Below are 447,798 nucleotides of genomic sequence, written 5' to 3'. Positions count from 1 at the left end.
GCCGCCGATCGCCGGCGCCCCCGGTGGGGCCCGGGCGGAAGCGGAATGGCGGCTATCCACAGGCCCGAACGCCCTGTCGGTCCTCGGCGGTACCGTCGGGGCATGGTGCAACTGGCTGTGGTCGAAGGGGTCCTGGAACGGATCACCTACGCCAATGAGGACAGCGGCTACACGGTCGCGCGCGTCGACACCGGGCGCGGCGGCGGTGATCTGCTCACGGTGGTCGGCTCCCTGCTCGGCGCGCAGCCGGGCGAGTCGCTGCGCATGGAGGGCCGCTGGGGCTCCCACCCGCAGTACGGCAGGCAGTTCACCGTGGAGAACTACACCACCGTCCTGCCCGCCACGATCCAGGGCATCCGCCGCTACCTGGGGTCCGGCCTCATCAAGGGCGTGGGGCCGCGCATCGCCGACCGCATCGTCGGCCACTTCGGCACGGACACCCTCGACGTCATCGAGAAGGAGCCCGCGCGCCTGATCGAGGTGCCCGGCCTAGGCCCCAAGCGGACCAGGTCGATCGGGGCCGCCTGGGAGGAGCAGAAGGCCATCAAGGAGGTCATGGTCTTCCTCCAGGGCGTCGGCGTCTCCACCTCCATCGCCGTGCGCATCTACAAGCAGTACGGCGACGCCTCCATCACCGTCGTCCGCGAGGAGCCCTACCGGCTGGCGGCCGACGTGTGGGGCATCGGCTTCCTCACCGCCGACCGCATCGCCCAGTCGGTCGGCATCCCGCACGACAGCCCCGAGCGGGCCAAGGCCGGTCTGCGGCACGCCCTGTCCCAGTCCACCGACCAGGGGCACTGCTTCCTCCCCGAGGAGCAACTGATCGCGGACGCGGTGAAGTTGCTCCAGGTCGACACGGGGCTGGTCATCGACTGCCTGGCCGAGCTGGCGGAGGACGGGCCGGACGGCGCGGGAGTGGTCCGCGAGAGAGTGCCCGGCCCCGACGGAGGGGAGCCGGTCACCGCCGTCTACCTGGTCCCCTTCCACCGCGCGGAGCTCTCCCTCGCCGCCCAGCTGACCCGGCTGCTGAAGGCCCCGGACGACCGTCTGGCGGCCTTCCGGGACGTCCAGTGGGACAAGGCCCTGGCCTGGCTCGCGGGGCGCACGGGGGCCGAGCTGGCGCCCGAGCAGCAGGAGGCGGTCCGGCTCGCGCTCACCAGCAAGGTCGCCGTCCTCACCGGGGGCCCGGGCTGCGGCAAGTCCTTCACCGTCCGGTCCGTGGTGGAGCTGGCCCGGGCCAAGAAGGCCAAGGTGGTGCTGGCCGCGCCCACCGGCCGCGCCGCCAAACGGCTCGCCGAGCTCACCGGCGCCGACGCCTCCACCGTCCACCGGCTGCTGGAGCTCAAGCCCGGCGGCGACGCCGCCTACGACCGGGACCGGCCGCTGGACGCCGATCTGGTGGTCGTCGACGAGGCGTCGATGCTGGACCTGCTGCTGGCCAACAAGCTGGTGAAGGCCGTCGCCCCCGGCGCGCACCTGCTGCTGGTCGGCGATGTGGACCAGCTGCCGTCGGTAGGCGCCGGGGAGGTGCTGCGCGACCTGCTGGCCCCCGGCAGCCCCGTCCCGGCGGTCCGGCTCACCCGGATCTTCCGGCAGGCCCAGCAGTCCGGTGTGGTCACCAACGCCCACCGCATCAACTCCGGCGTCCCGCCCATCACTCAGGGCATGGCGGATTTCTTCCTCTTCGTCGAGGAGGACACCGAGGAGGCGGGCCGGCTGACGGTGGACGTGGCGGCCCGGCGCATCCCCGCGAGGTTCGGCCTCGACCCCCGCCGCGACGTCCAGGTGCTGGCCCCCATGCACCGTGGCCCGGCCGGCGCCGGCACCCTCAACGGGCTGCTCCAGCAGGCCGTCACACCCGCCCGCCCCGATCTGCCCGAGCGCCGCTTCGGCGGCCGGGTCTTCCGCGTCGGCGACAAGGTCACCCAGATCCGCAACAACTACGAGAAGGGCGAGAACGGCGTCTTCAACGGCACGGTCGGCGTGGTCACGGCGCTGGACGAGGTCGAGCAGCGGCTGACCGTGCGCACCGACGAGGACGAGGAGGTCGGCTACGACTTCGATGAGCTCGACGAGCTCGCCCACGCCTACGCGGTGACCATCCACCGCTCCCAGGGCAGCGAGTACCCGGCGGTGGTGATCCCCGTCACCACGGGTGCCTGGATGATGCTTCAGCGCAACCTCCTCTACACCGCCGTCACGAGGGCGAAGAAGCTCGTGGTGCTGGTGGGGTCACGGCGTGCCCTGGGCCAGGCGGTGCGCACGGTCTCGGCGGGGCGGCGCTGTACGGCGCTGGACTTCCGGCTCGCGGAAGGTGGTGTTCGTCTCTGACCGGTTTACCAATCAGGGCGAAGGGGGCAGGATGGGCAGGCTGGGCGGCACTGAGTGCCGTCCTTGGGCCCTATGGCCGACCCCGAGTGCACGTACATCGTCCAAATGGGGGAAGGTAGGGGTAGTCAGGGCACCTCGAAGAAGAGGCACAACGTCGGTGAGGGATGACGTGAGCGACAACTCTGTAGTAGTGCGGTACGGGGACGGCGAGTACAGCTACCCGGTGGTCGACAGCACTGTCGGCGACAAGGGCTTCGACATCGGCAAGCTGCGTGCCCAGACCGGTCTGGTGACCCTGGACTCCGGCTATGGCAACACCGCCGCCTATAAATCCGCGATCACCTACCTCGACGGCGAGCAGGGCATCCTCCGCTACCGCGGTTACCCGATCGAGCAGCTGGCCGAGCGCAGCTCGTTCCTCGAGACCGCGTTCCTGCTGATCAACGGCGAGCTGCCCACCGTCGACGAGCTGGCGACCTTCAAGGGTGAGATCACCCAGCACACGCTGCTGCACGAGGACGTCAAGCGGTTCTTCGACGGCTTCCCGCGTGACGCCCACCCGATGGCGATGCTGTCCTCCGTGGTCAGCGCGCTGTCGACCTTCTACCAGGACAGCCACAACCCGTTCGACGAGAAGCAGCGCCACCTGTCGACGATCCGGCTGCTGGCCAAGCTGCCGACGATCGCGGCCTATGCGTTCAAGAAGTCGATCGGTCACCCGATCGTCTACCCGCGCAACGACCTCGGCTACGTCGAGAACTTCCTGCGCATGACCTTCTCGGTGCCCGCCGCCGAGTTCGAGCTGGACCCGGTCGTCGTCAGCGCCCTGGACAAGCTGCTGATCCTCCACGCCGATCACGAGCAGAACTGCTCCACCTCGACGGTGCGCCTGGTCGGCTCCTCGCAGGCCAACCTCTTCGCGTCGATCTCCGCGGGCATCAACGCCCTGTGGGGCCCGCTGCACGGCGGCGCCAACCAGGCCGTCCTGGAGATGCTGGAGTCCATCCAGGCCTCCGGCGGCGACGTCGACGCCTTCATCCGCAAGGTGAAGAACAAGGAGGACGGCGTCCGCCTGATGGGCTTCGGCCACCGGGTCTACAAGAGCTTCGACCCCCGCGCGAAGATCATCAAGGCCGCGGCGCACGACGTCCTCTCCGCCCTGGGCAAGAGCGACGAGCTGCTCGACATCGCGCTCAAGCTCGAGGAGCACGCGCTCAACGACGACTACTTCGTCTCGCGCAACCTCTACCCGAACGTGGACTTCTACACCGGTCTGATCTACCGGGCCATGGGCTTCCCGTCGGAGATGTTCACCGTGCTGTTCGCGCTCGGCCGGCTCCCCGGCTGGATCGCCCAGTGGCACGAGATGATCAAGGAGCCGGGTTCCCGCATCGGCCGCCCGCGCCAGATCTACACGGGCGTCGTCGAGCGCGACTTCGTCCCCGTCGAGCGCCGCTAGCCGGAAGGCTCCACGGAGCCGCTCCACAGGCGTACGAGAGGCGCCCCGCACCGTCCGGTGCGGGGCGCCTCTCGCGTGTGCGGGCAATGCGGGTGATGAAAGCGGGCAATGAAAAGCGCCCCGTCTCCGATCCCCCCACGGGTCGGAGCGAGGCGCTTCCCTGCCCCGGCACGGATTCCCCCCACGGGATCCGGCCGGGAGCCGGCGGACGCGATCTGCCGGGACGCGTACGTACGGGAGGGCCGCTCAAAGCTCCCCGGGTACGTGCCCCGGCCACGCGTGGCCGGTTCGTCCCCCAAGACGATCCAGCACTGCCTGGTTAGACCAATGCCCCCCCATGATGGTTACCCCCCAATCGCTGTGATCTAGGTCTCCAGGCATAAGGGGTGTAAAAGGGCAAGAGGCTCCTTGTGGTGATTTTGTGAAGGTGCCTCGCGCCGGGAGCGCTTCAGGCGCGGCCGGACAGTTCGTATCCGGCCTCGTCCACGGCGGCGCGGACGGCCTCGTCGTCCAGCGGCTCGGTGGCGGTGATCGTCACCAGGCCGGTGGCGGCCACGGCCTCGACCGAGCTCACGCCGGCGAGCGCCGAGACCTCCTCGCGCACCGCGGACTCGCAGTGGCCGCAGGTCATGCCGGACACCTTGTAGACGGTGGTGGTGCTCATGGGTGTGCTCCTCGGAAGTGGGCTGCGCAGGGCTTCTGTCGATGCCTGGGTCATCGTACCCCCGGGGGGTATGCCGAGGGGTGGGAACCGGCGGAATCAAGGTTTCTTCGGACGGCGGTCCCGGTAACCGGGGCGCCGGGTCACCCAGTCACGGATGGTGTCCGCGAACCAGTAGGGCTTGCCGCGCTCGTGGAGGTCCGGAACAGGCAGCAGTCCGTGCTTCCGGTACGAGCGCACGGTGTCGGTCTGCACGCCGATGTGCGCCGCGATCTCCCGGTAGGACCAGAGCCGACGGTCGGTCATCTCTCGCCTCTCCGCCGCGGCGCAGCCACGGAGGAGGGGTCCGTCGGGGAGCTGCGGCGCGGCCGTTCTCGGTCGCTTGAGCCTCGCCCCGGGAACGACGGAGAGTGATCATTCGCGAGGGCCTGTCGGACTTCTGTGACGGAAGGCTCGCGCCGATGTGACGCTCGTAACAGCAAGGTGACTTGGTAACAGCGGGCGGGCCCGGCGGTGGCCCCGGCGGTAGGTCTCGGCGCCGGTCCCGGCTGCCGGGTCAGCCGACGTCGGCCAGGCGGACCGGCCGGGCCTCCCGCCGGGAGACCTCGCACGCCTCGGCGACGTGCAGGGCCCGCAGCCCCTCGGCCCCCGGGCAGGGGTTGCCCGCGAGTCCTCGCGCGGCCCGGACGAACGCCGCCAGCTCGGCCCGGAAGGCGTCCTCGAAGCGCTCCTGGAAGTCCGCCCAGGGCCGCCGCGGGGCGGCCGGGCCGCCGGGCTCGGCGGAGGTCAGCGGCGCCCGGTCGTCCAGCCCGGCGACCCACTGGTCGCGCTCCCCGGACAGCTCCACGCGCACGTCGTAGCCGGCGCCGTTGTACCGGGTCGCGGTGGCCGTGACGAGCGTGCCGTCGTCGAGGAGGAGCAGGGCCGCCGCGGTGTCCACGTCGCCGGCCTCGCGGAAGAAGGCCGCGCCGCCGTTCGCCCCCCGCGCGTACACCTCCGTCACCTCCCGGCCGGTCAGCCAGCGGACGGCGTCGAAGTCGTGGACCATGCAGTCGCGGAACAGCCCGCCGGACAGCGGCAGGAACTCCGCGGGCGGCGGCGCCGCGTCGGAGGTCACGCACCGGATGGTGTGCACCCGCCCCAGCGCCCCCGAGCGCAGCGCCTCGCGCGCGGCCAGGAACCCGGCGTCGAAGCGCCGCTGGAAGCCGATCTGGAGCAGGGTGCCCGCCGCCTCCACCTCGCGCAGCGCGGCGATCGTGCCCGCCAGGTCCGGCGCGACGGGCTTCTCGCAGAACGCGGGCAGCCCGGCGCGGGCCGCGCGGGTGATCAGGGCCGCGTGGGAGGCGGTCGCGGTGGCGATGACCACGGCGTCCACGCCCGCCGAGGTGAAGACCTCGCCCACCGTGCGGGCGGGACGGGCCCCCACGGCCTCCGCGAGGGCCGCCGCGCGCCGGGGGTCGGCGTCGGCGACGACCAGGTCGGCGACGCCCGGGGTCGCCGTCAGCCGGGCCGCGTGCCGGGAGCCGATCCGCCCGGCGCCCAGCAGCGCGACCCGCAGCCCGCCGCTCATCGCGGCGGGGCGGCGTAGAGGGCGGGGCGCTCGGGGAGGACGACCGGGACGCGCCCGCCGGTCGCCTGGGCCCGTACCGCCGCCTCGCAGACCACGGCGGCCGCGTAGCCGTCCCAGACGCTCGGCCCCGCCGTGCCCCCGCGGCGCACGGCGTCCACCCATGCCTGGACCTCGCGGTCGTAGGCGCCCCGGAAGCGTGTGACGAAGTCCTGCGCGATCTCCCCGCCCCACCGCCCGGCGGCGTGGACGGTCAGCCCGTGCGCGTCGCCGATCCGCGCGGTGCCGCGCTCGCCGACGGCCTCGCAGCGCACCTGGTAGCCGAAGCCGCAGTTGACGAAGATCTCGACGTCGACCACCGCGCCCCCCTCCGTCTCGAACAGCACGAGCTGGGGGTCGCTCAGCCCCTCCGGGGCGCCGGAGGAGGGGGTGGGCCGCAGCACGGTGACGGCGGTGATCTCCTCGCCGAGCAGCCAGCGGGTGGCGTCGATCTCGTGGACGACCGAGTCGTTGATCGTCATCTGGCTCGTATAGCCGGGCGGTGTCGAGACGTTGCGGTGCGTGCAGTGGAGCATCAGCGCCCGCCCGAGGTCTCCCGCGTCCAGGAGCGCCTTCAGGTGCTGGTACTCGCTGTCGTAGCGGCGCATGAAGCCGACCTGGACCAGCCGGCGTCCCAGCCGGGTCTCCGCCTCCAGCACCCGGCGCGCGGAGGCGGAGTCGGGGGTGAGGGGCTTCTCGCACAGGACGGGCAGGTCCCGTGCGAACGCCTCCAGCAGGGCCTCCTCGTGGGCGGGCCCGGGGGAGGCGATGAGCACGGCGTCCACGTCGGCCGCGGCCATGGCGGCGGCCGGGTCGGTGTGGGCGGCGCAGCCGTCGACGCGGGCGGCCGCCGCCTCGGCGCGGCGCGGGTCGATGTCGACGACGGCGGTCACGCGCGCCCCGCTGATGGCCTCGTCGAGGCGCCGGACGTGGTCGGCGCCCATCCTGCCGGTGCCGATGACGGCCACGCCGAGCGTTCCGTGTTGCGTCATTGCGTGTTCCTCGGTGCTGGTGCGCAAGCTGGTACGGGTGCGCATGGTGGTGCGGGTGGGGGGAGCCGTGCCGGTGGGTGCGGTGGTGCCGGTGGGCGCGGTCACGCGCCGCAGGAGCGCAGGAAGGCGCGGGTGCGCCGGGCGATGGGCAGGGGCTTGTCGGGCGGGCAGGGGTACATGTCCTGCTCGACGATGGCGAAGAGGTCGACGCCGAGCCCCTGGGCGGCCGTCAGCACGGGCTCCAGCGCCGGGACGCCGCGCGGCGGTTCGCACATCACGCCCTGCCGCACGGCCGGGCCGAAGGGGGTGCCCCGCTCGACGACGTCGGCCAGGATCACGGGGTCCACCTGCTTGAGGTGGAGGTAGCCGACGCGCTCCCCGTAGGTCGTGATGAGCTTGACGCTGTCGCCGCCGCAGTAGGCGTAGTGCCCGGTGTCCAGGCAGAGGCTCACCAGCGTCGGGTCGGTGGCGTCCAGGAAGCGCTCGACGTGCGCCTCGGTGGCGATGTGGGTGTCGGCGTGGGGATGGACGACCAAGGAGAGCCCGTAGGCGTCACGCACCTCGGCCGCGAGCCGTTCCGTCCCGGTGGTCAGCGCCCGCCACTGATCGGCCGTCAGCTCCGGGCTCTCCAGGGCCTCGGCGGTCCTGTCGTCCCGCCAGAAGGCGGGGATGGCGACGAGGTGGCTCGCGCCCGTGTCGCGCGCCAGCGCGGCCACGCGGGAGACCTGTTCCCAGGTCTCCTCCCAGACCGCCGGCCCGCGGTGGAGGGCGGTGAAGACCGTGCCCGCCGACACCTTCAGGCCCCGGCTCCCGGTCTCCTCGCGCAACCGGGCCGCATCGGTGGGCAGATAGCCGTACGGGCCGAGCTCGATCCACTCGTAGCCCGCCTCGGACACCTCGTCGAGGAAGCGCCACCAGGGCAGCTGGGCCGGGTCGTCGGCGAACCACACGCCCCAGGAGTCCGGCGCGGAGCCGACGCGGATCCGGGCCGGCGCGGGGGGCGGTGACGGGCTGCGGTCGTGGGCGCGGACGCTCTCCATGGGGCGGCTGTCCATGCGGCGGCTCTCCTCTCGCCGGTCGGCGCTGACCGGACAAGGGCTGGGGTTGCCCGTAGCCTCCCGGGTGGGCCGGGGAGTGTCAAGGCTACGTCCGGACATAAGGACGTCACGTCAATACAGGTCCGTTGGACGTCAGTATGTAAGGACAAATGCTTGACATGGGTGTCCGCGCCCGGCTAGACCTGGGCCCCGGATCGTGCCGACGCGCGGAGGGGAAGACCATGACCGGTCCCTACGACCTCATCACCATGGGCCGGCTCGGGGTGGACCTCTACCCGCTGCGGACCGGGGTCTCGCTCGCGGAGGCCGACACCTTCGGGAAGTTCCTCGGCGGCTCGGCGGCCAACGTCGCCGTCGCCGCCGCCCGGCTCGGCCGCCGCACCGCCCTCGTCAGCCGCACCGGCGACGACCCCTTCGGCCGCTACCTCCACGACGAGCTGCGCCGCTTCGGCGTCGACGACCGCTGGGTGACGCCCGTGGCCGCCTACCCCACCCCCCTGACCTTCTGCGAGATCCATCCGCCGGACGACTTCCCGCTGTACTTCTACCGCCGCCCCAAGGCCCCGGACCTGGAGATCCACACCGCCGAGCTGGACCTGGCCGCCATCCGCGCCGCCCGGATCTTCTGGATCACCGGGACGGGCCTGAGCGAGGAGCCCAGCCGCGGCGCGACGCTCGCCGCGCTCCGGGAGCGGAGGCGGAACGGGATCACCGTCTTCGACCTCGACTGGCGGCCCGTGTTCTGGCCGGAGGGCCCGGCCGCCGCCCGACCCTGGTACGAGCGGGCCCTCGCCCACGCGACGGTGGCCGTGGGCAACGCCGAGGAGTGCGAGGTCGCCACGGGCGAGCGGGAGCCGTACGCGGCGGCGCGGGCGCTCCTCGCGGCCGGGGCCGAACTCGCCGTGGTCAAGCGGGGCCCGAAGGGCGTCCTCGCCGTCCACCGCGACGGCACCGTCGCCGAGGCGGCCCCGGTGGAGGTCGAGGTCGTCAACGGCCTCGGCGCCGGCGACGCCTTCGGCGGCGCGCTCTGCCACGGGCTGCTCGCCGGCTGGGACCTCGGACGCGTGACGCGCTACGCCAACGCCGCCGGGGCGATCGTCGCCTCGCGGCTCGCCTGTTCGTCCGCGATGCCGACGGAGGACGAGGTGACGGCGCTGCTGGCCCGTTCGGCCGGAACCGGGGCCGTCTCGTGACCGTCCGCATCGCCGACCTGCCGCGCGTGCGCAGCCGCCACCCCGAGGCCATCGCCGAGGCCGCCGCCCGGCGGGGCCGGCGCCCCCTCGTCGGCGACAGCGGCCGACTGATGATCGTCGCCGCCGACCACACGGCGCGCGGCGCGCTCGACGCCGGGGGCCGGCCCCTGATCATGGCCAACCGCGCCGACCTGCTGGAACGCCTGTGCCTGGCCCTCTCGCGCCCCGGCGTCGACGGCGTCCTCGCCACCTCCGACATCCTCGACGACCTGCTGCTCCTGGGCGCCCTGGAGAACAAGGTCGTCATGGGCTCCATGAACCGCGGCGGCCTCGTCGGCGCCGCGTTCGAGATGGACGACCGCTTCACGGGGCCGCGCGCGGACGACCTCGTCCGGCGCGGCTTCGACGCGGGCAAGCTGCTGCTGCGCATCGACCACGACGACCCCGGCTCGCTCGCCACGATGGTCTCCGCCGCCCGTGCCATCGACGACATGGCGGAGCGGCGGCTGCCGGTCTTCGTCGAGCCCTTCATCTCGCGGAGGGTCGACGGCCGGGTCCGCAACGACCTGAGCGCCGAGGCCGTCACGAAGTCCATCGCCATCGCGTCGGGGCTGGGCGCGACGTCCGCGTACACCTGGCTGAAGGTGCCGGTCACGGACGACGCGGCCGACATGGCACGGGTGATGGAGACGTCCACGCTGCCGGCGGTGCTGCTGGGCGGCGACGTGGGGGACGACCAGGACGCGATGTACGAACGGTGGCGGTCGGCACTGGGGCTGCCGACGGTGCAGGGGTTGGTGGTGGGGCGGGCGTTGCTGTACCCGGCGGACGGGGACGTCGTCGGAGCCGTGGACACGGCGGTGGGGCTGCTGTGAGTCCGGCACCGCCGGGCCGGTCGGCACGGGGTTGCTCGCCGCCGCGGCGGGAGGATGCCCCGGCCCCGCCCTTTCACCGTTTCCCGAGGCCGCGCCCCGGCCCCCAGGGCCGTCGGGGGTCTGGGGGCTTGCCCCCAGGAAACGGGAAGGGGCGGGTCCGGGGCCTTCCCCCCTCACCAGACAAGGACACCGCATGACGCCCACCCTCACCATCACCCCCGAATCCGCCGGCTGGTCCCACTCCTCCCTCCGCGTCCTCACCCTCCCCCCGAACGGCACCCACACCTTCGAAACCGGCGACAGCGAATGGATCGTGCTGCCGCTCAGCGGCGGCTGCACGGTCCGGACGGAGGGGGAGACCTTCGCACTTCACGGCCGTCCCGGCGGCGTCTTCACCGCCGTCACCGACTTCGCCTACGCCCCGCGCGACGCGCACGTCACGCTGACCTCCCCGGGCGGCGGCCGGTTCGCCCTCGCCGGGGCGCGCTGCGAGCGCCGGCTCCCCGCCCGTTACGGCCCCGCCGAGCACGTTCCCGTCGAGCTGCGCGGCACGGGCGCCTGCTCCCGGCAGGTCAACAACTTCGCCGCGGCCGACACCTTCGAGTGCGACCGGCTCATCGCCGTCGAGGTCCTCACCCCGGGCGGCAACTGGTCGTCCCATCCGCCCCACAAGCACGACGAGCACCTGCCGGGCCGGGAGTCCCGGCTGGAGGAGATCTACTACTTCGAGATCGCCGAGGGCCCCGGGGGCACCCCCGGCCTCGGCTATCAGCGGGTGTCGCCGTCCCGTGACGGCGGGACGGACGTCCTCACGGAGGTCCGCACGGGCGACGCCGTGCTGATCCCGGACGGCTGGCACGGCCCGTCCATCGCCGCGCCCGGCCACGACATGTACTACCTCAACGTGATGGCCGGCCCCGGCCCCGAGCGGGAGTGGCTCATTCGCGACCACCCCGACCACGCCTGGATCCGCGGCACCTGGCCGGACCAGCCCGTGGACCCGAGACTTCCGCTCTACGGCCCGGAGCGCCCGGGCCCGCCGGACGACCGCGCAGGAGGAGACCGATGACCCGTCCGACCCGACGCCTCACCGTCGCCCAGGCCCTCGTGGCGTTCCTCGCCCACCAGTACACCGAGCGCGACGGCCGGCAGCAGCGGCTCGTCGCCGCCTGCTGGGGCATCTTCGGCCACGGCAACGTCGCCGGGATCGGGCAGGCCCTGCTGGAGACCGGCGACGAACTCCCCTACCTCCAGGGCCGCAACGAACAGGCCATGGTCCACGCGGCCGTCGGCTACGCCCGCCACCGCGACCGGCTCTCCGCCCACGCCGTCACCACCTCCATCGGCCCCGGCGCCACCAACCTCGTCACCGGCGCGGCCCTCGCCACCGTCAACCGCGTTCCGGTGCTGCTCCTGCCCGGCGACACCTTCGCCACCCGCCCCGCCGACCCCGTCCTCCAGCAGCTCGAACACCCCGGCGCGGGCGACGTCTCCGTCAACGACTGCCTGCGCCCCGTCTCCCGGTACTTCGACCGGATCGTCCGCCCCGAGGCGCTGATCCCCGCCGCGCTCACCGCCATGCGCGTCCTGGCCGACCCCGTGGAGACGGGGGCCGTCACCCTCGCCCTGCCCCAGGACGTCCAGGCCGAGGCGTACGACTGGCCCGAGGAGTTCTTCGCCGACCGCGTCTGGCACGTCCGCCGCCCCGCCCCCGACCCTGCCGAACTGGCGGCGGCCGCACGGGCCGTACGGGCGGCCCGCCGCCCGCTGCTGATCGCGGGCGGCGGCGTCCACCACAGCGAGGCCGAGGACGCCCTGCGCGCGTTCGCCGACGCCACCGGCATCCCCGTCGCCTCCACGCAGGCGGGCAAGGGCTCGCTGCGCCACGACCACCCGTCGGACGTCGGCGGCATCGGCCACACCGGCACGGCCGTCGCCGACGCCCTCGCCCGCGCCGCCGACCTCGTCATCGGCGTCGGCACCCGGTACAGCGACTTCACCACCGCCTCCGCGACCCTCTTCGCCGCCCCGGACGTCCGCTTCGTCAACCTCAACATCGCCCCGCACGACGCCCACAAGCTCGCCGGGCTCCCGCTCGTCGCCGACGCCCGCAGCGGCCTGGAGGCGCTCACGGAGGCCGTCGCGGGACACCGCGTGCCGGACGCGTACGTCAGCGCGTACACCGCCGGGAAGGCCGAGTGGGAGACGACCGTCGCCCGCGCGTACGCCCCGGACGACGGCCGGGGCGACGGCGCCCGGCCCACCCAGGCGCAGGTGCTCGGCGCACTGGACTCCGTCGTCGACGACGAGGACGTGATCGTCAACGCGGCGGGCTCCCTCCCCGGCGACCTCCACAAGCTGTGGCGCACCCGCTCCCGTCGCCAGTACCACCTCGAATACGGCTACTCCTGCATGGGCTACGAGATCCCCGGCGCCATCGGCGTCGCCCTGGCCGCACCCGGCCTGCCGGTGTGGGCGCTGGTCGGCGACGGGACGTACCTGATGATGCCCACCGAGCTCGTCACCGCCGTGCAGGAGGGCATCCCCATCAAGGTGGTCCTGGTGCAGAACCACGGCTACGCCTCCATCGGCGGCCTCTCGGAGGCCGTCGGCGGCGAGCGCTTCGGCACCGCCTACCGCTTCCGCGCGCCCGACGGCACGTACACCGGCGCCCCGCTGCCGGTCGATCTGGCCGCCAACGCCGCCTCGCTCGGCATGAGCGTGCTCCGCGCCCGCACCGCCCACGAGCTGCGCGCCGCGCTGGCGGAGGCACGCGCCGCCGACCGGCCCACATGTGTCTACGTGGAGACCGAAACGGCCGACACTGTGTCCGGGGCGCCCCCCGCCCAGGCGTGGTGGGATGTGCCCGTCGCCGAGACCGCGACCCGCCCGGCGGCCGTGTCGGCCCGGGAGGAGTACGACCGCAACGCAGCCGCCCGCCGTCGTTACCTTTGACGTAGGGCCTTTGAGGCAAGAGAGGTCGCAGCAGAGATGAAGACCGTCAACCACTGGATCGACGGCAAGTCCGTCGAGGGCACCTCGGGCACGTACGGGCCGGTCACCGACCCGGCCACGGGCGTCGTCACCACGCGCGTCGCGTTCGCCACCGCCGAGGAGGTCGACGCGGCCGTGGCCGCCGCCAAGGCCGCCTACGGCACCTGGGGCGGCTCCTCCCTGGCGCAGCGCACGGCGGTGCTCTTCCGCTACCGCGCCCTGCTCGACGCCCACCGCGAGGAACTCGCCCGGCTGATCACCGCCGAGCACGGCAAGGTCCACTCCGACGCCCTCGGCGAGGTCGCGCGCGGCCTGGAGGTCGTGGAGCTGGCCTGCGGCATCACCCAGCAGCTCAAGGGCGAGCTGTCCACGCAGGTCTCCAGCCGGGTGGACGTCGCCGCCATCCGCCAGCCGCTGGGCGTCGTCGCGGGCATCACGCCGTTCAACTTCCCGGCCATGGTGCCGATGTGGATGTTCCCGCTCGCCATCGCCTGCGGCAACACGTTCGTCCTCAAGCCCAGCGAGAAGGACCCCTCGTCCGCGATCCGCCTCGCGGAGCTCGCCGCCGAGGCCGGGCTGCCGGACGGCGTCCTCAACGTCGTCAACGGCGACCGGGTCGCCGTCGACCGGCTCCTGGAGCACCCGGACGTCGCCGCCGTCTCCTTCGTCGGCTCCACGCCCATCGCCCGGTACATCCACACCACCGCCTCCGCCAACGGCAAGCGCGTCCAGGCCCTCGGCGGCGCCAAGAACCACATGCTGGTGCTGCCCGACGCCGACCTCGACGCCGCCGCGGACGCCGCCGTCTCCGCCGCCTACGGCTCGGCGGGCGAGCGCTGCATGGCCATCTCCGCGGTCGTCGCGGTCGGCGGCACCGGGGACGAGCTGGTGGCGAAGATCCGCGAACGCGCCGAGAAGATCAAGATCGGTCCGGGCGACGACCCCGCCTCGGAGATGGGCCCGCTGATCACCAAGGACCACCGGGACAAGGTCGCCGCCTATGTGGCGGGCGCCGCCGCCCAGGGCGCGGAGGTCGTCCTCGACGGCACGGGCTTCACGGTCGAGGGCTACGAGGACGGGCACTGGATCGGCCTGTCCCTGCTCGACAAGGTGCCGACCGACGCCGACGCCTACCGCGACGAGATCTTCGGCCCGGTGCTGTGCGTGCTGCGCGCCGAGACGTACGAGGAGGGCCTGGCCATCGTCAACGCCTCGCCGTGGGGCAACGGCACCGCGATCTTCACCCGTGACGGAGGCATGGCCCGCCGCTTCCAACTGGAGGTCGAGGCGGGGATGGTGGGCGTCAACGTGCCCATCCCGGTGCCGGTGGGCTACCACTCCTTCGGCGGCTGGAAGCACTCGCTCTTCGGCGACCACCACATCTACGGGAACGACGGCGTCCGCTTCTACACCCGCGGCAAGGTCGTCACCACACGATGGCCGGACCCGGCGGACGGCGGCGTCGACCTGGGCTTCCCACACCACGGGTAGGGCCCTGAACCCAGCCCGTCCGGCGTTTGAGGACCGGGGGTCCGGGGGCGGAGCCCCTGGAGGAAACGGTGAAAGGGCGGGGCCGGGGCCTGCATGCCGTTCCGTCACGATGTGAGGCATAAGCTCACCCCATGACCTGGGCCAGCGCCCTCAAAAAGACCGCCCGCGCCGGGCTGACCATCGAGCGCGTCACCCTCGAACCGCTCGTGGCCGTCCGCGGCGCCTGCGGCGTGGCGGTCGTCGTCGGCCTGATGCTGGCCTTCGGTTCGCCCGCCCTCGCCGTCTCCTCCGCGTTCGGCGCGTTCGCCTCCGGCCTGGCGACCTTCCAGCGCAGCTGGCGGCCCCGACCCCTGCTCGCGCTGGCGGTCGCGGGGGTGCTGGGCCTCAGCACCTTCCTCGGCTACCTCGCCGCCGCCCACCTCGCCCTCTTCGTCGCGCTGCTGGCGGTGTGGACCCTGCTGTCGGGCATGGCCTGGGCGGTCGGCCCGGTGTCGGGGTTCGTCGCCACCCAGACGATCGCGGTCATGCTCGTCACCGTCACCCTGCCCACCTCCGTCGCCGGGGCGGCCGAGCACGCCGCGCTCATCCTCGTGGGCGGCCTGGTGCAGGCGGCGCTCATCGTCGTCTTCCCCATCCGCCCCTGGGGCCGCCAGCGCGACGCCCTCGCGGACGCGCTGGCCGCCGAGGCGGACTACGCGCGCCGGCTGCGCCACGACCCGGTCGCCCACTTCGACCCCCAGCCGCTGATGCAGGCCCGCAGCGCCGCCGAGCTGACCCCGCGCCAGGCACGCAGCAGACCCCGGCAACTGGCCGGTGCGCGCGGGGTCGCCGAACGGATCCGGCCGGTGCTCGCCTCCCTCGCCGACCCCGTCGTGGGCGCGCCCCCGGAGGGTCCCGGGCGGGACCGGGCCCGGGAGCTGCTGGGCGCCGCCGCCGACGTCCTCGACGCCGTCGCGCGCGCCATCCGGCGCGGCCGGCCCGTGCGGGTGACGCCCGAGGTGATGGCCACGCTGGAGGTGCCCGAGTCCGGGCCGCGCCTCGACGGCGCCGCCCGCCGCTCGGCGCTGCGGCTGATGGCGCTGCTGGCCGACGTGGTGGAGGCCGGCGACGAGCCCCTGCGCGCCACCCGGCCGACGGCGGGGGCGGAGCGGCGGCATCTGCTGCGGCCCACCGTGGCCGGGCTCGTCCCCGTGGCCTGGCGGGCGCTGCGGCGCGAGGCGCGCTGGTCCTCGCCGGTGGGCCGGCACGCGGTGCGGGTGACGACGGTGGCGTGCGTGGGCTATCTGCTCGGCACGGCGCTGCCGCTGGGCCACGGCTACTGGGCGCCGATGACCTCGGTGATGGTGATGCGGCCCGACTTCGCCCAGACCTACCAGCGCGGCGTCGCCCGCTTCGTGGGCACGCTCGTCGGCGTCTGGGCGGGCGCGGGCATCATGGCGCTCACCCACCCCGGCCCCCCGGTCTGCGCCGCGCTGGCCGTGACGAGCGTGGGGCTGCTGTACCTGCTGATGCGGACGGGCTACATCGTGGTGTCCGCGTGCATCGGCGCGTACATCGTCTTCCTGCTCGGCATCGCGGGGGAGGGCTGGTCGCAGACCGTGCAGGCCAGGCTGGCGCTGACGCTGCTGGGCGGGGTGCTGGCACTGGCCGCCTACGCGCTGTGGCCCAGCTGGGAGACGCCCCGGCTGCGCGACCGGCTGGCCGACTGGCTCCGCACCAACGGCGACTACGCGCTGGCGGTCCTCGACGCCCACGCCCGGCCGGAGAACCGGAAGCGGCGGGTCCGCGAGGCGCTGCTGGACGCGCGGGCGGCGCGGCTGGACTGGGAGGAAGCGGCCGCCCGCGCGCAGCAGGAGCCCGTGCGCCACCGGGGCATCTCGCGCGCCGCCGAGCGGGCGGCCGAGTCGGCGCTGGCCACGCTGGGGCGGGCGGCGATGCTGATGGAGGCCCACCTGCCGGGCCCGGACGCCGAACCGGATCCCGGGGCGGGCGAGTTCGCGGCGGCTCTGCGCGCCGCGCTGCCGGACGCCGTGACGGCGGTACGGGAGCGGCGGCGCCCGGACTGGTCCGGGCCGCACGCGGCGCTCGCCGCCTGGGTCGCGCGGGTCGGCGACGAAGGGGTGGCGGTACGGGGCTCGGAGCTGATGGTGGAGGCGCTCGACGAACTGGCCGAGGCGCTCGCGCCGGGGCAGCGGGGACGCAACAGGGCGGCGCGCCGCTGAGCCTGTTGCCTCTTCAGGTGAACAGCCGGTTTCAGGTGAACAACCGGTCCAGGTGTGCGTCCACCAGCCGCAGCGCCTCCTCGCCCGGCAGCACGTCGAGCAGGACGTAGCCGGTCAGGCCGTCCACGAGGGAGATCAGCAGCATCGCCTCGGTGTCCGGGTCCCGGTCGGCGGCCACGTCGCCCCCTTCCTTGGCGCGCCGGATCTGTGCGGCGAAGAACTCCCGCAGCGCCGGGATGCCCTCCTTGGCGTGCCGGCGCAGCCGTTCGTCGTGGACGGCGCGGACGAAGTAGGCGATCTGCACCAGCTGGCCGGTGCGGCTCTTGTCGTCAAGCGGCAGCATCTCCGCGAGCGTCTCGCGCAGCAGCGTCCGGGGGGAGGGGTCCCCGGCCAGGGAGCCGACGCGGGCGCCGATCCGCCGCGCGGCCAGCTCGCTGATGTGGCCGAGGGCGAAGACGAGCATGTCGTCCTTGGTACGGAAGTAGTGCTGGAGCTGCCCCAGCGAGATGCCCGCCTCCGCCGCCACGTCGCGCAGGCTCGCGCCGTCCAGCCCCCGCTCGGACGCGATCCGCCACAGGGCCTCGGCGATGCGGTGGCGGCGTTCGTCGTGGTCGACGCGCTTGGGCACGGGGAGCGGTCCCTCTCGTTCGACGGTTCTCGTTTACAGGTCAGTTGTATTGCGATAGCTTAGCGCCCTGTGTTTGGCAATACGATTGACTTGGAAAAGGGATCGTCGTGCGCGGCGCGGCTCAGGGCGCCGCGCCACTCCGCGGATCCCCGGGCGCGTACCTGGTGGACGGCCCGGGCGCTCCTGACCGTGAGCGGACCGGCGGGGCTGGTCGCCGCCACACTGCTCACCCTTTGCTTCCTCTTCTTTCCCGGCGCGGCGTCATGGCTGGTGCCACTGGTGACGGGGGTGCTCGTGGCGCCCGCCGTGGCGTACGCGGTGGTCATGCCGGCGCGGCGGTGCCGGACGCACGGGTGGGAGCTGGGGGAGACGGCGCTCTACGCGGTCTCCGGCTGGTACGGGCGGCGGCGCCGGATCGTGCCACTGGCCCGTGTGGAGTCCGTCGCGCTGCGACGGGGGCCGCTGCTGCGGCGGTACGGGCTGGCCGTGGTGGTCGTCGGCATGGGGCCGGACGCCGACGCCGTACGGATCACGGGGGTATCCGAGACGGCGGCCCGGCGACTGACGGCCGGTATCGAGGGAGCGATTGCCGGTCGCGAGGCAGCGGTTTCCCGCGCCGAGGACGGGCGTGGCGCCGAGATCCTCGCTGTCGGAAGGCCGGGCCGGCTGCGGTACGCCCCGCTGACGTTCTGGGTCTGGGGCGGCGTCCTCGTGGCGGGCGGCACGGCCTGGCGCGTCCTCAACGCCCTGGGTGTCAAGCCCTGGCGGATCGGGATCGTCCGCCGCCTGTGGGCCGGTTACGGCGCCGGCGCGCCGTGGCTCGCCGTGCTGCTGGGCCTGGTGACCGTGACCCTGCTGGGCGTGGCGGGGGCGCTGGCGGTCCACGCCGCGACCTGGTGGCGGTACCGGCTGGAGCGCACCCCTTCGGGCGGTCTCGACGTCCGGCGCGGGCTGTTCGCGACATCGGTCGTCTCCATCGAGGCGGACCGTTTGTGCGGGGTCGCGCTGCGGGAACCGCTGCTGCTGCGCGCGGGCGGCGGGGCGTCCGTACGGGCCGTGGCGGGCGGCCTGGGCGACCGGGAGCGCAACCGCAAGCGGAGCGTCGTGCTCCCTCCGGCGCCCCGGGCGGAGGCGCTCCGGGTGTGCGCCGAGGTGCTCGGGACGGACGGGGTGCTCGGGGCGGACGGGGTGCTCGAGGCGGGGGCTCTCCGTCCCGCGCCGAGGGTCGCGTTGCGGCGGCGGCTGGTGCGGGCGCTGGGGTGGGGCGTCCTGCCGGTGGCGCTGGTGCTCGTCGTGCTGGGGTGGCTGCTGGCTCTGCCGGTGCTGCTGTGGTGCGCGGCGGGGTGGGTGGCGGTGGCCTCGCCGGTGGTGTGCGCGCTGGCGCGCGACGCCTACCGGGCGCTGGGGTACGCGGTGCGGGGGCGCCATCTGGTCGTACGGTCCGGGACGTTCGAACGGGAGACGGTGGCCCTCGACCGGAGTTCCGTACAGGGGTGGACATTTACCGATACGCCCTTTGCGACCCGGGCGGATGTGGTCACTGTCACTGCGACCGTCGCCGCCGGGGAGGGCGGATACCGCATACGGGACATGTCGGCGGCGGAGGCCGTCCAGTTTGCGGAATATGCGGCTCCGGGGATCGTTCGTGAGTTCTTGATCCGGACATCCGCCTGAACCACCTGTCGTACATTCGCACCCAACTTTTTTGTTATCTGCCGATCGGCGCCCGGTCTCCCAGGTGTCGGATCGAGCGCCATTCGTGGCGGGTGCGGAAAGAGGTGCGGGCGTGAAGAGTGTGAGCGTGGCCGTGATCGAGGCGGCGCGTGCCGGGGACACGGCGGCACAGGACGAGCTCGTCGCAACCCACCTGCCACTCGTCTACAACATCGTCGGCCGGGCCCTGAACGGCCACGCGGACGTCGACGACGTGGTCCAGGAGACCATGCTCCGCGTGATCAACGGCCTGGACGGGCTGCGCGACGCCGCGAGCTTCCGGTCCTGGCTCGTCGCCATCACCATGAACCAGATACGCAGCCACTGCCGGGAGGAGCGCCCCGAGGCTCCCGTCAGTGGTCTGCAGGAAGTGGTCGGCGAAGTGCCCGACCCGAAGGCCGACTTCGTCGACCTGACCATCGTCCGGCTGGGCCTGGAGGGCCAGCGCAAGGAGGCCGCCGAGGCCACGCGCTGGCTGGACGAGGGGGAGCAGGAGGTCCTGTCCCTGTGGTGGCTGGAGGCCGCCGGCGAGCTGAAGCGCGCCGAGGTCGTCGCCGCGCTCGGGCTGACCCCGCAGCACACCGCCGTCCGAATACAGCGGACGAAGGCGCAGCTGGACGTCGCCCGCGGCGTCGTCCAGGCGCTCGCCGCGTACCCGCGCTGCGAGCGGCTCGGCGAGGTCGTCGCCACGTGGGACGGCGTCCCGTCCGCGCTGTGGCGCAAGCGCGTCGCCCGGCACGTGCGCGCCTGCGGCCGCTGCACGGGCGCCCTGTCGACGCTGGTCCCGGCCGAGGGCCTGCTGGTCGGCCTCGGTCTGGTGCCGGTCGGCGGCGCGCTGCTGGGCTGGTGGGGCGGCGGTGCCGTGGTGCCGGGCGAGCCCGTGGGCTACGCGTCGGCGGCGCACCCGGCCGCCGCGCCGGCCGCCCCGCACGGCGGCCGGGCGGCCGCTCGCCGCGCCGGGGGCCACCGGGGCGGCGGGCACCGTTCCGGCGGGCACCGCGCGGGCGGCGGGCGGTCGCGTACGGGCCGGAACGCCGTGATCGGCGCGGGCGCCCTCGCCCTGATCGCCGGTGGTGTGCTGGGCGGCGGCTACCTCATGGAGGACTCGCCCGCCACGACCGTCAAGACGCAGGCCGTGGACGCGTCCGGCGACCTGAAGCAGCTGAACGCCCGGGAGCCCCTGCCCATCAAGCCCACGCCGTCGCTCTCCGCCTCGCCGAGCGCCTCGGCGTCCGCGTCGGCCTCGGCGAGCGCCTCGCCGAGCGGTTCGGCGAGCCCGTCGCCGTCGGCCAAGTCCTCCGCGTCCCACGCGGACGAGTCCGCCCCCGAGCGCACGGCCGCCCCGGCCCGCACGCGGGCACCCAAGCCGCCGTCCTCCGGTGGCGACGGTTCCATGGCCGCGCAGGTGGTGGCGCTGGTCAACGCGGAGCGCGCGAAGGTCGGCTGCTCGGCCCTGACCTCCAACAGCCTCCTGGACGCGGCCGCCCAGGGCCACTCCGACGACATGGCGGCCCGGAACTTCTTCAACCACACCAACCCCGACGGCAAGGGCCCGGGCGACCGCATCACCGCGGCGGGATACAACTGGAGCACCTACGGCGAGAACATCGCCTACGGGCAGCAGGACGCGGCGTCGGTCATGGACTCGTGGATGCACAGCGACGGCCACCGCAAGAACATCCTCAACTGCTCCTTCAAGGAGATCGGCGTCGGCATCAACAAGGCGCCGGGCGGTCCGCGCTGGACCCAGGTGTTCGGGGCGCGGTGAATTCCGCCCGTTCCTCGACAGGTTGATGGTTGAATTATGTGGATGACTGATCGCTGATTTTCATGTCGCGGTAAATGTCGCAGCGCGCCCGGGAGTTCCCCGGGCGCGCGTTGCGATAGGGCGCCCGTATTTCACCACCAAGACCATGGCCATAACGTTGTGATGATCTGTTCGTCATATTTACTCTCTTCGTGCGGCCGGGATCGAGAGATCCGGGAGTCGTCGCCCCCTGCCCGTACGAGCAGTGGTGTGCGCGTGGGTGAGGGGGCGCTCCCCCCGGCCGTGAGCAGGTGACCTGTGGTTCATCGTTCCCATCGCGAAAAAAGGAGAACGCCATGACGTACGAGCGTCCCACCATCGCCAAGGCCGGCGGCTTCCGTAAGGTGACGGGCCTGGCCAGCAAGACCGCGAAGGACGTTCTCGGCGGTCACAACCTCGTCTGAGGCGGGGCGGAAAGGCCCCGCCGTCACTGGTCGAGTCCACTGAAGAATGACCGGTGACGAGCGGAAGGCCCCCGGAATCGGGGGGTGAGGGCCACGGGCCATTCACCCCCCGATTTCCATCCGCTTTCCGTGAAATGCCGGTAATGCCGCCCGGATCGACGGCCGGAGGTGTTCGCTGCATGGACCGTTCCTCGTCCCTGTCCGCCCTGTCCAACTGGTTCCTCGTCCTGCCCGACACCGCCGGCGAGGCGGTCGCGGAGATCGCCGCGCGGGCCCGCCCCCACGCGGTCCAGAGCGTGCCCCACCCCTCCGGCCGGCCGTGGCTGCTGGGCCGCTGGGACCCGGAAGCGTTCACCCTGGGCGAGGCCGGGGACGCCCGGGTGGCGGTCCTGGGCGAGCACACGGTGTCCGCCGCCGAGGCCGCACGGGCCGCCGGGGCCGTCCGGACGGCGGGAACCCTCGACGCCCTCGGCCGGTTCGCCGCCGCCTGGCCGGGAAGCTTCCACCTGCTGGGCCGGGATCCCGGCGGACGCGTCCGGATCCGGGGCGGCGTCGTCGGCGTACGGCGCGTCTTCCACGCCCGTACGGGCCCGGACGCCGTCGCGGCGGACCGCGCGGACGTGCTGGCCGACCTGCTCGACGCCGGCCTCGACGAGGAACGCCTGGCCGTCCAGCTCCTCGCGATGGGCCTGCTGCACCCCCTGAACTCCCGGCCGGTCTGGCACGGAATCGAAGCCCTCCCCGGGGGCCACCACCTCACCCTCGGCCCCGGGGGCCCCGTCCGCACCGGGCGCTGGTGGACACCGCCGGAGCCCGACGTCCCGCTGGACGAGGGCGCCGCGCGCCTCGCGGCGGCGCTGGGCGCCGCCGTCGACGTCCGCACCCGCGGCCGCTCCCTGGTGACGTGCGACCTCGGCGGCCTGGACTCCACCGCGGTGTGCTGCCTGGCCGCACGCGGCGACGCCAAGGTCGTCGCCTATACGGCCGCCCTCCGCGACCCCCTCGGCGACGACACCCACTGGGCGCGCCGCACCGTCGAGGCCCTGGGCACCGTCGAGCACCACGAGATCCCGGCCGGGCAGGTGCCCCTGACCTTCGACGGCCTCGGCACCTTCGACCAGCTCCTCGACGCCCCCTCCCTCATGACGGTCGACCACAGCCGCCGCATGAGCATCGTGCGGCTGGCCGCCGAGCGCGGCTCGGCCCTCCACCTCACCGGCATCGGCGGGGACGAGGTGCTCAGCGGCGCCTCCGCCCGCCTCCACGCCCTCGCCCGCACCCACCCGCGCGTCGCGCTGCGCCACCTGCGCGGTTACCGCGCCAAGTACCGCTGGCCCCGGAGGCTCATGCTCCGCCAGCTCCTCGACCGCCGGTCCTACCGGTCCTGGCTGGCGCGGGTCGCCGCGGACCTCACCGAGCCGCCCGCGCCGTCGAACGCGCCGGTGCTGGACTGGTCCGAGCGGCCCCGGATGCCCCACTGGGCGACTCCGGAGGCGATCGCGTCCGTGCGCCGCCAGATCCTCGCCGCGGCCCGCACCGCGGCACCCCTGGCCCGGGACCACGGCGCGCACCGCGAGCTGGCGACCATGGAGTGCATCTCCCGGTTCGCCCGGCACGTGGGGCAGCTGGCCGGCCCGCTGGGCGTCGTCTGCTCGGCCCCGTACTACGACGACCGCGTCGTCGAGGCGGGCCTGTCGGTACGGCCGCAGGAGCGGATCACCCCCTGGCGCTACAAACCCCTGATCGTCGAGGCCACCCGCGGCGTCGTCCCCGAGGTCAGCCGCACCCGGGCCACCAAGGCCAACGCGTCCCTGGAGGAGGAGACGGGCCTGCGGGAGCACCGCGCCCGGCTGCTGGACCTGTGCGAGGACTCCCGCCTCGCGCGGCTGGGCCTGATCGACGCGGGCGCGCTGCGGGACTGGTGCCTGCGCCCGCTCGAAGTGGAGGTCGAGAGCAGCCTGTTGCACACCACCGTGGCCTGCGAGGTGTGGCTGCGCTCACGGGAATCGACGAGCCGCTGACGAACCGGAAAGGTGGAAAATGTCGCTCCGACTCCGCTCCGGAGTGGTGATGACCGAGACCGACTACGGCATCGCCCTGCTGGATCAGACCACTGGCGAGTACTGGACCCTCAACCCCACCGCCGCGCTCGTCCTGCGGACGCTCCTCGACGGGGAGTCCAGGGGACAGGCCGCCCACGCGCTGACCGCGCGCTACGACGTGGATCCCGGCGAGGCGGCACGCGACGTCGAGCGCGTCTACGGCGAACTGCGGTCGGCCAGGCTGCTGTCCGGGACCCGGCCATGACGACCCCGGAGGCGGTTCCGTACCGGCCGGGCGCCGTCCCCCTCGCCACCCGCTGGGCCGCCCGCGCCGCCGTCGCCCTCGCCCACCTGCTGGCCACCCAGCCGCCCGGGCGCATCCGCGCGGTCCTGCGCGTGCTGCGGCGCGGGGCCCGGCCCGCGAGCCTCGCCGAGGCGACCGGCGCCAGGGACGCCGTCCTCGCCGTCAGCCTCGCCAGCGGAGGGCAGAAGGGCTGTCTCCCACGGTCCCTCGCCACGGTGCTGCTGTGCCGGATGCGTGGCCAGTGGGCCGTGTGGTGCGTGGGAGTCCGCTCCCGGCCGCCCTTCGCGGCACACGCGTGGGTGGAGGCGGAGTCGGTCCTGGTGGGCGAGGGCGCACCGGCCGACTACTTCCAGCGCTTCTTCACCGTGGAGTGAGTGTCATGGAGACCGTGAACGCCGCGGCGGAAGCGCGGGAGACCGGGCGGGGGACCGGGGAGGCGGAGCGCGCGGCGCGGCCGCGGGGCGCGGGCCGCCGGGCCCTGGCCCGGTACCTCCGGCCGCAGCGCCCCGCCATCCTCGGCGGCGCGCTGCTGGGGCTCGCCGGCGGCGCCCTGGGCCTGGCCCAGCCACTGGCCGCCGAACGCCTGGTGAACGACCTCGAACGGGACCGGACGGCCACCACGGAGGTGATCGCCCTCGGTGTGCTCGTCCTGCTGGGCGCGGTCCTCGTCGCCCTCGGCCACCTCGTGCTGGAACGGGCGGCCGAACGGCTCGTGTGCACCGCCCGGCGCGGGCTCGCCGACCGGCTGCTCAGGCTGCGGGTCCCCGTCGCCGAGCGCCATGAACCCGGCGATCTGATATCCCGGGTCACCGCCGATACGACACTGCTGCGTCAGGTGGCCACACAGGCGATGGCCGCGGCGCTGACCGGCACCGTCATCACCCTCGTCACCGTCGTGATGATGGGGGTGCTGGACCTGGTGCTGCTCGGCGTGACCCTCGCGGTGATCGCGTTCATCAGCCTGAGCAGCGGCCTGGTGATCCCCCGCATCGGCCGCGCCACCCGGCAGACCCAGGAGGCGGTCGGCGGCATGGGCGCCGCCCTGGAGCGCGCCTTCGGCGCCTTCCGCACGGTCAAGGCGTCCGGGGCCGAGCAGCGCGAGATCGCCCGCCTGCACGAGGCCGCCGAGCGGGCCCGCCGCATGGGAACGCGTGCCGCCTCCTGGGAGGCCGTCTCGGACACCGTCTCCCAGGTGTCCGTACAGGTCTCCTTCCTGGTGGTGCTGGGCGTGGGCGGGGTGCGCGTCGCCTCCGGGGCGATCGACGTCTCCACGCTCGTCGCCTTCCTGCTCTACCTCTTCTCGCTCGCCCCCCGCATCAACCAGCTCGTGGGCGCCGCCGGTCAGTTCCAGGTGGGAGCGGCGGCCGCCCTGCGGATCCGGGAGGCCGAGGAGATGGCGGTCGAGGACCCCGGAGCCGGGCCGGAGCCGGTGACGGACGCCGGATGCGGCCCCCGCCCCGCGTCCGTCGCCTTCGACCGGGTGCGCTTCGGCTACCGGCCCGGGCTGCCCGCCGTGCACCGCCGTATCTCCTTCACGGTGCCCGCCCGGGGGCTGACCGCCTTCGTCGGCCCGTCCGGCGCGGGCAAGACCACCGTCTTCTCCCTCATCGAGCGGTTCTACGAACCGGACAGCGGCCGCGTCCTGCTGGACGGCCGGGACGTCCGCCACTGGCCCCTGGCCGCGCTGCGCGCCGCGATCGGCTACGTCGAGCAGGACGCGCCCGTCCTCGCCGGAACGCTGCGGGAGAACCTCCTCCTGGGCGTCCCGCACGCCACCGACGGGCAGCTCCGGGAGGCCCTGCGCCGGGCCCGCCTCGACGACCTGGCCGACCGGCTGCCGGAAGGGCTCGACACGACCGTCGGCCACCGGGGCAGCATGCTCTCCGGCGGCGAGCGCCAACGCGTCGCGATCGCCCGCGCGTTGCTGCGCAGCCCGCGACTGCTGCTCCTGGACGAGGCCACCTCGCAACTGGACGCGGCCAACGAGGCGGCCCTGCGGGGCACCGTCGCCGACGCGGCCCGGACGATGACGGTGCTGGTCGTCGCCCACCGGCTGTCCACGGTGACCGGCGCGGACCGGATCGTGGTCATGGAGGCGGGCCGCATCCGCGCCGTGGGCACCCACGCCAAGCTGCTGGCGAGCGACGAACTGTACGGGCAACTGGCGGCCACGCAGCTGCTGGCGAACTGAGTGCGCCGGAGTGCGCCGGGGTGCGTCGGGGTGCGTCGGAGTGCACACAGCCGCACGCGGCACCACCTTCGGGTGAATGGATTGTTTGTGTTGACGGTGGGGCGCGGTCCTCGCGGGGATCATGCGAGGCGTACCCCCGTATCGAGACGGAGCACGCCATGGCCCAGTGCAACACGTGTGGCAACGACTACTGGCTGGCCTTCGAGGTCAAGACCATCACCGGCGACACCTATACCTTCGACAGCTTCGAGTGCGCGATCAGCAAGCTCGCGCCCAAGTGCGAGCACTGCGAGTCCCGCATCATCGGCCACGGCGTCGAGGTCGCGGGCCGCTTCTTCTGCGGGGCGCACTGCGCCCGCGAGGGCGACTCGGGGCTGGGCAGCCAGATCCGCGACACGGTGGGGGCGCACCCGGGGTGACGAGGGGTGATGGTGGGGGGCGGGTGATGCTGAGGAGCCGTCAGAGCCTGGCGCGCAGCCAGGGCCAGTAGCGCGGCAGGCCGCGCGCCGGCCAGATCAGCACCCACCACCAGACGGCCACGAGGGGGGCGGCCAGGGCGACCAGGAGGGCGACGGTGGCGATGGCGGCGATCGACGCGTTGTCGAACACCTCCCGGGCGACCTGCTGACGGGTGACCTCCGGCCTGCGGAGCGGGCCGGGGTCGCGCAGCCGCAGCGCCATGACAGCCAGCAGCGCGGCTTCCAGGCCGATGGCGCCCGTGTAGACGGCCATGGCCACGGGCGCGCCGCCGTGTTCGCTCATCAGCCGGGCGGTGAAGGGCAGGAAGGCGATGACGGCCAGCAGGGCGAACTCCAGCCGCACCATGGCCCGGTCGAGGGTGGCCATCAGCCGGAAGAGCTTGTGGTGACCGAGCCAAATCGCCCCGACGAGCACGAAGCCGACGAGATAGGCCAGGACCTTCGGCAGCAGGTGGCCGAACGCCTGACCCACCTCCGCGTCGGGCAGGCCCTCCGGCACGTGGATCTCCAGGGCCAGCAGCGTGATCGCGATGGCGGTCACGGCGTCGGCGAAGGCGAGCATGCGGTCCATCTCGATGACGTACGGGTCGCGCGCCACGGTCGCCAGCGTAGGGCGGATGCGGGGGACTTTACGGGGGTATCGACGGAAAACCGCACGATCGGATGATTCGGCGCCGCCCGGAACCGAGGTTTTCCACAGCGGAAAGTCGAGAGTTGCCGCTCCGGAAACCGTGTGCTTGACTTTCCGGCATGGCAACTGACGAGAACTCGCGGTCGTCCCGGCCGCCCATGCCCTCCAGGGAAGGCGCCGCCGAGGCCCTGGCCCTGGCCGAGCAGGCGCAGGTGGCGGTCGCGTCCCTCACCCCCGGCCGCGCGTTCGATGTGAAACTCTCCTTGTGCGTGGCCGGGGTGTATCTGTCCCATCTCCTGCCCGAGCCATGGGACATCGTGGGCCTCGCCCTGATGTACGTGATCATGCTGACCGTGCTGGCGCTGCAGTTCCGCTCCAGCGGCGTCCGGCACCGAGTGCAGCCGGGCATGAAGCGGAGCATGCTCGGTGCCGCCGCCCTCGCCTTCGGGCTCTATATGGTGGCGCTGTATCTGGACGATCACCAGGGCATGCCGTGGATATGGGTCCCGGCGGGTCTGCTGGCCGCAGGGGGCATCCTGGCCCTGGACAGCAAAACCCGCAAGAAGGGCATAGCAGCGTCGTGACCGACCCCGAAGACGGCTTCAACGAGACGATCCACGCGCCGAACCGGCTCCGGATCTGTGCCGCGCTCGACGCCGTCGAGGAGATCGAGTTCGCGACCGTCCGCGAGACGCTGGGCGTGAGCCCGTCCGTCCTCAGCAAGCATGTGACGGTGCTGACCGACGCGGGGTACGTCGAGCAGCGGCGGGCCGTGCGCGACACCCGGCAGCGCGTCTGGCTGCGCCTCACCAAGGACGGCCGCGACGCCTACCGCGCCCACCTCGCCGCCCTCCGGGCGATCGTCAACGCCGACCTGGGGGAGGGCTGACCCGGCGCCTGCGCCGGTGCCAGTGCCCCTGTCGGTGTCGGTGGGGGGGCCGGCTCAGCGGCGTCGTCCGGCGCCCTTGAGGGTGGCCCGCAGGTACTCGCGGTTCATCGTCGCGATCGACTGGAGGGGGATTCCCTTGGGGCAGGCCGTGGCGCACTCGCCGGTGTTCGTGCAGCCGCCGAAGCCCTGGTCGTCCATGGCGCCCACCATGTCCAGCACCCGGGACTCGCGCTCCGGCGCGCCCTGCGGCAGAACGTTCAGGTGGACGACCTTCGCGGAGGTGAAGAGCATCGCCGAGCCGTTGGGGCAGGCGGCCACACAGGCGCCGCAGCCGATGCACTCGGCGTGCTCGAAGGCCAGGTCGGCCACCGGCTTCGGCACCGGTGCGGCGTGGGCCTCGGGCGCGGAGCCGGTGGGCACGGAGACATAGCCGCCGGCGCCGATCACCCGGTCGAAGGCCGAGCGGTCGACGACCAGGTCCTTGACGACGGGGAAGGCGGCGGCCCGCCAGGGCTCGATGTCGATGGTGTCGCCGTCGGAGAAGTGCCGCATGTGGAGCTGACAGGTGGTGGTGCGCTCCGGGCCGTGGGCCCGGCCGTTGATGACCATGCCACAGGCGCCGCAGATGCCCTCGCGGCAGTCGTGGTCGAAGGCCACGGGCTCGTCCCCGGCGAGGATCAGCTCCTCGTTGAGGTGGTCGAGCATCTCCAGGAAGGACATGTCCTCGCTGATGCCGCTGACCTCGTAGGTGGTCATGACCCCGGCGTCCTCGGGGGAGCGCTGGCGCCAGATGCGCAGGGTGAGGTTCACGCGTAACTCCGCTGGGTGGGGTGGACGTACTCGAAACGAAGCTCTTCCTTGTGGAGCACGGGCGGGCTGCCCGTGCCCGTGAACTCCCAGGCCGCGACGTAGGAGAACGCCTCGTCGTCGCGGGCCGCCTCGCCGTCGGCCGTCTGGCTCTCCTCGCGGAAGTGGCCGCCGCAGGACTCCGTGCGGTGGAGGGCGTCGAGGCACATCAGCTCGGCGAGCTCCAGGTAGTCGACGATCCGGTTGGCCTTCTCCAGCGACTGGTTGAGCTCCTCGCCCGTCCCCGGCACCTTGATCCGCCGCCAGAACTCCTCGCGGAGCGCCGGGATGCGGTCCAGGGCCTTGCGCAGTCCGCTGTCGGTGCGGGCCATGCCGCACTCGTCCCACAGGAGGTCGCCCAGTTCGCGGTGGAAGGAGTCGGGGGTGCGGTCGCCGTCGCCCGCGAGCAGCCGGCGCAGCCGGTCGGTCACCTCACGGGTCGCCTCCACGACCGCCGGGTGGTCCGGTGGCACCTCGTCGTGGGGGTGGCGGGCCAGATAGTCGTTGATGGTGGAAGGGAGGACGAAATAGCCGTCGGCCAGGCCCTGCATCAGCGCGGAGGCGCCGAGCCGGTTGGCGCCGTGGTCGGAGAAGTTGGCCTCGCCGATGGCGAAGAGGCCGGGCACGGTGGTCTGGAGGTCGTAGTCCACCCACAGTCCGCCCATCGTGTAGTGGATGGCCGGGTAGATCCGCATGGGGACCTCGTAGGGGTTCTCCGCCGTGATCCGCTCGTACATCTCGAAGAGGTTGCCGTACTTCGTCTCGACGGCCGCGCGGCCCATCCGTGCGATGGCGTCCGCGAAGTCGAGGTAGACGCCCTGGCCGCCCGGGCCGACCCCGCGGCCCTCGTCGCAGACGTTCTTCGCGGCGCGGGAGGCGATGTCGCGGGGGACGAGATTGCCGAAGGAGGGATAGATCCGCTCCAGGTAGTAGTCGCGCTCGGATTCGGGGATGTCCCCGGGCGCCCTCGTGTCGCCCTTCGCCTTGGGCACCCAGATGCGGCCGTCGTTGCGCAGCGACTCGCTCATCAGCGTCAGCTTCGACTGGTGGTCGCCGGAGCGCGGGACGCAGGTCGGGTGGATCTGGGTGAAGCAGGGGTTGGCGAAGTGGGCGCCGCGCCGGTGGGCCCGCCAGATGGCGGTGGCGTTGGAGTTCTTGGCGTTGGTGGAGAGGTGGAAGACATTGCCGTAGCCGCCGCTGGCGAGGACCACGGCGTCGGCGAAATGGGTGCTGATCCGGCCGGTGATCAGGTCCCGGGCGACGATGCCGCGCGCCCGGCCGTCGACGACGATCAGGTCGAGCATCTCGGTGCGGGCGTGCATCTCGACGTTGCCAGCGGCGATCTGGCGGCTCAGCGCCTGGTAGGCGCCGAGGAGAAGCTGCTGGCCCGTCTGGCCGCGGGCGTAGAAGGTGCGGGAGACCTGGACGCCGCCGAAGGAGCGGGTGTCCAGCAGCCCTCCGTACTCGCGGGCGAAGGGGACGCCCTGGGCCACGCACTGGTCGATGATCTCGACGGAGACCTGGGCGAGCCGGTGGACGTTGGACTCGCGGGCGCGGAAGTCGCCGCCCTTGACGGTGTCGTAGAAGAGGCGGTGGATGGAGTCGCCGTCGTTGCGGTAGTTCTTGGCGGCGTTGATGCCGCCCTGAGCGGCGATGGAGTGGGCGCGGCGCGGGGAGTCCTGGTAGCAGAACTGCGTCACGCGGTAGCCCTGTTCGGCGAGGGTGGCGCCCGCCGCGCCGCCCGCGAGGCCGGTGCCGACGACGATGACGGTCAGCTTGCGGCGGTTGGCCGGGTTCACCAGCTTCGCCGTGAAGCGGCGGCGGTCCCAGCGCTCGGCTATGGGGCCTTCGGGGGACGCCGTGTCGACCAGCGGCTCGCCGACCGCGTAGTGGGAATACTCGCTCATCTCAGCTCACGACTCCTGTCAGGACACCGACGGGCACGGCGATGAATCCGCAGGTCAGCAGGGCGGCCAGGCCGTTGGCGAGGGCCTTGAGGAGCCGGTCGCGCCGGGGCGAGCCCACGCCCAGCGTCTGGGCCGCGCTCCAGAAGCCGTGCCGGATGTGCAGCCCGAGGGCGAGCATCGCGGCGATGTAGAAGGCGGAGACGTACCACCGGTCGAAGGAGGCGACGAGGTTCTCGTACGTCCGCCCCTCCTGGGCGTTGGGGTTCACGGTGAGGGTGGTGAGGTCGAGGATGTGCCAGACGATGAACAGGCCGAGGATCACCCCGCCCCAGCGCATGGTCCGGGTCGCATAGCTCGCGCGCCGCCGCCCGCGCCCCCGGTACTTCACCGGGCGCGCCGCGAGGTCCCGGCGGCTGAGCTGGTACGCGGCCACACCATGGAGGACGACCGCGGCGCTCAGCGCCACCCGGGCCAGCCACAGGAACCACTCGTGGTGGAGGAACGGCTCGCCGATGGTGCGGATCCAGGCCGCGTAGTGGTTGAACTCCCCGGCCCCGAAGAAGACCTTGAGATTGCCCAGCATATGGGCGACCAGATACGCCAGCATGATCAAGCCGGTGACCGCCATGACCGCCTTCTTGCCGACGGTCGAGCGCCACACGGAGCCGATGAGGGACGGAGGTTTCGCCGTCCGGGTCGCCAGTGCCATGCCGCCGACGCTAGGCCGGGGCCCTTTGATGCGTCCAAGACATGATGGGGCTCGTTTCCATAGGCTTTCCCTATCTACCCTGGTGGGGTGCAACTCCAGCAGCTCCGCTACTTCGCCACGGTCGCCGAGGTCCGGCACTTCACCCGGGCCGCCGAGGCCCTCCACGTCGCCCAGCCCTCGCTGTCCCAGCAGATCAGGGCGCTGGAACGGGAGCTGGGCGCCGAGCTCTTCCACCGCGCGCGGGGCAACATCGCCCTGACCGACGCCGGCGAGGCCCTCCTGCCGCTCGCCCGCCGCATCCTGGCCGACACCGAGACAGCCCACCGCGAGGTGCAGGAAGTGGCCCGGCTACGGCGCGGCCGGGTCCGGCTCGGCGCCCCGCCGAGCCTCTGCGCGAGCCTGGTGCCGGACGTGCTGCGCACGTACCACGCCCGGTTCCCCGGCATCGAGCTCCACGTCGACGAGGGCGGCTCACGGGATCTGGTGCGCCGGCTGGCCGACGGCGGGCTCGACCTGGCCCTGATCATCACGCCCCTCGGCGTGGGCGCCCCCGCGCTGGAGACGACCGAGCTGCTGCGGGAGGACCTGGTGGTGGTGTCGGCACCGGACGGGCCCGCGCCCACGCGCCGGAGCCGGATACGGGTGGCCGAGCTGCGGGAGCTGCCGATGGTGATGTTCCGCAGCGGCTACGACCTGCGCGAGATCACCATCGCCGCCTGCCGGGCCGAGGGCTTCGAGCCCTCCTTCACCGTCGAGGGCGGCGAGATGGACGCCGTCCTCGGCTTCGTCCGGGCCGGGCTGGGCCTGGCCGTCGTCCCCGGGATGGTCGCCGCCCGCTCCGGCCTGCGGGTCACCCCCTTCGAGGGCGACCGCATGCGGCGGACCGTCGCCGTCGCCCACCGCAAGGACACCCCGCCGCCCCGCGCGGCCCGCGAACTACGGCGGGTGCTGCTGGACCACCTGGAAGCCGCGCCGGACGACCAGGGCTAGACCCACGGGGGCCTAGGTCAGCGCCTGCCCCAGCGCCACGCCCGCGAACGCGGCGCCCAGCCCGCACACCACGCTTCCGGCCACGTTGAGCACCGCGTACCCCCGTGCCCCGTCCTCGGCCAGCCGCAGGGTCTCGTAGGAGAACGTGGAGTACGTCGTCAGCGCGCCGCACAGGCCCGTGCCCAGTAGCAGCCGCGTCGGCTCGTCCACCGCGCCCGTCAGCACGCCCAGCACCAGACAGCCCACGACGTTCACCGTGAACGTGCCCCAGGGGAACACCGAGTCGTGCCGGGCCTGGACGAAACGGTCCGTCAGATAGCGCAGCGGAGCACCGACCATGGCGCCGGCCACCACGAGGAGCCAGTTCACGCGGGCCGCTCCCCGTCCCGGCCCCGGTAGGAGACGACCTCCACCCGGTCGAGGGTGACGAGGCCCTCGGTCACCAGCTCCGCCAGCTCCGCGACGAACGCCCGTACCCGCTCCTCCGTGTCCACGATCACCACCGCCACCGGCAGGTCCTCGCTCAGCGACAGCAGCCGGGAGGTGTGGACGACCGAGGACGCGCCGAACCCCTCGACGCCCCGGAAGACACTCGCCCCGGCCAGGCCCGCCGCGTGGGCGCGGTGGACGATCTCGGAGTAGAGGGGCCGGTGGCCGTGGGTGTCGGACTCGCCCACGTACACGGTCAGCCGCAGCGCGCCGCCCTGAAGTCTCATCGCGCCCTCCGCAGGACGAACAGCCGCCGTGCGGCGGTCGCCGCCGCCCACACCGAGGCCAGCGCGAGCACCGGCGTCGCCACCAGACAGGCCAGCCCCTCGGCCGTCCGGCCGTGCGTGACCAGCCGCTGCACGTCCACCGCGTAGGTGGAGAACGTCGTGAAACCGCCCAGCACCCCCGTGCCCAGGAAGGGCCGGGCCAGCCGGTGGGGGGTGCCGAGCTCGGCGATCGTCACCAGCAGCACCCCGATCAGGGCGCAGCCCACCGCGTTGATCAGCAGCGTCGTCCAGGGGAAGGCGGCTGGCGCGGTCGGCCACAGCAGCCCCGCCGCGTACCGGGCCAGGGCCCCGAGGCCGCCGCCGAGCGACACCGCGACGACGACCGGTCCCTGACCGGCGGAGGCGCGGCGTGGCGCCCGCGTCCCGCTTTCCGTCACCGTCTTCGGCGGTGCCGCGCCCGTGGTGCCCATCCGGCCAGGCTAGCCCACGGCCGCGCCACCGGTCCGGCCCGCCACCGCCGCCAGGCACGCCTCCGCCCGGTCGGCGTCCATCAGCCACTCCTGGTAGTCGGCCGGGTCGGCGAAGCCGTTGACGTAGCGGTGGGCGAGCGCGGGGTGCCGGGCGGCCGCCGCCATCACGTCCTCGAAGTGCCGGGGGCGGGCCGCGTCCAGCACCATGTTGGTGAACGCCGTGGTGTGCCGGGCGTGCTCCCACCAGCCCGCGAACGTCTCGTGCATCCACGCCCGGTCGAAGGGCCGCTCGCCCCGCTCGACGATCGACGCCAGATAGCGGTCCGCGCAACGCGCCGCGTTGTTGGAGCCCTGCCCGGTGATCGGGTCGTTGAGGACCACCGCGTCGGCCATGCCCAGGACGTACGAGCCCGGGGCGACCTCCGCGACGGGATGGCGCACCACGGGCGTGAGGCTCCCGATGAGGGCCGCCCCCGGATCGGTCGGCTCGGCCTGCGCGCACAGCTCGTACTCCCACGGGGCGTACGAACGCAGCAGCTGCCAGGAGCGCTCCAGCGCCGCACCCGGCCCCGAAACGTTTTGCCAGCAGTCGAACGGGCCACCCGGCTTCCCCTCCCACAGCAGGATCACGCACGGACCCGAACCGGTGAGCGCGGGCAGCACGAAGAACTCCCCGGCCCCCGGGAACGCCGACATCCGCAGGAACGACGGCGGAAGCTCCGGATCCGGCCGTACCCCGTGGACGTACACACAGGCCAGGACGCGCTGCGGCTGCTCGTACGGGCTGTGCCGCTCGTCCCGCCCGAAGACCTCGCCCAACGGGCCGTGCCCCGTGGCCAGCAGCGTCAGCTCGTATCCGGAGGCCAGCGCGGGCAGCTCCTCGGGGGCGACCGGCCGGTACTCCACCCGCCCCCCGCGCTCCTCGAACAACTCCAGCCACCGCGCCGTCTTCACCCGCTGGTCGACGGACTGGGCGGGCGCGTCCAGCCGTGCCCCCACGGCCCGTTCCGGCATCCGGGCGCCGGGCGGGTCGACGGGGCTGATGACCACGCCGTCGATCGCCGGCGTCTGCTGGCCCCACAGATTCAGCCCCGCCCGCCGCTCCAGGGCGAGCGCCGGACCGTACATCAGCTGGGTGGACAGCACCCGCCCGGCCCGGACCTCCTGGGGCGTCCGGGCGGTGACGACGGTCACGTCGTAGCCCCGCTCCCGCAGCCCCAGGGCCAGCTGCAAGCCCGCCTGGCCCGCGCCGACGATCGCGATCCTGCGCATGGTTGCCTCCGAAAAAGCCGGATTCCCGTGGCCCGCCCTCGATGTAACAGGCCCCGGCGCGCCCTGTACAGACGGCACGCGAGGGCCGCGCCGACCGTCACCCCCGGCGCGCGACGGGCTCCCCGGTTGGCAGGAAACCGGCGCTTCCACCGGGCCGGGCTGGGCAGTCTTCCGACCGGTCACCCTCCGCCACGACAGAGCGGAGCCGCCGCTCGTCAGGGGCGGCCGAAGGCCGCGACCGGTCCAGGGAGGCAGAGGCACCACATGACGAAACGACACCATTCACCGCCGCGCCAAGTGCCGCCCGGCTCGGTGCCGCCGCAGCTCCAGCGCGCGAAGATGCTCGATCGCGTCGAGGAACGGCTGCGCGGCCTCTTCGAGGAGGAGCACCGGCGGCGGCGCACCTCCGACGCCCGGGGCGCCGAGCTCATCGAGTCCCTCGCCGAGCTGCTGGCCGCCGGCGGCGACCGGGCCCGCCCGGTCGTCTTCCTCACCGGCTACCTCGCGGCCGGCGGCGACCCCGCCGGGCGGGCCGCCGACCTCGCCGTCGACACCGCCGTCGCCCTCGAACTCCTCGACACCGCCACCCTCATCCGCGGTGACGTCCGCGACGACGCGCCCCTGCGCCGGGGCATCCCCACCCTCCACGTCGCCCGGGCCGCCGAGCACGAGCGCAACGGCTGGGCGGGCGAGTCCCGGCGCTTCGGCGAGTCCACGGCGACCCTCGCCGGCGACCTCGCCCTCGCCCACGCCGACCGGCTGGCACTGCCGCTGCCCGCCGAGGCCCGGGGGATCTGGGACGAGCTGCGCGTGGAACGGGTCATCGGTTCGTACACGCGCGAGGCCATGGGCGCCGAATACCTCGAGGACCCCTGGCCGGGGCGCTGCGTCTCCGGTTGCGACCGGGGCTGCGCGGCGGGCTGGTACGCCCTGCGGCACCCGCTGCGCCTGGGCGCGGCGCTCGCGGGCCGGGCGGACCTGGGGCTCTCGTACGACGCGTACGCCCGCCCGCTGCACGCCGCCTGGCGGTTGCGGGGCTTCCTCGACGGCGGCCCCGAGTACGGGTGGGACGCGCGGCTGCTGCGGGAGATCCTGCTCGACCCGGAGGAGCGGGACGTCGCCGAGCAGATGATCGAGGAGCTCGTCGACCACGCGCGCAGGAGCGCGGCGGGCCTGTCGCTGGCCGCGGGCTGGCACGAGGAACTCGCGTCCTTCGCGGCCAGGGTGGCGGCCCAGGACGAGTGACGGGTGCCCCGCGCCTTCCGGCGCGGGGCACCCGATTACGCGTCGACCGCGATGGCCGTCACGACCAGACCGTCCCGCACGAGCCACCGTCCCTCGAACCCCGACAACCGCCCTCCGGTGGCCGCCCGGAGGGGCTCCGGAGTGAGAATCGTCGCCCGGAAGGTCTTTGCGTCCGCATCGACCTCGAGAATGGCGTCCTGAAAGTCCAGCCACTGCCTCGTGAGCGGAAACCACGCCTTGTAGACGCTCTCCTTGGCGCTGAACACCAGCCGGTCCCAGCACACCTCGGGCCGTTCCGCGGCCAGCCGGGTCAGCCAGCCCTGTTCCTCTGGGCGCGTCACCAGTTCCCGTACTCCGCCGTTGGGCAGGGGCTCATGGGGTTCCGCGTCCAGTCCTATCGTCAGAACGTCGGTGGCGCGGGCCACCGCCGCCGCGCGATAGCCCGCGCAGTGCGTCATGCTGCCGATCACACCGGAGGGCCACTGGGGCGCGCCACGCTGCCCGGGCACGATGGCGACGGGCCCGAAGCCCAGCCGGCCCAGGGCCGTCCGGGCGCAGTTCCGTACCGTGGTGAATTCCCGGCGCCGTTTCTCCACGGCCTTGGCGACCAGCGCCTCCTCCTCGGGGAAGAGCGCCGGCGCGTCGGCCGGATCGGCGAATGCCTCGGCCGTCTCGATCGGTAAAGGCAGCAGGGTCCCAATCATTCTCGCGCGTCATTCCCCTGGTCGAAGCGGCCGGAGTGTCTGTACGAAAGGAACCCTGCCAGCTCGGCATCCCATGGGGAAACCCCCATTTCTGTTGATCGGCCCACACCCGGGATCACCCGGACGCTTCATCGACGAAACCTTTGCGACCTCCAAACGTTGATCCGGGCTCCCGGCCGTCACCGACCGGGTGCTCGTCCGTACGACCAAGCAAAGGTGTCTCCCCATGTCACGTATCGCCAGGGCAGTAGTCGTCACTGCCGCTGTGGGCGCCTCGCTCGCCGGTTTTGCCGGTAGCGCGGTCGCCGACTCCGTAGCCAACGGCGCAGCTGTCGGTTCCCCGGGTGTCGTCTCGGGCAACGTCATCCAGATCCCGATCCAGATCCCGATCAACCTCTGCGGCAACTCCATCGACATCGTCGGCCTGCTCAACCCGGCATCGGGCAACACCTGCATCAACGGGGACGTCGAGGGGCCCACCTTCGTGTCCGAGGAGCATCACAGCCACAGCCACCACGGCCACAGCCACCACGAGCACTGATGTCCGGCTCCGGGGCGCTCTCCGCCCCGGAGCGACAGCTGGCGTCGGACGCCGCCTGATCCTCGGGCGGCGTACCCGGCCGACCGGGCGGGGGCCGTCCCCTACGACCGAACGAAGGTGTTCTCTCCCATGTCACGAATCCTCAAGGCCGTGGCGGTGACCGCCGCCGTGGGCGCCTCGCTCGCCGGTTTCGCCGGTGGCGCCGCCGCCGACGCCGGGGCCAACGGCGTGGCCGTCGGTTCCCCGGGTGTGATCTCGGGCAACGTCATCCAGATCCCGATCCACGTGCCGATCAACCTCTGCGGCAACTCCATCGACATCATCGGTCTGCTGAACACGGCGGCGTCCAACACGTGCGTCAGCGAGTGACCCGCGGCTCCGGGCCGCTCTCCGCCCCGGAGTCGTAGCAGCGCCGCCTGGTGCCCCGGCCGACGGCCGGGGCACCAGGCGCGTTTCCCGCCCTGTGCCGAGGGACGTCCGAACGTAGGATCTTGCCCCACGACCGAGGCGGGCCAGGGGGGAACGCATGGGCGACGAGATACGGAACGCCATCGAGGGCGGGACGTACCACGGACCGGTACTGCAGGGGCGGGAGATCCAGTACCACCATCACCACCACGCCGCCGCGAGGACACGGGCACCCCGTCAGCTCGCCTCGGAACCGGACGTGTTCGTCGACCGGCACCCGGTCTTCGCCGAGCTCGAACGTGCCGCCGCCGGGCGGGCCGCGCGGAGCACGCCCCTGATCGTGGCGCTCACCGGCCTCGGCGGCATGGGGAAGACGGCCACCGCCCTGCGCTGGCTGCACCGCCTGCGCCGGCAGTTCCCCGGCGGCCAGCTCCAGGCCGACATGAGCCCGCACGGCCACCTCCGGCCGCTCGACCCCCACTCCGTGCTGCAGGGCTTCGTCCAGGAGCTGGGGACGCGGGCGGACGAGAGACCGGCCGGACAGGCCGCGCTGGAGGCCCACTACCGCTCGCTGACGGCACACGCGCCGCTGCTCGTCCTGCTGGACGACGTGGTGACCGTCGGCCAGGTGCGGCCGCTGCTGCCCGCGCACCCCGGCAGCGTGGTCGTCGTCACCAGCCGTATGCCGCTGACCGCGTTGAAAGGCCGCTACCCGAGCATGCTCGGCCTGACGCTGGGCAGTCTGGACAGGGAGGCCAGCGCCGAGCTGTTCCGCGCCGTGGCCGGTGAGGACGCCGTCCCGGGCGCGGCCGCCCTGGAGAGCGTGCTCGCCGCCTGCGGCGGCTATCCGCTCGCCGTGCGGATCGCCGCCGCCCGCGCGGGCGAGCTGCACGGGCTCGGCGAGGACCCCGCCGAGCTGGCCCGCGAACTCGGCGACCACCGGACCCGCCTGGAGGCGCTCGAAGTGGACGACCTCTCCGTCCCCCAGGTGCTGGGCGCCGTCCACCTGTCCCTGGCCGACGGCCCGGCCGCGCTCTACCGCGCGCTCGGCGCGCACCCGACGCCGGAGTTCTCCCGCGATCTGGTCAAGTGGCTGGCGGGGAACGACACCGACGCCCGCACGCTCGTCCGGGAACGGGTCCTGGAGACGGCCGGGGAGGGGCGGGTGCGCATGCACCGGCTCGTCCACGACCACGCGCGGTCCGTGGCGGACGGCCGGGCGCCCGTGGACCGGATCCTGGAGTGGTACCTGCGCCGGGCGGCCGCCGTGGAGCGGCTGGTCTCCGACCGCTGGCGGTACGGCCCGGTGTTCACCGGGCCCGGGGAGGAGGCGGGAGGGCCCGGCTTCGCGGACGCCGCCGAGGCCCTGGACGCCTTCGAGCCCGACCGCGCCAACGCGGTGGCGGCGGCGAGGATGGCCCACGACCTCGGGCGGTACGCCACGGCGTGGCAACTGGCCGAGGCACTGCGCGGGTTCTTCTTCCGGCGCAAGTACCACCCGGACTGGATCGAGGTGTGCGAGCTGGGCCTGAAGGCCGCCGGGGCGTGCGGCGACGACCTCGCCGTCGCCCGGATGCACTACGAGCTCGCTTTCGCCCACGCCGACCGAGGTGACGCCGCCGACGCCGGGACCGCCGGACACCACTACCGGGAGGCACTGCGGCTGGCGTCCGCCGCCGGGCACGCCCGCACGGAGTCCTCGGCCCTGGAGGGCCTGGGCCTGCTCGCGCTCCGCGAGGGCGCGCCGGAGGACGCCGCCGAGCACTTCCGCCGGGCGGCCCGGGCGCTGGACGGACTCGACCACCCGCGCGGCCGGGCCCTGCTCACCTTCCACCTGGGCCGCGCCCACGCCGCCGGTCACCGCCACCAGGAGGCGGCCGAACTGCTGCTGCGCGCCCGCCGGATGTTCGCGGAACTCCCGGGCCGCCCCGACCGCTTCAACGAGGCCAAGTCCCTCTGGCACCACGCCCGCGCCCGCCTCCGCGCGGACCGCCCGGACGAGGCCCTCCCCAGCCTGGACGAGGCCGTCACCCTGATCGCGGCCTGCGGCGCCCCCAAGGAGCAGGCCGACATCCTCCTCGACCGAGGCGACCTCCTGGCAGCCGAGGGCAAACGCCCGGAGGCGGAGGCGGACTGGCGCCAGGCCCTGACCCTGTACGAACAGGCGGCAAGCGCCTCGGCGGAGCGGGCGCGGGAACGCCTGTCGTAACCGTTTTGTGGGCAGGCGTTCCGCAAGGCTGGGGGCACCTCCCAGCGGTAGCTGGGGGAGGGTGGGCACAAAACCACCCACCGGCGGTCGGGTGTCACCCCACCCGCAACGCCCCCACCCCACCCCCGATCCGCACGGAAACCGTCAACTCCGCACCCACACCCGCCCCCGCAACCGCGTAAAGCACCGAGGCCGCCACCTCAAACCCCAAGGCGGCGGCGCCCCCCTCCTCCCACCGCCCGCCGAGAACGCCTCCGTCCCGAGTGACCGCGACACACCCCGCCCCGCCGCCGGCACGGTCCGCGAACGCCACCAGCCAGCACCCCCCGTGCGACGCGAACACCCGCTCCGCGGCCGAGCGGTACGTCTCGCGCGGGCCCGGCGCCCGGCCGAGGACGACGTCGGCCGCCCCGGCCCACCGCCCGTCCGGGTCGCCCTCGGCCACCACCAGGTGGGGATCGGCGAGGTGGCCCGTCACCGCCCCCTGGAGCCCGGCGACATGGCGGTGCAGCACCAGCGTCCCGTCCGGCTCGGTCCGGGCGTCGACGAACATGGGCGGCGGCACCGGCCCGTACCGCTCCGCGGGGAGCGGCAGCGGCAGGGCGACGGGCCGGGGGACGGCGGGCCACGCCGGCTCGTCGAGCTCCAGGCGCTCGTAGTAGAGGCGGCGCAGCAGTTCGGCCGCCCGCGCGGGGCGGGAGGTGACGAGGCCGCCGATCGCGGCCAGCCGCTCGTCGCCGGCCTGGGCGGCGGCCGCGCGGCGCAGCTGGCGCCCGAGCGGCACGTCCGGCGCCACGCGCGGCAGTGCCGCGCCCAGCCGGGCCATGGGCGAACCGGCCGCCACCACGTCGTCGCCGAAGGCGCCGAGCAGGCCGGGCACGCCGAGGGCGGCGGCGTAGAGGGTCAGTGATCCGTGGTCGCCGATGAAGGCGTCGGCCGCGACCAGGGCCGCCTTCCAGGTGTCCGTCTCCGGCGCGGGCAGGAGGAGCCCGGCCCGCAGGTACGGCGCCAGCCAGGCGCGGACCTGCCAGCCGCCGTGCCCGTACCAGACGTTGGGGTGCACGGCCGCGAGGACGCGGTACTCGTCGTGCGGCAGCTCGGCGAGGGCCCGGCGGACGAGGTCCATGTTCGCGCCGAGGAGGGAGTGCGGCCCCCAGGTGGAGGTGAGGACGAGGAGCTTCCGGCCGGGCGTCAGACCGAGGGCGGCACGGTACTCCGCGCGGAAGGGGAGGCCGGCGCGGAGGTCGTCCATGCACGGATCGCCGGCGACGACGGAGATCGGTACGGCCTCGGGGCAGCCGCGGCGGAGGCGTTCACGCTGCTCGTCGTGGGAGAGGACGATCGCGGAGGGGATCAGCTCCCCGTCATGAGTGAGCCATTCCGCATCCAGGCCGAAGGCCTCCGGCTCCCGGCTCCCGGCTCCCGGCTCCCGGCTCCCGGCTCCCGGCTCCCGGCTCCCGGCTCCCGGCTCCCGGCTCCCGGCTCCCGGCTCCCGGCTCCCGGCTCCCGGCGCAAGTGTTTATTGTACCCAGCGCCGTGCGGGGCGCCCACAAGTGGCGCGTTGAGCTTATGGAGTTCGCCACCCCTGCTGCTGCTCACCGCGAGGTCGAATTTCTTCCGTTTCGCTTCCTCCCAGGATATCCAAGGGAGTTGTCGCGCGGCCATGAATTCCCGCGTTCCGTTCTCGAACGCCGACGACCCCGTGCAGGTGAACACCACATGCACCCGGCTGTCACCCTCGAAGGGCGCGAGCAGCTCCAACAACCGGGTCGCGGACGTGACGTTGTGGACGACTCCCAGCACCGTGCGCTCCGGCGCGGCGGTGGCCCACCGCCCCGCGTTGTCCCGCAGCAGGATGTGCGACGGTCGCGACGACCCCGCGTGCGGCATCGCAAACCTCCTCGTCGGTCGGTGCGTCGGTCAGGTGAGTCGATCAGGCGCGCACAGGGCGCGCTCGGCATCCGGCCGACGATACCTCGCTCCAGGGCGCCGATTCCGAAGCGCAGTACGATCATTACTTTGCGTATATATGCATGTTTCGGGGGAGTAGGTGGTAAAGGGGGTGGGGGCATGGCGGCTGGGGGATCGGCATCGACCAGGGCCCAGGAGGCCCGGCGGCACGAGCGTGAGCTGCGTGAGCAGCTGAGGGCCGCGCAACGGGAGGCGCGGCGGTGGGAGGCGGCCAGCGAGGGCGAGCGCAAGGTCGCCGCCCAGTTGCTGATGCTCACCGAGCGGGGCTGGCGGCTGCTCGTGGACCGGCGCTGGCCGGGGACGCGGTCGGCCAATGTGGACATGCTGCTGATAGGGCCCGGCGGCGTGTTCGTCATCGACGTCAAGAACTGGCGGGCCGCCCCGGAGACCGCCGACGGCCATCTCGCCGCCGCCCGGCAGCGCCGCGACGGGGAGGTGGGCAAGCTGCTGGCCGTGACCCGGCTGGCGGAGGCGGCCGTGGCGGAGCTCGGCATGTCGCCCGTGGCGGTCCGGCCGGTGATGGTCTTCGCCGGCCGCTCGTTCAGCGGCGAGCTCGGCCGGGTGCGGCTGCTGGGGGAGCGCGAGGTGGGGCCGGCGCTGCTGGCCGAGCGCACCCGGCTCGCCCCGGCCCGGGTGGGGGAGGTCGCCGGTCATCTGGCCCGGGTCTTCCCGGCGTACGAGGGCTCGTCCGTGCCCGACGGACGCTCCGGCGCGAGCCCGGCGGCGCACGCGCCCCAGGAACCGACGGACGCCCTGTTCACGGACGCCCTGTTCGACGTCGAGAGCCTGCGGGACGCGGCCGTCGAGGCCGCCCGCCGGGGCCCGATCGAGCAGTGGATGACCTTCCTCCACCCCGACCAGGTCGCCCTGGTCCGGCGCAACTGGTCGGGCCCGGCCCGGGTCAGCGGCCCGGCGGGCACGGGAAAGACCGCCGTGGCCCTCCACCGCGCCGCGCTCCTCGCGCAGCGCACGACCGGGCGGGTGCTGTACGTGACGTTCGCCAGCAATCTTCCCCGGGTGCAGGCCACTTTCCTGCGGACGATGTCCCCGGCCGTCGCCGACCGGGTCGAATTCCGCAGCCTGCATTCCTGGTCGCTGAAATTCCTCGAAGAGCGCGGAATTCCCCACCGGCTGCACGGCGAGGGCGCGTTGACGGCGTTCAACCGGGCCTGGATACACCGCGGTCGCGACAGCGTCCTCGGCACCCTCGACCCCTCGCCGCACTACTGGCACGAGGAGGTCGACTGCGTCATCAAGGGCCGGGGCATCACCCGCTTCGAGGAGTACGCCACGCTCAGGCGGCACCGCCGCCGCACCCACCTCCGCCGTCCGCACCGCGAGGCGGTCTGGGCGCTGTACGAGGAGTACGAGCGGGTGCGCGCCGAGCGGGGCGTGCACGACTTCAACGACATCCTCGGCCTCGCCCTGGCCGAGGCCCGCGCCCGGCCGGGCCGCTCGCCGTACGCGGCCGTCATCGCCGACGAGGTCCAGGACCTCACGCTCGTCGGGGTGCGGCTGCTGCACGCGCTCGTCGGCGACGCGCCCAACGGCCTGCTGCTGGTCGGTGACGGCCAGCAGGCCGTCTACCCCGGCGGTTTCCGGCTCTCCGACGCCGGGATAGACGTGCGCGGCGACCGCGGCCAGGTCCTGCGCGTCAACTACCGCAACGCCAAGGAGATCCTGGACACGGCCCTCGCCGTCGTCGCCGAGGACGCCTTCGACGACATCGACGGCACCCGGCTGGCCGGCCTGCGCGACGTCGACCTCACCTACCGGGGCGGCCAGGTCACCCGTGCCGTCCTGCGGACCCCCGCCGAGCTGGACGAGGCCCTGCTCGCCGCGCTGCGCGGACGCGGCGAGGCCGGCTGGCCCGACTCGGCGGTGCTGTGCCCCACCCGGCGCGAGACGGAGCACTACCAGCGGCTGCTCGCCCGGGCGGGGATCCCGCAGTGCTCCCTGGAGCGCTACGACGGCCGGCCCGTGCCCGGGGTGAAGATCGGCGGCTACCGCCGCGCCAAGGGGCTGGAGTTCAAGCACGTCTACCTGCCCGGCCACACCACGGCGGGCTCCCCCGGACCGCCGGACGAGGACGGCATCGCGCTCGAACGCGAGGAACTCCGGCGCGCCCGGCTCTTCGTGGCCATGACCCGGGCGAGGGACACGCTGTGGCTGGGCTCGGTCGCGCCCCGGACCAACGGTGCCCCCGTGGGCGATGTTCCACCGGTCGGTGTGCCGGCCGTGGCCTCGGCGGCCCCGGCGTCGCGGGCTGCCCGATTGTGATCTTCTCGTGGGTGCCGGTACGGGCTAGCGTGCGGGACGACGCCCATGGCATTCGACGACCCACCGACGACAGACACTTGGAGCACCGCTCGTGGACGACTCCCGCTCGGCCATACGCGCCGCACGCCTCTTCGACGGCGAACGGGCCCACAACGGCCCGGTGCTGGTCCTGGTCGAGGACGGCCGGATCACCGATGTCGACCTCACCGGGGCCAACCCGCCGGAGGGCGTGCCGCTCACGGACCTCGGGGACGCCACCCTGCTGCCGGGCCTGATCGACGCCCACAGCCATCTGGCCTTCGAGGCGGGCGGCGCCACCGAGCACCAGATGTGCCACGACGACGATGCCACCGTGCTCGCCCGGATGCGCGAGCACGCGGCCCGCGCCCTGCGGGCCGGGATCACCACGATCCGCGACCTGGGCGACCGGGGCTATCTGTCGCTGCGGCTGCGCGAGGAGTTCGCCGCGGGAGGCACGGGCCCCCGGATCGTGGCGGCCGGCCCGCCCCTCACCCGTACCCGGGGCCACTGCTGGTACCTGGGCGGCGAGGCCGATGGGGCGGACGAGGCGGTCGCCGCCGTCGCCGACCGGGCCGGGCACGGCGTGGACCTCGTCAAGATCATGGCGACGGGCGGGATGTCCACGACGGGGTCCGACCCCGGCGGGTCCCAGTACACCCTGGCCGAGCTGCGGGCCGTCACCGAGGCCGCGCACGGCCGGGGGCTGCCCGTCGTCGCCCACGCGCACGCGGCGGCGGGCATCGCCGACGCCGTGGCCGCCGGGGCCGACGGCGTCGAGCACTGCACGTTCATGACCCCGCAGGGCGTGCGCCTGGACCCCAGGACGGTCGACGCGATGGCCGCCGCGGGCACCTTCGTCGGCTGCACGGTCGTCAAACCCCGCGCGGGCATGCCCGAGGAGGTGCTGCGGACCATCGAGCCCTACTGGGAGAACCAGGCGTACATGCACCGCCGGGGCGTGCGGGTCGTCTGCTGCACCGACGCGGGCATCAACGCGCACAAGCCGCACGACGTGCTCCCCACGGACCTCGTGTACTTCGCCTCGCAGGTCACCACCAACGCCGAGGCCCTCACGTCGGTCACCTCGCTCGCCGCCGCGTCCTGCGGGCTCGCGGGCCGCAAGGGCCGCGTCGCCCCCGGCCACGACGCCGACCTGCTCGCGGTGGCCGGGAACCCCGTGCACGACCTCGGCGCGCTCTCCCGCGTCCGCGCGGTCCTCCGCGCGGGACGACGGGTCGCCGGCGGCGCATCGGCCTCCGCTACGGCCCGGCCGGAGGCCGGCGTGTCAGGAGCCGCGTCAGGAGCCGGTGCCCACCGCTGACGGCGTCTCGGGCCGGAAGCCGTCGGCGAAGGAGGCGACCGTGCGGGAGCGCAGCGCCCGGTGCAGCCGCAGCATCCGGCGGATCTCGCGGTGCACGGTCGACCGGTCGGCGAGGACCTCCGGCAGCAGGTCCTTGTCGAGCTCCTTGTGGTAGAGCTTGTCCGCTCCGGTCGCCGCCTCCCGCCGGGTCACCTCGATCCAGCAGGCGGCGGCCGTCAGCCGCTGCCGCTGGACCAGGCGGGACTGCCCGGGACCGCCGGAGTACGGCGGCGCGCCCGTCGCCTCCCCGGCCTCGTGGAGGAGCTCCGGCGACGCCCAGCCGTCGTGCAGGAACGTGATGCTGTCGTGGATCTCGATGACCCGCTGGTGCAGCCGCTCCCAGGCGCTGTCGAACGCCAGCAGGTCCGCCCTCCGCGACGGGGGCGGCGCCACGACGAGTTCGGGCGTCGCGCGCCGCAGCAGCAGCCACAGCCCGTACAGCCGCTGCCGGCGGTACCAGTAGAGGGACACCTGCCACAGCGGCTCCAGCGCGGCCAGCGAGCACCCGAGGGCGACGAGGACGAACCGCGCGAAGGAGCACCAGAATCCGGCCAGCGCGAGCGACGCCGGGGCCTCGGTGAACCACCGGACGCCACGGATCAGCAGATAGGGCACCTCCGCGCTGGTGCCCACGGCGAGCGCCAGCACGCTGACGCGCAGCACCGGGCTGCGCATCGCGACACCGTGCCGCCAGAAGACCGCGGCCGCCCCCACCGCCGTGATCAGCCCGTAGGCGATCCACACGACCGCGTACCCGGCCCACCAGCCGTGCGCCCGCGCCCCGAACCGGTCGGGCGCGGGGGTGACGGCGAAGAAGGCGAAGGCGAGTGCCGCCATCGCGGCCGCGCAGACCACCGGCGCCCGGCGCAGCCACGCGGGGACGGTCCGCCCGGCGCCGTCCAGCGCCACCGCGAGCCACCACACGAACGCGAAGTCCGTGAGGGCCACCAGCGCGACGGCGAGCTCACCGGCCTTGGGCACCCCGGTCACCTCGTCGACCCAGCTGCCCACCTCCGCCTGGATCATCAGCGAGCCGGTCGCCAGGACCGCCAGGACGATCCACACCGGCCGCTGCGGCGGCCGCCGCAGCGCGGGTACGCGCAGGACCAGCACGGTCCAGGCGATCAGGAGGATGACCTCCCGCAGCGTCTCGACCCATGCGGGAACGTCATGCACGGCCGGCTCCGAGGAGGTTCCCCGCCCGCCGCTCGACCGCGCTGATCCCCTTGGGCCGCATCTGCCCGGCGATCCTCAGCACCAGGGAGGCGAACGTCTCCGCCAGCTCCTCCTCGGCGTCGCTGCACGACTTGCCCTTGGCCCGCCGCCCGTCCGCGCCCGCCCCGGACCCCGGACCGCTCAACACCTCCTGCAGCGCCGTCCCGTGCCCCGCGAGCATGTGGCAGATCTCGTGCAGCACGATGTGGTCGCGGTAGTAGCCGGTGGCGGACGAGCGGATGATGATGTGGTCGGTCGCGCCGTCGTCGTACCACATCCCGAACGGCAGCGCCGGAAGGTCCGCGGAGTGGAGCTTCAGCGCCCTTCCCCGGGCCCGCCCCAGCGCCCGGCAGAGCTCTTCGACGTCCCATGGCTGGGGGAGTTCGGGAAGCCGGGCGACGAGCTTCTCGGCCATGGCCCGCACGTGCTTATTGGCCACGACGTACCCCCTCCCTCGCGATCGCGGGCACCGTCGGCTCACCCCTCCCCGACCAGGTGCCGCGCTGTCCCCTCGCCGCCACGCGCCATTGCCCGCTCCCTTTGTTCACGACTGCTCACGACAACCGGAAGACGGCCCCCCCAAGCCCCCTGAAACGCGGTCGAGTGTACAGACCGGCCGGTACGACAGCACGAAAAACGCCCCTCCCGGAGGGAGAGGCGAAAGGGTCCGGCGGAGCGCCCCCGGCAGGACTCGAACCTGCGGCCAAGTGCTTAGAAGGCACCTGCTCTATCCACTGAGCTACGGGGGCCGGTGTGTACGGCGGTCGCGGACGGCTGAAGCCCCGGGCTCGGTGGTGCCGTGACCTTGCCGGGGACAAGGATAGGGCTCCGCGTACCTCGTCCCGGTTGCTTCACCTCCGTGACACGATGTGGAGGTTCGGTGAAGCGGTCCTGATAATCGCAGGCAGGTGCGATTTTCGCATCGTTTTTGACGCAGTTGGTATCGGGTGTTGTGTACTCGTTATGCCTGGGCCCCATACGCCACGCCTCGCGCGCCGTGGCCTATATGTTTCAAAATCACCCCAGAATTGGGCATTCTGCACGTGTGGCGACCTTGGACGTACGGCCCCGACTGCTTGACGCGCTGTCCGCACTGCGTGACCGCGTGGACGCCGCACGCTTCCCGCTCCCCCTTCCCGGCGCCGCCCGCGCCCGCCGTAACCGGGCCGAGCTCCTGGCGCAGCTCGACGACTACTTGGTGCCCCGCCTGTGCGCCCCCGAAGCGCCGTTGCTGGCGGTGGTCGGGGGGTCCACGGGGGCCGGCAAGTCCACTCTGGTCAACTCGCTGGTGGGGCGGAGGGTCACTGAGGCGGGGGTGCTGCGGCCGACAACCCGCACGCCAGTGCTGGTCTGCCACCCGGACGACCACCACTGGTTCGCCGGCCCCCGGGTGCTGCCCCGGCTCCAGCGGATCTGGGTGCCCGCGCAGGACGGCGCGTCCGGGGCGTTCGAGGCGGAGGGGGCGGACGAGGAGGCCGGGGCCGCCCCCGAGCCGGAACCGGCGGAGGACGGGCCGCTCGCCCTGCGGATCGAGACCGACCGCGCCCTGCCGCGCGGGCTGGCACTGCTGGACGCCCCCGACATCGACTCCCTCGTCGCCGGCAACAGGGAGGTCGCCGCCTCCCTGATCTGCGCGGCCGACATCTGGGTGCTCGTCACCACCGCGACCCGGTACGCCGACGCGGTGCCCTGGCACCTGCTGCGCACCGCCAAGGAGTACGACGTCACGCTCGTCACCGTGCTGGACCGGGTGCCGCACCAGGTGGCCGTCGAGGTGTCCCGGCAGTACGACGCGCTGCTGGAGAACGCGGGCCTCGGCGACGTCCCCCGCTTCACCATCCCCGAACTGCCCGAGTCCGCCGACGGCAGCGGACTGTTGCCCGCCACCGCCGTCGCCGGGCTGCGCGCCTGGCTCGCCCAGCGCGCCGAGGACCCGGCCGCCCGGCTCGTCGCGACAGCGCGCACCGCGCGCGGAGTGCTCTCCTCACTGGGATCCCGGCTGCCGGGACTGGCCGGCGCCTCGGCCGTCCAGCACGCGGTGGCCGTACGGACCCTCCAGCGCGTCGAGGACGCCTACGGACGGGCGGTCGAACGGGTACGGCGGGAGATCGCGGCGGGGGAGGCGCTGGCCGGGGACGCCCTCACCCACTGGCGCGGCTACCCGGACGACAGCACCCCGGACGAGCTGCTGACCGCCCTCACCGGTTCCGTCGTCGCGCTGCTGAGCTGCGCCGCCGACGCCGCGGACGAGGAGATCGCCGCCGCCTGCGCCGACGACCCGGTGGCGGCGGCCGCCCTCGCGCCCCCCGACCCCGACGGCGCGCGGGCCAGGATCGGCGTGGCCGTCCGCCGTTGGCGGCGCTGCCTGGAGGAGATCGCCGAGGAGGAGGTCCGCGCCGCCGAGCGCGACCGGGGCACCGAGAGCGAACGGACCGCCGCGCTGCTCGCGGCGGAGCTGCTGGGCGGCCGCCGGGCGGGCCGGGCCGGCGACAAACTCGCCGGGACGTTCGGCGCCCAGCGCGCGCTGCGCCTGCGCGACCGCGGGGCCGAACTCCTGACGAGCTGTCTGGAACAGGTCCTCGACTCCGAACGGGACCGCAGGGCGGCGCCCCTGGAGGCCCTGGAGATGACCCCCGAGCACCAGGTCGAGCTCATCGCCGCGCTGTCCCTGCTGCAGAAGGAGAGGTGACCGCCATGACCCCCGACGTACCTCCGTGCGCGCCCCCGAAGAACGGAGCGGAAGGAGGAGGCGGCAGGAAGGGGGCGGACGGGGACCGCTACTGGTACGACGGCGTGATCGCACGCCGCGTACGCCCGGAGCCCGCCCCGCGCCCCGGGCGCGCGGCACCGCTCGCGGACCCGTCCTCCTCCCCGGTGCCCCGCGTCGCCGCGCCCCCCTCGCCCGTCGGCCTGGCGCTGCGGCCGCGGCTGGACGCCCTGCGCGAGCTGGTCGGGCTGTCCCGGGCCCGGCTGGACCGGCACACCCTCGCCGAGGCGAGCCGGGTGCTGGACGAGGCCGCCGCCCGCCACCGCCACTCCCTGGACCTGACGGTGGTGGCCATCGCCGGAGCGACCGGAAGCGGCAAGTCCACCCTCTTCAACGCGCTGGCCCGGGCCCAGCTCTCGGAGGCCGGGGTGCGCCGGCCGACCACCGCCCTGCCCGTCTCCTGCGCCTGGAGCGACCGCGCGGAGGGGCTGCTGGACCGGCTGGGCATCCCGGCCAGGGCCCGGCGCACGCCCGTCCGCCCCTACGACCCGGCGCTCGCCGGGCTCGTCCTGCTCGACCTGCCGGACCACGACTCGGCGGCCGCCGGCCACCGGGAGCAGGTGGACCGGCTGCTGGCGCTGGTGGACGCGGTGATCTGGGTGGTGGACCCGGAGAAGTACGCGGACGCCGTGCTGCACGAGCGCTACCTGCGGCCGCTGGCCGGGTACGCGGAGGTGACGTTCGTCGTCCTCAACCAGGTCGACCGGCTCTCCGCCGACGGCGCGGACCAGGTCCTGGACGACCTGCGACGGCTGCTGGACGAGGACGGGCTGGCGCTCGGCGAGTACGGCGAGCCCGGCGCCTCGGTCATGGCCCTGTCGGCGCTGACCGGCGCGGGCGTGGGCGAACTGCGCGAGGCGCTGGGCACGTTCGTCGCCCGCCGCAACGCGGCCGAGCTGCGGCTGACGGCGGACGTCAACGGCGTGTCGGCGCGGCTGCGCCCGGCGTACGTGACGGACGTGCGGCCGGGGCTGACGGAACGGGCGCGGCAGGAGTTCGAGGACCGGCTGGCGGAGGCGGTGGGCGCCCAGGCGGCCGGGCTGGCGGCGGAGCGGGCGTGGCGCCGGGAGGCCGAGCGGGCGTGCGGGACGACGTGGACGCGGCTGCGCTTCGGCTACGAGCGCTGCAAGGGGCTCCTGGGCCTGGGCTCCGGCGGCCGGGCGGCGCTCGACGGCGACGGCCACGACACCGGCGGCCGGGGTACGGGCGGCGCGTCCGCGCCGCGCCGGACGGCGTCCCGGCCGCTGGTCGAGCAGGCGGTGCGCACCCTGGCGTACGAGGCGTCCGCCGGGCTGCCCGGCCCCTGGGCCCTGGCCGTCCGCGAGGCGGCGGGCCGGGGCGCGGAGGGACTCGCGGAGGCGCTGGACGCGGTGGCCGCCGCGTCGGCCCCGGCCCTGGTGCCGGGCACCAGGCGCGCGGGCGGGCGCCCCCCGGGCGGCGTGGCGGGCGCGGACGGCGGGCGGACGGGCGTCTGGCCCACGGACGCGGAGGCGGGCGGCGGGCTTACGCGTGGGGGCGCGGGGGCTCGGATGGTACGGCCCCGGTGGTGGGCGGCGGTGGCGGCGGGGCAGGGCGCGCTGTCGGCGTTCCAACTGATGGGGCTGGCGTGGCTCGTGGGGGCGTTCATGGGCGAGTTCGGCGGGCCGTGGTGGGTGCCGGTGGTGCTGGTGTCCGGCGGTGGCGTGGGCGGTCCGGTGCTGGCGTGGTGCGGGCGGCTGGCGGCGCGGGGGCCGGCGCGGGGGTACGGGCTGGAGACGGAGCACCGGCTGCGGAGCGCGGCGGCGGGCTGCGGGCGGGCCCGGGTGCTGGAGCCGGTGGCGGCGGAGCTGCTGCGGTACCGGGAGGTGCGGGCGCAGTTTGTCATCGCGGCGGGGGAGGGCTGAGGGGCTGGTTCGTCCCCTGTGGGTGACGGGGTTGTGCACAACCGCGGGGTTGTCCACAGCCCTCGGCGGGCCTCGCCGATCACGGTCACCATGGGCTCACGGACACGGGGGGAGGCGTTCAAGATGAACGAGACACTGGTGACGGTCGTGGGCAACGTGGCCTCGCAGCCCGACTACCGGGAGGCGGCCAACGGCTCGGCCGTCTCCCGCTTCCGGCTGGCGGCCACGGTGCGCCGCTGGGACCGGCAGCGGGAGGAGTGGGCGGACGCCCATACGAGCTTCTACACGGTATGGGCGTGGCGGACGCTGGCGGCGAACGTGGTGGGCTCGGTATCGGTCGGCGAACCGCTCATCGTGCAGGGGAAGTTGCGCGTCCAGGACCAGGAGCGCGAGGGAAAGCGCTGGTTCTCGGCGGACATTGACGCCGTGTCCATCGGGCACGACCTCACGCGCGGTACGTCGGCGTTCCGCAGAGTGTCACCGGCCAGGCCGCTGCCGATCGAGCCGGTGCGGATGGTGGCCGGGGGCGGCAAGGGGCCTCTCGCCGAGTCGGCGGAAGCGGCGGCCGCGTCTGTGGCACCCCTGTGAAATGCGGGTTTTGTCCCGGCGATTTATCGATAATCCCGGGCCGGAAACCTTGCGGGGGTAACGATTCCGATTCGGAACCGCCATCCGAAGGGATGTGCGACTTCCAAGTGATCACCGCTCCCTAAGATCACCCTCCATAGCAACGGGGGCTGCTGAGTTTTGAGTTGCCCTGCGGGGCGCGTCCGCGACGACCCGGAGCCGGTCCTCGCGAGATCCGCGCCCGCCCGAAAGGAAATCCATGAACTCTGTCACGAGACGGGGCGCCGCCCGTCTTGCCGCGGTGGTGCTGACGGCAGGGCTGGCCGTCGCCGGTACGGCCGCCGCCGCGGGCGCCGCGGTCGCGGACGAGGCGCCGCGGAGCCAGGGCGGCGTGTCCGCCACCCTCGGCCGGATCACGGCCGGCGGCCCGGCCGTCCTGCGCGAAGGCGGCGGGCGGAACGTCCTGGCCGGACTCTTCGAGATGAAGGTCGACGGCGGCGGGACCCTCCAGACCTACTGCGTCGACATCCGCACCAGCACCGTCGACGGCGCCAGGTACCGGGAGACCGGCTGGAGCGAGTCGTCCCTCCACGCCAACAAGAACGCGGGAAGGATCCGCTGGATCCTGGAGCACTCCTACCCGCAGGTCAACGACCTCAGCGCGCTCGCCAAGGCGTCCGGCGCCGGGACCCTCGACGCCAACACCGCCGCCGCGGGCACCCAGGTCGCCATCTGGCGCTACTCGGACGGCGTCGGCGTCGACGCCGGGAACCCCGCGGCCCAGAAGCTCGCCGACTACCTCCACAAGAGCGCCGAGGACGCCGAGGAGCCCAGGGCGTCCCTGGCCCTCGACCCGCCGGCCGTCTCCGGCAAGGCGGGCGGGCGCCTGGGGCCGGTCAGGGTCCGCACCGACGCGGGCAGCGTCACCGTCACCCCCTCCACCGACGCCGTCGGCAAGGGCGTGAAGATCGTCGACAAGGACGGCAAGCCGGTCACCACCACGACCAACGGCACCGAGCTCTACTTCGACGTCCCGGCCGGCACCCCGGACGGCTCGACCACGCTCCGGGCCACGGCCAGCACCAAGGTCCCGGTCGGCCGGGTCTTCGTCGGCGACCACACCAAGACGCAGAGCCTGATACTCGCCGGCTCCAGCGAGAGCACCGTCTCCGCCGGGGCCACGGCCAGCTGGGCCGCCAAGGGCGCGATACCCGCGGTCAGCGCCACGGTGAACTGCGCCCAGGGTGGCGTGGAGATCACCGCCGTGAACAAGGGCGACCAGCCCTGGACCTTCGACCTGGACGGCAGGAAGCACACCGTCGCGCCCGGCGGCACCGACACCGCCCTGGTGAAGGTCGGCGAGGACCAGCCCTACAAGATCACCGTCACCGGCCCCAACGGCTTCTCGAAGACGTTCTCCGGCATCCTCGACTGCAACACGGCGACGCCCGTCAACGCCATGAGCGGCCCCGGCAGGCCCGCCGCCTCGCCGAGCCCCGCCCCGGCGAAGAGCTCCGGCGGCTCCGGCGGCCACGGCTCGGGCGGTCACGGCACCGGCGGGTCCGCCAGCGGAGACCTCGCCAGCACCGGTGGCAGCACCGCGACGCCCAAGATCGCGGGCCTGGCCATCGTCCTCATCGTGGCCGGCGGCGGCGCCGTCTTCCTCCTCCGCAGGAAGGAGCCGTCCGGCCGCTAGCACGGCCCGCTCCACGACGTTCGGTGACCGAGTGGTTCCGCTCGGTCACCGGCACGTCACCCATAACGCGTTTCCGCCCAGGGCTTCCCGTACGGCAAGATGGGGTGTATCTGCCCTCACGCGGCGGAGCCGCACATTGGCCCTTCTCGACTGCCGGACGGTTTCTCTTGGCTGAGTACATCTACACCATGCGCAAGACGCGCAAGGCGCACGGCGACAAGGTCATCCTCGATGACGTGACGCTGAGCTTCCTGCCCGGTGCGAAGATCGGTGTGGTCGGCCCCAACGGTGCCGGTAAGTCCACCGTCCTCAAGATCATGGCGGGCCTGGAGCAGCCGTCCAACGGTGACGCGTTCCTGTCGCCCGGCTACAGCGTCGGCATCCTGATGCAGGAGCCGGAGCTCGACGAGAACAAGACCGTGCTCGAGAACGTCCAGGACGGCGTCGCCGGGATCAAGGGCAAGCTCGACCGGTTCAACGAGATCGCCGAGCTGATGGCGACCGACTACTCCGACGCGCTGCTCGAGGAGATGGGCAAGCTCCAGGAGGAGCTCGACCACGCCAACGCCTGGGACCTCGACGCCCAGCTGGAGCAGGCCATGGACGCGCTGGGCTGCCCGCCCGCCGACTGGCCGGTCACCAACCTCTCCGGTGGTGAGAAGCGCCGCGTGGCCCTCTGCAAGCTGCTGCTGGAGGCCCCCGACCTGCTGCTCCTCGACGAGCCCACCAACCACCTCGACGCCGAGTCGGTGAACTGGCTGGAGCAGCACCTGGCCAAGTACGCCGGCACCGTCGTGGCGATCACCCACGACCGCTACTTCCTCGACAACGTCGCCGAGTGGATCCTCGAGCTCGACCGCGGCCGCGCCCACCCCTACGAGGGCAACTACTCCACCTACCTGGAGAACAAGGCCGCCCGTCTGAAGGTCGAGGGCCAGAAGGACGCGAAGCGCCAGAAGCGCCTCAAGGAAGAGCTGGAGTGGGTCCGCTCCAACGCCAAGGGCCGTCAGGCCAAGTCCAAGGCGCGTCTCGCCCGCTACGAGGAGATGGCGGCCGAGGCCGACAAGATGCGGAAGCTGGACTTCGAGGAGATCCAGATCCCGCCGGGCCCGCGTCTGGGCAGCGTCGTCGTCGAGGTCAGCAACCTCTCGAAGGCCTTCGGCGACAAGGTCCTCATCGACGACCTGTCCTTCACCCTGCCGCGCAACGGCATCGTCGGTGTCATCGGCCCGAACGGCGCCGGCAAGACCACCCTGTTCAAGATGATCCAGGGCCTGGAGAAGCCGGACTCCGGCACGATCAAGGTCGGCGAGACCGTCAAGATCTCCTACGTCGACCAGAGCCGCGCCAACATCGACCCCAAGAAGACGCTGTGGGCCGTCGTCTCCGACGAGCTGGACTACATCAACGTCGGCCAGGTCGAGATGCCGTCGCGCGCCTACGTCTCCGCGTTCGGCTTCAAGGGCCCGGACCAGCAGAAGCCGGCCGGTGTGCTCTCCGGTGGTGAGCGCAACCGCCTCAACCTGGCGCTGACCCTCAAGCAGGGCGGCAACCTGCTGCTCCTCGACGAGCCCACCAACGACCTCGACGTCGAGACCCTCTCCTCGCTCGAGAACGCCCTGCTGGACTTCCCCGGCGCGGCCGTGGTCGTCTCCCACGACCGCTGGTTCCTGGACCGAGTGGCCACGCACATCCTGGCGTACGAGGGCGACTCCAAGTGGTTCTGGTTCGAGGGCAACTTCGAGTCGTACGAGAAGAACAAGATCGAGCGCCTCGGTGCGGACGCGGCCCGTCCGCACCGCGCCACCTACAAGAAGCTCACCCGGGGCTGATCGTGGCGCGCCACATCTACTCGTGCCCCCTCCGCTGGTCGGACATGGACGCCTACGGCCATGTCAACAACGCGGTCTTCCTGCGCTACCTCGAGGAGGCGCGGATCGACCTCATCCACCAGCTGAAGGCGGGAGCGGGCAAGGAGTCCTTCGTCGACGGGTCCGTCGTGGCCCGTCACGAGATCGACTACCTGCGCCCGCTGGTCCACCGGCCGGAGCCGGTGACCGTCGAGACGTGGGTGACCAAGGTCGGCGCCGCGTCCATGACCGTCTCGTACGAGGTCAAGGACGACGAGCAGGTCTATGTGCGGGCGTCCACCGTGATCGTCCCGTTCGACTTCGCCGCCGGCCGGCCCCGGCGGGTCACCGCCGAGGAGAAGGCGTTGCTCAAGACCTTCGCCGACGAGCCCGGGGAGGCCGTCGCCGCATGACGCAGCGGCTGTGCTTCGCCGACGCCCGGGAGGCGGCCGACCTGGCCGCCTTCCTGGCCCGGCTGATCCACTACGACCGGGCCGCCGCCGTCCGCCTCCAGGCGGGCGGCGGTGTCCTCGGTGTCTTCGGCCGTCCGCCGTCCTTCGAGGTCCTGGCGATCCGCACGGCCCGGCTCGCCGAGCCCGTCGAGCTGGACGTCACCGTCTCGGCGGGACAGCTCGCGGACGCCCTCGACGCCGGTGCCCCGGCGTCCTCCGGGGCGCTGGAGATCACCGTTCCCGAGGCCGTCACCGGCCCGCCCTGGGCCGGTGTCCTGCCGCCCCGCGGCGGCTGGCGGCGGGTCGAGGGCTTCCCGGGCGCGGAGGCCGTGCGGGGCGCGGTGGCCGCGGCCGTCGCGGAGTTCCGCGCGCGGGACGAGGCGCTGCCCGAGCACCGGCGCACGCGGGCCGAGCGGGACCGTATCGGGCGGGAGATCTGGTCCCGGACGCTCGGGGACACGGGGTTGCCGTTGCGGGCCGTGCACGCGGCCCAGTCGCTGGGGTTCTTGCGGCCGGCCGTGCGGGCCGGGGCCATGGCCGGCGGGGCCGGGCCGGTCACGGCTGCGGCTCCTGAGGAGCCGGTCCTTTTTGCGGCCCGGGGGTGGTTGCGGTTGCGGACGCCGTACGGGTCGGTCGCCGTGAGCGTCGGCCCCGCCGGGAGCGGGTTGCGGGGGCTTACGGTCACGCCCGCCTAGCGTTGGCTTGCGGGTGCGGGCCGTGGGTGGGTTTGTGCCCACCCGTTCCGCCCTGCGGAACGCCTGCCCACAAACCGGTCAGTCCACTGTGTTGATCATCGACGCTGCCGCGTACGTCATGTAGTTCCAGAGCTGGTGCTCCAGTTCCGGGGCGAGGTCGAGTTCGTCGACCGCGTCGCGCATGTGGCGGAGCCAGGCGTCGTGGGCGGCGCGGTCGACGACGAAGGGCGCGTGGCGCATCCGCAGGCGCGGGTGGCCCCGGTTCTCGCTGTACGTCCGGGGGCCGCCCCAGTACTGCATCAGGAAGAGGACCAGCCGCTCCTCGGCCGGGCCGAGGTCCTCCTCCGGGTACATCGGCCGCAGCAGCGGGTCACCGGCCACACCCTGGTAGAAGCGGTGGACCAGGCGCCGGAAGGTCTTCTCCCCGCCGACCTGCTCGTAGAAGGTCTGCTCGGGAAGCGTGCCGCGCGGAATCTCAATCACGCTTCCATGGTCTCAGACCCCCCGGCCGAGGACCGGAGTCTTACGACCCTTCCGGCTCCTCAGCCCCGCCGCACCGTGATCGTCGTCCACGCGCCCACGTGCACCCGGTCCCCGTCCCGCAGCGGCACGGGTACGTAGGGCTGGATCGCGTCCTCGGAGTCGTTGATCGTCGTGCCGTTGGTGGAGTCCTGGTCGACGACCGCCCAGCCCCCGTCCGGTTGCTGCACCAGCATCGCGTGCTGGTGCGAGACGCCCGGGTCCTCCGGGGGACGGGACAGGTCGATGTCCGGGGACTCGCCGGTGCTGTGCCGGCGCCGGCCGATGGTGACCTGCTGGCCGCTGAGGGGGAAGCGCAGCTCGGGGGAGTAGGCGGGCAGGTTCAGCCCGGCCGCCTCCGGGCCGCTGCGGTTCATCATCGACAGGAAGTACTCCCGGTCGGGCGCGACGACCGCGACCCAGCCCGCCGTCGGCGCGGGCACGGCCGGCTGCGGGGGCGAGGAGTCGTAGGGATCGTAGGTCTCGTAGGGCTCGTACGCGTACGGGTTGTGCCCGGCCGACGGCGCCTGGGCGGCCTGCACGGCGGGCGCGGGCGCGTCCGGCGGGGTCAGCACCCAGTCCTCGTCCTCGCCGAAGGGCGGCGCCAGCGGCTCGGCCGGGCGGTTGACCCGCGACGGCCGGGAGCCGGTGTACTCGAAGCTCGGCGGCGACTGGGTGTGCTGCGCCGGGGGCGGCGGGGCCGACTGGAGGGGCTGCGGGGGCGGGGGAGGCGACGCGTAGGGGTTCGCCGACCGGGTGACGAAGTTGTAGCGGCACTCCTCGCAGAAGGGGGCCTGCGCCTCGCGGGGGGTGCGGCACTGCGGACAGAGCTCCGCCTGGACGGTGGCGTCGCCGCCCGGGTAGCCGTAGCCGCCGGTGCCGCCGGCCGAGGGCGGCGCGGTGGGCGGCGGTGGGACGGCGGCCGGGGGACCGGGCGGTGCCGTGGCCGCCGACATCCGGTGGCCGCACACCTCGCACCAGTCTGCGGCCTCCGACGGGTGGCCGTTCGGGCAGGTCGGCATGTCGGTCTCTTCCCCCTCTGGCGGTTGCTTCTCGGCGCTACTTCTTGACGCGGACGGTCTTGGTGGAACGGGTTTCCAGCGTCATCTCGGCCTCCTCCGAGACCTTCGCCTTCAGCCGCACAGTACCGTTCGCCGCGTCCACGACGTCCACCACCTTCGCAAGGAGTTTCGCGGTGTCCGCGTGGCCGGAGCGGCTGGCCAGCTGGACGGCCCGGCCGAGCTTGGCGGTCGCCCCGTCCACGTCCCCCGCCTTGCGCAGGTCCAGGCCCTGCTGGATGGCCAGGGCCAGCTCGGCCTGGCCCGTGTAGTGGGCCACCTGGGGGCTGATGGCCGTCGACGCCTCCAGGTCGTCCGTCCACACCGCCCGGATCAGGCCCTGGGCCAGGACGTGCGGTGACGAGCCGTCGGAGGTGGGCAGCACCAGGGACACCCGGGCGGCCAGCATCTCCTGGCCCACGTGCGCGCTCGGCACCCGGACGCAGACGTGGTAGTCGCGGGACTCGTCCCCCCACGCGCCCGTCGGGTAGTCGCCGGAGCGCGGCCCGGACTCCTGGCGGCGGTCCGTCAGCTCCTCCATGGTGGGCGCGACCTGCTTGACGAAGACGACCTCGGCGCCCTGCGGCGTCCACAGCCGCAGCGAGACGTCCGCGACCTCCTTGCCCATGACCGTTTCCATCATCCGCGTGAAGTCCTCGGCCAGGCCGGCCGGATCGGCGACGATGTCGGCGCTGCCCAGCAGGGCGGAGGCGATGCCCGTGACCTCCTTGACCTCCCAGTCCGTCCCCACGCCCCGCGCGTCACAGGTGAACCGGCCCGCGCACGCGTCCAGCGACGCCCGCAGCGCGTCGGGCTCCTCGTGCTCGTTGCGGCCGTCGGTGAGCAGGATGCCGTGACGTATCGCCGCGTCGGAGGAGGACAGCAGCCGGTCGGCGAGGCGCAGCCAGGTGCCGATGGCGGTGCCGCCTCCTGGACTGAGCTTGCGCAGCGCCTCCTTGGCCTGGCCACGGGTCATGTCGTCGGCGACGGCGAGCCGCCCGCCGGCCGGATATATCTCGCGCGCCTGGTGGGTGCCGCCCACCACGGCGAAGGCGACGCCGTCGCGCAGCGCGTCTATGGCGGCGGCCGTGGCCTCGCGGGCGCTGCGCATCTTGGCGGGCGGGTAGTCCATCGAGCCCGAGCAGTCGACCATCAGGACGACGGCGGCGTCCGGGACGCGGGGGCCGGGCACGACCGCGCCGGTGTCCGTGTCCGCGCCGGTGGAGGTCACCGTGACGATGGCGTTGACCTCCCGGCCCCCTTCCGGGAGATTGACGTTCTGGTACACGTCGACGGCGAACCCGGGCACGTTCGGTTTGGCGAAATGGGCCATCTGATCCGCTCCTTCGTACGTACTCCACGTGGTCGGCACGGGCGTAGCGGCGGGGCGGACGGACGGCGCGGCGCCGGAGCCCGGCACCGTGCGTGGATCCCCCCGTGGAAACCGCGGCGCGTCAGGCCGATCCTGCCCCTTCGGCCCGGGACGGGAACGGCACCACTGCCACTGTTACGTTGTCGTGGCCCCCTCCGTCCAGAGCGTGGGTCAGCAGACGGCGTGCGCACTCCAACGGCCGGGAGCGGGCGTCGGCGGGCACGACGGACGCCATCTCCTCGGCGGACTCGGCGTAGTTCCACAGCCCGTCGGTGCAGACGATCACCACACCGGGGCGGTCGAGGTGGTACGAGGCGGTGTGCGGCTCGACCTCGTAGGCGTCCGCGCCGAGCCAGCCGGTGATGGCGTGGGCGCGCTCGTCGGCGTAGGCCTCGGCCTCCGACATCAGGCCCGCCGCCACCATCTGGGCGGCCCAGGAGTCGTCCTCGGTGAGCCGCGCGGGCTGCTTGGAGCGGTCGTCGGGCACCCAGTAGGCGCGGCTGTCGCCGACCCAGCCGACGGTCAGCAGGTCGCCGGTGACGACGGCGCTGACGATGGTGCAGGCGGGGGCGTTCTCATGGCGGTAGTGGCCGTGCTCGCGCGGCTCGTGGCCGGGGGTGGTCAGGGCGGCCACGGCCTCGGCGGCGGCCACGACCGCCTCGTGCGTGGCCTCCTTGGGGGCGGTGCCCCGGGACAGGGCCGTCACCAGCGAGTCGTGGGCGGCCTCGACGGCGGCGGCCGACGCCTCGTCGGGGCGGGCCGCGGACGACACGCCGTCGCTGACGACCGCGACGACGGCCGGCGGCCGGCCGGGGAGGTCGGTGGTGGACACGGCGTACGCGTCCTCGTTGCGGTGGTGGCGCAGGCCGCGGTCGGTGACCGCCGCGACGCCTGCCGACTCGTGCTCCATGTGATCCCGTTCGCGCGGCTGTGCATGTCCGCAGTGTTCGCAGTACCCGTCGTTGTCGATCATGCCCGACCGGCAGGCCGCGCAGGGCCCGGCGGGGCCCGCGCCACGCGCCGGCTGCGCGGGGACGCCGGCGGCCGGCGGGGCGAGCCGGTAGTCGTCCGCCTCCCGCGCCACGGACGTGTCAGGCCGCCGCCATCCCACCGCCCGTGGGTCGTCGGGCGCGGGCGGCACCGCCGAGAGGTCCACGCCGCAGCCTCCGCAGAAGTTGTCGGCGGGTTCCAGCGGCTCCTGACAGGCGGGGCACGCCGTCAGTTGTGGGGGCAGTTGCGACATCGATCACACCCATGTCCTGGGGCGGTAACGGTTGGCCCGTTCCACCAGTTCGATCCGTTCCTCACCGCGCTGGGCCAGCCGCGCGAGCATCCGGTACGAGCGTTCCAGCCCGAACCGCAGCTCCCGTTCGTCCAGCCCGCTGCCGAGCAGCACGGGCGGTCCGCCCGGGGGCGCGGGGGCGGTGCCCGGCGCGCCGCCCTCGCGGCCCGACAGCACCCAGTCCAGCGCGGTGCCGAGCACTTCCGTCGACAGCCGTTCGCGCCGCACCGCGTCCAGGCCGAGCTCCGTGAGGCCCGCCACCTGGCCGGCGGCGGCCCGCAGGTCGTCCAGCAGCGGTTCCGCGGCCGAGCGCCCCCGAAGCCGGGCCCGTACCGCCGCGACCCGGGCCGCCGTGCAGTGGATGGACGCCGCCGGCACGGACTCCAGGGCCGCCACCGCGCCCGCGCGGTCCCCGGCGGCCAGCCGCACCCGGGCCAGGGCGAACGCTGCCCCGACGAAGCCCGGGTCGGTCACCCACACCAGGTGGTAGTACTCGGCGGCGTTGTCGAGCTGCCCGAGCACCTCCGCGCACAGCCCGAGGGCCAGCTTGGGCGCGGGCTCCCCGGGGAAGGCGTCGTAGACGGCGTCGAAGGACAGGGCCGCCGTGGCGTGGTCGCCGACGGCGAGGGCGTGGACGCCCCGGTGCCAGACGGTGCGCCAGTCGTCGGGGCTCGCGGCCTCCAGCGCGGCGAGCGCTCGGGACGCCCGCTCGTCCTCGCCGAGCTCCAACTGGGCCCGCACCCGCCGCAGCCGCAGCTCCGGCGACTCGGTCGGCGCGGCCTGGAGCGCGGCGTACAGCTCGGCGGGCTGCGAGGCGATCAGCCCCGCGAGGAAGCCGGCGTTGGCGTCGGCGGGGTCGACGAGCGGAAACGGCAGCGCGAGCGCGGCGGCCCGCGCGTCGATCGGCCGCAACGCGGCGCCGCCCGCCGCCGGGGCGGTCGCGCCCGGGCCCGACCCGGGCAGCGCGCCGGAGGCCGCCCCCGGGCGCCCTCCGGCGGATGTCGGCCCGGTGCCCGTGCCGGCCGTTCCTGCGGCGCCCGCCGCCGAGCCCGGCGGAACGGCGCCCGCGCCGCCCCGGCCACGCGGCAGGCGAAGGCGCGGCCATCCGTTCCGGCGGGGCGCCGGGACGCGGCCGCCCAGGGCGGACACGTCGCGGTCGCACTCCTCGAACAGCACCGTGTCCACCACGCGCGGCTCCGGGCCGAAGAGCGTGGACAGCGCGGGGCGCGGGGCGCCCGTCTGGAGGGCCACGACCTCCCGCAGGACGCCCGTCAGCTGCTCGGCCATCTCGTCGGCGGAGGCGAACCGCCGGGCCGGGTCCGGGTCGGTGGCCCGCACCAGCAGCCGGTAGAAGGACTCGTAGCGGGTGAAGACCTCGATGTGGTCCGGGGAAGGGAGGCTGTCCACGAAGACGTTCGTGTAGCCCTGGAAGTCGAAGGTGAGCACGGCGAGCGTGCGCGCCACCGTGTAGAGGTCGGAGGCGACCGACGCGCCCAGTTCGGCGATCTCGGGCGCCTGGTAGCCGATCGTGCCGTAGATGGGGCTGTCGTGGTCGTCCATCCGGCGCACCGCGCCCATGTCGATCAGCTTCAGCTGGTCCTGCTGCTGGATCGCGTTGTCGACCTTGAAGTCGCAGTACAGCAGATTGCGGCTGTGGAGGTGCCCCAGCGCCTCCAGCGCCTCGATGCCGTACGCGCACGCCTGCTCGACCGGCAGCGGGTCGCGGCGCCCGTCGGGGTGGCGGCGCTCGTTGGCGATCTCCTTGAGGGACTTGCCGCCGACGTACTCCATGACGATGTAGCCGTCGAGGCTGCCCGTGCGCTGGTCGAGGTGCTCGACGAAGTTGTAGATGCGGACGATGTTGGAGTGCTCGATCTCCGCGAGGAAGCGCCGCTCGGCGACGGCCGCGGCCAGCGCGTCCTCGTCGCCGGTGTCGAGCAGGCCCTTGAGGACCACCCAGCGGTCGGCCACGGCCCGGTCGATGGCCAGGTAGATCCAGCCGAGCCCGCCGTGCGCGAGACAGCCCGCCACCTCGTACTGCCCGCGCACCACATCGCCGGGGCGCAGCTTCGGCACGAAGGAGTACGGGTGGCCGCACTTGGTGCAGTAGCCCTCCGTGCGCCCCGCCCGGTGGGGGCCCGAACGCCCCACGGGCGCGCCGCAGTCGCCGCGGCTGCAGAACCGCTTGCGCTCGGGCACCTCCGGGCGCTCCAGCACCGCCGCCCGGGGGTCGGGGCGCGGCACGCCCGGCATGCTGACCAGGCCCGCGCCCAGCTTGTTGCGACCGGCGCCGGACCCGCCGGACGCCCGGCTGCGCACCGAGACGGACCGCGTCGCGACGCCCGTGCCGCCGTTCACCGAACGCGTCAGCCGCCCCGACACCGACCGGCGGGACCCCGACGACCGCGACGACGGCCGTGACGACGAGCCCGACGACGAGCGCGAGGACCCGGACGAGCCCGACGAACCCGACGAGCCCGATGACTTCGACGAGCCGGACGACCCCGAACCGCCCGAGCCGCCCCGGCCGCCCGCGTGGGTGATCCCCGTGGCGGGCGAGGCGATCTGCCCGCCCGGCGCCACGACGGGGGCGAGACCGCACGTGTCGCAGTACAGCTCGCCGTCGCCCACGTCCTCGTAGCGGCCCGCGCAGCCCGGGCGCTGGCACTGCTCACCGGTCACGCGTCCCCCCAAGCCCGTCGGTTCCCGAGGCGGCCGAGCCCTGCGGGGCCGGCGCCCCGGCCACGGCCCGCTGATAGCGCAGCACCGCCTGCTCGGCGGCGACGAGATCGCAGGGCGCGCTCCACAGCATGCGGCGCGCCACGTCGTACCGCTCCACGACGAGACCGTCCTCCGCCAGGCCCAGCCGCGCGGCCTTGGCCTTGTACGCGTCGAGCCGGCCGCGCAGCTCGGCCCGTACGGCCAGGGGCGCCGTGACCGCCGTCAGCGACTCGCGGGCACGCAGCAACTCCTCCTCGGCGTGCCGCTCCAGGCCCTCCAGGAGCGGGGAGAGCCGGTGCCACGCGGCGCGTCTGCGGTACTCGACGGCCGTCTCCAGCTGCTCGTAGAGCACGGTCGGCGGGCCGGAGACCACGGGCACCTCATAGGCGGCGATCTTCGACAGGACCTCCATCCGGGCCCGGCGGGCCTCGCCCAGGGTGCGGTCGGCGCGCGAGAGCACGTCGCGCACGCGCATCAGCCGGCGCTCGGCGTCCTGGCGGACGTCGAGGACGGCCTCCACCTCCCGGCGCACGTCCTCCAGGGCGCGCTCGGCACGGTCGTAGCGGGCGGTGTCGGGGCGGCCGCCGGGCGCGGAGCTGGGCGGGGCGCCGGTCCAGAAGACGAGCGGATCGGATATCACCTCGGACCGCAGCGCGGCCAGTTCCATGGTGAGGCGCTCCAGGTCGTCGCCCGCCGGGTGCTCGCCCGGCAGGACGCCCACGGAGTGGGCGAGGGAGCGGACGCGCCCGAGCTCGGCGGCGAGCAGGTCGATCCGGGTGGGCAGGGCCGACCAGACGGCGTCGGCGATGACGAGCACGTCCAGGGCCTGGGCGTACCAGGAGTTCATCCGCTCGACGAGCTCCGTCAGGCTCAGCCGTTCGCTCAGCCTGGCCGCCACGCCCAGGGTCACCAGGCCGGCCTGGGGCGGGCCGGCGGGCAGGGTGACGGCGGTGCCGCGCAGCAGGTCGGTCAGCTCGGTCAGCTCGCCCGAGGTGGGCCAGCGGCGGCGGCCGCGCAGCTCACGGGCCGCCTCCAGGGCGTCGGTGTAGGCGTCGAAGTACACCCACAGCTGGGTGATGAGCAGCTCGGTGGACTCCCACCGGCTCCTGGTGACGCCGGTCAGCTCCGCGCCCTCCAGCAGCCGCCGCCCGGCGTGGTCCTGGAGGGCGAGCAGGGAGGACTCGACCGCCTCGTGCTCCGCGCCGAGCCGTGCCAGCGCACGGTCCACCTCCTCGCGGCTCAAGGTCGGCCCGGTGGGCCCCGCGACCACCATCGGTCCCCTCTCCTGTCCCGCGGCCGGTGCCGCGCGCGAACGGTGTGGTGCTTCGGTCCTTCCGTGCCGTCAGTCCCGGTACCGGGGCTCCGGCGGAGCGGTGATCCCCTGGAGGTCGGCCGCCAGCCACTTGCGGTACGCCAGCATCCAGGGGCTCGCCTCGCCGCCCCGGCGGTAGTCCTCCAGTACCGCGTTGACCCGGCGTACCAGGTCTTCGTCCTTGAGGTTCATCGCCACGCCGTAGGACTCGGTGGTGAACGGTTTGCCGACCAGTCGCACGGACGGGTCCTGGGCCGCCTGTCCGGCGGCCAGGGCGCTGTCGGTGATCACCGCGTCGACCTGTCCGAGCTGGAGCCGGACCAGGCAGTCGAGCTGGTTGGGCACGGTCAGCACGGACGCGCCGTGCGACTCGTTCTTCAGCTCGCTCTCGCCCGTGGATCCCTTGGCCGTACAGACTTTCTTCCCCTCCAGGCTGTCGTCGAACGCCGTGACCGGTGAGGCCTTGGGGGCCAGTACCTGCTGCCCGGCCTCGAAGTAGGCCGTGGAGAAGGCGACTTGCCGGGCCCGGTCGCAGTTGATCGTCATGGTGCGCGCGATGATGTCCACCTTGCCCTTTTCCAGGGCGGGTATGCGCTGGTTGGTGGGGATCGCCAGGAAGACGACCTTGCCGGGGTCGCCGAGGACGGCCTTGGCGATGGCGTGGACCAGGTCGATGTCGAAGCCGCTGAGCTCGCCGGTGGCGGGGTCGCGGTAGCCCCAGCGGTAGCTGTTCTGGTCGACGCCGGCGATCAGCCGGCCGCGTTCCTTGATGCGCCGGACGGCCGGCCCGTCGGCCGTCGACGGGCGCAGGCTCGCCTCCGGGGCGACGCACGTCGCGGGCGCGCGCACGGCCGCCGCCGGCGCGGCCGCCGGGGTCCGGGCCACGGGCCCGGCGGGGCGCGCCGCCGGCAGGACGGCCGCGCCCACGGCGACGGCGAGTGTCCACACACAGGCCGTCACCACGGCCCCGGCCCTGGTTCCGCGTCGTCCGCCCATCGCCGTCCCTCCCCGCCTCACCGGTACTCCGACAGCCTGCGGCCGATGCCGAGCACGGCGCCCGCGGCCCCGAGCACGGCCAGGACGGCGGCTCCGGCCGCGAGCCCCGTGAACGCGCCGCGCCCGTCCCCCGCCGCCCGCCGGAAGTCGTCCTCCTCGTGGGCGAGGGCCCGGCGCAGCGCGGTGTCCACCTGGTCGAACGATTCGCCGGTGCTGCCCCGGGCGCTGCCCTTCTCCCCGATCACCTTGGCGAGCGCCTGGCCGTAGTACCCGCCGACGTCGGCGGTGCGGGCCTCGCCGTGCCGCTGCTGCCACTGTTTGACGTCATGGATCGCCGCCAGCACCGGATCGCGTCCTTCCGAGCCGTCCGCGAGGGAGCGGGCCCGGCCCAGGAGGCTGTCGGGGGCGGGCTCGCCGGAGGCGGTGACGTCGCCGCCGATCAGCTTGCGCATGCCCGTGCGGTAGCTGGCCTCGTAGGCGTCGTCGCCCGCCGGGGTGAGCACGGCGCCCCGGGCCACCAGGGTGAGGCTCTCGTCGCCCCGGGCCTGGAGCGAGGCGATCCGGGCCTCGCTGAGCACCTGGAGGGACTTGGCCCCGTTCTCGTAGGAGTCCGTCAGGTCCGCGCGGGCCACGGCGTGGCCGACGGTCAGCCACAGCAGGACCACCGCGCCGGCGGCGGTCCCGGCGAGGAGGCCGTGGTTGAACACCCGGTTGGTGCGCAGGAAGGTGCGGCGCTGGGCCCAGCCGAGGGCGCCGAGGGCCACGACGCCCGTGGCGAGGGCCGTCCAGGGCCAGGACTTGGCGTCCGCGTAGTCGGAACGGAGGCGTCCGGTCTCGGCCTCGTAGAGGGCGCGAGCGGCCGGCAGCAGATCCTCGCGCATCCGGTCGCTGGCGTAGCGCAGATAGGCGCCGCCCAGGGGCAGGCCCTGCCGGCCCGCCGCGCGGGCGGACTCCACCAGGCCGGTGTAGACGGGGAGTTGCTGATTGAGCCGGGCTATCTGCTCGCGGGCGGAGCTGGAGCCTCCGGTGTCGGCGGCGGCCTTCACCAGGAGCTCGGAGGCAACGCCGATGTCCTTCTCGTAGCGCTGGCGGACCGTGCGGGGCTCGTCCCGGCCGGCCAGGAACCCGGCGGCGGCGGCCGTGTCGGCGTCGGCCAGCGAGCGGTAGATGTCGGCGGCGTCGGCGCTCAGCGGCTCGCTGCGGTCGATCACGGCGTCCGCCGCCGCCGACCGGTCGGTGACCTGCCAGGCGGTGACCGCGCCGAAGGCGACCAGCAGCGCGGCCAGGACCGCGCCGATCACCCTGAGTCTGCCGGGCTCCGTCGTGGCCGCGTCCGCGATCCGCTCCAGCCCCTCGCGCCACGCGGTGCGCCGCGTTCCCGGATCCGGCTGCGCTGGTGACACGTGACCTCCCCCTCGGTCGCCGCGGCCCGCTGTCCCCCGGGCGGCGGGGAACGGGTGCCAGGCCAGCAGTATGGCCGCAGGGACTGACAAACACACCGGTTGTGCATCGATCTTGCACGGGTCGTGAGCGTCGCCCGGGTGTCCGTTTCGGCCTTTCACCTCATTTCACGCGTGGGGCGTCTGTTCGGTTCCCGTGCGGACGGAGTACCCGGAAACGGGAACGCCGGGGGTGACGGGCGCTCATGCCCGTCACCCCCGGCGGGGCGTACCGTCAGCGGTCGTAGGTGTAGAACTTCGTGTGGTCGAGCATGTCGGCCGGGGTCACGTTGTTCCACGGGCGCATCGTGTCCTTGAGGTCCACGACGTTGGTGGTGCCGCCGGTCGGCAGGTAGCCCGAGGTGGGGTGCATCCGCTGCCAGTCGGCCCACAGCTTGTCGATGAAGCAGTGGTGCAGCCAGAAGACCGGGTCGTTGGGGGAGACGCCGGTGGCCATCTGGCCGCCCATCCACACGTGGACGCGGTTGTGGAGGTTGACGCCGCGCCAGCCCTCGAGGTGGTTGCGGAAGCCGTCGGAGGCGCTGTTCCAGGGGGCCATGTCGTAGGTGGTCATGGCGAGCACGGAGTCGACCTCGGCGCGGGTGGGCAGCGCGCGGACGCTCGCGCCCATCTCCCGCTGGAGGTAGGGGCGGTCGTCGGCCGAGACGTTGATGTTCCACTGGCCGGTGGAGTACGCGAACGGGCCGGTGGTGACCTGCGCGTCGCGGCTGCGGCCGTTCCCGCCGAGGAAGTCGGCGGCGAATATGGAGGCCGTGACGGTGCGGTCGGCGGTCCAGTCCCAGTAGGGGAGCGTCACCGAGGAATCGATTCTCTGGAGCTCCTGCTCGAACTGGATGAGGAAGCGGCGGTGCCAGGGCAGGAAGGACGGCGAACGGTGGCCGACGCGGTCGGTGTCGTCGCCGTCGCTCATGATGAACTCGTTGTGCGTCCGCACGAATTCGTCGTACTTGCCGCTCTTCTTCAGCGCCAGCAGGGCGTTGACGAAGTTGCGCTTCTCCGTGGCCGTCAGGGTCGCCTGGTTCTTGCGCACTGCCATGGGGGTCTACGTCCTCTCGGTTCGGGGGACCGGCCGCGTCGGGCCGGACGGTCGGCAGTCGGCCGGGGTCAGCGGGTGGAGATCGGGACGAGCGCGGCGCCCTGGAGCTTGTCGACGGCGGCGCGGGTCAGCGCCAGCGGGTCGGCAAAGGTCTGGTAGTGGTTGATCACGCTGATCCACGTACCGTCCGCGTTCCGCATGACGTGCAGTTCCTTGCCGTCGATCGTCACGGCGAAGCCGCCGTGGTGGGCCTCGTGGCCACCGGTGACGGGCGTGCCGACGATGCGCCGGCCCTGGTAGACCTCGTCGAAGGGCTGGGGGCCGTGGGAGCCGTGCCCGGAGTGGTCCATGCCCGTGTGGTCCATGGGCATCGCGGCGCGGGTCGCCGCCATGGCGGCCGGAGCGGCGAGGGCCGCTCCGGCGACGGCTATCGCGGTGCCGCGCAGGACGACGCGGCGGGTGACGTTCTTCGACATGCGTGTATCCCCCCTCGGGATCTGTGGGTCGGGAGCAGGGGCTGTCACGAATGCTCAGCAACGCCCTTTTGAGGCGAGTTGCGGCAGTTCTTTGTCGTATTTCGTGATCAATCCATGCGTGGCCGGATGCTTGCACGATCTTGGAGAGAGGGGGAAATGGTTGACCCGAATACGGACATTGGGTATATGAATGGTCAACCAGTGGTAGGGGAGGAATTTCTGGCCAATCCCGCTATTGACGCGGGTGTCAGGAAGTCCACCGGGCCGGACCGGCCTCCCGCGAAGGATTTGCGGCGGACCGCCTCCACCGGTGACGTCTCTCACGACGTGAACATGACGCGAACATGGCGCCGCGCCGTGGATTCCGGCCGGGAAGGCCGGAGTCCACGGCGCGGTTTCCGCCGATCTCGTTCCGCGATCTCGTTCTGTCGTCCCCTACGCGAAGTGCTCCCGCAGCCGTGCGTACGCGGCGGCGGGCGCCCCGAGGTGGTCGAGGGCCAGCAGCGCCGCCCCCAGCACGGGCGGCGCGGTCACGACGCGGGGCACGGCCCGGGGCGCCCGTCCCGCCAGCCCCCGCACGACGCGTTCGTGGAGCAGTGGGTGACGGGCCGCCAGGACCGCGCCGCCCAGCACCACCGGCACCGCCGCCTCCAGCAGCCCCAGCCGGTCCAGGGCCGCCGAGGCCAGGGCCACCACCTCGTCGGCCTGCCGCGCCACGATCGCCCCGGCCACCGCGTCACCGGCGGCCGCCACCGCGAAGAGCACCGGCGCCAGTTCGTGCCGCCGCGCCCGCTCGATCCGCCCCAGGTGGAGGGCCTCGATCAGCTCCGGCATCGTGGACAGCCCGAAGTGGGCGGGGAGTTCCCGCGCCAGCGCCGTCGCCTCGCCGCGCCCGTCCGCCGCCCGGGCCGCCCACCACACCGCCTCCTCGGCCAGGTGCGCCCCGCCGCCCCAGTCGCCCGAGATCCGCCCGACGGCGGCGAACCGGGCTACCCGGCCCCCGGGCGCCAGCCCCGAGCAGTTGATCCCCGCCCCGCACACGACGGCGACGCCCGCCGGCTCGCCCTCGTCGGACAGCCCCGCGCGCAGCAGCGCGAAGGTGTCGTTGGCGACCCGGACGGGGGGATGCCCCGCCGGGTCGCCCGCCGCCCGGTTCCGCCGGGCGATCGCCCCCGCCAGCTCCGCCTCCTCCACCGGGAAGTCGGCGTTGGCGAGACAGGCCGAGAAGAGGCGGACGTCCAGTGGAAGGCCGAGCTCCGCCGCCGCGTCGGACATCGCCTCGGCGACGGCCGACTGGAGGGTGTCCACGGCCTGCTCGACGCCCACCGCGTGCGGCCGGAAGCCCCCGCCCCGTGCCCGGCCGAACACCGTGCCGTCCGTACCGGTGACGGCCACGTCGGTCTTGCTGTTGCCGGCGTCGATCGCCACGATCACGCCCACGCCAGGTGCTCCCGGTTGTGGTGGAGGAGGGCGTCCGTCAGCTTCTCCGCCCGGTCGGTCCGGCCGACGAGCGGATGGGCGAGGAGCGCCGTGAAGACCCGGTCCCGGCCGCCCTTGAGGGCCGCCTCCAGCGCCAGGTGCTCATAGGCCGTCACATGCGCGACGAGCCCGGCGAACAGCGGCTCCAGCGGCCGGACGGGCAGGGGGCGCGCCCCGGCCGCGTCCACCGCCGCCGGCACCTCGACGACGGCGTCGTCGGGGAGGAAGGGCAGGGTGCCGTTGTTGAGGGTGTTGACCACCTGGACGGGCCCGGTGCCGGTCAGCAGTGACGCCGTGAGCGCGACGGCGGCCTCCGAGTAGTAGGCCCCGCCGCGTTTGGCCAGCAGTTCCGGCTTGTGGTCCAGCGCCGGGTCGGCGTACATCGCCAGCAGCGTCCGCTCCATCTCCGCGACCTCGGCCGCCCGCGAGGGCTTCTTCCGCAGCTCCTCGACGACCGCGTCGTGCTCGTAGAAGTAGCGCAGGTAGTAGGAGGGGACGACGCCCAGCCGGTCCAGCAGCCGGCGCGGCATCCGCAGGTCCGCCGCGATGGCGTCGCCGTGTTCCGCGAGCAGCCCGGGCAGGACGTCCCGGCCGCCGACGCGCACCGCCCGTTCCCAGGTGAGGTGGTTCAGGCCGACGTGGTCCAGCTCGACCTCGCCGGGCGCCACCCCGAGCAGGGCGGCGAACTTCCGCTGGAAGCCGATGGCCACGTTGCACAGCCCGACAGCGCGGTGCCCGGCGGTCAGCAGGGCGCGGGTGACGATTCCGACGGGGTTGGTGAAGTCCACGATCCAGGCGCCGGGGTTGCGGCGGCGCACCCGTTCGGCGATGTCGAGGACCACCGGGACCGTCCGCAGGGCCTTGGCGAGACCGCCCGCGCCCGTGGTCTCCTGGCCCACGCAGCCGCACTCCAGCGGCCACGTCTCGTCCTTCTCGCGGGCCGCCTGGCCGCCGACGCGCAGCTGGAGCAGCACGGCGTCGGCGCCGTCGACGGCCGCGTCGAGGTCGTCGGTCCAGGTGACCCGGCCCGGGTGGCCCTGGGCGGCGAGGATGCGCCGCGCCAGGCCGCCGACCGGTTCCAGCCGCTCGGCGGCGGGGTCGACGAGGACGAGCTCCTCGACGGCGAGGACGTCCCGCAGCCGTGCGAATCCGTCGACGAGTTCGGGGGTGTAGGTGGAGCCACCACCCACTACTGCGAGCTTCAACCCTTGACTCCTGTCAGTGTGACGCCTTCGACGAAGGCCTTCTGGGCGAAGAAGAAGACGGCGATGACCGGTGCCATGACCAGCAGGGTGGCGGCCATCGTCAGATTCCAGTTGACGCTGTGGGCGCTCTTGAAGGACTCCAGGCCGTAACTCAGCGTCCAGGCGCCCGGGTTCTGCGCTGCGTAGATCTGTGGCCCGAAGTAATCGTTCCAGCAGGCGAAGAACTGAAACAGCGCGACCGCCGCGATGCCCGGCTTCGCCATCGGCACGACGACGCGCAGCAGGGTGCGCAGTTCGCCGCAGCCGTCCAGCCGCGCGGCCTCCGTGTACTCGGCGGGGATGGTGAGCAGGAACTGCCGCAGCAGGAAGATCGAGTACGCGTCGCCGAACGCCAGCGGCACGATCAGCGGCCACAGCGTCCCCGACAGGTGCAGTTGCTGGGCCCACACCAGGTACATGGGGATGACGACGACCTGTGGCGGCAGCGTCATCGTGGCGATCACGAGGACGAGCGCGGTCCGCCGGCCACGGAAGCGGAACCGCGCGAGCGCGTAGGCGACCGGGAGGGAGGAGCACACGGTGAACAGGGTGCCCAGCCCGGCGTACAGCAGCGAGTTCCGCCACCAGGTGAGGAAGCCGGGGGTGCGGAGGACCTCCGCGTAGTTGGACCAGTGCCAGGAGCGCGGCCACAGCTCGCCGCTCATGGCCTGGTCGTCGCTCATCACGGAGGTGAGGAGGACGAAGACGAACGGCAGGGTGAAGAAGAGCGCCGCGGCGACGGCGACGGTGTGCACGGCGATCCAGTGGAGGACGCGTCCTCGCTTCATGGGTCCGGTCCTCGGTCTCACGGCCGGTCCTCCGCCCCGAGCAGCCCGGCGCGGCCGCGCATCAGCAGCGAGGCGGCGGCCATGGCGACGGCGAACAGCACCAAGGAGAGCACGCACGCGGCGCCGGTGTTGAAGTGCTGGAAGCCGAGCGAGTAGACGAGCTGGGTCACGGTGAGCGTGGAGTGGTCCGGATAACCGGGCTGGACGGGCGTGCCGGGGCCGACGCTGACGCCGGAGGCGAGCTTCCCGGCGACGAGCGCCTGGGTGTAGTACTGCATCGTCTGCACGACTCCCGTCACGACCGCGAACATCACCACCGGGGTGATCGCAGGCCAGGTGACATAGCGGAACGTCGCGACGGGCCCGGCGCCGTCGAGCTGGGCGGCCTCGTACCGCTCCTTGGGCACGTCCAGCAGGGCGGCCAGGAAGATCACCATCAGGTCGCCGATGCCCCACAGCGACAGCAGCACCAGCGAGGGCTTGGCCCAGTGGGGGTCGCCCCACCAGTCGGGCGCGGGGACGCCGAGCGCCGTGAGGGCGTCGTTCACCGGGCCGGTGCCCGGGTTGAGGAGGAAGACGAAGGCCACCGTCGCCGCCACGGGCGGGGCGAGGTAGGGCAGGTAGAAGGCGGTGCGGAAGAAGCCCGCGCCCGTCTTCACCTTGGTGACCAGCAGTCCGGTGCCCAGCCCGAAGACGACGCGCAGGGCCACCATGACCACGACCAGCCACAGCGTGTTCCACAGCGCGGGCCCGAACAGCGGCATCTGCGTGAACACGTACGTCCAGTTGCGCAGTCCCACGAAGGACGGGGGCTGGATCTGGTTGTAGCGCGTGAAGGAGAAGTAGACGGTGGCGATCAGCGGATAGCCGAAGAAGACGGTGAAGCCGATCAGCCAGGGTGAGAGGAAGCCTAGGACGCGCAGGCGTTCCCGGGCGCGCCGGCGGCGTGCGCCGGGAGCGGTGGCGAGGTGTGCCATGACAGGGCCTTCGTCGGGTGGCGGGCGGCGGGGGCGGCGGCGGGTCAGCCGGCGGTCTGGCGGGTGTCGTCGTCGATCCGCCGGTCGAGGCGGCGCAGCCCCCGGTCCAGGTCGGGGACCCGGCCCGCCTCGCTGTCGTAGCCGAAGTCCCGCAGGGCGATGAGGTACATCCCGCCGTTGGCCGAGGGCGGCACGGAGACGCTGTGCGGGTCGCCGGCGATGCCGACGAAGGTGCGGAAGGCGGGGTCGGCGTCGAGCGCGGGGGAGGCGAGCGCGGCCTTGGTGGAGGGCACGTTGTGGATGGCGTTCGCGAAGGCGACGACCTGATCGGTGTCGGTCGTCAGGAACCGCACCAGCTCCCAGGCCGCGTTCTGGTGCCGGCTGCTGTGGGCGATGCCGATGACCGTGCCGGTGAGGCAGCCGCGCCCGTAGGCGTCGGCCTGGTCGTCGGGCACGGGCAGCGGGGCCGTGCCCCAGCGGAAGTCCGTGCCGGCCTCCTTGAGCATCCGGCCGCGCCATTCACCGTCCAGGAGCATGGCGACCTTCCCCGTGCGGAAGGCGTTCTGGGAGGACATCTCCTCGCCGAAGGTGGTGCGGTGGCGCTCCAGCGGGCCGTATCCCCCAAGGGCGGTGACCAGGCCCCGCTGGAAGCTGAGGAATCGTTTGGTCGAGGGCTCCCGGGCGAGCCGGGACCTCCCGTCGGCGTCGAACCAGGTGGGCGCCCACTGGGCGAAGAGCCGCTCCGGGCTGTTCTCGTAGAACCGGAAGCCGGGCATGAATCCGAGCTGTTCGTACGAGCCCCCGGCGCTCCGCCGGGTGAGCCTGCGGGCCGCCTCCGCGAACTCCGACATCGTGCGCGGCGGCCGGGTGATGCCGGCCTTCTCGAAGGCGTCGCGGTTGTAGTAGAGGCCGTAGGCGTCGGCGAGCAGCGGGAGGGCGCACTGGGTGCCCCGGTAGGAGCTGTAGTCGAGGAGGGGCTTGGGGAAGACCGCCGCCTTGTCCACGCCGGACTTCCGCAGGAAGGGGTCGAGGTCGGCCCACATCCCCGAGGAGCAGTACTGGCCGACGTTGTCGGTGGTGAAGGACGACACCACATCCGGTGTGGCGCCCCCGCCCGCCCGCAGGGCCTGGTTGACGGTCTCGTCCGTGACGTTCCCGGTCGTCACCACCCGGATGTTGGGGTGCCGCCGCTCGAACCGGGCGATCGCGGCGTCGACGGCCGCGACCTCGCTCCGCTGCGACCAGCCGTGCCAGAACCGGAGGGTCACCGGGCGGGCCGGGTCGTCCTCGGCGCTGCCGACGGCGGGGCGGGCGCAGCCGGAGAGCAGTAACCCGGCCGTCGTGAGAAGGAGGACGAGCGAGGGGAGCGGGGAGCGGTGTCGTAATCGCTGCATGACGGAGCTTCCTTGGCGGCGGTGGACGGGGGTCGCGCGGTGGGGGGAAGCCGGTGGAGGGGGCAAGCCGGTGGATCAGGGGCCAGGCGGTGGAGCAGGGTCAGGCGGTGTCGAAGACGTCGTTCCGGGCGTCGGTGAGTGCGGTGCGCAGGGCGCCGATGAGGATGGCGGAGCCCGTCACCTCGCTCAGCCGCAGCCGGGGCCGGGGCAGGGCGAGCCCGGTCAGCCCGGCCTCGACCACCGCGCGCAGCCGCTCGCCGCCGGCCCGGCAGACCACGCCCGAGAGCACGATCAGCTCCGGGTCGACGACGGCGACGATCGCCGCGAGCCCGGTGGCGACGCGCGAGCCCAGCTCGGCGAGGAAGGCATCGGCGGCCGGGCCGGGGGTGCGCGCCGCCTGTTCGAGCGCCTCGGGGCCCGAGGGGGCGTCGAAGCCGTGCTCGCGCGCCAGCCGGGCCACGGCCAGGACGCCCACGAGCCTCTCGAAGCCGCCCCCGCCGTCCGGGGCCTTCAGCGCCTCGCCGCGGGCCAGCGGGGCGCCGGGCAGGGGCATGTAGCCGACCTCGCCGGCCCCGCCCGTCGCCCCGCGCAGCAGCCTGCCGCCGAGGACGATGGCCGCGCCGACGCCCTCGTCGATCCAGACCAGGACGTAGTCGTCGGTGTCGCGCGCGGCACCGGTGTGGCGCTCGGCGACGGCGGCGAGGTTGACGTCGTTCTCGATGACGACCGGGGTGCCGATGACCTCGGCGAGCTCGGCACGCAGGGTGCGCGAGTGCCAGCCGGGCAGGTGGGGGGCGTAGCGCAGGGTGCCGGTGTTCGGGTCGACGGCGCCGGGGGTGCCGATGACCGTGCGGTGGAGGGCCTCGTGGCCGAGGCCACAGGCGGCCAGCGCGCCGTCGACGGCGGCGGCCACCAGCGCGGCGGTGCGGCCCGGCGTCCCCTCGTCCGTGACATCGGCCTCGACGCGGTGCTCGCCGAGCACGGTGCCCGTGATGTCCGCGACGGCGGCCGAGATGCCCTTCTCGTCGACGGCGAGGCCGGCCACGTGGGCGACCGAGGGGTTCACCTCGTACAGCTGGGCGTTGGGGCCGGGGCGGCCGGTGACGTTGCCGACGGCGCGCACGAGCCCGCCGGCCTCCAGCCGGGCGAGCAGCTGGGAGGCGGTGGGCTTGGACAGCCCGGTGAGCTCGCCGAGGCGGGTGCGGGTCAGGGGACCGTGGCTGATCAGCAGGTCCAGCGCGGCGCGGTCGTTCATCGCCCGCAGGACACGGGGTGTCCCGGGGATTCCGGTTCCGGCCATCGCGTGTGGTCCCCCGCCCTCGAGGTGTCCCTCGAACAGTCTGTAAAGAAACTTTCCTATCGTTTGCCCAGGACGTTAGGCGCAGGTCAGCGCACCGTCAAGGAGTCCGGAGCAGCGGAATCGGTTCTTCCGAGGCAAAAATAACGCGACATGGCGGCATGCCCGCCGGTAGGTTCCCGACGCATGGAACCACTGGGCGACAGCGAGATACGCGCCTCTTTCGTCAACTGCTCGAAGGGCGAGGCCCGCAGGATGAGCCTGCCCCGGGAGCTCGACGGGCTCCCCTGGGCCGACCTGGACTTCCTGGGCTGGCGGGACCCGGGCGCCCCGGACCGGGGCTATCTCGTCGCCGAGCGGGCCGGTGAGCTGGTGGGCGTCACCCTGCGGGTGCCGCAGGGCGGGCCCCGGGCGCTGACGAAGACCACCATGTGCTCGCTGTGCCTGACCGCCCACGGCGGTTCGGGCGTGTCCCTGCTGGCCGCCCGCAAGGTCGGGGCCTCCGGCCGCGACGGCAACACGGTCGGCGCCTATATGTGCGCGGACCTGGCCTGCCCGCTGTACGTGCGGGGGAAGAAGACGCCGCTGATGGCCATGCGCTACAAGGAGTCCCTCTCCGTCGAGGAGCGCCTGGACCGGCTGCGCGGCAACCTCGACGAATTCCTGGACAAGGTCCTCCAGGAGGGCTGACGCCCCCGCAGGCCAGAGAAGCCAAGGGCCCCCTCGCCACATCGGCGGCGAGGGGGCCCTCTGCTGTCCCGGGGGTGCTACGGCTTGCCGAGCGTCACGCCCGTCGGCGCCGGCGGTATCGGCGCCGTGGCCAGCGACTGCGGGGAGGTGGGGTTGGCCATGGCGGACGGGGCGGCGACGGCCGTCGCCGCGTCCGCCGCCGGCGCCGCCGTCCGCAGCTCCTGCTCGTGCGGCTGGCCGACGATGGCGATGCCCTCGGCGTCCAGGGCGCGCTTGATGCGCCAGCGCAGCTCGCGCTCCACGGAGAGCGCCTTGCCCGGCACCGTCTTGGCCGACACGCGGACGACCACCGAGTCGAGGTAGACGGCGTTCAGGCCCAGCACCTCGACGGGCTCCCACAGCCGCTCGCTCCACGGCTCGGCCTTCTGCATCTCCTCGCCGGTGCGCTCGATCACCGCGCGCACCCGGTCCAGGTCCTCGTCCGAGCGCACCTGGACGTCGACGCCCGCGGTCGCCCAGCCCTGGCTGAGGTTGCCGATCCGCTTGACCTCGCCGTTGCGGACGTACCAGATCTCGCCGTCGGCGCCGCGCAGCTTGGTCACGCGCAGCCCGACCTCGATGACGGTGCCCTTGGCGACGCCCGCGTCGACCTCGTCGCCGACGCCGTACTGGTCCTCGAGGATCATGAAGACGCCCGAGAGGAAGTCGGTCACGAGATTCCGGGCGCCGAAACCGATGGCCACACCGGCCACACCGGCGCTGGCCAGCAGCGGCGCGAGGTTGATCTTGAGGACGGAGAGCACGGTCAGCGCCGCCGTACCCATGATCAGGAACGAGGCGACGCTCCGCAGCACCGAGCCGATGGCCTCGGAGCGCTGGCGCCGCCGCTCGGCGTTGACCAGCAGGCTGCCCAGAGCCGTGCCGTCGACGGCCTGGGCGGTGCGGTTCATCCGCGCTATCAGCTTGGTGATGCCCCGGCGGATCAGGGAGCGCATGGCCACCGCGATCACGATGATCAGCACGATCCGCAGGCCGTTGGTCAGCCAGACGGACCAGTTCTGCTCGACCCAGCCCGCGGCGTCGTTCGCCGTGCGTTGGGCCTCGTCCAGGGACACCGGGCGGGGTGTCGCGTCTGTGGCCAGAACAGCGGACCGGAACACAGCAGAAATCCTCCGATAGGGGACGTCGCCCGCGGCGAGGAGTGGTGCGGGCCGATTCACCACACTAACGGGGCAGACGGAATGCTCCGTTGTTGTGTTCGAGAAGGGGCATGTCTTGCGCGTGCGTGGCCGTGATTGTCCTGGGTGTGCTCCAAAACACCTGAGACCCGTTACCCGATGATGGTGGCGCTCGTGGCGGGGACCAGGGGACACTTGCAGGAGATCGTCCCGGCGCGAGCCACGCGCCGCCGGCGTACAAGGAGGCACCCGTGCCGCATGTCCTGGTCCTCAACGCGTCGTACGAGCCGCTCGGCGTCGTACCGCTCCGCCGCGCGCTCATACTCGTCCTCAATGAGAAGGCCGTCAGCCTCGAGGACACCGGCGCCTTTCTGCACAGCGCGACCTGCACCATCCCCGCACCCAGCGTCGTCCGCCTGAAGCGCTTCGTGCGGGTGCCCTTTCGGGGCCCCGTCCCGCTCACCCGCCGTGCCCTCTTCGCCCGGGACGGCGGACGCTGCGCGTACTGCGGTGGCGTCGCAACCAGCGTCGACCACGTCGTCCCGCGCAGCCGCGGCGGCCAGCACAACTGGGAGAACGTGGTGGCGGCCTGCCGCCGCTGCAACCACGTCAAGGCCGACCGGCACGTCTGGGAGCTCGGCTGGCGGCTGCGCCACCAGCCCGCGCCGCCGTCCGGCCTGGCGTGGCGGATCATCGGCACGGGCCATAGGGACCCGCGCTGGCTTCCCTATCTGGAGGCATACGGCGCGGAGGACGCGATGGCCCGGATCGACGGCATTTCCGCCTGAGACCACCGGGCCGTCGTCGTTTCCGGGCAGGGGCGGGCGGCGCCGGGCAGGGCCCGGCGCCGCCGCTCAGGAGCCCTTGGCGGCCTGCACCGCGTAGGCCTCCACCTCCCACAGCGAATAGCCGAAGCGGGTGGCCCGCTTCTCGCCCTGGACGCGCACGAACCGCGCGTCCGGCGCGTCCATGCGCACCGACTCCACGCCGCCCTTGCCGTCGGTGACCACCGCCGCGTCCCGCCAGGTGCGGCCGTCCGGCGAGACCTGGACGCGGTAGCGCAGCGGGTGGGCGTCCTGCCAGCGGAGCACCAGCCGGCCCAGCCGGACGGGCCGGGCCAGCTCCAGCTGCCACCAGGCGGCGTCGGTGTGCGGGGACGACCAGCGGGTGCGCGGATCGCCGTCGATCGCGGCCGAGGCGGGGAAGGCGGCCGTCTCGTCGCCGGAGGACGTCGCCCGGGCGCCGCGCGCCAGGTCCGGGCCGCCGGTCGGCGGATACGCCCGGACGGTGACCGTCTTCTCCTGCCCGGCCAGCCGGACGGGCACCGTGAACGTCCCGGCGGGCGCCCCCGCCGGCACCGCCAGCTCGACGCGGGCCGTGGTCACGCCCCCGCGCACGGCGGTGAGCTCGGCCGGGGCCTTGACGTTCACGCCCGTCGGCGCGGCCACGGTGAGCCGCTCCTTGATGGCCTCCGGCCGTTGATTGATCATGCGGAGCTCGACGACCGCGGGCCGCCCGCCGATCTCCGCGTCCGTGTCGCCGCCCGTCAGCTCGACGGTGGCGGTGGGGCTGTCGGCGAACCACGGGGTGAGCTCGTGCACCGCCGGCGGCGTGGCGCCGCCGTCCCACACCACGCGCAGCGCGTCGGCCTTGACGCCCTTGCCCGGCAGCTGGGTCCAGCCGCCGTCCGCGACCCGGCCCAGCGGCTGCCAGCCCCGGGCCGGATCATGGGCCTCGACCACGCCGCCCGCCCCGGGCGCGGGCTGGGTGAGCAGGGTGACCACCGTCAGCGGACGCGGCTGGGGCAGCCGTACGGACAGCGGGACCCCCGGCTTGGGGGTGACGGCCGTGGCCGGATCGCCGTCGGTGGCCGCGCCCGCCGTGCGCAGCGGCCGGTCGACGCCGGTCCAGCCGTTGGCCCGGGCCAGGGCCGTCTCCAGGAACGGCAGCAGCACGCCCTTGCCGACGGTCGCCCGCTCCTTCGTGATCGTCTCGCGCAGCCGCTGGACGTCCAGCTGGGCCTGCCAGGCCGCCGCGCCGTCGCCCCGCGCCTGCGCGGTGATCATGTCCACGGCCCGGCCGCCCGCCTCGCCGTACCGGCCCAGCTGGTCCAGCCACGGCCGGATCTCGCCGCCGAGCAGCGGGGCGAGCCGCGCGGGGGCGTCGGCCATGGTGCGGAAGGCCGCCTTCAGCCGGTCGGCGGCCTCCGTCAGCTTTCCCGCGTCGGCCGTGCCCTGGGCGTCCCAGAAGGCGTCCAGCAGCGGGCGCAGATACGCCGACTCCTCGCCGCCGAGCACCGAGGACGCGTCGTTCGCGGCGAGCGCCCGCAGGGCCTCACGCGTCGCCGCGTCGCCCGGCTCCCCGCCCGCGAGGTCGTCGACGGCCGCCCGCCAGGACTCGTCGGGCCGGTAGCCGCGCGGGTTCCACGCGAAGTCGGCGGCGGTGAACAGCGGGATGCGCGAAGCGGTGGGCTGCGCCGCCGCGTTGGCCAGCAGCGCCACGGACCCCGCGGCCACGGCCGGCTCGCGGCCGGTGTACGGGCCGAGGAAGATACGGTCCTGCGCGAAGTCGTTGACCGGGTAGTTGTCCATGGTCACCAGCGGGTGCGCCAACGCCGCCCGGGCGTCGGCCAGTTCGCCGCCGGTGATGGTCTTCGGCACCACCCCGACCCCCGTCCAGGCCACCTCCACCCGGCGGTCCAGCGCCTCGGCCAGCGCGCGCCGGAAGGCGGTGCGCCCGTCCTGGTAGTACTCGGTCGGCAGCAGCGACAGCGGGGCCGCCTCCGAGCCCTTGGCCGCCAGGTGCTTCGCCAGCTCGCCCGCGACCTTCGCCTGCGCCTTCGCGGCCGCCTTCGGACCCGAGCCGAACGCGTCCGCGTCGGCGTCGCAGTGCCACTCGCTGTAGCTGACGTCCTGGAACTGCAGCTGGAAGGCGCGCACCCCCAGGGCCCACATCGCGTCGACCTTGCGCTTGAGCGCCCGCATGTCCGAGACCGACGAGAAGCACATCCCCTGCCCCGGCGAGACCGCCCAGCCCAGCGTCACGTGGTTGCGGCGGGCCCGCTCGGCCAGCTCCCGGAACTCCGCGCGCCGCTCGGCGGGGTAGGGGGCGCGCCAGCGGGCCGTGCGGTAGGGGTCGTCGCCGGGCGCGTAGAGATAGCGGTTCTGCTTGGTGCGGCCCAGGAAGTCCAGTTGCGCCAGCCGCTGCTGGTGCGACCACGGCTGCCCGTAGAAGCCCTCGGTCAGCCCGCGCACCGCCGTGCCCGGCCAGTCGCGGATCACGGCCCCCGCGAACGCGCGGCCCCCGTCGTGCGCCACGGCCAGTTGCCGCAGCGTCTGCGCCGCGTGGAAGAGCCCGTCCTCGCCCACGCCCGCCAGCGCCACCACCGGCCGGCCGTCCACCTGCCCGGTGGCCAGCCGGTAGCCGCCCATGGGCAGGTCGCCGACCGGCTGGGCGCCCAGCGCCCGCAGCGCGGCCTCGGCCGCCTGCCCGCCCGCGTAGACGATCAGGCCGCCGGCCGGCGGGGTGCCGCCCGGCTGCGCGTCGACGACCGTCCGGGCGCCCTGGGCGCGCAGCACCTCCCGCAGCGCCTCCAGGGCGTACTGGTCGGTGCCCTGGTCGGCCATCAGCGTGACCTCGTCGCCCACCCGCGCGTAGCCGCCCAGGGCCCGCGCCGACTGGGGGCGCGGCCACACCGGCGGCAGGCCCCCGGCGCTCTCCCGGTCCGGGGAGCCGGGTGAACCGGCGGCGGCCGACGCGGCGTCACCCGGCAGGGGGTCGGCCACGGCGTCCCCGGCCCCGCCGAGCAGCCCGCCGAGGAGCGCGGCCGCCAGCACCGTGACCCCGGCGCGGCGCGGTCCGGGACGCCCCAGGCGCCCCGTGCCCACGGCCCGGCCGGTCCGCTCGCTTCCGTGGGGCATGGTTCTTCTCCTCCGGACGCGTTGCGGGACGAAGTGCGGGACCCGGGTGCGGGACCAAGGTGCGGGGCGGTGCCCCGGAAAAGCCGCCACGAGCCCATCACCAGCGCTGATGGCATGTCAACGCAGCTGACCGAACTGCCGGTAATGCCCGGCGGGATGTACGGATGTGTCGTCCGCCGCGCGGAGTGGGTAGGCAGCAGGAGCAGTCGGCGGCGGCGACCACGGAGGTCCGGATGGACAGAGCACGCCTCGCCGAGCTGCACGGCGTCGCCACGTCCTACGAGCCCGCGCCCGGCAGCGTCGTCCGCGTCCCCGAGGACACGCTCGTCGCCGTCCTCGCCGCGCTGGGCGTCGACGCCTCCACGCCCCGGGCCGTCCGGGACGCCCTGGCGGCCCGCGAGCAGGCCGAGCGCGGCCGGCTGTTGCCCCCGGCCGTCGTCCTGCGCGGCCGCACGGGCGGCCCGCCGCCGCTCCCCGAGGGCACGGCCCTGAGCGTCGAGACGGAGGACGGCGCCACGCTCCCCTGGAACGCCGGGCCCCTCCCGTACGGCGGGCACGTCCTGCGCGCCCGGACCCCCGACGGGCGGACCGCGAGCGCGCCGCTGATCGTCGCGCCCGAGCGGCTGCCCGTGCCCCCGGAGCGCGGCCACGGCTTCCTCGTCCAGCTCTACTCCCTGCTGTCCGCCCGCTCCTGGGGCATGGGGGATCTCGGCGACCTCGCCGACCTCGCGGCCTGGGCCGGCCGCTGTGCCGGTTCCGACTTCCTCCAGATCAACCCCCTCCACGCGGCCGTCCCCGGACCGCCCACCGACCCCTCGCCCTACCGCCCCTCCTCCCGCCGCTTCCCCGACCCCGTCCATCTGCGCGTCGAGGAGATCCCCGAGTTCGCCTACCTGACCGGGGCGGCGCGCGAGGAGGTGGAGACGCTGCTCGCCCGCGCCGCCGTCCTCCGCGAGGCCGTCCTGCGCCACGGCGCGCTGATCGACCGCGACGCCGTCTGGGAGCTCAAGCGCCGGGCGCTGGAGCTGCTGCGGGCCGTCCCCGCGTCCCCCGGCCGCCGGGCCGCCTACGCCGCCTTCCTCGCCGAGGGCGGCCAGGCCCTCGACGACCACTCCACCTGGTGCGCCCTCGCCGAGGCGCACGGCCCCGACTGGCGGTCCTGGCCCGCCGGCCTGCGCGACCCCCGCTCCGCCCGCACCGCCCGCGCCCGCGGCGAGCTGCTGGACCGCGTCGACTTCCACTGCTGGCTCGCCTGGCTCACCGACGGGCAGCTGGCCGCCGCCCAGCGGGCCGCCCGCGAGGCGGGCATGCGCGTCGGCCTCGTCCACGACCTGGCCGTCGGCGTCCACCCCTCCGGCGCCGACGCCTGGGCCCAGCAGGACGCCTTCGCCGCCGGGATGTCCATCGGCGCGCCCCCCGACGCCTTCAGCCCCCACGGCCAGGACTGGGGCCTGCCGCCCTGGCGCCCCGACGCCCTCGCCGCCACCGGCTACGCCCCCTACCGCGATCTGCTGCGCGGGCTGCTGCGGCACGCGGGGGCGCTGCGGATCGACCATGTGATGGGCCTGTTCCGGCTCTGGTGGGTGCCCCGGGGCCACGAGCCCCGGCGCGGCGCCTACGTGCGCTACGACGCCGAGGCGATGCTGGGCGTCCTCGCCCTGGAGGCGCACCGGGCGGGCGCCGCCGTCATCGGCGAGGACCTGGGCACCGTCGAGCCCGGCGTCCGGGAGGCGCTGGCCGAGCGCGGGGTGCTCGGCACCTCGGTGCTCTGGTTCGAGCGGGACTACGAAAACGCCGCGAGTGGCGAGGCGGATCCCGAGCCCCTGCCCCCGGAGCGCTGGCGCGAGGCATGCCTGGCCACCGCCACCACCCACGACCTGCCCAGCACCGCCGCCCGGCTGACCGGCGACCACGTGGCGCTGCGGCACCGGCTCGGGCTGCTCACCCGGCCGCTCGCCGTCGAGCAGCGCGAGGACGCGGCGGACGTCGCCCGCTGGCTGGCCGCCCTCGGCCGGCTGGGCCTGCTGCCGGAAGGGCCCGGCGACGAGGAGGCGGCGGTCCTGGCCGTCCACCGCTTCCTGCTGCGCACCCCGGCCCGGCTGGTGGGCGTCTGGCTGCCGGACGCGGTGGGGGACCGCCGCCCGCAGAACCTGCCGGGCACCTGGGACCAGTACCCGAACTGGCGGCTGCCCGTGGCCGACGCCTCGGGCCGGCCGCTGTCGCTGGAGGAGCTGGTGGCCTCGCCCCGGCTCCAGGCCCTGGTGGACGAGGTGCGGCGGTGGGGCGGACGCCCATAGGCCACCCCGGGCGCGCGGCTCTCATGCCGGTCCGATAATTTGAGGCTGTGAGCAATAAGGTCAACAAGAACGCCGTGCGCGCCGGTGCGATCTCCGCCGGCACGCTGCTGATGCTGCTGATGTCGTCCCCCGCGTTCGCGCTCACCCGCGACGACGGTGACGACCCGGGCCCCGGCCTGAGCGTGATCAACACGCTCGGCCTCTACGTGGCCGCGCCGATCGTCCTCTTCCTGGTCATCGCGGGCCTGACGATGGTCCTCGCCAGGAACTCCGACAACACCGCCACCCACGCCGTCAACACCCACCACTCGCGCTGACACCACCGCGCGGGAGCGAAAGCCGACACCTTCGAGGTGTCGGCTTTTTTGTTGCCCATTTCACTGTAGAGGCCACGGGCTTTGGCGTTCGGGCGACGGTTAACCTACGGTGTCGTAACCTACGCCACCGTAGGTGATGATCGTTCTGGAGCTGCCCGTGACCATCGCCCCCCCTTCCCACGGCTCGGCCGTCTGGAGCGACAGCCGCCTGCTGTACGCGCTCGAGGAAGTCGTCGAGACCGAGCTGAACCGCCACCTGAAGGTCGCCAAGGAATGGATGCCGCACGAGTACGTGCCGTGGAGCGACGGGCGGAACTTCGACGGCGTCATGGAGGGCGAGGCCTGGGCGCCCGAGCAGTCCAAGGTCAGTGACATCGGGCGCACCGCCCTCGTCGTCAACCTGCTGACCGAGGACAACCTCCCCAGCTACCACCACGAGATCGCCCAGCTCTTCGGCCGCGACGGGGCCTGGGGCACGTGGGTGCACCGCTGGACGGCGGAGGAGGGGCGGCACGGCATCGTCATGCGCGACTACCTGCTCACCTCGCGCGCCGTCGACCCGGTGGCGCTGGAGCGGTTCCGGATGGCGCACATGTCGGAGGGCTTCGAGTCCGACAACCGGCACAGCATGCTGCACTCGGTGGCCTACGTCGCCTTCCAGGAGCTGGCCACGCGGATCTCGCACCGCAACACCGGCCACCACTCGGGTGACCCGGTCTGCGACCGGATGCTCTCGCGGATCGCCACCGACGAGAACCTCCACATGGTCTTCTACCGCAACCTGCTCAAGCAGGCCTTCGTACTGGCGCCCGACCAGACGATGAGCGCGGTGCGGGACGTCGTCACCGGCTTCCGGATGCCGGGACACGGCATCCCGGGCTTCGAGCGGGCGGCCGCCACGATGGCGATCGGGGGGATCTACAACCTGCGGATCCACCACGACGACGTGCTGCAGCCGGTGCTGCGCTTCCTGAAGGTCCTGGAGATCGACGGGCTGGGCCCGGAGGGGCTGCAGGCCCAGGAGGAACTGGGCCTGTTCATGGCGGACCTGGACGAGCAGGGCCGCAAGTTCGACGAGCGCCGCCAGGCGATCCTCGCTCGCCGGGCGGCTCGCCAGGGCTGAGGGCCCCTCGGCCCGGGGTTGTGGACAGGCGTTCCGCAGGGCGGAACGGGTGGGCACAACCCACCCGCGGCCTGCACCGCACCCCGGGCCGGAGCGAGAACTACGCGGTGGCCGCCGCGTCCGCCGCCTGCGCCTTGAGCGCCCGCTCGACGCCCGCGCGGGACTCGGTCACCAGCCGCCGCAGCGCGGCGTTCGGCTCGGCCGAGGCGAGCCAGGCGTCCGTCGCGTCCAGTGTCTCCTGCGAGACCTGGAGCGCCGGGTACAGCCCGACCGCGATCTGCTGGGCCATCTCGTGGCTGCGCTTGTCCCAGACGTCCTTGACGACCGCGAAGTACCGCTCCGCGTACGGCGCGAGGAGGTCGCGCTGGTCGGCCTGCTGGAAGCCGCTGATCACCGACTCCTGGACCGCGTTGGGCAGCTTGTCGGACTCGACGACCGACGCCCACGCCTCGGCCTTGGCCTCCGCCGTCGGGCGGGCGGCCCGGGCCCACGCGGCGTGCTCCTCGCCCGCCGACGTCCTGTCGCGCTCCAGCTCCGCCGCGATGGCCTTCTCGTCGGCGCGGCCCGTCGCGGCCAGCCGGCCGAGCAGGTCCCAGCGCAGGTCGGTGTCGACGGTCAGGCCCTCGACGGTCTCGGTGCCGTCCAGCAGCCCGGCGAGCAGGTCGAGCTGCTCGGCGGTGCGGGCGGTGGCCGCGAAGGCGCGGGCCCAGGACAGCTGGTGGTCGCTGCCGGGCTCCGCCGCGCGCAGGTGGGTGAGCGTCGCCTCGGTCCACTTCGCCAGGCCCGTCTCGCGCCAGGCCGGGGCCGCGTAGAGGTCCAGGGCGGTCTTGACCTGGCGCTGGAGGGACTGGACGACGCCGATGTCCGACTCCTTGGCGATGCCGGAGAGCACCAGGTCCAGGTAGTCGCGGGTGGCCATCTCGCCGTCGCGGGTCATGTCCCAGGCCGAGGCCCAGCTCAGGGCGCGGGGGAGGGACTCGGCGAAGTCGCCCAGGTGCTGGGTGACGGTCGCCAGGGACTCGGCGTCCAGGCGGACCTTGGCGTACGACAGGTCGTCGTCGTTGAGCAGGACGACCGCCGGGCGGCGCTTGCCGACCAGCTGCGGGACGTCGGTCAGCGCGCCGTCGACGTCCAGCTCGACGCGCTCGTCGCGGACGAGCTTGCCGTCCTCGAGCTCGTAGAGGCCGATCGCGATGCGGTGCGGGCGCAGGGTCGGCTCGCCCTTGGCGCCGGCGGGGAGGGCCGGGGCCTCCTGGCGGACGGCGAAGGCGGTGATGACGCCGTCGGCGTCCGTGGTGATCTCGGGCCGCAGGATGTTGATGCCGGCGGTCTCCAGCCACTTCCTCGACCAGGCCGAGAGGTCGCGGCCGGAGGTCTTCTCCAGGGCGCCCAGCAGGTCGGACAGGCGGGTGTTGCCGTAGGCGTGGGCCTTGAAGTACGCCTGCACGCCCTGGAAGAAGGCGTCCATGCCGACGTAGGCGACGAGCTGCTTGAGGACGGACGCGCCCTTGGCGTAGGTGATGCCGTCGAAGTTGACCAGGACGTCGTCCAGGTCGCGGATCTCCGCCATGATCGGGTGGGTGGAGGGCAGCTGGTCCTGCCGGTAGGCCCAGGTCTTCATGGAGTTGGCGAACGTGGTCCACGAGTGGGGCCACTTGCTGCCGGGCGCGTAGGCCTGGCAGGCGATGGAGGTGTACGTGGCGAACGACTCGTTCAGCCAGAGGTCGTTCCACCACTCCATGGTGACCAGGTCGCCGAACCACATGTGGGCCAGCTCGTGGAGGATCGTCTCGGCGCGCAGCTCGTAGGAGGCGTCCGTGACCTTCGAGCGGAACACGTACTGGTCGCGGATGGTGACCGCGCCCGCGTTCTCCATGGCGCCGGCGTTGAACTCCGGCACGAAGAGCTGGTCGTACTTGGCGAAGGGGTAGGCGTAGTCGAACTTCTCCTGGAACCAGTCGAAGCCCTGCCGCGTGACCTCGAAGATCGCGTCCGCGTCGAGGAACTCGGCGAGCGAGGGGCGGCAGTAGATGCCCAGGGGGACGGACTGGCCGTCCTTCTCGTAGCTGCTGTGCACCGAGTGGTACGGGCCCGCGATCAGCGCGGTGATGTACGTCGAGATGCGCGGGGTCGGCTCGAAGCGCCAGACGTTGTCGGCGGGGCGCTCCGGCGTGGGGGAGTTCGAGATGACCGTCCAGCCCTCGGGGGCCTTGACGGTGAACCGGAACGTCGCCTTCAGGTCGGGCTGCTCGAAGGAGGCGAAGACGCGGCGGGCGTCCGGCACCTCGAACTGGGTGTACAGGTAGGCCTGCTGGTCGACCGGGTCCACGAAGCGGTGGAGGCCCTCGCCGGTGTTGGTGTACGCGCAGTCCGCGACGACCTTCAGCTCGTTGCGCCCGGCCGCCAGGCCCGGCAGCGCGATGCGGCTGTCCTTGAAGACGTCGGCCGCGGCCAGCGCGGTGCCGTTGAGGACGACCTCGTGCACCGTGGGCGCGACCAGGTCGATGAAGGTCTCCGCGCCCGCCTCGGCGGAGTCGAAGCGCACGGTGGTCACGGACCGGTAGGTGCCGCCGTCCTGGGCACCGGAGAGGTCGAGCTCGATCTCGTACGAGTCCACGCTGAGCAGCCGCGCCCGCTCCTGTGCCTCTTCGCGGGTCAGATTCGTACCGGGCACCTGGCCATCTCCTTCACGTCGCGATGTTCCGGCCATCCTTCCACGCCGTGCCCGGGACGTCGCCCTCCGTACGCTGACGGCGGATGAACGAAGGGGCGGGCCGTGGCGGCCCGCCCCTCGCGTCGCTTTTCGCCCGGCGTCAGCCGCGGAGCTCCTCGGCGACGAGCTCCGCGATCTGGACGGCGTTCAGCGCGGCGCCCTTGCGGAGGTTGTCGTTGGAGAGGAACAGCGCCAGGCCGTGCTCGACGGTCTCGTCGACGCGGATGCGGCCGACGTAGGAGGCGTCCTTGCCGGCCGCCTGGAGCGGGGTCGGGATCTCGGAGAGCTCGACGCCGGGGGCGGCCGCCAGCAGCTCGTAGGCGCGCTCGACGCTGATCGGCCGCTCGAAGCGGGCGTTGACCTGCAGCGAGTGGCCGGAGAAGACCGGGACGCGGACACAGGTGCCGGAAACCTTGAGCTCCGGGATGTCCAGGATCTTGCGGGACTCGTGGCGGAGCTTCTGCTCCTCGTCGGTCTCGAAGAGGCCGTCGTCGACGATCGAGCCGGCCATCGGCAGCACGTTGAAGGCGATGGTGCGCTTGTAGACACCGGGCTCCGGGAACTCCACGGCCTCGCCGTCGTGGGCGAGCTCGGTGGCCCGGTCGGCGACCGCGCGCACCTGGCCGTCGAGCTCGGCCACACCGGCCAGGCCGGAGCCGGAGACCGCCTGGTAGGTGGTGGCGATCAGGGCGGTCAGCCCCGCCTCCTCGTGCAGCGGCTTGAGGACCGGCATGGCGGCCATCGTGGTGCAGTTCGGGTTGGCGATGATGCCCTTGGGGCGGTTCGCGATCGCGTCCGGGTTGACCTCGGAGACGACCAGCGGCACCTCGGGGTCGCGACGCCAGGCGGAGGAGTTGTCGATGACGACGGCACCCTGCGCGGCGACCTTCTCGGCCAGCGCCTTGGAGGTGGCGCCACCGGCGGAGAAGAGCACGATGTCCAGGCCGGAGTAGTCGGCGGTGGCCGCGTCCTCGACGGCGATCTCCGTGTCGCCCCAGGGCAGGGTCGTACCGGCGGAGCGGGCCGAGGCGAACAGCCGCAGCGTGTCGACCGGGAATTTGCGCTCGGCGAGGATCTTGCGCATGACTCCGCCGACCTGGCCGGTCGCTCCGACGATTCCGATCCTCACGAGGACTCCCTACTCGCGTTCAGCACGTGCGTTCTACGACGGCTGGCGTGGTGCGTACGGTTCCCATCATGCGGTGCCACCCGCCCCATAAGTCCAATCGGTTGTCCGAGGGACGGGACGGGGCGGGCGCCCCCGTGGCCGCCCGCCCCGTCCGTCATGAGCCCCGGAGGGTTACGGCAGGACCTTCTCGATCTTCACGCTGCCGGTCCCGGCGACCGTGCCGGCCGCGTTGACCAGCTGGACGTCGCCGAAGAAGGAGCGGCCCTCGGGAGCCGCGCCGGCGACCACGACCTGGGCCGTGAGCTGCGCGGACTGGCCCGCGCCCAGCTTGACCGGGTCCGCGGCGGCCTTGATCTCGCCCAGGGAGGGGGCGAAGTACACGTCGCGGTAGTCGTAGGCGGTGCTGCCCGCCGGGACGGAGTAGCCGCTGACCTCGATCGTGTACTCGCCGGCGGCGGGCTTGGCCAGCGTGACCAGCTCGTCCGAGCCGCCGGTGGCGGAGGAACCGACGACCTTGCCGTCCTTGAGGACGGTCAGGTCCAGGTCGGCCTTGGGGTCGGCGGTGCCGCCGATCGCGGCCTCGAAGCGGGTGACGCCCTCGCCGAGGGTGACCGTGGTGGTCTGCTTCTCACCCTGCTTGATCACCGGCCGGGCGATCTTCGAGGAGCCCAGCCGGCCGCCCTTCAGGGTGCCGTCCAGGGCCGCGAAGCCGTTGGTGGCCTTCCAGGAGACGGCCACCGGGGTGCCGACCTTGGCCTCGGCGACGGTCTGGACCGCCGGCTCGAAGGTGGTGCCGAGCGCCGAGGCCGTCAGGGTGTAGGGGTTGTCCAGCAGCGGGGAGGTGCGGCGGGACTCGACCTCGATCTCCCAGACGCCGGGCACCGGGGCGGCGTAGGTCCGCAGGTCCGGGCGGCAGGTGTTCGCCGCGTTCTTGTAGTTCGGGTAGCAGTTGACCGTGGAGACGGGGTCGACCGGTACGCCGTAGGGGTTGATCGCTATGAACCGGGTCTGGCTGCCGGCGGCCAGCCCGCCGAGGGCCACCTCAAGGGTCTTGGCGCCCTTGGGGACGGTCACGAAGTACGAGGTGGACGCGTTGCGCGTGGCCTTGGCCGTCTTCTTCACCACGTACGACGGCTGCGCGAGCGGCTCGGCGACCACGACGGTCGTCATGATCTGCTGGTCGATTCCCTCGGTGCGGTCGTCGTTCACGGTGAGGATCGCGCTGTGGATGCCCGCCGTCTTCGCCTTGGCCCGGACCTTGACGGTCACCGGCTTGTTCAGCGGCAGCTTGACCTCGTCGTCGCCGACCAGCGAGAACGTGCCGTCGTTGGTCTTCCACTCCAGCTCGTGCCACACGGGCCTGTCCGGGCCGGAGGTACGGGTGACGGTGATGTCGTACGTACGGCTCTCGCCGGCCTTGAGGCCGCCCTCGCGGTCGTAGAGGCCGGTGCCGAAGCCGGGGGTCTTCAGCGCGCCGGAGAGCGCGGTGGAGACGGGGGCCTTGACCGTGTAGGCATGGGCGGTCGCGCCCTCGCGCAGCGCCTCCCACGCCTCGACGACGTCGATGAGGCCGGAGCCCTGCTCGTACGCCTGCGCACCCTTGATCTTCTTCGCGGTGCTGGTGAGCGCCGTGCGCAGATCGGCCGGGGTGAGCTTCGTCTTCTTCTGCTTGGCGGCCGAGATCAGCAGCGCCGAGGCGCCCGCGGCCTGCGGGGAGGCCATCGAGGTGCCCTGGAGCATGCCGTAGCCGGGCGGCAGGTCGTAGCCGGACTCGGCGACGGGGGCGCCGGGCTCCCAGGTCGGGGTGGTGTTGATCGAGGCACCCGGGGCGGTGATCGTCGGGGTGAAGCCGCCGTCCTCGCGCGGGCCGCGCGAGGAGAAGGGCATCATCGCGTACGGGGTCCTCACCTCGGAGCCGTAGTTGGCGGCCCAGGTCTCCTTGGAGACGGACGCGCCGACGCTGAGGACCTTGTCGGCCAGGCCGGGGTCGCCGATGGTGTTGGCGCCGGGGCCGCTGTTGCCCGCGGAGATCACCAGCTGGACGCCGTAGGTGTCGATGAGCCGGGTGTAGAGCTCGGAGCGGGCGTTGTTGCCGTCGTTGAGCGCCGGCAGGCCGCCGATCGACATGTTGACGATGTCCACGCCGCGGTTGACGACGAGGTCGATCATGCCCTCGGTGAGCGCCACGTTGGTGCAGCCGCCCGACCAGGTGCAGGCCCGGGAGGAGACGAGCTTGGCGCCGGGCGCCGCGCCGTTCATCTTCCCGCCGAAGAGGCCGTTGGCGGCCGTGATGCCCGCGACGTGGGTGCCGTGCTCGGACTCGATGAGGCCGATGCTGACGAAGTCGGCCTTCTTGCCGACCCAGTCGCCGCCCTTGGGGTCCATCGGCACGTCCTTGCGGATCTGCACGACGAAGGGGATGCGCTCGGCGATCGGGGTGGCGGGGTCGTCCTTGCCGAAGTACCCGACCTGGAAGCCGTCCTTGTACGGCTTCATCTCCTCGTCGTTCCCGAAGTTCCCGTCGTCGTCCAGGTCGACCCGGACGGTGCCCTTGGCCTTGTCGTAGAGGACCACCCAGGAGTCGGTGGTGTCGCCGTCCCGGTTGAGGTCGCCCTTCATGTCGCCGCCGGCCGTGACGTTCTCCCGGAACAGGGCCACCTGGTACGTGCCCGGGCCGGGCGCGGTGTAGGTGCGGCCGCCTACGGAGAAGCTCGGGCCGGTCACGTCCCGCGTCATCGGCAGCCAGGTGCCGTCCGCGTCCGCCAGGGGGTCGGTCGAGGTGACCCAGTCGACGATCTTGCGCTCGCCGGTGCTGGTCTTCTGCAGCGCCGGGTGCCCGAGGTCGATGCCGGAGTCCAGGATGCCGATGGTCACGCCCCGGCCGTCGGCCTTGGGGTGGTCCTTGACGAAGTCCACGGCACCGGTCTCGAAGGCCGGCTGGTACGGGTTCTTCGCCGGGGTGTCCTTGCCGGGCGCCGGGTACTTCTTGTCCTTGGCGAGCTTCGGCGCGCCCTGGGCTGCTTTTCCGGAGTCCCCACGGGTCGACGGGTCCGGGAGCGGGATCTCCTGCTTGAGGTCGATGCCGTGCACCGAGGCCAGCTTCTTGGCCTCGTCGATGGCGGCGTCGGCCTTGGCGGTGGGGACGGTCGCCCGGACGTAGCCGAGCTTGTCGTAGGCCTGGCCCACCGAGGCGCCCTTGATCGCGTCCAGCTTCGCGGCGACCTGCCCGGTCTGGCCGGGAGCGGTGGCGATCATCATGGTGACGGTCTTGTCGCCCTCGGCCTTGGCCTTGGCGAGGAGGCCCGCGTCGTGCGAACCGAGCTTGTCGGAGGCGGACTTCACCGGGCCCGGGGCCGGCTGGGGGTCGTCCGCGAAGGCGGGCGCGGCACCCGCGGCGGTGAGCGCGGCCACGAGGGAGGCCGCGAGGGCTATTCGGGTCGCGCGTCTCGCGCCGCCCGGCGCGATCGGGGCGTCGGGGGTGGGGGTGGTCATGGGCATCCCTGGGCTGGAAGTGATGGGGCGACAGCAAAATCAGCGGAAAGTGCACAACGCTGGGCACCACGACGCGGCGTCCGAAAATCGGAGCCGGATGAGCGATCACTTTTATGGAAGTGATGCGGGTTTGGGGAGAGTTGCCAGGGCAGGAATATAAAGATGGCGTAAACCCGCCACCCGCCAGGTGGGATGAAGCGGGACGGAGGCCGTGAAGCGGTCGGCACCTTCCCTTGGCTCAGCTCCTGTAGGACAAACGGACTAAAAGACTGCGTCCAAGGGTGGCCCAGGGCTTCCCGCGCGGGTGAACGCTGAGTGAGCGTCAGTACGCCAGGGGACGAGTGGTGTATGTCAGTTCGCAGTAGCCAAGATCCATGCGAGGTGACCGGCGGCGAGCGTTGCGGCCCTGTTCACGCCCAGGTCATCCGGGCTGCCAACGATCCTTGACAACGGAGCCCGCAACCCGCACGCCAGACCGCTCGCCTTCGCGTTCGCACCGGGGAGACCGCCATGCATCGCAGATCCCGCAGCACCACGGAACCCCAGCTCGACCGCCGTGCCTTCCTGGCCGCGGCGGGCGCCGTCACCACGGCCGCCGGACTGGGGCTGGGGGCGGGCGACAGCCACGCGGCCGCCGATCCCCCACCCGAACCGGCCGCCCGGGCGACCGCCACCGCGACCGCCCAGGCCGGCACCCCCACGGTGGAGCCCTCCGCCGCCCCCACCGGGGCCGGGACCACGCTGGTCTCCGTCGCCGCGCCGCGCGGCACCGGCGGCTACCGGCGCCTGGGCGACGGGCCCGGCTGGCCCCGGCGGGTACGGGCCGAGCTGGCCGCGCCCCAGGGCGGCCGCGAGGACCGGCGCACCACCCTCGCCTCCTTCGTGCAGTTCACCGACCTCCACCTGACGGACGTACAGCACCCACTGCGCTACGAGTTCTTCCGCTCCGGCGAGCCCGGCGCCTGGCGTCCGCACGAGGCGCTCACCCTGCCCGGCGTGGTCTCCCTCGTCGAGCGGGTCAACAAGGTGCGCCGGGGCCCGGTGACCGGTACTCCGTTCGCGTTCGTGATCACCACGGGGGACAACGGGGACGAGAACGCCAGGATCGAGGTGGAGTGGTTCCTCACCGCCCTCAGCGGTGGCCGCCTCGACCCCAACACCGGCGACCCCCGCCACTACGAGGGCGTCCAGAACAGCGGCCTCAAGCTCTACTGGCACCCCGAGGGCGACCTGCGCGACCAGGACAAGCAGGCCGGCTACCCGAGGATCGACGGCTACCTCGACGCCGCCACCCGGCGGGTCACCAGCCCCGGCCTCAACATCCCCTGGTACTCCACCTTCGGCAACCACGACCTGCTCTCCGGCGGCTGCTACCCGGCGGTGGGCTCCTACATCGCCGACGTCTGCGTCGGCGACCGCAAGCTCCAGTACGTCCCGCCGGACGAGGCCAAATACCTGATGCAGGGCGAGGCGGGCGGCTCCGATCCCAGGGGCAAGCGCATAGAGGCCATGCTCAAGACGCACCGCAAGGAGATGCGCCGGATCACCCCGGACCCGCGCCGGGCCCCCCTCACCCCCCGCCAGTACATCGCCGCGCACCTCGACCCCCAGCACGCCGGCCAGGGGCCGATCGGCCACGGCTACACCAAGGCCAACCTCGACTCCGGCACCCTCTACTACACCTTCAAGATCTCCGAGAAGGTCATCGGCGTCAGCATCGACTCCACCGACCCCGGCGGCCACTACCAGGGCTCCCTGGGCACCGACCAACTCAACTGGCTCGACCGCACCCTGACGGCACATCAGGACCAGTACGCGCTGATCTTCAGCCACCACCCGAGCTGGAGCATGACCAACACCGTCCCCGACCCCACCCGGCCCCGCGACAAGCGCCACGGCGGCGACGAGGTGATCGCCCTCCTCCAGCGCCACAACAACGTCCTGGCCTGGATCAACGGCCACAGCCACCGCAACCGCATCCGCCCCCGGGGCACCTTCTGGGAGATCGCGACCGCCTCCCACGTCGACTACCCCCAGCTCGCCCGCGTCATCGAGATCACCGACAATCACGACGGGACGATCTCCCTGTTCACCACCCTCATCGAGTCGGACGCCCCCTACCGCACCGACTTCCAGGACCTCTCGCAGTCGGGCCTGGCCTCCCTCTACCGCGAGCTGGCCTTCAACGCCCCCGGCTCGGACACCTCCCTCGCCGGGACGCCCACCGACCGCAACACCGAGCTCGTCCTCTCCACCCGCTGACCCGCCGGCCCGCGGTGCCGCGCGGCCCGGCGCGTCACCGCGGCAGCACCACGACGTACGAGGTGGGCCCGTGGTCGGCCGACGCCACCAGGGCGGTGCGCACGACCGCCGCCTGCTGCTCCAGCGCCGCGTCGTCGCGCAGCTTCCTCGGCGTCAGCCGGATCAGCGCGATGCCCAGCCGGTCCAGGTACTCGCGCTTGCGGGACGGCTCCGACCACGGCGCCTCGCCGTCCTGGCGCGGGGCCCGCACGTCGATCTCCACCGCCACCCCGTGGTCCGGCCAGTACGCGTCCACGCTCCCCAGGCACGGCCCGCCGGGCAGCCGCAGGTCGACGTTCCACAGCGGGGCCGGCAGCGCGTGCTCGCGCACCATGTCGTACAGCCGCCCCTCCGCGAACGACCGGCCCTCGGCCAGCAGCGCGTCCACGGCGTCCACCACGTGCGGCCGGCTCAGCAGCCGCGCCCGCGACAGCTCCCGGACGAGCGCCGAGGGCTCGCAGTGCCCGCCGCGCACCGCCTCCGCCAGCAGCCGCCGGACGGCCTGCGGGTCGGTCAGCCGCGCCACGGTGTCGGCCACCGCCCGGGCGGCCGGGGCGACGGGCAGGCCCGTCACCAGCTTCGGCCGAGGCACGGTGTGCGCCCGGACCAGCCGGACGAAGCCCGTCGCGCGCAGCCGGCGGGTGCGCGGCACCAGGACGTCGATGTGCTCCAGGGAGAGCAGCGAGGGCACGGAGGTGAAGCGGTGGAGGGCCAGCGCGGCGGGCCCGGTGATCATGGCCTGGCCGTAGGGGGCGGGCGGGGCGTCGCGGTCCGCGACCGGGCCGGGCTGCCGGGGCACCCGGTCGCGCGGCACGGTGTACATCAGGGCGGCGTGGAGCCGCTCCTCGCTGGTGGCGGGTCCGGTGCGGAGGAGGAAGACCCCTGGCAGCAGCTGCTGCCAGGGGCCGCCGGGGCGGCACCGCTCGGCGGTGACGGATCCGGTGACGCCGTGCTCCCGCAGCTGACGTGTACTCAGGACGCGGTGGCGGACGTCGGAGAGGTGGTGGAGGGGGCGGGGGGAGAGGGGGGTGTTGGGGTTCATGACCCGGCCATTCCCGCTCCCCGGCCGCCCCCTAACCGCTGTTACGGGCCCGTCGTCACTTCATGACAACGTGCCCGGCGGGGCGGTGGAGTTGGGTCGAAACTGCGTCGGATCAGGCCGTAACCGCGTTCGCGTCGCACTCCTGGGCGCGCAGGGCCCGCGCCAGGTCGTCCCGCGCCTCCAGCACCAGCCGCCGCAGCGCCGGGGGCGCGTCCGCGTGGTCCGCCAGCCAGGCGTCGGTGGCGGCCAGGGTCTCCGGATGGTCCTGGAGCGCCGGGAACAGCCCGCGCACCACGGCCATGGCGATCTCGATGGACCGCTCCCGCCACACGCGCTCGATCACCTCGAAGTAGCGCGGCGCGAACGGCGCCAGCAGTTCCCGCTGTCCCGGCTGGTCGAAGCCCGCGATGGTGGCCTCGGCCAGGGCGTTGGAGAGGGTGTCGGAGTCCACGACCGCCCGCCACGCGGCCTCCTTGACCTCCGCTTCCGGCCGGGAGGCCAGGGCGCGCACCTGGTGCCGCTTGCCGGAGGCGGTGTTGTCCCGGGCCAGCTCGGCGGTGAGCGCGGACTCGCCGACGGCGCCCCGGGAGGCCAGCGCCGCCTGGAACGTCCAGCGCAGCTCCTGGTCGACGTCCAGCCCGTCGATCTTGGCGGTGCCCTCCAGCAGTCCGCGCAGCATCCGCAGGTCGCCGTCCTCGCTCGCGTGGGCGGCGAAGAACCGCGCCCAGGCCAGCTGGTGGCCGCTGCCCGGCTCGGCCAGCCGCAGCTCGCGCAGCGCGCTGCCCGCGAGCTCCCGGCCGGCGGTCTCGCGCCGGGCGGGGGCCGCGTAGTGGGCGAGCGCCTCGGTGGCCCGGCTCTGCACCATCTGGAGCACGCCGATGTCGGTCTCGGCGCCCGCGAAGCGCTGGACGAGATCGAGGTAGTCGCGGGTGGGCAGCAGCCCGTCGCGGGTGAGGTTCCACAGCGCCGACCAGCACAGGGCCCGCGCCAGCGGGTCGGTGAGGTCGCCCAGGTGCTCGCGCAGGGTGGCCAGCGAGCCCTCGTCGAAGCGGATCTTGCAGTAGGTGAGGTCCTCGTCGTTGACCAGGATCAGCTCGGGCCGCTCGGCGCCCGCCAGCTCGGCCACGACCGTCCGGGGGCCGGTGATGTCGACCTCGGCGCGGGCGTAGCGCAGCAGCGGGGCGCCCGGCGCCTCGCGACGGTAGAGGCCGACGGCCAGCCGGTGCGGGCGCAGCTCCGGATGCGTCTCGGTGGCCTCCTGGAGGATCGCCAGCTCGGTGATCCGGCCGGCGGAGTCGTAGGTGGCCAGCGGCGTCAGCGCGTTGACGCCGGCCGTCTCCAGCCAGGAGCGCGACCAGGCGGCCATGTCCCGGCCCGAGGTCTCCTCCAGCACCTGCAGGAGGTCGGTCAGGCGGGTGTTGCCGTAGGCGTGGCGCTTGAAGTAGCGCCGGGCGCCCTCCAGGAAGGCGTCGCGGCCCACATAGGCGACGAGCTGCTTGAGGGCCGAGGCGCCCTTGGCGTAGGTGATGCCGTCGAAGTTGAGCTTGGCGTCCTCCAGGTCGTGGATGTCCGCCGTGATCGGGTGGGTGGAGGGCAGCTGGTCGGCGCGGTAGGCCCAGGCCTTGCGCTGGTTGGCGAAGGTGACCCAGCCGCTGGTGTAGCGGGTGGCCTCGACGAGCGAGAAGGAGCCCATGAAGTCGGCGAACGACTCCTTGAGCCACAGGTCGTCCCACCACTCCATGGTGACCAGGTCGCCGAACCACATGTGCGCCATCTCGTGGAGGATGACGTTCGCCCGGCGCTCGTAGGCCGACCGCGTCACCTTGCCCCGGAAGACGAACTCCTCGCGGAAGGTGACACAGCCCGGGTTCTCCATCGCGCCGATGTTGTACTCGGGGACGAACGCCTGGTCGTACTTCCCGAAGGGGTACGGGTAGTCGAAGTGGTCGTGGAAGAAGTCCAGGCCCTGCTTGGTGACGGTGAAGATCTCGTCGGCGTCGAAGTGGGGGGCGAGCCCCTTGCGGCACAGGGCGCCCAGGGGGATGTCGAGGACGGTCCCGTCGGCGAGGGTGCGGCTGTAGTGGTCGCGGACGACGTGGTACGGGCCGGCGACGACGGCCGTGATGTACGTGGAGATCGGCCGCGTGGGGACGAACCGCCAGGTGGCCGAGGAGTCGTCCACGGGCTGCGCCTCGCCGTCCTGGGCGCCGTTGCTCAGCACGGTCCAGCCGGCGGGCGCGGTCACCGAGAAGGTGAAGGGGGCCTTGAGGTCGGGCTGCTCGAAGTTGGCGAAGACCCGGCGGGCGTCGGCGGGCTCGTACTGGGTGTAGAGGTAGACCTCGCCGTCCTCGGGGTCGACGAACCGGTGCAGCCCCTCGCCGGTCCGGCTGTACGCGCAGAGCGCGTCGACGACCAGCACGTTCTCGGCGGCCAGGTCCGTGAGCGCGACCCGGGCGCCGTCGAAGACCTCCTTGGGGTCCAGCTCCCGGCCGTTGAGGGTCACGGCGGTGACGGCGGGCGCGACCAGGTCCACGAAGCTCGCGGCGCCCGGCTCGGCGCAGCGGAAGCGGATGGTGGCGACGGAGCGGAACGTCCGCGGCTCGTCGCCCGGCCCGCCCGCTCCGGTCGCGGAGCGCAGGTCCAGCGCCACGTCATAGGCGTCCACGGTCAGCAGCCGGGCGCGGACGCGGGCTTCCTCACGGGTCAGGTTCTCACCGGGCACGACGCGGCTCCCTCGGCTTGGTCTCGTCTCTCGTCCCATTTATCGAACACCAGGAATGATGGCATGCGGCTCCTTGTTGAATCACCGACCAACCGGCTGCAGAGGAGCCCCGCGTGACCGTCGAGAGAGTGACCGCCGACTTCTGGTTCGACCCCATCTGCCCGTGGGCCTGGATGACCTCGCGATGGATGCTGGAGGTGGAGAAGGTCCGGCCCGTCGACGTGCGCTGGCACGTGATGAGCCTGGCCGTGCTCAACGAGGAGAAGCTGGACGAGCTCCCGGAGCAGTTCCGCGAGGCGATGGCCCGCGGCGGCTGGGCCTGGGAGCCGGTGCGGGTGTGCGTCGCGGTCGAGCGGCAGTTCGGCGGCGAGGCGCTGGGCCGCTTCTACACCGCGCTGGGCACCCGCTTCCACAACCGCGACCTGCCGCGCACGCGCGAGACGATCGCGGCCGCCCTGGAGGACGCGGGCCTGCCGGCCGCGCTCGCGGACGCGGCGGACACGGACGAGTACGACAAGGACCTGCGCGCCTCCCACAAGGAGGGCATCGAGAAGGTCGGCCAGGACGTCGGCACCCCAATCATCTCCGTGCCCGGCCCGGACGGCACCGAGGTCGCCTTCTTCGGCCCGGTCGTCACCCCGGCCCCCAAGGGCGACGCGGCGGCGAGGCTCTGGGACGGCACGCTGCTGGTCGCGTCGACCCCGGGCTTCTACGAGATCAAGCGCACCCGGACGGTCGGCCCGATCTTCGACTGACGGCCCGATGACCGGCCCACCGGGCCGCACCTGTCCAACGGGCGCCTGCCCAGTCCGTCCATTAATGTCCCCGTATGGGCCAGACCGACCTGACCCGGCCCCTCGGCCGCACCGGCGGCTGGGCCGACCCGGAACCCCACTGCGGCAACGCCGAGCACGGCACGCTGCCCGTCCGCCCCTACGACCTGCTCACCCTCGCCGCCTGCCACACCCTCGCCGCCCTGTGGCGCCTGCTCGGCCTGCGCAACGCGGCCGGCATGCTGCGCCACTACCTGCGCGGCGACGGCACCCCGCACCGCGTCGACGCCGAGCGGCTGCTCGCCCTGCCCGCCGTGCGGGCCGCCGCGGAGGCCCAGCTGGCGCGGTGGCGCGCCGAGGCCCTGGAGCGCTGGGCGGCGGCGGGGGACCGCGCCCCCGCCGCCTACCCGGCCGACAGCGGCTGGCGCGACGTACTGATCAGCCGCCACGTCAGCCCCGACTGGTGGCTGGCGCTGCGGTACGTCGAATTCCGGCTGACGGGCACGGTCCGCGTCGCCGCGGACGGCACCACCGTCGTGGACTACCGCTGCGCCGTGCACAAGGCGTGGAACTTCGATCGCGGGGGACGGGAGCTGGGCGTACCCTTCACTCCGTTCGCCCGGTTGCACGAGACGGGCCTGGCGAAGGAGTTCGCCGTGACCGGCGAGGCGTTCGGCCACCACAGGTGAGGGACGCGAGAGGCCCCCGCGCGATGCGACCGCGCGGGGGCCTCCACCATGCCTGCCACGTGAAGGGTGAGAAGACGATCACGAGCAGGCGGCCTGAAGGGGAAAGGTCGGGCGGGGATCAGGGCGCCAGGATGATGGCGCTGCCCTTCTCCTTCGCCGCGAGGTAGCGCGCGCTGACGTCCTGCCAGTTCACGACGGCCCACATGGCGTCGATGAAGTCCACCTTCTGGTTCTTGTACTGCAGGTAGAAGGCGTGCTCCCAGGCGTCGAAGACCAGGATCGGCACGGAGCCCTGGCCCACGTTGCCCTGGTGGTCGTAGACCTGCTCGACGATCAGCCGGCCGCTGACGGGCTCGTAGGCGAGGACGCCCCAGCCGGAGCCCTGCGTGGTGGCGGCGGCCTTGGTCAGCTGCGCCTTGAACTTGGCGAAGGAGCCGAAGGACTCGGCGATGGCGCCGGCGAGCTCGCCCACGCCGTCCTTGTCCAGCGGCTCGCCGCCGCCGTCGCCGGTCATGTTGGTCCAGTAGATGCTGTGCAGGATGTGGCCGGAGAGGTGGAAGGCCAGGTTCTTCTCCAGGCCGTTGATCGAGCCCCACTGGTCCTTGTCACGGGCCTCGGCGAGCTGCTCCAGGGTGTCGTTCGCGCCCTTGACGTACGCCGCGTGGTGCTTGTCGTGGTGCAGCTCGATGATCTCGGGGCTGATGACCGGGGCCAGCGCCGAGTAGTCATAAGGAAGTTCAGGAAGTGTGTAGATGGCCATGCCGAGCCCTCCGACTACTTATTGCGACCTACTTGCAGGTAGACGCTATCAGTAAGTACGTGTCAGAAGTGGTAAGGGGGGAGGGCTTCGGTCCAAAGACGGAGGCGGGGTAGGTCCTGAAGATCAGGACCTACCCCGCCTCGGTCGAAGGGGGAAGGCGACGCGTCAGCGCTTCGCGGCCACCGCGCGCTGCCGCAGGTATCCGATCAGCGCGAGCGCGATCGTCAGGCCACCCGTGAAGTACAGCTGGATGCGGGTCTCCTCCTCGCGGAGCATCAGGCCCAGCACCCCGAGGATGCCGATGATGGCGGCCCAGGTGAGGTAGGGGAAGAGCCACATCTTCACCAGCAGCTGGTCCTTCGGGGTGCGCTTGCGGCCGCGCAGCTGGGAGACGGCGATGAAGCCCCAGACCACCAGCGTGGCGGCGCCCACCATGTTGAGCAGCCACTTGAAGATGGTGTCCGGCCACCAGTAGCTGAGCAGCACGGCGACGTAGCCGAAGGTGGCGGAGGCGATGACCGCGTAGCGCGGCACGCCACCGCTGACCTTGCCCAGCCTGCGGGGGCCCTGGCCCCGGGAGACGAGCGAGAAGGCGATGCGCGAGCAGCCGTAGATGTTGGCGTTCATCGCCGAGAGCAGGGCGATCAGCACGACCACGTTCATGATCTGGCCGGCGCCGGGGATGTCCAGGTGGTTGAGGACGGCGACGTAGGGGCCGCTCTTGACGACCGAGGGGTCGTTCCAGGGGATCAGGGTGACGACGACCAGCAGCGAGCCCACGTAGAACAGGGCGATGCGCCACATGGCCGTGCGGACCGCGCTCGCCACGCCCTTGCGCGGGTGCTCGGACTCGGCGGCGGCGATGGTGACCGTCTCCAGGCCGCCGTAGGCGAACACGGAGGCGAGCAGGCCCACGACGAGGCCGTTGCCGCCCATGGGGAAGAAGCCGCCGTTCCCGGTGAGGTTGGACGCGCCGGGGGCGTGCGTGCCGGGGAGGACGCCCGCGATGGCGAGGATGCCCAGGACCAGGAAGACCGCGATCGCGGTCACCTTGAGGGCCGCGAACCAGAACTCGAACTCGCCGAAGTTGCTCACCGCCGCGAGGTTGCTGCCGGTGAAGACGACCATGAACAGGGCGACCCACATCCAGGAGGACGTGCTGGGGAACCAGTTCGTCATGATCGCCGCCGCGCCGATGCCCTCGGCGGCGACGGCGACGCACAGCAGGGTCCAGAACACCCAGCCGGCGGTGAAACCGGCCCAGGGGCCGATCATCCGCTCGGCGTGGACCGAGAAGCTGCCCGAGGCGGGGTTGGCCGCGGACATCTCACCGAGCATGCGCATCACGAGCATCACGAGAATGCCGGAGGCCGCATACGCGAGCACGATCGACGGGCCGGCGGCGGCGATGCCCGCGCCGGATCCCACGAAGAGCCCGGCGCCGATGACGCCGCCGAGCGCGATCATCGACAGATGACGCTGCTTGAGTCCGTGCGACAGCGAGGGGCCCGGTGGGGTGTCCGGGATCGCGTCGGCGGGGCCGGTCGCCGGCGGGGAGGGTATACCAGTCATGATCGTAAAAGCCCCGTTGAGTGTGAGTGGAAAAGTTGCCTCAGTGTGGAGGTCAGGTTGGCCGAGGACAACACCCTTCACACATCTGTCCGGTATTCAGACAGACATGTGACCTTCCGCGACTGACATTTCGGCAGAAACGAAATTCATCAGCGGTCGACGGCCGCCGAGGACCGCTGCCGGAGGTCCCGCAGCAGGGCCACCGCGACCACCGCGGCCGTCGCGCCGGCCGACCACAGCAGTTGCGGACGCGCCGCGTCGTCGGTCAGCATCAGCACCAGCACGGCGCCGATCGCGGCCAGCGCGACCCAGGTCAGATAGGGGAAGCACCACATGCGCAGGGTCAGCAGCTCCGGCGTCTCCCGCTCGATCCGCCGGCGCAGCCGCAACTGGGAGACGGCGATCAGGCCCCAGACGAAAAGCAGGACCGAGCCCACCGCGTTCAGCAGATACTGGAAGATCGAATCCGGCCATTCCAGATTGAGAATCACCGAGACAAAGCCGAACGCGACCGAGGCGAGCACCGCCCGCCGGGGCACTCCGCCCGCCCCGACCTTCAGCAGCGCGCGGGGGGCCTCCTTCCGCTCGGCGAGCGAGAAGACCATCCGGGACGAGCCGTAGAGGTTGGCGTTCAGGGCGGACAGCAGCGCCACGAAGACCACGACGTTCATGATCTGACCGGCCGCCGGCACCCCGATGCGGTCGAGCACCGCCACATAGGGGCTCTCCCCGGGCTTCAGCGACGACCAGGGCAGCAGGGTGACGATGACCAGCATCGAGCCCACGTAGAAGAAGAGGATGCGCCACACGGCGCTGCGCACCGCCCGGCCCACCGCGCGCGCCGGGTCGTCGGACTCGGCGGCCGCGATCGTGAGGACCTCCAGCCCGCCGAAGGCGAAGACGACGGCCAGCACACCGGAGACCACCCCGCCCCAGCCGTGCGGCAGCAGCCCGCCCTGGCCGGTGAGGTTCGTCATGCCGACGGCGTCGGTGTCGGGAAGAACGCCGAAGATCGCAAGAAGGCCCAGGGCGAGGAAGAGCACGATCGCGCCGACCTTGAGGGCGGCGAACCAGAACTCGAACTCACCGAAGTTCTTCACGGCCGCGAGGTTGGCAGCAGTGAAGACGACCATGAACAGCAGCACCCAGCCCCACTGCGGCACCCCCGGCGCCCAGCCATGGGCGATCCGGGCCGCCGCCGTGGCCTCCACGGCGAGCACGACCACCAGCAGGAACCAGTAGAGCCAGCCCACCGAGAACCCGGCCCAGCGGCCCAGCGCCCGCTCGGCGTGCACCGAGAAGGCGCCCGACGCGGGCATGGCCGCCGACAGCTCGCCCAGCATGCGCATGATCAGCATGGCGAGCCCGCCGGCCAGCAGATAGGACAGGATGATCCCGGGCCCGGCGACCGCGATCCCGGCGCCCGAACCCACGAAGAGCCCGGCGCCGATCACCCCGCCCAGCCCGAGCATCGTCAGATGGCGCTGCTTGAGACCCGCCGCAAGCGGTTCCTTCTCGCCGGCGAGTGGCTCGACGACGGGCGGTGCATCGTGCATGGAGCTCGTTCTTTCGGGTCTTGCGAAGGTGTGCGCATCTGCAAGAACGCAAACGCGCGCAAAGGGTAGGGACCAGAGTCTCCCGGGCGAGGGCCACTGGCCAAGCTCCACTCGCGCTCCGTGACGAGCATCACGTTTCCCGGTGAAACCGTCACCAACTGTGTGTACTCAGCACCTCGCGCCCCTCCACGCGTTCGGAACCCGCCAAGACCGGGCGTCGGCCTTTGTCACCGCTGCCCGGTGCCCAAAGCGTCACGCTCGGCTAACGTCGGCGTGTCCCACCCGTCCCTCATCACTCGCGGAGTACCGATGGCCACCGCCGCCACCCTTCCCCGGACCGGTACGGTCCTCGCCGACCTGCTCCCCGCCTCGACCGCCGGCCGGGCCCGCGTCCGCGACGCCGCCCTGATCGTCGGCGGCGCCGCGCTGACCGGCCTCACCGCCCAGATCGCCGTGCCCGTCCCCGGCTCCCCGGTCCCGGTCAGCGGCCAGACCTTCGCCGCCCTGCTCGTCGGCACCGCGCTCGGCGCCCGCCGCGGCTTCCTCTCCCTCGCCCTGTACGCCGTCGCCGGCGTCGTGGGCATGCCGTGGTTCGCCGAGGCCCGCTCCGGCGCCGCCTTCCCGTCCTTCGGCTATGTGCTGGGCATGCTGCTCGCCGCGACCGTCGTGGGCGCCCTGGCCCGCCGCGGCGCCGACCGCTCCGTGCTGCGGACCGCCGGCACCATGGCCCTGGGCTCCGCGATCATCTACGCGGTCGGCGTCCCCTACCTGGCGCTGGCCACCCACATGTCGTTCGCCGAGGCCGTCGCGGCGGGCCTGACGCCCTTCCTCATCGGTGACGTCCTCAAGGCCGCGCTCGCGATGGGCGCGCTGCCGACGGCGTGGAAGCTGCTGGGCCGCCGCGGCTGACCGTATATATACGAACGGGCCGGGCCCGCACCCCGAGGGGGTGCGGGCCCGGCCCGTTTCGCGTACGGCTCGATTACTCCGCCGCCTGGACGGCCTTGCGCCGCTTGTCCAGGACCAGGCCGACGGCCAGGACCAGGACGCCCACGAGGGTGGAGAGCAGGACCTGCTCCCGGTTGTCGCCGCCGTCCACGACCATGTAGCCGAGGACGAAGACGATCATGGCGATGGTGGCCCAGGTCAGGTACGGGAAGAGCCACATCCGGACGACGAGCTTCTCCGGCATCTCGCGCAGGATGACCCCGCGCATCTTCAGCTGCGTGACGCAGATGACCAGCCAGACGAAGAGGGCGACGGCACCGGAGGAGTTCAGCAGGAACTTGAAGACGGTGTCGGGCCACAGGTAGTTGAAGCCGACCGAGATGAAGCCGAAGACGACCGAGCCGAGGATCGCCGCCGCCGGGACGCCACGGGCGTTGACCTTGGCGAAGGCCTTCGGGGCGTCGCCGCGCTGGCCGAGGGAGAAGGCCATGCGGGAGGCGGTGTAGAGGCCCGAGTTCAGGCAGGACAGCACGGCGGTCAGCACGATCACGTTCATGATCTGGCCGGCGTGCGGGATGCCGATCGAGTCGAGGGCCGCGACGTAGCTGCCCTTCTCGGCGATCTCCTTGGAGTCCCAGGGGAGCAGGGAGACCACGACGAGGATCGAGCCCAGGTAGAAGACGCCGATGCGCCAGATGACGCTGTTGGTGGCCTGGGTCACCGCGCGCTGCGGGTCCTCGGACTCACCGGCGGCCAGGGTGACGATCTCGCTGCCCATGAAGGAGAAGACGACCATCAGCACACCGGTGAGGATCGCCCCGGGGCCGTGCGGCAGGAAGCCGCCGTGCGAGGTCAGCAGGTCGAAGCCCTGGCCGGGGTTGTCGGAGCCGGGCAGCACGCCGAAGACGGCGAGCAGACCGATGACGACGAACGCGGCGATCGCCACGACCTTGATGCCGGCGAACCAGAACTCGAACTCGCCGTAGGAGCTGACCGAGGCCAGGTTGGTGGCCGTGAGGACGACCATCACGATCAGGGCCCAGCCCCACTGCGGCACGGCCGGGACCCAGCCGTGGAGGATCTTGGCGCCGGCGGTCGCCTCGACCGCGAGCACGACGACCCAGAAGAACCAGTACAGCCAGCCGATGGTGAAACCGGCCCAGCGGCCCAGCGCCTTGTCCGCGTAGGCGGAGAAGGAACCGGAGGTGGGGTTGGCGGCGGCCATCTCGCCGAGCATCCGCATCACGAAGACGACCATCGCGCCCACGAGGGCGTACGAGATCAGGATGCCGGGACCGGCGGCGGCGATGCCGGAGGCGGAACCCACGAAGAGGCCCGCGCCGATGACACCACCGATAGCGATCATGGACAGGTGGCGGTTCTTGAGTCCGGCCTTGAGGCCGTCCCCGCCCGACGCCGGGGCGTTTCCGGGATCGCCGGTCGTCGACCCCTTCGTCATGGTCGGCGGTGTCGCGCTCATCTGCACGTTCCTTCGGGTTGTTCCTCTGGGTCTCGGGTTGCGAGCCACCGAATTAGAACTTCTTGATGCCGCCTTTAGGAAGACCCGAATCCATTTCGTTGTGTTCACCGAGAGTTACGAAAGGGGGTCACCGGCCCCTGCTGACGGATCCGCCCCCGGGGTCGTGCCACACTCGGACGCATGCGCGTGTACCTCGGTTCCGACCATGCCGGCTACGAACTCAAGAACCACCTCGTCGAGTGGCTCAAGGCCCAGGGCCATGAGGCCGTCGACTGCGGTCCCCACATCTACGACGCCCAGGACGACTACCCGCCCTTCTGCCTCCGCGCCGCCGAGAAGACGGCCGCGGACGCCGACGCCCTCGGCATCGTGATCGGTGGCTCGGGCAACGGCGAGGCGATCGCCGCGAACAAGGTCAAGGGCGTCCGGGCCGCCCTGGCCTGGAGCGAGCAGACGGCCTCCCTCGGCCGTGAGCACAACAACGCCAACGTGATCAGCGTCGGCGCCCGTATGCACACGCAGGAGGAGGCGACGAAGTTCGTCGAGATCTTCCTGGCCACGCCGTACTCCGGTGACGAGCGTCACACGCGCCGCATCGAGATGCTGAGCCGCTACGAGACCACGGGCGAACTCCCGGCCATCCCGGCCCACCACCCGCAGCAGGACTGACGGGATCTTTCCCTCACCCACCCGGTTCCGGGTGATCGGGCGGGTGGGTGGGGGAGGACCGCCGCGAAGCGGCGGAAAAAACGAGCCGTCCGGGAGGACACCCCATGCCCGAAGGGCATACGATCCACCGCCTGGCGGCGGACCACCACAAGGCGTTCGCGGGACGAACCGTCCGCGCGACCAGCCCCCAGGGCAAGTTCTCCGACAGCGCGGCGCTGATAGACGGCCAGGTCCTCGAGACCGCCGAAGCCCACGGCAAACACCTTTTCCTCGGCTTCGCCGCAACCGGCTGGGTCCACATCCACCTGGGCCTCTTCGGCAAATACACCTGGGGCACCGGCCAGGCGGCCCCGCCCCCCACGGACACCGTCCGCCTCCGCCTGGCGACCACGAACGCGAGCGGCACCGCGTACGCGGACCTGCGCGGCCCGACGACCTGCGCGCTGATCACCGACGGCGAGAAGCAGGCGATACACGACCGCCTGGGCCCCGACCCGCTGCGCCCCGGGGACGACGGCGGCCGCGCCTACGCCCGGGTCTCCCGCAGCCGCACGAGCGTCGCCGCCCTCCTCATGGACCAGAAGGTCGTCGCGGGCGTCGGCAACGTCTACCGGGCCGAGGTCCTCTTCCGGCACGGCATCGACCCGTACCGCGCCGGCCGTGACGTGACCCGCCGCGAGTGGGACGCGATCTGGGCGGACCTCGTCGACCTCATGCGCGAGGGCGTGCGCAACAACCGCATCGACACCGTGCGCCCCGAGCACACCCCCGAGGCCATGGGCCGCCCGCCGCGCGTGGACGACCACGGCGGCGAGGTCTACGTCTACCGCAGCGCGGACCGGCCGTGCCTGGTCTGCGGCGGCGCGATCCGCACCGCGGACCTGGCCGCCCGCAACCTCTTCTGGTGCCCGACCTGCCAGCAGGCGTGACCGCCACAAGGCGACAACCCGTCAGAACCCGTGCGGCAGCCAGGGCGCGACCGCGCTCGTGAACGCGACCGACGCCTCCGCCAGCGCCCCCTCCCGCAGCTCCCGGACCCGTCCCGCGCCCGCCAGCGCGGCCAGTGACGTCCCGCCCAGATAGGCGGCGCCCAGCTCCCGCGCGGACAGGGCCAGATCGGCGGCGTCGCGCGTCCGCGCGCACGTCGCGCCCTTGGCGTCGCCGGTCAGCCGCCACCGCCCGGTGTTCCAGGGGCAGAACGCGTCCGTCACGTCGAGGACGACGTCCACGGGCGCCGCGTACGTCCGCGCCGCGAGCGCGTCACCGACGTCGACGAGCCGCAGGTGCAGCTGGTCGGCGACCTGGACGTCGCAGCGCCGGATGTCGTCGACGAGCTGGAGCAGCGGATCGTCGACGGGGAGGCTGAACGCGTCGATCTCCGAGGTCAGGTCGAGACCGAAGAGGTAGCGCCACAGAGCGGCGCGTGCCGCCGGGGTCAGGGCCTCCAGATCGCGCAGGACGACCGTGCCCCGGGGGCCGCGCCGGTCCCAGGAGGGCCGGATCGCGTAGCGGGCGTACCCGACGGTCTCGCCGTCGGCCTCGGCCAGGACGCAGTTCAGGGGCGAGGCGCCGTCCCGCTTGTCGACGGGGTCGAGCAGGGGCACGGCGTCCCAGGCGGGCTGCCGGGCGAGCATCCCGGGGCGGGTGGTGACCCGGCGCGCGTACACCTCCTCGCACGCGGCACGCGCGTCCTCGGGCGCCGACAAGCGGATCCGCACACCATCTGTTGCGTATGAGCCGTCTGTGGCTGATGGGTCTTCCGGTATGACAAGTCGCACGCGGGAGGTGTCGACACGCGCGTGAATTCTGTGTGTCGCGATTCCGTACCCGAACCGCCCGTAGATACCCGGCTCGGAGGCGGTCAGCGCGGCCAGCGGCTCACGTCGCTCCCGGACGCCCTCCAGCAGGTGCCGCATCATCGACGTCAGCACCCCCTGCCTGCGGTGCGTCGGCCGGACGCCCACCATGGTCACGCCCGCCGCCGGCACCAGCGAGCCGCCCGGAACCGCCATCCGGAAGGCGAAGGAGCCCGCCGAACCCACCACGTCGGGTCCGTCCCAGGCCCCGATCGAGCGGTCGAAACGGGTCAGTTCCCGCCACAGCGTCCGCTCCTCCGGTGTCTCCGGTACGCCACCGAAAGCCAGCTCCAAGGTGCCGTACCACTGATCCCAATCGGTCGGCCGCAGTACCCGTAGATCCGTCGTCATAACCCATGCCTAGCAACGCAATCCCGTTCAAGCGAACGAATTTCGCATATGGTTGCTCTCCGGGTGCTGACCCGGCGCTCCGAAGGCAGCCGTGTCGGCGCGGCGTGAATCGACGCACCGCCGAATGGGTGGATAAGGTCCCGATGCAATGACTGGCGGTGCGGAGACTCCGACGGCCCGGATGCGCAAAGCACTGCACCGGGCCCGCACGAGCATGCGCAAAGCCGGGGTCGACTACTTCCGCGGCGACGGCTCCGACTCGGTCGCCCTCACCGCCCTGCTGCTGGCCGTCCCCGCCCTCGCCTGGGGCACCGTCGCCCAGCCCGAGTGGTGCGCCCCGGCCGCGCTCGTCCTGCCCATCGTCGCGGGCGGCCTGCTGCTGCGCCCGGCGAGCCTGCTGGGCCTGTACGCCGCGTCGGCCGCCGCCCTCATCATGGAGTCGGCGCTCCTCGACGACCCCTCCCACCACGGCGCGGAACGCGTCACCCCCGGCACCATCCTCGTCGTGGCGGCGGTCGGTTTCTTCGGCCTGCTGATCGCGCAGTTCCGCAGCCGGGTCGGGGTCCCCTGGAGACGCGGCGGAACGATGCTCTTCGACCTCCGCGAACGCATCCGCGTCCAGAGCAAGCTCCCCAAGCTGCCCCGGGGCTGGCACCGCGAGATGGCGCTGCGCCCGGCCGGCGGCCAGTCCTTCTCCGGTGACTTCGTCGTGGCCGCGCGCACCAACGGCGGCCGCACCCTGGAGGTCGTCCTGACGGACGTCTCCGGCAAGGGCATGGACGCCGCGTCGCGGGCCCTGCTGCTCTCCGGCGCCTTCGGCGGTCTCCTCGGCTCCCTCCCGCCCCACGCCTTCCTCCCGGCCGCCAACGCCTACCTCCTGCGCCAGGACTGGGACGAGGGGTTCGCCACCTCCGTCCACCTCGTCCTCGACCTGGAGACGGGCGACTACGAGCTGCTGTCCGCCGGCCACCTGCCCGGCCTCCAGCTCTGCGCCGGCACGGGCCGCTGGGAGGAGAAGGCCGCCGAGGGCCCCCTGCTGGGCGTCTACGACGGCGCCCAGTTCGACCCGGTGAAGGGCAGGCTGCGCCCCGGCGACGTCCTGATGCTCTTCACGGACGGCCTGGTGGAGACGAACGAGCGCGAGCTGACGGAGGGCATGGACCGCCTCACGGGCGAGGCCGACCGCTACGTCACCTCCGGCTTCCACGGCGCGGCCTGGCACCTGATCGAGGCGGTCGCCAAGGACGTCAACGACGACCGCGCCCTGCTGCTCATCTGCCGCGAGACGGGAGCGGTGCCGGTGAGCCGGAAGTCGCCGTCCGCGGGAAAACAAACCGTCCGTCCGGCAAAGTGACACTCTAAAAATCCGATAAGCAAGATTCCGGCCACCTGCGCCTACCCTCGGGGCCAGCCCAGGAGAAGAAGGTGCGTCGTGAGGTTCAGACTGATCGGCCCGTTCGAGATCGTGACCGACGAGGGCGAGGTCCGCCAGGCGGGGACGCCCAAGGTCTCGCAGACACTGGCCCTCCTGCTGATACGGGCGAACGAGATCGTCACGACCGAGTCCCTCATCCGTGAACTGTGGCAGGGCGCCGCGCCGCGCAGCGCCCTGAACACCGTGCAGACCTACATCCACCACGCCCGCAAACTGCTGGCACAGGAGGGCCGCCCCGCCGGCCGCGACCCGCTGCTGACGCTGCGGCCCGGCGGCTACATGATGCGGGTGGCCCCGGAGGCCGTCGACATCAAGGTCTTCGAGCGCCTGGTGGCCCAGGCCAGGGCCGACGTCCGGGAGTGCCGCCACGAGAGCGCGGAGGCCGCGCTCGGCCGGGCCCTGGACATCTGGCGGGGGCCGCTGATGGTGAACGTGCCCACGGGCGACGTGCTGTCGAGCCGCATCGCCCGCCTGGAGGAGATCCGGGTGCGGGCCCTGGAGCTGCGCATCGAGGCGTGGGCCGCGCTCGGCCGGCAGCGCGACGCCATCGCCGAACTGCGGGTGCTGGTCCACGACTACCCGCTCAACGAGTCCTTCCACGGCCAGCTGATCGCGGCCCTCCACCAGGCCGGGCGCCGGGCCGAGGCGCTCCAGGCGTACCGGCAGATGTACCGCATCCTCTGGGACGAGCTGGGCCTGGAGCCCTCCGGCGACATCCAGCGGCTGCACCAGGAGATGCTCGCCACGCCCCCGCCGTCGTCCCCGCCGGCGCGGCGGGCGGCCGCCGGGTCGTCGCGCCGGCCGCCGCAGCGCACGGCCTCCCTGGGCGGGCCGCCGCCCGCCGGCCTCGCCTGGCGCCGGCCCTGCCGCCCCGAGCTCGCGCCCTGACCGCCACCGGCAATCGATCGGGGGAGGTCTCAGCGCTGCGTCTCGTCTGTCCAAATCCGACTGGTCAAATCCGTACCGCGCAGTACTTGTACACGCCAAGGATCAATGCGGAGAACGTGGTACTGGGGATCGGTGGGGCCCTCGCGCCAGAAGTTGCGCGGGTTGTAGCCGACGCCGGCGGGGCTGCCCTTCCGGTAGAGGTCCCAGGCGTACGCCCGTGTCTCGGCGTCCGTCGCCCAGGTGGAGACGCTGTCGATGAACACCGCGTTCTGGCGCGGATTCCAGTACGAGTAGGTGGTGTGCGGGTTGTTCGCCAGGTGCGCGGCCTTGACCGGCGTCTTGTAGGCGGCGAGCCAGCCGACCGGCCGGCCGTCGACCACCTCCCATATCGGCAGCAGCACCCGTGCGCGGGGCCGCCCCTTCCGGTCGACGGTGATCATTGTGCAGTAGACGATGTCCCGGATGTATTCGAAGAACTTGTCCTCGATTTCGGAGAACGTCGTAACTTTCGTGGCCACAGCGGATCCTCGGCATTCATCATGAGTCGTCCTGTCCGCCGTCAGCATGCATGGCCCGAACCCGCTGCGGAAGGAGGCACTTTCACCTCACCCACGCACCGCCGGGGTACCGCGCGCACGACACCGGTGGACGGCACCGGTAGGCGACCCGAACCTCAAGAGAACCTCAAGAGACGGCTGACACCATGGCCGCCCAATAGCACTCTCCTCAGGGCACGCGGCCGGGTGGTGCCGCCCGTTCGTGCCCGGTTCGGTGACGTCCTTTTGGGGTGGGGTAACCATGCAATTCGGATTGCTGGGGCCGTTGGAAGTCCTTTCGGACGGCGTGCCGGTGGTGCTGGGCGGGACCAAACAACGAGCCACTCTGGGCTCGCTCCTGCTCCAGGCCAACCGAGTCGTCCCGACGAGCGAACTCCTCGGCTCGCTGTGGGACGGTGACGGTGCGCCGGTCACGGCGCGCAAGATCCTGCAGAACGCGGTGTGGGCCCTGCGCGGCCTGCTCACCGCCGGTGGCACCCGCGTCAACACCGCGGAGCTGATCACCAAAGCGCCCGGCTACATGCTCAAGGTCGACCCCGCGCGCGTCGACCTGTTCGTCTTCCGGCAGCGGGTGGCGGACGGCCGGGCGGCACTGGCCGCACAGGCGCCCGAGGCCGCCGCGGTCCTGCTGCGCGAAGCGCTGGACCTGTGGCGCGGGCCCGTCCTCGCCGACCTCGTGGAGGCGGGCGTCGCCTGGCCGGAACTGACCGCCGCCGAGAAGGCGCGGCTCGACGCGATGGAGGACTTCTTCGAGGCGGAACTCGCCTGCGGGCGCCACCACACGGTCCTGGGACGGCTGGAGGCGATGGTCGAGGGCCACCCCCACCGGGAGCGGTCCTCCGGGCAGCTGATGCTCGCGCTCTACCGCTGCGGCCGCCAGGCCGACGCCCTCAACCTCTACGACCGGGTGCGCGCCGCCCTGGGCGAGGGCCTCGGCCTGGAGCCCGGCCGAGGACTCCGCATGCTCCAACGCGCGATCCTCCAGCACGACCCGTCCCTGCTGACCCCGGGCGCCCCGGGGCCCGTTCCGCACACGCCGCCGCTCACGGTGGCCCCGGCGTCGCCGGGTGGGGCGGGGTCGGGGGCGGCGGGGCGTGCGGTGACGGGCGTGACGGCCGGGCTGGGGCCGGCGTCGACATCCGGGCCGGCACCGGGCCTGCCGTCCGGGCTGACGCCCGGTCTGACGGCCGGGCCCGGAGCGGGGTTGTCGTCCGGGGCCGCGCCGGGGCTCGTGCTCGGCGTGGCGTCCGGTCCCGGGTACGGCCTGGCGCCCGGGCCCGGGCCCGCGTCCGGGCGGATGCCCGGTGTGACATCCGGTGTGGGGTCCCACCCCGAGTACGGCCTGATGGCCGGTGGGGCATCCGGCTCGACGTCCGGCCGGGCGTTCGACCCGGCGTCCGGTGCGGCACCCGGTCCGGTGCCCGGCCTGGGGATCCCGGCGGCATACCCGGACACCCCCGCCGCTGGGCCGACCTCCGGCCTACGGACTTCGATGGGGCATCCGGGCGGCCCCCCGGCCGCCGCTCCGGGCGCACCGGACAGCGCCGCCGCCGCCCCCGAACGCATGACGGTCAGCGCCCTCCTGCTGTGCGCCCGCCCCGCGGGCTGGCGCACGGCGAGCCCCGGGAGCGCCGACTCCGCGCTCGAAGGGCTCGGCAGCATGATCCGTGAGGAAGTCGAGCGCTGCGGCGGCACGTTCGTGACGAACATCGGCTCCGTCGCCCTCGCGCTGTTCGGCATCCACGACCCGCGCGGCGCGGCCGAGCGGGCGGTCCGCGCGGCGCTGGCCGTACGGACGCGGTGCGGTGCCGACGGCGGCGCCACGGTGACCGCCGCCGTGGCGTCGGGCCCCGCGCTCGTCCGGCTGCCGGGCGGCGACGGCGCCGGGGGCGCCGACGGGGCGCCGCCCACGGTCGTCGGGACCCTGCTCGACGACGGCCGGGCCCTGCTGGCCCGGGTGCCGGACGGCCGGGTGTGGCTGTGCGGAACCACGCGCCACGACATCTCCGGCGCCCTCCACCTGCGCAGGGCCGCCGGCCGGCCGGACGCGTGGGAGGTCCTCGGCGTACGGGGCGAGCCCGGGGCGCCGCGGGCGTACGCGCGCCTCGCGGCCGTCGGGGAGCACGACCACGAACTCGACCTGGTGGCCGGGCTGCTGGAGTGGTCGCGGCTGCGCGGGCTGTCCCACCTGGTGACCGTGCTCGGCGAGCCCGGGTCGGGCAAGACCCGCTTCCTGGGCGACTTCGAGCGCCGCGCCCTGGAGGCGGCCCGGGCGCCGGTGCGGATCGTCACCGCCTATCCGCCCGACGACGACGATCCGGGCCCCCTGGCGCTCCCGGCCCTCGTCCTGGCCGAGTGCTGCGACATCCTGCCGGGCGACTCCATCGACACGGCCCACGACAAACTGAACGCCGCCCTCCGGCGCCAGACGGCCGATGCCGACGAGCGCCACCGGCTGCACCAGCGGCTGCTGCCGCTGCTGTCGCCCGTGGGCGCCGCCCTGCGCCGCCCGGACGTCGGCGACGTCCTCGACGCGTGGCGGGAGTTCACGGTCGCGGCGGCCCGCGTCCAGCCGCTGGTGGTGGCCGTGGACGACATGCACCTGGCCGGGGACGAGTTGCTCGGCTGCGTCGAGTCGCTCGCAGACACCGGGGCGGACGACGCGGCGGCGCTCCTCGTCGTCGTCACCGCCCGGCCCGATCTGTTGCGCCGCCACCCGTGCTGGGCCGGCAGCATGCGGCGCGCGGTCACCATCACCCTGATGCCCCCGGCCGGCGCGCGCCCCGAACCGCCCGTGGCCGGGCGGGGCGCGCCCTGCGAGGGGCGGATCGCCGTATGACGTAAAGGCCCTATGAAGTGAAGGCGGTGGCCTCCCCCGAGCGTCGGGGGAGGCCACCGCCTCGTTCAGACCTTCCAGACCCCGGTGGCGGCGGCCCGTGCCACGAACTCCGAGAAGTCGCGCGGCGGTCGGCCCAGCACCCGCTGGACGGTGTCCGTGGGGGTGGCGTTCCTGCCGTCCCGGATCGTGGCGACGAGGTCGGCCACGAAGACGGCGTAGTCCTCCGGGACGTCGTACGAGACGAGCTCGGCGACGTAGTCCTCGTGGGAGACCGGGGTGTAGCGCACGGTGCGGCCAGTGGCCCGGGCGATCTCGCCGACGGCCTCGTCGAAGCTCAGGGCGCGCGGCCCGCTCAGCTCGTGGACCTGCCCGCCGTGGCCGTCCTCCAGGAGCGCGGTCACGGCGACGGCGGCGACGTCCTCGGCGTCCACGAACGGCTCGCGGCCGCTGCCCGCGGGCAGCGCCAGCTCACCGGCGAGGATGCCGTCGAGCAGGACGCCCTCGTCGAAGTTCTGGGCGAACCAGTTGGGGCGCAGCAGGGTCCACTCGGCGCCGGACTCCCGGACCGCCCGTTCCCCGGCGACCAGGGACTTGCCGCCCACGGTGTCGGTGACGCGGGCCTGGAGGACCACCAGCCGCCGGACACCGAGGTCGACCGCCTGCTTCGTCAGGTCCCGGATCTGGGCCTCCGCGTCCCACTCGCCCGGCTTGTCCTGGCGGTCGACGAGGTAGGCGGTGTCCGACCCGGCGAGGGCGGGCTCCCAGGTGGCCGTGTCGTCCCAGTCGAAGCGGACTTCACCGGAGCGGCTCGCCGCGCGGACCTTCGCGCCGCGTTCCCGCAGCCCTTTCACGACGCGGCGGCCGGTCTTGCCGGTGCCGCCGAGCACCACGATCTTTCTGTCGGGCATGGTGGCCATGGCCTTTCCGTCAGAGGAAGAGGGTGTCGGGGGCGAGGCCGAGCAGGGAGCGGCCGTGCACCTCCTGGTTGGTGCGGTAGGCGAACAGCGCGTGCAGCGCCAGGCCCCGCATGTCGCGGTGGAAGCGCTGGAAGGCCACGTCCCGCATGATCACGGAGGCGCCGGCGGCCTCGAAGAGCTCGTCCACGGCCTGGCTTGCGAGCTCGATGGCGAAGGCCGCCCTGCCGCGCGCCGCCGCCCGCTCCGGGGCGGTCGGCAGGGTGCCCGCGTCCGCGTGCCGCTGGAGCTCGCGCAGCCAGCCCTCCTGGAGGGCCTCGGCGGCCGCGATCTTGTTCTCGGCCTGGGCCACCTGGACCTGGGTCACCGGCGACTGGCTCTGGTCGGTCCAGGACGTGTAGGTGATGCCGCGGCCGGGCAGCCGGTCCAGGAAGAGCTCGTACGCGCCCCTGGCGAGCCCGAGGTAGGCGGAGGCGCCGAGGGCCATGAAGAACGGGATGAACGCGTAGTTGCGGCCGGTGGCACCGGTGTTGGACCGGTCGCCGGTGCTGCCGGCGAGCACGTCCAGGAGGCTGACGACGCGGTGGGCGGGCACCCGTACCGCGTCGGCGGTGACGGTGGAGCTGCCGGTGCCGGCGCCGGCGGAGGCGTGCCAGTCGTCGGCGATGGTCAGCTCGGAGACGCGCACCAGGGCGGCGGAGGGCGCGGGCGTGCCGTCCGGCCCGGGCAGCAGGGCCGCGAGCAGCGCCCAGTCGGCGCCCCGGCAACCGGAGATCCAACCCCAGCTGCCGCTGAGGGTGTAGGCGCCGTCCTCGGTGGGGGAGAGGGTGCCGGAGGGCGTGAAGCCGGTGGAGACGCGGACCGAGCCGCCCGCGTACACCTCCTCCTGGGCCGCGTCCGGGAAGAGGCTCGGCACCCACGCGCTGGACGCCCAGATCATCGACACCCAGCCGGTGGCGGTCTCGGCGCGCGCGATCTCGGACACGATCCGGGTCAGGCCGGCGACCGGGGCCTCGAGACCGCCGAAGCGGCGCGGGACGCTCAGCCGGAACACGCCCGCCTTGTCGAGCAGTTCGATGTTCTCGTCCGGGATCCAGCGCCGCTCCTCGGCCTCGGGGCCGCTGGCACGGAGCGTGGCGGCCAGGGCGGTCACCTCGTCGAATACGGCGGCGACGGCGCTGTCGGTGGTGGACATCATGCCTCCAGAAAGTTATCGGCTTTTCCGTGCGATCCGATTCTTTCGAGGGGCAGTCATGTGCCGGTAACGGCTATTCCTCGGGGGAGGAACGGGACGTCAACCGGGGGGCGGTAATTTCCACGGCAAGAAGAAATGGGTCGGTAATTCAACCGGTAACCCGAACGGTAATCCGAACTGGTAACCCGGCGGCCGGTAACCGAACCGGTAACCCGGCCGGTGATCGGGTGGGCAAGCCGTCCGGCGGGAAATGAAAAAGCGCGCCCTGCCCCGGGCATCGAGTGCGGCCGGGGCAGGGCGCCGTGGGAGGCCGGCTCCGGGGGAGAGCCGGCGAGGCGGGTGGGGGTCAGGCGTCGACGGGCTCGCGGACGGGGTCGGCGCCGGCGGCGGCGGGGTCCTCGATGCCGGAGCGGTTGCCCAGGCCGAACGCGCTGATGAAGGCGGCGATCAGCGCGGCGGCGAGCGGCACGATCAGCGCGGCCCGGTAGCCGTCGAGCTGCGCGGCGGACGACGTGCCGTGCGTGGCGCCGATGGAGACGGCGGTCACCGAGGACAGGCCCAGGGCCGCGCCGAACTGGAAGGAGGTGTAGAGCAGGCCACCGGCCACACCCTGCTCCTCCTCGTCGATGCCCTCGGTCGCGATGATGGTCAGCGGGCCGTAGGCCAGCGAGAAGGCGAGGCCGAGGATGATCAGGCTCGGGAACATCGCCAGGTACGTCCAGTCCATGTTCACCGGCAGGAACAGGGCGTAGGACAGCGCGGCCAGCAGCAGACCGCCGCAGATCACCCGGGCGTTGCCGAACTTCGCGACCAGCTTGGGCGTGAGCGTCGGGGAGAGGATGGAGTCGATGCCGATGACGATGAGCGCGAAGCTCGTCTGGAGGGTCGACCAGCCGCGCAGCTCCTGGAGGTAGAGCACCGCGACGAACTGAAACCCGAAGAATCCGGCGGCGAAGAGCAGGCCCGTCACATTGCCGCGGATGAGCGCACCGTTGCGGAAGAGGCCCAGCCGGATCAGCGGATTGCTTGACCTGCGCTCGATGAGGACGAAGGCGAGGAAGAAGACCAGCCCGGCCGCGACCGTACCGGCCGTCACGGCGGTCGCCACGTGCGTGGCCCGCTCGACGGCGAAGACCAGGAGCAGGATGCCGGCGGTCACGCTGATCGCGCCGCCCAGGTCGACGCCCTGCCCGGACCGCTCCGGCCGCGGCGACTTGGGGATGAGGACCACGGCGGTGATGAGGATGAGCAGGGAGAGGATGACGGGGGCGAAGAACACCCAGCGCCAGCTGACCGAGGCCAGCAGCCCGCCGACGACCAGGCCGATGGAGAAACCACCCGCGGCGGTGCCGGAGTAGACGAGCAGCGCCTTGTTGCGCTGCGGGCCCTCGTCAAAGCTTGTGGTGATGATCGACAGGCCGGCGGGGGTCATGAAGGCCGCCGCGACACCCGTCACGAAGCGGGCCACGATCAGCATCCACCCCTCGGTGGCGAATCCGCCCAGGCCGGAGAAGAGCAGGAAGACGACGAGCCAGAACACGAACATCTGACGGCGCCCGAAGAGGTCGGCCGCCCGGCCGCCGAGCAGCATGAAGCCGCCGTAGCCGAGGACGTAGGCGCTCATGACCCACTGGAGCATGCCGGTGGACATGTCCAGGTCGGCGCGGATGGACGGCAACGCCACATTGAGCATCGCCACGTCGATGCCCTCGAGGAAGATCGCACCGCACAGCACGAACAGCACGCCCCAGGCGCGCCCGCTCATGCGGTCGGTGCCGCTGCCCGATGAGGTCTGCGGTGTGGACACGGAAAGGCTCCTTGCGGGGACGGAAAATGGGAAGGGGAGGGTAGGGAGGGTGAGGAAGGGGCGGAGCGGAGGTGACGCCACTCTTGAGGGCCGCTTGAAAGTGGCGTGAAAGTGGCGCGGGGCGAGGCGAGTTGGGCCGGAGAACCCGCGGTTCCCTCTTGTAACCACTCGAATCATCGGGCAGTGTGAATCGCCATGGAAGAAGGCACTTTGAAGTCACCGACTCACTGCACGGGTACCGAGGCCGAGTACGAAGTCCGGCAATGGGACACCCGCGAGGGCTGCGAGGTGCGCCAGATCCTCGACCGGGTCGCCGACAAGTGGTCGCTGCTCGTCATCGCCCTCCTGGACCGCCGCAGCCTTCGCTTCTCCGAGCTGCGCCGGGAGATCGACGGCATCAGCCAGCGGATGCTCACGGTCACCCTCCGGCAACTGGAGCGCGACGGCCTCGTCCTGCGCACGGTCCACCCGGTGGTCCCGCCGCGCGTCGACTACGAGCTCACCCCGCTCGGGGTGACCCTCCACGACACGATCCGCTCGCTGGTCATCTGGACCGAGGAACACCAGACGGAGGTCGCCGCCGCGCGCGCCTCGTACGACAGCCGTACGGCTGAGGAAGCGCAGGCATCGTAGGCTCGCTCATACGTGACTATGGTGGCCCGATGACGTCGATCAAGCAGTTCCAAGTCACCTTCGACTGCGCGGAACCCGAGCGCGTGGCCCGTTTCTGGTGCGAGGTGTTGGGGTACGTCGTACCGCCGCCGCCGAAGGGTTTCGCTTCGTGGGCCGATTTCGACCGCTCGCTGCCGGCTGAGCACCAGGGTTCGGCGTTCGCCTGCGTCGATCCCACGGGTGTCGGCCCGCGGCTGTTCTTCCAGCGCGTTCCCGAAGGCAAGGTCGTCAAGAACCGGGTGCACCTCGACGTACGGGTCGGCACCGGGCTCGTGGGCGACGAGCGCCTCGCCGCACTCGAAGCCGAACGCGCGCGACTGGAGGCGCTCGGCGCGGTATGTGTGCTGGTGCAGCGTGCCGATGGCATCAACGAGTCCTGCATCACGATGCAGGACGTCGAGGGCAACGAGTTCTGCCTCGACTGACGGCTGTTGGTGGCCGTTGATGACGGTTGGCTAGGTTGGGCGGATGCCTACCGAACCACCCGTCATCCTCCTGCTGTCCGGCAGCCTGCGCGCCGCCTCCTCCAACGAGTCCGCGCTGCGCACGGCCGAGTCGGTGGCCGCGTCGGCGGGGGTCCGCACGATCCGCTACACCGGGCTCGCGGACCTGCCGCACTTCAACCCCGACGACGACCACGATCCGCTGCCGGGCCCGGTCGTGGAACTGCGGACGGCGATCGCGGAAGCCGCGGCCGTCCTGATCTGCGCCCCCGAGTACGCGGGCACGCTGCCGGGCTCGTTCAAGAACCTGCTGGACTGGACGGTCGGCGGGACCGAGATCTGCGACAAGCCGGTGGCATGGGTGAACGTGGCCCCGGCGGGCCGCGGCGGGGGAGCGGAGGCCACGCTGCGGACGGTCTTGAGCTATACGGGAGCCGCCATTGTGGAGCCCGCGTGCGTGAGGATTGCGCTGTCGCAGGGAATGGCCGGCCCGGACGGAGTCGTCGCGGACGAGGACGTGCGGAGTGGGCTCCGGCGGGTGCTGGAACGGTTGGCGGAGGCCGCCTGAGCGGCCTCCACGGCTACTTCAGATCTCTCGAGACGAAGGAGCCCATGCCGGGCTCCGTGTAGATGAGGCCCTCGGCACGCAGGGCCCGGTGCACCTTGTGGGCCGTCATGCTGGCGATGCCGAACTCTTCCGTGAGCTGAAGGACGGACGGAACTCTCGTCCGAGGTGGATACGTGCCGTCCTTTATACGTTGCCGAATCACTTCAGCCACCTGCCGCCAACGCGGGATGTCGGGAACGAACTCGATCACGTCGGCACGCTACGTGTGCCTCAAGTGTTCGTACAAGACGTAGGTCGCTTCGGTTTGTTTGGAATGCAGCAACTCGCCAGGGTTCTATAGGGCCCTACTGCTAGCCTCCAGGCACGCAAAAGGACCCCGGCGGCCGTAGGAGCGGCCCCGGGGCATGGCCAACGCTGCGCTAGGAGCGTCGACATGCTCAACCTTATCCGCCGCCTCGCCTCACGGCTCGGGCGGCCTCAACGCCCCCGCACTCCTGACACCCCGTGTCCGCAGAACACCCCGCATCCCCAGAGGCGCGACTACGCCGTCGTAGTCACCCCACACGGCATCAACTTCATCCCCCGACAGCCGAGCGCAGCGGACATGGCGGGGGAGGTGGCCCGATGAGAGGGGATCGCTACACCCTCACGGCCCCCACCGCGCCGTCCACGGCCCGGCTCGCGCGGGAGTTCGTCACGGCGACGCTCGTCGCCGCCGAGCGGCGGCTGCTGATCGAGCCGGCCCGGCTCTGCGTCTCGGACACCGTCGCGAACGTGGTGCGCCACGCCCGCGTACCGGAGCTGACGGTGGAGATGACCGTCCATGCCGAGAACGTGGTGGTCGCGGTCCGAGACGACGACCCGGGGCGGCTGCCGTGGCCGCGTCAGGCCGTCGGCGAGAGGGGCGGCGGCGACGGCCGGGGCCTGGCGCTCGTACGCAGGCTGTCGCACGCGTCGGGTGTGACGTGGGTGTGGGACGGCCTCGACGTCGTCGGCAAACAGGTGTGGTTCGAGCTACGGGAGTGCGCGGCGCTCACCGTGTGACATAAGGCGCCAAAGGGGCCACTGACGATTGTCAGTGGCCTCTGCCATGGTGTGTGCAACGACGGGGAAACGACCTGCACACGTTCGTAACAGAGTGCTCGTCAGCCCCGGAAGCGCTTTGTGATCACCTTGACGATGTTGATAGACATGTTCGAGTCGTCAGTGACACATGAGAAACGACGGGGGTGAGCTCGTGAAGTTCGATATGGGACAAACGACGCTGTCCGGACTGATTTCCCGGACGCGTGGTTCCAGTGACGATCTGGGCGGTCTGATCCGCCAGCTGATCGTGGCCGCGCAGCCGCTGGAGGGCAAGTTCAACGGCGCGGGCAAGGCCGCCTTCGACCAGTTCAAGTCGCACTCCGACGAGGTGACGGCCGCGCTGAACAGCTCGCTGAGCGCGATTCTCGGCGGCCAGTCCGGCATGGACTCGTCGTTCGGCCAGGGTGACCAGGAGTCGGCGGACAACGCGCGCCAGCAGATGGCGGCGGCGAACTTCGACGCGGCCCGCTTCTCGGGTCGCTAGGAAAACGGGGGTAATCGACATGGCTGGTGCGGGTGCGGACCGTCGTAGTTACGACACGGGTGCGTCGAGCGAGGTGCAGGGATCGCTCGCGGGCATCATCTCGCGGCTGGAGTCGGTGCTGAGCGAGCGTGACGCCGCGGTGAAGGCGGCGATGGCCGACTTCCAGGCCGATGGCGTCTCGGATCAGTACCACGGCAAGGAGCAGCGCTGGAACAAGGCGGCCACCGAGGTCCGCCAGATCATCCACCTGCTGCGCTCCACGATGGAGAAGAACGACGGCACGGCGCAGTCGACGCTCTCCAAGGCGAAGGCCGCGGTCGACGCCATCGGCTGAGGCCCGCGCCGACGGGCGAGAGCAAGCAGCGTTTCGTAGAACGGGGGAAACATCGTGTCCAAATGGGATATTCAGCCGGACGGTGTCCGTACGGTGCTGAATAACACCGGTGAGATCGCCGGAAAATTCGAGGAAGAATTCACGGCCTACAGCGAGGGCCTGGTCGGCTCCGCGACATCGGCGGGCACGATGATCCTGGGCGGGACGAAGGCGCCCGAAGGGGGCGCGTTCGGTCCCGTCGCCCAGGCGCTGCAGGAATTCCAGCAGCACACGGAGAACGACGTGAAGTTCCTCCCCGTGCGCGCGGGCAAGTCCATCAAGGGCGCCCGGGAGGCCACTGAGGCGTACATCAAGGGCGACGACGAGATGCTGCAGAACAAGCAGCACATGGCCGCCCAGGCGCCGACTCCGGAAGAGCTCAAGGGCCCGGGCTCGAAGGGCGGCAAGCCGTGATCGATCCCAGCAAGATTCCCACGTACACGGGCAATCTGGAGCAACTGGAGACGCACGCGGCGTCGCTGAAGAAGACCGCGGGCAACATCCGGACCACCGGCAAGGACGTCCACAACGCCTTCCAGGCGCTGGACCCGGTCTACAACGGTCCCGAGGAGAAGGAACTCTTCAACTCGACCATTCCGGTCCGGGACAAGGCCGACGATTTCGCGAAGAAGCTGGAGTCCGTCGGCGGCGCGCTGCAGAGCTTCGCGACAGAGGCGAAGCCGCTGGTCGACAAGATGGACCGGCTCCGCAAGGAGGCCGAGGCCTTCGTCGCCGCGAACAAGGGCGACGACGACTGGCAGAAGGACCAGAAGAAGATCGATCAGAACGCGCGGATGGTCAGCGAGGTCGGTACGACCTGGGTGGCCTTCCAGGGGGTCGAGCGCGACGCGGCCAACAAGATCACGGCGCTCGTGGGTGGCACGAAGTTCGTCGTGGACGACGGTTCGCACAAGGCCGGCATGTACGGCTTCAAGGAAAGCGACGTCAAGGACGCCAAGGAAACCCCTTGGGGCACGGTCGACAAGCGTGAGTACACCGGCTGGCGGGCCGCGTGGGAGTGGACGAAGGACAACGTCGGCGGTGCGCTGAAGGGCTTCTTCGTCGACGGCGTGTGGGGCACCATCAAGGGCCTCGGCAGCATGGTCAACGTCTTCGACTGGGACAACTTCAAGAAGACGTGGTCGGGTATCGGTGACGTCTTCGGTGGTGTCAGCGCGTACCTCATGACGCCGTACGACTGGGCCATGGACAAGATGTTCGGCCCGGTCGACCACAGCGACACCGACCGCCAGAAGGCGGCCCTGCGCAACTTCGGCAAGTCGCTCGTCGCCTGGGACGAATGGGGCAAGGACCCGGCGCGGGCGTTCGGGACGGTGCTGTTCAACGGCATCACGATCGGCTCGGGCAGCCTCCTCAAGCTCGGCAAGGCCGGCGAGGTGGCCAACGCCGGCAAGGTGAGCGCGGGCGCGAAGATCGCGGGCGCGCTGGGCAAGGCGGGCGCCCTCTCCGACCCGATGAGCTACCTGGGCAAGGCGGCGAACGTCACCAAGATCAAGGTCGGCGACTTCATGGAGGGCCTGAAGGCCAGCCGCGAGGGCCTGAACGACCTGGGCAAGAACCTGCCCACGGGCACGGGCGCCCACCCGGTCGAGCCCCCGGCGACGCCCGCCGCGCACACGGGCGACGCGCCCCACGCGGGCGACGGCCTCCACTACACCGACAACAAGGGCAACCCGCGGGTCGTCCACGGCGACGGCACCATCCGTGACCCGCAGGGCAACATCGTGCCCAACACGAAGGCCATCGAGGAGCCGCACAAGTCGGACCTGCCCAACACCACGCACGAGCACGAGACCGTTCCCTCCAAGGAGAAGGTGCTGGAGGGCGCCGGCGGCCCCGGCCACGTGGCCGACCGCCCGACGGGCGGCGGCTCGGGTACGCACGGCGCCGGCAGCGGCGGCTCGCACACCCCGTCCGGCGGCGGCAGCGGCGGCGGCCACGGCACACCGCCCTCGAGCGGCGGCCACGGCCCCTCCGACCCCGGCGCGGACGCGGGCAAGGGCGCAGGCCACGACGCCGGTTCGGGTGCGGGCAAGGACGCGGGCCACGACGCTGGTTCGGGTGCGGGCAAGGACGCGGGCCACGACGCTGGTTCGGGTGCGGGCAAGGACGCGGGCCACGACGGCGCTGGCTCGGGCAAGGGCACCGGTCACGACTCCGGCTCGGGCGCGGGCAAGGGTGCCGGCCATGAGTCGGGCTCGGGTGCGGGCAAGGACGCGGGCCACGACGGCGGCGCGGGTTCTGGCAAGGGCGCGGGCCACGACGCTGGTTCGGGTGCGGGCAAGGACGCGGGCCACGACGGCGCTGGCTCGGGCAAGGGCACCGGTCACGACTCCGGCTCGGGCGCGGGCAAGGATGCCGGCCATGAGTCGGGCTCGGGTACGGGCAAGGACGCGGGCCATGACGGCGGCGGCTCCAGCAAGGAAACCGGCACTGGCACCGGCACCGGTCACGACTCCGGCTCGGGTAAGGGCGCGGGCTCCGGCCACGGCGGCGGCGCCGGCCACGACGGCACTGGCACCGGCACCGGCGCGGGTCACGGCGGCGGCTCCGGCCATGACGCCAGCGGCTCCGGTCACGACGGCGGTGGCTCAGGCCACGACGGCGGCGGATCCGGCACGGATTCCGGATCTGGATCCGGATCCGGGTCGGGCGACCACACGCCGCCCGGCACGTACAAGCCGGGTCACGGCGAGGAGGTCCCGAACCTCAAGCGTCACGACAACAACTTCTCGGACACGCACAACCACAAGGGGCAGCGCAAGAGCTACCTCAACGAGGACGGCGACCTCGTGCCCGCCAACCCCGACGGCGACGCGTCGATCGTCGACCACATCGTGGGACGCGAACCGAAGAAGTCGGAGAGCCCCTACACCTCCACCAGTGAGGACGGCGCCAACGCCAAGGACTACGGCGGCCAGAAGATCTCGATCGATCTGCCGCGGCTCGTGGACGACATAGCCAAGGGCAAGGTCAAGGGCGTGGAGGTCTATTCGCCGAAGGAGGTCGAGGCGGCGATTCAGCAGAGCGCCGACAAGATCGCTGGCCGGCCCATCGACATCAGCGTCCCGCCGAACACGCCGCACCCCGAGATCGACGAAATGGCCCAGAAGATCGCCAAGGACCTCGGTCTGGGCAAGGCCAAGACGAAGAGCCTCGCGCAGCGCATGAAGGACATGATGCACACACGCCGGGACTCGGAATGGCTCATCAAGGGCATCGTGCCGCATGACTACATCACCGGACCGTGACGGCGGCCGACGGGCGGAATGCGAAAGGATGCCACTCATGACCCGCTTCAGTGAATTGCTCGGCACGGATTTCGACGGCGAGCCGACGACCGACATCGAGGACGTGCTCTACGGGGCCTTCGACGACCCCGCGCACCGGGACCGCGTCCCCGGGCTCGTCGAGCTGATGAACGACCCCGCCGCGCCGGAGATCGAACGGTTCCTGGCCTGCGTGGCGCTGACGATGTGGGGCGAGGCGGCCGGGTACGAGGCGGTGCTGCGGGCCGCCGCGGATCCCGAGGCCACGCCCTGGTACGACTTCTCGATCGACCGCAAGTTCTCCGTCGACAGCACGTTCGCGCAGCTCGCGGACGCCGTGGCCGAGCGGGACCTGGCGGAGGAGAAGGGCACCGAGGCCCTGCGGGTGGAGGCGGCCCGCGCCCTGGTGCGGCTGGCCGACAGCCAGTACTTCGAGGACAAGCTGGGCGAGCTGTTCGACAACGCCACGCTCCGGGCGCTGCTGGACGACATCAAGGACGTCGTCGGCCGGGGCGTGCGGTTCCTGACCACGGACGAGAAGCGCCGGTTCGACCTGCCCACTCAGCTGGTCGACCTGGCGAGCGGGGTGTCCACCGTCGACGGCCCGCTGGGCGTGGAACTGGCCATGAGCGTGCTCGACGCCGGCACCTACCCCCGCACGCTGAAGCACGCCGTCCCCATCGTCCACCGCGCCAAGGGCCCGGAGGCCCGCCGGCTCGGCGAGTACCTGCTGACGGTCGGCGACGAGGACGTGCAGCGACAGGTCCGCGAAATCCTGAACGGGTCCTGAGCCCGGCGCATTCGCTACCGAAAGGACGTCGTAGGGCGCGGTGTGCGCTCTACGACGCCTCCGGAAGAGCTCTGCGCTCACGGCAGCTTCACACCTTCCGGAGGAGCCGGGCAGAGGGCGAATTCTGCTGGAAGCCTGGAGGACCGCTCCGGACCTTGCTTCTCTACGGGAGCCGGCCGAGTAGTGATCCGCACTCAGTACTACGTTCGGGACGGGGTCGGGGCGCCCCTCTTCTCCGGGCCCGCCGGGCTGAGGTTCCTGGGGCAGTGGGTGACGGCCGACATCCAGCGCGCGGCTCGACGGTGCGGACGTGGTCGGGGCGTCGCTCCACGACGTGGACGCGCGCGAAGCGAGCTTTCGTGGCACGAGGTTCCTCGCTGCGTCGCTGTGCGGCGTCGACATGAGGGGAGCGGACCCGACGGGTGCCGTCCTGCGAGGGATCTCCTTCAAGGTCACGGTCGACGACACCACGGTGGTGCGCGGCCCGGCGGACAGGTTCGGGTGATTCCGCCCGGCGGGGCGTCGGCTGAGCCCCCGCCACCGTCGAAGGCGGCGATATCCGCGTAATGTCCGGCAGCCGTCCGGCAGCGCTTTGCGTTTTCTCAGGAGAAGTTGATAGGCATGAGCGCGCCGGTGCGTGCCAAGACCGCACCGCTTGAGAGTGCAGTGAACGATTCGGGGGATTTCGTGGCGACTCCGCCGCAGCAACAGCCATTTCCGGCACAACAGCCCGACGGGGGTCGGCAGCCCGCTCAGGCGCAGCCCGGCTGGGGCCAGCCCGGCTTTCAGCCGCAGCAGCCGCAGCAGGGATTCCAGGGGCATCCGGCCCAGGGCTACTGCCGCCTCTGCGGTGGTTTCCCCGCCGCCGATGTGACCGTCCGCGGGCATCAGGGCATTTTGATCATGATGCGGTTCCTGAGCCTGAACGGCCCGTTCTGCCGTAATTGCGGTACGGCCGTGCTGCGCGACATGACCGGGAAAACGCTGCTGCAGGGCTGGTGGAGTCCGCTCTCGCTGGTCATCATCACCCCGTTCACGCTGTTGTGGAACGTATTCGTCAGGGCCAAGCTGAACAAGCTCGAGCCCTCTGTCCCGGGCCAGCCCGGGCCCCAGCTGGATCCGGGGCTGCCGCTGCGGAAGAGGCCGGCTGTCTGGGGGTTGCTGATCCCGGTGATCTGGGTGCTGTTCATGGCCTTTCAGTACGCCCGGGGTTCGTAGGGTCCGGCAGGGTCCGTAGGCCCACACCGGGCGGCAGAGGGCGGCAGAGGGCGGCAGAAACGCGGCAGTGCGCGGCAGAGCGGGGAATGATGGCGAAGGATTACGACAGTCAACTGCTGGAGTCGGTGTCGGTACGGCGCCGGCGTATGCGTGATGCCCTGCTCTTCGGCGCCCAGCGGGCCCGCCGGACGGCCGACGAGAAGCTGGGCAAGGTATTCGCGGGGATCGCCGTCGCGGCGGTGCTGTGCGCGGGGTGCGTGGGGTGGTCGTTCATCCAGCACACCCTGGCCAAGCAGAAAGAGCAGCAGAAACAGCAGGAGCAGCGGTACGCGCCGCAAGTGACTCCGTCTCCGGCGTTGTCGCCCACGCCGTCCGAACCCAACTCCGACTCCGACTCTTCGCCCTCTCCTTCGCATACGAAGTCGGCGAAAAAACCGAAAGGAACGCACAAAGTGACGGAGCCGGCCCAGTGATAGGTTCTGCCGCGTGGTGAATACGGGGGCGAAACAGCGTACGGAATTGAGCAGGGTCACGCTTGTCGGCGAGCGCCGGCGGGTGGATCTCGTGCTCCCCGCGGACGAGCCCATCGGGCGGCTGCTGCCCGACGTTCTGCGGCTGCTGGGCGACACGGTCGGCGAGCGCCCGGCCGCCCGGCATCTGATCACCGCTGAAGGAACGGTTCTGCCGCAGGACGGCACCCTCGCCGACGCCGGCGTTCCCGACGGTGCGCAGTTGCGGCTGGTACGCGTGAACGACGCGCCGTCCGCGCCCGTCGTGCACGACGTCACCGACGAGCTCGCCGAGAACCTGGACGTCCGCGCCTGGCGCTGGCGTCCCGAGGCGCGGCGGTGGACCGCCAGCCTGGCGACGATCGCCCTGGCCGTGACCGCCGGTGTGCTCGCCCGCGCCAGCCTCGGGTCCGCCTCCGTGGCCGGTGGTCTCACCGTGGCCGCCGCGCTCGTCGCGGCCCTCGGCGCCGTCGCCTCCCGGATCCGCGCCCGAGGCGCCCAAGGCACCCGAGGCGCCCAAGGCACCCGGAGCAACGGGAGCAACGACAGCGGCGACGGCAACGGCGGCGGAGACGACGTCGGCCGCGGCCTCGGCACGACGCTCATGCTGACCGGCGGCGCCCTCGGCACCCTCGCCGCGTGGACCGCCGCCGACGCCCACGCCTGGTCCGGGCCCGCCCGGCTCGCCGCCGTGGCCGCCGCGCTCGCGGCGACGCTCGCGCTGCTCGGGCTCTGCTCCCGCCTCGGCAAGGGCGGCCTGATCGGCGCCGGTGCCGTCGTCGTCACCGCCGGCGTGTGGGAGGCCGTCGCGGCCGCCCAGCACGACGCGGCGCGGCTGGGCTCGGTCATGGCCGTCGTCTCCGTCGTCGCCCTCGGCCTGCTGCCCCGGATCGCGCTGATGGCCGCCGGCCTCACCGGGCTCGACGACCGCCGCTCCGGCGGCGCCTCCGTCAGCCGGCACGAGGTCGAGACGGCCCTCGCGGCGACCCACCGGGGCCTGGTCCTGGCCACGGTCGCCGTCGCCGCCTCCGCCGCGGCCGGCGGTCTGCTGGCCGTCACCGCCATCTCGTGGTGGACTGTCCTGCTCACCTCCGTGCTGATGGTCGTGCTGCTGTCCCGCTCGCGCGCCTTCCCGCTCGTCGCCGAGGTCGTCGCGCTGCTGGCCGCCGCCCTCGTCCTGCTGGTCCGGCTCGTGACGCTGTGGGTCGACCACGTCCCCGGCACCCCCTACGGCCCGCTGGCGGCCCTGTGCGCGGTGGCCGTCGTGCCGCTCGCCGTCCTGGCGGTCCGGCTGCCGGAGCACGTCGGCGTGCGGCTGCGCCGCGCCGTGGACCTCGTCGAGGCCGTCGGCGTCATCGCGTTGTTCCCGCTCGCTGTCGGGGTGTTCGGCGTGTACGTGCGCCTGCTCCACCAGTTCTGAGCCCCACCAGTTCTGAGTTCCAGGAGAGAGGCATGTCCCAGGACGACTGGCAGGGCGACGTCCTGCGCAACCTGCGGAACCTGACGAACGAGCTGAACGAGCTCGCCGACGGGCCGCGGACGGCGGAAGGCGGCACCGAGGACCCACAGGTCCCCGGGCCGCCCGCCCCCGTCGAGGACGCCCGGCCCGCCGCCGCCCCGGCGGCGGTGCCCGCGCCCGCCCCCCGTCCCCTGCCCACCCCCGTCACCATGGAGATCCCGCTCCCCGAGGAGCTGGTCAAGGGCAAGCCGCTGAGCGGCGACTCCGCCGCCAAGCGGACCTCGCGCTCGCTGCGGCGCCTGGTGGGCTCCTCGGCCACCCGCGAGGTCGAGGAGGCCACGCGCGTCGCCCAGGCGCTCCAGCAACCCCTCACCACCGGCCGGCAGATCGTCGTCACCAGCATCCGCGGCGGCGCGGGCAAGACGACCGTCTCCGCGCTGCTGGGCCGCACCTACGCCCACTACCGCCAGGACCCCGTCCTGATGCTGGAGGCCGACTCCGCGCTGGGCACGCTCCCGGCCCGGCTGGGCGTCACCAAGGTGCGCTGGACGACCAGCGACCTCGCCCAGATCATCGACCCCTCGATGCAGCTCACCGACGTCGTCGGCTACCTCGTCCAGCTTCCCGACCGGGGCTGGCTGCTGCCCGGCAGCCAGGGCCGCGTCGGCAGCCGGCTGGACCTGCCCGACTACCGCACGGTGATGGTCGCGCTGCGCCGCTACTTCGGCATCACCGTCGTCGACTGCGACACCCTGCCGAGCGAGCTGTCGCGCACCGCCCTGGCGGCCGCCCAGGCGCGGGTGCTCGTCACCCCGGCCACCGTGGAGGGCGTCACCAGCACCCGCGCGGTGCTGGACTGGATGGCGTCGCTGGGGCGGCCGAGGATGCTGACGGGAACCGTGGTGGTCGTCGCCGCGTCGTCCCCCCACATGACGCTCGACGTGACCGCGGCGAGCGAGCACCTCCAGCTCGACGGCGTGAAGGTCCTGATGCTCCCCTACGACCGGCACCTCGCCGCCGGCGGCCCGATCCGCACCGATCTGCTCGGGCAGGTGACCCGCGAGGCCGTCACCGAGCTCGCCGCCGACGTCCTCACCCGAGCCATGAGCCGGCGAACGCCCCGATGAGTCGTCGAACGTCCCGATGCCGGCGAACGCCCCGATGAGCCGTCGAACGACCCGATGCCGGCCGACCTCCCGTTGAGCCGGCGAACCTCCCGATGCCGTCGAACGTCCCGATGCCGGCGAACCTCCCGATGAGCAGGCGAACCTCCCGATGACCACGCGAATAGTCCACCGCCCCGCCCGCACCACCCGGCCGTTGCCGGCGCCGGAGGAGCGGACCATCGAGCCGCCGCCCAACCTGCCCGAGGGCAAGACCGGCGGCGCCCTCCACACCCTCATGCCCATCGCGGGCGTGATGAGCTCCGTCGTGATGATGACGGTCGTGCGCAACAGCCAGTTCGCCGGACTCGGCGCGATCGTGCTCGTCATCACCGTGTTCGGCTCGGTGGGCATGCTGCTGTCGCAGCGCGGCAAGGCCCAGCGCACCCGCCGCCAGCAGCGCGAGCGCTACCTCGAATACCTGGAGGAGCTCCGCGAGGAGCTGGGCGCCGAGGAGCGCGAGCGCCGCGAGACCGCCCGCGTCCTCGACCCGCCGCCCGAGGCGCTCTACGACATCGTGCGCGACCCGGCCCGGCTGTGGGAGCGCCGCCGCCTCGACAGCGACTTCCTCAAGGTGCGCGTCGGCACCGGACGGATGCCCGCACGGCCCCTGAAGGTCGGCCAGCAGGGCGGCAGCGTCCTCACCCCGCCGGACCGCTTCATGCTCAACGAGGCGGGCGCGCTCAAGAACCGTTTCTCCACCGCGGCCGACCTGCCCCTGACCGTCCTCCTCGACCGCGTCGGCGACGTCAGCGTCGTCGGCGACCGCGAGGGCGTCCTGCGCGTCGTCCGCGCCCTGCTCGCCCAGGCCGCCGTCACCCACGCCCCCGACGACGTGGCCTTCGCGCTCGCCTGCCCGGGCGAGCGGATGGCCGACTGGGGCTGGTTCAAGTGGCTGCCCCACACCCTCGACACCGAGGAGCACGACGGGCCCGTCGCCGCCCGCCGCATCGCCCCCGCGCTCGGGCAGCTCGCCCGGCTGATGGGCGCCGACCTGCGCGCCCGCGCCTCCTACGCCGCCGAGGTGCGGCGCGGCCTCTCCGGCCGGGACGCCCTGGAGATGGCGAGCCGCCTCCTCGTCGTCAGCGACGAGTACGGCCAGGACGCGCGCGAACTGCCGCGCCCCGACGAGGCCGTGGGCCTCACCGACATGGGCGTCACCGTCCTCCACCTGGTCGCCGAGCGCGTCCAGGAGCCCGGCCAGGTGTCCCTGCGCATCACCGTCGACGGCGACCGGGTCCACATCGAGGACCTGCGCCCCGCCGAACCCGTCGTCTCCGAGGGCACCGCCGACAACGCGACCGCCGCCGGAGTGGAGGGCATCGCCCGTCTCCTCGCCCCCCTGCGGCTGTCCGCCGAATCCCTCGTGGACGCGCCCCTGTCCGGCCCCGTCGACTTCGCCGAGCTGCTCGGCATCGACGACCCGGCCGCCCTGGACGTCAAGTCGCTGTGGCAGCCGCGCGGCGAACGCGCCTTCCTGCGCGTGCCCATCGGCGTCAGCGACTCCCGCGAGCCCGTCCTGCTCGACCTCAAGGAGTCCTCCGAGCTCGGCATGGGCCCGCACGGCCTGTGCGTCGGCGCCACCGGCTCCGGCAAGAGCGAACTCCTGCGCACCCTCGTCCTCGCGCTGGTGGCCAGCCACCCGCCGGAGGACCTGGCCATGGTCCTCGTCGACTACAAGGGCGGCGCCACCTTCGCGCCCTTCGCCGACCTGCCGCACGTCGCCGGCGTCATCACCAACCTGGAGAACCAGGCCGGTCTCGTCGAGCGCGTCCACTCCTCCCTCGCCGGCGAGGTCCAGCGCCGCCAGCAGGTCCTCAAGGACGCCGGGAACGTCGCCGACATCGGCCACTACGCGGCCCTGCGCGAGACCCGCCCCGACCTCGACCCGCTGCCCCACCTGTTCGTCGTCATCGACGAGTTCGGCGAACTCCTCACGGCCAAGCCGGACTTCATCGACCTGTTCCTGTCCATCGGCCGCATCGGCCGCTCCATCGGCGTCCACCTGCTGCTCTCCAGCCAGCGCATCGAGGGCGGCAAGCTCAAGGGCCTGGACACCTACCTCTCCTACCGGCTCGGCCTGCGCACCTTCTCCGCCGACGAGTCCCGCACCGTCCTCGACACCACCGACGCCTTCCACCTGCCGCCCATCCCCGGCTTCGGCTACCTGAAGGTCGACACCAGCGCCTACGAGCGGTTCAAGGCCAGCTTCGTCTCCGGCCCCTATCGCGGCCCCGTGACGCGCGACACCGAGGACGACGGCCCCGCCGTCTTCCCCTACCCGGACTTCAACACCCTCGGCGAGCCCGAGGACGCCCCGGGCGACGGCGAACAGCCCGCCATGCGCCACCGCAACCCCGGCCCCACCACCATGTCCGTCGTCGTCGACCAGCTCCGCGACGCCGCCGTCCCCACCCGTGCCATCTGGCTGCCCCCGCTGCCCCGGGCCATCGCCCTGGACACCTCGGCCGGCCCCCTCCAGGCCGGCACGCGCGGCATGCAACTGGCCGTCCGCCCCGGCCCCATGCGGGTGCCGCTCGGCCTCCTCGACGACCCGGCCAAGCAGTGGCAGGGCCAGTGGATCCTCGACCTCACCGTCGCCGGCGGCCACGCCGCCGTCATCGGCGGCCCCCAGTCCGGCAAGACGACCCTGCTGCGCACCCTCGCCCTGTCCCTGGCGATGACCCACACCCCGCGCGAGGCCGGCGTCTACGGGCTCGACCTGGTCGGCGGCGGCCTCGCCGCGCTCTCCGGGCTGCCCCACGTCGGCGGCATCGCCGGCCGCGCCGACCGCGAACGCGTCAGCCGCACCGTGGAAGAGGTGCGCGGCATGCTTGCCGCCCGCGAGGAGCTCTTCCGCGAGCACGGCATCGACTCCGTCGAGCGGCTGCGCGAACTGCGCGCCGAGGGCCGGCTGCCCGAGCTGTCCTCCACCGAGATCGTGCTGCTCATCGACGGCTTCGGCGCCCTGCGCGACGACTTCGAGGAGATCGAGGACGCCGTCAACGACCTCCTCAAGCGCGGCGGCGGCTACGGCATCCACGTCGTCGCCGCCATGCACCGCTGGAACGACTGCCGCATCGCCACCCAGTCGATGTTCGGCACCCGCGTCGAGCTCCGCCTGAACGACCCCGGCGACTCCAGCATCGACCGCAAGCTCGCGGAGACCCTCGGCCCGGACGAGAAGGGCCGCGTCCTGACCGACGGCAAGCTCTTCGCCCAGACCGCGCTGCCCCGCGTCGACTCGCTCGCCAGCACCGCCGAGCTGGGCCCGGCCGTCGAACAGGCCGCCATGGTCATCCGCTCGTCCTGGTCCGGCGACGGCGCCCAGCGGGTGCGCGTCCTGCCCGCCCGCATCCCGGCGCCCTCGCTGCCGTCCGTGGCCGCCGAGCCCAACCGCGTGCCGATCGGCCTCGACCAGACGGCGCTCGCGCCCGTCCTGCTCGACCTGTTCAGGCGCGACCAGCACCTGATGATCCTCGGCGACAGCGAGTGCGGGAAGACCAACATGCTGCGCCTGGTCGCCCAGGGGCTCATGGAGCGCTACTCCGACGAGGAGATCGTCTTCGCGGTCTTCGACCCCCGCCGGGGCCTGCGCAAGCTGATCCCCGAGGAGTACCGCGGCGGCTACGCGCACAACTCCCGGCTCTGCGGCGCCCTGGCCACCGGCATCGCCACCGAGCTCGAGAAGCGCATGCCCGACGACCTCGCCGCCCAGGACGCCCTGGCGTCCGGCACCTGGTACTCCGGCCCGCGCATCGTCATCCTCATCGACGACTACGACATCCTCACCACCGCGGGCCAGCAACCGCTCGCGCCCTTCCTGCCGTTCATCCCCTCCGCCCAGGACATCGGCCTCCACTTCGTCGTCACCCGCCGGGTGGCGGGCGCCTCGCGGGCGCTCTACGAGCCGTTCCTGATGACCCTGCGCGAGAGCGGCACCACGGCCGTCGTCATGGCCGGCGACCGGCAGGAGGGCCAGCTCTTCCCCGGCGTCTACGCCGGGGCGCAGCCGCCCGGCCGCGGCACGCTCGTCCGCCGGGGCGAGGCGACGCGGCTGATCCAGACGGCGCTGGCGGCGGAGGACGCCGAACCCACCGGCAGCACAGTCACCACGGGAGACACGGGGAACACCGCATGACCAAGGACGTGATCGCGCTCACCGAGCGCATGCCGGACGCGACGAGCGTCCTGGCGGGCCTCCTCGCCGGCGGCCCCGACCTGCGGGTCGAGACCACCGGCGAGGGCGCCGTCATCCAGCTGTGCGACGCCGAGGGACGGCCGCTGGTCTCGATCGAGGCGCCCCTGATGCTCCAGGTGCCCGGGGAGGCCGACCGGCTGCTCGGCCCCGGCGCCGCGCCCGCAGGGGAAGGCCCCGCCTGGTGGATCGAGGCCCGGGCCACCACCGGCGTCCCCGAGGCCGAGCGCCTCGCGGGCGCCTTCGCGGCCCGGCTGACGATGCTGCTGGGCGGCCGGGTCTGGCCGCCGGACGCCCCCGGCACCACCGGGGCCGCCCGCCCCGTCGACGTGTCGGGCATCACGGCCGTCCCCGTGCCGGCCGCCGCCCAGCCGGCCGTCGACATGCTCACCGACCAGGCCGCGATCGTCCTCCAGGACCGGCCCGTCGTCCCCATGACGAGCTGGCTCTCGGAAGTGCTCCGCGCCACCGTGGAGAGCGACCGGGCCCTGCAGATCGTGACGCCGCCGCACTGCCGCCTCTCCCTCGCCACCCGCCAGCTCCTCCAGTCCACCCCGTCGCGCTGGGTGGTGCAGGACGAGCGCTGCGGCTACTACGACGGCCTGACCGGCGCGGTGCTGCGCTGGCAGGACGGCGCCTTCGTACCGGACCGGGGCGAGGACGGCGAGACGCCGGTGGCGGACGCCTTCGCGGAGACCGCGCGCACCGCCGACACCGCCCGCACCGAGGAGCGCCAGCTCGTCGTCTCCTTCCGCACCCACCACCGGCCCGAGGCGGACCTCGTCCTCGGCGGCGCGCTGGAGGCCGCCTGGCGGGCGCTGACGGGCGGCCCGCCGGCCGGCTGGGGCACGGCGGAACCCGCGGGCCTCGCCTGGTCCCGCCGCCAGCTGACGGACCTGGCCCACCGGCGCGCCCCCGAGCCCACCTGGACGATGGCCGTCGGCACCCCCGACCGCCCGGCCCTCGCCACGCTGCGCGTGGAGCGCACGCCGGACGGTGTGGAGGAGGACATCACCCTCACCCTCGGCTACGGCCCCGGCGAGCGGCCGCCGCTGGACGCGCTGCCCGCGCTGGCCGGCGAGCTGGTGACCGGGTACGGGCTGAAGACCATGGTGTGCCAGCTGCGCGAGGCGCGCCGGGACCTGACCGCCCCGCCCCGCTTCGAGCGGCTCCCGGTGCCGTACGCGTTCGCCCTGGGCGCGGAGGGGGTGCGGGAGGCCGGCCACGACCGCGCGGCCCGCACGCCCCTGCCGGAGGCCCCGCTGCGGCTGGGGCCGGAGTCCGGGCCGGGCTTCTTCTACGCGCTGGGGGACGGTGAGTCGGACGAGGGCTGGGGGGCGTTGGAGACGCTCATCCGCCATCTGCGGGGCGCGTGACGCGGCGCACTCCCGGCACTGATCACACTATTGCTCCGAATGCATGGTTCCGTTTTCACCCCTCTCCCTGAGAACCCCTGGTAATACCCCGATGAATCGTCACGGCATCGCAACCGGAGGCGAGTTGGTGGCACGATGGTCGGGTGGGGGGTGTGCGGGACGGCATTGGCTCCCGGGCCCGGCCAGGTGCTTCCGACCGAAGGTGTGATCAGTTGTGGCCATTTCACTGTCCGTGGTGCTGCTTTTGGCGATCATCCTGGTGGTGATGATCCGCAGTAAGAACATCAAGGCGGGGCCGGCGATCGTGGCGATCCTCTTCGGCTTCTTCCTCGCCTCCACGGGCATGGCACCGTCGATCAATCGTTTCCTCAGCTCGCTCGCCCAGACGATAAACGGCATCAAGTTCTGAGGCGGGCGCGACGCCCTGGGGAACGCCCGGGCGGAAAGCAAGAACGCCTCCGGCGGGGGGCCGGAGGCGTCATGTGGAGCGGGCGACGGGAATCGAACCCGCGTAGCCAGTTTGGAAGACTGGGGCTCTACCATTGAGCTACGCCCGCGTGCGCCGAACGCACCCCGATGGCGGTGCGGCACGGTGTGCATCGTAGCGGGTCGGGGCGGTCCGCCGCACGCCGCCCCCGGATGCGCCCCCCACGCGCCCCCTCGTGCACCGTCGTCCCCGTCCTGCCCTGCGAAAAAGCGGCGTCCGGCACCCCTGAGGGCATGTACCCTACGTGTCGCACCGACGGGGTGTGGCGCAGCTTGGTAGCGCGTCCGCTTTGGGAGCGGAAGGTCGTCGGTTCGAATCCGGCCACCCCGACCAGCAAGATCACATTGTGGGGCCCCTCGTGCGTGCGGTTACTATGCAAGCTGCGCGTCTGTGTGTCTCTGAACCGGGCGCGGTCCGCCGATCAGCAACATCCGCCGATCGGCAGAATCCCAGAAGTCAGCCCCAAGGAGACCGAACCGTGAAGAGCGCCGTGGAGACCCTGAACCCGACTCGGGTTCGGCTCACTGTCGAGGTGCCCTTCGAGGAGCTCAAGCCCAGCCTCGACGCGGCGTACAAGAAGATCAACCAGCAGGTCACGGTGAAGGGCTTCCGCCAGGGCAAGATCCCGGCCCGTGTCATCGACCAGCGCTTCGGCCGTGGCGCCGTGCTGGAGGAGGCCGTCAACGACGCGCTGCCGAAGTTCTACACGGAGGCCGTCAACGAGGCCGAGCTGAACCCGCTGGGTCAGCCCGATGTCGACATCACCGAGCTGAAGGACGGCGAGCTGCTCTCCTTCACCGCCGAGGTCGACATCCGCCCGGCCCTCGAGATCCCGGACTACTCCGGCATCGAGGTCACCGTCGACGCCGTCGAGGTCACCGACGAGGACGTCGAGAAGTCCGTCGAGCAGCTGCGTGAGCGCTTCGCGACCACCTCCCCGGTCGAGCGCGCCGCCGCCGAGGGCGACATCGTCACCGTCGACCTGGAGGCCAAGGTCGACGGCGAGGTGCTGGAGGACGGCGTCGCGGCCGACGTCGACTACACCATCGGTTCCGGCCAGCTCCTCGACGGCATCGACGACGCCGTGACGGGCCTGGAGGCCGGTGGCTCCGCCACCTTCACCTCCGAGCTCAAGGGCGGCTCCGCCGAGGGCAAGGAGGCCGAGATCTCGGTCACCGTCAAGGCCGTCAAGGCCCGTGAACTGCCCGCCCTGGACGACGAGTTCGCCCAGCTGGCGAGCGAGTTCGACACCCTGGACGAGCTCAAGGCCGACAGCCGCAAGCGCCTCGAGCGCATGAAGAAGTTCGACCAGGCCACCCAGGCCCAGGAGAAGGTCCTGGACGAGCTGCTGAAGCTCGTCGAGGTCCCGATGCCCGAGAAGCTGCTCGCGGACGAGGTCAACACCCGCAAGCACAACCTCGAGCACCACCAGCTCGGCCAGATCGGCATGACCCTCGAGAAGTACCTCGAGATGCAGGGCAAGACGGCCGAGGAGTTCGAGGCCGAGCTCAAGGAGCAGTCCGAGAAGGGCATCAAGACCCAGTTCGTGCTCGACGAGATCGTCAACAAGGAGAAGGTCTCCGTCGGTCAGGACGAGCTCACCGAGCACCTGATGCGCCGCGCCCAGTCCTCCGGCATGGCCCCCGACCAGTTCGCGCAGGCCGTCGTCGAGCAGGGCCAGGTCCCGATGCTCGTCGGTGAGGTCGCCCGCGGCAAGGCCCTCGCGACGGTCGTCGAGGCCGCCACGGTCAAGGACTCCGCCGGCGAGGTCGTGAACCTCGAGGACGACGAGGACGAGGTCGAGGCCGCCACCGAGACGGTCGAGGCCGCCGAGGGCACCGAGGCCTGAGCCTCACCCCTCCCCGGCCGGGTCGCCCGGCCTTCCCCCTGACGGACCCGTACGACCCCGTACGGAGCCGCCCGGGGGAGCTCGCAGGAGCGTTTGACGACGGGCCCGGACGCGCCGGTCCCCGCCATTCGGCGGGACCGCGCGACCGGGCCCGTCGCGCACCCCCGGACAGGCTGTGCGCGGCCTGTGCACGGCCCTTTCGCACGGGGGGAACCTGCGCTCAGAGCGAACAGTTCCTGATGCGGGATGGCGCCTGCCGACCAGCGCGTTAGGGTCCGTAGATACGAGGGCAGGGGAGACATGGCAGCGCGCCGGCGCGTACCGGCCACGCCACCCCGGTCCCCAGAGAAGACGCGGAGACGGCCCGTTGCCGTCAGAGACGAGCAGGTGGATACGTGACGAATCTGATGCCTTCCGCCGCCGGTGAGATCGCCATCGGTGGTGGCCTCGGCGACCAGGTCTACAACCGGCTGCTCGGGGAGCGGATCATCTTCCTCGGCCAGCAGGTCGACGACGACATCGCCAACAAGATCACCGCGCAGATGCTCCTCCTGGCCGCGGACCCGACCAAGGACATCTTCCTCTACATCAACAGCCCCGGTGGCTCGGTGACGGCGGGCATGGCGGTCTACGACACCATGCAGTACATCCCGAACGACGTGGTCACCATCGGCATGGGCCTCGCGGCCTCCATGGGCCAGTTCCTGCTGACCGGTGGCACCCCGGGCAAGCGCTTCGCGCTGCCCAACACCGACATCCTCATGCACCAGGGCTCCGCGGGCCTCGGCGGCACCGCCTCGGACATCAAGATCCAGGCCGAGCAGCTGCTGCGCACCAAGAAGCGCATGGCCGAGATCACCGCCGCGCACACCGGTCAGACCGTGGAGGCGATCATCCGCGACGGCGACCGCGACCGCTGGTTCACGGCGGAGGAGGCCAAGGAGTACGGGATCATCGACGAGATCATCACGCACGCCTCCGGCGTTCCGGGCGGCGGCGGCACCGGGGCCTGACCGCCCCGGCAGCAGGACCGCCCGCCGGCCGTACCCAGCCCACATCGCCACCAGGAGTGACACCCGCATGAACATCTCGTCCCCCAGCGGCCTCTACACCGGCCCCCAGGCCGAGGCCCGTTACGTCGTTCCGCGCTTCGTCGAGCGCACCTCGCAGGGCGTGCGCGAGTACGACCCGTACGCGAAGCTCTTCGAGGAGCGCGTGATCTTCCTCGGCGTCCAGATCGACGACGCCTCCGCCAACGACGTCATGGCGCAGCTGCTGTGCCTGGAGTCGATGGACCCCGACCGTGACATCTCGATCTACATCAACAGCCCCGGTGGCTCGTTCACGGCCCTCACGGCCATCTACGACACGATGCAGTTCGTGAAGCCGGACATCCAGACGGTCTGCATGGGCCAGGCCGCGTCCGCCGCCGCGATCCTCCTCGCCGCCGGTACCCCCGGCAAGCGCATGGCGCTGCCCAACGCCCGGGTGCTGATCCACCAGCCGTCCAGCCAGACGGGCCGCGAGCAGCTCTCCGACCTGGAGATCGCCGCCAAGGAGATCATGCGGATGCGCACCCAGCTGGAGGAGATGCTGGCCAAGCACTCCACCCAGCCGATCGAGAAGATCCGCGACGACATCGAGCGCGACAAGATCCTCACCGCTGAGGACGCGCTCGCGTACGGTCTGGTCGACCAGATCGTCTCGACGCGCAAGTCGTCCGTGACCGTCTGACCGCACCACTCGGTCCGACCGGTCCCAGCCACCACCGCGCCGCCGACGACGGGCTCTCCCTTGGCCGAGTAGGTCCAAGGGGGGCCCGCGCGGGGGGCCCGGCAAGGTACCGTCGATAGGCAAGCACTCGGGTTCGCAGAGCAAGGCGGATCCCAGGCGAAGGGGAAGCACCTCGTGGCACGCATCGGTGACGGCGGCGATCTGCTCAAGTGCTCGTTCTGCGGCAAGAGCCAGAAGCAGGTGAAGAAGCTCATCGCGGGTCCTGGTGTGTACATCTGCGACGAGTGCATCGACCTCTGCAACGAGATCATCGAGGAAGAGCTCGCGGAGACCAGCGAGGTGCGCTGGGAGGAGCTTCCCAAGCCCCGTGAGATCTACGAGTTCCTCGAGGGCTACGTCGTCGGCCAGGAGGCCGCCAAGAAGGCCCTCTCCGTCGCCGTCTACAACCACTACAAGCGGGTCCAGGCCGGCGAGAACGGCGCGCACAACCGCGACGACGGCATCGAACTGGCCAAGTCCAACATCCTGCTGCTCGGCCCCACGGGCTCCGGCAAGACGCTGCTCGCCCAGACCCTGGCCCGCATGCTCAACGTCCCCTTCGCCATCGCCGACGCCACGGCCCTGACGGAGGCCGGCTATGTCGGCGAGGACGTCGAGAACATCCTGCTGAAGCTGATCCAGGCCGCCGACTACGACGTCAAGAAGGCCGAGACCGGCATCATCTACATCGATGAGATCGACAAGGTCGCCCGAAAGAGCGAAAATCCGTCGATCACACGGGATGTGTCGGGCGAGGGCGTCCAGCAGGCCCTGCTGAAGATCCTCGAGGGCACCACGGCCTCCGTCCCGCCCCAGGGCGGCCGCAAGCACCCCCACCAGGAATTCATCCAGATCGACACGACGAACGTCCTGTTCATCGTGGGCGGCGCCTTCTCCGGCCTCGAGAAGATCATCGAGTCCCGCGCGGGCGCGAAGGGCATCGGCTTCGGCGCCACGATCCGCTCCAAGCGCGAGATCGAGGCCAGCGACCAGTTCCAGGAGGTCATGCCGGAGGACCTGGTGAAGTTCGGGATGATCCCGGAGTTCATCGGCCGCCTCCCGGTCATCACCAGCGTCCACAACCTGGACCGCGAGGCTCTCCTCAAGATCCTCGTCGAGCCGCGCAACGCCCTGGTGAAGCAGTACCAGCGCCTCTTCGAACTCGACGGCGTCGAGCTCGACTTCGACCGCCCGGCCCTGGAGGCCATCGCCGACCAGGCGATCCTGCGGGGCACGGGGGCGCGCGGTCTGCGCGCCATCATGGAAGAGGTCCTGATGTCGGTGATGTACGAGGTCCCGTCGCGCAAGGACGTCGCCCGGGTCGTCATCACGGCGGACGTGGTCCAGTCGAACGTCAACCCGACCCTGGTACCGCGCACGCGCGGCAACGAGCCGGGGGAACGGCACGAGAAGAGCGCGTAGGTCCTCGCGGAGTACGTAACTGAGGGGGCGCCCGGCCGGCCGGCGGGGCGCCCCCTCTGGTGCTGTCTGGACTTTAGATCTCGTCGTTGAAGATGTCTTCGGCCTTCGAGACGGTGAAGGCGCGGTCCAGCCAGTCCGCCAGGATGTCCATGTAGGTGCAGGACGTGACGCGTTCCTGGACCTCGTCCGGTGTGGGGATTCCACGCTTCTCCAGGACGTGCAGCACCATCTGCGCACGTTCTTCGACTCGTCCCTCGGCTCGTCCCTTGGCCTCGCCTTCCAGGAACGTCTTCTCGATGAGGGTGCCGCGTCCGGGGAAGTAGGTGCGGGGCATGAGGTTCCTCCAGATGTCTCCTGCCGGGGTTTCGCCCAGGCCGATTTCCAACAGTTCCGCGTAGTAAGCGATGGACTCCTCGTCGGCCGTCGCCAGGCCTCGTGCCAGCGCCTCCAGTATGGCCGGAGCTTCCTGACCGCGGGCGTGAGTGATAGCCGAGAACGTCGCCAGCGCCAGGTTTCGGGCGGCCCGGTCCGGGTCGGTGATGACGGGCACGTTCTCGGGCCCAAGGACCAAAGGTTGCACGGTCAGCGCGGTCCAGCCTTCGGGACCGAGCCGGAAGGGGCCAGCCGCCCAGTTGGCTGTCGGCTTGTCGTGGCAGACCACGAGTAGGAGCGCGGGGCAGGCATACTTCGCCATCAGAAAAGACAGGTAGTACGCCCAGCTGACGGCCTTGACCGGGTCGCGGCGTCCCTGTGCCTCGATCGCGAGGAGGAAGCCGCTGGTGCCATCGGGCGGTTCGATGCGCAGCACGCTGTCCACGCGCCGCTCCAGCGGTCTGATCTCGGTGGCATCCGCCGTGAGTACCTCTACCGACGCCTTCGCCGGAAACGGCACGTCCAGGATCCGGAACACGGGCGCGAGCAGCTCCGGACAGTCCTGGAAGATCCGGTGCGCCGCCTCATGGTGTGAAGTGACCATGGCCCGAAAGTAGGAGCGGGAACGCCTGTGCTTCCGACTATTGGCGCACGATCACTCGTTCGGGCGGTCTTATGTGGTGATTTCCGCTGGCGCAACGCAACGGCCGCCGCGATGCCGGGTGGGCATGCGCGGCGGCCGTGGGGTGAGCGGGCCGCTGGAGGGTTACTTCTCCTTGCGGACCTGGTTGCGGATCTTGGCGGTCGCGTCGGAGAGCTCCTGGGCGGACATGACGTTGCCGGTGGCTGCGGTGGCACCGCCGTAGGGGCTGCTGCTCTTCGAGATCTGGTGCTGGACGATGCCCACCGCGCTCTTGTCGCCCCAGACGCAGGAGGAGGTCTCGGCCTCGGAGGAGATGCTGCCGTAGGAGCTGGTGGTCTTCTGCGTCCGGCACTTCAGCACCGCACCGTCGAAGCCGCTCGGCGAGAAGTCCGTCCAGGGCGTGGTCGTCTCGATCTTGGCGTTGAGCTTCGACGCGAGCTGGGACTGCTGTTCGTCCGACTGGGCGATCAGTGCGTCGACGGTCTTCTTGGGGTCGGCGATCGTGCCGTAGGTGCCGCCAACCGACAGCGCCTGCTTCTCCGGGTTCGTGTACGCCTTGCTCACCGACGTGCCGTTCTCGATGCCCGCGGCCTTGGCCTTTTCGTTGTCGGCGAGGCTCTTCGGCTGGTTCTGTGCGCCCGCCGGCGTCGGGGCCTCGACGAACTTGCCGTCCAGCAAGGAGACCGGCAGGTCCATCGTGTACGGCTTCACATCGCCGTCACCGTTACCGCCGCCGCCGTTCAGGAAGAGCACGCCGCCCACGATCGCGCCCACGACGACCAGCACGCCCACCGTGATGCCGATCGCCTTGCCCGCGCCGCCGCCGCTCGGCTGGGGCGGGTAGCCGCCCGGCATGCCCGGCTGCTGGCCCCAGCCCTGGGGCTGGGGGGCCGGGGGCTGGCCCCAGCCGGCCTGCTGGGGCGGGGCGCCGTAGGGCGTGCCCGGCGGCGGGGGCGGGGGCGGCGGGGCGCCGTAGGGGGCGGGGGGCTGCTGGGGGTAGCCGTAGCCGGGCTGGCCGGGGGCGCCGCCCTGGCCGTACGGGTTGGGCGGCGGCTGCTGGCCGTACGGGCCCGGCTGGGGGTAGCTCATCAGTTCCTCTTCGACGCAGTTCTCTCACGCGACACGCGACAGCTCTGCGCCATCTTTCCCGATGGCTTATTCCGGCTTTACCTCGGCCCCGCAACGGTTTCGGAACAAGTCCCGTGTGTGCTACTGCGAGACGGACGTGCGGGCGTGAGCCTCTGCGGGCTGCCCGACCAGGTGAGCTCGGTCGTGTACACGGCGTGCACCCGCTGCCCGTTCGTCACCCCGAGCAGGAGCGTCGCCCGGCTCAGCTGGTCCTCGGCAACGTCCTTGTCCTTGTCCTCCCCGGGGTCGACGGCGTTGTGGCAGACGGGATCGCCGTCGGACGGGTCGCGGAGTTGCGGTCGGCGCTGTCGCAGCCTGCCAGCGCCGGCCCCGCCAGTGCCAGCAGGGACGCCCCCGCCAGCGCCCCGGACCGCACGCGACGGCTCGTCACTTCGTCAGCTCCACCCGCGTGTCCTTGCGCACCTTCGACGTCAGCTCCGCCGCCTCCGCCAGGGGGACCTTCTTCCCCGCCAGGACCGCCGCCGTGTCCAGGCTGAACACCGCTTCCGTCGTGCTGTGGTCGGCCCAGACGCACATCTGCATCGTGATGGGCTTGCCGCCCGGGGCGGTGGTGCCGACGAGGTGGGTGTGCTGGCACTTCATCACCGCGCCGTCGTCCAGCCCGGAGGGGGTGACGCGTTCCGCGGTGCCCTCGAGTTCCATGCGGCCCTCGCCGTCGCCGTCGTCCCTCTTGAGCGCGGCGCCCAGCGACGCGAACATGCCGTCCACGACGCGTTCCGGGGTCTTGATGCGGCCCCAGGCGCCGGTGAAGCGGAGCTTCTTCTGCGTCGGCCCCGGGCTGCCCGTCTCGTACGCGCCCGAGATGGTCTCGGGGTCGGCGACGCCCATGTGGCGGAGGTCGGCCTTCTCGTCCGAGCCCAGTACCGGCAGGTCCGCGCCGGTCTCCTTGCGGTACTCGCCGGCCAGGATCGTGTCGGGGGTGACGAGCTTGTGGCGCGGGCCCGCCTCCGTGACCGGACCCCCGCCGCCCTTGGCGCCCCCTCCGCCCCCGGTGCCGCCGCCCCCGTGGCCGCCCGACATCAGCACGAAGCCGCCCACGACGATCGCGCCGACCAGGATCACCGCGCCCAGCGCGATGCCGATGGCCTTGCCCTTGTTGCTGTTGTGCGGGGGGAGGGGCGGCGGGTACGGAATCGGCATGCCGGGCTGTTGTCCGTAGGGCCCCGGGTGGCCGTACGGGCCCGGCTGGCCGTACGGGTGAGCCTGCGGGTGCGGATAGCCGTAGGCGCCGGCGCCGTATGGGTTCGCGGACGGTGCCTGCGGATAGCCATAGCCGGGCTGGCCGTAGGGGGCGGGCGGCGGCTGCTGGCCGTACGGGCCCGGCTGGGGGTGGCTCATCGTCGTTCTCGGCTCTCTCACGTGCAGGGGGCCTGGGTCAGGTGCACGTCATCTTTGTCGATCGCTTATTCGAGCCGTGCGGCGGGGCGGAAACGGGTTCGTGAGCTGTCGGCCCCTCCCCGTAGAATTCGGTCCGTGACCGAGAACACTCAGCAGACACCAGACAGCGTCCCCGAACTGCCGACCCAGTACGCGCCGGCCGAGGTAGAGGGGCCGCTGTACGAGCGCTGGGTAGAGCGGGGCTACTTCGAGGCCGACGCCAAGAGCGACAAAGAGCCGTACACCATCGTCATCCCCCCGCCGAACGTCACGGGCTCCCTCCACCTGGGCCACGCCTTCGAGCACACGCTGATCGACGCCCTCACCCGCCGCAAGCGCATGCAGGGCTTCGAGGTCCTGTGGCAGCCCGGCATGGACCACGCCGGCATCGCCACGCAGAACGTGGTCGAGCGCGAGCTGGCCAAGGAGGGCAAGTCCCGCCACGACCTCGGCCGCGAGGCGTTCGTCGAGCGCGTCTGGCAGTGGAAGGCCAAGTCCGGCGGTCAGATCTCCGGGCAGATGCGTCGCCTGGGCGATGGTGTCGCCTGGTCCCGCGAGCGCTTCACCATGGACGAGGGCCTCTCCAAGGCCGTCCAGACGATCTTCAAGAAGCTCTACGACGACGAGCTGATCTACCGCGCCGAGCGCATCATCAACTGGTGCCCGCGCTGTCTGACCGCCATCTCCGACATCGAGGTGGAGTACCAGGACGACGAGGGCGAGCTCGTCTCCATCCGGTACGGCTCCGGGGACTCGGAGATCGTCGTCGCCACGACCCGCGCCGAGACGATGCTCGGCGACACCGCCGTGGCCGTCCACCCCGAGGACGAGCGCTACAAGCACCTCGTCGGCACCGAGATCGAGCTGCCGCTGACCGGCCGCCGCATCCCGGTCGTCGCCGACGAGCACGTCGACCCCGAGTTCGGCACGGGTGCCGTCAAGGTCACCCCCGCCCACGACCCGAACGACTTCGAGATCGGGCGCCGCCACGACCTGCCGTCGATCACCGTTCTCGACGAGCACGGCGTGATCACCACCCACGGCCCCTTCCTCGGTCTGGACCGCTTCGAGGCCCGCTCCGCGATCGTCGGCGCCCTGCGCGCCGAGGGCCGGATCGTCGCCGAGAAGCGCCCGTACACCCACTCCGTGGGCCACTGCTCGCGCTGCAAGACGACGCTGGAGCCGCGTCAGTCCATGCAGTGGTGGGTGAAGACCGCCCCGCTGGCCAAGGCCGCCGCCGACGCCGTCCGTGACGGCCAGGTCAAGATCCACCCGCAGGAGATGGAGAAGCGGTACTTCGACTGGGTGGACAACCTCCACGACTGGTGCATCTCGCGTCAGCTGTGGTGGGGCCACCGCATCCCGGTCTGGTACGGCCCGGACGGCGAGATGGTCTGCGTCGGCCCGGACGAGCAGCCGCCCGCCGGCGAGGGCTGGCACCAGGAGACCGACGTCCTCGACACCTGGTTCTCCTCCGGCCTGTGGCCGTTCTCCACGCTCGGCTGGCCCGAGAAGACCGACAGCGTCGCGAAGTTCTACCCGAACTCCGTCCTCGTCACCGGCTACGACATCCTCTTCTTCTGGGTCGTCCGGATGATGATGTTCGGCCTGTACGCGATGGACGGCACCCCGCCGTTCCACACCATCGCCCTCCACGGCATGGTCCGCGACCAGTTCGGCAAGAAGATGTCGAAGTCCTTCGGCAACGCGGTCAACCCGCTGGACTGGATGGACAAGTACGGCTCCGACGCCGTCCGCTTCACCCTCGCGCGCGGTGCCAACCCCGGCGTCGACGTGCCGATCGGCGAGGACTGGGTCCAGGGCTCGCGGAACTTCGCCAACAAGATCTGGAACGCCACGCGCTTCGCGATGATGAACGGCGCGACGGTCGAGGGCGAGCTGCCGCCGGTGGAGCAGATGTCGGCCACCGACCGCTGGATCATGTCGCGCCTCAACGCGACGGTCGCCGAGGTCGACGCCTACTACGACGACTACCAGTTCGCGAAGCTGTCCGACGCCCTCTTCCACTTCGCGTGGGACGAGGTCTTCGACTGGTACGTCGAGCTGTCGAAGACGACCTTCATGGCGGGTGGCGAGCAGGCCAAGGTCTCCGCGCGCGTGCTCGGCGAGGTCCTCGACGTCACCCTCAAGCTCCTCCACCCGGTCGTGCCCTTCGTCACCGAGACGCTGTGGACCACGCTCACGGGCAAGGAGTCGGTCGTCGTCGCCGACTGGCCGAAGGACAGCGGTTTCCGTGACGCCGCCGCCGAGGCCGAGATCGAGAACCTCCAGCAGGTGATCACCGAGGTCCGCCGCTTCCGTGCCGACCAGGGCCTCCAGCCCGGCCAGCGCGTCCCGGCGAAGCTCGACCTGTCGGGCACGACGCTCGCCGCCCACGAGGGCGCGATCCGTCAGCTGCTGCGCCTCCAGCCCGCCGAGGACGGCTTCCACGCCACCGCGACCCTCCCGGTCGCCGGTGCCACGGTCGCCCTCGACCTGTCCGGCACGATCGACGTCGAGGCCGAGCGCAAGCGCCTGGCCAAGGCGCTGGCCGCGGCCGAGAAGGAGAAGGCGCAGGCCACGGCCAAGCTGGGCAACGAGGCCTTCCTGGCCAAGGCCGCCGAGGTCGCCGTGGAGAAGATCCGTACGCGCCTGGCGACGGCCGAGGCCGACATCGAGCGGATCAGCGCGCAGCTCGCGGCGCTCCCGGGCGCCTGAGCCGACCGGTAGCCGATACGACGATGCCGGGTCGCCCCCCAGTGGGGGTGACCCGGCATCGGCCGTTTTCCGGGGATCAGCGCTCCGTCACCGGTCGCGCCTCCCACGGCCTCGTCCGGCCCGGGTCCCACATCGGCCCCCACGGCCCCGCCACGGGTTCCTCCTCCACCCGGTCGAGGGATCTGTGCTGGTTCCGGTCCCGGCGGTCCCGCACCGGGGCGAAGAGCACGTACGCCGTGGACACCACCACGAAGCCCAGCCGGATCAGTCCCTTGAGCGACTCGTCGGGCACCAGGAACACGCTGCCGTAGAGCACGAGCAGCGCGATCCAGCTCCACCACGGCACCAGCCGCCGCTGGCCGCACACGTCCCACAGCAGGGTCCCGAGCAGCACGGACGCCGTGTAGTAGGTGTAGACGCTGGGGTCGAGGACGATCCGGGCGTTGGCGCCCAGCAGGACGACGGCCGCCCAGCGGCCGCGCCACACCGCGATCGCGCCCAGGCCGAGGCCGAGCGCCGCCTGGGCGGGGCGGGCCCAGTCGGGGGTCTGCGGGGTGTTGCCGCCCAGCCAGCGCAGCGCGGACGCCGGGTTGTTGGGGATGGTGAACTTCGCGGCGGCGAAGGAGTCCGGGGCGACGAGGAAGAACGGCAGCCAGGCGACGGCCACCAGGCCCACGCACCACAGCCCCGCCCGCAGCCACCGCTCCTTGGGCAGCGCCAGCAGCAGCGGCAGGAAGGCCACCGCCGTGGGCTTGGAGTCCAGGGCGAGGGCCATGCAGATGCCGGTGGCCGCCGCGTCGCAGCGCGTCAGATAGCGGACGGCGAGCGCGGTGAAGAACAGGGCGAGGACGTCGTCCAGGTGCGCGAAGCGGACCGAGACCTCGATCCACATGGGGATGAAGGCCAGGCCCGCGATGAGGACCCGCTGCCGCAGCCGCTGGTGGTTGGTGCCGGTGCCCAGGAGGTGCCGGGCGGCGCTGCGGCCGGCCAGGACCAGGATCACCAGGCCCAGCAGGGACATCAGCGCCTCGGCCAGCACCTGGCCGACCATGGCCGGGAAGGGGTTGAACAGGCCGGCCACCAGGAAGCTGATGGGGCCCATCTGGAGCTCGGGGTGGCGTGCGTAGAGGTTGAGGCCGCCGTCGCCGGAGGAGCCCCCGTCGTAGATCAGCTCACCGCCGGTGCGCAGGTAGTGCCAGGAGAAGCCGCCGCTGGGCTCCACGACGATGAACCAGAGCACTGCCCACCCGGTGAGCAGCAGCAAATGCGTTCTGTTGCTGAGTTGTGGTGTGCGCACAACGCTCCGTTCCGCCACCCGGAACCGTTCCGGGCATAAATATCACCGGCGGTCAGATGGCGGAACGGAGCGGAAGGTTGCCTCGTCGGTCGGTTCTGTGACCGAACTCATGGTTTCACTTGGGACTTGCGACGCGGCTCAGGCCTCGATGGCCACCGGCCCGGAGGTGGTGCTCTCGGCGTTGCGGCGGGTCTTGGCCCAGCCGTTGCGGCCGCGCAGCATCCGGACGAAGCCCCGGGCGGACGCCGGGAAGAGATGGTAGGCGTACACCCACAGCGCCAGGCCCCACAGCAGGGCGGTCAGCAGCGAGCGGTCGTCGGCGCGGTCCCGGCGGTACACCGGGCCCCACAGGACGAACGGGGTCACGGAGACCACGGCCAGGGCGATCACCAGCGGCCACAGGGCCAGCATGCCGCCGAACGCCTCGCCCACGCCGTCCTCGGCGGCGGTGATGCCCAGCAGGGTGAACATGACCGCGCACAGCGCGAGGGTGACCAGGTGGGCGACGGGCTGGAGGAAGGTGTACAGGGTCTCCAGGACGCCCTTGCCGCCGTAGTGGCGGGAGGAGACGATGCGCGGCGCGTAGCGGACGCACTGGAGGTTGCCCTGGGCCCAGCGGGTGCGCTGGGTGAGGAACCGGCGGCCGTGGGGGAGGCCCTCCTGGGAGACCCAGGTGTCGGCTATGTGGGATATCCGGTCACCGTTGAGGATCATGTGGAGGCCCAGCTCGTAGTCCTCCAGCAGCGCGCCGCGCTGCCAGGGGCGGCGCTCGGCGGCGGCGATGCGGTCCAGGGAGGCGAGGCGGGTGAACTGGCCGTTGCCGCCCAGGCCGACGGAGCCGGTGCGGCCGCGCAGCAGCTGCATGCCGGCGTTGGAGACGGAGAACTCCATGTCCTGCATGCGCACCAGCAGCCGGGCGAAGGCGTTGGCGGCCCGGCCGCGGTCGGGCAGCGGGCGCGGGTCCTCGGTGTTGCGCATCCGGACGCTGACCTGGACGCCGCCGGTCTCGGGGTCGCCGAAGCCCTGGGGGCCGCTGACGCGGGCGAGGGCGTGCGGGTCGAGCTGGCCGTCGGCGTCGATGACGCACACGACGACGCGCTCGCGGTCGGTGTCCTTGGACAGGAACTGGTTCAGCTCGTCGTACGCGGCGTTGAGCGCGGCGCCCTTGCCCTGGCGGGCGTTGGGGCGGCGCCGGCTGACGAGGTGGACCCGGCGGTCCTCGTCGGCGAGGGCGGCGACGATGGCGCCGGTGCGGTCCTCGCTGTCGTCGTCGATGACCCAGACGTGTGCGCCCGGGTGGTCGGCGCGCAGCCGCGTGACGGTGGTGCCGACGACGGCCTCCTCGTCACGGCAGGGGACGAAGAAGTGCCAGTCGAACGCGCCGGGGTCGCCGTTCTCGACGGCGGGGCGGCGGGTGTACGCGTGGCGGGCGCCGGCCCAGTAGAGCAGGAAGCAGAGGAGGAGGAAGAAGGGGAAGAGGAGGAGGAAGGGGCTGGAGAACATGCGGGGGGTACAGCTCCGGGCGTCGAGGGCGTCGGGTGCGTCGAGGTGGGGGCGGTCGGCGGCTTGCCGGGCGGTCGCGCGCGGGGCTACGCGGCGGCGGCCAGCTCCGCCGGGGCCGCCACGGCGGCCAGGAGCGCGACGATGCGGTCCGACGCCAGCCCGTCACCGAACGGGCTCGGCAGGGCGGCCAGGCGGGTGAGGCCCTCCGGGCCCTCCGCGAGGCGGCGGCGGGCGGCCTCGCCGATGGCGCGGCCCGGCTCGACCAGGTCCGCGAAGTCGGCCATGGCCTCCGGGCGCTCGGTGGAGCGGCGGACGACGACCAGCGGGCGGCCGAGGACCGTGCACTCCTCCTGGATGCCGCCGGAGTCGGAGACCAGCAGGGCGGCGTGCCGGGCGAGGGCCAGGAACTCGGAGTAGCCGAGCGGTGCCGTCACCGTCAGCGGGGCCAGCAGGTCCGTCAGGCCGGCGGCCTCGACGCGGGCGCGGGTGCGCGGGTGCAGCGGCAGGACGACCGGGCGGCCGGGGGCCACGAGGGCGCCCAGCTCGGTCAGGATCGCCCGCAGCGCCTCGGCGGAGTCGGTGTTCTCGGGCCGGTGGACGGTCGCCAGGACGTAGCCGTCGGCGGTCAGCCCGTCGCGGTCCAGCAGCGCCGCGCGCTCGGCCGCGCCGGGGAGCTGGTTGCGGACGGCCTCGACGACGGTGTTGCCGGTGAGGGCGATCCGGGAGGCGTCGACGCCCTCGGCGAGGAGGTTGGCGCGGTTGTCCTCGGTGGCGGCGCACAGCACGTCGGCGATGCTGTCGATGAGGACGCGGTTGTGCTCCTCGGGCATGTTGCGGTCGTGGCTGCGCAGACCGGCCTCGACGTGCAGCAGCGGGATGTCGCGGGCGTTGGCGGCCAGCGCGCCGGCGAGGGCGGCGTTGGTGTCGCCCTGGACGACGACGGCCAGCGGCGGCTCGGCGGTGAACAGCGCGTCGAGCTGGGCGAGGGCGGCGGAGATCTGCACGGCGCGCGGCTGCCCGCCGACACCGGTGAGGAAGGTCGGCTCGGGCAGTCCCAGCTCGGTCAGGAAGCGGCCGGACAGCTCCTCGTCGTAGTGCTGGCCGGTGTGGACCAGGTGAGCGGCGGGTCCCAGGAGGCGCACGAGGTCGGTGAGCTTGACCAGCTCGGGACGTGTACCGAGAACGATCGCGATGCTGCGGGGAGGCAGGGACATGCGGGGCTCCTGGGGCTGTCGGGGGCGGTGACAGCTCCAGAGAGTGGATGGTCTTGGTTGCCGGGTCGGATGGGGTTTGGTTGCGGGACGGTAGCGAACGGATTTCGGGACTTTGGTCCCGTTCGTTCCGGGGGCTGCTCCAGTCGTTCCCGGGGCTACTCCGGCCGGTAGCGGTAGCCCAGTCCCCGCACGGCCTCCAGGGGGTCCGCCGCCTCGTCGCCCGCCGCCTGGCGGAGCTTGCGCCGCAGCCGCAGCACCGCGAACTTCACGCGCTCCCGGCCGGTGCCCTCCGGGTCGTCCCAGACCCGGTCGAGGAGCTGGTCGGTGGTGATCACCCGGCCGCGGTTGCGGACGAGGACCTGGAGCAGGCGGTACTCGATGTCGCTGAGGCGGATCTCGCGGCCCTGCCAGACCGCCGAGCGGCGCTCGGGGACCAGCCGCAGCCCGTCGTCGCCGAAGGAGTCGCCGGCCCAGCGGGTGGGGGCGCTGCGGCGCAGCAGTGCCTCGACGCGGGCGAGGAGCTCGTCGTTGCCGAAGGGCTTGGGGAGGTAGTCGTCCGCGCCGGCGCGCAGGCCGCGCACGCGGTCGCTCTCGGCGCCCCGTGCGGTGAGCAGGAGCACGGGCAGGTCGCTCATGTCGCGGGTGCGTTCCAGTACCTCCCAGCCGTCGAGGCCGGGGAGGCCGATGTCGAGGATCATCAGCCCTGGGCGTTCGGCGAACAGCAGCCGCAGGGCCTCCCGGCCGTCGTCGGCGGTCGTGACCTCGTAGCCGCCGCGGGTGAGCAGGACGCGCAGGGCGAGGGCGAGGTCGGGGTCGTCCTCGACGACGAGGACGCCGGTCATGACGCCGCCCCCGTGGCGTCCTGCGGCGGGCTCGCAGGCGGTCCCGCCGGTGGGCCCGCGATCGGCAGCCGGATGCGGAAGACCGCGCCCTCGCCCTCGCGGCCGCCGACGGTGATCGTGCCGCCGTGCCGTTCGACGACCGTGCGGCCGATGGCGAGGCCGAGGCCGGTGCCGGGGTAGCCGCCGGAGCGGGCGTTGGGGGCGCGGACGAAGCCGGTGAAGATCTCGTGGCGGTACTTCTCGGGGATGCCGATGCCTGTGTCGGCGACCTCGATGTCCCAGTGGACGCCCCGGGGCGCGGCCGTGATGCCGACCCGGCCGCCGGCCGGGGTGAACTTCGCGGCGTTCTCCAGCAGATTGCCGATCACGTGCCGGAGCCGGTGGCGGTCGCCGCGCAGGGCGGGGCCGCTCTCGCAGTCCAGCACGGCGAAGACGCCCGCGGCCGCCAGCTCTCCCATGTGGTCCAGCAGGGCCTCCGCGAGCATGTCGGGCACGTCCACGGGGGCGAACTCCAGCTCCGGCCCGACGGCCCGCATCCGGGTGGTCAGCAGCAGGTCGGAGATCACCCGCTGCATCCGCGCGGCGTTGCGCCGGATGGCGTCGAGGAACGAGGCCTGTTCGGTGGTGAGGGTGCCGAAGGCGGGGTCGGCCAGGAGCTCGCCGAAGCTGCCGATGGAGGTGAGCGGGGTGCGCAGCTCGTGGGAGGCGGCGGCGGTGAAGGCGTTGCGCTGGCGGGCCAGCTCGGTGAGCGCGGCGTTGTCGCGCTTCAGGTCGTGCTCGCGCCGTTTGGCGTCGCTGATGTCGGTGAACGTCCACAGGGCACCGAGATACGCGCTGTTGTCGCGCAGCGGCTCGACCCGGCGGCGGATGGTCCGTCCGTCGGTCAGCGGGATCTCCGCGACGCGGTGGACGTGGCGGCGGGCCAGGATCTCGTCCGGGGAGTGGGGCTGGGAGACGTCGGTGGTGTAGAACGCCCGGACGAGCGGGACGACCGGGCGCATGGGGGCGCCGGGGGAGAGGTCGGCCCTCCCGTCGAGGTCGAACATGGCGACGAATCTGCGGTTGACGGCCAGGATCTCGTCGGCCGGGCTCTGCAGGAGGGCGCCGGACGGCAGCGCCTCCAGGACCGCCCGGAGCCGGTCCCGGTCCTCCGAGGACGCCATGGCTCTCACCGCCGGAACCTCGCTTAACGGATCTTCCGGAAGAACCGTATGACAAACCGGATGGGCCCGCTCCTCATGGCCGGGGGGCGCCGCCCGAGACGCCCCGGCCTTCCGGGCGCCCCCGGTCCGTAGACTGGGCCGCGTGAGCGAGCGCCCCCTGAATGACGAGAACGGCGATCTCGAACCCGGCGAAACCGGTACGCCCGGTGCCGCCGACCGGTTCGAGGAGATCGTCGATGCCGAGACCGACAGAGACCCCGACCTCGCCGTGATCGAGGCGGGCAGCCGCACCCTGCGCACCCAGGGCGGGCCGCCGCAGGGCGACGGCGTGCCGGCGCGCCCGGAGGACCCGGAGGTGGACCGGGCCCTGCGCGAGGTGGAGGCGGAGCTCGCGGGCCGCTGGGGCGAGACCAAGCTGGACCCGTCGCTGGTCCGCATGGAGGCCCTGATGGACATCCTGGGGCAGCCGCAGCGCGCCTACCCCGCGATCCACATCACCGGCACCAACGGCAAGACCAGCACCGCCCGCATGATCGAGGCCCTCCTCGGCGCCTTCGACCTGCGCACCGGCCGCTACACCAGCCCCCACGTGCAGTCCGTCACCGAGCGGATCAGCCTGGACGGCGCCCCCATCCCCGCCGAGCGCTTCATCGAGACGTACCGGGACATCAAGCCGTACGTCGAGATGGTCGACGAGCGCGAGGACTTCCGGATGTCCTTCTTCGAGGTCGTCACGGGCATGGCCTTCGCCGCCTTCGCGGACGCCCCCGTCGACGTGGCCGTCGTCGAGGTCGGCATGGGCGGCACCTGGGACGCCACGAACGTCGTCGACGGCACCGTCGCCGTGGTCACCCCGATCGCCCTCGACCACACCGACCGGCTCGGCTCCACGCCCGGTGACATCGCCACGGAGAAGGCCGGGATCGTCAAGTCCGGCGCCACCGTCGTGCTGTCCCAGCAGCCGGTGGACGCGGCGCAGGTGCTGCTCAAGCACGCCGTCGAGGTGGACGCCACGGTCGCCCGCGAGGGCATGGAGTTCGGCGTGGTCGGCCGGGAGGTCGCCGTCGGCGGCCAGCTGCTGACCCTGCGCGGCCTGGGCGGCGAGTACGAGGAGGTCTTCCTCCCGCTGTACGGCGCCCACCAGGCGCACAACGCCGCCGTGGCCCTGGCCGCCGTCGAGGCGTTCTTCGGGATCGGCTCGCAGCACGCCCGTCCGCTCGACATCGACGTGGTCCGCCGCGCCTTCGCGTCGGTCACCTCGCCGGGCCGGCTGGAGGTCGTGCGCCGCAGCCCCACGGTGGTGCTGGACGCCGCGCACAATCCGGCGGGCGCCCGTGTCACCGCCGACGGCATCACCGAGGCGTTCGGCTTCAGCCGGCTGATCGGCGTCGTCGGCACCAGCGCCGACAAGGACGTCCGGGGTCTGCTGGAGGCCTTCGAGCCGATCTTCGCCGAGATCGTCGTCACCCGGAACTCCACCCCGCGCGCGATGGACGTCGATGAGCTCGCCGGCGTGGCCGTCGAGGTGTTCGGCGCCGACCGGGTGCAGGTCGAGCCGCGTCTGGACGACGCCCTGGAGGCCGCGATCACCCTCGCCGAGGAGGAGAGCGAGTACTCCGGCGCGGGTGTCCTGGTGACCGGTTCGGTGATCACCGTGGGCGAGGCCCGGCTGCTGCTGGGAAGGGGCTGACATGCGGACGCTGTGCGCCAGCACCCTGATCGGCGAGTTCTTCGTCATCGGCTTCGCGGGCCTGGTCGCCATGCAGACCTCCGACCTGTCCGCGGGCACGGTCTGGGCCGTCAGCGGCACCGCCATGGTGCTGAGCGTGCTGCTGTGCGGCGTGCTCACCCGGCCCGGCGGCGTCCAGCTGGGCTGGGCGCTCCAGCTCGGCCTGATCGCCAGCGGCCTGGTCGTCCCGATGATGTTCATCCTGGGCGTGGTCTTCGCCGGCCTGTGGTGGGCCTCGGTCCACTACGGCCGCAAGGTCGACGAGGCGAAGGCCCGCTTCGCCCGGCTGACGGCGGAAGCGGAGGCGGAGGCGGAGGCTTCCGGGGCCGCCTGAGCCCCGGGGCACGGCCGGGCCCGCCCCGGCGCCCGCTCCGGCGCCCGCCCCGGCCCGTCCGGGCCGAGTACCGGCGGGCCCCGGCGGGCCTGTAGCCTTCGCCCCACGCATCCGATCGCCTGCCCGCTAGGAGCCCGCAGTATGAGCCAGCGCACCCTCGTCCTCCTCAAGCCCGACGCGGTCCGCCGCGGCCTGGTCGGCGAGATCATCGGCCGTATCGAGCGCAAGGCCGGCTGGACGATCGGCGCGCTGGAGCTGCGCACCCTGGACCGCGCCACCCTGGAGCAGCACTACGCCGAGCACGTCGGCCGCGACTTCTACGAGCCGCTGATGGGCTTCATGTCCTCCGGCCCGGTCGTGGCGCTGGTCGTCGAGGGCGAGCGCGTCATCGAGGGCGTCCGCGCGCTGGCCGGCCCGACCGACCCGATCTCGGCCGCTCCCGGCTCCATCCGTGGTGACTTCGGCACCATCACGCGCGAGAACCTCATCCACGCCTCGGACTCGCAGGAGTCCGCGGAGCGGGAAATCAAGATTTTCTTTCCCGGTCTCGCCTGATACGGGATCAGCCGGAGCTGCCGAACAGGCATTCTGATCAGGGCGGTCGATTAATCCCTTCGGCCGCCCTTGGCATATGCGCGCCGATCGGGGGAACCTCTCACTCCGACACGACGTCACCATTACTGGGGCCAGCTCGTGTTCCGCCGACAATGGCGGAGGAACCCTCGCGCCACGTTCGAGTGGGCGAGACTACGATGAAGCTTCCGCGCCCCGCAGCGCACCACCTGCCGACCTCGAGTAAGCATTCGCCCAAACTGGGAAGGCCAGACGTATCCTCATGGGGAACAACATGTCGTTCATCGGCCGTGACATGGCTGTCGACCTCGGGACCGCCAACACGCTGGTGTACGTCAGAGGCCGCGGGATCGTCCTCAACGAGCCGTCAGTCGTCGCGATCAATACCAACACCGGTGGGATCCTCGCGGTCGGCGCCGAAGCCAAGAAGATGATCGGCCGAACTCCGGGGAACATCGTCGCGGTGCGTCCTCTGAAGGACGGTGTCATCGCCGACTTCGAGATCACGGAGCGGATGCTCCGCTACTTCATCCTCAAAATCCACAAGCGCCGCTGGATGGCCCGCCCGCGTGTCGTGGTGTGCGTGCCCTCCGGTATCACCGGAGTCGAGCGCCGCGCCGTCATCGAGGCCTCCACCCAGGCCGGCGCGCGTCAGGTGCACATCATCGAGGAGCCCATGGCCGCGGCCATCGGCTCCGGCCTGCCCGTCCACGAGGCGACCGGCAACATGGTCGTCGACATCGGCGGCGGCACCACCGAGGTCGCCGTGATCTCGCTGGGCGGCATCGTCACCGCGCAGTCCATCCGCGTCGCCGGCGACGAGCTGGACAACGCGATCATCCAGCACATCAAGAAGGAGTACAGCCTCCTCCTCGGTGAGCGCACCGCCGAACAAATCAAGATCACCATCGGTTCGGCGTACGACCTGGAGCAGGACGAGCACACCGAGATCCGTGGCCGCGACCTGGTCAGCGGGCTGCCCAAGACCGTGGTCATCTCGGCCGCCGAGGTCCGCAAGGCCATCGAGGAGCCCGTCAACTCCATCGTCGACGCCGTCAAGACCACCCTCGACAAGTGCCCGCCCGAGCTGTCGGGTGACGTCATGGACCGGGGCATCGTTCTCACCGGTGGAGGGGCGCTGCTGCGGGGCCTGGACGAGCGGCTGCGCCGCGAGACCGGGATGCCCATCCACATCGCCGAGGACCCGCTGGACTCCGTCGCCCTGGGCTCCGGCAAGTGCGTCGAGGAGTTCGAGGCGCTCCAGCAGGTTCTGGACGCCCAGCCCCGCCGGTGAACAGGATGACCGTCCGGGCCCGGAGCCGGACGGTCCGACGAGAAGGGCTCGCCGCCGCACGTGAGGGACACACGAGAGAGCCGGCTGCTGCTGGTCCTGCTGATCGCGATCGCCTTCGCGCTGATCACGGTCGACATCCGCGGCGGTGAGCAGTCCCCGCTCGACGGAGTGCGCCACGCCGCCGCCTCGGCGTTCGGACCGGTGGAGAAGGGCGTCGCCGCCGCCGTCGACCCGGTCGGCGAGGCCGTGGCCGCCGTCCGTGACTCCGGGGACCGCAGCAGCCGCATCGCCGAGCTGGAGCGCGAGAACACCGCCCTCAAGCAGCGTCTGGGCAGCGACGACCGCAACCGCGGCCGGCTCCGCGAGCTGGACGCCATGCTCAAGACCGCCGGCCGCGGCCAGTACGGCATCAAGGGCGCTCAGGTCATCGCCATAGGAGCCGCGCAGGGCTTCTCCTGGACGGTCACCATCGACATCGGCGCGAACGACGGCGTCCGCCGCGACATGACCGTGCTCAACGGCGACGGGCTCGTCGGCCGCGTCACCACCGTCGGCCCGGGCACCGCCACCGTCCTGCTCGCCAGCGACCCCAAGTTCACCGTCGGCACCCGCATGGAGAAGACCGGCGAGATCGGCTTCGCCAACGGGCAGGGCGACAGCTCCCTGCGCGTCGAACTCCTCAACGGCAAGGCCACCGTCCGCAAGGGCGACCGGCTGGTCACCTTCGGCTCCAGCCGCGACAAGCCGTTCGTCGCCGGGGTCCCCGTCGGCGAGGTCACCCACGTCGAGCCCGCGGGCGGCGGCCTCACCCGCACCCTCCTGGTCCGCCCCTTCGTCGGCTTCAGCAAGCTCGACCTGGTCGGCGTCGTCGTCCAGGCACCCCACGAGGACCCGCGCGACACCGTGCTGCCGCCCAAGCCCGAGGCCCCCAAGCCCGCCCCCACCGTGACCGTCACCGTCACCCCCAGCCCGAGTGCCAAGCCCCAGGACTGAACCGATGCGCTTGAACCGGATCCTGCTCTCGACCGCGCTCGTGGTGGTGGCCCTGGTCGCCCAGGTGAGCGTCCTGGCCCGGCTCCACCTGCCCGGCGCCGTGCCCGACCTGATGCTCCTCGTCGTGGTCGGCCTCGCCCTGGTCTACGGCCACACCACCGGCTGCCTCGTCGGCTTCGGCGCGGGCCTCCTCGCCGACCTCGCGCCACCCGCCGACCACGCCACCGGGCGCTACGCCCTCGTCCTGTGCGTCGTCGGCTATCTGGTCGGCCTCGCCCGGCCGGACAGCGGCCGGGTCCGCTCGGCGACCGTCCCGATGGTCGCCGTCGTCGGCGCGGCCGTCCTCTCCACGCTGCTGTACGCGGGCGTGGGCTCCCTCGTCGGGGACACCGCCGCCCGCCACGTGGGCCTGAGCGGCCTGGTGGCCACCGCCGCCTGCTACGACCTGCTGCTCGCGCCCTTCGTCGTGCCGCTCGTGATGACCATGGCCCGCCGTACCGTCTCCGACCCGCTCACCGGCGACGGCACGGCCGTCGCGGGCGGCGGCGACGGGGGGTACGGGCGGACGGCCAAGCGCGGCTTCCGCGCCGGCCGGGTGAGCCGCAGGAACCGGCTGAGCGGACGTGGCCGGGGCGGCCGCCTCGGGGTCCAGAGCGGCGGCCTGCTGCCGAGGGCGGGGCGCCGTCAGCCGAAGCTCAAGGGGGTCAAGCGCCTGTGAGCGTCGCACGCGCGGCCGCCGGGCCGCAGACGAACACGATGCCCGCACCTCTGCGCCGCGCGGGCGGAGAAGCGAACGGGGAAGCACAGTGAGTACCCTCTCCGAAGGGGGGCGCACCTCCCGGGTGGCGATCCGGCTGATCGTCATTCAGATCCTGGTCTTCTCGCTGCTGCTCACCCTCGCCGGCCGCCTGTGGTACCTCCAGATCCGCAACGGCGACCAGTACACCGCCGAGGCCGCCAGCAACCACATCCAGCAGGTCGTCGCCGCCGCCACCCGCGGCTCCATCCTCGACGCCCGGGGTGTGCCGCTCGCCGACAACGAGACCCGTCTCGTCGTCTCCGCGAACCGCACCGACCTGATGAAGATGAAGGACAAGGGGAAGACCGTCCTCACCCGCCTCGCGGGCGTGCTGAACCTCAAGCCCGAGGACGTCTCCGCCAAGGTCCGGCTGTGCGACGCCAAGACCCCCAAGCCCTGCTGGGCCGGCTCGCCCTACCAGCCCATCCCCATCACCGACGAGGCCACCACCCAGCAGGCCCTCCAGATCCGCGAGCGCCAGGAGGACTTCCCCGGCATCACCGCCGAGCCCACGGCCGTGCGCCGCTACGCGGGCCCCGGCGGCTCCAACACCGCCCAGGTCCTCGGCTACCTCTCGCCCGTCACCGACGCCGAGATCACCAAGGCCAGGGACTCCCGCACCCCGCTGCTCCGCTCCGACCAGGTCGGCCGCTCCGGGCTGGAGCGGCAGTACGACAGCGAGCTGCGCGGCAGGGCGGGCGTCACCCGCTACGAGGTCGACAACCTCGGCCGCGTCATCGGCAAGGCCAAGAGCGACAAGGCCGTCCCCGGCGCCAACATCGTCACCAGCATCGACGCCCGCGTGCAGGCCATAGCGGAACACGAGCTGGACCAGGCGATGAAGGACGCCCGCAAGGAGCTCGACCGCAACACCGGCGTCAACTACAAGGCCGACGCGGGCGCCGTCGTCGTACTGGAGTCCAGGACCGGCCGGGTGGTGGCCATGGCCTCCAACCCCACCTACGACCCCAACGCCTGGGTCGGCGGCATCTCCGGCAAGGACTACAAGGCCCTCACCGGCGAGGACTCCAACTACCCGCTGCTCAACCGGGCCATCCAGGGCCAGGCGGCCCCCGGCTCCATCTTCAAGGTCATCAGCACCACGGCCGCCGTCAAGGCCGGCTACTCCTTCACCGACCACTACAACTGCTCCAGCGCCTACAGCATCGGCAACCAGGTCTTCAAGAACTACGAGTCCAAGGGCTACGGCGCCATCGACCTCGGACAGGCGCTGGAGGTCTCCTGCGACACCGTCTTCTACGACCTGGCCTACAAGCAGTGGCAGAAGGACGGCGGCAACAAGCCCCAGCACCCGGCGGACTGGTTCTACAAGACCGCCCACCAGTTCGGGCTCGGCAAGGAGACCGGCATCGACCTGCCCAACGAGGTCCGCGGCCGGGTCCCCGACCGCGAGTGGAAGAAGCGGTACTGGGAGGCGAACAAGGACGTCTGGTGCAAGCAGGGCGACAAGGACGACAGCTACGCCGGAAAGATCGCCAAGGAGAACTGCGAGTCGGGCATGCGGATGCGCGCCGGTGACTCCGTCAACTACTCCATCGGCCAGGGCGACACCCTCGTCACCCCCATCCAGATGGCCACTATCTACGCGGCCATCAGCAACGGCGGCACCCTCTGGAACCCCACCGTCGGCAAGGCGATCATCAGCCCCGACGGCAGGAGCGTCCGGGAGATCAAGCCGGCCTCCCACGGCCGGCTGCCCATAGACGGCACCCTCCGCGACCAGATGGACGCCGCCCTCGCCGGCGTCGCCACCAAGGGCACCGCCGCCTGGCGCTTCCAGGGCTGGCCGCAGGACCGGATCCCCATGCACGCCAAGACCGGCACCGCCGAGGTCTACGGCAAGCAGACCACGTCCTGGTTCGCCACCTACACGTCCGACTACACGGTCGTCATGACGATCTCCCAGGGCGGCACCGGCTCCGGCGCCTCCGGCCCCGCCGTGCGCAACATCTACAACGCTCTCTACGGCGTCGACGAAAAGGGCAAGGTCGACGACTCGAAGGCGCTGCTGCCGCACCCGCAGAGCGGACTTCCCAAGATCGAGAAGGACGGCACCATCGAGGCGCAGCCCATCCCCACGGCGCCGCCGTCCCCCTCCCCGTCCGGTTCCGACGGGGCGTCACCGGCGCCGTCCGCCTCGCCCGTGGACACCGGGCTGCCGTCCCCGCCGCCGGAGACCCCGACCGAGCCCGCGACCCGGCGGGAGGAGCAGAACCGATGAGCACCGCCCAGGGCTACCGGGTCCGCCGCTTCACACCCGAACGCGGCGCCTGGTCCCGCCTCACCGCCCGTGACTCCGTGCTGCGCCGCCTCGACTGGGTGATGCTGCTCGCGGCCCTCGCCCTCTCGGCCATCGGCACGCTGCTCGTCTACTCGGCCACCCGCAACCGCACCGAGCTCAACCAGGGCGACCCGTACTACTTCCTGCTGCGCAACCTGCTCAACACCGGCATCGGCCTCGCCTTCGCCATCGGCGCGGTCTGGGTCGGCAGCCGGGCGCTGCGGGGCGCCGTGCCGATCCTCTACGGCATCTCCTGCCTCTTCACGCTGGCCGTGCTCACTCCGCTGGGCGCGACCATCAACGGCGCGCGCTCCTGGATCCAGCTCGGCGGCGGCTTCTCCATCCAGCCCTCCGAGTTCACGAAGATCACCATCACGCTGGGGATGGCGATGCTGCTGGCCGGGAAGGTCGACGCGGGCGACCGCCGCCATCCCGACCACCGGACCGTGATGCAGGCCCTCGGCCTGGCCGCGCTGCCGATCGCGATCATCCTGCTGATGCCCGACCTCGGCTCGGTCATGGTGCTCGTGGTGATCGTGCTCGCCGTGCTCCTCTCCTCCGGGGCCTCCAACCGCTGGATCGCGGGCCTGCTGGGCGCAGGCATCCTCGGCTGCGTCCTCATCTGGCAGCTCGGGGTGCTCGACGAGTACCAGATCAACCGCTTCGCGGCCTTCGCCAACCCCGCCCTCGACCCCTCCGGCGTCGGCTACAACACCAACCAGGCCCGGATCGCCATCGGTTCCGGCGGGCTGTCCGGTTCCGGCCTCTTCCACGGCTCGCAGACCACGGGCCAGTTCGTGCCCGAACAGCAGACCGACTTCATCTTCACCGTGGCGGGTGAGGAGCTCGGCTTCGTGGGCGCCGGGACGATCATCTTCCTGCTCGGGGTGGTGCTCTGGCGGGCCTGCCGGATCGCCCGCGAGTCCACCGAGCTCTACGGCACCATCGTGGCCGCCGGGATCATCGCCTGGTTCGCCTTCCAGAGCTTCGAGAACATCGGCATGACCCTGGGCATCATGCCCGTCACCGGCCTGCCGCTGCCGTTCGTCTCCTACGGAGGGTCGTCGATGTTCGCCGCCTGGATAGCGGTGGGGCTCCTCCAGTCGATCAGGGCGCAGCGGCCGGTTTCCGCGTAGCCGGGCGGCGGGGGACTGCCGCCCGCGCCGTTCGCGCACTAGATTCGGCGTCATGGCGGACACCGTGAGAGAGATCGAGCGGAAGTACGAAGCCGGGAGGGATACGGGCGCGGCCCGGCTCCCGGACCTGAGCGGGGCCGCGTCCGTCGCGTCCGTCACCGACGAGGGCGTGCGCGAGCTCGACGCCGTCTACTACGACACCGCCGACCTGCGACTCGCCGCGGCCGGCATCACCCTGCGCCGCCGCACGGGCGGCCCGGACGAGGGCTGGCACCTCAAACTCCCGGTCGCTGCCGGGGAGCGTGACGAGATCCGCGCGCCCCTGACCGCCTCCGCGATACCGCGCGCTCTCACCGCACTGGTCCGCTCCCGGATCCGGGACGTCCCCCTGGCCCCGCTGATGCGGATCGTCTCGCGCCGCGAGGTCCGCCATGTGCTCGCCGCCGACGGCACCCGGCTCGCCGAGGCCAGCACTGACACGGTCACCGCCACCCGCCTCACGGGCGACGAGACCACTGCCAGCTGGACCGAGATCGAGATCGAACTCGCCGAGGGCGCCGACCCCGCCCTGTTCGACACCCTCGAACCCCTGCTGCGCGCGGCCGGCCTGAAACCCTCCAAGGCGCCCAGCAAACTCGCCCGGGCCCTGCGCGAGACCGGCCTCGGCGACCCCCGGCGCCGCCCCGCCGCCACCCCGCCCGCCGGGGCCCGCGCCGGCGACCACGTCCTGGCCTTCCTGCGCGCGCAGGTCGAAGCCCTCGTCGCCCTCGATCCCGGCGCCCGGCTCGGCACCGAGGACGCCGTCCACCAGATGAGGGTCGCCACCCGCCGCCTGCGCTCCTCCTTCCGCAGCCACGCCAAGGTCCTCGACCGCCGGACCACCGACCCGCTCGCCCAGGACCTGAAGTGGCTCGCCGACGAACTGGGCGTCGACCGCGACCGCGAGGTCCTCGCCGAACGGCTGCGCGACCGCCTCGACGAACTCCCGCGCGCCCTCGTCCGGGGCCCCGTCCGCGCCCGGCTGCGCGCCTGGTCCACCAGCAGTCGCCGAGGCTCCCGGCGGCGCCTGACCGCCGTGCTCGACAGCGCCCGCTACCTGGCCCTCCTGAACCGCCTCGACGCCCTCCTCGCCGACCCGCCCCTGCACGACGCCGCCGGCGGACCACCGGGCGCCGTGCTGGCCCGGGCGATGCTCCGCGACTACGGCCGGCTGGCCGGCCGTGTCGAGCACGCCCTCGCCACCGCCCCCGGCCACGACCGCGACACCGCCCTCCACGACGCCCGCAAGGCGGCCAAACGCGCCCGCTACGCCGCCGAGGCCGCCACCCCGGCGCTGGGCAAGGAGGCGAAACGATTCGCCGCGCAGATGAAGTCCGTCCAGAGCCTGCTGGGCGACCATCAGGACAGCGTCATGGCCCGCGGCGCACTCCGCGCCATCGCCGCCGAGGCCGAGGGCGCGGGGGAGCCCACCTTCACCTTCGGGGTGCTCTACGGGCGCGAGGAGCGCCTCGCCGAGCGGGACGAGAGGGAGCTGCCGGGCCTGTGGGAGCGGATCTCGGCCCAGGTCCCGGACCGGGTACCGGAGCGGGTGTCGGAGCGGGTGTCGGCCATCCCTCCGGCCTGACCTGCGCGGATCGCGCTCGTCCCGCTCGGGACGGTGCTCCTCGCGCGGCACGTTACGCTAGAGAGTCGCACTGTGCCCGCTCACGAAGGTTCGCCCAGATGACTGCCGAATCGGTCTTCCCACAGCTCGAGGCCCTGCTCCCGCATGTGCAGAAGCCCATCCAGTACGTCGGTGGCGAGCTGAACTCCACCGTCAAGCCCTGGGAGGAGTGCGACGTCCGCTGGTGCCTCATGTACCCGGACGCCTACGAGGTCGGGCTCCCCAACCAGGGCGTCATGATCCTCTACGAGGTCCTCAACGAGCGCGAGGGCGTCCTCGCCGAGCGCACCTACAGCGTGTGGCCCGACCTCGAGGCCCTGATGCGCGAGCACGACGTGCCGCAGTTCACCGTGGACAGCCACCGGCCGGTCAAGGCGTTCGACGTCTTCGGCCTCAGCTTCTCCACCGAGCTCGGCTACACCAACATGCTCACCGCCCTGGACCTCGCCGGGATCCCCCTGGAGGCCAAGGACCGCACGATCGACGACCCGATCGTCCTCGCCGGCGGCCACGCGGCCTTCAACCCCGAGCCCATCGCGGACTTCATCGACTGCGCCGTGATCGGCGACGGCGAGCAGGCCGTGCTGGAGATCACCGAGATCATCCGCGCCTGGAAGGCCGAGGGCCGCCCCGGCGGCCGCGACGAGCTGCTGCTGCGCCTCGCCAAGACCGGCGGCGTGTACGTCCCGCGCTTCTACGACGTGGAGTACCTGCCCGACGGCCGTATCGCCCGTGTCGTGCCCAACCAGTCGGGCGTGCCGTGGCGGGTGTCCAAGCACACCGTCATGGACCTCGACGAGTGGCCGTACCCCAAGCAGCCGCTGGTCCCGCTGGCCGAGACCGTCCACGAGCGGATGTCCGTGGAGATCTTCCGCGGTTGCACGCGCGGCTGCCGCTTCTGCCAGGCCGGCATGATCACGCGCCCCGTGCGCGAGCGCAGCATCACCGGCATCGGCGAGATGGTCGAGAAGGGCCTCAAGGCGACCGGCTTCGAGGAGGTCGGCCTGCTGTCGCTGTCCTCCGCCGACCACACCGAGATCGGCGAGGTCGCCAAGGGCCTGGCCGACCGGTACGAAGAGGACAAGATCGGCCTCTCCCTGCCGTCGACCCGCGTCGACGCGTTCAACGTCGACCTGGCGAACGAGCTGACCCGCAACGGCCGCCGTTCCGGTCTGACGTTCGCCCCCGAGGGCGGCTCCGAGCGCATGCGCAAGGTCATCAACAAGATGGTCTCGGAGGAGGACCTCATCCGGACCGTCGCCACCGCCTACGGCAACGGCTGGCGCCAGGTGAAGCTGTACTTCATGTGCGGCCTCCCCACCGAGACCGACGAGGACGTCCTCCAGATCGCCGACATGGCGACGAACGTCATCGCCAAGGGCCGCGAGGTGTCGAAGTCCAACGACATCCGCTGCACCGTCTCCATCGGCGGTTTCGTGCCCAAGCCGCACACCCCCTTCCAGTGGGCGCCGCAGCTCTCCGCCGAGGAGACCGACGCCCGCCTGGAGAAGCTCCGCGACCGGATCCGCGGTGACAAGAAGTACGGCCGCTCCATCGGTTTCCGCTACCACGACGGCAAGCCCGGCATCATCGAGGGCCTGCTCTCCCGCGGCGACCGCCGCGTCGGCGCCGTCATCCGCGCCGTCTACGAGGACGGCGGCCGCTTCGACGGCTGGCGCGAGCACTTCAGCTACGACCGCTGGATGAAGTGCGCCGAGGCGACGCTGCCCGAGCAGGGCGTCGACGTCGACTGGTACACCACCCGCGAGCGCACCTACGAGGAGGTCCTGCCCTGGGACCACCTGGACTCCGGTCTCGACAAGGACTGGCTCTGGGAGGACTGGCAGGACGCGCTCGACGAGACCGAGGTCGAGGACTGCCGCTGGACCCCGTGCTTCGACTGCGGCGTCTGCCCGCAGATGGACACCCACATCCAGATCGGCCCGACGGGCAAGAAGCTGCTGCCGCTCTCCGTGGTCAAGTGATCCCCGTCCGGTGACGGGGGCGTGCGGGGCTCGGCCCCGCACGCCCCCGTACCACCGGGCCGGCGCGCGTACGCTGGGCAGCAGCACGACCGCACTCACTGAAGGAAAGAACACTGGGCAAGCGACAGCCCGAAGGACCGCCGCCCGCACCCGTGGTGCAGCGCATCCGACTGCGCTACACCAAGCGCGGCCGCCTTCGGTTCACCAGCCACCGCGATTTCCAGCGCGCCTTCGAGCGGGCGCTGCGGCGCGCCGAGGTGCCCATGGCGTACTCGGCGGGCTTCACCCCGCACCCCAAGGTCTCCTACGCCAACGCCGCTCCCACCGGCACGGGCAGCGAGGCCGAGTACCTGGAGATCCAGCTCGCCGAGGCCCGTGACCCCGCGCACCTGCGGGCGCTCCTCGACGAGTCGCTGCCGGCCGGCCTCGACATCGTCGACGCGGTCGAGGCCCACACGTCCTCGTTCGCCGACCGGCTGCAGGCCTCCGTGTGGGAGCTGCGCCTCGACGGCGTCGAGGTCGCGGACGTCCGGCGCGCGGTGGAGGGGTTCCTGGCGGCGGAGACCGTCGAGGTCCAGCGCCGTACCAAAAACGGGTTGCGAACCTTCGACGCGCGTGGCGCGGTGTCCCGACTCGAGGCCCTCGACGCTCCGGCCGATAGGCCGGGCGACGGTGCCTGTGCGATACTGCGGCTGGTTGTTCGGCACGTGACACCTGCCGTACGACCCGACGACGTCCTGTCCGGTCTCCGCGCTGTGGCCGACCTGGCGCCGCCGGTCCCCGCAGCGGTGACCAGGCTGGCGCAGGGGCTGCTCGATGAGGAGTCCGGCACGGTGACCGACCCGCTCGCGCCCGACCGCGACGCCGCCCCGGCCGCCCCACCCACGGCCGCCGGGCCGAGCGCCGCGCAGCAGGTGCCGGAAGGTTCCCGTTAGGGACGGCCGTCGCCGCGCCGCCGCGCCACCAGGGAGCCACCCGGTCCGGCAGGTGCACTGACCAGGAGACTTTCGCCGGTGCCGTGACACTCGGAACCGGCGAGCGAGAACAGCTCCCGTGCGGCGATCGCGCCCCGGGCCGCGGTACCGCGCTCATCACGCGGTGTCGTGGCCGGAACCCGGCGCGGCGCCCGGGAGCGTGACGGGAGAACCGCCCGCATGCTCGAAGCCAATGAGCCCAAGGAGCCGGGGGCCGCGCAGAGCGTTCCCGGCAACAACAACGATGACTCGCCCAGCGACACGCTGCCGCCGCGCCGCCGTCGCCGGGTCGCGTCCCGCCCCGCGGGTTCGCCCGTGACCTCCGGCGCGTCCGAGGCCCCGGCCGAGGCGCCGGCCGCCGAGGCCGCCGCCCCGGAGACCCCGGCGCGTCCGCGCCGCCGGGCCACCCGCAAGACGGCCGCCTCGGCCGCCGTCCAGCCGGCGACGGCCGCGTCGTCCGAGGCCGCCCCGGCCGAGGAGGCGCCCACCCGCCGCCGCGCCACGCGCAAGGCGACGGCTCCGGCCGGCGCGCCGCAGGCCACCGAGGCCGCCGCCGAGCCGGCCGCCGAGGCCGAGGAGGCTTCGGCCGCCCCCGCCCGTACGCGTCGTCGCGCCACCCGTAAGGCGTCCGCTCCGGCGGGTGCCCCGCAGGGTGCCGAGGCCGTCGAGTCGGCCGCCGAGGCCGTTCCGGAGGCCGCGCCCGTCGAGGCCGCCGCCCCCGAGACCCCCGCGCGTCCGCGCCGCCGTGCCACCCGTAAGGCGACGGCTCCGGCCGGTGCGCCGCAGGTCGCCGAGGCCGTCGCCGCCGAGCCGGTCGCCGAGGAGGCGCCCGCCGCCGTGGCCGAGGAGGCCCCCGCCGCCCCCGCCCGTACCCGCCGCCGTGCCACGCGCAAGGCGACGGCTCCGGCCGGCGCGCCGCAGGTCGCCGAAGCCGTCGAGGCCGTCGTGCCCGCCGCCGAGCCGGTCGTCGAGGAGACGCCCGCCGCTGCCGAGGTCGAGGAGGCTCCGGCCGCCCCCGCCCGTACGCGCCGTCGCGCCACCCGTAAGGCGTCCGCCCCGGCGGGTGCCCCGAAGGCCGCCGAGGCCGTCGAGGCCGACGTCGTCGTGCCCGTCGCCGAGGTCGAGGCCGAGGCCGAGGAGGAGCCGGAGGAGGCTCCGGCCGCCGCGCCCGTCCGTACGCGTCGTCGTGCGACGCGCCGCGTGTCCGCCCCGGCCGGTGCGCCGCAGGTCGCCGAGGCCGTGGAGGCCGTTGTGCCCGCCGCCGAGCCGGTCGTCGAGGAGGCGCCCGCTGCCGAGGTCGAGGAGGCTCCGGCCGCCCCCGCCCGTGCGCGCCGTCGTGCCACGCGCCGCGCGTCCGCTCCGGCGGGTGCGCCCAAGGCCGCCGAGGCCGTGGAGCCCGTCGAGGAAGCGGCCGTCGAGGTCGTGACCGAGGCCGAGGAGCCCGAGGCCCGTCCCGCCCGTACGCGCCGTCGTGCGACGCGCCGCGCGTCCGCCCCGGCGGGTGCCCCGCAGGTCGCCGAGGCCGAGGTCGAGGCCGAGGAGGAGCCGGAGGAGGCCCTGGAGGCCGCCGCCGAGCCCGTCGCCGAAGAGGCCCCGGCCCGTCCCGCCCGTACGCGTCGCCGCGCCACGCGCGCCGCCGAGGCCGCCGCTCCGGTGGAGGAGGCCCCCGAGGGCGGCCGTCGCCGCCGTGCGGTGCGTCCGCCGTCGGCCGTCTTCCAGGCGCCGGTCTTCGCCGAGCCGATGTTCCAGACGCCGGAGACCGCTGCCGCGGCCGCCGCCGCCGAGGCCGTCGCCGAGCCGATGGAGGAGGCCGCCCCGCAGGCTCCCGCCGAGGAGCGCGGCCGTCGTCGCCGTCGCCGCCGTGGCGAGCCCGCCGAGCAGGTCGCCCCGGTCGCCCCGGCCGTCGAGGAGGAGCCCGAGGCGCTGGAGGAGCAGGCCGAGGAGGCCGTCGCCGAGGACGAGGAGCTGGGCGAGCGCCCGTCGCGCCGTCGTCGTCGCGGTGGCCGCCGTCGCCGTCGTGGCGAGGCCGCCGAGGCCGAGGGCTACGCGGAGGAGGCTCCGGCCGAGGAGGCCGCCGAGCCCGCCGAGGAGGAGCCCGAGGGCGAGGAGGAGGCCGAGGAGTCGGCCCTCTCGTCCGCCGGCAGCCGTCGTCGCCGTCGTCGCCGTCGGCGCAGCGGTGAGGCCCTGGAGGCCGAGCCGGGCGTGGACGAGCCGGAGCGCACGGTCGTCAAGGTCCGCGAGCCGCGCGAGCGCGCCGCCCGCACCGAGGGCGGCACGGGCTTCGACGAGGTCCAGTCCATCAAGGGCTCGACCCGTATGGAGGCGAAGAAGCAGCGCCGCCGCGAGGGTCGTGAGCAGGGCCGCCGCCGGGTGCCGATCATCACCGAGGCCGAGTTCCTGGCCCGCCGCGAGGCCGTCGAGCGGGTGATGGTCGTGCGTCAGCACGGCGACCGCACGCAGATCGGTGTGCTCGAGGACAACATCCTCGTCGAGCACTTCGTCAACAAGGAGCAGGCCACCAGCTACGTCGGCAACGTCTACCTGGGCAAGGTCCAGAACGTGCTGCCGTCGATGGAGGCCGCGTTCGTCGACATCGGCAAGGGCCGCAACGCCGTCCTGTACGCCGGCGAGGTCAACTTCGAGGCGCTCGGCATGGGCAACGGCCCGCGCCGCATCGAGACCGCGCTGAAGTCCGGCCAGTCCGTGCTCGTGCAGGTCACCAAGGACCCGATCGGCCACAAGGGCGCCCGGCTCACCAGCCAGGTCTCCCTGCCCGGCCGCTACCTGGTCTACGTGCCCGAGGGCTCGATGACCGGCATCAGCCGCAAGCTGCCCGACACCGAGCGCGCGCGCCTGAAGCAGATCCTCAAGAAGATCGTCCCCGAGGACGCGGGCGTCATCGTGCGCACCGCCGCCGAGGGCGCGAGCGAGGACGAGCTGCGCCGTGACGTGGAGCGCCTCCAGGCGCAGTGGGAGGAGATCAAGAAGAAGTCCAAGCAGATCTCGACGAGCGCGCCGAGCCTGCTGTACGGCGAGCCGGACATGACCGTCCGGGTCGTCCGCGACATCTTCAACGAGGACTTCTCCAAGGTCATCGTGAGCGGTGACGAGGCGTGGCAGACCATCCACGGCTATGTCTCGCACGTCGCCCCCGACCTGGCGGACCGGCTGCAGAGGTGGACGTCGGACGTCGACGTCTTCGCCACGTACCGGATCGACGAGCAGCTGTCGAAGGCGCTGGACCGCAAGGTCTGGCTGCCCAGCGGCGGTTCGCTGGTGATCGACCGGACCGAGGCGATGGTCGTCATCGACGTCAACACCGGCAAGTTCACCGGTCAGGGCGGCAACCTCGAGGAGACGGTCACCAGGAACAACCTGGAGGCGGCCGAGGAGATCGTGCGTCAGCTGCGGCTGCGCGACCTCGGCGGCATCATCGTGATCGACTTCATCGACATGGTGCTGGAGTCCAACCGGGACCTGGTGCTGCGGCGCCTGCTGGAGTGCCTGGGCCGGGACCGGACGAAGCACCAGGTCGCCGAGGTGACGTCGCTGGGCCTGGTCCAGATGACCCGCAAGCGGGTGGGCCAGGGCCTGCTGGAGTCCTTCTCCGAGTCGTGCGTCCACTGCAACGGCCGCGGTGTGATCGTCCACATGGACCAGCCGTCCTTCGTGGGCGGTGGCGGCGGCGGTGCCGTCGGTGGCAAGCGGGGCAAGAAGAAGGGCAAGGCCGCCGCCGAGCCGGTCGCCGAGGCCGCTCCGGCCGTCGCCGAGGCTCCCGCCGAAGCGGCCGCCGAGGCGCCCGAGCTGGAGCCGGTGCCGGTGGCCGAGGCGGATCTGGTGCCCACGGTCGCCGGTGACGACGAGTGGTTCAGCAGCCCCGCCGAGGCCGAGGCGGCCGCGCGCAGCCGCGGTGGCCGTACGCGCCGCCGGGCGACGCGCAGGGTGTCCGCGCCGCAGGCCCCGGCCGAGCCGGAGGTCGTCGTGGTGGAGGCCGCGCCGGCCGAGCCCGCCCCGGAGCCCGAGGCGGCGCCCGCGCCGGTCGTCGAGCCCGAGGTCGTGCCGGAGGCCGTCGTCGAGCCGGTGGCCGAGGTGGCCGCGCCGGTCCGTACGCGCCGTCGTGTCACCCGTAAGGCGTCCGCTCCGGCGGGTTCGCCCGCCGGGGCCGAGGACGCCGCGGTGCTCGTCGTCGCCGCGCCGGAGCCCGAGGCGCCGGCCGCCGAGGAGCCCGTGGTGGTGGCCGAGGCCGACGTCGAGGTGATGGCCGACGCGGAGCCCGAGGCCGCCCCCGCCAAGAAGACGGCCCGTAAGACGGCCGCCAAGAAGGCGACGGCGAAGAAGGCGACCACGGCCAAGAAGGCGGCGGCGAAGAAGACCACCACCGCCAAGAAGGCGACGGCGAAGAAGACGGCCACGAAGACGGCCGCCAAGAAGGCGCCCGCCAAGCGGACGGCGAAGAAGGCCGTGGCGGCCGAGCCCGCCGCGGAGGACTGAGCCACCGCCCTCGCCGGGGCGGGCCCTTGACGGCCCGCCCCGGCAGGGGGTCGGTTTGACCCCCTGGTCAAGGCCCCGTAACCTTGACCGTCGGTGTCTGTGCAAACCTGTGCGACACCGAAACCCCTGAGCAAACACCTCCCGGCCCCGCCGGGGGAGGCCGCTCGTCCTTTCAGGATCGTCATGGGCCCCACCCGTGCGAGCGGCTGGCATCAGAGGTCCGTTCCTAGCGAGAGAGAGTTCCGCGTGTACGCGATCGTGCGCACCGGCGGCCGCCAGCAGAAGGTTGCTGTCGGCGACGTCATCGAGGTTGACCGTATTTCCACCAGCAAGGTCGGCGACACCGTCGAGCTCTCCACGCTGCTGGTCGTCGACGGTGACGCTGTCACCAGCGACCCCTGGGTCCTGGCCGGCGTGAAGGTTCAGGCCGAGATTGTCGACCACCACAAGGGCGACAAGATCCGGATCCAGAAGTACAAGAACAAGACCGGTTACAAGAAGCGCATCGGTCACCGTCAGCTGCACACCGCGCTGAAGATCACCGGCATCGACGCCCCGGCGAAGTAAGGGACTGACACAAAATGGCACACAAGAAGGGCGCATCGTCCACCCGGAACGGTCGCGACTCCAACGCTCAGCGGCTCGGCGTGAAGCGCTTCGGCGGTCAGCTCGTCAACGCCGGTGAGATCCTGGTCCGCCAGCGCGGCACCCACTTCCACCCGGGCGCCGGTGTCGGTCGCGGTGGCGACGACACCCTGTTCGCGCTGAACGCCGGTGCGGTGCAGTTCGGCACCCACCGTGGCCGCAAGGTCGTCAACATCGTCCCGGTCGCCTGATCATCTGATCAGCACTCCGTAGAGCGATGAGCGAGGGCGGACCTCGCTTCCCCGGCGGGGAAGCAGGTCCGCCCTTGTCGCGTTACAACAGAGACATTCCCGCACTTATCTGCGTATCTGGAGGCACCCCGCTATGACCACCTTCGTGGACCGCGTCGAGCTGCATGTCGCCGCGGGTAACGGAGGCCACGGCTGCGCCTCCGTGCATCGCGAGAAGTTCAAGCCCCTCGGTGGCCCCGACGGCGGCAACGGCGGCCGTGGCGGTGATGTGACGCTGGTCGTCGACCAGGCCGTCACCACGCTTCTGGAGTACCACCACAGCCCGCACCGCAAGGCCACCAACGGCAAGCCCGGCGAGGGCGGCAACCGCTCCGGCAAGGACGGCACGGACCTCGTCCTGCCGGTCCCGGACGGCACGGTCGTCCTCGACCGGCACGGCAACGTCCTCGCGGACCTCGTCGGCCAGGGCACCACCTACGTCGCCGCCCAGGGCGGCCGCGGCGGCCTCGGCAACGCCGCGCTGGCCTCGGCCCGCCGCAAGGCGCCGGGCTTCGCGCTGCTGGGCGAGCCGGGCGACTACCAGGACATCGTCCTGGAGCTGAAGACCGTCGCCGACGTGGCCCTGGTCGGCTACCCGAGCGCCGGCAAGTCCTCGCTGATCTCGGTGCTCTCCGCGGCCAAGCCGAAGATCGCGGACTACCCCTTCACCACCCTCGTCCCCAACCTGGGCGTGGTCACCGCCGGCGCGACGGTCTACACCATCGCCGACGTCCCCGGTCTGATCCCCGGCGCCAGCCAGGGCAAGGGCCTGGGCCTGGAGTTCCTGCGCCACGTCGAGCGCTGCTCGGTGCTGGTGCACGTCCTGGACACCGCGACGCTGGAGTCCGAGCGCGACCCGCTGAGCGACCTCGACGTCATCGAGGCCGAGCTCAAGGAGTACGGCGGCCTGGAGAACCGGCCCCGCCTCGTCGTCCTCAACAAGGTCGACATCCCGGACGGCCTGGACCTCGCCGAGATGGTCCGCCCCGAGCTGGAGTCCCGCGGCTACCGGGTCTTCGAGGTCTCGGCGGTCTCCCGCCACGGCCTGAAGGAGCTCTCCTTTGCGCTGGCCGACATCGTGGCGAAGTCGCGTGCCGCGAAGCCGAAGGAGGAGGCGACCCGCATCGTCATCCGCCCGAAGGCCGTCGACGACGCGGGCTTCACCGTCACCCAGGAGGAGGACGGCCTCTTCCGCGTGCGCGGCGAGAAGCCGGAGCGCTGGGTGCGCCAGACCGACTTCAACAACGACGAGGCCGTGGGCTACCTGGCCGACCGCCTCAACCGCCTCGGTGTCGAGGAGGAGCTGATGAAGGCCGGTGCCCGCGCGGGCGACGGCGTGGCCATCGGCCCCGAGGACAACGCGGTCGTCTTCGACTGGGAGCCCACGATGCTCTCCGGCGCCGAGATGCTGGGCCGCCGCGGTGAGGACCACCGCTTCGAGGCCCCGCGCCCGGCGGCGCAGCGCCGCCGCGACAAGCAGGCGGAGCGCGACGAGTCGGACCAGGAGTACGAGGGCTTCGACCCGTTCGCGTAAGTCTTGTTCTCAAACTCCCCAGCTACCGCTGGGAGGGTGCCGGAGGGGCTGGATTCGTCCAGCCCCTCCGGCGTTTTCGCGGGCGCTCAACCGCCTTGGGCGGTCTCCGACTCCTCCGCCGAGGCGAGGCGGGGGGCCGGGATCTCCGAGGCGCGGGCCTCCATCCGGGCCCGGCGCTCGTCCGACTTCGCGGCCAGTGCCAGTGCCGCCGCGTTGAAGCGCGTCAGTGAGGGCGGGTCGGCCGGGCCGAGCAGCCGGACCTTGAGCTCCGCGCGCGCCGCCGCCAGGTGGTCGAGGGAGGGGTCGCGGACGGCCGCGAGGAGCGCGGGGACGCCCTCGGCGCCGGGCGTGAGGATCGTCGCCGCGCCGACGGTGGGGAAGGCCGCCCGGAACTCCTCCTCCGTCAGCCCGCTGGTGTTCGCGACCGCATAGGGCTTCTCGCTGATCAGATAGTCGGATACGACGCTGGAGACATCGCTGATCAGCAGGTCCGAGCGGTTGAAACAGCCGTAGAGCGAGGGACGGGCCTCGGTGACGACCTGGTGCTCCCACTCCGGCAGCGAGGCCCAGTAGGCCGCCTCCCAGGCGGCCGTGGCGGCCTCGACGGTCTCGGCGCGGCCCTTGTCCGGCGTGGACTGCAGCAGCATGCGCTCGACCTCGTCGGCGCTGTCGCGGAAGTGGCAGGTGGTGAGCCGGTCCAGTTCGGCCGTGCGGCGGGCGAGTTCGGCTGCCGCCTCCGGCCCGGGGCGGGGGCCGGACCGTTCGGCGGCGGCCCGGCGGATCAGCGCCTGGACGCGCTGGTCGGCACGGCCCGCGCGCGGGTCCACGGAGCCCGTCATGGGGTGCGGCTTGTACAGCACGCGCACGCCGGGGTCGGCGAGCAGGGCGCGCACGATGTTCTCCCCCGCGAGGATGACCGACGTGTTGCCGGGGTTGCCGTCCCAGCCCTCCCACGTGGGGGCGTAGAGGACGGTCAGGTACGGCCCGGTGGGCGCGGCACCGCCGGCCGGTTCGATCGGCGCCAGCTGGGGGCGGCCCACCTCGACGACGTCCTTGTCCTCCACGCCGATGTCGGCGAGCTGGTAGCGCTCCCGGGCGGCGGGGCCCGCGACCCAGACCTCGTCGTAGGCCTTCGCGTAGGGGTTGCAGCTGGAGAGCTTGTCGCTCTCGCCGTGGTTGACGAAGGCGTGCTTGATGGACGGCATGCGCAGGACCTGCGAGGTCTTACCGGAGTTGGCCGGGTGCAGCATCATCTTCAGCGTGGACTTCTCCAGGGCCATCAGATGGACGACCTTGGGGATGCACAGCACGGGCACGTCGGTGGCCTCGATCTTCTGCATCATGAACCGCTCGCGCAGCACGATCAGCGGGCTGCCGTCCAGCGCGCCCATGGTCGAGAGCCACATGTTCGCCTGGTACGCCGAGGTCGTCCCGCCGGAGAAGTACATGCCCATGGTGGGGCGGTAGTCCGCCAGCCAGCGGTCCAGCCACTCCAGCGCCCGCGCCTCGTCGACCGGCCGGTTCCCCGGGCGCAGCCAGCCCGCCAGGTAGGCGGTGCCGCCGAGCGCGCAGGCGAGCGCGGCGCTGACGCCCGCCACGGCCCAGAACTCCTCGCCGGTGGCGGCGGACGTCAGCATCCCGGCCGTGGCCGGCACGGCGAAGCGCAGCAGCCTGCGGCTGTGCTGACGGGCCAGCAGCCGGGGCGGCGCGGAGGTCAGCCGCAGTCCGGTGGTGTCGATGTTCCGGGTGAGGAAGGGCAGGGTGCGGCTGCGGCGGACGAGGATCGCGGTGACCTGGCAGGCGAGGTGGGCGCCGTAGAAGAGCACCAGCCCCGCGACGACGGGGGCGTAGTCGCGGGGCGCGTCGTCGCCGCCCAGGCGCAGCAGGCCGAGGAGGATCAGCATGTCGCGCTGGAGCTGCCGGACCATGACGTCGAAGCGGATCTTGCCGAGCACGGCGACCAGCCCGGGGTCGCGGTGCTGGAGGAGGAGGTCGAGCGCGAGGGCGGCCGCCGAGGAGGAGACCAGCAGGGGGGCGTCCGGCAGCAGGGCGCCGACGAGCTGGGCGACGAGCAGGGCCAGCATCGAGAGCAGCGCCGCGAGCTGTGCCGCCCGGCGGGAGGCTGTTCCGGCAGAAGGCACGGGAAGGCTCCTGGCAGGAGTGCGTGGGGGATGCGTGGGGGAGGGGCCGTCGTGACCCACCGGCGGGTACCACGGAGTGAACGATCGGTGACAGACCGTATGACGGTGGCAGGCCGGCGGGCAATCTTCCATCCGGCCGATCAGCCCAAAACGGCGGCGAACGGACGCAATCGTCAGACGGTAGATTTGCGGGTCCGGAACAGTCCGCCGACCGGCGGAGCATCGGTGATCACAGGGGTGTACGTACGTTGACTGGGGCAGAGCAGCCGGAGGAGGTCCGGCGGGAGGTCGTCGCGGCCCGCAGGATCGTGGTCAAGGTGGGGTCCTCCTCACTCACCACTGCGGGTGGAGGACTGGACGCGGACCGGGTTGACGCGCTCGTCGACGCTCTGGCCAAGACTCTGGCCGCGCGGGGCGCGGGGGAGAAGGAGATAGTCCTGGTCTCCTCGGGCGCCATCGCCGCCGGCCTGTCCCCGCTGGGCCTTCCCCGGCGCCCCCGTGACCTGGCCCGGCAGCAGGCCGCGGCCAGCGTCGGGCAGGGGCTGCTGGTCGCCCGGTACACGGCTTCCTTCGCCCGTTACGGGCGCCGGGTCGGCCAGGTGCTGCTGACCACGGACGACACCAGCCGCCGCGCGCACTACCGCAACGCCCGCCGGACGCTGGACCAGCTGCTGGCCATGGGCGCGGTGCCCGTCGTCAACGAGAACGACACCGTCGCCACGGACGAGATCCGCTTCGGCGACAACGACCGGCTGGCGGCGCTCGTCGCGCATCTGGTCCGGGCCGATCTGCTGGTCCTGCTCTCGGACGTCGACGGCCTGTACGACGGCGACCCCAGCATCCCGGGCACCTCCCGGATCGCCGAGGTCACCGGCGAGAAGGAGCTGGAGGGGATCTCCATCGGCAGCGCGGGCAAGGCCGGCGTGGGCACCGGTGGCATGGTCACCAAGGTCGAGGCGGCCCGGATCGCCGCCGCGGCCGGCATCCCCGTCGTCCTCACCTCCGCCAGCCAGGCGGTCGACGCCCTGCGCGGGCGCCCCACCGGCACGTACTTCCACCGCACGGGCCGCCGCTCCGCCGACCGGCTGCTGTGGCTCGCGCACGCCTCCACGCCGCGGGGCGCCCTGACCCTGGACGAGGGGGCCGTGCGGGCCGTCGTCGAGGGCACCGGCTCGCTGCTGCCGGCGGGCATCGCGGCGGTCGAGGGCGAGTTCAGCGCGGGCGACCCGGTGGAGCTGCGGGACCCGGCGGGCCGGGCGGTGGCGCGCGGCCTGGTGACCTACGACGCCGGGGAGATCCCCCAACTGCTGGGCCGCTCCACCCGCGACCTGGCGCGCGAGCTGGGCCCGGGCTACGAGCGGGAGGTCGTCCACCGCGACGACCTGGTCGTGCTGCGCGGCTGAGCCCGGTCGCGCCGCGCGGCTCGGCGCCGCGCTCCCGGTCGCGAATGCCGTGTCGCTGACGGGCGTTAACCACGGAGGACAGGGTCCCGGTAAGTCCAGCCTTTCCATGGACCCTTTCCGTAAAACCGTCACGCGGCCGCCCGCCGACTGGTCAACTTTGATACACGGGGCCGTCGTCGGACGGGCGGTCCCACGGCACCACACGGCTCCGCCGCACGCGCGCGGAGCGGCGAGCAACAGGAGGCCGCCGGTGAGACGAGGGCGCCCGGGGGCACTGCCCCGAGGCACGGCTGGGCGGACACTGACCAGCGTCGGGACGGCCGGGACGGACGACAGGCCGGGGGAGCGCACCGAGACCGCCGCGAGCGGCGCGCCCTCGCGGCTGTGGCACGTCACCCTCAGCGTCTCGGGCACCGAGGCGCCGCTGGGGGAGGTCCGGCGGGCGCTGGAGCAGCTCGCCCACGACCACCCGTTCCTGCTGACCAGCCGCTACGCCAACGATCACGCGGAGATCCGCTACTGGGAGGAGGCGCGCGACCTCCACGACGCGGCGGCCGTGGCGCTGCGGCTGTGGGGTGAGCACCGTTCCACGGCCAGGCTGCCGCCGTGGGAGATCGTCGGGCTCGAGGTCATCGACCGTGAGACGTATCACCAGCGGGTCGCCGAGGGCTACGGCCCGCTGCCGGCCACCCCGGTCGGGGTGCACCCCTTCTGACCGCCCTCGATGGGCTTGATCGCCGCTGATCACCGGCGGTGGGATGGTCGCGGCCGTCCCGGAGTGTGGAATTCCGGGTGGTCGCGGCCCGCCCGCGGTTAGGCTGCGGCCATGAGCAGCGTTTTCCCCTCCCCCCTCGCCGACCCCATGCCGCAGTCCCCGGTGCTGCGTGCCGCCTACCGCGCCCGCGCCGCGGCCGCCGAGCTCGCGCCACTGCCGCGCTCGGCGAAGGACGAGGCGCTGCTGGCGATCGCCGACGCGCTGGAGGTCCGTACCCGCGAGATCGTCGAGGCCAACGCCGAGGACGTCGAGAAGGCCCGGGCCGCCGGTACGAGCGAGAGCGTGGTCGACCGGCTCACCCTCACCCCCGAGCGGGTGCGTGCCATCGCCAAGGACGTCCGGGACGTGGTGGCGCTGCCCGACCCGGTGGGCGAGGTCGTGCGTGGCTCCACGCTGCCCAACGGCATCGACCTGCGGCAGGTGCGGGTGCCGCTGGGCGTCGTCGGCATCATCTACGAGGCCCGGCCGAACGTGACCGTCGACGCCGCCGCCCTCTGCTTGAAGTCCGGCAACGCCGTGCTGCTGCGCGGCTCGTCCTCCGCGTACGCCTCCAACACCGCCCTGGTGCGGGTGATCCGTGACGCCGTGGGCGGCGCGGGGCTGCCGGCCGACGCGGTGCAGCTGGTGCCGGGCGAGAGCCGGGAGTCCGTACGGGAGTTGATGCGCGCCCGGGGCATGGTCGACGTGCTCATCCCGCGCGGCGGCGCCTCCCTGATCCGCACGGTCGTCGAGGAGTCGACCGTCCCGGTGATCGAGACGGGCACGGGCAACTGCCACGTGTACGTCGACGCCGAGGCCGACCTGGACATGGCCGTGGAGATCCTCGTCAACTCCAAGGCCAGCCGCGTCAGCGTCTGCAACGCCGCCGAGACCCTGCTGGTGCACCGCGACATCGCGGAGCGCTTCCTGCCGCGCGCCCTGGAGGCGCTGGCGGCGGCCGGCGTGACCGTCCACGGCGACGAGCGGGTGGTGGAGCTGGCGAAGGGCTCCCCGGCCACGGTCGTGCCCGCGACGACCGAGGACTGGGAGACCGAGTACCTCTCGTACGACATCGCCGCCGCCGTGGTGGACGACCTGGACACGGCCGTGCGCCACATCCGGCTGTGGACCTCCGGGCACACCGAGGCGATCGTCACCACCTCCCAGGCGGCGGCCCGCCGTTTCACCCAGCTGGTGGACTCCACCACGGTCGCGGTCAACGCCTCGACCCGGTTCACCGACGGAGGTCAGTTCGGTTTCGGTGCCGAGATCGGCATCTCCACGCAGAAGCTCCACGCGCGCGGCCCGATGGGGCTGCCCGAGCTGACGTCGACGAAGTACATCGTCACGGGCGACGGCCACGTGCGCTAGCCGCTGCGGGCGGCGGGCCCACGGCGGATCCATGGCGGGTCCGTAGGGGGCCCGCGCCGGGTGGGCGGTGGGCCGGCGGTGGGCCGAATTCCCGTACCGGCCGCGCGGATTGACCGGTTCGGGTCTACGCTGGACGGGTGCCGGACGACGTGGGGGGCAAGCCGTTCCCGGACGGCGAGGAGCCCGACAGCCACCTCCGTGGGGGCGCGGACGACCCGTTCGCCTCCATGGTCTTCGACGAGGAGTTCGTGCGGTCCGCGACGATCCACGAACCCTCCGCGGTCGAGCGGATGCTCGCCGCCGACCGGGCCCGCGCCGAGGCCGACGCCGCGCGCTCGCGGCCCGGCGGCGGCTCCGCCGACGACGATCCGTACGACGACGCGCGCGGTGGCCCGGCCGGTCGCCACGGCCGGCTGAACGGGCCGCAGGGCCTCACCCGCGACCTGGACCCGGACGACGCCTACGGCCCCTACGGGCGCTACGGCATCGCGCGCGGGCCCTACCGGGGGCACGCCCGCTGGCAGCGCCCGGTCGCCTGGGTGCTCGCCGTCGTGATGGGCATAGGCGTGATCGCCCTCGCCTTCACCGCCGTCTACCGGGGCGGCTCCTCCGGCGGCCGGCAGAGCCCCGCCCCGCCGCCCGCGACCACCGGCGTGGACGCCCAGGTGGGGGAGGTGCGGGTGCCGTTGCCGTCGGTCTCGGCGGACTCCGAGCCGCCGGTGGCCTCGGCGGTGCCGCCCTCCCGCTGAACCGGTCACCGAAAGTGAGTTTTCGTTCCCTGGAAGTCGCTTTCTGTCATCCCGTGACCGATCGCAGGAGTCCTGGCCAAGACTCGGGTTCCCCCGCCCGGCCGCTTGAAATCTCGTCGGAACTTGTCGCGTACCAGGGCGTTTACCGAAGCCGCCACGGACCTACTCTTGAGATATGAACGGGCCTGGAGACCCCCCTGAGGGCACGCCCGAGGGCCCCCAGGGAGGCGGTGACGAGGAGTACCGATCCGTCGTCTTCGACGAATCGTTCGTCCGCGCTGCCCGCCTCCAGGAGTTCTCCGCCCGCGAGCGGATGGACGACCACGCCCCCGCCGTCCGCACCCGCCACGCCTGGGCCCGCGTCAGCGCCTCCCGGCAGGTGCTGCTGCTGGTGATACTGATCGCCCTCGCCTTCGGCACCGCCGTCTACATGGGGCTGCGCCACCCGTACAAGGAGCCGAAGCCGCCCGCCGCCGAGGCGCTGCGGATCGCCCTTGTGCCCCTCGCCCCGCGCGATCCCGTGCCCGGCGCCCCCGCCGCGAGGGACCTCTTCGACAACAGCCCGGCCGGCCGGCTGCGCGACGGAGCCGAGGGCGTCACCCTTCCGGCCGCACGGCGCACCCAGAATTTCTCCGAGAGCCTGGTGATGGCCGCGCTCGCCACGGCCAAGGAGTACACGGTCAAGTCCGCGCTCGACCCGCGCGTGCTCGTCGGCGGCAACCAGCGGGCCGTACGGCTGCTGCTCGCCCCCTCCCAGCTGGAGCAGTTCGACCGCAGCTTCAGCCGCCCCGCCGACGACGGGCAGCACGCGGCCACCGGCTGGCTGGTCCGCTTCGACCCGGGCCAGGTGGCCCTCGCCGACCGCACCGTCCGCAGCCAGGGCACGTTCACGGTCGTGGAGGCGTCCCCGGCCGCGCTGGAGGTCTCCGCCGACCACACGTTCGTCTACGCGCTGCGCCCGGCCGCCAAGGCGGGCGCGGCGGACGTCTCGCTGTTCGTCGTGCGGCGCACGCTGCGCTTCCGCTTCGACCGGGACGACCTCCAGGAGCACCACGTCCAGGTGCTGCAGAGCCAGACGCAGGCCGGGCCGGAGTCCTGCTCGGCGGAGGACGCGTCCTTCCTGCGGCCGCTGTTCGCGGGTGAGAAGGCCGCGACGGAGGGCCCGGCGGGCACCGACCCCTACGCGACGGGCGCCACCACGACCGACCTCTGCGGCACCCTGGCGCCGTCGGCCCAGCCGACGCCGCCCCGGCACTGAGGGCGCCGGCGGCCTGCCGGTACTAGGGCGCGTCGTTCCTCGGCGGGTTCCTCGGCGCGTCGCCCTTGGGGCCGGGGCCGGGCCCGCGTCCGAACAGCTTGCCGCCCAGGTCGCTCGCCCCGCCCGCGATGTCGCGCACCAGCCCCATCAGCGGGTCCTTGCTCGCCCGCACCGACTCCGCGTAGTGGTTCGCCGATTCCCGGAAGGAGTCGGTCACCGAGGCGTCCTTGTCGTCCTCGCGCCGCGCGTAGTGGCCGTCCATGATCCGCTGGTAGTCGCGGCTCTCGGACCACTTCTTCAGCTCCGCCGCGCGCACGGTGGTGAACGGATGGCTGCGCGGCAGCACGTTCATGATCTTCAGGACGGAGTCGCGCAGGTCGCCGCCGCGCTCGTACTCCTCGGCCTGGGCGAGGAACGCGTCCACGTTCATCTCGTGGAGATGGTTGCCGCCCGCGACCTTCATCAGGCCGCGCATCGAGGCCCGCGGATCCTGGCCCACCAGCAGCCCCGCCCGGTCCGCCGACAGCTCCGACTTCCGGAACCACTCGCGCAACGCCGTCACGATCGCCGCCACCGCCATCCCGCCCAGCGGGATCCAGGCGACCTTGACCGCCATCTCGGTCAGGAACAGCAGGATCGTGCGGTACACCGCGTGCCCGGACAGCGCGTGGCCGACCTCGTGGCCCACGGCCGCCCGCATCTCCTCCTCGTCCAGCAGCTCCACCAGGCCCGTCGTCACCACGATGACCGGCTCGTCCAGCCCCACGCACATGGCGTTGGGCCGCGGATCCTGCGTGACGTACATCGGCGGGACCTTCGGCAGGTCCAGCACGGCACAGGCGTCCAGCAGCATCGCGTGCAGATGCGGGAACTGGAGCTCGCCCACCCGCACCGACTCCGACAGGAACAGCAGCCGCAGACTGCGCTCCGGCAGCAGCCCGCTCAGCGCCTTGAACACCGTGTCGAAACCGCTCAGCCTGCGCAGCGCCACCAGGGCGGAGCGATCCGCCGGGTGCTCGTAGGCCCGCGAGGAGATGCCGGGGAACCGCCTGCGGTCCCGGCCGGGCAGCCGCTCCGGGCCCCCGGGCACGTACTCCTGGCTGTCGCTCATCGAGACCCCCTGACACGTCGGCCGGGCGCGGTCCGCACCGGGCTTTCCGGACCCCAGCCTAGGCCGTGCCACCGACATGGCTACCGTGGAGGCATGCCCGACATCACCGCTCTCGCCGCCCATCCCGGACTCATCGAGGTCCTCGCCGTCTCCAAGGGGGACCAGGGCCCCGGCGCCCTGCTGCGCACCGTCCTGATCGTCGGGCTCGTGGGCGTCCCCCTCGTCGCCTGGCTCCTGCTGCGCGGCTATCGCAAGTAGCCGCCGGAGCCCCCGCCGGCCGGCCCCGGCGACGCTCACGCGGCGGGCCCGCCGGCCCGTACACGTGGAGTCGGCGTGAGCTCCGCATAAGGGCCCGCATACGATGTGGCAGAAGTCTCCAACCGTTAACCCGATCCCTCCCGGATAGGTTCTGCCGACGTGAACATCGCCACCGCCCACAGCGCCCTGGTCTCCCTCGCCGCCGAGGGCCACCACGTGGACACCCACGAGAGCCTCAGCCCCGCCATCACCGGTGGCTCCGCCCTGGTCATCCTGCTGCTCCTGCTGTGGATCACCACCCGTTTCAACCGCGACCGCTGATCCCACCGGTCCCTGGCGAACCGGCGTGGAAACGCGCCCAGTAGGGTCTGCACGCATGGGAGAGCAGACAGAGCCCGGGAAGCGGCGGCTCGGAGTGATGGGCGGGACGTTCGATCCCATCCACCACGGTCACCTGGTCGCCGCGAGCGAAGTGGCCGCGCAGTTCCACCTGGACGAGGTGGTCTTCGTGCCGACCGGGCAGCCGTGGCAGAAGAGCCACCGTGCGGTGTCCCCCGCCGAGGACCGCTATCTGATGACGGTGATCGCCACCGCGTCCAACCCGCAGTTCTCGGTCAGCCGGATCGACATCGACCGCGGTGGCCCCACCTACACCACGGACACCCTCCGTGAGCTGCGGGACCTCAACGAGAACGCGGACCTGTTCTTCATCACCGGCGCCGACGCCCTCGCGCAGATCCTCACCTGGCGGGACACCGAGGAGCTCTTCTCGCTGGCCCACTTCATCGGCGTCACCCGGCCGGGCCACATACTGGCCAACCCGGGGCTGCCCGAGGACCGGGTCTCCTTCGTGGAGGTCCCCGCCCTCGCCATCTCCTCCTCCGACTGCCGCGCCCGTGTGGCGCAGGGCGAGCCCGTCTGGTACCTCGTGCCCGACGGTGTGGTGCGCTACATCGACAAGCGCAAGCTGTACCGTCACGACGGCTGAACCGCACGACGGCCGGCTCCGGCCCGCCGGCCACCGAGGGGCACTGGTGAACGACCGACAGGACCCGTACGCGCACGACCCATACGCGCACGACCCGTACGCACAGGCGCAGGTGTACGGCTACGACGCCTATGGCCAACCCGTGTACCGGCCGGACGCCCCGGAGCGCGTGTACGACGCCTACGGCCAGCCGATCCAGCAACAGACGCACGGCTACGACCCGTACACCGCGCAGCCCCAGCACTCGCAAACGGCGTACGACTCCTACGCGACGCAGACCCAGCAGGCGCAGCAGGCCCAGCAGGAGTGGATCCCCCGGCAGACGGGCCCCGTCGGCCAGGGGGAGCCCGTCGGCCAGGGGGAACACGAGGGGACGGCGGACGGCCGCATCCCGGAGCCCCGGCCCGCGGCCGACTCCGCGCCCGGCTCCGCACCCGATCCCGCGCCCGGCTCCGCGCCGGAGGCGGACGCCTACCGGACCGAGCAGTTCTCCTTCATCGAGGAGCCGGACGAGGGCTCCGAGGACGTCATCGACTGGCTCAAGTTCAGCGAGAGCCGCACGGAGCGCCGCGACGAGCGCAAGCGCAAGGGCCGCAACCGCGTCGTCGCCCTCGCCGTGGTGCTCGTCCTCGCGCTGGGCGGCGGCATCGGCTGGTTCCTCCTCTCCGGAGGAGAGGAGAAGAAGAGCACGGCGGCCGCGGCGGGAGCGCAGAAGCGGGACGTGATCGTCGTGCACCTGCGGCAGACCCAGGGCGGCGACAGCTCCACCGCCCTGCTGGTCGACAACGAGACCAGCAAGAAGGCCACCACCCTGCTGCTGCCGAACTCGCTGGGGCTCACCACCAAGGAGGGCGGCACCGCCACGACGCTCGGCAAGGCCGTCCAGGACGCCGGCACGGGGGCGACCAGGGACGCCCTGAACACCCTGCTCGGCGCGGACATCAAGGGCAGCTGGCGGCTGGACACCCCCTACCTGGAGAACCTGGTCGAGCTCGTCGGCGGCATCACGGTCGACACGGACGCGACCGTGCCCGGCGCCAAGCAGGGCGACGGCCCGCTGGTCGAGCAGGGCAAGGGCAGGACCCTCGGCGGCCGGGCCGCGGTCGGCTACGCCACGTACCGGGCCACCGGAGAGGACCAGGGGCGGCAGCTGGCCCGGTTCGGCCAGGTCATGCAGGCGGTGCTGCGGAAGATGTCCACCGACCCGCGGGCGGCCACCACGACCGTCGACTCCCTGGCCCAGATCCCCGACCCCTCGCTCTCCGTCCAGCAGCTCGGCGCCTCCCTGGCCCACCTCGCGGAGAAGGCCAAGGAGGGGGCGTACGCCACCTCCGTCCTGCCCGTGAAGGCGGACGGGGCGCTCGGCGGGCAGCCGGCCGACGCCATGGTCAAGGACGTCCTCGGCGGCACGGTGCGCGCCACGGCCAAGGGCGCGCCGCCCCGGGTGAGCGTGAAGAACGCCACAGGATCCGCCGCCGCGTCCGGAACGGCGCAGGTCGCGCTGGTCAACGGCGGCTACACCTACGTCGACGGCGGTGCCCCGGGCACGGCGGAGGCGGCCTCCTCGGTGACCTACGCGGACGATGCCCGGGCGGCCGAGGCCAAGGAGGTCGCCAGGACGCTGGGCCTGCCGGAGAAGGCCGTGCGCAAGGGCACGGAGGCGGGCAACGCGGACGTCGCCGTGGTCCTGGGCAAGGACTACAAGGGCTGAGGGGGCGGGAGCCCGGGCACGGAGGGCGTGGCGGAAAAGGCCGGGAGGGCCGTCGGCGGGTCGTGAGACCCTTGAGACGTACTGACCCTCTTTACGAAAGCATGGCTTGTGACCGCCACGGACCGCTCCATCGAGCTCATCCAGGCCGCCGCCCAGGCTGCCGCCGACAAGCTCGCGCACGATGTCATCGCCTACGACGTCAGCGACGTACTGTCGATCACCGACGCCTTCCTGCTGGCCTCGGCCCCCAACGACCGCCAGGTCAAGTCGATCGTCGACGAGATCGAGGAGCGGCTGCTCAAGGAGCTCGGCGCCAAGCCGGTGCGCCGCGAGGGCGACCGCGACGCCCGCTGGGTGCTCCTGGACTACGTCGACATCGTCGTGCACGTGCAGCACAGCGAGGAGCGCGTCTTCTACGCCCTGGAGCGGCTGTGGAAGGACTGCCCGGAGATCGAGCTGCCCGCCGACGCCGTCGCCACCCGCGGCAAGGCCGAGGAGCACGCCCGGGAGCAGGCCGCCGACGGCGACCTGGACGGAGACCTGAGCTGAACGGCCGCCCGGGCGGCCGGGGCCGCCGGCTCGTGCTGTGGCGGCACGGCCAGACCGCTTGGAACGTGGAGCGCCGTTTCCAGGGCACCACGGACATCGAGCTGACCGGCACCGGTGTCGCCCAGGCGCGCCGGTCCGCCCGGCTGCTGGCCGCGCTGCGGCCCGACGCGATCGTCGCCTCCGACCTGGGCCGCGCCAGGGCCACGGCGGCCGAGCTGGCCGCCGTCACGGGCCTCACGGTCACCCACCACGCCGAGCTGCGGGAGACCTACGCGGGCGCCTGGCAGGGGCTGACCCACGAGGAGATCGCCGAGCGCTACGGCGAGCAGTACGCGGCGTGGAAGCGCGGCGAGCCCGTGCGGCGCGGCGGCGGCGAGCTGGAGACCGAGGTCGCCGACCGGGCGGCGCCGGTCGTGCTGTCGCACGCCGAGAAGCTCCCCGACGGCGGCACGCTCGTCGTGGTCAGCCACGGCGGCACGATCCGCACCACCATCGGCCGGCTGCTGGGCCTGGAGGCCCGCTCGTGGGAGGCGCTGGGCGGCCTCTCCAACTGCTGCTGGTCCGTGCTGGGCGAGGGCGCGCGCGGCTGGCGGCTGCTGGAGCACAACGCCGGGACGCTGCCCGAACCGGTGCTCGGTGACGACGACTGAGCGGCGCGTGGGGCTCGATTTCACATCTGGGCAGGTCACAGGCTAAAGTTCTTCTTGTTCGCGGGGAACGCGGGGGAAAACCTCCGGGGAAACCGAGAACAGCGGGGCTATAGCTCAGTTGGTAGAGCGCCTGCATGGCATGCAGGAGGTCAGGAGTTCAATTCTCCTTAGCTCCACAGTGACGACGATCCCGTCTCCCCTCCCGGGGAGGCGGGATTGTTGCTGTTCCGGCGCGGTCCCGTGGCAGAATCGGACACCCGGGAGCGAGCGGGGCCGAGGGGGAGGGGAGGAGCGCGGTCATGGGTGCTCACAGCCGGAAGTGTGACTGGTGCGGCAGCGGCACGCCGATCGTCCGCGACATGGAGCCGCTCAACTCCGCATACCAGTACTGGTGCGTGGAGTGCGCGCGGGCGCTGATCATAAAAGGCGACCCCATCGAGACCTACCGGGAGCTCGAGGGCGAGCCGATCTACGGACGACTGCTCGACGAGCACTGCGCCCTCAAGCGGTTCTACTCCTTCGTCACCGCGTGAAAATCGGTCATACCGGGGCGTTGCGGGACGCCCGATGAACCGATTTGGCAGATGGGGGGGAGGTCCGTGTAATGTAATCCGTGTCGCCAGGGAGACCGCGAGGAAAACCCGGGCGGAAAACAAAACAAGGGGCTATAGCTCAGTTGGTAGAGCGCCTGCATGGCATGCAGGAGGTCAGGAGTTCAATTCTCCTTAGCTCCACAGTGGTTGAGAGGGTCGTCCATGAGGACGGCCCTCTCGGCGTTTGTGCCCCGCCCCGTTCTCAGGGGTCGTGCTCAGAGGTCGTGCTCAGGGGTCGTCGAGGCGAAGCGCCAGCGCGGGGCAGCGGCGTACGGCCCGCTGTGCGCGCCCCCGCAAATGCCCGGGCACTCCGGCGTCGGCGAGCGCCGGAAAACCGTCCGGGCCCATCCGTACGAGCTCGGGCAGCAGCCCCGCGCACAGGCCGTGCCCCTCGCACAGCGTCCAGTCCACCGCGAGCCGCTTTCCGGCCGCGTTCCCCGGTTCCGTGTTCCCGTCGCCGGGCAGCGGCAGCAGCCCGGCCGTGGGGCGCCCGCAGCCGCCGCCCAGGACGTGCGCGGCCAGATCGTCGGTGAAGGCCGCCAGCGCGCTCAGCGCGAAGCGCGCCGCCCCGTCCGGGTGCCCGCACGCCCCCCGCCCCCGGACGGCCCCCGCCGCCTCCCGTACGGCCTCCAGGGCGCCGCGCCCGCCCCCGGTCACCACGTCCGCCAGGGCCCCGGCCAGCGTCGGCAGGCCCAGCCGGCACGGGCCGCACTGTCCCGCCGACTCGGCCGCCAGCCAGTGCGCCACCCGTACCGCCTCGCCCAGCGGACAGGTGGCGCCGGACAGCGGCAGCACCGCCCCGGCGCCCAGGGTCGCGCCGTGAGCGGCGAGGGCGCCCCTGGAGAGGGCCGTCCCGGCAGCGGCGGCCGCGTCCAGCCAGCCGCCGTGATAGCCGCCGACCAGCACGCCCTGCGGGACGGCCTCGCCACCGCACTGGGCGAGGACGTACGACAGCGCCACCCCGCCGGGGGCCTCGACCACGCGCGGGAACGGCACCGCGCCGGAGACGGTGAGCAGGACGGTGCCCGGCTCGTCCGGGGTGCCGGTCGAGGCGTAGCGGGGGGTGCCGAGCCGGGCGGCGAGGGCGAGTTGGGCGTACGTCTCGGTGTTGGACAGCAGCGTCGGCAGGCCGCCCAGCCCGGCCGTCGTGGCGTGGCCGCGCCGGCCCGGCGGGAGCGCGGGGCCACCGCTCGCGGCGCGCAGCAGCGCGGAGGACTCTCCGGAGACCATGCGCTCGGGGAGGCGTACGACCCGGGCGCGCACGGCCCGCCCGCGCCGGTCGGACAGACCGCGCTCGCCGAGTGCCTCCCTTACGGACGCCTCCGTGCCCGTACGGGTCACCCCGATCACGAGCGTCCGGGCGCCGAGCGCCTCGGCGGCGAGCAGCGCGCCGTCCAGCACGAGGTGCGGGGCGCGCCGCAGCAGCACCGCGTCCTTGCGGCACGCGGGCTCGCCCTCGCACCCGTTGACGACCACCACGGGCGGCGTCCCACGCCGCCGCGCGGCCCCGCCCACCGCCCGCACCTTCCGCGCGAACGGAAACCCGGCCCCACCCCGGCCGCGCAACGCGACGGCCTCGGCCAGCCGCGTCAGCTCGTCCTCGGTGAGGCGCGGGATCGAGCCGTGCACGGCGAGATGGGCGCGCCGGTCCAGCCGGGCCGCGTCGTCGAACCCGGCGGTCAGCCGCGGCAGCCCGAGAACGAGGACGTGGGGGAGCTCGGGGAGAGGCCCGCTCACGCGGACCGCCGCGCGATGTCCTCAAGTGCGGGCAATTCCAGCGCCTCCGGCGCTTGAGGAGCGGGGGTCCGGGGGCGGAGCCCCTGGGAAACGGAGAAAGGGCGGGACTGGGGCACCCTCCCCGCCGCATGAGCCCCCACCGACCGGCGCCGTACAAGCAACCGCACCACGCCCACCCCGAAACGCCGAACCGCGAGGGCCATCGCCACCCCCACCAAACACCCCACATAACACCCCGTCACCCACCCCGCCGCCTCCCGCCCCGCGTGCAACCCGTGCAGCAACCCCGCGCACCACGCCCCGTACGCGCTCGCGTGGAGCACCCGCCAGCGCCGCGCCGCCGCGCGCCCCCGCCCGGCGAAGACGCTGCGCAGGGCGCCGGTCGCGGCCGCGAGCACCAGCAGATAGCCCGCGAGCGAGCCGAGCCCGATGAGCCCGGCGCGCCCGCCGACACCGGAGGCGAAGGGGATCAGGGCGCCGGTCGTGGAGGCGTGCGCCTCGGCGACCTTGACGCCCACGTGCACGAGGAGGAAGCCGAGCGCGCCGACGGCGAGGGCCCGGTGCACGGCCTGGGCGAGCAGCCGGCCACGCGGGCCGAGGGCCAGGCGGTCGGCGGCGACGAGCCCCCAGACGACGGTCGCGGTCAGCGAGACCAGGGCGAGCACGCCGCCGGCCTGGTCGAGGAAGCGGTGGAGGTCCATGCCCCGGCAGGCTAGGCAGCGAACCGGCCCGCGCGGCCCGCTTCGCGCAACCCCGGTGCGCCACCGCCCCCCGCTGCTAACGTCTGTTCGTTCGGCGCAAGTTCGATCCGTAAGCCGCCGCTTTCCCAACAAACCACCCTCGCAGGCGATTTGATTGCGTGCCCGTGGTTCTCCCTTGATCACTTCTTGGTGAACACATGTCCCCTGAGTGAACGGTTTATCGGTCAGAGTGTGGCCGACCGTTCGCATCGCAGGGGGTTTTCCTTGACTTCACGCCGTCCAAGCCACCGTTCCAGAACGCGCGCCGTCCTGTCCCTGACGGCGGCCCTGCCGCTGGTCGCCGGAGCGCTCGCGCTCGGCGTGCCCGCGGCCCACGCCGACTCCGGCCCGCACGACCGCCAGTCGCTGGCGGGCACCAAGCCGCTGTGGGCGACGCCCAGTGCCGACCAGGGGGCCGTCCCGGAGCAGAAGGCCGTCACCGCCCGGGTCTACCTCGCCGGCCGTGACGCCAAGGGCCTGGCCGCGTACGCGCGTGCCGTCTCGGACCCGAAGTCCGCCTCGTACGGCAAGTACTTGACGGCCCAGCAGTCGAAGGAACGTTTCGGCGCGACCCAGGGCCAGATAGCCCGGGTCACCGGCTGGCTGAAGTCCTCCGGCCTGACGGTGACCGGCGTCAACGACCACTACGTCACCGTGACCGGTGACGCGGCCGCCGCCCAGAAGGCGTTCGGCACCGAGCTCCACAACTACGTCAAGGACGGGAAGACCTACCACGCCCCGGCGCGGAACGCCTCCGTCCCGGCCGCCCTCGACGGCGCCGTCCTGACCGTCGTGGGCCTGAACAACGCCCCGCGACTGACCCACCACCGCGACACGCTGCCCGGCCCGAGCGCCGGCTTCCGCAACGCCGGGCCGTTCTCCACGTACTACGGCTCGAACGTCAACACCGGCCTCCCCTCCGCGTACGGCGACCACGCCCCGTACGCCATCAAGGGCTACACCGGAAAGCAGCTGCGCGCCGTCTACGGGGCGAAGAACTTCACCGGCAAGGGCGTGACGGTCGCCATCACCGACGCCTACGCCTCCCCGACGATCGCCGCCGACATCCAGCAGTACGCCAAGCGCAACGGCGACAAGCCCTACCGCAAGGGCCAGTACTCCCAGGTGCTGCCCGCCACCTGGACGCACGCCGACCCCAAGGAGTGCGACGCGGCCGGCTGGTACGGCGAGGAGACCCTCGACGTCGAGGCCGTGCACGCCGTCGCCCCCGACGCGAACATCGTCTACGTCGCCGGCTCCTCCTGCCAGGACGACGACCTGATCGACTCCCTGCACAAGATCGTCGACAACCGGCTGGCCGACATCGTCTCCAACTCCTGGGGCGACGTCGAGGCGAACGAGTCCCCGGACGTGGCCGCCGCCTACGACCAGGTCTTCCAGAAGGGCGCCGTCGAGGGCATCGGCTTCTACTTCTCCTCCGGCGACGACGGCGACAACGTCGCCAAGCACGGTGTGAAGCAGGTCGACACGCCCGCCAACTCCCCGTGGGTCACCTCCGTGGGCGGCACCTCCCTGGCCGTCGGCAAGGGCGACAAGTACCTGTGGGAGACCGGCTGGGGCACCCACAAGGCCGCGCTGTCCAAGGACGGCCTGACCTGGGAGGGCATGCCCGGCGCCTTCACCGGCGGCGCCGGCGGCGGCACCAGCAAGGTCTTCGAGCAGCCCTTCTATCAGCGCGGCGTCGTCCCCGACACGCTGGCGAAGTCGAACGGCACCGACAAGCCGATGCGCGTCGGCCCCGACATCGCGGCCGTCGCCGACTCCACCACCGGCTTCCTCGTCGGCCAGACGCAGACCTTCCCCGACGGCTCGGTGAAGTACGACGAGTACCGCATCGGCGGCACCTCGCTGGCCGCACCCGTGATCGCGGGCGTCCAGGCGCTGGCCCAGCAGGCCCGGCACGGCGTCCCGATCGGCTTCGCCAACCCGGCCATCTACGACCGCTACGGCACCGGCGCCTACCACGACGTCACCGACCACCCGCTCGGCCAGGGCCGCAGCATCGCCGACGTCCGCGTCGACTACGCCAACGGCGTCGACGCCAAGGGCGGCCTGCTCACCTCGCTGCGCACCCTGGGCGCCGACAGCTCACTCTCCGCGACCGTCGGCTACGACAACGTCACCGGCGTCGGCACCCCCGCCGACGGCTACGTGACCTCGTACGTGCCCGGTCAGCGCCGCTGACCCCCGTCCGACCCCCGCTCGGCCCCTGCCGAGCCACCCGGGGCCCGCACCGTGCTTCGGTGCGGGCCCCGGGCCCGCTGGGGTAACCTGACCCCATGCGTGCCGTACGCCTTCTGCTTAGCGAGCCGCGCTGATCAAGCACCGGCAGGTGGCCGCCGACCCTTCGGCGGTCCGGACCGGCATCGGCGCGGCATCCCCTCCTGTGCGAGGGGTTTTTTCATTTGCGGCCCCGGGCCCTATGGCTCCGGACCGCGAGCGGACAGGCGACAGACGACGATCGATGGAGCTTTGAGGACGATGAGCGAGACCCCCACCGCCGCCGAGGTGGCCGCCCCGCACCGCTACACGGCCGCGCTGGCCGCTGACATCGAGGCGCGCTGGCAGGACTTCTGGGACGCGAACGGCACGTACGCCGCGCCCAACCCCAGCGGTGAGCTGGCCGGTGACGAGGCCGTCGTCGCCCGCCCCAAGAAGTTCATCATGGACATGTTCCCTTACCCCTCGGGCGCGGGCCTCCACGTCGGCCACCCCCTGGGCTACATCGCCACGGACGTCTACGCGCGCTACCACCGCATGACGGGCCACAACGTCCTCCACACCCTCGGCTTCGACGCCTTCGGCCTGCCCGCCGAGCAGTACGCCGTGCAGACCGGCACCCACCCCCGGGTCTCCACCGAGGCGAACATCGAGAACATGAAGGCCCAGCTGCGCCGGCTGGGCCTGGGCCACGACAAGCGCCGCTCGTTCGCGACGATCGAGCCGGAGTACTACAAGTGGACCCAGTGGATCTTCCTCCAGATCTTCAACTCCTGGTACGACCCGGAGGCGAAGAAGGCCCGCCCGATCGCCGAGCTCGTCGCCGAGTTCGAGAGCGGCCGGCGTGAGGTCCCCGGCGGCCGCGCCTGGAGCGAGCTGAACGCCGTCGAGCGCGACGAGCTGCTGGGCGCCTACCGCCTGGCCTACGCCTCCGACGCGCCCGTCAACTGGTGCCCCGGCCTGGGCACCGTGCTGGCCAACGAGGAGGTCACCGCCGACGGCCGCTCCGAGCGCGGCAACTTCCCCGTCTTCAAGTCCAAGCTGCGCCAGTGGAACATGCGGATCACCGCCTACGCGGACCGCCTGATCGACGACCTGGACGCCCTGGACTGGCCCGAGGCCATCAAGCTCCAGCAGCGCAACTGGATCGGCCGCAGCGAGGGCGCGCGCGTCGACTTCCAGGTCGCCGGCCACGAGGCCCGGAAGATCACCGTCTTCACCACCCGCCCCGACACCCTCTTCGGCGCCACCTACATGGTGCTGGCCCCCGAGCACGACCTGATCGACGAGATCGTGCCCGCCGAGTGGCCCGAAGGCACCAAGGACGTCTGGACCGCCGGCGCGGGCACCCCGGCCGAGGCCGTCGCCGCCTACCGCAAGCAGGCGCAGTCCAAGACCGACGTCGAGCGGCAGACCGAGGGCAAGGACAAGACCGGCGTCTTCACCGGCGCGTACGCCCTCAACCCGGTCACCGGCGAGCGCGTCCCCGTCTTCGTCGCCGACTACGTGCTGATGGGCTACGGAACCGGCGCGATCATGGCCGTGCCCGGCCAGGACGAGCGCGACTGGGAGTTCGCCAGCGTCTTCGAGCTGCCGATCGTCCGCACCGTCCAGCCGCCCGAGGGCTGGGAGGGCGAGGCCTACAACGGCCAGGGCCCGGCCATCAACTCGGCCAACGCCGAGCTCGACCTCAACGGCATGCAGATCGACGAGGCCAAGCGCACCGTGATCGCCCACCTGGAGGCGCGCGGCATCGGCGAGGGCACCGTCAACTTCCGGCTGCGCGACTGGCTCTTCAGCCGCCAGCGCTACTGGGGCGAGCCCTTCCCGATCGTCTACGACGAGAACGGCATCGCCCACGCGCTGCCCGAGTCGATGCTCCCCCTGGAGCTGCCCGAGGTCGACGACTACACCCCGCGCACCTTCGACGCGGACGACGCGGACACCTCCCCGGAGACCCCGCTCTCCCGCAACCAGGACTGGGTCAACGTCGAGCTGGACCTGGGCGACGGGCCGAAGACGTACCGCCGCGAGACCAACACCATGCCCAACTGGGCCGGTTCCTGCTGGTACGAGCTGCGCTACCTGGACCCGCGCAACGACGAGCAGCTGGTCTCCGCCGACGCCGAGCGCTACTGGATGGGCCCGCGCGAGGGCCAGCCGCTGGGCGGCGTCGACCTGTACGTCGGCGGTGCCGAGCACGCCGTGCTGCACCTGCTGTACGCCCGCTTCTGGTCGAAGGTCCTCTTCGACCTGGGCCACATCTCCTCGGCCGAGCCGTTCCACAAGCTCTACAACCAGGGCATGATCCAGGCGTACGTCTACCGCGACGCGCGCGGCATCGCGGTGCCCGCCGCCGAGGTGGAGGAGCGGGGCGGCGCGTTCTACTACGAGGGCGGCAAGGTCAGCCGGCTGCTCGGCAAGATGGGCAAGTCCCTGAAGAACGCCGTCACCCCGGACGAGATCTGCGTCGAGTACGGCGCCGACACCCTGCGCCTGTACGAGATGGCGATGGGCCCGCTGGACGTCTCCCGCCCGTGGGACACCCGCGCCGTCGTCGGCCAGTACCGGCTGCTCCAGCGCCTGTGGCGCAACGTCGTCGACGAGAACACCGGCGAGGTCACGGTCGTCGACGCCGCGCCCGACGAGGCGACGCTGCGTGCCCTCCACAAGGCGATCGACGGCGTCGGCCAGGACATGGCGAACCTGCGCTTCAACACCGCCATCGCCAAGGTGACCGAGCTGAACAACCTCGTCACCAAGCTGCCCGAGGTGCCGCGCGTGGTCGCCGAGGGCCTGGTGCTGCTGATCGCGCCGCTCGCCCCGCACATCGCCGAGGAGCTGTGGCGCAAGCTCGGCCACGAGGGCTCGGTCGTCCACGCGGACTTCCCCGCCGCCGACCCGGCCTACCTGGTCGACGAGGCCGTGACCTGCGTCGTCCAGATCAAGGGCAAGGTCAAGGCCCGTCTGGAGGTCGCCCCGTCGATCTCCGACGAGGAGCTGGAGAAGGTCGCGCTGGCCGACCCGGCGGTCGTCGCCGCGCTGGGCGGCGCGGGCATCCGCAAGGTCATCGTGCGGGCGCCGAAGCTGGTGAACATCGTCCCGGCGTAATGCCTCGGGGCGGGCGCTAGGGGTTTGTCCCTACGGGCAGGTTGGGGGTTCCGAAGGAACCCGCGGCCTGCCCGTTGCGTTTACGGTGGAGAGGTGGCGGGGGCCGTCCCGCCGACGGGTCCTCCCGGGGGCTCGCCGAGTGTCCCGCTCGTGTCCCGCTTACTGAGGAGCGCGTATGGTAGCCGCGGCCGTGATCATCGGCTTGATCTGTGCGCTCGTCGTGGCGCTGGCGGTCATCGCCACGGTCAAGGCGGTCCGGACCGTCAAGCGCGGCGTCGACCAGGCGGTCACCCAGGCCCGTCGCACGGTCGAGGACACCCGGCTCAAGGCCCGGCAGTTCACCCAGGCCGGCCCGGCGGGCGAGGTCGCCGAGCTGCGCCTCTCGCTGCGGACGTCGATGCGCGCCACCCAGGAAGTGCTGCGGGAGGGCCAGAAGGGCGACGCCTCCCTGACCGAGTCCCTCGCCCTCTTCGACCGCCTCAGCGCACACGGCCGCGAGCTCGACGAAGACCTGCGCAAGCTGGAGACCGAGCCCGACCGGGAGCGTGTCGCCGCCTGCCTGCCCGACCTCCGGGAGCGCACCAAGCAGATCACGCACTCCGCCGACTCCCTGCGCTTCGCCGCCCAGGACCGGGCCCGGCAGTTCGCGGGCGACGAACTGTCGCTGCTGAGCGAGCAGATCCGCATGGAGACGGGCGCGCTCCGCCACTGGGAGGCGGACGACGCGGACGACGCGGGGGCGGGGGCGAAGGATGCGGAGAAGACGGGCGCCGAGGCCAAGGCCGAGCGGCCCGCGATAAGCGGCAGGGATGCCTCCCGGCAGTGGGGGTACACATGGGAGAAGGTCAAGCGTCCGGAAAGCCCCGCCTGAGCGAAGGGGCCCTGACCAGCGGAAACGATCAAGCGGTCCGGGGCCCGCACTGCCGTGGCGGCGGGCCGGCGGGTAACCTCCGGGGCATGTCCCGCCATGTCGCGATCATCACTGATTCCACGGCCTACCTGCCCGCTCGGGCGATGGAGCGGCACGACATCGTCGCCGTCCCGCTGACAGTGGTCCTGGGCGACGAGGCGCTGGAGGAGGGCACCGAGATCTCGGCCCGGTCGGTCGCCCAGGCCCTTCAGAAACGCCGGCCGGTGACCACCTCGCGCCCCGCCCCCGAGGTCTTCGCGGCCGCCTACCGCGCCGCCGCCGAGGCCGGTGCCGACGGCATCGTCTCCCTCCACCTCTCCTCCGAGTTCTCGGGCACCTACGACGCCGCGGTCCTCGCGGCGAAGGAGGCGCCGGTGCCGGTACGGGTCGTCGACACCGGCATGGTCGCGATGGCCCTCGGCTTCTGCGCCCTCGCCGCCGCCGACACCGCCGAGGCGGGCGGCACGCTCGACGAGGCGGTGGCCGCGGCGGAGAAGCGCGCGCAGGGCACGGCCGCCTACTTCTACGTCGACACCCTCGACTATCTGCGCCGCGGTGGGCGCATCGGCGCCGCCCAGGCGCTGCTCGGCTCGGCGCTCGCCGTCAAACCGCTGCTCCAGCTGGACGGGGGCCGTATCGAGCTGAGGGAGAAGGTCCGTACGGCGTCGAAGGCGATCGCCAGGCTGGAGGAGATCGTCGTCGAGCGCGCGGGTGCCGCGCCGGTCGACGTCGCGGTGCATCACCTGGCCGCCCCGGAACGGGCCGAGCTGCTCGCGGAGCGGCTGCGGGAACGGGTGCCGGGGCTGGCGGAGCTCCATGTGAGCGAGGTCGGCGCGGTCATCGGGGCGCACACGGGGCCGGGGCTGCTGGGCGTGGTGGTCTCGGCGAGGTGAGAGTCCTCTTGTGGGTGACGGACTTTTCCACAACCCGCCGGTAGTCCACAGGAATTGAGGCTTCCGGACAGGATCGGGCGGCGTCACCTAGCGTGACGGCATGACTTCATTCGCGCCTTCTCCGACACGTGCCGTCACCGCCCTCGACCTGGGCCTCGGCTCGCTGCGCGACCGCGCGGCGGCCGGTTCAGGGGCCGGTACCGACGCCGCTGCCGATGCCGCGCGCCCGCGAGGGCGGCTGCGCCTGCGGGGGGTGACGGCCGCGCTGGGAGACCGGCTGCCGTTGTGGGTGCGGGTGCGGTGCGGCATCGCGCCGAGGACGCTCGCGGCGCTGACGGCCGTGCTGGTCGCGGCGGTCGCCCTGGGCGCGTACCACTTCTGGGCGGGGCGCCCACGGACGGTCCGGGTGCCGGCGCGCGAGGGACCGCTCGCGGCGTCGCCGCCGGTGGCGGCCGTCCCGCCGGCGCCCGGCCCTGGTCCGTCGGTGCCCGGCTCCGGCCCGGTCCCGTCGGCCCGGAGCCTGGTGGTGGACGTGGCGGGCAAGGTGCGGCGCCCCGGGGTTCAGCGCCTGCCGCCGGGTTCACGGGTCGAGGACGCGCTGGAGGCCGCCGGGGGAGCGCGGCCGGGAGTGGACACGGCGGGGCTCAACCGGGCGCGCGTGCTGATGGACGGGGAGCTGATCGTGGTGGGCGCCGGCCCCGCCCCTGGAGGTTCGGCGCAGGGAGGTCCGGTGCTGGGAGGGCCGGGGCCGGTAGGCCCGGCATCGGCCTCGGGCGGCGGCGCGGGGCCCGCCGGAGCCGGGCCGGTCAGCCTCAACTCCGCGACGCTCGAACAGCTCGACGCCCTCCCGGGCGTGGGCCCGGTCCTCGCCCAGCACATCCTCGACTACCGCACCCAGCACGGGGGCTTCCGCTCGGTCTCCGACCTCCGCCATGTCAACGGCATCGGCGCCCGCCGCTTCACCGACCTCAAGCCGCTGGTCCAGCCATGACGCGGGTCGCTGCCACCGGTACGGGCGCCCTTCCGGCGGGAGGGGGCGGGGAGGCCGCCCCGGCCGACCTGCGGCTGGTCGGGCCCGCGCTCGCGGCGTGGGCCGCCGCCGCGGTCGCCCTGACGGCGGAGGGCCGCGCGGTGGCCGTCGCCTGCGGGGCGGCGATGCTCGTGTCCTGCGCGTTGCTGCTGGTGGCGGCTGCGCGCCGGGGCGCCGGGGGCCGTGCTGAGGGCGGTGGCGGGGGAGCGGGCGGGGCCGGGATCGTCGGCGCGGTGGCGGCTGTGGTGCTGTGTGCCGCCGCCGGGGCGGCCGTCGGCGGGTTGGCGGGGGCCGACGCCCGGCGGGGGCCGGTGCCGGAGCTGGCACGGCGGCATGCCGAGGCGACCGTCGAGGTGACGTTGACCGGGGACCCGAGGCTGACCCGGCCACGGGTGCGGGGCTCGGTCCGGGCCGCGCCCGCCGTCGTGATGGAGGCCGAGGCGACCCGGGTGACCACCGCACGCGGGGTGACGACAGCGGTCCGCACGCCGGTGCTGCTGATGGCCCATCAGTCGTGGCTCGGGCTGCTGCCCTCCACCGAACTCAGGGTGGAAGGCCGGCTCATGCCGCCCTCCCGGTCGGGTGACCGCGTCGCGGCCGTCGTCCGGGTCGGTGACAGTGGCCCGCCGCGGATCGTCGCGGGGCCGTCCGTGGTGCAGCGGGTGGCGGGGCGGCTGCGCGCCGGCCTGCGGGAGGCGGCCGACGGGCTGGCGCCGGATGCCCGGGCGCTGCTGCCCGGCCTGGTCGTCGGGGACACCTCGCGCGTCCCCTCCGACCTCGAAGAGGCCTTCCGTGCCACGGATCTGACGCATCTGCTCGCCGTGTCCGGGGGAAACCTGGCGGTGCTGCTGGCCGTGCTCATCGGGCCGCCGCATCTCGCCTCGCGTGCCGAGCGCCGTGGGCTGGCGGCCCGGCTGGGGATCCCGCTGCGGCTGACGGCGGTGCTGGGCGGTGGGCTGGCGCTCGGTTTCGTGGTGGTGTGCCGTCCCGAGCCGAGCGTGCTGCGGGCGGCCGTGTGCGGGCTGATCACTCTGCTGGCCATCGGGACGGGGCGTCGCCGCGGCCTGCTGCCCGCGTTGGCGGGGGCGGTACTCCTGCTCGTCCTCTACGACCCGTGGCTGGCGCGGGGCTACGGGTTTCTGCTCTCGGTCCTGGCCACCGGCGCCCTGCTGACCCTCGCCCCGCGCTGGGCGGCGGGCCTGCGGCGGCGTGGGGTGCCGCCCCGGATCGCGGAGGCCCTCGCGGCGGCGGGCGCGGCGCAGGCCGTGTGTGCGCCGGTGATCGTGGTGCTGGCGGCGCGGGTGAGCCTGGTGGCGGTGCCGTGCAATCTGCTCGCCGAGCCGGCGGTCGCGCCCGCCACGATCCTCGGGTTCGCCGCGCTCGCCGCCGCCCCGCTCGTGCCGCCGCTCGCCGAGGGGCTCGCCTGGCTGGCGGGCTGGCCGGCGCGGTGGACGGCGACCGTCGCCCGGACCGGGGCGGGGCTGCCCGGGGCCGAGCTGGACTGGCCCGGCGGCTGGGCCGGCGGGCTGTGGCTGGCGGCGGCGACGGTGGTCCTCGTCCTGGTCGCGGGGCGGGTGCTGCGCGGCCCGTGGGTCTGCGGGGCGTGTGCGCTGGTCCTGCTGCTGGCCGTGGTCCGCCCGGCACCCCTGACGAGGGGCCTCACCGGATGGCCGCCGCCGGACTGGCGGATGGTGGCGTGCGACGTCGGCCAGGGGGACGCGCTCGTGCTCGCCACCGGACGCCCGCACAGCGCGGTGCTCGTCGACGCCGGGCCCGAGCCGAGAGCCGTCGATCGCTGTCTGCGGCGGCTGGGCGTCGACGAGGTGCCGATGCTGCTGTTGAGCCACTTCCACGCCGATCACGTCGACGGCCTGCCGGGGGTGCTGCGCGGCCGCGCGGTGGGGGCGATCGAGACGACCCCGTACGCGCTGCCGGAGGGCCAGGCGGCGTTCGTCCGGCGGGAGGCCCGTCGGGCGGGTGTGCCGGTCGTGGAGGCGGCGCCGGGGGAGCGGCGGAGCGTGGGCGGGCTGGCGTGGGAGGTGCTGTGGCCGCCGCCCGCCGGGACGTCCGCCGTGGCGGAGGAGGGGCCCAACGACGCCAGCGTCGTCCTCCTCGTCCGCACGGGCGGGCTCACCCTCCTGCTGCTCGGGGACCTCGAACCACCCGCCCAGCAGGAGCTGTCGGAGACGCACCCCGGCCTCCCACAGGTGGACGTCCTCAAGGTCGCCCACCACGGTTCCGCCTACCAGGACGCCCGGCTGACGCGTGGGCTCCACCCCCGGCTGGCGGTGATATCCGTGGGAGCCGGCAACCCCTACGGCCATCCGGCGGCCCGGACGATCGGCGCGCTGCGGGAGCAGGGGGCGGCGGTCCTGCGCACCGACACCGACGGACCGGTGGCCGTCACGGGCGGGACGGACGGGACCGGCGGCCCGGTGGCCGTCACGGCAAGGCGGACGCGGACGCGAAGGGCGAGAAGGAGACGAGGCCGCCCGGCGGAAAGACCGAGACGATCTAGGTCTGTGGACCGATGCGGCGCTCTCCCCGCGCGGGGGATAACGGAGTCATGCACGCAGCGGACATCGACGCCTATCTCCGTCACATCGACGCCACCTGCCCGGCCGCCCCCACCCTGGAGGCGCTGCGGGACCTGCAGTTCCGCCATCTGGTGGCGGTGCCCTTCGAGAACCTCTCGATCCACCTCGGTGAGGAGATCGTGCTGGAGGGCGGGGCCTTGGTGGACAAGGTCGTGCGCCGGCGGAGGGGAGGCTACTGCTACGAGCTCAACGGAGCGTTCGCGGAGTTGCTGACGGCGCTGGGCTATCGGGTGACGCTGCTGGCGGCACGGGTGATGGGGCCGGACGGGAGGTTCGGGATCCCCTTCGACCACCTGGCCCTGCTGGTCAGGGCCGAAGGCGGGCAGGGGGAGGAGTGGCTGGTGGACGTCGGCTTCGGCCGGAACAGTCACCATCCGCTGAGCTTCACCGAACGCGGCGACCAACTGGACGTCGGAGGGGTGTTCCGGATCTCCGAGACGGAGGAGGGGGACCTGGACGTCAGCAAGGACGGTGCGGTGCAGTACCGCCTGGAGCGGCGCCCCCGGGCGCTGGCCGACTTCGAGGCCGGCAACTGGTGGCACCGGACCTCGCCGCTCTCGCCGTTCGGGCAGTCGGTGCTCTGCTCCCGGCTCACCGAGGACGGCGGCCGGGTCACCATCAGCGGCCGCACGCTCGTGACGACGGACGCCGGCGGGCGCGTGGAGCGGGCGCTGGCGGAAGGGGAGGTGGCGGCCGCCTACCGGGAGCACTTCGGCCTGGAGCTGGAGCGGGTCCCCGAGGTGCGCGGCGCGGGCCAGGGGAGCTGACCCGCCCCGGCCGTGGCCCACGAGGGTCCGGGTCTACTCGACCTCGGTCCAGCCGTCGTACTCCTCGGCGAGTTCGCGCAGCGCGGCGCGGTCGAGCTCGCCGTCGGGGTCGTCGATGACGACGAGCCACTGGGCGTCCTCGGCGTCGTCCTCGCCGGCGAGCGCCTCGCGGACCACCTGGGGGTCGTCGTCGAGAATGAACCGTCGGCCCGCTTCCTCGGCCGCCTCCTCGGCGGCGTCGCGGTCGGGCAGCACCAGCAGGTGCCGTACGGGGTCGGAAGACTGGGAAGAGAAGGGAGAAGCGCTGGTCACCCGCTTATTGTGCGGTATGCCTCCGGCGGCTTTCGGCGGGGTCTGTCACTGGCGCATGGGATGCTGGTCACGATGGCCAGGAAGACTGCAACCGACGACCTGCTCGCCCCCGTGACGATCGCCGTGGGCCAGGAGGATCTCCTTCTCGACCGCGCCGTTCAGGAGGTGGTGAAGGCCGCCCGCGCGGCCGACGCGGACACCGACGTCCGCGATCTCACCCCCGACGCGCTCCAGCCCGGCACGCTGGCCGAGCTGACCAGCCCGTCGCTGTTCGCCGAGCGCAAAGTCGTGATCGTCCGCAATGCGCAGGACCTCTCCGCGGACACGATCAAGGACGTGAAGGGCTACCTCGGCGCGCCCGCCGAGGAGATCACCCTGGTGCTGCTCCACGCGGGCGGCGCCAAGGGCAAGGGGCTGCTCGACGCGGCCCGCAAGGCGGGGGCCCGTGAGGTGGCCTGCCCGAAGATGACGAAGCCGGCGGACCGGCTCGCGTTCGTGCGCGGCGAGTTCCGTGCGACCGGCCGTTCCGCGACGCCGGAGGCGTGCCAGGCCCTGGTCGACGCCATCGGCAGCGATCTGCGCGAGCTGGCGAGCGCCTGCGCGCAGCTCGTCGCGGACATCGAGGGCGTCATCGACGAGTCCGTCGTCGCCCGCTACTACACGGGCCGCGCGGAGGCGTCCAGCTTCACCGTCGCCGACCGTGCCGTGGAGGGCCGGGCGGCCGAGGCCCTGGAGGCCCTGCGCTGGGCCATGTCCACGGGCGTCGCCCCCGTGCTGATCACCAGCGCCCTGGCCCAGGGCGTCCGCTCGATCGGCAAGCTGGCCTCCGCGCCGCGTGGCGCCCGCCCGGGGGATCTCGCCCGTGAGCTGGGCATGCCGCCGTGGAAGATCGACCGGGTGCGCCAGCAGATGCGCGGCTGGTCCGCGGAGGGGGTGGCGGCCGCCCTCACCGCGATCGCCGAGGCCGACGCCGGCGTCAAGGGCGGCGGCGACGACCCCGAGTACGCCCTGGAGAAGGCGGTCGTGGCAGTGGCCCGAGCCGCCCGCGCCCGCGCGTAGACCGATCGGCCCGCCGGGGCGGCGGAGCCCCGGAAACGCCGGAGGCCCCGGCTGCCCTTGGGGAAAGGGCGGCCGGGGCCTCCGGAACGTTCAGACGAGCCCAAAGGGCTCATGCCGCGCCCGCGTGGCGAACGACCGAGCGCGGCGGGGTGCCGGGAACGGAGCGGTAGAGGGGCCGCTTCTGTCCGTACCGGCGAGGCTCCGGGGCTCACGCCCCGGAAAGGCTTCTTCAGCCCTTGAGGCCGGCAACCTGCTTGGCCAGCGCCGACTTCTTGTTGGCGGCGGCGTTCTTGTGCAGGACACCCTTGCTGGCGGCCTTGTCGAGCTTCTTGCCGGCGAAGGCGACGAGGGCGGCGGCCTTCTCGGCGTCACCGGCGAGGAGGGCCTCGCGGGCCGCGCGGACGGCGGTCTTGACCGAGGACTTGACGGCCTTGTTGCGCAGGCGCGCCTTCTCGTTGGTCTTGTTCCGCTTGATCTGGGACTTGATGTTCGCCACGAAAAGAGCCTTTTCAGGTTCGTTGGATTTCGATGAGTGCGTGATCACACGGCCGGTGGCCATGGGATCCCGTCGTGTAGAGGGCACGACAGGCACGGTGCACCAGGCTACCAGCAGCCACTCGGCCGTCCCAAACCGGACCGTACCCGCCGCTCGTGGGACCATGGTGGGGTCGTATACCCGACTCCCGCCGAGACTGGCGCGTCCGCGCCGAAGTCACCGAATGGATCCTGCGTGCCCGCCACCCCTACCAACGTGCCCGAGCCGAGCCGTACCGACCCGGCTCTGATCCGTAACTTCTGCATCATCGCGCACATCGACCACGGCAAGTCGACGCTCGCCGACCGGATGCTCCAGCTGACCGGCGTGGTCGACCAGCGGCAGATGCGCGCGCAGTACCTCGACCGGATGGACATCGAGCGCGAGCGCGGCATCACGATCAAGTCCCAGGCGGTCCGGCTGCCGTGGGCGCCCACCGAGGGCGAGGGTGAGGGCTCGACCCACATCCTGAACATGATCGACACGCCGGGTCACGTCGACTTCACCTACGAGGTCTCGCGCTCCCTGGCCGCGTGCGAGGGCTGCATCCTCCTCGTGGACGCCGCCCAGGGCATCGAGGCCCAGACCCTCGCCAACCTCTACCTGGCGATGGAGAACGACCTCACGATCATCCCGGTCCTCAACAAGATCGACCTGCCGGCCGCCCAGCCGGAGAAGTTCGCCGCCGAGCTGGCCAACCTGGTCGGCTGCGAGCCCGAGGACGTGCTCCGGGTCTCCGCGAAGACCGGTGTCGGCGTCGACGAGCTGCTCAACAAGGTCGTCGCCCAGGTGCCGGCCCCGGTCGGCGTCAAGGACGCCCCGGCCCGCGCCATGATCTTCGACTCGGTCTACGACTCCTACCGCGGCGTGGTCACCTACGTCAGGGTCGTCGACGGCGAGCTCAAGAAGCGCGAGCGCATCAAGATGATGTCGACCGGCGCCACCCACGAGCTGCTGGAGATCGGCGTCTCCTCGCCCGAGATGACGCCCGCCGACGGCCTCGGCGTCGGCGAGGTGGGCTACATCATCACCGGCGTGAAGGACGTGCGGCAGTCCAAGGTCGGTGACACGATCACCTCCCAGCAGAACGGCGCCACCGAGGCGCTGGGCGGCTACAAGGACCCCAAGCCGATGGTGTTCTCGGGCCTGTACCCGCTGGACGGCTCGGACTACCCGGAGCTGCGCGAGGCCCTCGACAAGCTCCAGCTCAACGACGCCGCGCTCGTCTACGAGCCGGAGACCTCGGCCGCCCTCGGCTTCGGCTTCCGCGTCGGCTTCCTCGGCCTGCTCCACCTGGACGTGGTCCGCGAGCGGCTGGAGCGCGAGTTCGGCCTCGACCTGATCGCCACCGCCCCCAACGTGGTCTACAACGTGCGGATGGAGGACGGCGCAGAGCACGTCGTCACCAACCCGAGCGAGTTCCCCGAGGGCAAGATCGCCGAGGTCCACGAGCCGGTCGTCAAGGCGACCGTGCTGGCGCCCACCGAGTTCGTCGGCGCGATCATGGAGCTCTGCCAGTCCCGCCGCGGCACGATGCTGGGCATGGACTACCTCTCCGAGGACCGGGTCGAGCTGCGCTACACCCTGCCCCTCGCGGAGATCGTCTTCGACTTCTTCGACCAGCTGAAGTCCAAGACCCGCGGCTACGCCTCCCTCGACTACGAGCCCACCGGCGAGCAGACCGCCGAGCTGGTCAAGGTCGACATCCTGCTGCACGGCGACAAGGTCGACGCGTTCTCCGCGATCACCCACAAGGACAAGGCGTACGCGTACGGCGTCCGTCTCGTCGCCAAGCTGCGCGAGCTCATCCCCCGGCAGAACTTCGAGGTGCCGATCCAGGCCGCCATCGGCTCGCGGGTCATCGCCCGTGAGACCGTGCGCGCCATCCGCAAGGACGTCCTCGCCAAGTGCTACGGCGGTGACATCTCCCGTAAGCGGAAGCTGCTGGAGAAGCAGAAGGAAGGCAAGAAGCGCATGAAGATGGTCGGCAGCGTGGAGGTCCCCCAGGAGGCCTTCATCGCGGTGCTGTCCAGCGACGAGAGCGGCGAGAAGGGCAAGAAGTAGCCCTCACGCGCCCGCGGCGCAGCGCGCGACGTGCCCCGACCGGTCCCCGGTCGGGGCACGTCGCCGTTTGTGGAAACCCCTCGGCCAAACCGTGCCCCCTCGCACTCTTACGCGAGAGGCCCTTCCGCTCTAGTCTGATCACTGCTCGCGGAGGTTACTCGCGGGTCACCAGGGTGAAAGCCAACGAAAGCAGTCCAGCGACGAAGCCGGACCCCGGAGGATGCCGTGACCGAGACACAGGCTCTGATCGAGAACAGGCCGCCCTCCGTGGCGACGCTCTTCCTCGAACGGGTCGAGGCCACACCGGACGCGGAGGCCTACCGCCACCCCGTGCCGTCCCCCTCCGGCGAGGGCCCCGACACCTGGGCCTCGCTCACCTGGCGGCAGGCCGCCGACCGGGTCTTCGCCATCGCCGCCGGCCTGATCGACCTCGGCGTCCTCCCCCAGGAGCGCGTCGCCCTCGCCTCCTCCACCCGGGTGGACTGGATCCTCGCCGACCTCGGCATCATGTGCGCGGGCACCGCCACCACCCCCGTCTACCCGAGCACCAACGCCGACGAGACCGCCTTCATGCTCTCGGACGCCGACTGCCGGATCCTGATCGCCGAGGACGCCGCCCAGCTGGCCAAGGCCCGGCTGCGCCGCGCCGAACTCCCGCACCTCGCCCACGTCGTCGTCATCGACGCGGCCGACGCCGTCCCCGCCGAGGGCGACCCGGAGGGCTGGGTGCTCTCCCTCGCCGACCTGGAGAAGCGCGGCACCGCCCACCTGGAGCGCCACCCCCGGGCCGTCAAGGACCGCATCGCCGCCCTGCGCCCCGAGCAGCTCGCCACCCTCATCTACACCTCCGGTACCACCGGCCGCCCCAAGGGCGTACGGCTGCGCCACGACGCCTGGTCGTACATGTCCCGCGCGATCCAGGCCACCGAGCTCGTCCGCCCCGACGACGTGCAGTACCTGTGGCTGCCGCTCGCCCACGTCTTCGGCAAGGTGCTCACCGCCGGGCACATCAGCGTCGGCCACATCACCGCCGTGGACGGCCGGGTCGACAAGATCGTGGAGAACCTGCCGATCGTCCGCCCCACCTATATGGCCGCCGTCCCCCGGATCTTCGAGAAGGTCTACAACGGGGTCGCGGCCAAGGCCCGCGAGGGCGGCCCGGCCAAGTACAAGATCTTCCGCTGGGCCGCCGAGGTCGCCCGCGAGTACGCCAAGGTCTCCCAGGACAACTACCGCCGCACCGGCAGCAAGGCCGTCCCCTTCGGGCTCGCCGCCAAGCACCGCGTCGCCGACGCCCTCGTCTACGCCAAGATCCGCGACGCCTTCGGCGGCCGGCTGCGCGCCTGCGTCTCCGGCGCCTCCGCCCTCGCCCCCGACATCGGCTACTTCTTCGCCGGCGCCGGCATCCACATCCTGGAGGGCTACGGCCTCACCGAGACCAGCGCCGCCAACCTCGTCAACCCCGGCGAGGCCTACCGCACCGGCACCGTCGGCAAGCCCCTGCCCGGCACCGAGGTGCGCATCGCCGACGACGGCGAGATCCTGCTGCGCAGCCCCGGCGTCATGGAGGGCTACCACGGCCAGCCCGAGAAGACCGGCGAGGTGCTGGAGCCCGACGGCTGGTTCCACACCGGCGACATCGGCGAGCTCTCCCCGGACGGCTATCTGCGGATCACCGACCGGAAGAAGGACCTGATCAAGACATCGGGCGGCAAGTACATCGCCCCCGCCGAGATCGAGGGCCGCTTCAAGGCCGTGTGCCCCTACGTCTCCAACATCCTGGTGCACGGCGCCGACCGCAATTACTGCACCGCCCTCATCGCCCTCGACGGCCCGGCCCTGCTGACCTGGGCCAAGGAGCAGGGCATGGAGGACCGTTCGTACGCGGACGTGGTCGCCGCCGAGGAGACCCAGGCGCTCATCGGGGGCTATGTGCGGGAGCTGAACGAGGGGCTCCAGCGCTGGCAGACGATCAAGAAGTTCCGGCTGCTGCCCCGCGACCTCGACATCGAGCACGGCGAGCTGACCCCCAGCCTCAAGCTCAAGCGGCCGGTCGTCGAGCGTACGTACAAGGACCTCATCGAGGAGATGTACGCGGGCTCCAAGGAAGACTGACAGGTGGGAGCGGCGGGAAGGCCCGGTCGGGGGCCGTGCGGCCCGCGTACTCCCATAGCGGTCACTTACTCAACTCGGCGCACCTGAGCACCGACAGTCTGTCAGTCTGTCGGTGGTGAAATCCGCACTATGCCGTATGCGGTCAGGAGCGCCACTGTGAGGACATCACCGAAGCCCCGTACGGACGGGCCGGTTCCACGCAACCCCGCCCGTAGCCCCGACCCGTCGCCGTCCGGACCGCCCACGGCCCGCACCAGCCTCCCCGGCGACGCCCGCGCGCCCTCCGCCGCCCGGCGGTTCGTCCGCAGCGTGCTCGCCGGGTGGAACGCCCACGCCGTGGTCACCGACGACGCCACGCTGCTCGTCAGCGAGCTGGTGACCAACGCCGTGGTGCACGCCGGGACATCGGTCGACCTCGAATGCCGGCTCGATCCCGCGCGCGGCGGCAGCCTCGTCGTCGAGGTCACCGACCACCACCCCGCCCGGGAGTTCCGCGCCCGCCCCCGCCAGGGCTGCGGGGACCGCGCCGACGGCCCCGCCCACGGCGGCCAGGGCCTGCGCCTCGTCGCCGAACTGGCCGAGACCTGGGGCACCGCCTACCGCCGCACCGACAAGACCGTCTGGTTCCACCTCCCCACCAGCCCCAGGGACCCCACGGGCCCTTCGTACGCCGTCGACCACACCCTCCTCGGCGACCTCCGCGTAGCCGAGATCCTCGCCCCCGGCACCCCCTGCGAACCACCCGCCCGCGATCTCGGCGACAGCGGCCCCCACCGCGCCCTGTCCTTCCTCGCCGAGGCCTCCGAACTGCTCTCCGGCCAGTTCGACGAGGACACCGTCGCCTCCCTCGCCACCCAGCTCGCCGTCCCCCGCCTCGCCGACTGGTGCGCCGTCTGGCTCGACGCCGAGAGCACCCCCGGCGGCCTCCGCCCCGCCCCGCGCCTCTCCCGCGTCTGGCACGCCCACGAGAGCTGCGTCGAGCCCCTCCGGCTCGCCCTCCAGCGCACCCCGCCCGCCCTGGCCCCCGCCGGCCGCGCCGTCCCCTGGCCCCACGCCCCCGCCGGGCCGTCGGACGGCCCGTGCGACGGCCCGTCCGACGGAACCGCCGGGGGCCCGGCCCACGGCTCGGCCCTGGCCTGCCGGCTGGTCGCGGGCGGCCGGGGCGTCGGCACCCTCCTGCTGGGCCGCTCCGGGCCCACCGCCATGAGCGGCGACGTCGTCACCCTCACCGAGGACTTCGCCCGCCGCCTCGCCCTGGCCCTCGCCTCCGCCCGCAAATACACCCGCCAGGCCACCATCAGCCGCATCCTCCAGCGCGGGCTGCTCCCGCGCCGCGTCGCCGAGATCCCCGGCCTCGACAAGGCCGTCGTCTACGAACCCCGCGGCGACACGGCCGCCGGCGGCGACTTCTACGACGTCTTCGCCGCCGGGCCCGACCGCTGGTGCTTCGCCCTCGGCGACGTCTGCGGCAGCGGCCCCGAGGCCGCCGTGACCACCGGCCTCGTCCGCCCCTGGCTCCGGCTCCTGGGGAAGGAGGGGTACGGCGTCGGCGACGTCCTCACCCGGCTCAACCGGATGCTCGCCGAGGAGGCGGCCGAAGCGGAGACCGGCGCCGGGCCGCGCTTCCTGTCCCTCCTCTACGGCGAGCTCGTGCCCCACCGCGAGGGCGTCCGCTGCACCCTCGCCAGCGCCGGGCACCCGCTGCCGCTGCTCCTGCGCCCCGACGGATCGGTGCGCAGCGTGGCGGCGCCGCAGATGCTCCTCGGCGTCGTCGACGACGTCACCTACGTCAGCCAGTCCTTCGACCTCGCGCACGGCGACACCCTGCTGTGCGTCACCGACGGCGTCACCGAGCGCAAGGCCGGCAACCGCCTCTTCGACGACGGCGACGGCCTCGCCACCGCCCTCGCGGGCTGCGCGGGCCTCACGGCCGAAGGCGTCGCCGGGCGCATCCGCCGCGCCGTCCACGGCTTCGCGCCGACGCCGCCGGACGACGACCTGGCGCTGCTGGTGCTGCGGGCCGAGTAACCCGCGGCATGCCGGACAATGGGCGGTATGCCTTCCGTACTGCCCGATGGTGAGCCCATGCCCGAGGACGGGGCACTGCCCCGCCACGCCCTCGACGGCTCCGGGCAGCGGCCCCTCGGCTTCTACCTCCACGTCCCGTACTGCGCCACCCGCTGCGGCTACTGCGACTTCAACACCTACACCGCGAACGAGCTGCGCGGCTCCGGCGGCGCCCTCGCCTCCCGCGAGAACTACGCGGAGACGGTCGCCGAGGAGATCCGCCTCGCCCGCAAGGTGCTCGGCGACGACCCGCGCCCGGTCGAGACGGTCTTCGTGGGCGGCGGCACGCCCACGCTGCTGCCCGCCGCCGACCTGGGCCGGATGCTCGCCGCGATCCGCGACGAGTTCGGGCTGGCGGACGGCGCCGAGGTCACCACGGAGGCCAACCCCGAGTCCGTCGACCCCCGCTACCTGGAGGAGCTGCGGGCCGCCGGCTTCAACCGCGTCTCCTTCGGCATGCAGAGCGCCCGGCAGCACGTCCTGAAGATCCTCGACCGCACCCACACCCCGGGCCGCCCGGAGGCGTGCGTGGCGGAGGCGCGCGCGGCGGGCTTCGAGCACGTCAACCTCGACCTGATCTACGGCACGCCGGGGGAGAGCGACGACGACTGGCGCGCCTCCCTGGACGCGGTCATCGGCGCGGGCCCCGACCACGTCTCGGCGTACGCCCTGATCGTCGAGGAGGGCACGCAGCTCGCGCGGCGCATCCGGCGCGGCGAGGTGCCGATGACGGACGACGACGTCCACGCGGACCGCTACCTGATCGCCGAGGAGGCGCTCTCGGCGGCCGGCTTCTCCTGGTACGAGGTCTCGAACTGGGCGACGAACGAGGCGGGCCGCTGCCGTCACAACGAGCTCTACTGGCGCGGCGCGGACTGGTGGGGCGCGGGGCCGGGGGCGCACTCCCACGTGGGGGGCGTGCGGTGGTGGAACGTCAAGCATCCGGGGGCGTACGCGCAGGCGCTGGCCGAGGGGCGGTCGCCGGGGGCGGGGCGGGAGCTCCTCTCGGAGGAGGACCGGCGGGTGGAGCGGATTCTGTTGGAGCTGCGGTTGGAGGAGGGGTGCCCGTTGTCGCTCCTGAAGCCGGCCGGTTCCCGGGCGGCGGCCCGGGCGCTTGCGGACGGCCTGCTGCGGCCGGACGCCTACGAGCGCGGGCGGGCCGCGCTGACCCTGCGGGGTCGTCTGCTGGCCGACGCGGTCGTCCGCGACCTGGTGGACTGAGGAGCGCTTCCGGGTGCGGCCCGGTGGTCGGCTTGTGCCCACCCTCCCCCAGCTACCGCTGGGAGGTGCCCCCAGCCCTGCGGAACGCCTGCCCACAAGCCGACTAGGTGCCCACCGTCACGAAGTCGATCAGCTCCTCGACGCGGCCCAGGAGCGCGGGCTCCAGGTCCTTGTACGAGCGGACCGAGCTCAGGATCCGTTGCCACGCGGCCCCCGTGTTCGCCGGCCACCCGAGCGCCCCGCACACCCCCGTCTTCCAGTCCTGCCCCCGCGGCACCGTCGGCCACCCCGGAATCCCCACGGACGCGGGCTTCACGGCCTCCCAGACGTCCACGTACGGGTGACCCACGACCAGCACGTGCGGGGACTCCGCCGTCACCTCCGCCGCGATGCGCGACTCCTTCGAGCCCGGTACGAGGTGGTCGACCAGGACGCCCAGCCGCGCGTCCGGCCCCGGGCCGAAGGCGCGGACGATCGACGGGAGGTCGTCGACGCCCTCCAGGTACTCGACGACCACGCCCTCGACGCGCAGGTCGTCGCCCCACACCCGCTCCACGAGCTCCGCGTCGTGCCGGCCCTCGACGTAGATGCGGCCCGCGCGGGCGACGCGGGCGCGGGCGCCGGGGACGGCGAGGGAGCCGGAGGCGGTGCGGGCGGGGGCCGCCGGGGGAGCGGGGGCCGGGCGGACGAGGGTGACGACCCGGCCGTCCAGCAGGAACCCGCGCGGCTCCAGGGGGAACACCCGGCACTTGCCGAAGCGGTCCTCCAGCGTCACCGTCGGCCCCTGGGCCGTCTTCTCGCAGCGGATCACCGCCCCGCAGAAACCGGTCGTGACCTCCTCGACCACGAGATCCGGCTCCGCCGGGATCTCGGGCACGGGAGCGGACCGCTTCCACGGAGGAGTGAGATCAGGGCTGTACCGCTTGCTCCACATGCGGGCCATTGTGGTTCAAGATCCACACCACCGTCACGACACGCCGAAGCGCTCCGCCAGCGCGTCGCGCTGCGCCCGTACGAACGCCGCGTCCACGACCGCGCCGTGCCCCGGCACGTAGAGCGCGTCGTCGCCGCCGAGGGACAGCAGCCGGTCCAGGGCCGCCGGCCAGGCGTGGGGGAGGGCGTCCGGGCCCGCCTGCGGCTCGCCGGACTCCTCGACGACGTCGCCGCAGAAGACGACCTCGCGTTCCCCCGCCACCAGCGCGGCCAGGTCGTGCGCCGTGTGCCCGGGGCCGATGTTGGCGAGCAGCACCCGCCGGCCGCCGCCCAGGTCGACGGTGACCTCCCCGGACACCGGGTGGTGGGGGAGGACGAGGAGGTCCACGGCCTCGGCGGCGGTGTCGGGCTCCATGCCGTGCCGGACCGCGTCGTGCCGCAGCTCCTCCCGCTCCCGCGCCAGCAGCTCCTCGGTGCCCACCGCCGCGTACACCTGGACGCCGGAGAACGCGGCCGTGCCCAGGACGTGGTCGAAGTGGGGGTGGGTGAGTGCGATGTGCGTCACGGGGAGCCCGAAGAGCTCCTGCACCTCGCGACGGATCTCCACCCCATCGCGCAGCGACGAGCCCGTGTCGACGACGAGCACGCCGTCCGCCCCCGCGATCGCCCCGACGGTCGCGTCCCAGCCCGGCAACCTGCGGCGGACGACCCCGGGCGCGAGCCGTTCCCAGTGCTCCCCACCGGCGTGCGCGGTGCCGGCATCCCCTTGCGTCTGCATACCGCGACGCTAGCGGCAGAGCGGTACGGTTGCCTGCTGCGGCCCGGCCGCGGGCACGCGGCGAGGACGGCCCTTGCCCTGGCCGTGGGGCCCGGCCGTACACTGGCTGGAGGGATCTGGCACTCGTGACCATTGAGTGCCAGGGGTGAAGACCCTGTGAGACCCGGTAAGGAACCGTAGGACCCGTACGGTCGTACGACGGCTGGACCACTGGACTGGAGGTGCGCGCGAATGCTGAGCGAACGAAGGCTCGAGGTGTTGCGCGCGATCGTCCAGGACTACGTGGGTACCGAGGAGCCCGTGGGCTCCAAGGCGCTCACCGAGCGGCACCGGCTGGGGGTCTCCCCGGCCACCGTGCGCAACGACATGGCCGCGCTGGAGGAGGAGGGCTACATCGCCCAGCCTCACACCAGCGCCGGCCGCATCCCGACCGACAAGGGCTACCGCCTCTTCGTCGACAGGCTCGCGGGCGTCAAGCCCCTGTCGACGCCGGAGCGGCGCGCCATCCACAACTTCCTGGACGGCGCCGTCGACCTGGACGACGTGGTGGCCCGGACCGTCCGGCTGCTGGCGCAGCTGACGCGTCAGGTCGCGGTGGTGCAGTACCCCTCGCTGACCCGTTCGACGGTGCGTCATGTGGAGCTGCTGTCCCTGGCCCCGGCCCGGGTGATGCTCGTCCTGATCACCGACACCGGGCGGGTCGAGCAGCGCATGGTCGACTGCCCGGCGCCGGTCGGGGAGAACGCGCTGGCGGATCTGCGCGCGCGGCTGAACAGCCGCGTCGTGGGCCGCCGGTTCGCGGACGTGCCGCAGCTGGTGCAGGACCTCCCCGAGTCGTTCGAGAAGGATGATCGCGGAACCGTTTCCACAGTCCTCTCGATCCTGCTCGAAACGCTGGTCGAGGAGACCGAGGAGCGGCTGATGATCGGCGGCACCGCCAATCTCACTCGTTTCGGTCATGACTTCCCGCTGACGATCCGGCCCGTGCTGGAGGCGCTGGAGGAGCAGGTCGTGCTGCTCAAGCTGCTCGGCGAGGCCAAGGACTCGGAGATGACCGTGCGCATCGGTCACGAGAACGCCCACGAGGGGCTGAACTCCACATCCGTCGTCGCCGTCGGCTACGGTTCGGGCGGCGAGGCCGTCGCCAAACTCGGCGTGGTCGGACCGACCCGCATGGACTACCCCGGAACGATGGGAGCGGTACGCGCAGTGGCACGTTACGTCGGACAGATCCTGGCGGAGTCGTAAGTGGCCACGGATTACTACGCGATCCTGGGCGTCCGCCGCGACGCCTCCGCGGACGAGATCAAGAAGGCCTTCCGCCGTCTCGCGCGAGAGCTCCACCCGGACGTCAATCCGGACCCGAAGACCCAGGAGCGGTTCAAGGAGATCAACGCCGCTTACGAGGTGCTCTCCGACCCGCAGAAGAAGCAGGTCTACGACCTCGGCGGCGACCCGCTGTCCTCCTCGGGCGGCGCGGGTGCCGGCGGCGGCTTCGGCGGCGCGGGCTTCGGCAACTTCTCCGACATCATGGACGCCTTCTTCGGCCAGGCCTCGCAGCGCGGTCCGCGCTCGCGCACGCGCCGCGGCCAGGACGCCATGATCCGTCTCGAGGTCACCATGACCGAGGCGGCCTTCGGCACCACCAAGGACATCCAGGTCGACACCGCCGTCGTCTGCACCACGTGCAGCGGCGAGGGCGCCGCCCCGGGCACGTCCGCGCAGACCTGTGACATGTGCCGCGGCCGCGGTGAGGTCTCCCAGGTCACCCGGTCCTTCCTGGGCCAGGTCATGACGTCCCGCCCCTGCCCCCAGTGCCAGGGCTTCGGCACGGTCGTGCCGACCCCGTGCCCGGAGTGCGCCGGCGACGGCCGCGTCCGGTCCCGGCGGAACCTGACGGTGAAGATTCCCGCCGGTGTCGACAACGGCACCCGGATCCAGCTCGCGGGCGAGGGCGAGGTCGGCCCCGGCGGCGGCCCCGCCGGCGACCTCTACGTGGAGATCCACGAGAAGCCGCACCCGATGTTCCAGCGGCGTGGCGACGACCTCCACTGCACGGTCACCATCCCGATGACGGCGGCGGCGCTCGGCACGAAGGTGCCGCTGGAGACCCTGGACGGCGTCGAGGAGATCGACATCCGCCCGGGCACCCAGTCCGGCCAGTCGATCCCGCTCCACCAGCGGGGCGTCACCCACCTGCGCGGCGGCGGCCGCGGTGACCTCGTCGTCCACGTCGAGGTGACCACGCCGACCAAGCTGGACCCGCAGCAGGAGGAACTGCTGCGCCAGCTCGCCAAGATGCGCAACGAGGAACGCCCGACGGGCGAGTTCAAGCCGGGGCAGCAGGGGCTGTTCTCGCGACTGAAGGACGCGTTCAACGGGCGGTAGGCGCCTGGCTGGGGGTCCGGGGGTCGCCCCCCGGGCAAGCACAGCAAGCCGGGGCAGCAGGGGCTGTTCTCGTGCTTGAAGGACGCGTTCAACGGCCGTTAGGCCCGATGGCCACGGGGTAATCGGGGGCAGAGCCCCCGGTTACCCCACTTGTGACACGATGTGCTCATGGCCCCGTTGAACGGACTGTTCGAGCACCCGATCGTGCAGGCCCCCATGGCCGGCGGTGCCTCCACCCCGGCCCTCGCCGCCGCCGTCGGCGACGCCGGCGGCCTCGGCTTCCTCGCCGCGGGCTACAAGACCCCCGCGGCGATGTACGAGGAGATCAAGCAGCTCCGCGCCCGTACGTCCCGCCCCTTCGGCGTGAACCTCTTCATGCCCCAGCCGCCCGCCGCCGACCCTGCGGCCATCGAGGTCTACGCCGAGCAACTGGCCGGCGAGTCCGCCTGGTACCGGACCCCGCTGGGCGAGACCGACCAGGGCTCCGACGACGGCTACGAGGCCAAGCTCGCCGTCCTCCTCGACGACCCCGTGCCCGTCGTCTCCTTCACTTTCGGGTGTCCCGACCGCACGGTCGTGGACGCCCTCGCCAAGGCCGGCACCGTGACCGTGGTGACCGTGACCTCCGCCGCCGAGGCGCTGGCCGCCCACGAGGCGGGCGCCGACGCGGTGTGCGTCCAGGGCATAGAGGCCGGCGGCCACCAGGGCACCCACCACGACGACCCGCACGCCGACGGCGCGGGCGCCGGGGTCGGCCTGCTGGCGCTCGTGGCCGAGGTCCGGGAGGCCGTCCCGCTGCCCGTCGTCGCGGCCGGCGGCCTGATGCGCGGCGCCCAGGTGGCGGCCGTCCTCGCGGCGGGCGCGAGCGCCGCCCAGCTCGGCACGGCCTTCCTCGTCTGCCCGGAGTCCGGCGCCCACGAGCTGCACAAGCGCGCCCTGACCGATCCCCGGTTCGTCCGCACCGAGCTCACCCGGGCCTTCTCCGGCCGCCCCGCCCGCGGCCTGGTGAACCGTTTCCTTCGGGAGCACGGCCCCTACGCCCCGGCCGCCTACCCCCAGATCCACTATCTGACCTCCGGCCTGCGCAAGGCGGCGGCCGCCGCCGGCGACCCCCAGGGCATGAACCTGTGGGCCGGCCAGGGCCACCGCCTGGCGCGGGAGCTCCCCGCCGGCGACCTGGTACGCCTCCTGGCGGCCGAACTGGACGCCGCGCGCTCGTCATTGGCCACGCGGCGGCCATGACCGGAGGAGCGGACGTGGGAACGAGAGCGATTCGGCGCAGCGAGAGAGCGAGTACGTCATGACAGCCCCGGTCTTCCTGGTCGAGGAGGACGCCCTGACGGGTGTCTTCCCCGGCACCGTCTTCCCGCTGGACGGGCCCGAGGGCCGCCACGCGGTCTCGGTGCGCCGGCTGCGCGTGGGCGAGGAGATCGTCCTGACCGACGGCTCCGGCACGGGCGTCCACGGCACCGTCGCCGCCGTCGAGGGCAAGGACCACCTGGACGTCGCCGTCACCTCCGTGCGCTCCGAGCCGGAACCCCGGCCCCGGATCACCGTCGTCCAGGCCCTGCCCAAGGGCGACCGCGGCGAAGTGGCCGTCGAGACCATGACGGAGACCGGCGTCGACGCGATCGTGCCCTGGTCCGCCTCCCGCTGCGTCACCCAGTGGAAGGGCGACCGCGGCCTGAAGTCCCTGGGCAAGTGGCGCGCGACCGCCCGCGAGGCCGGCAAGCAGGCCCGCCGGCTGCGCTTCCCCACCGTCGCCGACCTCGCCGGCACCCGGCAGGTCGCCGAGCTCCTGGCGGGCGCCGACTTCGCGGCCGTCCTCCACGAGGAGGGCAGCACCCCGCTCGCCACGGCACCCCTGCCGGAGACGGGCGACATCGTCCTGGTCGTCGGCCCGGAGGGCGGCGTCTCCCCCGAGGAGCTCGCCGCCTTCGCCGAGGCCGGCGCCCACCCCTACCGCCTCGGCCCGAGCGTCCTGCGCACCTCGACCGCCGGCACGGCGGCCGCGGCCCTGCTGCTGGGCCGTACGGGGCGCTGGGGCTAGGGGGCCGGACACGGTGGAGCCGGGGGGCGGACGGCGGGGATGACACGGACCCAGCAGCTCCAGACGCGCGACTACGAGCGGATGCTCGACCTCGCCGTCGCGGTTCTGGAGAGCGACGACCCCGAGTCGTCCTGGCAACTGATCACCGGGCAGCTCCTGGAGACGGTGGGCTGCGACTCGGTCACCTTCTCCGTCGTCGACTCGGCCCGGCGCACCGGAAGGGTGGAGGGCTGGGCCCCGCAGCGGCTCGCGCAGTTCGTCGGCGACCTCGTCCAGCGCCGGGTGCGCCAGCGCCACCCGCTGGTGACCTACACCGTGGGCGGCGAGTCCGAGCCGGTGACCGTCGGCGAGATATGCGCCCGCTGGCGCCACACCCAGTGGTACAGCGAGGCGCGCCGGGACTTCGGCATCACCGAGCAACTGGGCCTGCCCCTCCCCGGCGCCCCCGGCACGGCCCGCCTGGTGCTCATGGGCCGCGACGGCCGGTTCAGCCCCCAGGACGTGGCCTTCGCCGCGCGCCTCCAGCCGCTGCTCATCGGCGCGGCCAACCACATCCAGGAGCTGCGCCGCCTGCGCACCGCCGCGCCGGACCTGACCACCGCCCACCCCTCGGGCCACGGCCTCACACCCCGCGAACTGACCGTGCTGGGGCTGCTGGCGGAGGGGCTGACGGCGAGCGGCATCGCCCGCCGCCTGTCGATCTCGCCGCACACGGTCAACCGCCACCTGGAGAAGATCTACCGGAAGCTCGGCACCAACAACCGGGTCTCCACCGTGCTCCTGGCCCAGCAGGCGGGCATCGTCCCCTGAACCCCTGAACCCCTGAACCTCTGTCCCCCTGAACCTCTCAACCCCGACCCGGGCGACCGGGGGTGGGGCTACCCACACCCTTGAGTGGGAAGTTCTTCCCATCGTGCGGCCGAGGGCCCGCGTGCGACCCTGACAGGGACGCGCGATCGCGCCGACGCCGGCCACGGGGGATTCGACGTCGGCGCGATCCGCCTCCTCCGCGCCCCCATGCGGCCCCCGGGTCTCTTGGGGGCGCTTTCCGTAACCGGTACCATGCGGCGGACGGGGACCCGAGAGGGGACGGACCCGCCATGCCACAGCCGCACGGGCTCGGACTCCGGGCACGGGACTACGAGTTCATGCTCGACCTCACCATGGCCGTCCTGGAGCACGACGACCCCGAGTCCCTCTGGCACCTCGTCTCCGCGCACCTCGTCGACGCCCTCGGCCTCAACACGGTCGTCTTCGCCTCGATCGACCTCCGCCTGGCCCGGGGCGAGGCCCGGGGCTGGGCGCCCCGGTCGCTCGGGCAGGGTGTGAACGAGGTGGTCCAGCGCCGGGTGCGCCAGCGCCACCCGCTGGTCCCCTACCTGGCCTCCGGCGCCCACCACCCCGTGATCGTGCGCGAACTCACCGACCGCTGGCGCCAATCCGCCTGGTACAGCGAGGCCCGCCGCGACTTCGGCACCACCCAGCAGCTCGGCATCCCCCTGCCCGGCACGGACGGCCCCCAGGGCGGCCTCGTCCTGGGCCGGACCGGCGACTTCTCGGAGCGCGACCTGGCCTTCGCGACCCGGATCCAGCCGCTCCTGACCGCCGCCGACCGGCACATACGGGAGCTGCGCCGGCTACGGGAGGCGGCGGCGCCGCCTGCTGTGCCGACGGCACGTCCGCCTCTGCGGCGCCCCGACCCCACGCCGCGTCTCACGCCGCGCGAGCTGACGGTGCTGGGGCTGCTGACGGAGGGCCTGACGGCGAGCGGTATCGCCCGCCGCCTGGCGATCTCCCCGCACACGGTCAACCGTCATCTGGAGAAGGTCTACCGGAAGCTCGGCACCAACAACCGGGTCTCGACGGTACTGACCGCCAAGCACGCGGGCATCGTCCCCTGACAGGAGGCGTTCACCCGCGCTCGCCGACCGCATGTAGCATGCCGCGAGCGGGGGCCGAGAGGAAGCGGGCCCGCCGATGTCAGGACTTCACGCGCGCGACTACGAGCGCATGCTCGATCTCGTCATGGCCGTCCTGGAACACGACGAACCCGAGTCGCTCTGGCACCTGATGGCCGGGCACCTCCAGGAAGCGCTGGGCTGCGACACCGTCATCTTCGCCGGCATCCGCGTCGCCGAGCGGGACGGCTACGCCCAGGGCTGGGCGCCCCACTCCATGGGACCGGACGTCAGCGAGGTCATCCGGCGACGGGTCCAGCAGCGGCACCCCCTGATCGCGTACATGGAAGCCGCCGGCTCCAGCCCCGTGAGCATCACCCAGATCTGCGACACCTGGCGCAACTCCTCCTGGTACAGCGAGGCCCGCCGCGACTACGGCACCACCCACCAGCTCGGCGTTCCCCTCCTCGGGGTCCCCGGCGAGCTGCGCGCCGTCAGCCTCGGGCGGCGCGGCGACTTCACCGAACACGAAGTCGCCTTCACCGCGCGCGTCCAGCCGCTCCTGCTCCGGGTGGACCGCCACGTCCGCGAACTCCACCGGCTCCGCGCCGCGGTGGCCGACGCCGCCGGGGCCACGCCGCCGTCCGGCCTGGTGACCGCCCCGGCCGGCGGTCCGTCCCCGCCGCGTCACGACCTGACGCCGCGCGAGCTGACGGTGCTGGGGCTGCTGGCCGAGGGCCTGACGGCGGCGGGCATCGGCCGCCGTCTGACGATCTCGCCGCACACGGTCAACCGTCACCTGGAGAAGGTCTACCGGAAGCTCGGCACGAACAACCGCGTCTCGGCGGTCCTGGCGGCGAAACGCGCGGGGATCGTGCGGTAGATCGTGTGCCAGGAGGTCACTTCACTTCGACCGTGACCTTCCACGGCGTGATCATCAAAGGACAGAGATGGCCTGCGTCGGGGCGGCAGTGTCGTTGCGCGGTGATGGTGGCGGTGCCGTCGTGTTCCACACGGAAGGTCGCTGACGCGTCGCCGTTCGGTGCCGTACGGCCGGCGGTACGCCGGAGAACGGTGGAGTCGCTGGATGCCGGGGTGCTCCAGGTCCAGGTGAGCCCGTCCTTGCGGTAGCCGGTGAGCCGGACTTCGACGTCGTCACCCAAGCTCGCGGTCACGGACCGGCCGTTGTCCGCGTTCGTGAGCACGACGCGCTGAGCCAGGCGGGCCCGGTCGGGTGCCTGGCCGTGGGCGGCCGCCGGTGCCGCGGTAGCGGCCATGACAGTGACCAGGGTCAGCGCCGTGCCCCATGGAGCGGCGGACCACTTCGTTCCCACGATGATTCCCTCTCCTTGATCCCGTCGGACCGGACGTCACTTCCGACGGTAACAACGGGCTTAGCTTGGCCAGCAGTTCGACGGTAGGACGGAGAGCCGGTTCCAAACCACCCGTCCTAGTGGGACCTTCGCACGTGGGTGGTGTCGGCGTCGAGAAGCGTGCCGTCGGTTCCGGCCGGTGCGATGTCCGGCACGGGGGCGCCGTGCCGGTCGACAAGGGTGGAGTGGGTCTCGCCCGGGTCGAACGCGTGGCGTTCTCCCCACTGCCGCAGCGTGAGGATCACCGCGAAGAGGTCGCGTCCGGCGTCGGTGAGCACGTATTCCTGGCGGCGGCCCGACGGCGCGGTGCGCTGGGTGATGAGCCCGTGAGCGGTGAGCTTGCGGAGGCGGTCGGTGAGGATGTTCCGGGCGATACCGGTGCGGCGCTGGAACTCGGTGAACGCCCGTGCCCCGTCCATCGCGTCGCGGATGACGAGAAGGCTCCACCTGTCGCCGACGAGGTCGAGCGTGCGGGCGACGGGACATTCGGGATCGGTCCAGTCGGGGCTCGGCATGACACCTCCAGATGGGTTGCGGATTGAAACCATTCTGCCGTAGCGTCAAAGCGGTTGCGATCTGCTACTGATTTTAGGGAGGGGGCGCGCGATGAACGTGTGGCGGCGGTTGTTGCTCGCGGTGGTGTGCGGGACGGCTGTGGCGAGCGTCTATGCGGCGCAGCCGGTTCTGGAGCCGATGGGGCACGATCTCGGTCTGTCCACGGATCTCTCCGGATGGATCGTCTCGACAGCCCAGTTCGGCTATATCGCGGGGCTGTTACTGCTCGTACCCCTCGGCGATGTGGTCGCCGACAGGCGTCGGCTCATCGCCGTCCACCTGGCGGTCACCGCGGTGGGCCTGGTCCTGACGGCCTCCGCGCCGGCCGCGTGGATGGCGTTCGCGGGGCTCGCGGCGGCCGGCGCGTTCGCGGTCGTCGTACAGACCACGGTGGCCTACACCGCGTCGATCTCGCCGCCCGGCGAACGCGGACGGAACATCGGCGTCGTCACCTCCGGCGTCGTCATCGGCATCCTCGGCGCGCGGGTCGTCACCGGCGCGCTCGCCGACGTATGGAGCTGGCGGAGCGTCTACGCCGTGCTCGCGGCGCTGTCACTCGGCCTCGCGGCCCTCGTCCTCCTCGCCCTGCCCCCGGACGAGCGCCGCGCCGGTCCCAGCTACAAGCAGACCGTCTCCTCACTCTGCGGACTGTTCAAGGACCGCCTCTTCCTGTCGCGCGGAGTGATCACGTTCTTCCTGTTCGCGTCGTTCGGCACGCTGTGGAGCGGCGTTTCCCTGCCGCTGGCGGATGCGCCCTGGCACCTGAGCGAGAGCCGCATCGGACTCTTCGGCGTCGCCGGACTCGCCGGCGCGCTCGGCGCGGCCCGCGCGGGCCGGTGGGCCGACGCGGGCCGGGCGACCCCGGTCAGCGGCTTCGCCCTGCTCCTGCTGCTCCTCTCGTGGGCGGCGATCGGGCAGCTCACGTGGGCCCTGTGGCTCCTCGTCCTCGGGATCGTGGCCCTCGACTTCGCCGTCCAGGCCGTACACGTGAGCAATCAGCACGTGCTGACTTCCGGGCACCCCGATCGGCTCAGCACCGTCATCGGTGGCTACATGATCTTCTACTCCCTCGGCTCGGCCCTCGGCGCCGCCGCGACCACCGCCGCCTTCGCCGCCCACGGCTGGGCGGGCTCCAGCCTCCTCGGCGCCGGGTTCGCGGCCTGCGCGCTCGCCGTCTGGGCCGTCAGCCCCCATGGCAGCGTGGACCTCCCCTCCGAGCAGGTGACGTCCGAGGGAATCCGCACTCGGAGCGGGTGATGACGCCGAGGATGGTGCGATGACCTTCCTCTCACGGCGGCGCGTCCTGTCTCTGACGGCGGCCACGGCCGCCCCGCTCTCCCTGACCCGCGCGGCCCCGTCCGCGCGCCCGCGCACGCCCGATCCGGGCTGGTCCGGCGACTGGCCCCCGCCGCTGCGGGACGCTGTTCTGCGGGCCATGCCCGCGGCCGTGGAGTACGCCCGTGCGGCGGCGAAGTGGCCCTACGGGGCCGTTTTGGTCGACGCCGCGACGGGTGCGGTTGTTGCCGGGGCCGGCAACACGGGCGAGAGTGGGGATCTGACGGCCCACGCCGAGACGAACCTTGTGCGGGAGGCCGTGGCGGGGGGTTTTGATCTTTCGGAGCACGTGGTGGTCGCTACGGCCGAGCCCTGCCCAATGTGCGCGGGTGCGCTGGTGTGGTGCGGGGTGCGCGGTGTGGCCTTTGGGACGTCGGTCGCGCAGCTTGTGGGGTGGGGGGTACCGCAGATCGACGTTCCCACAGACGAAATCTTTGGCCGGGTGCGGGGGTTGTCGCGGCCCGCGCTGGCACGCGGGGTAAGGGCGGATCTTACGGATCCGCTCTATCGGGGGTAGGGGTGAGGGCCCCCGCCTTTATGCGGGTTATGAGGGGGCGGAGTCTTGCGGGGGTTGTGGTGAGGATGACGTCGGGGTCGTCGCTCTCGCGGAGGTGGATGGTCCCTGTAAGAGCCGGGGACACATAGATGCACGAGGACCCGTACTCGCTGTACGTCGACTTCTGCCACGCCTGTCCTGCGGCCAGGTAGATGCAGGAGGAAGCCTCTTCGCTGTATGAGGATTTCTGCCAGTTGAGTGCCATCACGTTCCTCTCAGAGTGCCCGCACGATCCCGTGGATCAAGTCGCGGGAAGCGGCGGGTGGGAGAGCGACCTCTTGCATCCGGTCGAGAACGAGGCGGTACTTCTCCAGCTTGGCGGCTGCATCGATCTGGGCGCCGCCTTGAGCCACATCCAGATGCACGGTGTCCAGCTGCGGCACTGGGCCGTACAGGTAGTCGACGCCGTGACCTGAGCTGGGAAAGGACGTGCCAGCGAAAGGAACGACCACGATGGTCACGTTGTCCCGCTCGCTCATGGCGATGAGGTGATTGAGCTGGGCTGCGGCGGTTTCGACGCCACCGAATTCCATGCGTAGCGCGGCTTCGTGAATGATCGCGGTGTACGACGGCGGGCTGTCGCGGTAGAGGATCGCTTGGCGTTTGATCCGGTGCGAGACTCTGAACTCAATGTCGTGCGGAAGAAGCGGAGGCACCGCCTGTCGGAAGATCGCGCGGGCGTAGTCGATGGTTTGAAGCAGCCCAGGAATGTTGATTACCTGGGCAACCCGTAGCGCTACCGCATGGTGCTCCAGCTCCGTGAGGTCGATCAGGCCAGCCGGCAGGTGTTCCCTGTACTCCTCCCACCAGCCGCGTTTCCGGTCATTCGCCATGGCGACGAGCGCATCGACCAGTGCCTGGTCCGAGCACTCGTAGTTGCGGGCCAGCGCCCGTACGCGGTCGGCGCTGACGCCGAACCGGCTCGACTCGATGTTGCTGATCTGGGTCTGGTTGGTGCCCAGGAGGCGACCGGCCTCCGTTGAGGTCAATCCCGCGCGTTCGCGCATCTTGCGCAGCTCGCTGCCTAGGCGGAGCTGACGCGCTGTCGGGCTGTTCCTCGCCGGCATGAGCTCTCTTTCCGCGTGCGTCCATGCAGGAGCATCACCCACATGGATGGTTATCAAAGCGCTTTGACTTGTTCGGTCAAAGCTCTTATGAGGCCGGGGCTACCGTGTGGCGTAGGCCACTAACCGGCAACCCGCCAGGAGACCTTCATGGCAACCGTATCGCCGCCTCAGCCCTGGTCCTACCTCCTCGAACTGCCGCGCGATGCTCGCGCACCCGGCATCGCGCGCGTGACCCTCCAGGCGGTCCTGGACAGCCACGCCCTGTCCGAAATCGCCGAGAGGGCACTGCTCTTGACCAGCGAGCTGGTCACGAACGCCCACCTCCACACGGAGGGCCCGTGCTCGGTCCGGCTCCACTGCCGCGAAGGGGACCGGCTCCGGGTGAACGTGTGGGACACGAGCCCAGTCGTACCCGGCATGTTCAGGCGCAGTCGAGCCCGCGCGACACCGGAGCCCGCCGTGCACGCGGAGGCAGGCCGCGGCCTGCGGTTCGTCGAACTATGGGCCGACGACTGGGGCAGTCACACGTACGACCGGCGTCGGTTCGGCAAGACGCTGTGGTTCGAACTGGCGCACCCGGGAAAGAAAACCGCGCCGCGGTGGGTGTCGCCCGCGGGGTGCGCGGACTGTGTCGACCTGGAGGGCGCGCGGAGGAAGGCCGTCGCCGAGAAGCGGGCGCCGGACGAGATTCAGGACGCGTCGATCGCGATCCGCAGCCACTTCAGGGACACGCATCTGCTGCCGCAATGGGACGTGCGGTGACCGCAGGCGCATAGCAGGCGGGCGCTCGGGGCGGGGTTGACACCCCGCCCCGCCCGCCCCGCGAGGCTCGTCAGGGGTGCCAGATCTCCTTGATGCTGGTGACCTTGCCCTCGGAGTCCGTCGTGATGTCGTAGATGTTGCCGGAGCAGCTGTACGGCGGCTTCACCGCGCTCTGGTTCGTGAGGCAGTCGCCCGCGTGCATCCAGAGCTCGCCGACGGGGACGTCCTTCGTCTTGCCCGAGCCGAGGGCGATCTCGGCCTTCGTCTCCGAGGCGAAGACGTAGTACTTGGCCTCGCCCTGGCCGTGGTAGATCCAGTCGTTGGGCGTGCAGGTGGGCTTGGCGTCCTTGGCGGACATCGAACCCTTTGACGGCGGGACGGCGATCTCCACCATCTTGTGGCCGGCGGGCAGCTGCGGCGGGGCGCCGCAGTCGCTGCCGGGCTCGCCCTTGGGGCCGTCGCCCTTGGCGCCGTCGGCCGGCTTGGCCGAGGCGCCGGCGCCCCCGGTCGTACCGCCCGCGGTGTCCGTGTCAGGGCCGCAGGCGGTGAGGCCGCCGCCGAGGGCGGCGACGACGGCGAGGGCGCCGACGAGGCGTCGGGTTGCCTTCATGATGTTTCCCCCGTGGTGCGGAAAAGTTGTCGTGATCATGTCTGATCGCGGAGTGTTCTACACCAAGGGGCAGGTCAGGGGCCAATCACCGGTCGGCGGGCCCGCCACGCCACGTGGGCAGGGGTGATCGACCGGCGGCGGTCTCGAAGGCGGCGTGGGCGAGGAGGCGGGTGGAGTCGAGGGTGGGGAGCGGGGAGACGTCGGGGGTGATCAGGAGGGGGATCTCGGTGCAGACGAGGGCGACCGCGTCGCAGCCACGGGCGGCCAGGGCCTCGATGATCCGTACGTACGCGCGGCGCGAGCGCGCGTCGAGGACGCCGTTGAGGAGCTCGTCGAAGATGACGTCGTTGACGAGGCGACGGTCGGCCGGGTCCGGGACCTCGGCCTCGATGCCGCGCCGGGCGAACGCCTCGACGTAGAGGGGACCGTCCATGGTGTAGCGGGTGCCCAGCACGCCCACCCGCTTCCGGCCGTCGCGCGCGGCGCGGTCGGCGACGACGTCGGCGATGTGGAGGCCGGGGAGGGCGAGGTCGGGGCCGGGGCGTTCGAGGGCCATGTGGGCCGTGTTGTCGGGGCAGATGAAGAATTCCGCTCCCGCGCGGGCGAGGCGATCGGCACTGGCCGACAGCAGGGTGCGGACCGTGTCGTGGTCGCCCGCGTCCCAGGCGGGCATGCTGCGCGCCATGGCGATGAGGTCGAGGGTGACGTCCGGGTGCTCGTGGGGACCGAGCTCCGCGAAGCCCTTCCGGCAGAACGAACGGAGGCACAGCGCCGCGCCTTCCGCACTGTGTCCCAGGATTCCCAGGTGCTTCATCGTGCCTCCGAACGATCGCGGGTGGAGGGTCCGAATTCTTGCCTATCCGGGGCAGTCAGGCAGCTCTAGTGTCATGTGCGCCTTATGACATCGAGGGGGAACGGATATGGGGTTTGAGCCGGACCGGAGGATCTTCCTGACGAGAGCGCTCGGTGCGACGGCGGGGCTGGCGGCGGTCGCGGCGGCCACCGGGGCGACCGAGGCCCACGCGGCCGGTACGGGCGCCAAGGGCACCAGTGGTGCCACCGGTCAGCGCAACTGGCGGTTCTGCCCGAAGTGCTACGTCATGTTCTACTACGGCTATCCGGACAACGGCCGCTGCGCGGCCGGTGACGCGCACGGCATGGCGGGCTACGACTTCGACATCCCCCACGACGTTCCCGAGAACGCCAACGCCCAGGCCAACTGGCGCTTCTGCACGCGCTGCTACGGCATGTTCTTCTTCGGGTATCCGAGCGGAGGCTGGTGCCCGGTCGGCGGGTCCCACAGTGCCGCCGGATTCAACTTCGTCCTGCCGCACGACGTCGTCGAGACACCGAACGCCCAGGCGTACTGGCGCTTCTGCACGAACTGCTACGCGCTGTTCTTCTGGGGCTATCCGGAAAAGGGCCGCTGCCCGGCCGGAGGCGGGCACAACGCGGCGGGATTCAATTTCGTCATCCCGCACTACTAGGGCGCGTCGGCGTGGGGCGCCGCGGCCGAGTGGCGTGCGGCCCAGGCGGTGAGGCCGGTGAGCCGGGCGTAGAGTTCGCGCGCCTGGTCGGTGGCGGTGTACTCGACCTTGGGCGGCACCGTGGGGTACACCGTGCGGGTCAGCAGACCGTTCTCCTCAAGCTGGCGCAACGTCAGAGTGAGGATGCGGCGGCTGATTCCGTTCAGTGAACGTTCGAGTTCGGCGAAGCGGACAGGTCCACGCGTCGTCTCGCTCAGGACGCCGAGACTCCATTTGCCACTCACCCTGCCGAGCACATCGAGGACGGTGCAGACCTCGCGGCCCGCGGCCTCTTCCGCGCTGCAAGCGTTCTTACGTGACATAAATGTGCCTTCTTCCGTTGTGCGGTGTGCTCTCCGAGGATGGAACGCGTGCACGTCAGTGCATGCCCGACGAGAGACGAGGGACGACGAGTGAAGAACGCTCGCAGGACGGAGGCGCTTCCCGCGCCGGTGGCGCTCGACGAGACAGTGAGGGAACTGGTCGACGGACGGAACTTCGCCGTCGTGGCCACACTGAATCCCGACGGCGGCCCGCAGACGTCCGTCGTCTGGGTCGGGACGCAGCAGGACGCCGTGGTCTTCTCCACGACGGCGGGGAGGAAGAAGGCGCGAAACCTCGCCCGGGACCCGCGGATCAGCCTGACGGTCTACGACCGCGCGAACCCGTACCGGTCCGTGGAAATACGGGGAACAGCCGAGTTGCTGCCGGACCCGGACAAGACGCTGCCGCGCGAGCTGTCACAGCGGTATCTCGGACAGGACCCGCCGGCGGAGCCGGCCGATGTCGTACGGCTGATCGTGCGGATCACCGCGGAGAAGGTCATCGCGATATCCCTCTAGGAGGGGTACGGGATGCGACCATGCCTGCGGATTTACGGGTGGTACAGGGCCCGCGCGCGCGTCAGGTCGACGGTCCCGTCCCGGCGGCCGAGGTCGAGGAAGTGGTCGACCTGCCATGACTGGGTGGCGCGGGCCTGCCGGCTGGTCGTGGTCACCCAGGGCGGATAGACACGGAAGCCGCGCTTCCCGCCGGAGCCGTCACGGGAGACGATGCCGCGCTCGCACAGGACCTCGCGCGGGAACACGAATTGGCCGAAACCTTCGTCGTCGCGGCTGCTGATGACGAAGAGGTCCACCCCGTCGGCGGCGTCGAAGGGCCGGATCGGCCCCTCCTCGGACCGCTGCCAGACGGTGACGAACTGCCCCACCTTCGTCGGCGTGGTCTTGCCCACGCGGAACCGGACCGAGCGGCCGTCGAGCGTGAACGCGCACGCCGCGTACTCGGCGCTCTCCGGTTCGGGCACCGGCGGCGAGCAGACGAAACCGCTCGGGTCGTACACCCGCGCCTTCGCCGACAGCAGGTCAGCGTGGATCGCAGCCCACGGCTCGTTCGTCTCCATGACGTCATCCTGCCATCGCGTCGCGCTAGCGGCGCAGGTCCCCGCTGTGGACGTAGCGCAGCCCGCAGCCGTCCTCGTACGGGTCGCCGTCGTCGCCGAACAGGGACCAGATCGGCTGCATCGGGAGCCACGTCAGGCCGAGGAGCCAGCGCTGCACGGCCTGCCAGAAGCGCGGGCGCCCCGCGTCGTCCGCCCGCACCACGCGGGTCATGCACAGGAACTTGCCCACCGTGGTGCGGAACAGTACGGCGCCCAGCACGTGGTGGACGAAGGACAGGCCGAAGAAGGCGACGGCGGCGCAGATCCAGTAGGCGCCCGTGCTCTTGTCCGCCGTGAAGTGCACGGCGATGCCGAACCCGCCGAAGAACGTGATCATGCCGTCGATGAAGGCGAAGAGATAGCGGCGCAGGTCCCCGACCTCCCGGGGGACGTGGTGAGCCGGCTGGACGGGCTGCTGGGGGTAGCCGTACGGGTGCGCCTGCTGCTGATACGGCTGCTGGTACGGCTGCGCCTGCTGGTAGGGCTGCTGGTACGGGTGCTGAGGAGCGTACGGCTGCTGCGGAGCGTACTGGTGGCGCTGGGGATCGATCACGGGGTGTCATCTTGCTGCACTCATGTGACAGCTGATGCACAGGTTGATCTATGACCGGTATCGAACCCCAGCACCCAGCACCCAGTGTCCAGACACCAGACAGCGGAGCTCAGCCGCAGGCGCGCCCGTTCCCGTCCGGGTCCAGCTTCAGCGGGTCGTCGCGGCCGTTGAGCTTGAGGACGCCGTAGTCGTGCGCCTTCAGCCACGCGCAGCGGCCCGCCGTCGTCGGCGGGACCGTCTTCGGGAAGGCCGTCGGCACGCACACGTTCTCCGCGCCGTAGTGGCGGTCGCAGCCCGAGATCGTCGCCGGGACCGGGTGGGACGTGTGGGCCGGCTCCGGGTCCTTCGCCTTCTCCGTCATCCTCCCCGCGAAGTCGTGCACCACAGGCGATGCCTTCGGGGTGTCCAGCGCGTCCGGGCCGCCGAGGTGGACCCAGGAGGCCACCGACGGGACGCCGTCCGCGTCCACGGCGAAGAGCATGTACCAGCCGGGCGGCGCCAGGTTGGGGTTGCTGGTGACGTTGAGGTCGATCGTCGTTCCGTCAGCGCCCACCGTCATCGGCAGGTCCACAAAGCGCTGATTCGGGTCGGAGGAATGCGTCACCGCCGCCGGACGGATCAGCTCCGCCTTCACCACCGGGCGGTCGACCGTCATCCGCTGCGTGCTCGCGTACTGCCAGCGGTTGTTCGCCACCGAGGTGATCTGGGGCCGCGCGCCCTTGTAGAGGTACGGCGGGGTGTAGATCGACACGTGGTCGTCGAACGTCCCGTTGCCCGGGTTGTCGCCGACCGCCATCACCCGGCCGTCCGGCAGCAGGAACGCCGACGAGTGGTACGTGCGCGGGATCGGGTCCGTGGCCAGGCCCGGCTGGAAGGTGTTCGTCGCCGGGTTGAACATCGACGCCTCGAACACCGGGTCCGCCCGGTCGTGCAGCCCGCCGCCCGTCTCCAGCACCTTGCCGTCGGGCATCAGCACGGCCGAGACGTACATCTTGCCCTGCGCGCCCGTCTCGGGCTTGGGCCCCTGGCCCTGGTCGACCGTGCCCTGGGGGAGCAGGGGACCGGGCGTGTAGCGGGGGTTGGGGGCCTTGAGGTCGATGAGGTCCGTGAGGCGGCTCGCCTCGGGGTTGGTGTTGACCTGGCCGCCGCCCATGGTCAGGACGCGCTGGTCCTGCGCGGGCGGGAGCAGCACGCTCATCGACTGGTCGCGATTGTCCTTGTCCTGCAGCCCCGGCACGTCCGTGATCTTGTTGGCGTCGTAGTCGTAGACCGACGCGCCGGTGCCCGGGGTGCCGTTGCCGAAGACATGGCTGCCGGAGTAGAAGAGCCGCCCGTCCTGCATCAGGATCATCGACGGGTACAGGCCCCAGTACGACCAGGTCTGGTTGACCTCCGTGCGCGGCAGCCACTTCTGCTGCGCCTGGGAGAACTTCTCGGCGGTCACGCTGCCGGTGGAGTCCTCCTTCAGGCCGCCGAAGCTGATGACGTCGCCGTTGCCGAGGAGGGTCGCGGAGGGGTACCAGTGGCCCTCGTTCATGTCGTTCGTCTTCACGTACGACTCGGACGACGGGTCGAAGACGTAGCTGTCCTTGAAGCCCTCGTAGCCGTGGCTGCCGTCGGCCGCCGGGTACGCCTTGTTGCCGCTCATGATGAGCACCCGGCCGTCCGACAGCTGGACGTGCCCGGCGCAGAACATGTCGACGGGCGTCGGGATCGTCTTCATCGCGCCGGTCTTCGGGTCGTATACGGCGGAGGTGAAGGTGCCCGCCTTGAACATCGCCGGGTCGTTGCCGGAGCCTGCGACGAGCAGCACCTTGCCGTTGTGGAGGACGACCGAGTGCATGCTGCGGACCGGGTTCTTGAAGGGCATCACGGCCCAGCTGCCCTTGACGCACGCGTCCCCGGCGGTGCAGACGGCACCGGGGGCGGGCTGGGTGGCGTCCTCCATGTCGTAGTCGTCGGTGGTGACGGTGCCCGTGCCGTAGACGGAGACGCCCCAGGTGATCTGGTCGGTGCCGGGCGGCACGACGGGCGTACGGACGGTGGCGCGCGTGTAGCCGGCGCTGACCGGCAGCGTCTTGAGGTCCGTCCAGTACTGCCAGCCCGCCTTCACGTCATGGCGGAAGACGGTGACGGACGCGTCCGGTGTGGTGCTCTTGTACCAGAGCGACAGGTCGTACTGGTGGGACGGCGTCACGCTCGGCGCGCACGAGCTGTCCTCGGCCATCAGCACCTTGCGGTCGCCGCTGACCCGGCGGGTGACGGAGAGGGCCAGCGCCTTGCCGCCGCTGTGGGACTGGTCGGTGGTGGTGACGGTGAAGTCGTTGTCGCCCCAGCCGGCCTTCTCCCAGCAGGTGGGCATGGTGTCCGAGGCCCGTAAGGACTCGAGGCCGGGGTTGACGACGAGGTTCGACCCGGCGGTGGCCGGCGTGGGCGCGGCCAGCAGCAGGCCGAAGGACGCGCCGGCGGCGAGGAGCAGGGCGGCGGCGGTGCGGGATCGCTTGCCGCGGGGGCGCAGGAGGGCGCGTCTGACGCGTCCGCGGGTCGGCTTTCTCCTCAGTGCTGTCATGCCATCACAGATCCCTTCTTTGGCGGGCAGGTCAGGTCACCGGGCTTCCGCCCTCTTGACCCTGCGGATCTCGATCCGGCCGTCGCCCTCGCCGAAGGAAGCGACTGTCTCGGAGTTCGTCAGTGCCGCCTTCACCAGCGGCAGCGTGGGGGCGTCGCGGCGGACGGTCGGGGACGCGACGACGTAGTCCACGTCGCGCCAGCCGCGCGGCAGCGTCTTGCCGATCGCCGGGTCGAGGTCGGCCTTGTAGAACCAGACGGCCCCCGTCCCCGGGCGGTATCCGGCGTGGACCAGGTCGAGCCAGATCGCGTCGTCGGCGAGGACGCGCGTGCTGGACGGGTCGGGGACGTTGGCCTTGTCGCGGAGCCAGTGCGCTGCCGCGCGGTAGGGGGCGTTGGTGTCGGTGGTCAGGGCAGTGCGGGTGGCGTCGTACCAGTGGGGGAGGGTGAGGGCGGCTGCCGTCGCGGCTATCGCCAGGGTTGCGGTCCGGCGGAGGAGGGCCGGTCTTCGGAGACCCCCGCTCCTCAAGCGCCGGAGGGGCTGGATCTGTGCCCGGAGGGGCTCCAGCGCAGCGGATACCGCGCCCGCCAGGGCCAGTGCCAGGAACGGCAGCATCTGGATCACGTACATCGCCGGCAGGTACCCCGACGGGCGCAGGGCCACCAGGGCCAGGATCGTCGCCGCCGTCGCCGGGCCCGCCAGGGCGCGGCCCGTGGGGGACCAGCGGGCCGCGGCGAGCAGGAGCACCGCCGACGCCAGGCCCGCGATCGGCAGCACCCGGTCGTAGTAGAGCCACGACCGCAGTACCGCGTGCGCGCCCGAACGGTCGTCCAGGATGAAGCCCGAGCCCGCCCGGCTCATCTGGTACTTGATGCCGTCGATCAGCGAGACGTGGCCGTCGCCCGGGAACAGCTCGTGGTTGAGCAGCGCGAACAGGGGATAGGCGAGGCCCGTGAGGACGCACGCGGTGATCGCTCCCGTCACCGCGAACTTCCGGGTGTCGCGGTGGGTGTGCCGCCACATGGTCAGCAGCAGCGCGGGCAGGACGACCAGCATCGTCTCCTTGGACAGCACCGCCACCGCCGCCGCCAGGCCCGCCCCGAAGTGGTGCCACAGGTGGCGGCGGGGCGAGGCCGCCAGGCAGAAGGCCAGCAGGATCCACAGCACGGCGATGTTGTCGAGGAAGATCTCCCGCTGGAGCACCACCGACAGCGGCGACAGCCCGAACAGCGCCATCGCCAGGGCCGCCGCCCACCGCCGCAGGCCCAGCCGTCGGGCCAGGACGTACAGCAGCACCGCGCTGACGGCCGTCACCAGCAGCATCGCCACCCGCATCGGGGCGACGGACATGACGTCGGGGAAGAGGGCGGCGGGGAGCCAGGTGACGAGGGCCAGTTGGAGCCAGCCCAGCGGCGGGTGGTCGTACCAGTACGTGTAGTGGGCCAGGCCCTTGCCCTCCTGGACTGCCCACGCCTGGGCGAGATAGGTGCCCTCGTCGTCGCTGAGTGCGGGGAAACCGGTGGTGTTCCAGCCCTGGACGAGGAGGATCGCGGCCAGCACCGCCCCGCACAGCAGCAGGTCGGGGCGGGAGGCGCGCAGCCGGGTGGGTGGGGTGGGGTCGAGGACGACCGGGGCCTCGACAGCCGCCGGAATGGTCGCGGTCACGGCGTGACGTCCTCTCTGGTGAGGTGCGCGCCGACGTGTCGGGTGAGCTCCCAGTCGCTGCGGCCCCGCTGCTCCCGCCAGACGGCGCGGACGGCCGCGCCCGCGAGGAGCATCTGGTAGAAGGGGCCGCCGAGGATGAGCTTGAGGTAGTGGACGAAGCGCACGCGCAGGCCGTACTGCGCGCCGAAGTCGTGGAGGCCGACGACCTCGAAGACGAAGGTGACCAGCATGGCCACGGCGGGCAGGAAGGTCACCACGGCGACGCCGGCGGGGACGTCCAGCAGCAGGGCGATCGCCGTGTTCAGCGGGATGACGAGGCCGTTGAACGCCTGGAAGAAGGGTGTCATCAGGGTGTAGCGGGCGAGCATCCGCTGGGCGAGGGTGGGCAGTCGGCGCCAGTCCCGCTTGCGGTAGACCTGGAGGAAGCCCTGGTTCCAGCGGGTGCGCTGTTTGAGCAGGCTCATCAGGGTGCCGGGGGTCTCCTCGCGGGTGACCATCTCGGAGTCGTAGGCGACGACGACGCGCTTGCCGGTGCTGGAGAGCCGGACGCCCAGGTCGCAGTCCTCGGCCAGGCACTGGGGGTCCCAGCCGCCGGCCTCGCGGAGGACGTCGGTGCGGACGAAGACGGTGTTGCCGCCCAGCGGGATGAAACCTTTCTCCGCGTGGAGGTGGAGGCGGCTGCGGAACCAGAAGAAGTACTCCAGGCAGTTGCGCAGGCTGTACCAGCTGGAGTGGAAGTTGATCAGCTGCACGCCGCCCTGCACCACGTCCGCGCCCGTCGCGCGGAAGGCGTGGTCGACGTGGGTGAGCAGCTCGGGGTGGACCTGGTCCTCGGCGTCGAAGACGCCGACGACCTCGCCCAGGCAGTGGGGGAGCGCGGTGTTGAGGGCCTTGGGCTTGTTCTTCTTCTCGTGGGTGTCGACGATCACCCGTACCCGGTCCGGGGCGGCGGCCGCGACCTTCCCGGCGACCTCGGCGGTCTCCGGGTCGTCGTGGCCGACGATCACCAGCACCTCGAAGCGGCCGTGGGTGGATTCCAGCAGCCGGGTGACGGTGTGTTCCAGCACCGCCTGTTCATGGCGGGCGGGCACCAGGAGGGAGAAGGAGAGCGCGCCCTCGTCCCCGGCCGGCTGGAAGCGGGTGCCCGCGAGCGTCTCGGGCGTGCGCCAGGCGTGCATCTGCCACCAGAGCGTGAAGGCGGCCATCCAGAAGAGCGCGAGCGATACCGCGCAGACCACCATGGACGTCAGCAAAAGTTGTCCCCCCTACCCCCGGACGCGGCCCCCCAGCACGCGTGTGTGTGTCCAGGGCAGAGAGAGTAAGGGGAGAAGGTGAAACTCGGGTGCGGAAATGATAAATCCTGCGTTTCCGAACCAACTCCTGGAAGATCGTGAGAAGTTGGCCTGGACCAGACGGGGTCAGGCGAGCGATCCGGTGGCCGGAGGCGTCCTTCCCCCCGGACGCGGGCCGGTGGGACACTCCCCGCTATGGGTGCGTCAAGGCACATACCGTACGGACTGGGTGCCGCCGCCCTCACCGGTGCCGCCATCGTGGCGCTGTCCGGCTGCGCGACGGGCCCCGGGCTCGACGCGACGGCCGTCGCCGCCACCACACAGCGGGAGGCCGGCCGTGCCCTCGACCGGGAGGGCGTCCACGCCGCCTGGCTGAGCTGCAAGGGCAAGGCCGAGAACGGCGGCAAGGACCCCGGCACGGGCAGCGCGCTGCCGGTGACCGTCGTCGGCGTCGACTGCGAGGGCCGTACGGACAACGGCAAGAGGATCATCGTCTACGGCAGCGTCACGGGCATGTCCGGCCAGGGGTGCGTCCGGGGGCTGCTGACCGCCAAGGTCGACGGGCGGACCGTCTTCCAGGTGACCGTACTGGGCGACTGCGACGGGACGGGCGGCGGGAGCGGCAAGCCCCCGGCCCCGGACAAGCCCCCGGCCTCGGACAAGCCCCCGGCCTCGGGGGGCTCCGCGCCGAAGCCCGGCGGGCATCCGGGCCCCTCGGCGAGCTGCACCGACAGACCTCCCGCACCGGGCAAGTGACGAGGCTGGTCACGGCGGGCGGACGGACGGACCGGTAACATCCGGACCGTACGAGCCGACGACCCGGGAGGAGCCCACCGGTGGCGGGAGAACCGCAGGCGGACTGCCTGTTCTGCAAGATCGTCAAGGGAGAGGTGCCCGCGACGGTCGTCAGGGAGACGGAGACGACCGTCGCCTTCCGCGACATCAACCCCCAGGCACCCGTGCACTGCCTGGTGATCCCCAAGATCCACTACCCGGACGCCGCCTCGCTGGCCGCCGCCGAGCCGCAGATCGCCGCCGACGTGCTGCGCGAGGCGGGCGAGGTCGCCCTCCAGGAGAACGGGGACAAGGGCTTCCGGATCGTCTTCAACACCGGCGCCGGCGCCGGGCAGACCGTCTTCCACGCGCACGCCCACGTCCTCGGCGGCCGTGGCTTCAACTGGCCCCCCGGGTAGACCCTTGTCCGTTCGCGAACTCGTCGTCCTCGGCACGGCCAGCCAGGTCCCCACCCGGCACCGCAACCACAACGGCTACGTCCTGCTCTGGGACGGGGACGGCATCCTCTTCGACCCCGGCGAGGGGACGCAGCGTCAGATGCTGCGCGCCGGGGTGGCCGCGCACGACCTCAACCGGATCTGCGTCACCCACTTCCATGGCGACCACTCGCTGGGCCTGGCCGGGGTGATCCAGCGGATCAACCTCGACCGGGTGCCGCACCCGGTCACCGCGCACTACCCGGCGAGCGGCGAGCGCTTCTTCAAGCGGCTGCGGTACGCCACGGCCTACCGCGAGACGGTCAAGCTCGTCCAGGAGCCGGTCGCGGGCACCGGCGCGGTGCTGGCGGCCACCGGCTCGTACACCCTCCAGGCGCGCCGGCTCTCGCATCCCGTCGAGTCCTACGGCTACCGCCTGGTCGAGCCCGACGGGCGCCGGATGCTGCCCGAGCTGCTGGCCGAGCGCGGGATCGGCGGGCCGGACGTCGGCCGGCTGATGCGCGAGGGCGCGGTCGGCGGGGTGACGCTGGAGGAGGTCAGCGAGGTGCGGCGCGGCCAGCGCTTCGCCTTCGTGATGGACACCCGGCTGTGCGACGGCGTCCACGAGCTGGCCGAGGGCTGCGACATGCTCGTCATCGAGTCGACGTTCCTCGACGAGGACGAGCCGCTGGCCACCGAGCACGGCCATCTGACGGCGGGCCAGGCCGCGCGCGTCGCCGCGCGGGCGGGCGTGCGCCACCTGGTGCTCACCCACTTCTCGCAGCGCTACGACGACCCGTCGGTCTTCGAGCGCCAGGCCCGCGAGGCGGGCTTCACCGGCGAGCTCACCGTCGCCCGGGACCTGCTGCGCGTACCGGTGCCGAAGCGGCGCTGAGCGCCGCTCCGGCGGGGAGTGACCGGGCTGGTCACTTGACTTCGTTGCAGGTCCACTCCAGCGTGCCGTCGGTCGGGTTCCAGTCGCAGACCCGGATCTTCAGGTCCCAGACGTAATTCGGCGGATTCTGGGGCCTGTAGGTGCCGTTGGTCTTCACCGGGTGCCACCCGTGCCACTGTTCCAGGCCGTGGCTGTACTGCCAGTACTCGATGTACAGCCGGGCCGCGTTGTGCTGGGGGTCCCTGGGGCACAGGTCCTTGACCCGGATGTCGAAAGCCGTCGAGAAGAGCCGTTTCCCGCTCTGCGTGCGCTTGTTGGTGTCGTAGTAGTTGTACGTCCCCGCGGCCTCCGAGCATCCTCCGTGCGACTTCCCGTACACATACGGATAGGGGGTCCGCGCGGTGGCGTCGGCCTGGCCGGCCAGGGTCAGCAGGGCCGTGGCGGTCACGGCGGAGACGGCCAGGGCGCGGCGTGTTCCGTTCCTCATCGGGGCCTCCCGTTCGGGTGTGGTGTCGGCCGACGACGCTGGCAGGACGGCCCCGGCCGGGTCCACGCCCCGGGCCGTCCGGAGTGGTCCGGGTGTGTCCGGGCAGGTCGGACGGGGGCGGCAAGGGGGATTGCGGCTCGCCGTGTGCATGCCACCATGTGCGGCATGGGCGAGCAGGGGGCGCCGGATCCGGCGCGGGCGCGGGACGCGGCGGCTCTGGTCGCGCTGATGCGGGAGCTGCGCGAGCGTTCCGGGCTCACCTACCGCCGGCTCCAGCGGCGCGCCGCCGAGGAGGGCATGGTGCTGCCCCGCAGCACGATCTCCGACGTCCTCGCCCGGAACGCCCTGCCGCGTGCCGAGGTCCTCGAGGCGTTCGTGGTGGCGTGCGGCGACGGGGCGCGGCTCGACGCGTGGCTGGAGGCCAGACGGCGGATCGCCGGGCGGGAGGAAGGCGCTCCGGCGCCGGGACGGCGGCGGGCGCGGCGGCTCCGGCTGCTGTGGGTGCCGGCGGTGGCGGCCGTGCTCGCCCTCGCCTACTGGGCGTTCGTCCTCGCCCCGGCGGGGACGTCCGGCGGCGGGCGGCCGTCCGCCGTGCCGTCCCCGGCCGACGCGACGGACGCGCGCGGCGGGGCGTTCAGCCTCTTCGAGGCGCGCAGCACCAAGGGTGCGACGATCGCGAGCGTGGGCTATCGGTACTGGGACACCGGGGACGGGTGGTACGGCATCGAGTATGTGATGCCGTACTCACGGGACGACCGGGATGCCTATGGCGACGGCTGGGGCGGGCGGCTGCTCATGCACTACGAGGACCGCCGGGGGCGGCGCACGGAGGTGCTGGTCGGCAATCCCGACGGCGCCCAGCGGGCGGGAAGGGACACCGTCCGGTACGGCCTCAAGAACGTGTGGTTCGAGGTGTGCGACTTCGACGGCCGGGAGCTGCGGGGCTGCCAGCGCCTGCGCAAGGCGCGGACCTGAGCGGCCCCGCTCCCTCCCCAAGAGCCTTACGGCAGGAAGTACATCGGGTTCGGCAGCTTGTAGGTGCGCTTCGCGTAGCCGCCCTGCAGGTCGCTGTACTGGTCGCCGAAGTTGGCGACGATCTCGAAGCCCTTGGACTCGATGTACTTGCGGGTGCCCGCCTTGTACTCGACCGTCGTGCACTTGGCGCCGCAGGCGAGGTAGGCCGGCGGGGTCTTCTTGTTCTTCAGGAAGAAGTGGGAGGCGTCGGCGGCGGGCTTGTAGCCGGCGTTCTTGAGGTTGCGGACGCTCCAGTCGCGCTGGTGCTCGTCGCGGCCGGTGACGAAGAAGACCTCGATGCCCTTGGACTGGGCCCAGTTGACCAGCTTGGGCATGCCGAAGACGGCCGTCATGTCGGTGGACTTCAGGTAGGCGTCCTGCGACTCCGGCGTGAAGTGGAAGCCCTGCTGGAGCTCGTAGTTGTAGGTCAGGAGGGTCGTGTCGTCCACGTCCAGGACGATGGCGGGCTTCTTCGCGCCCTTCTTGGCGTGCTGGGTGTTGCGGGCGACGTTCTCCAGCTGGGCCTTGGCCTTCTTCTGGATGTCGGCGAGCTGCTTGGCGTAGTTGCTGTCCGGCGAGGCGTAGTGCTGGCCGGAGGCGTCGACGGTGTCGCCGTAGAAGGCCTTGATCTTGTCCTGGACCTGGGTGAGGTTCGGTATCTCCTTGTCCGTGCGGGGCACCGCGTGGTCGGCGGAGGCGGCGCCCGCGGTGTACAGGCCGGCGCCGACGGCGAGGGCGGCGGTGGCGGCGGCGACGCGCACACGCGTGGACTTCAGGGAGAGCGACACTGGTGACTCCTGGGTAACAAGGACGGTGCAGCGCGAAGCTAAGCCCTGAGCCGGACGGGGTCAAGGTTCTGGCGTAGTGATGTCTACGCGCGGAGAAAGATCGTTTGGGCGTACCGTGGTGTGCGGACCAGCGACACGAAGGGTGGGGCACGAGATCATGGCGCAGGAAGTACGCGGAGTCATCGCACCGGGGAAGAACGAGCCGGTGCGGGTGGAGACGATCGTGGTACCGGACCCGGGTCCGGGCGAGGCCGTGGTGAAGGTCCAGGCCTGCGGCGTGTGCCACACCGACCTCCACTACAAGCAGGGTGGCATCAACGACGACTTCCCCTTCCTCCTCGGCCACGAGGCGGCGGGCGTCGTCGAGTCCGTGGGCGAGGGCGTCACCGAGGTGGCCCCGGGCGACTTCGTGATCCTCAACTGGCGGGCCGTCTGCGGCCAGTGCCGGGCCTGTCTGCGCGGCCGCCCCCAGTACTGCTTCAACACGCACAACGCCAAGCAGAAGATGACCCTGAAGGACGGCACGGAGCTGTCGCCCGCGCTCGGCATCGGCGCGTTCGCCGAGAAGACGCTGGTCGCGGCGGGTCAGTGCACCAAGGTCGACCCCGCGGTCGCCCCGGAGGTGGCGGGCCTGCTCGGCTGCGGCGTGATGGCCGGCATCGGCGCCGCCATCAACACCGGCGGCGTGGGCCGCGGCGACTCCGTCGCCGTCATCGGCTGCGGCGGCGTCGGCGACGCGGCGATCGCGGGCTCCCGCCTGGCGGGCGCGGCCCGGATCATCGCCGTGGACATCGACGACCGCAAGCTCGCGAAGGCGCGCGAGATGGGCGCCACCCACACGGTGAACTCCCGCTCCACCGATCCCGTCGAGGCGATCCGCGAGCTCACCGGCGGCCACGGCGCGGACGTCGTCATCGAGGCCGTCGGCCGCCCCGAGACCTACGAGCAGGCTTTCTACGCCCGTGACCTCGCCGGCACGGTCGTCCTCGTCGGCGTGCCGACGCCGGAGATGAAGCTGGAGCTGCCGCTCCTGGACGTCTTCGGGCGGGGCGGCGCGCTGAAGTCGTCCTGGTACGGCGACTGCCTGCCCTCGCGGGACTTCCCGATGCTGGTGGACCTCCACCTGCAGGGCCGGCTGGACCTCGGCGCGTTCGTCACCGAGACGATCGGGCTGGGCGACGTGGAGAAGGCGTTCGCCCGCATGCACGAGGGCGATGTGCTGCGGTCGGTGGTCGTCTTCTGATCCTGGGCGAGCGACTGTAGGGGAACGCCGACGGGGCGGCGTGCGCCGACGTGATGTCGGAGTACGCCGCCCGCACGGTCGTCCGTCCCGGCTACTTCGGGTCCCGGTTACTTCGGGTCGCGGTCGAAGACCCGCTTCGACCAGCAGTAGCCGAGTGCCGTCAGGCCCAGGCACCAGGCGACCGCGAGCCATCCGTTGTCACCGATCCCGGTGCCGAGCAGCAGCCCGCGCAGGGTCTCGATGGCCGGGGTGAACGGCTGGTACTGGGCGACCGGCTGGAACCAGCCCGGCATCGCGTCGACGGGGACGAAGGCGCTGGAGATGAGCGGCAGGACGATCAGCGGCATCGCGTTGTTGCTGGCCGCCTCCGCGTTCGGGCTGACCAGGCCCATCCCCACCGCGATCCAGGTGAGGGCCAGCGCGACCAGCGTCATCAGCCCGAACGCCGCCAGCCACTCCAGGGCCGTGGCGTCCGGGGCCCGGAAGCCGATGGCCACGGCGACGGCGCCCACGAGGACGACGGAGGCGACCGACTGCAGCACGCTGCCGATGACGTGCCCGATGAGCACGGAACCCCGGTGGATCGGCATCGTGCGGAAGCGGGCGATGATGCCCTCGGTCATGTCGTTGGCGACGGAGACCGCGGTGCCGACCACGGTGCCTCCGATGGTCATCATCAGGATGCCCGGCACGACGTAGGCGATGTACTGGGAGCGGTCGGCGCCACCGCCCATGCCCGCGCTCATCACGTCGCCGAAGACGTAGACGAAGAGCAGCAGCAGGATGATCGGCGTCAGCAGCAGGTTGAGCGTCATCGACGGGTAGCGCCGCGCGTGGAGGAGATTGCGGCGCAGCATCGTGGACGAGTCGCGCAGGGTGTGGGCGAGGGAGCTCATCGGACAGCCTCCTTCGGCTGGTCGGTGCTGCCGGTCAGGGCGAAGAACACGTCGTCGAGGTCGGGGGTGTGGACGGTCAGCTCGTCCGCCTCGATGCCGGCGGAGTCCAGCCAGTCGAGGATGGAGCGCAGCTCGCGCTGGGTGCCGTCGCTGGGGATCTGCAGCGCCAGCGCCTCGTCGTCCCTGGTGACCTCGCGGAGCGCGAGGGCGGCGTTCCGGTACGCGGCCGGGTCGGAGAAGCGGAGCCGGACGTGTCCGCCGGGGACGAGCCGCTTGAGCTCCTCGGCGGTGCCCTCGGCGGCGATCCTGCCGCCGTTCAGCACGGCGATGCGGTCGGCGAGTTCGTCGGCCTCGTCCAGGTACTGGGTGGTGAGGAAGACGGTGACGCCGCCGGAGACGAGCTCACGGATGATCTGCCACATGTTGTGGCGGGAGCGCGGGTCGAGACCGGTGGTCGGCTCGTCGAGGAAGATGATCCGCGGGTCGCCGACGAGGGTCATGGCGATGTCGAGGCGGCGTTTCATGCCGCCGGAGTAGGTGGAGGCGGGCTTCTTCGCCGCCTCGGTGAGGCCGAACCGCTCCAGCAGCTCGGCGGTGACCCGTCGTCCCTCGCGCTTGGACAGGTGGTGGAGGTCCGCCATGAGGAGCATGTTCTCCTCGCCGGTGATCAGCCCGTCGACGGCGGAGAACTGCCCGGTGACGCCGATCGCGGCGCGCACCCCGTCCGGGGAGGCGGCGACGTCGTGGCCCGCCACCCGCGCCTGTCCGCCGTCGGCGGTGATGAGCGTGGAGAGGATCTGCACGGTGGTGGTCTTGCCTGCGCCGTTGGGACCGAGGAGCGCGAACACGGACCCGGCCGGGATGCGCAGATCGATGCCGTCGAGGACGGTCTTGTCGCCGTAGGACTTGCGCAGACCGGTGGCGGAGACGGCCATGGGCGACGAGGACAGGGGCGACGTGGGCATGACAGACGAAGGCATGGGCCCTCCCGTTCGTGAGGTGTGAAAGAGGGGCCGGTCAGGCCTTGGCGCGGAGGATGTCGATGTTGCCGTGCCGGGTGCGGGCGTGGATCTCGACGGTGTCCTCGGTCGCCGCCGGGGCCTCCGTCGCGGTGAGCACGTTGCGCACCCGGCCGGAGCCCGGGTCGACGTCGAGCCAGGCGGCCGTCCCGGCGCGGACGCCGACCTCGATGGAGCCGTGGGAGGTCTCCAACCGGACGGTGCCGCGGGCCACCTCGCCCACGCGCAGGGTGCCGTGGGCGGTGGTGGCGGTGACCGAGCCCGCGGCGCGCCGGATGTCGATGTCGCCGGTGGAGTTGCTCACCCGCAGCTCGCCGGTGGCGGTGCCGACGGTCGTGGTGCCGTGGGAGTTCTTCAGGACGGCGGAGCCGTCGACGAGGCCGACGCGCAGGCTGCCGGAGCTGGTGGTGATCTCGGCCGTGCCCTCGGCCCGGTCCACGGTGATCGAGCCGTGCGACGCCTTCAGGTGCAGCGGGCCGGTCGCGTCGAGACGGACGTCGCCGGAGGAGGTCTTCACGCGGACCTCCCCGAGCCGGCCCTCGCCGAGCACCTGGGCCCAGGCGCCGGTCATGTCGACGCGGGAGCCCGTGGGCAGTTCGACCGTCACGTCGACGACGCCGGTGCGCCCGACGAGGTAGCGCGACCTGGGCGTCCGCAGGGTCAGTACGCCGCCCGCGTACGTCACCTCGGTCTGGTCGGCGGCCCGCGCGTCCAGCTCCTTCCTCGGGTCGCGGGGCAGGACCTCGACGAGGGTGTCGGGGCGGTCGCCCGCGATGAACCGGATGGAGCCGGCCTCCACGTGGGCGGTGACCGAGATGGGCGCGGGGGTGTCGAAAGAAGGCATGGGTGTCCCGTCCTCTTGAGTCTTCTTGAGTCTTCGAAAGCTGTGGGTGGAGCAGTGGGGTGGGCTAGCGTGCCCAGCCCTGTTCCGTCGTGCGCGGCCGGTCGCCGGTGGCGGGTCCGGTGTCGACCGCGGCCGAAACGGCCCGTACCAGCCACGCGTTGACCGACAGGCCGTCGCGGTTCGCGGCCTCCTCGGCGCGGGCCTTGAGGTGGGCCGGCAGGCGCAGGTTGACGCGGGCGGTGGTGCCGTCCTCGTCGCCGTCGGCGGGCGGTGGTGTCCGCGCCTTGAACGGTTCGGCGGGCGGTGGTGTCACCACGAAGTCGGGGTCCAGTCCGCGCAGCCGTACGTCGACCGAGCCCGGGGCGAGCTCGCGGGTGACCTCGTCCATCGCGGCGGAGAGCGCGTCGAGCAGGGTCAGCCGGGCCGCCGCCTCCAGAGGGGCGGTGAGCTTCTCGGCCAGCTCGCGGGCTTCGTCGCCACCGGCCTCGGCGGCCACCGCGAGTTCGCGGCGGAGGGAGTCGACGTATGGGGTGAGGTCCATGACGCCATTGTGGCACCACGATGGCGCCATGCGCAAGAGGGGATGGCGCCGGGACTGGAAAACGAGAAGGCGCGCGGCCTGGCCGCGCGCCTTTGGGGTGTGGAATGACGCCGGATGGCGTTATGTTGCGCCACTCGGTGCCGCGTGGCGCCACAGCGGTGCCACGCGAGAGCCGGAGCTCTATCCCAGGCCCGCTCGGCTCAGGATGCGGGCGGCGACCGCCGGGGAGTCGACCAGCGGGTGGAGCGCCAGCGCGCGGAGCGCCGCGTCGCGGTCCTCGTGGAGCGCCGCCTCGATCGCCGCCCGCTCGACGGCCTTGAGCTGGAGCATCAGCCCCAGCTGGTCCTCCCGCAGCGGGGCGCACGGCAGCGGCCGGGCGCCCTTCGCGCCGACCTCGCACACCGTCTCGATGATGGCGGCGGAGTCCAGGGCGGGGACCGTCAGCCCGTTCGGCACGTTGAGGATCAGCCGGGTCCGTTCGTCCGCGCTGATCGCCCGCATCAGGGCGAGCGCCACCTGGTCGTAGCCGCCGCCGTCCAGGTCGCAGGTGTCGCGCTCCCAGCCGCCGGTCGCCGCGCGGCTCTCGGCCATGTACGTCTCCTCGCGGCGCAGCCGGGTGTGCTCCCACAGCTCGAAGGAGCGCTCGGGCGCCGCGGCCGCGCGGGTGAAGAAGTCGCCCTGCTGCTGGTCGAGGAACTCGCCGCGGGTCACCGCCGACTCCATGACCGAACGCAGGGTCTCGCGGCGGAAGTAGTAGTAGTGGAGGTATTCGTTGGGCAGGGCGCCGAGCGCCCGGAGCCAGCGGGCGCCGAAGAGCTTGCCCTCCTCGAAGGAGGCCAGGGCCGCCTCGTCGCGCAGCAGCCCCGGCAGCAGGTCCTCGCCGTCCCGGGTCAACGAGCGCAGCCAGCCCAGGTGGTTGAGGCCCACGTAGTCGTAGGTGAGCGACTCCGGGTCCGCGCCCGCCGCCCGCGCGGCGCGACGGACCAGCCCCACGGGTGAATCGCAGATGCCGATGACGCGCGGGCCGAGCACGGCGGACATCGCCTCCGTCACCATCCCGGCGGGGTTGGTGAAGTTGATGACCCACGCGTCCGGGGCGATCCGCGCGACCCGTTCGGCGATGTCCGTGGCCACCAGGACCGTGCGGAGCCCGTAGAGCACGCCGCCCGCGCCGACGGTCTCCTGGCCCAGGACGCCCTCGGCGAGCGGGATCCGCTCGTCCATGACCCGGCCGGCCGTGCCGCCCACCCGGATCGCGGAGAAGACGAAGTCGGCCCCGCGCAGCGCGTCGTCCAGGTCCTCCGCGAGCCGTACGGAGGGGGCCCGGGGCACCCCGGCGGCCTGGGCGTCCAGCACGGAGGCGATCACCCTCATGCGCGCGGAGTCGGTGTCGTGGAGCACGAGCTCCGTGCAGCGGCCCGGGGCGTCGCGCCGGGCGTCGTCCAGCAGGGCCCGGTGCACCAGAGGCACCCGGAATCCACCGCCGCCGAGAATGGTGAGCCTCATGGGACGGAACGTACCGCAGCATCGGGCACACTGTGCGGATCCGCATTTCGTGCATCCTCGAGAGGAGCGACGAGCGAGCATGACGGCCTCTTCCACCCACACAGGTGTCCGCGGAGAACGCTTCGAGGGAACGGCGCCGGTCCTCGACCCGCTCGCCGCGCTCCGCACCGAGAGCGACCCGCCCACGGACGTCTATCTGACCGGGACCGTCTTCCTCGACATCATCTTCACCGGCCTGGACTCCGCCCCCGTGCGCGGCACCGAGTCCTGGGCGCGCGGCATGGGCTCCAGCCCCGGCGGCGTCGCCAACATGGCCACCGCCCTGGCCCGGCTGGGCCTGCGCACCTCGCTCGCCGCCGCGTTCGGCGACGACATGTACGGCGAGTACTGCTGGGAGTCCCTCTCCCGGGGCGAGGGCATCGACCTGAGCCTCTCGCGCACGGTGCCCGGCTGGCATTCCCCCGTCACCGTCTCGATGGCCTACGAGGGCGAGCGGACGATGGTCTCCCACGGGCACGAGGCGCCGCCGCCGGAGGAGCCCGCCCCCGAGACCCCGCCGCCCGCGCGGGCCTGCGTGGGGCTGCTGATGCCCGGTCGGCAGGAGGAGTGGATCGCGACGGCGGCCCGCCAGGGCAGCCGGGTCTTCGCCGACGTCGGCTGGGACGAGACCGGCCGCTGGGACCCGGCGGACCTCGCCGACCTGGAGCACTGCGAGGCGTTCCTGCCCAACGCCGAGGAGGCCATGCGCTACACCCGCACCGACTGCCCCCGCGCCGCCGCCCGCGCCCTCACGGACAAGGTGCCGCTGGCCGTGGTCACGATGGGGGAGCGGGGCGCGTACGCGGTGGACGGGCGCACCGGCGAGAGCGCCGAGGTGCCCGCGATCGTCGTCGAGGCGCTCGACCCGACCGGCGCGGGGGACGTCTTCGTGGCCGGCTTCGTCACCGGCACCCTCGCCGAGTGGCCGCTGGCCGACCGGCTGGCCTTCGCGGGGCTGACGGCCGCCCTGTCCGTCCAGGAGTTCGGCGGCTCGCTGTCGGCGCCCGGCTGGGTGGAGATCGCCGCGTGGTGGCAGCACGTCCGCTCCTTCGACGACCAGTCCCCGGCCACCCTGCGCCGCTACGCCTTCCTCGACGAGATCCTCCCCGAGGCCATCAGCCCCTGGCCGCTGCGCCGGGCGCTGCCGACGCTGGGCTTCCGCAGGCCGTCGTAGGACCATACGACCGGGATCGGATGGCTGTGGAAAAGCCCTCGGGATTGCCGGGGCCCGCGTCGTACCCTGGTATTCCAAGGTTGTTCGACATGAGAACGGCAGGAAGAGGTGATGAGCAGGCCTTCAGTGCCGGCCCATGACTCAGACACCCACACGACCGCAGGCGAGGACGAGCATCACCATCCCGGCCAAGCACCCCATGGTGACGGTGCTGGGCTCGGAGGACTCCCTCCTGCGCGTGATCGAAAAAGCCTTCCCGCTCACGGACATCCACGTCCGGGGCAATGAGATCAGTGCCACCGGGGACGAACGGGAAGTCGCCCTGGTACAGCGTCTCTTCGCCGAGATGATGCTGGTGCTCCGCACGGGCGCGCCGATGACGGAGGACGCGGTGGAACGATCGATCACCATGCTCAGGGACGAGGAGAAGGGCATCGAGGCCCCTTCCGAGGTCCTCACCCAGAACATCCTCTCCAGCCGCGGCCGCACCATCCGTCCCAAGACGCTCAACCAGAAGCGCTATGTCGACGCGATCGACAAGCACACGGTCGTCTTCGGCATCGGCCCCGCCGGTACCGGAAAGACCTATCTGGCCATGGCCAAGGCGGTCCAGGCCCTGCAGTCCAAGCAGGTCAACCGGATCATCCTGACCCGGCCGGCCGTCGAGGCGGGCGAGCGCCTGGGCTTCCTGCCCGGCACGCTCTACGAGAAGATCGACCCCTATCTGCGGCCGCTCTACGACGCCCTCCACGACATGCTCGACCCCGACTCCATCCCCCGGCTGATGGCCGCCGGGACGATCGAGGTCGCGCCGCTGGCGTACATGCGGGGCCGGACGCTCAACGACGCGTTCATCATCCTCGACGAGGCGCAGAACACGAACCCCGAGCAGATGAAGATGTTCCTCACCCGGCTCGGCTTCGACTCCAAGATCGTGATCACGGGTGACGTCACCCAGATCGACCTGCCCGGCGGCACCAAGAGCGGTCTGCGCCAGGTGCAGGAGATCCTGGAGGGCGTCACCGACGTCCATTTCTCGTACCTCACCAGCAGGGACGTCGTCCGGCACAAGCTGGTCGGCCGTATTGTCGACGCGTACGAGCAGTACGACAGCCGCAACGGAAAGTAAGACCCGGTAACAGCATGTCAATCGACGTCAACAACGAATCCGGCACGGAGGTCGACGAGCAGGCGATCCTGGACGTCGCCCGCTACGCCCTCACCCGGATGCGTATCCACCCGCTCTCCGAACTCTCGGTCATCGTTGTCGACGCCGATGCCATGGAGCAGCTCCACATCCAGTGGATGGACCTCCCCGGCCCCACCGACGTGATGTCCTTCCCCATGGACGAGCTGCGCCCGCCGGCCAAGGACGACGACGAGCCGCCGCAGGGCCTCCTCGGCGACATCGTCCTCTGCCCGGAGGTCGCGAAGAAGCAGGGCGAGGAGGCCCCGACCGGGCACTCCATGGACGAGGAGCTCCAGCTCCTGACCGTCCACGGAGTGCTCCACCTCCTCGGCTACGACCACGAGGAGCCCGACGAGAAGGCCGAGATGTTCGGCCTCCAGGCGGCGATCGTCGACGGCTGGCGCGCCGAGCGCGGCATCGAAGGGCCCTCCCCGGCTCCCACGTTCACGTGACCGGCCAGCTGATCGCCGCCGCGGTCCTGCTGCTCGTCGTCGCCTGGCTCGCCGCCTGCGCGGAGGCCGGCCTCGCCCGGACCACCCGGTTCCGGGCCGAGGAGGCCGCCCGGGCCGGGCGGCGGGGCAGCGCCCGGCTGATGGCCGTCGCGGCCGACCCCACCCGCTACCTCAACGTCGCGCTGCTGGTGCGCGTCGCCTGCGAGATGGCGGCGGGTGTCTTCGTCACCTACGTCTGCCTGAAGTCCTTCGACGCCACCTGGGAGGCGCTGACCGTCGCCATCGCGGTGATGGTCCTCGTCTCGTACGTGGCCGTCGGCGTCTCCCCGCGCACCATCGGCCGCCAGCACCCGCTGGGCACGGCCACGGCCGCGGCGTACGTGCTGCTGCCGCTCGCCAGGATCATGGGGCCCGTGCCCCGGCTGCTGATCCTCATCGGCAACGCCCTCACCCCCGGCAAGGGCTTCCGCATGGGCCCCTTCGCTTCGGAGGCGGAGCTGCGGGCCATGGTCGACCTGGCGGAACAGGAGTCGCTCATCGAGGACGACGAGCGCCGCATGGTGCACTCCGTCTTCGAGCTCGGCGACACCCTCGTCCGCGAGGTCATGGTGCCGCGCACGGACCTGATCGTCATAGAGCGCGGCAAGACCATCCGTCAGGCGCTCACCCTCGCGCTGCGCTCCGGCTTCTCCCGGATCCCGGTGACGGGGGAGAACGAGGACGACGTGGTGGGCATCGTCTACCTCAAGGACCTCGTCCGCAAGACGCACATCAGCCGTGACGCGGAGAGCGAGCTGGTCTCCACCGCGATGCGGCCGGCCGTCTTCGTCCCGGACACCAAGAACGCGGGCGACCTGCTGCGCGAGATGCAGCAGCAGCGCAACCACTGCGCGGTCGTCATCGACGAGTACGGCGGCACGGCCGGCATCGTCACCATCGAGGACATCCTCGAGGAGATCGTCGGCGAGATCACCGACGAGTACGACCGGGAGCTGCCGCCCGTCGAGGAGCTCGGCGACGACCGCTACCGGGTCACGGCCCGCCTCGACATCGGCGACCTCGGCGAGCTCTACGGCCTCGACGAGTTCGACGACGAGGACGTCGAGACGGTCGGCGGACTGCTGGCCAAGTCGCTGGGCAGGGTGCCGATCGCCGGCGCGACGGCGGAGGTCCCGCTCTTCGAGCACGTCTCCGAGCACGGCAAGGACCCCACGCTCACCGCGCTCCGGCTCACCGCGGAGGCCGCGGCGGGGCGGCGCAACCGCATTGTCACGGTGCTGGTGGAGCCGGTGCGGGCGGCGCGGGGCCCCTTCCCGGAGGACTGAGCGGGGGAATCGTCCCGTTCGGGGGAATCCTCCCGCTCCGGGGCGGGAACCGTCCTGGAATGGCGGTTCTCAGAACTCTCGCGCGGCCGCTGCTGGCGTCGGCGTTCATCAGCGCCGGCGTCCAGACCGTCCGCCGCCCGGAACTCCTCGCGCCGGTCGCGGCGCCCGTCGCGCTCGCCATCGCGGACTGGATCCCGCTCCTGCCGCGCGACGCGCGGGCGCTCGTGCGGCTGAACGGGGCGGTGCACCTGGGGGCGGGCGGGCTGCTCGCCCTGGGGATCCTCCCCAGGCTCTCCGCCCTGGCCCTCGCCGCCAGCCTCGTCCCGACGACCCTGGCGGGTCACGCCTACTGGCGGGAGGAGGACCCGGCGAAGCGGATGCAGCACCGGGTGGCGTTCTTCGCGAACGTCTCGATTCTGGGGGGCCTGCTCATCACGGCTGCGGACCGTGGGTGAGGATGCCCCGGTCCCGCCCTTTCACCGTTTCCGAGCGGGGCTGCGCCCCCTCGCACCCCCGGACCGCGCTCCGCGCGGTGTCCTCAAACGCCGGACGGGCTGAAATCAGCCCGTCCGGCGTTTGAGGACCGGGGGTCCGGGGGCGGAGCCCTCGGGAAACGGTGAAAGGGCGGGGTTGGGGCTCACTCACCGCCCTCGGCGCAAGCCCACGAACGTCGCTGCGGCCACCACCACGACCACGACGGCGTCGACGCCCACACCCAGCCGCACGCCCCCGAGCGTCGCCGACGCGAACGAGTGGCCCGCGTCCCGCAGCACACTCACCCGCGCCGACGCCACCGCACTCAGCAGCGGGATGCCAATGGTCAGCCCCACCTGCTGCGAGCTGGTGACCAGGCCCGTGGCCAGGCCCTGCTCCCCGTCCGGCAGCCCCGACGTCGCCGTCACGCCGTAGGCGACGATCGCCCACAGGTGACCGACGCAGCCGAGCGACGTGCCCGCAAGGGCCAGCCACGCGCCCGCCTGGCCGGCGCCCAGGCCCAGCAGGGCCGCCGTGCAGACGGCCTGCACCAGCAGACCGGTCACCAGCGTGGCGCGCGCGCCGAAGCGGGCGATGATCCGGGGCGCGGTCACCCCGCCGAGCGCCGCCGCCAGGCCCGTCACACCGAAGATCAGGCCGGTGAGGACGGCCGACAGTTCCAGGACCTCCTGGAGGTACAGGGTGAGCAGGAAGATCACCGAGGACATCATCGCGAACGTGGTCAGCCCGGCCAGGTTCCCCCAGGCCACCGTCCGCCGGCCCAGCATCGGCAGGGACACCAGCGGCTCGGCCGCCCGCGACTCGACCACCACGAACGCCACCAGCAAGGCCGCGCCGGCGACCAGCGTCGCGATGACGTCCGCGCCGCCGAAGCCCCGCTGGGCGGCGGTCGACAGGGCGTAGATCAGCGCGAGCAGCCCGCCCGTCACCGTCACCGCGCCCGGCAGGTCCAGCCGGGGACGGTCCGCCCGCTTGGACTCGGTCAGCAGGCCCGGCGCGGCGAGGAGCACGCCGACGCCCGCCACCGCCAGCAGCCCCATCGTGGAGCGCCAGCCCAGCGAGTCGGTCATCACACCGCCGAGCACCATGCCGATGGTGAAGCCCAGGGACATCAGGGTGCCGCTGATGCCCAGCGCCCGCTCACGCCGCGGGCCCTCGGAGAAGGTCGTGGTCAGCAGGGACATCCCGGTCGGCACGATCACGGCCGCGCCCAGCCCCTGGAGGGCCCGCCCGGTCAGGAAGGTCGCCGGGTCCCAGGCGACGGTGGCCAGGGCGGAGGCGACGGTGAAGAGGACGAGCCCGGCCAGGAACAGCTTCCGGCGCCCGTAGAGGTCGGCGATCCGGCCGAAGAAGAGCAGGAAGCCGCCCGACGGCAGGGCGAACGCCGTGACCGCCCACTGGAGGTCGGCCTGGCCCATGCCCAGGTCGTCGCCGAGGACGGGGAGCGCCACGTTCAGGATGGAGAAGTCGAGGGCGACGATGAACTGCGCCGCGCACAGCACCATCAGGATCAGCTTGTCGCGGGTGGTCATGCGCGGGGCCGCCGCGACGGGGGTCGTCAGGGGAGGGGAGTCGATCGCCATGCGATCAGCCTCCGCCGGGAGGAACAACGCTGGGGAGTGCGCGCTTATGGTGGTGGCCGCACCACCAGGCAAGGGGGAGAGTTGACCGTCGTCACACAGGAGAAGCCGCGCCGCCGCCAGGAGCTGCGCGAGTTCTTGATGAGCCGTCGGGCCAGGGTGTCACCGGCCGAGGCGGGGCTGCCCGACGGCGGGGGCCGCCGCCGGACGCCGGGGCTGCGCCGCGAGGAGGTCGCCGTCCTCGCCGGGGTGGGCGCCTCCTGGTACCAGTGGCTGGAGCAGGGCCGGGACATCACCGTCTCGCCGCAGGTCCTCGACGCGGTCGCCCGCGTGCTGCGGCTGGGCGGCGCCGAGCGGCGGCACCTGTACGTCCTGGCGGGGCTGAACCCGCCGCTGCCCGAGGCCGAGTACGACGCGGAGTACCTGTGCGACGGGCTGCGCCGGCTGATCGACGGCTGGCTGCCCTCCCCGGCGCACATCATGGACCCGTACTGGAACCTCGTCGCCTACAACGAGTCCGCCCGGGTCATCCTCGGGTTCCGCCCGGAGAACCGGCAGAACTGCCTCATCGACTTCTTCACCGACCCCGTCTACCGCTCGCGCGCCGGGAACTGGGCGGAGAACGCCCCGCGCGTCGTCGCCTCCTACCGCGCCGCCTGCTCGGACCGCCCCGGCGACGAGGGCTTCGAGGAGGTGCTGGCCGAGGTCTCCGCCGCGAGCCCGGAGTTCACGGAGCTGTGGGCGCGCGGTGACGTGTCCCCGGCGGGCCTGGTGCGCAAGGCCCTCCACCACCCGCTCGTGGGCGACCTCCTCTTCGAGAGCGCCCAGCTGCGCGTGCCGGCCCGCCCGGATCTGACGATCGTGCTGCACAACCCCGTCGCCGGCACCGGCACGGCCGAGAAGGTGGCGTGGCTGACCTCGCCCGAGGGCCGGCGCGGCGCGATGTACTCCGTGGCCGGCTGAGGCGTGGCCGGTCGCCGGCCGAGGCCGCCCGGGGGCGCGTCCGGGGCCGCCCCTATGCTCCAGGCATGACGGATGCCCTGGATGCTGCCCTGGACCCCGAAGACCGCAAGCTGATCACGCTCGCCCGCGCCACCCGCGCCCGCAACGCCGTGCCCGAGGGCGCGGCCGTCCGTGACGAGACCGGCCGTACGTACGTCGCCGGGACGGTCGCCCTGGACTCGCTGCGGCTGAGCGCGCTCCGGACGGCCGTGGCCATGGCCGTGGCCAGCGGGGCGACGTCCCTGGAGGCCGCGGCGGTGGTCTCCGAGGTGGGCGTCGTCAGCGCGGAGGACCGCGCCGCCGTGCGCGACCTGGGCGGACCCGCGACGCCCGTGCTGCTGGCGGGCCCGGACGGGACGCCGGGGCCGGTGGTCACGGCCGGCTGAGCGCCGCGCCCGCCCGCTGGTTCGAGCCCGCCGGACGATCGGGGAGAATATGAGCCATGGATAGAGCTTCCTCCCCGTCCCCGGCCCCCCACCGCGCGGGCTTCGCGTGCTTCGTCGGCCGCCCCAACGCGGGCAAGTCGACCCTGACCAACGCACTGGTGGGGACGAAGGTCGCGATCACCTCCAACCGTCCGCAGACCACCCGGCACACCGTGCGCGGCATCGTGCACCGCCCGGACGCCCAGCTCGTCCTGGTGGACACGCCCGGTCTCCACAAGCCGCGCACCCTGCTGGGCGAGCGGCTCAACGACGTGGTCCGGACCACCTGGGCCGAGGTCGACGTGATCGGTTTCTGCCTGCCCGCCGACCAGAAGCTCGGCCCGGGCGACAAGTTCATCGCCAAGGAACTCGCGGGGATCAAGAAGACCCCGAAGATCGCGATCGTCACCAAGACGGACCTGGTCGACTCCAAGCAGCTCGCCGAGCAGCTGATCGCCATCCAGCAGCTGGGCGAGGAGCTGGGCATCCAGTGGGCGCAGATCGTCCCGGTCTCGGCCGTCGGCGACAAGCAGGTCTCCCTGCTGGCCGACCTGATCGCGCCGATGCTGCCGGAGAGCCCGCCGCTCTACCCCGAGGGCGACCTCACCGACGAGCCCGAGCAGATCATGGTCGCCGAGCTGATCCGCGAGGCCGCCCTGGAGGGCGTCCGCGACGAGCTGCCGCACTCCATCGCCGTCGTGGTCGAGGAGATGCTGCCGCGCGAGGACCGGCCCAAGGACAGGCCGCTGCTGGACATCCACGCCAACGTCTACATCGAGCGGCCCAGCCAGAAGGGCATCATCATCGGCCCCAAGGGCGCCCGCCTGAAGGAGGTCGGCATGAAGTCCCGCAAGCACATCGAGGCGCTGCTGGGCACGCCGGTCTTCCTGGACCTCCATGTGAAGGTCGCCAAGGACTGGCAGCGGGACCCGAAGCAGCTCCGCAAGCTGGGCTTCTAGCCGGGCCGACACCGCCGGTCGGAGGCCGGCGCAGCCGCTCGAAGCCTGTGAGGCCCCTAGGGCCGAGCGGTGCGAGAGCGGCGGACAGGAGGGGTCCCGAAGCAGCTCCGCAAGCTGGGCTTCTGATCCGCTGACCCGCTACGCGCCTTCCTTGAGCACCGTCTGGATCAGTTCGCGCTGGTCGTCGGAGAGGTGGGGGTCCGCGAGGTGGACCGAGCGGCCGTCCACGTTGATCTCGTAGTGGAAGCCGTCCGGGACGCCCCGGCCGTGGTCGGGGGCGTCCCGGCCCGGCGCCAGCGCGCGGTGGGCCAGGGCCTCCAGGTGCGTGGCGTCGGACCGGCCGCAGGTGTCCAGCTCGGCCCGACGCTCGATGCCGGCGAAACCGCCGGTACGGCAGATGACGATACGCATACCGTCATCCCTACCCCATGGTTCGCGGACATTCCTGATCCGCGCGGCCCGCATCGGGGGCAGACCGGCCCTATGCCGTGGGAACGCCGACCTGGCTCCACGCCTTGAGCACGGCCTGGACGGCGTCCCCCTCGCCGTACAGGGTCCTCGCCGAGGCCGCCGTCAGCCGGGCGAAGGCCGCGAAGTCGGCGTCCTGGGCCAGCTCACCGCCCGTCAGCGTGGCGTACCAGATGTGCCCCGCGCGCTCCCAGGCGTGCCCGCCGAGGGCGGTGGCCAGCAGATAGAAGGCGTGGTTGGGGATGCCGGAGTTGATGTGCACACCGCCGTTGTCCCGGCTGGTGCGCACGAAGTCGTCCATGGTGGCGGGCTGCGGGTCCTTGCCGAGCTTGTCGTCGTCGTAGGCGGTGCCGGGCGCCTTCATCGAGCGCAGGGCCGCGCCGGTGACGTCCGGGCCGAGGAGCCCCGCGCCGATCAGCCAGTCGGCCTGGTCGGTGGTCTGCCCGAGGGCGTACTGCTTGATCAGGGAGCCGAAGACGTCCGAGATCGACTCGTTGAGCGCGCCGGACTGGCCGTAGTACTCCAGATTGGCGGTGTGCTGGGTCACCCCGTGGGTCAGCTCGTGGCCGATGACGTCCACGGGAAGGGTGAAGTCGAGGAAGAGATCGCCGTCCCCGTCGCCGAAGACCATCTGCTCGCCGTCCCAGAAGGCGTTGTCGTAGTTCTGGCCGTAGTGGACGGTGGCGTTCAGCGGCAGGCCGGCGCCGTCGATGGAGTGCCGGCCGTAGACCTTGAGATAGAGGTCGAACGTGGCGCCGAGCCCGGCGTGCGCCCGGTTGACCGTGGCGTCCTTGCTGGGCGCTTCGGCCTCGGCGTGCACCTTGCGGCCCGGCAGGGTCTCCACGTGCCCGGCGTCGTAGATCGTCCGCTGCGGCTTGTCGGAGATGGCGCCCGCCGAGGAGTCCACGGTCGTCCGCGCGGCGGTGAGCCGGCGGCGGGTGCGCAGGGTGCCGTCGTGTTCGAGGGTGCGGCGCGCGGGCTCGTGGTGCCGGGGGTCCTCGGACTGGGCCAGACGGTCGAGTACGTGCGGCGGGACGATGCCGCAGAAGATCCCGTGTTTCTGGGTAGTCATGGGCCGAATCTGGCACCGGGTCCCCGCCTTGTCAGTGCCCGGTGCATGGATTAACACAAACGAGTGGCCGGATTCCGTGGCCCGGGTCGCGCGTCCCGCATGCTGAAACGCCCCTGCCCCGCCCCGCGCGTCTCGGCTAGCCTGCTGAGCACCATGTGTGACGTGCTGCTTCTTCTTAGCCGCCGCGGCGAGGGTCTGTAGCGAAGGCCGACCCCCTCCCCGCGGAGTCCGGTGCTGCGCACCCGTCGATCAGCAGCCCCGTCGGCCTCCCCCTGGCTCCGAACGAGCAGGGGGGACCCCCATCGCATGGACCTCCCGAGGAGCCTTCCGCGCCATGTCCCAGCCTTCCGTTTCCGTCGGCCGCCCCACGCCCGTCACCGCCGCCACCGTCACCCAGCGGCCGTCCGGGATGCCGGTCCACAAGTACCGCCCGTACGAGGCCGTGGAGATCCCCGGCCGCACCTGGCCGGACCGGCGGATCACCAAGGCGCCCCGCTGGCTGTCGACCGATCTGCGCGACGGCAACCAGGCGCTGATCGACCCCATGTCGCCCGCCCGCAAGCGCGAGATGTTCGACCTGCTGGTCCGCATGGGCTACAAGGAGATCGAGGTCGGCTTCCCCTCCTCCGGCGCCACGGACTTCGACTTCGTCCGCTCGATCATCGAGGAGGACGCCATCCCCGAGGACGTGACGATCTCCGTCCTCACCCAGGCCCGCGAGGAGCTGATCGAGCGGACGGTCGAGTCCCTGCGCGGCGCCCGCCGCGCCACCGTCCACCTCTACAACGCCACCGCGCCCGTCTTCCGCCGCGTGGTCTTCCGTGGCTCGCGCGAGCAGGTCAAGCAGATCGCCGTCGACGGCACCCGGCTGGTGATGGAGTACGCCGACAAGATCCTCGGCGACGACACCGTCTTCGGCTACCAGTACAGCCCGGAGATCTTCACCGACACCGAGCTGGACTTCGCGCTGGAGGTCTGCGAAGGGGTCATGGACGTCTGGCAGCCCGAGGCGGGCCGCGAGATCATCCTGAACCTGCCGGCGACCGTGGAGCGCTCCACCCCCTCCACCCACGCCGACCGCTTCGAGTGGATGTCCCGGCACCTGTCCCGCCGCGAGCACATCTGTCTGTCCGTCCACCCCCACAACGACCGGGGCACCGCCGTCGCCGCCGCCGAACTGGCGATCATGGCCGGGGCGGACCGGATCGAGGGCTGCCTGTTCGGCCAGGGCGAGCGCACCGGCAACGTCGACCTGGTCACCCTGGGCATGAACCTCTTCTCCCAGGGCGTCGACCCGCAGATCGACTTCTCGCAGATCGACGAGGTCCGCCGGACCGCCGAGTACTGCAACCAGATGGAGGTCCACCCGCGCCACCCCTACGCGGGCGACCTGGTCTACACCGCCTTCTCCGGCTCCCACCAGGACGCCATCAAGAAGGGCTTCGAGGCGATGGCGGCCGACGCGGCCGCCGCCGGGAAGACCGTGGACGACATCGAGTGGGCGGTGCCCTACCTGCCCATCGACCCCAAGGACGTCGGCCGTTCGTATGAGGCGGTCATCCGCGTCAACTCCCAGTCGGGCAAGGGCGGCATCGCCTACGTCCTCAAGCACGACCACAAGCTGGACCTGCCGCGCCGGATGCAGATCGAGTTCTCGAGGATCATCCAGCTGAAGACCGACGCCGAGGGCGGCGAGGTCACCCCGCAGGAGATCTGGGCCGTCTTCCAGGACGAGTACCTGCCGGTGGACGGTCACGCCTGGGGCCGGATCGCGCTGCGCTCCACCCAGACCTCCACCACCAGCGACGGCACCGACGCGCTGACCGTCGAGGCCGTCGTCGACGGAGCGGAGACCGTGCTCACGGGCACGGGCAACGGCCCGATCTCGGCCTTCTTCGACGCGCTGGCCGGCATCGGGGTCGACGCCCGGCTGCTCGACTACACCGAGCACACCATGAGCGAGGGCGCGAGCGCCCAGGCCGCCTCGTACATCGAGTGCGTGATCGACGGAAAGGTGCTGTGGGGCATCGGCATCGACGGCAACACCACCCGGGCCTCGATCAAGGCCGTCGTCTCGGCGGTGAACCGCGCGTACCGCCACTGACGGTCCGTAACCCCCGTCGCGCTCCGTCAACCTGGCGCCGGTGAAAACACCGCATCCGGTGGGCTCGCCGGCGCCTTCGGCCAGTACCCGCCCCAACTCGGCCGCAGGGGTACTGACGCGGCATCAACGATGTGGCTAACATCACGTCAACGCGGCGACCAGGCCGTGGCGTTATGGAGGTGCGCCGTGATGCACGCGCAAGGCCGACACAGCCCGGACCGGTGTGTGGTGGGCGTACGCACCGTATGGCGCACCGTCGGAGACGGCGAGTTCTTCTGCCCCGGTTGCGGTGGGGACCGCAATTACCACCGTCGCACGGGCCGGCGCCGCCTTGTCGCGTTCGGGGTGCCGCTGCTGCCGCGCGGCCCGGTCGGGCCCATCGTGGAGTGCACGGCCTGCCGCGGCCGCTACGCCATGGACGTCCTCGACCACCCCACCACCACCCGCTTCTCCGCGATGCTGCGCGACGCCGTGCACACGGTGGCCCTCGCGGTGCTGGCCGCGGGCGGCACCGAGGCCCGTACGGTTCGCCGCGCGGCGGTCGGCGCGGTCCGGGCGGCCGGCTTCGCCGACTGCAGCGAGGAGCAGCTCGTCACCCTGATCGAGGCGCTCGCCGCGGACACCGGACGGCTGCCCGGCCGGTACGCGACGCCGCCGGGCGACGCGAGCCGCGACGGCTTCGACCCCTGCGGCACGGCCCTGGCCATCGAGCTCCACGAGGCCCTGGAGCCGCTGGCCCCCCACCTGGCGCCGGCGGGCCGTGAGCAGATCCTGCTCCAGGGGGCCCGGATCGCCCTGGCCGACGGCCCCTACCGGCCGGCGGAGCGGGAGGTGCTGGCGACGGTGGGGCGGGCGCTGCTGATCTGTCCCGAGGACACCGACCGGCTCCTCGCGGCGGCGCGCACGCCGTCGTGAGCGTCTACTGCTCGGGGACCGGCCTGCCGATCTGATCGAGCAGGTCGAAGCGGCGTACGAACCACGCGAAGTCGTGCGGGAGCGTCGCTGCCAGCTCCTCGCGACGGCGCCACGCGCCGCGCTCCTCCAGCAGGGCCAGCGCCGCGCGGATGTGCTCCGGGAACTCCAGGGCGTGCAGCCGCACCATCTCCAGGATCATCGACTCCGGCAGATGGGCCGTGCCGAAGCGCAGACAGTTGTGGACGATCGCGGTGCGCGCCGCGCCGACGAAGGAGGCCACCTCCTCCCTGGGCTTGAACCGGTGGGTGATCTCGATGTCGGTGGTGTGGGCGATCTCCGCGCCGGCTCGCCACGCGCGCACGCTGAACTCGGGCTCGAAGCCGCCGTAGTGCACCATCCCCTCGTCGTAGCCGCCGAGGCGGTCGAAGAGCGCGCGTTCGAGGACGGTGCCGGCCGAGGAGGCCACGTGCACATGGGGCGCCGGGCCGGGCGGGGCCGTGTTCCAGCGCGTGCCCATGTACGGGACGACGAGGCGGCAGCCGTGGCCGCGCCAGTCCGAGGCGCTGTCGGCGATGGTGACGGACAGGATCCGGCCCGGGGCGAGCAGCCGGGTGGCCGCGCGGTCCCAGCCGGCGGAGAAGCGGGTGTGGGCGTCCGTCACGAACAGGATCCGGCCCCGGGCGTGCCGGGCGGCCAGATTGCGGGCGGCGCCCACGCCGAGGTGCCGGGCGGAGCGGATGACCGTCGTACGGCGCCGGGCCGCGGCGTCGCCGACCTCCGGCCGTCGCCCGGGCGCCGAGCAGTCGTCGACGACGACGAACTCGACGCCCGCCGGCCCGTCGGCGGCGTCCAGGGCCGAGGCGATGGTCGCCCCGACCCTGTCGCCCTCGTTCCGCGCGGGCAGGACCACGCTGATCCCGGGCGGGGCGGCTGTCACAGGCCGCGGTCCGCGGTGATGGTGATCGTGTGGAGGGTGATCGACATGTAGGCGCCCGGCGCCCGGGGCGCCAGCCGCTCGGCCCTGGCCAGCCGGTCGTGCTCCTCGGGGGACAGGCCGAAGCGCTCGGCGAGGGCGGGGGTGTCGTCGCACAGCTCACGCAGGGCGGTGGGGTCCTCGGCCACCGTCGTCATGATCTGCCGCAGTTTCTCGCTCATTCCGGGTTCCTTCTTCTGCTGGATTCGGGACGGAAGAGATCTGGGGACGTCGCCAGTGGACGGTCGGCGGGAGCCGGTCGGCGTGGGCGCGTACGCGGTCGGCGTGCGGCAGCAGATCGCCGATCATCTGCCGTAGCTCCGCGCCGATGGGCGCCGACGGCTTGAAGCCCAGCTCCCGCAGCTTCTCGCTGTCGGGGTTGTAGTGGTGCGCCTCCGCCTCGTCGCGCGGATTGTCGACGGCGGCGATCCGGGCGTCGATCCCCAGCGCCCGCGCGGCGTCCCGGACCAGCTCGGCGAGCCGGCCGACGGACAGCACGTCGCGGAGCTGGTTGACGACGCGGTACTCGCCGGGGGCGGCCGGATGCTCCAGGACGAGCGTGAGGCACTGGAGGCAGTCGGCCAGCGACAGCAGGCCGCGGCTCTGGGTGCCGCCGCCGTACGGGGTGATGGGCCGGCCGATGACCGTCTGACAGCAGAAACGATTGACCGCGGTGCCGAACGCCTCGTCGAAGTCCAGGCGGCTGTTGAGCCGGGGATCGGCGGGCGGGCACCAGCTCCCGTAGACGACCCCCTGCATCACATCCGTCGCCGCGAGCCCCCACAGCCGGCAGGCGAAGCCGACGTTCTGCGAGTCGAAGACCTTGCTCCAGTGGTACCAGGACCCCGCCTGCCGGGGGAACGGCAGCCGGTCGCGCCGGCCGCGGAACTCGACGTCGAAGAAGCCCTCGGGAATGTCCAGGTCGGGCGTGCCGTACTCGCCCATGGTGCCGAGCTTGACCAGATGGGCGCCGGGGCAGTGCTCGCGCATCGCGAACAGCAGGCTGAGGGTGCCGGAGACGTTGTTGCTCTGGACGAAGTCGGCGTGCCGGAAGTCGATCATCGAGTACGGGGCGGAGGGGCACTCCGCGAGGTGCACCACGGCGTCGGGGGCGAAGGCCGCCAGGGCCCGGCCCAGCGCGGGGTGGTCCCGCAGGTCCAGGGGCGAGAACGGCAGGGGCCCGCCGCTCAGCTCACGGAACGCGGCGAGCCGCTCGTACACCGGGGCGATCGGCACGGCGCTGACCGAGCCCCGCTCACCGACCCAGGCCCGGCGCAGCAGCGCGTCGGCACCGGCGACGGTGTGCCCCCGGGCGGCCAGGTGCTGGGCGAGGGGCCAGCCGAGATATCCGTCGATCCCCGCGATGAACACACGCACGCGCCGGCACCCCCCTCGTCTCTCCCCGGAGACGGGCCACGATGTCGTGGCTTCTCCTGCAAAGAGAGCACATATCGGTCGCAGACGGGAGGGATTTCACCACATCGTGTGTATTGCGGATCGGGGGAGGGATGCCCCTGGGGCTCCGGGGGCGATGGCGCCCGGCGCATCGCCCGTACGGGAGAATGGCTCCATGAGTCTGTTCCGCGACGACGGCATCGTCCTTCGTACCCAGAAGCTGGGGGAAGCGGATCGCATCATCACCCTCCTCACCCGGGGCCACGGCCGGGTGCGGGCCGTCGCCCGGGGGGTGCGGCGCACCAAATCGAAGTTCGGGGCGCGGCTGGAGCCGTTCTCCCACGTCGACGTGCAGTTCTTCGCGCGCGGCAGCGAGCTCGTGGGACGCGGGCTGCCGCTGTGCACCCAGAGCGAGACCATCGCTCCGTACGGTGGCGCGATCGTCACCGACTACGCCCGCTACACCGCCGGCACCGCCATGCTGGAGACCGCCGAGCGCTTCACCGACCACGAGGGCGAGCCCGCCGTGCAGCAGTACCTGCTGCTCGTCGGCGCGCTGCGCACCCTCGCCTCCGGGGCCCACGCCCCCCACCTGGTGCTCGACGCGTTCCTGCTGCGCTCCCTCGCCGTCAACGGCTACGCGCCCAGCTTCGGCGCCTGCGCGAAGTGCGGCATGCCCGGGCCGAACCGGTTCTTCTCCGCGGCCGCCGGCGGTGTGGTGTGCGGGGAGTGCCGGGTGCCCGGATGCGTCGTACCCTCCTCGGAGTCGATCGAGCTCCTGGGCGCGCTGCTCACGGGTGACTGGGCGACGGCGGACGCCTGCGAGGCGCGCCACGTCCGGGAGGGCAGCGGGCTCGTGGCGGCCTATCTGCAATGGCATCTGGAGCGGGGGCTTCGCTCGCTCAGGTATGTCGAGAACTAAGCGACAAAGGGATCAAGGAGAAGTGGCACCCATGGTTGTACGCGGGATTCTGGGCCGGCCCCGACGCGAGTACCGCACCCCCGACCCGCACCCTTCGGGCGCCCGCCCCCCGAAGATCCCCGGCGAGCTCGTCCCCGAGCACGTGGCGATCGTCATGGACGGCAACGGCCGCTGGGCCAAGGAGCGCGGCCTGCCGCGCACCGAGGGCCACAAGGTCGGCGCCGAGCGCGTCCTCGACGTCCTCCAGGGCGCGATCGAGATGGGCGTGGGCAGCATCTCCCTCTACGCCTTCTCGACCGAGAACTGGAAGCGTTCCCCGGACGAGGTCCGCTTCCTGATGAACTTCAACCGCGACTTCATCCGCAAGACCCGCGACCAGCTCGACGAACTCGGCATCCGCGTGCGCTGGGTCGGCCGCATGCCCCGGCTGTGGCGCTCGGTGGCCAAGGAGCTCCAGATCGCGCAGGAGCAGACCAAGAAGAACGACAAGCTCACGCTGTACTTCTGCATGAACTACGGCGGCCGCGCCGAGATCGCCGACGCGGCGCAGGCACTGGCGGAGGACGTGAAGGCGGGCCGCCTCGACCCGTCGAAGGTCAACGAGAAGACGCTGGCCAAGTACCTCTACTACCCGGACATGCCGGACGTCGACCTCTTCCTGCGCCCCTCCGGCGAGCAGCGCACCTCCAACTACCTGCTCTGGCAGAGCGCCTACGCCGAGATGGTCTTCCAGGACGTCCTGTGGCCCGACTTCGACCGCCGCGACCTGTGGCGCGCCTGCCTGGAGTACGCCCAGCGCGACCGCCGCTTCGGCGGCGCGATCCCGAACGAGCAGCAGTTCCTCGAGGAATCGGCGACCGGTGAGTGACACGGTGACGGCCGCCGGCTCGCTGACGTTCGAGTACGAGCTGACGGCCACCGACATCCGGTCCGGGCTGCACGGCCGCAACCGGGCCGTCCGCAGCGCGCGGTGGCAGAGGATCCTGCTGCCGGTCTGCACCGTGCTCATGGCGGTCGGCTTCATAGCGCCGCACGGCCCGGGCGCGGTGGCGGGCAAGGACTGGATCGCCCTGACGGTCATGACGGTCATGGTGACGCTGGTGCTGTTCCTGCCCACGATCCAGGCCCGGACCCTCCACAAGACGGCGCGGCTCCAGGGCCCCACGCGTACGACGGTGGAGGCCGGCGGGCTGTCCAGCGCGTCCGCCCATTCGTCCCAGCGCATGGCCTGGTCGCTCTTCGGGCGCTATGCCGAGCGGGACGACGTCTTCGTCCTGATGAGCGCCGACAAGCGGAGCGGCTGCCTGATCATCCTCCCCAAGCGCGCCCTCACCGCGCCGGGCGACATCGACATGCTGCGCGCCATGCTGGACTCGCGGGTGCCGCGCGCGTAGGGCGGGCAGACGTACATACGCGTCGGGCGCCTCCGGAGTGTTCCGGAGGCGCCCGACGCGTTCACGCCTGTGTGGATCAGCCCTGCGCGGCCGCCGCGCAGTCGCCGCAGGTGCCGAAGATCTCTATGGTGTGGGCGACGTCCACGAAGCCGTGTTCCTCGGCGATGGAGTCGGCCCACTTCTCGACGGCCGGGCCCTCGACCTCGACCGCCTTGCCGCAGGCGCGGCAGACGAGGTGGTGGTGGTGTCCGCTGGAGCAGCGGCGGTAGACGGCCTCGCCCTCGCTGGTGCGCAGGACGTCGACCTCGCCGGCGTCGGCGAGGGACTGGAGGGTGCGGTACACCGTGGTCAGGCCGACGGAGGCGCCCCGGTGCCTGAGCATGTCGTGGAGCTCCTGTGCGCTGCGGAACTCGTCCACCTCGTCGAGCGCTGCCGCGACGGCGGCCCGCTGCTTGGTGGCTCGGCCGCGTACCGGGGGACCGGCGGTCGCCACAGTTGCCTCCTCAAGCTCGCCTGAACACTCGTGACACTCGTGGCAACACTCCCACCGGGGGTGTTGCCACGACAATTGTGCCAGGCTCGCGGATCAGACCCGGACGTCGTCGGTGGTCGGGCCCGGGGTGGGCTCGTCCAGGGTGCAGCGTTCCTCGGCGGCCGCGCGGTCCGCGCGTTTCCTCGCCAGGGGGGTGGCGAGCGCGGTGAGCGCGAGGAAGACGCCGATGGCCATGAGGACGATCGTCGCGCCCGAGGGGACGTCCACGTAGTACGAGGTGACCGTGCCCGAAAGGGTGACCAGGACGCCGATGGCCACGGCCATGGCGAAGGTCGTCGCGAAGCTGCGGGCGAGCTGCTGGGAGGCGGCCACGGGGATCACCATCAGCGCGCTGACCAGCAGCAGGCCGACGACGCGCATGGCGACGGTGACGGTCAGCGCGGCGGTGATCGCGATCAGCAGGTTGAGCACGCGCACCGGCAGGCCGGTGACGCGTGCGAACTCCTCGTCCTGGCAGATCGCGAACAGCTGCCGGCGCAGCCCGACCGTCGTGACGATCACGAACGCGGCCAGGACGCAGATCGCCACGATGTCCTGCTGCGAGACGGTGGTGATCGAGCCGAAGAGGTAGGTGGTGAGGTTGGCGTTGGAGCCGCCGGGGGCGAGGCTCATCAGCATCACGCCGCCCGCCATGCCGCCGTAGAAGAGCAGGGCGAGGGCGATGTCGCCGCGCGCCTTGCCGTAGGAGCGGATCAGCTCCATGATCACGGCGCCGACGACGCAGACGATCGTGGCCACCCACACCGGGCTGGTGTTGAGCAGGAAGCCCAGGCCCACGCCGGTGAGGGCGACGTGGCCGATGCCGTCGCCCATCAGCGCCTGGCGGCGCTGGACGAGGTAGACGCCGATGGCGGGCGCGGTGACGCCCACCAGCAGTGCGGCGAGCAGCGCCCGCTGCATGAAGGCGAGTTCGAGGATGTCCATCAGCTCAGCAGCCCCGTTCTGATCGGTTCCGCGGACGGGTCGGCGTGCGGGTGCACATGGTCGTGGCCGGGGAGGGCGTGCTGGCCCACGGCCTTGGGGGGCGGGCCGTCGTGGACGACGCAGCCGTCGCGGAGCACCACCGCGCGGTCGATGAGCGGCTCCAGCGGGCCCAGCTCGTGGAGGACCAGCAGGACGGTGGCGCCGCGGCCGACCTCCTCGCGCAGGGCGTTCGCCAGCACCTCCTGGCTGGCGAGGTCCACCCCGGCCATCGGCTCGTCCATGATCAGTAGTTCGGGTTCGCCGGCCAGCGCGCGGGCGATCAGCACCCGCTGGTGCTGGCCGCCGGAGAGGGCGTTCACGGAGTCCTTGATCCGGTCGGCCATGCCGACCAGCTCCAGTGCCTTGACCACGGCCTCGCGGTCGGCCCTGCGGGTCGGCCCGAGCCTGGTACGGGCCAGCCGGCCGGCGGAGACGACCTCGCGCACGGTCGCGGGCACCCCGCCGGCGGCGGTGGTGCGCTGGGGGACGTAGCCGACGCGGGCCCAGTCGCGGAAGCGGCGGCGCGGGGTGCCGAAGAGCTCCAGCTCGCCGCCGGTCAGCGGCACCTGTCCCACGACGGCCCGGACGGCCGTGGACTTGCCGGAGCCGTTGGCGCCGAGCAGGGCGACGACCTCGCCGCGGCCCACGGTCAGGTCGACGCCGCGCAGGACGGGGCGCGAGCCCAGCGAGGCCGTGGCCCCGCGCAGGGATATGACAGGCCGCTCCATGGGTGCCTCCTCGGGAGTCGCTGTGCTCGCTGTGCTTTGTGTGCTCACTCGGTCCGTGTTCACTTGGTGCCCAGCGCCTTCCGCAGCGCGGCGAGGTTGGACTCCATGACCTCGAAGTAGTCGTGGCCCCTGGACTCGTCCGTGATGCCCTCGAGCGGGTCGAGCACGTCCGTCTTCAGCTTCAGGTCCTTCGCCAGGGTCTTCGCCGTGGCGGGGTTGGCGAGCGTCTCGAAGAAGACCGTGCTGACGTGGTGGTCCTCGGCGAGCTTGTGGAGGTCCTTCATCCGGGCGGCGCTGGGCTCGGACTCCGGGTCGACGCCGCTGATCGCCTCCTCGGTCAGGCCGTAGCGCTCGGCGAGGTAGCCGAAGGCGGCGTGGGTGGTGATGAAGGTGTCCGAGGCACGGTTCTTCAGGCCCTCGGCGAACTTCTTGTTCAGCGCGTCCAGCTTCGTCCCGAGCGCGGCGGCGTTCTTCTCATAGTCCGCCCTGTGGTCCGGATCCGCCTTGCCGAGCGTCGCGGCGACGCCCTTGGCGACCTCGGCGTACTTCACCGGGTCCAGCCAGATGTGGGGGTCGGTGCCGCCGTCCTCGTGGGCGTGGCCCTCGTGGTCGTCACTGCCCGAGTCCGAGTGGTTGTCGCCGGTGGTGTGGTGGTGGCCGTCGACCTCGTTGCCGTGCTTCTCCAGCGAGGTCAGGGAGGCAGCGTCGGCGATGTGCTTGTTTCCGGACTGCTTGATCGCCTCGTCGACGGCGGGCTGGAGGCCCTTGAGGTAGACGATCGCGCCCGCGTCGGCCAGCGAGCCGGTCTGCTTGGGGGTGAGCTCGAGATCGTGCGGTTCGACACCGGGCTTGGTGAGGCCGGTGACCTTCACATGGTCGCCGCCGATCTCCTTCGCCAGGAATTCCAGGGGGTAGAACGACGCTATGACCTGCAGCTTTCCATCCGCGGTCCGGCCGTCGGAGCTCATGGCCGAACAGGCGGAGAGGGAGACCAGGCCGAGCGTCGTGGCGAAGGCCACGGCGGCGCCGGTTATTCGGCGGCGGGAGCGAACGGGGCGGGTCGGACGTACGTTCATGACACTCATTTTCAACAAAAGTGGAAACGATTGTCAACAGCAGGGCGTCGGCAGCCCGGCTCGTCCGGTTGTGGCTGATTGGGTCAAGCCAAGGCCAGAGCCGATTTGATGAGAGGGGGTGGAGCGCCGGTAACCTGAATCATTCGCTGTTCGTCGTCGCAATGAAGAGAGCACCGTGGCCGCCGACAAGATCGACACCATCGTCAGCCTGAGCAAGCGCCGTGGCTTTGTCTATCCGTGCAGTGAGATCTACGGCGGCCAGCGCGCCGCCTGGGACTACGGTCCGCTCGGCGTGGAGCTCAAGGAGAACATCAAGCGCCAGTGGTGGCGCTACATGGTCACCTCGCGCGAGGACGTCGTCGGTATCGACTCGTCGGTGATCCTGGCCTCCGAGGTCTGGGTCGCCTCCGGTCACGTCGCGACCTTCAGCGACCCGCTGACCGAGTGCACCTCCTGCCACAAGCGCTACCGCGCCGACCACCTGGAGGAGGCATACGAGGCCAAGCACGGCAAGCTGCCCGAGAACGGCCTGGCCGACATCAACTGCCCGAACTGCGGCAACAAGGGCCAGTTCACCGAGCCCAAGCAGTTCTCCGGCCTGCTCTCCACCCACCTCGGCCCCACCCAGGACTCCGGCTCGGTCGCCTACCTGCGCCCCGAGACCGCCCAGGGCATCTTCACCAACTTCGCCCAGGTTCAGCAGACCTCCCGGAAGAAGCCCCCGTTCGGCATCGCCCAGATGGGCAAGTCCTTCCGCAACGAGATCACGCCGGGCAACTTCATCTTCCGCACGCGCGAGTTCGAGCAGATGGAGATGGAGTTCTTCGTCAAGCCGGGCGAGGACGAGCAGTGGCAGGAGTACTGGATGCAGCAGCGCTGGAACTGGTACACCGGTCTCGGCCTGCGCGAGGAGAACATGCGGTGGTACGAGCACCCGAAGGAGAAGCTCTCCCACTACTCCAAGCGCACCGCTGACATCGAGTACCGCTTCCAGTTCGGCGGCAGCGAGTGGGGCGAGCTCGAGGGCGTCGCCAACCGCACCGACTACGACCTCGGCGCCCACGCCAAGGCGTCCGGCCAGGACCTGTCGTTCTTCGACCAGGAGGCCGGCGAGCGCTGGACCCCCTACGTCATCGAGCCCGCCGCCGGTGTCGGCCGCACGATGCTCGCCTTCCTCCTCGACGCCTACATCGAGGACGAGGCTCCCAACGCCAAGGGCAAGCTGGAGAAGCGCACCGTGCTGCGCCTCGACCCGCGTCTGTCCCCGGTGAAGGTCGCGGTCCTCCCGCTCTCCCGCAACCCGGAGCTGTCCCCGAAGGCCAAGGGCCTCGCGGCGGACCTCCGCAAGAACTGGAACATCGAGTTCGACGACGCCGGCGCCATCGGCCGCCGCTACCGCCGCCAGGACGAGATCGGTACGCCGTTCTGCGTCACGGTCGACTTCGACACGCTCGAGGACAACGCGGTGACGGTGCGCGAGCGCGACACGATGAAGCAGGAGCGGGTTTCGCTCGACCAGATCGAGGGCTACCTCGCCAGCCGCCTCATCGGCTGCTGACACCCCCTTCCTCGGGCCGAGGCCCCGGTTCCCCGCGTTTCGCGGGGGCCGGGGCCTTCGCCTTGTCAGGCGGACCGGTCCTCCCGGGCCGGACCGGGGTGGCACTGACCGGGGTGGCACTGGCTTCACCCCCGGTTCGGGCAGCACTGCCATCGACCGGTCTGACCTGCGCGCTTACCGTGTGACGCATGCGAAATCCCCGACCGCTCCAGCAGCTCCTCCGCCCCTTCGTCGGGTCGGCACGTTCCGCCGCCTTTCACGCTGTCGGGGCCCTGATCCAGTGCGGGGCGCTGTTTGCGCTCGCCGTGCCGTGGCTGAACGGGGGGCCGACGCGGGCATTGAGTTGTCTGCTGGCGCTGGCGGGGATGGTCGCGGTGGTCGGGGCGGCCTCGCCGCTGCTGACCGTCGCCCAGCGGAAGCGGTTCCGGGCGCGGCTCGGGGTGGAGATCCCCGCGCCGGCGGCGGCCGGGGGTGTGAAGCGCTGGCTGCGTTCGGAGTCGGCCTGGCGCCAGGTGCGGTACCACCTGGTGTTCGGGCCGCTGATCGCGGCGGGCGCGGTGTGCGTCCTGCTGCTGTGGGCGGCCTCCTTCGTCGCCGCCACCGTCTATGTGTGGGTGTGGGCCGTTCCGCCGGAGTACCGGCTGGCCGAGCTGGGCTACGTCGTGCAGGCCGCCTACCTCACCGCCGCCGGGCTCGCCGGGCTCTACGGATCCGCGTGGCTGTCCGGCGCGCTCGCCCGGCTCGACACCCGGGCGGCGCTGAAGCGCCTCGGGCCCAGCCGGGCCGAGCAGCTGGAGCGCCGGGTGGAGGAGGTCACCGAGGCCCGCGCCGGTGTCGTGGACGCCGCCGACGCCGAGCGCCGCCGCATCGAGCGGGACCTCCACGACGGCGCCCAGCAGCGACTGGTGTCCCTCGCCGTCAACCTGGGCCTGGCCAAGGTGACGATGCCCGATCTGCCCGACGACGCCCGCAAGGTCATCGACGACGCGCACCGCGAGGCCAAGGAGGCCATCGCCGAACTCCAGGACCTCGTGCGCGGGCTCCATCCCGCCGTCCTGGAGGACCGGGGGCTGGACGCCGCGCTCTCCGGGCTCGCCGAGCGGGCGCCGCTGCCCGTGCGGGTGAAGGTGGACCTCGCCTCCCGGCCCGCCCCGGCGGTCGAGGCCGTCGCCTACTTCGTCGTGTCCGAGGCGCTCGCCAACGTGGTCAAGCACGCTCAGGCGTCGAGGGCGGATGTCACCGTCGAACGCTTCGGGGGCATACTGCTCGTCGTCGTCTCCGACGACGGCGTGGGCGGTGCCGACCCCTCGGGCGGCACGGGACTGGCCGGGCTGGCCAAGCGCGTCGCGTCGGTCGACGGCACGTTCTCCTTCAGCAGCCCCGTCGGGGGCCCGACCGTCGTGACCGTGGAGCTGCCGTGCGCGCTGTGATCGCCGAGGATTCCGTCCTGCTCCGAGTGGGCCTGGTGAAGGTCCTGGAAACGGCCGGATTCGAGGTGGTCGCGGAAGCCGGCGACGCCGAGTCGGCACTGGCCGCCGTGGAACTGCACCGTCCCGACCTCGCCGTCCTCGACGTGCGGATGCCGCCCGGCTACACGGACGAGGGCGTACGAGCCGCTCTGGTGATGCGCGAACGGTGGCCCGAGGTGGCGGTGCTGCTCCTCTCCCAGTACGTGGAGGAGCGCTACGCCACCGAGCTGCTGATCGGCGACACGGCGGGGTTCGGCTACCTCCTCAAGCAACGGGTCGCCGACGTCGAGGAGTTCATCGACGCGCTGCGGCGCGTGGCCGCGGGCGGCACCGCGCTCGACCCACAGGTGGTCTCCCAGCTGCTGACGCGACGTCACAGCGACCCGCTGGACCGGCTGACGGCCCGCGAGCGGGAGGTCCTGACCGCCATGGCCGAGGGGCGCTCCAACGCGGGCATCGCCGAGCGGCTCGTCGTCAGCGAGAGCGCCGTGGCCAAGCACATCAACAGCATCCTGGCGAAGCTGGACCTGCCGAAGGCCGAGGCCGACCACCGGCGGGTCCTCGCCGTACTGCGGTTCCTCGGGGTGGGGTAACCCCCCCCGCCTACGCGTGGAGGCCGCGCACGACCAGGTCGCAGACCGCCTCGAAGGCGGTCTCGATCTCCGGCTGCGACCACTCCGCCGCGTACGCGGGGTCGTGGAAGCGGTTGCTCGCGTCCCAGACCGCGCGGGCGGCCGTCGTGGGTTCTACGGGCCTGAACTCGCCTTCTTCGACACCGCCTTCGATGATCCGGGCGAGCTGCTCGATCATCGTCGCGATGTGGCGCTCCACGGTGCTGCTGTTCTCGCCGACGAGGACCATGTACGTGGCGAACAGCTCCGGGTCGCCGCCCGCCTTGCGGCGCTTGGCCGCGAAGAGGGCGGCCAGCCAGTCGCGGAGCCGGCCCTCGGCCGGGCCCTCCGCGTCGGCCAGCGCCGACAGCTCGGCGTGCGACTGGTCGAGCCAGCGGCCGGTGACCGCCTCCCGCAGGGCGGCCTTGCTGCCGAAGTGGCGGTAGACACTGCCGTGGCTGACCCCCAGGGCGCGGGCCACGTCGACCACGGTGGCCTTGGCGGGGCCGTAGCGGCGCAGCACGTCCTCGGTGGCTTCGAGGATGCGGTCTGACGTCAGCGGTTCCGGCGGCATCGCGGTGCGGGTTCCCTTCGGGGGTGCGGCGTTTGTACGACCGTACCTGGGTGCGTCGCCGGGTGCGGGCCGGTGGTCCGGTTGTGCCCACCCTCCCCCAGCTACCGCTGGGAGGTGCCCCCAGCCCTGCGGAACGCCTGCCCACAACCAGGTCAGTGCTCGCTGTCCAGGTGGGTCATCTGGGAGTCGGGGTAGCGGGCGCCGGCGGCGGAGCCTGCGGGGATCGCTTCCTCGATGGCCGCGAGGTCGTCCGTGCTCAGGGTGAGGTCCAGCGCGCCCAGGGCCTCCTGGAGGCGGTCGCGGCGGCGGGCGCCGACCAGCGGGACGATGTCCTCGCCGCGCGAGAGGACCCAGGCGATGGCGGTCTGCGCGACCGTCGCGCCCCGGCCCTCGGCGACCTTGCGGAGCGCGTCGACGAGGTCGAGGTTGCGCTGGAGGTTCTCGCCCTGGAAGCGCGGGCTCATACCGCGGAAGTCGTTCGCGGCGAGCTGCCGGTCGCGGCCGAAGTGGCCGCTGATCAGGCCGCGCGAGAGCACGCCGTACGCGGTGATGCCGATGCCCAGCTCACGGCAGGTGGGCAGGATGCGCTCCTCGATGCCGCGCGAGAGCAGCGAGTACTCGATCTGGAGGTCGGCGATCGGGGCGACGGAGGCGGCCCGGCGGATGGTGTCCGCGCCGGCCTCGGAGAGGCCGATGTGGCGGACGTGGCCTGCCTCGACGAGCTCGGCGATCGCGCCGACGGTCTCCTCGATCGGGACGTCCGGGTCGACGCGGGCGATCCGGTAGACGTCGATGTGGTCGACGCCCAGCCGCTGGAGCGAGTAGGCGGCGAAGTTCTTCACGGCGGCGGGACGGCCGTCGTAGCCGGACCAGCCGCCGTCCGGGTCGCGCAGGGCGCCGAACTTCACGCTCGTCAGCGCCTTCTCGCGGTGCGCGGCGGGCGCCGAGCGCAGGGCCTCGCCGATGAGCGTCTCGTTGTGGCCCATGCCGTAGAAGTCACCCGTGTCCAGCAGGGTGACGCCCGCGTCGAGGGCGGCGTGGATGGTGGCGATCGATTCGGCGCGGTCGGCGTCGCCGTAGAGGGCGGACATGCCCATGCAGCCGAGGCCGAGGGCGGAGACCTGGGGGCCGGTGGTGCCGAGGGTGCGGTGCAGCACGGGGGAACTCCTTCGAAGCGGAAGGCGGAGCGGGGTACGCCAACCACAGTGACACATGGACTGACAGATTTCAATATCTGTCAGTCCATGTACGTCCCCCGGCCCCTCCTCACGCCACCGTGCGCGGCAGGCGCAGGCTCAGCCCCGCCGTGATCACCACCAGCACCAGCTGCACCCCGAGCGTGATCGCCAGCCCCTCCCGCATCCCCACGCCCGGCGCCAGCGACAGGAACAGCGAGCCGAGCGTGGCCACGCCCAGCGCCATGAACGCCTGCTGCGTGGTGACCAGCACCCCGCCGCCCACCCCCGCCTGCGCCACCGGCACCTCGCTGAGCACCAGCCGCATCGTGATCGGCATCAGCAGGCCCTGGCCCAGCCCCTGCACGGCCAGCCCCGGCGCCAGGCCCAGCGCGCCCAGGCCGTCCCAGCCGAACCAGAACGTCGCGCCCACCGTGAGCAGCCCCAGCCCCTGGACGACCGCCCCCGCGGTCACCAGCCGCCGCCCGAACCGCGAGGCCAGCCGGGGGCCCGCCAGCGAGCCGATCAGGAAGGTCGCGCACATCGGCACCAGCGCCGCCCCGGCCGCCAGCGGGCCCAGCCGCAGCCCCTCCTGGAGCGCCACCGCGAGGACGAACATGAAGCCGCCCCAGCCGATGGAGAAGGGCACGATCACCGCCAGGCCGTCGCGCACCGAGGGCACCCGCAGCAGCGACGGGGGCACCAGCGGGGTCCGCCCCGCGCGCTCCTCGCGCCGCTCCACGAGCACGAACGCCACCGCCGCGACCGGGAACGTCGCCAGCAGCAGCCACGACCACAGCGGCCAGCCCGTCGAGCGGCCCTCCGTCAGCGGGATCAGCAGCGACACCAGCGTCAGCGACAGCAGGACGGTGCCCCGCCCGTCCACCCGCGTCGGGTTCTCCGAGCGGGTCTCCGGCACCGAACGGACCGCGAGCAGCAGCGCCACCGCCGCGATCGGCGCGTTGATCAGGAAGATCGACCGCCAGCCGGTGCCCAGCACGTCGACCGACACCAGCACGCCGCCGAGCACCTGCCCGACCGCGCTCACCACACCGGCCGTGCCGCTGTACCAGCTCAGCGCACGGGTGCGCTGTTCGCCCCGCGTCGTGGCCTGGATGGTCGCCAGCACCTGCGGGAGCATCAGCGCCGCCGCCGCGCCCTGCGCGATCCGCGCCGCCACCAGCGTCCAGGCGTCCGGGGCCAGGCCGCACGCCACGGAGGTCACGCCGAAGGCGGCCGTGCCCCACAGGAAGAGCCTGCGCCGGCCCGCCATGTCGCCCAGCCGCCCGCCCAGCACCAGCAGGACCGCGTAGGCGACGCCATAGCCGCCGACCACCATCTCCAGCAGTGCCGGTCCGGCGTCCAGGTCGTGGTCGATCGTCGGCAGGGCGACGTTGACGATGAAGAAGTCCAGGAACGGCAGCGCCGCTCCCAGGAGGACGGTCGCCAGGCCCAGCGGACTCAGCGCGGGCGAGGAGGACGGCACACGGGCGGAGGGGGAGTCGGGAGTCGTCGGGACGGAGACGGGGGCTATGCGCGGTTCACTCACGGATACGACGATGGCGGTGCCCGGAGCCTGGTACCAGAGTGTCCTTATCCTGGTATCGGCACTACCTGGAAACTGCCTGCGCGGGCCCGCACCCTGGGGTAATGACGACGATGACGTTCGAGCGCTCCGCCGTACTCGTTCCTACGGCGGACGACGTACGCCGCCAGGAGCTGGCGGCCTTTCTCCGCTCCCGCAGGGAGCGCATCACCCCCGAGCAGGTGGGGCTGCCGCGCGGCCCGCGCCGCCGCACGCCGGGCCTGCGCCGCGAGGAGGTGGCCCAGCTCGCCGCCGTGGGCGTCACCTGGTACACGTGGCTGGAGCAGGCCCGGGACATCCAGGTCTCCAGCCAGGTGCTCGACGCCCTCGCCCGGGCGCTGCTGCTCGACCGGGGTGAGCGCGGCCACCTGTTCGCCCTGGCCAACTCCGTCGACCCGCTGCCCGGCACGGACGGCGCCGGCATCACCCCGGCGCTGCGCGAGATGCTGGAGGCGCTCGAACCGCTGCCCGCCTGTGTGCAGAACGCGCGCTACGACATCCTGGCCCACAACCGCTGCTACAACCGGCTGATGGGCGATCTGGACGCCCTGCCGCCGGAGAACCGCAACTGCCTGTGGCTGCACTTCACCGACCCCGTCTGGCGCGCCTCCGCGCTCAACGGGGAGGAGGCCCGGCGGGCCATGGCCGCCAAGTTCCGCGCCGCCATGGCCGAGCACATCGCCGAGCCGGCCTGGAAGTGCCTGCTCAGGCGGCTGCTGGAGGCCTCCGCGGACTTCCGTGAGCTCTGGGCGCGGCACGAGATCATGCCCGTCGACGACCACAAGGCGGCGATCCTCCAGCACAGCCGGGTGGGCCTGCTGCGGCTGAACCACACCAGCCTGTGGACCGGGCCCAACCCCGGCACCCGGCTGATCACCTTCACCCCCGCCGACGAGGACACCCGCGCCGCGCTCCACCGGCTCCACGCCCTCGCGCTCGACGGGGAACGGGGCGTCCTCGACGGGGAACGGGGCGTCTGCGCCGAATGAGGGACAATGGACGGTCAGCCCGACCGTCCGCACCACTTCGAGGAAGCTCCCTCCATGACGCTCCAGATCGGTCCGCACTCCGTGCAGCCGCCGGTGGTCCTGGCCCCCATGGCGGGGATCACCAACGCGCCCTTCCGCACGCTCTGCCGCGAGTTCTCGGGAGGGAAGGGGCTCTTCGTCAGCGAAATGATCACTACGCGCGCGCTCGTCGAGCGCGACGCGAAGACGATGCGGCTGATCCACTTCGACGGGACCGAGAAGCCCCGCTCGATCCAGCTCTACGGCGTCGACCCGGTGACCGTCGGCAAGGCCGTCCGCATGATCGTGGACGAGGACCTGGCCGACCACATCGACCTCAACTTCGGCTGCCCCGTCCCCAAGGTCACCCGCAAGGGCGGCGGCTCCGCCCTGCCGTACAAGCGGAACCTGCTGCGCTCGATCCTCCGCGAGGCCGTCGGGAACGCCGGCGCGCTCCCGGTGACCATGAAGATGCGCAAGGGCATCGACGACGACCACCTCACCTTCCTCGACGCCGGGCGGATCGCCGTCGAGGAGGGCGTCACCGCCATCGCCCTCCACGGGCGCACCGCCGCCCAGCACTACAGCGGCACCGCCGACTGGGAGGCCATCGCGCGCCTGAAGGAGGCCGTGCCGGAGATCCCGGTGCTGGGCAACGGGGACATCTGGTCGGCCGAGGACGCCGTGCGGATGATGCGGGAGACCGGCTGCGACGGCGTCGTGGTCGGCCGCGGCTGCCTGGGCCGGCCCTGGCTCTTCGGCGATCTCGTCGAGGCCTTCGAGGCGGCCGAGGAGGGCCGGGAGCCGTCGTACGCGCGGCCCACGCTCCGCGACGTGGCGGCGGTGATGGTGCGCCACGCCACGCTGCTGGGGGAGTGGCTGGAGGACGAGCGGCGCGGGGTCATCGACTTCCGCAAGCACGTCGCCTGGTACACCAAGGGCTTCTCGGTGGGCTCGGAGCTCCGGAAGAAGCTGGCAATCGCCTCTTCTCTGGATGAAATGGGCGCTCTTTTGAGCGAGGTGGACCTGGATCAGCCCTGGCCGGTGGGCGCGGACGGGCCGCGCGGACGGACCTCCGGGCGGGATCGAGTGGTGCTTCCGGACGGCTGGCTCGATGACCCGTTCGACGGCGCAACCGTGGGTACGGAAGCGGAACTGGACACTTCCGGCGGCTGACGAGCCGGTGGACGCGGCGTGATTCTCGCCACCTCTGATAGGTGACACGCTCAGATGAGCGGCCAAATCGGGGGTGCACCTTTCCAAGGGGTGGCACTGCGTGCCACCCCTTTTGGCTTCAACTCCTGGTGGCACTCAGCGCCAGACGGCGGGATTCCTCGACGGGGCGTGATGAAGCGATGATTTTCGGTCATCATCACTTCAAGAGTTGAAGGAGGCGGGTCCAAACCTCAAATGAGCGCTCAACTTTCGATCTGCTGGCGGATGGGTGGTCGCGCCCCCAAGTTGGCGGAGTAGACCTCCAAAACCGCCTTCGATCTGGGTACGCTCCCCGCCGTCAGGGCAGCCCACCCCCTTGCGTCCCCGGGAGGCCCCAGTGAGGAGTCGATTCCCGTGTCGGTAACCGAAGATCGCCAGAAGTTCGTCTACGACTTCACCGAGGGCAACAAGGAGCTCAAGGACCTGCTCGGCGGGAAGGGTGCCAACCTCGCCGAGATGACCAACCTCGGCCTGCCGGTGCCGCCCGGCTTCACCATCACCACCGAGGCCTGCAAGGTCTACCTGGAGGGCGGCGAGGAGCCCCCGTCCATGCGCGACGAGGTCACCGCCCACCTGGAGGCCCTCGAGGAGCGGATGGGCAAGAAGCTCGGCCAGGCCGACAACCCGCTGCTGGTGTCGGTCCGTTCGGGCGCCAAGTTCTCCATGCCCGGCATGATGGACACGGTCCTCAACATCGGCCTCTCCGACGAGTCCGTGGCCGGCCTCGCGGTCCAGGCCGGCGACGAGCGCTTCGCCTGGGACTCCTACCGCCGCCTCATCCAGATGTTCGGCAAGACCGTCCTCGGCGTCGACGGCGAGCTCTTCGAGGACGCGCTGGAGGAGGCCAAGCGGGCCAAGGGCGTCACCACCGACGTCGACCTCGCCGCCGAGGACCTCAAGGCCCTGGTCGCGCGGTTCAAGGACATCGTCGCCAAGGAGACCGGCCGGGACTTCCCGCAGGCCCCCCGCGAGCAGATGGACCTCGCCATAAGGGCGGTCTTCGACTCCTGGAACGGCGACCGCGCCAAGCTCTACCGCCGCCAGGAGCGCATCCCCGGCGACCTGGGGACGGCCGTCAACATCTGCTCCATGGTCTTCGGCAACCTCGGCCCCGACTCCGGCACCGGCGTCGCCTTCACCCGCGACCCCGCCAGCGGCCACCAGGGCGTCTACGGCGACTACCTGCAGAACGCCCAGGGCGAGGACGTCGTCGCGGGTATCCGCAACACCATGCCGCTCGCCGAGCTGGAGCGCATCGACAAGGCCTCCTACGACCAGCTCATGCAGATCATGGAGACCCTCGAGACGCACTACAAGGACCTGTGCGACATCGAGTTCACCATCGAGCGCGGCAAGCTGTGGATGCTCCAGACCCGTGTCGGCAAGCGCACCGCCGGCGCCGCCTTCCGCATCGCCACCCAGCTCGTGGACCAGGGCCTGATCGACGAGGCCGAGGCGCTCCAGCGCGTCACGGGCGCCCAGCTCGCGCAGCTGATGTTCCCCCGCTTCGACGAGAAGGCGAAGACCGAGCTGCTCGGTCGGGGCATCGCCGCCTCGCCGGGCGCGGCCGTCGGCCGGGCCGTCTTCGACTCGTACACCGCCGTCAAGTGGTCCCGCTCCGGCGAGAAGGTCATCCTGATCCGCCGCGAGACCAACCCCGACGACCTCGACGGCATGATCGCCTCCGAGGGCATCCTGACCTCGCGCGGCGGCAAGACCTCGCACGCCGCCGTCGTCGCCCGCGGCATGGGCAAGACCTGTGTCTGCGGCGCCGAGGAGCTCGAGGTCGACACCAAGCAGCGCAAGATGACCGCCCCCGGCGGCGTCGTCGTCCAGGAGGGCGACGTCGTCTCCATCGACGGCTCCAGCGGCAAGGTCTACCTGGGCGAGGTCCCGGTCGTCCCGTCCCCGGTCGTCGAGTACTTCGAGGGCCGCATGCACGCGGGCGCCGACGACGCCGACGAGCTGGTCCAGGCCGTGCACCGGATGATGGCCTACGCCGACCGCATGCGCCGGCTGCGTGTCCGCGCCAACGCCGACAACGCCGAGGACGCGCTGCGCGCCCGCCGCTTCGGCGCCCAGGGCATCGGCCTGTGCCGCACCGAGCACATGTTCCTCGGCGAGCGTCGCGAGATGGTCGAGCGGCTGATCCTGGCCGACACCGACACCGAGCGCGAGGAGGCACTCAGTGCCCTTCTCCCGCTGCAGAAGGCCGACTTCGTGGAGCTCTTCGAGGCCATGGACGGGCTCCCGGTCACCGTCCGCCTCCTCGACCCGCCGCTGCACGAGTTCCTGCCCGACATCACCGAGCTGTCGGTGCGCGTCGCGCTCGCCGAGGCCCGCGAGGACGCCAACGAGAACGACCTGCGCCTGCTCCAGGCCGTGCACAAGCTGCACGAGCAGAACCCGATGCTGGGTCTGCGCGGCGTCCGCCTCGGCCTGGTCATCCCCGGCCTGTTCGCCATGCAGGTCCGGGCGATCGCCGAGGCCGCGGCAGAGCGCAAGAACGCCAAGGGCGACCCGCGCGCCGAGATCATGATCCCGCTGGTGGGCACCGTCCAGGAGCTGGAGATCGTCCGCGAGGAGGCCGAGCGCGTCATCGCCGAGGCCGAGGCCGCGAGCGGCACCGGTCTCAAGCTGCCGCTGGGCACGATGATCGAGCTGCCGCGCGCCGCGCTGACGGCCGATCAGATCGCCGAGGCCGCCGAGTTCTTCTCCTTCGGCACCAACGACCTCACCCAGACCGTGTGGGGCTTCTCCCGCGACGACGTCGAGGCCAGCTTCTTCACGGCCTACCTGGAGAAGGGCATCTTCGGCGTCAGCCCCTTCGAGACCATCGACAAGGACGGCGTGGGCTCCCTCGTCCGCGCCGCCGCCAAGGCCGGCCGGGCCACCCGCCCCGACCTCAAGCTGGGCGTCTGCGGTGAGCACGGCGGCGACCCCGAGTCGGTGCACTTCTTCCACGAGGTGGGCCTGGACTACGTCTCCTGCTCCCCGTTCCGGGTGCCGGTGGCGCGGCTGGAGGCCGGGCGCGCGGCGGCGCTGAACGGCAAGGGCGGCAGCGACAGCCGCTGACGGCGGGCCGGTTGGCGACCGGCCGCACAAGCCCCGGAGCCGCTATTGGGATGACCTCGACCCTCAGACCCTCGGCGGCTCCGGATCAACGGAGGGGCGGCACCCGTGCGGGGGGCCGCCCCTCCGGCATGCCGTGAGTGGGGGCGGGGGCGGGGCCGGTAACCCCCGCGTAACGGGCCCGTCGGGCCCGGGACATGGCGAAGGGGCGGCGCCCGTGCGGGAGCGCCGCCCCTCTTTACTCCCCCACCGGGAGTTGTTGCCGCCCGCATCGGCTCGGGCGGCAACTCGCGTACTCAGCGACCGCTTTTTCGCTCGCCACCCCCCACGGGAACGAGCGGGGCGGCCCTGAGTGCGTGAATAGCATTTCGCTTCTGCGATGTTCGCCGCGAGTCCTTTCAACTGTGGCCAAAAGGGCGTGGTAACACCTCGTATCGGTGTGCATACTCAGTGAGCGGGGGGTGGTGACGGATGTCTCATGTGGGGGTTTGGTGCTGCGTGTCCATTTCACTGGACTCGATCTGGCCCGGTTGCGCCTGGCCGGCGACCCGGACGTGCTCTGGGAAACCGTATTGAGCCTGCACCGGCTGCGGGACAAACAAGGCGAGTCGATCTTTGGCGATTGGCGCTCGGAAACCCGCGCTCGGTTGAATGGTGAAACGCGGCTGCTGGCGCCGCTGGTTCCGCCCCGGGGATATTTCCCGGACTTCCTCACACCCCCCGAAGGGTTACTCGGACTCGAGTCCGGCATGGAAGCGCTGCGGGCCACCCCCGCCGACCGGGTGCACGACGAACTCGGCCGGCTGTCCACCGTCCGCACCCTGCCGGCTTGGATACGATCGCTCGCCGAGGGGGACTCCCGGGCGTTCGGGAAGCTGATCGGCGCCCTCCACGCCTACCACCAGGCGGCCATCGCCCCGTACTGGGCGCACATCCAGGCCCAGATCGAGGCGGACCGCGCCGTGCGCGGCCGGGCGCTGCTCGACGGCGGGGCCGACGCGCTGCTGTCCTCGCTGCCGCCGACGATGCGCTGGCAGGCGCCCGTGCTCGAGGTCGACTACCCCGTCGACCGCGATCTCCACCTGAACGGGCGTGGCTTGGTGCTCCTGCCCTCGTTCTTCTGCCGGCGCACCCCGGTGACGCTCCAGAACACCGAGCTCACGCCCGTGCTGGTCTACCCGGCCCGGACGATGTCGGAGACGGCGCCCGTCGTCCCGGAGGCGCCGCGCTCGCTGGGCAAGCTGGTCGGCCACACGCGTTCGGCGGTGCTCGGCTCCATAGGGGGCGGCTGCACGACGAGCGAACTGGCCCGCAGGGTGGGCGTGTCGGCGGCCTCGGCCAGCCAGCACGCGGGCGTCCTGCGCGAGGCCGGGCTGGTGCTGACCCTGCGGCACGGCAGCGCGGTGATGCACACCCTCACCCCGCTCGGCGCCGCGCTGCTGCGCGGCGGCCACCGCGGCCCGGGCCACGGCGCACGGCGTCAGTCGTCGATCCCTCAGTCGTCGATCCCCGACCGTTCCACCCCCGCCACGATGCTGCAGTCTCCCGGGGGGTAACCCCCGGACCCCCAGCCGGGCCGGGGCGCGCCGTGTCAGTCGTCGATCCCCGACCGCTCCACCCCGGCAACGATGTAGCGCTGGAGGAAGAGGAAGACCAGCAGCAGCGGCAGGATCGAGACCGCGGCCGCCACGAACAGCTCGTGGACGGTGACGGTCTGCGCGGTCGTGAAGGTCGACAGGGCGACCTGGACGGTCCACGAGCTCCGCCCCTGGCCGATGACCAGCGGCCACAGGAAGGAGTTCCACGCGCCGATGAACACGATGGTGCCCACCGCCGCGAACACCGGCCGGGAGTTGGGCACCACGACGCGCCAGTACGTGCGCCAGTGCCCCAGCCCGTCGACCTGCGCCGCGTCCTCCAGCTCCCGGGGGAAGCCCAGGAAGTACTGGCGGAAGACGAAGCACGCGAAGGCGCTGAAGAGCGTCGGCACGATCAGCCCGCGCAGCGAGGAGACCCACCCGAGCGAGGACACCAGCACGAACGACGGCACGAACGTCACCGCCGCCGGCACCATCAGGGTGCCCAGGATCGCGTAGAGGACGGCGTTCGCGTGGCGGTAGGGGATCCTGGCCAGCCCGTAGCCCGCGAGGGAGGCGAGCAGCAGGGTGCCGATCGTCGTCGCCACCGCGATCAGCGCCGAGTTCAGCAGGGCGTGGGCCATCGGCACGTCCGGGTCGGCGAACAGCTCCCGCACGTTCGACCAGCGCGGGTCGCGGGGGAACAGCGTCCAGCCGGGCGCGGTGATCTCCGCCTCGGAGGCCAGCCCGTTCCGCACGAGCAGATAGAACGGCAGCAGGAACAGCGCGGCGAGCGCGGTCAGCAGCGCCAGGCGCAGGGCGCGCCCCGCGCGGGCGAGGGCGTCGTGGGAGTCGTGCACGGCTACGCCTCCTCCGTGCGGCCCAGCCTCGCCCAGCGGGCCTGCACGATCGTGACGACGGCGATGACGAGCGCCAGGACCACCGCTCCCGCGCTGCCCAGGCCCAGGTCCTGACCCTGGCCGAGGGCGAGGTAGTAGAGGTGGACCAGCGGCGGGCGGGCGTAGGGCGGATAGCCGCGCGCGTCGGAGAGCAGGTTGTAGAACTCGTCGAACGCCTGGAAGGAGTTGATGACCAGCAGCAGGACCACGGCCACGGACGTCGCCCGCAGCGCCGGGAAGGTGATGTGGCGGAAGGTCTGCCAGCCGGGGCGGGCGCCGTCGAGCGCGGCCGCCTCGTAGAGCCGGACCGGGATCCGCTGGAGCCCGGCCAGGAACAGCACCATGTAGAAGCCGGTCTGGAGCCAGAGCCGGACGGTGACGACGACCAGCCAGTACCAGGGCGGGTCCGGGGTCGCCAGCCAGGCGACGGGGTCGGCGCCGAACCAGCCGAGGACGGTGTTGGCCAGCCCGAAGCGGACGCCGTTGAACACCGACAGCTTCCACACCAGCGCGGCGACGACGTACGAGCAGGCGGTGGGCAGGAAGAACACCGAGCGGAAGAACGCCTGGGCGACGCGCAGCCGGTTCACGGCCAGGGCCAGGCCGAGGGAGAGCGCGTAGGTGGCGGGGACGATGAAGGCGGTGAAGACCGCGAACGTCACGAGGGACGAGCGGAAGGCCGGATCGCCCAGCACCGTCGCGTAGTTGTCCAGGCCGACGAAGTCGGTGGGGGAGACGGTGTTGTGGGCGTCGAAGAAGCTCAGCCAGACGCTCCACAGCAGCGGTACGTAGGTGAAGAGCGCGAGCCCGGCCGCGAACGGGCCGACGAACACCCAGAACCAGAGCGCGCGGCTCTGCCGCTGCCGCATCTCAGCCGCCCTTCCGTACGCGCGTGAGCTCCTCCTCGGTCCTGCGGACCGCCGCTCTCAACTGGGCGGCCGGGTCGGCGCCCTCCTGGATGACGCGGTGCAGCGCGTCCTGGTAGGCGACCTGGCTCGCGGGCGTCCACAGCAGGGGCTGCGCGTAGCCGTGGTCCTTGGTGAACCGCACCACCTCCGCCGCCGGGCCGGACGCCAGCCGGTCCGCCTTCGCGGCGAGGGAGGCGCGGGCGGGGATGTGGAAGCCGTAGGAGAGCGCGAAGTCGAGCTGGTGGTCGGCCCGTTCCACCCACAGCCACTGCACGAACGCCTTGGCGGCGTCGCGGTGCCCGCTGCGGGCGTTCACGGCGGCCGCGTACGCGCCGACGGGCACGGCGGGCCGGCCGGCGGGGCCGTCCGGGGGGAAGGGCAGGACGCCGAAGTCGTCGCCGAGCTCCTTCTTGATCCGGGGCAGTGCCCACAGCCCGGACCACTGCATGGCCGTGAGCCCCTGGACGAAGGCGGACGGGTCGGACCAGTCGGTGGGCGCGCCCAGCAGCAGCGATTTGTCGGCGTACAGCCGGTGGAGTTTGCCGAGGGTGCGGGCGGCGGCCGGGTCGTCGAAGCCGGCCTTGCCGTCCGGGGTGACGAGGGACAGCCCGGCGGCGTACAGGGGCGTTCCGGCGAGGACGCCCGCGCCGCCGTCGTTGCCGAGGAAGAGGCCCTTCGTCCTCGTCTTCCGGTCGGTGAGCCGCGCGGCGGCGTCGATCAGTTCGTCGAGGGTGCGGGGTGGGCTCACGCCGGCGGCGGCGAGGAGGCTCTTGCGGTAGTAGAGCAGCTGGGTGTCGACGACCTGGGGGACGCCCCAGACGCGGCCGTCGTGGGTGCGGGGCGTGAGGACGGCGGGGAGGTAGTCGTCCCGGACGTCGCTGATCAGGTCGGTGACGTCGGTGACCTGGCCGCTGCGGATCTGGTCCGGGGTGGGCCCGGTGGTCTCGAAGACGTCGGGCCCGGAGTCGGTGAGCAGCGCGGCGGCGGTCTGCTGGTCGTAGTTGCCGGGCCGCCACTCGACGTGGACGTCGGCGCCCGGATACGCGGCCGCGTACCGGCCGACGGCCTGCCGGGTGCCCACCTCGCCGTACTGGTGGTACCACTGCGTCAGCCGCGTGCGGGAACCTTCGGCGCCGCGGCCGGTGTTGGAGCCGCACGCGGTCGCCACGGCGGCCAGCCCCAGGCCGGCTCCGCCGGCCATGAGCTGTCTACGGCTGATCGGCATGACGAATCTCCCCCTCGCGGGTCGGGATCGTACGGACAACGATCAGCGATGGAGGGGGATTACGACAGGGGGCGTCGGGTACCGGCGCCCGCACGTCACCGTCCTCGCGTCACCCCTGCGCGGCCCCGATCCGGAACCGCAGTCGGCAGATCACCGCGTCCGTATCCCGCCGTACCGCGTGGGCGACCACCGCGCCGCGCTGGTTCTGCAGCAGCCGCTGCCAGAGCCGGGCCGGCTCGACCTCGGGTATCAGGACCGTCACCCGCGTGTCCGGGTGGCGGTCCGAGAGGGCGCGGACGTAGTCGACGATCGGCCGGCCCAGCGCACGCGTGGGCGCGGGCAGCTCGATCAGGTCGACGCCCGGCCGCCACAGTTCCCAGTCCCGCCGCAGCGACTCCGCCGCTCGCCGTCCCTCCGCGTCCGGCTGGGTGACGGTGACGGCCACGACCTCGTCGCCCAGCGAGACCGCCGCCGTCAGCGCCTTGCTCGTCAGACGGGAGAGGGATGACACCGGCACGACGACCACCGAGTGGCAGCGCCGCGGCGGCTCCGGCACGCGGCCCAGCTCCAGCCGTTCGCCGATCCGCTCGTACGCCCGGTGGACCACCTCGAAGGCCAGGACCAGCACCGGCAGCGCCACCACGATCAGCCAGGCGCCCTCCGCGAACTTCGTGGCCGTGACGACGATCGCCGAGACGCCCGTCAGCAGCGCGCCGAAGCCGTTGAGGACGGCCTTCCCCCGCCACCCGGCGGAACGTTCCTGCCGCCAGTGCCGCACCATGCCGACCTGGCAGATGGTGAAGCCGACGAACACGCCGATCGCGAAGAGCGGCACGAGCGTGTTGACGTCGCCGCCGGAGAAGACCAGCAGCAGCGCGGAGACGGCGGCCAGCGCCAGCACGCCGTGCCGGTGGACCTGGCGGTCGGCCTTGAGGCCGAAGACGTGCGGCAGGTAGTTGTCGCGGGCCAGCAGGCCCATCAGGACCGGGAGCCCGCCGAAGGACGTGTTGGCGGCCAGCGCCAGCAGCACCACCGTCGCGAACTGCACCACGTAGAACGCCCAGTTGTGGCCCAGCGAGGCGTCCGCGAGCTGCGCGAGGACGGTGACGCCCTCCACCGGCTGGAGGTGGAAGCGGCCGATCAGCACCGACAGACCGATCAGCATGACGCCCAGCAGCGCCCCGAGGGCGACCTCCGTGCGCTGCGCCCGCCGGGTGGCGGGGGCGCGGAAGGACGGGACGGCGTTGGCGACGGCCTCGACGCCGGTGAGCGCGGAACAGCCCGCCGCGAACGCCTTCAGCAGCAGGAGCGCGCCCACGGCGGTGGCGTTCCCGGCCAGCGCGGAGGCGTGCCCGGCGGCGGCCTCGGTGCTCGCGGGGGCGGAGCGGAAGAGCCCCACGACGACCACGGCGAGGATCGAGCCGACGAAGACGGCGGTGGGGACGATGAACGCCTTGGCGGACTCCACGATGCCCCGCAGATTGACGCCGGTGACCAGGACCAGCACGGCCAGGCAGATCCACAGCCGGTCCGCGTAGAGGGAGGGGAAGGCCGAGGTGAGGGCGGCCACGCCGGCGGTGACCGACACCGCCACGTTCAGCACGTAGTCCAGGACCAGGGAGGCCGCCGTGAACAGGCTGGTGCGCCGGCCCAGGTGCCGCTTGGCGACCGCGTAGGAGCCGCCGCCGTCGGGGAACGCCGCGATGACCTGCCGGTAGGAGGCGACGAGCACGGCCAGCAGGGCGGCGATCGCGAGCGTGACCGGCAGCGTGTACCCGAGGCCGTGCGCCCCGGCCGCCGCCAGTACGAGGACGATCGACTCGGGCCCGTACGCCACCGACGCCATCGCGTCGAGCGACAGGGCCGCCAGGCCCTGGACGGCCGTCAGCCGGTGCCGGTCCTCGGCGGACCGCGCGGCGCCGGTATCGGGCGGCTCCTCGCCGGTGCCGGTGGCGTTCTCCGAATTGGCCAGCATGGACATGTTTTGTCGTACCTCCGTGGTCTCCGAGCGCTCAGACTGCGCTCGCGCGAAGGGGGCCGCGACCGGCCTTGGCGGCGTCTTGGCGCGCTTTGGCGGTTTCCATACGGGTTATTGACGCGCGGGACGGCGCGGGACGGCGCGATACGGACGAGGCGTCAGGACGGCGCAAGGATTGGCCAAGGTGACGTCAGCACCCCGTCAACGCCCCGTGTCGCGCGCGGTGAGCCGTTCTAGCGTCAGGGGCATGGGACGGCGACAGACGTTACGAGCGCGGCACGGCGGCTACGTACGGCGGGCGCCCGGGACGCCGGGGCGCGTACTCGCCCGGGACCTCGGCTGGCGGCGCGAGGCCCGCTCCGCCTGGCTGTGCGGGCTGGCGCTCGGCGGCGCGCTGCTCCTCGCCGACGTCGCCCGGGGCAGCGTCACCTGGCCGCGCGGCGGCTGCTGGGCGGTCATCGGCGTGACGCTCGTCGCCGTGCTGTGGCCCCCGCGCGTCACGGCCGGCGCGAACTGGCTCGCGGTGCGGGGCCTGCTGCGCGAGCAGCGGGTACGAACCGATCTGCTCACCCGGGTGCGCAGATCGGACGGCATGTCCCCGCGACTGGTGCTGCGGGACGTGGCCGGCAACCGTGTGGAGTTCGACCCCAAGGTCCTCGCCGCGAACCCGCTGCTCTGGCACCACCTCGACACGGGCGCGCGCCGCGCCCGCGAGAGCGGTCTGCTGCGCGAGGGCGCGATGCCGCTGGGCGCGCTGGCGGACCGCATCGACGGCGAGGGCGCGCGCAGGCTGCTGCGGTCGGCGGGGCTGGAGTAGCGCCCGGCGCCCCCGCCCGGTCCGGGGACCCTCGCGGGGACCCGAGAGGCCCGCGCCTGTGGTGCCCCCGCCCGGGGCGACCCCCGCCCCGGAAGCCCCGCCCCGGGTGGGCAAGTCCCGTCCGCGGAAAGCCCCGCTCAGGGATACGTCACGCCCGTCAGCCGTTCCGACACCGCCCACAGGCCCGCGCTCGCCCGGTCGTCGCGCGTCCACCACGCCCGTACCGAGCGGGTCGGCGCGCCGCGCCACAGCTGGATCCGGGGGCCGATGAAGTCGTCCTGCCGCACGTCCGGCGCCGTGGCGGCGTAGAGCGACGGCAGCGCCCCGTCCTCCGCGCTCTGCGCGAGGAGGCGGTTCAGCAGCTCGGCGCCCCGCTCCATCCAGGCCCGGCCCTCCATGCGGGCGCCCGCTGTCTGGAGATTGGTCGACGCGTACCCCGGATGCGCGGCCACCGCCAGCACGGACCCGCCCTCGGCCGTCAGCCGGCGCGACAGCTCGTGGGTGAACAGCAGGTTGGCGCTCTTCGAGCGGCCGTAGGCGATCCAGCGCCGGTAGCGGTGGTCCATCTGCACATCGCGCGGGTCGACCGTGCCGAAGAGATGGAGCCCGCTGGAGACGGTCACCACGCGCGCCCCGGGCCCGGCGGCGCGCAGCCGGGGCAGCAGCAGGCCCGTCAGCGCGAAGTGGCCGAGGTGGTTGGTGCCGAACTGCATCTCGAAGCCGTCCACCGTCCGGCGGTGCGGCAGCGCCATCACCCCGGCGTTGTTCACGAGCAGGTCGACGCGGTCCTCCGGTAGTTCCTTCACGAAGGCCCGCACCGACGCCAGGTCGGCGAGGTCGAGCGTCGCCAACCGCAGGTCCGCGCCGGGGACCTGATCGCGCATCAGCTGCTCGGCGGCCTTGCCCCGGGTGGTGTCCCGGCAGGCCAGCACCACCCTGGCCCCCCGCCGGGCAAGCTCCCGCGCGGTCACATAGCCGATGCCGCTGTTGGCGCCGGTCACCACGGCGGTGCGGCCGTTCTGGTCGGGGATGTCCTTCGCGCTCCAGCCAGTCATGGCGCCGACAGTACCCGCGCCGCGGCCCGTGCGCCGGGGCGACGCCGGAGGGAATTCATCGGTCATTCGCACTACCGACCTTCCGGAAAGCTGCTCGGTGCGCTGCGATCCCGGTGGTTGCGGTTAGCCTGTCGACAGCCTTCCTGACGTGGTGGGGGTGCCTGTGCGTTTCCTCCGGTGGTCCAGGGTCCCTTGGGTCCGGGCCGTGCTCGCGGGCCTGTACGTCGTGGCGCTGGCGGCCGCCGTGCCCAGGGGCGCCGGCGGGCACGGCCGGGGCGGCAACTGGTCCAGCGAGGAGGCCCGCCGCTTCTGGGGGCCCACCCGGACGGCGGACACCGCCGACTCCACCGACGGCGCGGACGGCGCCGCCGCGAGCGCGGCCCGGCGGATCACCGGCAGCGCGCGCCACTTCGACGGGGTGCCCTCGGTCGGCGTGCTCTTCTACGCCGGCGAGGACATGAAGGACCACCACTGCACGGCCAGCGTGGTGCACAGTCCCAAGGGCAACCTCATCGTCACCGCCGGGCACTGCGGCCTCGGCGAGGGCACCTCCTTCGTGCCGGACTACCAGCAGGGCGCGGGCTCCCAGCCGTACGGGGTGTGGACCGTGGACCACGTCTTCGCCGACCCCCGGCGCGACGACTACGGCGACGGCTCCGACCTGGACTTCGCCTTCGCGACGGTCAGACCCGACGGCCGGGGCCGCCAGATCGAACGGGTCACGGGCGCCAACCGGCTGATCCGCACGCCCGGCTTCACCAACCTGATCACCGTCATCGGCTATCCGAGCGCCGACAGCGACCCCGCCGACCAGGCCGTGCGGTGCGCGGCCCTGACCGCCCGGCTGGCGGGCCACAACCAGCTGAGGATGCGCTGCGACGGCTTCTCCTCGGGCACCTCCGGCAGCCCCTGGCTCGTCCGCTTCAGCGAGAAGACCCGGACGGGCGACCTCGTCGGCGTCCTCGGCGGCCTCAACGGCGGCGGGCCCGACGGCGAGGACGCCGACCGCGTCTCCTACAGCCCCGTCAACGACGACGAGGTCTTCCGTCTCTACCTGGACGCGATCAACGGGCGCGAGCCCAGGAGGTGACGGGTCCCGGGGGTGACGGGAAGCCGCCAGTGACGGCGTTCCGGGGGCGGGCCGGGCCGGTGTTCGAGCACGGTGTCCTTCTTCGTAGCCGAACAGGCCGAACAGGCCGAACAGCTCGAACAGGGGGACAACCATGTCGAGGAGCTGGAGACCCGCCGCCGTCGCCACGGCGGCGCTGCTGGGACTGCTGATACCGACCGGCACCGCCCGGGCGGAGGACGACGCGGGCAAGCGCGTCCACGCGCGGGTGGTCGGCACGCTCGAGGGGGAGTCCGCCGCCCCCGCCGTCAACAGACACGGCGAGGTCGCGTTCACGACCAAGCAGGGCGACCAGATGGTGTGGAACGCGACGACGGGGGAGCGCCGGGCGCTCCAGAAGGTGCCGGACGCCGCTCCCTCCGACCTCACGGACGACGGCCGGGTCGTGGGCGCGCACCACACGGACGGCCTGATCCTGTGGGCCGCCGACGGCTCCGTGACCAGGATCGGGATTCCCCCCGGCCAGGTGGCGGTGCTCTACGGCTCGCCCCGGATCGGCGAGGACGGCACCGTGCTCCTCACGGCGTACCACCTCGTCCACCCCGACCCCCGCCGCCCCCAGCCCGTCTACATGTCCTACCGGTGGACCTCCGGCGGGGGCTTCCAGCTGCTGGGCGCGGCGGGCGAGGGCACCACCGCCATGGCCGTGAACGACGCGGGCCTGATCGTCGGCAGCAGCCGGAACACCGCCGCCGCCTGGCACCCCGACGGCGGCGTCGAGACCTACGCGCCCATCCCGGGACACACCTCGCGGACCTGGGCCAGGGGAGTGAGCGACCGGGACGTGCTCGTGGGCGGGCAGCAGCGCCCGGGCTCCGACGGACGAGCCACCCCGACGCGCTGGGACGGGCCCGCGGAGCCGCGGGAGCTGACGGACCTGGGATTCGGCGGAGAGGCCACCGGGGTCAACAGCCGGGGCTGGATCACCGGCACCGTCCACACGTCGGCCACCGACTACCGCACCGTGCCCGTGGTGTGGGACCCGCACGGCGGCCCGCACCGTCTCGACGAACTGCTGGACGTGCCCGAGGGCGGCACGCTGGCCGACGTCGAGGCGATCAACGACCGCGATCAGCTGCTGGTGCGGATGTACACCGCGGAGTGGAAGCCCCTGGACCTGGTGATCCAGCTCCACTGACCGGGCCGGAGGCCGTACGGCCTACCGCCCCGCCGTCTCCAGGGCCCGCTCGACGCCCGGCTCGTGCGGGCCCAGGAAGGCCGGGCTGGGCCGGACGACCGCGTCCAGCGCGGCCTTGCCCGCGGCGAGGACCTCGCGGGCCCCGCCCGCAAGCCAGGTGACGTCGTGCTTCTCGCCCGCCCCCACCCCGTACGCGTCGATGCCGGCCGCCCCGCACAGCGCCACCGCGCGCCGTATGTGGAAGTCCTGGCTGACGAGGACCGCCCGGTCCACCCCGAAGACCCGCTTGGCGCGGGCGCACGAGTCCCAGGTGTCGAAACCGGCGAAGTCGCTGACGATCCGGTCGTCGGGCACCCCGCGCTTCGTCAGATAGGCGCGCATCGCATCCGGTTCGTCGTAGTCGTCGCGGCTGTTGTCGCCCGTCACCAGCAGCACCCGGACCTTGCCCGCGCGGTACAGGCCCGCCGCCGTGTCGAGGCGGTGGGCCAGGTACGGGGAGGGCTTGCCGCCCCACAGGCCCGCGCCGAAGACCATGGCGACCGGGGCCCGGGGGACGTCCCCGGCGGTCCGCACCCGGGGCGTGCCCGCCACGTGCACCCAGGTGACCGGCAGGAGCGCCAGCACACAGGCCGCCATCACGCCCCGCACCGCCCGCCGCCGGCCGGCGACGGTCGTGGGCAGCCGCGAGCGCACCGCGCGCAGCCTCGTACCGCCCGTCACACCCATATGGACCTCCCCCGTATCGCGAAGCGCCAACGTCGCGGCGGAGCCGAAGGTTCCCGGGGCGCCCCGCGCGACGGCGGGACGCATCGCTGCTGTCACACCCTGGGGCTACCGTCGGGGGTATGAACGGCAGCGCAGCAGGGCCCGTGACGGAGCAGAACGGCATCGCCGGGTACGACCCGGCCGACCTGGAGCGGTGGGCGCCCGAGCCCGACAAACGGCCGGGCCGCACCGCCTTCCAGCGCGACCGGGCGCGGGTGCTGCACTCGGCGGCCCTGCGCCGGCTGGCCGGCAAGACCCAGGTGGTCACGCCCGGCACCAGCGCCCGCGCCTGGGACGCCAGCCCCCGCACCCGGCTGACGCACTCCCTGGAGTGCGCCCAGGTCGGCCGGGAGCTGGGCGCCGCCCTCGGCTGCGACCCCGACCTGGTCGAGGTCGCCTGCCTCGCCCACGACCTCGGCCACCCGCCCTTCGGCCACAACGGCGAGCAGGCGCTCAACGAAGTCGCCGGTCCCTGCGGCGGTTTCGAGGGCAACGCCCAGTCGCTGCGCCTGCTCACCCGCCTGGAGCCCAAGCGCTTCGTCACCGTCCCCACCACCGGCGAACTCGTCAGCGTCGGCCTCAACCTGACGCGCGCCGCCCTGGACGCCGCCACCAAGTACCCCTGGCCGCAGGGCGCCCACCCCACCGACCCGGGCTCCCCGAAGTTCGGCGTCTACACCGACGACACCCCCGTCTTCACCTGGCTGCGCCAGGGCGCCCCCGGCCACCGCCGCAGCTTCGAGGCCCAGGTCATGGACTGGGCGGACGACGTCGCCTACTCGGTGCACGACGTCGAGGACGGCATCCACGCCGGCCACCTCGACCCCCACGTCCTCCACGCCGAGTCCGAACGCCGGGAGATCTTCGCCGTCGCCGCCGGCCGCTACGCCCCGGGCGCCGCCCCCGACGAGCTCTCCGACGCCCTCGACCGGCTCCTGGAGCAGGAGTGGTGGCCGCACGGCTACGACGGCTCCGCCGTCTCCCAGGCCCGCCTCAAGGACGCGACGAGCCAGCTCATCGGCCGTTTCTGCCTGGCGGCGGAGGAGGCCACCCGGGCCGCCCACGGGCCCGGTCGGCTCACCCGCTACCGGGCCGAGCTGGTCGTCCCCCGGGGCACCCGGCTGGAGTGCGCCGTGCTCAAGGCCGTCGCCGACCGCTATGTGATGCAGCGCGAGGACCAGGAGAAGCTCCGCGCCGAACAGCGCGTCGTCATCGCCGAACTGGCCGAGGCGCTCGTGTCCCGCGCCCCCGACGGGCTCGACCCGCAGTTCCACTCCCTGTGGACCGAGGCGAAGGACGACGCCGGGCGGCTGCGCGCGGTCGTCGACCAGATCGCCGCCCTCACCGACAGCTCCGCCCGCTCCCTCCACGCCCGGCTCGTGGGCGGCGCCGGGGCCGGCCGGCCCGGGTCGTGACCCGCCCGACCCCTTGCGGGGGCCGCCCCGTCCGGGGTACTCCCTCTACCGGCGGCACGCGGGGTACGGCACGCTCGGCGGTGGCGCCTTCCGCGGTGGCGCGGTCCGCCCGGAGGCACGGCCCGCGGACGTGAGACCCGATGGCCGTACCACGCACGGCGTGGCACGGCGGCAGCGAGGAGGCAGCAAGTGGTGGACGCGAACCAGACGTTCGTCATCGTCGGAGGGGGACTGGCCGGCGCCAAGGCGGCGGAGACCCTCCGGCAGGAGGGATTCACCGGCCGGGTGATCCTCATCTGCGACGAACGCGAGCACCCCTACGAGCGGCCGCCGCTCTCCAAGGGGTACCTCACGGGCCGCGACGCCCGGGACAGCGTCTTCGTCCACAAGCCCGACTGGTACGCCAAAGCCGACGTCGAGCTCCATCTCGGCCAGCCCGCCGTCCACCTCGACCGGGCGGCCAAAACCGTGCGCCTGGGCGACGGCACCCTCGTCCACTACGACAAGCTGCTGCTGGCCACCGGCGCCGAGCCCCGCCGCCTCGACATCCCCGGCACCGGCCTCGCAGGCGTCCACCACCTGCGCCGCCTCGCCCACGCCGAGCGGCTGCGCGGCGTACTGTCCTCCCTCGGCCGCGACAACGGCCACCTCGTGATCGCCGGAGCCGGCTGGATCGGCCTGGAGGTCGCCGCCGCCGCCCGCGGCTACGGCGCCGAGGTCACCGTCGTCGAGCCCGAGCCCACCCCGCTCCACACCGTCCTCGGCCCCGAGCTCGGCCAGCTCTTCACCGACCTCCACGCCGAGCACGGCGTCCGCTTCCACTTCGGCGCCCGCCTCGCCGAGATCGCCGGCCACGACGGCATGGTCCTGGCCGCCCGCACCGACGACGGCGAGGAGCACCCCGCCCACGACGTCCTCGCCGCCATCGGCGCCGCCCCCCGCACCGCCCTCGCCGAGGCCGCCGGCCTCGCCCTCGTCGACCGCGCCGACGGCGGCGGCATCGCCGTCGACGCCTCCCTGCGCACCTCCGACCCCGACATCTACGCCGCGGGCGACGTCGCCGCCGCCGAGCACCCCTGGCTGGGCACCCGGCTGCGCGTCGAGCACTGGGCCAACGCCCTGAACGAGGGCCCCGCCGCCGCCCGCGCCATGCTCGGCCAGGAGGTCTCCTACGACCGGGTGCCCTACTTCTTCTCCGACCAGTACGACGTCGGCATGGAGTACTCCGGCTACGCCCCGCCGGGCTCCTACGACCAGGTCGTCTGCCGGGGCGACGTCGGAAAGCGCGAGTTCATCGCCTTCTGGCTCGCCGAGGGCCGGGTCCTCGCCGGGATGAACGTCAATGTGTGGGACGTCACCGAGGACATCCAGAAACTCATCCGCGCCGGTGCCCGCCCCGACCCCGACGCCCTCGCCGACCCCTCCGTGCCCCTGCGGTCCTTCGTTCCGTAGCCGAGCGGGCCCGCGCCGCCGTCGCCCGGCCGTAGAATTCACCGCGTGGCAGGCAGGATCAACGATGACGACGTGAAGGCGGTCCGGGACGCGGTCCCGATCGACGCCGTCGTGTCCGAGTACCTCCAGTTGCGCAACGCGGGCGGCGGCAACCTCAAGGGCCTCTGCCCCTTCCACGACGAGAAGTCCCCGTCCTTCCAGGTCAGCCCCGCCAAGGGGCTCTTCTACTGCTTCGGCTGCCAGGAGGGCGGGGACACCGTCGACTTCGTCATGAAGATCGACCACCTCTCCTTCGCCGAGACCATCGAGCGGCTGGCCTCCCAGGCCGGCATCACCCTGCGCTACGAGGAGGGCGGCTACACCCCGGGCCGCCAGCAGGGCGAGCGCATCCGCCTCGTCGAGGCCCACAAGATCGCCGCCCGGTTCTACGCGGACCAGCTGGCGAGCCCCGAGGCCGAGATCGGCCGGAAGTTCCTGGCGGGCCGCGGCTTCGACCAGGCCGCCGCCGAGCACTTCGGCGTCGGCTACAGCCCGGCCGGCTGGGACCACCTCACCCGCTTCCTGCGCGGCAAGGGCTTCTCCGACAAGGAGCTGCTGCTCTCCGGCCTCGCCCAGGACAGCCGCAGCGGCAAGCCCATCGACCGCTTCCGCGGCCGCCTGATGTGGCCCATCCGCGACATCACCGGCGAGGTCATCGGCTTCGGCGCCCGCAAGCTCCGCGACGACGACAACGGCCCGAAGTACCTCAACACCCCCGAGACGGCGATCTACAAGAAGTCGCACGTCCTCTACGGCATCGACCTCGCCAAGAAGGACATCGCGAAGACCAACCGCGCCGTCGTCGTCGAGGGCTACACCGACGTCATGGCCTGCCACCTGGCCGGCGTCACCACCGCCATCGCCACCTGCGGGACCGCTTTCGCGGGCGACCACATCAAGATCCTGCGGCGGCTGCTGATGGACAACGCCGCCTCCGAGGTCGTCTTCACCTTCGACGGCGACGCCGCCGGCCAGAAGGCCGCCCTGCGCGCCTTCGAGGACGACCAGAAGTTCGCCGCCGAGACCTCCATCGCCATCACCCCCGGCGGCATGGACCCCTGCGAGCTGCGCCTCGCCGAGGGCGACGCCGCCGTCGCGTCCCTCGTCGAGTCCCGCACCCCGCTGTTCGCCTTCGCCATCCGCCAGGTCGTCGCCCGCCACAACCTGGACACCGCCGAGGGCCGCGCCGCCGCCCTGGAGGCGGCCGCGCCCATCGTCGCCAACATCAAGAACAGCTCCATCCAGCACGAGTACGCCGTCCAGCTCGCGGGCATGCTCGGCATCCTCGACACCCAGTTCGTGGTGCGGCGCGTGGGCCAGCTCGCCCGGTGGGCCCGCGAGCGCGGGCAGCGGCCCGACGCCGCCCGTACGTCCGTTCGGCAGAGCGCGCCCCCGGCCGCCGCGCCGACGCCGCAGGCACAGCGCGGGCCCGCGCTCAATCTGCGCAGCCCGGCCGCGCTCACCGAGCGCGAGCTGCTCAAGCTCGCGCTCCAGCACCCCCACCTGGTGGCCCCCGCCTTCGACGCGTACGGCGAGGACGAGTTCACCGCCGCGCCGTACGTGCTCGTGCGCCGCGCCGTCGAGGCGGCCGGCGGCGTCACCAACGCCGACGCGGGCTACCTCGCGAAGGTGCGCGACGCGGCGCCCGACGACACCGTCCGGGCCCTGGTGACCGAGCTCGCCGTCGAGGCGATCCGCGCCAAGACCGTCGACGAGGGGTACGCGGGCGTCCAGCTCGTACAGGTCCGGCTGCGGGCCGTCGAGCGGCGCATCAAGGACGTCCAGGCGGGTCTGGTCCGCCTCGGCGACCGCCCGGACCCGGAGCACCTCGCCGCCGTCCAGAACGAGCTGTGGGTGCTCGAGCAGTACGGGCGCGCACTGAAGGACCGCGGGGCGGCGGCGCTCTAGCGCTCCGCCGGTTCGTGCCCGGAATCGCGTCGCAGGGCCGTCACCGTAAGCACGCCGTCACGGCCCGCGCTCAGAAAGTGAGCGCACGCCCCTCGTGGCGGGCACGCTCCGTGCCCCACACTGGTGGGCGGTGCCTCAAGGGGGCCCGGAGCGCGGCAGGTCCGGTGTGCCGGACCGGAATCCCCCCGATGTCCGACGCCGCGCCGGCTCCCCGGCCGCCGCCGCGCCCGACCGTTCCGCCGTACGCCCAGCCGCACGTCCAGCCGCTCGTTCTGCCGCCTCAGCAGCGATCACCTGGAGGTCGCCCCCGTGCAGACCCGGACCCCGACCCTGAAGGCCCCGGCCCACCCGCTACAGGCGGTGCCCCAGCAGGCCGAGCCACCAGCGTCCGAGACCCTGGCCCTCCCCGACGATCCCGCCCCGGAGCCGGTCCCCGAACGGGCCGCACGGGCCGACACCAGCGGCCCCTCCTCCGACCTCTTCCGCCAGTACCTGAGGGAGATCGGCCGGATCCCGCTGCTCTCCGCCGCCGAGGAGGTGGAGCTCGCCCGCCGGGTCGAGGCGGGCCTGTTCGCCGAGGAGAAGCTCGGCAGCACCCCCGACCTCGACACCCAGCTCGCCCTCGACCTCGACCGGCTGGTCGTCCTCGGCAGGATGGCCAAACGCCGTCTCATCGAGGCGAATCTGCGCCTCGTCGTCTCCGTCGCCAAGCGCTACATCGGCCGCGGGCTGACGATGCTCGACCTCGTCCAGGAGGGAAACCTCGGTCTCATCAGGGCCGTTGAGAAGTTCGACTACGCACGCGGCTACAAGTTCTCGACGTACGCGACGTGGTGGATCCGCCAGGCGATGTCCCGGGCGCTGGCCGACCAGGCCCGCACCATCCGCGTCCCCGTCCACGTCGTCGAGCTGATCAACCGGGTGGTGCGCGTCCAGCGCCGCATGCTCCAGGAGCGCGGCTACGAGCCCACCGCCGAGGAGGTGGCCGTCACCCTCGACCTGTCCGAGGAACGCGTCAGCGAGGTCCTGCGGCTGGCCCAGGAACCGGTGTCGCTGCACGCGCCCGTCGGCGAGGAGGACGACGTCGCCCTCGGCGACCTCATCGAGGACGGCGACGCCGCCTCGCCCGTGGAGTCGGCCGCCTTCCTGCTGCTGCGCGAGCACCTGGAGGCCGTGCTCTCCACCCTCGGCGAACGCGAGCGCAAGGTCGTCCAGCTCCGCTACGGGCTCGTCGACGGCCGGCCGCGCACCCTGGAGGAGATCGGCCGGATCTTCGGCGTGACGCGCGAGCGCATCCGGCAGATCGAGTCCAAGACCCTCAACAAGCTGCGCGACCACGCCTTCGCGGACCAGTTGCGCGGCTACCTCGACTGAGCCGCTCTACCGGACGCGATCCGTCACCGGCCGCGAGCCGTCACTGCACGGCGTCGAAGGCCCCGGGGTGGGTCTGCTCGCGCACCGTCGCGTACTGCTGGCGCACCGCCTGCCCGACCGCCAGGTCCTCGCCCGCCATGTCGAAGACCTGACTGGCCGCCGCGGGCCACAGCGGGGGCTGCTGCGGGGACAGCACGCCCTGCTGGACGCCCAGCGCCCAGGCCGCCTGCCGGGCCGCGCCCAGCGCCGCGTAGTCGGCCGGCTGCGGCACGACGACCTGCGCCCCGAACAGCGACGGCGCGATCGCCTGCACGGCCGGCAGCTCGGCCGCCGCGCCCAGCAGGAACACCCGGCGCACCTCGACACCGCGCCCGCGCAGCACGTCCAGGGCGTCCGTGAGGCCGCACAGCATGCCCTCGAAGGCCGCCCGGGCCAGATGCTCGGGCTTCATGCTCTCGCGCCGCAGACCGGCCAGCGTGCCCGCCGTGTGGGGCAGGTGCGGGGTCCGCTCGCCCTCCAGGTACGGCAGCAGCACCAGCCCGTAGGAGCCGGCGGAGGAGCGCAGGGCGAGCTCGGAGAGGCCCGGCAGGTCCGTGCCGAGCATCTCGGCGGTGCCGCGCAGGACCCGCGTGGCGTTGAGCGTGTGGACGACGGGCAGGTGCATGCCGGTCGCGTCGGCGAAGGACGTGATGGTGCCGGTCCCGTCCGCGAGCGCGGAGTGGTGGACGGCGAAGACGGAGCCCGAGGCGCCCAGCGAGACCACCGCGTCGCCCGGCCCCACGCCCAGCCCGAAGGCCGCCGCCATCGTCTCGCCCGTCCCGGCGGAGATCAGCAGGCCCTCGGGGGTGTGCCCGGCCGGCTCGGCGGGCCCCAGCACGTCCGGGAGCGTCGCCTGGCGGCCCAGGGCCAGCTCCACCAGATCGGGCCGCCACTCGCCGGTGGCCGCCGACCAGAAGCCGGTGCCGGAGGCGTCGCCGCGGTCCGTCGTGCGCCGCAGGGGACGGCCCAGCAGCTGCCAGACCAGCCAGTCGTGCGGCTGGAGGACCGCGGCCACCCGGGCCGCGGACTCCGGCTCGTTGCGGGCCAGCCAGCGCAGCTTCGCCAGGGGCTGCCCGGCCTGCGGCACCGAACCGACGGCCTCCGCCCACGCGGCCCGGCCGCCCAGGGCGTCGGTCAGCTCGGCGGCGGCGGACTGGACGCGCTTGTCGTTGCCGAGGAGGGCGGGGCGGACGAGGACGCCGCCCGCGTCCAGCGTCAGCAGCCCGTGCTGCTGCGCGGCGACGCCGATGGCCTGGACGCCCTCCAGCACTCCGCCGGTGGCCGCCTCGCCCAGCGAGATCAGCCACGCCTGCGGGTCACCCTCCGGAGCGGACGCCGGATGGGGCGCGTAGCCCTGCCGTAGCACCGCTCCCGACTCCGCGTCGCAGACGACGACGCTCGTGCCCTCGGAGGAACTGCCCAACCCCGCGACTATGCCCATGCCGAGATGATGCCAAACCTTTTGGCCCCGTCGGCATCCGGACGGGCCATTCGGGGGGTGTGCGTCAGGTGTTGCTCGTGCCCCAGTCGTCGTCGACGACGCCCTGTCCCCGCTCGCGCAGGGAGCGGACCCGGTCCGCGATGGAGCCGGGCAGCCGGTCCCCCACCTTCTCGAAGGTCCGGGTGACCAGCGCCCGGCCGTTCACCGCGGCGGTCTCGGCGGTGTTGCGCACCGCCGGGTTCTGCGCGATCCGCCGCGCGCCCTTGCGCAGCTCCTCATAGCGCTCGCGCCCGGCGCGCGCGCCGAGCACGTACCCGACAGCCGCGCCGGTGATGAAGGTCAGCCGGTAGCGCATCGCGCCCGTCCTTCCGTTGGTCCGCGGATCCCGCTGCCAGCCGCCTACCCGGCCGGACCGAAGGTCACTCCCGGGGTCGGCGGGCATACCGATTGGCGGAGCACCCCCCTGCTTGCGCTAATGTATGTCTCGCAGCGAGCGCACGCCGCCCGGGAGACCGGTCGGGCGGGCATTCGAGGCAAACGCGACAATCCCCTGTAGCTCAATTGGCAGAGCAGCCGGCTGTTAACCGGCAGGTTACTGGTTCGAGTCCAGTCGGGGGAGCGCGATCCTCTATAGCTCAATTGGCAGAGCAGCCGACTGTTAATCGGCAGGTTACTGGTTCGAGTCCAGTTGGAGGAGCCATGAGATCAGGACCCCTCGGGGTCCTTTTTTCATGCCGGAACACCCCGGAACCGGGAACCGGACGTGCGTGATCGAAGTCCTCATGGTCAGACCGATCACACGATACGGACCCACCGGGGCAGCAGATCGTATGAGCGGCTATGCTGCGGCAGACGGCGCGCACAGTTGTGCGCGACGCGCCGTGAACGGGGCGGTAGCTCAGCCGGTTAGAGCAGCGGACTCATAATCCGTCGGCCGTGGGTTCGAGTCCCACCCGCCCCACACGCGCGGCTCAGGTGCAGAAACGATCTCGCCTGCCGTTTCGACGCCCCGACCGGGATCTCCCGGCCGGGGCGGCGTGCTGTCCGGGGCGGTACGGCCGGGTCGGCGCCGGAATAGGCCGTCGTCCCCTCCTGTTGCCGTGCGTGGGCCACACTGGCCCGGACACTGGCCCCGACGCGGCCCCGACGCACGCGACAACCGGAAGCGGGTAGGCGCTCATGAGCAGCAGCACCGTGGAGCTCACCAAGGACAACTTCGACGAGGTCGTCTCCGGCAACGGATTCGTGCTCATCGACTTCTGGGCCGAGTGGTGCGGTCCCTGCCGCAACTTCGCGCCCGTCTTCGAGCGGGCGGCCGAGCGCCACCAGGACCTGGTGTTCGCGAAGGTGGACACCGAGGCCCAGCCCGAGCTCGCGGCGACGTTCGAGATCCGGTCGATCCCCACGCTGATGATCGTGCGCGACAACATCGCCGTGTACGCCCAGCCCGGCGCGCTCCCGGAGGCCGCGCTGGAGGACATCATCAAGCAGGCGCGGGCCCTGGACATGGACGAGGTGCGGGCCTCGGTGGAGCAGGCCCGGGCGGAGGGGGCGGCGGCTCCCGGCACCGATGGGTGAGCTGCTGCTGATCCGGCACGGCGAGACGGCCTGGAGCCGGGACGGCCGGCACACCAGCTGGACGGACCTCCCGCTGACCGAGCGCGGCGAGCGGCAGGCCGAGGCGCTGCGGCCGGCGCTGGAGGGGCGCGACATCGCCCTGGTGCTCACCAGCCCGCTGGTCAGGGCCGTGCGCACGGCCGAGCTGGCGGGGCTGAAGGGCGCGGAGACCGAGCCGGATCTACGGGAGTGGGACTACGGCGGCTACGAGGGCGTCACCACGGCCGACATCCAGCGGGACCGGCCGGGCTGGTTCCTCTTCGACGACGGGGTCGCGCCCGGCCCGCCCGAGCACCCCGGCGAGTCGCCGGAGGAGGTCGGCGCCCGCGCCGACCGGGTGCTGGCCCGGATCGCCCCCCGCCTCGCGGACGGTGTCGCCGGTGACGTCGCGCTGATCGCGCACGGGCACTTCCTGCGGGTGCTGACGGCTCGTAGGCTCGGGCTGCCGCCGTCGGCCGGCGCGCTGTTCCGGCTGGACACCGGCACGGTCAGCCGCATCGGCACCGAGCACGGCCGCCCGGCCCTGGTCGCCTGGAACGGGCGTGTCGGAGCCTGAAGCGGCCGCGGGCCGCAGGATGATCGGGGCGATCGCCCCGGGGCTTGATAGATGACCCTTACTTCATGGAGGAGACAGCGTGGCCACCAACCGCATCGCCACCACCGTCTGGCACGGTGAGCTGATCAAGGGCAACGGCGAGACCACCTTCGAGTCGTCCGGCATCGGGACGTACCCGGTCACCTGGGCCTCCCGCGCCGAGGAGGCCAACGGGAAGACGAGCCCCGAGGAGCTGATCGCGGCCGCCCACTCCAGCTGCTTCTCCATGGCCCTCTCCCACGCCCTGACCGGCGCGGGCACCCCGCCCACCCGCCTGGAGACCAAGGCCGAGGTGACCTTCCAGCCCGGCGAGGGCATCACCGGCATCCACCTCTCCGTCCGCGGCGAGGTGCCGGGCCTGGACGAGGAGGGCTTCGTCGCGGCGGCCGAGGACGCCAAGAAGAACTGCCCGGTCAGCCAGGCGCTCACCGGGACGACGATCACGCTGGACGCCGAGCTCGCCTGACGCCGGCTCGGCTATGGCGCCATCCTGGCGTGGACGATCAGGTCGCCCGCGCACGTGACCAGGCGGAGCGCCTTCTCCCGGGTCTCCGCGTAGACCTTTCGCGTGGGGAAGGCGCCTCCGGCGACCTTCTCGGTGCCGGTGACCGTGAAGTGGAGCACCTCGCCGTCGCCGCGCTCGACGTCGATCGCGTCGCCCTCCGCGATCCTGTGCAGGTCGCGGAAGACGGCCTTGCCCTCGGGGACGGCGTCATGGCCGATGATCACGGCGGCGCCCGGGGTGCCGGGCCTGGCGCTGTCCCGGTACCAGCCGGCGGTCATGCCCTTCTCCGGCGGCGGCCCCTGCACGGTGTCGTCGCCGTTGCGGCCGAGCCGTATCAGCGGGCTGTCCACGCCGAGGGACGGGATGGCGACCCGGGACGGCTCCTCGGCCCGCGCCGGGCCGCCGATCACCTTGCCGGTCCCGCCGCCGGGTGCGCAGGCCCCGAGCACCACGGCGGCCACCACCAGCAGCAGGGCCGTCAGGGAACGGGGCGGGGACATGGGCATGCGCCCCAACCTAGGCCCGGCCCCGGTGCCTCCGCCTCGGCCGAACGGCCACTCCGGCCCCGCCACGTGCGGCGCCCCGAAGGGGCGCGGGGAACTGCGCGACCAGCCACGACGCACCCGCAGACGAATCGCCGACCTGGCCAGCGCCAGCGCTACCGCATCAGCCGCTGCAACAGCCCCCATGTGAACTCCGCCACATACTCCCCGCGCACCCCGGCCGCGTCCGGGGCCGTGAAGGCCAGCCGCCAGCGCGTCGGGGCCGTGCCCTCCATGGGGCGGGCGGGCGGGAAGGCGCGGGCGACCTCGTCCACCGTGCAGGACCAGGGCCGCAGCTCCTCGACCGTACGCGGCTCCGGGCCCCGCGCCCCGGGGGCGCGGACCAGCCACTCGTTCCACACCGCGCCGCCGGGGGCGCTCAGCACCTCGAAGCGCAGCGTGGGCCAGAGCGGCACCCGCCAGGTCGTCGCCTCGAAGGTCAGATCGCCGACGCGGCGCTCCCCGGTGCTCTCCGGCGGGCCCAGGACGGAGCGGTAGCGGGGCCCCGCGCCCCGGCCGCGCGGGGAGCGCGTCATGGCCTGCCAGCGGCGGTTGGCCTCGCGCATCTCGGCGCGCCCGACGCCCAGTTCGCGCAGCGCGTCCTCCACCAGCCCGGGCTGGTGGTCGGCCATCCGGCGCAGCAGCACGAGCTGGAACTCCAGGGGCCCGAAGGCGGCGACGGACCCGGGCGCGGGGTCGGAAGACGGTCTCATGCGTGCCATCGTGGCGCACCCGCCCCGCCCTTCGGCAACGCATCGGAAAACCTCGGCGAGTTGCCGGCCGCGGGCCCGGCCGCGGACCCGAAGTCCCCTTTTCGCGGAAGCTTTACCTCCCGGCAGCCGTGAGACGGCCCGGAGGCCGCCCACGCCGAGGTCGCGGCCGGTACGGTCTGAGGCCATGACGGAACTCGACCCCCAGCGCACCGCACTCGTCCTCGTCGACCTCATGGAACGCCTCGTGGCGTTGCCCCTCGCGCCCCACGCCGGCGATGAAGTGGCTCGGAACGCGACCGAGTTGGCGCGATCCTTCCGCAAGGCGGGAGCGCCGGTGGTGGTCGTCCGGGTGGAGCGGCCCGGTCTCGCCGAGCAGCCGCCCGGCAGCGGGCTGCTCGCGGGGGTCGCGGAGGCGGGCGACATCGAGATCGTCAAGCGGACCGTGGGCGCGTTCCACGGCACCGGGCTCGACGACCGGCTGCGCGAGCGCGGCGTGCGGACGCTGGTGCTCGCGGGGATCGCCACCAACCTCGGGGTGGAGTCGACCGGCCGGGCGGCCGTCGACCACGGCTACGAGCTCGTGTTCGTCGAGGACGCGATGAGCGCGCTGACGGCCGAGGAGCACCGGGCGTCGGTGGCGCTGGACATGCCGCGGCTGGGGACGGTCGTCACGGCGGCGGAGCTGCGGCTGTCCGCGTAGCCCTCGCCGGGCGGGCCGGGGCGCCCGGCGCCGTCCGCCAGGGCCGCACCCGCCCGGGCGCGCCGCCGCGCGTCAGCCGGCCGTGCGGGGCGCCGGCGGTTCCTCGCCCAGCATCCGCTTCAGCAGGTCCCGCAGCGCGGCGCGCTCCTCCTCGGACAGCCCGGCCAGCGGCTCGCGCGCGAAGCGCAGCGACTCCCGCAGCCGGTCCGCCGTCAGCCGGCCCTCCTCCGTGGCCGCCGCGAGCTTGACCCGGCGGTCGTCGGGGTCCGGGCGGCGCTCGACCAGGTCCCGGGCCTCCAGCCGGTCGACGATCCCCGTGATGTTCGACGGCTCGCACTTCAGCTTCAGGGCGATCCGCCGCATCGGCAGCGGCTCCCGGGCCAGCAGGGCCAGGACCCGCGCCTGGGCGCCGGTGAGCGAGTGCCGGGTGGCCGCCTCCTCGTACTCCTCGTGGTAGCGCGCCACGACGGTGGCGATGAGGTCGACCACCTCGAGGGTCAGGGCGTCGTCGGCGGGCCGCGGAGGGGGTGTCATGGAGAGCAGAATACTCGGTTGCTTGACATCATGAAATATCGAGGCACATGATTGGTTGAGGTTCTTAAGTAATTGGAGGGTTCGGTTCCCATGACCGCCACAGCCGCCCGCATCCCCGAGACCAGCCGCGAATGGCACCTGGTGGCCCGCCCCGTGGGCTGGCCGAAGCCGGAGGACTTCGCCCTGCGCGAGGCCGCGATCCCCGAGGTCGGCGAGGGCCAGATCCTCGTCCGCAACATCCACCTGTCGGTGGACCCGTACATGCGCGGCCGCATGGACGAGCGCGAGTCCTACATCCCGCCGTACCAGCTCGACCGGCCGATGGACGGCGGCGCCGTCGGCGAGGTCCTGGCCTCCCGGGCCGAGGGCTACGAGGTGGGCGACCACGTCCTCCACGGCCTCGGCTGGCGCGAGTACGCGGTCGTCGACGCCGCCCGCGCCGCCAAGGTCGACCCGAAGGTCGCCCCGCTCTCCGCCTACCTCGGTGTGCTGGGCATGCCCGGCATGACCGCCTACGCGGGCCTGCTGGAGGTCGCCTCCTTCAAGGAGGGCGACACCGTCTTCGTCTCCGGCGCCGCCGGCGCCGTCGGCAGCCTCGTCGGCCAGATCGCCCGGCTCAAGGGCGCCGCGCGCGTCATCGGCAGTGCGGGCTCGGACGAGAAGGTCCGGGTGCTGCGCGAGGAGTACGGCTACGACGCCGCGTTCAACTACAAGAACGGCCCGGTCGTCGACCAGCTGAAGGAGGCGGCCCCCGACGGCATCGACGTCTACTTCGACAACGTCGGCGGCGAGCACCTGGAGGCGGCGCTGAGCGCGCTCAACCTCCACGGCCGCGTCACCATCTGCGGCATGATCGCCCAGTACAACGCCACCGAGTCCGTGCCCGGCCCGCGCAACATGGTCAACATCCTGGCCAAGCGGCTGCGCGTCCAGGGCATGATCGTCTCGGACCACGACGCGCTGCGCCCGCAGTTCGTCGAGGAGGTCGGCGGCTGGATCCGCTCCGGCGAGCTCAAGGTCCGCGAGACCGTCGTCGAGGGCATCGAGAACACCGCCGACGCGTTCCTCGGCCTGCTGCGCGGCGAGAACACCGGCAAGATGATCGTCACCCTCTGACGACACGGGCCGCCCCACCCCGGCGGCTACGATGTGCCGCCATGCGAGATCTTGTGACGGGCATGTCGTACCTGGCCAAGGGCCAGCGCTGGGTGGGGCGCAACCGCCGGCAGTGGGGTTTCGGGCTGCTGCCCGGGCTGATCACCCTGGTCGGGTACGCGGCGGCGCTGACCGTGCTCGTCCTCCGGGCCGACGACGTCGTCGACTGGGCGACGCCCTTCGCCGACGGCTGGGGCTCGCCCTGGCTCGGCCTGTTCCGCGGCGCGCTGACGGCGCTCTTCTTCGGCGGCTGCCTGCTGCTGGCGCTGCTCTCCTTCACGGCGGTGACACTGCTCGTCGGACAGCCCTTCTACGAGGCGCTGTCCGAGCGGGTCGACCTGACGGAGGGCGGCAGCGCGCCGTCGTCCGGGCTGCCGCTCTGGCGGGAGCTGTGGATCTCGGCCCGGGAGAGCCTCGCCGTGCTCGTCCGGGCGGCACTGTGGGGCGTCCTCTTCTTCGCCCTGGGCTTCGTGCCCTTCGTCGGCCAGACGGTGGTGCCGGCGATCGGCTTCTGCGTCTCCGGCTTCTTCCTGACGGAGGAACTCACGGCTGTCGCCCTTCAGCGGCGAAGGGTCGCGCTGAAGGAGCGGCTGGAACTGCTGCGCTCGCGCAAGCTGCTGGTGCTGGGCTTCGGAGTGCCGCTGACCCTGCTCTTCCTGCTGCCGCTCGTCGCGGTGTTCGTGATGCCGGGGGCGGTGGCGGGGGCGACGCTGCTGGCGCGGGACCTGATGGGGGAGACGGGGGACGACGACGAGCCGGACGCCGGAGGGGCCGAGGTCGTATCGGCCCCTCCGGCGTCCGAGTGGTGACTACTCCCGGCCCGCGGACGTGAAGGACATGTCCGGGTAGCGGTCGCCGGAGACCTTGGACGCGATGGGCTCCAGGGCCGCGAGCTCGTCCGCCGTCAGATCGAGGCGGGTGGCGCCCACGTTCTCCTCCAGGCGGGAGCGCTTGCGCGTGCCCGGGATCGGAACGACCGTCAGGTCCTCCACCCGCGCCCGGAGCTGTACCCACGCCAGCGCGACCTGGGCGAGCGTGACGCCCCGGGCTTCGGCGATCCGCCGCAGGGGTTCCAGCAGGGCGACGTTCGCCGACGCGTTGTCACCCGTGAAGCGCGGCTGCGTACGACGCCAGTCGTCGGTTGACAGTTCCTTGTCGGCGTTCGCGAACGCACCCGTCAGGAAGCCCCGGCCGAGCGGCGAGTACGGCACCAGCGCGACGCCCAGCTCACGGGCCGTCGGGACGACGTTCTCCTCGATGTCCCGGCTGAAGAGCGACCACTCCGACTGCACGGCCGCGATCGGGTGCACGGCGTGCGCCTCGCGCAGCTCGCTGCCCGTGACCTCGCTCAGGCCCAGGTGCTTGACCTTGCCCTCCGCCACCAGCTCGGCCATCGTGCCCACCGACTCCGCCAGCGGGACGTCGGGGTTGCGGCGGTGCATGTAGTACAGGTCGATCTGCTCGACGCCCAGCCGCCGCAGGCTGCCCTCGACGGCCTTGCGGATGTAGGGCGGGTCGTTGCGGATGACGCGGTCGGCGGGGTTCTCGGGGTTGGCGTCGATGGCGAACTTCGTCGCCAGCACCACGTGTTCCCTGTTGGCCCGGATGAACGGGGCGATGAACTTCTCGTTCTCCCCGGCCCCGTACATGTCGGCGGTGTCGTAGAGGGTGACGCCCAGCTCCAGCGCCCGCTCCAGCGTCGCGCGGGCCTCCGCCTCGTCCGTCGTCGGGCCGTAGGCGAAGCTCATGCCCATGCAGCCCAGGCCCTGGACGCCGACCTCCGGGCCGCCGTCGCCGAGCGTCACGCGTGCGATCTTGTCGTTGCCCATCTTCCGTCATGCCCCTTCGGACGCCCGGCGGGCGTCGGCATAGATGTTGATCTTGTAGTCCAGTACTTCCAGCGTGCTGCGCAGCTCCGCGATGCGCATCCGCACGTCGTCGCGGTGCGCGCTCAGCAGCCGTTCGCGCTCGGGAAAGGTGTGTTCGCCCTCGCGGACCAGTTCCGCGTAGCGGACCATGTCCGCCACCGGCATCCCGGTCAGCCGCAGCCGGCTCACCAGGTCCAGCCAGTCGAGGTCGCGGTCGGTGTAGCGGCGCTGCCCCGTGTGGGAGCGGTCGACGTGCGGCATCAGCCCGATCCGCTCGTACCAGCGCAGGGTGTGCGCGGACAGCCCCGCGTACTCGGCCACTTCGCTGATCGTGTAGCGGTCCCGGCCCTCCGGGCGGCGCTGGCGCTCCAGGGCGAGCGGGGAGCAGAGGTCGTCCACGGCTCCGGCCGGCGCGCTCTCGGTTTCCATCAATGTCATTGCCGCTTCCCCCTCGCTCGCCCCGTGCGGTGCGTCCCCAACGCTAGAGACTTGGAGTGCACTCGAAGCAAGCGGGATTCCGACGTGATCCGGCCCGATCCCGTGCCGCGTTAGGCTCCTTGCCATGGAAAGCCTGCGGATGATCGAGAACTGGCCCGTCAAGACCGCGGCGGCGGCGGTCGTGCGCGCCGACGGCACCATCGCGGGTGCCCACGGCCCGACCCGGCACCGTTTCCCGCTGGCCTCCGTCACCAAACCGCTGGCCGCGTACGCCGCGCTGATCGCCGTCGAGGAAGGCGCGATCGAGCTCGCCGAGCCGGCCGGCCCGCCCGGTGCCACGGTGCGTCATCTCCTCGCCCACACCTCCGGCCTCGCCTTCGACGAGGACCGCTCCATGGCGGAGCCGGGCACCCGGCGGCTGTACTCCAACGCCGGCTTCGACGCCCTCGGCGACCACATCGCCAAGGCCACGGACATCCCCTTCGCCGAGTACCTGCGGCAGGCCGTGCTGGAGCCCCTCGGCATGACCTCCACCGACCTCCCCGGCTCGCCCGCCAAGGACGGCGTCTCGACGGTGGACGACCTGGCCCGCTTCGCCGCCGAGCTCCAGGCGCCGCGCCTGCTGTCACGCACCACGCTGGACGAGGCCACGACGGTGGTCTTCCCGGGTGTCACGGGCGTCCTGCCCGGCTACGGGCACCAGCGGCCCAACGACTGGGGCCTCGGCTTCGAGATCCGCGACGGGAAGTCCCCGCACTGGACGGGCACGTCGTCCTCGCCGCGGACCTTCGGCCACTTCGGGCAGTCCGGCACGTTCCTGTGGGTCGACCCGGAGCTGGGAGCGGCCTGCGTCGCCCTCGCGGACCGCGCCTTCGGCTCCTGGGCCATCGAGGCGTGGCCCCTCCTGACGGACGCGGTGATCAACGAACTCCGTCAGCGATAACGCTCCGGGCAATCGGGCGGGTGGGTGGGCGAAAACCCGGCGCGAAGCGCCGGGCTACCCGAAGTGCGGCTCGGCGTGCATCTCCCAGGCAAGCACCTCGACGGCGGAGCCGATCGCCTCGACCCGCACGCCGGAGGCGTCGAGAATCCGAGCCGCATCCCCGTCCCGCAGCACCTCGCTGTCAAGGCGAACGGCTCCCCGCACGACGTGCACGTACAACCAGGGCGCGTCCGGCAGCCCCGCGCACTCACCACTCCGCAGGCGCCGGACGTGCAACACCGCCTCCGCCCGCCGCAAGGCGTACGGCGTCCCGTCGGCGATCCCCCGCACCACCTCGTACGACGGTTCGCCCCCGAATTCGGACGGCGTCAGCCACATCTGGACAAACCGCAGTGGAACGGACCCCGCGTTGCGCTCGGTGTGGCGGACGCCGGAGCCGGCGCTCAGCCGCTGGAGGTCGCCGGGGCGGACGGTGACGACCCGCCCCGTGGAGTCCTCGTGGGTGAGCTCGCCCTCGATCACCCAGGTGACGATCTCGACGTCCCGGTGCGGATGCTCGGCGAAGCCCGCGCCGCCCGCCAGCCGCTCCTCGTTGCAGGCCGCGAGCGGGCCGAACCGTACATTGTCGGGGTCGTAGAAGCCCGAGAAGGAGAAGGCGTGCCAGGTCTCGATCCCGGCCGCCGGATCGCCGCCGCGGAAGCGATCGGCGGCCCGCTGCACGTACGTCATCGGCCCACCGTAGCCCCGCCGGGAGCCCCGGAGGGGTCCCGGCGGCTCCGTATCGCACCCGAATAAGGCAGGCTTGTCCCCGTGCCCGAACCAGCCGCTCACCCCACGCACCCCCACAGCGCCACCCTCCGCAACCTGGAACAGTCCTCCGGGACGCTGGCCGCCGCGGCCATCGCCCGCATGGACGCCCAGCTGTCGTGGTACCGGGCGATGCCCCCGGAGAACCGGTCGTGGATCGGCCTGGTCGCCCAGGCCGGCATCGCGGCGTTCACCGAGTGGTTCCGGCATCCGGAGACCCCGCAGGCCATCAGCACGGACGTGTTCGGCACGGCCCCGCGCGAGCTGACCCGGGCGATCACGCTGCGGCAGACCGTGGAGATGGTCCGGACGACCATCGAGGTCATGGAGTCGGCCATCGACGAGGTGGCCGCCCCCGGCGACGAGAACGCGCTGCGCGAGGCGCTGCTGGTCTACGCCCGGGAGATCGCCTTCGCCACGGCCCAGGTGTACGCCCAGGCCGCCGAGGCGCGCGGCGCCTGGGACGCCCGGCTGGAGTCGCTGGTCGTCAACGCGGTGCTCTCGGGCGAGGCCGACGAGGGCGCCCTCTCGCGCGCGGCCGCGCTGGGCTGGAACGCGCCGACGCACGTCGCGGTGGTGCTGGGCACGGCGCCCAACGGGGACAGCGAGCTGACCGTCGAGGCCATCCGCCGGGCCGCGCGCCACGCCAAGCTGCAGGTGCTCACCGGCGTGCTGGGCGACCGGCTGGTGGTGATCGCGGGCGGCTCGGACAATCCGCTGCAGGCGGCGAAGGCGCTGATCGGCCCGTTCGCGGCGGGCCCGGTGGTGGCCGGGCCGGTGGTGCCCGACCTGCTGGCGGCGACCAGGTCCGCGCAGGCCGCCGCCGCCGGCCTCAAGGCGTGCGCGGCCTGGCCGGACGCCCCGCGCCCGGTGCTGGCCGACGACCTCCTGCCGGAGCGGGCGATGGCCGGTGACCCGGCCGCCCGTGAGCAGCTGGTGGAGGAGATCTACAGACCGCTCGAAGAGGCGGGCTCGGCGCTGCTGGAGACGCTGAGCGTCTATCTGGAGCAGGCCAGCAGCCTGGAGGGCGCGGCGCGGATGCTGTTCGTCCATCCCAACACCGTGCGGTACCGGCTGCGACGTGTGACGGACGTCACCGGATGGTCACCCTCCGATGTTCGTTCCGCCTTCACGCTGCGCATCGCGCTGATCCTGGGGCGGTTGGCCGACGCGGAGTGACACACTTACGCTTTTGTTGAACGCCAACAATTCCCCTGACGGTTCTTGGTCCCTGTCCTCACGGGTGGCCGGAGCCGTCCACGAGAGAGAGTGTGAGGGTGCTCGTACTCGTCGCTCCCGGCCAGGGCGCTCAGACGCCCGGCTTCCTGACCCCCTGGCTCGACCTCCCCGGTGTCGCCGACCGCCTCCGTGCGTGGTCGGACGCCATCGACTTGGACCTTGTCCACTACGGCACGAACGCCGACGCCGACGAGATCCGTGACACCGCCGTGGCCCAGCCGCTGCTGGTGGCCTCCGCGCTGCTCTCGGCCGGGCAGCTCTTCCCGTCCGGCGCCGAGCTCGCCGCGCGGGTCGGCGCCGTCGCCGGGCACAGCGTGGGCGAGCTCGCCGCCGCCGCGCTCACCGGGGTGCTGTCCGAGGAGGAGGCCATGCGGCTGGTGCGCAAGCGCGGGCTGGCCATGGCCGAGGCCGCCGCGGTCACCGAGACCGGGATGGCCGCCCTGCTGGGCGGCGAGCCGGACGTCGTCCTGCCGCACCTGGAGAAGCTGGGCCTGACCCCGGCGAACGTCAACGGCGCGGGCCAGATCGTGGCCGCCGGTACGGCGGAGCAGCTGGCGGCGCTGGCCGAGGACAAGCCCGAGGGCACCCGGCGCGTGGTGCCGCTCAAGGTGGCGGGCGCCTTCCACACCCACCACATGGCACCGGCCGTCTCGGCCCTGGAGTCGGCGGTCGCCGAGCTGGCCCCCGCCGCCCCCCACACCCGTTACGTCTCCAACAAGGACGGCGCCGTCGTGGCCGGCGGCCCCGAGGTCGTCGCGCGGCTGGTCGGCCAGGTGGCCAACCCGGTCCGCTGGGACCTGTGCATGGAGACCTTCAAGGAGCTGGGCGTCACGGCCATGATCGAGGCGGCGCCCGGTGGCACCCTCGTGGGGCTGGCGAAGCGCGCCCTGCCGGGTGTCACTACGCTCGCGCTCAAGACCCCGGAGGACCTCGACGCCGCCCGCGCGCTCATCGCCGAGCACGCCGGCCTCGACGCCGCCCCGGCCGAACAAGGAGCCCGAGAAGCATGACCGCGAAGATCAAGCCCGCCAGGGGCGCCGCGTACGCGCGCATCATGGGCGTGGGCGGCTACCGTCCCGTGCGCGTGGTGCCGAACGAGGAGATCCTCAAGCACATCGACTCCTCGGACGAGTGGATCCGCTCGCGCTCGGGCATCGCCACCCGGCACTGGGCCGGCCCGGAGGAGACCGTCAGCGCGATGTCCCTGGAGGCCGCCGGCAAGGCGATCGCCGACGCGGGCATCACCGCCGACCGGATCGGTGCCGTCATCGTCTCGACGGTGTCGCACTTCAAGCAGACCCCGGCCGTCGCGACCGAGATCGCCCACAAGGTGGGCGCGGGCAAGCCCGCCGCCTTCGACATCTCGGCCGGCTGCGCGGGCTTCGGCTACGGCCTGGCCATGGCCCGGGACATGGTGACCGGCGGCTCCGCCGAGCACGTCCTGGTCATCGGCGTCGAGCGGCTCTCGGACCTCACCGACCTGGAGGACCGCGCGACGGCCTTCCTGTTCGGCGACGGCGCCGGTGCCGTGGTCGTCGGCCCGTCCGCCGAGCCCGCCATCGGCCCGGTCGTCTGGGGCTCCGAGGGCGACAAGGCCGAGACGATCAAGCAGACCGTCGCCTGGGACGTCTACCGCGAGGAGACGGACGTCCGCTTCCCCGCCATCACCCAGGAGGGTCAGGCGGTGTTCCGCTGGGCCGTCTTCGAAATGGCGAAGATCGCCCAGCAGGCGCTGGACGAGGCGGGCGTCAGCCCCGAGGACCTGGACGTCTTCATCCCGCACCAGGCCAACATGCGGATCATCGATTCGATGGTGAAGACTCTCAAGCTGCCGGAGAGCGTCACGGTCGCCCGTGACGTGGAGACCACGGGCAACACCTCCGCGGCCTCCATTCCGCTCGCGATGGAGCGGCTCCTGGCCACCGGCGCGGCGAAGAGCGGGGACACCGCGCTCCTCATCGGCTTCGGGGCGGGTCTCGTGTACGCCGCCACGGTCGTTACCCTCCCCTAGGCGAGTTCCCCGGACCTCGCCGCACCAGCAGTTCCCTTAATCAGCAGCACATCGCAATACATAGAAGGAGCGCGCACATGGCCGCCACCCAGGAAGAGATCCTCAAGGGCCTCGCCGAGATCGTCAACGAGATCGCCGGCATCCCGGTCGAGGACGTCCAGCTGGACAAGTCCTTCACCGACGACCTGGACGTCGACTCGCTGTCCATGGTCGAGGTCGTCGTCGCCGCCGAGGAGCGCTTCGACGTCAAGATCCCCGACGAGGACGTCAAGGGCCTGAAGACCGTCGGCGACGCCGCCGGCTACATCCTGAAGCACCAGGCCGCCTGACCGTAGCGTTCGTCGCCACCCCGGCGGTGGCGGTTCCAGCACCTCTACACGTGGAGACAGAATCCCGATGAACTCGACCAATCGCACCGTGGTCGTCACCGGTATCGGCGCAACCACACCGCTGGGTGGCGACAGCGCTTCGACCTGGGAGGGCCTGCTCGCCGGCCGCTCCGGCGTCAAGCCTCTGGAGAACGAGCGCTTCGCCGACCTCCCGGTCCGCATCGCCGCCCCCGTGGCGGTCGACCCCGCCGACGTCCTGCCCCGCCCCATGCTCCGCAAGCTGGACCGCTCGGCGCAGTTCGCGCTGATCGCGGCGCGCGAGGCCTGGGCCGACGCGGGCTTCACCGACAAGGCCGGCGACGACGCCGGCGTCACCCCCGAGCGGCTGGGCGCGGTCGTCGCCTCCGGCATCGGCGGCGTGACCACCCTGCTCGACCAGTACGACGTGCTCCGGGAGAAGGGCGCCCGCCGCGTCTCCCCGCACACCGTGCCGATGCTGATGCCCAACAGCCCCTCCGCCAACGTCGGCCTGGAGGTGAACGCCCGGGCGGGCGTCCACACCCCGGTCAGCGCCTGCGCGTCGGGCGCCGAGGCCATCGGCTACGCCTACGAGATGATCCGCTCCGGCCGCGCCGACGTCGTCGTCGCCGGCGGCACCGAGGCGGCCATCCACCCGCTGCCCGTCGCGGCGTTCGCCAGCATGATGGCGATGTCGAAGAACAACGACGAGCCCGCCAAGGCCTCCCGTCCGTACGACAAGGCCCGTGACGGCTTCGTCCTCGGCGAGGGCGCCGGCATCGTCGTCCTGGAGTCGGCCGAGCACGCCGCGAAGCGCGGCGCCCGCGTCTACTGCGAGGTGCTGGGCCAGGGCCTGTCCGCCGACAGCCACCACATCGCGCAGCCGGAGCCGACGGGCCGCGGCATCGCCGCCGCCCTGCAGAACCTGCTCGACAGCAGCGACCTGAAGCCGGCGGAGGTCGTGCACCTCAACGCGCACGCCACCTCCACGCCGCAGGGCGACGCCGCCGAGATCAAGGCGCTGCGCAAGGTCCTGGGCGACGACCTCGACCACGTCGCGGTCTCCGCGACCAAGTCGATGACGGGCCACCTGCTCGGTGGCGCCGGCGGCATCGAGACGGTCGCGACCGTCCTCGCCCTGTACCACCGCATGGCCCCGCCGACCATCAACGTCGACGAGCTGGACGAGGACATCGACGCGGACATCGTCCGCGGCGAGCCCCGCCCGCTGCCGCAGGGCACGATCGCGGCGATCAACAACTCGTTCGGCTTCGGCGGCCACAACGTGGTGCTGGCGCTGCGCACGGTCTGACGCTCTGTACGGACTCTGTACGGAAGGGCCCGCCCCGATCAGGGGCGGGCCCTTCCGCGCTCATCGCTTCGTGAAGCCGCTCACTTCGTGAAGCCGCTCACTTCGTGAAGCCGCTCACTTCGTGAAGCCGCTCACTTCGTGGAGCCGGTCACTTGGTGAAGCTGGCGAAGTACGAGGCCGCCATGTCCTCGTCGCCGTGGCCCGCTTCGATCGCCCGGCGGAAGCGCTCGGCGCCCGCCGCCGCGACGTCCAGGCGCACCCCGGCGGCCTCCCCGGCCGCGACGATCAGCCGCGCGTCCTTCTCGGCCGTGGTGGTCGCGAAGGACGGCGGGGTGAGGGCGTCGTCCCTCAGCAGCCCGGCTTTGGCCCGCAGATAGCCCATGTCGAGCGGGCCGCCTGCGACCGCGTCCAGGAACCGGTCCGGGTCCACGCCCAGCCCGTCGGCCAGCGCGAGGGCCTCGGCGGTGCCGTGGGTGACGGCCAGCACCCAGCTGTTGATGACGAGCTTGAGCCGGGTCGCGGCGCCGCCCGCCGCGTCGTCGCCGATCCAGACGGTCCGGGAGCCGATGGCGTCGAAGACGGGCGCCAGGGTGTCGCGGATCTCCTCGGGACCCGCGGCCAGCACCGTGAGCGTGCCCTCCTCGGCGGGCCGCCGGGTGCCCAGGACGGGGGCGTCGACCAGGACGAGCCCGTGCTCACGGGCGAAGTCCGCGAGCGCGGCCGTGCCGTCGAGCCCGGCGGTGGTGGACTGCGCCCAGACCGTCCCGGGGCGCAGGGCGGGGGCGGCGGAGCGCATCACGTCGAGGGCGGCCGGGCCGTCGTGGAGCATGGTGACGACCACATCGGCGCCGGTGACGGCCTCGGCGGGCGTCCCCACGACGGTGACACCGTGCGCGGCCAGCGGCTCGGCCTTGGCGTGACTGCGGTTCCAGGCCCGGACGGAGAGCCCGGCCCGGGCGAGATTGCGGGCCATGGCGAAGCCCATGATGCCGGTGCCGAGGACGGTGACGGTGAGGGGTGAGGTCATGCGTCGACGCTAGGGCCTGGAGCGGGCTCGAAGGCAAGACCCCGCCGTCGTCAGACCACCTGGTGCAGCCAGCGCACCGGCGCGCCCTCGCCCGCGTGGCGGAAGGGTTCCAGTTCGTCGTCCCACGGCTTGCCGAGCAGCTTCTCGACCTCCGCCTGGAGGTCCGTCCCGTCCCGGTCGGCGCGCGAGAGCGCGGCGCGGAGGCGGTCCTCGGGGATCAGGATGTCGCCGTGGATGCCGGTGACGGCGTGGAAGATGCCGAGGTCGGGGGTGGAGCTGTAGCGCTCGCCCTCGGCGGTGGCGCACGGTTCGGCCGTCACCTCGAAGCGCAGGAGGTGCCAGCCGCGCAGCGCGGAGGCGAGTCTGGAGGCGGTGCCCACCTGGCCCTGCCAGGAGAGCTCGGAGCGCCAGGTGCCGGGGGAGGCGGGCTGCCGGATCCAGTCGAGGGTGACGCGCGCGCCGAGGACGCCGCCCACGGCCCATTCGACGTGCGGGCAGAGCGCTCGGGGCGCGGAGTGCACATACAGAACTCCACGTGTCGTCACCGGGTCCTCCAGTGCGGTTCGAGGGTGGCCTTCCCCAGCGGCCTCGCAGCCGAACCGGTCCCGCCCGGGACAGCAGCAGACATTCTGCCCCAATGGCCACTCCCGCACCAGCCCGCGAGGTTACCAACAGTAAACACCATCGGGAGCAATTCTCCTGAAAAGGGACAGGATGTGACGTGTTGTGATTTGGTGCCGCTGTGGACCGAAAGGCGGAGCGAAAGATGCCGGACCGACTCGATCACCCGGGAAGAAAAGCTACCGTGCGGGCGTGTCGCGGGCGTGACGTACCGTCGGTCCCGGACAGATATCACCCGGCCGGAGGGGAACACGAGCATGAACGTCGCACGGGGGAAGAGGCGAGGGGCGGTCGTCAAAGCGGCCGTGGCGGCGGTCTGCGCCACCCTGCTGGCCTCGGGCTGCGAGAGCGGCCCGGCCGCCGGTGCCGGCGGCGAGCAGCCGGCCGCCGCCCCGGCCAAGCCCGCACCCATCCGCCCGGCCTGGAACCCCCGCCCCGCCTCCATCGCCTCCCTCGGTGACTCCATCACCCGTGGCTTCGACGCCTGTTCCATGCTCAAGGACTGCCCCGAGGCGTCCTGGGCCACCGGCACCTCCGTCGACAGCCTCGCCCGCCGGCTGCTGGCCTCGCCCGGCACCAGCAGCTGGAACCACGCCCGCACCGGCGCCCGGATGGCCGACCTGCCGGAGCAGATGCGCGCGGCCGTCGCCGAGAAGCCGCAGCTCGTCACCGTGCTCGTGGGCGCCAACGACGCCTGCCGCAAGAACGTGGACGACATGACCACCGTGGACGACTTCCGCGCCGACTTCGAGAAGTCCCTGCGGGAGCTGCGCACCGCCCTGCCCAAGTCCCAGGTGTACGTGGCCGGGGTGCCGGACCTGCGGCGGCTGTGGGCGGAGGGGCGCAAGAGCCTGATCGGCCCGGAGATCTGGAAGCTGGGCTCGGTCTGCCCGTCGATGCTGGCCGACGCCGCCTCCGACGACGCGGTGACCGAGGCCCGGCGCGTACGGGTCGAGCAGCGGGTCCTGGAGTACAACACCGTGCTCAAGAGCGTCTGCGAGCGCGACGGGCTGTGTCGCTTCGACGGCTCGGTCCACGGCTACGGCTTCACCGGCCAGGCGCTCAGCAAGTGGGACTGGTTCCACCCCAGCAAGCAGGGACAGGGCGAACTCGCGGCCCTCGCCTACCGCACCATCACCGCCGCCGAGCCGCCCGCCGTGTAGCACGCACGGCCCGGTCCGCCACCGGCGCGCCCGGCGCGGAACTCGCCGGCACCGGGGCCCGTACCCTCGCCCCGGGCACCCGGTGCCGTCCGCGCCCGCGCGATGGCGCCCGGGCCGTGACCGAAGACGGGCACGGGTGGCCTCGACCGGCCCGTGCCGCCTTCCGCCCCGCACGCTATCCGATGAACGGGCGCTTCTCATAAGCGAGTTCACCCGCTCGGGGACGTGCCGGGAGAATCGCCCCGCCGGTCACCCGCCCGTCACTCGGTGCTCTCGCGATGGGCGTGGAGATCGATGTCGAGGATGCCCTCCCAGTCGGTGAGCTCCTCCATCAGCGGATGCGCCGATCCCTTGCCCTCCAGGCTCAGCACCACGCCCGCCTCCCTGACCTTGCCCCTGGGCCGTTCCGCGCCCTCCTCCGGCTCCGCCCGGGCGTGGACCTGGACGTCCGTGACCCTGAAGCCGCTGCGGGTGCACAGCTCCAGCACCCGGCCCAGCAGCCCCTTGCGGGTGCGGTAGGAAATGCTCAGCTCGACGTGCTCCAGCGAGGGCGTCGTGGCCAGCCGGCGGGTCACCACCGGGAAGCCGCGCACCACCAAGAAGTGCACGGCGGCCGCCACGCCGCCCAGCAGGGGCAGCCCACCGCCGCAGGCCATGCCGACGGCGCAGGTCAGCCAGATCGTGGCGGCCGTCGTCAGGCCGCGTACGGCGTCCCGGCGGACGAAGATCAGCCCACCGCCGATGAAGCCGATGCCCGAGACGATCTGCGCGGCCACCCGGGAGCCGTCGAACCGGCCCATCCCCAGATCGGGCACCGCGGCGAAGCCGTGGATCGAGACCTCCATGAACAGCGCGCTGCCCACGCCGACCAGCGTGTGGGTGCGCAGCCCCGCGCTCTTCTGCTGGAGCTCCCGCTCCAGTCCGATGAGCGAGGAGAGCAGCAGCGCCAGGGCCAACTCGGCTAACTGGCGCGTTCCTTGCCCCGCTCCCGGATCGAACAGCGGGGCGGCGGAGGCTCTTCCGGCGGATATCAGTGGGTCCATGAGGAGCTGCACTGGGTCCATCTCGCCATTGTGGCCTGAAACCACTGTTGCGCGAAGGGAGTTGGCAGCCCTCTATCGCTCCATGCGGTCACGGTGATTACCTTCCGTCCCATGAGACCCCGTGATATATCCCGGACGCCCGGCCCGGGCCGGCTGGCCGTCCTCGGCGCCGTCCTGCTCGCCTGCTCCCCGCTCGCCCTCGCCGCCCCCGCCGCCGGGGCCGCGCCCGCCGCCCCCGCGCTCACCGTGGAGGAGCAGCGGCTCTCCGGGCCCGTGCCGCAGGAGATCCTGCGCCGCAGCGGCTTCGACGACGTCGCCCCCGGCTTCGCCCGCGCCCTCGCCCGTACGCGCGGCGCCGCCGAGGCCGAGCGCCTGGCGGCCGCCGACGGCCGGCGGCTGTGGCGGCGGGCCGTGGACCGGGCCCAGGGGCGCGGCCCGGACGCCGGCGAGCTGAGCCGGGACGACGACCGGCCGCTGTACTGGGCGCGGCTGGGCATGACGCGGGCGCTGCGCGAGTGGCGGCCGGCGTTCCCGCTGCCGGAGCGGCGGCGCGCGGCCCTGGAGGCCGCCGTCGAGCGGTCCTCGCGCGGCCAGGACTCGATCGACCTCCCGGCGGGCGGCGCGGTGAAGCGCGTGCTGATCACCGGCTTCGACCCGTTCCAGCTGGACTCCGACATCCGCCGCTCCAACCCCTCCGGCGCGGCCGCGCTGGCCCTGGACGGCACCGTGATCGACACCCCGGCCGGCCCGGCGCGCGTGGAGGCGGCCGTCTTCCCGGTGCGCTGGGCGGACTTCGCCGACGGCACGGTCGAACGGACCCTGCTGCCGTACTTCCGGCCCGGCCCCCGGCGGGTGGACCTGTTCACCACCATCAGCCAGGGCCGCCCCGGCCGCTTCGACGTCGAGCGCACCAACGGCGCCTGGCGCGGCGGCTACCCGGACAACGCCCGGCTCTCGCGCACGGAGACCGTGCCGGTGCCGCCCGGCGTGCCGACCGTGACCCCGCAGCCGCAGTGGACGACCACGACCCTGCCGTACGCGGCCATGACGGCGGCGACGACCGGCCCGTTCCCCGTCCACGACAACACGTCCGTGACCGAGATCCCGGCGGGCGGCACGGAGCCCGTCGCCCGGCCCGACGGCCCGACCCCGGGCTCGACCGCCCGCGCGGGCGGCGGGGGCGACTACCTCTCCAACGAGATCGCCTACCGCGCGACCCTGCTGCGCGACGCCGTGGGCCTGAAAGTCCCGGGCGGCCATCTCCACACCCCGGTGCTGAACTTCGGCGAGGGCAACACGGATCCCTCGACCGGGCGGGTCAGCGACCCCGCGTTCGTCCACGAGCGGATGGCGATCACCGCGCAGATCCGGTCCGTGCTGGCGGTGGCCGTGGGAGCGACGGCCGGGTCATGATGTGCGCATGATCATCGCAGCAGCGCAGTTCACCGCCCGGCCGTGCGACGTCGCCGCCAACGTGTCCCGCATGGCCGGACTGGTCGCCGAGGCGGGCGAGCGGGGCGCGGCCCTCGTCGTCCTCCCCGAGCTCGCCGTCACCGGCTACGAGCTCGACGCCATCACCGGCGACCCGGACCGGCTGACCTTCGCCCCCGACGACCCCCGGCTGGACCCGCTGCGCGCGGCGTGCCGGACGGCGGGCGTCGCGGCGGCGGTGAACTGCGCGGGCCGCGCCCCGTCCGGGCCGACGATCAGCACCTTCGTGTACGGCCCCGACGGGGAGCTCCTCACCCGCTACGACAAGCGGCACGTGACGGACACGGAAGCCGCAGCGGGCTTCACGGCGGGCACGGAGGACGGCCGCTTCACGCTGGACGGAGTCACGTTCGGCCTCGCCATCTGCTTCGACGCCCACTTCCCCGACCTCGCGCGCCGGGCCGCCGCCGACGGCTGCGCCGTACTGCTGGCCAGCTCCCTCTACGGCCGGGGCGGCGGCGCCCGCGAACGGATGGAGATCTTCCCGCCCCTGGCCCGGACCAACGATCTCCACGTCCTGCTGGCCAACCACGTAGGCCCGGCGGGCCCCTACGACGCGTGCGGCCTGAGCGCGGTGTGGGGCCCGGACGGGGCTGTGCTGGCGGAGGGCCCGGACAACGCGGAGGAACTGGTCCTGACCACCGTGGCCCCGTAAGGGGCGCGGGGAACTGCGCGAACGGCCCCCACCGGCCCGCAGCCGTGAACAGAACCCTCAGTGGCAGATGAACCGCCGCTCACCGCCCCGGTGCTCCGTAATCGGAGACCGACACCCCCGAGGACACGGCGCCGGCACCGCCGCCGCGTTAACCCTCCGCTCGGGAGGATGCACACACACCGAGCAGTACCAGGACGGCCGCTGGCCCGGCGTCACGTCCCACCACATCGCGTTGTGGCAACGATTGCAGCGCATACCGGCATCGTCGCGCGGCCGGCCCCGCCCCGTCCCCGCTTCGGCCGCGCGACCACCCGTACCGGGGACGGTCAGCTCTCGCCCGGGGTCACCAGGCCCGACTCGTAGGCGAAGATGACCGCCTGCGCGCGGTCCCGGAGGCTCAGCTTCCCCAGGACCCGTCCGACGTGCGTCTTGACCGTCTGCTCGGCCAGGACCAGCCGGTCCGCGATCTCCTGGTTGGACAGGCCCCGGGCGATCAGCTCCAGCACCTCCGTCTCCCGGGGCGTCAGCCCGCCGGGGCGGGCCGTGCCCGAACGGCGGCGGGGGGCCGGGCGCTTGGCGAAGTCCGCGATGAGCCGGCGGGTCACGGAGGGCGCCAGGAGGGCCTCGCCCGCCGCGACCACCCGCACCGCCGAGATCAGATCGGCCGGCGGGGCGTCCTTGAGGAGGAAGCCGGAGGCGCCCGCGCGCAGCGCCTCGTAGACGTAGTCGTCGACGTCGAACGTCGTCAGCATCAGCACCTTGGGCCGGTGGACCACCCCTCGCGGCGGGTCGAGGATCTGCCGGGCCGCCTCCAGGCCGTCCATCTCCGGCATCCGGACGTCCATCAGCACCACGTCCGGGTGGGCGGAACGGCTCAGGGCCACGCCCTGCCGGCCGTCCGCCGCGTCGCCGACGACGTCGATGTCGGACTGGGCGGCCAACAGCGCGGCGAAGCCCGCCCGCACCATGGCCTGGTCGTCGACGATGATCACCTTGATGGTCATGCGGTGGAGGATTCCTCTTCTGTGCGCAGCGGGAGCCGGGCCGCGACCCGGAAGCCGCCCTCCGGGAGGGGGCCCGTGTCGAGGGTGCCACCCACCAGGCGGACCCGCTCCCGCATCCCCACCAGACCGTGGCCCGTCCCGCCGGTCTCCAGCGGCGGAGTGTCCCGCTCCGGCGCCGCGTTGACGACGAGGACCACGAGGCCCGTCCCGTCGGGTTCCAGCGAGAGCGAGACGCGGGTGGCCGCGCCCGGGGCGTGCCGGACGACGTTGGCCAGGGCCTCCTGCGTGATGCGGTAGGCGGACAGGTCCACGGCCTGCGGCAGTGCGGGGAGTCCGGGCATCGACAGCTCGACCGGCACCCCCGCCCGTACCGTCGCCTCGATCAGCTGCGGAATCCGCTCGACGCCCGGCTGCGGTGTCCGGTCGGCCGTGCCGGGGGCGCCGGCGGTGTCCTCGTTGCGCAGCACGCCCAGCAGCCGGCGCATCTCCGTCAGCGACTCCCGGGCCGTGGCGGCGATCGAGGCGAACTCCTCGCGGGCCGCGTCCGGGAGGCCCTCGACGCGGTACGGGGCGCTGTCCGCCTGCACGGTGATGACGGACATGTGGTGGGCGACCACGTCGTGGAGCTCCCGGGCGATCCGGGCGCGCTCCTCCAGCAGGGTGCGGCGGGACCGTTCGGCCTCGCTGATGGTCTCCTGCTCGGCCAGCGCCCGCTGCGTGACGGCGCGTTCGCGCAGCAGGCCGCCGATGACGAGCAGTACCCCGCCGAGGACGAACAGCGCCACCCAGGAGCCGTTGCTGCGCCCCGGGGCGATGAACTGGAAGGCCGCGCTGACCGCGCCGGTCAGCGTCCACACCGCGATCAGGGTGCGGTTGCGCTCGCGCAGGCCGACGGCGAGCAGGAGCAGCAGCATCCCGATGATGCCCATCGGCGTCCACGGCCAGGGCTGGGGGTTCGGCCCCGGTGCGATGCCCAGCAGGACCGCGGCGCAGACCGTGTGGGCGGTGAAGGCCACCGCCCAGGCCACCAGCGGCCGCCGCACGGCGAACAGCAGCGGCAGCACCTGGAAGAGGGCGAGCACCAACGCCCAGTCGGCGTCCAGGTGGTAGCCGTCGCCGAGGAACATGGTCGTGACCGGCAGCAGGATGGCGACGAACAGGATCGCCACGGCGTACGGCAGCCGCCGGACGAACCGGCGCGGGGAGTGGCCGAAGAGCGGGGTGGGCGGCCCGGCGGGGGTGAAGGTGTCACGCAGCCGGGCGAGCGGGGTCATGGGCGTGGTGGGCATGGCCCGACCAGCGTAGTTCGCGGGTCTGCCGCCGGGCGTCACACCACGGTGCCGACCCCGGGGGCGGGGTCATACCGTGGTACCACGTGCTCCGGCCGCCCCTACAGTTCCGCCAGCAGCTGCGCCTTCTTCGTGCTGAACTCGATGTCGGTCAGCAGCCCCGCCTGGTGGAGCTCGCCCAGGTGCCGGATGCGCTCGGCGATGCCGCCGGGGTCGGGCCGGGCGGTCACGCGGTGCCGGAGGGGGGCGGCGGGCACCTTGGCCCGTACGGCGGCGAGGACGGCCGCCGCGAACGGCAGGGACTCGTGGACGAGCCCGTAGCCCATGCCGAAGGCCACGGCCGCGGGGTCCTGGTCGGGCTCGGGGCGACGGTCGCCGTCGGCGCCCCGCAGCACCAGGCGGAGGTGGCCGGCGGCGGCGTCGGGGGAGCGCCATTCGACGCCGGTCAGCTCGTCGAGGGGGAAGTGCTGGTCGCCGGCCTTCCACTTGGCGGAGGAGGCGCCGGTCCAGAACCAGCGGAAGGAGACGGCCCGGCCGTCGAAGGACGCCTTGCCGTCGTAGGCCTTGAAGGTCAGCGGGGGCGTGGGCGCGGTCACCAGGTGGCGCTCGGCGGGCTCCTGGGCGCGGGGGCCGAGCGCGTCGCGTATCCGCTCGGCGTAGTACTCGGCGAGCAGCTCGCGCTCGGCCGGGAGCACCAGCCGGTAGGGGTCGTTGCCCTCCTTGAGCTGACCGTCGGCCACCTCGATCAGCGGATCGGCGCCGGGTCTGGGCACGGCGCGCAGCACCACCGTCCCGTGCCTCCCCGGGGCCGCTTCGACGGCCGCGAGCGCCTCGAAGGGGACGCGTCGCTCGCCGAGCGCCTGGAGCAGCTTCGGTGTGCGGATCCCCCGTTCGAAGCGGATGAGCACGGAGTCGGTGTCGAACTCCCAGACGGTGTGGAAACCGGCCAGCACATCACCCATGCCGCTCATCGTAAGCGGCGCCCGCCCGCCCGTCCCCCCTCGTGGCGCTACGCGCGTCAAGCCGGTCAGGCCGCGGCGGCGACGGCCTCCGGGCCCAGCCCGTCCGCGCAGTCACCGCTGTCCCTCGCGCACCGGACGGAGGCGGGGGCTCCGACGCCGATCCCGGCGAAGTTGGCGAGGCTGGTGGTGCCGGGCGCGAAGTAGCCGGTGTGGCCCTGGGCGTCGCCGGCGGACAGCACCCGCGCCCCGAAGCCCGCGGAGACCGGGTCGGCGCCGTGGCCGAGGCCGCCGACCTCCATGTGGGGCACGCCCTGGATCCAGTCGTCCGCGTCGCGCATCGCCCATATCCGGGCGGTGGTGGCCAGGTCGGAGACGCTCTGGGCGCGCATGCCGGGGCTGCCGGCCACGGCCACGTCGGTGACCCGGGCGGGGAGCTCGCGGGCGGCGACGCCGCACACCACCGAGCCGTAGCTGTGGCAGAACAGCGCGACCTTCGAATCGCCGGGCAGCGACCGGACGAGCCGGCGCAGCCGCAGCGCGCCCTCGGCGGCGAGCTTGCCCGTGGCGGCGTCCATGCCGACGCCGGCGGGCGAGGTGTAGTCGGCCCAGGCGATGACGGCCGTCCTGGTGGCGGGGCCCGCCTTCCGCTCGGCGGCGTAGAGGGAGCGGCCCATGCCGACGGGGGCGCTGTAGGCGCGCTGGGTCTTCTCGAACGTGAGCACATTGGTGTCGACGCCCGGGACCACCACGGAGACCCGCCGGGCCGCGTCGAGGTCGCCGAAGACCTCCGCGACCCGGCCGTCGCCGGCGGGGTCGAAGGCGAGGATCTGCCGGTCCGGGGCGAGCAGCGACTCGAAGCGGTGCATCCGGCGGGCGGCCTCGTAGCGGCCGGCGGGGGTCAGCCCGGCGTCGTGGCTGCGTTTCTCCTCGACCGCGCGGGCCTGGGTGAGCGCGGTGCGGTTGGCGCGGTAGCGCAGCTCGGTGGGGGCGCCGCCGAGGTTGCCGACGACGAGCGGATAGCGCTCGGCGAGCCGCTCGCGCTGGCCCGCGGTGAGCGTGGTGAAGAAACGGGACAGCGCCGACGGCTCCGCGTCGGGGGAGGGCAGCGGGCGGCCGCTGACGGAGCCGTGCCGCCAGGCCTTGAGCGAGGCGGCCCGTGGATCCTCCGCGCCCTTGTGGCTTCTGACCGCCGTCCAGCCGGTGGTCGCGAGCATCACGAACACCACGGCCAGCGCCAGCAGCGCGCGCCAGGCCGTGGTGGCGTTGGTCCAGGGGATGGAGGAGGAGCCGAGCTCCGGGAAGGAAGTCACCGCGGACCACCCTAGGAGAAATCCGCTTGCGTCCGGGAAGCCGGTGAGCTATCTCACGTTTGGATGGCCGTGATTGAGCGCACTCGTCCGCCTACCGCTCAAGAACGCCAGTTTTCCGCCAGTGCGGGACCGATCTGATCCAGATAGGCCGCCGTGCGCTGCCGGAACCCCTCCATGTCCCCGTCCAGCAGGTCGCCCCAGCGCTTGCCCACCTCGCGCATCACCCCGCTGAACGCCGCGACCAGGATGCGCGGCCGGGGGTCCTCCGCCGGCAGCCCCTCCCGGCGGGCGATCTCGTCGGTGAGCCGGTCCTCCAGCTCGGCCAGCCGCCGCAGATGGGCCGCGAGCAGTTGCGGGGTCTCCTGGATCATCCGGTACGTCCGGACGTAGAGCTCCAGCGGGACGACCGACTCGATGGCCTCCCCGATGCCGTCCCAGCACTCGACGACGGCCGAGCGCAGCGCGGTGAGCGGCGGCTCCGCCGCCGGGCGCGCGCACACGGCGGCCAGGATGTGCGACTCGATCATCCGCTGGACGGCGAGGGCCACGTCCTCCTTGCCCGCGAAGTAGCGGAAGAAGGTGCGCTGCGAGACGTCCGCGGCGGCCGCGATCTCGTCGACCGTCGTGCCCTCGTACCCCTGGAGGGCGAACAGCTCCTGGGCGCACCGGACGAGGGCCTCGCGGGTGCGGCGCTTCTTGCGCTCACGCAGGCCCGTGGTGCTCTCGATCGTGTGCATGCCGCCTCTTCCCGGTGCGTTTTCGCTGCTCAGCATAGTTGTGGCCAAGATGACAGACTGCGCCTCTTGAAAGTGATTGTCGAGTGTCAGCGGCTGCCATAATCTCGGTGGCATGACTCGGACCCGGACCACCGTCGCCGAGGCGACGCCGCACCGGAAGCCCCGCGACGGCTCGAGCGGCTTACGGGGCCATCCCTGGCTGACCCTGCTCTCCGTCGCGATCGGCGTGATGATGGTCGCGCTCGACGGCACCATCGTCGCCATCGCCAATCCCGCCATCCAGAAGGACCTGGGCGCCTCGCTCGCCGACGTCCAATGGATCACCAATGCCTATCTCCTCGCCCTCGCCGTCGCCCTGATCACCGCGGGCAAGCTGGGTGACCGCTTCGGCCACCGGCAGGTCTTCCTCATCGGTACCACCGGATTCGCCCTCTCCTCCGGACTCATCGCCCTGTCGGGCAGCGTGTCGCTCGTCATCGCCCTCCGCGTGCTCCAGGGCCTGTGCGGCGCGCTGCTGATGCCCACCGCCCTCGGCCTGATCCGCGCCACCTTCCCCGCCGCGAAGCTCAACATGGCCATCGGCCTGTGGGGCATGGTCGTCGGCGCCTCCACGGCCGGCGGCCCGATCGTCGGCGGCCTGCTCGTCGAGCACGTCAACTGGCAGTCCGTCTTCTTCATCAACGTCCCCGTCGGGGCGCTGGCGCTGGCGCTCGGCTCGGTCTTCCTCGCCGGGCACCGGGCCGAGGACGCGCCCCGGTCCTTCGACATCCCGGGCATCGTCCTGCTGTCCGGCGCGATGTTCTGCCTGATCTGGGCGCTGATCAAGGCCCCCGCCTGGTCCTGGAGCGACGCCCGGACCGTGGTCTTCCTCGGTTCCTCGGCCGCCGCCTTCCTCCTCTTCGCCTTCTGGCAGACCCGCGGCCGCGAACCGCTGCTCCCCTTGAGCCTGTTCCGCTCCGTGCCGCTGTCCGCCGGGGTGGTCCTGATGGTGCTGATGGCCTTCGCCTTCATCGGCGGGCTGTTCTTCGTGACCTTCTACCTCCAGAACGTCCACGGGATGTCCCCGGTGGACGCGGGCACGCATCTGCTGCCGCTGACCGGGATGATGATCGTCGGATCGCCGCTGGCGGGTGCGCTCATCTCCCGGATCGGACCGCGGATCCCGCTGATGGTGGGCATGATCAGCGCCGCCGTGGCCTGCTTCGGGCTGGCCACGCTGGACGCCGGCACCGGCACGCTCACGATGTCGCTGTGGTTCCTGCTGATGGGCGTGGGCCTCGCGCCGGTCATGGTCGGCGCGACGGAGGTGATCGTCGGCAACGCGCCCCTGCGGCACGCGGGCGTGGCCGGAGGGCTCCAGCAGTCGGCCATGCAGGTGGGCGGCTCGCTGGGCACGGCCGTCCTCGGCGCGGTGATGGCGTCCCGGGTCGAGCACCTCCTGCCGGAGAAGTGGGCAGGGGCGGGGCTCCCCGCTCTTGGGCCCGAGCGGCTCTCCCGGGCCGCCGACGCGGTCTCGGTCGGCGTGGCCCCGGTGCCGGCGGGGACGCCGCCGCAGTACGCGGAGAAGATCTCCACCGTCGCGCATGACACGTTCGTGTCGGGGATGCAGGTGGGATTCCGGGTCGCCGGGTGCGTGGCGATCGCCGCGGCGCTGGTCGCGGCCTTCACCAAGCGGGGGGAGAACGCGGGGGGTTCAGTGGGGGCCGGGCACCTCTGAGTCTTCCCCCTATCAGGGTGGGAACGGGCGGCGACCCTTGGCAGCGGCGATCACGGAGCGTGAGACTCCTCGTACCAATCGGACTGGGGGAGTGATCGCTGTGGTGCGTGCTGTTGTCTTCGGGCTCGCCGCCGTTCTGGCTCTGGCGGGGGCGCCTGCCGCGCAGGCGCGGGCGGCTACGGGCGCCACCGGCGCCTGCGCGGCGGGGCAGTTGTGCTTGTGGCCCAAGCCGGGCTATCGGGGGGCCGTCCACGCCAGTGAGCTGGCGGGGATCGACATCGAGAGCTGTATGGCCCTGCCGGCCGGGGTGACGGGGGCGTCGCTCGTCAACCGGACGGGGCATCCGGTGACGACGTACCAGAGTGGTACGTGTGCCGAGACCGGCGAGTTCGACACGTATCCGTCGGGGAGCTGGGTGCCGGAGTCGCCCTACGTGGTGCGGGCGTACAAGGTGTGGGAGCACTGACGTCCGCTGACGTTTGTGCCCACAAACGGGGACGGCCCCCGACCAGCGGAGCTGGTCGGGGGCCGTCGTCGCCTCAGTGACGCTTACGCGTCGCCGCCCGCCGCGCCCGGGTCGGCCGCGGCCACGTCCAGGAGCTCGTAGCGGTCGATGGCCTGCTTCAGGGCCGAGCGGTCGATCTTGCCCTCCTTGGCGAGCTCGGTGAGCACCGCCAGGACGATCGACTGCGCGTCGATGTGGAAGAAGCGACGGGCCGCGCCACGGGTGTCCGCGAAGCCGAAGCCGTCGGCGCCCAGCGAGGTGTACGTGCCGGGGACCCAGCGCGCGATCTGGTCCGGGACGGCGCGCATCCAGTCGGACACGGCCACCTTCGGGCCCTCGGTGCCGGCGAGCTTGCTCGTCACGTACGGGACGCGCTGGTCCTCCTCCGGGTGGAGCAGGTTGTGCTCCTCCACCTCGATGGCGTCGCGGCGCAGCTCGTTCCAGGAGGTCGCCGACCAGACGTCCGCCTTGACGTTCCACTCCTCGGCGAGGATGCGCTGGGCCTCGATCGCCCACGGCACGGCCACACCGGAGGCCATGATCTGCGCCGGGATGGCGCCCGCCTCGCCCTGCTTGAAGCGGTACAGACCCTTGAGGATGCCCTCGGCGTCCACGTTCTCCGGCTCGGCCGGGTGCTGGATCGGCTCGTTGTAGACGGTGAGGTAGTAGAAGATGTCCTCCGCGTTCTCGCCGTACATACGACGCAGACCGTCCTGGACGATGTGCGCGATCTCGAAGCCGAACGCCGGGTCGTACGCGACGACGGCCGGGTTGGTCGAGGCCAGCAGGTGCGAGTGGCCGTCGGCGTGCTGGAGGCCCTCACCGGTCAGGGTGGTGCGACCGGCGGTGGCGCCGAGGACGAAGCCGCGGGCCAGCTGGTCGGCCATCTGCCAGAACTGGTCGCCGGTGCGCTGGAACCCGAACATCGAGTAGAAGACGTAGATCGGGATCAGCGGCTCGCCGTGGGTGGCGTAGGCGGAACCGGCGGCGATCAGCGACGCGGTGCAGCCCGCCTCGGAGATGCCGTCGTGCAGCATCTGACCGGTCGGGGACTCCTTGTACGCGAGGAGCAGCTCGCGGTCCACGGCCTCGTACTGCTGGCCCAGCGGGTTGTAGATCTTCGCCGAGGGGAACAGCGAGTCCATGCCGAAGGTGCGGTACTCGTCGGGGGCGATCGGCACGAAGCGCTTGCCGATCTCCTTGTCCCGCATGAGGTCCTTGAGCAGGCGGACGAAGGCCATGGTGGTGGCGATCGACTGCTGGCCGGAGCCCTTCTTCGTCGGCGCGTAGGCCTTGTCGCCCGGCAGGACGAGCGGCTTGGAGCGGTCGACACGGGTGGGTACGTACCCGCCGAGCGCCTTGCGGCGGTCGTGCATGTACTGGATCTCTTCCGAGTCCTTGCCCGGGTGGTAGTACGGCGGCAGGCCGGACTCCAGCTCCTTGTCGGCGATCGGGATGTGGAGACGGTCACGGAAGCGCTTGAGGTCCTCGACCGTGAGCTTCTTCATCTGGTGGGTCGCGTTGCGGCCCTCGAAGTTCGGGCCGAGCGTCCAGCCCTTGACCGTCTGCGCGAGGATCACGGTCGGCTGGCCCTTGTGGGCCTTGGCCGCCGCGTAGGCCGCGTAGATCTTCTTGTGGTCGTGACCGCCACGGCCCAGGTGGAGGATCTGGTCGTCGGTCATGCCCTCGACCATCTTGCGGAGACGCTGGTCGTCGCCGAAGAAGTGCTCGCGGATGTACGCGCCGGTCTCGGTGGCGTACGTCTGGAACTGGCCGTCGGGGGTGCTGTTGAGCTTGTTGACCAGGATGCCGTCGCGGTCCTGCGCGAGCAGCGGGTCCCAGGAGCGGTCCCACACCAGCTTGATCACGTTCCAGCCGGCGCCGCGGAACTGCGACTCCAGCTCCTGCATGATCTTGCCGTTGCCGCGCACCGGGCCGTCGAGGCGCTGCAGGTTGCAGTTGACGACGAAGGTCAGGTTGTCCAGGCCCTCACGGGCGGCCAGGGACAGCTGGCCGAGCGACTCGGGCTCGTCCATCTCGCCGTCGCCCAGGAACGCCCAAACGTGGGACTTGGAGGTGTCGGCGATGCCGCGCGCCTCCATGTAGCGGTTCATGCGGGCCTGGTAGATCGCGCCGAGGGGGCCGAGGCCCATCGAGACGGTCGGGAACTCCCAGAAGTCCGGCATCAGACGCGGGTGGGGGTACGACGACAGGCCGTAGGGGGCCTTCGACTTCTCCTGGCGGAACGCGTCGAGCTGCTGCTCGGTCAGTCGGTCCAGCAGGAAGGCGCGGGCGTAGACACCGGGGGAGGCGTGGCCCTGGAAGAAGATCTGGTCGCCGCCGTCACCGCCGTCCTTGCCGCGGAAGAAGTGGTTGAAGCCCACGTCGTAGAGCGAGGCGGAGGAGGCGAAGGTGGCGATGTGGCCGCCGACGCCGATGCCCGGGCGCTGGGCGCGGGAGACCATGACGGCCGCGTTCCAGCGGGTCGCGTTGAGGACCTTGCGCTCGATCTCCTCGTTGCCGGGGAAGAACGGCTCGTCCTTGGTCGCGATGGTGTTGACGTAGTCCGTGCTGCGCATCTCGGGCACGGCGACGCGCTTCTCACGTGCCCGCTCGATCAGACGAAGCATGAGGTAGCGGGCACGTTCCCGGCCCCGCTCGTCGACGGCAGCGTCGAGCGAGTCGAGCCATTCCTGGGTCTCTTCGGGATCGAAGTCCGGGACCTGGCTGGGAAGACCGCCAATGATGATCGGGTTGCGATCGGATCCGGAAGCCACGCTGTTCCTTCGCTGTTCGGTCGTGTCGCGCTCTGCGCGCGGGATGGTGCGCACGGGGTCAACACTGTCTTTGCTTATATGTCGCGCCGGCTCCCATCGTGGACCTCGGCGGCGGAAACGTCATCTCTACTGGGCAGTAACCACCACATACGAGACGAATCGTCGAAGGTTGGTCGCCCTGGGCGGCCAAATCGCAACCATACGCCCCCGATGGGAGTCGCTCGCGTACGGCCGTTCGGGCTCGACCCCTGTCATCGCAAGGAGTAACTTCGCAAACCCGGCAGAACGCTGTGGCGTGAATCACTCGCGCTTGTTGCCTCATGGTTGGAGTTGCCATGAGACGTCCGCGTCCGTCAACGTTTCGGCGGGCCTGGCGGCCGGGTACTTGCGCGATCGGTCCGGCACGTGTGGACTACGCCCAATGCCTCGCGTACGCGAGGAACACAAGACAATTTCTCGAAACATGACAGGAGGCAATCCGTGAGCGCGACCGCGGACCACGCGGAGGAGCGGACCGGCCTTGCCGCGAGGCTGGGTTTCCAGCCCGAACAGGTGGTCCAGGAGCTCGGTTACGACGAGGACACCGAGCAGGAACTCCGTGAGGCCATCGAGGAGCACACCGGCACGGAGCTCGTCGACGAGGATTACGACGACGTCGCCGATGCCGTCCTGCTGTGGTTCCGCGACGAGGACGGCGACCTCACAGACGCGCTGGTGGATGCCATCGGCCTGCTGGAGGAGGACGGCATGATCTGCCTCCTGACCCCCAAGACGGGCCGTGACGGCTACATCGAGCCGAGCGACATCAACGAGGCCGCGCGCACCGCGGGCCTCTCCCAGACCAAGACCATCAGCGTGGGCAAGGACTGGAACGGCAGCCGTCTGGCCACCCCGAAGGCCGCGAAGACCAGCGGCGGCCGCCGCTAGTCCGAGCGGACCGGCGTCCGGAACACGTCACGAGCCCCCGGCGACACCCGTCGCCGGGGGCTCGCCCGTTTCGCGCGCGGCGCACCCGGCGCACCCGGCTCATGACGGCCGGGCGGGCAGTGAAAGACTGGGCCCGCCGACAGGCTCCGTCACCAGAGAGGTGTTACCCCCATGGCTATCGCCGCAGGCGACAAGGCGCCCGACTTCGCGCTCAAGAACCAGCACGGCGAGACCGTCCGGCTCTCCGACTTCCGCGGTGAGAAGAACGTCGTGCTGCTCTTCTACCCCTTCGCGTTCACCGGCGTGTGCACCGGCGAGCTGTGCGCCCTGCGCGACAACCTGCCCACCTTCGCCAACGACGACGTGCAGCTGCTGGCCGTCTCCAACGACGCCCCCTTCAGCCTGCGGGTCTTCGCCGAGCAGGAGGGCCTGGAGTACCCGCTGCTCTCCGACTTCTGGCCGCACGGCGAGACCAGCCGCGCCTACGGCGTCTTCGACGAGGAGAAGGGCTGCGCGCTGCGCGGCACCTTCATCATCGACAAGGAGGGCGTCGTCCGCTGGACGATCGTCAACGGCCTGCCCGACGCGCGTGACCTGAACGAGTACACCAAGGCCCTCGCCGCGCTCTGACACCGCCGTTCGAGCATGTTTCCGAGCCGCCCGGGGCAACCCCTACAGGTGTCCCGGGCGTCTGAAGCGCAAGAGCCTGTTTACGGTGGGAACCGGTCACTAGGATCAAACCGTTGATCGGGTGCCATCGAACAACCGGGGGCGCGGGAAACGCCTGGCCCCCCGAACCAATGGAGGACTCGTGGGAGTCAGTCTCAGCAAGGGCGGCAACGTCTCCCTGACCAAGGCGGCCCCGAACCTGACGGCCGTCGTCGTCGGTCTCGGCTGGGACGCCCGGACCACCACCGGCACGGACTTCGACCTGGACGCCAGCGCGCTGCTCACCAACGAGCAGGGCAAGGTCACCAACGACCAGAACTTCGTCTTCTTCAACAACCTCAAGAGCCCCGACGGCTCCGTCGAGCACACCGGTGACAACCTCACCGGTGAGGGCGAGGGCGACGACGAGGTCATCAAGGTCAACCTGGCCGGCGTCCCCGCGGATGTTCACAAGATCGTCTTCCCGGTCTCCATCTACGATGCCGAGACCCGCCAGCAGAGCTTCGGCCAGGTGCGCAACGCCTACATCCGCGTGGTGAACCAGGCCGACAACACCGAGCTGGCCCGCTACGACCTCAGCGAGGACGCCTCGACCGAGACCGCCATGGTCTTCGGCGAGCTCTACCGCAACGGCGCCGAGTGGAAGTTCCGGGCCATCGGCCAGGGCTACGCCTCGGGCCTGCGCGGCATCGCCCAGGACTTCGGCGTCAACGTCTGACGTCTTCGCGTCCTAGCCGCCCGTCCGGCGCCGCAGCCCCGACTTTCCCGGGGGTGCGGCGCCGGACGCGCACCGGCGGCACTCCTCCGGCCGGCGAGCAACGGGCCGCCGCCGGGCAGCACCACAACTCGGGGAGGAAAAGACCATGGGTGTCACGCTCGCCAAGGGAGGCAATGTCTCCCTCTCCAAGGCCGCGCCGAACCTCACCAACGTCACCATCGGCCTCGGCTGGGACGCGCGCTCCACCACGGGGGCCCCCTTCGACCTGGACGCGAGCGCGCTGCTGTGCTCCGCGGGCCGGGTGCTGGGCGACGAGTACTTCGTCTTCTACAACAACCTCAAGAGCCCCGACGGCTCCGTCGAACACACGGGTGACAATCTCACCGGTGAGGGCGAGGGCGACGACGAGTCCATCCTCGTCGACCTCACCAAGGTGCCGGTCACCTGCGACAAGATCGTCTTCCCGGTCTCCATCCACGAGGCCGATGTGCGCGGTCAGAGTTTCGGCCAGGTCAGCAACGCCTACATCCGGGTCGTCAACCAGGCCGACGGCTCCGAACTGGCCCGCTACGACCTCAGCGAGGACGCCGCCGGCGAGACCGCGATGATCTTCGGCGAGGTCTACCGCTACGGCGGCGAATGGAAGTTCCGGGCCGTGGGGCAGGGGTACGCGTCGGGCCTCCGGGGTATCGCCCTAGACTTCGGGGTCAACGTTTCGTAAAGCCGCGCCCGCGCGGAGAGACCCGGACAACGAAGGATTGGGTGGCCAGTGCTCCTGAAAACCTTTGGTTGGTCGTTCGCCATCACGGCGGCCGGACTGGCCTTGGCAGGCGTTCTCTGGGGATGGCAGGGGCTGGCGGTCGTCGCGATCCTCTCCGTCCTGGAGATCTCGCTCTCGTTCGACAACGCGGTGATCAATGCCGGAATCCTCCGGAAGATGAACCCGTTCTGGCAGCGGATCTTCCTGACCGTGGGCATCCTCATCGCCGTCTTCGGCATGAGGCTCGTCTTCCCGGTCGTGATCGTCGCGATCACCGCCAAACTCGGCCCGATCGAAGCGGTCAAGGTCGCCGTCCAGGACCACGACCGCTATGAACAGCTGGTCACCGGTGCCCATCCGGCCATCGCCGCCTTCGGCGGGATGTTCCTGCTGATGATCTTCCTGGACTTCATCTTCGAGGACCGGGACATCAAGTGGCTGGCGTGGCTGGAGAAGCCGCTGGCCCGGCTGGGCAAGCTGGAGACCCTCTCCATCGTCGTCGCCCTCGTCGTGCTGCTGATCGCCGCGACCACCGTCGCCACCTCCGTCCCCGTGCACGGCGGCGAGGGCACGGTCGACAAGGCGTCCACGGTGCTCCTGGCCGGCATCGGCGGCCTGGTGACCTATCTGATCGTCGGCGGCATCTCGGGCTTCTTCGAGGACCGCCTGGAGGCGGACGAGGAGGACGAGGACGGGGACGGCGTCCAGGACGCCGTGCCCGCGAAGCAGGGCCCGTCGGTCGTCGGGCTGGCCGGCAAGGCCGCCTTCTTCATGTTCCTCTACCTCGAGGTCATCGACGCCTCCTTCTCCTTCGACGGTGTCATCGGCGCCTTCGCCATCACCAACGACATCTTCGAGATGGCCCTCGGTCTGGGCGTCGGCGCGATGTACATCCGTTCGCTCACGGTCTTCCTCGTCCGCAAGGGCACCCTGGACGACTACGTGTACCTGGAGCACGGCGCCCACTACGCCATCGGCGCCCTGGCCGTGATCCTGCTGATCACCATCAAGCACGAGATCAACGACGTCATCACCGGCCTGGTCGGCGTGGTCCTGATCGGCCTGTCGTTCCTGTCCTCCGTGGTCCGCAACCGCCGGGAGGCGGCCGAGGGCGACGGCGCCGGTTCAAAGGCCGAGGTCTCCTCCGGGGTGTGACAGCGGCACATTTGAGGAACGCTCTCACCGGGGCGGTCACGAGGATCATCCTCGGGCCGCCCCGTGGCATGTGTGCTCAAAGTGGGGGTGCAAGGCAATGATCAGGGAGAAGTTCTTCGGCAACTGGGGCTATGCCGCCACACGCCAGTTCGATGCGAGCGGCACCAACGGCGCGGTCGAGCTGACCAAGCGCCACCCCACGTTTTCGCTGACCAAACAGGGTGCCATCAGCGGCAACCTGCGGGTCAACCTGTCCTGGCGGATGCGGACCTCGGACTTCGACGACCGCCGCCCCACCCTCGCCTCCTCGCTGCGCAACCCGCTGCGCAAGTTCACCCCCGAGGTGGTCCAGGCCCAGGGCCAGGCGATGGTCAACGTCGACCTCGACCTCGCCTGTATGTACGAGCTCCAGGACGGGTCGAAGGGCGTAGTCCAGCCGCTCGGCAACATACTGGGCAGCATCAACGCCCCGCCGTATATTCAGCTCAGCGGCGACGACCGCTTCGGGTCGGGGTCGGGCGAGACGATCTACATCAACATGGACCACCGCGACCAGTTCAAACGCCTGCTGGTCTTCGTCTACATCTATGACGGCACACCCGCGTTCGACCGTACCCACGCGATGGTGACCCTCTACCCGGGCAACGGCCCCCGGCTGGAGGTCTCGCTCCACGAGCGGGCCCCGGAGGCCCGGTCGTGCGCGGTGGTGCTGATCGAGAACATCAAGGGCGAGATCCTCGTGCGGCGCGAGATGAAGTACGTCTACGGCTTCCAGTCCGAGCTCGACCGGCTGTACGGGTGGGGCCTCCAGTGGGGCCGGGGGTACAAGAGCAAGGTGTGAGCGCCGCTCGATCGCCGGGGCCCGTGTCCGTGCTCGTGCCCGTGCTCATCACCGGCCGGGGAGGAACTGCGGCCCCTGCGGGGGCAGCCGGAAGGCCGGATCGGGCACGGGCTGGTGCGGCGGGTAGCCGTAGGACGGCTGGGGCGACTGCTGCGACTGGTGCTGCTGCTGCGGATAGCCGTACGCGGGTGCGGGCGCGGGTGCGGGGATGGCGGGCGGTTCGGCGGGCGGCGGGGGATAGGCGTAGCCGCCGGAGGAGGACGCCGGGGACGCGGGCGGCGCGGCCACCGGTGCCGGCCGGGCGCCGTCGCCGGGTGCGGCACCGGGCGCGGCACCGGTCGTGGCGGGGGTCGTGGCGGCGGGGCCCGTGCCGGACGCCGCCGGGGTGCCGTCCTCCTCCGCCTCGTCCACCGAGATGCCGAACTCCGTCGCCAGCCCCACCAGCCCCGAGGCGTAGCCCTGCCCGAGCGCGCGGAACTTCCAGCCGTCCCCGCGCCGGTAGAGCTCGCCGCAGAGCATCGCCGTCTCGTCGCCCGTCTCCGGAGTGACGTCGAAGCGGGCGATGGGCTCCGCGTCGGTGGAGCCCGCGCCGCTCCGCGCGGTGTCGTAGAGCAGCACGCACAGGTCCCGGACGAGCCCGAAGGGCCCGCCGTCGGCGGACGCGGCCACCACCACGCGCGCCACGGACGCGTCGAGCGCCGCCAGATCCGCCTCGACCGAGTCCGTCGCGCCCTCCACCAGCCGCTTCTTGGGCAGATGGCGGACCAGGCCCGAGGGGTGGCGCGGCTGGTTGTAGAAGACGAAGTCCTCGTCCGAGCGCACCCGGCCCGCCTCCCCCAGCAGCAGGGCGGAGGCGTCCACGTCCGGGATGCCCGGGCCGGGTGTCCAGCGCAGCACGGCCCGCACGGTGGGGGCGTCCAGCGGGATGTTCGACCCCTTCAGCATGGCGTGCGTCATGTCCGCAATCCTGCCTTCCCGTGCCGCTCCGGGACAACGCAGGGGTCGCCGAGCGGGGAGTCGCGCCCCGCCCCGCGCCGCTGCCGCGCCCCGAAGCGTTTACCTGAAGGAACTGTGCAGGCCATGGGCTTTTCCTGGACTTGGGGAACTCTTGACCCGTCCCCGGACGTACCATAATCGGCCACGCTTCCGTGCCGTTCGACCGGCGGGGAAGGGCCCACACCGTGGCATTCGGGGAGAACAATGAGGCATTTCGGATACCTGTCGCCCGCGGTGCGGAGTGGACTGTTCCATAGGGAGCCGGGCGAGTTCACCGCCGGTTCTCCCGCCCGTACGCTCTCCGTCGCCCTCGGGGCCACCCTCTACTGCCCCGCCACCCGGCCCTCCCTAGCCCTCGACGTACGCAAACAGGCGCGGCGCGGAGTGGTGTCCATGGTCCTCTGCCTGGAGGACTCCATCGACGACGCGGACGTCGTCGGCGCCGAGGAGAACCTCGTCCGGCAGCTCACCGACCTCGCGGGGGCCGAGGAGGACCTCCCCCTGCTGTTCGTCCGCGTCCGCGAGCCCGCCCAGATAGGGGATCTCGTCCGCCGCCTCGGCCCGGCGGGCCGGCTGGTGTCCGGATTCGTACTGCCGAAGTTCACCGAGGACCGCGGCCTTCCGTTCCTGGAGGAGCTGACCGCCGCCGAAGCCGCCTCCGGACGACGGCTCTTCGCCATGCCCGTCCTGGAATCCCCCGACCTGCTCCACCTGGAGACCCGCACCGAGACGCTGACGGGCATCGCCAGAACCGTCGAGAAGTACCGCGACCGCGTCCTCGCCCTGCGGCTCGGCGTCACCGACTTCTGCTCCGCCTACGGGCTGCGCCGCGCCCCCGACATGACCGCCTACGACGTCCAGCTCGTCGCCTCCGTCATAGCCGACGTCGTCAACGTCCTCGGCCGCGCCGACGGCAGCGGCTTCACCGTCACCGGCCCGGTCTGGGAGTACTTCCCGCAGCCCGAGCGGATGTTCAAGCCCCAGCTGCGCCGCAGCCCCTTCGCCGGCCCCGCCGAGGCGCTGCGCACGGCCCTCATCCAGCACGACATGGACGGCCTCCTGCGCGAGATCCAGCTCGACCGCGCCAACGGCCTCCAGGGCAAGACCTGCATCCACCCCTCCCACGTCGCCCCCGTCCACGCGCTCTCCGTCGTCAGCCACGAGGAGTACAGCGACGCGCGCGACATCCTGCGGCCCGACCGCGACGGCGGCGGCGTCCTGCGCTCCGCCTACACGAACAAGATGAACGAAGTGAAACCGCACCGCGCCTGGGCCGAGCGGACCATGCTGCGCGCCGAGGTGTTCGGCGTCGCACGGGAGGACGTCAGCTTCGTGGAGCTGCTGGCGGCGGGGCTGCAGAGCGGATGACCGACGTGAACGACGCGAAAGGCGCGGAAGAAGTGATCTGGTCGGGACAGTGGGTCGCGGACCGGCTGGGCGTGGGGCTCGAAGGCGACGCCCGGCTGCCGGAGCTGTTGGGCCTGGCCCTGCGGCGCAACCCCAAGCGGGCGCACCTGCTGGTCTCCAACGTGCTGGGCAAGCACGTCCCCGCCTCCCCGGCGGCGGTGTACGAGGCCGGGGCCGGCCTCGGCCGCCGGGTCCGCGCGCTGCTGGGCGACGCGGACGCGGCCCGGGCCGTCGTCCTCGGCTACGCCGAGACGGCCACGGGCCTCGGCCACGCGGTCGCCGACGGCCTCGGCCTCGCCCCGTACCTCCACTCGACGCGGCGCGCCGTGCCCGGCGTGGCCTCCGTGGGCGGCTTCGAGGAGGAGCACAGCCACGCCACGTCGCACCTGCTGCTGCCGGAGGACCCGGCGTTCTTCACGGGCGACGGCCCGCTCGTCCTCGTCGACGACGAGTTCTCGACGGGCCGCACGGTCCTCAACACCATCGCCGCGTTGCACGCGCGGTTCCCGCGCGAGCGGTACGTGGTGGTGGCGCTGGTCGACATGAGGTCGGACGCCGACCGGGCCCGCCTGGACGAGTTCGCGGAGCGGCTCGGCGCGCGGGTGGAGCTCGTCGCTCTCGCCCAGGGCACGGTTTCCCTCCCGGAGGGGGTGCTGGAGCGGGGGCAGGAGCTCGTCGCCGCGGCGGAAGGAGATGCCCCGATCCCGCCCCTTCCCGAAACCGGGGCTCCGCCCCGGACCCCGGCGGTGCCGACCCGCGTCGATCTGCGCTGGCCCGCCGGCCTGCCCGACGGCGGCCGGCACGGCTTCACCCCCGCCCACCGGGCGCGCCTGGAAGCCGCGCTGCCCGGCATGGCGGCCCGCATCGTCGACGCGGTTGTGGGCAGTCGTTCCGCTGGGGCGGAACGGGTGGGCACAACCGCACCCGCGGCCGACAACGGCGCTCAGCCCCCGCGCCGCGTCCTCGTCCTCGGCACCGAGGAGCTGATGTACGCCCCCCTGCGCCTCGCGCAGGCCCTGGAACCCGCCTTCGAAGAGGTCCGGTTCTCGACCACCACCCGCTCACCCGTCCTCCCCGTCGACGACCCCGGCTACGCCATCCGCTCCCGCATCGTCTTCCCCGCCCACGACGCCCCCACCGACATCCCCACCGACGCCACCGACGGCCCGGGCGACCGCTACGCGTACAACGTCGCGGGCGCCGGCTTCGACGCGGTCGTCGCCGTCGTCGACTCGACCGCCGACACCCCCGCCCTCCACGCCCCCGGCGGCCTCCTGGACCGCCTCGCCGGCCACACCCGGCACGTACTGCTCGCCGTGATCCCTTCCTACGTGCCCTCCTACGTGCCCCGACGACAGGTTCCCCCCATGCCGCTGCCCGACCCCCTCCGGGGCCCCGCGTTCTCCTCGTACGAGCCCGAGGACGTCGGCTGGCTCCTGCGGGACCTCTCCGCCGTGCGGCTGGAGGCGCCCACCGAGGAGCGGGAGGAGGCGATCCAGAGCGGTGGCGCGCACTACGCCGAGTCACTGCCCGTCGAGTACCAGCCCAGCGAGCACTACCAGTCCCTCTACCACTCCGCCCTCGACGCCTCCGCGCGGCGGATCGCGCTCGCCGTCGGCACGGTCACCGAGACCGTGCTGGCCGAACGCTCGCCCCGCCCCGTCCTGGTGTCGCTGGCCCGCGCCGGCACGCCCGTCGGCGTGCTGATGCGCCGCTGGGCCCGGCACGCCCACGGCCTGGACGTCCCCCACTACGCCGTCTCCATCGTGCGCGGCAAGGGCATCGACCCCAACGCCCTGCGCTGGCTGGCCGAGCACCACGACCCGGCCGACGTCGTCTTCGTCGACGGCTGGACGGGCAAGGGCGCCATCACCCGTGAACTCGCCGCGACCCTCCAGGACTTCCCGGGCTTCGACCCGCGCCTCGCCGTGCTCGCCGACCCCGGCCACTGCGTGACCACCTACGGCACCCGCGACGACTTCCTCATCCCCTCCGCCTGCCTCAACTCCACCGTCTCCGGCCTGATATCCCGCACCGTGCTGCGCGACGACCTCGTCGGGCCGGGCGACTACCACGGCGCGAAGTTCTACCGCGAACTCGCCGGCGCCGACGTCTCCCGGGCCTTCGTCGACACCGTGGCCGCGCGCTTCGCCGACCCCGGTCTCCACGACGACGTGACCCGCGCCGCCAAGGAGCTCGCGGCGGCCGACCGCACCCCCACCTGGACCGGCTGGGCGGCCGTCGAGCGGATCAGTGAGGAGTACGGCATCCACGACGTCAACCTCGTCAAGCCCGGCGTCGGCGAGACCACGCGCGTCCTGCTGCGCCGCGTGCCCTGGAAGGTCCTCGCCGCCCGCGGCGCGGGCGCCGACCTGGACCACGTACGGCTCCTGGCCGAACAGCGCGGCGTGCCCGTGGAGGAGGTGGACGGCCTGCCGTACAGCTGCGTCGGCCTGATCCACCCCCGCTACACCCGCTGCGCCACCGGCGCCGACGGCAAGGCGGCCACGGTCCGATGACCCTCCTCGTCGCCAGCGACCTCGACCGCACCCTGATCTACTCCACGTCCGCGCTGAGCCTGTCCATGCCGGACGCCGAGGCCCCGCGCCTGCTGTGCGTGGAGACGTACGAGAGCAGACCGCTGTCCTATATGACGGAGACGGCCGCCGGGCTCCTCGCCGAGCTGGCCCGTACCGTCACGTTCGTCCCCACCACCACCCGCACCCGCGAGCAGTACGAACGGATCCGGCTGCCCGGCCCCGCGCCGGAGTTCGCGATCTGCGCCAACGGCGGCGAGCTGCTCGTGGCGGGCGAGCCCGACGCCGGCTGGCGGGCCCGCGTGGAGCGCGCGCTGGCCGCCGAGTGCGCCACGCTCGCCGAGGTCCACGCGCACCTGCTGCGCGTCGCCGACCCGGCGTGGCTGCTCAAGGCGCGCACGGCGGCGGACCTCTTCTCCTACCTCGTCGTCGACCGGGCGCTGCTGCCCGCCGGCTGGCTCGAGGAGCTGACGGACTGGGCCGGTGAGCGGGGCTGGACGGTCTCGCTCCAGGGCCGCAAGGTCTACGCCGTGCCGAAGCCGCTCACCAAGAGCGCGGCCGTCGCGGAGGTGGCCCGGCGCACCGGGGCGGCCGAGGTGCTCGCCGCCGGTGACTCGCTGCTGGACGCCGATCTGCTGCTGGCCGCCGACCGCGCCTGGCGCCCGGGCCACGGCGAGCTGTCCGACGTGGGCTGGACCGCCCCGCACGTCACCGCGCTGGAGACCCGGGGGGTCGCGGCGGGTGAGGAGATCGTCCGGGCGTTCCTGGGAGGGCGCGGGCGCTAGTCTCCCACCCGTAGTCGTCGACGAGTAGATGACGAGGAGATCGCGTGTCCGAGACCAAGAACCCTCCGCTCAGCGCTGAGCTCTACGCGTACGTCCTGGCCAACAATCCGCCGCTCGACCCCGTCCAGCAGGGCCTGGTCGAATCCACCCGCGCGCTGTTCCCCGATGACGCGGTCAAGCAGGTGGCCGAGGAGCAGGCGGCGCTGCTGGCCTTCCTCGTGCGGCTCACGGGCGCCCGGCACGTCGTGGAGGTCGGCACGTTCACCGGGCTGTCGGCCCTCGCGATGGCCCGGGCGCTGCCCGCCGACGGCAGGCTGATCACCCTGGACATCTCGGAGGAGTGGACGGCCCACGCCCGTACGGCGTGGGCCGAGGCCGGGGTCGCCGACCGGATCGACCTGCGGATCGCCCCCGCGCTGGACTCGCTGCGCGCGATGCCCGCCGAGCCGCACATCGACCTCGCCTTCCTCGACGCGAACAAGGACGGCTACATCGCCTACTGGGAGGAGCTCGTGCCGCGGCTCCGCCCGGGCGGGCTGCTGATCGTCGACAACGTCCTGTTCTTCGGCACGGTCGTCGACCCGACCGTGACCGACGGATCCGGGGCGGCGGTACGGGAGTTCAACGCGCACGCGCTCGCGGACAAGCGGATGGAGTCGGTGATGCTCACGGTCGCGGACGGTGTGACGCTGGCGCGCCGGGTGGGCTGACCACCCCCGGGCGGCTCAGCCGCAGCAGCCGCCCCCGCAGCATCCGCCGCCTCCACCGCTCGGGCGGGGGGCGGCGGAGGGGGCGGCGGAACCGGTCATGGCGACGGTGGACAGCAGCTTGACGGTGTCCGTGTGCCCGTCGGGGCAGGTCGCCGGGGCGGAGGACTCGGCCATGGGGCGGGTCAGCTCGAAGGTGTCGCCACAGGCCTTGCAGCGGTATTCGTAACGAGGCATGCGGGCAGCATAGGTCAGCGGTTCTCGCCCCGGCCCCGCTCCTCGCGGATCTCCTGGACGACCCGGGCGGCGGTGTCCCGCACGGCCTCCGTCTCGGTCAGGAAGTGCCACCAGTCCGGATGCCGGCCCTCCAGCCCGTCGACCGCCCGTTCCAGCCGGGCCACCGCGTCGTCGAGGGGGCGGGCGTGCCGGGGGTCGGGGGTGCTGCGGCCGTCCATCGCCAGGCGCTGGGCGTCCCGGAGGGCGAAGCGGGTGCGCTCGACCTCCTTGCCGTGGTCGAGGGCCACCTCGTCCAGCCGCCGCAGCCGGTCGCCGGCGGCGGTGATCGCCTCGTCGGTGGTGCCCAGCAGCGCGCGCACGGTGGCCAGGAGCGCGGTGGCGTCCGCCCAGCGCTGCTCGTCCCGGGCGGTACGGGCGTCCGCGAGCTTCGCCTCGGCGGCGGCGACGGCCTGCCGCGCCTCGTCGGGCACCCGCTGGAGGTCCTGCCAGCAGGCCGCGCTGTAGCGGCGGCGGAGCTCGCTGAGGACCGGGCCGACGGTCTCCGCCCGGGTGGTCAGCGCCTGGGCGCGGGTGCGCAGGGAGACGAGCCGCTTGTCGAGGTCGGCGGCCCGTTGCGGCAGCCGTCCGGCCTCGTCGCGGATGGCCTCGGCCTCGCGTCGCACGTCCTCGGCGCGCTGCACGGTCCCCTGGACGCCGTGCCTACCGGCGCCCTCGTTGAGCTTGGTCAGCTCGGGGCCGAGCGCGGCGAGCCGGGCGGCCAGGTCGTCGGCGCGCAGGCCCGTCGCCCGGGCGGCGTCCAGCGCCTCGCTCGCGGCGCGCAGCGCCTGCCGGGCCCGTTCCACGGCGGGGGCGACCTGCGCGAGTTGGCTCTCGGCCCGGGTCAGCAGGGGAGCCAGGCTCTCCCCGAACCGCTCCAGATCCCCCTTGACCCGCACCAGCTCGTCCTTGGCGCGGATCAGCTCCCCGTGGGCGCGGGAGGCGGCGGAGGACTCCAGGTCGTCGCGGTCGAGGTCGTGGGAGTCGACGGTGGCGATGTAGGCGGCCGACACCTCGTCGATGCGCCGGCCGAACTCCTCGAAGTCGGCGGCCGCCTTGCGGGCGGCGGGGGAGGAGTCGACGGCGGTGATCGTCTCGATGGTGATCCGCAGCTCGCGCTGGGCGGTGTCCAGCTCGTAGAAGGCGGCGGCCGCCGCGTCCTTCGCGGCCTGCGCCTCCTCGCGGCGTCCCTCGCCGCGGCCCCAGCCCCAGCGGCGGGTGCCGCCGCCGGCGAAGGCGGCGGGCGCGAGGGCCACGGCGGCGGGGAGCAGCAGGAGGGGCAGCAGCGCGGGCGCCAGGGCCGCACGGACCGTAGCCGTCACCGTACGTGAGAACGTCGCCGTCACTTGCCCTCTCCCGATGGATCGCCCCAGGCCCGGGTGTCATTCTCCCACCCGGCCGGAGCGAGCACACGGGCCGGTCAGCCGGTGGCGCGGATGTCCACGGCGCCGTTGGAGCTGTGCGCGCGGACCGAGCGCCCGGAGGCGTCGTCGCGGGGGACGCCGACCTTCACGCCGCCGGAGTCGCTGCGGGCGTCGACCTTGTAGCCGGTGCGGGGGAGGGCGACGCGGATCTCGCCGTTGTCGGTCCGGGCGTCGACGCTCTCGGGGGCCTTCGACGCGCTGATCGCTATCCGCCCGTTGGAGGAGCCGGCCTTGATCCTCGGCGCGCCGACGTTCTCGGCGATGATCTCGCCGTTGGAAGTCTCCAGCTCCAGGGCGCCGTTGGAGTCGCGGACGTCGATGCGGCCGTTGTCGCTCTTGAGCGTCAGCGGGGTCTCGAAGCCGCTGGCCTTGATCTCGCCGTTGGCGTCGTCGACCTTCACGGAGACGCCGCGCGGCACCTCGATCCGGTGCTTGGCCTCGCAGCCCACGCTGATGCCGCTGCACTTCAGCCGCAGCTTCAGCGTGTCGCCCCGCATCTCCCACGACACCCCGGCCGACCCGCCCAGCGTCCACCCGTCGAACCACCGGGTGACCTTGATGTCCTTGCCGTCCTTGGCCACCGGCACGAGCTCGATCGCGGAGTTGTCGGAGTCGACCGTGAGCTGCTTCCCACTGATCGAGAACGTCCGCGTCTCGGGCGTGGCGTCCTCCGCGTTGGCCGTCCCGCACCCGGTGAGGCTCACCGCTGCGACGAGGGCCCCACCTCCGAGGACGGAAACGCGGACGGCGCGGCGGACGCGGGGATTCATGGGCTGTCTCCAGGGTCGGTGGGGGGTCGGTACAGAGGTCAGTGCGTGGGTGCTGCTCACTGCTTCCTTGATCGTAAGTACGGGGCGGGTGGTTCCGGGATACCGCTCTCTACCGGATCGGGGGTGGGGTTAACCCCCCTATGGCTTGGGTTTGCGAGGACCAGGGTGGGGCAAGGTAGGCTGTCCTTTCGTGCCAGGGCGCATAGCTCAGCGGTAGAGCGCCGCTCTTACAAAGCGGATGTCGGCGGTTCAAATCCGTCTGTGCCCACGTGGAATAACCGCTGTTCAGTAGCGGTTCCGGCCCCTCGATCCATCAAGATCGGGGGGCCGTTTTCATGATCAGAGTCCGCATGGAGTCCACATCCCCTGGCGATGCGATGCGAGTCACTCCTAAGGGGGACTTGCCGCAGCCCGCAGGCCGCGTAGAGTGCCGCGCACGGAGGGGGCAGGCGTGGCTCCCCCACACGCGCCTGACACGCACCCTCCCACACCTGTGGTCTCCGGCGGGGAGGCCGGGCCCACAGGGCGAGGCCCCCGTCGACTCTACTGACGGGGGCCTTCCGTATTCCAAAGTAGACCGCCCTGCGCCGAAATCGGCGCAGGGCGGGGACGCCTTGACTCAGTCATGGCGCCAGACGGCGAGGCTCGGCGGACACGCCTACGCCTGAGCTACGCCGGGCCTAGATGTCCCAGTGACGACAGCACATGAACAACGAGCCAATGAAGGGTCTTCCCTGCAACGCAGCAGCGCTGTTCGCAAGGAACCAGTAGGCGTCAGACCTCGCTACTCGCTTGTGAATGGCCGCCGGCCACAGCAGTACATGCGCTCAGGGCTTACCAGCGCGGCCGCCTCACACCAGGAAGGTCCGCGCTAATTGGCGTGAGGTTGTTCTCGATGCGGCACGCAAGGCAGGCGTAAACACGCATCGCCACCTGGTCCCCATGAACGATCTTGACCGTCACAGAGTCCTGCTTGTCCTCCTTGCACCAGGAGCAGTACCGGCGGCCGCTCACTTGGCAGCCGCCGAGGCGAGGAGCGCCTTGACGCATTCCGGATCGCACAGCATCTCCGGGCCCGTCGGCGCGGGCAGGACCCAGTGGGCCCCCGGGCCCGCTTCGCGGCTCGGGTGGGGGACCTTCACGTAGCGCAAGGCTCCGGACCGCCGGCCGTGGCAAGTCGTCTCAGGCGCCTGCCAGGATTCGTCGGTGCCGGGCGGCACCAGGACGTAGTACACCAGGCGATCGCGCGCTGTGAACACCGAGCTCGTGATCCCGAATGCCCGGAACCTGTTTTCGATTGCCGCACCGTCCTTGATCGGGACGCCGTGGAGAGCTGTCACCACACGAAGGCAGATGGCGTCGAAGTGCTTCCCAGCCTCCAGGGAAGCGGCCGAGCCGAGGTTCCAAGCTTCGCGTGCCCTGTCAGGATGGATTTCGCGGCTCACGAGAAACCGCTCCGCCTCGGAGAGGCTGGAGTACATCGGGAGTGGTCGCATCATGAGGTGCTCTCGTTGCTATGGGTGCATGGGCAGGTACAAGGGAGCGGCTCCGTCGCGGCAGCGCTCGCTGCGCCGACTCTTCGGATCTCCGTAGCGCCAGCGCACAGCCTGTGCTGCCCTGTCCGGCACGCCGCGGTGACGTGGGGAGGAGGCGCGTAGCGCGTGGTCAGCACGGACCGAGGCATGACGGCGTCAGTCCGGCGACGATGTCCTTCATCCAGCATCGGCTGCCTTCGCAAGCAGGCCGCGGCAAAGCGCGCCCATGGCAACGAGCTGGTCAGCCGCCGCAGTCGGGTCGTTTCCAAGGCTGCGACCGAGGAGCAGATGCGCCTGCTCGACGGCGGTCCGGTCACTTTCCGCGGCCTGGGACTCCGCCAAGGGAAGCAACCGGCCGATATGTGCCCGCAATCGCCGACTCAGATTCTCAGCATCGGGCCAGGGCGGGAGGCCGCTGCGCCGACAGGCCACGGCGCTGCTGATATCGCACTCGATCTGGGCGGGGTCGACGTCGATGGCGTCGCTCCAGATAGCGCCCTCAGCGCCAAGCGGTGGGGCAAGCCGCTCGAGCCGCTCACGCAGAAGCCCGGGACACACGAGGCCCGGCGGTACCCACCTCTGCGCCCAGGCTGGAGGCTCCTCTCCGGCGCGGGCCGGATCCGGTACGAGGAGGTAACCGCCGCGCCCCAGTGCCTCGGTGCCTCGTACGTCCCAGTTATTGGAGGTACCGATGGGCACCAGGAATGAGATGGTCTCCACATCGCGAATGATCGGGCCAGGCAGCCCAGAGCCGAGCACACGAGCGCCTCGGGTATGCGGCATGCGGACGGCGTCCCACTCCCGGCCAGCAGGCAGGATGGCGGACTCGGTGTGAGCAAGCCACCGGCGCGCGTGGATGGGGTCCCTATCGGATGAGACCAGCCACTCACGGCAGAGGTCGACTGTAGACACGGCACGATTCCCTCTCGTTGCGGCGAGTACGGGAATCGTGCCGCGCCAAAGCTCTTGCGACCGGACAGATTGTCCGGATGATTTTTTGCGCTAGTCCTTGACGGTCAAGCCGACGCCGGCCCAACGGGCGTATCCAGCAAGGGAGTCGTCCGACTGCCGGTCAAGTCGAACCAGCGTGGCGGCTGTTGTCCGTGCGGTCGGATGGAACCGGGTGTGGGTCGGTGCTGCGGCACGGGCGCGCAGGAGATCGCGGTAGGCGCCATCCCGGTCGCCCTGCGCCAGCCTGGCGGTCGCCACGTCGATGTAGTGGTGCGAGGAGCGTTCCTTCGCGAGGTCGGCTGGCGGCTCCCACTCCTCGCGATCCTGGTCTCCGCCCCATTCGCGGATGCGGGCCAGCGCCTGCTCTGTGTCGCCGGAGTCGATCAGCATGGCGACTTCGTGGATCTTGATGTTGCTCGGGCCGAAGCTGGTCTCATAGTGCAGCGTGTCCCGGCCCAGGAAGCGCGCGTACGAGCGGGCCTCGGCGAGGCACTCGTGGGCGCGGGCCTCCTGGCCGTCCCTCGCTTCCAGGATCGCCAGCTTCAGCAGCATCCCGCCGATCACAGCCATGTGCGCATCAGTCAAGGAATGCTCCGGCGCGGACCGCTCCACCTCTTCCATGAGCCCCGTGAGGAGCCGCCGAGCGGACGAGAGGCTTCCCATCCTGACCATGGCGCCGGCCTTCAAGTATCCGGCCGTTGCCTGCATGAGGTCGTCCCCGGACAGGTCGGCTGCCCACTGCACGCGCTCCACCGCAGTGAGGCTCAGGTCGTGGTAGCCGAGCTTGTGCGACAGCGAGTTGATCGCGCGGTAGCAGATCGCCAGCTGGCGGAAGGCTTCCCGCTGGTCGAGGTCGAGCGCCGCGTCGCGCCGGTGAGCCGTGAGGGGATCACCCGCGAGGGCGACATGCGTCAACTCTGTCACGAGGCCGGGCAGCAGCGGCCCCATGGGCGCGTACTTGCTGTCGCGGCGCATGGCCGAGACATGCTCGGTCTCCGCCATGAGTACGGACAAAGGCCGCGGCGCGGTCACCAGGTCATCCGGGCTGTCGTAGGTCAGCAGGACACGCCGCAACTCAGGGATGACCGCCTGCGCCTGCGTTTCACTTTCCGCGCCATTGATGTACGGCTGCCCCGTGAGGGTGGTTGGCCCGACTTTAAGGGCCTTTGCGAGATGGATCAGGAGCCCAGGAGGCACGGGACGGCTACCCCTCTCGTACTTCTCCAGGGCGCCGGGGGAGATGGCGGCGGCGGCCGCGAGCTGTCGCACGGTCATCTGGCGGACCTTCCGCAGCTCGCGGATGCGCTGGCCTACATGGTGCTCGGTCATGCGTGTCACAGCCTTTCCTGTCCGGACAGCGCCAGCGTAGAGCGCGGACAGTGGCCCCGAATAGTGGTCTCAGAGGAGCCGACGGCAGCGACTTACTGCGAGGGGTACCGCGTCTCGTCTAGCCGGTCGGAGCCGCAGTCGCACGGCTGCGCTCCCTCGACGAGGGCGCGGCGGGCCTGGTCGAGGGTGAGGGTGGGCTCGCGGTTCGCGAGAAAGCAGTCCTCGTAATGGAGGATCCGGATCTTGTGCTGCGGGGGCGAGGGGATGTCCTGGAGGCTCCACCGGCCGGGGAACTGCGCGGCCATTTGATCACGGCTGGGAGCTGCGGCGTGGCTTCGGGGGACGCTCGAGTAATCCGTGCCCCCGATTTTGCTCACGAGCCGGGCCGGCGCCCGGAAAGTGATCGCCTTGGGCTCGGGGGCGATCTCGCCGCCCGGCAGTCGCAGCTCGGCCCAGAGGGTGATCCGCAGCTCGCACCACCAGTCCCCGGAGCGCTGCCGGATCCAGGCCAGGAGCTCTGCGGCGACGTGCTCGCCACTGACGAGCTCCACCATCACCTGGGGGGATGGACCGCCCTGGGTGTGGGGGGAATCGGGTGTCGGGGAGCTCATGATTACGGGCTGGGCTGTCGCAGGGCTGGGTTTCACCTAGAACCATACCCGTGTTCGATTCTATTCGCGTCGGCCCCGCAGCACGGTGACCTCTTCGGTGAGCCCTGCCATCCGCTCGAGGATCCGCTCATTCAGTGCGCTCCGCGCCTGTCGCACATCATCGAGCTCGTGACTTGGATAAGCCGCTACTTCGCCTGCGGCCAGCCGAAGCACCTGGGCCGAGGCTGCCTCGAACGGTACGTACTCCGAGCCGATCCACCATCCGTCTCGCATCGCGGCGTCCGAAGCTTCCAGGGCAGCCTTGCGAAGCTCGGAGACGCGATCCATAACGGTTTGCGGAGACTGCCCGCGTCCTCCATACGATCCCGCTGTTTGGAACAGGTAGATGTCCCAGTCTCGGTAGGCGGAACGGATGGCGATGAGCCGTTCCACTGCTCCGGCCTCGCGCCGCTCTCGTAGTGCCGCGGCTTGTAGCCGCGCCTCGGTACGCGCCGCCCGAACAGGCCCCAAGTAGCCACCTAGAGCTGTCAGGGCAGCACCGGCTGTCGCGCCGATCGCCCCCCACACCGCACCATCCATGTCTCCCCCCATCGCAATCGTGATGGGGCGCCCCAGAGGTGTCCACCTGCGGAACGGGACATTTTGTCGCCGATGGCCGCATGCTTCGGCGTCAATTGCTGGCCAGATGGTGATCACTCTTGGGTTTTCGAAACGGGAGGTGGAGGGCGATCACCCTGTGCGCTTCTTCGGTGCGGCCTTCTTCGGGGAACGCGTGGGCGTCTTCTTGGCCGTCTTCGCCGGGGCCTTCTTTGGCGACTTCCGGGCCGGGGTGCCAACGTCTTCCTCGGCCTTATCGATGGACGCCTGGAGGGCGGCCATTAGATCAACGACATTTGATGGCGCCGCTGTGGCCTTGGCCCGCTTGCGCGCCGGATGTGCCCCGGCCTTGGTGGTGACGAGCTCCCGCAATGCCGTCTGGTATTCGTCCTCCAGCGCGTCGAGGTCGAAGTCCTGGGACATCCTGTCCATCAGGCTCGCGGCCATCTCCACCTCCTGCGGCCGCACCGTGACCGAGGAGGACGGCGCTAGGCCGGCCGAGTCCCGGACCTCGTCGGGCCAGAGCATCGTGTGGATCACCATCAGGTCCCCATGGGCTCGCAAGAGCGCCAGAGATTCCTTCGACCGCAGGGCAATCTTCGTTACGGCTACCCGGTCGGTCTGCTTCAGCGTCTCCCGCAGCAGGACGTAGGGCTTGTTCGCCGCTGCGGACTCCGGCTGAAGGTAGTACGCCTGGTCGAGCTGGATCGGATCGATCTCGGAGGCGTCGATGAAGGCCAATACGTCGATCAGCTTCTTCGTGGGCAAAGGGAGCTGGGCCATGAGGTCGTCGGTGAGAACCACATCCTGGCCCTCGCGTTCGATGCCCTTGGCGACGTGCTCGTAGGGCACGGTCTCGCCGCAGACGTCGCACGTCCGGCGCCGGCGGATCCGGCCCCCGTCCTCGGCGTGCACCTCGTGCAGCACGACGTCGTGCTCCTCGATCGCGGGCACGATCTGGATCGGCACCGAGACGAGCCCGAAGCCGATGGCGCCTTTCCACAGGGACCGAGGCATGAGATCAGCCTGCGGGAGGGGCGCACGTCCCGCAGCGGCGCCCGCCCGAACGGGTGACAGTGGGAGGAACAAAGAATGGCCCCGCCACCCTTCCGGGTGGCGGGGCGTTCTCAGGCGTCGTAGCCGGTGAGCGGCGGTGGCGGCGGATCCGGTGAGGGTACTGGCTGTGCGTCGACGAGGCCGAGCTGCTGAAGAGCCCCTATGTCGCCGGCGGTCAGGTCAGCGCGGGGCTGAACTGGTGTGGGGGTGGGCTGGTCGGACATGGTGCTCCGATCACTGGGTGGCGGCCACGTAGACGCTGACGAGGAGCCCGATCAGGCCCACGAGGGCGGCCAGGGACGGCAGCGGCCACCGGCCCTTCTCCAGAGTCGACACGCGCTGGTTCAGGGCGGCGATGTCGGACTCGAGGGCGGTGGTGCGTTGGAGGGCGACCTCGAGTTTGCCGTTGAGGGTGGCGAAGCCGGTGTCGACGCTGCCGCGGAGCCTCTCGAGCTCGACGGCGACCGCGGCCTGGTCCGGCATGGTCACCGACGTGCCACCGTTTCGGTGATGCCGGGGCCGGGGGTGCCGCCGGAGGTGGCGATGGCGGTCAGGAGCGCGAGGACGGCAGCGAGGCCGGCGGCGGAGAGGGCGCCGGGCCAGTCGGCGTCGAGTACGCCGGTGGCCCCGGCCCCGAGGATGCCGAGGAGTGCCTGGGCGAAGGTGCGGACCATGCGCTCGGCGGTGGCTTTCCAGAAGGCTGCGGTGTTCATGCTGGCTCCAAAGGAGGCTGCCGACAGCGGTGTCGGCGGCAACGGTGGGAAGGGGTTCTAGGCGACGCGACGGCCGGTGAGGTAGCCGATGAGGGGCACGCTCGACTGGATGCGGACCTTGTCGACCAGCGCGCCGTCCGGCAGACGCTGGACGAACTTGCTGCCAGCCACAGTCAGCGGAAACGCCTTGGCCGGGGCGTCCCAGGTGCCGCCCTCGTGGTGGTACGTGAGGACGACCTGGGCGTCGGAGCTCTGCGGGGCGAGGCACAGCCACAGGGGCCCGTTGCGGGCACCGCCCTGCGGGGCTTCGAGGGTGCCGGCGGGCTCCACGGGGAGGTCGAACGCCGTGGTGGCGGGCACGGTGAAGTAGGCGAGCATGTCGTCCTCCGTGAAGCGGGGCGCGGGCTTGGGCTGAGTGGGCGGGTGGGGCTGGAAGGACAGCGCCCAGGTGCGGAGTTCGTCGCGGCTGGCGAGGTGGCAGTAGTCCCGGTCCACACCGTTGTCGCTGTACTGGTGGAAGAGCCACGGGGACTTGATGCCGGGCTGGCCCGCGGGGCGCCCGGCGGTGGCGATCCAGAGGAAGTCGCCGTAGTTCGAGGTCCGGTCGACGTTCAGCCAGTAGTCGAGGTTGCAGTACATGCCGACCGGGTGGCCGGGCATCTGGTCCTTGACGTAGGCCAGCCAGGCGTCGCGGTAGGCGAGCTGGCGGGACTTCGGGACGCTCGCGTTGGCGTCGTCGTAGCCCTCCCAGTCCAGGACGATGATGTCGCCGGGGCGCCAGGCCACTTGCCGCAGGAAGTAGTCGGCTTCCGCGCGGGGGTCGTTGGCCATGTGGGGGTAGTGGTAGGCGCCCCAGACGAGGCCGTTCGCCTTGGCGTGGTCGCGCTGGGCGACCCACTTGGGGTTGATGTACGACAGGCCCTCGGTGACCTTGACGAACGCGAAGGCCAGGCCGCTGGTGTCCGGGGACGACGACTGATATGAGGCCCAGTCCTGGCCGTATATGCCCATTCGGGGCCCTTTCTCAGGCGGTCTGGTAGGTGCCGTAGACCCGGAAGACATTGCCGGCGGCTGGCGACCAGGGAACCGACTCAGTCCACACGTCGTAGTCGCCCGTTACCGTGATGTTGGGGAACCAGATGTCATCGGTGCTGTTGGCATTTGCGAAGAGCGGGGAGTCGCCGGGCCCGTGGTTGGGTGAGCCGCTGCGGGAGAAGCTGGCGCCAAGGACGCCGGGGCAGCTGGTGTTGGCGGTGGCCACGGGCAGGCTGATGCGGTAGGCCCCTGACCCCTTGTTGGTCGTGGATCCGATGGTCAGCATGATGCTGACGTGGCAGATCTTGCCGGTGATCAGGTAGCTGCCGACCAGCGTGCCGTTCCCCAGAGAAGGGTTCGTTGTGGTGGCGGTCCAGGTCGGCGTGTAGGTGCTCCAGGCTGTGGCCCCGTAGAAGACCTGTCGCCATCCGCTGCCATCGTAGATCTCAAGGGTGTTCACGTCCTGCAGCCATGTCGTCATGCCCTCGACGGGAGAGGTGAGGGTCGCGTTGCGTGCGGATGCGCTTGCAAACCGCATGATGGTCCGCTGGACGATCGGGTCAGCCAAGTTGAAAGCGGCCGTGGCCATGTTGGGGGCGTCGGTGAGGGCGGCGATCTGCACGCCCTGGCCGTAGGCGTCGGTGGTGGGCACAGGTCACCTCCTAGGTGAGCCGGTAGCGGGTGGCGACGTCGAGGGCTGCCCAGCTCGCGGTGCCGCTGTAGTCGGTGATCTGGATCGTGCCGTCGGCGTTGATGTCGAGGACGCCGAAGACGCCGACGGCGACTTCGGTGACGTGCCGGGCACGCTTGGCGGGGGTGGCTGCGGCCGGGAGGGTGCCGACGGTGGCGGTGCCGGTGGTCGAGGCGGGTGCCCGGGCGAGTCCGCTGAGGCTCGCTGTGCCGTCGCCGTTGATGCGGTACGCGCAGGTGTAGTACGCCGAGGAGAACGTCGACCAGCCGGTGTTCAGGCTGAGGGTCTGCCAGGTGCCGGCCGTGGTGGCGGGGGCGGTGCGGCCTGGGGTGATCCAGTTGCCGGAGCTGGAGCGCATCAGGATGATCTGGTCGCCGACCGTGGGGGTCAAGTAGGTGTCCAGGCGGCGAACGATGATGCTGTCGCTGGTGGTGACCGTCCCGTCCGTGCCGACGGTGGACACGACCGCGAGGCGCCAGTCCGCTCCGCGCACGGCCGGTGTCGCCGCGGCGGCCTGGACGGAGCCCGTGAGGATCGCGTCCGCCAGCTCGGCGTGGACCGCCATGGACGACGAGGAGCCACTCATGCGTCCTCCTTGGCGCTGATGGTGGTGACCGGAAAGTCGCCGCTCTCGGACAGCGGCACGGTCAGGCCCTGGACCTGGTGCAGCTCGCGCGTTCCGCCCGCGTACACCACCCGCAGCACGTCTCCCGGCAGGAGTGCCGGGTTGGGCAGCGAGGACAGGTCGCCGCTGGAATTGGGGGCCATGGCTGCCCTGAGCTTGAGGGTGGCGGCTGCCGTGCAGGCGGCGGTGGTGGTCAGGGTCGAGGAGGTGTAGAAGGTCGGCCGGCGGCCGAAGGGGCCGCCCCAGTAGGTGGGGCTCGTGGGGTCGCTGTCGGTCACCAGCGCGCTCACCGGCGGCGAGTTCGTCTCGGTGTTCTCCCCGCGCGCCAAGACGCCGTTGAAGACCTTGTCGCTGCTCATGCCGCGGCTGGCGTTGACCAGGACGCCGCCTTCGCCTGCTGCGACGGTCCACGCGGGCGCCGTGGTGAGCAGGTCGGGGAGGACGGCGACGGTGAAGACGCCGTCGGGGTCGGTGTAGCACTCTGCGCCGAGAGACGCGGCCAGCTCCTGCACGGCGGCCCACGGGTCCCCTTCGATATCCCAGGTGCGCGGCCCGATGGCGGCATCCGTCACGGTGCTGACCACGGAGGCGGCCGGCAGGCTGCGCTGGACCAGCGCGGTGATCGCGCCGATGGCGGTGCCGCTGGCCCGGTAGGGGGTGGTGAACTTGTCGTCGGCGATGAAGGCTTCCAGGGACTTGCCGCTGAGGGTGACCGGGCCGTAATCGGGGTCGCCGGTAACGGAGTCGATGCGGAAGACGCCAAGCGGCACGAGCTCGCTGGTGCCGTCCGGGTACTGCACACCGCGGCTGATCCGCAGCGTGGCCCCGTAGACGCTGAGCTGGTCGGCGGGGGTGCGGGGGATCAGGTCCGGATCGGCGGTGGTGACGGTACAGGTGCGGCGGATGGCCTGGCCGCGGTCGATGGTGACGGATCCGCCGGTGTGCGCCAGGCGTTCGACGCGCCCGTCCGTGCGGAAGAGCACCACTTCGGTGGCCACCGTGTGGGGCTCGGACAGGGCGGCTAGGAAGCGAGCACTGACGGGGTACACGGGTCAGCCCTCCGCTCGTCGGTCGAAGAGGACGTCTTCCCACGAGGCGTAGGCGGTTTCCACGGCTTGCCAGGTGGTGAAGGCGGTGAGGGTGTCCTGCCAGGTACGGCCGGCGGATCCGGCCACGCCGACGGCGGTGGGCATGTCGACCTGGGTGAGCGGCAGCGTCCACTGGCGCCAGGCCTCGTCGGCGACGTCGACGACGCGCGGCAGGGTGACCTCGCCGACGGTGACGTACAGGTCCGATTCATGCAGGCCGGGAGCGACCTGCCACAGCAAGACGTTGCCGGAGCCCAGGAGCCAGTGAAGGCGTTCGGCCTCGTCGTCGGTGCGTGTCCACACGACCAGGTCGCCTTCGAGACCGCCCCGGACATCGGACAGGACGACGGCGTTGCGGCGGCCGCGCACGCGGTAGGCGGCCTGGTTGATCGCCCGCTTCCACGACGGAGGCGTGACGACCATGAACTGTCCGTTGCGCTGCGGCTGTCCGGGATCCTTCAGCCAGCACAGATCCGTGTCGCCGGGGGCGAGGGTGACGCTGTCGCTCGTGCGGTAGGCGGGGGTGGCCGAGATGGTGGCCCGGGTCTCGACGTAGTACGAGACCGGCACGCCCAGCGGCGCCTCGGCGTCCTCGATGACGACCTGGTCGGAGGTGACGGGGCTCAGGCTGAGCAGGCCGGACGGGCCACGCGTCAGCGTGCGGGCGCCGTCGGGGGTGACCCGGTAGACGGTCATCAGGTCGCCGGTGTTCAGCTCGCGCAGGGTCAGCGTGATCGTCGCCGTGGCGTCGTGGGCCACGACCTCGATGAAGGGCAGGGACTGCCACAGGGCCGCCCGGTCGATCCGCCACACCGACGAGGTCGCCGTCGCGGTCACGGTGTACTCGATGGCGGCCTGCATGGCGTTGGCCGGCGCGGTGAAGGAGTTGCCGAGCAGCCACCAGCCGGGAGTCGGTACGGCTGCGCCCGGGTCGGCGGTCAGGCCGAGGTCGGTGTTGGCTGCGTCGTACCAGCGGATGCCGCGGCTTGCCGTGAAGCCGCCGGAAGTGATCTGGCTGTAGATCTCAGTGCGGAACGTCTTGCCGCCCGTGCCCGCGGGCAGCGCGAATTTCGCGGAGCGGATCACGCTGGTGGTGGCCGTGCTCGACGTGATGGTCCCCGCGTAAGCGCCGTCCGCGCCGACAGCGCCCCACGGGGTCGAGCGGGTGACCGTGGCGACGCCGGAGACCGTGCTCCAGCCGGCCACGCCCTGCTCGAAGGACGCGTCGGCGTAGGGCATGACGCTGCCCGTGCGCAGGACGGGCACAGTCGTGATCACCGAGCCCTCGGCGCGCAGGACTTGGCCCGCGGTGGCCGCGTCGATGCCGACAGCGATCGAGCAGGAGGCCGTGGCGGCCGGAGCGATGGCGGAGACGTACTGCCGGTACCAGCTCGTGCCCGGCGCCGCGAGGGTGCTGCGGGTGGCCTGGATTTGGGCCCCAGCCGCGTTGTAGAAGCGCAGCTCCACCCATGTGGTCGAGGCGGAGGTGGGCGGGTTGAGGTAGCAGTACGCCAGGTATTCGGTCCCCGGGCTGGCTGGCGGCCGCTCGGTGGACCGCGCGGCCGCGTTGCCGTTGGCCGTCACCGTCGCGGCGAGCACGTGGCCGCCAGCGAGGTAGTAGTCGACCGCCCACGACACCGGCGGAACCTGGCGAGTCAGCGAGCAGTTCAGCTCGCTCGTCCAGGTCGAGGCGTCGACCTCCAGGCTCTCGGTGTTGAAGCTCAGCAGGTTCCCCACCGTGCTGAGCGGGAAGCCGAAAAAGAAGTTCTCGTAGAAGCTGGTGACGTTGGCAGCGGCCGGGGTGGAGGACACCACGACCTGGGCCCTGGCAGCCGTGGCCGGCGCCGGGCCGGCCACGGAGATCCGGTGCCAGGTCGCACTCGCCGACGAGGCGGTGACCGCCCACGTGATGCTGATCTCCACGTTGGCGGCGTCCAGCCAGCGGATACCGATCCGCTCCGGCACCGTCGACCCTGAAGCGTCGCAAAACGTCTCATAGACCGTGCCGGGGGTGACGGCATAGGAGGAGACGGTTCGGGCCTGCATCTCGCCGGCCGCGCTCGACTTCACCGTCAGGCAGCCGTCCCCGTTCCGGCCGCCCGAGCCCAGGCTGATGGTGCAGTTGAGCTTGGCCGTCCACCCGGAGGTGTTCGGGTCGACGGCCTCCGTGGTCGAGGAGAGGAAGTTGCCGGGGATCGCCACGTCTACCTCCTTCCGGCGCGCAGGGTCTGGACGAGTTCGCCGTTGGAGCGGCGGACCTCGGCGCGGGCGATGTCGGTGATCTCCCGGTCCCCGACGTAGACCTGGACGTGCAGGTCGCCACCGAGCCCGTTGGCAGCCGCCGCCGACAGGGCCTGCCACTGCGGCGGCGTCAGCACCGCCTCCGGGGTGCGCAGCCCGTTGAACCCGAGCTGGCCGGGCATCAACCACCCGCCCGAGTCGTAGCCGCCGGGGCGGTTGTAGGCGGAGGCGAGACTGCCGTAGGTCGCCAGTGCGTACCGCATGGAGGCGTAGATATTGGCCAACGGGTCGTAAATGCCGCGACTGCGCAGAGGTCCGGCATATGCGTTGAAAGTGCTGCCGATGGTCTGCATGAGGCCCCGGGAGGGGTCGCCGGCCTGGGCGTTGCTGTCCCACAGGTTGATCGCGTACTGGTTGCCGCCGGACTCCTGGTCCATGCGGCGCAGAACGACCGGGAGCAGGGAGGCGGGCTGACCGACCAGGCGCAGGGCCTGAAGGACGACTCCAGACCAGCGCTGGACTCCCGAGCCGCCGGCGTCGGAGAAGTCGAGCATGTTCTTTGCGGCGGAGACGACCTTGTCCTTCAGGTCCTTGATGATCTTCAGGGGTACGCCGCCAGCAGCTTTGGCCCACTGGCTGCTGCCGATGCTGGCGATTTTCTTGCGGACGGGGCCGATGGCCTTGTCCCACACGGCGGAGGGGTCGGTCAGGATGTCCCAGGCGTTACCGGCCCATCCACCGACGGTCTTGGCCGCGCCGGTGATACCGCCCCAGATGTCGGAGACGATCCCGCCGTCGGCGAAGCGCTGCACCGGGCCGCCGCCCGCGAATCCCGGCAGGGCGCCGTAGCGGTTGATGTAGTCGAGCGTGCCGAAGCCGACTTGCCGGGCGCTGTCGCGGCGCACGACGTACTCGTCCGCCATCAGCAGTGCCGGGATGGAGTCCTTGCCCGGAGTGCCGCCCGCGGTGCGGCCGCCCTCGGCGAACTTGATCGCACCAAGCTTGTCGAGGTCGAGCAGGCCGGCGACCGCGTTCCATACCGCGCGGATGCCGTCGTTGTAGACGACGTCCACCACGAACTGAACCGGTCCGCGTGTTTTGTCCTTCAGGGTGGACCAGATGCGGCCGATGTAGTCGACGCCGGTGTCGAAGCCGTCGCGGACGGCACGGACTCCGCGCATCAGCAGGTCGAACGCGGGGCTGATCACCGAGCGCCACACGTAGCTGATGACGCTGCCGAGCCCCTCCCACACGGGGCGGACGACGTTGTCGAGCAGCCAGGTGAAGACGCCGGCCAGCGGGCCGATGATGTACGCGCGGACCGCGCCGAAGATGGCCAGCCAGCCCGCCCACCACAGGCGCACCACGAGCCCGATGCCCTGGAAGACGGGCACGGCCACGTTGTTCCACAGCCACATGGCGACGGCGGCCAGGCCCTGGATCAGGGCGACGGTGCCGTCGATGGCGGGCTTGAACACGTTCGTCCACAGCCACATCGCCACGGCGGCGACGCCCTGGAAGGCGGGCTGGATGGCCGCGGTCCACAGCCACATGGCGGCCATGCCGAGCAGCTTGACCGCCAGGATCATCGGGCCGAATGTGAGCGTCGCCCAGACGAGAAAGAGGATCTTGGCGGCGGTGGCGATGAAGCCGAACACGGGGCTGAGCACGGTCTGCCACAGCCACACCGCGACGGCTCCGACCTGCTGGAACACGCCCCAGATGGCCATGAAGACGGGCTTGAGGACGACGTTCCACAGGAACAGCGCGCCGGTCTGGATGCCAGCCCAGGTGGCCTGGACGGCGGCCCGGAACCAGCCGACCCGCTGGTAGGCGACCACCAGCGCCGCGCCGAGGGCGAGGATCGCGGTGATGATCAGGATGATTGGGTTGGCTTCCATGACCGCGTTGAAAGCGGCCACGGCCAGGGTGGCGCCCTGCTGGACCGCCGTCCAGGCCAGGATCACGCCTCGGTAGACCGAGAAGACGCCGGTTACCAGGCTGGTGGCCACCGCCTGCGCGGTCAGCGACAGGGCGAAGCCGCCGACCGCGATCCCGATCGGGATCAGCCAGGTGCCCATGTCGCGCAGCCAGCCCACGACTCCGGAACCGGCGGAGGCCAGGGCCAGCAGGGTCGGCACGAGGACGGGGCCGACCACGCCGGCGACCGTGCGGATAGGGGGCAGCAGCGTGGTGGAGAAAACGCGGGCCAGCTCGTCGGCGACCGGCAGGACTTGGCCGCCGATGAACTCGGTGAAGCCCTGCTCCAGCTGCCGCTTGAAAACCTGGATCTCGTAGGCAGGCCCGGAGCGGATGGACTCGCCCAGCTTCTGCGCGCTGCCGGCGAACTTGCCCAGCCCGTCCGCGGCGGACGAGGGGTCCATCGCGAACAGGGCTTTGCCGAGGTCCTCGGCCTGGGTACCGAAGAGGTTGGTGGCGGCCTGAGCCTGCTCGATCGGGTCCTTGATGCCGCGCAGCCGGTCCAGGGTCAGGTCGAGCGCGGCCTTGGCTGTCGCGCCACCGGCGCCGAACTTGGCGGCCATGTCGTCCGCCGACAGGCCCAGCGCCTCGAAGCCCTGCTTGGTGGTGTCCGAGCCGTCGACGGCCCGGATGGAGAACTCCTTGATCGCGTCGGCGGCCAAGTCGCCATCGCGGGCGCCAGCCTGCAAGGCCTGGTTGATCAGGCCGATGGCGTCCGCGCCGGTGAGACCCGCTTTCGTGAATTGGACGCCGTACTCGTTGAGGGTGTCCAACAAGTCGTCGGCCTTGTTGGCGCCGGACTGGAACCCCTTCGTGATCAGGTCGAACGCGTCGTTCGCGGTCTTGGCCAGGCCGGTGCGCAAGAGCTGGCTGACGGCGTTGGTGACGCCACCGAGGTCCTGGTCGAAGACGTGGGCGACGTCCGCGGCCTTGGTGGCGATCTGCTGCAGCTGGGCGTTGGTCGCCTCCGGCGGGGCAAGGCCGGCGCTGACCACCGACTTGATCGCCTCGGCCGCGCTCTCGAAGGACTCCGAGACGCCGCTGGAGTAGAGCTGTCCGGCGACCTTGCCCTGGGCGGCGGCGACCTTGCCAGTGGTGCCGAGCTGAGCCTGCAGCTTGCCGGTGATCGCGCTCTGCTCGATGGCATCGGCGATGCCCTTGACCAGCAGCGCGCCAGCCGCGACACCGGCAGCGGCCGCCCCCTTCTTGATCTTGTCGCGCAGGCCGCCACCGGCCGCCTCACCCGCCTTCTGGCCGGCGTCCTGCGAGGGGCCGATCAGCTGCTGGCGCAGCTCGAGCCCGATCCCCTTCACCGAGGGGATGATTTGCACGGAGGCGTACCCGATAACGGTCACCGGCCACCCCCTCGGCTTCAGGTCATGTGAGGCGGCCTTCGGTGATCGCTTGGTGGCGCTCGGCCTGGCGGCGGCGGGCGTCGGCGATGCGCCCGGCCCGCTCCGGGCTGATCGCCCGTCGGCGTGCGTGCCGAGCCCAGCGGCGCGGGTACGGCTTGGGGGCGGTGGGCTTTTTGCCGGAGGCGGCGTATTCGACGTCCCAACGCAGGTGCTGGACGAGGTCGAACAGGTCAGCCAGGACGATCTCTTCGCCCGAGGGCTCGGGGGTGCCCTCGTTGAGGGCGGTGCGGGTGGCGGAGGCAGGGGGCAGGCCATGGACGAGGCTGGACAGCTCGCGCCATGTGAGCTCGCCGGTGAAGACGTCGCGGAGCCTGACCCCGTACTCGCGGCGGAGGTCCGCCTCTACGGCACGTCCGTGGTGACGGATCAGCTCGCAGAGGCCCCGGATTCCCCCGGCTCCAGCCCAGAGTGCCGCCGGTAGGCGTCGAAGAGAGCGCGGAGCTTGTACTGCGGCAGCGGGGTGGCGTGGAAGTCCTGCCACTGGCCGCCCAGGGCGGCTTTGAAGATGCCGACCATAGCCTGGGTATCGCCTGCCTCGGCGGCCTCGACGAGTTCCCAGACGTTCAGGGCCTGCATGTGGGCGAACTCCCAGCGGCGGCCCGCCCAGTGGACCCGCCAGGGGCTGAGGTCGACCTCGGCCTGGACGGCGTCGAGGTTGAAGTCGAAGGGCTGGTCGTCACGTGCCGCGGTTCGGGTGGCCATGGGTCCTCGCTCTCAAGGGACAGGAAGGTCGCGGTTCTGTGGGGTGCCGGGGCGCGGTCCGAACCGCGACGAAAGGACCACGCCCCGGCGATCAGGAGCCAGCCGTGAACTGGCGGTTGAACAGCACCTTCCCGGACGTCGGGTAGATGGTGGCGACAAGCTTGTAGGTGGTCAGATCGGTCTCGTTCTCCGTGATGTCGCCGTCCACGGACACCTCGGCGTACTGGGCGCAGATCAGCCGCTTGACCTTGGTGCCCTCACGCGTCTCGAACGCGATCTTGATGCGGTCCGGCTTCGGCACGATCAGCTGTGTGTCGGTCGACCCGGGCCAGATCAGCGACCGGGTGAGCAGGTTGTCCTCCAGCGCCGTGAAGGACTTCGTCAGCTTGAAGTGGGCGCGGGAGGTGCGCACGAGGATGCCGCCCCAGGCGTACTTGTCGTCGGTGTCCTCGTCGCGGGACTCGGTGAATCCGTCGTCGCCATCGAGGAGACCGACCAGGCCCCACTCGGCAGGGAACGGGTCGTTGATGGTCGCGGGACTCACAGCGGTCAGCGGTCCGACGTACACGTCAGCGTCGGTCCACAGTGATGCGTTTGTCGGGTCGCCGGCCACGGCGGTCCTCCTTCGGGGGCAGGTCGGATGAAGGCGTCGCGGTTCGGGGGTGTGCGGTGGTCAGGCCGTGGCGGGCCGGACGTGGGCGAGCACGGTGAAGGTGCTCAGGTCGAGGCCCGAGGCGTCGTCGACGGCGGCCAGCGGGCCGGTCGCCGGCCTTACCCCGCGAATGACCGCCCCGGAATGGTTGACGAGCAGGCCCTGGGACAGCTGCGCGAGATCGTGGGCCTGGTCGGCATCGGTGTGCCAGACGGTCACCCGCAGCGTGCAGCTGGCATCCGCCAGGGAGCCGTGCGGGAGGTCGGTGTCCTTGCGCACCATCACATAGGGCAGGTGCGGCGTCTCCGGGGTCCGGTCGCCGGGAACGCGCGTGCCCACCGTGACCCCGGCCGTATACGGCTCCCTCCGGGCGGCCAGCGCGCTGCGCAGGGCCTCGGCCGCGGCGGCCTGGGCGTCGGCGAAGACGATCAGCGGCTTCACCGGGCGCCTCGCTCCTTGACCTCCAGCCCGGCCGCGCCGGCAGCCCGGGTGAGGACGCCTTCCTTGGCCTGAAGGGCCATGCCGCGCGCGTGCGCGAGCGTCACGGAGGCCGCGCCGCGGTCGGTGGTGTACGAGCGGACCTCGACGGGGACTTGGTCGCCGACCGCTGTGCGGGCCTTGGCCGCGACCTCGGCCGCGACACGGTCCACCAGGGCGCGCACCTCTGCTCCCTGGAGCAGCTCGCGCACCCCGGCGGGTTCGAGACGAAAGTCGGTGAACACGGCTGTCCTCCCTTGCTATCCGGTGGCCCGGACCACATCGAATTCGACATGGTGGACGGTGCCGTCGAGCGGGTCGGGCCACCGCGCGACCTCACCGACCACCTCAAGGAGCATGTCGGCCCACTCGATCCGGTCCGTGGCGCGAACGTCGACGTCGACCCCGGGCGGGGTCTGCACGTGCCAGCCGGTGACCACCGCCACCCGCTCCGGCGTCGTGGACTCGGTCGCCGTGGTCGGCTGGACATCCACCTCCGCGATCGTCAACCGGGTGGCGGCCTCGGGAGACCAGTCGGGAAGCCGGTTGCCGCCGCGGTCGACGCGCACGCCGGCGCGCACCCGCACGATCGCCTGGTCGAAGAACATCACGGCTCGCTCCCCGTGCGGACCTTGTGCCGGTCCACCGCCCGCGTCCACTGGTCCGTCACCCCCACCGCCGCCTGGGCGCCGAAGGTCACCGACTGGCCGCCGACGGCCTTGGACTGCACGCCCGGGGTGACGGTGTACAGCGCGCGGGCCTGATCGATGACCACCTCGGCGATGTCGTCGGGGACCTGGGCCCAGCCGTGGGTGTAGGTGACCTCCAGACAGCCGAGCCGGTCCGGCCAGCACAGCCCACCGAGCCGCCGCAGCATGCCGGCCTGCGACCAGGCGTAGTCCGTGCCCTCAACGAGCGTGGCGCCGTCGAGCTTGACGGAGGCGACGGCGACGGTCGGCCAGACGGGCAGCAGCAGCGACTCCCGCCCCGTCCCGTCCATCCGTACCGTCTCCCCGGCCACGATGGTCACCGGGTGGCCGACGGCGCCCCGAAAGCGACGCGTTGCGGCCTGAAGGGCGGCCAGGAGCTTCGGGTCGTCGGCGGGCCGGCCGAGCCACACCGCGAGTTCGGCCGGATCGGCCAGCAGGTCAGTGGCCACCGCCGTCATCCTTCACGCGCGGCGCCCGGCTCCGCCCACGACCGGCTGTGCGCGCCTTGTGCTCCGCCGCGTCCCCATCAGGGGCTGCCACGCGCGGGGGCGGGACGGTGTCCTGTACGAGCGTGGCGCCGAGGGCCTGGGCGTCGTCCTCGGTGAGCTGAAGCTCTGCCTCGTGGCCGCCGTTAACCCGCACCTTGTACGTGCGCAGCCCTCGATTCACGGCCGCCTCCCTGGTGTCTGGGCCGCGACCGGCTGGCGCCCGCCTGTTGGGCACCGGCCGGCCAACGGCCGTGAGGTGATGGGCATGGCGCCGCTACGCCATGAGACCGGCGGCCTTGAGCGCCGCCACGACCTCGTTGACCTTGTCGGCCAGGTCGCGGAAGTTGTTGTTCAGCGTGGCCTGGCTGAAAGCCGCGCCGACGTCGGCGACCGTTCCGTCCGCCGTGCCGACGGAGACCGTCAGAGCGGCCACGGTGGCCGCCTGCTTGGCCTCCCGGGCCTTGCCCTTCCCTGTGTTCGCGTATCCCATGACCGCCCCTCACCAGGCCGCGAGCGAGATCTTGGCGAAGGCATTCGGCTGGATGATCCCGAACGCGGCGCGCATCTCGGCGAGGATCGCGACCATGTTGCGGATAAAGAAGTCGCTGTGGGAGTCGGTCATGGTGACCGATGCCTGCTCGCGGTCCCACAGGATCGCCTTGCGCCAGTCGCCGATGTAGGCGGTGCCGGCCGGTACGGCCTCGGATTCCACGATCGGCAGGTTCCACAGCGGCGTGTTGCCGCCGATCGTCCCGGCCGGGCCGCCGAAGTAGAAACGCGCTTCGTTGTCGGTGAGCAGATCCAGGCCCTCGACGTCGTTCGGGTGCATCACGTAGGCATTGGCCACCGACCGGCCCACGGTCTTCACCAGCGTCTTACCGCGGCGCAGCCGGGTCAGGTTCGTCTCCGTGGTGAACGTCGGCGCCTGCACACCGCTCGTGTTCGCCAGCCCGGTGAAGTTCTCGCCGGTGCCGTCACCGGCGATCATCTGGTCCTCGAGCTCCTCCTCCAGGCCGTAGCGGAGGTAGGAGTCGATGATCGTGCGGACCTGGGCGGCATCCGACAGGGCCCGCTTGGTCAGCGGCAGCCAGTGCGCGATCGTGCGCACCGGCGTGGTGACCTTCGCCCAGGTCATGGCCGACTCCGGCTTCGTGCCAGAGGAGCCGGAAGTGGCGGTGGCCTCAGCGACAGGGGCGGCGGCGTTGGTGGCGCCGGTCATCCGCACGTACTCGATGGTGTCGCTGGTCGTCGTACCCGCGGTGACGACGTCACGCAGGACGAGCGGGCGCTGGAAAGCGTCCGCGCCGACCACCAGGCCGCGCCGGTCATCCATCACCAGCGCGCCGGCGGAGGTGTCCGAGGCGCCGGTGATCAGGGTCTTGTAGCCGACCGGGCGGGACTGGACGCGGTGGTCCTTGCCGAAGGTCCCGTTCGGGGCCGTCTCCAGGAGTGCCTTGTACTCGGGCGAGGCGGTGAAGTGCTCGCCGAGGGTCTTGGCACCGTCGGGGACGATCAGGCCGGAGGGGGTGCGCTTCTCGCCGGACGGCTCGGCCATGGCGATGCCCTCGCCGAGGTCGGCGATGGCCTGCCGCAGCGCGCCGTCAGCGCGCGCCTTCTCCAGGGCGGCCTTGGCTTCCTTGGCCTTGGCCATGTGCTCGTTGATCTGGCCGCGTTCGTCGTCGGTGAAGTCGCGGTCCTGGTCCTCGGCCTGCGCGGCGATGGCGCGGGCCGCCTCGAGGTGGTGCTTGAGCTGGTCGGTCAGCTCGTCAGTCTTGACGGGCATGGCTCCTCAATCTGTGGTCAGGCCGGCCTCGAGGAGGTCGAGGTCCAGGCGGGCGCGCAGACGGGAAGCGGCGGCACCGGCCTTGGCGGCGTCGACGGACGCTTCGCGGGGGCTCGGCGTGGTCTCATCCACGGTCGTGCTGGTGGGCGGGATGGCGGTGTCCTGGGCGGGCAGGTTCCCGGCGGGCTGGGCGGAGGGCGTGATGCCGTCAGCCGCCGCGGGAGCCGGACGGCCGGACACCTCGGGCTGGGACTTCTCCGGCTGGGCGCTGGCCAGCACCTCGCCGATGGCCTCGTAGGCCGAGGTCAGGGAGTCGAAGTTCTTCTGCGACAGCACGCGGCCTGCCTTGAACCCTTCGGCCAGGCTGCGCGCCTTCGCACTGATCAGTTCCGTCTCTTGGTTCGCGCCGACGAGGGTGGGGCCGACCTCGTGCAGCTTCAGCTGGCGCAGCTCGTACACCGGGCCGCCGTCGCGCTCGCCCCATCCGGCGTCCTGGATGTCGTAGGCGAAGCTGAACTGGGTGACCCTGCGGCCCTTCATCAGGCGGAATACCTGGGCGGCCTTGGGGTTGTCGAGGTCGAGCTGCCCGGTCACGACCAGCCCGGCCGCGGTCTCCTTCGCATCGGTCACCGACCCGATGTGCGAGAACGGGTCGGCCCAGTCGTGGGACCAGATCACGGGGATCGGGTCGCCAGCGGCCTTCCAGCGGGCGAGGTCATCGGCGAACGCGCCCGGCATGACGACATCCCCCACGCTGTCCTCGTTGCCGAAGACCGATACCAGGGCGGTGAACTCCCCGGCGCCGAGCCCGTCCGCCTCACCAGCCGCCTTGACCCGCGCGGGGCAGTCCTTCGTGTGCGGCACTTTCAGTCTCCCCTCGCGTAGTCAAGCGTGCAGTTGCAGTTGGAGGTCTCTTTCGCCTTGCCATGGCCATCACCGGGCCAGCGCAGGCCGTTGCTGAACACGTCGTCCAGGCCGACGCTCTCCCCGTCCTGCGCCCGGTGCGAGGGACGCGGGTTCTTCCCGCCGGTGCGCCAGGTCTTCTGTTTGAGACCGGAGACGCCGGCGGCGTCATGCCCGCCGAAGGACCGCAGCTCGGTCGCGGCGGTGGCCGACCGGATCCGGCTCACGCCCTCCCAGGCGCCAGCGGCCGCGACCAGATGCTCCCGCCACTGCTCACCGCCCTCCTCGGCCACCGCGGCGACCGCCTTACGGCCGGCCTCCTCGTGCTGCGCGGCGTGCGTCTCGGCCGCGGCGAGGACCCAGGCGAGCATCACGTCCGCCGACCAGCCCTCAGCCTCCGCATTCCACGCGCCGAGCACCTCCCACGCGCCGACCTGAGCCAGCCGGAAGCCGTGATCGGCCAACAGGGCATCCAGCTGCGCCAGACGCTCCTTGCGGCCAGCGGCCCAGAGGGCGAGGAGGTCGGGCATACCGTCGTCCTTCGCCCCGGCCGCCGCCAGAAGCTTGCCGGCCTGCCGCCGCGTCCACCGGGCGAGCGCCTCGGTGAGCGCGTCCCGCTCGTCGGGGAAGGTCCCCAGCTCGTCAGGCCTGGCCGCCTTAGCGCGGGCCAGGCCCCACGCTTTTGGGGCGGCCGCCGGATCCGGCGCTGTGTCGCGCGGGCTGGCCAAGCCGCCTTCCGTCACGTTCAGCGGGGTAATCAGGCTGTCGCCGCCGTCGATCTGCGGGAGATTGAAGCGGGCGCGCTGCTCGTTGACCGTCATCCACGGCCGACCCGTCGCCGTCGACGCCGCCGCGGCCTGCTCCTCGAAGCTCCCGCGCATCTTCTCGGCGATGTTGAACTCGACATAGACGTCCTGGCTGTCGGGGAGGTCCGGGAGCAGGTTGACCTTGATCTCCTGCTGGATCATCTGCAGCCACGGCCCGAGCGTGTCCTGGTAAAGAATCTTGTGCTGCTCGGTGATGTTCGAGTAGGTGGCGTGATCCAGGATCCCGACCAGCGGCGGCGGAATGTGATAGGCCGCCGCCACCTCCTCCCGCGTCAGCTTCCGCGCCTCGATGTACTGCGCCTGCTCCGGAGACATCGCGATCGGCGTATACGCCATCCCGTCCTCGAGGATCGGCGTCCCGCCCTCGGCGCCGCCGCCGGCGGCGAAGGTCCGCCACATCTCCCGGAAGCGGCGCTTCTCCTCCGTCGACCACTCCGGCGCTTCCGCCGGCCGCGTCAGAACGCCCGTCATACGAGCGCCCGAGCGCCACATGGCCGCCCGCTGCTTCGCGGACTCCTGATCCTCCAGCAGCAGCGCCCGCAGCGCCTCCACCGGACTCGCCCCGTGGCGCAGGTCCTCGGGCGAGTAGCCGCGGAAGTGCACGACCTCGTCGAGAGCGAAGCGCTGGCCGCTGGCCGCCTGGTAATCCTCCGGCGCCAGCCACGAGCCACCGCGCGGCCGGATCAGCGTCGGCGGCACCGGCAGCAGCTGCAGCCGGTCACCCACACGAGCCTTAATCCAGTACGCCTCGTCGTAGACCGCGAGGTCGGACACCAGGCGCTCAATGAACCGGTACGCGGTCATGCGCGGCATCGGCTCGGCCAGCAGCAGAGCCAGCGGATGGCCGGCCAGGCGCTCCCGGTCGGTGTCGGAGACCCTGCGGAAGACGTGGATGCCGATCTGCGCGATGTTCCGGGCCAGGAACGACACGACCGTGCGGACTTGGGGCTGGCAGCGCCAGATCTGCGCGTACTCCCACGGGCTCGCACCGATCGGCAGCACGGCATACGACGGCAGGACGCCGGCGCCGGTCAAGGTGAGCTGGCCGGAGGAGACGACGAACGCCATCACCCACCCCCACCGGGCGCGAGCACCTGCGTGAACTCGACGCGGGAGCGCTCGACGACGACCTCGCCGTCTACCCTCTGCGGATCGCGGCCGGCCTCCAGCAACTCGGCGTCCCGCAAGACCAGCAGCGGCCCCCGCTGCGCCCACAGGACGCCCCTGAACGCCTTGTCGGCGAGGTTGACGACCACCCGGCGGCGAACCGCTGTACGGCGCCACGCGAACACGGCAACCTCCCTCAGTCGGGCCGCTACCGTGGCGGCATGAAGATGAAGTACGAGCAGCCCGCTCCTAGCGGCGCGACCTTCGCGGCGGATGCGTTCGACGGGGAGATCGGCAAAGAGGTGCCGGTGAACATTCCGGGCGAGCCTCCGACGACGGGGCGCATCCTGGCGGCCCATGTCGCGGACGATGGCCGGTCCGTTGAGCTGACGCTCGATGTCGACGTACAGATCCAGCCGTACATGCCGGGGTCGTTCGGCCTCGACTAAACGACCATGATCTCGTCCTCGTCCGCGTACTTACTGCGCCGCTTCGGCGGCCGGGCCACGACCTCGGCCATGGCCGTCGCCAGCGCCGACACACCGTCGATCTTGTCGCCGGAGTTCGCCTTATCGGGCTTGACGTTCCCCGCCGGGTCCATCGCGACCGCGAGGTTGTCGACGCACCAGCGGGCCACCGGATTGCCGCCGTGCCGCAGGACCGGCATCTCCGGCGTGCCCTGCCGCACAAGGCGCTGGATCTCCTTCAGCACCGGCGACATCGTGGCGAACCCCTGCCGCACCTTCACCAACGGCGCCCGCTCGGAGGCGAGATCGTTGGTGAGCTGGGAGGCGTTCCACGGGTCGTAGCCAATGCTCTTGACCTTGAAGACATCGCGGTCGCGCCGGATCTGCTCCTTGATCCAGTCGTAGTCAGCGACGTTCCCCGGCGTGGCCACCAGGAAGCCCTCCCGCACCCAGCGGGAGGCCGCGCCGGCCGTGCGCTTGTCCAGCGCCGGCAGGTTCGCCTCCGGCGTCCAGAACCGCCAGACCGCATCCATGGTGCCGCTCTCGTCGTCCGGAAACAGCCAGCACAGCGCGCACAGGTCGGACGTCGAGGCGAGGTCGAGGCCGCCGTAGGCATCCCGGCCCTTCAACTGCTCCTCGTCGACCAGGCCGGCGTTGGCGTCCCAGTCCTCCAACCGAAGGAACCGCGTGCTCTGCTTCGTGCGGATCCCCAGGTGCAGCCGCAGGAATTTGGCCAGGTCAGCCGGGGACTGCTGGGCCTCGGCCGAGGCGCCGCGCAAGTACGCCGCCGAGGGGCTCACCCCGTAGCCCGGGTTGGCCTTGCGCCATGTCGTCTCGTTGTGCGGGTCATCGCCCTCGTCAGCACCCCACACCACGCCGTAGGTGTCCGGGTCGGTCAGGACACGGCGGGCGAGCTGCTCGACGTACTGGCGCTTGCGGTCGTAGATCGACTCCTGCTTGCCGTCGTCCGCCGTGGTGATCGTGACCACCAGCGGCTGACGCCGCGACCCCGTACCGGTCTCGATCGTCTCGACCAGGTCCGGCGTCTTGTGGACGTGAAGCTCGTCGATGATCCCCCCGTGCACGTTCGCGCCGTGCATCGCCTCGGCGACCGAGGAGACAACCGTGAAGTACGAGCCCGAAGCCGGGTGCGTGATCTTCTTCGTGAACGCCTTGACGTTCCCCTTCAGCGCCGGCGCCCGCTCGGCGATCTGCCGGATCGGATCGAACGTGAAACGGGCCTGCCTCTCGTTGGTCGCCGCCGCGTACACCTGGGCGCCCGGCTCCCCGTCCGCGGCCATCAGGTAGACCGCGATGCCGCCGGAGAGCGTGGTCTTGCCGTTACGGCGGGGGACGTCGACGTACAGCTTGCGGACGATCCGCACGTGCCCGTCGGCCTCGTCGTCCCAGCGCACCCAGCCGAACACCGGTGCCAGGATGTACGCGACCTGCCACGGGTCCGGGTCCAGCGGCTTGCCGGCCCACTTGCCCTGGGTGTGCCGCAGCAGGTGGAAGGCCTGGAGAACCCGGTCGACGCGGGCCGGGTCGAAGACGGCGCCCGGCGCCTCCCCGGGCGAGGGGGTCTGTACTTTCGGCGGGCAGTCCGGCAGCGGGATCCCGCGATCGGCCAGGTACCAGGCGACCTCGGGGCTGATGCCGAGAAGCTCAGCCGGATCCGGCGAAGGGGTTCTCCTCGTCGCCATCGTCGCCCCCGCCTCGCGCCAGGGCCTGCTCCGTCGACGGGGTCAGGCCGAAGTGGGCGGCCCACGACCGCATCTCGCGACCAGCGTTACGGGCGATCGCCACAGCGGGATGGGCAAGCGTCCCTTGCCGCGCCTCGATCGTCAGCCCCTCGCGCTGCACCGTCCGCGTCGCCTCCACGAACGTTGCCCAGGCCTCGCAGTACGCCGCCAGCGCCGCCCGGTCGGATTCCTTCACCAGGTCCAGGCGGGACAGCTCCGGCATCACCCGGGCCCACTCCGCCGCCGCCTCCTCGCTCAGCCACTCCGGCGCCGTCGGCGGCACCCGGCGAAAAGAGGGACCGGAGGCGACCTTCCGCCCGCCGGAATCCCGGCCCGGTGACCGGCCGGTCAGCAGCCGGAGGGTCGCAGGGGCAGCAGCCTTGGCCATAGCATCCCCCTATCGGCGATCTGAGCGTGAGTCTTCCGACTTGACCGCGACGCTGTCCAGGATGTCCGTTTTGGTGATTTCGACTCCCCTATCCCCTCTGACCTGCGACGATGCGATGGTCCACGTTTTCGCAGGTCAGAGGGCTGGACAGGGTGCCCGTCCGGCTCCGGATGGGTGTCCGGACCGGATCCGGATGTGTCCGGTCAGGTGGTGAGGTAGCGGTCGCGGGTGCGACGGCGCCGGTCCTCGGCGCTCTTGACCTCGTGGCATGTGGCACACAGGGTCTGAGCGTTGGCCGGGTCCCAGCGTGAGCCGCCCTCGGACAACGGGACGATGTGGTCGACCTGGAGTTCCTTGGTCGCTCCGCAGCGCCGGCACTCGGGCTCTTCGGCCAGGCGGTCGGCTCGCCATCGGCGGTGCTTGCGTGTGCTGCCTGATCCCCAGGCTGCTGACCGGTTCGCCCAGGCTCGCCGGGTGTGGGCTTTGCATCGTCCGTTGGTGGTGAGCTCGGTGCATCCGGGCTCGCTGCAGCGGCTGGGCGGGGCGGTGGGCATCGTGGTCCCCCTCCGGGTAGGCGCCCCCCGGTGGGGGTCCCCCGGGGGAGGAGTCGGCCCCCGGGGGGTCAGGTGACGACGGGGAGGGTGTAGGCGGAGAGCTTGAGTTCGGCGTTGTCCACGTCGAGGAGCAGCGTGGTGCCGAAGAGCCGGACGGGGAAGGGCCCGATGTAGCGGGTGCTGCTGGTGGGGATGGACCAGGTCTTCGGGGGGATGGTCTGGCCGTCGACGGTGTTGGCGTATTCGGCGCTGACGACGCGGGCGACGGTGGTGCCGGAGTTGCGGACCGTGACCCAGGTGGCGCCGTTGTTGGTCACGGTGTGGCCGTTGGTGGCGTCGCCGTTGACTTCGGCTGCTGGGGCGGTGCCGGTTCGTGTGATGGAGGTGACGGGCACGTCGACGCGGGGCATGGGCGGGGTCTCCTTGGCCTAGGCGGGGATGATCGTCGTCACGGTTCCGTCTGCCCTCTTGGCCTTCAGCGCGCCGCCCTGGCTGAAGAGGGCGTAGCCCGTGGCGGGGGTCGGGGGCTCGCTACCGTCGGGGACGAGGTTCTGGTCCACGTATCCCTTGCGGGCGAACTGGTTGGCGAACGCCGGGTCTGTGCCGGGCCCGAGCGGGTTGGTGTCGATGAACCACACCTCGCCGCTGACCTGCTGACTGACGCCGGTCTTGGCCACGTACTTGGTGGCGGCGTCGGCGCGGTCGCCGTGCGGGTCGCTGGCCGCGGCGTGGGCGCTGACCTTCGCGGTGGCGCCAGCCTGGGTCTCCAACTGGGCGGTATCGACGATGCCGTGGACGGCCGTGGTATCGACGGCGTGGGTGGCTATGGCGGCGTCGGTGTACGCCTGCGCGTTGGCCTCGGAGCCGGGCGGCCCCTGCGGGCCTTGAGGGCCAGCAGGTCCCTGGGGTCCGGGAGGGCCGGTCACGAGGAGGTACTCGCCGGCGGCCGGGGCGGTCGGGGCGAGGTCGGCGAGTTCGACGGTGCCGAGGCTCGCGGGGAGCAGCAGCGGGTACGAGCGGCCAGGCGCGTCGTAGGGGCGTTCGGTGACGCGATAGGTCCAGCCCGTCGGCGTGCAGCCCGCGGCGTCGCTGGCGAGCACAGTGAGCGTGAGAACGCCGTTGACCCATTCGGTGGTGGCTTCGCCCATGACGATGAGCCCGTACTGGGCGGAGGTGACGGCCGGCACTTCGGGGGTGAGGGTGAGGCGGCCGCGCATGGGGCCGCCGTCGGGGTGTGCGCGGCTGTCCGTGATGGTGACCGTCTGCAGGCCGGGCGGGAAGGGCATGGTCACCTCCGCGTGGATGTGGACCCGCTCCGGCTGGGGGTTGACCGGAGCGGGAGTTCAGAAGCTGTCCCGCTTCCTACGCCTGCGGTCCACCGTCAGTTACCCGACGTTGCTCCAGGAGGCCGAGGACATTCACATGGTGCAGATCCAAACTCTCGGCCGCTTGCCGCCGCCTGGCCGCGATCATGGACTCCGTCGGGTAGCCCGGAAGCATGGACGTGCTCCATGCGCTGGTTACGCCATCCAGCTCCGCCAGGATCTGGCCTAGCTCGTATTCCGCCTGCATGTCCCACGGCCATGTCGACACGATGAACAGCTGCACTTCGAGAGTCCCGAGCTTGCGCCGCACCTCGTCCAGCATCGGGCTGGGCAGCTCGTCAACCGTGTCGGGAAGCGTGCGGGGATCGACCTGCTCTTGGGGCTCACCTCTCAGGCGGCCCGCGTGCATCAGTGCCTCGATGCCCTCTTCCCGTAGATGGTGAGCCAGCGCGGCACAGGCTTCGGTATCGACGGTGCCCGCAGCCACGAGGGCGCCCAGGGCCGCCGAACACGCGGATGCCAGACGGAGCCTGTCAGGAGTCACGGTGGCATCGTCCCCTTCTGGGACGTCGTCTGGCAGCACTTCTCAACACTAGGGGAGGAAGCGGGACAGCTTCTCAGGCGGCGTCCCGTTGGGCGGGCAGGGGTGGCGGGGGGCCGAGGAGGGTCTGGCCGGTGAGTTCGTCGGCGGTCTTCTGGGGCAGTTCCCACAGGTTGTACCGGACGTTTCCGCGGCCGTGTCCGTGTCGGGTGATGCGGCCCTCGTGTGCCCAGCGGCGGATGGTGGCTCCTGGTCGGCCTGTGTAGGCGGCGGCCATGTCCTCGGTGACGAGGAGGGGGGCGGAGGTCATTTATGCCTCCTCATCAAGGGGAAGAGGCCATCTCGCTGAGCGAGGTGGCCTCTTGGGCATAAGTGTCCAGTTGATCAGAGGCTACGTTCGCCCAGCTCAGTCCGTCAAGCAAGGTCGTGTGAGGGCGACGGCGCGGCAGTCAAGTGCGTCTGCTTCAAGGTCGATGACGCGGGCGATCATCTCTGGGTCGATCTCGTCGGCCAGTGTGCGGCAGGTGGTTGCGATGGCGCGCAGGAGTGCGCTGACGGCATCGCACCCCATGTAGGCGTGTCCGTCGGTGCCGGGCGCGAGCGGGAGCCGGAGGGCGGTTGGCTGGTGGCGGGGTTCGAATTCGCTCATGCGGCGCTCCGTGCGGCCAGGGGGAGGTGCCGAAGTTCCTGGAAACCGTACTGCTGGCCGCATCGGATGCACCGCCGGCCGGGAGTGGAAAGCGTGATGGTCAGGCTGGCTCCGCAGGTACAGGCCAGACGCAGGCGACGCTCCGGCGTCTCGCCGGTGACGACGGCCTTGATCTGGTTGACCACGGCGTGTATCTCGGAGGCGAAGTCGTCGGCGGCCGGGTGGCAGCCGACGATCCAGTCCAAGTTATCGCGCAGCAGCCGAGCTGCCTCGTCGACTTGCTGTTCCACGGTGCCGCGGAACGGGGGCGTTGCCCAGCCGAGCCGGTCGCAGAGGTCTCGCTCCCATGAGGTGAGGATGCCCTCGATGCCTCCCCAGGCGCGGAGGTCGAGGACGTCGAGACGAAGCGGGAGGGGCGGGGTCCGGCTGCCACGCCTGCTGGCTGCTCCAGTCCTTCCGGGCGCGAGGTGCGCGGCCAGCGCCCGGTAGAGGTCAGGGAGTTCGTTGAGAGCGTCGGACAGGCGCCGGCGGCATCTGTCGTGAGCCGGGAGGCCGGAGGGGGTGAGGCACAGGGAACAGGTCGCGGTTTCGTTCACGGGGGAGCTCCTCGTGGCGGGTGAGGGGCGGCTGTATCCAGTGTGCCTCTGTTGACCTGTCGGATTTCTGCGAAGTGTGGTGCAGTTCAGACATTCTCGTATGGGCTGACGCATGCCGCGGAGTGGGACTCCGCACCGCGTCGGGCGGCGCCCTCCGCCTCCTCTGGGGTCAACTCGGCTGGCATGTAGGCGCTCTGGCGGCAGCCTCCGCAGCGCCATCCGTAGAAGCGGCCCAGTCCGGCGGTGATCTCCTCGTCGGTGAGCCCCATGTGATCGTCGGCGCGTTCCAGGAGCAGCGGCGCGCCGCCCTTGGTGGTGAGGGCGCCGGAGATCGTGACGTTCACGAGGTGCTCCTCGGTGTCGCGACTCGGTGGGCTGGGGCGGGGAGGGTGTTGCCCCAGGCGTTTCGCTGTAGGAGGGGTGTAGTCGTAGCTGTAGCCGGGTTTGTAGCTCCGTGCTGACCTGCGGAAACTACGGCTACGGCCGGGGCCTCAGCGGGGGCTGGGGAGGGGGTGGGGAGGTCCTCGATCCGGACCCCCGAGGACACTTTCGAGGAGGCCCCCACGCCCTGCCGTACGGACTCGGCGTGGGGCACCCCGTGCGTCGCACACAAGGCCCTCATGGCGGCGGTGTTGTGCTTATCGCCGGTGAGGCGTTTGGCGAGGGTCGAGAAGTGGGCGCCGGCGCCGCCCTGGGCGAGCTCGCGGACGAGGGCGGAGAAGGCCTCCAGGGTGACCGCCGGGGCGGGCGACTCGGAGTCGGCGGCGCTGGAAGGTTCGGGCTCGTCGGCGCCCTCTCCGTGGTCTGCCACGGGGGCCGCCTTCCACGCGCCGATCCCCCATGCGAAGGCGATCACGAACAGCGTGTCGGGGGCGGCGGTCACCCCGCAGATCCCGCCCCATCCGGCCGCGAGCAGCACCCCGCCCCGGGCGATGGGCCCGAGGGCTGCCTTGAGGCCAGAGAGGTCGTCACGGTAGCTGCTGGCACACCAGGTACAGGCCCGGCTCCAGATGCACGTGCCGAGAGCGAGGGAGCCGGAGGCGAGACGACCGCCGATGTACGGGATGTAGGGCGGCAGGTTCACAGCAGGCCCGCCCCGTTGTTCAGCATGCTCCAGCCCTTGTCCCCGATCCAGTTGACTCCGAATACGAGATGGGCGAGCACTGCGGCTACCCCGGGCAGGAATCCCAGGGCCGACCAGGAGATGAAGCCTCCGATGATCCGCCACCGGTCCTTCTTGCCGGAACCCCGGAAGAGGGCGCCGACACCGACGAACAGCAGGAAGACCACTACACCGCCTGCCGACGTGAGAGCCCCCGCGCTGGCGTGTGCCACCGGTGCGCTGCCCGTCCCGGTAACGCTGTGGACGGCCTTGTCTCCGCTTCCCGAGAGCAGCGAAGCGTTCCCAGCCGCTCCCCAGCCGAGCAGGCCGCCAATACAGACGGTGGCGAGCGAGCCGAGGACGCTACCGCTGCCGTAGGGCAGGATCGCCTTGAAGTCCCGCCCGCCCTTCCACCAGGGGCGCATGTTCAGGTACAGGATGGCGAGGGCCAGGGCGACCCCGCCGAGGCTGAGCGCGGTGTTCACGGGCGGACTCCGGTGATGAGGGTGACGGGGTCGTACCAGCCGAGGGCGCCAGTGCCGCCGATCACGGCGATGACGAGCGCGGGGCGGGTCCACCAGGCAGGCCGGCGGAGGTCTACCAGGAAGGCCCCGCCAGCGGCCGCGAGGGCGACGAGGTAGGCGGCGGACAGGCTTTCGGCGCGCGCGTCGTGAAGTGTGGCGGCCCAGGCGCTGGTGAAGCTGTGGCCGTAGGCGGGGAACGGGATGACGACGACCGCGGTGGCGATGGCGGTGCGCCAGGGGCGCAGCCACTTCCAGAGCCAGCCGAAGTCGCGCTGTTCGGCCTCGGGCTCCGGCTCGGGAGCGTCGAAGTCGACGACGACCCGGACCTCGACGGGCGCGGCGGGCGGGGGCGCCCAGCCCATCGGCGGTACCGGTGGTGGCGCGGGCGGAGGCGGCGGTACGGGCGCCGCCGTGCGCCAGGGCGGGAGGTTCGCCGCGCCGGGTGGCGCCAGCGGCATGGGGGGAGCGGTCGGGATGGGCTGGCCAGCGGGGATAACCCGGGCCGGGGTGATGGCGCCAGGCACGGTTACCGCCGTTTCGGAAGCAGGAGGATGGCGAGGAAGGCCACGGCCATCAAGGCCATGAAGCCGATGAGGGGAACGACGAATCGCTGCGGTCGACGGCGGCCGCAGCCGAGCAGGGCCAGTAGGGCAAGTCCCGCCTGTACCGGGCTGAGCCAGGCGAAGGGGTGCATGTCAGCCCGCCTTCTTGATGAAGTCGCGGCGGTAGCGTTCGACCGTCTCCGCGTTGACGTTGGGGCCATGTACTGACTGGGCGTACTTGAGGACGGAGGCGCTGTCCCGGATACCGCAGGCGACGGCTGTCTTGATCGTGTTCCGCACGGACGCTCCGGGCGGCGAGATGGGGCGGACCACCTCCTCGTCCTCCTCCGGCAACCTCAGTTGTACGGACGGCTCAGCGTCGCCACCGATCGACGGAACCGACGCACCGGCCCCGGCGGCAGCGATGCCCAGGGCATGGAGCTGGGCGGCAATCTCCGCAGCGGACGGAAGCGATGGGGGCGGCGACACGCTGGTGTCTGCCCCACGACTCACGGTGTCCTCGGTGGGCGAGGGCGCGGGAATGTGGGCGTTGGCCTGGGTGGCTGCTGCAAGCGCGGCTTGCTGCGCCAGCGCCTGCTCGCCAAGCCGGGCGAGCTGTCGGCGGCCGGCGACGAGTGCGAGCTGCGCCCCGATCTTGGCCCGCTGCTTGTCGAGCCACTGCTGAGATAGATCGTCCAGAGGAAACGCAGCCTGGTCCAGGGCGAGAACTGACATGCCCTTGGCGATCAAGGGGACCAGCGCGCCGATGATGCCGACGGCCTCTGACCAGGTGATCCAGCCGTGGACGCCGACGGCCGCCATGGCGATCACCAAGGCTGCGTAGCCACCCTTGCGGGGCCGGTCTGCTTTGGCCCTGTCGTAGCGGGCGCGCCATTCGGCGGCCAGGCAAGTGATCCATGCGATGTCGAAGACCATGGCGCCGGCGTAGGCCGCAGGGGCAGGGCTCGCCAGGGTCAGGAGATCACCGATGCTGATCGTGGACCAGATGACGGAGGCGACCACCATGACCGTGGTGGCGGTGAGGATGCCTCGATCCACGCGCTGGTCCCAGTCCGGGGGCAGCTCGGGGACCTGGACTTCGTATCTCTCGTGGACCGTCTCGGTGATCCCGTCGAAAGTCTGCTGGACGGGGCGAGTGCGGATCTCGGTGCGGAACTTCAACGGGTGCTCCCGGAACGGCGCGGGGGCCGGGCCCACGAGGGGAAGCGCGGGCCCGGCGGTCAGCGGCTAGCCGACGAGAAGGCGGAGGACGATAAGACCGGCGATGAACACCGCGTACGCGATCAGCAGCGTGCGGGCAGCAGGGCGCTTCATCGCTTCCCCCGTCCACATCCGCGACAGTCGGTCCAGGGCGCCTGGTGGGTAGTGCAGAGACGGTCCACGAAGTCGCCGTAGCAGCCGCGGCGTCGAAGCGCCTCGGAAGCGAGCTGCATGGGTCCGTGGAGCCCGTCGCCGCCCTGGAACTGCTCGATGACCTTACGGTCGGCGGAGAAGACGGCGTAGATCACCGGTTCCCCCTGGTCCACTGCGCGTCGGCCGCCTCGCGGACGTCCTTGCCCGATTCGTAGTCGGCGCGGCAGCGCGCGTTGTCGGCCGTCTCGGCACAGACCCGGTTCTCCCGGGGGGTCCGGTCCGGTTCGGGCCGGTTGTGGGTACGCTCCATGGCGGACCTGCCTCTTCGTGATGGTTGCGGGTAGGTCTGGCCCCGGCCATGAGGCGTTCCAGCGCCGGCCGGGGCCGTTTCGTTCATGCGGAAACCCGAGTGCGTGGCTTCCACACGACAAGTTAGACCCAGGGTCTAGATGGCCGCAAGACCCTGGGTCTAAACTCGGCGTGTTGGCACGCTCTCGCGACGGAAGGAGAGCGGGCATGACCGATCAGCGTCCCGAGGAGGTGCAGAGGTTCTTGGATGCAATCACGGCGCTCGAAGACATCGAGGATGACGCCGCCTGCGCAAAGGCGATTACCGAGATCCTCAAGGACTGGCCAGAGAAGCACGCTCGGCTTCGCGAGATCCGGCAGCAGCGCGTACTCAGCCTGAAGAGCCAGGGGAAGACGTGGCAGCAGATCGGTGACGAGCTCGGCATCCACTTCACCCGCGCCCAGCAGATCGGGAAGGGATTGCGGGGCGAGAAGCACCGCCCGAAGAAGAAGACGGCTCCGGAATCGAGCGAGTGAGATGCGTGCGGTCCGGGTGCTGTGCGGGGCGCCCGCTCCTAGACTGGGCGGCTGCGACGGAAGGAAATGATCACAAATGCGACCCGAACGCTTCCAAGAGTTCGCCGTCAAGGCCTTGGCTCAGGCCCCGGACGTCCGGACGGTCGAGCCGTGGAACGAGGGCACGAAGCGCCCGTGCGGCATCAAGGTCGAGTTCACGACTGGTGCGCAGATCTGGCACGCGATCGCCTACACCATGGCGCCCGGCGAGAAGATGAGCGAGCCGGAGGCTCCCCCCGTCGAGGGTGAGGCGCCGGCCGCAGTGCCGTGGCCCGAGCTGATCCAGGGCGGGAAGATCAACGTTCGGGCGTCGGAGCAGTACCTGGTGGCTGCGATCCTGAACGCCGGCAATGCGGAGGTCGCGGATGCGCAGGGGTACTCGTCCCCCACGCCGGCCATGCACCCCGGGTTCCGTGTGCAATTCCACAACGGATCGAAGATCTTCTGCGTGTACCAGTACGCCCTCCGCTCCGGCCAGCAGCCGGGCGGGAAGGGCTACGACCTCCCCGAGGCCATCTAGCGGTCGATCTTCGACCGGCCGCATCATCGGGGCCGCAGTGTGTGGCATCCGATGGGAGGTCTGCATGCGAGGCCAGCGGTTCGACCCGGGGCAGTGTCACGGGACTTGCCCGGAGTGTCAGCAGTGGGTGGGCGCGGAACCCGGCGAGACGGTGGCGAATCACCAGAAGGCCGACGGTAGCCGGGAGATGTGTCCGGGGTCGGGACAAAGCGCGCAATGAAAGATCGTGGCCCCGCGCGTCTCGCGGGGCCACGGCCGGGCCGTGTCTCGAGCGCTCGGCGGGGCGTTACCCGTCCGTGGACAACGTTGAGCTGGGACGGGCGGGCGGCGAGGCCGGGGTCGGTGAGGTTGTGACGATCGACCTGCGAGGACCAGCAGCGGCTGTTGCGGAGGTTCGCGGGTGGCTTCAGGCCCGGGCGGACCTCAAGGGCGCCGAGGTCGAGTGGACGATTACTGATGACGAAGGCCGCTGCGGCTGGTCGCGGTGCGAGGTAGTCGTGTCCGTTCTTGCCGAGACCTGAGCATGCGGATGCGGTCCGGATTTGGATCCGGACCGCATCCGTTGAGGTTGGCGGGGTTCAGCGCTTCCTGGCGGCCTGGATCTCTTCCTCGGTGGCGCCAGCTGCGAGTGCCCACTTTTTCAGTTCTCCGACCTCCTTAAGCTGTGCGAGCGTCAGTGGTGTGCCGGCGGCTTGGGCTTCCTGCACGCGATCGTGTGCTTCAGCGGCGATGGCGATGGCGTCCTGTTTCATGTTAATCCTCGTGGTCTAGAAGGGCGGTTCGGTGGAATAGCCCACGGCCCCGGACATCGGCCCGCTGGCATCCGCAGGGGCCTCGTCGTAATAGTCGTCCGGGGGCTCCGGGTCAGTGTCGCGGTGGACGTCGCGCTCGAATTCGGGCTCCAGCTCGCCGTCCGGGGCCGGGAGGGCCTTTACGGTGCCGTCCAGCAGCGTGACGGTGACGGTGCAGGAGCAGGCGCCGGCGTTGGGGGCGCTGCAGCTGCTGCAGCACTGGCAGTAGGGGCTGCCGCCGCAGTCGCAGCAGTGGTCGGGTACGTATTCCCCGAATCCGTCGCAGGTCGAGCAGTATTCGGGGTCGTCGCATTCGCATTCGATGGGCTCGGCGCAGAGGTCGCAGGGCTCTTCGGTGTCGTCGATGATGCTCATGGGTCTCCTTCTGGGTGCTGGTCAGGTCGCAGGGGCGGCGGCGTGGTCGTCGGCGATCTGCTGGAGCGCTGCGGCCGATCGGGCGGTCGGGTAGCCGAGCGGGATGACGTTGCCGTTGTGCCAGGCGCGGAGGGTCCACGAACTGCCGTTGTGGTCGATCGTGTAGGTGTAGGCACCGGATTGCGCGTGGAAGGTTTGGACGGGCCAGTTGGCCTTGCACCACGTCAGGTTGGGCCAGGTCAGCTTCACGATTCCTCCCGGGCGAACTGTCGGGCGGCGGCGAGTTCCGCATTGAGGCGTGCGGTGGCCGCTCGCAGCCTGTTTTCGGCCTCCCGCAAGGCGCTCCGTGTGCGCTTCAGCGCTCCCGCCTGCTGGGCCTCCAGCGCCGTAAGGCGCTCGATACGCCGGGTCAGGCGGTCGACGCTCTCGCTCGCGACCGTGGCCGCGGGACGTTGGGGCTTCCGTTGAGCGGGGCGCCCCCTGGGCGCGTTGAGCTGCTGGCGGGCGAACTCGAGGAACTCCTCCCGAACTACGTGCTTGGTGCGCCTGCCGGGCGCGCCGGCCAACAGCACGATGCGCGGGAAGTTGCGGTGACGCGTGGCCCAGTTCGAAACTGCGCTCCTGGACACTCCCACGAGCTCCGCCGCGGCGGAGAGGTGGATGAGTTCGGCTTCGCGCCCCTTGAATTCGGGGCGGAGCCATGTAATGGGGTCCATCGATTCCCTTCGGTAAACGTGGCCTGGCGGCCACAGCCGCCAGGCGGGGGTCAGGCGGTCCAGCGGGCGAAGCCGAGGGTTTCGGTGCGGAGCGCGGCCGCGGCGAGGATCTCGGCGTCGGGTGCGCCGGCCGCGATGGTGCGGAGTACGTCGACGTAGAGCTGGTCCTCCAGGCCGTGGGCGACTTCGTCGTCGTCCTGGTAGTGGGCGATCTCTGCCAGGCGGTGGGCGACGTCCTCGACGGTCAGGGCGGCGGTTGCTTCGTCGGGAGCCGGCAAGGGAAGTTCGGTGCGTCGTTCGATCTCGTGGGCCATGGTCACTCCTCGGTGATGTCGAGACGGAAGGTGCGGGAGCCGCCGACGCCATCGGTGACGGTGACGCGCAGCGCCCATGGGCCGTCTGCGGCGGGCGGGTTGAGGTACTGAATGGCGCGAACGTCGTGATTGTCGACGCCATGGATCTTGGTGCCGAGGACGTTGCCGATCAGTTTGCGGAGCGCGAGCAGATTCATGTGATCCCCAGGTGGGCGTCGTTGAGGCTGTCGCGCCGCGCCCGGCCGGTGGCCGCCGGGCGTGGCGCGGCTTCAGATGCGGTGGCGGGCGGCCTCGGCGATGAAGGCCGTGCGCAGCTGGTTCTCGTAGAGGGTTTCGGCGTGCAGACTGTCGATGTCCGGTGCATGCACGGTCAGCCCGGGTGCAACGTTCACGTAGCGGATGCTCCCCGTCCGGTCTCCGTCGTCCACGACGCCCACCTGCCCAGCCTCGTTCAAGGGCCAGACGACCGTGGCGGTCACCGTGATGCGGCGTCCGAGCTTGTATGTGACCCGCTCACCGACACGAGGGCTCTCCGGCGGGGCGACGACCGTCAACTCGTCGACGAAAGGGCGGGTGCGTCCCTTGTTGCCCTCGTTGGTCTCCTCTGTGGCGCTACCTTCGCTGGGCTTGAAGTGGTCGCAGATCACGGCGCGCAGGTCCCTCATGGCCTGCCGCTTGGTCGGAATGGGGTCGCTGTTTCCGCCGTTACCCGCGACGACCCAGCCGGAGAAGCCGTTGTCGTCGCACTTGCGGAACCGCTCGGCGGTGGCGATCAGCTCTACGTTCGCGTACTTGGGGTCGAGGAAGTTGTCCGCGACGTTGCGGGGGTCGCGGGCGTGATCAGGGTTGGGGATGTAGAGCGCCCAGACGGTGGCCCCCATGTCGACGACGTGCACGTACTCGGCGCTGTACGGGGTCTGGGAGGTCGCGGCTCGCTGGGGGGCGCGATAGGTCCAGGTGGCGCGCCGGATCCGGGCGGTTTTACCGATGATGTTCGGGTCGCAGGCGATGGTCATCGTTGAGGCGCTGATGCGGGTGACGGTCCCGGTGCGCCAGACCCCCTCACCGGTGCCGTCGTAGCCGTTGTTGGCGGTCACGAAGCGGATGCGGTCGCCGGCGGCAAAGTCGTCGAAGTCTGCGGCTTCGAATTCCATGGCCTTCCCCGTTCTGGTGGGTGTGTGAGGGGCCCGGCGGCTGACGGCCGCCGGGCGGGGCGCCCGTCAGGCGGCGAGCTGGAAGTCGAGGGCGAGGTCGCGGGTGGCCTTGTAGGTGCTGAGCGCGGTGACCAGGGCGGGGTCGGTGGGGGCGTAGACGTGGACGTGGATCCAGTGGCCGGTGGTGCGGTGCTGGGCCCAGACGCGGGTGGCGTCGCCGCCGTGGGTGGCGCGGTAGGCCTTGGCGGCGTGGCGGCCGTACCAGGAGCGCTGGCCGTCGGGCAGGCATCCGGCGCCGAGGCGGTCGAGGATGTCGCCGGTGCGGATGAGGGCGCCGGTGTCGACGAGGTGGGCGATGTGGCCGGAGAGGGCGCGGTAGCCGAGGGCCTTGGTGGCGATGCGGGCGGCGGTGATGGTGCGGCGGATGGCGGTGAGCTTCATGGTGGTTCCCCCTCGACTTCGACTTACCGTGTATCTACACAGTAACGAGAACCGTGTATCTACACAAGCCTTGTGGGAGGATTCTCTGTAACTACACGGAAACAGCAACGGAGGGGCGATGACCGACGCACCCAAGGCCACCGCGCCCAGGCACACCACGCCCCGCCCCATCCGGGTCCCTGACCTGCTGTGGAATGCCTACGGCCGCATCTGCGAGCGCCTCGACACCGACCGCACAGGCGACCTCCTCAACCACATGCGGGACCGAGTGCGCGAACATGGCGACGACCAGGACCTAGCTGATCTGGAAGCTGCCGAGCGCGAGTTGGCCGAACGGCGCTCCCGGAAGGGTGGCCGGCCGCCACGGAGTTGAGCGGGCCGAGGGCGCGGCTCCAGGGCAGCGCGCATCCGGGGTGTCCGGACACGGGCGTCCGTGGATGTCCGTGCTGGTCATGCGGCTTGCCATCCGGGTGTGGTGTCCAGGAGTCCGCGGCGGTAGGCGATGGCGATCGCGTGTGCCCGATCGTGGGCGCCGAGCCTGCTGGTGATGCGGGTCAGGTGGCTCTTGACGGTGTTGACGGTGAGGAACAGGTGGGCGGCGACTTCGGCGGTGGACAGGCCCTGGCCGAGGCAGTCAAGGATCTCGATCTCGCGGGCGGTCAGTGGCGTGCCAACAGCCGGGCGCTTGGGTGTGGGCATGGTCAGTCTCCGGGAGTGTCGAGGACGGTCAGGACGCGGTCGGCGAGGTGACGGGCGGAGCAGGTTCTGGCGCACGACCCGCTGCGCTCGTACAGCTCTGCCAGGACCCTGTGGAGGTGGCTGAGCGCGTCGGCCGCAGGGCAGCTCGCGGAGGAACAGATGTCCGCGCCCGCCTGGGCGTTGGGCGTGTAGATGTGGCGCCATCCGCGGTCGCAGCGGCGGCATTGCTCCCGCCCAGTGGCCCACGGGGTGTTGTGGTCGCTGCGCCGGTGGCCGCAGGCGCACAGCGGGGCGTCGTCACTGGGCATGGCGCCGCCGGCGGGGAAGGGGCGGGAACGGTACGTCCGGGTCTGCGCTGTCGAGGAGTTCGAGGACCCGCGACGCGGAGGCCGCATCGCCGTCTCCGGGCGTGGCGCGCTCTTCGGCGTAGCGCCGGATACGGGATGCACGGGACTCGAGACGGTGATTGGTCGCTTCGAGTCCGGCGATCCGGGCCTGCTGTTGCGCGAGGCTGATGCGCAGGGCGTCCTGGGCGCGGTCGTGCACGGCCATGACGGAGTCGGTGATGGCCTCCACCCGGGTGCCGGCGGGGGCCCACAATCCAGCGCGGATGGCGGCGGCGTACTCCTCACGGAGGATGTCCGGGTCCGCGAGACGGGTGTCGCCATGGGGTGTCCGCACAGTGTCCGTGCTGGTCGTGGGCGTGTCGGTTGGGCTGGTGTCCTGTGGTGTCCGGACGCTGTCCGCCGCGTGTCCCCCGTCGGTAGGCGCGGCCGCGTCGTCGAGGAAGGCGATCTCCGTGGCTCCCTGATGGCCGTGGATGCGCTCGACGGAGACGCGGCCGCGGTCCCAGAAGACGATGCTGGGGTGCTCGCCGCGCCACCGCACGGACGCTGTGCCGTCCGGCCAGAGCACGCCGTCGGCGACGGTGCCCACTCCGCTGATGCCGGAGATGTCGCGGTACCGCTGGAGGGCGAAGCGGCGGGGCATCGCGTGCTGGTCCGCCCGGACGACGACACGCTCCGGGGGATCGTCTGTGAGCCGCTCGAGGATCTGCTGCTCCTGGTCCTCGGCGCTGGGTCGCCTCGAGCCCTCAAGGACGCTGCTTGCGAAGGGCGTTCGGTGGCCAGCAAGGTGATCGGCGTAGCCGTTGTGGGCGGCGTTGGCCGTGGGGTAGCCGACCGAGGTCATGCCGGCGCAGCCGGGGCCGCCGAGGCAGTGCCAGCCGTGCCGGGTGATGCTGGTCGAGAAGGTGCCAGCTGGCCCGGGAGGCTCTGACGGGCCCTCTGAGGCGATCTCGGGGCCGTGAGGCTCCTGGGGCTCGGCGATGGGGCGTAGGGCTGCCTGGAGGGCTGTCAGGTCGCGTATGGGGCGCGGTGCGGGAATGTGCTGGGTCATCGGATGCCTTCGATCTCAATCTGGCCGCGTGCAGCGGCCGGAGGGTGTGTGACGGTGTGGCCGCTGTCGAGGCCGGCAGCACGGGCGGTGCGGCACGGCCACGGCACGACGGGCGCACGGCACTGCCGGCCGTCCCAGCCGGAGCACTCGGCGCACACCGGGATGCCGCCACGAAGCCGGGGCTGGAGCGGGCGGTGCAGCCGGGCGATCGCCCGGCGCAGCCGCGCCGCCTCGGTCTGCTGGCGTGGCACAGCGCGGGCTCGCCCAGCCCGCTCGGCCAGTGCCTGGATTCCCTGCCGAGAGCGGGCCGCCTCGGCCGCGGTGAGGCCTCCGTGCCGCTCGGCGCGGTCGACCAGGACGAGCAGCTGCTCGAGCGAGGGCGCCCGGAGGCCCCCGGAACGGGGCGCCCGCCCGCCCCAAGGGCTGCTGGACGGGGCGGTCACGGTGCGCCGCCTGGTCTACGGTGGCCGCGGCCACCGAGCGCGAGGAGGACAAGGGCCAGCTGGCCGACGCCACTGGCGATCAGTGCGACAAGCTCCCGCGCGCTCACCGGTCCCCCTCCGCCTCCACGGTGAGGGTGATGGTGCGCCGGACGAGCCTGAACTCCGTGCCCGCGTTGCGTTCCTGAAGCCCTGCCTTCACGGCGAGCGCGGATGCGCGGTCCGAGCGCTCTTCGACGTTCCCCCAGCCGCTGGGGAAGAGCTCCTGCACGTACCACGCGATCTCAGTTCGCTCGGTCTCGGTGCCGTCCAGAGCCCGCCCTGAAGTCTCGTCTCCGATGACCAGCGCGTAGCCGCTGCGCCGCGGCCGGCCGTTGAGGGCGGTCGAGCTGGCGTGCAGCTGTGTCGCGGCGATCCAGCGCGGGCGCTTGCCGGTATTGGCGTCGACCACGTGGGCGTGGGAGTGGCCGAGGGTGTAGCTCTTGATGCGGATCCGGCGGCCTTCATCGCGGGGGTTGCAGGCGACGTAGATCTGGTCGGCGCGGAGGGTGATGTCAGTCATTGATGTCCTTCGGTCGGGCCCGGCCGCGCGCGGCGGCCGAGCGGCGGACGGTCAGGTGTTTGCGATCTCCAGCAGCACTGCGGCGTGGCAGTAGTCCGTCTCACCGGGCTCCGGAAGCGGGCACCAACAGACGAGGTCCCGGCCGCCGAGCTCCCGGCGGAGGTCCGTCATGGTCTGCTCGTCGTAGCGGTAGATCCCGAGCGCCCCGATGTGGAGCTGGAACAGGCGCATAGCCATCAGGCGGGCGAACACCCTGTCTGCCTCGGCGAAGACCTGCGGTTCCTCGACAAGGGAGCGGCTACGGCCTCCCGTGTCGATGAGCTGCCAACGGTGGCCGCTGACGGGGACGACGGCGAATGGGTTTGCCCATCGTGTCGGCCGGCCGACGTACGCGGCTCCGTCAGGGGCGCGCCATCCTGGCGTGCGGAGGCGCTGGATCCGGGTGGGCATCAGGCGTCCTCCCCGAACGCTGGCCGCTCGTACGTCTCTCGGATCCGCTGCTGCTCCCGGCGACGACGGACGTCGATGAGGACGTCCACGACCAAGGCCACGAGCACGCCGCTGAGGACGCCGACCCAGTAGGTGGGCAGGTCGCCGGTGACAAGCCAGACAACCGCTTGGACGAGGCCGCAGCCCAGCGCGCCGAGGATGGCGGCCTGGAGCAGATCGTGAGCGGGGATCGGTGGGGGCTTCATCGGGGCTTCCTTTCGGCGCGACGGGCGAGCATGTGGGCCTTGATCTGGTCCTGGGTTGGCGGCGCCCACTGGTGCCAGCCGACAGGTTCTTTCCACCGCTGGGCTAGGGCGTGGTCGCGCCGCTCGACGCCGCAGTGGCGGCAGGCGTTCGGTGACGTGGTCATCGGCGGGGCTCCTTCAGAGCGCCGCCACCGGGGGCGGCGGCACGGCGTGCGGTCCCCACCAATTCCCGGTACGCCCATACGCCCAGCAGCAGGCCGAAGACGAGCAGGGCGCCCCTGGCCCGCCAATCGGCGACGAGGCCGCCAGCAAAACCGAGGAGGTTGGCGGTGAGGGTGACGGCGAGGAAGCGGGCGGAAGTCATCGGCTCTCCTGGGGCGGCGGGTTACTGGGCGGCGGGTGCTTCGGTGAGGGGACCGTGGTTGGCGACGAGGACGCGCCAGCGGATGTAGTGGCTGCCGGTGGCGGTCCAGCGGGGGCCGTTGCGCTTCCAGAGGCGGCCGGTCCGGTCGTGGACGGCGTGGACGTCGGCGGGTGCCTGGAAGCTGCCGGGGCCGTTGGAGCGCCAGATGCGTTGCGTCATGGCTGGGGGTCCTCGTCGTTGGAGGAGTGAGTGTTCTGCCAGGCGTTGATGCGGGCGTCGTGGCTGGGGATGGAGATCCGCCCGCCGCGCTGGCCGGTGCAGCGCTGGCCTTTCGGGGCTTTGCACCAGGGGCAGGTGATGGCGTGCTCGGGGTGAGCGGGCTGGCCGGTCACCAGGGCAGCGGCTGTTTGGTGGGGTCCTTGCTCCAGACAGCCAAGGTGTCGAGGTCGTGCGGGAGAAGGCCCTGCTGGGGGCTGATCCAATGCAGGAGTGCCGGGCCGTCGTGGTGTTTGGCGACGTACTGCATGTCGTGGGGGTGAATGTCGTCGTCGATCCAGGCGAAGGGGCGGCCGGCGGCGTACTCGACGATCTGATGGGTTTTCCAGAACGTGCCGTCGGGGGTTCCCTCGCGGGAGCGCTGAGAGTTGGCGTGCCACTCGATGACGGGGAGTTCGGGGAGGCCGAGGCACGGGCCGATCCACTCGTTCGCCTCGGCGCCCCAAGTGGTGGCCCAGACCAGGTCGAAGGGCAGGGCAAGCAGGGCTGGGCCGTGGGTGGGGTTGAGCCAGACGCGCAGGGGCTTTCGGCGCTCGTGTGCCTTCCAGCCGGTGGGGCGCATGCGGTGGGTCTGGTAGCCGTCGGGGCGCCGGTGGGGTTTGGCCGCGTAGGGGTTGAGGGGCCCGTCGACGTCGAGGAAGAGCAGGGGGCGGGCGGTGGTCATGATGCGGCGTTCTCCTGGTGGTCAGGGTGCTGGAAGCCGTCGTCGGGTTCGATGATGGTGCCGGGCGGGAGGGCGGCGAGCGCGGCCCGGGAGGCGGCCAGGCGGCGCGCCATCTCCTCGTGCTCCTCGGCCGGGTCGACCGGGGGGAGGCCGGCGGCGGCGCGGCGGGCGTCGTCCAGGCGGGCCGGGTGGGGATCAGCGCGCCGCCGACGAGGATTCCGGGTGCTGGTGCAGGGGCGGCCGGGCCGGGCGTTGCAGATGCGGCACGCGACGGCGAAGACGTTGACGACGCCCTCGCGGGGGCTGGGGACACGGTTGCCGACGGCGGCGAGAACAGCACGGGCTCGGCCGGTGGCCGGTGCGGTGTCCGGGGCCGGTTCGAGGGCGGCCCGGATCGGCTGGGCCGGGAGGCGGCCCGAGGCGGCGGCGTCGACGAGGGCGCGCAGCGACTGCAGCGACTCGGCGCCGGACTCGCGGGGGTCGCCGTCGTAGACGAGGTTCGCAGCGGCGATCCGGGCGGCGCGCAGCTCGGCGACGGCATCGCGGACGTCGCAGATCTTGACCCACTGCTGGGTGCGGACGAGATGGGCGGCGGCCTTCAGGCAGTCGGCGGCGTCGAGGTCGGCGAGCGCGGCGGCCCATACGTCCGGGGTGCGCTCCTCCATCCGGTTCAAGACGTTGGCGGCGGAGAGGAGTTCGATCAGGTTGAGGGCTTCGTCAGTCGTCATGGGGCTGTTCCTGGAGCCGAGCCCGGGCGCGGGCGAGGACGGAGGAGTTGTGCGTGGCGGGGGCAGCGGGGCCGGGCTGGAAGGGGATGACGTTCGCGCCGACGGCGGCGGGAAGACTGGAGGGCTGCGGTTCGGCGGGAGCATCGGGGAGGGCGCGCCACCCGGGGATGAAGTACCGGCCGGATCGCGGCTGTTTGCGGGCGCCCTGCCAGCTCGCGGTCGCGGAGGCGACGAGTGCCGGGATCCCGCACCGCCGGATCAACGCCTCGATCAGGAACCAGTCGCCCGACTGAAGGTCCCAACCGACGACGAGGCGCTGGCTGCCGAGGGCTTCGACAAGAGGGCGGCAGGAGTCGGGGATCTGGGGGCGGTCACCGATGCGTGGAGGCGGGCCGTCCTGGCTAGCTTGTTTCTCCTCCTTCTCTGAAGGAGGAGAAGGGGATGGGGACGGGTATGGGGCAGGGGCTACAGCACCGTCTCGCGACGCGTCGGTAGACGTGGGCGTAGACGCGTCTACATCGGCCCCGGCAGGGGTGTCCTCCGGGTCGCTCTCCCTGTTCTTCTTGTTGGCTCTCCACTTGGCCTGACGTGCGGTTTTACTTTGACGCTCGGCCCGGACCTGGTCGGCGGAGAAGTTGTAGTCGAGGTAGTCGTGGATGCGGAAGTCGCCGTCGTCCGTGTTCTCCCACAGGCCGCGTTCGACGAGCTCCTTTGCTGCTGCTTTACCTGCCCTGATGTCCGCGACGATGCGCAGCTCGGCGGCCGGGATGCGGCCATCAGTGAGGTTGTCCGAGGCGTAGCAGAGCCCGGATACGTAGAGGCGGAAGGCTCGGTCGGACAGCATCCGGACCTTGCGGTGCGAGGCGAAGCGGTCGTCGAGGCGAACCCAGGGCATGTGGTGGTGCTCCTATCGAGGGGCGGTGCACGTTGAACGCAGGCGCAGGCGGACAGCCCTTACAGAAGGACGCCTTGTGCATATGCATAGAGTACCGCCACGCATATGCACGATCAATGGGTTCTGTGGACGCGATGCATATGCAGGCCGTATCGTGGCGCCATGGTCAGCCGAGCGAAGGACACCCACACCACGAATCGCGTCGTCCGCATCGACGACGAGGACTGGGCTGCCTACGAACAGGCATGCAAGGACAAAGGGCTGACCCGCTCCGCGGACATCCGCATGCACATCAAGAGCGAGATCGCGGCATGGCGCCGACGCCAGCGCGCCGAAGGGCAGGCCACGGCGCCCTGATTCGTCGACCTCCCGCCGGCCCTTCACCGCGCCTCCCTCTTTGGCGCACCCCGGGGCCGCATCCGCACGCCGGCCTCCAGCAGCAGCGCCCGCGCCAGCGTGTATGACCGACCCATCTCCCCCGCCAGCGCTCGCACGGTCGCTCCGGCCTGGTACTCCCGGACCAGCTGCGCCGCCAGTTCCCGGCGCGCCCGGCCTTTGAGGTGCCGGCCCATCACGCCCGCCCTTCCAGCGTGACCCGACCGATCGCGTCCAGTTCGAGCGCGGTCTGGACGCCAGCCTGGGCCTCCGCCAGCCGGTAGAGCATGTGCGAGACGTGGCCGGCGAGGATCGGCAGGGCGTGAGCGTGGATGTCGAAACGGCTGCCGACCGGCCAGAAGAGCGACTTGAACTCGGCCCGCGGGGTGCCGGTGAGCTTGAGGACGCCAGCGTCGGTCAGGCGCTGGCGGAGCTCGATGTGGCCGTTGATCGGCAGGTCGTAGCGCTGCCGGAGGTGCGCGGCGGCCTTCTCCCACGTGAGGACGACCGGTTCACGGTCGCCGGGCACGGGCGGGGCGTAGCGGCCGTGCTCGCGCAGGGACGGGAGAACCTCGTGGAAGACCCACCGCTGGAATCGCTCGACCTGGTCCCGGACAAGGGCATCCTTGATGCGAGCCGCCTGCCGTTGGCCGACAAGCCGGTAGAAGCCGGGTTCGGTGACGTAGCTGAGGCGCTGGTCGCCACCAGGGGTACCGACTATCTGGTACCCCTTCTCCTCCTCGGGAAGGCTGGCGAGCATGTGATTGGCGTGCCGGTGCCCGAGTCCCCGGGCGAGGCCGGGCGCGAGGACGATGAACGAGGTGCCGCGGGGCAGGACTTCGATGTCGAACTCGGCGTTGGTGAAGCGTTCGATGTTCATGGATCTGTCCTTCGCAGAAGGGAGCGGGATGGTTCAGGCGGCGTCCGTAGCGAGGGCTGTTAGCCGGCGCGCGCGGCGGTCGGCGGAGCGGATGCGTTCGCAGGCCCGGCAGCGGCGCACCTTCCCGCGACGGCCCGGGTTGCGGTCCCATCGGGTGTTCTCAGGCGTGTACTCGTGCCCGTGGGCGCAGTGCGTGACCAGCGCGGTGGCGTACGAGCCGACCCGCCGGTCGATACGAAGCCGTGGCGGCGCTTCCGGGGCGTACCAACGGGCGGCGAAGCGCCGCTTGGCGGTCGCGATGCGGCCCTTCATCGCCGCCTCGGTGATGCCGAGAGCCTGCGCGGCGCCCTGGAGAGTGCCGTGGGCGGCGAGTGCGACAACCGCATCCCGGTAAACGGGAGGCAGGGAGCCCAGGACTTCCCAGACCGCGATCCGCTCGACCAGCCGCTCCTCCACGGGCGTCTCGTGAGTGTGGCGCCAGTACGTGACGAACCGCGGCGCGCTGCCGACGGCGCGCTCGCCGGAGCTGCGGGCCACGCCGTAGAGCTGCCAGCCCTGCTTGACGTCGGCGTAGATCGCCTGCCACCCGACCCGGACCAGTTCCTGCGGAGACGGTGGCTCACCGGCCTCGATGAGGGCCTCAGCGATCGCGGACCAGGCGATGTCGTAGCGCAGGTGCGCGTTGCTGGCCAGGGACCGGTCGGCTGCGACGGCGGAGGCGGCGAACCGGTGCAGGTCGATCAGCGTGTATCCGTGCCGGACTTCGAGATCGTTCATGATGCCTCCTCGCGGTAGTCCGGGAGAGCGAGGTCGGTATAGCGGGGGCGATGGTCTCCATCCAGGTCTCGGCACCCGGGTTTCCGGCACCAGTGGGCACCCCCGAACATCACTCCGCCGTCAGCCGTGAGCGCCAAGGCAGCGAGTGCGCGGGCCAGCGCGTTGAACGCCGCAGCGCACCCCTCGCCGCCGTATTGAAGAACATCGCCTTGAGAAGTGATGGTCTCCGCGCACTGACGTCCGATGGCAGCGAGCTGCGGAGAGCTGAGCTGCCTCAACTTCATCATGTGCAGCGGGACAGCAACGGCCAGCACCGTCATCAGCAGGGGATTTTCGACGGCCGCACGGGCGCCGGCACTGTCGACGCCCGCCGGGTTGGCCTTGAGGAATTCAAGGAGGCTGATCTCGGTCATGCGGCACTCCTGATTTTCTGTAGTGCGGCCGGTGGAATCGGGTGCCCGGGGCGGGATTCGAACCCGCACCTGTGCCGCTTTTAAGGCGGGGCGTCTGCCAATTGCGCGACCCGGGCGTCAGGCGCCCACAATGGGGCGCGGGCTGGAGGTCAGCTGAGGTCGGGGACGACCAGCCAGCTCGGGGCGGAGGGATCCGTGATGCCCAGAGCCGCGGCCGCCGAGAGCAATTGCCTGTTCCACGCGGCACATTGCTCGCCTGCCACAGGCTGAGGAGTCACGGTCTCGTATGCGCCGACCTTGACCTCACGGCATTCGGTCACCAGGAAGGTCATGTTCCGGTCGTAGTCACCGGCGTGCAGAAAGCCGACCACGCTGTCGGGGTCCTGCTGGGCCAGGAGGTTCTCGAGCTGGCCGGTGTCGGTGTCAGGGATGCGGATGCCGTAGGCGAAGTAGGTCTTGTGCAACATGCCCATAGCAATCTCCAGGGGTTGAGGTTCCCGGGACGGGGGGTGTCGTCGCCCCGTCCCGGGGCCGTCCAGATGACGGCGGTCAGACAAGGCCCGAGTCCACTAGGCGCTCATGCGGCGGCTGGCTCGGCGCTCCTCGCCCGTCGCTGGGCAGCGCGGTGCTCGCGGTGAGCGGTCTTGCACGCCTCGTCGACCGGCTCACCGAGACGCAAATGCCGCTGATAGGCGGCTTCACTCCCGCACTTGGCCGGCGGACGCCCACTCTTCGCTGGCTTCCTCGGCCTCGGTTCCACGGGCTCGGGGCGGATATCAGTGAGGAAGTACCGGCGGCGCTGACGCCCGTCCAAGCCGCCGCGGATGCCGTGCCGCTCCCGAGTGGCGATGTTGCCTTCCTTCGCCATGGTTTCCGCAAGGCACTGCTCGAGGACAGGGCAAGCTGTGGTGCACCAGTACCGGGCCGCTTGCCGCTCTTCGGGGTCGCTGGAGTACCACAGTTCAGGCTGGGCGGAGGGCCGGGCACAAGCGGCCCGTGCCTCCCGAGACGCCTGAGTGATGAGGAGATGGTTCATCGCGTTCTCCTTCTGCGCTGATCCGCCTTGCACGCTTCGCAGTACGCACGGCCGTCGGCCTCGTACCGGCCGTGGGCGGCCTGGTCGTGGCCGTGCCGGCATACGGCAGGCCGCTCACCGCGACCGGTGAGGTACCGCAGCTGCTCGCGCGTTCGATGCCGGGCAGCGACGTCGTCGACGTGATCGGGGGCGACACAGTGCTGAAAGCCGCAGTCGGCCCGCACGTACCCCTCGGGCTCCCGGCCGTACTTGATCCGGAAGGCAATGGCGGCGGGACTGTGGGACTCAGGCCAGTACCGCAGAACCGGGGTGCCGCCGCTGGCGCGTTCCCCTGTCCATTCCAAGTGGCCACCCTCGACAGGCCGGGTCCGGGACTTCCACTTCTCTTCCAGCGTGAGCGGCTGGGCGGAGACGTTGGCGATGCCGAGCTCTCGGCGGATGTCCCCGACACGGTGCCGGTCGCAGCGCAGCTGCCTAGCGATGACCGTGTTGGACAGTCCCTTGTGGAGGAGTTCGATGATCTGCTCGCGGGTGGCTTTCACGAGGTCACCGCCTTGCGCTTGCGCCGGGCGCTCGCGGGCCGTTCCGGGCGGCGGGAGGCTGCAAAGAGGCCGACTCCGACTGCCCAGGAAGCCAGGCTCAGACCGGTCAGCCCCACGCCCGCTGTGAGAGCGGTGGCGATCACGAGACCACCCCCGGCTCCCGCCCGGCCGGCTTCTTCGCTGCGGGTGTCCCGGCGGCATCCGCGAGCTGCTGGCTCATGTAGTCGTTCGACCGCTGGACCATCTCCAGCTGTTTCGCGAGCGACCGGCGGGAGCGGTTCGCCAGCTCCAGCGCGCTCCCCCCGGGCTTCTCCCGTTCTGCTGCGAGCTCGGCCCGGTAGCCTGCACAGCGGCGCGTCAGCCGTTCGATACGGCGGTTCAGCTGCACAGCCTCGGCTCCCTGATCCTGGCCGGCGGTCCGCAGCAGCGCTTCCAGACGCGCGACTCGCTCGTCCAGGCGCTTGGCCTCCTGCTCGGCCTTCAACCGCGCTTCCCGCTCCCTACGGAGGTCCTGCGCCAGATCGCGGACCTCACGCAAGAGCTGGAAGATCGTGTGCCAGCGCTTGCGGAGGCTGACCCGGAGGGCGTTGTACTTGCGACGGCTAACGGGCATCGCGCACCTCCGGGGGAGCCGATCCGGGCCGCGCCACCGCAGGCCACTCGGAGTCCTCCACGACCTCGGCCTCGTAGGTCCCGTCCTCGTCCGGCTCAGCCGACTTGGCGAGGTGAGCCTCCTCGGCCTTGAGCCGGTCGGCGATGGCCGTCAGCTTGGCGATCAGGCTGTCGTTGAGGTGCCCGGCGGCGTGCGCACGGCGGTAGACATCTCCGACGTCATCGGACGTCAGCGCACCCTCGGCCAGGGCGAGGTAGTCCGGCCGTCCGACCTCGATCGCCAGCGGTTCCGGGCCGCCGGAGGGATCGAGCGCAAGCGCGGTCGGCAGCGGACCGGTGAGGGCCTGACGTGGGGTGATCCCTCGGATCTCCACGACGACGACCGGGAACTTCTTCGTCTGCCCGTTCGCGACGCGTTGCCTCGGCTCGATCCGCAAGGCCACTGGGACCATCCCCTTGCCGCCGGTCCCGGACAGGACCATGTCGACGGTCCCGCTCCACTCGTTCGCGGCGTAGAAGCTGTGGGTTTCGCACCGCCAGGTCCCGACGTCGGGCATGTCCGGCAGCACCACGGCCAGACGCGATGTCGCCGAGCACACGCGGCCCTTGGGCTGGAGGTACCACTCCTCGCCAAACTGCCGGGCGCACAGGCACGGCTGGCGGGTGAGCTGCTCGGTCTGGCCATCACAGCGGCGCTGGCAGCCGCCACCGGACCACAGCTCGTTGTACTGCGAGAGCGGGTCACCGGACGGCAGGAGGGCGTCGATGGACTCGGCCTCAGTGATGACGCGGTACTGCGGTGCGCCGTTGCCGAGGGGCTGCCATTCCTCGACGGTGCCGCCCCACGCGTCGGCGGCGGCCTGGACGTAGTGCTCGGCGTGGGAGGAGACGACCCAGGTCCGGGAGCGGACCGGGCGCTTGCCGTCGGTGTAACCGGTGCGCAGGCGCCCAAGTTCACGGGCCTGGCGCTGGAGGGTAAGGATGCGGCTGCCCATCAGGCCGCCTTTCGGGTCGGTCGCGCATCAGCCGCCGGAGGCAGGAGCGCGGGGTAGGCGGAAGGCGCGGCGTGCAGCCAGCGCGTGGTTTCGAGCGCGCCCCGGAAGGCGCGGTGCGCGGCGCGGCCGGCGGGCATCGGGACGAGGGCGTGAGAGCGCTGGCGGAGGTTGAGGACCCCGGTCCGCTCGATACGCGGCACCGCGCCGTCGGTGTCGTCCGGTAGCAGCACCGCCTCGGCGTACCGCAGAGCGGCGAGCTGGAGCGCGTGCTCCGGGTATACCGACGAAGCCGGGCGGGTGGCGCTGGTCTTGTAGTCGATCAGCCACAGCTCTCGCCGCCGGCGCGGGCCGGTCGGCAGCCAGAGCATGCAGTCCCCGGTCCCCGCGTAGCCGAGACGGCGATGCACGAACGTGATCTCCGCCGCCACGATGTGCCGGTCCAGATCCACAGACCAGCGCTCCCAGAACAGCGCGAGCTGCCGCGCGTACGGGTCAACTTGCACGTCAGCCTCAAACGGGGCCCGCAGCGCCATCTTCTCGGCCCGGTCGTGAACCCGAGTCCCCAGATCCGAGGCACGATCGCGGGCACCCCGGTGAACGCCCTTGATCTCCTTCAGGAGCGCGTCACGGTCCTTGACGGCACGGCGGGCGACATCCAGGCGGTTGTCGACGCAGTGCTCGGCGGTGAGCTTGACCGCCCACGGCACAAGCGCCGGCTTGGCGACCCCCGTACCGAGGACGTTGGTGACGGAAACGAGGTCCGGGCCCCCAGCGGGGTCGCTGTAGTAGCGGCCCCGCTCGGTGTCCCGCGCGTGCCTGGGACTGGTCATGAATCGCCCTCCGGGCCCACGTACGGGCTGCCCGCCGACTCCTGCCACACCCGGTACTCGCTGAACGAGTCGCTGCGCGGCGTCTCGTCCACGAGCGCCGTGGCGGCGGCCAGGGCCAGCGTCGCATGCGCCTGGGCGGCCGTGGCGAGCACCAGGGCATCGGAGGACTCGGTGTGGCGAAGAGCGAGGCGGACGAGTCGCTCGGCCTCGCGGTAGTGCTCCGGCCCGGTCAATGGACCTCACCCCCCGAGACGCCCGCAGCCAGCGCGCGGACAGCCTTGGCCCACGCGGCGTCGCGCGACCACACAGCGCCGTACGCGGCCTCATGCCGGGCAGCGATCTCCCGCACAGCATCCGGACCCACACGGACCTCGCCCCGCTCGATCTGACCGAGAACACGCTCCCAGTCGCGCATCGGCACGATCCGCCCAGAGCCACAAGCCGAATCCCCAGGGCGACGCAGCGACATACGCGTGAGAGGCTCGCTCTCGCGGTTGTGCTCGGGCCTGGTCATGCGGCACCCCCGATCGCCCGTACATCGGCCAGGGCCTCGCCGTACCTCGCGCACCAGCCCCGGCAGTACCACCGCGCGGGCTCCCGCGACCCCGGGACAGCCACCCTCACCAGGTGGCGTCGTCGGCCGGCGCGAGGGGCGAGATCACCGCAGTGCGGGACCGTGCACTCGCCAGGATGGGGATACTTCGCGGGCGGCCGGGCGTCTCCCAACCTCCCGCCGTTCCACGCCTTCGCCGTATCAGAGGCACCCATCAGGCACCGCCTTTCGCCGGGTCGAGGGTGTAGAAGCGGCGCAGACTGTCCTGGTCGTGCCGGATGAGATAGCCCGCCCGCGTCAGAAGTTCGAGATCACGGCGTGCCGTTTGCCGCTGCGGAGCGTCGAAGCCATCCGCCCGGTACGCCTGCTGAACCCTGCGTGTGGTCCACTCGCCGCCCCCGCTGCGGATCCTCGCGAGAAGAGCAGTAGTGCGCGGCGGCAGCGCCGCCTCCTGGGACTTCAGAGAAGCGCTCATGCCGCCTCCCCACGCTGGCGCGGCAGCGCCCCCGACACCGAGCTCGACCGCACCGCGCGAGCCGCGATGATCTTGTTGAGCTGATCCCGGAGCCGGACCGCGTCCGCGAGACTGATCTCCGTCTCCGCGTAGCCCATGCAAGCCGCGTCCTCCACGGCCTCGACCGCCGAGTCCACCGCCGCCGCGTGCTCATCGGCCCCCGGGCGGCACAGGTCGGCCAGATCCTCCAGCGCAGCCTCGACATCGTCCTGCGCCCCCGGCTCCTGCCACTGCGCGACAAGCCCGGTGATCGTCTCGTGCCGGATCTGATCCGCACGCAACACCACACACAGCCCATCAGCCCGGAGAGAGACGGACAGGCCCGGCTTCTTGCTCGGCATCTCGCGCATCACCGCTCCCCCTCACGGGCAGCGCGGCGCGCCAGCATCCGGGCCACGATCTGCTTGTCCGACGGCGGGGTCCACGCATGCGATCCGGCATCCGGCGTCCATCGCTGAGCGTGTCCGCGCTCCGAGATGTCGCAGTGCCGGCACGCATACGGCTCCGGCAGGTCATCAGCCGACAGCGCCAGAGCGACATCCGGGCCAAGGGCGGTGTTGTGCGCGTGCTGCGCCTCCGCGATCACCCGCCACGTACCGCACACCGCCTCGACCTCGGCCAGAGCTTCCTCCGGCGATGTGTTCGCGATAGCCGCCGAGGCCAGTCCGTCGAGGAACGCGCCGAGGTCCTCCGAGTCCATCAACCGAGCCCAAGGCAGCGCGACCACGTACCCCTCGGGCTTCTGCCCGCCATCCGACTCGGCTGCCTGCGGCGATCGAAGAAGTCCCGCGTCCTCCAGGGCCTGCGCGGCCTCCGTCGCCAGATCCGCCATCGGGTCCAGACGGCGCTCCCACGTGGACACGATCACGTTGCGCGCGGCACGCACCCGCGCGTCCCCGCTCACAGGGCCTCCTCCGCAGAAGCGCCCTGGTTGTCCACGAGCGACCATGCCTGGATCGGGACGCCGGCCAGACTCAGCTCTGCCACTACGAACAGCCGCATGTCCGACTCAGAGTTCGGGCGGGTAGTGACCTTCCCGTCCAGGGCCTTGGCCAGTTCCTCTACGCCCTCCGCACAGCGGTGGAAGTACACGTCGACGGACGGTTCACCAGGCGCGAAGTGGGCGCAGTACGCCCGGACATTGGTTGGGACGATGGGGCTGATGCTGACGATCCGCTCGGCTACGGACAGGGCGGCCATGTGCCCTCGGCGCTGCATTTCATCGGCCGGGGATGATTGTTCGATACGATCGGTGCTCACGGTGGAGCCTCCAGTTCTGGGTTCGTGAGGTGAAGCCGGATGGGGTCGCGCCGGTGCCAGCCGGGCGGCCCCGACTTCATGGGTCAGGCGGAGGTGGCCAGCGCCGATCGTTCGGCGTGCCACTGCTGGACTGCTGCGAGATTGAAGCGGCGGCCCCGCGCAGCGAAGGGCTCGACGGGCATGCCCTGCTCGATCCACTGAAGGACCGTCCAGTCGGAGACCTGGTAGTACGTCTCCAGCTCCCTCTGGGTGAGCAGCGGCACCAGCCCTTCAGGGAGCGGCACTACGCGATCACTCTTCTTCGGCATCGGGGGTCGACCTTTCTACTGTCACAGTGGAAACTGCGGGCATGGAGAACAGGCTTTGGAGCGGTTGCCCCAGCGCCTCCGCGATCAGCCACGCCGTCCGGAGCCTGCAGCGAGCCTGGGCGTTCTGTCCGCGCCCCGTGATGAAACCGACAGCTGCCGCGCTGACCCCTTTGCCCGCCGGGTCGACGAGCCGAGTAGCCGCCGCAAGCTTCGGGCCGGACAAGCCGGCCGCCTGCATGGCGTCCCTGAGTGGCTGGCCGTCGCCCTTGCGGAGCAGGTGGGACATGCGTCACCCCTTGTCTTGCGGGTCCCCCAGGCCCCAGAGGAGCCGGTGCGACATTTCTACAGTCAAAGTAGAGGCCGGTCAATGGAAAGTCGTCGGGTTCTGCCGAGCCTCGTCCGGTGGTCGCGGAACGCGCCGTACCGGCCTATGGTGGCGGCATATGCCGTTCCGAGGGCGCGCGACGGGGAGGGCGTGCGCTCGTCCAGAATCGGCCACGCTTCTACTTTGACTTGCGGAAAGTAGAAGGATCAGGGCACCCTTACCTCGTGACCCACCAGGACGGCGTCGAAGACCTCGCGCACCTGATCCGCCTCATCGCAGACCATTACCAGGTCTCCCAGAGCGAGATCGCGCGACGCGTCGGCGTGTCCGTGTCCGCCGTGAACACTTGGGTCAACCGCAAGCGCGGCGGCCATCGGGGGCCCAGCGCGGACACTCTACGCAAGCTCGCGGCCGCATTTCCGGCCTTCACTGAGGAGCGTATCTTCGCCGCGGCTGGCCGGAAGAGGCCCGGGCCCCTCTCCCCGGACGCTGAGCAGCGCATCCTCAAGCTCTTCCGCGAGCTCACCGAGGAGCAGCAGGTGATCACGGAGGCGCAGATGCGCGCACTGGGAGACCTGAACCGGACAACGCTGTCATAGTCCCGGCCTGACGTCGGCTGATGTCGAGCTGAACTGACGAGCCATCAGTTGGCTTCGATGGTCGCGGATCTCTCCGGATAGCGCTACCGTCTGTTGAAAGGCCAACGTCCTCCCCCGTGGCCCCTATCACTCGCGGCTGCTTGCGTAACGGGGGTTGTGCATGTGTGTCCTCATCGAGGTCTCCACCTCAGAAGCCGCCTACGGATGGAATCCGGCTAAAGGGATCATCACCATCCCCGCCGGCCTCACCTTCGACCGAGCCGCCGTAGCAGTCCGCGCGGTCCTTGTCGAACTCGGCGTTGAGCAAACCCAGTTGTCGGCAAACTGCTACTGCGGCGAACCCGTCGTGCTCACTGGCACCAGGTGCAGGCCTGGTAGGGGAGAGGAGATGGACCTTGGCGCCTAGGGCCACTAACAACCCGAGACAAATCCGCAGCAAACTCTGTGGCTGCAAGCTCTGCTTGGAGGAATACCCCGAGCCGCCAAGGAAGGGTCGACGCGACTGCATCGGCTCGTGGCAAGCTCGATACCGGGACCCATCCGGCAAACAGTGCGCGAAGAACTTCAAGAAGAAAGGTGATGCGGACGACTTCCTCGACGCGGTGCGTACCAGTGTGCGCAGGCGCACGTACCACGACCCGAAGCGCGGCGAAATCACCCTCAAGGCATGGTGGGACATCTGGTGGAAAATCGAAAGCCAGAAAGGCCGCACCACGACCCGCAACCGAAAGCTCTCCATCTGGCGAGCGCACGTCAGTCCGAAGTGGGGGCACTCAAGGCTCATAGACCTTGAGTACATGGAACTCCAAGGATGGTTGACCTCGGAGGTTAAAGGACACGAAACACAAACCAAGGTCAAGCAACTGCTCAACGGGCTTCTCAAAGACGCGGTCCGAGACAATAAGCGACTCCCGTACAACCCAGCCGCAGACCTGGAGGTAACAGCAGCGCGTCCTGTGAAACACCCCGACGATCTCAAGCCGCCAACGGAAGCCCAGTATGACCTGATCCATGCGGCGCTGCCCGCCTACTACCAGGTGATCTTCCGTGATTTCGCACAGGAGTCCGGCATGCGCCCCGGGGAATACGCTGGCCTGCGCATGTGCTGGATCGACGAAGAGGAAGCGGTAGCCCATATCCGCGAGATCCTCGTCCTCGACGGCGGGCGGCTCCGGCGCCAGCTGGCACCTAAGACGGCGGCCGGCTTCCGAACCGTGCCCCTTACTCCAAGGGCAATGAGCGCCGTGAATTTCATGAAGCAGCTCTGGAAACCTCAGACCACGTGCTCCCCGGTCGGTGACGGCTACGACCTCCATGTCGAGGAGCTCGTTCTGCGTGGTCCGCGCGGGGGAGCACTCAACCGGAACAACCTGTCGCGCCCCTGGAACCGTGCCACCGAACAGGCTGGCGTTCAGCGCAAAGTCGTCAACCCTGAGACCGGACGCACGGAGCTATGGCCGACGATCTATGCCTACAAGGACTACGTGGCTACCAAGCTGCACGCAGAGGGCGTCCCGGAAAAGGACACCCAGGCATTCCTCGGCCATGAACGAGGTGGCCGAGTGACCTGGGTCTACACCCACGAGAGCGAGGGCGCCCGCGAGAACGTGCGCGCTGCGCTGACCGGTGAACGTGGACTCCGGGTGGTTTCGTGACCGGAGTCCACGGCAGTCCACAACGAGTCCACAAGACCCCCTCGGCGAGACTCGACGGGACTCGGAACGACTGCGCGAAGGGGAGGGGAGGGGCGTTGACTGGCACTCGGCGAGACCCGACGAGACTCGAAACCGCTGGCGGCGATGAAGGATGAACTTACAAAGCGGATGTCGGCGGTTCAAATCCGTCTGTGCCCACCAGCGCGAAGACCCCCAGTCGATCAAGACTGGGGGTCTTTGACATCTACGGATGACATCAACGAGGGCGGCGCCCGAGCATCCGGTCCATGTGCGCGATGGCGTCGCGCTTCAGCTCATCCGGCACATGGGTGTAGACGTCCATGGTCACGCTGATCTTGCTGTGCCCGAGGATCTCCATCGCCACGCGCGGGTGCACATTGCCGACGGCGAGGAGCGTGGCGGCGCCGTGTCGGGCGTCATGGACGCGGATGCGGGGAAGGCCGGCCCTGTCGGTGAGCCGGTAGAACGAGCGCAGGACGTTGCTGCCCTCGATCGGGCGACCGGTGCGCGTGGTGAACACCAGGTCCGTCTCGTGCCAGGACGACCCGGCCTTGACCCGCATGGCCTCTTGCCGCAGACGCTGCCACCGCAGTGGGGCGACGCAGAGTAAGGGAAGTGGCAGTGTGCGCTTGCGACGGTTCTTGGTGTCGTCCTCATAGTTCTCACCCATGACCCGCTGACGTTGCTTGAGCACTTGCAGCGTCCGGCTCTCGAAGTCGATGTCCTGCCACCGAAGGCCGACAAGCTCTCCGCGTCGCAGACCCAGACCGATGGCCAGCATGAACGCCGCATAGAGCGGATCACGGCGGGCGGTCAGGATGAAGTCCGCTGTCTGCCCCAGCGTCCAGACCCGTCCTTCGTAGGGGCTTACCTTTGGGGCTTCGACCAGCTTGACCACGTTCCGCGTGATCAGCTCCTCACGGCACGCTGCCGACAAGGCAGAGCGAAGCACACGGTGTGACTCCCGCGCGGTCGCGGCAGTCGCGGCTGCTGTGATCTCTTTGAGAGCTCTCCTGACATCCCGCGCGCTGAGCTTCTCAAGGGTCTTCTTGCCCAGCCTGGGGACCAGGTAGAGACGGACGTGCATCTCGTACTTCGAGTAGGTCGTCGGCTTTCGGTGCGGCTTGATGATGTTGTCCAGCCAGTACGGCAGCCACTCGGACAGCTTCGCGGACCGTGTCGGCACCGGTACGCCGTTGTCGACCTTGTTGAGCAGCTCACGACGCTTGGCATCGCACTCGGCCCACGTCTTTCCGTACGCGAACTTGCGAGCACGGGTTCCGTCGGGCTGGAGCACATAGACGGCGGCTTGATACCTGCCGTCCTTGCGCTTGGTGATCGTGCCCGCACCGTTGGGGTTCCGCTTGCGCTGAGAGGCCATCAGGCAGCCTCCTCGATCAGGTCGAGGATGAAGGTGCGTACCGCGTCGGCGGGGATGCGGCGGGCGCCGTCGACCTTGATGGATGCCAGGCGGCGGGAGCGGATCAGGTCATAGACCTTGGAGCGTCCGAGCCGGAGCAGTGCCATGGCCTCTGGCACGGTCAGCAGCTCGATGTGGGTGGTGGTCATGCGGCGGCTCCTTCCGGCGGGCGTGGGTCGTACGAGGCTTCGCGGGCGGTCTCGCGGTTGAGGCGGATGGCTTCGGCGATTCCGGCGGCGAGGGCGGATTCGCCAGGGGTGTGGCCGTGTCCGGCGTACTGCCAGTCGGCGAGGACGAGAGTGGTGTCCGGGCCGTTGTCGGGCAGGCCGAGGGCGCGTCGTTGCTGGGCGGCGCGGTAGTCAGCGCGGATCTGACGGAGGGCGCCGAGGGTGGTGGAGTACTGGCGGGACTTGGTGGAGAAGTGGCCCCGGAAGCCGAGCATGTGGGCCCAGGCCCAGAGCCGGCAGTCGGGGTATGCCTGGTCGAGGTCCCAGCAGGCCCGGATGAGGCGGCGGGTGTGGCCGGGCAGGGCGGGGTGATGATCGAGTTCGGCGAGTTCGCCGATGCGGCGGTCGAGGATGCCGGTGGTCTCGGCGGCTTTGGTCGCGTACTTGGCGACGTAGGAGGCGACGGCCTGTTCGGTGATGTCGTGGCCGGTGTCGAAGGCTTGGATGGGCCGGATGTCGAGCTGGGTGCCCCAGCGCAGCGTCCAGCCCGGGTAGCCGGATTCGTCGTCCGGGGGGACTTTGACGGTGGTGTAGGGGTGGGCGACGGCGGCGCGGATCGCGTCGGTGAGCAGGTCGACGGTGGCCCAGCGGGGCGGACCGGTGAGGGGTCCGAGGGGGCCGTCGAGGCGGATGACGGCGTGGAAGTGGACGGCGCCGCGCTTCTGGAACTCGGCGACCTTGCCGAAGGAGACCCGCAGGAAGGCGGGGAATTCGCGCTGGGTCAGTCCGATGCGCTGGGCGATCTCGCGGCGGAGGCGGCGGGTGAAGCGGGCCCATAGTTCCCCGGCGTGGTTGTTGAACATCACGGCGGCCGCGTAGTCGTAGGTGTCCGGGTCGAGTGGGGTGCCGAGCGTCGGGTCGTCGTCGCGGTGGTGGGTGCCGCAGCGGCAGCGTCCGGTGGCGGGCTGGTTGTGGACGGGCCCGAAGGACGGGGCGGTGAGTGTGACGAAGAGGCGGGGGTGGTCGCGGACGGCGGCGGGGATGTTCTTGGTGTCGTCGCCGACGAGTCCGGCGCGGATGAGGTGGTAGGTGTCCCCGGCGTAGAGCCAGGCGCAGGAAGGGCAGCGGGAGGCCCGGCGGTTGCCGCAGGCGATGCGCAGCCGTCCGCCGGGTTCGGTGTCGGTGCTGTAGCGGTGGAGGATCTCGCCGGTGGTCGTGTCCCGGGTGGCGGTCCAGCCGCGCAGGTGGATGGGGTCGGCGCAGCCTCCGGTACGGCGGATCTGTTCTTTCCAGCGGTCGAAGTCGGGGGCCGAGGCCACCCTGAGCAGGTCGCCCAGGGTGGTCGGGTCGAGCAGGTCAGGCACGGGCCGCCTCCAGCGCTTCGCAGATGCGGGGGTGGGTCAGCAGGGGTGCCGACGGGGTCCACAGGCGGTCGGTTCCGCCGGGGCAGGGCACCGGCCGGACCAGGGGGATCACGGTGGTCAGGCGCCAGTGCCAGCGCTCGTGGGCGGACCACAGGGTGCAGTAGCCGTCATCGGGGTGGCAGTCCTCCAGCAGGGCCACGGCGAGGATCGCGGTGGAGGGCAGGGGGCGGCGCAGGAACGGGCGGGTCAGGGGCAGGTTCCACGCGGTGTGATCGGTGTTCGGTCCGGCGTGGACCAGGACGACGCCCCGGTAGTCGGTCTGCTGGGTGCGGTTGTCGATGCGCTTGGTGCCGTAGGCGATGCAGCTCGCCCAGGGCTGTCGCAGGGTCAGTACGCGAACGTCGGTGTGGTTCATCAGGGCCGCCCGCCATTCCGGGGACGCAGAGGCATGCCGCGACGCTCCCAGGGACGATCCGTCTTGTCCGGGCAGGACTTGCCGTGGTCGTCCCAGTTCTTGACCAGCCCCTGGACTTGGCTCACGCCGGTGGCTTCGACGGTCTTGCCGCAGTGGCAGGCGTAAGCGGCGCGGGGAGTGTCGCCACGGTCTTCGGGAACGCAGTTGGTGAGCTCAAGGCCGCTCGGGCTGGGGGGAAATTCGGGTCGACGCTCGTCACCGGCGGGGGCGTAGACGTACAGGCCGGGGTCGTCGCGGGTGGGCTTACGCATGTTCGCTGTCCCCCTTCTCGCGGGAGTGGGTGTCGTACCAGCGCTCCGCGCAGACCTTGTGAACGGGCTTTCCGCGATCGGAGCGCAGGGGAGTCGGCTTGCCGCAGCACACGCACGGCTTGTCGCCGCTGTGGTCGAAGTGCTTGTGGTCGCGCCAGTCCAGGAGCGTCACCGGGCCACCTCCTGGCGGTCGAGGAGCGAACCGGTGATGGCTTCGGCGAGGGCGGAGATGAGGATCTCGGCGACGGGCGGGGTGACGGCGCCGGAGGAGGAGCCGCCCGCACCGCAGAAGAAGTCGATGTAGGTCAGCACGTCGCACCCGCCTCGGTCCGGGCCGAACGGCGCGTGGTGCCGGTGCCCCGGCAGGACGGGCAGAGGGCGGTGACCGTCTCGCGGTGACCGGCCGGGGTGCGGCTTCCGGTGGTGACGGCGACGGCCGAAAAGCCATCGCAGTCGGAGCAGCGGCGGCGTAAGGCGTGAGCGTGCTCGGGCATGATGGGGTTCTCCCTTTGCTGATTGAGGTGAAGGGGGCTCGGGTCCTCGGGGCGGCGGAAACTTGGCGGTTGAGGCCGCCCCGGGGATCGCTTAGCGCTTGCTCTGGTCGTTGAGGATCGAGCGGGCGACCAGCGCGACCACGGCGAGCGAGCCGGCCGTGATGGAGATGGCGAGGAACATCCCGACCAGGACCGTGCCGATGACGAGCACGGCAGCGGTGCCCGCACCGATGGCGGCGACCGTGGCACCGGCCGTCAGGTGCACTCCCCCACGAACCACCGAGGTCGGGGCGGGGGCGTGGTGCTGGCAGACGACCGGGGCGACCGGCTGCACGTCGAGCTCAGCCGAGGAGTCGTCCAGCGGGACGAGGGTGCGGTTGAGCGTGGGGTTGGTCGGGACTTTCGGGCGCAACATCGGGTGCCTCTCTTCTGCGAATTGCGGTTACTTGGAGCCGCCGAGGACGGAGGCGCCACCGTTGAGGCCGGAGCCGATCAGGCTGCCGAAGAAGCTGTGGGCCAGGAGGAACCCGGCGATCAGCAGTACGGCGACCATCCAGGCCGGGACGCGGGTGAGCTTGACGCCGAGGTAGGCGGCGATGGCGATGGCGAACCAGAGCGGGACGTTCATGACGGGGCTCCTTCTGGTCGAGCCGGTCAGCGGGGCGAGCAGCGGTGGTTCTGGGCGGCGAGTTCGGCGGCGGAGCGGTTGAGGTACTCGCCCGACCAGTTGCAGCCCGGGGCCGTGCAGGTGGCCGTGTGGGCGGTCCGGCCGTGGCGGTCGACGTGGGTGGCGACCTGGACCTGTCCGACCTGGTCGTGGTTCCAGAAGCGTTTGCGGCGCATGAGTGTTCATCCCTTCTGTGGGCTTAGGTGAGTTGAGCGGCGATGGCTTCGGCCATGGGCACCGGGACACCGAGGCGGGCGCGCAAGGTCTCGGCGTCGATCGGCTGGCCGGTCGAGGCGGTGTAGGCGTCGGCGATCTTCCGGGCGTGGGCCACGAGCGCGGCCGGGGCCGTCAGGGCAGGCGCGGGAAGCGTCGGGGCGGGGGCCGCCGGTTCGAGCACTGTCTCCTCGGCCTGAGCGGCTTCCGGCTGGGGCTCGTCGGCCGGGGGTTCCTCCGATGCGGGCGCCTCGGTCGGTTCCTCCGGCGCCAGGGTGGTGGTCGGCTCGGGCAGCGGTTCGTCGGTGGGGCGGGGTGCGTGGGCCAGGAGGGTGCCGCCGAGGAAGGCAGCGGCGGGCCAGCCGGCCACGAGCATCCGCAGCCAGGCGGGCGGGTGTGCCAGGTCGAGGAATCCGGCGGTCGCCACGTTGGCGCCGAGCGAGGCCACCAGGGCGATGAGGAACCATGCCCACCCGAGCCGGGTGCCGGATCCGGAGCGCAGGCGGCGCCAGGCGGCAACGAGGAGCAGGTCGACGGAGACCGGGTAAGCCCAGCCTTTCCATCCGTCCTGTCCGGCGGCTTGGGCGATGTCGTGCAGGTGGGCGAAGGACAGGGCCCCGGCGATCACCGCTTGCACGAGCACCAGGTCGAGGCGGGGCGGTCGGGTCATCGCACGGTCCTCCTTCCAAAGGAGTGGGGCGGCCCCCGGGGCCGGGCGGCGGGATGATGTGCCGTCCGGCCCCGGGTGGGTCAGCCAGTGGCTTCGCCGGATCCCATGCAGGTCAGGCAGAGGGCTTCCTGCCGATCGGAGCTGTCGCGCTTCTTGCGACCCCCGACCTTGAACGTTTCCGAGACCCGTCCCTCACGGCAGTCAGGGCAGGGCTCTTTGGCCGTCTTGCCGCGAGAGCTCTTACGAGTGGCCACGTCGATCACCTGTCATGGTGGTGAGAGGGGTAGCCGTGGCCCTCGGGCGGATAGTCGTCCCATTCCTTGGCCGCAAACTCCGCGACGCTGGAGGAGTAGAGGACCGCACCGAACTCCGAGTCATGGTTGGGGTCGCTGAGGTAGTCACCGATCTGATGTGCCAGGTGGGCGTGAAGACTGTTGTCCGCGAACCTCGCCTCGTACTCCGTGCTCATAGTGGTCACCGGTCCTTTCCGGGGTAGTCGTGGCCCTCGGGCGGGTATTCGCCTCGACGCTCACGGCGGCCCTGCTCGACCATCGAGCCGACGATGACCGAGGCGAATTCGATGTCGGCTCCGATCTGTTCGGCGTAGTCGCAGGCGCTCTGTGTGATGCGGGCGCTGCGGTCGTAGTCGTCGGTACGTCGGGACACAGCGATCTCCTTCCGGGATCAGGCATGGGCGGGGTAGGGACCTGGCGCGATGCGGTCGCGCCGACCGGTGGATCAGGGATGGTCAGAGCTGAAGTGCTCCCCGTCACCGCCCGACAGGAGCCGGGCGGATCAGGCAACCGTCAGATCTAGTTGTTGCGGCGGGAGGCGTTGAATTCCTCCTCGGTCAGCCGGATCCACTCCTCCAGGGAGTGGTCGGCGCTGGCCTGCCACTTCTTGGCGCTCTCCTCCATGCCCCACTTACGGGCACGGTCCCGGCACTTGAGGTCGTTCTCCTGCACGGTCAGAGCCTCATCCGAGTTCTTGAACCGACGAGCCATGAGCTTCTCCTCTTGTTGTCACGCCCGGTTTCGGGCATGGGCGGGGTAGGGACCTGGCGCGATGCGGTCGCGCCGACCGGTGGAGCGGGGGTGGGTCAGGCGGTCTCGAACACCGGGACCGCTTCTTCGCCCGGGGTGGGATCGGTGGCCGGGCGGAAGGAGGCCAGGGCCGGGAGGTCCGGTGTCAGGTGCGCGTACCGGACGCAGGCGGCGGTGGCGTCGTGGAGCGAGGTGAAGGGGCTGCGGATGACCGTCCAGCCGCCGGAGGAGTCGCCGGCCACGGCTTCCCCGGGGCGGTCTTCCGCGATCCTCGTTGCCGCCACCACGGCAGCGGCACTGATGTCGGCCAGGGCCATCTTGGCGGTGCCCTCATCATTGACGCGGTGGACCGTACGACCGGAGAGCTGCGCCCGTAGAGCGGTGGCGCCCTTGCCGAGTTCGGAGCCGAAGCGCTGTCCGCACACCTCGAGGTAGATCGCGGCGGCGCGGCCGAGCTGGCCGAGACGGATCAACTGCGTGATCATGTGGTCCCGCCGCTTCTCCTCGGCAGCCGTGGCCACGAGGAAGAGTTCCGCGACTTCATCGATGATCACGACGACCGGGACGGGACGGATGTCCTCGGGAAGACCCCAGACATCGGAGGTGATCTCTTCCGGAGGCGTATCTGGTGCAAGGTGCTGGGCGGCGCGGATCAAGTCGTAGCGCTCGGTCATCTCGGTCACGAGGACGTCCAGCAGGACGCCAGCCTCCTCGGGAGTACAGGCCAGGGCTGACAGGCGCGGGGCGAAGGGCGAGAACTCCACCCCCCACTTGCAGTCGATGCCGACCAGGGCCACTGGCTTGGACGCCAGCCGTTTGATCAGTCCTCGGAGGTAGACGGACTTACCCGAGTCGGTCGCGCCGATCGTCAGCTCATGCGGGGTGGTCCGGTAGTCCCTCCAGTGCGGCAGGCCATCGGAGCGCAGCGAGACCGGCACCCGCAGCAGTCCTTCGGGAAGCCCCTTGGGCATCACCACCGACCGCAGTACGTCATAGGCGATCAGCCGGATCTCCACCCACCCTGGCTTGACCGACCGGACATAGGCGCCATGCGCCCGCCAGGAGTGCCGCAGCCGCTCCGAGGCGACCACGAAGTCGTGAAGCTCTTGCCCGGGCTGCATCCGGATCCGCAGGATCATCCCGGTCCGGGTAACCCGCACCCGTCGCAGCTTCGGGATCAGCCGCGTCGGCTCACGATCGGCCACCCTGGCCAGCCACAGCCGAAGCCGTGTCGGCCGCTCGGTCAGCCCGCACGCCTCCATCACGGACCGGTAGGTGACCAGCACCCGCACCAGCGTGATCAGCGCACCGACGCTCAGCCAGTACCAGACCGGCCGCAGCCGCCGCAGAACCAGCAGCCCCACACCCGCCAGCCCGAGAGCCACGAGTAAGAGGACGTCCCCGGCACTCACGGCGCTCAGCCCTTGCCGTTGGACGCGGCGACCGGCACGTTCGCCATCACAGCGGCAGCCCGGTAGCTGATGCCGTGACCGTTGTTGTTCTCCCACGGCCGCGCCACCAGACCCGGCAGAGCCACCGGCATACCCGGCACCAGGGCCTCAGCAATCCCATCCTCCGGAACCACGATCGTGACCGCGTCCGGCTTACCGTCCACAATGACGGCTACATTCACGTTGAACAGCGCCTGATCAGTGGCGCGGTCCCGGGCGATCTCCCCGGTCTCCCTGTTCTTGACCTTCTTCTCCGGCTGTTGGATCAGCATCAGCGTCATCTGTGAGGTGTCCACGGGGATTTGGCGCATCTGACTTCTCCTGCTTTTCGAGGGGGTGCTGACTTTTCGTCGGCACCATCAGGAAACCGCCAGAGGTAGTGGACACATCACGGTCCGTATGGACGTTTGGGGACGTCTCCGCTACCGTCAAAACGTCCCGGCGTCCCTCGGAAGGGCACGGCACCATGGCGAACGAGCGCTTACGCGCGGCGATCTCAGTAAAGAACGAGACCATTCAATCGTTGGCCGATCACGTCGGAGTTGATCCAAAGAGCGTCGAACGCTGGATCACGACAGGTCGCACACCGCACCGGGGCCACAGGTGGAAAGCCGCCAGTTTCCTCGGTGTTGATGAGCTCTACCTGTGGCCGAGCGTTGAGAAGCAGGTGGAAACGGCCAGCTCATCAGAGCTCGTCACCTACTACCCTCACCGAGGGGCGGTGCCTGCCTCGCTGTGGTCTTCCCTGATCGATAAGACCAAGAGTCAACTGGAAATCCTCGTGTACGCCGGTCTCTTCCTCTTCGACAGCCACCCAGACCTGCCTGATCAACTCGCGGAGAAAGCCAAGGCAGGGGCCGCAATCCGCATCCTCCTCGGTGACCCCGACTCCGAGATGGTGCGGCAGCGTGGTGAGGAGGAAGGCATCGGAGGGGATCTCGCTGCCCGCGCACGCATCACGCGGCGCTACCTCGAACCGGCCATGACGACGCCCGGGATCGAGGTGCGGCTACACGACACCATCCTCTACAACTCGATCTACCGGTTCGATGACGACGTCCTGGTAAACCCGCATGTCCTTGGGGCGCCGGCCGGTCAGAACCCAGTGCTGCACTTCCGCTACATCCCCGGAGCCCGCACGTTCCGCCACTACTTGAAGAGCTTCGACTACGCGTGGGAGCGGGCCACCCGGGCCTAGGGTTACCGCGCCATGGTCCGTGGGACGCTAGGCACATGGCTCGCGTCGATTACTTCAATGATCCGAACGCTCCGGAAGCGAACAGCATCGTTCCTTCAGTGACCGTTGTCGCACGGAACGACGCTGGGGAAGTCCTGTTGATCCACAAAACAGACAACGACCTATGGGCGCTGCCAGGCGGTGGGGTGGACGTAGGTGAATCCGCTGTGGACGCTGCTGTTCGAGAGACCTGGGAAGAAACCGGGTTCAACATCGAAGTGACCGGCCTCGTCGGGTTGTATACCAACCCAGCCCATGTCATGGCCTACGACGACGGGGAAGTGCGCCAGCAGTTCTCTATCTGCTTCACCGCACGGATCACCGGCGGAGCACTGAGGACGAGCAGCGAGAGCAAGGAAGTTGCCTTCATTCACCCTCACAAGCTGAACGAGTTGAACATTCACCCTTCGATGCGTATGAGGATCGATCACGGCCTGTCGGACCGTTCCACCCCTTACTTGGGCTGATCCGAGAGGCGCTGGTGGGTTCTCTCAACAGCAGCGGCGAGATAGGGGTGTGCGTTACTGATCGCGGTGTGGACCGCGCTTCCAGGCTCGTAGCGAATCAAGATCTCGCGCATGCGCTGTTCGAAGGAGAAGCGCTGCCCCGAGGGGCCCGTCGTCATGTCCGCGAAGATTAGTGCATCCAGAAGCGGACTGTCCTCACGTTCGTACTGCGCCAGTTCTGCAGTCAGGCCACGTTGTTCGGCCTCGTAGACCGCACCGGAGTGATGGGCAACGAGTCGAACCAACCGGAGAGGTGCTCCCAGTGCCTCTAGATGGCGGGCACCGTCGAGTGGATGAAACCCGGTTTCACGCAGCTCTGGCGCGTACCCGATGTCATGGAGCCAAGCTGCAGCCACGAGCAGACCACGTTCGTCCGCAGGTACGGCAGGACTTGCCTCGCTGGCACGCTCCGCCACTGCCTGGGTATGAAGCCACCTGTTCCCGAGCGGAGGCAACATCGATCCGGCCAGTTCTTCGGCTCCGAGAGGTGTGTCAAGTGCGAGCGGCATGCATCGCACCGTAGCCCAGGACCGTGGGACTCGGACAGCATCACCCGACCCACAGGGTAGGCCGGCGACCCTGCCATAGCCTCGGATGGCTGGCTCGCCCCGGTTGTGCGCTGGCCTGTCATGATGGACGTCAGCTCACCTGAGGACGCTGGTTTCGCTGCCTTCAGGCTTCCAGCCAGGCGCTTCGGTGGCGGGCGATCGTATAAAGGGTCTCGATCTCCTCTGGAGAAAGCCTCCCCGACATCGGGCCGAGAGTAGCCATCTTCCGTTGTTCCCATACCCGCACGTCGGTGAGGGTGGAAGCCGACTCCAAATCCGAGACGCCGACGAAGACCAAGACGGGCTGAACCTGAACCGTCGTGCCGCTGTGGGACTCCAGCACGCGCTGTACTCGTCGCGCCTCGGCTCGGACCTTGCGTGTGTACGGCTGCCATGGGCCGTGGTTGACCCTGGCAGAGTCATTGCCGACCCAAACGCTCTTCCCTCGGTGGTTCTTGGTATTGATGTTGAAGACCCCGCCCGGGCCTATCAGCAGGTGATCTATGTCCACCGAGTTCGGCAAGGGGATCGAGTGCAAGGCTCGCCAGCCCTGGCCGGATAAACGCTCAAGCTCACGTCCGACCCGTCGCTCGCCCGTCAGTCCCACGCGCCATGAGTCCCACTCGGAGTCGCGACGTAGGAGCCAGGAGAGGAAGCGTTCGAACGGGTTCGGCCCCTCGGACGCGAGCTTCTCCCTCAGCAGCTCCCCCGCGCGGTTGCGAGCTAGATCAAGATCTGGCGTGAGGGGCGGCAACAAAGGCCGCTGAGTCCGCTGCACCTTCGGCAGGTCACCGTTCGGGTGCGTCCTGTATGGAGCCAGAGCCTCAAGCGCCGCAGGCCCATACTCCTCTCGAAGGATCTTGACCTCATCTGTCGTGCGATCGAGCCACGCCACGGCCACGCCATCTGGCAGCACCGCAAAAACGCGGTCTCGCCCGGGCTGGTTCCCCTCCACGATCCTTAGCTCATCCACACGAGCCCCCCCCAGCTTCGTGTCATCCCCGCCCATATGGCAGCAGCCAGGACCCATGACCACAAGACGGCCTGCCCGGTCAAAGTTTCTCTACTCCATCAAGGCTCCCGGCTCCGCTGTCGCTCCGCCGGGCGCGCTGCGGCTCCGGTCGCGCTGCCGCTCCTGCCTTCGGCCCGCTCCGCGCGCCTGCGCCTCTGCGCGCCCTCAGACGACACGGCCAGGACCAGAAGAGAGAAGCGCCAGCCGGTGGGGGGTCCGGGCGGCTCCGGGGCTTTACCCACCTCCCCGGCTCGGGTCCCGCGTCGAGCAAGGCCAGGGGGCCACTCGTGCACATTGCGGGCAGGGGTGAAGCCTGCCCGAGTTGCCAACCAGCGTACGGCCCCCTGACCATGCTCGACCCCAACCCGGGCAGGACACCGGCCAAAGCCCCGGAGCCGCCCTCGACTTCGATGTCGAAGCAGCGGCAGTCGTTCAAGAAGCGCCTTCGCACCCTCGCTTCGTTGCTCATTAGAGCAAGGCGCTCCCGGGGATCGGGATCGGACTAGCGGTACTCACTCAGACGCCGGAGGAACCTCTTGAGCGTGGTCGACAGCTCTTGTGGGTTCTCGATGGCCTCCACTGGGATCCGGTCGACATACGCGATCCCAGCATCCCGGAGCAAATGATCACGCGTTGTGTCCATGGCTCGCCGCGCGCGATGATTCGGACCGTCGATCTCCAGCACACCGGCCCGGCCTCTGTAGGTCACGAGCAGATCGGGCTCCCAGGTGTGACCCGGAACCCTGCCGTTGGGCAGCGGAAAAATCGAAATGGTTTCCTCCGAAGGAAGCTCCTTCTCCTGCATGTACTTGAGAGCCTGGTACACACGCCGCTCGCCAGCATTCGTGAACGCGAGTCGATCCAGTACCCACTGGGGCTTCTCGGGCATGGTGCGCCGTGCTTGATTAGTCGGCCGATCAGCGCTCATCATCTCTTGCAGTCGCTGGCGCCAGTCTGGGCCAACCTGTGGCAAGGTCTCACGGAAGCCGATCCACGTCACGCCGTAGCCGAGGCGGTTGCTGACTCGCTCGAACGCATCTGTGAGGCGTTCCCTTGCTTCGCTGGTGAAAGCCGCTTCGTCACCCGGGTCGATCTCAAGCCATAGATCATTCGTCTGTGAGTCCCCGTCATACTCGATGACTGCGGTGCGGACACGTAGGAGCAAGTTCAGGTGCGCGGAGTCACCTCGTTGAAACAGAAGCGCCGCCATGTGGCCAAGGAGCGAGTCCGCCATGGCACGCTGTTTCTCTTCGCCCGTGGTCCATGGGTCGTTGATGATCTCCTCGTACGTGCGAGCGTGCTGCGGGGTGCTAGACCCCTCTTCACGCGTCGGCTGCTCCGCCAATGCCCCTCCCTAGGTCTCGCGCCTCAGTGGGAAGGTACCTGACACCTCTGACAATGGGAGCTGGATCATGCCTAAATGCTCGCGTGAGGGCCTAGGGGCGAGCGATGGGCCCACGGATGCCTGAAAGACCCCGAGACCTGTCAGCGGATCACGTGCACGAGACGGGAAACAGCGGGGCAGTAGAGAAGTACGGCAACCGCCTCGCCCCCGGTCGACCATCACGAACTCTGGACGCCCACCAGACATGTCCGGGAATCCTTAGCGACCGCTATGCTCGTAGGTTCGCATCGAGGGCAGCCTGACATCGACGCTTGACACCAACGAGGGCGGATGCGTCCGGACGCTAGCGGATCGCTACGGAGCGCGAATCGAGGCGTGGGGCCCCAACGCGGCGCGATTCGGCGTTCGGATCGAACTTACAAAGCGGATGTCGGCGGTTCAAATCCGTCTGTGCCCACGTGTACGAAGGCCCCCAGCCGGTCACGGCTGGGGGCCTTCGGCGTCTCCACGGCGGCTACCCGGCGGGATCGTGGGTGATCAGGTCTCCCGGCTGGCACCGGAGGACCTCGCAGATCCTCGACAGGGTCGAGAAGCGGATGGCCTTGGCCCGCCCGTTCTTGAGCACGGACAGGTTGACGACGGTGATGCCCACCTGTGCCGACAGCTCGGTGAGCGTCATGCCGCGCTCGGCGAGGATCCGGTCGAGATGGATCCGGATCGAGTGGAGTTCCTCTTCGGGCATCAGATGGTCCCTTCGAGGTCCTCTCGCATTCGCACGCCCTGGCGCATGATCTTCCCCATTATCACCGCGGCGAGGCCGGCGAGGACCAGCGCCATCGACCCGGAGACCTCCGGCCCGGAACCCACGATCGGCGCCATGCTCCCGACGAGCCAGGACTGCGACCAGCCGACGACCAGCCCGGCCAGCGGCGTGCCCACCGCCACGAACCAGCCGAGGACGGAGAGCCGTTGCGCCACCGTGTCGGTGAACGGCCCCTGCCGCACGACGGCCCTCATCAGCCGGGAGAAGAGCAGCAGTGTGAGGGAGGCGAACAGCAGCCAGGGCAGCCGGCCGCCGAGGTCGGCGGCGCGCTGGCCCGCGGAGGGGCTGTCCTGGCAGAGGCGCTCGGTGCTGGCGGAAGCCGTCACGCCCTTGACGGTCGGCAGGCTGCCTTCCAGCGAGGCGTTGCGCCAGAAGTGCGTCTCCACGCAGACCGCCCCGTCGTCGAGCATGTGCGTGACCCCCGTGCCGGCGAAGGCGAGCCCGAAGAGCACCGCCAGCGCGAAGGTGACCGAGGCCAGGGTCCTCGTGAGTCGTGTGTTCACAGCGTCCACCCCTATCGTTTTTCGATATGCCGGAGACTAGGGGACCATATCGATATTCGACAAGTCGGGGGTCGTCGGGACCGCTCCGCGACCGGGTGGCACGATGGGGCCGGACGGTCGAGGTCGTAGCGGGCGAACGGGGAGGAGTCCGGCATGGAGGCGCGTCACGGGCCGAGGGCGTGGGTGCTGGGTGTCGCGGCGCTCCTCGCCTGGTTCCTCTACGTCACCTGGGTCGCCGCACCGTTCCTCGCCGTCGCGAGTGCGGTGGCTTCCGTGCGCGAGGTCCGCGCGGTCCGGCCGGACGGGGGCGGCGGGCGGAAGGGGGCGGCCGCGGGCGTCGTGGTGGCGGGGCTGGCCGTGCTGGTCAGCGGGTTCGGGGTCTGCGCGCTGGTGGGGATGGGCCGGTGAGGCGGGAAGCGGCCGCTCAGTGACTGCCCACCGACGGCAGGAGGGGGCTGCCGTTGCGGTCCAGCCAGGTGCGGTACGTGGGGCTGGCCTCGGCCGCGGCCACGTAGGAGGCCATCAAGTCGCCGTAGAGCGCGTCCAGTTCGCGCAGCGGTAAGGAGCCGTGGCGGGACGCCAGGGAGAGCTGGGCGGTGAGCGGGTCGCCGGCGAGGGGGCGGATCACCGTGCCGGGGGCCGGGTCGGCGGTGGGCTGGCAGGGGCGTACGGCCTCGCCGGAGGCGACGAGGTCGGCGGCCGTGGTGTTGTCGCGGACGTGGACGAGGCGGGGGTCCAGACCGGTGGCCGTGAAGACCCGGCGCAGGGCCGCGGCCTCCTCGTCCGCCGTCGGGTCGACGATCCAGGCGTCGTGGGCGAGCTCGGCGAGCCGGACCAGCGGCCGGGACGCCGCCGGATGCGCGGCGGACAGCGAGACGAAGCGCGGCTCACCGGCGATCAGCACCCGCCGCTCCACCCCCGCCGGCACGTGCAGCGGGAAGCCCGCCGCCTCGTGGACGAACGCGACGTCCAGCTGATTGGTGGCGAGCAGCTGGAGGAGGGTGTTCGAGGACACCTCTATATGGATGGTCGTATCGGTCTCCGGCAGCCGCTGGTGGATCCGGCGCAGCCAGCCCGTCACCGCCCGGCTGCCGATGCTGCCGATGCGCAGCCGCAGGCCCCCGACACCGCAGGCGGCCTCCCGCGCGGCGGTGACGAGCGCCGACATCTCCGCGATGATCGGCCGGGCCCGGGAGAGGACGGAATGGCCGAGGGGCGTGGGGCGACTTCCGGTCTGTCCCCGGGTGAACAGCAGCCCGCCGATGGTGCTCTCGATGCGGCGGAGCTGGGTGGTGAGCGAGGGCTGGGTCATGCCGAGCTGCACCGCGGCCTTCCGTACGCTTCCGGTGTCCGCGATGGCGCAAAGTGCACGGAGGTGCCTGACCTCAAGCTCCACGAGGGGGAGCATATCCGCGCCCCGTACGTCACACCAGACACATCCCGGACGCATCGGGGCAGTTGAACGGGGTGGTGCGGCGAGGGTGGCGGAGGATAGGCGATTGGATGGCGTTATGGCCAACTGGCATCATCCGCACCATTGATAACTCGTCAGAGACTCATGGGGAACAAGAGTTCACCCGGTGAACCCCTGTCGTCGCGTCCCACCTCGTGACGGCCGAAGCGGGTTCTCGGCATGAATGGAGTCCCCCACATGAATCGCTCCTCGATGGTGCTGTCGGCCGCGCTCGGCCTCGGCCTCGCCGCCGTGATGACCGCCGGACCGGCGGTGGCGGTCGACCACAGCTCCTCGCAGGCCAGCACGGTCGCCTCGCGGTCCGCCTACGTCGGCTCGGCGGCCGAACAGGCCGACAACAAGGCGTTCTTCGACGCCGTGATGAAGTCCGCGAAGGCCAAGCAGGCCGCCAACCCGCAGCTGAGCGTCGTCACGGTCACCTACGACCCGAGCAGCGCGCCGAGCTTCGCGCAGGAGATAGCCAACAGCGCCCAGATCTGGAACAGCTCCGTCCGGAACGTTCAGCTGCGCGCCGGCTCCAACGCCGACTTCAGATACTACGAGGGCAACGACTCCCGCGGTTCGTACGCCAGCACCGACGGGCACGGTCGTGGCTACATATTCCTCGACTACCAGCAGAACGAGCAGTACGACTCCACCCGCGTCACCGCGCACGAGACCGGCCACGTCCTCGGTCTGCCGGACCACTACTCCGGCCCGTGCAGCGAGCTGATGTCCGGTGGCGGCCCCGGCCCGTCCTGCACCAACCCGTACCCGAACAGCACCGAGCGCAGCCGAGTCAACCAGCTCTGGGCGAACGGCCTGAAGGCCGGCGCGCTCGACAAGGGTCTCAACAAGATCGTCCGCTGACCCCACGCCGTCGCGTCGTCGCGTAGTCGCGGTAGGGGAAAGCGCGCGGCCCGGCTCCGGGAAGGAGCCGGGCCGTGACGTCTGTAGAGGGGGCTAGGAGGTCTGGGCCTCCGGCTCCTCCGGCCGGCGCATGAGGTAGACCGCCCCGGAGCCCGCCAGGAAGAGCGCGAACACCGACACCGCCGTGCTGAGCCAGCTCGCGCCCAGCCACTGCCCGCCGAAGTAGCCCAGGCTCACGCTGTACGCGGCCCAGGTCAGGCCCGCCAGCGCGGACCAGGGGAGGAATTCGGCCACCCGGCGGTGCATCACGCCCGCGCCCAGGCTGACCACCGAGCGGCCGGCGGGCGCGAAGCGGGCGAGCACGACGAGCGGGCCGCCGCCGCGCAGCAGGGCCGCGCCCAGCCTGTCCTGGGCGGCGGTGAGGCGGCGGGAGCGGGCGATCGCGCGGTCGAAGCGGTCGCCGCCGCGCCAGGCGAGGCGGTAGGCGACCATGTCGCCCATCACCGAGGCCGTGGCGGCGCACAGCACCAGCGGGAACATGTCGGAGAAACTCGCGTGGCCATGGGCGGCGGCGTCACCGACGGCACCCGCGGCCGAGCCGGCCGCGGCGGTCGCCGCGGTGATCACCAGCACCCCGCTGGGCAGCACGGGCAGGAAGACGTCCAGGAGGACGGACAAGCCGACGATCACGTATATCCATGGGGTTCCGGCCAAGGCCCCCAACTGCTCCAGCACGTCCTGATCTCCCGGTACGGTCCCCCGCCGCGACGTCGCAGGGGAGCGGCAGGGGCGGCCTTGACAACCGTACAGCGTACGCCTGAAGTGGCCGGGAAAAGAGCGTGGGGTGCGTGATGTTGTTCGCATCACGCACCCCACGGACATGTCGGGATGTGTACCGGATGTGTCCGGTCCGGTACGGACCCGCTCGGTTCTGCCCTGCTCAGCCTGCTCGGCTGCTCGCTCAGCCCTGCTTGCCGCGGCCGAGGAAACGATCCACCGACAGCGCGCCCGGGCCGGTGAAGACCAGCAGCAGGAAGGCCCAGGCGAACATCGCGGAGGCCTCGCCGCCGTTCTGGATCGGCCACAGCGCCATGCTCTGGTGGACGTCGAAGTAGGCGTACGCCATCGAGCCGGAGGCGATGAAGGCGGCGCTGCGGGTGCCGGCGCCCAGCAGTACGAGCACGCCCGCCACCAGCTGGATCACCGCGGCGTACCAGCCCGGCCAGGTGCCGGCCGGGATCGTGCCGCCGTGGCTGCCCGCGGCGCCGCCGAGGATGCCGAAGAGCGACGCGGCACCGTGGCAGGCGAAGAGCAGGCCGACGACGACGCGGAAGAGCGACAGCGCGTACGGCCGGGCGGCGTCGAGGCGTGCGGAGAGCGTGGACTCGGCCGCGGCGGAGGTGTTCGCGCCGGCCGTCGGGGACGCGGCGGTGGGCGTGGGGGACATGGGGTGGGCTCCTCGTATCAGGTCGTATCGGGGACGGGGAAACGACGAGGGCTTCAGGTTAGGAGGACCTAATCAATGCTTGCAAGTTCAATAATTCAGTTTTGGATGATGTCACATTTTCTTGATCGGGGAATAGGGGGCGGGAGGAAGCGGGAGGGCGGGCGCGGTGACCCAGGTCACCGCGCCCGCCCCCGTCGAGATGTATCCGTCAGCAGCCGTTGAGGATGCCCGTCAGGGCGTTCTTCTCCGCGGAGTCGACGGACAGCTTGTAGGTGTGCTTCACGTCGACCCACATCCGCGCGTACGTACAGGCGTAGGACTTCAGCGGCGGCATCCACTTCGCCGGGTCCTTGTCGCCCTTCGCCCGGTTGACGCTGTTGGTCACCGCGACCAGCTGCGGGTGGGTGAGGTCGTTGGCGAACGCCTGGCGCTGCGCGTTGGTCCACTGGCTCGCGCCCGAGCGCCACGCCTCCGCGAGCGGCACGAGGTGGTCGATGTCTATGTCGGAGGCGTCGTCCCAGGTCGCGCCGTCGTACGGCGAGACCCAGGTGCCGGCGACGGCGGCGCAGCGGTCGTCCTGCTCCACGTCCTTGCCGTCGCGCTGGAGGACGACCTCGCGGGTGTTGCACTCGCCGTGCTGGGTGATCCAGTGCGGGAACTTGGCGCGGCTGTAGCCGGTCATCGGCCCCTCGGAGGCGACCGTCAGCTGGCCCAGGTAGGCGCGGGCGGTGGCGCCGTCGACCGGGGCGGGCGGCGCGGCCTGGGCCGCCGGTCCGTTCAGCACGAGCGTGCCGACCAGGGCGGCGAGGCCTGCCGCGATGGCGGAGCGACGCGCGTAGACGCTGGGCATGGGAACTCCCTTGGTGGTGGAGGGGGTACGGGCCGCTGGAGCGCGGCCAGCTTGCTGGTGGCGGAGGTACGGGGGGTGGTCGCCAGATGTCAGGATGGCGACGCGCGCATGTCAAAGCAAGGCTTTCCGGAAGGGAGTTGATGGGGAATCACCCATTCCGTGGCGCGCGGGCGTACCTCGCGCCGCGGCGGGCGGGCCTGACACGCGCGCTGCGGCGGGCGTGCCGACCGTAGGGTGGCGGCGTGCTCGCCGCCGCCGTCCTGCTGCCCGCCAACACCACGCTCGGGGTGGTGCTGGCCGTCCTGCTCGCGGCCGCCGTCACCGTCGCTGCGGTCGCCCGCCTCGCCGACGGCCGCGAGCGCGGCTACGCGCGGGCCATCGCCCTCGCCGGGCTCCGCGCGGCCGTCCAGCTGGCCGTCGTCGCATCGCTCATCGGCTGGGTGGTCCGGGCCGTGCCGCTGCTGGCGGGCTTCCTGCTGCTGATGTTCGCCGTCGCCGTCCGCACCGCCGGGCGCCGCCTCACCGACGACCGCACCTGGTGGTGGGCGGCCGTCCCGATCGCCGCGGGCGTGCTGCCGGTCGTCCTCGCGCTGCTGCTGACCGGGCTCGTGCCCGCCAAGGGCGTCGCCCTCGTCCCCGTCACCGGCATCCTCATCGGCGGCGCCCTCACCGCCACCGTCCTGGCCGGCCGGCGCGCCCTGGACGAGCTGCGCACCCGGCACGGCGAGGTCGAGGCCGCCATGGCCCTGGGCTTCCTCCCCCGCGAGGCCCGCCTGGAGATCGCCCGCCCGGCCGCCTCCGACGCCCTCCTGCCGGGCCTGGACCAGACCCGCACCGTGGGCCTGGTCACCCTGCCCGGCGCCTTCGTGGGAATGCTGCTGGGCGGGGCGTCCCCGCTGCTCGCGGGCGTGGTGCAGCTCTTCGTCCTGGTCGCGCTGCTGGCGGTGCAGGCGGTCGCGGTGGCGGTCGTCCTGGAGCTCGTCGCGCGCGGGCTGCTCGGCCGATCACGTACGCTGGGGGGAGCAGAAGGGGAGTAGCTCTTCGCCGGACCGTCGACATACTGCTGGGCCTCGCGCCCGGCCGGCGCCCGGAGGCCGTGCGTTCTGTGCGCACCGGCCAGCGAGACCTTCGGCCGCAGTGTCCACGACGCTGCCGTGCCGAAGCGACCCCTGATTCCTTGACACAGGTGCTGCTCGCGGTGCGGGAGCGTCTTCTCCCACCGATGACAGAGGAAACCGTCCCTGTGTTCAGCTTCACCGTCGCCGCCCTGGTCTTCGGCGTGATCTTCCTCGCCGAGCTCCCCGACAAGACGGCCCTGGCCTCCCTGATGCTCGGCACCCGCTACCGCGCCTCGTACGTCTTCGCGGGCGTCGCGGCGGCCTTCCTGGTCCACGTCGCCCTGGCGATCGCGGCCGGCAGCCTCCTCACCCTCCTTCCGCACCGCCTCCTCCAGGCAATCGTCGGCGTCCTCTTCCTCGCGGGCGCGGCGATGCTGCTGCTGAAGAAGGACGACGACGAGGAAGAGATCACGAAGCCCGCCGACCAGTCCTTCTGGAAGGTCTCCGGCGCGGGCTTCATGCTGATCCTCGTCGCGGAGTTCGGCGACCTCACCCAGATCATGACCGCCAACCTCGCCGCCCGCTACGACGACCCCGTGTCGGTGGGCGTGGGCGCGACGCTCGGCCTGTGGGCCGTGGCGGGCCTGGGCATCGCCGGCGGCAAGACCCTGATGCGCTACGTCCCGTTGACGCTGATCACGAAGATCGCGGCGCTGGTGATGCTGGCGCTGGCGGCCTTCAGCCTGTACGAGGCGGTGATGGGCTGACGCGCGCCGGCGTCAGCCGTCGCTCAGCAGGTTGGTGATCAGCTTCCGCAGCCGCCCCGCCCGGACGGTCTCCACGCCGTGGACGAGCTGGGCGCCGTAGACCACGGCGGTGCGGGCGGGCGGGGCGCTCGTCCAGCGGGTGCGCGGGACGCGGGCGAGCGCGGCGGCGGAGTCGAGCCCTCCGTGATGCGAGATCTCTCGCGCGAAGCGCGTACCGGGGAGGAAAGCGCTGTCGGAACCGGCGGTCCGGTCGGTCCACAGCGCCTCGGAGGAGGCGGTCTCGATGTAGAACGCCCCGCCCTGGTCGGCCTCCTGGAGATGGAAGGCCACCCGCGCGACGCGCTGTCGCCGCCGGCCGGGCTCGTCCACGCCGTGGAGGTGCGGCTCGATGCTGTCGCCGGGGCGGAGGTCGTGGTAGTCCCACGGGGTGGCGACCGCCACGGACGGGAAGGCGCGCCGGATGGCGGGCAGCGCCCGCTCGACGCCGGCCGCCAGGATCTCCTGGACCTCGCCGGGTGCCACCAGCCCGTCACTGGGGCGGGCGGGCCGCCAGCCGGTGGCGACGAGGTGCTCGTCGAGGAGTTTGGTGAGTTCTGCTGTCTCATCGGGGGTGAGGAAACCCTCGACGGTCTGGACGGCCAGGGTCTCGGTCATGTGGATCACGATCGGACTCCTCTCACGGCGCCTGATGCCCCGTCGGCTCCGCATTCCAGTGCGGGGCGCGTGGATTGGCAACCGCGCCGGAGCGCGCCCGTGAAGCACGGGGGCGCGCGGGCAGCGCGTGCGGGGGCGCGCGGGTCCAGGGTCTGCCCGCGCTGCTCCGGCGATTGGCCTCGCGCAGCCGACGCAGGAGCTCACGGCGGCGGTACGGCACGACTTCGCGGGCGTGCCCGCGTCCGGACGCCGTCGGCGCGCACAGCGCCGTCCGCTCGGCCAGCTCCAACGCCCGCCCGAGCGGCCGGAAGTCGAGCACGCGGCGCACGGCGTTCGCCGACGGCGGCAGGGCCGTCGAGCTGGTCGTCAGCGCGAACCTCGCCCTGGGGCAGCCGTAGGTTGCGATTACCGCTGCCTCAAGCGGCAGCGTGCCCCTACGGCAACTCCCCCCGCACCAGCGCCCGCGCGAATGGTTCGCCCGTGCGGCGGGCGTACGTCATGCGTTCGCGGACCTCGCTGAGGGTGCGCGGGCGGTAGCCGGGGCCGCCGCAGCAGGACTTGTGGAAGCGGATGCCGGCGTTCAGCAGGACGGAGAGGGTTCGCCACGCGGCCTTGTCGCGGCGGCGGGGGGCCGCGAAGGCCGAGCCCACGTGGATCAGCGGGGCGGCGCAGCGGGGGCAGACGCGCTCGTGTTCGTGGTGGCCGGGGTACGGCTGTTTGTACGAGGCGCGGCAGGGGAGGCAGACGTACGACGTCTTTCCGTGGGGCATCCGGGGAGTTTAGGGCGGGCAAGCCGGTCGGGCTTCGTATTTTTCAGTCGAAGCGGATGTGCTTCACGCCCGTCCACGCCCGGCGCAGGCGGCCCTTCAGCGGGCCGTCCGTGTTCGGGGTGAGCCGGAGGCCCGTCGAGGTCGCGATCTTGTCGGCGATCTGGGGGATCGTGATGGCGTCGGTCCGGATGTGCTCGCCGAAATCCTCCGCGCGCAGCCGCTCCAGGCACTCGTCCAGCTTCGACACCGCGAAGGTCTCGCGCCGCAGGGACGCGCCGAGACCGCGTTCGCGCAGCCGCCGCAGGACCGTCTCGCGGCGGGCGAGGAGCGCGAAGTGGCGGACGTCGTGGCCGTCGTCGCGGAGGCGGCCGACCGTTTCGGCGAAGTACGTGCTGTTCACGATCGTCATGGGGACGATCACCGGGCCCGTGGTGTGCCCGGTCAGGGCCATGCCCAGGACCTCGTACACCGCCCGGCGCCACACCGGCAGGTCCTGGAAGTCGCCCCGCAGCGCCGGCGGCAGCATCCGGTGGAGGCCGAAGCCCGCGTGCTCGGGGTCGCAGACGACGCTGCCGGGGAGGCGGCGGTGGAGTTCGTACGCCGTCTGGGTCTTGCCGCCCCCGAAGGGGCCGTTGATCCACAGGAGCATGCGCGCGAGCCTACGCCGACGCGCCCGCCGCCCGCCGCCCGCCTCAGCCCGTCGTGATCCGCAGGACGATCCCGCCGGTCGCGTCCGTCTCGACCCGCACCGCCGTGAGGTCCGGCACCGCCACGTCCGGGCCGTGGGCGGCCGCGCGCGGGCCGACGCCCACGACGCGCATGCCGGCCGCGCGGCCCGCCGCGATGCCCGCCTCGGAGTCCTCGAAGACGACGCAGTCCTGCGGGGCGAAGCCCAGCTCGGCCGCGCCCTTGAGGAAGCCCTCCGGGTCCGGCTTGCTGGCGCTGACGGACTCGGCCGTCACCCGCACCGCCGGCATGGGCAGGCCCGCCGCGCCCATACGGGCGTCGGACAGGGCGCGGTCGGCCGAGGTGACCAGGGCGTGCGGCAGCCGCTCCAGGGCGGCCATGAAGGCGGGGGCGCCGGGGACGGGGACGACGCCGTCCATGTCGGCCGTCTCGGCGGCCAGCATGCGGCGGTTCTCCTCGTGGTTCCGCTCCATGGGGCGGTCCGGGAGGAGGGCCGCCATGGTGGCGTAGCCCTGGCGGCCGTGGACGACCTTCATGACCTCGTCGCCGTCCAGGCCCTGCTCGTCCGCCCAGCCGCGCCAGCAGCGCTCGACGACCGCGTCGGAGTTGACGATCGTGCCGTCCATGTCCAGCAGGAGGGCTCGGGCCGTGAGAGTGGTCATGGGGCAGCTCCAGAGCGGCGCGCGGAAGAAGACAAGTGGCTCCACCCACCGGTCAGGGAGTGCGGGTGGAGCCACTTTGTTTCTCAAAGATACAAAACGGACCCGGTCGAGCGCCAACGGCCCTGGTCGGCGCCGTCCGAGCGCCCTCCGAGGGCAGTCCGAGTGCCGTCCGAGCGCAGTCCAACGGGCTGGATCGGCGTAGTCCGACGGGCCGGAATCGCCCGTCCGGACGACCATGGGAGGAGCGACCCGAACCCGAGCGATCCCACCCCGAGCGACCCGAACCCGAGGAGCTGTCCATGGCCCAGGACGTCCCGGGCCCGGCCGGAGCGGCCCAGGCCGCCCCCGGAGCGCCGGCCATACCCGGCGAAGGGCTGCCCAAGGGCGGCGTGCGCGTCGCGATCGGCGCGCTGCTGCTCGGCATGCTGCTGGCGGCCCTCGACCAGACGATCGTCTCCACGGCCCTGCCGACGATCGTCAGCGACCTCGGCGGCCTGGAGCACCTCTCCTGGGTCGTCACCGCCTACATGCTCGCGTCCACCGCCGCCACGCCCCTGTGGGGCAAGCTCGGCGACCAGTACGGGCGCAAGAAGCTCTTCCAGACGGCCATCGTCATCTTCCTCATCGGCTCCGCGCTCTGCGGCCTCGCCCGGAACATGCCCGAGCTGATCGGCTTCCGCGCCCTCCAGGGCCTGGGCGGCGGCGGGCTGATGGTGCTGTCGATGGCGATCGTCGGCGACATCGTGCCGCCCCGCGACCGGGGCCGCTACCAGGGCCTCTTCGGCGCCGTCTTCGGCGGTACGAGCGTGCTGGGCCCCCTGCTCGGCGGGCTCTTCGTGGACCACCTCAGCTGGCGCTGGGTGTTCTACGTCAACCTCCCCATCGGCATCGTCGCCCTCGCCGTGATCGCCGCCGTCCTGCACATCCCCGCCAGCCGCGTCCCGCACCGCATCGACTACCTCGGCACCTTCCTCATCGCCGCCGTCGCCGTCTGCCTGGTGCTGATGACCTCGCTCGGCGGGACGTCCTACCCCTGGTCGTCCTGGCAGATCATCGGGCTGGGCGTGGTGGGCGTGGCGCTGCTCCTGCCCTTCGTGCTCGTCGAGCGGCGCGCCGCCGAGCCCGTCCTGCCGCTGGGGCTCTTCCGGATCCACACCTTCGCGCTCTGCTCGGTGATCGGCTTCGTCGTCGGCTTCGCGATGTTCGGCTCCATGACCTACCTGCCGACGTTCCTGCAGGTCGTCCACGGCGTCTCGCCGACCCTCTCCGGCGTGCACATGCTGCCGATGGTGGCCGGCCTGCTGATCGCCTCGACCGGCTCCGGCCAGATCGTCAGCCGCACCGGGCGCTACAAGGTCTTCCCCATCGCCGGGACCGCCGTGATGACCATCGGCCTGCTCCTGCTCCACCAGCTCGACCCGGCCGTCAGCACCGCGATGATGAGCACGTACTTCTTCGTCTTCGGCTTCGGACTGGGCCTCGTCATGCAGGTCCTCGTGCTGATCGTGCAGAACTCCGTCGGCTACCAGGACCTCGGCGTCGCCACCTCCGGCGCCACGTTCTTCCGCTCCATCGGCGCGTCCTTCGGCGTCTCGATCTTCGGCACGATCTTCACCAACAAGCTCGGCCCCCGGATCGCCGACGCCCTCGCCGGCGTCCCCCTGCCGCCCGGCGTCACGCCCGACGCCCTCAAGTCCGACCCCCGCGTCCTCCACCGGCTGCCGCCCGCCCAGCGCACCGGCGTCCTCGCCGCCTACTCCCAGTCGATCACCGACGTCTTCCTCTACGCCGTGCCGCCCGCCCTCCTCGCCTTCGCCCTCGCCTGGCTGCTCAGGGAGGAGCCGCTGCGCGGCAGCGTCACCGCGCCCGACACCAGCGAGGTCGTCGCCAGCAACCCCGTCGAGCGCTCCTCGCGCGACGAGGTCGCCCGCGCCCTCTCCCTCCTCGGCAGCCGCGAGGGCCGCCGCAAGGTCTACGAGAAGATCGGCCAACGGGCCGGAGTCGACCTCGAACCCGCCGCCAACTGGCTGCTGCTGCGCATCAAACGAGACGGCCACGCCGAGCCCGCGATCCTCGCCGAACGCGTGGACGTCCCGCTGCGCGTCGTCACCGAGGGCGCCCGCCAGCTGGAGATCCGGGAACTGGTCCGGCGCGAGGGGCTGGAGCTCGTCCTCACCGACGCGGGAGGACAGGTGGCGGACGAACTCTTCCGCGCCCGCGAGCAGATGCTCGCGGAACTCCTGGGCGACTGGTGGACGGCCGCCGACCGCCCCCACGATCTGCGCTGCCTCGTCGAGGAGCTCAACCGCGAACTGTGCGGCTCCGACGCCGAACAGCCCCGCGACGGCGGCGCGGCGGGCGCCAGACCCGACCACCGCCTGTAACCCGACCACCGCCTGTAAGAGGGATCAGTTCAGCTCCTTGCCGAGCCACACCTCCGAGTACACGTCCGCCTCCTTGTAGGGGGCGACGTCCGCGAAGCCGTGCCGCGCGTACAGCGCCCGCGCCTCCACCAGATCCCGCCGGGTCTCCAGCACGATCCGCTCCGCGCCCCACGCGCGCGCCGTCTCCTCCGCCGCGCCCAGCAGCGCGCCCGAGCCGCCCAGACCGCGCCGGTCCGCCCGTACGTACATCCGGCACAACTCGGCCGTACGGGCGTCCAGCCGGCGCAGCCCCACGCACCCGGCCCGCTCCTCGCCGTACCGGGCCACCAGCAGCGTCCCGGGGTCGTCGCCGCGCATCTCGGCCAGGTGCCGCTCGATCTCCTCGGGCGTGCACCGGCGCCCGTCGTGCAGCAGGTACCAGCGGTCGGCGACGTCGACGAGGTACTCCCGCAGCAGCGCGGCCGACTCGGGCGAGCCGACCGGCTGCGGGGAGACGTTCCAGATGGTCATGCGGCGGATGGTCGCACGCGGGCGGCCGTCCGATCAGCTGCTTTTCCGGGGGCCGACTCCGGGACCGGTTCGGGACCGTCCCCGGAGTCGGCCCTGGAGTCGGCCCGTCTCGGCCGGGGCGGTCAGCCCTGCTTCGGCGCGGCCTGCTGGACGACCTCGAACGACCACACCGTCGACCCCGTCGCGGCGGGCTTGTGCTTGGGGGCACCCTCGCCACCACCCTCGCCACCGGCCTGGCCACCGCCCTGGTGGGCGGCCTTCATCGGGCCCTCCATCCACGCCTGGAAGTCCTCCTCGCTGCGCCAGCGCGTGTAGACGAGGTAGTCGTCCGTGCCTTCCAGCGGGCGAAGAAGCTCGAACCACTCGAAACCGTCGGCACTCTCCACCGTGCCCGCGCGGGACGCGAACCGCTTCTCCAGGACCTCGCGCTGCTCGGCCGGGACGGTGAGGGCATTGATCTTCACGATGCTCATGAGGTCATCCTGCACTGCCGCAGCCGCTCAGCGGTTCCCGCCCCCGCCGCCACCCCCGCCCACGTCCGCCAGGACGCCGTCCAGCTGTTCCGCCGTCAGCGGCGGCGCGGGCAGGCCGGAGACGGCCTCCGCGCGCAGGCCGTCGAAGAGCAGGGCGAGGTAGCGGCGCCAGGAGCCGGGGGCCACGGCCGCGGCGGCGGGGACGCAGCGGCCCAGGGCGGCCAGGGCGAACAGCAGGTCCTCGGCGACCACGTCCGGGCGCATCGTGCCCTGCTCCTGTGCGCGGCGGACGAGCGCGCCCACCGTGGCGTGGTTGTGCTCGCGCAGCGCGGCCAGGGTGGGGCCGGCCGGGATGGTCGTCGTCATCAGCTCGATCGCGCCCCGGTCGGCGGCCAGGCCCTCGAAGATCCGCTCCATGTAGGCGGTCAGCGACGCGAAGGCGTCCTCACCCGCGCGGGCCCGCTCGCCCTCGCTCATGCTCGCGCCCAGGGACTCCCCGAACACCGCCTCGATCAGCGCCTCCCGGGTGGGGAAACGCCGGTACAGGGTGGCGTTTCCGACGCCCGCGCGGCGGGCGATCTCGTCCAGCGGGACCTCCAGGCCCTGCTCGGCGAAGAGCTCCCGGGCCGCCGCGACAAGGGCCTCGCGATTGCGCCGGGCGTCCGCCCGCAGGGCCGGGGGCCGCCGTTCACTGCTGCCACTGGTGCTCATGACCGCACCCTAATGGCCCCCGGGGCGTTGGACTCAGGCCACCGTCAGGAGGCCGCGGGACGTCCTGTGGACGATCCGCGCGAGTGCGCGGCGGCTGAGTAAGGTCTCAAAGGGCCGACGCGAGTGACCGAGCCGGGTGACGGGAGGAGCGGCGGAGCGTGGCGGAAGCGGAGCGAGGCGGACCGGTGGGTCCGCCGAGGGCGGGCTCGCGGCCCGCCGTGGCCCTGGCGGCACTGTGGCTGCTCGCCGGGCTGCTGGCCGTGCGTCAGGCGGCGGCCGTGCTGCGGCTCCCCCCGGCGCGCCGGTTCACCGGCCTCGCCACCTGGGCCGGCGAGCACGGCGTCCCGCACACGCACGGCTCCCTCTACGACTCCGGCAGGTTCACCGGCACCCCCCTCGCCGGGCTCGTGCTCCGGCCCCTCACCGCCGCGGCCGAACACGGCCTCGGCGTCGTGTGGACGCTGGGCACGCTGTCGCTCGTCGTCGCCGTGGCCCTCGTCGCCGTCCGGGTCCTTCCCGGCGGTGGACGTATGCGCGGTGGGCGCATGCGCGGTGGACGTTTGCGCGGTGGCGCCGCGCCCGTCGCCGTCATTCTGACGCTGCTCTCCCTGCCCGTCCGCAACACCTTCACCCTCGGTCAGACCAGCGTCCTCCCGGTGCTCCTCGTCCTCCTCGGCTGCTGCCGGCCCCGGATCGCCGACCGGCGCTCCGGCCGGACCACCGGCCTCCTCGTCGGCCTCGCGGCGGCCCTCCAGCCCGCCGTCCTCCTCTTCGCCCCCCTGCTGTGGCTCACCGGCCGCCGCCGCGCCGCGCTCGTCACCGGCGCCACCTTCGCCGTCTCCACGGCCCTGGCCTGGGCGGCCCTGCCCGACGACTCCCGGACGTACTGGGTCCACCACATCGCCGGAGCCGGCCTCGGTGACCGGCCCGACGGTCTGGCCAACCAGTCCCTGCACGGCCTGCTCCTCCGCCTCGGCCTGCGCGGACCGCTGGAACTCGGCCTCTACGGACTGCTGGCCGCCGTCGTCGTCACCGTCGGCCTGCGCCGGGCCGCCCGCTACGCCCGCGACGGACAGCCGCTGCTGGCCACGGCCCTCACCGGCTGCGTCGCGGTCGCCGTCGCGCCCACCGCCTGGCAGCACCAGCAGCTGTGGATCCTCTTCGCCGTCGCCGGCCGCGTCGGCAGGCGACGCGCCGACCGGCTCGCCTGGCCCGTGCTCGTCGTGCTCGTCATGACGCTGAGCAGCACCGTGCTCGTCGCCCCGAACCCCGTCCTCGGGCCCGTCGGACAGCACGCGCCGCTGCTCGCCGCCCTCGCGGCCGCCTGCGCGGTGCCGTTCCTCTCGCGCTCCTCCGCGCTGTGGGACCGGCCCGTGCCCACCCCGGTCGCCGGGCCGCAGCGCGGCCGCTTCCGCTGGGTGCCGCTGCTGCGCTTCTTCAAGCGCGCGCTGAACCGCCCGAACCTCCTCCTGGAGCTGATGCTGATACGGGTCGGCTACTGGGCCTACTCCTACATCCGCGCCCAGGCCCCCGACTCACGGGCCCTCGCCGAGTACCACGGCCGGCAGATCCTCGCCGTCGAGGAGTTCCTCCGCCTGGACGTCGAACACGGCGTCAACCACTTCGTGGCGGGCGTGGGCCGGCTCGCGGACGCCATGGACTACTACTACGGCACCTTCCACTTCCTGGTGCCGAGTTTGCTGCTGGGGTATCTGTACTGGCGCCGTCCGGCGACGTACCGCTGGGCGCGCACGGGGCTGGCCCTCGCGACGCTGGTGGCGCTGGCCGGCTTCTGGCTCTACCCCCTGGCACCGCCGCGTCTGATGCCCGGCCTCGGCTTCATCGACACCGCCAACGGCCCGCAGGACCTGTCCCACCCCGAGTTCGGCGCGCTGACCGAGCTGGCCAACCAGTACGCGGCGATGCCCTCGCTGCACATCGGCTGGTCGCTGTGGTGCGGGGTCGTGATCGCGGTCGTGGGGCCGCGGACGTGGGTGAGGTGGCTGGGGATGCTGTATCCGCTGATGACGCTCACGGTCATCGTCGGGACGGCCAACCACTATGTGCTGGACGCGGTGGGCGGGGCGGCGGTCGTCGCCGCGGGCTTCGGGATCCAGTACGTGCTGACCGGGCCGGGGCGTATCGCCTTGACGGCGATTCCGGGGGCGCGGCGCGGGGACGTGGCCGGGGCAGCGGCTGAGCGGGAGCCTGCGCGGGCCGTGGGGTGAGGACCCGGGGGCTGCGCCCCCGGGTTCCCACAACGTGGCGTCAGCCGCCCACCGTGATCTGGGAGGACGGGTCCGTGACGTCCGTGATGTCGTAGGTCGCGTTGAGGACCGCCGTCGTGGCCGTCGTCGGGCAGCCGAAGCCGCCCTCGACCTTCACGGGTATCGCCACGTCCGTCACCACGAGCTGGGACGGCGTGCCGTTCACGAACACGGTGGGGATGGTCGTCGGTCCGTCCGGCGCGGCCGTCACCGTGCAGTTGGCCAGGCCGCTGGACTTGAGGACCATGCCCTGGGACGGCGCGTTGAGCGTGGCCGTGATGGGGGAGCCGTTCTGCATCGAGACGGTCCAGGCACCGGACGTCGTGATGCTGATGTCCACGCCCGGCAGGCTGCCCGTGCAGTCGCCGTAGACCGGCGAGCTGATGGCGGTCGTCACCGGGCCCGAGGGGTTGGTGTTGCCGGGGGCGTCCGGTATGCGGTTGGTGGCTCCGGACGGCGTGGAGTCCGACGACGCACAGGTGATGGTGATCGAGCCGGCCTTGAAGGTGGCCGAGCCGTTGAGCTTGGCCGCGAAGGTGTGGCCGGCGGGCTGGACGGTCGTCGAACCGGCGTCGGCGGCTCTGGCGGCCGCCGGGGCGCCGCCGGTGAGGGTGAGGCCCGCGGTGAGGGCGAGACCGGCGGTGACGGAGAGGAGGGGACGGGTGCGGCTCGGGATCACGGGGGCTCCTTCTGGGAGAGGAGGGGTGTGGGAGCGGCCTTCGTGGGCGGGGCGCGTCCTCGTTGTCCGGGTGCGGGCCGGTGGTCGCGTTGTGCCCACCCTCCCCCAGCTACCGCTGGGAGGTGCCCCCAGCCCTGCGGAACGATTGCCCACAACGTGGCTCAGGGCTCGTCCGTCGTCACCGGTTGCCACGCGAAGATCATCGCGCCGCCCACGATGCCGACGAGGGTGCCGAAGAGGAATCCGCCGAGGTTGGACATCACCAGCGCGGCCGTCGCGATCAGGACGGTGAGGATCCCGGCGAGGCTCCGGTACTGCGGGGCGAACCACGCGGTCAGACCCATGACGATCATGACGATGCCCATCAGGACCGACGGGATGCCCGCGATGCCCTGCTCCAGCATGACCTTCATCGGGGCGAGCGGGAGGGCGCAGATCTCCGCGCCCGCGACGACGGCCGCCAGGCCGCCCCAGAAGGGGCGTCCCTTTCGCCAGCGCCGCCAGGTCGTCCACCCACGGGCGAGCGACCCGGTGCCGTCCCGGCGCCCCGGCACGTCAGAAGCACTCATCCTTGCCGAGCTTGATCTTCAGGTCGAGGCCGGCGAGCTTGAACCGCCCGGCGTTGGTCGCCCAGGCCGTCTGCCGAACATCGGTCATCTTGATGGTCTTGGCCTGCTGGCCGAAGGCGTCCTGGAGGCCCTGCGCCGAGGCGGGACCCCTGTTGAGGGTCGACGCGTCACGGCCGAGCTCCATGTTCTCGAACTCGGCGTCGCCGGACATCTGGGTGGCGTCGATGAACAGGTCGGTGGCCTCGACGGTCTTCGCGCCCTGGCCCGCGTGGAGCTTGAGGGAGATGTCGCCGATCACCGGCAGGGTGGTGACCACGGACTGGCACAGGTCCTTGAGCTTGGCTTCCTTGATGGTGGTGACGGCCACCGGCAGCAGCTTGCCGCGAACGTTCTTGTCGATCCCGCCGTACTGGGCGAAGCCCGTGCCCGTCAGGCTGGACGCCCCGACCTTGAACTCCTGCCCGGAGACGGCGAACGAGGCGGCCAGCGCCCCGTCGGCGAGCGCGACGGCCAGCGCGGCCGTGGCGGCGAAGCCGGGCACGGCCAGGACGGCGAACTTCCGCCACCTGACACGTCCCGTCGTCACCTGTCTTCCCTGATCGTCCTTCATGCGGCTGCCCCCTGAACAATCCCGTGAGAGTGAGGTGAGGTGCGGTGCGTTGGGGAGGGCGCACGGCGGTGCGCACAGCGGTGCGCTGCCGAAGCGCTCATGCGCCGTCCCTGAAGGTGTACCCGAGAGTAAGTCGGACAGCTGTACCTGACAAGGGGTCAGGTCTGGACCGATTCCCGTAGCGGAAAAGGGAGTTGATCGATCACTCGTAGCTGACGCGGAGCTCCTTGATGCCGTTCAGCCACGCCGAGCGGAGCCGGCGCGGCGCCCCGGCGAGCCGGATGCCGGGGAGGGTGTCGGCGACGGCGGCGAAGATCAGGTCGATCTCCAGCGCCGCCAGGGAGCGGCCCAGGCAGAAGTGCGGGCCCCCGCCGCCGAAGCCCAGGTGGGGGTTGGGGTCGCGGGTGATGTCGAAGGTCTCCGGGGCGTCGAAGACCTCGGGGTCGTGATTGGCGGAGGCGTAGAACAGGCCCACGCGCTCGCCCTCGCGGATCGTCGTGCCGCCCAGCTCGGTGTCGCGCGTCGCCGTGCGCTGGAAGGAGATCACCGGGGTCGCCCAGCGGACGATCTCCTCGGCGGTGGTGGCGGGCCGCTCCCGCTTGTAGAGCTCCCATTGCTCGGGGTGGGTGAGGAAGGCGTGCATGCCGTGGCTGATGGCGTTGCGCGTGGTCTCGTTGCCGGCGACGGCCAGCATCAGCACGAAGAAGCCGAACTCGTCGGAGCCCAGGCTGCCCTCGTCCTCGGCGGCCACCAGCCGGCTGACGATGTCCCGCGCGGGGTGGGCCGCGCGGGCGGCGGCGAGGTCCATCGCGTAGGCGATCAGCTCCATCGCGGAGCGGCTGCCGGTCTCCTCGGTGAGGGCGAGCTCGGGGTCGTCGTAGGCGATCATCCGGTTGGACCAGTCGAAGATCTTCGCCCGGTCGTGCTGGGGGACGCCGATGAGTTCCGCGATGGCCTGGAGGGGGAGTTCGCAGGCGATGTCGGTGACGAAGTCGCCGCTGCCGTGCTCCCGGGCGGCCGCGACGATCCGTCCGGCCCGCTCCCGCAGGGCCGACTCCAGGGCCCGGACCGCCCGGGGGGTGAAGCCGCGCTGGACGATCCGGCGGACGCGGGTGTGCTCGGGCGGGTCCATGTTGAGCATCATCAGCCGCTGGGCGTCGATCCGCTCGCGCCGCATGCCGGGGTGGAAGCGGATGACGGACGTGTTGCGGGCGGAGGAGAAGTCCTCCGGCCGGGTGGACGCCTCCTTGACGTCCGCGTGCCGGGTGACGGCCCAGTAGCCGTCGTCGTCGAAGCCCGCGAGGCCGTGCGGCTGGGGGATCCAGGACACCGGGGCGGAGCGCCGCAGCAGGGCGAACTCCGGCAGCGGCACCCTGCGGGCGTTGACGTCCGGATCGGTGAAGTCGAAGCCCTCGGGCAGCGCGGGACAGGACGACATGGCCACCACTCCAGTTCGGGGAGCCGCCGGGACGGCGGGCTAATGCTGATGGGCCATCAGAAACCTGTCGTCCGACGGTAGTGACGGGGTCGTGGACCGGCAAGCCACGCGACGCCATCTGTCGCACGCGCGGGGCGTGCGCGACCCTTGTGCGGCGGGGGCCGCGCTGAGGAGACTACCGACGGCAGCGGAAATGGAACGTGTACTCGTTTTGCCGGGGGCGCCGGGACGCCCAGCGGACGCGCGAGGAGAGGACAGCCGGACATGGCCGCGGAACCCGTGATCGTCGAAGCCGTACGGACGCCCATCGGCAGGCGCGGCGGCGCGCTCGCCAACCTCCACCCCGCCTATCTGCTGGGCGAGACCTATCGTGAGGTCCTCGCCCGCACCGGCATCCAGCCCGACTGCGTCGAGCAGATCGTCGGCGGCACGGTCACCCACGCCGGGGAGCAGTCGATGAACCCGGCCCGCACCGCCTGGCTCGCCATGGGCCTGCCCTACGAGACCGCCGCCACCACCGTGGACGCCCAGTGCGGCTCGTCCCAGCAGGCCAACCACCTCGTCGCCAACATGATCGCGAGCGGGGTGATCGACATCGGCATCGGCTGCGGCGTCGAGGCCATGTCCCGGGTGCCGCTCGGCAGCGGCTCCAAGCACGGGCCGGGCCGGCCCTTCCCCGACGAGTGGAACGTCGACCTGCCCAACCAGTTCGAGGCCGCCGAGCGCATAGCCCGCCGGCGCGGCCTCACCCGTGAACGCGTCGACGCCCTCGGCCTGCTCTCCCAGGAACGCGCGGCCCGCGCCTGGGCGGAGGAGCGCTTCAAGCGCGAGACCTTCGCCGTGCAGGTGCCCACCACGGAGGAGGAGCAGTACGCCGGGCAGGGCATGTGGCGCCTGGTCGACCGCGACGAGGGCCTGCGCGACACCAGCATGGAGGCGCTGGCCGGGCTCAAGCCCGTCATGCCCACGGCCGTCCACACCGCGGGCAACTCCTCGCAGATATCCGACGGCGCGGCGGCGCTGCTCTGGGCCTCCAAACGGATGGCCCGGGCGCTGCGGCTGCGCCCCCGGGCCCGGATCGTCGCCCAGGCGCTCGTCGGCGCCGACCCCCACTTCCACCTGGACGGGCCCGTCGACGCGACCCGGGCCGTGCTGGGCCGGGCGGGGATGTCCTTGCGGGACATCGACCTGGTGGAGATCAACGAGGCCTTCGCCTCGGTGGTGCTCTCCTGGGCGCGGGTCTTCGAGCAGGACCTGGAGAAGGTCAACGTCAACGGCGGCGCGATAGCGCTCGGCCACCCGGTCGGGGCGACGGGCGCCCGGCTGATCACGACGGCGCTGCACGAACTCGAGCGCCGGGACGGCGAGTTCGCGCTGATCACGATGTGCGCGGGCGGGGCGCTGGCGACGGGGACGATCATTCAGCGGCTGTGACGGGGGTGTGACGGGGGCGCCGCCCCCGTCACATTGGCCGTCGGCACCGTCACCGTCCGGCAGCGGTGCCCTCCTCCTCGCCGCCGTTCCCGTCCTCGTCGAGGCCGAGGAGGGTGATGGCCTCCGTCGGGCAGCAGCCGACCACGTCCTCGGCGGCCTCGATGTCCTCCGGCGAGGTCAGCCCGGACTTCAGTGCCTCGGCCAGGCCGTCGTCGTCCGGCGGGAAGGCCCGGTCGATCGCGTGGAGCATGTCGTTGTAGCGGGTCATGGGGATGCCGAGGATCTCCCCGATGACGGCGGCGGGGATGGCGCTCGCGTACTCCACGACGTCGGGGCGTTCCGACGCCGCCAGCGCGTCGAGCGAGGCGGCCACGATCCGCTCGGTGGGCTCGCGCCACTGGGCCACCCGGCGCGGGGTGAAGGCGCCCATGGCGAGCTTGCGCACCCGGGTGTGGTCCGGCGGGTCGAGCACCGTGAGGATCCGTGCCACCGGGGTGTCCGCGCCCATCACCATGCCCGAGTCCAGGAACTCGCGGTCGGCGTAGGCCGCCGCGTCATTGCTGAACCGGGGTCCCCCAGCAGTGCGTGTGGGACAGGGGTACGGGCACGGGTCACGCGGGCGGGCGCGCCGCCCTTGGTGGGGGCGGCGCGCCTGGGGTGCTCGGTGGTTCGGGTTACTTGACGAGGCTGAGGACCTGATTCGACGCGCGCAAGCCCGACTCGAGGGCGCCCTCGATGAAGGCGCCGTGCCAGCCCTGGGCGATGTCGGCGCCCGCGAAGAGGATCCGGCCGTGGGGCTGTTCGATCTGGGGGAAGAGCCCGGTCAGCTGGCCGGGGCGACGGAAGCCCCAGGCGCCGGCCGCCCACTTCTCGGTACCCCATGCCATGGCGCGGGACTTGAGGACCTGGGCGCCCGGGATCCACTGCTGGACGGCCTCCTGGACCTTCACCGGGTTGTTGACGTCCAGCCCGGGGCCGGTGAACGCGATCATGAGCCGGCCGTCGGCGAGCTGCTTCTGCGGCACCATCATCAGGATCGGCGAGCCCTCGGGCGCGGTACCGGTGGTCGCGTCGATCTTGCCCTTGATGTGCAGCCACATCTTGGTGCCGTGCGGAACGCCGATGCCCTGGGTGGTGGCCTGGGCGTGTGCCTTGGGCAGGCCGGGCTCGAAGGTGATGTTCTTCCAGGCGTTGGTGGAGGTGGCCACGACGACCGCGGGGGCCTTGTAGCGGCGGCCGGAGGCGGTGTACACCGTGACCTTCCCCGTGCCGGGGTCGGAGATCCTGGTGACCGGCGAGCTCTTGTGGACCGGGGTGAAGTTCTCCCGCAGCATGGCGTTGAGTATCGCGGTCATACCGCCGACGGGCCGGCGGCCGATGGTGTTGGTGTAGGCCTCGTACGTACCGCCGGCGAGCTGGTACCACTGCGCCATGCCGGTCAGCGAGCCGAGGGTGCTGGGGCCGCCGGAGTAGACGGAGGTCTCGCCGGTGAGCAGGTTGACCTCGGTCGGCGAGAGGCCCATCTGCTTGATCCGGTCGGCCAGTGAGAGCGGGTCCACGGCGGCCAGCAGGTCCTTGCGGTACAGCGGCTCGGCCGGGCGCTCGAAGTATTTCTCGGAGCCCTTGTAGAACTCGGTCCACAGGGGGACCACCAACTTGGCGGCTTCATCGGGCGAGACCGCCTTCAGCCCGGTGGAACCGGCGACGATGACGCGGTCCGGGATGGGGTCCCCGTAGGTGGTGATGTTGTACCGGGCGAGTTCTTTGTTGACCAGCTGGTGCTGGGGGGCGAGCCACTGGCCGCCGACCTCGATCTGCTCGCCGGCCCAGGTGTCCGTCCAGATGCGGCCGCCGACGCGGTCGGACGCCTCCAGGACCACGGTGGACAGGCCCTTCGCGCCGAGCTCGCGCGCCACCATGGCCCCGGCGTACCCGGCGCCGATGATGACCACGTCGAACAGCGCTTCCTCTTCGGCGTGGGCGATGCCCTGTCCGGCTGCGCCGAGGCCGGCTGCCAGCGCTCCGGCGCCGATGCCCTTGAGCAGCGATCGGCGCCCGAAACGGCTGTTGGCGGCGTTGGCGATGGACGATTTCGCGCCATGAGAGTGCATGGAAGTCCTCTGAGTTTTGTCTGGCTGCGGCCATCGGGTCGGTGCGTTTGCCGGCAGAGCGTCCTGGCGAGCGAAATCCCAGGGCGTTCGGGCGCACTGCTCCCGTCATCGTGTGCAGTGACTTTCCGGCGCGGCCCGATGGTCATTCGATGGGCGGGCACCGGCCCGCGGTCGCCGTCCGTCATGGACGCCGGCCACGCGGCAAGATGCCCAGGCGGGCAGCCGATGGGAATGGTCGCGTGGGGGCGAAAGGATTCGCCGGGCTGCCGTCAGGAAAGGCCGGGGATGCTGAACAATCAGGCGCGGCAGGAGAGGAGCCGGACGCCGCCGGTCATGCGGGTCCCTGCCACGTGAAGGAGTTGTCCCCGCCCGCACCGGGCGCGGCGCCATAGCCACTCGTGACCATTCTGGTCCCCCCGTATCAATCAGTGTGGCCCGGATTGCGTTGTGTCTCATTCAGGGCCTTGACGCGACTGTACTGAACGGCCTGTCATGCCCTGGCATGTGCGGGGTCATCGGACGGTCAGCTCCGGCTCATCCATGGTGGGGGCATGTAAGTGCCCATGAGTCGGGCGGAGTCAGTCCGCGCATCCCAGACCCCGGGGCGCGCCCTTGAACGTCACGCGTCCTCGAACGTCACGCGTCCTCGAACTTCACCGGTGCTTCGAAGGCCGCGCGGCGGGTGGCCCGGCGCAGGGCCTTGAGGACGGCCGGGCCGAGCGTGAGCGAGGCGACCACGGTCACCAGGGCCCTGGGCAGGTCCCAGCCCAGGGACGTCGCCAGACAGTAGGCGAGGAAACGGGAGAGGTTCTCCGGCAGCGGGTCGCCCGGGACGAAGGAGACGCCCGAGGCGAGTGCGCCGATGTACGGCCAGCCCTGAAGGTTCATCACCGTCCCGTAGGCGACGGACGCCACCGCCCCGTACCCCGCCAGCATCGCCAGCTCGCGCCGCCCCCGCAGCCGGTCCGCCCCCGGCAGCAGCCCCGCGCCCATGGTCACCCACCCCATGGCCAGCATCTGGAACGGCATCCACGGCCCGACACCGCCCGTCAGCAGGGCGGAGGCGAACATCGACAGGGCGCCCAGGACGAAGCCGAAGCCCGGCCCGAGCACCCGCCCGGACAGGACCATCAGGAAGAACATCGGCTCGATGCCCGCCGTCCCCGCGCCCAGCGGCCGCAGCGCGGCCCCGGCCGCCGCGAGGACGCCGAGCATCGCGACGGCCTTGGCGTCCAGCCCGGTGTCGGCGATCGTCGCCATGACCACGGCGAGCAGCAGCGGCAGCAGGGCGGCGAACAGCCAGGGGGCGTCCTGCGAATGGGCCAGCCCGGAGGCGGAGCCGGCGAGCAGGGGCCAGCCGAAGGCGGCCACGCCGATGACGGTGATCAGGGCGAGGGCGATGACGGACCGCCGGCCGAGACGGATGGCGCGGGCCTGGCGGGTGGCTCCCGTCCGGTGGGTGGCCGGCGCCTGGTGGTCGGCCGGCGGCTGGTGGTCGGTCACGTCCCCTCCAGCGCGTCGCGGACCTGCGGCACCGTCAGCCACGGCTGCGGCGCGAGGACCTTCGCGACCTGCGGGGCGAAGGCCGGGGAGGAGACCACGACCTCCGCCGTCGGGCCGTCCGCGACGACCTCGCCCTCCGCGAGGATCACCACCCGGTGCGCCAGCTCCGCCGCGAGCTCAACGTCGTGCGTGGCCAGCACGATGGCGTGGCCCTGGCCGGCCAGCCCGCGCAGGATCTCCACCAGCCGGGCCTTGGCCGCGTAGTCCAGGCCGCGCGTCGGCTCGTCCAGGAGCAGCAGCGGCGGCCGCGCCGTGAGCACCACGGCGAGCGCGAGCGCCAGCCGCTGGCCCTCGGACAGGTCACGGGGGTGGGTGCCGTCCGCCACGTCCGGGAGCAGCTCGGACACCAGCGCCCGGCAGGTGCCGGGGGCGGCCTGCGCGTCGTGGTCGGCGGCCGCGCACTCCGCGGCGACCGTGTCCGCGTACAGCAGGTCGCGCGGCTCCTGCGGGACGAGGCCCACGTGCCGCAGCAGTTCACGCGGGCTCGTGCGCCGCGGCTCCACGCCGCCGACGCGTACCGCGCCCCTGTCGGGCGCGTGCATGCCGACGAGCGTCCGCAGGAGCGTGGACTTGCCCGCGCCGTTGCGGCCCATCAGGGCGACGGTCTCGCCGGCGCGGACGGACAGCTCGACGTCGCGGAGGGCGGGGACGCGGTCGTGGCGGACGGAGAGGCCGGTGACGGAAGCGGCCTGTTCTTCGCCCGGCACCGTTCCGCGGACCGGCGGGGTCAGCGGCGCCAGCCGCTCCCGCAGGGAGGCGGCCTTGCGGCGGGCGTCGCGCACGGACAGCGGCGGCGGGGACCAGCCGGCGATCCGGCCCAGGGCGACGACGGGCGGGTGGACGGGCGAGACGGCCATGACCTCGGCGGGGTCGCCGACGACGGGGGCCGCGCCGGGGCCGGGCAGCAGGATCACCTGGTCCGCGTACTGCACCACGCGCTCCAGCCGGTGCTCGGCCAGCAGCACGGTGGTGCCCAGGTCGTGCACCAGGCGCTGGAGCACGGCCAGCACCTCCTCGGCGGCGGCCGGGTCCAGCGCGGACGTCGGCTCGTCCAGGACGAGCACCTTCGGGTGGGCGGTCAGCACCGAACCGATCGCGACGCGCTGCCGCTGGCCGCCGGAGAGGGTGGCGATGGGCCGGTCCCGGAGGCCGGCCAGGCCCAGCAGGTCCAGGGTCTCCTCGACGCGGCGGCGCATGGTGGCGGGCGGTACGCCGAGGGACTCCATGCCGTAGGCGAGCTCGTCCTCGACGGTGTCGGTCACGAAGTGCGCCAGCGGGTCCTGGCCCACGGTGCCAACGACGTCGGCGAGTTCACGGGGCCGGTGGGTACGGGTGTCCCGCCCGGCGACGGTGACCCTGCCGCGCAGGGTCCCCCCGGTGAAGTGCGGCACGAGCCCGCTCACGGTGCCCAGCAGTGTCGACTTGCCGACCCCGGAGGGGCCGACGAGGAGGCACAGCTCGCCTTCGGGGACGGTGAGGTCGATGCCGGAGAGGGTGGGGCGGTCGGTGCCGTCGTAGGAGACCGAGACGTTCTCGAAGCGGATCACTGGGGTGTCTCCTTCCGGGTGGGGGCGGTTTCGGCACCGCCGGATTCGCTGTCGGTGGCCGGTCGCCGCGGCGGCGGGAGGGGTGCCCCGGTCCCGCCCCTTCCCGTTTCCTGGGGGAGTGCCCCCAGACCCCCCGAAGGGCCGGCCCCCGCCGGGGGAGCCGGGAGCCCGGGGCGGAGCCCTCGGGTCCGGCCTCCGGGGGCCGGGGCGGCAGCCCCGGGAAACGGTGAAAGGGCGGGACCGGGGCACCCTTCCTCCGCCGCAGCGGCGCGCAACCCGCGTCGGCCGGCCCGGCGGTGCCCGTCCGTCATCGTCCCCTCACGGGAGGCCGTCCGCCCCTCACGGGAGGCGACCGGCGCCACGAACGCCGGCAGCAACCCCAGAAGCACCGACACCGCCGGCCAAACCGGCAACCCCGGCACCGCCAGCGGCACCGCGGACGGGTGGAGGGCGGCCGGCGCGTAGTCGCCCGCCCAGATCATCAGGCCCGCCACCGCCGCCCCCGACGCGGAGACCAGCCAGGCGCGGGCGCCCCAGCGGTCGGGGCGGTAGCGGGTGCGGACCGAGCGGCGCCCGCCGAGCCACAGGCCGGCGAGGGCCGCGGCCAGCCCCGCGACCAGCACCGGCGCCCCGTAGCCCGCACCGGTGTCGCCCAGCAACCCGTACGTACCGGCGCACACGCCGAGCAGCCCGCCGAGGGTGAGCGCGCTCGTCGTGCGGCGCACGGCGGGCGGCACCTGCGCGGTACGGCCGTACCCCCGCGCGTCCATCGCGGCGGCCAGCGCCACCGACCGCTCCAGCGCGCCCTCCAGCACCGGCAGCCCCACCTGGAGCAGGGCCTTGAGCCCCCGGTCCGGGCGGCCGCGCAGCCTGCGCGCGGCGCGCAGCCGCTGGACGTCCGCGACGAGGTTGGGCGCGAAGGTCATGGCGACGACCACCGCCACCCCGGCCTCGTAGAGCGCGCCCGGCAGGGACTTCAGCAGCCGCGCCGGGTTGGCGAGGGCGTTCGCGGCGCCCACGCAGATCAGCAGCGTGGCCAGCTTCATGCCGTCGGCGAGCGCGAAGACCAGCGCCTCGGCGGTCACCCGGCCACCGATCCGCACCCCCCGCGCCCACTCCGGGAGCGGAACCTCCGGAAGGGTGAGGACCGTGTGCGTCCCGGGAATCGGCGAGCCCAGGACCACCGCGAAGACCAGCCTGATGACGATCACGGCCAGCCCGAGCTTGAGGAACGCCCCGTACGAGCGCGCCCACGGCGCGTCCGTGCGCCGGGCCGCGACGACGTACCCGGCGACGCCCGTCAGCAGGGCGAGCAGCAGCATGTTCGTGGTGCGCGAGGCGGCCGTCGCCAGGCCCAGCGCCCACACCCACCACGCGCCGGCGTGCAGCGCGGAGGAACGGTCGGAGGAACGGTCCGTCATCCGCGACGACGCCGCCGGGTCTGCCACACCGCCGCCGCGCCGAGCACGGCCACGGCGGCGATGCCGCCGATCAGACCGACGGAGGGGCCGTCGTCGTCCTTGTCGTTCCCGCCGGCCTTCGGCTCCGCAGGCTTCTTCCCCGCGTCCGCCTTCTCGTCCACCTTCTCGCCGCAGCCCGTCCTCGGGTATCCGGCGATCGCGCACAGCAGGGCGTTCGAGTCGTAGCGCAGCGGCTTGGCGACGGCGGCCAGCGCGTCGGCCGCGCTGCCGTCGGCGCCGACCTTCGCGCACGCCGAACGGGCGGCGGGCGGCGTCTCGCCGGCGGGAGCGTCGGCGGGGGTGCCGAAGTCGAGGACGACGGCGACGCGCTTGCCGCCGTCCTCGGCGGGCGTGCCGGCGCAGACCGCCGCGAAGTCGGCGGCGCCGCGCGGTTTGGCCGCGTCGGCGGAGTCCTTGCTGACGGCGAAGCGGAAGCCGACGACGGAGCCGTCGGCCGGGCGCAGCGTGGCCGGGCCCTGGGTCGCGTACGTCCAGGACCCGCCGGCGGCCGGTGCCTGCCAGAAGGACCAGTAGCGGTAGCCGTCCGCGTGCGCGGGGGCCGCGCCGAGCACGGCGGTCGCGCCGGCCAGCAGGGAGACGAACAGGGACCGGGCCCGGGCCGCCGTCACGGCTGGTTCTTCTTCTTGCGGCCGCTGATCAGGAAGCCGACGCCGACGCTGGCGACGAAGAACACCGCGACGTACAACCAGGTGCCGTAGCCGCCGTCGTCCTTCTTCTTCTCGTCCTTCTTGGCCGGGGAGGCGTCGGAGGAGGACGGCTCCGGCTTGGGGCCGGTCTCGTTGAGCGCCGCCACCAGGTCGGTGCCGCCGAAGGAGCGCGGGTCGGCGCCCGCCGCGTGCGCGGCCAGGACGAGCTTGGCGAGGCGGCCGGGGTTGCCCTTGGCCCACTCGGCGGTCTTGCTGTCGGCGGACTCCAGCCACTTCAGCGGCTTGCGGGCGGCCTCCACGTGGCCGCCGGCCGCGAGGGCGAGGGCGGCGTCGGCGGTCGCGCCGGTGTCCGGGCCCTCGGGGGCGCCGGGCATGGACGACTTGAGGTGGCCGCCGTTGGCGTCGAGCTTCTTCACCAGGTAGCCGGCGACGGCCTCGGCCGCGTTCCACTGGGTGGTGTCGGCGCCGTCGCCGCAGGCGGCGGGCCGGACGGGCCGGTCCGCGCCCTTGGCGGCGGGCACGAGGAAGCCCTTGCCGAGGACGGCCGTGGCGGCGGCGGTCGAGGCGAGGTCGTTGGCGGGCAGCTCACCGTTCTGCGGCATGTAGCCGAAGGCGCCCGCCTGGTCCTTCTTCTCCTCCTTCTCCGAGCAGCGGATCTGGAAGGAGGACAGCGCGTCGAAGGGGGTCCTGCCGTCCTTGACCGCGGCCTTCGCCGGGTCCTGGCCGGCGGCGGCGAAGGCGCCGACGGCGATGGCGGTGGAGTTGGCGTCGCTGGGGTTGCCGGGGCCCATGCCCCAGCCGCCGTCGGCGTTCTGGTGGGCCTTGAGCCAGTCGAGGCCCTTGGCGACGGCCCGGTCCCGGCCGCCGACGGCCGCCAGGCCCTGCACGGCGGCCGCCGTCGCGTCGGTGAACTCGCCCGCCTTGGCGTCGCACGGCGTCTTCGTGTCGGCCCGGAAGCCGGGGAAGCCGCCGTCGGCGCACTGCTGGCCGGTCAGCCAGTCCACGGCCTGCCCGGTCGGGGAGACCCCGGCCGTGTGCTGGGCGATGAAGGCCAGCGACTGCCGGAAGACACCGTCGAACTTCGGGTCGCCCGCGCCGTAGAGCCCCGGGGCGGCCGGGGAGGGCGAGGTGCCGTCGGCGAAGGCGGCGGGAGCGGCGGCCGCGCCCAGGACGGCCGCGGTGGCCAGGGCCGCGGCGCCGCGGCGCGCGAGGACGGCGAAGGAGGTGGCCATGAAAGCGGTGCCTCTCGGTGGATGACGGTGTCGGGCGGCCCCGGCGGGACGCCCCTGCCGGGGCAGGGCGCGTCGCCGACGTGTCGCTTTGGTGGGGGGCTGAACACTTTATCCGGCTCCCGTCCGGGGACGGCTACCGCCGTCGGCGGGCAACTCCTGGGGCGACGGGCGACAGGTGTTCGACGATGTGCCGGTCGAAGCGCGCCGGTCGAAGTACGCTGCGGGCGAGAGACCGTGGCACGTGGGGAACGGACGGGGGGAAGCGCTTCGTGTCGAGGGCGGCTTTTCGGTTTTCCGAGTTATCGGCGCGCGACCCGGACAGCCTCGGGGGCTTCCGGCTGGTGGCACGGCTGGGCGAGGGCGGCATGGGGCAGGTGTTCCTGGCCTTCTCTCCGGGAGGACAGCCCGCGGCCGTGAAGGTCATCCGTGAGGAGTTCGCCAAGGACGTGGAGTTCGGGCGGCGGTTCGCGCGTGAGGTGACCGCCGCCCAGCGGGTGCGCGGTGCCCACCTCGCCCCGCTGCTGGACGCCGATCCCCGGGCCGAGCGGCCGTGGCTGGCCACGGCGTACGTGGCCGGGCCGTCCCTGCGGGACCTGGTGATCGACCACGGGCCGCTGCCGGCCGGCGAGGTGATGCTGCTCGCCTGGGGCATCGCCCACGCCCTGGCCGATGTCCACGCCGCGAAGGTGGTGCACCGGGACCTCAAGCCCGGCAACATCATGCTGGACGAGAGCGGCCCGAAGGTCATCGACTTCGGCATCGTCAAATCCCTGACGCAGTCGGTGACGTACCGCAGCCACTCGACCCGGATCGGCACCCCGCTGTACATGTCGCCCGAGCAGGCGATGGGCCGCGCCGTCGGCGAGGCCTCCGACGTCTTCGCGCTCGGCTCCAGCCTGTACTACCTCGCCACCGGCCGGGAGGCGTTCGGCGCGGACAACGAGTGGGCCGTCGCCCACCGCATCGTCGCGGACGATCCGGACCTGTCCGTCCTGGCCCCACCCCTGCGCCGCTTGATCGGCGCCTGCCTGCGGAAGGACGGCGACCGACGCCCCACACCGGCGCTCGTGCGGGAGTGGTGCGAGGAGGAACTCGGCGACGAGCCCGGTCCGGGAGCGTGGATGGGGATCACCGGCGCCCGCGAGGCGATCAAGCAGCGTACCGGTGCGTTGCACGCCCTTGCCTCCGCCCACGCGGGCCCGGCGGTCTCCGTGCACCCCGACCGCTCCGGCCCCGACCGGGCCGACCATGACCGGGCCGAGCCCGACCGGCCCGGCGGGGGCCACGAGGCGCCGGAGCTCCGACGCGAGGTGCCACCGGCGCCGACGCGCCCCTACGAGCCGGACGTCGTGCCGGATGTGCCTGACGAGCTGGACGAGCCGGACGAGCCGGACACCCCGAATCCGCCGGAACGAGCGCCGGGCCGAACCGGGCCCCTCGTGACGCGGCGCATCCTCGCCGCCCACTTCGCGGAGCTCCTCCTGGGGGCGGTGGTGATGGTCTGCGCGACCTTCCTGCCGATGTTCTCGGAGACCTGGACGAGGAAGTCCTCCGGCGAGCAAGCGGGGCGGGTGGAGATGTTCTTCGACTGGCGCCACCCGTGGGACGCCGTGTCGAGCGGCATTCCCGGGGTGGACCCGGACTGGGCCGGCGTACCCATCGGCGTCTTCGGTACCGCGATCGGGCTCGTCCTCGCGGCCACGGTCCCGGTGCAGGCGGCCAGGGAACCCGGGCTCCAGGGCTGGAACAACTGGGCACTCAAGACGTGCTTGGGCTGGATCCTGGTGGTCGGTTTCTTCACCCTGTTCCTGATCGGAATGATGATCTTCGGGGGCGTCAAGGACGACAATCCGTCCTACACGATCCGTACCGGCTTCATGACCGGAGGATGGCTGCTGCTCGCGGCGAACGGCCTGATGTACGACGCGGTCCAACGCACCTACGGACGCCTGCGCGCGGCGAACGGCGACGGCTGACAAGCGGCGGCCTCCCTTGCCCTTCACAAGCGGAACTGCTACGAGATCTGATGCAGCGTCAGGTCCTGCGTCAGGTTCTGCGTCAGGTTCTGCGTCAGGTCAGCCGTCCGCCGGGAGGCCCCGTCATGAGCGACATCGTCGAGTACGGACAGCTCTACATCGGCGGCCGCTGGGCCGAGCCCGCCGCAGGACCCGGCGGGCCGGTCATCGAGGTCGTCTCGCCCCACACCGAGGCCGTCATCGGACGCGTCCCGCACGCCGGGCGGATCGACGTGGACCGGGCCGTCGCGGCAGCGCGGAGCTCCTTCGACTCCGGCGTGTGGTCGGGGCTGCCGCTGGCGGAACGGATCGAGGTCGTCACCCGGATCAAGGACGGCATCGCCGCCCGCCACGAGGAGCTCGCCCGGCTGATCTCCGCGCAGAACGGCTCCCCGTACTCCTGGAGCGTCCTCGCGCAGGCGCTCGGCGCGGTGCTGGTCTGGGACAGCGCCATCGCCATCGCCCGGGACTTCCCCCACGAGGAGCGGCGCGCCGGCGCCCTGGGCCCGCTGCTGGTGCGGCGGGAGCCGGTGGGCGTCGTGGCGGCCGTGGTGCCGTGGAACGTGCCGCAGTTCGTGGCGGCGGCCAAGCTCGCGCCCGCCCTGCTGGCCGGCTGCTCGGTGGTGCTCAAGCCCGCGCCGGAGACGCCCCTGGACGCGTACGTCCTCGCGGAGATCGCCACCGCGTCCGGGCTGCCGGAAGGCGTGCTGTCCATCGTCCCGGGCGGCCGGGAGACGGGCGAGTACCTCGTCGGGCACCCGGGCGTCGACAAGGTCTCCTTCACCGGTTCCGTCGCGGCCGGCAAGCGCGTCATGGAGGTCGCCTCCCGCAACCTCACCCGCGTCACCCTGGAGCTGGGCGGCAAGTCCGCCGCGATCGTCCTGCCCGACGCCGACCTGGACGCCGCCGTCGCCGGCATCGTGCCCAGCGCCTGGATGAACAACGGCCAGGCGTGCGTCGCCCAGACCCGCGTCCTCGCCCCCCGCGCCCACTACGCCGAGCTCGCCGAGCGCCTCGCGGCAGCGGCCGCCGCGCTGGTCGTCGGCGACCCGCTCGACCCCGCCACCCAGGTCGGCCCTCTGGTCGCGCGCCGCCAGCGCGAGCGGTCGCTCGACTACATCCGGCTCGGCCGCCTCGACGGCGCGTCCGTCCTCGCCGGCGGCGGCCGCCCCGCCGGGCTCCCGACGGGCTGGTACGTCGAGCCGACCCTCTTCGGCGACGTCACCAACACCATGCGGGTCGCCCGCGAGGAGATCTTCGGGCCCGTCGTCTGCCTGTTGCCCTACGGCGACGTGGAAGAGGCGATCGCCATCGCCGACGACTCCGACTACGGGCTCTCCGGCAGCGTCTGGACCGGCGACCTCGAA

443 protein-coding genes, 10 tRNA genes and 4 pseudogenes (1 of these 457 only partly in view) are annotated in these 447,798 nt (G+C 72.0%); 205 read left to right on the top strand and 252 right to left on the bottom strand.

The features are described 5' to 3' along the window. The first annotated feature begins 102 nt into the window (after positions 1-102). The gene (recD2, locus tag IE096_RS17025; protein ID WP_189452509.1) at positions 103-2,331 is read left to right on the top strand and encodes an SF1B family DNA helicase RecD2; all 2,229 of its coding nucleotides are present in this window, start codon (positions 103-105) and stop codon (positions 2,329-2,331) included. 169 nt (positions 2,332-2,500) lie between these two features. Next, the gene (locus IE096_RS17020) at positions 2,501-3,790 is read left to right on the top strand and encodes a citrate synthase (RefSeq protein WP_126914237.1); all 1,290 of its coding nucleotides are present in this window, start codon (positions 2,501-2,503) and stop codon (positions 3,788-3,790) included. Between the two features lie 448 nt (positions 3,791-4,238). Here the strand turns inward: IE096_RS17020 and IE096_RS17015 are convergent, their stop codons facing one another. The 5 genes from IE096_RS17015 to IE096_RS16995 form a co-directional block, all read right to left on the bottom strand. After that, a complete protein-coding gene (locus IE096_RS17015; protein WP_229820250.1) occupies positions 4,239-4,454 on the bottom strand; it encodes a heavy-metal-associated domain-containing protein in 216 nt (71 codons plus the stop codon). 96 nt (positions 4,455-4,550) lie between these two features. After that, a complete protein-coding gene (locus IE096_RS17010; protein WP_126914235.1) occupies positions 4,551-4,757 on the bottom strand; it encodes a MerR family transcriptional regulator in 207 nt (68 codons plus the stop codon). 250 nt (positions 4,758-5,007) lie between these two features. Beyond that, positions 5,008-6,009 carry a Gfo/Idh/MocA family protein gene (locus IE096_RS17005; protein ID WP_189452843.1) on the bottom strand — a complete coding sequence of 334 codons (1,002 nt, stop codon included), beginning with the start codon at positions 6,007-6,009 and terminating at the stop codon, positions 5,008-5,010. 8 nt (positions 6,010-6,017) lie between these two features. After that, complete coding sequence (locus IE096_RS17000; protein WP_189452504.1) at positions 6,018-7,049, bottom strand: Gfo/Idh/MocA family protein; 1,032 nt, start codon at positions 7,047-7,049, stop codon at positions 6,018-6,020. Positions 7,050-7,150: 101 nt separating this feature from the next. Further along, a complete protein-coding gene (locus IE096_RS16995) occupies positions 7,151-8,089 on the bottom strand; it encodes a sugar phosphate isomerase/epimerase family protein (protein WP_189452842.1) in 939 nt (312 codons plus the stop codon). A 239-nt stretch (positions 8,090-8,328) separates the two neighbouring features. On the opposite strand from IE096_RS16995, the gene iolC reads away from it, so the two are divergent. The 6 genes from iolC to IE096_RS16965 all read left to right on the top strand — a co-directional run bounded on the left by iolC (position 8,329) and on the right by IE096_RS16965 (position 16,882). Continuing rightward, entirely contained in the window at positions 8,329-9,300 is a 972-nt protein-coding gene (iolC, locus tag IE096_RS16990; protein ID WP_189452502.1) for a 5-dehydro-2-deoxygluconokinase, read from the top strand. After that, entirely contained in the window at positions 9,297-10,175 is an 879-nt protein-coding gene (locus IE096_RS16985) for a Cgl0159 family (beta/alpha)8-fold protein (RefSeq protein WP_189452500.1), read from the top strand. The genes iolC and IE096_RS16985 overlap by 4 nt, the downstream gene beginning before the upstream one ends. A 193-nt stretch (positions 10,176-10,368) precedes the next feature. Next, positions 10,369-11,244, top strand: coding sequence for a 5-deoxy-glucuronate isomerase (iolB, locus tag IE096_RS16980; protein ID WP_189452499.1), 876 nt, complete (start codon positions 10,369-10,371; stop codon positions 11,242-11,244). Next, a complete protein-coding gene (gene iolD, locus IE096_RS16975; protein WP_189452497.1) occupies positions 11,241-13,130 on the top strand; it encodes a 3D-(3,5/4)-trihydroxycyclohexane-1,2-dione acylhydrolase (decyclizing) in 1,890 nt (629 codons plus the stop codon). The genes iolB and iolD overlap by 4 nt, the downstream gene beginning before the upstream one ends. A 36-nt stretch (positions 13,131-13,166) precedes the next feature. Continuing rightward, on the top strand, positions 13,167-14,660 hold the full coding sequence (locus IE096_RS16970) for a CoA-acylating methylmalonate-semialdehyde dehydrogenase (RefSeq protein ID WP_189452495.1): 1,494 nt from the start codon (positions 13,167-13,169) through the stop codon (positions 14,658-14,660). Between the two features lie 131 nt (positions 14,661-14,791). Further along, complete coding sequence (locus IE096_RS16965; protein WP_189452493.1) at positions 14,792-16,882, top strand: FUSC family protein; 2,091 nt, start codon at positions 14,792-14,794, stop codon at positions 16,880-16,882. A gap of 31 nt (positions 16,883-16,913) precedes the next feature. Here the strand turns inward: IE096_RS16965 and IE096_RS16960 are convergent, their stop codons facing one another. Continuing rightward, positions 16,914-17,510, bottom strand: coding sequence for a TetR/AcrR family transcriptional regulator (locus tag IE096_RS16960; RefSeq protein ID WP_189452491.1), 597 nt, complete (start codon positions 17,508-17,510; stop codon positions 16,914-16,916). Between the two features lie 189 nt (positions 17,511-17,699). On the opposite strand from IE096_RS16960, the gene IE096_RS16955 reads away from it, so the two are divergent. From IE096_RS16955 to IE096_RS16920, 8 genes are all read left to right on the top strand, one after another. Next, positions 17,700-19,184, top strand: a complete 1,485-nt coding sequence (locus tag IE096_RS16955; RefSeq protein ID WP_189452489.1) for a PH domain-containing protein — start codon at positions 17,700-17,702, stop codon at positions 19,182-19,184. A gap of 112 nt (positions 19,185-19,296) precedes the next feature. After that, positions 19,297-20,991 (top strand): sigma-70 family RNA polymerase sigma factor, encoded by a 1,695-nt coding sequence (locus tag IE096_RS16950; RefSeq protein ID WP_189452487.1) that lies wholly within the window; start codon positions 19,297-19,299, stop codon positions 20,989-20,991. Between the two features lie 335 nt (positions 20,992-21,326). Beyond that, positions 21,327-21,434 (top strand): keywimysin-related RiPP, encoded by a 108-nt coding sequence (locus tag IE096_RS16945; RefSeq protein ID WP_126914222.1) that lies wholly within the window; start codon positions 21,327-21,329, stop codon positions 21,432-21,434. Between the two features lie 179 nt (positions 21,435-21,613). Further along, entirely contained in the window at positions 21,614-23,455 is a 1,842-nt protein-coding gene (locus IE096_RS16940) for an asparagine synthase-related protein (protein WP_189452485.1), read from the top strand. Positions 23,456-23,474: 19 nt separating this feature from the next. Then, a complete protein-coding gene (locus IE096_RS16935; protein WP_189452483.1) occupies positions 23,475-23,741 on the top strand; it encodes a lasso peptide biosynthesis PqqD family chaperone in 267 nt (88 codons plus the stop codon). Then, entirely contained in the window at positions 23,738-24,154 is a 417-nt protein-coding gene (locus IE096_RS16930; protein ID WP_126914219.1) for a lasso peptide biosynthesis B2 protein, read from the top strand. Before IE096_RS16935 ends, IE096_RS16930 begins: the two co-directional genes overlap by 4 nt. A gap of 5 nt (positions 24,155-24,159) precedes the next feature. Continuing rightward, positions 24,160-25,971, top strand: coding sequence for an ABC transporter ATP-binding protein (locus IE096_RS16925; protein WP_189452481.1), 1,812 nt, complete (start codon positions 24,160-24,162; stop codon positions 25,969-25,971). A 158-nt stretch (positions 25,972-26,129) separates the two neighbouring features. Continuing rightward, positions 26,130-26,390 carry a metallothionein gene (locus tag IE096_RS16920; protein WP_189452479.1) on the top strand — a complete coding sequence of 87 codons (261 nt, stop codon included), beginning with the start codon at positions 26,130-26,132 and terminating at the stop codon, positions 26,388-26,390. A 40-nt stretch (positions 26,391-26,430) separates the two neighbouring features. Here the strand turns inward: IE096_RS16920 and IE096_RS16915 are convergent, their stop codons facing one another. Next, complete coding sequence (locus IE096_RS16915; RefSeq protein ID WP_189452477.1) at positions 26,431-27,048, bottom strand: TMEM175 family protein; 618 nt, start codon at positions 27,046-27,048, stop codon at positions 26,431-26,433. A gap of 152 nt (positions 27,049-27,200) precedes the next feature. Here IE096_RS16915 and IE096_RS16910 point away from each other — a divergent pair, with 152 nt between their 5' ends. Then, positions 27,201-27,665: a hypothetical protein gene (locus IE096_RS16910; protein ID WP_189452475.1), complete on the top strand. Its 465-nt coding sequence runs from the start codon at positions 27,201-27,203 to the stop codon at positions 27,663-27,665. Next, on the top strand, positions 27,662-27,970 hold the full coding sequence (locus tag IE096_RS16905; RefSeq protein WP_126914214.1) for a transcriptional regulator: 309 nt from the start codon (positions 27,662-27,664) through the stop codon (positions 27,968-27,970). Before IE096_RS16910 ends, IE096_RS16905 begins: the two co-directional genes overlap by 4 nt. Before the next feature lie 54 nt (positions 27,971-28,024). Here the strand turns inward: IE096_RS16905 and IE096_RS16900 are convergent, their stop codons facing one another. Genes IE096_RS16900 through IE096_RS16890 form a run of 3 tightly spaced genes read right to left on the bottom strand, consistent with a single transcriptional unit; the run spans position 28,025 to position 31,432 of the window. Next, complete coding sequence (locus tag IE096_RS16900) at positions 28,025-28,780, bottom strand: succinate dehydrogenase/fumarate reductase iron-sulfur subunit (RefSeq protein WP_189452471.1); 756 nt, start codon at positions 28,778-28,780, stop codon at positions 28,025-28,027. Continuing rightward, entirely contained in the window at positions 28,777-30,723 is a 1,947-nt protein-coding gene (locus IE096_RS16895) for a fumarate reductase/succinate dehydrogenase flavoprotein subunit (RefSeq protein WP_189452469.1), read from the bottom strand. The genes IE096_RS16900 and IE096_RS16895 overlap by 4 nt, the downstream gene beginning before the upstream one ends. Before the next feature lies 1 nt (position 30,724). Then, positions 30,725-31,432 (bottom strand): succinate dehydrogenase cytochrome b subunit, encoded by a 708-nt coding sequence (locus IE096_RS16890; protein ID WP_189452467.1) that lies wholly within the window; start codon positions 31,430-31,432, stop codon positions 30,725-30,727. An 87-nt stretch (positions 31,433-31,519) separates the two neighbouring features. Here IE096_RS16890 and IE096_RS16885 point away from each other — a divergent pair, with 87 nt between their 5' ends. Next, positions 31,520-32,422 carry a LysR family transcriptional regulator gene (locus IE096_RS16885; protein WP_189452465.1) on the top strand — a complete coding sequence of 301 codons (903 nt, stop codon included), beginning with the start codon at positions 31,520-31,522 and terminating at the stop codon, positions 32,420-32,422. 12 nt (positions 32,423-32,434) lie between these two features. Here the strand turns inward: IE096_RS16885 and crcB are convergent, their stop codons facing one another. The 4 genes from crcB to IE096_RS16865 are packed head-to-tail and all read right to left on the bottom strand — an operon-like array spanning position 32,435 to position 34,880. Continuing rightward, positions 32,435-32,791, bottom strand: coding sequence for a fluoride efflux transporter CrcB (gene crcB, locus IE096_RS16880; RefSeq protein ID WP_189452463.1), 357 nt, complete (start codon positions 32,789-32,791; stop codon positions 32,435-32,437). After that, positions 32,788-33,138, bottom strand: coding sequence for a DUF190 domain-containing protein (locus tag IE096_RS16875; protein ID WP_189452461.1), 351 nt, complete (start codon positions 33,136-33,138; stop codon positions 32,788-32,790). Before IE096_RS16875 ends, crcB begins: the two co-directional genes overlap by 4 nt. Further along, positions 33,135-33,608: a fluoride efflux transporter FluC gene (locus IE096_RS16870; RefSeq protein WP_189452459.1), complete on the bottom strand. Its 474-nt coding sequence runs from the start codon at positions 33,606-33,608 to the stop codon at positions 33,135-33,137. Before IE096_RS16870 ends, IE096_RS16875 begins: the two co-directional genes overlap by 4 nt. Before the next feature lie 9 nt (positions 33,609-33,617). Further along, positions 33,618-34,880 carry a styrene monooxygenase/indole monooxygenase family protein gene (locus IE096_RS16865; protein WP_189452457.1) on the bottom strand — a complete coding sequence of 421 codons (1,263 nt, stop codon included), beginning with the start codon at positions 34,878-34,880 and terminating at the stop codon, positions 33,618-33,620. 264 nt (positions 34,881-35,144) lie between these two features. Between IE096_RS16865 and IE096_RS16860 the strand changes: the two genes are divergently transcribed. Beyond that, positions 35,145-36,125: a polyprenyl synthetase family protein gene (locus tag IE096_RS16860; protein ID WP_229820247.1), complete on the top strand. Its 981-nt coding sequence runs from the start codon at positions 35,145-35,147 to the stop codon at positions 36,123-36,125. Positions 36,126-36,160: 35 nt separating this feature from the next. On the opposite strand, the gene IE096_RS16855 is transcribed toward IE096_RS16860, so the two are convergent. Then, a complete protein-coding gene (locus IE096_RS16855; RefSeq protein WP_189452455.1) occupies positions 36,161-36,829 on the bottom strand; it encodes a 4'-phosphopantetheinyl transferase family protein in 669 nt (222 codons plus the stop codon). Between the two features lie 226 nt (positions 36,830-37,055). On the opposite strand from IE096_RS16855, the gene IE096_RS16850 reads away from it, so the two are divergent. The 3 genes from IE096_RS16850 (at position 37,056) to IE096_RS16840 (ending at position 39,987) form a co-directional block, all read left to right on the top strand. Next, positions 37,056-37,370, top strand: coding sequence for a chaplin (locus tag IE096_RS16850; RefSeq protein WP_189452453.1), 315 nt, complete (start codon positions 37,056-37,058; stop codon positions 37,368-37,370). Between the two features lie 129 nt (positions 37,371-37,499). Further along, positions 37,500-37,739 carry a chaplin gene (locus IE096_RS16845; protein WP_189452451.1) on the top strand — a complete coding sequence of 80 codons (240 nt, stop codon included), beginning with the start codon at positions 37,500-37,502 and terminating at the stop codon, positions 37,737-37,739. A 157-nt stretch (positions 37,740-37,896) separates the two neighbouring features. Beyond that, positions 37,897-39,987, top strand: coding sequence for a tetratricopeptide repeat protein (locus tag IE096_RS16840; protein WP_189452449.1), 2,091 nt, complete (start codon positions 37,897-37,899; stop codon positions 39,985-39,987). A 94-nt stretch (positions 39,988-40,081) separates the two neighbouring features. Here IE096_RS16840 and IE096_RS16835 read toward each other — a convergent pair whose 3' ends face one another. Next, positions 40,082-41,239: a hypothetical protein gene (locus IE096_RS16835; protein ID WP_189452447.1), complete on the bottom strand. Its 1,158-nt coding sequence runs from the start codon at positions 41,237-41,239 to the stop codon at positions 40,082-40,084. Positions 41,240-42,057: 818 nt separating this feature from the next. Here IE096_RS16835 and IE096_RS16830 point away from each other — a divergent pair. Both IE096_RS16830 and IE096_RS16825 read left to right on the top strand, forming a co-directional pair. Continuing rightward, on the top strand, positions 42,058-44,238 hold the full coding sequence (locus tag IE096_RS16830; protein ID WP_189452445.1) for a nuclease-related domain-containing DEAD/DEAH box helicase: 2,181 nt from the start codon (positions 42,058-42,060) through the stop codon (positions 44,236-44,238). A 91-nt stretch (positions 44,239-44,329) separates the two neighbouring features. Further along, positions 44,330-45,580 carry an amidohydrolase family protein gene (locus IE096_RS16825; protein WP_189452443.1) on the top strand — a complete coding sequence of 417 codons (1,251 nt, stop codon included), beginning with the start codon at positions 44,330-44,332 and terminating at the stop codon, positions 45,578-45,580. Here the strand turns inward: IE096_RS16825 and IE096_RS16820 are convergent. The 3 genes from IE096_RS16820 to IE096_RS16810 all read right to left on the bottom strand — a co-directional run bounded on the left by IE096_RS16820 (position 45,557) and on the right by IE096_RS16810 (position 47,583). Then, positions 45,557-46,795, bottom strand: coding sequence for a DUF6545 domain-containing protein (locus tag IE096_RS16820; protein ID WP_229820245.1), 1,239 nt, complete (start codon positions 46,793-46,795; stop codon positions 45,557-45,559). The two genes, IE096_RS16825 and IE096_RS16820, sit on opposite strands and share 24 nt — an antisense overlap. Next, positions 46,788-47,273 (bottom strand): hypothetical protein, encoded by a 486-nt coding sequence (locus IE096_RS16815; RefSeq protein WP_126914199.1) that lies wholly within the window; start codon positions 47,271-47,273, stop codon positions 46,788-46,790. Before IE096_RS16815 ends, IE096_RS16820 begins: the two co-directional genes overlap by 8 nt. A gap of 237 nt (positions 47,274-47,510) precedes the next feature. Further along, positions 47,511-47,583 (bottom strand) — tRNA-Arg (locus IE096_RS16810). 305 nt (positions 47,584-47,888) lie between these two features. Here IE096_RS16810 and IE096_RS16805 point away from each other — a divergent pair. The 7 genes from IE096_RS16805 (at position 47,889) to IE096_RS16775 (ending at position 56,744) form a co-directional block, all read left to right on the top strand. Then, complete coding sequence (locus IE096_RS16805) at positions 47,889-49,523, top strand: dynamin family protein (protein WP_189452835.1); 1,635 nt, start codon at positions 47,889-47,891, stop codon at positions 49,521-49,523. Positions 49,524-49,528: 5 nt separating this feature from the next. Continuing rightward, a complete protein-coding gene (locus IE096_RS16800; protein WP_189452441.1) occupies positions 49,529-51,484 on the top strand; it encodes a YfjP family GTPase in 1,956 nt (651 codons plus the stop codon). Positions 51,485-51,607: 123 nt separating this feature from the next. Beyond that, positions 51,608-52,072 carry a single-stranded DNA-binding protein gene (locus tag IE096_RS16795; RefSeq protein ID WP_189452439.1) on the top strand — a complete coding sequence of 155 codons (465 nt, stop codon included), beginning with the start codon at positions 51,608-51,610 and terminating at the stop codon, positions 52,070-52,072. A 238-nt stretch (positions 52,073-52,310) separates the two neighbouring features. Further along, positions 52,311-53,747 carry a Cys-Gln thioester bond-forming surface protein gene (locus tag IE096_RS16790; RefSeq protein ID WP_189452437.1) on the top strand — a complete coding sequence of 479 codons (1,437 nt, stop codon included), beginning with the start codon at positions 52,311-52,313 and terminating at the stop codon, positions 53,745-53,747. A gap of 167 nt (positions 53,748-53,914) precedes the next feature. After that, positions 53,915-55,579: an energy-dependent translational throttle protein EttA gene (gene ettA, locus IE096_RS16785; RefSeq protein WP_189452434.1), complete on the top strand. Its 1,665-nt coding sequence runs from the start codon at positions 53,915-53,917 to the stop codon at positions 55,577-55,579. A gap of 2 nt (positions 55,580-55,581) precedes the next feature. After that, positions 55,582-56,010, top strand: coding sequence for an acyl-CoA thioesterase (locus tag IE096_RS16780; RefSeq protein WP_189452432.1), 429 nt, complete (start codon positions 55,582-55,584; stop codon positions 56,008-56,010). After that, entirely contained in the window at positions 56,007-56,744 is a 738-nt protein-coding gene (locus IE096_RS16775; protein ID WP_189452430.1) for a DUF8010 domain-containing protein, read from the top strand. Before IE096_RS16780 ends, IE096_RS16775 begins: the two co-directional genes overlap by 4 nt. 78 nt (positions 56,745-56,822) lie before the next feature. Here IE096_RS16775 and IE096_RS16770 read toward each other — a convergent pair whose 3' ends face one another. The 5 genes from IE096_RS16770 to IE096_RS16750 all read right to left on the bottom strand — a co-directional run bounded on the left by IE096_RS16770 (position 56,823) and on the right by IE096_RS16750 (position 63,228). Further along, the gene (locus IE096_RS16770) at positions 56,823-57,227 is read right to left on the bottom strand and encodes a globin (RefSeq protein WP_189452428.1); all 405 of its coding nucleotides are present in this window, start codon (positions 57,225-57,227) and stop codon (positions 56,823-56,825) included. Positions 57,228-57,286: 59 nt separating this feature from the next. After that, a complete protein-coding gene (locus IE096_RS16765) occupies positions 57,287-58,285 on the bottom strand; it encodes an FHA domain-containing protein (protein WP_189452425.1) in 999 nt (332 codons plus the stop codon). A gap of 37 nt (positions 58,286-58,322) precedes the next feature. Then, on the bottom strand, positions 58,323-59,654 hold the full coding sequence (locus IE096_RS16760; RefSeq protein ID WP_189452424.1) for a vWA domain-containing protein: 1,332 nt from the start codon (positions 59,652-59,654) through the stop codon (positions 58,323-58,325). Positions 59,655-59,775: 121 nt separating this feature from the next. Beyond that, positions 59,776-60,936, bottom strand: a complete 1,161-nt coding sequence (locus IE096_RS16755; RefSeq protein ID WP_189452421.1) for a protein phosphatase 2C domain-containing protein — start codon at positions 60,934-60,936, stop codon at positions 59,776-59,778. Positions 60,937-60,939: 3 nt separating this feature from the next. After that, positions 60,940-63,228: a serine/threonine-protein kinase gene (locus IE096_RS16750; RefSeq protein ID WP_506005072.1), complete on the bottom strand. Its 2,289-nt coding sequence runs from the start codon at positions 63,226-63,228 to the stop codon at positions 60,940-60,942. On the opposite strand from IE096_RS16750, the gene IE096_RS32240 reads away from it, so the two are divergent. Continuing rightward, positions 63,227-63,616 carry a hypothetical protein gene (locus tag IE096_RS32240; protein ID WP_444544782.1) on the top strand — a complete coding sequence of 130 codons (390 nt, stop codon included), beginning with the start codon at positions 63,227-63,229 and terminating at the stop codon, positions 63,614-63,616. The genes IE096_RS16750 and IE096_RS32240 overlap by 2 nt on opposite strands. A gap of 30 nt (positions 63,617-63,646) precedes the next feature. Here IE096_RS32240 and IE096_RS16745 read toward each other — a convergent pair whose 3' ends face one another. From IE096_RS16745 to IE096_RS16695, 11 genes are all read right to left on the bottom strand, one after another. Beyond that, a complete protein-coding gene (locus IE096_RS16745) occupies positions 63,647-64,969 on the bottom strand; it encodes a coiled-coil domain-containing protein (RefSeq protein ID WP_189452417.1) in 1,323 nt (440 codons plus the stop codon). Positions 64,970-65,038: 69 nt separating this feature from the next. Then, complete coding sequence (locus tag IE096_RS16740; RefSeq protein WP_189452415.1) at positions 65,039-66,004, bottom strand: glutamate ABC transporter substrate-binding protein; 966 nt, start codon at positions 66,002-66,004, stop codon at positions 65,039-65,041. 17 nt (positions 66,005-66,021) lie between these two features. Further along, positions 66,022-67,407, bottom strand: a complete 1,386-nt coding sequence (locus IE096_RS16735; RefSeq protein WP_189452413.1) for a GlnX family signal transduction membrane protein — start codon at positions 67,405-67,407, stop codon at positions 66,022-66,024. Positions 67,408-67,678: 271 nt separating this feature from the next. After that, entirely contained in the window at positions 67,679-68,500 is an 822-nt protein-coding gene (gene melC2 / locus IE096_RS16730) for a tyrosinase MelC2 (RefSeq protein WP_189452411.1), read from the bottom strand. A 68-nt stretch (positions 68,501-68,568) separates the two neighbouring features. Continuing rightward, a complete protein-coding gene (gene melC1 / locus IE096_RS16725; protein ID WP_189452409.1) occupies positions 68,569-68,976 on the bottom strand; it encodes an apotyrosinase chaperone MelC1 in 408 nt (135 codons plus the stop codon). 435 nt (positions 68,977-69,411) lie between these two features. Beyond that, positions 69,412-70,416, bottom strand: a complete 1,005-nt coding sequence (locus IE096_RS16720; protein WP_189452406.1) for an N-acetylglucosamine kinase — start codon at positions 70,414-70,416, stop codon at positions 69,412-69,414. Beyond that, complete coding sequence (locus IE096_RS16715; protein ID WP_189452404.1) at positions 70,407-71,660, bottom strand: 6-phospho-beta-glucosidase; 1,254 nt, start codon at positions 71,658-71,660, stop codon at positions 70,407-70,409. The genes IE096_RS16720 and IE096_RS16715 overlap by 10 nt, the downstream gene beginning before the upstream one ends. Continuing rightward, positions 71,657-72,487, bottom strand: coding sequence for a carbohydrate ABC transporter permease (locus tag IE096_RS16710; protein WP_189452402.1), 831 nt, complete (start codon positions 72,485-72,487; stop codon positions 71,657-71,659). The genes IE096_RS16715 and IE096_RS16710 overlap by 4 nt, the downstream gene beginning before the upstream one ends. Positions 72,488-72,504: 17 nt before the next feature. Then, positions 72,505-73,464 carry a carbohydrate ABC transporter permease gene (locus IE096_RS16705; protein ID WP_189452400.1) on the bottom strand — a complete coding sequence of 320 codons (960 nt, stop codon included), beginning with the start codon at positions 73,462-73,464 and terminating at the stop codon, positions 72,505-72,507. 44 nt (positions 73,465-73,508) lie between these two features. Next, positions 73,509-74,858, bottom strand: coding sequence for an ABC transporter substrate-binding protein (locus IE096_RS16700; RefSeq protein ID WP_189452398.1), 1,350 nt, complete (start codon positions 74,856-74,858; stop codon positions 73,509-73,511). A gap of 100 nt (positions 74,859-74,958) precedes the next feature. After that, a complete protein-coding gene (locus IE096_RS16695) occupies positions 74,959-76,113 on the bottom strand; it encodes an ROK family transcriptional regulator (RefSeq protein WP_189452396.1) in 1,155 nt (384 codons plus the stop codon). A gap of 228 nt (positions 76,114-76,341) precedes the next feature. Between IE096_RS16695 and IE096_RS16690 the strand changes: the two genes are divergently transcribed. After that, a complete protein-coding gene (locus IE096_RS16690) occupies positions 76,342-76,845 on the top strand; it encodes an FBP domain-containing protein (RefSeq protein WP_189452394.1) in 504 nt (167 codons plus the stop codon). Between the two features lie 77 nt (positions 76,846-76,922). Here IE096_RS16690 and IE096_RS16685 read toward each other — a convergent pair whose 3' ends face one another. After that, positions 76,923-78,005: a mechanosensitive ion channel family protein gene (locus tag IE096_RS16685; protein ID WP_189452392.1), complete on the bottom strand. Its 1,083-nt coding sequence runs from the start codon at positions 78,003-78,005 to the stop codon at positions 76,923-76,925. A gap of 269 nt (positions 78,006-78,274) precedes the next feature. Between IE096_RS16685 and IE096_RS16680 the strand changes: the two genes are divergently transcribed. Beyond that, entirely contained in the window at positions 78,275-78,811 is a 537-nt protein-coding gene (locus tag IE096_RS16680; RefSeq protein ID WP_126914175.1) for an HNH endonuclease, read from the top strand. A gap of 66 nt (positions 78,812-78,877) precedes the next feature. Here IE096_RS16680 and IE096_RS16675 read toward each other — a convergent pair whose 3' ends face one another. Continuing rightward, a complete protein-coding gene (locus tag IE096_RS16675; RefSeq protein WP_189452390.1) occupies positions 78,878-81,943 on the bottom strand; it encodes a glycoside hydrolase family 84 protein in 3,066 nt (1,021 codons plus the stop codon). 233 nt (positions 81,944-82,176) lie between these two features. On the opposite strand from IE096_RS16675, the gene malQ reads away from it, so the two are divergent. From malQ to IE096_RS16660, 3 genes are all read left to right on the top strand, one after another. Continuing rightward, positions 82,177-84,240 carry a 4-alpha-glucanotransferase gene (gene malQ, locus IE096_RS16670; RefSeq protein WP_189452388.1) on the top strand — a complete coding sequence of 688 codons (2,064 nt, stop codon included), beginning with the start codon at positions 82,177-82,179 and terminating at the stop codon, positions 84,238-84,240. A gap of 47 nt (positions 84,241-84,287) precedes the next feature. Then, on the top strand, positions 84,288-84,557 hold the full coding sequence (locus tag IE096_RS16665; protein WP_189452386.1) for a hypothetical protein: 270 nt from the start codon (positions 84,288-84,290) through the stop codon (positions 84,555-84,557). Between the two features lie 157 nt (positions 84,558-84,714). Next, positions 84,715-85,680 carry an acyl-ACP desaturase gene (locus IE096_RS16660; RefSeq protein ID WP_373298148.1) on the top strand — a complete coding sequence of 322 codons (966 nt, stop codon included), beginning with the start codon at positions 84,715-84,717 and terminating at the stop codon, positions 85,678-85,680. A gap of 100 nt (positions 85,681-85,780) precedes the next feature. Here IE096_RS16660 and pepN (IE096_RS16655) read toward each other — a convergent pair whose 3' ends face one another. The 3 genes from pepN (IE096_RS16655) to IE096_RS16645 form a co-directional block, all read right to left on the bottom strand. After that, positions 85,781-88,354, bottom strand: coding sequence for an aminopeptidase N (gene pepN / locus IE096_RS16655; protein ID WP_189452384.1), 2,574 nt, complete (start codon positions 88,352-88,354; stop codon positions 85,781-85,783). Positions 88,355-88,493: 139 nt separating this feature from the next. Beyond that, the gene (locus tag IE096_RS16650; protein ID WP_189452382.1) at positions 88,494-89,522 is read right to left on the bottom strand and encodes an aspartate-semialdehyde dehydrogenase; all 1,029 of its coding nucleotides are present in this window, start codon (positions 89,520-89,522) and stop codon (positions 88,494-88,496) included. Between the two features lie 171 nt (positions 89,523-89,693). Further along, the gene (locus IE096_RS16645) at positions 89,694-93,014 is read right to left on the bottom strand and encodes a S8 family serine peptidase (protein ID WP_189452380.1); all 3,321 of its coding nucleotides are present in this window, start codon (positions 93,012-93,014) and stop codon (positions 89,694-89,696) included. A gap of 510 nt (positions 93,015-93,524) precedes the next feature. On the opposite strand from IE096_RS16645, the gene IE096_RS16640 reads away from it, so the two are divergent. Continuing rightward, positions 93,525-95,276 carry a TIGR03767 family metallophosphoesterase gene (locus IE096_RS16640; protein ID WP_189452378.1) on the top strand — a complete coding sequence of 584 codons (1,752 nt, stop codon included), beginning with the start codon at positions 93,525-93,527 and terminating at the stop codon, positions 95,274-95,276. 34 nt (positions 95,277-95,310) lie between these two features. On the opposite strand, the gene IE096_RS16635 is transcribed toward IE096_RS16640, so the two are convergent. Together IE096_RS16635 and pepN (IE096_RS16630) are read right to left on the bottom strand one after the other, a co-directional pair. Beyond that, positions 95,311-96,357: a hypothetical protein gene (locus IE096_RS16635; RefSeq protein ID WP_189452376.1), complete on the bottom strand. Its 1,047-nt coding sequence runs from the start codon at positions 96,355-96,357 to the stop codon at positions 95,311-95,313. 112 nt (positions 96,358-96,469) lie between these two features. Then, entirely contained in the window at positions 96,470-99,079 is a 2,610-nt protein-coding gene (pepN, locus tag IE096_RS16630; RefSeq protein WP_189452374.1) for an aminopeptidase N, read from the bottom strand. A 113-nt stretch (positions 99,080-99,192) separates the two neighbouring features. On the opposite strand from pepN (IE096_RS16630), the gene IE096_RS16625 reads away from it, so the two are divergent. Beyond that, positions 99,193-99,834 (top strand): mycothiol-dependent nitroreductase Rv2466c family protein, encoded by a 642-nt coding sequence (locus IE096_RS16625; protein WP_189452372.1) that lies wholly within the window; start codon positions 99,193-99,195, stop codon positions 99,832-99,834. Positions 99,835-99,908: 74 nt separating this feature from the next. Further along, complete coding sequence (locus tag IE096_RS16620) at positions 99,909-100,541, top strand: hypothetical protein (protein WP_189452370.1); 633 nt, start codon at positions 99,909-99,911, stop codon at positions 100,539-100,541. 118 nt (positions 100,542-100,659) lie between these two features. Here IE096_RS16620 and IE096_RS16615 read toward each other — a convergent pair whose 3' ends face one another. The 3 genes from IE096_RS16615 to IE096_RS16605 form a co-directional block, all read right to left on the bottom strand. Beyond that, entirely contained in the window at positions 100,660-101,301 is a 642-nt protein-coding gene (locus IE096_RS16615) for a superoxide dismutase (RefSeq protein ID WP_189452367.1), read from the bottom strand. Between the two features lie 165 nt (positions 101,302-101,466). Next, positions 101,467-102,873, bottom strand: a complete 1,407-nt coding sequence (locus IE096_RS16610; RefSeq protein WP_189452365.1) for an amino acid permease — start codon at positions 102,871-102,873, stop codon at positions 101,467-101,469. A 149-nt stretch (positions 102,874-103,022) separates the two neighbouring features. Then, positions 103,023-104,429: an amino acid permease gene (locus IE096_RS16605; RefSeq protein WP_189452363.1), complete on the bottom strand. Its 1,407-nt coding sequence runs from the start codon at positions 104,427-104,429 to the stop codon at positions 103,023-103,025. A 309-nt stretch (positions 104,430-104,738) separates the two neighbouring features. On the opposite strand from IE096_RS16605, the gene IE096_RS16600 reads away from it, so the two are divergent. Beyond that, complete coding sequence (locus IE096_RS16600; protein WP_189452361.1) at positions 104,739-105,338, top strand: biotin transporter BioY; 600 nt, start codon at positions 104,739-104,741, stop codon at positions 105,336-105,338. Positions 105,339-105,411: 73 nt separating this feature from the next. On the opposite strand, the gene IE096_RS16595 is transcribed toward IE096_RS16600, so the two are convergent. Then, entirely contained in the window at positions 105,412-106,857 is a 1,446-nt protein-coding gene (locus tag IE096_RS16595) for an amino acid permease (RefSeq protein ID WP_189452358.1), read from the bottom strand. 180 nt (positions 106,858-107,037) lie between these two features. On the opposite strand from IE096_RS16595, the gene IE096_RS16590 reads away from it, so the two are divergent. Continuing rightward, complete coding sequence (locus IE096_RS16590; RefSeq protein WP_189452356.1) at positions 107,038-107,526, top strand: ribose-5-phosphate isomerase; 489 nt, start codon at positions 107,038-107,040, stop codon at positions 107,524-107,526. A gap of 104 nt (positions 107,527-107,630) precedes the next feature. After that, the gene (locus tag IE096_RS16585; RefSeq protein WP_189452354.1) at positions 107,631-108,455 is read left to right on the top strand and encodes an Fpg/Nei family DNA glycosylase; all 825 of its coding nucleotides are present in this window, start codon (positions 107,631-107,633) and stop codon (positions 108,453-108,455) included. Positions 108,456-108,476: 21 nt separating this feature from the next. On the opposite strand, the gene IE096_RS16580 is transcribed toward IE096_RS16585, so the two are convergent. After that, positions 108,477-109,733, bottom strand: coding sequence for a GNAT family N-acetyltransferase (locus IE096_RS16580; protein WP_189452352.1), 1,257 nt, complete (start codon positions 109,731-109,733; stop codon positions 108,477-108,479). 148 nt (positions 109,734-109,881) lie between these two features. Here IE096_RS16580 and IE096_RS16575 point away from each other — a divergent pair, with 148 nt between their 5' ends. Then, on the top strand, positions 109,882-111,087 hold the full coding sequence (locus IE096_RS16575) for a PP2C family protein-serine/threonine phosphatase (RefSeq protein ID WP_229820243.1): 1,206 nt from the start codon (positions 109,882-109,884) through the stop codon (positions 111,085-111,087). 78 nt (positions 111,088-111,165) lie between these two features. Continuing rightward, entirely contained in the window at positions 111,166-112,056 is an 891-nt protein-coding gene (locus IE096_RS16570; RefSeq protein WP_189452350.1) for an AfsR/SARP family transcriptional regulator, read from the top strand. A gap of 29 nt (positions 112,057-112,085) precedes the next feature. Here IE096_RS16570 and IE096_RS16565 read toward each other — a convergent pair whose 3' ends face one another. Beyond that, positions 112,086-112,574, bottom strand: a complete 489-nt coding sequence (locus IE096_RS16565) for a pyridoxamine 5'-phosphate oxidase family protein (protein ID WP_126914152.1) — start codon at positions 112,572-112,574, stop codon at positions 112,086-112,088. Positions 112,575-112,854: 280 nt separating this feature from the next. Here IE096_RS16565 and IE096_RS16560 point away from each other — a divergent pair, with 280 nt between their 5' ends. Further along, positions 112,855-115,452, top strand: coding sequence for a BTAD domain-containing putative transcriptional regulator (locus tag IE096_RS16560; RefSeq protein ID WP_189452348.1), 2,598 nt, complete (start codon positions 112,855-112,857; stop codon positions 115,450-115,452). A gap of 65 nt (positions 115,453-115,517) precedes the next feature. Here the strand turns inward: IE096_RS16560 and IE096_RS16555 are convergent, their stop codons facing one another. From IE096_RS16555 to IE096_RS16545, 3 genes are all read right to left on the bottom strand, one after another. Further along, a complete protein-coding gene (locus IE096_RS16555; protein WP_308430350.1) occupies positions 115,518-116,369 on the bottom strand; it encodes an NmrA family NAD(P)-binding protein in 852 nt (283 codons plus the stop codon). 10 nt (positions 116,370-116,379) lie between these two features. Further along, entirely contained in the window at positions 116,380-117,561 is a 1,182-nt protein-coding gene (locus tag IE096_RS16550; RefSeq protein ID WP_189452346.1) for an acyl-CoA dehydrogenase family protein, read from the bottom strand. A gap of 346 nt (positions 117,562-117,907) precedes the next feature. Continuing rightward, positions 117,908-119,326 (bottom strand): MFS transporter, encoded by a 1,419-nt coding sequence (locus IE096_RS16545; protein WP_189452829.1) that lies wholly within the window; start codon positions 119,324-119,326, stop codon positions 117,908-117,910. 237 nt (positions 119,327-119,563) lie between these two features. Here IE096_RS16545 and IE096_RS16540 point away from each other — a divergent pair, with 237 nt between their 5' ends. The 3 genes from IE096_RS16540 to IE096_RS16530 are packed head-to-tail and all read left to right on the top strand — an operon-like array spanning position 119,564 to position 121,051. Continuing rightward, positions 119,564-120,001, top strand: coding sequence for a winged helix-turn-helix transcriptional regulator (locus tag IE096_RS16540; protein WP_126914150.1), 438 nt, complete (start codon positions 119,564-119,566; stop codon positions 119,999-120,001). Positions 120,002-120,030: 29 nt separating this feature from the next. Continuing rightward, the gene (locus IE096_RS16535; protein WP_189452344.1) at positions 120,031-120,465 is read left to right on the top strand and encodes a VOC family protein; all 435 of its coding nucleotides are present in this window, start codon (positions 120,031-120,033) and stop codon (positions 120,463-120,465) included. Positions 120,466-120,508: 43 nt separating this feature from the next. Beyond that, positions 120,509-121,051, top strand: coding sequence for an NADPH-dependent FMN reductase (locus tag IE096_RS16530; protein ID WP_189452342.1), 543 nt, complete (start codon positions 120,509-120,511; stop codon positions 121,049-121,051). 13 nt (positions 121,052-121,064) lie between these two features. Here IE096_RS16530 and IE096_RS16525 read toward each other — a convergent pair whose 3' ends face one another. Continuing rightward, positions 121,065-121,301 (bottom strand): GntR family transcriptional regulator, encoded by a 237-nt coding sequence (locus IE096_RS16525; RefSeq protein ID WP_189452340.1) that lies wholly within the window; start codon positions 121,299-121,301, stop codon positions 121,065-121,067. A 374-nt stretch (positions 121,302-121,675) separates the two neighbouring features. Here IE096_RS16525 and IE096_RS16520 point away from each other — a divergent pair, with 374 nt between their 5' ends. The 14 genes and pseudogenes from IE096_RS16520 to IE096_RS16455 all read left to right on the top strand — a co-directional run bounded on the left by IE096_RS16520 (position 121,676) and on the right by IE096_RS16455 (position 137,406). Further along, the gene (locus IE096_RS16520) at positions 121,676-122,095 is read left to right on the top strand and encodes an ATP-binding protein (RefSeq protein WP_189452338.1); all 420 of its coding nucleotides are present in this window, start codon (positions 121,676-121,678) and stop codon (positions 122,093-122,095) included. Positions 122,096-122,288: 193 nt separating this feature from the next. Continuing rightward, positions 122,289-122,621, top strand: a complete 333-nt coding sequence (locus tag IE096_RS16515; protein WP_126914146.1) for a hypothetical protein — start codon at positions 122,289-122,291, stop codon at positions 122,619-122,621. Positions 122,622-122,640: 19 nt separating this feature from the next. Continuing rightward, positions 122,641-122,955: a pore-forming ESAT-6 family protein gene (locus IE096_RS16510; RefSeq protein ID WP_189452336.1), complete on the top strand. Its 315-nt coding sequence runs from the start codon at positions 122,641-122,643 to the stop codon at positions 122,953-122,955. 54 nt (positions 122,956-123,009) lie between these two features. Beyond that, positions 123,010-123,408, top strand: coding sequence for a DUF6507 family protein (locus tag IE096_RS16505; protein ID WP_126914144.1), 399 nt, complete (start codon positions 123,010-123,012; stop codon positions 123,406-123,408). After that, a complete protein-coding gene (locus IE096_RS16500) occupies positions 123,405-126,266 on the top strand; it encodes a dermokine domain-containing protein (RefSeq protein WP_189452334.1) in 2,862 nt (953 codons plus the stop codon). Before IE096_RS16505 ends, IE096_RS16500 begins: the two co-directional genes overlap by 4 nt. A gap of 37 nt (positions 126,267-126,303) precedes the next feature. Beyond that, entirely contained in the window at positions 126,304-127,074 is a 771-nt protein-coding gene (locus IE096_RS16495) for a hypothetical protein (RefSeq protein WP_229820240.1), read from the top strand. Positions 127,075-127,372: 298 nt separating this feature from the next. Then, a pseudogene (locus IE096_RS31470) lies at positions 127,373-127,579 on the top strand (pentapeptide repeat-containing protein); the annotation flags it as partial. 116 nt (positions 127,580-127,695) lie between these two features. Beyond that, positions 127,696-128,292 (top strand): hypothetical protein, encoded by a 597-nt coding sequence (locus IE096_RS16485; RefSeq protein WP_189452332.1) that lies wholly within the window; start codon positions 127,696-127,698, stop codon positions 128,290-128,292. An 89-nt stretch (positions 128,293-128,381) separates the two neighbouring features. Further along, positions 128,382-128,765, top strand: coding sequence for a hypothetical protein (locus IE096_RS16480; protein ID WP_189452330.1), 384 nt, complete (start codon positions 128,382-128,384; stop codon positions 128,763-128,765). A 13-nt stretch (positions 128,766-128,778) separates the two neighbouring features. Then, the gene (locus IE096_RS16475; RefSeq protein ID WP_189452328.1) at positions 128,779-130,221 is read left to right on the top strand and encodes an EsaB/YukD family protein; all 1,443 of its coding nucleotides are present in this window, start codon (positions 128,779-128,781) and stop codon (positions 130,219-130,221) included. A gap of 32 nt (positions 130,222-130,253) precedes the next feature. Next, positions 130,254-131,387, top strand: a complete 1,134-nt coding sequence (locus IE096_RS16470; protein ID WP_189452326.1) for a MinD/ParA family ATP-binding protein — start codon at positions 130,254-130,256, stop codon at positions 131,385-131,387. A 148-nt stretch (positions 131,388-131,535) separates the two neighbouring features. Beyond that, positions 131,536-135,564, top strand: a complete 4,029-nt coding sequence (eccCa, locus tag IE096_RS16465) for a type VII secretion protein EccCa (RefSeq protein WP_189452324.1) — start codon at positions 131,536-131,538, stop codon at positions 135,562-135,564. Beyond that, entirely contained in the window at positions 135,561-136,997 is a 1,437-nt protein-coding gene (locus IE096_RS16460) for a DUF6177 family protein (RefSeq protein WP_189452323.1), read from the top strand. Before eccCa ends, IE096_RS16460 begins: the two co-directional genes overlap by 4 nt. A gap of 214 nt (positions 136,998-137,211) precedes the next feature. Then, the gene (locus IE096_RS16455; protein WP_126914139.1) at positions 137,212-137,406 is read left to right on the top strand and encodes a hypothetical protein; all 195 of its coding nucleotides are present in this window, start codon (positions 137,212-137,214) and stop codon (positions 137,404-137,406) included. Positions 137,407-137,480: 74 nt separating this feature from the next. On the opposite strand, the gene IE096_RS16450 is transcribed toward IE096_RS16455, so the two are convergent. Beyond that, positions 137,481-137,554, bottom strand: a tRNA-Gly gene (locus IE096_RS16450). A 186-nt stretch (positions 137,555-137,740) separates the two neighbouring features. On the opposite strand from IE096_RS16450, the gene IE096_RS16445 reads away from it, so the two are divergent. The 5 genes from IE096_RS16445 to clpX all read left to right on the top strand — a co-directional run bounded on the left by IE096_RS16445 (position 137,741) and on the right by clpX (position 142,528). Further along, positions 137,741-137,817: transfer RNA gene (locus IE096_RS16445), tRNA-Pro, on the top strand. Positions 137,818-137,962: 145 nt separating this feature from the next. Next, a complete protein-coding gene (gene tig, locus IE096_RS16440) occupies positions 137,963-139,333 on the top strand; it encodes a trigger factor (RefSeq protein WP_189452321.1) in 1,371 nt (456 codons plus the stop codon). 407 nt (positions 139,334-139,740) lie between these two features. Then, on the top strand, positions 139,741-140,346 hold the full coding sequence (locus IE096_RS16435) for an ATP-dependent Clp protease proteolytic subunit (RefSeq protein WP_126917990.1): 606 nt from the start codon (positions 139,741-139,743) through the stop codon (positions 140,344-140,346). Positions 140,347-140,413: 67 nt separating this feature from the next. Continuing rightward, complete coding sequence (locus IE096_RS16430; protein WP_071963375.1) at positions 140,414-141,067, top strand: ATP-dependent Clp protease proteolytic subunit; 654 nt, start codon at positions 140,414-140,416, stop codon at positions 141,065-141,067. A 174-nt stretch (positions 141,068-141,241) separates the two neighbouring features. Then, positions 141,242-142,528 (top strand): ATP-dependent Clp protease ATP-binding subunit ClpX, encoded by a 1,287-nt coding sequence (clpX, locus tag IE096_RS16425; protein ID WP_126914137.1) that lies wholly within the window; start codon positions 141,242-141,244, stop codon positions 142,526-142,528. A 73-nt stretch (positions 142,529-142,601) separates the two neighbouring features. On the opposite strand, the gene IE096_RS16420 is transcribed toward clpX, so the two are convergent. The 3 genes from IE096_RS16420 to IE096_RS16410 all read right to left on the bottom strand — a co-directional run bounded on the left by IE096_RS16420 (position 142,602) and on the right by IE096_RS16410 (position 146,030). Next, the gene (locus IE096_RS16420; protein ID WP_189452319.1) at positions 142,602-143,504 is read right to left on the bottom strand and encodes an RpnC/YadD family protein; all 903 of its coding nucleotides are present in this window, start codon (positions 143,502-143,504) and stop codon (positions 142,602-142,604) included. Between the two features lie 162 nt (positions 143,505-143,666). Beyond that, a complete protein-coding gene (locus IE096_RS16415; protein ID WP_189452317.1) occupies positions 143,667-144,632 on the bottom strand; it encodes a hypothetical protein in 966 nt (321 codons plus the stop codon). Between the two features lie 426 nt (positions 144,633-145,058). Further along, entirely contained in the window at positions 145,059-146,030 is a 972-nt protein-coding gene (locus tag IE096_RS16410) for a hypothetical protein (protein ID WP_189452315.1), read from the bottom strand. Between the two features lie 135 nt (positions 146,031-146,165). Between IE096_RS16410 and IE096_RS16405 the strand changes: the two genes are divergently transcribed. Then, positions 146,166-148,787, top strand: coding sequence for a valine--tRNA ligase (locus IE096_RS16405; RefSeq protein ID WP_189452313.1), 2,622 nt, complete (start codon positions 146,166-146,168; stop codon positions 148,785-148,787). Between the two features lie 76 nt (positions 148,788-148,863). Here IE096_RS16405 and IE096_RS16400 read toward each other — a convergent pair whose 3' ends face one another. The 5 genes from IE096_RS16400 to IE096_RS16380 form a co-directional block, all read right to left on the bottom strand. Next, a complete protein-coding gene (locus IE096_RS16400) occupies positions 148,864-150,084 on the bottom strand; it encodes a hypothetical protein (protein WP_189452311.1) in 1,221 nt (406 codons plus the stop codon). Between the two features lie 138 nt (positions 150,085-150,222). Next, entirely contained in the window at positions 150,223-151,587 is a 1,365-nt protein-coding gene (locus IE096_RS16395) for an XrtP-associated glycosyltransferase (RefSeq protein WP_189452309.1), read from the bottom strand. Positions 151,588-151,673: 86 nt separating this feature from the next. After that, positions 151,674-152,801: a non-hydrolyzing UDP-N-acetylglucosamine 2-epimerase gene (gene wecB / locus IE096_RS16390; protein WP_189452307.1), complete on the bottom strand. Its 1,128-nt coding sequence runs from the start codon at positions 152,799-152,801 to the stop codon at positions 151,674-151,676. Between the two features lie 155 nt (positions 152,802-152,956). After that, positions 152,957-153,643: a response regulator transcription factor gene (locus IE096_RS16385; protein ID WP_189452306.1), complete on the bottom strand. Its 687-nt coding sequence runs from the start codon at positions 153,641-153,643 to the stop codon at positions 152,957-152,959. Continuing rightward, complete coding sequence (locus tag IE096_RS16380; RefSeq protein ID WP_189452304.1) at positions 153,640-154,806, bottom strand: ATP-binding protein; 1,167 nt, start codon at positions 154,804-154,806, stop codon at positions 153,640-153,642. Before IE096_RS16380 ends, IE096_RS16385 begins: the two co-directional genes overlap by 4 nt. Positions 154,807-154,948: 142 nt before the next feature. Here IE096_RS16380 and folC point away from each other — a divergent pair, with 142 nt between their 5' ends. From folC to obgE, 15 genes are all read left to right on the top strand, one after another. Beyond that, positions 154,949-156,496 carry a bifunctional tetrahydrofolate synthase/dihydrofolate synthase gene (folC, locus tag IE096_RS16375; protein WP_189452302.1) on the top strand — a complete coding sequence of 516 codons (1,548 nt, stop codon included), beginning with the start codon at positions 154,949-154,951 and terminating at the stop codon, positions 156,494-156,496. A gap of 1 nt (position 156,497) precedes the next feature. Further along, positions 156,498-156,869 (top strand): DUF4233 domain-containing protein, encoded by a 372-nt coding sequence (locus tag IE096_RS16370; RefSeq protein WP_189452300.1) that lies wholly within the window; start codon positions 156,498-156,500, stop codon positions 156,867-156,869. 141 nt (positions 156,870-157,010) lie between these two features. Then, the gene (ndk, locus tag IE096_RS16365) at positions 157,011-157,424 is read left to right on the top strand and encodes a nucleoside-diphosphate kinase (RefSeq protein ID WP_189452298.1); all 414 of its coding nucleotides are present in this window, start codon (positions 157,011-157,013) and stop codon (positions 157,422-157,424) included. 292 nt (positions 157,425-157,716) lie between these two features. Then, the gene (locus IE096_RS16360; protein WP_004950903.1) at positions 157,717-158,736 is read left to right on the top strand and encodes a rod shape-determining protein; all 1,020 of its coding nucleotides are present in this window, start codon (positions 157,717-157,719) and stop codon (positions 158,734-158,736) included. Positions 158,737-158,796: 60 nt separating this feature from the next. Beyond that, a complete protein-coding gene (gene mreC / locus IE096_RS16355; protein ID WP_126914123.1) occupies positions 158,797-159,729 on the top strand; it encodes a rod shape-determining protein MreC in 933 nt (310 codons plus the stop codon). Between the two features lie 4 nt (positions 159,730-159,733). Next, entirely contained in the window at positions 159,734-160,447 is a 714-nt protein-coding gene (mreD, locus tag IE096_RS16350; RefSeq protein WP_189452296.1) for a rod shape-determining protein MreD, read from the top strand. A gap of 88 nt (positions 160,448-160,535) precedes the next feature. After that, positions 160,536-162,770, top strand: a complete 2,235-nt coding sequence (gene mrdA / locus IE096_RS16345) for a penicillin-binding protein 2 (RefSeq protein ID WP_189452294.1) — start codon at positions 160,536-160,538, stop codon at positions 162,768-162,770. Beyond that, positions 162,767-163,966 (top strand): rod shape-determining protein RodA, encoded by a 1,200-nt coding sequence (gene rodA, locus IE096_RS16340; protein ID WP_189452293.1) that lies wholly within the window; start codon positions 162,767-162,769, stop codon positions 163,964-163,966. The genes mrdA and rodA overlap by 4 nt, the downstream gene beginning before the upstream one ends. A gap of 52 nt (positions 163,967-164,018) precedes the next feature. Beyond that, positions 164,019-165,590 carry a CYTH and CHAD domain-containing protein gene (locus IE096_RS16335; RefSeq protein ID WP_189452291.1) on the top strand — a complete coding sequence of 524 codons (1,572 nt, stop codon included), beginning with the start codon at positions 164,019-164,021 and terminating at the stop codon, positions 165,588-165,590. A 98-nt stretch (positions 165,591-165,688) separates the two neighbouring features. Then, on the top strand, positions 165,689-167,614 hold the full coding sequence (locus IE096_RS16330; RefSeq protein WP_189452288.1) for a TIGR03960 family B12-binding radical SAM protein: 1,926 nt from the start codon (positions 165,689-165,691) through the stop codon (positions 167,612-167,614). Positions 167,615-167,769: 155 nt separating this feature from the next. Next, positions 167,770-168,549 carry a TIGR03936 family radical SAM-associated protein gene (locus IE096_RS16325; RefSeq protein ID WP_189452825.1) on the top strand — a complete coding sequence of 260 codons (780 nt, stop codon included), beginning with the start codon at positions 167,770-167,772 and terminating at the stop codon, positions 168,547-168,549. A 219-nt stretch (positions 168,550-168,768) separates the two neighbouring features. Next, the gene (locus IE096_RS16320) at positions 168,769-173,079 is read left to right on the top strand and encodes an Rne/Rng family ribonuclease (protein ID WP_189452286.1); all 4,311 of its coding nucleotides are present in this window, start codon (positions 168,769-168,771) and stop codon (positions 173,077-173,079) included. 246 nt (positions 173,080-173,325) lie between these two features. After that, positions 173,326-173,646, top strand: a complete 321-nt coding sequence (gene rplU / locus IE096_RS16315) for a 50S ribosomal protein L21 (protein ID WP_189452284.1) — start codon at positions 173,326-173,328, stop codon at positions 173,644-173,646. 14 nt (positions 173,647-173,660) lie between these two features. After that, a complete protein-coding gene (gene rpmA / locus IE096_RS16310) occupies positions 173,661-173,915 on the top strand; it encodes a 50S ribosomal protein L27 (protein WP_126914116.1) in 255 nt (84 codons plus the stop codon). A 133-nt stretch (positions 173,916-174,048) separates the two neighbouring features. Then, positions 174,049-175,488 carry a GTPase ObgE gene (gene obgE / locus IE096_RS16305; RefSeq protein ID WP_189452282.1) on the top strand — a complete coding sequence of 480 codons (1,440 nt, stop codon included), beginning with the start codon at positions 174,049-174,051 and terminating at the stop codon, positions 175,486-175,488. 86 nt (positions 175,489-175,574) lie between these two features. On the opposite strand, the gene IE096_RS16300 is transcribed toward obgE, so the two are convergent. After that, a complete protein-coding gene (locus IE096_RS16300; RefSeq protein ID WP_189452280.1) occupies positions 175,575-177,629 on the bottom strand; it encodes a hypothetical protein in 2,055 nt (684 codons plus the stop codon). A 308-nt stretch (positions 177,630-177,937) separates the two neighbouring features. On the opposite strand from IE096_RS16300, the gene proB reads away from it, so the two are divergent. From proB to IE096_RS16275, 5 genes are all read left to right on the top strand, one after another. Continuing rightward, positions 177,938-179,032, top strand: coding sequence for a glutamate 5-kinase (gene proB, locus IE096_RS16295; protein ID WP_229820300.1), 1,095 nt, complete (start codon positions 177,938-177,940; stop codon positions 179,030-179,032). Positions 179,033-179,282: 250 nt separating this feature from the next. Then, positions 179,283-179,747: a DUF8830 family protein gene (locus IE096_RS16290; RefSeq protein WP_189452276.1), complete on the top strand. Its 465-nt coding sequence runs from the start codon at positions 179,283-179,285 to the stop codon at positions 179,745-179,747. 111 nt (positions 179,748-179,858) lie between these two features. Further along, complete coding sequence (locus IE096_RS16285; RefSeq protein ID WP_189452275.1) at positions 179,859-181,157, top strand: glutamate-5-semialdehyde dehydrogenase; 1,299 nt, start codon at positions 179,859-179,861, stop codon at positions 181,155-181,157. Between the two features lie 137 nt (positions 181,158-181,294). After that, entirely contained in the window at positions 181,295-181,906 is a 612-nt protein-coding gene (locus tag IE096_RS16280; protein WP_189452272.1) for an SCO2584 family spore wall biosynthesis protein, read from the top strand. Positions 181,907-182,081: 175 nt separating this feature from the next. Continuing rightward, on the top strand, positions 182,082-183,164 hold the full coding sequence (locus IE096_RS16275; RefSeq protein ID WP_189452270.1) for an SCO2583 family membrane protein: 1,083 nt from the start codon (positions 182,082-182,084) through the stop codon (positions 183,162-183,164). A 22-nt stretch (positions 183,165-183,186) separates the two neighbouring features. On the opposite strand, the gene IE096_RS16270 is transcribed toward IE096_RS16275, so the two are convergent. Then, positions 183,187-184,275 (bottom strand): M48 family metallopeptidase, encoded by a 1,089-nt coding sequence (locus tag IE096_RS16270; protein ID WP_189452267.1) that lies wholly within the window; start codon positions 184,273-184,275, stop codon positions 183,187-183,189. Positions 184,276-184,368: 93 nt separating this feature from the next. Between IE096_RS16270 and IE096_RS16265 the strand changes: the two genes are divergently transcribed. From IE096_RS16265 to IE096_RS16225, 9 genes are all read left to right on the top strand, one after another. Further along, positions 184,369-184,533, top strand: a complete 165-nt coding sequence (locus IE096_RS16265) for a hypothetical protein (RefSeq protein WP_189452891.1) — start codon at positions 184,369-184,371, stop codon at positions 184,531-184,533. 159 nt (positions 184,534-184,692) lie between these two features. Continuing rightward, positions 184,693-184,854, top strand: coding sequence for a hypothetical protein (locus IE096_RS16260; protein WP_189452265.1), 162 nt, complete (start codon positions 184,693-184,695; stop codon positions 184,852-184,854). A 55-nt stretch (positions 184,855-184,909) separates the two neighbouring features. Then, on the top strand, positions 184,910-185,521 hold the full coding sequence (gene nadD, locus IE096_RS16255) for a nicotinate-nucleotide adenylyltransferase (RefSeq protein WP_189452263.1): 612 nt from the start codon (positions 184,910-184,912) through the stop codon (positions 185,519-185,521). 46 nt (positions 185,522-185,567) lie between these two features. Beyond that, on the top strand, positions 185,568-187,232 hold the full coding sequence (locus IE096_RS16250; protein ID WP_189452261.1) for an LCP family protein: 1,665 nt from the start codon (positions 185,568-185,570) through the stop codon (positions 187,230-187,232). Positions 187,233-187,340: 108 nt separating this feature from the next. Next, positions 187,341-187,781 carry a ribosome silencing factor gene (gene rsfS / locus IE096_RS16245; protein WP_189452259.1) on the top strand — a complete coding sequence of 147 codons (441 nt, stop codon included), beginning with the start codon at positions 187,341-187,343 and terminating at the stop codon, positions 187,779-187,781. Then, complete coding sequence (locus IE096_RS16240; RefSeq protein ID WP_189452824.1) at positions 187,778-188,431, top strand: histidine phosphatase family protein; 654 nt, start codon at positions 187,778-187,780, stop codon at positions 188,429-188,431. The genes rsfS and IE096_RS16240 overlap by 4 nt, the downstream gene beginning before the upstream one ends. A 103-nt stretch (positions 188,432-188,534) precedes the next feature. Next, positions 188,535-188,607: transfer RNA gene (locus tag IE096_RS16235), tRNA-Ala, on the top strand. 123 nt (positions 188,608-188,730) lie between these two features. Further along, complete coding sequence (locus IE096_RS16230) at positions 188,731-188,964, top strand: hypothetical protein (RefSeq protein ID WP_126914103.1); 234 nt, start codon at positions 188,731-188,733, stop codon at positions 188,962-188,964. Between the two features lie 128 nt (positions 188,965-189,092). Further along, positions 189,093-189,165: transfer RNA gene (locus IE096_RS16225), tRNA-Ala, on the top strand. 87 nt (positions 189,166-189,252) lie between these two features. Here the strand turns inward: IE096_RS16225 and IE096_RS16220 are convergent. Further along, positions 189,253-190,761 (bottom strand): NADH-quinone oxidoreductase subunit NuoF family protein, encoded by a 1,509-nt coding sequence (locus tag IE096_RS16220; protein WP_189452257.1) that lies wholly within the window; start codon positions 190,759-190,761, stop codon positions 189,253-189,255. Beyond that, positions 190,758-191,462 (bottom strand): hypothetical protein, encoded by a 705-nt coding sequence (locus IE096_RS16215; RefSeq protein ID WP_189452256.1) that lies wholly within the window; start codon positions 191,460-191,462, stop codon positions 190,758-190,760. Before IE096_RS16215 ends, IE096_RS16220 begins: the two co-directional genes overlap by 4 nt. Before the next feature lie 315 nt (positions 191,463-191,777). Between IE096_RS16215 and IE096_RS16210 the strand changes: the two genes are divergently transcribed. From IE096_RS16210 to IE096_RS16180, 7 genes and pseudogenes are all read left to right on the top strand, one after another. Continuing rightward, positions 191,778-193,706, top strand: a complete 1,929-nt coding sequence (locus IE096_RS16210) for a S53 family peptidase (protein ID WP_189452822.1) — start codon at positions 191,778-191,780, stop codon at positions 193,704-193,706. 297 nt (positions 193,707-194,003) lie between these two features. Beyond that, positions 194,004-196,853, top strand: coding sequence for a leucine--tRNA ligase (gene leuS, locus IE096_RS16205; protein ID WP_189452254.1), 2,850 nt, complete (start codon positions 194,004-194,006; stop codon positions 196,851-196,853). A gap of 175 nt (positions 196,854-197,028) precedes the next feature. After that, positions 197,029-197,724 carry a hypothetical protein gene (locus tag IE096_RS16200; protein ID WP_189452252.1) on the top strand — a complete coding sequence of 232 codons (696 nt, stop codon included), beginning with the start codon at positions 197,029-197,031 and terminating at the stop codon, positions 197,722-197,724. A gap of 86 nt (positions 197,725-197,810) precedes the next feature. After that, positions 197,811-198,656: a DegV family protein gene (locus IE096_RS16195; RefSeq protein WP_126914096.1), complete on the top strand. Its 846-nt coding sequence runs from the start codon at positions 197,811-197,813 to the stop codon at positions 198,654-198,656. Positions 198,657-198,756: 100 nt separating this feature from the next. After that, the gene (locus IE096_RS16190; RefSeq protein ID WP_189452250.1) at positions 198,757-199,647 is read left to right on the top strand and encodes a ComEA family DNA-binding protein; all 891 of its coding nucleotides are present in this window, start codon (positions 198,757-198,759) and stop codon (positions 199,645-199,647) included. Continuing rightward, a pseudogene (locus tag IE096_RS16185) lies at positions 199,644-202,109 on the top strand (ComEC/Rec2 family competence protein); the annotation flags it as partial. The gene IE096_RS16190 and the pseudogene IE096_RS16185, both read left to right, overlap by 4 nt. 107 nt (positions 202,110-202,216) lie before the next feature. After that, a complete protein-coding gene (locus IE096_RS16180) occupies positions 202,217-203,050 on the top strand; it encodes an arylamine N-acetyltransferase family protein (RefSeq protein WP_308430349.1) in 834 nt (277 codons plus the stop codon). A gap of 33 nt (positions 203,051-203,083) precedes the next feature. On the opposite strand, the gene IE096_RS16175 is transcribed toward IE096_RS16180, so the two are convergent. After that, positions 203,084-203,362 carry a hypothetical protein gene (locus IE096_RS16175; RefSeq protein ID WP_189452244.1) on the bottom strand — a complete coding sequence of 93 codons (279 nt, stop codon included), beginning with the start codon at positions 203,360-203,362 and terminating at the stop codon, positions 203,084-203,086. A 72-nt stretch (positions 203,363-203,434) separates the two neighbouring features. Between IE096_RS16175 and holA the strand changes: the two genes are divergently transcribed. Further along, positions 203,435-204,421 (top strand): DNA polymerase III subunit delta, encoded by a 987-nt coding sequence (gene holA / locus IE096_RS16170; protein ID WP_189452242.1) that lies wholly within the window; start codon positions 203,435-203,437, stop codon positions 204,419-204,421. 229 nt (positions 204,422-204,650) lie between these two features. On the opposite strand, the gene rpsT is transcribed toward holA, so the two are convergent. Further along, positions 204,651-204,917 carry a 30S ribosomal protein S20 gene (rpsT, locus tag IE096_RS16165; RefSeq protein ID WP_189452240.1) on the bottom strand — a complete coding sequence of 89 codons (267 nt, stop codon included), beginning with the start codon at positions 204,915-204,917 and terminating at the stop codon, positions 204,651-204,653. A gap of 234 nt (positions 204,918-205,151) precedes the next feature. On the opposite strand from rpsT, the gene lepA reads away from it, so the two are divergent. From lepA to hemW, 4 genes are all read left to right on the top strand, one after another. Further along, a complete protein-coding gene (gene lepA, locus IE096_RS16160) occupies positions 205,152-207,020 on the top strand; it encodes a translation elongation factor 4 (protein WP_189452238.1) in 1,869 nt (622 codons plus the stop codon). Between the two features lie 225 nt (positions 207,021-207,245). Next, positions 207,246-209,135, top strand: coding sequence for an AMP-dependent synthetase/ligase (locus IE096_RS16155; RefSeq protein ID WP_189452237.1), 1,890 nt, complete (start codon positions 207,246-207,248; stop codon positions 209,133-209,135). A gap of 129 nt (positions 209,136-209,264) precedes the next feature. After that, a complete protein-coding gene (locus tag IE096_RS16150; RefSeq protein WP_189452235.1) occupies positions 209,265-211,163 on the top strand; it encodes a SpoIIE family protein phosphatase in 1,899 nt (632 codons plus the stop codon). A gap of 27 nt (positions 211,164-211,190) precedes the next feature. Beyond that, complete coding sequence (hemW, locus tag IE096_RS16145; protein ID WP_189452233.1) at positions 211,191-212,423, top strand: radical SAM family heme chaperone HemW; 1,233 nt, start codon at positions 211,191-211,193, stop codon at positions 212,421-212,423. 103 nt (positions 212,424-212,526) lie between these two features. Here hemW and IE096_RS16140 read toward each other — a convergent pair whose 3' ends face one another. Both IE096_RS16140 and IE096_RS16135 read right to left on the bottom strand, forming a co-directional pair. After that, positions 212,527-213,357, bottom strand: coding sequence for a DUF3097 domain-containing protein (locus tag IE096_RS16140; protein ID WP_189452231.1), 831 nt, complete (start codon positions 213,355-213,357; stop codon positions 212,527-212,529). A 33-nt stretch (positions 213,358-213,390) separates the two neighbouring features. Further along, complete coding sequence (locus tag IE096_RS16135; RefSeq protein WP_189452229.1) at positions 213,391-214,134, bottom strand: MBL fold metallo-hydrolase; 744 nt, start codon at positions 214,132-214,134, stop codon at positions 213,391-213,393. Positions 214,135-214,365: 231 nt separating this feature from the next. On the opposite strand from IE096_RS16135, the gene hrcA reads away from it, so the two are divergent. The 7 genes from hrcA (at position 214,366) to IE096_RS16100 (ending at position 221,353) form a co-directional block, all read left to right on the top strand. Beyond that, positions 214,366-215,382: a heat-inducible transcriptional repressor HrcA gene (gene hrcA, locus IE096_RS16130; protein ID WP_189452227.1), complete on the top strand. Its 1,017-nt coding sequence runs from the start codon at positions 214,366-214,368 to the stop codon at positions 215,380-215,382. Further along, entirely contained in the window at positions 215,383-216,522 is a 1,140-nt protein-coding gene (gene dnaJ / locus IE096_RS16125) for a molecular chaperone DnaJ (protein ID WP_189452225.1), read from the top strand. It abuts the gene before it with no gap. Positions 216,523-216,690: 168 nt separating this feature from the next. Next, positions 216,691-217,764, top strand: coding sequence for a nitronate monooxygenase (locus IE096_RS16120; RefSeq protein ID WP_189452223.1), 1,074 nt, complete (start codon positions 216,691-216,693; stop codon positions 217,762-217,764). A gap of 58 nt (positions 217,765-217,822) precedes the next feature. After that, on the top strand, positions 217,823-218,572 hold the full coding sequence (locus IE096_RS16115; protein ID WP_189452221.1) for a 16S rRNA (uracil(1498)-N(3))-methyltransferase: 750 nt from the start codon (positions 217,823-217,825) through the stop codon (positions 218,570-218,572). Between the two features lie 39 nt (positions 218,573-218,611). Beyond that, positions 218,612-219,382 carry a response regulator transcription factor gene (locus IE096_RS16110; RefSeq protein ID WP_189452219.1) on the top strand — a complete coding sequence of 257 codons (771 nt, stop codon included), beginning with the start codon at positions 218,612-218,614 and terminating at the stop codon, positions 219,380-219,382. 290 nt (positions 219,383-219,672) lie between these two features. Then, the gene (locus IE096_RS16105; RefSeq protein ID WP_189452217.1) at positions 219,673-220,473 is read left to right on the top strand and encodes a helix-turn-helix transcriptional regulator; all 801 of its coding nucleotides are present in this window, start codon (positions 219,673-219,675) and stop codon (positions 220,471-220,473) included. Between the two features lie 76 nt (positions 220,474-220,549). Beyond that, the gene (locus IE096_RS16100) at positions 220,550-221,353 is read left to right on the top strand and encodes a helix-turn-helix transcriptional regulator (RefSeq protein WP_189452215.1); all 804 of its coding nucleotides are present in this window, start codon (positions 220,550-220,552) and stop codon (positions 221,351-221,353) included. A 16-nt stretch (positions 221,354-221,369) separates the two neighbouring features. On the opposite strand, the gene IE096_RS16095 is transcribed toward IE096_RS16100, so the two are convergent. Both IE096_RS16095 and IE096_RS16090 read right to left on the bottom strand, forming a co-directional pair. After that, entirely contained in the window at positions 221,370-221,804 is a 435-nt protein-coding gene (locus tag IE096_RS16095) for a hypothetical protein (protein WP_189452213.1), read from the bottom strand. Positions 221,805-221,920: 116 nt separating this feature from the next. Continuing rightward, positions 221,921-222,358 (bottom strand): winged helix-turn-helix transcriptional regulator, encoded by a 438-nt coding sequence (locus IE096_RS16090; protein ID WP_189452211.1) that lies wholly within the window; start codon positions 222,356-222,358, stop codon positions 221,921-221,923. A gap of 91 nt (positions 222,359-222,449) precedes the next feature. Between IE096_RS16090 and IE096_RS16085 the strand changes: the two genes are divergently transcribed. Beyond that, on the top strand, positions 222,450-223,655 hold the full coding sequence (locus tag IE096_RS16085) for an MFS transporter (RefSeq protein WP_189452209.1): 1,206 nt from the start codon (positions 222,450-222,452) through the stop codon (positions 223,653-223,655). Between the two features lie 19 nt (positions 223,656-223,674). Next, positions 223,675-224,250, top strand: coding sequence for a nucleoside deaminase (locus IE096_RS32170; RefSeq protein WP_189452207.1), 576 nt, complete (start codon positions 223,675-223,677; stop codon positions 224,248-224,250). Here IE096_RS32170 and IE096_RS16075 read toward each other — a convergent pair. Together IE096_RS16075 and IE096_RS16070 are read right to left on the bottom strand one after the other, a co-directional pair. Continuing rightward, complete coding sequence (locus tag IE096_RS16075; RefSeq protein WP_189452205.1) at positions 224,225-224,494, bottom strand: DUF397 domain-containing protein; 270 nt, start codon at positions 224,492-224,494, stop codon at positions 224,225-224,227. The two genes, IE096_RS32170 and IE096_RS16075, sit on opposite strands and share 26 nt — an antisense overlap. A 10-nt stretch (positions 224,495-224,504) precedes the next feature. Further along, on the bottom strand, positions 224,505-225,356 hold the full coding sequence (locus IE096_RS16070; RefSeq protein ID WP_189452203.1) for a helix-turn-helix domain-containing protein: 852 nt from the start codon (positions 225,354-225,356) through the stop codon (positions 224,505-224,507). Between the two features lie 147 nt (positions 225,357-225,503). Between IE096_RS16070 and IE096_RS16065 the strand changes: the two genes are divergently transcribed. After that, the gene (locus tag IE096_RS16065; RefSeq protein ID WP_189452201.1) at positions 225,504-226,118 is read left to right on the top strand and encodes an ATP-binding protein; all 615 of its coding nucleotides are present in this window, start codon (positions 225,504-225,506) and stop codon (positions 226,116-226,118) included. A gap of 70 nt (positions 226,119-226,188) precedes the next feature. On the opposite strand, the gene IE096_RS16060 is transcribed toward IE096_RS16065, so the two are convergent. Together IE096_RS16060 and IE096_RS16055 are read right to left on the bottom strand one after the other, a co-directional pair. Further along, entirely contained in the window at positions 226,189-226,728 is a 540-nt protein-coding gene (locus IE096_RS16060) for a hypothetical protein (RefSeq protein ID WP_189452198.1), read from the bottom strand. 85 nt (positions 226,729-226,813) lie between these two features. Further along, positions 226,814-227,542: an aspartate/glutamate racemase family protein gene (locus IE096_RS16055; protein WP_189452196.1), complete on the bottom strand. Its 729-nt coding sequence runs from the start codon at positions 227,540-227,542 to the stop codon at positions 226,814-226,816. A gap of 106 nt (positions 227,543-227,648) precedes the next feature. Here IE096_RS16055 and IE096_RS16050 point away from each other — a divergent pair, with 106 nt between their 5' ends. Then, complete coding sequence (locus tag IE096_RS16050) at positions 227,649-228,215, top strand: hypothetical protein (protein WP_189452194.1); 567 nt, start codon at positions 227,649-227,651, stop codon at positions 228,213-228,215. On the opposite strand, the gene IE096_RS16045 is transcribed toward IE096_RS16050, so the two are convergent. Further along, the gene (locus tag IE096_RS16045; protein WP_189452192.1) at positions 228,212-228,577 is read right to left on the bottom strand and encodes a winged helix-turn-helix transcriptional regulator; all 366 of its coding nucleotides are present in this window, start codon (positions 228,575-228,577) and stop codon (positions 228,212-228,214) included. The two genes, IE096_RS16050 and IE096_RS16045, sit on opposite strands and share 4 nt — an antisense overlap. 90 nt (positions 228,578-228,667) lie before the next feature. Here IE096_RS16045 and IE096_RS16040 point away from each other — a divergent pair, with 90 nt between their 5' ends. Continuing rightward, on the top strand, positions 228,668-229,096 hold the full coding sequence (locus tag IE096_RS16040) for a PPOX class F420-dependent oxidoreductase (protein ID WP_229820235.1): 429 nt from the start codon (positions 228,668-228,670) through the stop codon (positions 229,094-229,096). Between the two features lie 32 nt (positions 229,097-229,128). On the opposite strand, the gene IE096_RS16035 is transcribed toward IE096_RS16040, so the two are convergent. From IE096_RS16035 to IE096_RS16015, 5 genes are all read right to left on the bottom strand, one after another. After that, positions 229,129-229,656 carry a MepB family protein gene (locus IE096_RS16035; protein ID WP_189452189.1) on the bottom strand — a complete coding sequence of 176 codons (528 nt, stop codon included), beginning with the start codon at positions 229,654-229,656 and terminating at the stop codon, positions 229,129-229,131. A gap of 25 nt (positions 229,657-229,681) precedes the next feature. Then, positions 229,682-230,248: an RDD family protein gene (locus tag IE096_RS16030; protein WP_189452187.1), complete on the bottom strand. Its 567-nt coding sequence runs from the start codon at positions 230,246-230,248 to the stop codon at positions 229,682-229,684. Positions 230,249-230,357: 109 nt separating this feature from the next. Further along, complete coding sequence (locus IE096_RS16025; protein ID WP_189452185.1) at positions 230,358-232,817, bottom strand: galactose oxidase early set domain-containing protein; 2,460 nt, start codon at positions 232,815-232,817, stop codon at positions 230,358-230,360. A gap of 36 nt (positions 232,818-232,853) precedes the next feature. Beyond that, a complete protein-coding gene (locus IE096_RS16020; RefSeq protein WP_189452182.1) occupies positions 232,854-234,482 on the bottom strand; it encodes a phospholipid carrier-dependent glycosyltransferase in 1,629 nt (542 codons plus the stop codon). Then, the gene (locus tag IE096_RS16015; RefSeq protein ID WP_189452180.1) at positions 234,479-235,723 is read right to left on the bottom strand and encodes a glycosyltransferase; all 1,245 of its coding nucleotides are present in this window, start codon (positions 235,721-235,723) and stop codon (positions 234,479-234,481) included. Before IE096_RS16015 ends, IE096_RS16020 begins: the two co-directional genes overlap by 4 nt. A gap of 246 nt (positions 235,724-235,969) precedes the next feature. On the opposite strand from IE096_RS16015, the gene IE096_RS16010 reads away from it, so the two are divergent. From IE096_RS16010 to IE096_RS16000, 3 genes are all read left to right on the top strand, one after another. Then, on the top strand, positions 235,970-236,530 hold the full coding sequence (locus IE096_RS16010; RefSeq protein ID WP_189452178.1) for a hypothetical protein: 561 nt from the start codon (positions 235,970-235,972) through the stop codon (positions 236,528-236,530). An 80-nt stretch (positions 236,531-236,610) separates the two neighbouring features. Continuing rightward, entirely contained in the window at positions 236,611-236,967 is a 357-nt protein-coding gene (locus tag IE096_RS16005; RefSeq protein ID WP_189452176.1) for a histidine triad nucleotide-binding protein, read from the top strand. Positions 236,968-236,971: 4 nt separating this feature from the next. Continuing rightward, positions 236,972-237,880, top strand: coding sequence for a ribonuclease Z (locus IE096_RS16000; protein WP_189452174.1), 909 nt, complete (start codon positions 236,972-236,974; stop codon positions 237,878-237,880). Between the two features lie 31 nt (positions 237,881-237,911). On the opposite strand, the gene IE096_RS15995 is transcribed toward IE096_RS16000, so the two are convergent. Further along, positions 237,912-238,367 carry a hypothetical protein gene (locus tag IE096_RS15995; protein ID WP_189452172.1) on the bottom strand — a complete coding sequence of 152 codons (456 nt, stop codon included), beginning with the start codon at positions 238,365-238,367 and terminating at the stop codon, positions 237,912-237,914. A gap of 165 nt (positions 238,368-238,532) precedes the next feature. Here IE096_RS15995 and IE096_RS15990 point away from each other — a divergent pair, with 165 nt between their 5' ends. Continuing rightward, a complete protein-coding gene (locus tag IE096_RS15990) occupies positions 238,533-239,342 on the top strand; it encodes a helix-turn-helix domain-containing protein (RefSeq protein ID WP_189452170.1) in 810 nt (269 codons plus the stop codon). A 26-nt stretch (positions 239,343-239,368) separates the two neighbouring features. Here the strand turns inward: IE096_RS15990 and IE096_RS15985 are convergent, their stop codons facing one another. Then, on the bottom strand, positions 239,369-240,169 hold the full coding sequence (locus tag IE096_RS15985) for an HAD family acid phosphatase (protein WP_189452168.1): 801 nt from the start codon (positions 240,167-240,169) through the stop codon (positions 239,369-239,371). A gap of 157 nt (positions 240,170-240,326) precedes the next feature. Here IE096_RS15985 and IE096_RS15980 point away from each other — a divergent pair, with 157 nt between their 5' ends. Continuing rightward, positions 240,327-241,412, top strand: coding sequence for an S-(hydroxymethyl)mycothiol dehydrogenase (locus IE096_RS15980; protein ID WP_126914055.1), 1,086 nt, complete (start codon positions 240,327-240,329; stop codon positions 241,410-241,412). A 107-nt stretch (positions 241,413-241,519) separates the two neighbouring features. Here IE096_RS15980 and IE096_RS15975 read toward each other — a convergent pair whose 3' ends face one another. The 5 genes from IE096_RS15975 to IE096_RS15955 all read right to left on the bottom strand — a co-directional run bounded on the left by IE096_RS15975 (position 241,520) and on the right by IE096_RS15955 (position 246,218). Continuing rightward, the gene (locus IE096_RS15975) at positions 241,520-242,308 is read right to left on the bottom strand and encodes an ABC transporter permease (RefSeq protein ID WP_189452166.1); all 789 of its coding nucleotides are present in this window, start codon (positions 242,306-242,308) and stop codon (positions 241,520-241,522) included. Then, positions 242,305-243,288 (bottom strand): ATP-binding cassette domain-containing protein, encoded by a 984-nt coding sequence (locus IE096_RS15970; protein WP_189452164.1) that lies wholly within the window; start codon positions 243,286-243,288, stop codon positions 242,305-242,307. Before IE096_RS15970 ends, IE096_RS15975 begins: the two co-directional genes overlap by 4 nt. 37 nt (positions 243,289-243,325) lie before the next feature. Next, positions 243,326-244,171, bottom strand: coding sequence for a DUF4097 family beta strand repeat-containing protein (locus IE096_RS15965; RefSeq protein ID WP_189452162.1), 846 nt, complete (start codon positions 244,169-244,171; stop codon positions 243,326-243,328). Between the two features lie 64 nt (positions 244,172-244,235). Then, on the bottom strand, positions 244,236-244,712 hold the full coding sequence (locus tag IE096_RS15960) for a toxin-antitoxin system HicB family antitoxin (protein WP_189452160.1): 477 nt from the start codon (positions 244,710-244,712) through the stop codon (positions 244,236-244,238). A 180-nt stretch (positions 244,713-244,892) separates the two neighbouring features. Beyond that, complete coding sequence (locus IE096_RS15955) at positions 244,893-246,218, bottom strand: family 4 glycosyl hydrolase (RefSeq protein ID WP_189452158.1); 1,326 nt, start codon at positions 246,216-246,218, stop codon at positions 244,893-244,895. Between the two features lie 79 nt (positions 246,219-246,297). Here IE096_RS15955 and IE096_RS15950 point away from each other — a divergent pair, with 79 nt between their 5' ends. The 5 genes from IE096_RS15950 to IE096_RS15930 all read left to right on the top strand — a co-directional run bounded on the left by IE096_RS15950 (position 246,298) and on the right by IE096_RS15930 (position 250,852). Further along, complete coding sequence (locus IE096_RS15950; protein ID WP_189452156.1) at positions 246,298-247,431, top strand: carbohydrate kinase family protein; 1,134 nt, start codon at positions 246,298-246,300, stop codon at positions 247,429-247,431. Positions 247,432-247,567: 136 nt separating this feature from the next. After that, positions 247,568-248,560, top strand: coding sequence for a PhoH family protein (locus IE096_RS15945; RefSeq protein WP_189452154.1), 993 nt, complete (start codon positions 247,568-247,570; stop codon positions 248,558-248,560). A gap of 14 nt (positions 248,561-248,574) precedes the next feature. Then, complete coding sequence (gene ybeY, locus IE096_RS15940; protein ID WP_126914047.1) at positions 248,575-249,072, top strand: rRNA maturation RNase YbeY; 498 nt, start codon at positions 248,575-248,577, stop codon at positions 249,070-249,072. Beyond that, the gene (locus IE096_RS15935) at positions 249,069-250,397 is read left to right on the top strand and encodes a hemolysin family protein (RefSeq protein WP_189452151.1); all 1,329 of its coding nucleotides are present in this window, start codon (positions 249,069-249,071) and stop codon (positions 250,395-250,397) included. The genes ybeY and IE096_RS15935 overlap by 4 nt, the downstream gene beginning before the upstream one ends. A gap of 59 nt (positions 250,398-250,456) precedes the next feature. Then, positions 250,457-250,852 carry a DoxX family membrane protein gene (locus IE096_RS15930; RefSeq protein ID WP_189452149.1) on the top strand — a complete coding sequence of 132 codons (396 nt, stop codon included), beginning with the start codon at positions 250,457-250,459 and terminating at the stop codon, positions 250,850-250,852. Positions 250,853-251,038: 186 nt separating this feature from the next. On the opposite strand, the gene IE096_RS15925 is transcribed toward IE096_RS15930, so the two are convergent. Beyond that, complete coding sequence (locus tag IE096_RS15925; RefSeq protein WP_229820233.1) at positions 251,039-252,475, bottom strand: MFS transporter; 1,437 nt, start codon at positions 252,473-252,475, stop codon at positions 251,039-251,041. 138 nt (positions 252,476-252,613) lie between these two features. Between IE096_RS15925 and IE096_RS15920 the strand changes: the two genes are divergently transcribed. The 3 genes from IE096_RS15920 (at position 252,614) to era (ending at position 254,858) form a co-directional block, all read left to right on the top strand. Then, positions 252,614-253,435 (top strand): helix-turn-helix transcriptional regulator, encoded by an 822-nt coding sequence (locus IE096_RS15920; protein ID WP_189452818.1) that lies wholly within the window; start codon positions 252,614-252,616, stop codon positions 253,433-253,435. 65 nt (positions 253,436-253,500) lie between these two features. Further along, positions 253,501-253,860, top strand: a complete 360-nt coding sequence (locus IE096_RS15915; protein ID WP_189452147.1) for a cytidine deaminase-like protein — start codon at positions 253,501-253,503, stop codon at positions 253,858-253,860. A gap of 56 nt (positions 253,861-253,916) precedes the next feature. Beyond that, the gene (era, locus tag IE096_RS15910) at positions 253,917-254,858 is read left to right on the top strand and encodes a GTPase Era (RefSeq protein ID WP_189452145.1); all 942 of its coding nucleotides are present in this window, start codon (positions 253,917-253,919) and stop codon (positions 254,856-254,858) included. Between the two features lie 138 nt (positions 254,859-254,996). Here era and IE096_RS15905 read toward each other — a convergent pair whose 3' ends face one another. Continuing rightward, positions 254,997-255,269 carry a protealysin inhibitor emfourin gene (locus tag IE096_RS15905; RefSeq protein ID WP_189452143.1) on the bottom strand — a complete coding sequence of 91 codons (273 nt, stop codon included), beginning with the start codon at positions 255,267-255,269 and terminating at the stop codon, positions 254,997-254,999. Between the two features lie 70 nt (positions 255,270-255,339). Further along, positions 255,340-256,398: a M4 family metallopeptidase gene (locus IE096_RS15900; protein WP_189452141.1), complete on the bottom strand. Its 1,059-nt coding sequence runs from the start codon at positions 256,396-256,398 to the stop codon at positions 255,340-255,342. Between the two features lie 334 nt (positions 256,399-256,732). Between IE096_RS15900 and leuA the strand changes: the two genes are divergently transcribed. Then, positions 256,733-258,502 (top strand): 2-isopropylmalate synthase, encoded by a 1,770-nt coding sequence (leuA, locus tag IE096_RS15895; RefSeq protein ID WP_189452139.1) that lies wholly within the window; start codon positions 256,733-256,735, stop codon positions 258,500-258,502. A 189-nt stretch (positions 258,503-258,691) separates the two neighbouring features. Further along, positions 258,692-259,417 carry a tellurite resistance TerB family protein gene (locus IE096_RS15890; protein WP_126914037.1) on the top strand — a complete coding sequence of 242 codons (726 nt, stop codon included), beginning with the start codon at positions 258,692-258,694 and terminating at the stop codon, positions 259,415-259,417. A gap of 4 nt (positions 259,418-259,421) precedes the next feature. Here the strand turns inward: IE096_RS15890 and IE096_RS15885 are convergent, their stop codons facing one another. The 3 genes from IE096_RS15885 to IE096_RS15875 are packed head-to-tail and all read right to left on the bottom strand — an operon-like array spanning position 259,422 to position 261,767. Then, positions 259,422-260,354 (bottom strand): glycosyltransferase, encoded by a 933-nt coding sequence (locus tag IE096_RS15885; protein WP_189452137.1) that lies wholly within the window; start codon positions 260,352-260,354, stop codon positions 259,422-259,424. Further along, the gene (locus IE096_RS15880; RefSeq protein WP_189452135.1) at positions 260,351-260,572 is read right to left on the bottom strand and encodes a hypothetical protein; all 222 of its coding nucleotides are present in this window, start codon (positions 260,570-260,572) and stop codon (positions 260,351-260,353) included. The genes IE096_RS15885 and IE096_RS15880 overlap by 4 nt, the downstream gene beginning before the upstream one ends. Next, positions 260,511-261,767: an NAD-dependent epimerase/dehydratase family protein gene (locus IE096_RS15875; protein ID WP_189452134.1), complete on the bottom strand. Its 1,257-nt coding sequence runs from the start codon at positions 261,765-261,767 to the stop codon at positions 260,511-260,513. Before IE096_RS15875 ends, IE096_RS15880 begins: the two co-directional genes overlap by 62 nt. 193 nt (positions 261,768-261,960) lie before the next feature. Between IE096_RS15875 and recO the strand changes: the two genes are divergently transcribed. From recO to IE096_RS15860, 3 genes are read left to right on the top strand one after another with little or no spacing between them, the layout of a single operon-like run. Continuing rightward, complete coding sequence (gene recO, locus IE096_RS15870; protein ID WP_189452132.1) at positions 261,961-262,707, top strand: DNA repair protein RecO; 747 nt, start codon at positions 261,961-261,963, stop codon at positions 262,705-262,707. Positions 262,708-262,738: 31 nt separating this feature from the next. Further along, positions 262,739-263,575 (top strand): isoprenyl transferase, encoded by an 837-nt coding sequence (locus IE096_RS15865; protein ID WP_189452130.1) that lies wholly within the window; start codon positions 262,739-262,741, stop codon positions 263,573-263,575. Then, on the top strand, positions 263,568-264,101 hold the full coding sequence (locus IE096_RS15860; RefSeq protein ID WP_189452128.1) for a YcxB family protein: 534 nt from the start codon (positions 263,568-263,570) through the stop codon (positions 264,099-264,101). Before IE096_RS15865 ends, IE096_RS15860 begins: the two co-directional genes overlap by 8 nt. A 76-nt stretch (positions 264,102-264,177) precedes the next feature. Here IE096_RS15860 and IE096_RS15855 read toward each other — a convergent pair whose 3' ends face one another. The 4 genes from IE096_RS15855 to IE096_RS15840 all read right to left on the bottom strand — a co-directional run bounded on the left by IE096_RS15855 (position 264,178) and on the right by IE096_RS15840 (position 267,421). Beyond that, positions 264,178-264,594, bottom strand: coding sequence for a Fur family transcriptional regulator (locus tag IE096_RS15855; protein WP_189452126.1), 417 nt, complete (start codon positions 264,592-264,594; stop codon positions 264,178-264,180). 93 nt (positions 264,595-264,687) lie between these two features. Then, complete coding sequence (locus tag IE096_RS15850) at positions 264,688-265,578, bottom strand: metal ABC transporter permease (RefSeq protein WP_189452124.1); 891 nt, start codon at positions 265,576-265,578, stop codon at positions 264,688-264,690. Beyond that, on the bottom strand, positions 265,578-266,345 hold the full coding sequence (locus tag IE096_RS15845) for a metal ABC transporter ATP-binding protein (RefSeq protein ID WP_189452122.1): 768 nt from the start codon (positions 266,343-266,345) through the stop codon (positions 265,578-265,580). The genes IE096_RS15850 and IE096_RS15845 overlap by 1 nt, the downstream gene beginning before the upstream one ends. Before the next feature lie 59 nt (positions 266,346-266,404). Next, the gene (locus tag IE096_RS15840) at positions 266,405-267,421 is read right to left on the bottom strand and encodes a metal ABC transporter substrate-binding protein (RefSeq protein ID WP_229820232.1); all 1,017 of its coding nucleotides are present in this window, start codon (positions 267,419-267,421) and stop codon (positions 266,405-266,407) included. A 175-nt stretch (positions 267,422-267,596) separates the two neighbouring features. Between IE096_RS15840 and IE096_RS15835 the strand changes: the two genes are divergently transcribed. From IE096_RS15835 to IE096_RS15825, 3 genes are all read left to right on the top strand, one after another. Beyond that, complete coding sequence (locus IE096_RS15835) at positions 267,597-268,979, top strand: glycine--tRNA ligase (RefSeq protein ID WP_189452119.1); 1,383 nt, start codon at positions 267,597-267,599, stop codon at positions 268,977-268,979. A 188-nt stretch (positions 268,980-269,167) separates the two neighbouring features. Continuing rightward, complete coding sequence (locus IE096_RS15830) at positions 269,168-270,409, top strand: sensor histidine kinase (RefSeq protein ID WP_189452117.1); 1,242 nt, start codon at positions 269,168-269,170, stop codon at positions 270,407-270,409. After that, on the top strand, positions 270,397-271,041 hold the full coding sequence (locus tag IE096_RS15825; RefSeq protein ID WP_189452115.1) for a response regulator transcription factor: 645 nt from the start codon (positions 270,397-270,399) through the stop codon (positions 271,039-271,041). The genes IE096_RS15830 and IE096_RS15825 overlap by 13 nt, the downstream gene beginning before the upstream one ends. Positions 271,042-271,051: 10 nt before the next feature. Here IE096_RS15825 and IE096_RS15820 read toward each other — a convergent pair whose 3' ends face one another. The 3 genes from IE096_RS15820 to IE096_RS15810 form a co-directional block, all read right to left on the bottom strand. After that, entirely contained in the window at positions 271,052-271,633 is a 582-nt protein-coding gene (locus tag IE096_RS15820; protein WP_189452113.1) for a TetR/AcrR family transcriptional regulator, read from the bottom strand. 152 nt (positions 271,634-271,785) lie between these two features. Continuing rightward, positions 271,786-272,790, bottom strand: a complete 1,005-nt coding sequence (locus IE096_RS15815) for an aldo/keto reductase (RefSeq protein WP_229820231.1) — start codon at positions 272,788-272,790, stop codon at positions 271,786-271,788. Positions 272,791-272,899: 109 nt separating this feature from the next. Beyond that, positions 272,900-274,357 carry an MFS transporter gene (locus IE096_RS15810; RefSeq protein ID WP_373298135.1) on the bottom strand — a complete coding sequence of 486 codons (1,458 nt, stop codon included), beginning with the start codon at positions 274,355-274,357 and terminating at the stop codon, positions 272,900-272,902. A 101-nt stretch (positions 274,358-274,458) separates the two neighbouring features. Here IE096_RS15810 and IE096_RS15805 point away from each other — a divergent pair, with 101 nt between their 5' ends. The 4 genes from IE096_RS15805 to IE096_RS15790 all read left to right on the top strand — a co-directional run bounded on the left by IE096_RS15805 (position 274,459) and on the right by IE096_RS15790 (position 281,243). Next, complete coding sequence (locus tag IE096_RS15805) at positions 274,459-275,382, top strand: helix-turn-helix transcriptional regulator (protein WP_189452109.1); 924 nt, start codon at positions 274,459-274,461, stop codon at positions 275,380-275,382. Positions 275,383-275,436: 54 nt separating this feature from the next. Next, positions 275,437-276,576, top strand: a complete 1,140-nt coding sequence (gene dusB, locus IE096_RS15800; RefSeq protein WP_189452107.1) for a tRNA dihydrouridine synthase DusB — start codon at positions 275,437-275,439, stop codon at positions 276,574-276,576. 393 nt (positions 276,577-276,969) lie between these two features. After that, on the top strand, positions 276,970-279,690 hold the full coding sequence (gene ppdK / locus IE096_RS15795; protein ID WP_189452105.1) for a pyruvate, phosphate dikinase: 2,721 nt from the start codon (positions 276,970-276,972) through the stop codon (positions 279,688-279,690). A gap of 488 nt (positions 279,691-280,178) precedes the next feature. Beyond that, positions 280,179-281,243 (top strand): ArsR/SmtB family transcription factor, encoded by a 1,065-nt coding sequence (locus IE096_RS15790; protein WP_189452103.1) that lies wholly within the window; start codon positions 280,179-280,181, stop codon positions 281,241-281,243. Between the two features lie 35 nt (positions 281,244-281,278). On the opposite strand, the gene IE096_RS15785 is transcribed toward IE096_RS15790, so the two are convergent. The 4 genes from IE096_RS15785 to IE096_RS15770 all read right to left on the bottom strand — a co-directional run bounded on the left by IE096_RS15785 (position 281,279) and on the right by IE096_RS15770 (position 286,271). Next, a complete protein-coding gene (locus IE096_RS15785) occupies positions 281,279-282,124 on the bottom strand; it encodes a carbohydrate ABC transporter permease (RefSeq protein WP_189452102.1) in 846 nt (281 codons plus the stop codon). Between the two features lie 2 nt (positions 282,125-282,126). Further along, on the bottom strand, positions 282,127-283,032 hold the full coding sequence (locus IE096_RS15780; RefSeq protein WP_189452101.1) for a carbohydrate ABC transporter permease: 906 nt from the start codon (positions 283,030-283,032) through the stop codon (positions 282,127-282,129). A gap of 1 nt (position 283,033) precedes the next feature. Continuing rightward, positions 283,034-284,296, bottom strand: coding sequence for an ABC transporter substrate-binding protein (locus IE096_RS15775; RefSeq protein WP_189452100.1), 1,263 nt, complete (start codon positions 284,294-284,296; stop codon positions 283,034-283,036). 109 nt (positions 284,297-284,405) lie between these two features. Further along, positions 284,406-286,271, bottom strand: coding sequence for an APC family permease (locus IE096_RS15770; RefSeq protein ID WP_373298133.1), 1,866 nt, complete (start codon positions 286,269-286,271; stop codon positions 284,406-284,408). A gap of 250 nt (positions 286,272-286,521) precedes the next feature. Between IE096_RS15770 and IE096_RS15765 the strand changes: the two genes are divergently transcribed. Further along, positions 286,522-287,091, top strand: a complete 570-nt coding sequence (locus tag IE096_RS15765; RefSeq protein WP_229820230.1) for a hypothetical protein — start codon at positions 286,522-286,524, stop codon at positions 287,089-287,091. A gap of 137 nt (positions 287,092-287,228) precedes the next feature. On the opposite strand, the gene IE096_RS15760 is transcribed toward IE096_RS15765, so the two are convergent. Continuing rightward, entirely contained in the window at positions 287,229-288,146 is a 918-nt protein-coding gene (locus IE096_RS15760) for an oxidoreductase (RefSeq protein ID WP_189452098.1), read from the bottom strand. Positions 288,147-288,351: 205 nt separating this feature from the next. Between IE096_RS15760 and IE096_RS15755 the strand changes: the two genes are divergently transcribed. Then, positions 288,352-289,236 carry a trypsin-like serine peptidase gene (locus IE096_RS15755; protein ID WP_229820228.1) on the top strand — a complete coding sequence of 295 codons (885 nt, stop codon included), beginning with the start codon at positions 288,352-288,354 and terminating at the stop codon, positions 289,234-289,236. 133 nt (positions 289,237-289,369) lie between these two features. After that, entirely contained in the window at positions 289,370-290,413 is a 1,044-nt protein-coding gene (locus IE096_RS15750; protein WP_189452097.1) for a hypothetical protein, read from the top strand. A 21-nt stretch (positions 290,414-290,434) separates the two neighbouring features. Here IE096_RS15750 and IE096_RS15745 read toward each other — a convergent pair whose 3' ends face one another. Beyond that, complete coding sequence (locus IE096_RS15745; RefSeq protein WP_189452096.1) at positions 290,435-291,139, bottom strand: SanA/YdcF family protein; 705 nt, start codon at positions 291,137-291,139, stop codon at positions 290,435-290,437. A gap of 119 nt (positions 291,140-291,258) precedes the next feature. Here IE096_RS15745 and IE096_RS15740 point away from each other — a divergent pair, with 119 nt between their 5' ends. From IE096_RS15740 to IE096_RS15725, 4 genes and pseudogenes are all read left to right on the top strand, one after another. Further along, a complete protein-coding gene (locus IE096_RS15740; RefSeq protein ID WP_189452095.1) occupies positions 291,259-292,593 on the top strand; it encodes a deoxyguanosinetriphosphate triphosphohydrolase in 1,335 nt (444 codons plus the stop codon). 189 nt (positions 292,594-292,782) lie between these two features. Beyond that, the gene (locus IE096_RS15735; protein WP_126914004.1) at positions 292,783-294,045 is read left to right on the top strand and encodes an NAD(P)/FAD-dependent oxidoreductase; all 1,263 of its coding nucleotides are present in this window, start codon (positions 292,783-292,785) and stop codon (positions 294,043-294,045) included. Between the two features lie 45 nt (positions 294,046-294,090). Next, entirely contained in the window at positions 294,091-295,992 is a 1,902-nt protein-coding gene (gene dnaG, locus IE096_RS15730; RefSeq protein ID WP_189452094.1) for a DNA primase, read from the top strand. A 201-nt stretch (positions 295,993-296,193) separates the two neighbouring features. Beyond that, positions 296,194-297,366, top strand: a pseudogene (locus tag IE096_RS15725) (RNA polymerase sigma factor); the annotation flags it as partial. A gap of 40 nt (positions 297,367-297,406) precedes the next feature. Here IE096_RS15725 and IE096_RS15720 read toward each other — a convergent pair. Continuing rightward, entirely contained in the window at positions 297,407-298,846 is a 1,440-nt protein-coding gene (locus IE096_RS15720; RefSeq protein ID WP_189452093.1) for an FGGY family carbohydrate kinase, read from the bottom strand. A 64-nt stretch (positions 298,847-298,910) separates the two neighbouring features. Next, positions 298,911-299,201 carry a YtxH domain-containing protein gene (locus IE096_RS15715; protein WP_189452092.1) on the bottom strand — a complete coding sequence of 97 codons (291 nt, stop codon included), beginning with the start codon at positions 299,199-299,201 and terminating at the stop codon, positions 298,911-298,913. A gap of 191 nt (positions 299,202-299,392) precedes the next feature. Here IE096_RS15715 and IE096_RS15710 point away from each other — a divergent pair. The 6 genes from IE096_RS15710 to IE096_RS15685 all read left to right on the top strand — a co-directional run bounded on the left by IE096_RS15710 (position 299,393) and on the right by IE096_RS15685 (position 301,524). After that, positions 299,393-299,465: transfer RNA gene (locus IE096_RS15710), tRNA-Asn, on the top strand. 5 nt (positions 299,466-299,470) lie between these two features. Then, positions 299,471-299,546, top strand: a tRNA-Asn gene (locus IE096_RS15705). A gap of 187 nt (positions 299,547-299,733) precedes the next feature. Then, positions 299,734-299,807 (top strand) — tRNA-Ile (locus IE096_RS15700). A gap of 218 nt (positions 299,808-300,025) precedes the next feature. Then, positions 300,026-300,424 (top strand): thioredoxin, encoded by a 399-nt coding sequence (trxA, locus tag IE096_RS15695; protein WP_189452091.1) that lies wholly within the window; start codon positions 300,026-300,028, stop codon positions 300,422-300,424. Then, a complete protein-coding gene (locus IE096_RS15690) occupies positions 300,417-301,019 on the top strand; it encodes a histidine phosphatase family protein (protein WP_189452090.1) in 603 nt (200 codons plus the stop codon). Before trxA ends, IE096_RS15690 begins: the two co-directional genes overlap by 8 nt. A gap of 79 nt (positions 301,020-301,098) precedes the next feature. Beyond that, positions 301,099-301,524: an OsmC family protein gene (locus tag IE096_RS15685; RefSeq protein ID WP_189452089.1), complete on the top strand. Its 426-nt coding sequence runs from the start codon at positions 301,099-301,101 to the stop codon at positions 301,522-301,524. 11 nt (positions 301,525-301,535) lie between these two features. Here IE096_RS15685 and IE096_RS15680 read toward each other — a convergent pair whose 3' ends face one another. Then, positions 301,536-302,069, bottom strand: a complete 534-nt coding sequence (locus IE096_RS15680; protein ID WP_189452088.1) for a sortase domain-containing protein — start codon at positions 302,067-302,069, stop codon at positions 301,536-301,538. 152 nt (positions 302,070-302,221) lie between these two features. Continuing rightward, on the bottom strand, positions 302,222-302,818 hold the full coding sequence (locus tag IE096_RS15675; protein ID WP_189452087.1) for a hypothetical protein: 597 nt from the start codon (positions 302,816-302,818) through the stop codon (positions 302,222-302,224). A gap of 184 nt (positions 302,819-303,002) precedes the next feature. Here IE096_RS15675 and IE096_RS15670 point away from each other — a divergent pair, with 184 nt between their 5' ends. Continuing rightward, positions 303,003-303,518 (top strand): isochorismatase family protein, encoded by a 516-nt coding sequence (locus IE096_RS15670; RefSeq protein ID WP_189452086.1) that lies wholly within the window; start codon positions 303,003-303,005, stop codon positions 303,516-303,518. 72 nt (positions 303,519-303,590) lie between these two features. On the opposite strand, the gene IE096_RS15665 is transcribed toward IE096_RS15670, so the two are convergent. Beyond that, on the bottom strand, positions 303,591-304,052 hold the full coding sequence (locus IE096_RS15665; RefSeq protein WP_189452085.1) for a MarR family winged helix-turn-helix transcriptional regulator: 462 nt from the start codon (positions 304,050-304,052) through the stop codon (positions 303,591-303,593). A gap of 90 nt (positions 304,053-304,142) precedes the next feature. Here IE096_RS15665 and IE096_RS15660 point away from each other — a divergent pair, with 90 nt between their 5' ends. Then, positions 304,143-305,168 carry an NADP-dependent oxidoreductase gene (locus IE096_RS15660; protein WP_189452084.1) on the top strand — a complete coding sequence of 342 codons (1,026 nt, stop codon included), beginning with the start codon at positions 304,143-304,145 and terminating at the stop codon, positions 305,166-305,168. Between the two features lie 41 nt (positions 305,169-305,209). Continuing rightward, entirely contained in the window at positions 305,210-306,016 is an 807-nt protein-coding gene (locus tag IE096_RS15655; protein WP_189452083.1) for an EI24 domain-containing protein, read from the top strand. On the opposite strand, the gene IE096_RS15650 is transcribed toward IE096_RS15655, so the two are convergent. Both IE096_RS15650 and IE096_RS15645 read right to left on the bottom strand, forming a co-directional pair. Further along, positions 306,017-307,036 carry an aldo/keto reductase gene (locus IE096_RS15650; protein ID WP_189452082.1) on the bottom strand — a complete coding sequence of 340 codons (1,020 nt, stop codon included), beginning with the start codon at positions 307,034-307,036 and terminating at the stop codon, positions 306,017-306,019. Positions 307,037-307,042: 6 nt separating this feature from the next. Then, a complete protein-coding gene (locus tag IE096_RS15645; protein WP_189452081.1) occupies positions 307,043-307,513 on the bottom strand; it encodes a MerR family transcriptional regulator in 471 nt (156 codons plus the stop codon). Between the two features lie 124 nt (positions 307,514-307,637). Here IE096_RS15645 and IE096_RS15640 point away from each other — a divergent pair, with 124 nt between their 5' ends. After that, positions 307,638-308,456: a serine hydrolase domain-containing protein gene (locus IE096_RS15640; RefSeq protein WP_189452080.1), complete on the top strand. Its 819-nt coding sequence runs from the start codon at positions 307,638-307,640 to the stop codon at positions 308,454-308,456. Between the two features lie 54 nt (positions 308,457-308,510). On the opposite strand, the gene IE096_RS15635 is transcribed toward IE096_RS15640, so the two are convergent. Next, complete coding sequence (locus IE096_RS15635; protein ID WP_189452079.1) at positions 308,511-309,185, bottom strand: pirin family protein; 675 nt, start codon at positions 309,183-309,185, stop codon at positions 308,511-308,513. Positions 309,186-309,266: 81 nt separating this feature from the next. Here IE096_RS15635 and IE096_RS15630 point away from each other — a divergent pair, with 81 nt between their 5' ends. The 5 genes from IE096_RS15630 (at position 309,267) to fabF (ending at position 314,172) form a co-directional block, all read left to right on the top strand. Beyond that, positions 309,267-310,442, top strand: a complete 1,176-nt coding sequence (locus IE096_RS15630; RefSeq protein WP_189452078.1) for a PucR family transcriptional regulator — start codon at positions 309,267-309,269, stop codon at positions 310,440-310,442. A 98-nt stretch (positions 310,443-310,540) separates the two neighbouring features. Beyond that, a complete protein-coding gene (locus tag IE096_RS15625) occupies positions 310,541-311,512 on the top strand; it encodes an ACP S-malonyltransferase (RefSeq protein ID WP_189452077.1) in 972 nt (323 codons plus the stop codon). Beyond that, positions 311,509-312,513: a ketoacyl-ACP synthase III gene (locus tag IE096_RS15620; RefSeq protein WP_189452076.1), complete on the top strand. Its 1,005-nt coding sequence runs from the start codon at positions 311,509-311,511 to the stop codon at positions 312,511-312,513. Before IE096_RS15625 ends, IE096_RS15620 begins: the two co-directional genes overlap by 4 nt. A 77-nt stretch (positions 312,514-312,590) precedes the next feature. Then, positions 312,591-312,842 carry an acyl carrier protein gene (locus IE096_RS15615; protein ID WP_189452075.1) on the top strand — a complete coding sequence of 84 codons (252 nt, stop codon included), beginning with the start codon at positions 312,591-312,593 and terminating at the stop codon, positions 312,840-312,842. Positions 312,843-312,909: 67 nt separating this feature from the next. Further along, the gene (gene fabF / locus IE096_RS15610; protein ID WP_189452074.1) at positions 312,910-314,172 is read left to right on the top strand and encodes a beta-ketoacyl-ACP synthase II; all 1,263 of its coding nucleotides are present in this window, start codon (positions 312,910-312,912) and stop codon (positions 314,170-314,172) included. 148 nt (positions 314,173-314,320) lie between these two features. Here the strand turns inward: fabF and IE096_RS15605 are convergent, their stop codons facing one another. Beyond that, complete coding sequence (locus IE096_RS15605; RefSeq protein ID WP_189452073.1) at positions 314,321-315,199, bottom strand: NAD(P)-dependent oxidoreductase; 879 nt, start codon at positions 315,197-315,199, stop codon at positions 314,321-314,323. Between the two features lie 50 nt (positions 315,200-315,249). Beyond that, complete coding sequence (locus tag IE096_RS15600) at positions 315,250-315,744, bottom strand: DUF3145 domain-containing protein (protein ID WP_189452072.1); 495 nt, start codon at positions 315,742-315,744, stop codon at positions 315,250-315,252. 333 nt (positions 315,745-316,077) lie between these two features. Here IE096_RS15600 and IE096_RS15595 point away from each other — a divergent pair, with 333 nt between their 5' ends. Beyond that, the gene (locus tag IE096_RS15595; RefSeq protein ID WP_189452071.1) at positions 316,078-316,983 is read left to right on the top strand and encodes an SGNH/GDSL hydrolase family protein; all 906 of its coding nucleotides are present in this window, start codon (positions 316,078-316,080) and stop codon (positions 316,981-316,983) included. Positions 316,984-317,243: 260 nt separating this feature from the next. Here the strand turns inward: IE096_RS15595 and IE096_RS15590 are convergent, their stop codons facing one another. After that, entirely contained in the window at positions 317,244-318,047 is an 804-nt protein-coding gene (locus tag IE096_RS15590) for an MgtC/SapB family protein (protein WP_189452070.1), read from the bottom strand. A gap of 90 nt (positions 318,048-318,137) precedes the next feature. On the opposite strand from IE096_RS15590, the gene IE096_RS15585 reads away from it, so the two are divergent. Further along, positions 318,138-319,439 (top strand): PA0049 C-terminal domain-containing protein, encoded by a 1,302-nt coding sequence (locus IE096_RS15585; protein WP_189452069.1) that lies wholly within the window; start codon positions 318,138-318,140, stop codon positions 319,437-319,439. Positions 319,440-319,446: 7 nt separating this feature from the next. Continuing rightward, a complete protein-coding gene (locus tag IE096_RS15580; protein ID WP_189452068.1) occupies positions 319,447-320,172 on the top strand; it encodes a carbon-nitrogen hydrolase family protein in 726 nt (241 codons plus the stop codon). Between the two features lie 326 nt (positions 320,173-320,498). Here IE096_RS15580 and IE096_RS15575 read toward each other — a convergent pair whose 3' ends face one another. The 5 genes from IE096_RS15575 to IE096_RS15555 form a co-directional block, all read right to left on the bottom strand. Beyond that, positions 320,499-321,176, bottom strand: coding sequence for a response regulator (locus IE096_RS15575; RefSeq protein ID WP_189452067.1), 678 nt, complete (start codon positions 321,174-321,176; stop codon positions 320,499-320,501). Then, the gene (locus tag IE096_RS15570; RefSeq protein ID WP_189452066.1) at positions 321,173-322,465 is read right to left on the bottom strand and encodes a sensor histidine kinase; all 1,293 of its coding nucleotides are present in this window, start codon (positions 322,463-322,465) and stop codon (positions 321,173-321,175) included. Before IE096_RS15570 ends, IE096_RS15575 begins: the two co-directional genes overlap by 4 nt. Positions 322,466-322,566: 101 nt before the next feature. After that, positions 322,567-323,427, bottom strand: a complete 861-nt coding sequence (locus IE096_RS15565) for a DUF4429 domain-containing protein (protein WP_189452065.1) — start codon at positions 323,425-323,427, stop codon at positions 322,567-322,569. A 65-nt stretch (positions 323,428-323,492) separates the two neighbouring features. Continuing rightward, positions 323,493-324,737, bottom strand: coding sequence for an alpha/beta hydrolase (locus IE096_RS15560; RefSeq protein WP_229820226.1), 1,245 nt, complete (start codon positions 324,735-324,737; stop codon positions 323,493-323,495). Between the two features lie 98 nt (positions 324,738-324,835). Continuing rightward, positions 324,836-325,474, bottom strand: coding sequence for a TetR family transcriptional regulator (locus IE096_RS15555; protein WP_189452064.1), 639 nt, complete (start codon positions 325,472-325,474; stop codon positions 324,836-324,838). Positions 325,475-325,586: 112 nt separating this feature from the next. On the opposite strand from IE096_RS15555, the gene IE096_RS15550 reads away from it, so the two are divergent. Further along, on the top strand, positions 325,587-327,191 hold the full coding sequence (locus tag IE096_RS15550; RefSeq protein ID WP_189452063.1) for an MFS transporter: 1,605 nt from the start codon (positions 325,587-325,589) through the stop codon (positions 327,189-327,191). 100 nt (positions 327,192-327,291) lie between these two features. After that, positions 327,292-327,657 carry a peptidase inhibitor family I36 protein gene (locus IE096_RS15545; RefSeq protein WP_373298131.1) on the top strand — a complete coding sequence of 122 codons (366 nt, stop codon included), beginning with the start codon at positions 327,292-327,294 and terminating at the stop codon, positions 327,655-327,657. 83 nt (positions 327,658-327,740) lie between these two features. Here IE096_RS15545 and aceE read toward each other — a convergent pair whose 3' ends face one another. Next, positions 327,741-330,473, bottom strand: coding sequence for a pyruvate dehydrogenase (acetyl-transferring), homodimeric type (gene aceE / locus IE096_RS15540; RefSeq protein ID WP_189452062.1), 2,733 nt, complete (start codon positions 330,471-330,473; stop codon positions 327,741-327,743). 480 nt (positions 330,474-330,953) lie between these two features. Here aceE and IE096_RS15535 point away from each other — a divergent pair, with 480 nt between their 5' ends. The 6 genes from IE096_RS15535 (at position 330,954) to IE096_RS15510 (ending at position 335,543) form a co-directional block, all read left to right on the top strand. Next, a complete protein-coding gene (locus IE096_RS15535) occupies positions 330,954-331,400 on the top strand; it encodes a DUF3052 domain-containing protein (protein WP_189452061.1) in 447 nt (148 codons plus the stop codon). A gap of 171 nt (positions 331,401-331,571) precedes the next feature. Next, positions 331,572-332,030, top strand: coding sequence for a peroxiredoxin (locus tag IE096_RS15530; RefSeq protein WP_189452060.1), 459 nt, complete (start codon positions 331,572-331,574; stop codon positions 332,028-332,030). A gap of 181 nt (positions 332,031-332,211) precedes the next feature. Next, positions 332,212-332,787 carry a TerD family protein gene (locus IE096_RS15525; protein ID WP_189452059.1) on the top strand — a complete coding sequence of 192 codons (576 nt, stop codon included), beginning with the start codon at positions 332,212-332,214 and terminating at the stop codon, positions 332,785-332,787. A 145-nt stretch (positions 332,788-332,932) separates the two neighbouring features. Further along, positions 332,933-333,508 (top strand): TerD family protein, encoded by a 576-nt coding sequence (locus IE096_RS15520; RefSeq protein ID WP_189452058.1) that lies wholly within the window; start codon positions 332,933-332,935, stop codon positions 333,506-333,508. 48 nt (positions 333,509-333,556) lie between these two features. After that, the gene (locus IE096_RS15515) at positions 333,557-334,702 is read left to right on the top strand and encodes a DUF475 domain-containing protein (protein ID WP_189452057.1); all 1,146 of its coding nucleotides are present in this window, start codon (positions 333,557-333,559) and stop codon (positions 334,700-334,702) included. Between the two features lie 97 nt (positions 334,703-334,799). Further along, positions 334,800-335,543: a TerD family protein gene (locus IE096_RS15510; protein ID WP_189452056.1), complete on the top strand. Its 744-nt coding sequence runs from the start codon at positions 334,800-334,802 to the stop codon at positions 335,541-335,543. A 48-nt stretch (positions 335,544-335,591) separates the two neighbouring features. On the opposite strand, the gene IE096_RS15505 is transcribed toward IE096_RS15510, so the two are convergent. Then, a complete protein-coding gene (locus IE096_RS15505; RefSeq protein ID WP_189452055.1) occupies positions 335,592-336,500 on the bottom strand; it encodes a TerD family protein in 909 nt (302 codons plus the stop codon). Between the two features lie 243 nt (positions 336,501-336,743). On the opposite strand from IE096_RS15505, the gene IE096_RS15500 reads away from it, so the two are divergent. From IE096_RS15500 to IE096_RS15485, 4 genes are read left to right on the top strand one after another with little or no spacing between them, the layout of a single operon-like run. After that, positions 336,744-337,907 (top strand): HpcH/HpaI aldolase/citrate lyase family protein, encoded by a 1,164-nt coding sequence (locus tag IE096_RS15500; protein WP_189452054.1) that lies wholly within the window; start codon positions 336,744-336,746, stop codon positions 337,905-337,907. Continuing rightward, positions 337,904-340,465, top strand: a complete 2,562-nt coding sequence (locus IE096_RS15495) for a phosphoribosyltransferase (RefSeq protein ID WP_189452053.1) — start codon at positions 337,904-337,906, stop codon at positions 340,463-340,465. Before IE096_RS15500 ends, IE096_RS15495 begins: the two co-directional genes overlap by 4 nt. Continuing rightward, the gene (locus tag IE096_RS15490) at positions 340,462-341,268 is read left to right on the top strand and encodes an HAD family hydrolase (protein WP_189452052.1); all 807 of its coding nucleotides are present in this window, start codon (positions 340,462-340,464) and stop codon (positions 341,266-341,268) included. Before IE096_RS15495 ends, IE096_RS15490 begins: the two co-directional genes overlap by 4 nt. Positions 341,269-341,312: 44 nt before the next feature. Further along, positions 341,313-341,978, top strand: a complete 666-nt coding sequence (locus tag IE096_RS15485) for an O-methyltransferase (RefSeq protein WP_189452051.1) — start codon at positions 341,313-341,315, stop codon at positions 341,976-341,978. Positions 341,979-341,993: 15 nt separating this feature from the next. On the opposite strand, the gene IE096_RS15480 is transcribed toward IE096_RS15485, so the two are convergent. The 3 genes from IE096_RS15480 to IE096_RS15470 all read right to left on the bottom strand — a co-directional run bounded on the left by IE096_RS15480 (position 341,994) and on the right by IE096_RS15470 (position 344,442). Beyond that, a complete protein-coding gene (locus tag IE096_RS15480; RefSeq protein ID WP_189452050.1) occupies positions 341,994-342,212 on the bottom strand; it encodes an FmdB family zinc ribbon protein in 219 nt (72 codons plus the stop codon). 14 nt (positions 342,213-342,226) lie between these two features. After that, positions 342,227-343,594, bottom strand: a complete 1,368-nt coding sequence (locus IE096_RS15475) for a hypothetical protein (protein WP_373298130.1) — start codon at positions 343,592-343,594, stop codon at positions 342,227-342,229. A gap of 74 nt (positions 343,595-343,668) precedes the next feature. Beyond that, on the bottom strand, positions 343,669-344,442 hold the full coding sequence (locus IE096_RS15470) for a DUF4097 family beta strand repeat-containing protein (RefSeq protein ID WP_189452049.1): 774 nt from the start codon (positions 344,440-344,442) through the stop codon (positions 343,669-343,671). Positions 344,443-344,638: 196 nt separating this feature from the next. On the opposite strand from IE096_RS15470, the gene IE096_RS15465 reads away from it, so the two are divergent. Next, positions 344,639-344,710, top strand: a tRNA-Val gene (locus IE096_RS15465). Between the two features lie 742 nt (positions 344,711-345,452). On the opposite strand, the gene IE096_RS15460 is transcribed toward IE096_RS15465, so the two are convergent. The 26 genes from IE096_RS15460 to IE096_RS15335 all read right to left on the bottom strand — a co-directional run bounded on the left by IE096_RS15460 (position 345,453) and on the right by IE096_RS15335 (position 368,143). Then, on the bottom strand, positions 345,453-345,923 hold the full coding sequence (locus tag IE096_RS15460; RefSeq protein WP_189452048.1) for a hypothetical protein: 471 nt from the start codon (positions 345,921-345,923) through the stop codon (positions 345,453-345,455). Between the two features lie 231 nt (positions 345,924-346,154). Further along, on the bottom strand, positions 346,155-346,697 hold the full coding sequence (locus IE096_RS15455) for a DUF6415 family natural product biosynthesis protein (protein WP_189452047.1): 543 nt from the start codon (positions 346,695-346,697) through the stop codon (positions 346,155-346,157). 282 nt (positions 346,698-346,979) lie between these two features. Continuing rightward, entirely contained in the window at positions 346,980-348,257 is a 1,278-nt protein-coding gene (locus IE096_RS15450; protein WP_189452046.1) for a helix-turn-helix domain-containing protein, read from the bottom strand. 92 nt (positions 348,258-348,349) lie between these two features. Continuing rightward, positions 348,350-348,868, bottom strand: a complete 519-nt coding sequence (locus IE096_RS15445; RefSeq protein WP_189452045.1) for a hypothetical protein — start codon at positions 348,866-348,868, stop codon at positions 348,350-348,352. Between the two features lie 60 nt (positions 348,869-348,928). After that, entirely contained in the window at positions 348,929-349,300 is a 372-nt protein-coding gene (locus IE096_RS15440; protein ID WP_189452044.1) for a hypothetical protein, read from the bottom strand. Between the two features lie 297 nt (positions 349,301-349,597). Then, positions 349,598-350,482 carry a non-homologous end joining protein Ku gene (gene ku / locus IE096_RS15435; RefSeq protein WP_189452043.1) on the bottom strand — a complete coding sequence of 295 codons (885 nt, stop codon included), beginning with the start codon at positions 350,480-350,482 and terminating at the stop codon, positions 349,598-349,600. Positions 350,483-350,755: 273 nt separating this feature from the next. Then, the gene (locus tag IE096_RS15430) at positions 350,756-351,004 is read right to left on the bottom strand and encodes a hypothetical protein (protein WP_229820289.1); all 249 of its coding nucleotides are present in this window, start codon (positions 351,002-351,004) and stop codon (positions 350,756-350,758) included. A 2-nt stretch (positions 351,005-351,006) separates the two neighbouring features. After that, complete coding sequence (locus IE096_RS15425; protein ID WP_189452041.1) at positions 351,007-351,234, bottom strand: holin; 228 nt, start codon at positions 351,232-351,234, stop codon at positions 351,007-351,009. A gap of 57 nt (positions 351,235-351,291) precedes the next feature. Next, positions 351,292-352,245 (bottom strand): glycoside hydrolase family 25 protein, encoded by a 954-nt coding sequence (locus IE096_RS15420; protein ID WP_189452040.1) that lies wholly within the window; start codon positions 352,243-352,245, stop codon positions 351,292-351,294. Positions 352,246-352,258: 13 nt separating this feature from the next. Next, positions 352,259-352,921, bottom strand: coding sequence for a hypothetical protein (locus IE096_RS15415; protein ID WP_189452039.1), 663 nt, complete (start codon positions 352,919-352,921; stop codon positions 352,259-352,261). A gap of 10 nt (positions 352,922-352,931) precedes the next feature. Next, positions 352,932-353,546, bottom strand: coding sequence for a hypothetical protein (locus tag IE096_RS15410; RefSeq protein ID WP_189452038.1), 615 nt, complete (start codon positions 353,544-353,546; stop codon positions 352,932-352,934). Beyond that, positions 353,543-354,583, bottom strand: a complete 1,041-nt coding sequence (locus tag IE096_RS15405) for a DUF5047 domain-containing protein (RefSeq protein WP_229820224.1) — start codon at positions 354,581-354,583, stop codon at positions 353,543-353,545. The genes IE096_RS15410 and IE096_RS15405 overlap by 4 nt, the downstream gene beginning before the upstream one ends. 54 nt (positions 354,584-354,637) lie before the next feature. Beyond that, positions 354,638-356,875 carry a hypothetical protein gene (locus IE096_RS15400; protein WP_189452036.1) on the bottom strand — a complete coding sequence of 746 codons (2,238 nt, stop codon included), beginning with the start codon at positions 356,873-356,875 and terminating at the stop codon, positions 354,638-354,640. 2 nt (positions 356,876-356,877) lie between these two features. Next, positions 356,878-360,249 (bottom strand): phage tail tape measure protein, encoded by a 3,372-nt coding sequence (locus IE096_RS15395; protein ID WP_189452035.1) that lies wholly within the window; start codon positions 360,247-360,249, stop codon positions 356,878-356,880. A 426-nt stretch (positions 360,250-360,675) separates the two neighbouring features. Next, on the bottom strand, positions 360,676-361,011 hold the full coding sequence (locus tag IE096_RS15390; RefSeq protein WP_189452034.1) for a hypothetical protein: 336 nt from the start codon (positions 361,009-361,011) through the stop codon (positions 360,676-360,678). A gap of 91 nt (positions 361,012-361,102) precedes the next feature. Then, positions 361,103-361,555: a hypothetical protein gene (locus IE096_RS15385; RefSeq protein ID WP_189452033.1), complete on the bottom strand. Its 453-nt coding sequence runs from the start codon at positions 361,553-361,555 to the stop codon at positions 361,103-361,105. Positions 361,556-361,684: 129 nt separating this feature from the next. Further along, positions 361,685-362,104 (bottom strand): hypothetical protein, encoded by a 420-nt coding sequence (locus IE096_RS15380; protein ID WP_189452032.1) that lies wholly within the window; start codon positions 362,102-362,104, stop codon positions 361,685-361,687. Beyond that, positions 362,101-362,385, bottom strand: coding sequence for a hypothetical protein (locus tag IE096_RS15375; RefSeq protein ID WP_189452031.1), 285 nt, complete (start codon positions 362,383-362,385; stop codon positions 362,101-362,103). The genes IE096_RS15380 and IE096_RS15375 overlap by 4 nt, the downstream gene beginning before the upstream one ends. 15 nt (positions 362,386-362,400) lie before the next feature. Beyond that, positions 362,401-362,748 carry a hypothetical protein gene (locus IE096_RS15370; RefSeq protein WP_189452030.1) on the bottom strand — a complete coding sequence of 116 codons (348 nt, stop codon included), beginning with the start codon at positions 362,746-362,748 and terminating at the stop codon, positions 362,401-362,403. Beyond that, a complete protein-coding gene (locus IE096_RS15365; RefSeq protein WP_189452029.1) occupies positions 362,748-363,308 on the bottom strand; it encodes a head-tail connector protein in 561 nt (186 codons plus the stop codon). The genes IE096_RS15370 and IE096_RS15365 overlap by 1 nt, the downstream gene beginning before the upstream one ends. Further along, on the bottom strand, positions 363,289-363,519 hold the full coding sequence (locus IE096_RS15360; RefSeq protein WP_189452028.1) for a hypothetical protein: 231 nt from the start codon (positions 363,517-363,519) through the stop codon (positions 363,289-363,291). The genes IE096_RS15365 and IE096_RS15360 overlap by 20 nt, the downstream gene beginning before the upstream one ends. Before the next feature lie 93 nt (positions 363,520-363,612). Next, positions 363,613-363,828, bottom strand: coding sequence for a hypothetical protein (locus IE096_RS15355; RefSeq protein WP_189452027.1), 216 nt, complete (start codon positions 363,826-363,828; stop codon positions 363,613-363,615). 9 nt (positions 363,829-363,837) lie between these two features. Next, on the bottom strand, positions 363,838-365,121 hold the full coding sequence (locus IE096_RS15350; protein ID WP_189452026.1) for a phage major capsid protein: 1,284 nt from the start codon (positions 365,119-365,121) through the stop codon (positions 363,838-363,840). 6 nt (positions 365,122-365,127) lie between these two features. After that, positions 365,128-365,985 (bottom strand): HK97 family phage prohead protease, encoded by an 858-nt coding sequence (locus IE096_RS15345; protein ID WP_189452025.1) that lies wholly within the window; start codon positions 365,983-365,985, stop codon positions 365,128-365,130. A 2-nt stretch (positions 365,986-365,987) separates the two neighbouring features. Next, the gene (locus tag IE096_RS15340; protein ID WP_189452024.1) at positions 365,988-367,919 is read right to left on the bottom strand and encodes a phage portal protein; all 1,932 of its coding nucleotides are present in this window, start codon (positions 367,917-367,919) and stop codon (positions 365,988-365,990) included. Further along, positions 367,919-368,143 carry a hypothetical protein gene (locus IE096_RS15335; RefSeq protein WP_189452023.1) on the bottom strand — a complete coding sequence of 75 codons (225 nt, stop codon included), beginning with the start codon at positions 368,141-368,143 and terminating at the stop codon, positions 367,919-367,921. Before IE096_RS15335 ends, IE096_RS15340 begins: the two co-directional genes overlap by 1 nt. A 36-nt stretch (positions 368,144-368,179) precedes the next feature. Here IE096_RS15335 and IE096_RS15330 point away from each other — a divergent pair, with 36 nt between their 5' ends. Beyond that, the gene (locus IE096_RS15330; protein ID WP_189452022.1) at positions 368,180-368,407 is read left to right on the top strand and encodes a hypothetical protein; all 228 of its coding nucleotides are present in this window, start codon (positions 368,180-368,182) and stop codon (positions 368,405-368,407) included. On the opposite strand, the gene IE096_RS15325 is transcribed toward IE096_RS15330, so the two are convergent. The 15 genes from IE096_RS15325 to IE096_RS15255 form a co-directional block, all read right to left on the bottom strand. Next, positions 368,404-370,128, bottom strand: coding sequence for a terminase large subunit (locus IE096_RS15325; RefSeq protein ID WP_189452021.1), 1,725 nt, complete (start codon positions 370,126-370,128; stop codon positions 368,404-368,406). The genes IE096_RS15330 and IE096_RS15325 overlap by 4 nt on opposite strands. After that, on the bottom strand, positions 370,091-370,555 hold the full coding sequence (locus IE096_RS15320) for a phage terminase small subunit P27 family (protein ID WP_189452020.1): 465 nt from the start codon (positions 370,553-370,555) through the stop codon (positions 370,091-370,093). The genes IE096_RS15325 and IE096_RS15320 overlap by 38 nt, the downstream gene beginning before the upstream one ends. Positions 370,556-370,758: 203 nt before the next feature. Then, a complete protein-coding gene (locus IE096_RS15315; RefSeq protein WP_189452019.1) occupies positions 370,759-371,109 on the bottom strand; it encodes an HNH endonuclease in 351 nt (116 codons plus the stop codon). 68 nt (positions 371,110-371,177) lie between these two features. Continuing rightward, the gene (locus tag IE096_RS15310; protein ID WP_189452018.1) at positions 371,178-371,519 is read right to left on the bottom strand and encodes a hypothetical protein; all 342 of its coding nucleotides are present in this window, start codon (positions 371,517-371,519) and stop codon (positions 371,178-371,180) included. An 18-nt stretch (positions 371,520-371,537) separates the two neighbouring features. Beyond that, the gene (locus IE096_RS15305; RefSeq protein ID WP_189452017.1) at positions 371,538-372,395 is read right to left on the bottom strand and encodes a hypothetical protein; all 858 of its coding nucleotides are present in this window, start codon (positions 372,393-372,395) and stop codon (positions 371,538-371,540) included. A 76-nt stretch (positions 372,396-372,471) separates the two neighbouring features. Further along, on the bottom strand, positions 372,472-372,978 hold the full coding sequence (locus tag IE096_RS15300) for a hypothetical protein (protein WP_189452016.1): 507 nt from the start codon (positions 372,976-372,978) through the stop codon (positions 372,472-372,474). A gap of 73 nt (positions 372,979-373,051) precedes the next feature. Continuing rightward, positions 373,052-373,285, bottom strand: a complete 234-nt coding sequence (locus IE096_RS15295) for a DNA-binding protein (RefSeq protein ID WP_189452015.1) — start codon at positions 373,283-373,285, stop codon at positions 373,052-373,054. Between the two features lie 96 nt (positions 373,286-373,381). Then, positions 373,382-373,624 (bottom strand): hypothetical protein, encoded by a 243-nt coding sequence (locus tag IE096_RS15290; RefSeq protein WP_189452014.1) that lies wholly within the window; start codon positions 373,622-373,624, stop codon positions 373,382-373,384. Further along, positions 373,621-374,220: a hypothetical protein gene (locus IE096_RS15285; RefSeq protein ID WP_189452013.1), complete on the bottom strand. Its 600-nt coding sequence runs from the start codon at positions 374,218-374,220 to the stop codon at positions 373,621-373,623. The genes IE096_RS15290 and IE096_RS15285 overlap by 4 nt, the downstream gene beginning before the upstream one ends. 86 nt (positions 374,221-374,306) lie before the next feature. Then, positions 374,307-374,564, bottom strand: coding sequence for a hypothetical protein (locus IE096_RS15280; RefSeq protein WP_189452012.1), 258 nt, complete (start codon positions 374,562-374,564; stop codon positions 374,307-374,309). 736 nt (positions 374,565-375,300) lie between these two features. Beyond that, positions 375,301-375,807 (bottom strand): hypothetical protein, encoded by a 507-nt coding sequence (locus tag IE096_RS15275; RefSeq protein ID WP_189452011.1) that lies wholly within the window; start codon positions 375,805-375,807, stop codon positions 375,301-375,303. Beyond that, the gene (locus tag IE096_RS15270; RefSeq protein WP_229820223.1) at positions 375,804-376,304 is read right to left on the bottom strand and encodes a hypothetical protein; all 501 of its coding nucleotides are present in this window, start codon (positions 376,302-376,304) and stop codon (positions 375,804-375,806) included. The genes IE096_RS15275 and IE096_RS15270 overlap by 4 nt, the downstream gene beginning before the upstream one ends. A gap of 68 nt (positions 376,305-376,372) precedes the next feature. Continuing rightward, on the bottom strand, positions 376,373-376,540 hold the full coding sequence (locus IE096_RS15265) for a hypothetical protein (protein ID WP_189452009.1): 168 nt from the start codon (positions 376,538-376,540) through the stop codon (positions 376,373-376,375). A gap of 1 nt (position 376,541) precedes the next feature. Then, a complete protein-coding gene (locus IE096_RS15260) occupies positions 376,542-377,570 on the bottom strand; it encodes a protein transporter Sec31 (RefSeq protein WP_189452008.1) in 1,029 nt (342 codons plus the stop codon). Between the two features lie 343 nt (positions 377,571-377,913). Then, positions 377,914-378,072 carry a hypothetical protein gene (locus tag IE096_RS15255; RefSeq protein WP_189452007.1) on the bottom strand — a complete coding sequence of 53 codons (159 nt, stop codon included), beginning with the start codon at positions 378,070-378,072 and terminating at the stop codon, positions 377,914-377,916. Between the two features lie 206 nt (positions 378,073-378,278). On the opposite strand from IE096_RS15255, the gene IE096_RS15250 reads away from it, so the two are divergent. Beyond that, positions 378,279-378,587 (top strand): hypothetical protein, encoded by a 309-nt coding sequence (locus IE096_RS15250; protein WP_189452006.1) that lies wholly within the window; start codon positions 378,279-378,281, stop codon positions 378,585-378,587. A 76-nt stretch (positions 378,588-378,663) separates the two neighbouring features. Then, entirely contained in the window at positions 378,664-379,146 is a 483-nt protein-coding gene (locus IE096_RS15245) for a hypothetical protein (protein ID WP_189452005.1), read from the top strand. Between the two features lie 578 nt (positions 379,147-379,724). Here IE096_RS15245 and IE096_RS15240 read toward each other — a convergent pair. From IE096_RS15240 to IE096_RS15205, 8 genes are all read right to left on the bottom strand, one after another. Beyond that, a complete protein-coding gene (locus tag IE096_RS15240) occupies positions 379,725-379,898 on the bottom strand; it encodes a hypothetical protein (protein WP_189452004.1) in 174 nt (57 codons plus the stop codon). A 15-nt stretch (positions 379,899-379,913) separates the two neighbouring features. Next, on the bottom strand, positions 379,914-380,312 hold the full coding sequence (locus IE096_RS15235) for a hypothetical protein (protein WP_189452003.1): 399 nt from the start codon (positions 380,310-380,312) through the stop codon (positions 379,914-379,916). Positions 380,313-380,333: 21 nt separating this feature from the next. Then, positions 380,334-380,561, bottom strand: a complete 228-nt coding sequence (locus IE096_RS15230) for a hypothetical protein (RefSeq protein ID WP_189452002.1) — start codon at positions 380,559-380,561, stop codon at positions 380,334-380,336. Further along, positions 380,558-381,028 (bottom strand): hypothetical protein, encoded by a 471-nt coding sequence (locus tag IE096_RS15225; RefSeq protein WP_189452001.1) that lies wholly within the window; start codon positions 381,026-381,028, stop codon positions 380,558-380,560. The genes IE096_RS15230 and IE096_RS15225 overlap by 4 nt, the downstream gene beginning before the upstream one ends. Before the next feature lie 50 nt (positions 381,029-381,078). Beyond that, complete coding sequence (locus IE096_RS15220) at positions 381,079-381,342, bottom strand: hypothetical protein (protein WP_229820221.1); 264 nt, start codon at positions 381,340-381,342, stop codon at positions 381,079-381,081. A gap of 2 nt (positions 381,343-381,344) precedes the next feature. Next, on the bottom strand, positions 381,345-381,539 hold the full coding sequence (locus tag IE096_RS15215) for a hypothetical protein (protein ID WP_189452000.1): 195 nt from the start codon (positions 381,537-381,539) through the stop codon (positions 381,345-381,347). A 72-nt stretch (positions 381,540-381,611) separates the two neighbouring features. After that, positions 381,612-382,496, bottom strand: coding sequence for a hypothetical protein (locus tag IE096_RS15210; protein ID WP_189451999.1), 885 nt, complete (start codon positions 382,494-382,496; stop codon positions 381,612-381,614). A 66-nt stretch (positions 382,497-382,562) separates the two neighbouring features. Beyond that, on the bottom strand, positions 382,563-382,937 hold the full coding sequence (locus IE096_RS15205) for a hypothetical protein (RefSeq protein ID WP_189451998.1): 375 nt from the start codon (positions 382,935-382,937) through the stop codon (positions 382,563-382,565). Between the two features lie 118 nt (positions 382,938-383,055). Here IE096_RS15205 and IE096_RS15200 point away from each other — a divergent pair, with 118 nt between their 5' ends. Next, the gene (locus IE096_RS15200) at positions 383,056-383,310 is read left to right on the top strand and encodes a hypothetical protein (protein ID WP_189451997.1); all 255 of its coding nucleotides are present in this window, start codon (positions 383,056-383,058) and stop codon (positions 383,308-383,310) included. Positions 383,311-383,387: 77 nt separating this feature from the next. Here the strand turns inward: IE096_RS15200 and IE096_RS15195 are convergent, their stop codons facing one another. From IE096_RS15195 to IE096_RS15135, 13 genes are all read right to left on the bottom strand, one after another. Next, the gene (locus tag IE096_RS15195; RefSeq protein WP_189451996.1) at positions 383,388-383,636 is read right to left on the bottom strand and encodes a response regulator transcription factor; all 249 of its coding nucleotides are present in this window, start codon (positions 383,634-383,636) and stop codon (positions 383,388-383,390) included. A gap of 2 nt (positions 383,637-383,638) precedes the next feature. After that, positions 383,639-383,944, bottom strand: coding sequence for a hypothetical protein (locus tag IE096_RS15190; protein WP_189451995.1), 306 nt, complete (start codon positions 383,942-383,944; stop codon positions 383,639-383,641). After that, entirely contained in the window at positions 383,934-384,827 is an 894-nt protein-coding gene (locus IE096_RS31465) for a hypothetical protein (RefSeq protein ID WP_229820219.1), read from the bottom strand. The genes IE096_RS15190 and IE096_RS31465 overlap by 11 nt, the downstream gene beginning before the upstream one ends. A gap of 753 nt (positions 384,828-385,580) precedes the next feature. Next, complete coding sequence (locus IE096_RS15180) at positions 385,581-386,036, bottom strand: hypothetical protein (RefSeq protein WP_189451994.1); 456 nt, start codon at positions 386,034-386,036, stop codon at positions 385,581-385,583. 51 nt (positions 386,037-386,087) lie between these two features. After that, positions 386,088-386,486: a DUF4326 domain-containing protein gene (locus IE096_RS15175; protein WP_189451993.1), complete on the bottom strand. Its 399-nt coding sequence runs from the start codon at positions 386,484-386,486 to the stop codon at positions 386,088-386,090. Continuing rightward, a complete protein-coding gene (locus IE096_RS15170) occupies positions 386,486-386,731 on the bottom strand; it encodes a hypothetical protein (protein ID WP_189451992.1) in 246 nt (81 codons plus the stop codon). The genes IE096_RS15175 and IE096_RS15170 overlap by 1 nt, the downstream gene beginning before the upstream one ends. Next, positions 386,728-386,895, bottom strand: a complete 168-nt coding sequence (locus IE096_RS15165; RefSeq protein WP_189451991.1) for a hypothetical protein — start codon at positions 386,893-386,895, stop codon at positions 386,728-386,730. The genes IE096_RS15170 and IE096_RS15165 overlap by 4 nt, the downstream gene beginning before the upstream one ends. Beyond that, a complete protein-coding gene (locus tag IE096_RS15160) occupies positions 386,892-387,095 on the bottom strand; it encodes a hypothetical protein (protein ID WP_189451990.1) in 204 nt (67 codons plus the stop codon). The genes IE096_RS15165 and IE096_RS15160 overlap by 4 nt, the downstream gene beginning before the upstream one ends. Before the next feature lie 21 nt (positions 387,096-387,116). Beyond that, positions 387,117-387,314, bottom strand: coding sequence for a hypothetical protein (locus IE096_RS15155; protein WP_189451989.1), 198 nt, complete (start codon positions 387,312-387,314; stop codon positions 387,117-387,119). Continuing rightward, the gene (locus IE096_RS15150) at positions 387,311-387,487 is read right to left on the bottom strand and encodes a zinc finger domain-containing protein (RefSeq protein ID WP_189451988.1); all 177 of its coding nucleotides are present in this window, start codon (positions 387,485-387,487) and stop codon (positions 387,311-387,313) included. The genes IE096_RS15155 and IE096_RS15150 overlap by 4 nt, the downstream gene beginning before the upstream one ends. After that, positions 387,484-388,035: an HAD domain-containing protein gene (locus IE096_RS15145; RefSeq protein WP_189451987.1), complete on the bottom strand. Its 552-nt coding sequence runs from the start codon at positions 388,033-388,035 to the stop codon at positions 387,484-387,486. Before IE096_RS15145 ends, IE096_RS15150 begins: the two co-directional genes overlap by 4 nt. Beyond that, a complete protein-coding gene (locus tag IE096_RS15140; protein ID WP_189451986.1) occupies positions 388,032-388,763 on the bottom strand; it encodes a zinc finger domain-containing protein in 732 nt (243 codons plus the stop codon). The genes IE096_RS15145 and IE096_RS15140 overlap by 4 nt, the downstream gene beginning before the upstream one ends. After that, positions 388,753-389,658: a hypothetical protein gene (locus IE096_RS15135; protein ID WP_189451985.1), complete on the bottom strand. Its 906-nt coding sequence runs from the start codon at positions 389,656-389,658 to the stop codon at positions 388,753-388,755. The genes IE096_RS15140 and IE096_RS15135 overlap by 11 nt, the downstream gene beginning before the upstream one ends. 162 nt (positions 389,659-389,820) lie before the next feature. On the opposite strand from IE096_RS15135, the gene IE096_RS15130 reads away from it, so the two are divergent. Further along, entirely contained in the window at positions 389,821-390,015 is a 195-nt protein-coding gene (locus tag IE096_RS15130) for a hypothetical protein (RefSeq protein WP_189451984.1), read from the top strand. A gap of 23 nt (positions 390,016-390,038) precedes the next feature. On the opposite strand, the gene IE096_RS31460 is transcribed toward IE096_RS15130, so the two are convergent. The 18 genes from IE096_RS31460 to IE096_RS15045 all read right to left on the bottom strand — a co-directional run bounded on the left by IE096_RS31460 (position 390,039) and on the right by IE096_RS15045 (position 399,039). Next, the gene (locus tag IE096_RS31460; RefSeq protein WP_229820217.1) at positions 390,039-390,230 is read right to left on the bottom strand and encodes a helix-turn-helix domain-containing protein; all 192 of its coding nucleotides are present in this window, start codon (positions 390,228-390,230) and stop codon (positions 390,039-390,041) included. Then, a complete protein-coding gene (locus tag IE096_RS15125; protein WP_189451983.1) occupies positions 390,230-390,913 on the bottom strand; it encodes a BRO-N domain-containing protein in 684 nt (227 codons plus the stop codon). Before IE096_RS15125 ends, IE096_RS31460 begins: the two co-directional genes overlap by 1 nt. A 33-nt stretch (positions 390,914-390,946) precedes the next feature. Continuing rightward, positions 390,947-391,690: a sigma-70 RNA polymerase sigma factor region 4 domain-containing protein gene (locus IE096_RS15120; RefSeq protein ID WP_189451982.1), complete on the bottom strand. Its 744-nt coding sequence runs from the start codon at positions 391,688-391,690 to the stop codon at positions 390,947-390,949. After that, a complete protein-coding gene (locus IE096_RS15115; RefSeq protein WP_189451981.1) occupies positions 391,687-392,103 on the bottom strand; it encodes a hypothetical protein in 417 nt (138 codons plus the stop codon). Before IE096_RS15115 ends, IE096_RS15120 begins: the two co-directional genes overlap by 4 nt. Before the next feature lie 42 nt (positions 392,104-392,145). After that, positions 392,146-392,219: transfer RNA gene (locus IE096_RS15110), tRNA-Leu, on the bottom strand. 33 nt (positions 392,220-392,252) lie between these two features. Next, the gene (locus IE096_RS15105; protein WP_189451980.1) at positions 392,253-392,570 is read right to left on the bottom strand and encodes a hypothetical protein; all 318 of its coding nucleotides are present in this window, start codon (positions 392,568-392,570) and stop codon (positions 392,253-392,255) included. Positions 392,571-392,680: 110 nt separating this feature from the next. Further along, positions 392,681-393,139, bottom strand: coding sequence for a WhiB family transcriptional regulator (locus IE096_RS32165; RefSeq protein ID WP_189451979.1), 459 nt, complete (start codon positions 393,137-393,139; stop codon positions 392,681-392,683). Further along, positions 393,136-393,681, bottom strand: a complete 546-nt coding sequence (locus IE096_RS15095; RefSeq protein WP_189451978.1) for a hypothetical protein — start codon at positions 393,679-393,681, stop codon at positions 393,136-393,138. Before IE096_RS15095 ends, IE096_RS32165 begins: the two co-directional genes overlap by 4 nt. Before the next feature lie 139 nt (positions 393,682-393,820). Then, positions 393,821-394,294, bottom strand: coding sequence for a hypothetical protein (locus tag IE096_RS15090; RefSeq protein WP_189451977.1), 474 nt, complete (start codon positions 394,292-394,294; stop codon positions 393,821-393,823). Further along, on the bottom strand, positions 394,284-395,288 hold the full coding sequence (locus IE096_RS15085) for a recombination directionality factor (RefSeq protein WP_189451976.1): 1,005 nt from the start codon (positions 395,286-395,288) through the stop codon (positions 394,284-394,286). The genes IE096_RS15090 and IE096_RS15085 overlap by 11 nt, the downstream gene beginning before the upstream one ends. After that, positions 395,288-396,118, bottom strand: coding sequence for a hypothetical protein (locus IE096_RS15080; RefSeq protein WP_189451975.1), 831 nt, complete (start codon positions 396,116-396,118; stop codon positions 395,288-395,290). Before IE096_RS15080 ends, IE096_RS15085 begins: the two co-directional genes overlap by 1 nt. Further along, positions 396,115-396,351, bottom strand: coding sequence for a hypothetical protein (locus IE096_RS15075; protein WP_189451974.1), 237 nt, complete (start codon positions 396,349-396,351; stop codon positions 396,115-396,117). The genes IE096_RS15080 and IE096_RS15075 overlap by 4 nt, the downstream gene beginning before the upstream one ends. 534 nt (positions 396,352-396,885) lie before the next feature. Continuing rightward, positions 396,886-397,146, bottom strand: a complete 261-nt coding sequence (locus IE096_RS15070; RefSeq protein WP_189451973.1) for a hypothetical protein — start codon at positions 397,144-397,146, stop codon at positions 396,886-396,888. Further along, positions 397,143-397,535, bottom strand: coding sequence for a hypothetical protein (locus IE096_RS15065; RefSeq protein WP_189451972.1), 393 nt, complete (start codon positions 397,533-397,535; stop codon positions 397,143-397,145). Before IE096_RS15065 ends, IE096_RS15070 begins: the two co-directional genes overlap by 4 nt. After that, positions 397,535-398,089 (bottom strand): hypothetical protein, encoded by a 555-nt coding sequence (locus IE096_RS15060; protein WP_189452889.1) that lies wholly within the window; start codon positions 398,087-398,089, stop codon positions 397,535-397,537. Before IE096_RS15060 ends, IE096_RS15065 begins: the two co-directional genes overlap by 1 nt. After that, positions 398,086-398,445, bottom strand: a complete 360-nt coding sequence (locus tag IE096_RS15055) for a hypothetical protein (RefSeq protein WP_189451971.1) — start codon at positions 398,443-398,445, stop codon at positions 398,086-398,088. The genes IE096_RS15060 and IE096_RS15055 overlap by 4 nt, the downstream gene beginning before the upstream one ends. 83 nt (positions 398,446-398,528) lie before the next feature. Then, entirely contained in the window at positions 398,529-398,729 is a 201-nt protein-coding gene (locus IE096_RS15050) for a terminase small subunit (RefSeq protein ID WP_229820216.1), read from the bottom strand. A 7-nt stretch (positions 398,730-398,736) separates the two neighbouring features. After that, a complete protein-coding gene (locus IE096_RS15045) occupies positions 398,737-399,039 on the bottom strand; it encodes an XRE family transcriptional regulator (protein ID WP_189451969.1) in 303 nt (100 codons plus the stop codon). Positions 399,040-399,302: 263 nt separating this feature from the next. Here IE096_RS15045 and IE096_RS15040 point away from each other — a divergent pair, with 263 nt between their 5' ends. Beyond that, positions 399,303-399,677 (top strand): helix-turn-helix domain-containing protein, encoded by a 375-nt coding sequence (locus tag IE096_RS15040; RefSeq protein ID WP_229820213.1) that lies wholly within the window; start codon positions 399,303-399,305, stop codon positions 399,675-399,677. 461 nt (positions 399,678-400,138) lie between these two features. Beyond that, positions 400,139-401,332 (top strand): tyrosine-type recombinase/integrase, encoded by a 1,194-nt coding sequence (locus IE096_RS15035; RefSeq protein WP_229820212.1) that lies wholly within the window; start codon positions 400,139-400,141, stop codon positions 401,330-401,332. A gap of 256 nt (positions 401,333-401,588) precedes the next feature. Here the strand turns inward: IE096_RS15035 and IE096_RS15030 are convergent, their stop codons facing one another. From IE096_RS15030 to IE096_RS14950, 17 genes are all read right to left on the bottom strand, one after another. Further along, complete coding sequence (locus IE096_RS15030) at positions 401,589-402,734, bottom strand: site-specific integrase (protein ID WP_189451967.1); 1,146 nt, start codon at positions 402,732-402,734, stop codon at positions 401,589-401,591. Further along, positions 402,734-402,922, bottom strand: a complete 189-nt coding sequence (locus IE096_RS15025; protein ID WP_189451966.1) for a helix-turn-helix domain-containing protein — start codon at positions 402,920-402,922, stop codon at positions 402,734-402,736. Before IE096_RS15025 ends, IE096_RS15030 begins: the two co-directional genes overlap by 1 nt. Next, complete coding sequence (gene repSA, locus IE096_RS15020) at positions 402,919-404,304, bottom strand: replication initiator protein RepSA (protein ID WP_189451965.1); 1,386 nt, start codon at positions 404,302-404,304, stop codon at positions 402,919-402,921. The genes IE096_RS15025 and repSA overlap by 4 nt, the downstream gene beginning before the upstream one ends. Next, positions 404,297-404,719, bottom strand: coding sequence for an ASCH domain-containing protein (locus IE096_RS15015; RefSeq protein WP_189451964.1), 423 nt, complete (start codon positions 404,717-404,719; stop codon positions 404,297-404,299). Before IE096_RS15015 ends, repSA begins: the two co-directional genes overlap by 8 nt. After that, positions 404,719-405,030 (bottom strand): hypothetical protein, encoded by a 312-nt coding sequence (locus tag IE096_RS15010; RefSeq protein ID WP_189451963.1) that lies wholly within the window; start codon positions 405,028-405,030, stop codon positions 404,719-404,721. The genes IE096_RS15015 and IE096_RS15010 overlap by 1 nt, the downstream gene beginning before the upstream one ends. Beyond that, complete coding sequence (locus IE096_RS15005) at positions 405,023-405,202, bottom strand: hypothetical protein (protein ID WP_189451962.1); 180 nt, start codon at positions 405,200-405,202, stop codon at positions 405,023-405,025. Before IE096_RS15005 ends, IE096_RS15010 begins: the two co-directional genes overlap by 8 nt. Further along, positions 405,199-405,342: a hypothetical protein gene (locus IE096_RS15000; protein WP_189451961.1), complete on the bottom strand. Its 144-nt coding sequence runs from the start codon at positions 405,340-405,342 to the stop codon at positions 405,199-405,201. The genes IE096_RS15005 and IE096_RS15000 overlap by 4 nt, the downstream gene beginning before the upstream one ends. Next, positions 405,336-405,524 (bottom strand): hypothetical protein, encoded by a 189-nt coding sequence (locus tag IE096_RS14995; RefSeq protein ID WP_189451960.1) that lies wholly within the window; start codon positions 405,522-405,524, stop codon positions 405,336-405,338. Before IE096_RS14995 ends, IE096_RS15000 begins: the two co-directional genes overlap by 7 nt. 91 nt (positions 405,525-405,615) lie before the next feature. Then, positions 405,616-405,939 carry a SpdD-like protein gene (locus tag IE096_RS14990; protein ID WP_189451959.1) on the bottom strand — a complete coding sequence of 108 codons (324 nt, stop codon included), beginning with the start codon at positions 405,937-405,939 and terminating at the stop codon, positions 405,616-405,618. Positions 405,940-405,966: 27 nt separating this feature from the next. After that, a complete protein-coding gene (locus IE096_RS14985; protein ID WP_189451958.1) occupies positions 405,967-406,152 on the bottom strand; it encodes a hypothetical protein in 186 nt (61 codons plus the stop codon). A 26-nt stretch (positions 406,153-406,178) separates the two neighbouring features. Further along, a complete protein-coding gene (locus IE096_RS14980; protein ID WP_189451957.1) occupies positions 406,179-406,367 on the bottom strand; it encodes a mobile element transfer protein in 189 nt (62 codons plus the stop codon). A gap of 23 nt (positions 406,368-406,390) precedes the next feature. After that, positions 406,391-407,074 (bottom strand): DUF2637 domain-containing protein, encoded by a 684-nt coding sequence (locus IE096_RS14975; RefSeq protein WP_189451956.1) that lies wholly within the window; start codon positions 407,072-407,074, stop codon positions 406,391-406,393. A gap of 259 nt (positions 407,075-407,333) precedes the next feature. Beyond that, positions 407,334-407,543: a hypothetical protein gene (locus IE096_RS14970; RefSeq protein WP_189451955.1), complete on the bottom strand. Its 210-nt coding sequence runs from the start codon at positions 407,541-407,543 to the stop codon at positions 407,334-407,336. Between the two features lie 5 nt (positions 407,544-407,548). Beyond that, entirely contained in the window at positions 407,549-407,740 is a 192-nt protein-coding gene (locus tag IE096_RS14965; RefSeq protein ID WP_189451954.1) for a hypothetical protein, read from the bottom strand. Between the two features lie 146 nt (positions 407,741-407,886). After that, complete coding sequence (locus IE096_RS14960; RefSeq protein ID WP_189451953.1) at positions 407,887-408,078, bottom strand: hypothetical protein; 192 nt, start codon at positions 408,076-408,078, stop codon at positions 407,887-407,889. A gap of 95 nt (positions 408,079-408,173) precedes the next feature. Continuing rightward, positions 408,174-409,538, bottom strand: a complete 1,365-nt coding sequence (locus tag IE096_RS14955; RefSeq protein WP_189452800.1) for an FtsK/SpoIIIE domain-containing protein — start codon at positions 409,536-409,538, stop codon at positions 408,174-408,176. After that, positions 409,535-409,879, bottom strand: a complete 345-nt coding sequence (locus tag IE096_RS14950; protein ID WP_189451952.1) for an SCO3933 family regulatory protein — start codon at positions 409,877-409,879, stop codon at positions 409,535-409,537. The genes IE096_RS14955 and IE096_RS14950 overlap by 4 nt, the downstream gene beginning before the upstream one ends. 155 nt (positions 409,880-410,034) lie before the next feature. Here IE096_RS14950 and IE096_RS14945 point away from each other — a divergent pair, with 155 nt between their 5' ends. Next, complete coding sequence (locus tag IE096_RS14945) at positions 410,035-410,766, top strand: XRE family transcriptional regulator (RefSeq protein ID WP_126915220.1); 732 nt, start codon at positions 410,035-410,037, stop codon at positions 410,764-410,766. A 35-nt stretch (positions 410,767-410,801) separates the two neighbouring features. Beyond that, positions 410,802-411,272 (top strand): NUDIX hydrolase, encoded by a 471-nt coding sequence (locus IE096_RS14940; protein WP_189451951.1) that lies wholly within the window; start codon positions 410,802-410,804, stop codon positions 411,270-411,272. On the opposite strand, the gene IE096_RS14935 is transcribed toward IE096_RS14940, so the two are convergent. From IE096_RS14935 to IE096_RS14915, 5 genes are all read right to left on the bottom strand, one after another. Beyond that, positions 411,260-411,820: an HD domain-containing protein gene (locus IE096_RS14935; protein ID WP_189451950.1), complete on the bottom strand. Its 561-nt coding sequence runs from the start codon at positions 411,818-411,820 to the stop codon at positions 411,260-411,262. The genes IE096_RS14940 and IE096_RS14935 overlap by 13 nt on opposite strands. Positions 411,821-411,983: 163 nt before the next feature. Then, complete coding sequence (locus IE096_RS14930; protein ID WP_229820210.1) at positions 411,984-412,814, bottom strand: nuclease-related domain-containing protein; 831 nt, start codon at positions 412,812-412,814, stop codon at positions 411,984-411,986. A gap of 559 nt (positions 412,815-413,373) precedes the next feature. Then, positions 413,374-414,216 carry a hypothetical protein gene (locus IE096_RS14925; protein ID WP_189451948.1) on the bottom strand — a complete coding sequence of 281 codons (843 nt, stop codon included), beginning with the start codon at positions 414,214-414,216 and terminating at the stop codon, positions 413,374-413,376. Between the two features lie 514 nt (positions 414,217-414,730). Further along, complete coding sequence (locus IE096_RS14920; protein ID WP_189451947.1) at positions 414,731-414,958, bottom strand: helix-turn-helix domain-containing protein; 228 nt, start codon at positions 414,956-414,958, stop codon at positions 414,731-414,733. After that, on the bottom strand, positions 414,958-415,542 hold the full coding sequence (locus IE096_RS14915; protein ID WP_189451946.1) for a DUF2975 domain-containing protein: 585 nt from the start codon (positions 415,540-415,542) through the stop codon (positions 414,958-414,960). The genes IE096_RS14920 and IE096_RS14915 overlap by 1 nt, the downstream gene beginning before the upstream one ends. Positions 415,543-415,695: 153 nt before the next feature. On the opposite strand from IE096_RS14915, the gene IE096_RS14910 reads away from it, so the two are divergent. Beyond that, on the top strand, positions 415,696-415,950 hold the full coding sequence (locus tag IE096_RS14910) for a hypothetical protein (RefSeq protein ID WP_189451945.1): 255 nt from the start codon (positions 415,696-415,698) through the stop codon (positions 415,948-415,950). Positions 415,951-415,966: 16 nt separating this feature from the next. Here IE096_RS14910 and IE096_RS14905 read toward each other — a convergent pair whose 3' ends face one another. Next, positions 415,967-416,950: a LysR family transcriptional regulator gene (locus IE096_RS14905; RefSeq protein WP_189451944.1), complete on the bottom strand. Its 984-nt coding sequence runs from the start codon at positions 416,948-416,950 to the stop codon at positions 415,967-415,969. A gap of 243 nt (positions 416,951-417,193) precedes the next feature. Between IE096_RS14905 and snpA the strand changes: the two genes are divergently transcribed. Beyond that, positions 417,194-417,865: a snapalysin gene (snpA, locus tag IE096_RS14900; protein WP_189451943.1), complete on the top strand. Its 672-nt coding sequence runs from the start codon at positions 417,194-417,196 to the stop codon at positions 417,863-417,865. Positions 417,866-417,958: 93 nt separating this feature from the next. Here the strand turns inward: snpA and IE096_RS14895 are convergent, their stop codons facing one another. The 3 genes from IE096_RS14895 to IE096_RS14885 all read right to left on the bottom strand — a co-directional run bounded on the left by IE096_RS14895 (position 417,959) and on the right by IE096_RS14885 (position 420,162). Further along, complete coding sequence (locus IE096_RS14895; RefSeq protein ID WP_189451942.1) at positions 417,959-418,600, bottom strand: DedA family protein; 642 nt, start codon at positions 418,598-418,600, stop codon at positions 417,959-417,961. A 226-nt stretch (positions 418,601-418,826) separates the two neighbouring features. Continuing rightward, positions 418,827-419,312, bottom strand: a complete 486-nt coding sequence (locus IE096_RS14890) for a DoxX family protein (RefSeq protein WP_189451941.1) — start codon at positions 419,310-419,312, stop codon at positions 418,827-418,829. A gap of 208 nt (positions 419,313-419,520) precedes the next feature. Next, positions 419,521-420,162, bottom strand: a complete 642-nt coding sequence (locus tag IE096_RS14885; RefSeq protein ID WP_189451940.1) for an HNH endonuclease family protein — start codon at positions 420,160-420,162, stop codon at positions 419,521-419,523. Positions 420,163-420,404: 242 nt separating this feature from the next. On the opposite strand from IE096_RS14885, the gene IE096_RS14880 reads away from it, so the two are divergent. Both IE096_RS14880 and IE096_RS14875 read left to right on the top strand, forming a co-directional pair. Beyond that, the gene (locus tag IE096_RS14880; RefSeq protein WP_189451939.1) at positions 420,405-421,199 is read left to right on the top strand and encodes an ABC transporter permease; all 795 of its coding nucleotides are present in this window, start codon (positions 420,405-420,407) and stop codon (positions 421,197-421,199) included. 206 nt (positions 421,200-421,405) lie between these two features. Further along, positions 421,406-421,987: a TMEM165/GDT1 family protein gene (locus IE096_RS14875; protein ID WP_189451938.1), complete on the top strand. Its 582-nt coding sequence runs from the start codon at positions 421,406-421,408 to the stop codon at positions 421,985-421,987. Between the two features lie 12 nt (positions 421,988-421,999). Here IE096_RS14875 and IE096_RS14870 read toward each other — a convergent pair whose 3' ends face one another. Next, positions 422,000-422,650: a hypothetical protein gene (locus tag IE096_RS14870; RefSeq protein ID WP_189451937.1), complete on the bottom strand. Its 651-nt coding sequence runs from the start codon at positions 422,648-422,650 to the stop codon at positions 422,000-422,002. Between the two features lie 164 nt (positions 422,651-422,814). Here IE096_RS14870 and IE096_RS14865 point away from each other — a divergent pair, with 164 nt between their 5' ends. Continuing rightward, positions 422,815-423,039 (top strand): hypothetical protein, encoded by a 225-nt coding sequence (locus IE096_RS14865; protein ID WP_229820208.1) that lies wholly within the window; start codon positions 422,815-422,817, stop codon positions 423,037-423,039. Positions 423,040-423,075: 36 nt separating this feature from the next. Here IE096_RS14865 and IE096_RS14860 read toward each other — a convergent pair whose 3' ends face one another. Genes IE096_RS14860 through IE096_RS14850 form a run of 3 tightly spaced genes read right to left on the bottom strand, consistent with a single transcriptional unit; the run spans position 423,076 to position 424,760 of the window. Then, positions 423,076-423,411: a deoxyxylulose-5-phosphate synthase gene (locus tag IE096_RS14860; protein WP_189451935.1), complete on the bottom strand. Its 336-nt coding sequence runs from the start codon at positions 423,409-423,411 to the stop codon at positions 423,076-423,078. Between the two features lie 43 nt (positions 423,412-423,454). Further along, positions 423,455-424,060, bottom strand: a complete 606-nt coding sequence (locus tag IE096_RS14855) for an AAA family ATPase (RefSeq protein WP_189451934.1) — start codon at positions 424,058-424,060, stop codon at positions 423,455-423,457. Positions 424,061-424,103: 43 nt separating this feature from the next. Then, positions 424,104-424,760 carry an HAD-IA family hydrolase gene (locus IE096_RS14850; protein ID WP_189451933.1) on the bottom strand — a complete coding sequence of 219 codons (657 nt, stop codon included), beginning with the start codon at positions 424,758-424,760 and terminating at the stop codon, positions 424,104-424,106. A 299-nt stretch (positions 424,761-425,059) separates the two neighbouring features. Here IE096_RS14850 and IE096_RS14845 point away from each other — a divergent pair, with 299 nt between their 5' ends. Further along, complete coding sequence (locus tag IE096_RS14845; protein WP_189451932.1) at positions 425,060-427,144, top strand: MDR family MFS transporter; 2,085 nt, start codon at positions 425,060-425,062, stop codon at positions 427,142-427,144. A 24-nt stretch (positions 427,145-427,168) separates the two neighbouring features. On the opposite strand, the gene IE096_RS14840 is transcribed toward IE096_RS14845, so the two are convergent. The 3 genes from IE096_RS14840 to IE096_RS14830 form a co-directional block, all read right to left on the bottom strand. Next, the gene (locus tag IE096_RS14840; protein ID WP_189451931.1) at positions 427,169-427,654 is read right to left on the bottom strand and encodes a GNAT family N-acetyltransferase; all 486 of its coding nucleotides are present in this window, start codon (positions 427,652-427,654) and stop codon (positions 427,169-427,171) included. Positions 427,655-427,776: 122 nt separating this feature from the next. Then, positions 427,777-428,127, bottom strand: coding sequence for an antibiotic biosynthesis monooxygenase family protein (locus IE096_RS14835; RefSeq protein WP_189451930.1), 351 nt, complete (start codon positions 428,125-428,127; stop codon positions 427,777-427,779). Between the two features lie 27 nt (positions 428,128-428,154). Then, the gene (locus tag IE096_RS14830; protein ID WP_189451929.1) at positions 428,155-428,838 is read right to left on the bottom strand and encodes a TetR/AcrR family transcriptional regulator; all 684 of its coding nucleotides are present in this window, start codon (positions 428,836-428,838) and stop codon (positions 428,155-428,157) included. A 158-nt stretch (positions 428,839-428,996) separates the two neighbouring features. On the opposite strand from IE096_RS14830, the gene IE096_RS14825 reads away from it, so the two are divergent. Further along, positions 428,997-431,066 (top strand): bifunctional glycosyltransferase 87/phosphatase PAP2 family protein, encoded by a 2,070-nt coding sequence (locus IE096_RS14825; protein ID WP_373298125.1) that lies wholly within the window; start codon positions 428,997-428,999, stop codon positions 431,064-431,066. A 40-nt stretch (positions 431,067-431,106) separates the two neighbouring features. On the opposite strand, the gene IE096_RS14820 is transcribed toward IE096_RS14825, so the two are convergent. From IE096_RS14820 to IE096_RS14805, 4 genes are all read right to left on the bottom strand, one after another. Continuing rightward, positions 431,107-431,784, bottom strand: a complete 678-nt coding sequence (locus tag IE096_RS14820) for a hypothetical protein (RefSeq protein ID WP_189451928.1) — start codon at positions 431,782-431,784, stop codon at positions 431,107-431,109. 161 nt (positions 431,785-431,945) lie between these two features. After that, complete coding sequence (locus tag IE096_RS14815; protein ID WP_229820206.1) at positions 431,946-432,353, bottom strand: DUF6114 domain-containing protein; 408 nt, start codon at positions 432,351-432,353, stop codon at positions 431,946-431,948. Continuing rightward, the gene (locus IE096_RS14810) at positions 432,340-432,963 is read right to left on the bottom strand and encodes a DUF6230 family protein (protein ID WP_189451927.1); all 624 of its coding nucleotides are present in this window, start codon (positions 432,961-432,963) and stop codon (positions 432,340-432,342) included. The genes IE096_RS14815 and IE096_RS14810 overlap by 14 nt, the downstream gene beginning before the upstream one ends. A gap of 202 nt (positions 432,964-433,165) precedes the next feature. Next, the gene (locus IE096_RS14805) at positions 433,166-434,401 is read right to left on the bottom strand and encodes a cytochrome P450 (protein ID WP_189451926.1); all 1,236 of its coding nucleotides are present in this window, start codon (positions 434,399-434,401) and stop codon (positions 433,166-433,168) included. A 264-nt stretch (positions 434,402-434,665) separates the two neighbouring features. On the opposite strand from IE096_RS14805, the gene IE096_RS14800 reads away from it, so the two are divergent. Then, positions 434,666-435,835, top strand: coding sequence for a steroid 3-ketoacyl-CoA thiolase (locus IE096_RS14800; RefSeq protein WP_189451925.1), 1,170 nt, complete (start codon positions 434,666-434,668; stop codon positions 435,833-435,835). 49 nt (positions 435,836-435,884) lie between these two features. On the opposite strand, the gene IE096_RS14795 is transcribed toward IE096_RS14800, so the two are convergent. The 7 genes and pseudogenes from IE096_RS14795 to IE096_RS14765 all read right to left on the bottom strand — a co-directional run bounded on the left by IE096_RS14795 (position 435,885) and on the right by IE096_RS14765 (position 444,416). Then, complete coding sequence (locus IE096_RS14795) at positions 435,885-436,349, bottom strand: hypothetical protein (RefSeq protein ID WP_189451924.1); 465 nt, start codon at positions 436,347-436,349, stop codon at positions 435,885-435,887. A 160-nt stretch (positions 436,350-436,509) separates the two neighbouring features. After that, entirely contained in the window at positions 436,510-437,946 is a 1,437-nt protein-coding gene (locus tag IE096_RS14790) for a flavin monoamine oxidase family protein (protein WP_189451923.1), read from the bottom strand. A gap of 636 nt (positions 437,947-438,582) precedes the next feature. Next, entirely contained in the window at positions 438,583-439,449 is an 867-nt protein-coding gene (locus tag IE096_RS14785) for an ECF transporter S component (RefSeq protein ID WP_189451922.1), read from the bottom strand. Next, positions 439,446-441,056 carry an ABC transporter ATP-binding protein gene (locus IE096_RS14780; protein ID WP_189451921.1) on the bottom strand — a complete coding sequence of 537 codons (1,611 nt, stop codon included), beginning with the start codon at positions 441,054-441,056 and terminating at the stop codon, positions 439,446-439,448. The genes IE096_RS14785 and IE096_RS14780 overlap by 4 nt, the downstream gene beginning before the upstream one ends. Positions 441,057-441,379: 323 nt before the next feature. Then, positions 441,380-442,477: pseudogene (locus tag IE096_RS14775) on the bottom strand (CbiQ family ECF transporter T component); the annotation flags it as partial. Continuing rightward, positions 442,474-443,145: an SCO2322 family protein gene (locus tag IE096_RS14770; RefSeq protein ID WP_229820205.1), complete on the bottom strand. Its 672-nt coding sequence runs from the start codon at positions 443,143-443,145 to the stop codon at positions 442,474-442,476. The pseudogene IE096_RS14775 and the gene IE096_RS14770, both read right to left, overlap by 4 nt. Next, positions 443,142-444,416, bottom strand: a complete 1,275-nt coding sequence (locus tag IE096_RS14765; protein WP_189451920.1) for an SCO2321 family membrane protein — start codon at positions 444,414-444,416, stop codon at positions 443,142-443,144. The genes IE096_RS14770 and IE096_RS14765 overlap by 4 nt, the downstream gene beginning before the upstream one ends. Positions 444,417-444,757: 341 nt before the next feature. On the opposite strand from IE096_RS14765, the gene IE096_RS14760 reads away from it, so the two are divergent. After that, positions 444,758-446,392: a serine/threonine protein kinase gene (locus IE096_RS14760; protein ID WP_189451919.1), complete on the top strand. Its 1,635-nt coding sequence runs from the start codon at positions 444,758-444,760 to the stop codon at positions 446,390-446,392. A gap of 125 nt (positions 446,393-446,517) precedes the next feature. After that, positions 446,518-447,798, top strand: the 5' portion of a protein-coding gene (locus IE096_RS14755; RefSeq protein WP_189451918.1) for an aldehyde dehydrogenase. Its footprint extends 189 nt past the window's final position; only the first 1,281 of its 1,470 coding nucleotides appear in the window; it begins with the start codon at positions 446,518-446,520; the stop codon falls past the right edge of the window.

Source organism: Streptomyces abikoensis, from assembly GCF_014648775.1.
In the GTDB taxonomy this organism is placed as follows: domain Bacteria; phylum Actinomycetota; class Actinomycetes; order Streptomycetales; family Streptomycetaceae; genus Streptomyces; species Streptomyces abikoensis.
This window is presented reverse-complemented; position numbering and strand designations above follow the sequence as displayed.

Bases quoted from the DNA above. Each gene is read 5' to 3' on its own strand.
- IE096_RS16215 (WP_189452256.1), bottom strand. From the start codon at position 191,462: ATGGACCTCCACCGCTTCCTCGACCAGGCCGGCGGCGTGCTCGCCCTG.
- iolD (WP_189452497.1), top strand. From the start codon at position 11,241: ATGACCCGTCCGACCCGACGCCTCACCGTCGCCCAGGCCCTCGTGGCG.
- IE096_RS15225 (WP_189452001.1), bottom strand. From the start codon at position 381,028: ATGGACCCCATTACATGGCTCCGCCCCGAATTCAAGGGGCGCGAAGCC.
- IE096_RS15505 (WP_189452055.1), bottom strand. From the start codon at position 336,500: ATGACGCACGCCATGCTGAAGGGGTCGAACATCCCGCTGGACGCCCCC.
- holA (WP_189452242.1), top strand. From the start codon at position 203,435: ATGGCCAGGAAGACTGCAACCGACGACCTGCTCGCCCCCGTGACGATC.
- IE096_RS15920 (WP_189452818.1), top strand. From the start codon at position 252,614: ATGAGCCGTCGGGCCAGGGTGTCACCGGCCGAGGCGGGGCTGCCCGAC.
- trxA (WP_189452091.1), top strand. From the start codon at position 300,026: ATGAGCAGCAGCACCGTGGAGCTCACCAAGGACAACTTCGACGAGGTC.
- IE096_RS15760 (WP_189452098.1), bottom strand. From the start codon at position 288,146: ATGACTGGCTGGAGCGCGAAGGACATCCCCGACCAGAACGGCCGCACC.
- IE096_RS16140 (WP_189452231.1), bottom strand. From the start codon at position 213,357: ATGTGGAGCAAGCGGTACAGCCCTGATCTCACTCCTCCGTGGAAGCGG.
- IE096_RS15120 (WP_189451982.1), bottom strand. From the start codon at position 391,690: ATGAACGATCTCGAAGTCCGGCACGGATACACGCTGATCGACCTGCAC.
- IE096_RS16495 (WP_229820240.1), top strand. From the start codon at position 126,304: ATGACCCGCTTCAGTGAATTGCTCGGCACGGATTTCGACGGCGAGCCG.
- IE096_RS16110 (WP_189452219.1), top strand. From the start codon at position 218,612: ATGACACGGACCCAGCAGCTCCAGACGCGCGACTACGAGCGGATGCTC.
- IE096_RS15135 (WP_189451985.1), bottom strand. From the start codon at position 389,658: ATGCCCTGGGTTCGCCTCGACGACCGCTTCGCCTCGCACCGCAAGGTC.
- IE096_RS16965 (WP_189452493.1), top strand. From the start codon at position 14,792: ATGACCTGGGCCAGCGCCCTCAAAAAGACCGCCCGCGCCGGGCTGACC.
- IE096_RS15750 (WP_189452097.1), top strand. From the start codon at position 289,370: ATGTCGAGGAGCTGGAGACCCGCCGCCGTCGCCACGGCGGCGCTGCTG.
- IE096_RS16930 (WP_126914219.1), top strand. From the start codon at position 23,738: ATGACGACCCCGGAGGCGGTTCCGTACCGGCCGGGCGCCGTCCCCCTC.
- IE096_RS15955 (WP_189452158.1), bottom strand. From the start codon at position 246,218: ATGAGGCTCACCATTCTCGGCGGCGGTGGATTCCGGGTGCCTCTGGTG.
- IE096_RS15165 (WP_189451991.1), bottom strand. From the start codon at position 386,895: ATGACCACGTCACCGAACGCCTGCCGCCACTGCGGCGTCGAGCGGCGC.
- IE096_RS15480 (WP_189452050.1), bottom strand. From the start codon at position 342,212: ATGCCTCGTTACGAATACCGCTGCAAGGCCTGTGGCGACACCTTCGAG.
- IE096_RS16760 (WP_189452424.1), bottom strand. From the start codon at position 59,654: ATGGCCCATTTCGCCAAACCGAACGTGCCCGGGTTCGCCGTCGACGTG.
- IE096_RS15975 (WP_189452166.1), bottom strand. From the start codon at position 242,308: ATGAGCTCCCTCGCCCACACCCTGCGCGACTCGTCCACGATGCTGCGC.
- IE096_RS15065 (WP_189451972.1), bottom strand. From the start codon at position 397,535: ATGCGCGAGATGCCGAGCAAGAAGCCGGGCCTGTCCGTCTCTCTCCGG.
- IE096_RS15965 (WP_189452162.1), bottom strand. From the start codon at position 244,171: ATGCCTTCTTTCGACACCCCCGCGCCCATCTCGGTCACCGCCCACGTG.
- IE096_RS15430 (WP_229820289.1), bottom strand. From the start codon at position 351,004: ATGCCGGACCAGGCCGCGGTCGCCGTCGAGCTCGAGAGGCTCCGCGGC.
- IE096_RS15580 (WP_189452068.1), top strand. From the start codon at position 319,447: ATGATCATCGCAGCAGCGCAGTTCACCGCCCGGCCGTGCGACGTCGCC.
- IE096_RS14950 (WP_189451952.1), bottom strand. From the start codon at position 409,879: ATGCGCCAAATCCCCGTGGACACCTCACAGATGACGCTGATGCTGATC.
- mreD (WP_189452296.1), top strand. From the start codon at position 159,734: ATGCGCTTGAACCGGATCCTGCTCTCGACCGCGCTCGTGGTGGTGGCC.
- IE096_RS16560 (WP_189452348.1), top strand. From the start codon at position 112,855: ATGCAATTCGGATTGCTGGGGCCGTTGGAAGTCCTTTCGGACGGCGTG.
- IE096_RS16860 (WP_229820247.1), top strand. From the start codon at position 35,145: ATGACGAAACGACACCATTCACCGCCGCGCCAAGTGCCGCCCGGCTCG.
- IE096_RS32170 (WP_189452207.1), top strand. From the start codon at position 223,675: ATGACCTTCCTCTCACGGCGGCGCGTCCTGTCTCTGACGGCGGCCACG.
- leuS (WP_189452254.1), top strand. From the start codon at position 194,004: ATGAGCGAGACCCCCACCGCCGCCGAGGTGGCCGCCCCGCACCGCTAC.
- IE096_RS15745 (WP_189452096.1), bottom strand. From the start codon at position 291,139: ATGGGTGTGACGGGCGGTACGAGGCTGCGCGCGGTGCGCTCGCGGCTG.
- IE096_RS16920 (WP_189452479.1), top strand. From the start codon at position 26,130: ATGGCCCAGTGCAACACGTGTGGCAACGACTACTGGCTGGCCTTCGAG.
- IE096_RS16800 (WP_189452441.1), top strand. From the start codon at position 49,529: ATGACCCCCGACGTACCTCCGTGCGCGCCCCCGAAGAACGGAGCGGAA.
- IE096_RS16530 (WP_189452342.1), top strand. From the start codon at position 120,509: ATGCCTACCGAACCACCCGTCATCCTCCTGCTGTCCGGCAGCCTGCGC.
- IE096_RS16550 (WP_189452346.1), bottom strand. From the start codon at position 117,561: ATGTCCACCACCGACAGCGCCGTCGCCGCCGTATTCGACGAGGTGACC.
- IE096_RS16065 (WP_189452201.1), top strand. From the start codon at position 225,504: ATGGCAACCGTATCGCCGCCTCAGCCCTGGTCCTACCTCCTCGAACTG.
- IE096_RS16705 (WP_189452400.1), bottom strand. From the start codon at position 73,464: ATGGCACACCTCGCCACCGCTCCCGGCGCACGCCGCCGGCGCGCCCGG.
- IE096_RS15780 (WP_189452101.1), bottom strand. From the start codon at position 283,032: ATGCGGCAGCGGCAGAGCCGCGCGCTCTGGTTCTGGGTGTTCGTCGGC.
- leuA (WP_189452139.1), top strand. From the start codon at position 256,733: ATGTCCCAGCCTTCCGTTTCCGTCGGCCGCCCCACGCCCGTCACCGCC.
- IE096_RS16595 (WP_189452358.1), bottom strand. From the start codon at position 106,857: ATGAGCGCGACACCGCCGACCATGACGAAGGGGTCGACGACCGGCGAT.
- IE096_RS32165 (WP_189451979.1), bottom strand. From the start codon at position 393,139: ATGAACCATCTCCTCATCACTCAGGCGTCTCGGGAGGCACGGGCCGCT.
- IE096_RS16100 (WP_189452215.1), top strand. From the start codon at position 220,550: ATGTCAGGACTTCACGCGCGCGACTACGAGCGCATGCTCGATCTCGTC.
- IE096_RS15635 (WP_189452079.1), bottom strand. From the start codon at position 309,185: ATGACGTACGTGCAGCGGGCCGCCGATCGCTTCCGCGGCGGCGATCCG.
- IE096_RS15010 (WP_189451963.1), bottom strand. From the start codon at position 405,030: ATGCGTAAGCCCACCCGCGACGACCCCGGCCTGTACGTCTACGCCCCC.
- IE096_RS15595 (WP_189452071.1), top strand. From the start codon at position 316,078: ATGAACGTCGCACGGGGGAAGAGGCGAGGGGCGGTCGTCAAAGCGGCC.
- IE096_RS14840 (WP_189451931.1), bottom strand. From the start codon at position 427,654: ATGACCATCTGGAACGTCTCCCCGCAGCCGGTCGGCTCGCCCGAGTCG.
- IE096_RS16865 (WP_189452457.1), bottom strand. From the start codon at position 34,880: ATGCGCAGGATCGCGATCGTCGGCGCGGGCCAGGCGGGCTTGCAGCTG.
- IE096_RS16690 (WP_189452394.1), top strand. From the start codon at position 76,342: ATGGAACCACTGGGCGACAGCGAGATACGCGCCTCTTTCGTCAACTGC.
- IE096_RS16945 (WP_126914222.1), top strand. From the start codon at position 21,327: ATGACGTACGAGCGTCCCACCATCGCCAAGGCCGGCGGCTTCCGTAAG.
- IE096_RS16675 (WP_189452390.1), bottom strand. From the start codon at position 81,943: ATGCCCCACGGAAGCGAGCGGACCGGCCGGGCCGTGGGCACGGGGCGC.
- IE096_RS15620 (WP_189452076.1), top strand. From the start codon at position 311,509: ATGACCGCGAAGATCAAGCCCGCCAGGGGCGCCGCGTACGCGCGCATC.
- IE096_RS16610 (WP_189452365.1), bottom strand. From the start codon at position 102,873: ATGACTGGTATACCCTCCCCGCCGGCGACCGGCCCCGCCGACGCGATC.
- IE096_RS16940 (WP_189452485.1), top strand. From the start codon at position 21,614: ATGGACCGTTCCTCGTCCCTGTCCGCCCTGTCCAACTGGTTCCTCGTC.
- IE096_RS16790 (WP_189452437.1), top strand. From the start codon at position 52,311: ATGAACTCTGTCACGAGACGGGGCGCCGCCCGTCTTGCCGCGGTGGTG.
- IE096_RS15665 (WP_189452085.1), bottom strand. From the start codon at position 304,052: ATGACACCCCCTCCGCGGCCCGCCGACGACGCCCTGACCCTCGAGGTG.
- IE096_RS17000 (WP_189452504.1), bottom strand. From the start codon at position 7,049: ATGACGCAACACGGAACGCTCGGCGTGGCCGTCATCGGCACCGGCAGG.
- IE096_RS15220 (WP_229820221.1), bottom strand. From the start codon at position 381,342: ATGGCCCACGAGATCGAACGACGCACCGAACTTCCCTTGCCGGCTCCC.
- IE096_RS16775 (WP_189452430.1), top strand. From the start codon at position 56,007: ATGACGCAGCGGCTGTGCTTCGCCGACGCCCGGGAGGCGGCCGACCTG.
- IE096_RS16540 (WP_126914150.1), top strand. From the start codon at position 119,564: ATGGAAGAAGGCACTTTGAAGTCACCGACTCACTGCACGGGTACCGAG.
- IE096_RS14960 (WP_189451953.1), bottom strand. From the start codon at position 408,078: ATGGCTCGTCGGTTCAAGAACTCGGATGAGGCTCTGACCGTGCAGGAG.
- IE096_RS15930 (WP_189452149.1), top strand. From the start codon at position 250,457: ATGGCGGTTCTCAGAACTCTCGCGCGGCCGCTGCTGGCGTCGGCGTTC.
- IE096_RS16870 (WP_189452459.1), bottom strand. From the start codon at position 33,608: ATGGGCACCACGGGCGCGGCACCGCCGAAGACGGTGACGGAAAGCGGG.
- IE096_RS14805 (WP_189451926.1), bottom strand. From the start codon at position 434,401: ATGTCGTCCTGTCCCGCGCTGCCCGAGGGCTTCGACTTCACCGATCCG.
- IE096_RS16795 (WP_189452439.1), top strand. From the start codon at position 51,608: ATGAACGAGACACTGGTGACGGTCGTGGGCAACGTGGCCTCGCAGCCC.
- IE096_RS15460 (WP_189452048.1), bottom strand. From the start codon at position 345,923: ATGTACTCCAGCCTCTCCGAGGCGGAGCGGTTTCTCGTGAGCCGCGAA.
- IE096_RS15850 (WP_189452124.1), bottom strand. From the start codon at position 265,578: ATGGACATCCTCGAACTCGCCTTCATGCAGCGGGCGCTGCTCGCCGCA.
- IE096_RS15950 (WP_189452156.1), top strand. From the start codon at position 246,298: ATGACGGCCTCTTCCACCCACACAGGTGTCCGCGGAGAACGCTTCGAG.
- IE096_RS16480 (WP_189452330.1), top strand. From the start codon at position 128,382: ATGGCGAAGGATTACGACAGTCAACTGCTGGAGTCGGTGTCGGTACGG.
- IE096_RS16850 (WP_189452453.1), top strand. From the start codon at position 37,056: ATGTCACGTATCGCCAGGGCAGTAGTCGTCACTGCCGCTGTGGGCGCC.
- IE096_RS14860 (WP_189451935.1), bottom strand. From the start codon at position 423,411: ATGCCCCACGGAAAGACGTCGTACGTCTGCCTCCCCTGCCGCGCCTCG.
- IE096_RS15905 (WP_189452143.1), bottom strand. From the start codon at position 255,269: ATGCGTATCGTCATCTGCCGTACCGGCGGTTTCGCCGGCATCGAGCGT.
- IE096_RS15650 (WP_189452082.1), bottom strand. From the start codon at position 307,036: ATGGGCAACGACAAGATCGCACGCGTGACGCTCGGCGACGGCGGCCCG.
- IE096_RS14910 (WP_189451945.1), top strand. From the start codon at position 415,696: ATGGAGGCGCGTCACGGGCCGAGGGCGTGGGTGCTGGGTGTCGCGGCG.
- IE096_RS16765 (WP_189452425.1), bottom strand. From the start codon at position 58,285: ATGCCGACCTGCCCGAACGGCCACCCGTCGGAGGCCGCAGACTGGTGC.
- IE096_RS15245 (WP_189452005.1), top strand. From the start codon at position 378,664: ATGCGACCCGAACGCTTCCAAGAGTTCGCCGTCAAGGCCTTGGCTCAG.
- IE096_RS15765 (WP_229820230.1), top strand. From the start codon at position 286,522: ATGGGACGGCGACAGACGTTACGAGCGCGGCACGGCGGCTACGTACGG.
- IE096_RS16875 (WP_189452461.1), bottom strand. From the start codon at position 33,138: ATGAGACTTCAGGGCGGCGCGCTGCGGCTGACCGTGTACGTGGGCGAG.
- IE096_RS14790 (WP_189451923.1), bottom strand. From the start codon at position 437,946: ATGCACTCTCATGGCGCGAAATCGTCCATCGCCAACGCCGCCAACAGC.
- IE096_RS16695 (WP_189452396.1), bottom strand. From the start codon at position 76,113: ATGAACGACCGCGCCGCGCTGGACCTGCTGATCAGCCACGGTCCCCTG.
- hrcA (WP_189452227.1), top strand. From the start codon at position 214,366: ATGCTGAGCGAACGAAGGCTCGAGGTGTTGCGCGCGATCGTCCAGGAC.
- IE096_RS15325 (WP_189452021.1), bottom strand. From the start codon at position 370,128: ATGGCGACGAGGAGAACCCCTTCGCCGGATCCGGCTGAGCTTCTCGGC.
- IE096_RS15015 (WP_189451964.1), bottom strand. From the start codon at position 404,719: ATGAACCACACCGACGTTCGCGTACTGACCCTGCGACAGCCCTGGGCG.
- IE096_RS16060 (WP_189452198.1), bottom strand. From the start codon at position 226,728: ATGAAGGCAACCCGACGCCTCGTCGGCGCCCTCGCCGTCGTCGCCGCC.
- IE096_RS15995 (WP_189452172.1), bottom strand. From the start codon at position 238,367: ATGAGGAACGGAACACGCCGCGCCCTGGCCGTCTCCGCCGTGACCGCC.
- IE096_RS16895 (WP_189452469.1), bottom strand. From the start codon at position 30,723: ATGAGCGAGTATTCCCACTACGCGGTCGGCGAGCCGCTGGTCGACACG.
- IE096_RS16745 (WP_189452417.1), bottom strand. From the start codon at position 64,969: ATGGTGGTCGCGGGGCCCACCGGGCCGACCTTGAGCCGCGAGGAGGTG.
- eccCa (WP_189452324.1), top strand. From the start codon at position 131,536: ATGACCACGCGAATAGTCCACCGCCCCGCCCGCACCACCCGGCCGTTG.
- IE096_RS14765 (WP_189451920.1), bottom strand. From the start codon at position 444,416: ATGGCCACCTCCTTCGCCGTCCTCGCGCGCCGCGGCGCCGCGGCCCTG.
- IE096_RS16180 (WP_308430349.1), top strand. From the start codon at position 202,217: ATGCGGCGCTCTCCCCGCGCGGGGGATAACGGAGTCATGCACGCAGCG.
- IE096_RS15130 (WP_189451984.1), top strand. From the start codon at position 389,821: ATGGTCAGCCGAGCGAAGGACACCCACACCACGAATCGCGTCGTCCGC.
- IE096_RS16415 (WP_189452317.1), bottom strand. From the start codon at position 144,632: ATGAGCTACCCCCAGCCGGGCCCGTACGGCCAGCAGCCGCCGCCCAAC.
- IE096_RS15675 (WP_189452087.1), bottom strand. From the start codon at position 302,818: ATGAGACCGTCTTCCGACCCCGCGCCCGGGTCCGTCGCCGCCTTCGGG.
- IE096_RS15680 (WP_189452088.1), bottom strand. From the start codon at position 302,069: ATGCCCATGTCCCCGCCCCGTTCCCTGACGGCCCTGCTGCTGGTGGTG.
- IE096_RS15840 (WP_229820232.1), bottom strand. From the start codon at position 267,421: ATGAACGTACGTCCGACCCGCCCCGTTCGCTCCCGCCGCCGAATAACC.
- IE096_RS16430 (WP_071963375.1), top strand. From the start codon at position 140,414: ATGAACATCTCGTCCCCCAGCGGCCTCTACACCGGCCCCCAGGCCGAG.
- IE096_RS16265 (WP_189452891.1), top strand. From the start codon at position 184,369: ATGCCCGACATCACCGCTCTCGCCGCCCATCCCGGACTCATCGAGGTC.
- IE096_RS15320 (WP_189452020.1), bottom strand. From the start codon at position 370,555: ATGGCCAAGGCTGCTGCCCCTGCGACCCTCCGGCTGCTGACCGGCCGG.
- IE096_RS14970 (WP_189451955.1), bottom strand. From the start codon at position 407,543: ATGAGCACGGAGTACGAGGCGAGGTTCGCGGACAACAGTCTTCACGCC.
- IE096_RS16555 (WP_308430350.1), bottom strand. From the start codon at position 116,369: ATGGCCACCATGCCCGACAGAAAGATCGTGGTGCTCGGCGGCACCGGC.
- IE096_RS16025 (WP_189452185.1), bottom strand. From the start codon at position 232,817: ATGACAGCACTGAGGAGAAAGCCGACCCGCGGACGCGTCAGACGCGCC.
- snpA (WP_189451943.1), top strand. From the start codon at position 417,194: ATGAATCGCTCCTCGATGGTGCTGTCGGCCGCGCTCGGCCTCGGCCTC.
- IE096_RS16190 (WP_189452250.1), top strand. From the start codon at position 198,757: ATGACTTCATTCGCGCCTTCTCCGACACGTGCCGTCACCGCCCTCGAC.
- IE096_RS16395 (WP_189452309.1), bottom strand. From the start codon at position 151,587: ATGTTCTCCAGCCCCTTCCTCCTCCTCTTCCCCTTCTTCCTCCTCCTC.
- IE096_RS16435 (WP_126917990.1), top strand. From the start codon at position 139,741: ATGCCTTCCGCCGCCGGTGAGATCGCCATCGGTGGTGGCCTCGGCGAC.
- IE096_RS16510 (WP_189452336.1), top strand. From the start codon at position 122,641: ATGGCTGGTGCGGGTGCGGACCGTCGTAGTTACGACACGGGTGCGTCG.
- IE096_RS16585 (WP_189452354.1), top strand. From the start codon at position 107,631: ATGCCCGAAGGGCATACGATCCACCGCCTGGCGGCGGACCACCACAAG.
- IE096_RS16200 (WP_189452252.1), top strand. From the start codon at position 197,029: ATGGTAGCCGCGGCCGTGATCATCGGCTTGATCTGTGCGCTCGTCGTG.
- IE096_RS15295 (WP_189452015.1), bottom strand. From the start codon at position 373,285: ATGACCTCCGCCCCCCTCCTCGTCACCGAGGACATGGCCGCCGCCTAC.
- IE096_RS15330 (WP_189452022.1), top strand. From the start codon at position 368,180: ATGAAGATGAAGTACGAGCAGCCCGCTCCTAGCGGCGCGACCTTCGCG.
- IE096_RS15980 (WP_126914055.1), top strand. From the start codon at position 240,327: ATGGCGCAGGAAGTACGCGGAGTCATCGCACCGGGGAAGAACGAGCCG.
- IE096_RS16420 (WP_189452319.1), bottom strand. From the start codon at position 143,504: ATGGTCACTTCACACCATGAGGCGGCGCACCGGATCTTCCAGGACTGT.
- IE096_RS15210 (WP_189451999.1), bottom strand. From the start codon at position 382,496: ATGGAATTCGAAGCCGCAGACTTCGACGACTTTGCCGCCGGCGACCGC.
- wecB (WP_189452307.1), bottom strand. From the start codon at position 152,801: ATGTCCCTGCCTCCCCGCAGCATCGCGATCGTTCTCGGTACACGTCCC.
- IE096_RS14810 (WP_189451927.1), bottom strand. From the start codon at position 432,963: ATGAAGGACGATCAGGGAAGACAGGTGACGACGGGACGTGTCAGGTGG.
- IE096_RS15155 (WP_189451989.1), bottom strand. From the start codon at position 387,314: ATGACGCAACGCATCTGGCGCTCCAACGGCCCCGGCAGCTTCCAGGCA.
- IE096_RS15605 (WP_189452073.1), bottom strand. From the start codon at position 315,199: ATGACCTCACCCCTCACCGTCACCGTCCTCGGCACCGGCATCATGGGC.
- IE096_RS15080 (WP_189451975.1), bottom strand. From the start codon at position 396,118: ATGACCAGTCCCAGGCACGCGCGGGACACCGAGCGGGGCCGCTACTAC.
- IE096_RS15925 (WP_229820233.1), bottom strand. From the start codon at position 252,475: ATGGCGATCGACTCCCCTCCCCTGACGACCCCCGTCGCGGCGGCCCCG.
- IE096_RS15290 (WP_189452014.1), bottom strand. From the start codon at position 373,624: ATGAGCGAATTCGAACCCCGCCACCAGCCAACCGCCCTCCGGCTCCCG.
- IE096_RS16380 (WP_189452304.1), bottom strand. From the start codon at position 154,806: ATGGCGTCCTCGGAGGACCGGGACCGGCTCCGGGCGGTCCTGGAGGCG.
- IE096_RS31460 (WP_229820217.1), bottom strand. From the start codon at position 390,230: ATGGGCCGGCACCTCAAAGGCCGGGCGCGCCGGGAACTGGCGGCGCAG.
- IE096_RS16970 (WP_189452495.1), top strand. From the start codon at position 13,167: ATGAAGACCGTCAACCACTGGATCGACGGCAAGTCCGTCGAGGGCACC.
- IE096_RS14940 (WP_189451951.1), top strand. From the start codon at position 410,802: ATGGCTCGCGTCGATTACTTCAATGATCCGAACGCTCCGGAAGCGAAC.
- IE096_RS16470 (WP_189452326.1), top strand. From the start codon at position 130,254: ATGTCCCAGGACGACTGGCAGGGCGACGTCCTGCGCAACCTGCGGAAC.
- IE096_RS15255 (WP_189452007.1), bottom strand. From the start codon at position 378,072: ATGGAGCGTACCCACAACCGGCCCGAACCGGACCGGACCCCCCGGGAG.
- IE096_RS15575 (WP_189452067.1), bottom strand. From the start codon at position 321,176: ATGACCATCAAGGTGATCATCGTCGACGACCAGGCCATGGTGCGGGCG.
- IE096_RS14905 (WP_189451944.1), bottom strand. From the start codon at position 416,950: ATGCTCCCCCTCGTGGAGCTTGAGGTCAGGCACCTCCGTGCACTTTGC.
- IE096_RS17010 (WP_126914235.1), bottom strand. From the start codon at position 4,757: ATGACCGACCGTCGGCTCTGGTCCTACCGGGAGATCGCGGCGCACATC.
- IE096_RS15195 (WP_189451996.1), bottom strand. From the start codon at position 383,636: ATGCCCACACCCAAGCGCCCGGCTGTTGGCACGCCACTGACCGCCCGC.
- IE096_RS15305 (WP_189452017.1), bottom strand. From the start codon at position 372,395: ATGCCCTTCCCGCCCGGCCTGCAGACGGTCACCATCACGGACAGCCGC.
- IE096_RS16925 (WP_189452481.1), top strand. From the start codon at position 24,160: ATGGAGACCGTGAACGCCGCGGCGGAAGCGCGGGAGACCGGGCGGGGG.
- IE096_RS15115 (WP_189451981.1), bottom strand. From the start codon at position 392,103: ATGACCGAGATCAGCCTCCTTGAATTCCTCAAGGCCAACCCGGCGGGC.
- IE096_RS15660 (WP_189452084.1), top strand. From the start codon at position 304,143: ATGACCGCCACAGCCGCCCGCATCCCCGAGACCAGCCGCGAATGGCAC.
- IE096_RS16285 (WP_189452275.1), top strand. From the start codon at position 179,859: ATGAGCAGCGTTTTCCCCTCCCCCCTCGCCGACCCCATGCCGCAGTCC.
- IE096_RS15970 (WP_189452164.1), bottom strand. From the start codon at position 243,288: ATGCCTTCGTCTGTCATGCCCACGTCGCCCCTGTCCTCGTCGCCCATG.
- IE096_RS16845 (WP_189452451.1), top strand. From the start codon at position 37,500: ATGTCACGAATCCTCAAGGCCGTGGCGGTGACCGCCGCCGTGGGCGCC.
- IE096_RS15140 (WP_189451986.1), bottom strand. From the start codon at position 388,763: ATGACGACTGACGAAGCCCTCAACCTGATCGAACTCCTCTCCGCCGCC.
- IE096_RS14985 (WP_189451958.1), bottom strand. From the start codon at position 406,152: ATGAACGTCCCGCTCTGGTTCGCCATCGCCATCGCCGCCTACCTCGGC.
- IE096_RS16910 (WP_189452475.1), top strand. From the start codon at position 27,201: ATGGCAACTGACGAGAACTCGCGGTCGTCCCGGCCGCCCATGCCCTCC.
- IE096_RS15190 (WP_189451995.1), bottom strand. From the start codon at position 383,944: ATGCCCAGTGACGACGCCCCGCTGTGCGCCTGCGGCCACCGGCGCAGC.
- IE096_RS16135 (WP_189452229.1), bottom strand. From the start codon at position 214,134: ATGCAGACGCAAGGGGATGCCGGCACCGCGCACGCCGGTGGGGAGCAC.
- IE096_RS15510 (WP_189452056.1), top strand. From the start codon at position 334,800: ATGATCAGGGAGAAGTTCTTCGGCAACTGGGGCTATGCCGCCACACGC.
- IE096_RS14830 (WP_189451929.1), bottom strand. From the start codon at position 428,838: ATGAGCACCAGTGGCAGCAGTGAACGGCGGCCCCCGGCCCTGCGGGCG.
- IE096_RS16075 (WP_189452205.1), bottom strand. From the start codon at position 224,494: ATGGCACTCAACTGGCAGAAATCCTCATACAGCGAAGAGGCTTCCTCC.
- IE096_RS14855 (WP_189451934.1), bottom strand. From the start codon at position 424,060: ATGCTCCTGTGGATCAACGGCCCCTTCGGGGGCGGCAAGACCCAGACG.
- IE096_RS15690 (WP_189452090.1), top strand. From the start codon at position 300,417: ATGGGTGAGCTGCTGCTGATCCGGCACGGCGAGACGGCCTGGAGCCGG.
- IE096_RS16575 (WP_229820243.1), top strand. From the start codon at position 109,882: ATGACTGGCGGTGCGGAGACTCCGACGGCCCGGATGCGCAAAGCACTG.
- IE096_RS15070 (WP_189451973.1), bottom strand. From the start codon at position 397,146: ATGAGCGCTTCTCTGAAGTCCCAGGAGGCGGCGCTGCCGCCGCGCACT.
- IE096_RS15945 (WP_189452154.1), top strand. From the start codon at position 247,568: ATGACTCAGACACCCACACGACCGCAGGCGAGGACGAGCATCACCATC.
- IE096_RS32240 (WP_444544782.1), top strand. From the start codon at position 63,227: ATGCTGACCAGGCCCGCGCCCAGCTTGTTGCGACCGGCGCCGGACCCG.
- IE096_RS16520 (WP_189452338.1), top strand. From the start codon at position 121,676: ATGAGAGGGGATCGCTACACCCTCACGGCCCCCACCGCGCCGTCCACG.
- ybeY (WP_126914047.1), top strand. From the start codon at position 248,575: ATGTCAATCGACGTCAACAACGAATCCGGCACGGAGGTCGACGAGCAG.
- IE096_RS15350 (WP_189452026.1), bottom strand. From the start codon at position 365,121: ATGCCCGTCAAGACTGACGAGCTGACCGACCAGCTCAAGCACCACCTC.
- IE096_RS16605 (WP_189452363.1), bottom strand. From the start codon at position 104,429: ATGCACGATGCACCGCCCGTCGTCGAGCCACTCGCCGGCGAGAAGGAA.
- IE096_RS15740 (WP_189452095.1), top strand. From the start codon at position 291,259: ATGAACGGCAGCGCAGCAGGGCCCGTGACGGAGCAGAACGGCATCGCC.
- IE096_RS16700 (WP_189452398.1), bottom strand. From the start codon at position 74,858: ATGCAGCGATTACGACACCGCTCCCCGCTCCCCTCGCTCGTCCTCCTT.
- IE096_RS16195 (WP_126914096.1), top strand. From the start codon at position 197,811: ATGTCCCGCCATGTCGCGATCATCACTGATTCCACGGCCTACCTGCCC.
- melC1 (WP_189452409.1), bottom strand. From the start codon at position 68,976: ATGTCGAAGAACGTCACCCGCCGCGTCGTCCTGCGCGGCACCGCGATA.
- IE096_RS14920 (WP_189451947.1), bottom strand. From the start codon at position 414,958: ATGCCCGAAGAGGAACTCCACTCGATCCGGATCCATCTCGACCGGATC.
- IE096_RS15960 (WP_189452160.1), bottom strand. From the start codon at position 244,712: ATGGACCTCACCCCATACGTCGACTCCCTCCGCCGCGAACTCGCGGTG.
- IE096_RS15775 (WP_189452100.1), bottom strand. From the start codon at position 284,296: ATGCCGATCAGCCGTAGACAGCTCATGGCCGGCGGAGCCGGCCTGGGG.
- rodA (WP_189452293.1), top strand. From the start codon at position 162,767: ATGAGCACCGCCCAGGGCTACCGGGTCCGCCGCTTCACACCCGAACGC.
- IE096_RS15340 (WP_189452024.1), bottom strand. From the start codon at position 367,919: ATGGCGTTCGTCGTCTCCTCCGGCCAGCTCACCTTGACCGGCGCCGGC.
- IE096_RS16645 (WP_189452380.1), bottom strand. From the start codon at position 93,014: ATGACCACCCCCACCCCCGACGCCCCGATCGCGCCGGGCGGCGCGAGA.
- IE096_RS16360 (WP_004950903.1), top strand. From the start codon at position 157,717: ATGTCGTTCATCGGCCGTGACATGGCTGTCGACCTCGGGACCGCCAAC.
- IE096_RS16230 (WP_126914103.1), top strand. From the start codon at position 188,731: ATGGGTGCTCACAGCCGGAAGTGTGACTGGTGCGGCAGCGGCACGCCG.
- IE096_RS16105 (WP_189452217.1), top strand. From the start codon at position 219,673: ATGCCACAGCCGCACGGGCTCGGACTCCGGGCACGGGACTACGAGTTC.
- IE096_RS14975 (WP_189451956.1), bottom strand. From the start codon at position 407,074: ATGACCCGACCGCCCCGCCTCGACCTGGTGCTCGTGCAAGCGGTGATC.
- IE096_RS16740 (WP_189452415.1), bottom strand. From the start codon at position 66,004: ATGGGCGGACGACGCGGAACCAGGGCCGGGGCCGTGGTGACGGCCTGT.
- IE096_RS16995 (WP_189452842.1), bottom strand. From the start codon at position 8,089: ATGGAGAGCGTCCGCGCCCACGACCGCAGCCCGTCACCGCCCCCCGCG.
- IE096_RS15715 (WP_189452092.1), bottom strand. From the start codon at position 299,201: ATGCGCTACCGGCTGACCTTCATCACCGGCGCGGCTGTCGGGTACGTG.
- IE096_RS15250 (WP_189452006.1), top strand. From the start codon at position 378,279: ATGACCGATCAGCGTCCCGAGGAGGTGCAGAGGTTCTTGGATGCAATC.
- IE096_RS15900 (WP_189452141.1), bottom strand. From the start codon at position 256,398: ATGACTACCCAGAAACACGGGATCTTCTGCGGCATCGTCCCGCCGCAC.
- IE096_RS16055 (WP_189452196.1), bottom strand. From the start codon at position 227,542: ATGAAGCACCTGGGAATCCTGGGACACAGTGCGGAAGGCGCGGCGCTG.
- IE096_RS16410 (WP_189452315.1), bottom strand. From the start codon at position 146,030: ATGAGCCACCCCCAGCCGGGCCCGTACGGCCAGCAGCCGCCGCCCGCC.
- IE096_RS15370 (WP_189452030.1), bottom strand. From the start codon at position 362,748: ATGTTCTTCGACCAGGCGATCGTGCGGGTGCGCGCCGGCGTGCGCGTC.
- IE096_RS15205 (WP_189451998.1), bottom strand. From the start codon at position 382,937: ATGAAGCTCACCGCCATCCGCCGCACCATCACCGCCGCCCGCATCGCC.
- obgE (WP_189452282.1), top strand. From the start codon at position 174,049: ATGACCACCTTCGTGGACCGCGTCGAGCTGCATGTCGCCGCGGGTAAC.
- IE096_RS16270 (WP_189452267.1), bottom strand. From the start codon at position 184,275: ATGAGCGACAGCCAGGAGTACGTGCCCGGGGGCCCGGAGCGGCTGCCC.
- ku (WP_189452043.1), bottom strand. From the start codon at position 350,482: ATGCCTCGGTCCCTGTGGAAAGGCGCCATCGGCTTCGGGCTCGTCTCG.
- IE096_RS16370 (WP_189452300.1), top strand. From the start codon at position 156,498: ATGCGGACGCTGTGCGCCAGCACCCTGATCGGCGAGTTCTTCGTCATC.
- IE096_RS17015 (WP_229820250.1), bottom strand. From the start codon at position 4,454: ATGAGCACCACCACCGTCTACAAGGTGTCCGGCATGACCTGCGGCCAC.
- IE096_RS16710 (WP_189452402.1), bottom strand. From the start codon at position 72,487: ATGAAGCGAGGACGCGTCCTCCACTGGATCGCCGTGCACACCGTCGCC.
- IE096_RS16085 (WP_189452209.1), top strand. From the start codon at position 222,450: ATGAACGTGTGGCGGCGGTTGTTGCTCGCGGTGGTGTGCGGGACGGCT.
- IE096_RS15085 (WP_189451976.1), bottom strand. From the start codon at position 395,288: ATGGGCAGCCGCATCCTTACCCTCCAGCGCCAGGCCCGTGAACTTGGG.
- recO (WP_189452132.1), top strand. From the start codon at position 261,961: ATGAGTCTGTTCCGCGACGACGGCATCGTCCTTCGTACCCAGAAGCTG.
- IE096_RS15265 (WP_189452009.1), bottom strand. From the start codon at position 376,540: ATGCACCCCTTCGCCTGGCTCAGCCCGGTACAGGCGGGACTTGCCCTA.
- IE096_RS15880 (WP_189452135.1), bottom strand. From the start codon at position 260,572: ATGAGCGAGAAACTGCGGCAGATCATGACGACGGTGGCCGAGGACCCC.
- IE096_RS15495 (WP_189452053.1), top strand. From the start codon at position 337,904: ATGACCGACGTGAACGACGCGAAAGGCGCGGAAGAAGTGATCTGGTCG.
- IE096_RS14935 (WP_189451950.1), bottom strand. From the start codon at position 411,820: ATGCCGCTCGCACTTGACACACCTCTCGGAGCCGAAGAACTGGCCGGA.
- IE096_RS16535 (WP_189452344.1), top strand. From the start codon at position 120,031: ATGACGTCGATCAAGCAGTTCCAAGTCACCTTCGACTGCGCGGAACCC.
- IE096_RS16600 (WP_189452361.1), top strand. From the start codon at position 104,739: ATGGCCACCGCCGCCACCCTTCCCCGGACCGGTACGGTCCTCGCCGAC.
- IE096_RS14890 (WP_189451941.1), bottom strand. From the start codon at position 419,312: ATGTCCCCCACGCCCACCGCCGCGTCCCCGACGGCCGGCGCGAACACC.
- IE096_RS16935 (WP_189452483.1), top strand. From the start codon at position 23,475: ATGTCGCTCCGACTCCGCTCCGGAGTGGTGATGACCGAGACCGACTAC.
- IE096_RS14990 (WP_189451959.1), bottom strand. From the start codon at position 405,939: ATGTTGCGCCCGAAAGTCCCGACCAACCCCACGCTCAACCGCACCCTC.
- IE096_RS15310 (WP_189452018.1), bottom strand. From the start codon at position 371,519: ATGCCCCGCGTCGACGTGCCCGTCACCTCCATCACACGAACCGGCACC.
- IE096_RS14850 (WP_189451933.1), bottom strand. From the start codon at position 424,760: ATGACCACTCTCACGGCCCGAGCCCTCCTGCTGGACATGGACGGCACG.
- IE096_RS15145 (WP_189451987.1), bottom strand. From the start codon at position 388,035: ATGACCACCGCCCGCCCCCTGCTCTTCCTCGACGTCGACGGGCCCCTC.
- IE096_RS15500 (WP_189452054.1), top strand. From the start codon at position 336,744: ATGAGGCATTTCGGATACCTGTCGCCCGCGGTGCGGAGTGGACTGTTC.
- IE096_RS15805 (WP_189452109.1), top strand. From the start codon at position 274,459: ATGACGACGATGACGTTCGAGCGCTCCGCCGTACTCGTTCCTACGGCG.
- IE096_RS15890 (WP_126914037.1), top strand. From the start codon at position 258,692: ATGCACGCGCAAGGCCGACACAGCCCGGACCGGTGTGTGGTGGGCGTA.
- nadD (WP_189452263.1), top strand. From the start codon at position 184,910: ATGGGAGAGCAGACAGAGCCCGGGAAGCGGCGGCTCGGAGTGATGGGC.
- IE096_RS16115 (WP_189452221.1), top strand. From the start codon at position 217,823: ATGACAGCCCCGGTCTTCCTGGTCGAGGAGGACGCCCTGACGGGTGTC.
- IE096_RS16580 (WP_189452352.1), bottom strand. From the start codon at position 109,733: ATGACGACGGATCTACGGGTACTGCGGCCGACCGATTGGGATCAGTGG.
- IE096_RS15640 (WP_189452080.1), top strand. From the start codon at position 307,638: ATGGAAAGCCTGCGGATGATCGAGAACTGGCCCGTCAAGACCGCGGCG.
- IE096_RS15915 (WP_189452147.1), top strand. From the start codon at position 253,501: ATGACGGATGCCCTGGATGCTGCCCTGGACCCCGAAGACCGCAAGCTG.
- IE096_RS15520 (WP_189452058.1), top strand. From the start codon at position 332,933: ATGGGTGTCACGCTCGCCAAGGGAGGCAATGTCTCCCTCTCCAAGGCC.
- IE096_RS16840 (WP_189452449.1), top strand. From the start codon at position 37,897: ATGGGCGACGAGATACGGAACGCCATCGAGGGCGGGACGTACCACGGA.
- IE096_RS15770 (WP_373298133.1), bottom strand. From the start codon at position 286,271: ATGCTGGCCAATTCGGAGAACGCCACCGGCACCGGCGAGGAGCCGCCC.
- ndk (WP_189452298.1), top strand. From the start codon at position 157,011: ATGAGCCAGCGCACCCTCGTCCTCCTCAAGCCCGACGCGGTCCGCCGC.
- IE096_RS16330 (WP_189452288.1), top strand. From the start codon at position 165,689: ATGACTGCCGAATCGGTCTTCCCACAGCTCGAGGCCCTGCTCCCGCAT.
- IE096_RS16640 (WP_189452378.1), top strand. From the start codon at position 93,525: ATGCATCGCAGATCCCGCAGCACCACGGAACCCCAGCTCGACCGCCGT.
- IE096_RS15235 (WP_189452003.1), bottom strand. From the start codon at position 380,312: ATGAGCATCATCGACGACACCGAAGAGCCCTGCGACCTCTGCGCCGAG.
- IE096_RS16070 (WP_189452203.1), bottom strand. From the start codon at position 225,356: ATGCCGGCGAGGAACAGCCCGACAGCGCGTCAGCTCCGCCTAGGCAGC.
- IE096_RS15445 (WP_189452045.1), bottom strand. From the start codon at position 348,868: ATGAGCTCCCCGACACCCGATTCCCCCCACACCCAGGGCGGTCCATCC.
- IE096_RS14835 (WP_189451930.1), bottom strand. From the start codon at position 428,127: ATGAGCATCGTGAAGATCAATGCCCTCACCGTCCCGGCCGAGCAGCGC.
- IE096_RS15865 (WP_189452130.1), top strand. From the start codon at position 262,739: ATGGTTGTACGCGGGATTCTGGGCCGGCCCCGACGCGAGTACCGCACC.
- IE096_RS16755 (WP_189452421.1), bottom strand. From the start codon at position 60,936: ATGTCGCAACTGCCCCCACAACTGACGGCGTGCCCCGCCTGTCAGGAG.
- IE096_RS16460 (WP_189452323.1), top strand. From the start codon at position 135,561: ATGACCAAGGACGTGATCGCGCTCACCGAGCGCATGCCGGACGCGACG.
- IE096_RS16615 (WP_189452367.1), bottom strand. From the start codon at position 101,301: ATGGCCATCTACACACTTCCTGAACTTCCTTATGACTACTCGGCGCTG.
- melC2 (WP_189452411.1), bottom strand. From the start codon at position 68,500: ATGGCAGTGCGCAAGAACCAGGCGACCCTGACGGCCACGGAGAAGCGC.
- IE096_RS16045 (WP_189452192.1), bottom strand. From the start codon at position 228,577: ATGTCACGTAAGAACGCTTGCAGCGCGGAAGAGGCCGCGGGCCGCGAG.
- IE096_RS16335 (WP_189452291.1), top strand. From the start codon at position 164,019: ATGGCGGACACCGTGAGAGAGATCGAGCGGAAGTACGAAGCCGGGAGG.
- IE096_RS31465 (WP_229820219.1), bottom strand. From the start codon at position 384,827: ATGACCTCGGTCGGCTACCCCACGGCCAACGCCGCCCACAACGGCTAC.
- era (WP_189452145.1), top strand. From the start codon at position 253,917: ATGGATAGAGCTTCCTCCCCGTCCCCGGCCCCCCACCGCGCGGGCTTC.
- IE096_RS14945 (WP_126915220.1), top strand. From the start codon at position 410,035: ATGGCGAACGAGCGCTTACGCGCGGCGATCTCAGTAAAGAACGAGACC.
- IE096_RS15570 (WP_189452066.1), bottom strand. From the start codon at position 322,465: ATGCCCACCACGCCCATGACCCCGCTCGCCCGGCTGCGTGACACCTTC.
- malQ (WP_189452388.1), top strand. From the start codon at position 82,177: ATGGACAGAGCACGCCTCGCCGAGCTGCACGGCGTCGCCACGTCCTAC.
- IE096_RS16150 (WP_189452235.1), top strand. From the start codon at position 209,265: ATGCCGTATGCGGTCAGGAGCGCCACTGTGAGGACATCACCGAAGCCC.
- IE096_RS15270 (WP_229820223.1), bottom strand. From the start codon at position 376,304: ATGCCGCTGGCGCCACCCGGCGCGGCGAACCTCCCGCCCTGGCGCACG.
- IE096_RS16855 (WP_189452455.1), bottom strand. From the start codon at position 36,829: ATGATTGGGACCCTGCTGCCTTTACCGATCGAGACGGCCGAGGCATTC.
- iolC (WP_189452502.1), top strand. From the start codon at position 8,329: ATGACCGGTCCCTACGACCTCATCACCATGGGCCGGCTCGGGGTGGAC.
- IE096_RS16635 (WP_189452376.1), bottom strand. From the start codon at position 96,357: ATGAACCCCAACACCCCCCTCTCCCCCCGCCCCCTCCACCACCTCTCC.
- IE096_RS15160 (WP_189451990.1), bottom strand. From the start codon at position 387,095: ATGACTTCCGCCCGCTTCCTCGCCGTCACCCTCACCGCCAACCTCCTC.
- IE096_RS15720 (WP_189452093.1), bottom strand. From the start codon at position 298,846: ATGGGCATAGTCGCGGGGTTGGGCAGTTCCTCCGAGGGCACGAGCGTC.
- IE096_RS15565 (WP_189452065.1), bottom strand. From the start codon at position 323,427: ATGGGTGATGTGCTGGCCGGTTTCCACACCGTCTGGGAGTTCGACACC.
- IE096_RS14815 (WP_229820206.1), bottom strand. From the start codon at position 432,353: ATGAGTGCTTCTGACGTGCCGGGGCGCCGGGACGGCACCGGGTCGCTC.
- IE096_RS15670 (WP_189452086.1), top strand. From the start codon at position 303,003: ATGACGGAACTCGACCCCCAGCGCACCGCACTCGTCCTCGTCGACCTC.
- IE096_RS16890 (WP_189452467.1), bottom strand. From the start codon at position 31,432: ATGGCACTGGCGACCCGGACGGCGAAACCTCCGTCCCTCATCGGCTCC.
- IE096_RS15170 (WP_189451992.1), bottom strand. From the start codon at position 386,731: ATGAAGCCCCCACCGATCCCCGCTCACGATCTGCTCCAGGCCGCCATC.
- recD2 (WP_189452509.1), top strand. From the start codon at position 103: ATGGTGCAACTGGCTGTGGTCGAAGGGGTCCTGGAACGGATCACCTAC.
- IE096_RS15200 (WP_189451997.1), top strand. From the start codon at position 383,056: ATGACCGACGCACCCAAGGCCACCGCGCCCAGGCACACCACGCCCCGC.
- IE096_RS14885 (WP_189451940.1), bottom strand. From the start codon at position 420,162: ATGCCCAGCGTCTACGCGCGTCGCTCCGCCATCGCGGCAGGCCTCGCC.
- IE096_RS15555 (WP_189452064.1), bottom strand. From the start codon at position 325,474: ATGCACACGATCGAGAGCACCACGGGCCTGCGTGAGCGCAAGAAGCGC.
- iolB (WP_189452499.1), top strand. From the start codon at position 10,369: ATGACGCCCACCCTCACCATCACCCCCGAATCCGCCGGCTGGTCCCAC.
- IE096_RS15420 (WP_189452040.1), bottom strand. From the start codon at position 352,245: ATGGGCATATACGGCCAGGACTGGGCCTCATATCAGTCGTCGTCCCCG.
- IE096_RS16620 (WP_189452370.1), top strand. From the start codon at position 99,909: ATGGGCCAGACCGACCTGACCCGGCCCCTCGGCCGCACCGGCGGCTGG.
- IE096_RS15105 (WP_189451980.1), bottom strand. From the start codon at position 392,570: ATGTTGCACAAGACCTACTTCGCCTACGGCATCCGCATCCCTGACACC.
- IE096_RS15025 (WP_189451966.1), bottom strand. From the start codon at position 402,922: ATGACCACCACCCACATCGAGCTGCTGACCGTGCCAGAGGCCATGGCA.
- IE096_RS16050 (WP_189452194.1), top strand. From the start codon at position 227,649: ATGGGGTTTGAGCCGGACCGGAGGATCTTCCTGACGAGAGCGCTCGGT.
- IE096_RS15845 (WP_189452122.1), bottom strand. From the start codon at position 266,345: ATGGAGCGGCCTGTCATATCCCTGCGCGGGGCCACGGCCTCGCTGGGC.
- IE096_RS16035 (WP_189452189.1), bottom strand. From the start codon at position 229,656: ATGGAGACGAACGAGCCGTGGGCTGCGATCCACGCTGACCTGCTGTCG.
- IE096_RS15820 (WP_189452113.1), bottom strand. From the start codon at position 271,633: ATGCCGCCGGAACCGCTGACGTCAGACCGCATCCTCGAAGCCACCGAG.
- IE096_RS15615 (WP_189452075.1), top strand. From the start codon at position 312,591: ATGGCCGCCACCCAGGAAGAGATCCTCAAGGGCCTCGCCGAGATCGTC.
- IE096_RS16545 (WP_189452829.1), bottom strand. From the start codon at position 119,326: ATGAGCGGGCGCGCCTGGGGCGTGCTGTTCGTGCTGTGCGGTGCGATC.
- IE096_RS16485 (WP_189452332.1), top strand. From the start codon at position 127,696: ATGAGCGCGCCGGTGCGTGCCAAGACCGCACCGCTTGAGAGTGCAGTG.
- IE096_RS14845 (WP_189451932.1), top strand. From the start codon at position 425,060: ATGGCCCAGGACGTCCCGGGCCCGGCCGGAGCGGCCCAGGCCGCCCCC.
- IE096_RS16275 (WP_189452270.1), top strand. From the start codon at position 182,082: ATGAACGGGCCTGGAGACCCCCCTGAGGGCACGCCCGAGGGCCCCCAG.
- IE096_RS15590 (WP_189452070.1), bottom strand. From the start codon at position 318,047: ATGGACCCAGTGCAGCTCCTCATGGACCCACTGATATCCGCCGGAAGA.
- IE096_RS15355 (WP_189452027.1), bottom strand. From the start codon at position 363,828: ATGGGATACGCGAACACAGGGAAGGGCAAGGCCCGGGAGGCCAAGCAG.
- IE096_RS16590 (WP_189452356.1), top strand. From the start codon at position 107,038: ATGCGCGTGTACCTCGGTTCCGACCATGCCGGCTACGAACTCAAGAAC.
- IE096_RS15550 (WP_189452063.1), top strand. From the start codon at position 325,587: ATGACTCGGACCCGGACCACCGTCGCCGAGGCGACGCCGCACCGGAAG.
- rpmA (WP_126914116.1), top strand. From the start codon at position 173,661: ATGGCACACAAGAAGGGCGCATCGTCCACCCGGAACGGTCGCGACTCC.
- IE096_RS15990 (WP_189452170.1), top strand. From the start codon at position 238,533: ATGGGCGAGCAGGGGGCGCCGGATCCGGCGCGGGCGCGGGACGCGGCG.
- IE096_RS16015 (WP_189452180.1), bottom strand. From the start codon at position 235,723: ATGGTGGTCTGCGCGGTATCGCTCGCGCTCTTCTGGATGGCCGCCTTC.
- IE096_RS15470 (WP_189452049.1), bottom strand. From the start codon at position 344,442: ATGAATCCCCGCGTCCGCCGCGCCGTCCGCGTTTCCGTCCTCGGAGGT.
- IE096_RS15315 (WP_189452019.1), bottom strand. From the start codon at position 371,109: ATGCCCACCGCCCCGCCCAGCCGCTGCAGCGAGCCCGGATGCACCGAG.
- dusB (WP_189452107.1), top strand. From the start codon at position 275,437: ATGACGCTCCAGATCGGTCCGCACTCCGTGCAGCCGCCGGTGGTCCTG.
- IE096_RS15530 (WP_189452060.1), top strand. From the start codon at position 331,572: ATGGCTATCGCCGCAGGCGACAAGGCGCCCGACTTCGCGCTCAAGAAC.
- IE096_RS14800 (WP_189451925.1), top strand. From the start codon at position 434,666: ATGGCCGCGGAACCCGTGATCGTCGAAGCCGTACGGACGCCCATCGGC.
- IE096_RS15450 (WP_189452046.1), bottom strand. From the start codon at position 348,257: ATGACCGAGCACCATGTAGGCCAGCGCATCCGCGAGCTGCGGAAGGTC.
- hemW (WP_189452233.1), top strand. From the start codon at position 211,191: ATGCCTTCCGTACTGCCCGATGGTGAGCCCATGCCCGAGGACGGGGCA.
- IE096_RS15045 (WP_189451969.1), bottom strand. From the start codon at position 399,039: ATGTCCCACCTGCTCCGCAAGGGCGACGGCCAGCCACTCAGGGACGCC.
- IE096_RS14795 (WP_189451924.1), bottom strand. From the start codon at position 436,349: ATGGTGATGGGCGCGGACACCCCGGTGGCACGGATCCTCACGGTGCTC.
- IE096_RS15830 (WP_189452117.1), top strand. From the start codon at position 269,168: ATGCGAAATCCCCGACCGCTCCAGCAGCTCCTCCGCCCCTTCGTCGGG.
- IE096_RS15410 (WP_189452038.1), bottom strand. From the start codon at position 353,546: ATGAGTGGCTCCTCGTCGTCCATGGCGGTCCACGCCGAGCTGGCGGAC.
- IE096_RS15490 (WP_189452052.1), top strand. From the start codon at position 340,462: ATGACCCTCCTCGTCGCCAGCGACCTCGACCGCACCCTGATCTACTCC.
- IE096_RS16010 (WP_189452178.1), top strand. From the start codon at position 235,970: ATGGGTGCGTCAAGGCACATACCGTACGGACTGGGTGCCGCCGCCCTC.
- IE096_RS15030 (WP_189451967.1), bottom strand. From the start codon at position 402,734: ATGGCCTCTCAGCGCAAGCGGAACCCCAACGGTGCGGGCACGATCACC.
- IE096_RS15175 (WP_189451993.1), bottom strand. From the start codon at position 386,486: ATGCCCACCCGGATCCAGCGCCTCCGCACGCCAGGATGGCGCGCCCCT.
- IE096_RS16830 (WP_189452445.1), top strand. From the start codon at position 42,058: ATGGCGGCTGGGGGATCGGCATCGACCAGGGCCCAGGAGGCCCGGCGG.
- IE096_RS15390 (WP_189452034.1), bottom strand. From the start codon at position 361,011: ATGGCCACCCGAACCGCGGCACGTGACGACCAGCCCTTCGACTTCAAC.
- IE096_RS15365 (WP_189452029.1), bottom strand. From the start codon at position 363,308: ATGACGGCGGTGGCCACTGACCTGCTGGCCGATCCGGCCGAACTCGCG.
- IE096_RS16120 (WP_189452223.1), top strand. From the start codon at position 216,691: ATGGCCCCGTTGAACGGACTGTTCGAGCACCCGATCGTGCAGGCCCCC.
- IE096_RS15180 (WP_189451994.1), bottom strand. From the start codon at position 386,036: ATGACTGACATCACCCTCCGCGCCGACCAGATCTACGTCGCCTGCAAC.
- fabF (WP_189452074.1), top strand. From the start codon at position 312,910: ATGAACTCGACCAATCGCACCGTGGTCGTCACCGGTATCGGCGCAACC.
- IE096_RS15655 (WP_189452083.1), top strand. From the start codon at position 305,210: ATGCGAGATCTTGTGACGGGCATGTCGTACCTGGCCAAGGGCCAGCGC.
- IE096_RS16835 (WP_189452447.1), bottom strand. From the start codon at position 41,239: ATGGACGACCTCCGCGCCGGCCTCCCCTTCCGCGCGGAGTACCGTGCC.
- IE096_RS15425 (WP_189452041.1), bottom strand. From the start codon at position 351,234: ATGAACACCGCAGCCTTCTGGAAAGCCACCGCCGAGCGCATGGTCCGC.
- IE096_RS15585 (WP_189452069.1), top strand. From the start codon at position 318,138: ATGAGACCCCGTGATATATCCCGGACGCCCGGCCCGGGCCGGCTGGCC.
- IE096_RS15645 (WP_189452081.1), bottom strand. From the start codon at position 307,513: ATGACATTGATGGAAACCGAGAGCGCGCCGGCCGGAGCCGTGGACGAC.
- IE096_RS15090 (WP_189451977.1), bottom strand. From the start codon at position 394,294: ATGCCCGTTAGCCGTCGCAAGTACAACGCCCTCCGGGTCAGCCTCCGC.
- IE096_RS16320 (WP_189452286.1), top strand. From the start codon at position 168,769: ATGCTCGAAGCCAATGAGCCCAAGGAGCCGGGGGCCGCGCAGAGCGTT.
- IE096_RS16385 (WP_189452306.1), bottom strand. From the start codon at position 153,643: ATGACCGGCGTCCTCGTCGTCGAGGACGACCCCGACCTCGCCCTCGCC.
- IE096_RS14995 (WP_189451960.1), bottom strand. From the start codon at position 405,524: ATGCCCGAGCACGCTCACGCCTTACGCCGCCGCTGCTCCGACTGCGAT.
- IE096_RS15215 (WP_189452000.1), bottom strand. From the start codon at position 381,539: ATGAATCTGCTCGCGCTCCGCAAACTGATCGGCAACGTCCTCGGCACC.
- IE096_RS16750 (WP_506005072.1), bottom strand. From the start codon at position 63,228: ATGCCGGGCGTGCCGCGCCCCGACCCCCGGGCGGCGGTGCTGGAGCGC.
- IE096_RS16090 (WP_189452211.1), bottom strand. From the start codon at position 222,358: ATGCCGAGCCCCGACTGGACCGATCCCGAATGTCCCGTCGCCCGCACG.
- IE096_RS15240 (WP_189452004.1), bottom strand. From the start codon at position 379,898: ATGAAACAGGACGCCATCGCCATCGCCGCTGAAGCACACGATCGCGTG.
- IE096_RS14980 (WP_189451957.1), bottom strand. From the start codon at position 406,367: ATGCGCCGCAAACGCTTCTGGAACCACGACCAGGTCGGACAGGTCCAG.
- IE096_RS15125 (WP_189451983.1), bottom strand. From the start codon at position 390,913: ATGAACATCGAACGCTTCACCAACGCCGAGTTCGACATCGAAGTCCTG.